Origin of the sequence: Sphingobacterium sp. UBA5789 (assembly GCF_002418355.1) — a bacterium.
Taxonomy (GTDB): domain Bacteria; phylum Bacteroidota; class Bacteroidia; order Sphingobacteriales; family Sphingobacteriaceae; genus Sphingobacterium.
This window is the reverse complement of the sequence record NZ_DIDX01000004.1, coordinates 969,987-1,295,389: the sequence shown is the minus strand read 5'-3', so window position 1 is coordinate 1,295,389 and position 325,403 is coordinate 969,987. Positions and strand designations below refer to the sequence as shown.

304 protein-coding genes and 2 riboswitches (1 of these 306 only partly in view) are annotated in these 325,403 nt (G+C 39.3%); of the genes, 141 read left to right on the top strand and 163 right to left on the bottom strand.

Translation table 11 applies throughout. The features are described 5' to 3' along the window. Positions 1-285: 285 nt before the first annotated feature. Both B4B65_RS15065 and B4B65_RS15060 read right to left on the bottom strand, forming a co-directional pair. On the bottom strand, positions 286-2,187 hold the full coding sequence (locus B4B65_RS15065) for a TonB-dependent receptor plug domain-containing protein (protein ID WP_293916473.1): 1,902 nt from the start codon (positions 2,185-2,187) through the stop codon (positions 286-288). Positions 2,188-2,282: 95 nt separating this feature from the next. Continuing rightward, positions 2,283-3,230, bottom strand: a complete 948-nt coding sequence (locus tag B4B65_RS15060; RefSeq protein ID WP_293916471.1) for a zinc dependent phospholipase C family protein — start codon at positions 3,228-3,230, stop codon at positions 2,283-2,285. Between the two features lie 155 nt (positions 3,231-3,385). On the opposite strand from B4B65_RS15060, the gene B4B65_RS15055 reads away from it, so the two are divergent. From B4B65_RS15055 to B4B65_RS15040, 4 genes are all read left to right on the top strand, one after another. Then, a complete protein-coding gene (locus B4B65_RS15055) occupies positions 3,386-4,372 on the top strand; it encodes a glycosyltransferase family protein (RefSeq protein ID WP_201679821.1) in 987 nt (328 codons plus the stop codon). Between the two features lie 5 nt (positions 4,373-4,377). After that, complete coding sequence (locus B4B65_RS15050; RefSeq protein WP_293916469.1) at positions 4,378-5,151, top strand: FKBP-type peptidyl-prolyl cis-trans isomerase; 774 nt, start codon at positions 4,378-4,380, stop codon at positions 5,149-5,151. Then, a complete protein-coding gene (locus B4B65_RS15045; RefSeq protein ID WP_293916467.1) occupies positions 5,138-6,043 on the top strand; it encodes an aldo/keto reductase in 906 nt (301 codons plus the stop codon). Before B4B65_RS15050 ends, B4B65_RS15045 begins: the two co-directional genes overlap by 14 nt. Positions 6,044-6,152: 109 nt before the next feature. Next, positions 6,153-7,154, top strand: a complete 1,002-nt coding sequence (locus B4B65_RS15040) for a hypothetical protein (protein ID WP_293916465.1) — start codon at positions 6,153-6,155, stop codon at positions 7,152-7,154. A 59-nt stretch (positions 7,155-7,213) separates the two neighbouring features. Here the strand turns inward: B4B65_RS15040 and kdsB are convergent, their stop codons facing one another. The 13 genes from kdsB to mazG form a co-directional block, all read right to left on the bottom strand. Continuing rightward, the gene (gene kdsB, locus B4B65_RS15035) at positions 7,214-7,954 is read right to left on the bottom strand and encodes a 3-deoxy-manno-octulosonate cytidylyltransferase (protein ID WP_293916463.1); all 741 of its coding nucleotides are present in this window, start codon (positions 7,952-7,954) and stop codon (positions 7,214-7,216) included. Positions 7,955-8,033: 79 nt separating this feature from the next. Further along, positions 8,034-8,648, bottom strand: coding sequence for a deoxynucleoside kinase (locus B4B65_RS15030; protein ID WP_201679816.1), 615 nt, complete (start codon positions 8,646-8,648; stop codon positions 8,034-8,036). Between the two features lie 23 nt (positions 8,649-8,671). Beyond that, entirely contained in the window at positions 8,672-9,670 is a 999-nt protein-coding gene (trpS, locus tag B4B65_RS15025) for a tryptophan--tRNA ligase (RefSeq protein WP_293916461.1), read from the bottom strand. Positions 9,671-9,825: 155 nt separating this feature from the next. Next, entirely contained in the window at positions 9,826-11,130 is a 1,305-nt protein-coding gene (locus B4B65_RS15020; RefSeq protein ID WP_293916459.1) for a RagB/SusD family nutrient uptake outer membrane protein, read from the bottom strand. 21 nt (positions 11,131-11,151) lie between these two features. Continuing rightward, the gene (locus B4B65_RS15015) at positions 11,152-14,208 is read right to left on the bottom strand and encodes a SusC/RagA family TonB-linked outer membrane protein (protein WP_293916457.1); all 3,057 of its coding nucleotides are present in this window, start codon (positions 14,206-14,208) and stop codon (positions 11,152-11,154) included. Between the two features lie 416 nt (positions 14,209-14,624). Beyond that, positions 14,625-15,335 (bottom strand): HesA/MoeB/ThiF family protein, encoded by a 711-nt coding sequence (locus B4B65_RS15010; protein ID WP_293916455.1) that lies wholly within the window; start codon positions 15,333-15,335, stop codon positions 14,625-14,627. A 47-nt stretch (positions 15,336-15,382) separates the two neighbouring features. Then, complete coding sequence (gene thiH / locus B4B65_RS15005) at positions 15,383-16,498, bottom strand: 2-iminoacetate synthase ThiH (RefSeq protein WP_293916453.1); 1,116 nt, start codon at positions 16,496-16,498, stop codon at positions 15,383-15,385. Positions 16,499-16,507: 9 nt separating this feature from the next. Then, positions 16,508-17,290 carry a thiazole synthase gene (locus B4B65_RS15000; RefSeq protein WP_293916451.1) on the bottom strand — a complete coding sequence of 261 codons (783 nt, stop codon included), beginning with the start codon at positions 17,288-17,290 and terminating at the stop codon, positions 16,508-16,510. Continuing rightward, positions 17,274-17,903, bottom strand: a complete 630-nt coding sequence (locus B4B65_RS14995; RefSeq protein ID WP_293916450.1) for a thiamine phosphate synthase — start codon at positions 17,901-17,903, stop codon at positions 17,274-17,276. Before B4B65_RS14995 ends, B4B65_RS15000 begins: the two co-directional genes overlap by 17 nt. Further along, positions 17,893-18,489: a thiamine phosphate synthase gene (locus B4B65_RS14990; protein WP_293916448.1), complete on the bottom strand. Its 597-nt coding sequence runs from the start codon at positions 18,487-18,489 to the stop codon at positions 17,893-17,895. The genes B4B65_RS14995 and B4B65_RS14990 overlap by 11 nt, the downstream gene beginning before the upstream one ends. 5 nt (positions 18,490-18,494) lie before the next feature. Beyond that, positions 18,495-20,312: a phosphomethylpyrimidine synthase ThiC gene (thiC, locus tag B4B65_RS14985; protein ID WP_293916446.1), complete on the bottom strand. Its 1,818-nt coding sequence runs from the start codon at positions 20,310-20,312 to the stop codon at positions 18,495-18,497. A 26-nt stretch (positions 20,313-20,338) separates the two neighbouring features. After that, a complete protein-coding gene (thiS, locus tag B4B65_RS14980; protein ID WP_293916444.1) occupies positions 20,339-20,542 on the bottom strand; it encodes a sulfur carrier protein ThiS in 204 nt (67 codons plus the stop codon). 64 nt (positions 20,543-20,606) lie between these two features. Then, positions 20,607-20,701: riboswitch (TPP riboswitch) on the bottom strand. A gap of 58 nt (positions 20,702-20,759) precedes the next feature. Then, positions 20,760-21,566 (bottom strand): nucleoside triphosphate pyrophosphohydrolase, encoded by an 807-nt coding sequence (mazG, locus tag B4B65_RS14975; protein ID WP_293916442.1) that lies wholly within the window; start codon positions 21,564-21,566, stop codon positions 20,760-20,762. Positions 21,567-21,758: 192 nt separating this feature from the next. On the opposite strand from mazG, the gene B4B65_RS14970 reads away from it, so the two are divergent. After that, on the top strand, positions 21,759-23,540 hold the full coding sequence (locus B4B65_RS14970) for an ABC transporter ATP-binding protein (RefSeq protein ID WP_293916440.1): 1,782 nt from the start codon (positions 21,759-21,761) through the stop codon (positions 23,538-23,540). Positions 23,541-23,595: 55 nt separating this feature from the next. Beyond that, positions 23,596-23,949, top strand: coding sequence for a nuclear transport factor 2 family protein (locus B4B65_RS14965; RefSeq protein WP_201679804.1), 354 nt, complete (start codon positions 23,596-23,598; stop codon positions 23,947-23,949). Between the two features lie 66 nt (positions 23,950-24,015). Here the strand turns inward: B4B65_RS14965 and B4B65_RS14960 are convergent, their stop codons facing one another. Then, positions 24,016-25,932: an ABC-F family ATP-binding cassette domain-containing protein gene (locus B4B65_RS14960; RefSeq protein ID WP_293916438.1), complete on the bottom strand. Its 1,917-nt coding sequence runs from the start codon at positions 25,930-25,932 to the stop codon at positions 24,016-24,018. Positions 25,933-25,982: 50 nt separating this feature from the next. On the opposite strand from B4B65_RS14960, the gene B4B65_RS14955 reads away from it, so the two are divergent. Beyond that, complete coding sequence (locus B4B65_RS14955; protein ID WP_293916436.1) at positions 25,983-27,017, top strand: quinone-dependent dihydroorotate dehydrogenase; 1,035 nt, start codon at positions 25,983-25,985, stop codon at positions 27,015-27,017. A gap of 372 nt (positions 27,018-27,389) precedes the next feature. On the opposite strand, the gene B4B65_RS14950 is transcribed toward B4B65_RS14955, so the two are convergent. From B4B65_RS14950 to B4B65_RS14935, 4 genes are all read right to left on the bottom strand, one after another. Further along, complete coding sequence (locus tag B4B65_RS14950; protein WP_293916434.1) at positions 27,390-28,559, bottom strand: tetratricopeptide repeat protein; 1,170 nt, start codon at positions 28,557-28,559, stop codon at positions 27,390-27,392. Between the two features lie 2 nt (positions 28,560-28,561). Then, positions 28,562-29,668, bottom strand: coding sequence for a tetratricopeptide repeat protein (locus B4B65_RS14945; RefSeq protein WP_293916432.1), 1,107 nt, complete (start codon positions 29,666-29,668; stop codon positions 28,562-28,564). A 6-nt stretch (positions 29,669-29,674) separates the two neighbouring features. Continuing rightward, the gene (gene gyrA / locus B4B65_RS14940; RefSeq protein ID WP_293916430.1) at positions 29,675-32,221 is read right to left on the bottom strand and encodes a DNA gyrase subunit A; all 2,547 of its coding nucleotides are present in this window, start codon (positions 32,219-32,221) and stop codon (positions 29,675-29,677) included. Positions 32,222-32,731: 510 nt separating this feature from the next. Then, the gene (locus B4B65_RS14935) at positions 32,732-33,349 is read right to left on the bottom strand and encodes a hypothetical protein (RefSeq protein WP_293916428.1); all 618 of its coding nucleotides are present in this window, start codon (positions 33,347-33,349) and stop codon (positions 32,732-32,734) included. Between the two features lie 494 nt (positions 33,350-33,843). On the opposite strand from B4B65_RS14935, the gene B4B65_RS14930 reads away from it, so the two are divergent. Beyond that, positions 33,844-34,104: a hypothetical protein gene (locus tag B4B65_RS14930; RefSeq protein WP_201679796.1), complete on the top strand. Its 261-nt coding sequence runs from the start codon at positions 33,844-33,846 to the stop codon at positions 34,102-34,104. A gap of 39 nt (positions 34,105-34,143) precedes the next feature. Here B4B65_RS14930 and B4B65_RS14925 read toward each other — a convergent pair whose 3' ends face one another. From B4B65_RS14925 to B4B65_RS14915, 3 genes are read right to left on the bottom strand one after another with little or no spacing between them, the layout of a single operon-like run. Beyond that, a complete protein-coding gene (locus tag B4B65_RS14925) occupies positions 34,144-34,908 on the bottom strand; it encodes a methyltransferase domain-containing protein (protein WP_201679795.1) in 765 nt (254 codons plus the stop codon). Between the two features lie 15 nt (positions 34,909-34,923). Beyond that, complete coding sequence (locus B4B65_RS14920; RefSeq protein WP_293916425.1) at positions 34,924-36,486, bottom strand: serine hydrolase domain-containing protein; 1,563 nt, start codon at positions 36,484-36,486, stop codon at positions 34,924-34,926. Positions 36,487-36,513: 27 nt separating this feature from the next. Beyond that, positions 36,514-37,167, bottom strand: a complete 654-nt coding sequence (locus B4B65_RS14915) for an HAD family hydrolase (protein ID WP_293916423.1) — start codon at positions 37,165-37,167, stop codon at positions 36,514-36,516. A gap of 208 nt (positions 37,168-37,375) precedes the next feature. On the opposite strand from B4B65_RS14915, the gene B4B65_RS14910 reads away from it, so the two are divergent. After that, positions 37,376-38,236, top strand: a complete 861-nt coding sequence (locus B4B65_RS14910; RefSeq protein ID WP_293916421.1) for a mechanosensitive ion channel family protein — start codon at positions 37,376-37,378, stop codon at positions 38,234-38,236. Here the strand turns inward: B4B65_RS14910 and coaA are convergent. From coaA to B4B65_RS14885, 5 genes are all read right to left on the bottom strand, one after another. Then, a complete protein-coding gene (gene coaA / locus B4B65_RS14905; RefSeq protein WP_201679791.1) occupies positions 38,233-39,168 on the bottom strand; it encodes a type I pantothenate kinase in 936 nt (311 codons plus the stop codon). The genes B4B65_RS14910 and coaA overlap by 4 nt on opposite strands. 65 nt (positions 39,169-39,233) lie before the next feature. Then, positions 39,234-39,635, bottom strand: a complete 402-nt coding sequence (locus tag B4B65_RS14900) for an OsmC family protein (RefSeq protein ID WP_293916418.1) — start codon at positions 39,633-39,635, stop codon at positions 39,234-39,236. Between the two features lie 31 nt (positions 39,636-39,666). Beyond that, positions 39,667-40,044, bottom strand: a complete 378-nt coding sequence (locus tag B4B65_RS14895; RefSeq protein WP_002994224.1) for a methylglyoxal synthase — start codon at positions 40,042-40,044, stop codon at positions 39,667-39,669. A gap of 16 nt (positions 40,045-40,060) precedes the next feature. Continuing rightward, positions 40,061-41,293 (bottom strand): nucleoside recognition domain-containing protein, encoded by a 1,233-nt coding sequence (locus B4B65_RS14890; protein ID WP_201679789.1) that lies wholly within the window; start codon positions 41,291-41,293, stop codon positions 40,061-40,063. A gap of 31 nt (positions 41,294-41,324) precedes the next feature. Then, a complete protein-coding gene (locus B4B65_RS14885) occupies positions 41,325-42,380 on the bottom strand; it encodes a patatin-like phospholipase family protein (RefSeq protein WP_201679788.1) in 1,056 nt (351 codons plus the stop codon). 124 nt (positions 42,381-42,504) lie between these two features. On the opposite strand from B4B65_RS14885, the gene B4B65_RS14880 reads away from it, so the two are divergent. The 4 genes from B4B65_RS14880 (at position 42,505) to B4B65_RS14865 (ending at position 46,047) form a co-directional block, all read left to right on the top strand. Then, the gene (locus B4B65_RS14880) at positions 42,505-42,963 is read left to right on the top strand and encodes a hypothetical protein (RefSeq protein WP_293916414.1); all 459 of its coding nucleotides are present in this window, start codon (positions 42,505-42,507) and stop codon (positions 42,961-42,963) included. 116 nt (positions 42,964-43,079) lie between these two features. Beyond that, positions 43,080-43,565 (top strand): BON domain-containing protein, encoded by a 486-nt coding sequence (locus tag B4B65_RS14875; protein ID WP_293916412.1) that lies wholly within the window; start codon positions 43,080-43,082, stop codon positions 43,563-43,565. Positions 43,566-43,586: 21 nt separating this feature from the next. Beyond that, entirely contained in the window at positions 43,587-44,006 is a 420-nt protein-coding gene (locus B4B65_RS14870; RefSeq protein ID WP_002994233.1) for an SH3 domain-containing protein, read from the top strand. Positions 44,007-44,184: 178 nt separating this feature from the next. After that, complete coding sequence (locus B4B65_RS14865) at positions 44,185-46,047, top strand: M1 family metallopeptidase (protein WP_293916409.1); 1,863 nt, start codon at positions 44,185-44,187, stop codon at positions 46,045-46,047. A 67-nt stretch (positions 46,048-46,114) separates the two neighbouring features. On the opposite strand, the gene B4B65_RS14860 is transcribed toward B4B65_RS14865, so the two are convergent. Genes B4B65_RS14860 through B4B65_RS14850 form a run of 3 tightly spaced genes read right to left on the bottom strand, consistent with a single transcriptional unit; the run spans position 46,115 to position 51,841 of the window. Beyond that, positions 46,115-47,671 carry a DUF6850 family outer membrane beta-barrel protein gene (locus tag B4B65_RS14860; RefSeq protein ID WP_293916407.1) on the bottom strand — a complete coding sequence of 519 codons (1,557 nt, stop codon included), beginning with the start codon at positions 47,669-47,671 and terminating at the stop codon, positions 46,115-46,117. A 52-nt stretch (positions 47,672-47,723) separates the two neighbouring features. Continuing rightward, the gene (locus B4B65_RS14855) at positions 47,724-49,037 is read right to left on the bottom strand and encodes a DUF4876 domain-containing protein (RefSeq protein WP_293916405.1); all 1,314 of its coding nucleotides are present in this window, start codon (positions 49,035-49,037) and stop codon (positions 47,724-47,726) included. A 17-nt stretch (positions 49,038-49,054) separates the two neighbouring features. Beyond that, positions 49,055-51,841 carry a TonB-dependent receptor gene (locus B4B65_RS14850; RefSeq protein ID WP_293916403.1) on the bottom strand — a complete coding sequence of 929 codons (2,787 nt, stop codon included), beginning with the start codon at positions 51,839-51,841 and terminating at the stop codon, positions 49,055-49,057. Positions 51,842-51,997: 156 nt separating this feature from the next. Between B4B65_RS14850 and B4B65_RS14845 the strand changes: the two genes are divergently transcribed. Beyond that, positions 51,998-53,122 (top strand): cytochrome-c peroxidase, encoded by a 1,125-nt coding sequence (locus B4B65_RS14845; protein ID WP_293916401.1) that lies wholly within the window; start codon positions 51,998-52,000, stop codon positions 53,120-53,122. A gap of 84 nt (positions 53,123-53,206) precedes the next feature. Here B4B65_RS14845 and tenA read toward each other — a convergent pair whose 3' ends face one another. From tenA to thiM, 4 genes are read right to left on the bottom strand one after another with little or no spacing between them, the layout of a single operon-like run. Further along, positions 53,207-53,854 carry a thiaminase II gene (gene tenA, locus B4B65_RS14840; protein ID WP_293916399.1) on the bottom strand — a complete coding sequence of 216 codons (648 nt, stop codon included), beginning with the start codon at positions 53,852-53,854 and terminating at the stop codon, positions 53,207-53,209. Continuing rightward, positions 53,841-54,677, bottom strand: a complete 837-nt coding sequence (gene thiD / locus B4B65_RS14835) for a bifunctional hydroxymethylpyrimidine kinase/phosphomethylpyrimidine kinase (protein WP_293916397.1) — start codon at positions 54,675-54,677, stop codon at positions 53,841-53,843. Before thiD ends, tenA begins: the two co-directional genes overlap by 14 nt. Continuing rightward, positions 54,674-55,312 carry a thiamine phosphate synthase gene (gene thiE / locus B4B65_RS14830; RefSeq protein WP_293916395.1) on the bottom strand — a complete coding sequence of 213 codons (639 nt, stop codon included), beginning with the start codon at positions 55,310-55,312 and terminating at the stop codon, positions 54,674-54,676. The genes thiD and thiE overlap by 4 nt, the downstream gene beginning before the upstream one ends. Further along, positions 55,312-56,097, bottom strand: a complete 786-nt coding sequence (gene thiM, locus B4B65_RS14825; RefSeq protein WP_293916393.1) for a hydroxyethylthiazole kinase — start codon at positions 56,095-56,097, stop codon at positions 55,312-55,314. The genes thiE and thiM overlap by 1 nt, the downstream gene beginning before the upstream one ends. An 83-nt stretch (positions 56,098-56,180) precedes the next feature. Continuing rightward, a riboswitch (TPP riboswitch) is annotated at positions 56,181-56,274 on the bottom strand. A gap of 150 nt (positions 56,275-56,424) precedes the next feature. Here thiM and B4B65_RS14820 point away from each other — a divergent pair. Then, entirely contained in the window at positions 56,425-56,955 is a 531-nt protein-coding gene (locus B4B65_RS14820) for a GtrA family protein (RefSeq protein WP_293916391.1), read from the top strand. Positions 56,956-56,976: 21 nt separating this feature from the next. Here B4B65_RS14820 and B4B65_RS14815 read toward each other — a convergent pair whose 3' ends face one another. Then, the gene (locus tag B4B65_RS14815) at positions 56,977-59,949 is read right to left on the bottom strand and encodes a hypothetical protein (RefSeq protein WP_293916389.1); all 2,973 of its coding nucleotides are present in this window, start codon (positions 59,947-59,949) and stop codon (positions 56,977-56,979) included. A 494-nt stretch (positions 59,950-60,443) separates the two neighbouring features. Here B4B65_RS14815 and B4B65_RS14810 point away from each other — a divergent pair, with 494 nt between their 5' ends. The 5 genes from B4B65_RS14810 (at position 60,444) to B4B65_RS14790 (ending at position 71,530) form a co-directional block, all read left to right on the top strand. Beyond that, the gene (locus B4B65_RS14810) at positions 60,444-60,953 is read left to right on the top strand and encodes an OmpH family outer membrane protein (RefSeq protein WP_293916387.1); all 510 of its coding nucleotides are present in this window, start codon (positions 60,444-60,446) and stop codon (positions 60,951-60,953) included. Between the two features lie 61 nt (positions 60,954-61,014). After that, positions 61,015-61,512, top strand: a complete 498-nt coding sequence (locus B4B65_RS14805) for a hypothetical protein (protein ID WP_293916385.1) — start codon at positions 61,015-61,017, stop codon at positions 61,510-61,512. A gap of 11 nt (positions 61,513-61,523) precedes the next feature. Next, a complete protein-coding gene (locus B4B65_RS14800) occupies positions 61,524-66,989 on the top strand; it encodes a DUF5977 domain-containing protein (protein ID WP_293916383.1) in 5,466 nt (1,821 codons plus the stop codon). Between the two features lie 33 nt (positions 66,990-67,022). After that, positions 67,023-71,030 carry an RHS repeat domain-containing protein gene (locus B4B65_RS14795; RefSeq protein WP_293916381.1) on the top strand — a complete coding sequence of 1,336 codons (4,008 nt, stop codon included), beginning with the start codon at positions 67,023-67,025 and terminating at the stop codon, positions 71,028-71,030. Beyond that, positions 71,030-71,530: a HEAT repeat domain-containing protein gene (locus tag B4B65_RS14790; protein WP_293916379.1), complete on the top strand. Its 501-nt coding sequence runs from the start codon at positions 71,030-71,032 to the stop codon at positions 71,528-71,530. Before B4B65_RS14795 ends, B4B65_RS14790 begins: the two co-directional genes overlap by 1 nt. Here the strand turns inward: B4B65_RS14790 and B4B65_RS14785 are convergent. Both B4B65_RS14785 and B4B65_RS14780 read right to left on the bottom strand, forming a co-directional pair. Further along, positions 71,517-72,110, bottom strand: a complete 594-nt coding sequence (locus B4B65_RS14785; RefSeq protein WP_293916377.1) for a DUF4291 domain-containing protein — start codon at positions 72,108-72,110, stop codon at positions 71,517-71,519. The genes B4B65_RS14790 and B4B65_RS14785 overlap by 14 nt on opposite strands. A gap of 32 nt (positions 72,111-72,142) precedes the next feature. Beyond that, positions 72,143-72,397: a helix-turn-helix domain-containing protein gene (locus B4B65_RS14780; RefSeq protein ID WP_293916375.1), complete on the bottom strand. Its 255-nt coding sequence runs from the start codon at positions 72,395-72,397 to the stop codon at positions 72,143-72,145. Between the two features lie 138 nt (positions 72,398-72,535). Between B4B65_RS14780 and B4B65_RS14775 the strand changes: the two genes are divergently transcribed. From B4B65_RS14775 to B4B65_RS14725, 11 genes are all read left to right on the top strand, one after another. Continuing rightward, on the top strand, positions 72,536-72,934 hold the full coding sequence (locus tag B4B65_RS14775) for a hypothetical protein (RefSeq protein WP_293916373.1): 399 nt from the start codon (positions 72,536-72,538) through the stop codon (positions 72,932-72,934). A 13-nt stretch (positions 72,935-72,947) separates the two neighbouring features. Beyond that, a complete protein-coding gene (locus B4B65_RS14770) occupies positions 72,948-73,817 on the top strand; it encodes a hypothetical protein (RefSeq protein WP_293916371.1) in 870 nt (289 codons plus the stop codon). An 83-nt stretch (positions 73,818-73,900) separates the two neighbouring features. Then, positions 73,901-74,347, top strand: coding sequence for a hypothetical protein (locus B4B65_RS14765; protein ID WP_293916369.1), 447 nt, complete (start codon positions 73,901-73,903; stop codon positions 74,345-74,347). Positions 74,348-74,698: 351 nt separating this feature from the next. Further along, on the top strand, positions 74,699-74,884 hold the full coding sequence (locus B4B65_RS14760) for a hypothetical protein (protein WP_293916367.1): 186 nt from the start codon (positions 74,699-74,701) through the stop codon (positions 74,882-74,884). Between the two features lie 3 nt (positions 74,885-74,887). Beyond that, on the top strand, positions 74,888-75,202 hold the full coding sequence (locus B4B65_RS14755) for an RNA 2'-phosphotransferase (protein ID WP_293916776.1): 315 nt from the start codon (positions 74,888-74,890) through the stop codon (positions 75,200-75,202). After that, positions 75,202-75,696 carry a hypothetical protein gene (locus B4B65_RS14750; protein WP_293916365.1) on the top strand — a complete coding sequence of 165 codons (495 nt, stop codon included), beginning with the start codon at positions 75,202-75,204 and terminating at the stop codon, positions 75,694-75,696. Before B4B65_RS14755 ends, B4B65_RS14750 begins: the two co-directional genes overlap by 1 nt. 461 nt (positions 75,697-76,157) lie before the next feature. Next, complete coding sequence (locus B4B65_RS14745) at positions 76,158-76,607, top strand: hypothetical protein (RefSeq protein WP_293916363.1); 450 nt, start codon at positions 76,158-76,160, stop codon at positions 76,605-76,607. Next, positions 76,604-77,014, top strand: coding sequence for a hypothetical protein (locus B4B65_RS14740; RefSeq protein ID WP_293916361.1), 411 nt, complete (start codon positions 76,604-76,606; stop codon positions 77,012-77,014). Before B4B65_RS14745 ends, B4B65_RS14740 begins: the two co-directional genes overlap by 4 nt. A 338-nt stretch (positions 77,015-77,352) precedes the next feature. Further along, positions 77,353-77,823, top strand: coding sequence for a hypothetical protein (locus tag B4B65_RS14735; protein WP_293916359.1), 471 nt, complete (start codon positions 77,353-77,355; stop codon positions 77,821-77,823). A gap of 185 nt (positions 77,824-78,008) precedes the next feature. Further along, entirely contained in the window at positions 78,009-78,284 is a 276-nt protein-coding gene (locus B4B65_RS14730) for a hypothetical protein (protein ID WP_293916357.1), read from the top strand. Between the two features lie 151 nt (positions 78,285-78,435). Beyond that, positions 78,436-78,711 (top strand): hypothetical protein, encoded by a 276-nt coding sequence (locus tag B4B65_RS14725; RefSeq protein WP_293916355.1) that lies wholly within the window; start codon positions 78,436-78,438, stop codon positions 78,709-78,711. Positions 78,712-78,713: 2 nt separating this feature from the next. On the opposite strand, the gene B4B65_RS14720 is transcribed toward B4B65_RS14725, so the two are convergent. Next, complete coding sequence (locus tag B4B65_RS14720) at positions 78,714-80,321, bottom strand: serine hydrolase (protein WP_293916353.1); 1,608 nt, start codon at positions 80,319-80,321, stop codon at positions 78,714-78,716. Positions 80,322-80,449: 128 nt separating this feature from the next. Next, complete coding sequence (locus B4B65_RS14715; protein ID WP_293916351.1) at positions 80,450-81,142, bottom strand: HAD family hydrolase; 693 nt, start codon at positions 81,140-81,142, stop codon at positions 80,450-80,452. Between the two features lie 74 nt (positions 81,143-81,216). Here B4B65_RS14715 and B4B65_RS14710 point away from each other — a divergent pair, with 74 nt between their 5' ends. From B4B65_RS14710 to B4B65_RS14700, 3 genes are all read left to right on the top strand, one after another. Continuing rightward, positions 81,217-81,780, top strand: a complete 564-nt coding sequence (locus B4B65_RS14710) for a Crp/Fnr family transcriptional regulator (RefSeq protein ID WP_293916349.1) — start codon at positions 81,217-81,219, stop codon at positions 81,778-81,780. Between the two features lie 59 nt (positions 81,781-81,839). Further along, positions 81,840-82,295, top strand: coding sequence for a DUF5004 domain-containing protein (locus B4B65_RS14705; RefSeq protein ID WP_293916347.1), 456 nt, complete (start codon positions 81,840-81,842; stop codon positions 82,293-82,295). 104 nt (positions 82,296-82,399) lie between these two features. Next, a complete protein-coding gene (locus B4B65_RS14700) occupies positions 82,400-82,945 on the top strand; it encodes a GNAT family N-acetyltransferase (protein WP_293916345.1) in 546 nt (181 codons plus the stop codon). Positions 82,946-82,952: 7 nt separating this feature from the next. On the opposite strand, the gene B4B65_RS14695 is transcribed toward B4B65_RS14700, so the two are convergent. Next, positions 82,953-83,210, bottom strand: coding sequence for a hypothetical protein (locus B4B65_RS14695; RefSeq protein WP_002994291.1), 258 nt, complete (start codon positions 83,208-83,210; stop codon positions 82,953-82,955). 199 nt (positions 83,211-83,409) lie between these two features. Here B4B65_RS14695 and B4B65_RS14690 point away from each other — a divergent pair, with 199 nt between their 5' ends. Continuing rightward, on the top strand, positions 83,410-83,868 hold the full coding sequence (locus B4B65_RS14690) for a hypothetical protein (RefSeq protein ID WP_293916343.1): 459 nt from the start codon (positions 83,410-83,412) through the stop codon (positions 83,866-83,868). 780 nt (positions 83,869-84,648) lie between these two features. On the opposite strand, the gene B4B65_RS14685 is transcribed toward B4B65_RS14690, so the two are convergent. From B4B65_RS14685 to B4B65_RS14670, 4 genes are all read right to left on the bottom strand, one after another. Beyond that, entirely contained in the window at positions 84,649-85,143 is a 495-nt protein-coding gene (locus B4B65_RS14685; protein WP_293916341.1) for a VOC family protein, read from the bottom strand. Positions 85,144-85,228: 85 nt separating this feature from the next. Beyond that, positions 85,229-86,104, bottom strand: a complete 876-nt coding sequence (locus B4B65_RS14680; RefSeq protein WP_293916339.1) for a helix-turn-helix domain-containing protein — start codon at positions 86,102-86,104, stop codon at positions 85,229-85,231. A 17-nt stretch (positions 86,105-86,121) separates the two neighbouring features. Then, positions 86,122-86,505: a VOC family protein gene (locus B4B65_RS14675; RefSeq protein WP_293916337.1), complete on the bottom strand. Its 384-nt coding sequence runs from the start codon at positions 86,503-86,505 to the stop codon at positions 86,122-86,124. Positions 86,506-86,628: 123 nt separating this feature from the next. Next, a complete protein-coding gene (locus B4B65_RS14670) occupies positions 86,629-87,897 on the bottom strand; it encodes an ATP-binding protein (RefSeq protein WP_293916335.1) in 1,269 nt (422 codons plus the stop codon). A 211-nt stretch (positions 87,898-88,108) separates the two neighbouring features. Between B4B65_RS14670 and B4B65_RS14665 the strand changes: the two genes are divergently transcribed. Beyond that, positions 88,109-88,711, top strand: coding sequence for a hypothetical protein (locus tag B4B65_RS14665; RefSeq protein ID WP_293916333.1), 603 nt, complete (start codon positions 88,109-88,111; stop codon positions 88,709-88,711). Positions 88,712-88,775: 64 nt separating this feature from the next. After that, complete coding sequence (locus tag B4B65_RS14660) at positions 88,776-89,753, top strand: Gfo/Idh/MocA family protein (RefSeq protein WP_293916331.1); 978 nt, start codon at positions 88,776-88,778, stop codon at positions 89,751-89,753. A gap of 195 nt (positions 89,754-89,948) precedes the next feature. Here B4B65_RS14660 and B4B65_RS14655 read toward each other — a convergent pair whose 3' ends face one another. After that, complete coding sequence (locus B4B65_RS14655) at positions 89,949-93,110, bottom strand: sugar-binding domain-containing protein (RefSeq protein WP_293916329.1); 3,162 nt, start codon at positions 93,108-93,110, stop codon at positions 89,949-89,951. Between the two features lie 290 nt (positions 93,111-93,400). Between B4B65_RS14655 and B4B65_RS14650 the strand changes: the two genes are divergently transcribed. Further along, positions 93,401-95,365 (top strand): tetratricopeptide repeat-containing sensor histidine kinase, encoded by a 1,965-nt coding sequence (locus B4B65_RS14650; RefSeq protein ID WP_293916327.1) that lies wholly within the window; start codon positions 93,401-93,403, stop codon positions 95,363-95,365. A 30-nt stretch (positions 95,366-95,395) separates the two neighbouring features. Here the strand turns inward: B4B65_RS14650 and B4B65_RS14645 are convergent, their stop codons facing one another. After that, a complete protein-coding gene (locus B4B65_RS14645; protein WP_293916325.1) occupies positions 95,396-96,577 on the bottom strand; it encodes an MFS transporter in 1,182 nt (393 codons plus the stop codon). Between the two features lie 92 nt (positions 96,578-96,669). Here B4B65_RS14645 and B4B65_RS14640 point away from each other — a divergent pair, with 92 nt between their 5' ends. The 3 genes from B4B65_RS14640 to B4B65_RS14630 all read left to right on the top strand — a co-directional run bounded on the left by B4B65_RS14640 (position 96,670) and on the right by B4B65_RS14630 (position 98,450). Further along, positions 96,670-97,059 carry a VOC family protein gene (locus tag B4B65_RS14640; protein WP_293916323.1) on the top strand — a complete coding sequence of 130 codons (390 nt, stop codon included), beginning with the start codon at positions 96,670-96,672 and terminating at the stop codon, positions 97,057-97,059. A 32-nt stretch (positions 97,060-97,091) separates the two neighbouring features. Then, positions 97,092-97,841, top strand: coding sequence for a DeoR/GlpR family DNA-binding transcription regulator (locus B4B65_RS14635; protein WP_293916321.1), 750 nt, complete (start codon positions 97,092-97,094; stop codon positions 97,839-97,841). A gap of 105 nt (positions 97,842-97,946) precedes the next feature. Next, on the top strand, positions 97,947-98,450 hold the full coding sequence (locus B4B65_RS14630) for a hypothetical protein (protein WP_293916319.1): 504 nt from the start codon (positions 97,947-97,949) through the stop codon (positions 98,448-98,450). A 71-nt stretch (positions 98,451-98,521) separates the two neighbouring features. Here B4B65_RS14630 and B4B65_RS14625 read toward each other — a convergent pair whose 3' ends face one another. The 7 genes from B4B65_RS14625 to B4B65_RS14595 form a co-directional block, all read right to left on the bottom strand. Beyond that, entirely contained in the window at positions 98,522-98,923 is a 402-nt protein-coding gene (locus B4B65_RS14625) for a DoxX family protein (RefSeq protein WP_293916317.1), read from the bottom strand. A 17-nt stretch (positions 98,924-98,940) separates the two neighbouring features. Then, the gene (locus B4B65_RS14620) at positions 98,941-99,567 is read right to left on the bottom strand and encodes a hypothetical protein (protein WP_293916315.1); all 627 of its coding nucleotides are present in this window, start codon (positions 99,565-99,567) and stop codon (positions 98,941-98,943) included. Between the two features lie 60 nt (positions 99,568-99,627). Beyond that, entirely contained in the window at positions 99,628-100,227 is a 600-nt protein-coding gene (locus B4B65_RS14615) for a Crp/Fnr family transcriptional regulator (RefSeq protein WP_293916313.1), read from the bottom strand. A 51-nt stretch (positions 100,228-100,278) separates the two neighbouring features. Further along, a complete protein-coding gene (locus B4B65_RS14610) occupies positions 100,279-100,797 on the bottom strand; it encodes a DinB family protein (protein ID WP_293916311.1) in 519 nt (172 codons plus the stop codon). Between the two features lie 68 nt (positions 100,798-100,865). Further along, entirely contained in the window at positions 100,866-101,297 is a 432-nt protein-coding gene (locus B4B65_RS14605; protein WP_293916309.1) for a DoxX family protein, read from the bottom strand. Positions 101,298-101,470: 173 nt separating this feature from the next. Further along, positions 101,471-102,226, bottom strand: coding sequence for an SDR family oxidoreductase (locus B4B65_RS14600; RefSeq protein ID WP_293916307.1), 756 nt, complete (start codon positions 102,224-102,226; stop codon positions 101,471-101,473). Between the two features lie 86 nt (positions 102,227-102,312). Further along, entirely contained in the window at positions 102,313-102,672 is a 360-nt protein-coding gene (locus B4B65_RS14595) for a helix-turn-helix domain-containing protein (protein ID WP_293916305.1), read from the bottom strand. 212 nt (positions 102,673-102,884) lie between these two features. On the opposite strand from B4B65_RS14595, the gene B4B65_RS14590 reads away from it, so the two are divergent. Together B4B65_RS14590 and B4B65_RS14585 are read left to right on the top strand one after the other, a co-directional pair. Beyond that, positions 102,885-103,133 carry a hypothetical protein gene (locus B4B65_RS14590; protein ID WP_293916303.1) on the top strand — a complete coding sequence of 83 codons (249 nt, stop codon included), beginning with the start codon at positions 102,885-102,887 and terminating at the stop codon, positions 103,131-103,133. 13 nt (positions 103,134-103,146) lie between these two features. Then, complete coding sequence (locus tag B4B65_RS14585) at positions 103,147-103,893, top strand: DUF3667 domain-containing protein (RefSeq protein ID WP_293916301.1); 747 nt, start codon at positions 103,147-103,149, stop codon at positions 103,891-103,893. Between the two features lie 160 nt (positions 103,894-104,053). On the opposite strand, the gene nhaA is transcribed toward B4B65_RS14585, so the two are convergent. Further along, positions 104,054-105,229: a Na+/H+ antiporter NhaA gene (gene nhaA / locus B4B65_RS14580; RefSeq protein ID WP_293916299.1), complete on the bottom strand. Its 1,176-nt coding sequence runs from the start codon at positions 105,227-105,229 to the stop codon at positions 104,054-104,056. Between the two features lie 72 nt (positions 105,230-105,301). Then, positions 105,302-106,333, bottom strand: coding sequence for a LacI family DNA-binding transcriptional regulator (locus B4B65_RS14575; protein WP_293916297.1), 1,032 nt, complete (start codon positions 106,331-106,333; stop codon positions 105,302-105,304). Positions 106,334-106,634: 301 nt separating this feature from the next. On the opposite strand from B4B65_RS14575, the gene B4B65_RS14570 reads away from it, so the two are divergent. From B4B65_RS14570 to B4B65_RS14530, 9 genes are all read left to right on the top strand, one after another. Then, a complete protein-coding gene (locus tag B4B65_RS14570) occupies positions 106,635-107,546 on the top strand; it encodes a helix-turn-helix domain-containing protein (RefSeq protein WP_293916295.1) in 912 nt (303 codons plus the stop codon). A gap of 173 nt (positions 107,547-107,719) precedes the next feature. Further along, on the top strand, positions 107,720-108,406 hold the full coding sequence (locus B4B65_RS14565; protein ID WP_293916293.1) for an ankyrin repeat domain-containing protein: 687 nt from the start codon (positions 107,720-107,722) through the stop codon (positions 108,404-108,406). Further along, a complete protein-coding gene (locus tag B4B65_RS14560; RefSeq protein WP_293916291.1) occupies positions 108,393-109,208 on the top strand; it encodes a hypothetical protein in 816 nt (271 codons plus the stop codon). The genes B4B65_RS14565 and B4B65_RS14560 overlap by 14 nt, the downstream gene beginning before the upstream one ends. A gap of 69 nt (positions 109,209-109,277) precedes the next feature. Beyond that, positions 109,278-109,826: a GNAT family N-acetyltransferase gene (locus B4B65_RS14555; RefSeq protein ID WP_293916290.1), complete on the top strand. Its 549-nt coding sequence runs from the start codon at positions 109,278-109,280 to the stop codon at positions 109,824-109,826. Positions 109,827-109,828: 2 nt separating this feature from the next. Further along, the gene (locus B4B65_RS14550; protein ID WP_293916289.1) at positions 109,829-110,806 is read left to right on the top strand and encodes a BtrH N-terminal domain-containing protein; all 978 of its coding nucleotides are present in this window, start codon (positions 109,829-109,831) and stop codon (positions 110,804-110,806) included. Positions 110,807-110,974: 168 nt separating this feature from the next. Beyond that, entirely contained in the window at positions 110,975-111,478 is a 504-nt protein-coding gene (locus B4B65_RS14545; protein WP_201679727.1) for a DinB family protein, read from the top strand. Between the two features lie 131 nt (positions 111,479-111,609). Then, entirely contained in the window at positions 111,610-112,611 is a 1,002-nt protein-coding gene (locus tag B4B65_RS14540; RefSeq protein WP_201679726.1) for an aldo/keto reductase, read from the top strand. 315 nt (positions 112,612-112,926) lie between these two features. Continuing rightward, positions 112,927-113,646: a ferritin-like domain-containing protein gene (locus B4B65_RS14535; RefSeq protein ID WP_002994395.1), complete on the top strand. Its 720-nt coding sequence runs from the start codon at positions 112,927-112,929 to the stop codon at positions 113,644-113,646. Positions 113,647-113,657: 11 nt separating this feature from the next. Beyond that, positions 113,658-114,488, top strand: a complete 831-nt coding sequence (locus B4B65_RS14530; RefSeq protein WP_201679725.1) for a ferritin-like domain-containing protein — start codon at positions 113,658-113,660, stop codon at positions 114,486-114,488. Between the two features lie 240 nt (positions 114,489-114,728). On the opposite strand, the gene B4B65_RS14525 is transcribed toward B4B65_RS14530, so the two are convergent. The 3 genes from B4B65_RS14525 to B4B65_RS14515 all read right to left on the bottom strand — a co-directional run bounded on the left by B4B65_RS14525 (position 114,729) and on the right by B4B65_RS14515 (position 117,621). Next, positions 114,729-115,586 carry an anti-sigma factor gene (locus B4B65_RS14525; RefSeq protein WP_293916288.1) on the bottom strand — a complete coding sequence of 286 codons (858 nt, stop codon included), beginning with the start codon at positions 115,584-115,586 and terminating at the stop codon, positions 114,729-114,731. Position 115,587: 1 nt separating this feature from the next. Beyond that, positions 115,588-116,145 (bottom strand): RNA polymerase sigma factor, encoded by a 558-nt coding sequence (locus tag B4B65_RS14520; RefSeq protein ID WP_201679724.1) that lies wholly within the window; start codon positions 116,143-116,145, stop codon positions 115,588-115,590. Between the two features lie 75 nt (positions 116,146-116,220). Further along, positions 116,221-117,621 (bottom strand): MFS transporter, encoded by a 1,401-nt coding sequence (locus tag B4B65_RS14515; RefSeq protein WP_293916287.1) that lies wholly within the window; start codon positions 117,619-117,621, stop codon positions 116,221-116,223. 78 nt (positions 117,622-117,699) lie between these two features. On the opposite strand from B4B65_RS14515, the gene B4B65_RS14510 reads away from it, so the two are divergent. After that, entirely contained in the window at positions 117,700-118,080 is a 381-nt protein-coding gene (locus B4B65_RS14510; RefSeq protein WP_293916286.1) for a winged helix-turn-helix transcriptional regulator, read from the top strand. 53 nt (positions 118,081-118,133) lie between these two features. Here the strand turns inward: B4B65_RS14510 and B4B65_RS14505 are convergent, their stop codons facing one another. Both B4B65_RS14505 and B4B65_RS14500 read right to left on the bottom strand, forming a co-directional pair. After that, the gene (locus tag B4B65_RS14505) at positions 118,134-118,895 is read right to left on the bottom strand and encodes an SDR family NAD(P)-dependent oxidoreductase (protein WP_293916285.1); all 762 of its coding nucleotides are present in this window, start codon (positions 118,893-118,895) and stop codon (positions 118,134-118,136) included. 86 nt (positions 118,896-118,981) lie between these two features. Next, positions 118,982-119,389, bottom strand: a complete 408-nt coding sequence (locus tag B4B65_RS14500; RefSeq protein WP_293916284.1) for a helix-turn-helix domain-containing protein — start codon at positions 119,387-119,389, stop codon at positions 118,982-118,984. Positions 119,390-119,656: 267 nt separating this feature from the next. Here B4B65_RS14500 and B4B65_RS14495 point away from each other — a divergent pair, with 267 nt between their 5' ends. After that, the gene (locus tag B4B65_RS14495; RefSeq protein ID WP_293916283.1) at positions 119,657-120,538 is read left to right on the top strand and encodes a sensor histidine kinase; all 882 of its coding nucleotides are present in this window, start codon (positions 119,657-119,659) and stop codon (positions 120,536-120,538) included. 22 nt (positions 120,539-120,560) lie between these two features. On the opposite strand, the gene B4B65_RS14490 is transcribed toward B4B65_RS14495, so the two are convergent. Both B4B65_RS14490 and B4B65_RS14485 read right to left on the bottom strand, forming a co-directional pair. Further along, entirely contained in the window at positions 120,561-121,040 is a 480-nt protein-coding gene (locus B4B65_RS14490) for a cupin domain-containing protein (protein WP_293916282.1), read from the bottom strand. A gap of 4 nt (positions 121,041-121,044) precedes the next feature. After that, a complete protein-coding gene (locus B4B65_RS14485) occupies positions 121,045-122,040 on the bottom strand; it encodes a quinone oxidoreductase family protein (RefSeq protein WP_293916281.1) in 996 nt (331 codons plus the stop codon). A 92-nt stretch (positions 122,041-122,132) separates the two neighbouring features. Here B4B65_RS14485 and B4B65_RS14480 point away from each other — a divergent pair, with 92 nt between their 5' ends. After that, positions 122,133-122,510: a winged helix-turn-helix transcriptional regulator gene (locus B4B65_RS14480; RefSeq protein ID WP_293916280.1), complete on the top strand. Its 378-nt coding sequence runs from the start codon at positions 122,133-122,135 to the stop codon at positions 122,508-122,510. A 124-nt stretch (positions 122,511-122,634) separates the two neighbouring features. On the opposite strand, the gene B4B65_RS14475 is transcribed toward B4B65_RS14480, so the two are convergent. From B4B65_RS14475 to B4B65_RS14455, 5 genes are all read right to left on the bottom strand, one after another. Next, positions 122,635-123,165, bottom strand: coding sequence for a DUF4252 domain-containing protein (locus B4B65_RS14475; RefSeq protein ID WP_293916279.1), 531 nt, complete (start codon positions 123,163-123,165; stop codon positions 122,635-122,637). 2 nt (positions 123,166-123,167) lie between these two features. Then, on the bottom strand, positions 123,168-123,641 hold the full coding sequence (locus tag B4B65_RS14470) for a DUF4252 domain-containing protein (protein WP_201679714.1): 474 nt from the start codon (positions 123,639-123,641) through the stop codon (positions 123,168-123,170). A gap of 11 nt (positions 123,642-123,652) precedes the next feature. Then, positions 123,653-124,297, bottom strand: a complete 645-nt coding sequence (locus B4B65_RS14465) for a hypothetical protein (RefSeq protein WP_293916278.1) — start codon at positions 124,295-124,297, stop codon at positions 123,653-123,655. Continuing rightward, positions 124,263-124,778: an RNA polymerase sigma factor gene (locus B4B65_RS14460; protein WP_293916277.1), complete on the bottom strand. Its 516-nt coding sequence runs from the start codon at positions 124,776-124,778 to the stop codon at positions 124,263-124,265. Before B4B65_RS14460 ends, B4B65_RS14465 begins: the two co-directional genes overlap by 35 nt. A 155-nt stretch (positions 124,779-124,933) precedes the next feature. Next, positions 124,934-125,404: an SRPBCC family protein gene (locus B4B65_RS14455; RefSeq protein WP_293916276.1), complete on the bottom strand. Its 471-nt coding sequence runs from the start codon at positions 125,402-125,404 to the stop codon at positions 124,934-124,936. A 188-nt stretch (positions 125,405-125,592) separates the two neighbouring features. Here B4B65_RS14455 and B4B65_RS14450 point away from each other — a divergent pair, with 188 nt between their 5' ends. Both B4B65_RS14450 and B4B65_RS14445 read left to right on the top strand, forming a co-directional pair. Then, entirely contained in the window at positions 125,593-127,083 is a 1,491-nt protein-coding gene (locus B4B65_RS14450; protein ID WP_293916275.1) for an acyl-CoA dehydrogenase family protein, read from the top strand. A 276-nt stretch (positions 127,084-127,359) separates the two neighbouring features. Further along, positions 127,360-127,779, top strand: coding sequence for a cold-shock protein (locus tag B4B65_RS14445; protein WP_201679709.1), 420 nt, complete (start codon positions 127,360-127,362; stop codon positions 127,777-127,779). A gap of 50 nt (positions 127,780-127,829) precedes the next feature. Here the strand turns inward: B4B65_RS14445 and B4B65_RS14440 are convergent, their stop codons facing one another. Both B4B65_RS14440 and B4B65_RS14435 read right to left on the bottom strand, forming a co-directional pair. Next, positions 127,830-129,749, bottom strand: a complete 1,920-nt coding sequence (locus B4B65_RS14440) for a serine hydrolase domain-containing protein (protein WP_293916274.1) — start codon at positions 129,747-129,749, stop codon at positions 127,830-127,832. Between the two features lie 67 nt (positions 129,750-129,816). Next, positions 129,817-130,365 carry a MepB family protein gene (locus B4B65_RS14435; RefSeq protein WP_293916273.1) on the bottom strand — a complete coding sequence of 183 codons (549 nt, stop codon included), beginning with the start codon at positions 130,363-130,365 and terminating at the stop codon, positions 129,817-129,819. 206 nt (positions 130,366-130,571) lie between these two features. On the opposite strand from B4B65_RS14435, the gene B4B65_RS14430 reads away from it, so the two are divergent. The 5 genes from B4B65_RS14430 (at position 130,572) to B4B65_RS14410 (ending at position 136,352) form a co-directional block, all read left to right on the top strand. Beyond that, positions 130,572-132,305, top strand: a complete 1,734-nt coding sequence (locus B4B65_RS14430; RefSeq protein ID WP_293916272.1) for an amidohydrolase — start codon at positions 130,572-130,574, stop codon at positions 132,303-132,305. Positions 132,306-132,333: 28 nt separating this feature from the next. Then, positions 132,334-133,290: a SphA family protein gene (locus tag B4B65_RS14425; protein WP_293916271.1), complete on the top strand. Its 957-nt coding sequence runs from the start codon at positions 132,334-132,336 to the stop codon at positions 133,288-133,290. A gap of 56 nt (positions 133,291-133,346) precedes the next feature. Further along, positions 133,347-134,921, top strand: coding sequence for a mechanosensitive ion channel family protein (locus B4B65_RS14420; RefSeq protein ID WP_293916270.1), 1,575 nt, complete (start codon positions 133,347-133,349; stop codon positions 134,919-134,921). An 87-nt stretch (positions 134,922-135,008) separates the two neighbouring features. Further along, a complete protein-coding gene (locus B4B65_RS14415; RefSeq protein ID WP_293916269.1) occupies positions 135,009-135,440 on the top strand; it encodes an FKBP-type peptidyl-prolyl cis-trans isomerase in 432 nt (143 codons plus the stop codon). A gap of 195 nt (positions 135,441-135,635) precedes the next feature. Beyond that, on the top strand, positions 135,636-136,352 hold the full coding sequence (locus B4B65_RS14410) for a 3-ketoacyl-ACP reductase (protein WP_293916268.1): 717 nt from the start codon (positions 135,636-135,638) through the stop codon (positions 136,350-136,352). 77 nt (positions 136,353-136,429) lie between these two features. Here the strand turns inward: B4B65_RS14410 and B4B65_RS14405 are convergent, their stop codons facing one another. Together B4B65_RS14405 and B4B65_RS14400 are read right to left on the bottom strand one after the other, a co-directional pair. Next, positions 136,430-137,350: a penicillin-binding transpeptidase domain-containing protein gene (locus tag B4B65_RS14405; RefSeq protein ID WP_409590537.1), complete on the bottom strand. Its 921-nt coding sequence runs from the start codon at positions 137,348-137,350 to the stop codon at positions 136,430-136,432. Between the two features lie 192 nt (positions 137,351-137,542). Then, positions 137,543-137,761, bottom strand: coding sequence for a hypothetical protein (locus tag B4B65_RS14400; protein WP_293916266.1), 219 nt, complete (start codon positions 137,759-137,761; stop codon positions 137,543-137,545). A 336-nt stretch (positions 137,762-138,097) separates the two neighbouring features. Here B4B65_RS14400 and B4B65_RS14395 point away from each other — a divergent pair, with 336 nt between their 5' ends. Continuing rightward, positions 138,098-139,087 carry an aldo/keto reductase gene (locus B4B65_RS14395; protein ID WP_293916265.1) on the top strand — a complete coding sequence of 330 codons (990 nt, stop codon included), beginning with the start codon at positions 138,098-138,100 and terminating at the stop codon, positions 139,085-139,087. 6 nt (positions 139,088-139,093) lie between these two features. Here the strand turns inward: B4B65_RS14395 and B4B65_RS14390 are convergent, their stop codons facing one another. Together B4B65_RS14390 and B4B65_RS14385 are read right to left on the bottom strand one after the other, a co-directional pair. Further along, complete coding sequence (locus B4B65_RS14390; protein WP_293916264.1) at positions 139,094-140,479, bottom strand: tetratricopeptide repeat protein; 1,386 nt, start codon at positions 140,477-140,479, stop codon at positions 139,094-139,096. 117 nt (positions 140,480-140,596) lie between these two features. After that, complete coding sequence (locus B4B65_RS14385) at positions 140,597-141,097, bottom strand: hypothetical protein (RefSeq protein ID WP_293916263.1); 501 nt, start codon at positions 141,095-141,097, stop codon at positions 140,597-140,599. Between the two features lie 120 nt (positions 141,098-141,217). Here B4B65_RS14385 and B4B65_RS14380 point away from each other — a divergent pair, with 120 nt between their 5' ends. Then, positions 141,218-141,427, top strand: coding sequence for a hypothetical protein (locus tag B4B65_RS14380; protein WP_293916262.1), 210 nt, complete (start codon positions 141,218-141,220; stop codon positions 141,425-141,427). A 27-nt stretch (positions 141,428-141,454) separates the two neighbouring features. After that, the gene (locus B4B65_RS14375) at positions 141,455-142,654 is read left to right on the top strand and encodes a GTP-binding protein (protein WP_293916261.1); all 1,200 of its coding nucleotides are present in this window, start codon (positions 141,455-141,457) and stop codon (positions 142,652-142,654) included. Positions 142,655-142,767: 113 nt separating this feature from the next. Here the strand turns inward: B4B65_RS14375 and B4B65_RS14370 are convergent, their stop codons facing one another. The 3 genes from B4B65_RS14370 to B4B65_RS14360 are packed head-to-tail and all read right to left on the bottom strand — an operon-like array spanning position 142,768 to position 146,358. Further along, complete coding sequence (locus tag B4B65_RS14370) at positions 142,768-144,099, bottom strand: Gfo/Idh/MocA family oxidoreductase (RefSeq protein ID WP_293916260.1); 1,332 nt, start codon at positions 144,097-144,099, stop codon at positions 142,768-142,770. A gap of 27 nt (positions 144,100-144,126) precedes the next feature. Then, positions 144,127-145,278 (bottom strand): Gfo/Idh/MocA family protein, encoded by a 1,152-nt coding sequence (locus tag B4B65_RS14365; protein ID WP_293916259.1) that lies wholly within the window; start codon positions 145,276-145,278, stop codon positions 144,127-144,129. Positions 145,279-145,305: 27 nt separating this feature from the next. Then, positions 145,306-146,358 (bottom strand): sugar phosphate isomerase/epimerase family protein, encoded by a 1,053-nt coding sequence (locus B4B65_RS14360; protein WP_293916258.1) that lies wholly within the window; start codon positions 146,356-146,358, stop codon positions 145,306-145,308. 380 nt (positions 146,359-146,738) lie between these two features. On the opposite strand from B4B65_RS14360, the gene B4B65_RS14355 reads away from it, so the two are divergent. The 12 genes from B4B65_RS14355 to B4B65_RS14300 all read left to right on the top strand — a co-directional run bounded on the left by B4B65_RS14355 (position 146,739) and on the right by B4B65_RS14300 (position 161,790). After that, positions 146,739-148,427, top strand: a complete 1,689-nt coding sequence (locus B4B65_RS14355) for a GMC oxidoreductase (RefSeq protein ID WP_293916257.1) — start codon at positions 146,739-146,741, stop codon at positions 148,425-148,427. Positions 148,428-148,445: 18 nt separating this feature from the next. Beyond that, the gene (locus B4B65_RS14350; protein WP_293916256.1) at positions 148,446-149,015 is read left to right on the top strand and encodes a gluconate 2-dehydrogenase subunit 3 family protein; all 570 of its coding nucleotides are present in this window, start codon (positions 148,446-148,448) and stop codon (positions 149,013-149,015) included. A 251-nt stretch (positions 149,016-149,266) separates the two neighbouring features. Next, positions 149,267-150,748 (top strand): hybrid sensor histidine kinase/response regulator, encoded by a 1,482-nt coding sequence (locus tag B4B65_RS14345; RefSeq protein WP_293916255.1) that lies wholly within the window; start codon positions 149,267-149,269, stop codon positions 150,746-150,748. Between the two features lie 7 nt (positions 150,749-150,755). Then, a complete protein-coding gene (locus B4B65_RS14340; RefSeq protein ID WP_293916254.1) occupies positions 150,756-154,352 on the top strand; it encodes a response regulator in 3,597 nt (1,198 codons plus the stop codon). An 18-nt stretch (positions 154,353-154,370) separates the two neighbouring features. Continuing rightward, positions 154,371-154,742: a response regulator gene (locus tag B4B65_RS14335; RefSeq protein ID WP_293916253.1), complete on the top strand. Its 372-nt coding sequence runs from the start codon at positions 154,371-154,373 to the stop codon at positions 154,740-154,742. Beyond that, positions 154,743-155,567 (top strand): CheR family methyltransferase, encoded by an 825-nt coding sequence (locus tag B4B65_RS14330; RefSeq protein ID WP_293916252.1) that lies wholly within the window; start codon positions 154,743-154,745, stop codon positions 155,565-155,567. Positions 155,568-155,570: 3 nt separating this feature from the next. Beyond that, a complete protein-coding gene (locus B4B65_RS14325; protein ID WP_293916251.1) occupies positions 155,571-156,140 on the top strand; it encodes a chemotaxis protein CheB in 570 nt (189 codons plus the stop codon). 54 nt (positions 156,141-156,194) lie between these two features. Next, a complete protein-coding gene (locus B4B65_RS14320) occupies positions 156,195-156,575 on the top strand; it encodes a response regulator (RefSeq protein ID WP_201679685.1) in 381 nt (126 codons plus the stop codon). Between the two features lie 208 nt (positions 156,576-156,783). Beyond that, positions 156,784-158,973, top strand: a complete 2,190-nt coding sequence (locus tag B4B65_RS14315) for a polysaccharide lyase family 8 super-sandwich domain-containing protein (protein ID WP_293916250.1) — start codon at positions 156,784-156,786, stop codon at positions 158,971-158,973. A 133-nt stretch (positions 158,974-159,106) separates the two neighbouring features. Next, positions 159,107-160,804, top strand: a complete 1,698-nt coding sequence (locus B4B65_RS14310; protein ID WP_293916249.1) for an ATP-binding protein — start codon at positions 159,107-159,109, stop codon at positions 160,802-160,804. A 66-nt stretch (positions 160,805-160,870) separates the two neighbouring features. Continuing rightward, complete coding sequence (locus B4B65_RS14305) at positions 160,871-161,239, top strand: response regulator (RefSeq protein ID WP_201679682.1); 369 nt, start codon at positions 160,871-160,873, stop codon at positions 161,237-161,239. A gap of 62 nt (positions 161,240-161,301) precedes the next feature. After that, positions 161,302-161,790 carry a hypothetical protein gene (locus B4B65_RS14300; protein WP_293916248.1) on the top strand — a complete coding sequence of 163 codons (489 nt, stop codon included), beginning with the start codon at positions 161,302-161,304 and terminating at the stop codon, positions 161,788-161,790. A gap of 91 nt (positions 161,791-161,881) precedes the next feature. Here B4B65_RS14300 and B4B65_RS14295 read toward each other — a convergent pair whose 3' ends face one another. Beyond that, complete coding sequence (locus tag B4B65_RS14295; RefSeq protein ID WP_293916247.1) at positions 161,882-163,690, bottom strand: helix-turn-helix transcriptional regulator; 1,809 nt, start codon at positions 163,688-163,690, stop codon at positions 161,882-161,884. 264 nt (positions 163,691-163,954) lie between these two features. Here B4B65_RS14295 and B4B65_RS14290 point away from each other — a divergent pair, with 264 nt between their 5' ends. The 3 genes from B4B65_RS14290 to B4B65_RS14280 are packed head-to-tail and all read left to right on the top strand — an operon-like array spanning position 163,955 to position 165,406. Next, on the top strand, positions 163,955-164,287 hold the full coding sequence (locus B4B65_RS14290; protein ID WP_293916246.1) for a DUF4870 domain-containing protein: 333 nt from the start codon (positions 163,955-163,957) through the stop codon (positions 164,285-164,287). A 44-nt stretch (positions 164,288-164,331) separates the two neighbouring features. Beyond that, positions 164,332-164,949, top strand: a complete 618-nt coding sequence (locus B4B65_RS14285; protein WP_293916245.1) for a hypothetical protein — start codon at positions 164,332-164,334, stop codon at positions 164,947-164,949. 31 nt (positions 164,950-164,980) lie between these two features. Continuing rightward, positions 164,981-165,406 (top strand): lipocalin family protein, encoded by a 426-nt coding sequence (locus B4B65_RS14280; RefSeq protein ID WP_293916244.1) that lies wholly within the window; start codon positions 164,981-164,983, stop codon positions 165,404-165,406. Between the two features lie 96 nt (positions 165,407-165,502). Here B4B65_RS14280 and B4B65_RS14275 read toward each other — a convergent pair whose 3' ends face one another. Then, entirely contained in the window at positions 165,503-165,928 is a 426-nt protein-coding gene (locus tag B4B65_RS14275) for a hypothetical protein (protein ID WP_293916243.1), read from the bottom strand. A gap of 267 nt (positions 165,929-166,195) precedes the next feature. On the opposite strand from B4B65_RS14275, the gene B4B65_RS14270 reads away from it, so the two are divergent. Further along, positions 166,196-166,507, top strand: a complete 312-nt coding sequence (locus B4B65_RS14270) for an RNA polymerase alpha subunit C-terminal domain-containing protein (protein WP_293916242.1) — start codon at positions 166,196-166,198, stop codon at positions 166,505-166,507. Here B4B65_RS14270 and B4B65_RS14265 read toward each other — a convergent pair. The 3 genes from B4B65_RS14265 to B4B65_RS14255 form a co-directional block, all read right to left on the bottom strand. Next, the gene (locus B4B65_RS14265) at positions 166,504-167,631 is read right to left on the bottom strand and encodes a glycoside hydrolase family protein (RefSeq protein WP_293916241.1); all 1,128 of its coding nucleotides are present in this window, start codon (positions 167,629-167,631) and stop codon (positions 166,504-166,506) included. The genes B4B65_RS14270 and B4B65_RS14265 overlap by 4 nt on opposite strands. Positions 167,632-167,704: 73 nt before the next feature. Beyond that, positions 167,705-168,163 (bottom strand): MaoC family dehydratase, encoded by a 459-nt coding sequence (locus tag B4B65_RS14260; RefSeq protein WP_293916240.1) that lies wholly within the window; start codon positions 168,161-168,163, stop codon positions 167,705-167,707. A gap of 189 nt (positions 168,164-168,352) precedes the next feature. Then, positions 168,353-170,320 carry an endonuclease/exonuclease/phosphatase family protein gene (locus B4B65_RS14255; RefSeq protein WP_293916239.1) on the bottom strand — a complete coding sequence of 656 codons (1,968 nt, stop codon included), beginning with the start codon at positions 170,318-170,320 and terminating at the stop codon, positions 168,353-168,355. Positions 170,321-170,795: 475 nt separating this feature from the next. Between B4B65_RS14255 and B4B65_RS14250 the strand changes: the two genes are divergently transcribed. Further along, positions 170,796-171,758, top strand: a complete 963-nt coding sequence (locus B4B65_RS14250; RefSeq protein WP_201679672.1) for a bifunctional helix-turn-helix transcriptional regulator/GNAT family N-acetyltransferase — start codon at positions 170,796-170,798, stop codon at positions 171,756-171,758. Positions 171,759-171,832: 74 nt separating this feature from the next. On the opposite strand, the gene B4B65_RS14245 is transcribed toward B4B65_RS14250, so the two are convergent. Together B4B65_RS14245 and B4B65_RS14240 are read right to left on the bottom strand one after the other, a co-directional pair. Then, on the bottom strand, positions 171,833-172,819 hold the full coding sequence (locus B4B65_RS14245; RefSeq protein WP_293916238.1) for a hypothetical protein: 987 nt from the start codon (positions 172,817-172,819) through the stop codon (positions 171,833-171,835). A gap of 45 nt (positions 172,820-172,864) precedes the next feature. Further along, the gene (locus B4B65_RS14240; RefSeq protein WP_293916237.1) at positions 172,865-173,737 is read right to left on the bottom strand and encodes an aminoglycoside 6-adenylyltransferase; all 873 of its coding nucleotides are present in this window, start codon (positions 173,735-173,737) and stop codon (positions 172,865-172,867) included. A 112-nt stretch (positions 173,738-173,849) separates the two neighbouring features. On the opposite strand from B4B65_RS14240, the gene B4B65_RS14235 reads away from it, so the two are divergent. From B4B65_RS14235 to B4B65_RS14185, 11 genes are all read left to right on the top strand, one after another. After that, positions 173,850-174,227: a hypothetical protein gene (locus B4B65_RS14235; RefSeq protein WP_293916236.1), complete on the top strand. Its 378-nt coding sequence runs from the start codon at positions 173,850-173,852 to the stop codon at positions 174,225-174,227. 48 nt (positions 174,228-174,275) lie between these two features. Next, positions 174,276-175,145 (top strand): AraC family transcriptional regulator, encoded by an 870-nt coding sequence (locus tag B4B65_RS14230; protein WP_293916235.1) that lies wholly within the window; start codon positions 174,276-174,278, stop codon positions 175,143-175,145. Between the two features lie 153 nt (positions 175,146-175,298). Continuing rightward, positions 175,299-175,622: a hypothetical protein gene (locus B4B65_RS14225; protein ID WP_293916234.1), complete on the top strand. Its 324-nt coding sequence runs from the start codon at positions 175,299-175,301 to the stop codon at positions 175,620-175,622. Positions 175,623-175,906: 284 nt separating this feature from the next. Then, positions 175,907-176,752, top strand: a complete 846-nt coding sequence (locus tag B4B65_RS14220; protein WP_293916233.1) for a FixH family protein — start codon at positions 175,907-175,909, stop codon at positions 176,750-176,752. 20 nt (positions 176,753-176,772) lie between these two features. Continuing rightward, on the top strand, positions 176,773-177,654 hold the full coding sequence (locus B4B65_RS14215; protein WP_293916232.1) for an MbnP family protein: 882 nt from the start codon (positions 176,773-176,775) through the stop codon (positions 177,652-177,654). Then, on the top strand, positions 177,655-178,755 hold the full coding sequence (locus tag B4B65_RS14210) for a cytochrome-c peroxidase (RefSeq protein ID WP_293916231.1): 1,101 nt from the start codon (positions 177,655-177,657) through the stop codon (positions 178,753-178,755). A 4-nt stretch (positions 178,756-178,759) separates the two neighbouring features. Then, positions 178,760-179,632: an MbnP family protein gene (locus B4B65_RS14205; RefSeq protein ID WP_293916230.1), complete on the top strand. Its 873-nt coding sequence runs from the start codon at positions 178,760-178,762 to the stop codon at positions 179,630-179,632. 2 nt (positions 179,633-179,634) lie between these two features. Continuing rightward, the gene (locus tag B4B65_RS14200; protein WP_293916229.1) at positions 179,635-180,696 is read left to right on the top strand and encodes a cytochrome-c peroxidase; all 1,062 of its coding nucleotides are present in this window, start codon (positions 179,635-179,637) and stop codon (positions 180,694-180,696) included. Between the two features lie 14 nt (positions 180,697-180,710). Continuing rightward, on the top strand, positions 180,711-181,655 hold the full coding sequence (locus B4B65_RS14195) for a transporter (protein ID WP_293916228.1): 945 nt from the start codon (positions 180,711-180,713) through the stop codon (positions 181,653-181,655). 24 nt (positions 181,656-181,679) lie between these two features. Then, on the top strand, positions 181,680-182,171 hold the full coding sequence (locus B4B65_RS14190; RefSeq protein ID WP_293916227.1) for a c-type cytochrome: 492 nt from the start codon (positions 181,680-181,682) through the stop codon (positions 182,169-182,171). Between the two features lie 23 nt (positions 182,172-182,194). Continuing rightward, positions 182,195-182,929 (top strand): superoxide dismutase, encoded by a 735-nt coding sequence (locus B4B65_RS14185; protein ID WP_201679663.1) that lies wholly within the window; start codon positions 182,195-182,197, stop codon positions 182,927-182,929. A 93-nt stretch (positions 182,930-183,022) separates the two neighbouring features. Here the strand turns inward: B4B65_RS14185 and B4B65_RS14180 are convergent, their stop codons facing one another. Next, the gene (locus B4B65_RS14180; RefSeq protein WP_293916226.1) at positions 183,023-183,829 is read right to left on the bottom strand and encodes a helix-turn-helix domain-containing protein; all 807 of its coding nucleotides are present in this window, start codon (positions 183,827-183,829) and stop codon (positions 183,023-183,025) included. A gap of 288 nt (positions 183,830-184,117) precedes the next feature. Here B4B65_RS14180 and B4B65_RS14175 point away from each other — a divergent pair, with 288 nt between their 5' ends. The 5 genes from B4B65_RS14175 (at position 184,118) to B4B65_RS14155 (ending at position 191,324) form a co-directional block, all read left to right on the top strand. Continuing rightward, positions 184,118-185,011: an AraC family transcriptional regulator gene (locus tag B4B65_RS14175; RefSeq protein ID WP_293916225.1), complete on the top strand. Its 894-nt coding sequence runs from the start codon at positions 184,118-184,120 to the stop codon at positions 185,009-185,011. A gap of 229 nt (positions 185,012-185,240) precedes the next feature. Beyond that, entirely contained in the window at positions 185,241-186,374 is a 1,134-nt protein-coding gene (locus B4B65_RS14170) for an efflux RND transporter periplasmic adaptor subunit (RefSeq protein WP_293916224.1), read from the top strand. A 30-nt stretch (positions 186,375-186,404) separates the two neighbouring features. Further along, on the top strand, positions 186,405-189,551 hold the full coding sequence (locus tag B4B65_RS14165; protein WP_293916223.1) for an efflux RND transporter permease subunit: 3,147 nt from the start codon (positions 186,405-186,407) through the stop codon (positions 189,549-189,551). Positions 189,552-189,590: 39 nt separating this feature from the next. Beyond that, entirely contained in the window at positions 189,591-191,009 is a 1,419-nt protein-coding gene (locus tag B4B65_RS14160; RefSeq protein ID WP_293916222.1) for an efflux transporter outer membrane subunit, read from the top strand. Between the two features lie 105 nt (positions 191,010-191,114). Continuing rightward, a complete protein-coding gene (locus B4B65_RS14155; RefSeq protein WP_201679658.1) occupies positions 191,115-191,324 on the top strand; it encodes a hypothetical protein in 210 nt (69 codons plus the stop codon). Between the two features lie 298 nt (positions 191,325-191,622). Here B4B65_RS14155 and B4B65_RS14150 read toward each other — a convergent pair whose 3' ends face one another. The 8 genes from B4B65_RS14150 to B4B65_RS14115 form a co-directional block, all read right to left on the bottom strand. After that, on the bottom strand, positions 191,623-193,389 hold the full coding sequence (locus tag B4B65_RS14150) for a hypothetical protein (protein ID WP_293916221.1): 1,767 nt from the start codon (positions 193,387-193,389) through the stop codon (positions 191,623-191,625). 9 nt (positions 193,390-193,398) lie between these two features. Next, the gene (locus tag B4B65_RS14145) at positions 193,399-196,209 is read right to left on the bottom strand and encodes a M16 family metallopeptidase (protein ID WP_293916220.1); all 2,811 of its coding nucleotides are present in this window, start codon (positions 196,207-196,209) and stop codon (positions 193,399-193,401) included. Between the two features lies 1 nt (position 196,210). After that, positions 196,211-196,675: a hypothetical protein gene (locus B4B65_RS14140; RefSeq protein ID WP_293916219.1), complete on the bottom strand. Its 465-nt coding sequence runs from the start codon at positions 196,673-196,675 to the stop codon at positions 196,211-196,213. A 12-nt stretch (positions 196,676-196,687) separates the two neighbouring features. Further along, entirely contained in the window at positions 196,688-198,142 is a 1,455-nt protein-coding gene (locus B4B65_RS14135; protein ID WP_201679654.1) for a RagB/SusD family nutrient uptake outer membrane protein, read from the bottom strand. 11 nt (positions 198,143-198,153) lie between these two features. Further along, complete coding sequence (locus B4B65_RS14130; RefSeq protein WP_293916218.1) at positions 198,154-201,408, bottom strand: SusC/RagA family TonB-linked outer membrane protein; 3,255 nt, start codon at positions 201,406-201,408, stop codon at positions 198,154-198,156. A gap of 16 nt (positions 201,409-201,424) precedes the next feature. Next, positions 201,425-202,492: a FecR family protein gene (locus B4B65_RS14125; protein ID WP_293916217.1), complete on the bottom strand. Its 1,068-nt coding sequence runs from the start codon at positions 202,490-202,492 to the stop codon at positions 201,425-201,427. A gap of 54 nt (positions 202,493-202,546) precedes the next feature. After that, the gene (locus B4B65_RS14120; protein ID WP_201679651.1) at positions 202,547-203,116 is read right to left on the bottom strand and encodes an RNA polymerase sigma factor; all 570 of its coding nucleotides are present in this window, start codon (positions 203,114-203,116) and stop codon (positions 202,547-202,549) included. 75 nt (positions 203,117-203,191) lie between these two features. Beyond that, the gene (locus tag B4B65_RS14115) at positions 203,192-204,478 is read right to left on the bottom strand and encodes a chloride channel protein (protein ID WP_201679650.1); all 1,287 of its coding nucleotides are present in this window, start codon (positions 204,476-204,478) and stop codon (positions 203,192-203,194) included. A 272-nt stretch (positions 204,479-204,750) separates the two neighbouring features. On the opposite strand from B4B65_RS14115, the gene B4B65_RS14110 reads away from it, so the two are divergent. Beyond that, positions 204,751-205,182 (top strand): hypothetical protein, encoded by a 432-nt coding sequence (locus tag B4B65_RS14110; protein WP_293916216.1) that lies wholly within the window; start codon positions 204,751-204,753, stop codon positions 205,180-205,182. A 58-nt stretch (positions 205,183-205,240) separates the two neighbouring features. On the opposite strand, the gene B4B65_RS14105 is transcribed toward B4B65_RS14110, so the two are convergent. The 6 genes from B4B65_RS14105 to B4B65_RS14080 form a co-directional block, all read right to left on the bottom strand. Further along, the gene (locus tag B4B65_RS14105) at positions 205,241-206,257 is read right to left on the bottom strand and encodes a threonine aldolase family protein (protein ID WP_293916215.1); all 1,017 of its coding nucleotides are present in this window, start codon (positions 206,255-206,257) and stop codon (positions 205,241-205,243) included. Next, entirely contained in the window at positions 206,254-206,745 is a 492-nt protein-coding gene (locus B4B65_RS14100) for a MarR family winged helix-turn-helix transcriptional regulator (protein ID WP_293916214.1), read from the bottom strand. Before B4B65_RS14100 ends, B4B65_RS14105 begins: the two co-directional genes overlap by 4 nt. A 156-nt stretch (positions 206,746-206,901) precedes the next feature. Then, entirely contained in the window at positions 206,902-207,825 is a 924-nt protein-coding gene (locus B4B65_RS14095; RefSeq protein WP_293916213.1) for a carbohydrate kinase family protein, read from the bottom strand. Between the two features lie 162 nt (positions 207,826-207,987). Then, positions 207,988-208,719 carry a hypothetical protein gene (locus B4B65_RS14090; RefSeq protein ID WP_293916212.1) on the bottom strand — a complete coding sequence of 244 codons (732 nt, stop codon included), beginning with the start codon at positions 208,717-208,719 and terminating at the stop codon, positions 207,988-207,990. Between the two features lie 57 nt (positions 208,720-208,776). Beyond that, positions 208,777-210,096 carry an MFS transporter gene (locus B4B65_RS14085; protein ID WP_293916211.1) on the bottom strand — a complete coding sequence of 440 codons (1,320 nt, stop codon included), beginning with the start codon at positions 210,094-210,096 and terminating at the stop codon, positions 208,777-208,779. A 31-nt stretch (positions 210,097-210,127) separates the two neighbouring features. Then, positions 210,128-211,564: a mannitol dehydrogenase family protein gene (locus tag B4B65_RS14080; protein ID WP_293916210.1), complete on the bottom strand. Its 1,437-nt coding sequence runs from the start codon at positions 211,562-211,564 to the stop codon at positions 210,128-210,130. 172 nt (positions 211,565-211,736) lie between these two features. Between B4B65_RS14080 and B4B65_RS14075 the strand changes: the two genes are divergently transcribed. The 10 genes from B4B65_RS14075 (at position 211,737) to B4B65_RS14030 (ending at position 220,688) form a co-directional block, all read left to right on the top strand. Continuing rightward, positions 211,737-212,747, top strand: a complete 1,011-nt coding sequence (locus tag B4B65_RS14075; protein WP_293916209.1) for a LacI family DNA-binding transcriptional regulator — start codon at positions 211,737-211,739, stop codon at positions 212,745-212,747. Between the two features lie 53 nt (positions 212,748-212,800). Further along, the gene (locus B4B65_RS14070; protein WP_293916208.1) at positions 212,801-213,214 is read left to right on the top strand and encodes a hypothetical protein; all 414 of its coding nucleotides are present in this window, start codon (positions 212,801-212,803) and stop codon (positions 213,212-213,214) included. Positions 213,215-213,353: 139 nt separating this feature from the next. Next, on the top strand, positions 213,354-214,367 hold the full coding sequence (locus tag B4B65_RS14065) for a PDDEXK nuclease domain-containing protein (RefSeq protein ID WP_293916207.1): 1,014 nt from the start codon (positions 213,354-213,356) through the stop codon (positions 214,365-214,367). Positions 214,368-214,555: 188 nt separating this feature from the next. Beyond that, entirely contained in the window at positions 214,556-215,752 is a 1,197-nt protein-coding gene (locus B4B65_RS14060) for an ankyrin repeat domain-containing protein (RefSeq protein ID WP_293916206.1), read from the top strand. A 10-nt stretch (positions 215,753-215,762) separates the two neighbouring features. Next, positions 215,763-217,109: an ankyrin repeat domain-containing protein gene (locus B4B65_RS14055; protein ID WP_293916205.1), complete on the top strand. Its 1,347-nt coding sequence runs from the start codon at positions 215,763-215,765 to the stop codon at positions 217,107-217,109. A 55-nt stretch (positions 217,110-217,164) separates the two neighbouring features. After that, positions 217,165-218,175 carry an alpha/beta fold hydrolase gene (locus B4B65_RS14050; RefSeq protein WP_293916204.1) on the top strand — a complete coding sequence of 337 codons (1,011 nt, stop codon included), beginning with the start codon at positions 217,165-217,167 and terminating at the stop codon, positions 218,173-218,175. 743 nt (positions 218,176-218,918) lie between these two features. Further along, positions 218,919-219,281: a hypothetical protein gene (locus B4B65_RS14045; RefSeq protein ID WP_293916203.1), complete on the top strand. Its 363-nt coding sequence runs from the start codon at positions 218,919-218,921 to the stop codon at positions 219,279-219,281. 9 nt (positions 219,282-219,290) lie between these two features. Continuing rightward, positions 219,291-219,500, top strand: a complete 210-nt coding sequence (locus B4B65_RS14040) for a helix-turn-helix transcriptional regulator (protein WP_201679636.1) — start codon at positions 219,291-219,293, stop codon at positions 219,498-219,500. 47 nt (positions 219,501-219,547) lie between these two features. Beyond that, positions 219,548-219,943, top strand: a complete 396-nt coding sequence (locus B4B65_RS14035; RefSeq protein WP_293916202.1) for a ribonuclease inhibitor — start codon at positions 219,548-219,550, stop codon at positions 219,941-219,943. 40 nt (positions 219,944-219,983) lie between these two features. Further along, the gene (locus B4B65_RS14030) at positions 219,984-220,688 is read left to right on the top strand and encodes a sterol desaturase family protein (protein WP_293916201.1); all 705 of its coding nucleotides are present in this window, start codon (positions 219,984-219,986) and stop codon (positions 220,686-220,688) included. Positions 220,689-220,755: 67 nt separating this feature from the next. Here B4B65_RS14030 and B4B65_RS14025 read toward each other — a convergent pair whose 3' ends face one another. The 11 genes from B4B65_RS14025 to B4B65_RS13975 form a co-directional block, all read right to left on the bottom strand. Continuing rightward, positions 220,756-221,247 carry a hypothetical protein gene (locus tag B4B65_RS14025; protein ID WP_293916200.1) on the bottom strand — a complete coding sequence of 164 codons (492 nt, stop codon included), beginning with the start codon at positions 221,245-221,247 and terminating at the stop codon, positions 220,756-220,758. 112 nt (positions 221,248-221,359) lie between these two features. Next, entirely contained in the window at positions 221,360-221,758 is a 399-nt protein-coding gene (locus tag B4B65_RS14020; protein WP_293916199.1) for a hypothetical protein, read from the bottom strand. Continuing rightward, a complete protein-coding gene (locus tag B4B65_RS14015; protein WP_293916198.1) occupies positions 221,742-222,494 on the bottom strand; it encodes a class I SAM-dependent methyltransferase in 753 nt (250 codons plus the stop codon). The genes B4B65_RS14020 and B4B65_RS14015 overlap by 17 nt, the downstream gene beginning before the upstream one ends. Then, complete coding sequence (locus tag B4B65_RS14010) at positions 222,485-223,219, bottom strand: DUF2071 domain-containing protein (RefSeq protein WP_293916197.1); 735 nt, start codon at positions 223,217-223,219, stop codon at positions 222,485-222,487. The genes B4B65_RS14015 and B4B65_RS14010 overlap by 10 nt, the downstream gene beginning before the upstream one ends. A gap of 2 nt (positions 223,220-223,221) precedes the next feature. Then, complete coding sequence (locus tag B4B65_RS14005) at positions 223,222-223,623, bottom strand: DoxX-like family protein (RefSeq protein ID WP_293916196.1); 402 nt, start codon at positions 223,621-223,623, stop codon at positions 223,222-223,224. A 105-nt stretch (positions 223,624-223,728) separates the two neighbouring features. Continuing rightward, entirely contained in the window at positions 223,729-223,884 is a 156-nt protein-coding gene (locus B4B65_RS14000) for a hypothetical protein (protein WP_293916195.1), read from the bottom strand. Between the two features lie 21 nt (positions 223,885-223,905). Then, the gene (locus tag B4B65_RS13995) at positions 223,906-224,199 is read right to left on the bottom strand and encodes an SRPBCC family protein (RefSeq protein WP_293916194.1); all 294 of its coding nucleotides are present in this window, start codon (positions 224,197-224,199) and stop codon (positions 223,906-223,908) included. 6 nt (positions 224,200-224,205) lie between these two features. Then, positions 224,206-224,691, bottom strand: a complete 486-nt coding sequence (locus B4B65_RS13990) for a glutathione peroxidase (protein WP_293916193.1) — start codon at positions 224,689-224,691, stop codon at positions 224,206-224,208. A 78-nt stretch (positions 224,692-224,769) separates the two neighbouring features. Beyond that, entirely contained in the window at positions 224,770-225,339 is a 570-nt protein-coding gene (locus B4B65_RS13985) for a DUF4256 domain-containing protein (protein WP_293916192.1), read from the bottom strand. Between the two features lie 248 nt (positions 225,340-225,587). Then, the gene (locus B4B65_RS13980) at positions 225,588-226,025 is read right to left on the bottom strand and encodes a hypothetical protein (RefSeq protein ID WP_293916191.1); all 438 of its coding nucleotides are present in this window, start codon (positions 226,023-226,025) and stop codon (positions 225,588-225,590) included. 132 nt (positions 226,026-226,157) lie between these two features. Further along, entirely contained in the window at positions 226,158-226,712 is a 555-nt protein-coding gene (locus B4B65_RS13975) for a hypothetical protein (protein ID WP_293916190.1), read from the bottom strand. Between the two features lie 385 nt (positions 226,713-227,097). On the opposite strand from B4B65_RS13975, the gene B4B65_RS13970 reads away from it, so the two are divergent. The 3 genes from B4B65_RS13970 (at position 227,098) to metA (ending at position 229,377) form a co-directional block, all read left to right on the top strand. Beyond that, complete coding sequence (locus B4B65_RS13970) at positions 227,098-227,598, top strand: hypothetical protein (protein ID WP_293916189.1); 501 nt, start codon at positions 227,098-227,100, stop codon at positions 227,596-227,598. Positions 227,599-227,604: 6 nt separating this feature from the next. Then, complete coding sequence (locus B4B65_RS13965) at positions 227,605-228,267, top strand: hypothetical protein (protein WP_293916188.1); 663 nt, start codon at positions 227,605-227,607, stop codon at positions 228,265-228,267. A gap of 165 nt (positions 228,268-228,432) precedes the next feature. Further along, positions 228,433-229,377, top strand: a complete 945-nt coding sequence (gene metA, locus B4B65_RS13960) for a homoserine O-acetyltransferase MetA (RefSeq protein WP_201679622.1) — start codon at positions 228,433-228,435, stop codon at positions 229,375-229,377. Positions 229,378-229,386: 9 nt separating this feature from the next. On the opposite strand, the gene B4B65_RS13955 is transcribed toward metA, so the two are convergent. Next, positions 229,387-229,905 carry a hypothetical protein gene (locus B4B65_RS13955; RefSeq protein WP_293916187.1) on the bottom strand — a complete coding sequence of 173 codons (519 nt, stop codon included), beginning with the start codon at positions 229,903-229,905 and terminating at the stop codon, positions 229,387-229,389. Positions 229,906-230,022: 117 nt separating this feature from the next. Continuing rightward, positions 230,023-230,592, bottom strand: a complete 570-nt coding sequence (locus tag B4B65_RS13950) for a hypothetical protein (protein WP_201679620.1) — start codon at positions 230,590-230,592, stop codon at positions 230,023-230,025. 216 nt (positions 230,593-230,808) lie between these two features. Here B4B65_RS13950 and B4B65_RS13945 point away from each other — a divergent pair, with 216 nt between their 5' ends. Beyond that, positions 230,809-231,630: a hypothetical protein gene (locus B4B65_RS13945; RefSeq protein WP_293916186.1), complete on the top strand. Its 822-nt coding sequence runs from the start codon at positions 230,809-230,811 to the stop codon at positions 231,628-231,630. A gap of 25 nt (positions 231,631-231,655) precedes the next feature. Here the strand turns inward: B4B65_RS13945 and B4B65_RS13940 are convergent, their stop codons facing one another. The 5 genes from B4B65_RS13940 to B4B65_RS13920 form a co-directional block, all read right to left on the bottom strand. After that, positions 231,656-232,573, bottom strand: a complete 918-nt coding sequence (locus tag B4B65_RS13940) for a hypothetical protein (protein WP_293916185.1) — start codon at positions 232,571-232,573, stop codon at positions 231,656-231,658. Between the two features lie 141 nt (positions 232,574-232,714). Next, positions 232,715-233,230, bottom strand: coding sequence for an N-acetyltransferase (locus B4B65_RS13935; protein WP_293916184.1), 516 nt, complete (start codon positions 233,228-233,230; stop codon positions 232,715-232,717). A gap of 88 nt (positions 233,231-233,318) precedes the next feature. Continuing rightward, complete coding sequence (locus tag B4B65_RS13930) at positions 233,319-234,725, bottom strand: PLP-dependent aminotransferase family protein (protein WP_293916183.1); 1,407 nt, start codon at positions 234,723-234,725, stop codon at positions 233,319-233,321. Between the two features lie 116 nt (positions 234,726-234,841). Then, on the bottom strand, positions 234,842-235,534 hold the full coding sequence (locus B4B65_RS13925) for a response regulator transcription factor (RefSeq protein WP_293916182.1): 693 nt from the start codon (positions 235,532-235,534) through the stop codon (positions 234,842-234,844). A 1-nt stretch (position 235,535) separates the two neighbouring features. After that, complete coding sequence (locus B4B65_RS13920; RefSeq protein WP_293916181.1) at positions 235,536-237,017, bottom strand: sensor histidine kinase; 1,482 nt, start codon at positions 237,015-237,017, stop codon at positions 235,536-235,538. A gap of 178 nt (positions 237,018-237,195) precedes the next feature. On the opposite strand from B4B65_RS13920, the gene B4B65_RS13915 reads away from it, so the two are divergent. Beyond that, positions 237,196-238,041 carry a GLPGLI family protein gene (locus B4B65_RS13915; RefSeq protein ID WP_293916180.1) on the top strand — a complete coding sequence of 282 codons (846 nt, stop codon included), beginning with the start codon at positions 237,196-237,198 and terminating at the stop codon, positions 238,039-238,041. Further along, entirely contained in the window at positions 238,041-240,683 is a 2,643-nt protein-coding gene (locus tag B4B65_RS13910) for a TonB-dependent receptor (protein WP_293916179.1), read from the top strand. Before B4B65_RS13915 ends, B4B65_RS13910 begins: the two co-directional genes overlap by 1 nt. 216 nt (positions 240,684-240,899) lie before the next feature. Here B4B65_RS13910 and B4B65_RS13905 read toward each other — a convergent pair whose 3' ends face one another. From B4B65_RS13905 to B4B65_RS13880, 6 genes are all read right to left on the bottom strand, one after another. Then, positions 240,900-241,769 carry a DMT family transporter gene (locus B4B65_RS13905; RefSeq protein WP_293916178.1) on the bottom strand — a complete coding sequence of 290 codons (870 nt, stop codon included), beginning with the start codon at positions 241,767-241,769 and terminating at the stop codon, positions 240,900-240,902. Positions 241,770-242,010: 241 nt separating this feature from the next. After that, positions 242,011-242,658 (bottom strand): hypothetical protein, encoded by a 648-nt coding sequence (locus B4B65_RS13900; RefSeq protein ID WP_293916177.1) that lies wholly within the window; start codon positions 242,656-242,658, stop codon positions 242,011-242,013. Continuing rightward, positions 242,651-243,163, bottom strand: coding sequence for a hypothetical protein (locus B4B65_RS13895; protein WP_293916176.1), 513 nt, complete (start codon positions 243,161-243,163; stop codon positions 242,651-242,653). The genes B4B65_RS13900 and B4B65_RS13895 overlap by 8 nt, the downstream gene beginning before the upstream one ends. A 5-nt stretch (positions 243,164-243,168) precedes the next feature. Beyond that, positions 243,169-243,897, bottom strand: coding sequence for an intradiol ring-cleavage dioxygenase (locus B4B65_RS13890; RefSeq protein WP_293916175.1), 729 nt, complete (start codon positions 243,895-243,897; stop codon positions 243,169-243,171). 120 nt (positions 243,898-244,017) lie between these two features. Further along, positions 244,018-244,698, bottom strand: coding sequence for a LytR/AlgR family response regulator transcription factor (locus B4B65_RS13885; RefSeq protein WP_293916174.1), 681 nt, complete (start codon positions 244,696-244,698; stop codon positions 244,018-244,020). A gap of 2 nt (positions 244,699-244,700) precedes the next feature. Then, on the bottom strand, positions 244,701-245,378 hold the full coding sequence (locus tag B4B65_RS13880; protein ID WP_293916173.1) for a sensor histidine kinase: 678 nt from the start codon (positions 245,376-245,378) through the stop codon (positions 244,701-244,703). Positions 245,379-246,537: 1,159 nt separating this feature from the next. Here B4B65_RS13880 and B4B65_RS13875 point away from each other — a divergent pair. The 5 genes from B4B65_RS13875 (at position 246,538) to B4B65_RS13855 (ending at position 256,376) form a co-directional block, all read left to right on the top strand. Next, positions 246,538-248,922: a TonB-dependent siderophore receptor gene (locus tag B4B65_RS13875; RefSeq protein WP_293916172.1), complete on the top strand. Its 2,385-nt coding sequence runs from the start codon at positions 246,538-246,540 to the stop codon at positions 248,920-248,922. Between the two features lie 239 nt (positions 248,923-249,161). After that, complete coding sequence (locus B4B65_RS13870; RefSeq protein WP_293916171.1) at positions 249,162-249,689, top strand: RNA polymerase sigma-70 factor; 528 nt, start codon at positions 249,162-249,164, stop codon at positions 249,687-249,689. Between the two features lie 61 nt (positions 249,690-249,750). Continuing rightward, a complete protein-coding gene (locus tag B4B65_RS13865; protein ID WP_293916170.1) occupies positions 249,751-250,914 on the top strand; it encodes a FecR family protein in 1,164 nt (387 codons plus the stop codon). Positions 250,915-251,057: 143 nt separating this feature from the next. Next, positions 251,058-254,516, top strand: a complete 3,459-nt coding sequence (locus tag B4B65_RS13860) for a SusC/RagA family TonB-linked outer membrane protein (RefSeq protein WP_293916169.1) — start codon at positions 251,058-251,060, stop codon at positions 254,514-254,516. Positions 254,517-254,543: 27 nt separating this feature from the next. After that, positions 254,544-256,376 (top strand): RagB/SusD family nutrient uptake outer membrane protein, encoded by a 1,833-nt coding sequence (locus tag B4B65_RS13855; protein ID WP_293916168.1) that lies wholly within the window; start codon positions 254,544-254,546, stop codon positions 256,374-256,376. 126 nt (positions 256,377-256,502) lie between these two features. Here B4B65_RS13855 and B4B65_RS13850 read toward each other — a convergent pair whose 3' ends face one another. Then, positions 256,503-258,359 carry a M60 family metallopeptidase gene (locus B4B65_RS13850; RefSeq protein ID WP_293916167.1) on the bottom strand — a complete coding sequence of 619 codons (1,857 nt, stop codon included), beginning with the start codon at positions 258,357-258,359 and terminating at the stop codon, positions 256,503-256,505. Between the two features lie 293 nt (positions 258,360-258,652). On the opposite strand from B4B65_RS13850, the gene B4B65_RS13845 reads away from it, so the two are divergent. The 4 genes from B4B65_RS13845 (at position 258,653) to B4B65_RS13830 (ending at position 263,947) form a co-directional block, all read left to right on the top strand. Then, entirely contained in the window at positions 258,653-261,076 is a 2,424-nt protein-coding gene (locus tag B4B65_RS13845; protein ID WP_293916166.1) for a TonB-dependent receptor, read from the top strand. Between the two features lie 18 nt (positions 261,077-261,094). After that, entirely contained in the window at positions 261,095-262,378 is a 1,284-nt protein-coding gene (locus tag B4B65_RS13840) for a hypothetical protein (RefSeq protein ID WP_293916165.1), read from the top strand. A gap of 117 nt (positions 262,379-262,495) precedes the next feature. Continuing rightward, positions 262,496-263,533 carry a YncE family protein gene (locus tag B4B65_RS13835; RefSeq protein ID WP_293916164.1) on the top strand — a complete coding sequence of 346 codons (1,038 nt, stop codon included), beginning with the start codon at positions 262,496-262,498 and terminating at the stop codon, positions 263,531-263,533. A gap of 123 nt (positions 263,534-263,656) precedes the next feature. After that, positions 263,657-263,947: a transcriptional repressor gene (locus tag B4B65_RS13830; protein WP_293916163.1), complete on the top strand. Its 291-nt coding sequence runs from the start codon at positions 263,657-263,659 to the stop codon at positions 263,945-263,947. 718 nt (positions 263,948-264,665) lie between these two features. Here B4B65_RS13830 and B4B65_RS13825 read toward each other — a convergent pair. The 13 genes from B4B65_RS13825 to B4B65_RS13765 all read right to left on the bottom strand — a co-directional run bounded on the left by B4B65_RS13825 (position 264,666) and on the right by B4B65_RS13765 (position 280,261). Continuing rightward, positions 264,666-265,478: a siderophore-interacting protein gene (locus B4B65_RS13825; protein ID WP_293916162.1), complete on the bottom strand. Its 813-nt coding sequence runs from the start codon at positions 265,476-265,478 to the stop codon at positions 264,666-264,668. Positions 265,479-265,485: 7 nt separating this feature from the next. Continuing rightward, a complete protein-coding gene (locus B4B65_RS13820; protein ID WP_293916161.1) occupies positions 265,486-266,418 on the bottom strand; it encodes a siderophore ABC transporter substrate-binding protein in 933 nt (310 codons plus the stop codon). Between the two features lie 48 nt (positions 266,419-266,466). Then, entirely contained in the window at positions 266,467-267,228 is a 762-nt protein-coding gene (locus B4B65_RS13815) for an ABC transporter ATP-binding protein (RefSeq protein WP_293916160.1), read from the bottom strand. After that, complete coding sequence (locus tag B4B65_RS13810; protein ID WP_293916159.1) at positions 267,225-268,175, bottom strand: iron chelate uptake ABC transporter family permease subunit; 951 nt, start codon at positions 268,173-268,175, stop codon at positions 267,225-267,227. Before B4B65_RS13810 ends, B4B65_RS13815 begins: the two co-directional genes overlap by 4 nt. Then, entirely contained in the window at positions 268,172-269,113 is a 942-nt protein-coding gene (locus tag B4B65_RS13805; protein WP_201679585.1) for an ABC transporter permease, read from the bottom strand. Before B4B65_RS13805 ends, B4B65_RS13810 begins: the two co-directional genes overlap by 4 nt. Positions 269,114-269,202: 89 nt before the next feature. Beyond that, complete coding sequence (locus B4B65_RS13800; protein ID WP_293916158.1) at positions 269,203-270,258, bottom strand: YncE family protein; 1,056 nt, start codon at positions 270,256-270,258, stop codon at positions 269,203-269,205. A 34-nt stretch (positions 270,259-270,292) separates the two neighbouring features. Continuing rightward, entirely contained in the window at positions 270,293-271,486 is a 1,194-nt protein-coding gene (locus B4B65_RS13795) for an alpha/beta hydrolase (protein WP_293916157.1), read from the bottom strand. A 277-nt stretch (positions 271,487-271,763) separates the two neighbouring features. Further along, positions 271,764-272,273: an RNA polymerase sigma factor gene (locus tag B4B65_RS13790; protein WP_293916156.1), complete on the bottom strand. Its 510-nt coding sequence runs from the start codon at positions 272,271-272,273 to the stop codon at positions 271,764-271,766. Positions 272,274-272,344: 71 nt separating this feature from the next. Then, complete coding sequence (locus tag B4B65_RS13785; protein ID WP_293916155.1) at positions 272,345-273,484, bottom strand: cytochrome-c peroxidase; 1,140 nt, start codon at positions 273,482-273,484, stop codon at positions 272,345-272,347. Positions 273,485-273,496: 12 nt separating this feature from the next. Further along, entirely contained in the window at positions 273,497-275,056 is a 1,560-nt protein-coding gene (locus tag B4B65_RS13780; RefSeq protein ID WP_293916154.1) for a DUF6850 family outer membrane beta-barrel protein, read from the bottom strand. Between the two features lie 20 nt (positions 275,057-275,076). Beyond that, the gene (locus B4B65_RS13775; RefSeq protein ID WP_293916153.1) at positions 275,077-276,435 is read right to left on the bottom strand and encodes a DUF4876 domain-containing protein; all 1,359 of its coding nucleotides are present in this window, start codon (positions 276,433-276,435) and stop codon (positions 275,077-275,079) included. An 11-nt stretch (positions 276,436-276,446) separates the two neighbouring features. Further along, positions 276,447-279,455 carry a TonB-dependent receptor gene (locus B4B65_RS13770; RefSeq protein ID WP_293916152.1) on the bottom strand — a complete coding sequence of 1,003 codons (3,009 nt, stop codon included), beginning with the start codon at positions 279,453-279,455 and terminating at the stop codon, positions 276,447-276,449. Positions 279,456-279,460: 5 nt separating this feature from the next. Further along, on the bottom strand, positions 279,461-280,261 hold the full coding sequence (locus B4B65_RS13765) for a FecR family protein (RefSeq protein WP_293916151.1): 801 nt from the start codon (positions 280,259-280,261) through the stop codon (positions 279,461-279,463). A 121-nt stretch (positions 280,262-280,382) separates the two neighbouring features. Here B4B65_RS13765 and B4B65_RS13760 point away from each other — a divergent pair, with 121 nt between their 5' ends. After that, on the top strand, positions 280,383-281,609 hold the full coding sequence (locus tag B4B65_RS13760) for an RCC1 domain-containing protein (RefSeq protein WP_293916150.1): 1,227 nt from the start codon (positions 280,383-280,385) through the stop codon (positions 281,607-281,609). A gap of 95 nt (positions 281,610-281,704) precedes the next feature. Here the strand turns inward: B4B65_RS13760 and B4B65_RS13755 are convergent, their stop codons facing one another. Both B4B65_RS13755 and B4B65_RS13750 read right to left on the bottom strand, forming a co-directional pair. After that, the gene (locus B4B65_RS13755; protein WP_293916149.1) at positions 281,705-282,760 is read right to left on the bottom strand and encodes a hypothetical protein; all 1,056 of its coding nucleotides are present in this window, start codon (positions 282,758-282,760) and stop codon (positions 281,705-281,707) included. A 539-nt stretch (positions 282,761-283,299) separates the two neighbouring features. Then, positions 283,300-284,193 (bottom strand): DMT family transporter, encoded by an 894-nt coding sequence (locus B4B65_RS13750; protein ID WP_293916148.1) that lies wholly within the window; start codon positions 284,191-284,193, stop codon positions 283,300-283,302. An 87-nt stretch (positions 284,194-284,280) separates the two neighbouring features. On the opposite strand from B4B65_RS13750, the gene B4B65_RS13745 reads away from it, so the two are divergent. Further along, complete coding sequence (locus B4B65_RS13745) at positions 284,281-285,711, top strand: PLP-dependent aminotransferase family protein (protein WP_293916147.1); 1,431 nt, start codon at positions 284,281-284,283, stop codon at positions 285,709-285,711. Between the two features lie 133 nt (positions 285,712-285,844). Here the strand turns inward: B4B65_RS13745 and B4B65_RS13740 are convergent, their stop codons facing one another. After that, positions 285,845-286,843, bottom strand: coding sequence for a beta-ketoacyl-ACP synthase III (locus B4B65_RS13740; protein ID WP_201679566.1), 999 nt, complete (start codon positions 286,841-286,843; stop codon positions 285,845-285,847). Positions 286,844-287,491: 648 nt separating this feature from the next. Then, the gene (locus B4B65_RS13735) at positions 287,492-288,583 is read right to left on the bottom strand and encodes an SH3 domain-containing protein (protein WP_293916146.1); all 1,092 of its coding nucleotides are present in this window, start codon (positions 288,581-288,583) and stop codon (positions 287,492-287,494) included. A gap of 306 nt (positions 288,584-288,889) precedes the next feature. On the opposite strand from B4B65_RS13735, the gene B4B65_RS13730 reads away from it, so the two are divergent. Together B4B65_RS13730 and B4B65_RS13725 are read left to right on the top strand one after the other, a co-directional pair. Further along, entirely contained in the window at positions 288,890-289,663 is a 774-nt protein-coding gene (locus B4B65_RS13730; protein ID WP_293916145.1) for a hypothetical protein, read from the top strand. A 118-nt stretch (positions 289,664-289,781) separates the two neighbouring features. Beyond that, positions 289,782-290,423 carry a hypothetical protein gene (locus tag B4B65_RS13725; protein WP_293916144.1) on the top strand — a complete coding sequence of 214 codons (642 nt, stop codon included), beginning with the start codon at positions 289,782-289,784 and terminating at the stop codon, positions 290,421-290,423. Positions 290,424-290,439: 16 nt separating this feature from the next. On the opposite strand, the gene arr is transcribed toward B4B65_RS13725, so the two are convergent. Genes arr through B4B65_RS13710 form a run of 3 tightly spaced genes read right to left on the bottom strand, consistent with a single transcriptional unit; the run spans position 290,440 to position 294,190 of the window. Continuing rightward, positions 290,440-290,868: an NAD(+)--rifampin ADP-ribosyltransferase gene (arr, locus tag B4B65_RS13720; RefSeq protein ID WP_293916143.1), complete on the bottom strand. Its 429-nt coding sequence runs from the start codon at positions 290,866-290,868 to the stop codon at positions 290,440-290,442. A 50-nt stretch (positions 290,869-290,918) separates the two neighbouring features. After that, positions 290,919-291,482: an RbsD/FucU domain-containing protein gene (locus B4B65_RS13715; RefSeq protein WP_293916142.1), complete on the bottom strand. Its 564-nt coding sequence runs from the start codon at positions 291,480-291,482 to the stop codon at positions 290,919-290,921. Next, entirely contained in the window at positions 291,479-294,190 is a 2,712-nt protein-coding gene (locus B4B65_RS13710) for a GH116 family glycosyl hydrolase (protein ID WP_293916141.1), read from the bottom strand. The genes B4B65_RS13715 and B4B65_RS13710 overlap by 4 nt, the downstream gene beginning before the upstream one ends. A gap of 942 nt (positions 294,191-295,132) precedes the next feature. Between B4B65_RS13710 and B4B65_RS13705 the strand changes: the two genes are divergently transcribed. Continuing rightward, positions 295,133-295,993 carry a hypothetical protein gene (locus B4B65_RS13705; protein ID WP_293916140.1) on the top strand — a complete coding sequence of 287 codons (861 nt, stop codon included), beginning with the start codon at positions 295,133-295,135 and terminating at the stop codon, positions 295,991-295,993. 64 nt (positions 295,994-296,057) lie between these two features. On the opposite strand, the gene B4B65_RS13700 is transcribed toward B4B65_RS13705, so the two are convergent. The 8 genes from B4B65_RS13700 to B4B65_RS13665 all read right to left on the bottom strand — a co-directional run bounded on the left by B4B65_RS13700 (position 296,058) and on the right by B4B65_RS13665 (position 301,833). Beyond that, a complete protein-coding gene (locus tag B4B65_RS13700; protein WP_293916139.1) occupies positions 296,058-296,924 on the bottom strand; it encodes a DUF6265 family protein in 867 nt (288 codons plus the stop codon). A 96-nt stretch (positions 296,925-297,020) separates the two neighbouring features. Next, a complete protein-coding gene (locus B4B65_RS13695) occupies positions 297,021-298,331 on the bottom strand; it encodes a tetratricopeptide repeat protein (protein WP_293916138.1) in 1,311 nt (436 codons plus the stop codon). A 5-nt stretch (positions 298,332-298,336) separates the two neighbouring features. Next, on the bottom strand, positions 298,337-298,687 hold the full coding sequence (locus tag B4B65_RS13690; RefSeq protein ID WP_293916137.1) for a DUF2200 domain-containing protein: 351 nt from the start codon (positions 298,685-298,687) through the stop codon (positions 298,337-298,339). Between the two features lie 46 nt (positions 298,688-298,733). Next, complete coding sequence (locus B4B65_RS13685) at positions 298,734-299,399, bottom strand: SMI1/KNR4 family protein (RefSeq protein ID WP_293916136.1); 666 nt, start codon at positions 299,397-299,399, stop codon at positions 298,734-298,736. A gap of 146 nt (positions 299,400-299,545) precedes the next feature. After that, entirely contained in the window at positions 299,546-299,722 is a 177-nt protein-coding gene (locus tag B4B65_RS13680) for a hypothetical protein (protein WP_293916135.1), read from the bottom strand. Between the two features lie 36 nt (positions 299,723-299,758). Next, complete coding sequence (locus B4B65_RS13675) at positions 299,759-300,262, bottom strand: hypothetical protein (protein WP_293916134.1); 504 nt, start codon at positions 300,260-300,262, stop codon at positions 299,759-299,761. A gap of 279 nt (positions 300,263-300,541) precedes the next feature. Then, positions 300,542-301,096: a DUF1697 domain-containing protein gene (locus B4B65_RS13670; protein ID WP_293916133.1), complete on the bottom strand. Its 555-nt coding sequence runs from the start codon at positions 301,094-301,096 to the stop codon at positions 300,542-300,544. An 86-nt stretch (positions 301,097-301,182) separates the two neighbouring features. Next, a complete protein-coding gene (locus tag B4B65_RS13665) occupies positions 301,183-301,833 on the bottom strand; it encodes a metal-dependent transcriptional regulator (RefSeq protein WP_293916132.1) in 651 nt (216 codons plus the stop codon). 120 nt (positions 301,834-301,953) lie between these two features. Between B4B65_RS13665 and B4B65_RS13660 the strand changes: the two genes are divergently transcribed. The 5 genes from B4B65_RS13660 to B4B65_RS13640 are packed head-to-tail and all read left to right on the top strand — an operon-like array spanning position 301,954 to position 306,131. After that, positions 301,954-304,221: a TonB-dependent receptor gene (locus B4B65_RS13660; protein WP_293916131.1), complete on the top strand. Its 2,268-nt coding sequence runs from the start codon at positions 301,954-301,956 to the stop codon at positions 304,219-304,221. A gap of 10 nt (positions 304,222-304,231) precedes the next feature. Continuing rightward, a complete protein-coding gene (locus B4B65_RS13655) occupies positions 304,232-304,705 on the top strand; it encodes a thioredoxin fold domain-containing protein (protein WP_293916130.1) in 474 nt (157 codons plus the stop codon). Between the two features lie 10 nt (positions 304,706-304,715). Further along, the gene (locus tag B4B65_RS13650; protein ID WP_201679549.1) at positions 304,716-304,883 is read left to right on the top strand and encodes a hypothetical protein; all 168 of its coding nucleotides are present in this window, start codon (positions 304,716-304,718) and stop codon (positions 304,881-304,883) included. A 7-nt stretch (positions 304,884-304,890) separates the two neighbouring features. Next, positions 304,891-305,295 carry a hypothetical protein gene (locus tag B4B65_RS13645; RefSeq protein WP_293916129.1) on the top strand — a complete coding sequence of 135 codons (405 nt, stop codon included), beginning with the start codon at positions 304,891-304,893 and terminating at the stop codon, positions 305,293-305,295. 20 nt (positions 305,296-305,315) lie between these two features. After that, positions 305,316-306,131: a ZIP family metal transporter gene (locus B4B65_RS13640; RefSeq protein WP_201679547.1), complete on the top strand. Its 816-nt coding sequence runs from the start codon at positions 305,316-305,318 to the stop codon at positions 306,129-306,131. A gap of 70 nt (positions 306,132-306,201) precedes the next feature. Here B4B65_RS13640 and B4B65_RS13635 read toward each other — a convergent pair whose 3' ends face one another. From B4B65_RS13635 to B4B65_RS13625, 3 genes are read right to left on the bottom strand one after another with little or no spacing between them, the layout of a single operon-like run. Next, the gene (locus tag B4B65_RS13635) at positions 306,202-306,753 is read right to left on the bottom strand and encodes a YfiT family bacillithiol transferase (RefSeq protein ID WP_293916128.1); all 552 of its coding nucleotides are present in this window, start codon (positions 306,751-306,753) and stop codon (positions 306,202-306,204) included. A gap of 14 nt (positions 306,754-306,767) precedes the next feature. Then, positions 306,768-307,310: a dihydrofolate reductase family protein gene (locus B4B65_RS13630; RefSeq protein WP_293916127.1), complete on the bottom strand. Its 543-nt coding sequence runs from the start codon at positions 307,308-307,310 to the stop codon at positions 306,768-306,770. Between the two features lie 14 nt (positions 307,311-307,324). Further along, positions 307,325-308,047 carry a hypothetical protein gene (locus tag B4B65_RS13625; protein WP_293916126.1) on the bottom strand — a complete coding sequence of 241 codons (723 nt, stop codon included), beginning with the start codon at positions 308,045-308,047 and terminating at the stop codon, positions 307,325-307,327. Between the two features lie 281 nt (positions 308,048-308,328). Between B4B65_RS13625 and B4B65_RS13620 the strand changes: the two genes are divergently transcribed. Both B4B65_RS13620 and B4B65_RS13615 read left to right on the top strand, forming a co-directional pair. After that, positions 308,329-311,397 carry a SusC/RagA family TonB-linked outer membrane protein gene (locus tag B4B65_RS13620; protein WP_293916125.1) on the top strand — a complete coding sequence of 1,023 codons (3,069 nt, stop codon included), beginning with the start codon at positions 308,329-308,331 and terminating at the stop codon, positions 311,395-311,397. Positions 311,398-311,408: 11 nt separating this feature from the next. Further along, complete coding sequence (locus B4B65_RS13615; protein WP_293916124.1) at positions 311,409-313,025, top strand: RagB/SusD family nutrient uptake outer membrane protein; 1,617 nt, start codon at positions 311,409-311,411, stop codon at positions 313,023-313,025. A gap of 141 nt (positions 313,026-313,166) precedes the next feature. Here B4B65_RS13615 and B4B65_RS13610 read toward each other — a convergent pair whose 3' ends face one another. Further along, entirely contained in the window at positions 313,167-313,379 is a 213-nt protein-coding gene (locus B4B65_RS13610; protein WP_201679543.1) for a helix-turn-helix domain-containing protein, read from the bottom strand. A gap of 2 nt (positions 313,380-313,381) precedes the next feature. Further along, positions 313,382-313,918, bottom strand: coding sequence for a DUF2975 domain-containing protein (locus tag B4B65_RS13605; protein WP_293916123.1), 537 nt, complete (start codon positions 313,916-313,918; stop codon positions 313,382-313,384). Between the two features lie 157 nt (positions 313,919-314,075). Here B4B65_RS13605 and ispE point away from each other — a divergent pair, with 157 nt between their 5' ends. Both ispE and B4B65_RS13595 read left to right on the top strand, forming a co-directional pair. After that, the gene (ispE, locus tag B4B65_RS13600) at positions 314,076-314,885 is read left to right on the top strand and encodes a 4-(cytidine 5'-diphospho)-2-C-methyl-D-erythritol kinase (RefSeq protein WP_293916122.1); all 810 of its coding nucleotides are present in this window, start codon (positions 314,076-314,078) and stop codon (positions 314,883-314,885) included. Positions 314,886-315,068: 183 nt separating this feature from the next. Then, a complete protein-coding gene (locus tag B4B65_RS13595; protein ID WP_293916121.1) occupies positions 315,069-315,425 on the top strand; it encodes a hypothetical protein in 357 nt (118 codons plus the stop codon). Positions 315,426-315,637: 212 nt separating this feature from the next. On the opposite strand, the gene B4B65_RS13590 is transcribed toward B4B65_RS13595, so the two are convergent. Both B4B65_RS13590 and B4B65_RS13585 read right to left on the bottom strand, forming a co-directional pair. Then, positions 315,638-316,384: a TIGR00730 family Rossman fold protein gene (locus B4B65_RS13590; RefSeq protein ID WP_201679533.1), complete on the bottom strand. Its 747-nt coding sequence runs from the start codon at positions 316,382-316,384 to the stop codon at positions 315,638-315,640. A gap of 8 nt (positions 316,385-316,392) precedes the next feature. Continuing rightward, the gene (locus tag B4B65_RS13585) at positions 316,393-317,238 is read right to left on the bottom strand and encodes an ATP cone domain-containing protein (protein ID WP_293916120.1); all 846 of its coding nucleotides are present in this window, start codon (positions 317,236-317,238) and stop codon (positions 316,393-316,395) included. A 141-nt stretch (positions 317,239-317,379) separates the two neighbouring features. On the opposite strand from B4B65_RS13585, the gene B4B65_RS13580 reads away from it, so the two are divergent. Beyond that, positions 317,380-317,679, top strand: a complete 300-nt coding sequence (locus tag B4B65_RS13580; RefSeq protein WP_002994663.1) for a YgaP family membrane protein — start codon at positions 317,380-317,382, stop codon at positions 317,677-317,679. A gap of 109 nt (positions 317,680-317,788) precedes the next feature. On the opposite strand, the gene B4B65_RS13575 is transcribed toward B4B65_RS13580, so the two are convergent. The 4 genes from B4B65_RS13575 to B4B65_RS13560 form a co-directional block, all read right to left on the bottom strand. Next, positions 317,789-318,883 carry an EamA family transporter gene (locus B4B65_RS13575; RefSeq protein ID WP_293916119.1) on the bottom strand — a complete coding sequence of 365 codons (1,095 nt, stop codon included), beginning with the start codon at positions 318,881-318,883 and terminating at the stop codon, positions 317,789-317,791. Between the two features lie 27 nt (positions 318,884-318,910). Continuing rightward, the gene (locus B4B65_RS13570; protein ID WP_002994666.1) at positions 318,911-319,384 is read right to left on the bottom strand and encodes an Lrp/AsnC family transcriptional regulator; all 474 of its coding nucleotides are present in this window, start codon (positions 319,382-319,384) and stop codon (positions 318,911-318,913) included. Between the two features lie 186 nt (positions 319,385-319,570). Continuing rightward, positions 319,571-321,436 carry a CocE/NonD family hydrolase gene (locus B4B65_RS13565; protein WP_293916118.1) on the bottom strand — a complete coding sequence of 622 codons (1,866 nt, stop codon included), beginning with the start codon at positions 321,434-321,436 and terminating at the stop codon, positions 319,571-319,573. 52 nt (positions 321,437-321,488) lie between these two features. Next, positions 321,489-322,019 carry an FUSC family protein gene (locus tag B4B65_RS13560; RefSeq protein ID WP_201679529.1) on the bottom strand — a complete coding sequence of 177 codons (531 nt, stop codon included), beginning with the start codon at positions 322,017-322,019 and terminating at the stop codon, positions 321,489-321,491. 213 nt (positions 322,020-322,232) lie between these two features. On the opposite strand from B4B65_RS13560, the gene B4B65_RS13555 reads away from it, so the two are divergent. Both B4B65_RS13555 and B4B65_RS13550 read left to right on the top strand, forming a co-directional pair. After that, complete coding sequence (locus B4B65_RS13555; RefSeq protein WP_293916117.1) at positions 322,233-325,151, top strand: FAD-binding and (Fe-S)-binding domain-containing protein; 2,919 nt, start codon at positions 322,233-322,235, stop codon at positions 325,149-325,151. Positions 325,152-325,242: 91 nt separating this feature from the next. Further along, on the top strand, positions 325,243-325,403 hold the start of the coding sequence (locus B4B65_RS13550) for a hypothetical protein (RefSeq protein WP_293916116.1). 466 nt of this gene lie beyond the right edge of the window; 161 of the gene's 627 nt are visible here — the first part of the coding sequence; it begins with the start codon at positions 325,243-325,245; its stop codon lies beyond the right edge, outside the window.

The following is a 325,403-nucleotide window of genomic DNA, read 5'->3' as shown; positions in this document are numbered from 1 at the left end:
GCGCTAGAGATAAACATACAGCTTATTTCTGGTGCAAGCGTCCACTTGTGTCTATCAAGTTTTATTGGCTAAAAGCACAAGCACCGCTACGCTAATGCTTGCGTTAGAGATAAACATACGGCTTTTCTGGCGCAAGCGTCCGCTTGTGTCAGTCAGTTTTATTGGCTAAAGCACAAGCACCGCTACGCTAATGCTTGCGCTAGAGATAAACATACAGCTATTTCTGGTGCAAGCGTCCACTTGTGCTTATCCAGTTAGACATTAATATAATCTGATCAACTGTTATTATCTATTGAAAGAACAGTTGAATCTTGCACCGAGGCTGTACCAAACGCCGGGCATAGGAACGGCTCCAGCCTGTATGTACGTGACATTAAAAATATTCTGTACATCTGTATAAAGACTAATTTTGGTCCAGTTATAGGCTAACTTAAGATCTGACAGGAAATAAGATTTATAAGAAATCCGCTCGCTGAAGCGATTGGATGTTGTCAACGACCATGCACTGTGTTGTACTGTCAGGTTTGCAATCGCCTGATGACGCAGACTTTCTATCGCATACTTTGAATCTGTACCCGACTCTTCTTTTTTAATTGATGGGCGGAGATAGTTGTATCCGAGGTTAATGAAATACCGGGTTACATCCTGATCATCTCCAATCTGATAACGTAATGATGCATTCAACCCATTTACTTTATTGTTGCCGATATTAAAGGGTTGATAGGGGGCGGTGCTGATTTCTCGTGTCCAGTCAATAAAATCGGATATAGAGCGATAAAAATATCCTCCCTGAATAATAAGGTTATTGTTGATATACTTCACCCCTGTCTCAATCTGATAAGCATTCTCCGAAGTAAGATCGGGGTTTCCTATATTACCGGGCTGTTTCAGATAAAGATCCGTGAAAGAGGGAATACGCTGACTACTTCCTGCATTTAATACCAGCTTCCATTTGCTGTCCAGATCATAGCCAAGATCGATTCCGGGAAAAACCTGCCATCCATAGTCCGAATTGTAATTGACATATGTACCTACGTTGATCATCAGATTTTGTATAGCTTCTGTCTTAAATTCTGCATAAGCTCCTTGATTTTCTCTTTTGTGTGTGCCTATATTGGAGCTGTTGATCCGTTCCCAACGAGATTCTATTCCTAATCCGAAATCTCCGAATGAAGTCTGGTACACTCCGTTCAGTTCGGCTGTAAGAGAGTTGTTAAAATGTTTACTTCGTGCTTTTGAAAAATCCTGACGGTAATAGCGGTAGTCATCCTCATTGTAGCGATTGCTGATGCGGGGAGATACCGAAAGTTTTTCGGTAAGCTGATGTCTGGAAGATAGGGTTGCAAATGCTGTTTTTACACGTTCCTGAGATTCCTTATCTCCCGGAGCGGCATAAAACCCGTTTGCCCCAAATTTGTTGTCAATATAACCTGCAGACCAGTTGATATGATCGGCATCTCCGGGATTATATTCACCCTGATAGTACAGTTTATTATTTTCGGAAGCTGTATTGTAGCGTTGTCCGTTTGATTTCTGATAGTTATAAAAGAAAAGATGATTGTGTTTTTCCTGATGCCATGCGCCTCCGATTTGTGTGCCTGCACCGTAGTATTTTTCTGATGTCTTCTCTTCGTTATCTTTAAAGGAGCTGCCTCCGTATATGTGTGCTGAAATAAAACTTTCTTTCGGTTTCTTCGTGACGATATTGATTGCACCTGTCAGACTGTTGATTCCATATATTCGGGAAGCAGGCCCTCGGATTACTTCAATACGCTCTATCGCATCCAAAGGGATTGGCAGATTGAGGGCATGGTGCGCAGTTTGCGGATCAGCCATTTTTACCCCATTTACCAGTACCAGTGTTTGTTCAAAACTGCCGCCGTCAATGCTGATATCTGCCTGTGATCCAAAAGGCCCCCGCTGTCTTATATCTACTCCATTTACAGACTGCAGGATTTCATTTAAAGAATTCCCTGGCAATCTTTTTATCTCCTCACTGGTTATAATCTGAATATTTCGGCTTTGCTTTGCAAACGGGATTTGTAATCTGTTTTCACTGATCATGATCTCATTCAGTTTCGTTGTATCCTGACGAGTTTCCATTTCCTGCGTATTTAATGAAGCTTTTTGTCCATATACAATGATGGCGCTGCCTAAGGATAGGAGTATCAGTATTGATCTTAGCATAATCTTGTTAAAAATTTTGCCAAAGCTATAAAATTAAATATTGATCTGATACATTCCTGTATTTAAATATCCTAATGACAGAAATATTATTGTTGCTACGGCCATTCTTCTCTGCCCATAAATGTTTGTGAGGATGGGGAAGGGATTTCTTTCTCCGGTTCTGAATCTGTATTTTTTAATTTCCGCAGATCAGGTTGGCCGGCTTCTATCCAGGCAGAATACCAAAGACTTCCAATGCGCTGAATAGCTTTTCGCATGCGTATTTCAACCATTCCGTTAAGAGCTTCGTGATAGGCTTTGGCATATGGATCTGAATAGGTCAGAATCAATATATTATTACGTGTGAGATAGGTTTTTTTCTGGGATGGCGAAAAGCGATCGGACAGCTCTTTTTCTATACGCAGAACTGTATCTGCAAGAGGGGCACTTTCATATACAATAGTCCATCCTAACGCCGCCGGATCAGAAATAAACTGTGCTTTTCCGGCAGCCAGCTTGTAGCTGTGTGCAAACATTTCCGGTAGCCGGCTTTCCCAGAAGGCATGTATTCCTGTCTGGCCGGTATATTGACCATTGTAATTTTTCGTGGTATGTAAAGGAACATGAGCATCTCCTACATAATGTCCCAAATCTGCGGAATGTCGGATGATTTTAGTCTTATCACGTGCTATAAAGGCTTTTACAAGTTTTTGATAGGTGATATAGATTTGCCAGGGAACAATACCATTGGACAATAATCTTCTTTCATCGATTTTCTCTTTAGCTCTGGACCAATGAACAGGGAGGGTATCTAAAGCATCAGCATCGTATGCATCGAGATCAATAAAATGTCGTGGTGATTCAGCGGTATCAATATAACAGCGCTTGTCAGCATCTACTGCTTTTTCTGTAATCTGATCTATATTTTGCTTATAAAATACAGCAAGTTCAGTGGGTAATGTAAATACAGCATGCCTGTTGATAAGCTTATGTGCATAAAATCCCCATGAACTGCAGAGCAGGATGATCAATATACCGGGGAGAATCACTGGTATTTTCTTCATATGACATAATTCAGGACCTCTAATGTACGTATTATATTAATGGAAAAAGGGATTTTTGGCATTAAGCGGGAGTTTAAGAGCGTGTAACTTAATAATTAATTAACGTTAAATTTTCCGTATTAATTTGTATTTTGCAAACTATATAAGGACGCTATATGAAAGTACTTTATGCTGTCCAGGGAACTGGAAATGGACATTTATGCAGAGCTATGGATATTGTTCCCTGCTTGCGCAAAACAGCCGATGTTGATGTACTTGTAAGTGGTATTCAGGCGGATATCAACCTTCCGTTTGAAGTAAAATATAAGCTTCATGGCCTAAGCTTTATCTTCGGTAAATCAGGAGGAGTAGATTTATGGAAAACATTCATGAGTTCTACAGTGAGGAAATTTACGCAGGAGATCAAATCTTTGCCGATCGAAAACTACGATTTAATTATTAATGATTTCGAACCTATTTCAGCCTGGGCTTGTTACTCAAAAGATAAACCCTGTATAGGGCTCAGCCATCAGATCGGTGCGCTGGATGCATCTAGTCCTAAACCGGAAGAAAAAGATATGCTGGGTAAATTTATTATGAAGAATTATGCTCCCAGCTCTAAATCTTACGGATTTCATTTTAAGTCTTATAATGACCATATTTTCACCCCTGTAATCCGCGAATCTATACGTAATATTGAGCCGGAAGATCATGGTCATTATACGGTATACCTGCCTTCTTATGATGATGCTCATTTATTGAAGCATCTGAGCAAATTTCCGGATATACGATGGGAGGTCTTTAGCAAACATAACAGTAAACCTTTTCGGATGCGCAATGTGTTTATACAGCCCATCAATAGTGAAGAATTCGTAAAAAGTATGTCCACAGCCTCCGGGGTGCTTTGCGGAGCCGGATTCGAAACGCCTGCTGAAGCCCTTTTTCTAAATAAAAAATTATTGGTCATCCCCATGAAAAACCAATACGAACAGCACCTTAATGCTGCTGCACTGGAGGAGATGGGAGTGCCTGTGATCAGTAGTCTTAAACAAAAGAATGAATACGCTATAGAGGCCTGGTTGAATAGCCGAAATAAGGTTGAAGTTCATTATCCTGATTATACACAGGAAATTATCGATAACATCTTAAACAAATACAAATAATAAAAATGAGAAAAGTTTTAGCGGTTGGTTTTCTTACTGCACTAACATTGTGTGCCGGAGCTCAGGTGAAGAAAAAAAGCACGGGTACAGCCAAAAAAGGAGTATCTGCACAACGTCCTGCACAGCAGGGGATAATTTTGAAAAATTCTGCAGATTCTGTTTCCTATGCATTAGGTTTCGATATAGGGTCATCCGTCAAGCCTATGGAATTACCTCTAAATGTTGAGTTGATGAAAAAGGGTCTGGAAGAGGCGCTGAAAGGTAATAATGGTAAATTTACAAAGGAACAGAATGTCGAGATTATTCGTAATGCTATTCAAAAAGCAGCTGATGCAAAGAATGCTGTAGCGCTGAAAGCTGAAAATGAATTTTTTGCTAAAAATAAAACCAAAGCTGGTATCATCACAACTCCTGAAGGCCTGCAATATGAGATTCTTACCAAGACAGAAGGTCCTAAGCCTACAAGAGAAGATGAGATCGTTGCACATTATAAAGGTACATTGCTGGACGGTAAAACATTTGACAGTTCATATGACCGTGGTACGCCACTTACCTTGAGTCTTCAAAGTGTAATTGAAGGTTGGAAATTAGGTATTCCTTTGATGTCTGTAGGTTCAAAGTACCGCTTCTATATCCCTTCTAAACTGGGCTACGGGCCAAATGGTTCAGGGCCAATTCCGGGAAACAGTACTTTAATTTTTGACATAGAATTATTAGAATTCAAAAAAGAAGAATTGAAGTCTTATCCAGTGGTTGACGTTACAGATGATAAAAAATAAACTAGGAAAATCAGATCTGGAGGTTTCTGCAATTGGATTCGGTTGCATGTCTATCCGTAAGAGTCTGACATTTTCCGGAGTAGACTTAATTATGCAGGCCTATGAAGGAGGTGTCAATTACTTTGATACGGCAGATCTGTATGATCATGGCTGGAATGAAGAGTTCGTCGGAAAGGCGGTCTCTTCTTTTCGACAGGATATTCTGCTGGCAACCAAAGTCGGCAATCAGTGGCGTGCAGACGGAAGTGGCTGGGATTGGAAAGCGTCCAAATCGTATTTAATCAAGACAGTGGAAACTTCTCTTTCCCGATTGAATACGGACTATATTGATCTGTATCAGCTTCATGGCGGAACTATAGATGATCCCATCGATGAAATTATTGAAGCTTTTGAGCAATTGGTGAATGAGGGCAAAATCAGGTATTACGGATTGTCCAGTATTCGTCCGAATGTGATACGTGAATATGCTGAAAGATCTAATATCATTAGTGTTATGATGCAGTATAATCTTTTGGATCATCGACCTGAAGAAACAATGCTGGACGAACTTTTGAAAAAAAATATCAGCGTAGTAACCCGGGGGACAATCGCTAAAGGGCTGTTAATAAATAAGCCTGCAGAAGCCTATCTGCAGTTTACTGCAGGAGAGGTGCAGCATGCGGCTAAACATATTACAAAAATTGCAGAAGAAAAACAGGTTTCGCCCTTAAGTGTGGCTATGGGGTATGTATTGCAGCACCCTGCTGTAGCTTCTGCTATCATGGGAATCCGTACTAAAGCACAATTGAATGAGGTCTTGGAGGCTTCGATGACATTAGATAGTTTTTCTGCTCAGGACTGGACTCGCCTGCGTCAGGAAATGCGTCCGTTTTTATATACGGAGCATCGTTAGGTATCTTCTGAAAATCTGGCACTTATCTTATTTCTGTTTTTAATGTTTTAATTTATTAGGATTCTCTATTTATTATCTTCATTTTTAAGATAATTACTAACCTACTCTTATGAAAAGAATATTTGTTTTTGCGCTAACCATTTGTCTGGCAGGGCAAACTTATGCACAGAAAAGAACCCGGGATTTTTTGCTTATCTCTCCTTCAGAGAAGGTTGAAACGAGTCTGTATAATACTATTGATGTTATTGATAATCGGGATTTCAAAGAAAATCTGGGTATTATTCAAGTTGGTCTCCTTAATTCTAAAGCGCAGGTCATACCCGAAATTCCTTTGGAGAAACAAATTCAGCAACAATTGGGTTTTCTTGTATCGGGCGAAAAGAGTGACGGGGCACTTACACTCGTAATACAGAAATTTGCTGTTGCCGAATTGACGGGTGCTTTCTCTGAATCAGGTTTTTTTGATTTGAGAGCCAGTTTATTCGTGAAGAATAAGGATGAATCTTATCAAAGGCTGGCTACAATTGATACAGCTCATATTAATAAGGGGATGGATGTAACTAAGGGGTTGCTCCGTCATGCCAGTTATATTGTAAGCCATTTTCTGAAAGATAATTTAGGAAAATCGCCTACAGATACCATCCGATATTCTCAATCACAGGTTTTGGATTTTGAAAATATAGAAAAGTCTAAGGTGACTCTTTACAGTAATGGAATTGTTAATGATGGGGTGTATTATGATTATTTACATTTTAGAGATCAGTTACCTCAAGCAAATGTGTCTCTCCTCAATAATGATTTAACGAAGGGGTTTTATTCTCCGGATTCTAATGGAAAACTGAAGCGCCTGAAAGCCAATAAGTGTTATGCTGTCGTTGTTGACGGATTGGCTTATATTTCAAGTGAAGGCACATTCTATCCGCTTTATAAGAATGATAAGGACTATTTTTTTAACGGACTAAGCAGGACGACAGCTTCTGCCAGCAATGTAATTGCTGCTTCTGTTTTATTTGGTGCATTGGGCGCGGCTCTCGCTGCGAATAATACAGAACAATATGTTACTAAAATTGACTTTTACAACGGTAGCTTTATCAAAGTGTCAAAATTATAGTTGATTTGCTAGAAGTCTGGGCAACGTGTATTAACGCTATAAAAAAGGATAAGATAGATTTACCTGAAGTATGTCTGCATAATATGCTCCAGATCTTCCGGTGTATCTACAGCGATGGTCTCATGTGTAGTCACAGCAGTCTGAATCCGGTATCCGTTTTCTACCCAGCGCAGTTGTTCCAGTGATTCCGCTTTTTCAAGAATGGAAACGGGAAGCCTGGTCAGTTCCTCCAGGATGTTTGTGCGGTAACCGTATATGCCTATATGTTTATAAAACTGATGTGAAGTAAGCCAGTTTTTCTGTTCGGTATTCCGGATAAACGGAATGGTCTGACGACTAAAATATATAGCTTCACCGCTTATATTCCGCACTACTTTTGGTATATTGACATTCAACAGCTCGGTTTCAGTGTGAATTTCTTTGACCAGTGTTGCGATCTGTGTATGTTCATTTTCAAAACAGGAAATCAGCAACTCGATCTGCAGTGGATTTATAAAAGGCTCATCACCCTGAATATTAATAGCAATATCAAATCCGGATACTTTGGATATAACTTCCGCACAACGATCTGTACCTGATTCGTGTGTTTCAGATGTAAGGACTACATTTCCGGCAAAACTGCGTACATGTTCTTCAATCCGGGTATCATCTGTAGCGACTACAACTTCGTGCAAACCGGGAGTTTGCTTAACTTGTTCATATACACGTTGAATCATTGATTTTCCTGCAATATCGACTAGCGGTTTTCCCGGAAACCGGGAGGATGCATAACGTGCAGGGATTATTCCAATAGTTTTCATAAATGTATAGTGTATGTAAAAGATCAGGAAGTGATTCCATTTTATTTTTTGTCACTTCCAGATCTTAATTGTTTAGCTTTTAAAAAAGTCCGAAGAGTTCAGCTTCGATTTTTTGGATGATAAAACCCAGATCTTCCGGTTTACTGGTAAAGTCCAGATTATCTTTGTCCAGTATCATCACTTTACCATCTTTATAGTTGTTGATCCATTTGTCATATTTGTCGTTTAATTTAGACAAATAGTCCAGACGGATTGCAGATTCATAATCGCGACCTCTTCTTTGTATATTATTGACAAGGGTCGGAACGGATGCTTTCAGATAGATCAGCAGATCCGGAGGTTTGATATAATGAATGATGCTCTGAAAAATATTACTGTAATTTTCAAAATCACGCTCACTCATCAGGCCCATATCAAATAAGTTTTCAGCAAATATATAAGCATCCTCGTATATGGTACGATCCTGTATCATATCAATACCTTTCTCCTGCAGCTGTACAATATGTCTGAATCTGCTGTTCAGGAAAAAGATCTGCAGATTAAATGCCCATCTTTTCATATCTGCATAGAAATCTTCCAGATATGGATTATTATCTACTGCTTCAAACTGAGGCTCGTATTTGAAATGATTTGCTAAAAGCTGAGTCAGGGTTGTTTTTCCTGCTCCGATATTTCCTACAATAGCAATGTGCATATTATTTTTCCTAATTCTTCTTTTTAATAAAACTTTTTAAATCCAATAATCTCACGTACTTCTTTTATAGTCTTACGTGCAGATTCGCCAGCTTTGTCAGCCCCTAGTTTGACAACTTTGGAGATGTAATCGTTATCTGCAGAGATCTCTTCTATGCGAGAACGGACATCATCTGTCGCGATGATCATATCTTCTGCCAGTTGCTTTTTGAAGTCGCCATAGCGGATTTCACATTTGTTGTAAAGGTCATCAAAATGTTGAACTGTAGAAGCCGGAGATACGACCTTCATCAGGTCAAAGAGGTTCTGTATAGGTTCAGGTTTTACCTGATTCATTTCAGTAGGTCCGCCATCTGATACAGCACGCATTACTTTTTTACGGATAGCGTCCGGTGTATCTGACAGGTATATGCAATTGGCATCTCCGTTGGATTTACCCATCTTACCCTGTCCGTCGAGTCCCGGTACTTTAACCAGCTTGTCAGAATAGGAAAAAGCGAATGCTTCTTTGAAATAATCTACCTCATAAAGTCTGTTAAAACGGTTCCCAAAGGTACGGGTCATTTCCAGATGCTGTTCCTGATCTTTTCCTACAGGTACTTTAGTTCCATGATGAATCAGAATATCTGAAGCCATTAATACCGGATAGGTCAGCAAACCTGCATTCACATTGTTCGGGTCAGCTCTGACTTTATCTTTGAAAGAGGCCGCACGCTCAAGCTCTCCCATATAAGCATTCATGTTCATATACAGATATAGTTCTGCCACCTCAGGTACATCTGACTGAATATAAATGGTTGATTTTTCAGGATCGATTCCCGCTGCTAAATATTCAACGACAACCTGTCTCACTGTTTGTTGAAGACCGTGAGGAGTAGGATGGGTGGTTAAAGAATGTAGATCGGCAATAAAAAAGAAACAATTATACTCGTTTTGCATTTTTACGAAATTGCTTAATGCACCGTAGTAGTTTCCTAAGTGTAATTTTCCGGTACTTCTGATACCGCTAACAACAGTTTCCATATTGATGCGAATTTAGCGATTTTTATTTTGATTTACGTTGTATTTCGTGTCAGCTGCAGAGATTTGTATGCTCCTGTTATACGATCGGCTCATTGGGGACTGAATGATAGTAAAAACAAAAAAGGAGAGCATATAGCTCTCCTTCAGAGGTATCTTTAAAAAGACGGATCGGCTGGTGTATTTGTGTTATTATCTCTTTCCTGAAACGGATAAGGGAAGAAATTACGTTTGCGATCTGCTGTAGGTTGATTGAAACGTCTCATATCTTCTATTTTTAATCCCGAAGCGTAGAGTTCTATACAACGGTGTTTGTAGATAAGATTTAATACCTGTTGTTGCGTAAATGTTCCGCTTAGTGCCGGTAATGCAGCACCCAATCCATACTGTGTATCTGATTCAGGTGTTTTAGTGATAACCTTATTTAATTCGGTCACCGCATCATCTGTATTATTCTGACGTGCCAGTACTTCTGCTTTTATCAGGATCATTTCACCTGGCAGGTAGATCGGGAATGGACTGGTTGTAGCTGTAGCAAATCCTCTCATTCGAATCGTAGCAGGTGAGCCATCAAACTTTGTGTAAAATGTAATACGCTTATCTGCTGCATCTGGAATATGGGCGCCTGTCAGACCCAGATTAATGTTTTGAGGCTGAAATACATTATTGGAAGATATAATGGTAAACAAAATATTCGGAGATATAGCATCAAATTTAAAAAAGGATGGCTTTGTCAGATCTACCAGATTTGCTTCTGTATAAGCAAGCGTGTAATTTTCTGAGAACAATGCATATCTGGCTTTTAATGCGTGAATGGTGTTGATAATATTCAAATCTACAGGTACATTATTTAAAAATTCAGCAGATATAGCATTTGCAGCAATAATATTAAGCGCATTATCCAGTAAATTGATGGCTTTCGTAAAAGCGGCTTTTCTGTCTATAAATGAGACATTGTTACCCGTGCCATCAGGTACATTTTCCCAGTATTGTGCCATATTGCCAATAGCCAGAGCTTTAAATATACTGGTATAGGCAATAAGACCTGCAGCGTATTTTTTATCTCCCAATCTGTCCGCATTTTGCAAGACCAGATCTGCATCATAGACGATCTTGTTGGAACTTGTCCATAGATTCGCCAGAATCGTATTGGTACCATCTACTGCGCTGCCACCGGTGCTAAGTTGTAATTCAGGAATATTTCCCGCATTTAATAATTGAAATTCATTGGTTACAAATCCATTTGCAGCTACTGAGTTGAAGAGTACGCCCGTGCGTCCCAATGTATACACTCTTTGCAGGCCGATTGCGACAGCTGTGAGTCCCTGTGAAGTACCTAGAGCAGTCTCATTACTGGCTCTGGATGGATCCATATATTCTTTGGAACAGGAGGTAATCAGCAATATAAAGCTGAGGCCTATACCAAAGAACTGACGTGAAGTTATATTTTTAAATTTTTTCATGATCTTTTTCGTTAAAATAAATTAGAATTTGGTCAATAAGCCTATGCTAAATGTACGTGGAATAGGTACTGCTCCGAAGTCAATATTTCTGAGAATAGTGGATTGTCCTCCTGCATTCAGCTCCGGATCATATCCTTTATAATTATCCCATGAGATCAGATTGCGTCCACTTACATTAATGGTCAGATCCTTAATGTATTTAACTTTGCCCACATTATAGCTTAGTGATACTTCCCTTAATTTGACGAACGATCCGTTGTCAATACGCCATTCTTCGATAGCGTATACTCCGGAAACATATCCCCGAGGTAATTCGCCTTTTTGTTCCTGCTCAGCTACTTTGCCGTTTCCTACACCTTGACGGGTTCTCCAGTCTGCATTCCAGACATCTCCTCCTCTTACGGCATCAAGTTGTACATGAAGGCTTAATTTTTTATAACTGATATCATTGACGAAAGAAAAGGTATAATCCGGATTTGGGTTACCCAACACTTTACGCAGCGTAGTGCCTGTAGGCATTCCGTTTGCGTCACGCTGTGGTGTAAATGTAGTTGCCGAATTTTGAATACCACGTTCGATCATCGGAATACCAGCTGCATTGGTTAGTAAACTACCATCCGGATTGCGGGCGAAAAATGTGCCGTAGAATACCCCTATAGGTTGACCGTCAATAATGGATACCGGAGCTCCAGAGTTTGTGCTGAATAATCTGAGACCGCCCACATCCAACGCTTCATTTCTATTTCGGCTATAGATAAAGGAAGTATTCCAGTTCCATTTTTCTCCTTTTACCGGCGTACCATTTACAACGACTTCTATTCCTTTATTTCGTAGTGAACCTATGTTATCCAGTAAATTAGAAAATCCCACTGATGGTGCAATGACACTGGCCAGTAAAAGATCATCTACTTTCTTGTTATACCAGTTGAATTGCAAACCTAAACGATTTTTGAAAAAGGAAAGATCTGTACCCAATTCAAGCTCACGCTGGCGCTCAGGTTTAACGTTTTCATTTGCCAGTGTCGCACTGGAGAATAGAGAAGCTCTACCCAGGAAAGACTGGGTCTCGTAGGCATTGAATCTTGCATAAGCCCCTATACCTGTCAGGTTGCCGGATTCGCCGTATGCGCCGCGTATTTTGAAAGTATCCCACCAGGATGATACACCTAATTTTTTCCAGTATTCAGTGGAAGATAGTACATAACTCACGCTACCTTTCAGATATTTCTGGGTACGGAAATCTTTTCCGAATACAGATGACTGGTCAATACGTAATGCTCCGGTTACAAAAAGGTGATCTCTGTATTTAAAATTTTGCTGTATATATCCGCCACTGACAGATAACTCTGTACGACCGTCTATTCCCGGAAGTGGAGTAGACGCTGCATTTACTGTTTCGATGAGCGGAGCAAGTCCCCGGCCACTGATCAGTGCATACTTGCTCTTTTCGTATTGATAGGAGTAACCTACTTGTGTGGTGGATGATAAGATATCTGATAACTTCGCTTCATATGTTGCATTCAGTTCATTATTAAACTGAAATGCATTATTGTTGGCTGTACTTGCATATCCATTTAAGGTTCCGTCAAGAGAAGTTCCTCCTCCAAAGAAATCCGGATTTACATTATACGCAAACGGTGGAATATAAGTAGTTCCATTCTGGGCAGAATTGTCAACACCCATAGTAAAATCTAAGGTCAGATTTTTTACAGGAGTAAGTTTTAGATTGGCATTCGCAATAATTCGATCTGTCTCTTGTCTCTGCTTGATATCTTCAATAACCGAAACAGGGTTGACACGTCCGCGTTCACCGACAGCCATTAAGTTGCCGTTCTCATTACGGGCAAATATATCATGGAAATTACCAATAATTGTCACCGAGTTCATAGGGGAGAAGAAGGAGTTTCCATCCGGTTTTTCATTTGCAGAACTCTTCACATAATTCAACCCGGCACTAAATTTAGCCCAGTCATTCAGTTTCTGGTCTAAATTTGTTCTGAAATTGTATCTTCTGAAATTCGTGTTTTTGATAATTCCCTGATTGGAGAAGTATCCTGCGGAAGTATAATATTTGGTGTTGTCATTTCCGCCTGAAATAGAAAGGGTATTATCAGTTCCTGTGGAAGAACGAAAGATATAATCCTGATAATTGTAGCGTTGAACAGGAGTGGTTGTCGTTTGTAACGGTGTCGCAATTACATCCTGTGTAAATACATTTGGTGAACCCCCGAATTTCACAGGCGATTCATTTACCTCTACTTGTTTACGTAAGTGACCTACGGTCAGACTGGTTCCGAAATTAATCTGCGGAGCTCCACTCGCACCTCTTTTAGTGAAAATCTGGATGACACCGGCATTGGCTCTGGATCCGTATATGGCAGCGGCAGCTGCACCATTTAACACCTCAATACGTTCGATATCTGCGGGATTGATATCTACCATTCTGTTTTGTCCTATACTACCCACAAAATTACCTCCATCGTAGTTTGTGGAAGTGTTTGTTACTCTTGTTGTATTATTACTCACAATAACACCATCGATGATATAAAGAGGCTCAGAAGAAGAGTTGACAGAGCTGATACCGCGTAATCTCACACTGATTCCTCCGGCCGGATCTCCGGAGTTCTGACTGATCTGGGCGCCAGCTGTCTTGCCTTGTAAGGAAGCTAACACATTTCCACTTGGCGCTTTATTCAGATCATCGCCTTTTACAGAACTTACGTAACTGCCTAATTGTTTTCGGGTTGTTCCTTGCGAAGTACCGGTTACGATGACTTCATCCAGTCCGACGGCATCCGACTGTAACTGGATAGCTATAGTTGTTGAAGTACCGACCGTTTGTTCCTGTCTTACATAGCCGATATGGGAAAATACTAATACATCACCTTGCTTTGCTTTGACAGAATAATCCCCTAATTGATTCGTTAGGGTCGCTTCTTTTGTGTTTTTTACACTGACAGATACTCCGGCTACCGGAGTTCCGCCTGACGTAACTTTTCCTGAAACAGTTATTTGCTGCGCTATAGCCTGGGCCAGAAGCAGAAACGTACTTAATAGAAGTAATGTAGATTTCTTCATAATCGAATGTATTAAAATTGTTAGTTCGTTTTAAAACACGCAAAGTGGCGCATTTTTATTGTTTAATGTAAATTTGGTTAATTAAGCTTGATTTAGAAAATAAAAAATTGTTTTTGCGTGTAATAATTTATTATTTATTCTTAATTGTCTGATTTTTAACTAATTAAATTTTAAATTCGTGTGAACTATTTGAAGATTTTCCGTTTTATTAGTCAATTAAATAATTACGTATATTGTTTTTAAATATCTGTTTATTAGTTTGTTATGTTTATTTTCTGATATTTTATTCGAAAAAAGCAATCATGCAACTTATTTCGGTATTATTTATGAATAGCGAAATAAATTGCACTTTGTGAGTGGAATAAAATAGAGTTGGAATATACTTTTCTGAAGTAGGAATTGTTCAGAAGAGGAGGTTAAAAGTGTAGTTTGCGCATTTGCAAATGCAGGGTGTCAAACAGTACAAATTCGTTGTGAAGAGTGGGTAATCCTGTTATTAGTTTTAATGCTTCCTGTGCCATCATGCAGCCTATAATACCCGGAAGTGTACCGATGACTCCGTTTTCATCACAATTAGGAACATCTTCTGAAGGTGGGGGTAAGGGAAACAGATCTCTCAGGTTTTTAGAGCCCTTGTGATTAAATACAGCGAGTTGTCCTTGGAAATTCAGTACACTTCCAAAGACCAGAGGTTTTCCAAGTGATACACAAGTATCATTACTGAGATAACGGGTGGCAAAATTATCGCTCCCATCAATAATCAGATCATATGTGTCAAAAATCTCTGTTGCATTAGAAGGATCTAATTTTAGTGTATGTGCAATAAACTCAATACCTGAATTATGTTGCTGCAGTTTAGAGATGGCTGTTGACACTTTATCTTTTTTCAGATCGCTTTCTGTAAAAAGAATCTGCCGGTGCAGATTATCTGTTTCAACCCTGTCAAAATCAATAATTCCGAGAGTACCTACTCCGGCACCTGTAAGGTAAGAGAGTACAGGTGATCCCAGACCTCCTGATCCGACAACCAACACACGGGCGTTGCGTATTTTTTTCTGACCATCCATTCCGATTTCCGGAAGCATAATATGTTTTTTATAGCGTAGTATTTCTTCTCTGGGTAGCATTTGATATAATTTAAAAGCAGTAGAATCTGTTTAGTTTTTGCGGACGATTATGAAAATACAGAATCCCAATCCTTCCATACCGCTTCATATCCTTTGGATCTGATAAGCTGTTCAATATCGGATACAGGTCTTTCGTCGGATATTTCAAACTGTTCCAGAGATTGCGGATCCACTGTATATCCTCCGGGATTTGTTTTGGACTCGGCACTCATAGTTGTGACACCCAGGGGAATGATGTGGTTTCGGAAGTGTTCACTTTCCCGTGTGGAGATAGAAATCTCGAGATCTTCATTCCAGAGTCGATATGCACATATCAACTGGACCAGATCCCGGTCATCCATATGAAAATTAGGTTCTCCGATACCCGATGCAGGACGTAAACGCGGGAAGGATACAGAATATTTGGTTTGCCAATATGTTTTTTGCAGATAATCAATATGGAGTGCGTTAAAAAAACTATCTACACGCCAGTCTTCCAGTCCTAACAAAACGCCAAGCCCTATTTTATGTATTCCTGCCTGACCGATTCTGTCCGGGGTATCCAGTCTGAAATCAAAATTTGATTTTTTGCCTTTTGGGTGATAGGTCTTGTATACTTCTTTATGGTACGTTTCCTGATATACTAAGACAGCATATACTCCTGCCTGCTGAAGGAGCTCATACTCCTGTAAGGTAAGAGGTTGTACTTCAATAGAAATGTTGGAAAAATAAGATTTTATCTTGTCCATAGCATTCAGAAAATAAAGTAAATTGACTGTGTAATTTGCCTCTCCGGTGACCAGTAATACATGGTCAAACCCTTTATTTTTGAGAAACAAGACTTCACGTATCAGTTCTTCATCATTAAGTGTTTTTCTTCTGATCTTGTTGTCCATGCTGAATCCGCAATAAGTGCAGATATTGTTGCATTCGTTGCTAAGATACAGTGGTGCATACAATTGAATGGTTTTTCCAAATCTCTTTCTGGTCAGATGATGGCACTGTGTGGCCATATCCTCCAGAAAGGGAGCTGCAGCAGGAGAAAGTAGAATCAGAAAATCCTGCAGATTTCTTTTGGATTTGCCTAATACCTGTTTGACCTGTTGTTCAGTGACTGCATAAATCTTTTCCTTAATCGTATCCCAGTCGTATTGATCGAATATATCTTTAAATTGGGTTTTCATGGTTTTATATTAGCTCTGTTGCAGGAAAGAAGTGAATGGACTTGATGCATGGCTTTGTTGGACCACGGGTGGAAGCTTGGCCAGATAAGCTGTTCTGCCCGCCTGTACAGCGAGCTTAAAGGCGTGTGCCATGGCCTGAGGGGCGTCTGCTGCTGCAATTGCAGTATTGACTAATACCGCATCGGCGCCTAATTCCATTGCTTTTGCTGCATCAGAGGGAGCCCCTATTCCTGCATCTATAATTACCGGAACCGAGCTTTGTTCGATGATGATCTCCAGAAAGTCAATGGTCCGTAGTCCTTTATTACTACCTATTGGCGACCCCAAAGGCATGACCGTTTGTACGCCTACATCTTCCAGCCGTTTGCAAAGTACCGGATCAGCATGTATGTAAGGCATGACAATGAATCCCAGTTGTACGAGTTCTTCGGCTGCCTGGATTGTTTCTATAGGGTCGGGTAGTAAATATTTAGGATCCGGATGAATCTCCAGCTTGATCCAGTTAGTTTCTAAGGCTTCACGCGCTATCTGAGCCGCCAATACAGCCTCTTTTGCTGTACGTGCACCGGAGGTATTGGGTAGTAAATGAATATGTGGATGCTGCAAATGACGGATAAGATGATCCTGCCCGTCATTGGTATTGATCCGTTTCAGCGCTACGGTTACTAATTCGCTTTCAGAGGCTAATACGGCCTTTTCCAGCAACTCTCCGGAACCGAATTTTCCGGTTCCAACAAATAAACGAGAATGAAAGCTGCGGTTGGCAATAGTAAGATTATCCATAAAATTCATGATTGATATGTTGAATGATTGATTGCGTACTGACCGATTGAGTCAGCAGGGAAGAGACTGCCACACCGTAGATGCCGATATGCTGCAGTTGAAGAATATCCTCCTGTTTTATACCTCCGATAGCGTAAATAGGAGGGTGATCTTGATCTTTTTTTTGTATCTCCTGTATAATGTTTTGATATCCTTCATAACCAAGAACCGGACTTAGGTTCTGTTTGGAAGACGTGAATCTTAAGGGACCAAGACCTATGTAGTCACAGTTTTCAGCAATGCGCTGACGTACATCTTCTGCTGTATTGGCTGTCCCTCCGATAATTTTATCAGAGCCCAGAAAATTTCGGGCTTGTTGTACGGAAAGGTCTGTCAGCCCCAGATGAACACCATCACTATTGACCTTGTAGGCTATGGAGACATGGTCATTGATAATATAGGTAAAATCGAATTGTTTTTTTAATTCGGTAACCTGATAAGCCAGATCGATCAGTGCTGTTTCTGGAGCATTTTTCCATCGAAGCTGTACCCAATCTCCTTTATTTTCCAAAACTTTTCTGATGTTATTCAGCTGTTCATTTACCGTATTGCCGGTGGAGATATATTGTAATCTACTGTACATATGATATATTTTGAGAAATAGAAAGACATTTTTCAGCAGCAGAGAGGGGGTTCTGATGTTTCCAGATATAACCACACATAGCAACATCATCGTATCCTAAAATTTTTAATTCAGATATATTGTATTCCGTGATTCCTCCTAAAGCAATCATTCTGCTGTTAAAATTGGTTCTGTGCTGTATATTGTGGATTTTGAAATCTGCTGTTGCCTGATATCCTTCTTTTGAAATACTGGGATATACCGGACTGATAAAAGCATAAGCGATATCTGCATCCAGACTGTTAAACTCATCTACATGATGGGTAGATGCGGACAGAATCAGATCTGTGTCTGGCATTTTTATTTCATTTTTCCTATCTGAGGAGATATGTACCCGTCTTATACCTGCCTTTAATGCAGTTTCTTTATGATAGTGTAATACAATAAAGGGATAGAGGTGTCTATCAATATCTTTAAGTATATGAATTATATCATCCTTTGGTGTAAAGGGTAAACGAAGATGATACAGCAGCTCATCCGACCAGGGAAAGGAGTGTATCAGTTCTAGATGTTGCGGAGTGATCGTATCCGGTGATATTATAATCATATCTGTCAGATATAAAGTTGTTTCCCGTTTTCGATAAATTCCTGTGATTTCTCCAGCAGTCCCTGTTCTGTCGCTTCCCGGATTTCCTGTGTTATTTTCATGGAACAGAATTTAGGTCCGCACATTGAACAGAAATGAGCGACTTTGGCTCCATCTGCAGGCAGTGTTTCATCATGAAATTCTCTTGCGGTATCCGGATCAAGAGATAGATTGAACTGGTCTTCCCAGCGAAATTCAAAACGAGCCTTACTTAACGCATTATCCCTGTACTGTGCACCGGGATGTCCTTTGGCCAGATCGGCCGCATGGGCAGCTAGTTTGTAAGTAATGACACCGTCCTTAACGTCTTTTTTGTTTGGTAATCCCAAATGCTCCTTTGGGGTTACATAACATAGCATAGCACAGCCAAACCATCCGATCATAGCGGCTCCGATAGCGGAAGTGATATGGTCATATCCCGGGGCAATGTCCGTCGTAAGAGGGCCTAAGGTATAAAAGGGTGCTTCATGGCATTCCTTCAGTTGCTTATCCATATTTTCTTTGATGAGGTGCATAGGAACGTGTCCAGGACCTTCGATCATAACTTGTACATCATGTTTCCAGGCAATATGTGTCAGTTCGCCTAGAGTTTCGAGTTCAGCAAACTGTGCCGCATCATTAGCATCTGCTATTGCACCTGGGCGTAGTCCGTCTCCAAGGGAGAAAGCTACATCATAGGCTTTCATAATTTGGCAGATTTCTTCAAAATGGGTGTATAAAAAATTTTCCTTATGATGGAATAGACACCACTTAGCCATAATTGACCCTCCGCGGGATACGATTCCGGTGACTCGTCTGGCAGTGAGGTGTATGTAACGTAGCAATACACCGGCATGTATGGTAAAGTAGGATACACCTTGTTCAGCCTGTTCGATAAGCGTATCTCTGAAAATTTCCCATGTAAGGTTTTCAGCTACACCGTTTACCTTTTCCAGTGCCTGGTAGATCGGTACTGTGCCAATGGGTACCGGAGAATTGCGGATAATCCATTCCCGTGTTTCATGAATATTCTGTCCTGTTGAGAGGTCCATTATCGTATCCGCTCCCCACCGGCATGCCCATACTGCTTTTTCTACTTCTTCTTCAATACTGGAGGTGACGACGCTGTTCCCTATATTCGCATTGATTTTAACCAAAAAATTACGCCCTATGATCATAGGCTCACTTTCCGGATGGTTGATGTTATTGGGGATAATAGCTCTGCCAGCTGCAATTTCATCACGGACAAATTCAGGTGTTATCTTTCCTGTTGGAGTATTGGCTCCGAATGAATATCCCTTGTGCTGATGTTCCATACCTGCTGTAGCCTGTTGTAACTGTTCGATTTTTTGATTTTCACGAATGGCTACATATTCCATTTCGGCTGTGATTATTCCTTTGCGGGCATAATGCAGTTGTGTTACATTTTTCTCACCTGTTGCTTTTTTTGGTTGATGGGCGTATTCGAAACGTAGCGAATCAAGTTTAGGATCTTGTTTTCTGCGGATACCGTATTCTGAGCTTATACCAGACAGTATTTCTACATCTTGTCTGTCCAGTATCCATTGTTCACGTATACGGGGTAAACCTTTGCGGACGTCTATCACGGCATTTACATCGGTATAAGGACCCGAAGTGTCGTAAATGGTAATCGGAGGATTGTGCTGTACACCTCCGTTAGCGAGTTTGGTATCACTTAATTTTATACGGCGCATGGCTACCTTTACAGGGTGGAGCTGACCTTCTATATAGACCTTTTCAGAATTAGGAAAGGGTGTGGCTGAGATGCTGTGTTGATCTTTCATGTTTTATGGAATGATGCTGTGATGAATTAACCTCCCTGAGCGGCAGTGAAGATGAGAATATTGTCATTAGATAGAATGGGGTGACCGGTCCATTGATCTTTTGGGATGACCTGATCATTGATAGCTACAGCAATACCAGTCTGTTTATCCGGAATTTCCTGATCCAGCAATTGCTTTAATGTGAGTGGGGATAGAAGGGGTTTGGTCTGACCGTTGAGGGTAAAGTTCATATTCCTAAAGTTTAAAAATGATAAATTTTACTTTAGGAATGGCTACGGTGTGTACAGGTACACAGGTCAGTCATCTACTTTTCCCTACGCTAGTATGAACTAGATCAGGTTCAAAGGGTAATTCTCAGCCTGCTTTCGCAGACACCCCTAAAGTATTACAAACATATGGATTTTTATGAGATAAAAAAATCCATATGCATATTTTAAGTTTTAATAACTATTTGAGTTTTTTAGCTTCGTTCCAGTAGACATCCATTTCTGCTAAGGACATATCCTGCAGTTTCTGGTTATTCTCAGCTGCTTTTTCTTCCAGGTATGTAAAGCGCTTTATGAATTTTTTGTTTGTTCGTTCCAAAGCATTTTCCGGATTGATACCCGCATGGCGCGCATAGTTGATCAGTGAAAACAGCAAATCTCCGAATTCATCCTCCGCTTTTTCAGCATCAATTGCTTCTCCGTTATCGATATTAAATTCCGCTTTAAATTCGGCCAGTTCTTCCTCAACTTTTTCCCAGACTTGTTTTTTATCCTCCCAGTCAAAGCCTACACCTCTTACTTTATCCTGTATACGGTAGGCTTTTACCAATGCAGGCAATCCTTTGGGGACACCTGAGAGTACGGATGTATTTCCTTCTTTTAACTTGATGGCTTCCCAGTTAGATTTTACCTGTTCATCATTTTCTACCTCTATTTCCCCATAGATATGCGGATGACGGTTAATCAGTTTGTCGCAGACTGCATTGAGTACATCCACCAGAGTGAATTTGTTTTGCTCTTCTGCTATACGGGCGTAGAATACGAGGTGCATCATGACATCTCCCAGTTCTTTTTTGATTTCGGGATAATCTTCATCCAGAATAGCATCCGTAAGCTCGTACATTTCTTCGATAGTGAGGTGTCTCAGAGACTCCATTGTCTGTTTCTTATCCCAGGGGCATTCAATCCTTAATGTGTACAGGACATCGAGTAAACGTTGAAAGGCCGTAGCAGGACTGTATTGCGGAACGGGAGGAATGTGTGCCATAGACTAAAATTATAGGTTAAAGTTACGGATATTGTTGGGGACAGTCGTAAATATTGTAGAATTTTAAAGGTATTAAACAAACAAATATGTGGTACAGTAAGTTATTATGAAGTTGTTTTTTGATAATTGTCAATGTTTACAACATCGTATTTTCCGAAGTTTGTTTTCGTTATTACACATTGAATATTCTGTATGACCATTTCTAATTTGTTAAAGAAGATTACTCCATTTGCGAAACCGTATAAGAATCTTATTGTTTATACGCTGATCCTGACTGTTATCGGTTCTTTTGCGGCACAGGTAAACGCCTTCATTCTTAAATATACAGTAGACTCTATCAGTAATCTGCTGGTGGCGAAACAGCCTTTATCTAAAGGACTTTATCTGCTCACTGTTATTTCAATCATTTTGTTATTAAAGGAGATCATTTATTCCTGTGTGCAGTTCGGACAGAAATTTTATGGTGAAAAGCTGAGAATCTATATTGCAAGGGATTTTGCCCAACTGATCGTTGAGAAGATACTCAGCTACCGTATGGCTTTTTATACATCCTCCAAAAATGAATCTGGTAAGCTGCAGACACGTATTGATTCTGGAATCAGCAGTCTGACACGTCTGGTTCAGAATTTCTTTATTGACATATTGCCCTTATTCGCAAATGCTATAGTGGCTCTTGCCTGTATGTTTGCTGCTAATTTTTATGTAGGACTTGTCGGGCTATTGATCGTGCCTATATATTTTTACGTTAGTCAGGTACAGGCAAACCGATTGAGTGGTTTTCGTCGTAATATGCGCAGATACCGGGAAAATAAGAGTAATCAGATTATCAACCTCATTGATTCCATTAATGTTATCAAGTCGTTTGTCAGAGAGCGACTGGAAGCAGACCGTCATGAAAAGATTCAGTACGAAATGACAGAAAATCAGATGGCAACGCGAAAAACGAGCTTTCTGTTTGATAGTATCAAGAGCTTTATAGAACAGATCGGAATCGTGATTGTCATTATTCTGACGGCTTATTTTGTATTAGACGGTCAGATGACCCTTGGAGCTATTATGTTTCATGTGATGCTATTCAACAATGTGTCGGCACCGATCAGACAGTTGCACCGTATTTATGATGAAGTCAATGATGCATTGATCTATTCGGAGAGTTTTTTTGAGATACTGGAATCTGATGAGGAGATTGAACAGTCAGGCAAATACCGTCCTGCACGTATCAAGGGTTTGATAGAACTTAAAAATGTATCCTTTGAATATCCTAACGGAACAAAAGCGCTGAAAGGCATAGATATGACTATCCGGCCTAATGATATTACAGCTCTTGTCGGACTGAGCGGAGCAGGTAAAAGTACGGTTATAAACCTGATGGATAAATTTTATGAACCATCTTCAGGACAGATTTTGCTGGATGGGGTAGATCTGGCCGAATATGATACGGCTTTTCTGCGTGAAAATATTGGTCTGGTCTTGCAACGCAATCATATTTTTAAAGGATCGGTTGCAGAAAATATCCGCTATGGTAAACCTGATGCTACTATGGAAGAAGTGGTGTATGCTGCTAAGCAGGCGTATATTCATGATCAGGTACTGGAGTTGCCGGAAGGATATGAATCTGAGGCACACCTGATGTCTGGAGGTCAGCAGCAACGGATAGCTATTGCACGTCTCTTTCTCAAAAATCCCCCGATTATTTTTCTGGATGAACCGACGGCTAATCTGGATGCTATTGCTACTGAACAGATAAAAAATAGTCTGGATGCTATAAAGGTGGGTAGAACAGTAATTATTGTCTCTCATAGTATCTCTCAGATTATAGATGCTTCTCACATCATCGTGATGGAGAAAGGACAGGTCATGGAGGATGGGACGCATGAGGAACTGTATGAACAGAAAGGAACGTATTATAAAATCTTTATGGCAATGGCAAATAGTCTGAATATCGATAAAATAACAAACTCTATACGGGAATAGATTGTTATATAATACGGAGAGCAGAATGAACTGTTCAGAATAAATAAAGTAATATATGATACCATCACATAGAGAAATAGCTGAATCATTTTCGTCTCTTGATTTTGATCTTGTCCTTCCTCATTTGTCAGATTATGTAGAGTGGCATATCAGTGAAAAGGAAGTATTAAAAGGAAAGGCTGCTTTAGTGGCCTACAGTAAAGAGTTGAAGGCTTCAGATACCACCGGTCAGGTTACTTTGGATATCATTAATGTTATTGAGGATGATAATAATGTCGTTATTCAGGCGAAAGTAGCTTTTGGTAATGAAGAAACGGGAGAGAAGGTAAGGCAGATCTGTACGGTTTATGATTTTGATGATCTGGATCACTTGCATGTAATCCGAACGTATACTATGACAGAAAAATAGGTAAAAAGACCTTTAGCATGATCTCCTCTAAAAAAGGAGATCATGCTAAAGGTTTCTTCGGACAAGTTATCCTTCGAGTTCCATGATTTCTTCAGCCAGCTCTTCCCAGTTTTTCTGTAGCTGGTTTAGCAAGGCTTTTTCAGAATTGTACCGGCGGGTATGATCCTGAAGTTTGACCGCATCCGAATAGATTTCTTCTTTTGCAATTTCATTCTCTAAAAATCTCACCTCATTCTCTTTTTCGGAAATCTCCTGTTCAAGTACAGCTAATTCTTTATTCTTTTTGCTGATCACTTTAAATTTATCCTCTGTAGGAGCGATTTTTACCTTTTTAGGTTGTTCTGCTACTACTTTCTTCTCAGGTTTTTTCTCGGCAGGATTCAGGATGCGTTTGGCATTCCATTCTTCATACTCCTGATAGGTACCCGGATATTCTTTGATTTCCTTGTCTTCAATAAACCAGATTTTATTGGCTACATGATCCAGGAAATAACGGTCGTGAGATACGACGATTAATGTACCTTCATATTGTTGTAAGGCCTGTATCAGAATATTGACCGACTGCATATCCAGGTGGTTGGTAGGCTCATCCAATACCAGGAAATTGGCATCAGCGGTCAGGGCCTTCGCCAGTGCTACACGTGACTTTTCCCCTCCGGAAAGCACTTTGATCTTTTTGAATGCATCATCACCTGAAAACAGAAAACATCCCAAAATGGATCGAAGTTCTGTTTCGGTATGTTTGGGTGCAAAAGCCTGCATTTCCGCTATAATGGAGTTCTCCAGATGCAAAGCTTCTAATTGGTGCTGTGCAAAGAACGTTTGTGAAACATTGTGACCTTTTGTACTGGTTCCGGTGTATTCATGATCTGCATCAGCTACAATACGAAGCAAGGTAGATTTTCCTTTACCATTAGCTCCGATGAGCGCAATTTTATCACCCTTTTCTATAAGTCCGTCCGTGTTTTTCAGGATCTCCATATTCGGATACGATTTGCTTATGTTTTCAAGCGTGACAACATGTCGTCCGGAAGGTTTGGAAAATTTAAACTGAAAGTTGACCGTAGGATTGTCATCATCCACATCATCAATTTTCTCCATCCGATCCAATGCCTTAATACGGGATTGTGCCATCTTTGCTTTTGAGGCTTTGGCTCTGAAGCGTTCGATGAGGCGTTCTTCCTGTTTAATTTTTGCCTGCTGGTTTTTGAATTGATTGGATTGAATCTCACTGCGCAGCGCTTTCTCTTCCAGATAGAAGCTGTAATTACCGGCATATAGCGTCAATTTTCCTTTACGGGACTCTACTGTCTTCTTGATAATACGATCCAGGAAATACCTGTCGTGCGAAACGATGACAATGGCTCCTTCAAATGCCTGCAGATAGTTTTCTAACCACTTGATAGAAGGTAAATCCATGTGGTTTGTAGGCTCATCTAATAAAAGAATATCAGGTGTTTGCAACAGTATCCTCGCCAGCATGACACGCATACGCCATCCTCCGGAGAAGGTGGCTAAGGGTCTCTTCTGCTCATCTTCTGAAAATCCCAGACCCGCCAGTATTTCATGTGCACGGAACTCGATGTTGTAACCGTCCAGTGCTTCGAACTCCATCTGCTTATCACTTAGTTTATTCAGGATTTCATCCGAATAGTCAGTTTCTAGTTTTTGCAGGAGATTTTCTATTTCTGTATGAAGCTGATTCTGGCGTTCGAAAGCCTCCATCGCCACATGTAAAATACTTTTATCAGAGTGGTATGACAATAAATCCTGGTTTAAATAACCAATTTTTAAGTCTTTGGCCATAGAAATCGTTCCTGAAGTCGGTGTATACTGTCCGACGATAAGGCGCAATAAAGTTGATTTGCCGGTACCGTTGGCTCCGATCAGACCGACTTTATCGCCTGGTTTGATATGCCAACTGGCCTCATCGTACAATGCCCGGGAGCCAATTTCAAATGTTAAATTATTTATAGATATCATTTCAGGTGCAAAAATAGTGAAATTTATGCTTCTTTCTCTACCTTTGCAAAATGTACAAACTGATCAAACCATTTTTCTTCTCCATGAACCCTGAATCTGCCCATCATACCGTAACAGGAGGATTGCAGACGTTCACGAAAATATGGGGAGCAAAATCCTTATTGAAATCTATTTATACGGTAGAGGATAAACGCCTGGAACGCGAAGTATTCGGATTAAAATTCAAAAATCCGGTTGGTCTGGCGGCTGGTTTTGACAAAAATGGAGAGTACATTGATGAAATGGTCAACTTTGGTTTCGGCTTTATAGAGATCGGTACCGTTACCCCCAGACCTCAGCCAGGCAATGATAAGCCGCGTATGTTTCGATTGGTGTCTGATAAAGCGCTCATAAACCGTATGGGTTTTAACAATCAGGGGGCTGATGTCGCAGCAGGAAGACTGAGACATCTGAAGCAAAGAGGTAATATTATTATCGGCGGGAATATAGGTAAGAATAAAATAACTCCAAATGAAGACGCTGTTCTGGATTATATTTACTGTTTCAAAGCGCTGTTTGACTATGTAGACTACTTTGTTGTGAATGTAAGTTCGCCTAACACCCCTGGACTGCGTGATCTACAGGAAAAGGAGCCTCTGATGAACATTTTGCGTCAGTTGATGGATATCAATAGTAAGGATGGCATTTCAAAACCTATACTTCTTAAAATTGCTCCGGATCTGACGAATAGTCAACTGGATGATATTGTAGAGATTGTACAGGAAACTCAAATTGCAGGTGTTATTGCAACGAATACTACCATATCCAGAGACGGCTTACAAAGTGATCCGAATCTGGTCAAAGAAACCGGAGGCGTAAGCGGACGGCCCCTGACAAACCGCTCTACAGAGGTGATCAGGTATCTGGCGGATAAATCAGGTCGTTCCTTTCCGATAATAGGAGTAGGGGGGATACATTCCGCTCAGGATGCAATAGAGAAGCTAGATGCCGGAGCGAGTCTGATTCAGGTGTATACCGGATTTATATATGAAGGCCCCAGGTTGATCTCTGATATCTGTAAGGGAATACTCAAGGCCGGAAAATAATGCTTCTGCGTCAGTTGGCGTCCTCGCCAACTGTATAGAGGAGGAGGAAGTTTTTATATTCGCTTATAACCTCTCTCCCGATTCCATCGGGATCTCTCCTTGAAAAGAGAGAAAGAGGCTTACTTAAAAGGCCTGTGTATGCACCTCAGTAATCACGACAGGATACGAAGTCAACTTACCTCATTAGTCTGCTATATGCAAAAATAATGCTTCTGCGTCAGTTGGCGTCCTCGCCAACTGAATAAAGGAGGGAGTTTTTGTATTGGCTTATAACTTCTGTCCTTGAAAAGGAGCATGCTTAAAAAACTGGCTATAAATAAAAAGACGTCCCGAATTTCGGGACGTCTTTTTATTTATTATAACAACCGGAGCTTAGTTTAAAGCATCGATTTTTGCCTGCACTTCTTTACTTTTTGCTTCATCCTGAACGAAGTCATAGTAACTTTTCAGGTATTTCAACGAATCTACATTTTTAGGCTCTAATTCTACCAGTTTTAACAAATAAGGTAAAGCTGGTTTTAGTTTGTCCTTAGCAGCAGCTACAGCAGCGTTGTATTCTGCTGGTTTCAATGAACGGTCATTGTTTGCTTTGTTGATATCTTCTCTAACCAGATTCATAATAGTAACAGCAGCATTTGTATTTGCTTCAAAATAATTAGGATCTAATTCGATCGCTTTTTTGTATGCTTCCAATGCTTTGTCTGTTTCTTTTGTAGCACTGCGTGCTATACCCAGATAGTAGAATAATGTTTTGTTTGTAGGATCTTTTGCCAGCTGACTTTCGATATCCGAAACGATTTTCTGCTCATTACCTGCGATCAGGTTAAGTTCGATATTCTGAACAGCAGCAGCATTGTCTGTAGGATATTCTTTAGCAGCGATACTTGCATATTCTAATGCACTTGTAGTATCCAAAGCCGAAAGATAAAGTTTAGGCAAATCTACTAATACACTTTTGTGGTTAGAAAATGTTTTTTCAGGGATCAGCAATTTATATTTTTCAATTGCACTTTTGTAATCCTTATTCTGAATCGCAGCAAGACCTGAATAATAAGTCAATGTTGTATCTCCCGGAAGGTACACAAGTCCTTTATCGAATGATTTGTAAGCATTTTGGAAATCTTGTTTCTCCCAGGCTGCTACTCCCTGATTGAAGTTATACTGACCTAAGATCTGAGTTGCTACCTTAATGTTGTCGGCATTTTTCTTATCGGTATCTAATTCAGTAGCTTTTTTGATTCCTTCTTCTGCTTTCTGTGCATCTTCAGCAGAATTGTTAATGGATGCATAGTTTGCGTTTACTAAAGCGTAGTATGTCCAGGTTTCCGCCAGATCTTTTGTTTTTTCATGAGCAATAGCTTCGTTTATCGCCTCAGAAGCTGTTTTTAAATTAGATTCTCCTAATTTAGCTTGTCCAGCACCTTTCAGTTCTTCAAATTTAGCAATTGCCGCTTTTGCTTTTTTTAAGTTTCCCGTTTGTGCAAAAACAAATGTTCCTGCAGATAACAGTACGGATAAAACTATTGTTCTTTTAATGTTCATGTTTAATTATTTGTAAGTTGGTTCAATAATAAATTGACACGATCCAATTGTGTCATATCATCAGCAGCTTCGTAATACAAAGCCAGTGATTTTAATGCATTAATTGCATAAGGTTTTATCTCATTTGCTTTCAAAAGATAGTTCTGCGCATTATACTGCGCTTCATTATTATCTTTGTTTGCCAGAAAATCCTTCAGATAAATCAATCCTAAAGCCAGATTGGCTTCATAATTATTTTTATCCAGACGAATTACTTTTTCATAATAATCCTTTGCTTTGGCGATATTGTTAATAGATTCATTTGCATATCCGGCCAGGTAATTCATTTCAATATTTTCCGGCTCGTAGGATATAGCTTCATCGATTACTGGCACAATAGCATCATAGGATTTATTATTTGAATATACCTGAATCAATTCAAACAGTATTTCTTTACTTTTTGGAAACTGTTGTCTTCCCTGACTCAGAACGTCTAAAGTAGCCTGTTTCTTATCCTGTATTGTATAAACATTTGCAAGTTGCAGATAATCGTTTGGTGTTACTTTGTCGGACTGAATGATGCCTTCATACAATTCTGCAGCTTTAGTGTAGTCTTTGTTCTGCACGGCCAGTACAGCCAGATTACTGGCTACAGCAGCATTGTCAGCACTTAATTCGTCTACACGTTCATAATATGAATAAGCTTCTTTGTATTTTTTCTCGTTAAGGGCTTTGTTGGCTTTAAAGATAAGTGCAGATACCAGATTCTGTTTTACATAGCTGATTTCTGTTCTGAATTCATCATTTCCACCCTTTTTATCAATCAGCTTGAGCGATGCCTGTGCAATGTCAATCGGATCTGAAGGATACTTTTGTTTGCGCAGCGAATCGGTTACGGCATAAGAACTATATACCAGGGCACGTAAAATATTATTTTTGACCTGCGAAGAGTCTCTTTTGTTGGCAAAAGCAGCATCAGCAAATTTACGTGCATTATCCAGATTTTTGATGTCTCCGGTTTTGGTATATAAGGCAAAACTGTTGTTGCCCTCCTTTATATTGGATTGGGCAACAACAGTTAAGCTGAATGAGGTAAATATTAATAAAGCTATTAAAACTTTCTTCATCATGATGTTTTATTCTTCAGTGGTATCGATGTTTGTATTTTCACCGTCTTCTCCTTCTGTTTCGATATCTGTGATTTCTTCCTCTTCTTCTCTTTCTACTTTAGTGATAGAAGCGATTTCATCATTATCTTTCAGATTGATCAACCGAACACCCTGGGTAGCTCTACCCATTACTCTTAAGTCTGCTACTCCTATACGAATGACAATTCCTGATTTATTAATGATCATCAGATCTTCGCTGTCGGTCACATCTTTAATCGCAACAAGTTCACCGGTTTTGTCTGTGACATTGATGGTTTTGACACCTTTACCACCCCGGTTGGTTACCCTGTAATCTTCGATATCCGTACGTTTACCATATCCTTTTTCCGAAACGACAAGTACAGTTACTTCCGGATTATTAACACTAATCATGCCAACAACCTCGTCTTTTTCGTGTGCCAGCGTGATTCCTCTTACACCTGTAGCTGTTCTTCCCATAGGTCTCACGGTCGATTCGTTGAATCTGATCGCTCTTCCCGAACGCAGCGCCATAACTATTTCGCTGCTTCCGTCGGTCAGACATGCTTCGATCAGTTGGTCACCTTCGTTGATGTTGATTGCGTTGATACCGTTAGCACGAGGGCGGGAGTAAGCTTCAAGAGATGTTTTCTTGATTGTACCCTTTTTGGTACACATAATAATGAAGTTGTTCTCCAGATATTCCTGATCTTTCAGATTGATTACTTTGATGTAAGCTTTGATTTTTTCATCTTTCGGAATATTGATGATGTTCTGTAAAGCACGTCCTCTGGAAGTTCTGCTTCCTTCAGGTATCTCAAAGGCTCTCAGCCAGAAACAGCGTCCAGCTTCAGTAAAGAATAACATATAATTATGCGCCGAAGCGGTAATGATATGCTCTGTAAAATCTTCTTCACGGGTGTTTGTTCCAATGGAACCGCGACCACCGCGTCCCTGTCTTTTGTATTCAGATAGCGGAGTACGTTTTACATAACTGTTATGTGAAATGGTGATGACAATCTCTTCATCGTCGATAAAGTCTTCCATGCGCATATCTTCTGCAGAATGCACTATGATAGAGCGGCGTTCGTCACCATATTTATCTTTGATCTCTAAAAGCTCGTCTTTGATGATTTTCATACGCAGACCCTCATCAGAAAGAACTTCTTTTAAGTATTCAATGGTCTTCATCAATTCATTGTATTCTTCTTTAATCTTATCGCGTTCCAGTCCTGTAAGACGACGTAAGGTCATGTCGAGGATAGCACGTGCCTGAAGATCTGAAAGAGCAAAGCGTTCCATCAAACCTGTACGGGCATCTTCCGGAGTTTCGGAAGCGCGTATCAGTTTGATAACCTCATCCAGATGATCCAGTGCAATCAGATATCCTTCCAGAATATGAGCACGTTTCTCTGCTTCGGCAAGTTCAAATTTGGTTCTGCGAATAACGACCTCATGACGGTGTTCCACAAATTCGTGGATCATGTCTTTCAGATTCATCATCATCGGTCTTCCTTTTACAAGGGCGATATTGTTTACTGAAAATGAGGTTTGTAGGGCGGTATATTTATATAAGTTGTTTAATACAACATTGGCATTTGCATCACGTTTGATATCGTATACAACACGGAAACCCTCTCTGTCCGATTCATCTCTGATCTCCGAAATACCTTCGATCTTTTTCTCATTGACGAGTTCGGCAGTACGCTTGATCATATCCGCTTTATTCACCTGATAAGGGATCTCGGTAACGATGATGCACTCCCGTCCGGATCTGGTGGTTTCGATCTCTGCTTTTGCGCGCATGACTACGCGTCCACGTCCTGTTTCGCAAGCTTCCTTGACGCCATTATATCCATAGATAATACCTCCTGTAGGGAAGTCAGGACCTTTGATATATTGCATCAATTCGGATATTTCAATTTCGCGGTTGTCGATAAAGGCTATTGTTCCGTCTACAACTTCTGACAGGTTATGAGGAGCCATATTGGTTGCCATACCTACAGCAATACCGGAAGCACCGTTAACCAGAAGATTAGGGATACGTGTTGGAAGCACTGTTGGTTCTTCCAAAGAGTCGTCAAAGTTTAATTTGAAATCAACAGTGTCCTTGTTGATGTCAGACAGCATTTCTTCCGCAATTTTTTTCAATCTTGCTTCAGTGTAACGCATCGCTGCCGGAGGGTCTCCGTCAATCGATCCGTAGTTACCTTGTCCGTCTACTAATGGGTAGCGCATACTCCAGTCCTGAGCCAGACGTACCATTGCGTCATATACAGAAGAGTCACCATGCGGGTGATACTTACCGAGGACGTCACCGACGATACGGGCAGATTTCTTGTAAGGCTTGCCACTGGTAACTCCCAGATCCAGCATGCCGTAAAGCACACGCCTATGAACAGGTTTAAGACCATCACGTGCATCAGGTAGTGCACGGGAAACAATTACTGACATCGAATAATCGATGTAAGCAGCTTTCATCTGGTCCTCAATATTAATAGGGATTATTCGGCCATTAGCCGATAAATTGTTTTCGTTTTCTGTTTCTTCAGCCATATTAAGTTGGGTTCGATAAAACTAATGCATTATCGTAGTTAAACTAATAACATACGCAGGCGAAGATACGAAAAAAATACCTATTTTGAGAAGCTTTCAGGGTGTTAAATTTTAGGTTTACAGGCTTTCATTTTTGTGCCAAAAGCCCTCTTATGAAAGGGGAGGATTCCTGCGTTCCAATCTCCTTACTGATTAATCATTTGATTGGGAATGTCAAATATCATTTGGTGGTATAGAACGTAAGATAATAAGTTTAGTTATTATATTTCTATTGTTGATGTGAAAATATTCAAAATTCTCATTACAAATATTTTATAATTTTTATTACAGGTATTTATGAATAAATTTTTTAATACGTTGAAGTATTTCTGCAGGCGTTCATGAAGTTAGGTTTATATTATCCGGAGGCATCGTCGGGAGATGAACAGACCACCCGAAAATTGAAATTCCTGAATTAGAAATTGATTGCAGATTTTGTACTTCAAAGAAGTATTGCGGAGTCAGGTGTTTTTATCTTATATTTTCTATGCTTTTCACTTCGGCACTATACCCGTTCAATGCATCTTTTTTGATAACAATTACCATGTTGGCCAATGACTGTTTTCCTGTACGGCGAATGTTCAGGATGAGTTGATCTTCTTTGGTATTGATTTCTGTGATTACATCATGTGCAATAGCATTCGCCATTAATTCTAAATAAGGATATTCAGATTGATAGATGTCGTTATTTATCAGTCTTAGTAATCCTTTGTAATTATCTCCGGAGTTTGAAAACAATAGCGGCGTATGCAGGTCGCAGTTTGCGGATGTATCTGATAGGGCATTATAATTTTCAAGACGTACAAAGCTGTATTTATCTTTTTCTATCTGAATTTCTTTAGGTGCTTCCTCAGAGGTGGCAGAATAAATATATTTTCCATTGATTATGGCCTGTTCGTCCTGTATCTGTATTCTTACATAAGCATATTTATTGCATATGCTGGTGTCATTTGCTGTAAACGGGTAGAGCTGTTCACTGATACCCGATATTTTTACAAGCTTACCTTCTGCACTAAGGGTATCTGTCGCTTGTAAGCTGTCATCTAGTAAAGCGATCTGTTCTCCGATAATGAACCCTTCTGTTTCCATATTTCGGTAACTGAGGGGTAAACTTAGCACAGAGCTTCTTTCCGAAGAATCCTGTAATGAAAGACTATAGCTCTTACTGTTATTTTGACAGGAAGTAAAGCTAACGCTTAAGATAAACAGGGTTACTGCAGCGAAATTGTACAAAGTATTAGTCATAAAAATGTATTAATGTCTTCAAAAAGTAAAAAAAGCTGTGAGGGAATTTGCTGAAATACCCCTGATTTATGTGTTGTATGCAAAAAATATACCTGTTTTCACTGCGCGGTGTAAACTTATTTTATAAGATTCATTGTTTAGGTTCAGAAATCATTGTGTTTTAGCGGAATAAGTCCTTATCTTTGATATATCCGTTCCGGTATTTAGTGTTTTTAATAGTTATAAAGGAAACTGTTGTAAATTAATGAAAATTTAAACTGCGCTTTATAATTACAAAACAATAAATACGTTATTTCGTTTTTATCAATATACGCTTTCACTCTTTAATAAAATTATCTATGATTTTCAAACGTGTAAGTTACCAGATTTTGAGTGAATTAAAAGCCAAAGGTTTTAATTTATTAGTATCGGATCATACCACTTCCGATCAGACTCCTATTTATTTTCCTATCAAGGTCGAAAATGTACAGAGTTATGTTGTCAGGCATTTTGACCGTGCGAGTGAGAAACTCTCCAAAACCAAATTGATGTTGCTTATCGACGAGGCAATGATGAAGTATGATGAGGAGCAGGTTTCAGGTGTCATTCAACTGGACTAATTCTAATTCCGGTCGTTGCTTTTAATGTAAAGGCTTAACTTAATAAGCTGCATATAATATATTGCGTTTGAATGAATAAAGCGCAGGGTATTTTTTTGCGTGCAATGCAATCTTTTCTTTGTAAGCTCTTATAAAATCTTCTTTTATTTCCGGGTCTATTCTTTCCAGATACGGAATTAATGTAGATCCTGCAATAAACTGGTACAGATCATCCGGAGATTGTGCAATTATAGGATATACCTTCTGCATGACTTCTTGTTTTTTACTTCCACTCTCAAAAAGTAACTGAGCATAATCATCTATACGGAGAACAGGGGATTCTTTTTTCCAGTAATTCAGCGCTTTTGCGTAAGGCTCTTCCTGTGCCAACTCCAGAATCAGTATATTCAGAATGTTGTCATTCTGTGCCGGAATTTGTATGGCTAATTGTCCCCCCGGATTAATATGTCTTATAATGGCCGGAAATAAGGATTCATGATCGGGAATCCACTGTAACACTGCATTTGAGAAGATCAGATCCCATTTTTCATCTCTATCCAGTTGCTCCTGAATATCTCTCTGCAGAAATATGGTTTTGTCGTTTGCAAAAGGAGATGTCTGCGTCAGCATTTCGGGTGAAGCATCGATACCGGTGACGAAAGCGTCTTCCAGATAATCGGATAGTTTGCGGGTAAGTTCGCCGGTTCCACATCCCAGATCTATGGCCTGTATACCTTTTTTCTTTTCAATAGGAGTTATCAGATCATAGAATGGAGCGAAACGTTCTTTTTTGAATATAATGTATTGTTCTGGATTCCAACGCATAACTTTTAATTTATGTTAGTCTATTTTTTTGAATGCAAGGTCATGGAAGTCGTAACTAAAGTCTGTAAGCGGGGAAATAGCATTCATTTTAAATCCCTGCAACTTTTCCTGGTTGATATCCAGAAGTAAAAAGGCATCTGCATGGAAGTATCTGTTGTTCCACCTGACGACATATTTGTTCTCTTTATAGAAGAAAAGCTCACCTGTTAATTGTGGTGAACGTTTGGATGCAAATATAAGTTTACCTTTTTCTTTGTAAATATTGACTTCTCCCAGCCAGTTATCAACAAATTTACCGGTCAACATGTTTTCATAAGGATTGGAATTTTTGTTTTTTTCTATGGTTTGCCAGACCTCTTCTGTTATTTTGTCTGCTGAAGATGTACTTGCTGCTATGCTGGATTGAAAAGTGGCGACCCAGTCTTTATGTGGCAATCCCAGATAGAAATCTTTGATAGTATTGGATATGGACATGAAAGCAGCCCCTTCCTGTTGATTGGTGAGTACTATTATTCCGAGCTGTAACTGCGGGAGCATGACAATCTGAGTGACTATACCCTCCAGTCCGCCGGTATGCGATACTTCGAGTTTGCCGGCTACATCTGTAAGTCTGAATCCTAATCCATAGGCCCGGAACAGTGAATTGTAAGGAGGGGTTGTGGCTACTGGCATAAGGGTTTGCGGAGTACTGAGTTCAGCAAGCTGTTCTTTACGAATTAGCTGTTTACCTTCAGCATCGCCTTTATTTAACTGAAAAAGCACCCATTTAGTAAGATCCTCTATATTGGAATAGATACCTCCGGCAGCATCTACGGTCGTGCCTCTGTATCTTTTAATGACCTGTAGTTTGCCGCCTATGGGCACGTGCGGATCAATAGAATTGTCTTTGCTTCTTAACAAATGCCAGTTTGGTGCGGAGTGAGCCATCTGCAGGGGTGTCAGTATGCGTTCCTGTATAAACGATGCCCATGAGAGGCCTGAAACTTTTTCAATGACTACTCCAGCTATCACGTACAATAAATTGTCGTAATCGTATTTGGTCCGGAAATCAGACACTGGCTTCAGGTATTGCATATTTCGGATAATATCTTCCGGTGTAAAATCGTTTCCGTCCGGCCATATCATCAGATCTCCTGCCCCCAGACCGAGTCCGCTTCTGTGAGTCAGTAAGTCCCGGATTGTGAAATTATCGGACACATAATCGTTGTACAGTTTAAATTCAGGTATATAAGTACGGACACGATCATCCCATTTGATTTTTCCCTGGTCGACAAGCATAGCCAACGCAGTAGCTGTGAAAGCCTTGGAATTGGATGCGATCCCAAAGTTGGTCAACGGATCGACAGCTTGTCCGGTGTTGATACTGGATACACCGTACCCCTTTTTAAGGATGACTTTTCCGTCTTTAACGATACCTACAGCTATACCGGGTACATGGAATGTTTTCCTGACATGCTCTACCAGTTCATCTACTTTGCTTTCTTCGATTTGTTGTCCATAAGTGAAGTGGAAGCTGCAAAGGCCAAAAATAACGGCCAGATATATTCTTTTCAGGTTTCCAGGGGGTATCTTATACATATGTCTGTACTTTATTGCGGTGGTATATTATAATTGAAGCATATTTTTAAGAGCAGGAATATCTTCTGCGATATAGGTTGCTCCCGCATGACTCAGCTCTTCCTGATCCCCAAAACCATATAAGACCCCTACAGAGTCCAGACCTGTGTTTTTAGCACCGATGATATCATGCTTTCGGTCTCCGATCATTAATGTTTCTGACAGGTCCTGAATCTTGTTTTTCGCTAGTACATATTCAATAACATGGGTTTTGGTTGGCCGGGAATCATCCAGTTCGCTACCTCCAACAAATTCGAAATATTGATCTAAATTAAAATGATGGAGTATCTGTACAGCAAATACTGTAGGTTTGGAAGTCGCCAGGTAAAGTTTGTGTCCTTTCGAACGAGCTGATGCCAAAAGTTCGGGTATACCTTCAAACAGGATATTTTCAAAAATACCTTTGTCTGCAAACCTTTCTCTGTATTTAGCGACACCTTCATCCGCCTTCTGCTCGTCAAAATGATATATTTCTATTAAAGATTGCTTGAGGGGAGGACCAATGAGAGGCTTCAAAGTGTTCAGATCCGTTGTCTCAATATCAAAGTGTTCAAGGGCATATGCAATTGATTTGGTAATGCCTTCAAAAGGATCTGTCAGTGTACCATCCAGGTCGAAAAGCAAATTGCGGTATTGTTTCATACATGTCAATATAACATAAAAGTGTGAATATATGATACGCAGATCGGTTAAATTTTAATAATGGAATTATCACCTAATTGTTTTATTAGAATTGCAGTCCTGCATTAAGTTAATTATCACCCTGACAAAAATTGATAATCTTATTGGAGGATGATGTTGAAGAAAGGAGCAAAATTGATTAGTTTAGCGGCTGAAGTAAACATAAACTATGCAGGATTATTCTAAAAAAGGTAAATGGCCTATTGTTTTTATTGTAAAAGTTGTCGTATGGCTGGCATTGATCTTATCTTTTCCTCTTCTTCAGGATGTGTACAACAGGAGTGCCTATCTTTCTCAGATTGCATATGCATTGAATACTTTTCTGACCGCAAGTGTTTTATTTTCAGTAGGTCGCTTCGTGATGATCGCCTTATATACGCGCAGAACCGAACGCCAGAGTGTGCGCGGTAATTTTGTGCTGGGTATTAACAGGGTGACCGCAGTATTAAATTCCATTTTTGCCATTATTGCACTGATGCTTGCTTTCGGTATCAATCCTGTGGGATTTGTGACAAGTATGACCATCGTTGCGATGGCTATAGCTGTCACATTCAGAGAGTATATTACCAATATGATCAGCGGTCTTATTCTTATGTTTTCAGATCAGTTTTCGATCGGAGACCGGATTAAAGTAGGCGAGTATCATGGCAAAATCGTGGATATTACGTTGGCTAATATTGTGGTCAAGAACGATGAAGATGATATTGTGCTGATTCCGAATAACGCTGCTTTTACAGAGAAAATCGTTAATAAGTCTGTCAATCAGTCTAATAAACTATCTGTCAAATTTGAGCTTCCCTTATATGCTGCTGCAAATATGGAGGAGCTGGAAGAGAAGTTAAAGAAATTACTAATGCATCATCCGGATGTACACTGGACAGATGATGTTGCACTCAAAGTTGTGAATATAGGCAAAGATTATGTGCAATATAAAATTGAATTTAATGCGTTAAACAGCACCAATAAATTGCACCGCCAATTGGAAAATGAAGTATTAACGCTTATCTTAAAGCAGCAACGGGAACATTAAATTTTTCTGATTTTTACTTTTCTGACGAAGTGGTGATTTCCTTTTTCAAGGATTAGATCTGCGCGGTTGCGCGTAGGGAGGATGTTTTCTATCAGGTTGGGTCTGTTGATTTCGTTCCAGATATCAGTGGCCATTTGGGTGCTTTCTCCCTGATCCATGCTTGCATATCTGTGGAAAAATGATTTGGGATCCTGAAAGGCTGTGGCTCTAAGTGATTCAAACCGATCAATATACCATTCCATAATATCTTTTTCCTTGGCATCTACGTATATGGAATAATCAAAAAAGTCGGAGACAAAGACTCCTGTACGCTGTGAATTGACCTGAAGCACGTTGATTCCTTCTACAATCAGGATGTCAGGTCCGTCGATGACAATCTTTTCGGCGAGAACATCGTAGGCAAGATGGGAGTATACCGGAACTTTTATATTGGATTCTCCAGACTTCATATCCGAAAGAAACGTTAACAGACCTTTAGTATCATAACTTTCCGGAAATCCTTTTCTGTTCATAATCCCTCTTTCCTGTAGTATCTTGTTGGGATACAGAAATCCGTCTGTTGTAACCAGATCTACTTTAGGTTTACCGGGTAGCAGCGAAAGTACTTTTTGCAGCACACGAGCTGTGGTGCTCTTTCCTACAGCGACTGAGCCTGCTATACCGATAATAAAGGGTAGCTTCTTATTGTTGGCCTGAAAAAAACTGTTTGTATCGTGATGTAATATTTTGGAATGTTGAATGTGTATGTCCAGCAGATGCGCTAACGGAAAATATACTTCTTCAATTTCTTCCATTGTCAATGGCTCATTCAACGCGCGTAAATGTTGAATATCGCTATCTGAGATGCTGTGTGAAAAGTGGCCGTTAAGCTGTTTCCATTCTTCACGGGAGAGCTGTTGAAAAGGACTATTGACTGAATTTGGATTTGACATCAGTATATATCGATACTTGTGAGGTGCAAATATAAAATGTTCTTTAAAATATTAATGTAAAATAATTAAAGCATATTGGAGTCGATCACAATCGGATTGGATAATATTTTGTGCACAGGACATCTGTCTGCAATAATTGCTAATCTTTTTTTCTGATCGTCATCGAGATTACCTTCAAATGAAATATGACACTTGATATAGGTGGTCTGCTGCTGAACACTTCTCTTGACTTCTGAAGAAAGACGGATGATTACTTTATCCAGCTCCCATTTTTTCTGATCTGCATACATCCGGACTGTAATCGCTTTACAGGAGCCTAAGGATGACAGTAAAAGTTGTGTAGGTGCCAAGCCTTTATCCTGTCCGCCCACTTCTGCCGGCTCATCTACAATGAGCGTATTTACATTGTCTGTAATTGTTGTCTTGTATTTTTCCTGTTCTATTGTAACGGTAATTTCTCTGTTCATGGGGAATGTAACGTCTGTATCTTTGACAATATTAATCTTTATCTTCCAGCAAACCTTCAATAATAAGTGCACCGGTGGCAGGGTTGGTTGCTAAAGGTACATTATAGAGGTCGCATATACGCATCAGCATCTGTATATCCGGTTCATGGGGATGTTTACCCAGCGGGTCTCTGAAAAATATAATACCATTGACCAAACCTTCTGCTGCCATTGCTGCAATCTGTGCATCACCTCCTTTAGGGCCGCTTAGTTTGAGTTCGACCGGTAATCCGGTCTGCTGTACATAGGAGCCTGTAGTGCCTGTTGCAACAAGATGTGCGTGTCTCAGGGATTCAATATGGTCTTTGACAAAGGCTACCATTTCAGCTTTTTTTCCATCGTGAGCAATCAGGGCTATTGTTTTTTTCATCTATACTTTTTAAAAGTTAACCAAAGAAAATATATGCTATTATAATTGCTGCTATCAATCCTACCGCATCTGCAATCAGACCGCAGGTCAACGCGTGACGTGTATTTTTGATGCCGACAGATCCAAAATAGACCGCCAGTACATAAAATGTGGTCTCTGAAGAACCTTGTATGACACTGGCTAATCTTCCCTGAAATGAATCTGCACCATATGTCGTCATGACATCAACCATGAGTCCTCTGGCTCCTCCACCACTCAGTGTTTTCATCAGACCTACAGGTAATGCGGGTACAAACCGGGTATCAAAGCCCATGGCAGCAAAAGCAGAACCAATTCCGTTGACAATGTAATCCATACAGCCTGTCGTGCGGAATGCAGATATAGCCACCAGTATGGCAATCAAAAAAGGAATAATCATGACGGAAGTTTGAAAACCTTCTTTCGCACCATCTATAAAGGCATCATATACATTTATCTTTTTTGCAGCTCCGTAAGCGATGAACAGTACAATAATAGAAAAAATGAGTAAACCTCCGATAAGACCGGTGATCTTTTCGATCTGCTCAGGCGGAAGACCGTTGAGGCCAAAATAAAGAGCGGCCATCAAACCTGCAAAAATACCCAGAAAGATCAGTATAGGAAGTTTAAAGAGATTGATCTTCTGAAAGAAAGCAACGGAGATCATCCCTGCAATAAAAGAAATAAAGGTACCTATCAAAGAGGGGATAAAGATATCGGCCGGATTGGCTGCTCCGTTAGCCAGGCGAAGGGCTATTACAGAAGTCGGTATCAGAGCAATTCCGGCAGTATTAAGCACCAGAAACATAATCTGTGCATTGGTCGCTGTATCTTTCTGCGGATTAAGTTCCTGCAGTTCTTTCATAGCTTTCAGTCCTACAGGAGTGGCTGCATTGTCCAGTCCCAACATATTGGCGGAGAAATTCATAATGATAGAACCGTTTGCCGGATGGTTTTTAGGTACTCCGGGAAATAGTTTGCTAAAGAATGGATTTACGCCTTTTGCAAATAAGCTTATCATACCAGCCTTTTCACCTACCTTCATAATACCCAGCCAAAAAGTCATCATGCCTACAAGACCCAGTGAAATTTCGGCACCGGTCTTGGCACTGTCAAACATGCCATTGATAACCTGAGAGAATATTTCGGTATCACCGAGGAAGAGTAATCTGCATAGCGCAACAATAAATGCAATGATAAAGAAGGCTATCCATACGTAGTTTAAGGCCATATTGTTTATTTGATAGCGTAAAAGTAGTGTTTTAGTCCTTATTCTTCAAAAAGTTCCAGGCAGATTTGCGATTTCTGGATTTCCGGTCAGCAATAAGATCAACTACGATGTCGTCTATGAGGGCTTCATTCTCACTGATCATACGGTCGGCAAGTGATTCTAATTTCTGGATATTGCTTTTTGTTGCTGCATCCAGTGAAGATTCTACCGACAGTAGGTTGTTTGGTTCTATCCGGATGTAGTTTTCGGTACGTTGTACAGATCTGAAAAGCTGTCGAAGGAAATAATCTGTGCTCTCCGATGAGCTGCTGGTCATAATGTCGACAAGAGCAGGACCAATCGATATAGCCCATTTTTTCTTAAAATCTTCATAATTGTACGCATTTCTCGCTACACCTGTTCCCAGTGACAGAATAGATATGTCTGTTATCTTGAATGTATTGAAGTTTTTTAATACTTCAAGTAAGGCCGAAATGGAAGGGTTTTGAGCGAATACGCCACCATCCAAAAGTGGGTAACGGATATTAGCCAGCGAAAATATCTCAGCTACTGAAAAGTAAGTGGGTGCTGCTGCAGTGGCACGACACACATCCCGCAGGTAAAAATCTCTCGATTCACCATGGCTTATGGCTTTTTGTTGTCTGAAGAAATGATTTTTCCGCAACTCAATATTATACGCTGTGATAATACAGGGTTTGATGAGCTGGCTCAGTTTGGTATCTCCAAAGTAATCCATGAGCACACTTTCGAATATAGATTCATCATAAAGTTCACTCAGGACACCGAATTTACTTAAAAATCTTCTCCAGCGTGTGGTGGAGAAAATCTGCGGTCCATGATCCAGATAAATATTAAGCGCTTCACGGGTAGAGAAGCGGGGGCGATTGGGGTTATCCTCACTGGGACATAATAACAATGCTGTGAGAATACCTCCTGTACTGGTCCCGGCAAAAAAATCGAAAAAATCCGAGATATGGATATTCGGATCATTGGTGGCTATTTTAAGTTTATCTTCAAGATTGACCAGCAGAAGACCAGGTATAATACCACGGATTCCACCACCATCTATGGAAAGTATTCTTTTCATTAATATCTGAAAGTGTTTGAGTAAAAATATTAAATTTTGTTGAAAATGAATGTATTACTAACGTCACAAAATAGCTATCTTAAAAGTGTGCTTGGTATTTCGGAAATATATCTTAGTTTCGGGTATGAAAGATCCGGTACAACTAAAAGAAAAGCTTGTTAAGCACATTAAAGAGACCACTGACAGACGATTGCTGGAAATTGATACAGCACTGGTACAGGCGCAGGAATCTGCTAATGATGACACCAAGAGCAGTGCAGGGGATAAGTACGAAACTTCACGTGAGATGATCCAGCAGGATATTAACAGATTACAACAGCAACGGGCGGAAGTGATACGTGAACTGGATATTATTAATAAGATCGAGCAGGAGGGAACTGATGTTGGTAAATTGGGTGCTCTGGTGGTCACCGACAGATTTACCTATTTTCTGGCAACGAGTCTCGGGCAGCTTATTATCGATGGAAATAAATATGCAGTTGTTTCCGCTCAATCACCAATAGGTAAACAATTGATTGGTAAGAAAAAAGATCAGGATTTTGAATTTAATGGTATCCGGCAGGTAATAAAAGGGATATATTAAGATCTTATATCCATTCAAACAAATTGAAATCAGAGTTGTTAGTATCATAGTCTTTTCAGTATGAATCCTGAATAAGATGTAAAGGTTGAATATAAGAACTGTTAAATTAAAAAATTATGAATGTAAAAAGATTTATTCCCGTTTTATTCATGGCCGGACTTCTGACTATGAGTATGATTTCATGTAAATCCAAGATCTCGGATGCAGATCTGAAAACGAAGGTTGAAACCGCTGTAAGTGGTAATCCTGATGTATTGGTGGATGTGAAAGACGGAGTTGTCACGTTATCCGGTACTGTGGCTACTGAACAAGAAAAGATTAGTCTCGAAACTGCTGCAAAATCGGCAGAAAAAGGTGTTAAATCTGTTGTCAATAACATTATTCTAGAGGCTGCGCCGGTATTACCTACTCCTGTAGATGATACTTTAGTTAAGAATGTTGCAGATGTAATGAAGGACTTTCCTGCCTTATCGGCAAATGTGAAAGATGGAGTTATCCAGGTGACAGGAACAATTGAACAGGCGCGTATCAAAACATTGAAACAAGCTTTGGATAATCTGAATCCTAAAAAAGTAGATCTTTCGGGATTATCGGTCAAATAATCATTTTAAAGAAGCATTAATATGGCATTACAGGATAAATACAGAGCATTATTAGATACTGCTCAGGCATCAGGAATAAATGATTTGCAATTCGCTGAACAGGATGGTGTACTTCGTATAGCTGGAACAGCTCCGACAGCGGAAGTGAAAAATAAACTTTGGGATATATACGGGCAGATTGACCCTAATTTTCTGACCGGCGATGTGGTCATGAATGTAGATGTTGCTACGGAAGTACCGGGGAGCGAAGTGCGTGTAATTACGGAAAACAGTAATCTGAATATTCGTAAAGGCCCGGGAACAGATCAGCCTATTGTAGGTAAGGCGGCAAAAGGGGAAATTATCACGCTGATCAGCAAAGCAAATGATCAGTGGTGGCTTGTACGTACAAAAGATAATGAGGAAGGGTATTGCTATGCGCAGTATCTGGAATCTGTATAACTTTTTCTACATAGGATATAAAAAGCCGGATCATTGATCCGGCTTTTTTATTGTTAATACTTTTGCTGGTGTCCCCACCAGCAAGATGAGCTGTGTCTTTAGCCTTTTTACTTTAATGTTAAATAGACATTCCAATTCTGTTAACTTTAGTTATTTTTGATTATCCAATCGTGATGATATGAAAAAATTACTGAGTATTTTATGTTTTATGTTGGCTTTGTCGGCATTTGCGCAGGAATTATATATTCCCCGAAATATTAAACTGGCTTATGAGCGTGGTACACGCAGTCTGTCCGGAGCTCCCGGACCAGCGTACTGGCAAAATAAGGGTGTATATGATGTGCAGGTGAAAGTAGATGCGAATACAAAGATGGTCAGTGGTATGGAGACTATCGTATATACCAATAACAGTCCGGATACATTGAGACAGGTGGCGATTCGCTTTGATAATAATGTACACAAACCTAATTCCCCACGAGCCGCTTATGCCGAAACTGATTTTCTGACTTCGGGATTGAAAATTCATTCTTTTGCTATGAATGGCAATCAATATGAGGTAGATGCTCAGGATTGGGGGACTGTAACCTTAGGTGCTTTTGAAGATGCTATCTTGCCTAACGGAAAAGCGACATTTACGATTTCATGGGAATATCCTTTATCTGTACAGAGTGACAGAGAAGGGCAGATTGATCCGGAGACATTTTATGTGGCTTATTCATATCCGAGAATTGCAGTGTATGACGATTATAACGGATGGGATATGCTGGCGCACAATGGAAGGCAGGAGTTTTACAATGACTTTAATGATTATACGTTTACTATTGCTGCACCCAAAAATTATGTAGTATGGGCGACCGGTACATTTCTGAATCCGGAAGAGGTACTGATGCCTGAATTTTTAAAGCGATTCAAACAGTCATTAAACAGTGATACACGTATGCATATCGCGAATGAACAGGAAATGAAATCGGGAAATGTTACCCAACCTAAAGAATGGAACATATGGAAATTTAAGGCTGATAAGGTTACGGATTTTTGTTTTGCGATGAGCAACCATTACGTCTGGGATGCTTCAAGTGTACAGCTGCCCTCTAAGCGGGTAAGTGTACAGGCGGCTTATAAAGCGGGAACGAAAGATTTTGAGCAGTATGTGGGTTGGGAGCAGTATTGTATTGACTGGTTTTCCAAACACTGGCCGGGGGTAGAGTACCCGTATACGACGATGACCGCTGTACAAGGGTTTGCGGATATGGAATATCCCATGATGATAAATGATTCGAGTGTACCGGATAATCTGCTGGATGCGCGTCAGACGGTGGATCATGAGATTGCGCACACCTATTTTCCGTTTTATATGGGTACTAATGAAGCCCGCTATGCTTTTATGGATGAGGGCTGGGCTACAGCTTTTGAATACCTGATCGGACTTGACGAGAACGGTGAAGCTACTACGAAAAAAATGTTTCAGGATTTCAGGGTTAAGGGCTGGATTTCGGATCCTTCTGCTGAGCAGGATCAACCATTGATCTCCATGAGCTCACAGCTAAGCGGTAGCGGATATGGAAATAACTCTTATATCAAATCGGCGCTTTCTTATCTTGCACTTAAAGATTATCTGGGAGATGCTTTATTTAAAAAAGCATTACATCATTATATGAATAACTGGAATGGTAAGCATCCGATTCCCTGGGATTACTTCTACTCTATGAATACCGGATCAGGGAAAAACCTGAACTGGTTTTGGCAAAACTGGTTTTTCAGCAATAATTATATTGATCTGAAAATTAACAACGTGAAGCCTGTTTCCGGCAATATAGAAGTATCAGTAGATAATATCGGAGGATTCGCAGTTCCGTTTGATGTACATATTACTTTTGCCGATGGTAAATCTACCACAACACATTATACTCCTCAGGTGTGGGAGAAAGATGCAAAGCAAACAACTTTGCGTATTCCTGTCAAACAAACGGTGAAGAAAGTGGAACTGGATGGTGGTATTTTTATGGATTATACTCCTAAAGATAATGTAAAGACACTTTAACAGGGATTTTTCTAAAGTAAAAAAGGATCTGCAATCAAACTGCAGATCCTTTTTTTGTTGAATATTATCAGAATAAATAAGCAATTTGTGCACCTAACCTTGTTCTGTTTTTTCCAGGTACAGAAAGAGGATCAAAGGAATAAGTTGGTAACTTATTTCTCATCTCGTAGTCAATATCAAAAGAAAAGCGCCATGCCGAACTTTTAATTTTGTTAATATTAAATCCCCATGAAGTGCCAACTTCAGTTGAAGAGGAGGCATTGTACAGATAGTCATGGTATATTAACGTTTTGGCAAATACACCCGAATTGGTGACAGGTAGAAGTAATTCCTGCGCTATCGGTAGCCTATGTCTTATACGCAGAGATCCAATTAAATCTGTTAGTTTCGTTAAGTTAAATGTTTTCTTAGCTCCCAATCCTGCAGTCATTGTGGAAATTGAGATGTGATTACCTGTTAATCCTTCTTTTTTATCTTCAGACTGATAGCCTATTATTCCATTGAACTGATAGCTTCTCCATACTTGTGTAACATCTGCTTTTACGTATTCCTGACGATACAGATAATTATTCTTCATCAGATCGTAGTTAAAATCCCGCCCGTCAATAATTCCTCCTTCTAATCCCACAGCTGTCTGATGATTCAGTTCTTTTTCTAATATCCACAATGCAGAAGCAGTATAACTATCCCTTTTATATTTATTCATTGGGATATAGGTCAATACTGAAATATTGTATTGTTTAAAAAATTGTTCTTCCTGAATAGTTGCAAGATTAACATAGAGACGCTGCTCCCTGTTTAACTGATGACGTACATGGACACTGATACCATGTCTTTTGAGGTCATTATTGTAATTGATATCTTTAATACGTTCAATAGCATTTCCATATCCATTCATAAACCAATTTACGTATAGCGGATCTGCTGTATTTTCAGTGTATTTACTATTTTTAAATGCAACATTTACACGTTCTCTTCCATATCCGTACAAGCCTCTTAAATGGTAGATCCATTTTTCAGTTTGATAACCTACTGATAGTGCGGTATTGAAATTGTGATCTTTAACATCTCCTCTGGGATCATTGTTTGAAAAATTATTTCCTACCCGGTAATCGAGATCTAATGTCACAGGAACACGGTTGTTGAAAAAAACATGCTGAATTCCTGCATCTAACTTGTAGGTATCCCGCTCATAATAATTGTTTTTTAAAGAACCATAATAAACAGGAGCATCCTCATTCCACCTTGTCTGATGTCTTAATCTTGTGCTGTCTTCCATTTGTTTGGAATAGGCAAATTTACCCCAAAGCTGAGTTCCTCTCCATTCTGTTTTTCCTTCAGTTTGTACTTGCAGTTTTCTGAGCTTGGTTGCATCCTGTGAAGCAATAAAATCCCCGGTATTATAGTTGCCGGCAATCAGGATCTGATTAAAGTTATTCTTTACTTCTTTTGACATCCATACACTGTTTTGGGCAGCCATCTGATAACTTCTCATATATACCGAATGTGTGGAATAGCTAATGTTGGATATACTGTCAATAACAGGATATTCCTGAGCCACAATTCTGTGAGATGGAAGAAAAACTATCAGGCCTAAATAGAAATACTTTATGTATGCTTTCATTTGAATAGAAAAGAATAGAAAGCGTGTCTTTGTAAAAAGACACGCTCAGTTATTAGTCTGCAAATCCTCTTGGGTTTGCTTTTATTACTGTAAAATCTTCTGTTGAGTTATTTGTATCTTTCAATACTCTTCGGCCTGAGACAGTAGTCGCTGTTTTGCGGATAACAGATTGTGAAGAATAAGAGCCGTCTGTTGCGAATGTATATCCTGAATCAAATGCAGGAAGTAATTTTTTAGGTATACGGCTATCCGGTAGATTGGGTTGAACTTCTACAGCATCCATTAACCATGCTGATGGGATATGTCTGTATGTTTTTGCGCTTGCTGACGGAGCTGATAAAGTCGGTTCATAGTAGCTTTTCAGTGCTTCTACTGCCTGGCGTGTTTGTCCTTTAAATATAAAATAAGAATCTCTTCCCGGACTGTCCAGGATCCAGTCACGCGCTTCATAGTCGATAATATCAACATTAGGTACGGAAGGATTGTCAATATCGGATGGTAAAGGGTTTATACTCGGTAGTTTACCATAATATACTTCAAAATTTGCACCGCTCAGGTCAACTGTTAATTCAGGTTTTTTAATTGGAACTTCTTTACCATCTGCTCCTATAAAAGGAATTTTGTGGTTAAGTGCGTTTTGCGCAATAATAATGCTTTGACCGGGTTGTACCGGATAATCTTTCCCTGTTCCCGGAACCATAAATAAATCACGACCATATACATAATCTGTATTAGCAGCATTTCCTACAGTCATGTTAAGAGATTTACTCCAGTCATGCTGACCATTGGCCTGTATATGAGTCGTAGCCGTTCTGGTACTCTGTCTTCCATACAAACGACCGAAATAAAGACTGTCAGCATAAAGAACCTGATCTGTATTGTTGTATATTTCTATAAACTGATCTCTGTACAGCGCTCCTTCCTTGTTATCTGATCCTGCATAGTAGATTTGTTTGATTACAAATGAGCCTGTCTGCCCGGCAATCAAATTAAATTCAAGTGATGTAGCGTTTATCAGAGATACTCTTTTATTGGATGCATTAAATGTAATGTCTGTTCCGGGATCTTCTCCGGCAAGAGTAGTGTATTCTTGTCTGGGAATAGTTACAGATGCATCTATGTCATATGATCCCGGTGCTAATCCGGCAATCTGAAAAGTACCTCCGTTTGCAACATATTTTGTGACAACATTTGTAGACAGATTTCTTAATGTTATCTGAATATTTTTCAAAGGAAAGGTTTTTTGAAAATCAGTATTGGAGTAATTGATCTTTAAATCAACATCTATTGTTGCAACATCCGGAGTTTCCTTTTTACATGCCGCAAACGGGAGTAGTAGGATGAAAAGGTAAAGTATTTTTTTCATGTTATTAAAATATAGTGTTAAAATTTATAGGTAATCTGTGCGCCATAATTAGGTGAAGAATTAGGTGTTTTCACGGTAGTGTTTTGAACTATATAATATCTGGGCTGATAATCTAAGAAGTTGTATACATTAAAAGACAGACGTAAGTTTTTATTGATTTCTTTAGCCATACTAAGATTGAAATTGCAGAAGATACCATCGTTTTCACTATTGTAATCTTTCATTTTTTTCACTCTTTGTTCATACAAATAGAGATGTGCAGGGTTTTGAGGGTCATATTTTGTAACCTCATAGTAGGTTAGATCCCTGGTGTAGTATGCTATCGGATAGTATTGGATGTCTGTAAGTGAGGAATAATTAAGGAGTTGAAAGTCAGCCATTATTTGTATAATGAGACGTAGTTTTGGAAAATGTGTTGTTGTGCCGACACGAGCGTTGCTGAGGTAGCTGTTATTTTTAAGCGGATTAAAAATTCCGAGAGTTACATCCTTTGGATCAGAACCTGAAGTATTGAAACTCTCTTCATATTTCGCATTACTCTTTGAGGTCGCTTTAGTCAGACCTCCTGCAATATTTACAGATGTGTAGAGTGCTTCAATCTTTGGAGAACTGTATAGTACTTCAAACCCGTAATTATCTGTACTTAGCGAATTTTGAAGTGTTCTTTTATTAAGCATATAGGCTTTTTCTCCAACGACTTCCACTAATGGCTTGCTTCCTGTGACAGGAGTTGCTTCATAGACCGGTAACATTAATCTTTCACGGTTGGATATGGTATTTATTCCATTTCTGTTTTGCTTCAAAAAGGCATTTACACGAACGGAGTGGTTGTGTTTATTCCACATTGCTGAACCTTCTAATGTTTGCGAATACTGAGCTTTTAATTGTTCACTTGGCGGATCATACCGGTGGACATATATTCTTGATGTACTTTCAGCTTGTTTTCCGTTGTATGCATTCAATAACAGGTATTCGGTAAATACCGGTCCCGGGTATAGATGGGCGAGACTCGGTGCTTTAAAGGATAACCCATAAGCAAGGCCAAGCTGTAGTTCTTTGCTGGGTCTGTAACTGATATTTGTGCGTGGTGAAAAGGATTGGTGACCATTTTGTGTATCCCATCTTACTCCGGCTGATACAGCAAGCGGATTGCCAAAAACGGATGCTTTGAACTGATCTTCAAGATATAGTCCTAAATTCTTTACAGGCGTAAGGAGAGAGAAGTCGTAATACCTTTCTGTATTAAGGCTTAAGCCTTTATTGGGTCTGCTGGGATCAGCCAGTCTTCCTTTTCCATTATTTATAGAATAATCCGCATTGACACCAAAATTGATGTTGTGTGTTAAGTTTCCAACCTTCCAAACGGCATTGGTTTCTAATCTACCGGTTAGATTTAAGGGCCTTCCATCCACATGATCAACGGCAGTATATTGACCTTTGTCGTAATTTCCTTCTACGATTCCAGTTTGTAACGTGTCTGTATAAAGGACAAAAGCGTCATTATAATAATACTCTTTATAAGATTGCTGATGAGCTGTGCTAACGCCTAAATTTAATCCAAAACGTTTGAAAAAACTGTTATTAATCTGATAACTGGTCCTGCTTGATGCATTAAAGTTCCAGTTGCCATATTTTACTATAGTAGATTGTGTATCATCTTCATCTTTGGCTACTCCATCCAGCACTTTGTTGTACGTACCCTGCAGAGTATGTTTCCACTGTTTTTTATTCCCGAATCTGGTCGTCCAGATTACAGTACCGTTAATTCTGCGATACTGTTTGATCTTATCGCGGTTGTCTGCAAAGGAATTGACATATCCCATGTCTACATTTAGATCACCTAAAGCAGGACTCAGACTGAATCCTTTGGAAAAACCATATGAGGTCGCATTATTTCTGCTTTGAAGACGAACAAACGCTGGAGTTTTACCCGCTTGTCTCTCAATAATAATTGCCCCATCAGATATATCTCCATAGCGTACCGGAGCTACACCGGAGATAACTTCTATACGTTCGATATTCTCTGTCGGAATTTGCCTTAAATCTATTCCTCCAAAACTGCTCTCTCCGCTGTAGCTGTTTGCCGTAGCAGCGCGATTTCCAGTCAGGTTGTATTCAGATTGCGATACCGCGAGGTTAGAACCGCTCAATCCAAAAATACCTGGATTTCTACTTTGCATATTTGCATTGTTACTCATCGCAATATCATCCATAATAATGGCGACACCGAAAGCATTGCTCATCCCGTGCACATTTCTAAATCGGCCTGAAGTTTCTTCAAATGCTCCTCTTAAAGTTATGTTCTGCATCTCCTGAACAGATGGGGCAGAGACTTTTCTATTAGGAAGCAAGTTGAGCAGATCGTTCAGACTCAACGATGGATACCGCTCAATCATATCTCTGTCAATGAGGAGAGAGGAATTACTCTGAGATCCTTTAGTAGCTTGCACAGATACTTCCTCTAAAGCCAGACTATTGTTATATAGAGTAACTGGGGGAATTGTACTCATGTTATTGAAGTTATACTCCCGTTCAATGGTCTTCTTTCCTAAGAATGAAAACCGGATGGTATAACTAGAAGGGATTGCTCCGTTTAACTGTATACTGTATGATCCTTTCTCATCAGAACGTGTATCCAATCCAATTTCTAAAATCTGTATATTGGCAAAAGCGAGTGGTTTGGATTGTTCATCTGTAAGAGTACCTTTTATTGTCTTTTGTTGTGCGTACAATTTATTTGGTGTTCCTATAATGGAGGTGACCTCAAGCACAAAGAATAAATATATAGGCAGAAAACGAAACATACAGAAAAGTTTGGGTTAACCTCTATTTTAAATTAATCTAAATAGACGGCAAAAGTACGCAAAGAAACAGATTAGTTGCAAATTATTTATACTAAATCTAAATAAAAAAGTTAATTTTGTGCCCAGAAACGTCGAAAAATGAGGATTGGTATTATCTTGAGCTTAATAATTGGTTTTGTAGTGTTGCTTTCTTTTAAAGGATTTGAGTCACAACACGAACAAATAGGAGTGGATTCTTTACGGTCCTTATATCAGCGTCCGGTTGGAGAATGGCCGAGACCTGTTATAGATTCGGGAGTGAAATGGGAAGAATTCAAATCTCTGCCTAACTTTGATACCGGATATTTTGCTATGATGGAACGCCCGGAAGTGATTCTGGGTAAAAATCTTTTTTTCGATCCCATATTGTCAGGCTCTAATCAGATCTCGTGTAGTTCCTGTCACAATCCGCAGACCTCATGGGCAGATAAAGTACAGGTGCCTGTAGGACATGATCATCTGAGCGGCAACCGAAATACACCTTCGCTTCTGAATGCTCATTCCCGTAAGACCTTTTTCTGGGACGGACGAGCGGCTACATTAGAAGAGCAGGTACTGGGGCCGATCCAGGCACATAATGAAATGGCAATGGATGCTTCTCAGCTTCCGGCCAAACTGCAGCAGTATAAAGCTTACCGTGAACTGTTTCAAAAGGCTTTCGGAACAGATGTTATTACTTTCAATATGATTACCCAGTCTCTGGCAGCATTTCAGAATACCATATCCAGCCGGAGAAGCCGGTTTGACCGGTTTTTAGATGGCGAATATAAGTATCTTTCGGATCAGGAAATCAGTGGTCTGCATCTTTTCCGAACCAAAGCGCGTTGTATGAATTGCCATAGCGGGCAGTATTTTACAGATGAGGATTTTCATAATATCGGTTTGACTTATTACAAACGCAAGTATGAAGATCTGGGACGTTATCATGTAACACATAATCCGGATGATGTAGGTAAATTTCGTACACCATCGTTGCGGGATGTAATGAGTACAAACCCCTGGATGCACAATGGATTATTTTGGGATATCACAGGATTGCTGAATATGTATAATAGTGGTATGCAGATGAATAGTGCTACTGCCGAGCAGAAGGCCAAAGATCCGATGTACCCGGTGACTGATCCGCTGATGAAGCCTTTAAAACTGACGAAAGAAGAGATACAGGATGTAGCTGCATTCCTCAATGCAATTACCGCTACAGACTATAAAATGCGCAGACCGGATAAATTACCCAGAGATTAGGCAATCCGGATTTGTTTATTTCTCCATTTGAAACAAATTCTCAGAATACAATTTTGTATAAGAGCGTATCTTAAAAATACGCTCTTACCATTTTCTTAACTGATAAGCTGCCTCCCAAAACTCAAATTCCAGTCGGGAAGCTGTGACAAAGGCCTCTGTCATTTTTAGACGGATGTCTGTAGTTGCTGATGCGGCTACTCTGTCACATATAGCGATTGCTTTTCGGACCTCTTCTCCGAATTCTTCACCTGCATAGGTGTCTATCCATTTCTGATAAGGATTATTTTCCTGTCGTTGATGTGTATAGATATAATCGCCTACCTGTTTGTAAATCCAGAAACAGGGAAGTAAGGCGGCAATTCCTACTTCGACTGCATCCAAAGCTGCAGTACTTTTCAAGAAATGAATGTAGTGATGACATGCGGGCTGGATCTGTCCGCGCTCCGTAACACCAAAATCTTTAAAATAAGACTCATGCAGGGCATTTTCAACAATAATTGCATTGGCTCCGAAGCGCATAAATGCCAGCGCATCCTGTATGTGATCTGCACGTGCCCCGATAAGAGATAATGCTCTTCCGAAATGTTCCAGATAAGCGGAATCCTGCGCCATATAGAACTGAAACTTTTCAACAGCTAAGGTGCCGTTCCTTAATTCAGTGATAAAGGGCATCTGCAATATATTCGTATAGACCGGCTGGATTGTTTTCCAGGCTTGTTCAGACCAATTCATGTTTGATAAGCTTTTGAGGGTTGAAAAAATGATTAAGTGGGCCGTTACCTTTTCCGATCTGTACGTCTTTACCGTTCAGGATTGCCTGGTGGACATAGTCCTGTCCGAGTCTGACAGCTTCAGACAGACTTTTTCCCCGGGCCAGATAACTTGCGATAGCAGAAGACAGGGTGCAGCCCGAACCATGTGTATTATTTGTTTCGAATTTTTCAAATTCGAATGTTTGTACTGAACCCGATTGATCGAAGAAAAGAGAGGTGAGCATGGTGGTTTGCAGATGACCACCTTTTAGTAATACCGACTGACAGCCAAGTTTTAGTATTTTTTCACCGGCTATATACATGTCATCCAGTGTTTTTACGTCCATTTCGGCTAATATAGCCGCTTCATCCATATTGGGTGTAAGTACTGTTGTGATCGGGAAGAGTTGTTCGACAAGTGTACGGATAGTGCTGTCTTCTATCAGCTTGTGTCCGCTTGTAGCGACCATGACCGGATCAAAAACGACAGGCACAGAAGGATAGTGGCCTAAAGTGTCTGTTATAATGTGAACCAGTTCAGAGGTGTGAACCATTCCTATTTTTATGGCTTTTGGAAAGATATCATCCAGGATAGTGTGTATCTGTTCCTGTACGGCAGCGGTAGGAATGGGGTAAATGCTGCGTACTCCCTGTGTATTTTGTACCGGTAGTGCAGTCAGCACAGAGGTAGCATAACATCCGAGCGCTGAAAAAGTCTTCATATCGGCTTGTATGCCTGCACCGCCACTTCCATCAAATCCGGCGATACTGAGTACGGGGATATAGTTGTATTTGGTATTCATGAGGTTAAAATCTTGTTTTTAAGTTCATATGCGGCCTGCTGCGGGTTCGCCGCTGCACAGATAGCAGATACTACAGCGATAGTATCTGCTCCTGCCTGCATAACCGAAGAGATATTTTGTGAATTCATATGGCCAATTGCAATTAGTGGTTTGTCACTTCGTTGCCGGATCTGCTGTATACCTTCCAGTCCCCATTCAGTCACGGTGTCGGTTTTGGTGTCGGTGACGAATACAGGACTGATACCCAGATAATCTGCCGTAGCCGTCTCGGGATTATCCAATTGATCCAGGTATTCTATAGAATAGCCCAGGCAACTGCAGTCCGGCCACTTGTCACGAATCACAGTAGGTGGAGTATCGCTGTTGCCTACATGTATACCAAATGCTTCTACTGCGATAGCCACTCTTAAATTGTCGTTGATCATAAGCGGGATATGATACTTTTCTGTGATTTCTTTCAATCGCAGTGCCTTCTCAATAAATTCACGGGTGGAAGCATGCTTTTCCCGAAGCTGAATTATGTCTACACCTCCGAGTATAGCCTGTTCAGCTACATGAAGAATATCTTTTCCCTGACAGTCGGCCTCAGAGATGACAAGATAGAGCGGATAAGGAAAAGCAGGATGTATTTGCATCAGCTTTGAATCTTTAGAGTATCGATAAACTGTTGCTCCGTGATATTATAGAGTTTGTCCAGTATGTGGACCTGCAGCGATCCCGGCCCGGTGCTGATCTGTTGTGCCAGTTCTCCTGCAATACTGAACAAGGCTGTCGCTGCAACAGTCGCCTCAGCTTTATCTTCTATTACACCTATAAATGCTCCGATCACTGCTGTTGCACTGCAACCTAGTCCGGTAACCTGAGTCATCAGCGGATGGCCGTTAGCAATACGGTATATGCGGTTTTCTCCGACAATAATATCAGTCTCTCCGGAGATGCACACTACACTGCCGAAGGATTGTTGTAATTGTCTGGCAGCTTCCAGCGCTTCGTCACTTTGATTACTGCTGTCTACACCTTTTGTAGGAGAGGTATTGGTCTTAGCCAGTGCCATGATCTCGGATGCATTTCCGCGGATCACGGCAGGTCTGTAAGGGAGCAGTTCGGCCAGTATCTGATCCCGGTAAGGAGTTGCTCCGGCACCAACGGGATCCAGTATCCAGGGTTTTTCCAATTCGATAGCAGTTTCAATAGCCAGTTTCATGGAAGTCGTTTTGTATTCATCCAATGTGCCGATATTGATGACCAGAGATTGGCAGATACTGACCATATCCTTGACTTCGCTGTGTGCATGTGCCATAATAGGAGATGCACCGATAGCCAGCAACGCATTGGCTGTATTGTTCATGACAACGTAATTGGTGATATTATGTACGAGCGGAGCTTGTTTGCGTACTTCGAGAATGTGTTTCCAGAGCATTTTAATTTTGTTTCAATGTGATGAATACTATAAAAATGGCTTGAGGAAATTTCCGAATGGAAGCAGATAGGATAAGACTATAATCTGTCTTATGCGCTTTTCCCTACGCCGGTGTAAGCCGGATCAGGTTCAAAGGGACTGTCTCAATTCTTTTTCAGAATACCCCTAAAGCCAGTACTAAGGTAGTAAATATCCGGAGGGAAAGCAAGAAGCAACAATCTTTGTCATTGAATTTGTATAGCTCAGGATTGTAACTGGGGGCGGCTGCTTGATTCCTCACCATAATAATTTACTTTTTCTAGGTACAAAAAGTATCTTTGTCTATCCATGTATTTAATAAAACGTATCCATACCACTTTTAAGAAAAATAGTATACTGTTACTTGATAAGCTGCATCAGTCTTTTTTTCGTTTTATTCCGGCCAAAACTTTTAAATATGGCTTTTGCGGAGGGAGTGTATCGGCATTAAATATTTTTATTTACTTTATCTCCTACAACTTTATCCTGCAAAAACAGATTGTACAAATCAATAATCATATTGCAGTCAGCCCGCATATCTTTGCTTTTATTATCGCATTTGCCGTTAGCTTTCCGATTGGCTTTTATCTGAATATGTATGTTGTTTTTCAGGAAGCCAACAGACGAAAACGGATACATCTTTTTCGCTATTTTCTGGTGGTACTTCTCTGTATCTTGCTGAATTACTGGTTGATCAAATTGTTTGTGGAAGAATTTCATATTTATCCTACTCCTTCAGCAATGCTGACAACCGTGATCGTAACTGTAGTAAGTTATACCTTACAAAAAACCTTTTCTTTCAGAGGAAAGAAAAGGTTGATTGCTGAGCATCAATATTAGGTATTACCCTTACTGTCTTTTTTATCTGGAATACAGATTCAGCAGAGGAATATCCAGTTTTAAGCCCAGGCTAAATACCCATGCATCTATAACCCGGGTATTCATTTTTGTGTTCAGTGTCTCATCATAATAAGATTTGAGCGGAATTCCTTTTCCTCCTGCAAAAATCACTAATGGTGTATTTTTGATGCTGTATAAAAGATTTAAACCCGGACTGAATACCTCTGTGAAATGAACTTCCTTATTATAAGCTGAATCCGGTGTAACTAAATAATGGTTGACAATATTACCAAGATCAAGAAGTTGTGCATGGAGGTTGATATGTTTAAACCAGCCATTGTTTTTATATGTTATTCCTATAGGAGCTGTGATACCACCTGTAAACTGCTTACTTAGGGAAGCATATTTGTGGGTAACCAGTTTTCCTCCGAAAGCACCTACATATGCATTAAGATCTACAGATGTTTTCATTTTTTGTTTTAGCTTATAAGAGGTAGGAGGGAGTGCATACGATTCGATTACCTGCGCTAATGCATTGGCATCCTGAGTCGCCATTACATCACCGAAGAAGCTGGTGAGTTTGAGTAACTGTTCTCCATATTTATGGAGATAAGTACTTCCGAATTGAGAGCTGTCACCCGATATTAATAATGTTTTTAAATCATTTAAATTTTGCGGGTTAAGCAAGTTTGAATACGCCGAAATGCTTTTTTGCACTCCTTGTAAATCTGATTGCGAAGTGATCTTTTCATAGAAGGAAATAATCTCGAAAAACTTAAACTTCTTTTCCTTTAATGTGTTGTTTATAAGCTCGTTAATTAGAGTTTTGCTTGTGTCTGAAAACTCCTTTAATATTTTTTTTCTGTCCTTTTCATTCAGATGCCCGGTTATTAATGCTATTCTGTTTATTTGTTCAAGTTCTTTTTGGGTAAGAGTTATGGGGTCGGAATTATTGGTCTTCCAATATTTAACTTCTAGTGCATCTTTTGTTTGTTGCACAGTTAGTTGATTTATCCCCGGTAAAGTGAATTGTGTTTTGAAAATTTCCTTTTCGCTTCCGGATTTAAGGATCAATAAATTGTCCTTGATATTCAAAGATATCTTATTTAAATCTGCTGATCCATATTTATTTCCATAAAATTGATCTGCAAGACTTATGGTCTTCTGCGTAGCGGCTGTAAAGTTCTTCTGCTGGATATCTTCTATTATACCAAGTATATGCTGAACACTTTTTAGGTGTTGACTCATTGGAGAATTGCTTACTGCGCCGGTGTAAGGTGCAATATCTATGCCTTTGATGACCTGATTCAATACTTTCCAGATACTGGTAAGGGATTGTCCTGTATTATCAGATTTATCCGATTTCAGCAATTGCTGCTGCTCCTGGTTGATCTTATCAAACTGATTGAGCGATATCAGCAGGTTACTGATCCATTTGGTAATATTTTGATAATCTTTTGCCTGATCACCCATTTTCGTGTACAGATCAGAAAACTCTGAGCTATACTTTAATTTTAATAATTCTATAAATGTATTCCATTGATTCTGATCCAGCGTTTTTAGCTCCTCATAAGATAAGAGGCGATAGGTGGGTTTGTTATCTACTGTATGCAGGGTGAAGAGTTCGTTTGTTGCTATATAGAGGACGACAAAAGATTTGCGCAAAGATTTGGATAATTCTGTCTCGTTATTTTTAGCGTATTCCGGATTCAGATAAAAATTCCGGATAATGTCTCTGTAGTTATATCGTTCCATAATCAGACTATTGAGATCATATCCAAAATCCACCGCGATTTTCAGGTCTTTTTGTTTATCAGCCGGTAAGGTTTGTTTTATCCAATTGCCGTTAACCAGATTTTTGGGCATTTTTACAAAATCACTGGCGATTGCATAGCGCCATGATTTACCAAAATTGGCGGTATGGTATTCTTCCAGATTATCCAGAAGAGCAATTGTTTCGGGAAAAGTGTCATAAATAAGGGGATTTTTGACTCGTTCACGCAATTGATCCATAAACCAGATTGCGGCTTCCTGTTTTGCTCTTTTGGCTAGAAAAATAGCCATAGCCTCGATCATCTGCGATTGACTGGGGATACTAAGTCCACTGTAAGACAGGCTCTGTTGCGCATTCTGAGAGGCTGTTATAATAGAGATTTGGGTATTTTGGTTATTTTTTGTTTCTATAAGATTCTCAAAATAAAATTTTATATCTCTGGATTCTGTTTGATTTTCAAGAATTTTATTTGTTTGCCTTTGCAACATTTGTTTGAATGCTATTTCTTTATTACTTAAACGTGTTTTAAGTATGTTTTCTTTATAGTTTTTTAATTCTGTTTTTTCATTACTAGTGTTTTTTCTAAGACAATTTAGAAAAGAGGAGAGGGAATCCGGATTCGTTAAAAGGGATTCACTACAAAGTTCGTTTAATTTAATTCCATCGGTTATAAGTCTGTTTTTATTTACTTTCTGATGTTGTTCCAGAAGAAAATTATTTGACGTATCCTTTTTCAAACTATCTTTATCTATATTTTGTAAAACTTTTTCCAGAGCGTCCAGATCAGAAATTCTATTATTGATCTGAATGTCAAGATTTATCAAATTATCCAGTGTATCTTTTTGCTTTTTTAAACTGTCTAAAGAGATTTCAGTTTTGTTCTTTGTTAAGTTTTCAAGTATTCCAATGGTAATGCTGTTTTCATATTCAGTGAGAAATGTTTTTACATTTATATATTGGCTATCTTTTAATAAATTCTGTATATTTTCTTTCCCAATTTGTTGTGTTAAAGCATTGTATATACGATCTTTTGATTCTGAATTTTTACTTGTTATAAACTTACTTAAGTAGAATAAATTATATAATGGAAGTTCATTTGCTGCAGATGGAGATGTATCAGCAGTATTTGAATGACTCTCTTTACCAGTTCCGGAAGATTGGGCGAATGTATGCGCACAAAAAATGAGAAAGAGCACCGCTAAGCAAATGGACCTGTTCATAACTAATAAATTCAAGTTAAATAATTTCGCTCTGTTGAAGAAAGAGCATTGTTAATAATTGTATTTCTAAGGTAAGGTTGTTTTGTTTAATTTACAAATTAAATTTTTATTAATATTTAGGTTTGTTTTTATATTAATGAAGTGATTGTTTCTTAGTTAAGAATAACCTTTTTGGTATTTCGAAAGTATTACTTCAATTCAGCGTCTGGTCTGTGACTCTTATTTTAAGTTGCTCTTTTATAGCTCTTAAGAGGATGTGCGTGTGCTGTTAAAGAGTGTCGTTGTGTAATTATTTAACAGCAAATAAATATTAAAATAATTGTAGAGATTGCTTTGTTTTTTAGAATTAATAATTATAGCTTTGGGTACAATTATTATGTGCTGATATTAACCGATAAGTGTCTGTTTTTGAATTATAGCTTGCTGTTTTCGGAGCGCTATAGCTTGTTTAATTGCTTTTTTTAATATTTTATAGTTTAACTTAATTATCTTTTATGAAGAGTGTTTTTGCCCTTTGGGTATGTATGGCCTTATGCGTAATTTCTGTTGTTTATGTGTTGTTTTTGAAAAGTGATAAGATAGGGTATATTGAATCTACCCGGATTTTTCAGGAATATAAAGGAGCCAAAGTGGAAAGGGAAAAACTTGAAGAAAAAACTAAAGAATTTAAGTCCAAACTGGATACACTAAACCAGGAAGTCAGAGAAGCTATTATTCGGTATGACGGACAATCTGCTGTTAAAAAGGATAATCAGTCTGAACAAATTATCCAATTGAAGCAAAGGCAACTTGAGGAATATCGGCGAATGATACAGGAAAATATCCAATCAGAGGAGGCTAATGCCATGAATAAAATCGCAGCAGAACTTAATGTTTTTCTTAAAGATTATGGGAAGCGTAATAATTACAAATTTATTTTTATTGCGAATCCTTCAGGAACAATTGCTTATGCAGAAGAAGGGACTGACCTGACTGAAGCAGTTCTTAAAGAACTAAACAAATAATCAAATGAGAAGGTTATTTTTTTTGTTCATAATCATGGTTTTTGTTTGCGGCTGTACAGGCATGCCTGAAAAATTTACATCAAGTCAGGACGCATTTCAATATATTTCTGATAGGGAAAATGGATTTATTTCAGATACATTATTACCAAGTGAGGTTAAAATAAATGTACAGATACTTCCGTCGGTCTTAATACAGAAGACGAACAATCCAAATCTTATCAAGTATTTCAATGTTCAGTTTTCTTATAAAGGAAATGAACTGCTTGCCCAACTTCCCTCAGAAGATTATGGTACTTATGTACAATTATTTTCTTTCGGTATGGACCAAAAAATATATTTGATTGACAAGAATGGTAAAGCGTATTATCCGAGTATGATTAATTATCAACCTACTTATAAGTCAGGAAGATCTAATGATCTTCTGGTTGTATTTGATGAGGAACTGCCGGATGATGATTTGAAGTTAAGTATTGATGAATTTGGACTTAATTTAGGGAGGCTTAATTTTCCTGTAAATAAAGCACAATTGAATTACAAACCTTTTATTGACAAATTTTAAAGTTAGCAGATATGATATTGATTCATAGTCTTAATAAATATTCCAGACGTATTGCTATAGTACTTGCCGGGTTGATGATATTTGAAATCCTAAGTCCTTCTGTAGCACTCGCATTGACTGCTGGTCCGACATCGCCTGAGGCTTCCAGCTTTGAGCCGGTAGATACTACTGATATGGTCAATCCGCTTACCGGAAGTTTTACATATAATTTACCACTTTTAGAGGTTCCCGGACCAGAGGGCGGGTATCCTTTGTCTCTATCGTATCATGCTGGTATTCGTCCGGATCTGGAGGCTTCATGGGTTGGTTTAGGGTGGACACTGAATCCGGGTGCTATTAATAGAAATGTTTCTGGATTTCCGGATGATTTTTCGGAAGTGTCTCTGAAAAGGAGAGATTATTGGGTTGGTGGAAACCGAAAAGATTATGGACTGGAAGTCGGTTTTGCAAGTGTTGTTAATGTAGGTCTTGTATTTGCATCAGATACGTATTCAGGCTTTGGGATCGGGGCAAGTGTAGGGTTTGGGTATAGGCTTGGATCAATAGGAGCGGGAGTTGATGTCGGACTGAGCCCTTATGGTGGAAGTTATGCAGGAACGAATATATCTTCAGGTATTGCTGTCGGCGAATCTTTAAATATAGGGCCAAGTCTTAGTGTTTCAACAAATTTCGAGAATGTAAATGTTGGTGGAGGATTATCTTTGATGACTAATTCCCGCCATTTACTCTCTGCTTCCATGAATAGCTCATCCAACAAACCAAGCCTTGCAGTTATGGGTGGGAGTGCTAGTTTATATAATAAAAATGCGGGAAGAATAAGTACGAGTAGCTCCGGTTTTGGGTTTACGATTCCTCTTGGTACCTTCTCCATTGGTGCTTCTTTCAGAAGTACGCGTTACTGGATTGATGAGACAGCACAAGTTACTTCAAGCGGAACTTTATATACGCCTATTTTTAACACAAATCCTGATTCGCAGGGTCCCGGACCCAAATACATGGATAACCGGACTTATGATAATTACAGGTTACTTCCTGATAATCTAAACATAGCAGATAATAACGATGACGAAAAACTGGTAGGTGGGACATTTCCGGAATATGATGGTTATTCTGTAACAGGACAAGGAATCGGGGGGCAGATTAAACCCTTTTTGTTTCAGCGAGCGTTGAGTCTGCAAAACATGTATGAATATAAAAGTTTAAGCAGGCCTTATTCAGTTCAACCTAATTTCAGGGAGAATGTAGGATTTAGGTTTGTGAATGATTTTTCTAATTCTTTCGATCAAAATTTAACAAATGTTGCAGAACAGGGAGGAGTTGAGCCTTCTATACCAACCATGCCATTCGATATGTCAGGCAAACCGGATAATAGAATCGGGAATGAACTTGCCGGATCAAAGCATGTTAAATATTTTACTAATGACGAAATCAGGGGTGGTTCTGCTAAAGCAAAAGGATTTATAGATGTGGGCAATACGGCTAAAGGGTTTCAGCGAATAACAAACGGAAGTTATATTACTTCAACTGCAACAAAAGGAGGTAGCCAAATTGGAGGATTTATGGTGACAAATGAATCCGGAGTGACTTATCATTATGCTTTGCCTGTATATTCGTATAACGAATACTCCTTTAATTCGACAAATAAGGGAGGGTATAGATATACTGAAACCAAAAGAAATGAGCCTTATGCTTATACATGGTTATTGACGGCCGTAACAGGACCTGATTATGTGGATAGAAATAGTAACGGACTGGTTGATGAAGCCGATTGGGGATATTGGGTTGCTATGGATTATGGAAAGTGGACCGGTAATTATATATGGCGTACACCAGCCCAGGGAACAGACCCGGATTTAGACAGGAATTATTTTATGTATACTTCCGGTCAAAAAGAATTGTATTATGTTAATAAAATCCGGACACGTACACATACGGCTATATTTGAAAAAGAGGTGAGAGTTGATGGTAAAGGAGCTACATCTGCTGCTTTGGCAAACAGATATATTACAGGTGGATTTGATGCGACATCTACACAAACGTTAAGATTGAATAGAATTTATCTGTTGAGAAATTCGGATGCCAGTATGATTTCAGAAGCTAGTGAATACGTTACTTCTGATCGTAGTAATGAATTATACAGTAATATTATTGATAATTATGATGTATTAAAAGTAGGCAGGAACAATTTAGAATCTAAAGCGGTGAGGGTAATTGATTTTGGATATAGTTATGACCTGTCAAAGAAAACCCCTAATAGTTTTCGTGTTCAGAATCCCGATGTTAAATTTGGAAAATTAACATTAGATGGTGTTCATTTCAGAGGCAAAGGAGGGGCTGATTTACTTCCGGTGACTAAATTTTCATATGCATCTAATCAAGAAACTTTTGAGGCCGAATATGTTTCTGCTAATCAATTTGGCTCTAATACCATTTTAGACATGGGAATGATGATTGAAAGCGCTGGTGATAATCCAATTTACTATGGAATGATAACCGGCTTCAAAATAAGGAGAGGTGGCGGATATATCTATACACTTTCAAATGGTGAAAACATAAGTACAACATCAGGCAAAATTAATCTGAGAATCACTAAAAATCCGGATTATTGCCAGGATTGTCAGGATATTTGGGGTTTTTATAAAGGAGATATAGATCGATCATTGCTATCCTGGAATCAGGATCTGGCAAGGAGAGTCACGGCAACATCTTCTTCTGGTACGGACGCCTGGAATCTACGTGCCATCAGCTCACCTTTGGGTAGTAATATAGAATTAAATTATGAAAGTAATGAATATGCGACCTCAGTATTTGAGAGAAAGCTGAGTATACCCCTTAGAAATTACCAGAAAATAGATAATTATAAATGTAAAGTAGAAATTCCTATTCAGCAGGAAGAATTTGAGAAATCTTATCCTCCCGGCAGTGTTATAGATGGTGTCTTTATGTTGTCAAATCCGGTACCACTACATCTCTTCGAATCCAATACCTCTAACCCTACTTGTTTCTATGACGGCTGGACTGATGATAATAAAATAATTCTGAGATTTAACAGGGAGCTTTTGGGACTTAATTTGATTAATATCCGCTTCAATTTAAATGCGAATATGAATTATGGAGGGGGTACAAGGATAAAAAGTATTCGTAATAAAACTGTGAATAACACCATATATCAGACAGATTATCATTATGGAATTGATAATACCTCATGGGGAGTAACTTCTTATGTTCCGTATAATATTGAGACAGGAGACTTTGCAGATAATGTTAATGAAATTGCAAGAATTTTATACAAAAGAGCTCTGAATAAGGATTTAGATAATGTACTTAAATACGCACGTGAAATTCCCGGACCCGGAGTAATGTACAGAAAAGTTCAGATTCGAAATAAAGTCATTCATCCAAATGGCGACAGTCAGAAAGAAGGCTTTGCTGAGAATACGTATCGGGTACTTGACAGGAGAATGATTAGCCGGGAGATTATACAAGATCAGTATTATGGAAAATATAAAAATCATGGCGTAAATCTATCTATCGCTGACTTTACTGCTAATATTGGAGATCTGTTAGGTGTAAAATATTATGATGCTGAAGGAAAACTTATTCAGGAAATCAGTAACAAATACCTGATGGATGAAGTAAGTTCCAATACTAATTTTAAAAGTGGATATAAAAGTGAGCTGGCTAAATTTAATTATCAGGGTTTAGTCACAGAGCGGTTTGGAGAAGCCCGTTTCTTCTATAAGAGTAACGAACGGAATGTGATGTATATAATAATGGGTGCTAAAGAGCAATATCCTTCTATCATGCTTTCTTCTACCCGGAAGGATTATATAAATGGCTCTTCAGAGACTACGAAAAATCTGGCCTTCGATTTTATAAATGGCCTGCCATCTAAGATCCTGAATTCAGATTCATATGGTAATCAATTTATCTCGGAATCAGGATATGCATACCAGCAATATCCCGAAATGGCAAATAAAGTGATCAGTATGAGTAATAAGAACATGCTGAGTCAGATTTTTAGCAAAATTAATTATAAAGTAGATGCCTATCAAAATAAAATCGGAGTTATAAACGGTAGTAAAACAAGCTGGAGTAAAAATGTAAATGTACTTGCTCCAACCGGAGAGATTATCAAACAAAACAATAACTCTTATGGTCATGTATGGCGTAAGGAACAGGAAAGCATAATTGAAATACCTGATCAATATTCCAGTACAGGTATGTTACCTATTCAGCAATTCAATATGAATGCACCATTCTGGAAAATGGTCAATACCATAAACCTTTATAATGTGTATTCGAACCCTCTGGAAGATTATGATCGTAATTATAATTATTCTGTAAACCGTTACGGATATAATAACAGTAAAATTGTAGCGGGTGCAAATTACAGTAAATACAAAGAATTGGCATATAGCGGTGTTGAGGATGAACTTGTTTCATCCGGTATACCGGGAGAAGTGTCTGGTGGTGCAGGTACTGTATCTTCCGGAGCTTATCATACCGGACAAAAGAGTCTGTCTGTTGCTGCAGGCAGCCGGGGTTTTGAGTATTCAGCTCCAATTGATGCACTTACTCCCGGACGTAGCTACATCGCCAGTGTGTGGGTTAAAAACAGTCCTGCCGGTAACGTGAAATTGTATTATGAAATTGATAATGTGGTGAAGGCTGCATCTGTAAGTTCAGGACAAAGTAATAAGAAATCTGGAGACTGGACACTGGTACATATTGATATTCCGCTCACTCCGGGAACCAATTTCAAAATCTATGCTAATAATGAAGGGGCTGAATCGTGTTTTATGGATGACTTTAGGTTTCATCCCAAAAATACTTCTGCTAAAGCATATGTGTACGATACCTTTTCCGGAGAGCTTACTTATGTTCTGGATCACCTGAATCTCTTTACCCGATTTGAATATGATGCTATGGGAAGGCTGATAAGAACCTATAGAGAACAATTAGGCAAAGCTCCGTATAAAACTAATGAATATCAACAGAATTATGGGATAAACAAAGCTGTTTTCTATAACGATAAGATTGAAGAATCTGTTCAAAAGAATAATTGTTCCTGGCCTGGAATCGGAGGTAAAGTAGTGTATACTGTTCCACAAGGGAAATATTCCTCCAGTATTAGTAAGGCTGATGCAAACAGCAAAGCCTTGGCGGAAGTAAGTACATTAGGACAAGAGTATGCGAATGCAAATGCAAATTGCATAACCTGTAGAAAGTATAAGGTCACCATTCATAGAATGAATCTCCAGAATCTGAATTTATATGTCAATTACAGAGATTGCAATAATCAGTACCGATCTTCAAGTTACCAGAATTTTGAGTCAGAGGGAAATAGTGGTTCGTATTTAGTGTTTTATGTATGTACTTATGTCTCAAATTCTTCTATAAGTTTTAGTCATGGCCAAAATCAACCGGCGATTGATCTCTCCGCTGAAATTGAATTAGTAGGTGATTGTTATTAATGTGGGAATAATGTATACTTTAAATACAATGTTATGAAAACGAAAAGATCTGATATACGATATATTCTACATGTTTTTACTCTTCTGTTCCTGCTTTTTCATAAATCAGCTTTTGCACAGATTAACAGCCCTAATCCTGTTATCCTTCCGCAGAATGGAAGTACATCTCTTATTGTTGAACCCGGACAGTCTTTGACTGTCACCAGCGGAACCAGTATTACGCTTAAAAATGGTGTTCATTTCAAACAAGGTTCGTATGTATTGCTAAAAATTGATCCGAATATAAGCGGACCAGGTGCCCCGGATAATCCGAATGAGAACAGTAATATGAACTGGACATTGGCACGGTCTTTCGATGCCAATGGAAATACGATCGGGGAGACTAAAACCTTTTTTGATGACAATGGTAAAGCATTACAGACACAATTCAAAAATTTAGAAGCAGGCCATGTAGTCGCAATTCAACCCTTATATGACGTGGGAGGAAAGCAGGTCGGATCGACACTTTCTGCTCCGATTAATAATGTTTCATTTAATTACAGAGCTGATTTTGCCAGGAGGTCAGATGGTAACGGATTAAACTATCAGAGCTATGGACGATATGCTAATGGTATACATATATACGACAAGCGGTTCAATGCTGATCCGGCGGATAAAAGTCAGATCGGAACTCTTGGCTGGTATTACAGCTCCAATAATCAGTGGGAGCATCTGCAGGATGTGACCGATTATCCTTACAGCCTGAGTACAGGAGCAAATAACGGAGTTAGTAACTTCTCTATATCAGGTGGTATAGGAGCTGCAACCAGATTAGGCAGCGGACATGAGGTCGTGCAGTTTAGTCTTCCTGTATTCGGTGAGTTAGACCTGTATACATCTATTCGTAACAAATACTTTAGCGAGGGAGATATAGGCGGAAAGATCCTTCGGGACTCATCTAATAGTGTGATGTCCGTGATCATAGATCAGGATGACCGGATTCAAATGCGTGTTTCCATAGAAGGTAAGACTGTCATGACAGCTCGTGAGGGAAATGATCTGCTAATTCCAAGGGCGGTATTGGTTGGCTCAGGAAAGACTAATTATTTTGGCATTCTGCAGGAACAAGACGTGTCGTTTACCGGGGGGATATTAAAGGATTATCTTCGGGGTGAGGCTCAAACTACCTTGTCAAACGGAGCCATAAGGCTAAAGCCCGGGCTTTATCAGCTCTCCTCGTCATCAGGAGTCATTTCAGGAGCTTTTCAATATAGTGTTTCTGATATAACATATACTTTTTATGACCAACTTGGGCGCGTAAAAGCAACAATTCCACCGGAAGGTGTTAAGAAACTTCTTAATGGTGGGATAGATAACTATGCTTCTCTGGCCGGCATCCCGTTTGTTGAAACATTTGAGTATGATGGTAAAGGCAATGTAATAGCAAGTGTAAATCCGGATGCCGGGAGAAGTGAATTCAAATACAGCAGTGATGGTAAGTTGCGATTGTCTCAGAATGCATTACAACGGCAGACAGGTAAATTCAGCTATACAAACTATGATGCTTATGGAAGGGCTATTGAAAGTGGAGAATTATCTCCGACTCTAACAACATTGTTTACGGCTATCAATCAGGTTCAACTGGATCTTACAGGGGAAAGCAGTAACTCCATTCTGCAGGGTGTAAAGTCAGATATTACGGTAAGTAAATATGATGAGGCTGAAGTTATTCCAGGATTATCAGGATATACACAGGATACTTATTTTCTTTCGGGAAGTGCTGTCAGCACTACTGCAAGATATACAACTGCAATATCCGATACTCATTTGGTCAGCAAGACCTGGTATAATTATGACGGAGATGGTCATATCCTGTGGACAGTCAATTATACACCTGAGCTGCAATACAAAACAGTGGATTACAGCTACGATGATCTGGGCAATGTCGTAAAAAGTATTTATCAGAAAAACTCTGCCACAGAGACCTTTATTCATTATTTTGAGTTTAATAAAAATAATCAATTATCAGCAGCCTACACCGGTACTACTGATGATCCCGGTTCTAAAGTGCTTCAGGCACGTTACTATTATTATCTGCACGGGCCTCTGAAGCGGATAGAACTTGCAGATAAATTACAGGGCATAGATTATGTATATGGTATTGACGGCAAGCTGAAGAGTATCAATAATGCGCAGAGTACAAAAGATCCGGGAAGGGATGGGAGTGCAAACGGATTTGCTAAAGATGTATTCGGGCTCAATCTGGAATATTACTCCGGTGATTATATGCATACTGATGCCGGAATATCAAGCATACAGACGAATGGTGCCGTATCTAATTATAATGGTATGGTGAATGGTATCAGCTGGTTCTCCAGAAAACCCGTTTCTATTAGCGGACTGGATGCACCTGTCATGAATACCTATACGTATGACCGGAATCAGCAGCTCACTTCCAGTAACTGGGGTACACCGGATTATGCGGCGAATAGTTTTACTTCATCCGGAAATGCTAACCGGGAACACAATCTGAGTTATGATCTCCACGGTAACCTGCGGTCTCTGCAAAGGACAAATAGCAGCGGAACGGATCTCAGTAACTTTACATATAATTATGCTGCAAATACGAATAAGCTGAGTTCTGTAACTGGATATGCTGATTATACATATGATGCCATCGGGCAATTAGCCAGCCAGATCAAAGGCGGAGCCGGGATGTATCTGGATTATGATGCAAGTGGCAAAGTGAGTAAGATCTACAGCGATGCGGGAAAATCTGTAGTAATGCTTAGCTTTGTGTATGATGAATCGGGCAACCGCATCCGGAAGCAGGATCATCGTACAGGTTCTGTGACGTATTATACCTATGATGCAGGTGGCAGTCTGATGGCAATCTATGATAATGCCGGGGCAGGAGGAGCCATACGATTGGCAGAGCAGCCTGTGTATGCCGCCAATAGGATAGGGACCTATTACAGGCAGGCTGGCAATTATCAGTACACACTGACAGATCATCTGGGTAATACCCGGGTAGTGATCAACCGCAATAAACTGTCAAACGGAGAAGCTGATGTTGTGTATTATGCGGATTACTATCCGTTTGGCATGGTGCTGCGTTCGGGAGGAGTAGAAGGCAGATACGGTTATCAGGGACAATATGCCGAAAAGGATGGCGAGACCGGCTGGAACAATTTTGAGCTTCGTAATTACGATGCAGCTATAGGTCGCTGGCTTACTGTAGATCCCTACGGACAGTATTATTCTCCTTATGTAGGTATGGGTAATAATCCGGTAAGCGGAGTAGATCCGGATGGGGGTTGGAATGATGGCGGAGGATTATGGGGATGGCTCAAAGGAGTTTTTAGCAGTAAAGAGGATGTTGCCGCAAGAATTGTATTGGAAGAGGCTGTTGTAACCAGGGTAGTGAAATCAAAACCGGCTTATGAGACTTTCGGAGTCAGAGTAGATCATATACAACAACCGACTCTTAGTGCAAGTAAGCCAGATCCATACGGAACAAGTTATTCGCACCGGCAAATGATGTATAACTACAGTCAGATGCTTGCCAATACGAATTACAATGATTTATCTAATCCAACTACTTCTTTGGCAATTGGTCAGAATATTGCTAACTTCGGAGTTGCAGAAATAGCTACAATCAAAGTAATAGGCAAAGTAGGATCATTATACAATGCTTTTGCTAAGGGGGAAGGATCGTTTTATCGAGCGATGTCTAATGCCGAATATGCAGCATTAGAGAGTAGTGGAGGTTTAAGCCATATGGCAGGAAAGGAGTTATTTGTTTCGTCAAGTGCAAGTTATTCAAGAGCATACTTACAAAAATCAGGATATGATGTATTGGTTAAATTTAATATGAAGCCAGGTGCAATGAATTACTTTAATCAGGTTGGCGTTATGCACAGGACAGCAGCAGGGGCAAGTGGCTGGGCCGGTAGAGGAAGTTTGCTGTGGAAAACAGAACAAGGTGTAATGAATTTAGGTATACAGTCTAACACACATATGTTTAATCCTTGGATAAATAGTTTTAAAGTAATTAAGTAATGTTTGATTTTTGGAAATTTTACAAAGGGTTATTAAATAGGACTGATTATTTTGATAATTATTGGGAGCAGTTTCCCAAAGGTCAGCGGTTACAATTTAAAGAAGAAACGCTTTCTTTACTTAAAGACAATGTTGCAAGTAAGAATGATAAAGGATTAGCTAATACTTTAGCTGTTATTTGTAATGATGGGGCAGATAGTGATTTTACAGATGTTTTACTGAGACTTTTAGATGAGAAATGGCACACTGCTGAAGAGGATATTATAAGTGTTCTTGAATTAATCAAAGACCCTAAAAGTGTAGATAAGTTGTATGAAGTTGCTGTTAATGTCCCTGACTACGATGACATGAGAGCCATAGCTAAAAAATGTATGTGGGCTTTAAGTGCAATTAATACACCCGAAGCGATACAAAAAATAAAGATGCTGGAAAAAGTTGATGACCCAATTATAAAAGAAAATGCAACTTTTCAACTTGAACAAGTTCTCAAAAAGAATTAACAATTAAAGCGATATTGTCAGGTAAGGGGTAAAGTTGTTCTTGTGGCAATAAATCCTTTGCCTGATTTATTTTACCCTCATTAACAAGTTGGTATAAATATTTGCAATTCTCTGTAATATCATCGACTTGTACAATCCAATCATTAACGTACTTTTCTACTGCAATACCTGATAATCCTATTTGAATAGAGCGATAATCTAAGGGTTGTAAAAAAATATCTTTTTCAGGATCCCATTGAATACGAACAGGTGAATTTTTAAGTGTTTTTTTCCAAGTGTCATATGATGGATGAATTGTACTGTCAAAATGAGACAGACAAGAATTTTGTAAAGCCCATTCAAATCCTGAACGTTTAATTTTTATAGCTAAAATGCTCTCTTGATTTTCTTTGGTAGCCCAACCAGAGCGATACATCATCCAAAGGAAAGAGGGCTTAATCCAAGTCATTCTTTCTTTCTTAAATGATGGAGATACGAACGTTTGGTTATTCATTGCAGATTGAGCAATTTGTTTGTTGAAAGCTTGATAAATTATAATGTTCTCTTTATTATAGACAGCTCTTATTCTTTTTTCGTTCATTAACTGTGCCTTCCTGCGTGCAGGTAAATTTATTATTTATTAAATACTTTCTTAGTCTTGTAGTTTTGTATAACGTTATCAATGAGAAAGAACAGGGGCTTTGTGGTGTCCTCGTCCAGCTTCTCAATATCCTCAATATGTTTTAGCAGATCCTTGTCCAGGGCGGCCAGCTCCCCTTCACCGATGAGGAAATCCACACTTACATTAAAGACCTTCGCCAGTTTTATCAACACTTCAATGGAAGGCGTATTGGTGTTCCGTGTTATACGTTCTCCTATGTTCAACATAATTGCCTAAAGTCAATTGATTTTACTGTAATAATGCAAATTTAGTCAAAATAAGTTAGCAGAAGAAACAGATGTGAACATTTACTCACCTAATTTGATGAGTTTTTTCTATAGCAAAGAGCACTACATCAGGTAAATATGTCTAATCCAACTACTTCTTTGGCAATTATTCAGAATATTGCTAACTTCGGAGATGCAGAAATAGCTACAATCAAAGTAATAGGCAAAGTAGGATCATTATATAATGCTTTTGCTAAGGGGGGACTTCAATATTCAGATGATTTACTAAAGGCTGCACAGAAATTATATCCTAACAAAGCTGGTAAAATAGAGTTACACCACATCACTCCGCAATACTTAGGCGGTGCGAAGAATGGCCCGCTTGTTCCATTGGATGCAGCATACCACCAAGTGATTACAAATGAATTTAGAGCTATTCGACCTTATGGCTTAGGCCCTGTTAATGAAGCACAGAGATTGCAAATAATGAAAGAGGTGTATTCTAAATTTCCATTGCCACCTGGTTATGGATTTTAAATGAAATAGAAAGATGAAAGAAACAATAGAGTTTAGAATAAACTACGACTATGCCCACTTGCTTTTTAAGGCAGATGAAGGTAAGAATTTGGGGACATCTGTAAGAGTGGTTGAATTATCAAAGGAAGACCCAAGATATAGCCAAATACCAATTATTGATAAAGAAGTAAAGAAGAAGTATGACAGGGGCTTTTTCTATAGTTGGCAAATCAAGCGTAAGTACAGCAAGAAGGAATTAGATACTGCTAAATTATTGCATCTAAAAATAAAAGTAGCATTTGAACCGACAGGCGAAGAATGTGGAACGTTGTATGATGAAACGGCAGCTTGTGAAATATGCGGAGCGAACAGGAAACAGGCAAGTCCTTTAATCCTTAAAAAAGGAACGATACCGAAAAGGGATATTGCCAGAACCATAGGTGGCGAAGTAGTTGTATCGGAAAAGTTTGTAAATGCAGTAAGGCAAAGAAGTTTAAAAGGCTTGCAACTTAGTCCTATCAACGTTGAAAAGTATTACCAACTTACCGCAGATACGGAAATTGAATTGTCACCAAATACTATTACAGGGGATAATCCATTTGAAACTTCAACAGGTAGTAATGGAGGTATTTTCAATATCTCTGGTTATGACATCGTATTTGAGAAAGAAGTCTATGTATGCCCCAAAGGAGATTTAATCGGTTTAAATCTCCTGTCAGAACCTTATGTTACAGATAGTCCGTTAATCAAGGAGTTTGATTTTTTTGCAAGCAGACAAAAAATAGGCGTTAAACGTGGTTTGTTAAGACCAGAACCGATTTACTTTTGTTCACCAGCTTTTAGGCAAATGGTAGAAGAAGAAAAACTAAGCGGATTTGAATTTGAGATAGCAAATATTGAATAAAGCAAAACTCCAAAAATAGGGACTTTTATTATTTTGCATCAGTAAGGTATTGATTTGGAGGAAGTACTGGGTAAATAAACATTATGAAAGCTAAAATTTTCAATTTAGTTTTTTGCGTTTTTTTAGCTGGATGTGCTTATGATCCTCCAATGGGGAAATATTATTTTCAAATCAATAATAATCTGAATAATGATTTTTATTGCAATATTTCCTTTGATAGAGATTTTTTTAGAATAGATACTCCGGTTATTTATGAGGGATTAGGTGGTGTTCCAAAACAAGAGCAAACAATTTTTCTTAGTAAACAGTATAATTCATATCTCGGAAAAATTGAAGAATGGAAATATTATTGTGATTCATTAAATGTCAAACAAATTCATTTCAGATTGTTTAAAAAGGAGGTTGTGGATAGTCTGGGATGGGAAAAAGGAATGGAAGAAAAGCAGATACTTAAGGAATTCATAATGACTACAGGACATTTGGATTCTATCTACTGGAATATTGATTTGGAGGAAGTACTGCGAAAATAAACATTAAGAAAGCTAAATTTTCTATTTTAATTGTTTGCATGTTTTTTAGTGGATGCGTTTATGATCCTCCAATGGGGAAATATTATTTTCAAATCAATAATAATCTGAATAATGATTTTTATTGCAATATTTCCTTTGATAAAGTTTTTTTATAGATAACTCTCTGGATGCGAAAGTGGAGCAATCAACACTGCTGATTTTATGATAAAGGGCAAAGTGAATATTAATAACATAATAAAATCTCGTTCAGCATTGCCCTTAGATGGGAACGTTGGGGGACTTCCCGAACTTATAATAGACCCGAAAAATGTTAGATTAATTGATTTTAAAGTGCTAAAACCTTGATTAATAATGGATAACCAATACATGGGAATGACTGTAAATGAGCGGTTGTATATAAGTGGTCTAATGGAAGAATTTGACTTGGCTGTTAAAAAGGGGAATATTGAAAAAGTTATACATATTCTTAAACAAGTAGAAATCACAGAAGAATCTTCGCTTCGGCCAATTTTAAAAGAGCTAGGTCTAATAGAATGATCAATAAAAGTTGTTAGATATGAAGGGAAAAATAATTTTTACAGTTTCACTTTACCACTTGAGTTTTTATATCACGGAACAGTTCAAAATAGTTTAACTGATATTCTTGAAAAAGGATTATTACCTATGGAAAGGCAATACGTTCACCTTTCAATTGATAGAAGTACAGCAGAAATGGTAGGTAGCAGAAGAAAAGGAGATTTAGTTATATTAACTATAAGAGCTAAGGAAGCATTTTTAAATAACATACAATTTTATAAAGAAGAAAATGGCATTTGGTTATCAGACCCAATACCTTCAAAATACATAGTTGAATAATGGAGTTAGTAGAAATAAAAGGTCTTTTTGAAATGGATTTTGGCTCGCCTTCGCCAACTATATTGTCAAACGATAATGAGTTGTTTATTGCCTTTTATGCGGATAAACAAAGTTCATATAATATCCCACAACAACGTAATACAATTTATGATACGGGCGTCTTTGCATTAAAGTTTAAAATTTTCTTGAAATATACATTTGGTTTGCCAGGCGATGAAACAATACAAGGGCATCCATATAGTAAACTTGGTATGAAATCCTACTCATTTTATGAGCTGAGAAATTCTGATCTTATTAAATCTCTCCAGGATATTGAAAAAATCCACCCTAATTATAATCCTGAAAAATGGAAAATGTATAAGCATTATATATTAACTTTTCACGACAACATGTTTGAATGTATTGCTCAGGATTTTGAGATTAGAGAAGAAAATACATCACTTTATAACCAAGCTACAGTAATGCTTAACGAGTTATCTGTAAAACATTTTTGATGATTACAGAGCAGCAATATTTTTAAGTTTAACAGATTTAATAAAACCATCCAATACGTGCAGTATATGGCTTTTTTCGGTGCTATGCATTTCGTCCAGTTCTGCTAGCCGTTACAACATTACAGGGTCTTTAAAAAGGTCGGCTTTATCCCCCCTATAGCGAAAGCATTAGCGTTGCTTATGCTGTAATTAGTCATAAGCGGACGATTAAGCCAGAGAGGGAACGATGGCGGAGGATTATGGGGATGGCTCAAAGGAGTTTTCAGTAGTAAATAGGATGTTGCCGCAAGATTTGTATTGGAAGAGGCTGTTGTAACCATAGTAGTGAAGTCAAAACCGGCTTATGAGACTTTTTTGGAGTCAGAGTAGATCATATACAACAACCGACTCTTAGTGCAAGTAAGCCAAATCCATACGGAACAAGTTATTCGCACCGGCAAATGATGTATAACTACAGTCAGATGCTTGCCAATACGAATTACAATGATTTATCTAATCCAACTACTTCTTTGGCAATTGGTCAGAATATTGCTAACTTCGGAGTTGCAGAAATAGCTACAATCAAAGTAATAGGCAAAGTAGGATCGTTGTACAATGCTTTTGCTAAGGGGGGACAGACAGTTATTGGGGAGGGAATGAAGCGTGTTATTAATGAAGCAGCGAAACGTGACGGCTCTGTTATTCTAAATAATATGCCAAATTTCACAGGTACAGCTGACCAAGTAACAAGCCAAATGATGACTTTCAATCGTCAATGGTTGCTGCAACAAATGAGGAGTGGAAGACCGATCATCGACATTGGATTGGACCCTAACAGAGGAGTTCCAAGTATATTCTACCAAATGGAACAAAATATGATAAAGAATTATTTAAAGCTTCATTCAAATGCATTTCAAGTAATTAAGCCATGATTGAAGGAAATCAATATGTAGCAGTTGTAAAGCAGTTTTATTCTTTTCTTGAAACTGATTTTGGTTTTAGTAAAATAAATGAAACTATAAATGGCAATGCTTTTTATGACGTGGAGTTTAGAGATAAAGAACGAATAATCTCTATTTCATACGAGAACATAGAAGACCATTTAGAAGTTATTGTTTTTATGTTGCAGAACGGCAAAATGCCAGACTATGACGATAAAACAAAAACGCTACATTTAAACCAACTTAACAGGTTGGTAATGGCAAAAACCAGCAATGTGGAAATCAGCTTGAACGCTGCATATTTTGCAAAGTATAATGCAAACAATGAAATAGAGAAGAAGTTATTAAAGGAAGCCAAGGAACTTCGATTGTGCTTGAAACACTTTAGCGAGTTATAATAACAACACAAGTCCCGGCAAGTCCCGACTTTTGTTATTTAGCGTATGCTTGTTTATTTTTAAAATCCCTGATGAGTGCATCGAGGATTAAAAATATTTTCCTTGTTCTTATCTGAGAGCTTGCTTACTTCTGGCAGCCTCCCGTTTGAAACGACCTTCTTGTTAAGTTTGGTAATGATTGCCTGTTAGGTAACAGGTAAGAGGAAGAGAACAAGATATTGTAGATGCTTATGGAGGGATAGGTAGCCCTTTGTTAGGAAATTCTATTAATCCGATCTGGAAATATAACCCAAATCGTAGTATATATTTAGGAACATCAAGTTTAATGTTTGGTTCATATGTCAAATAAAGAAAAAGAAGTGGAGTTGAAATTTTTAAGAGATAAGTGTATACTCTTTAATCAATTTATGATTAAAGAAGGAGGAATTCCGTCTCAGTTAGTTAGTTTTTTTGAAGATTCTAATAAATTAATAGAATCCGCATATTTAGAAGGAAAAATGAAGCCTTTAAAATCAATGAATGCTGATATTGATAATCAGATAATGAAGCATATGCCATTTCCAATGGCTAAAAAAATAAAAATTCTTTTTGATGAAAGATTGGGAATTAATTATGATTTAGTATCCTTAGATCAAAAGAAATCGATTTCTGCGGTTATAAAAAGACAGAAAATCTTAACTCGTTATGAATACGAATTATTACTAGAGAGGGTCGATGATATTTGCGGAGATGTAAATCAAGAAGAAGAATTAAGTAAATTAAATTTGCTATTGGCAGCATATGAAAAACAAAATACAACCTCGTCATAGATTCAGAGGTAAAATGTATATCCTTGTAGGATAGGTATTAGAGTCGCTGTCCTTGTGATCTAACTAGCCACAAGCGGACACTTATACCAGAGAGGGAATTTGATAAAAATTGGAATATCTGTAGCGAAACAAATAATAAGATTTCTAATACTTCAATTAAATCATAAAGACAGTTTCCAATGAAGATGATAGGAAAAATAACGTGGCTAAATAATAAAATTACTTTGAAGAGACGAGTTATCCTGTTCTGTTTTGGAGAAAAATGTATGTCGGGCAGAATAGAAAAGCTTAAAGAATCAAGTAACGATAATGAGTTTGAAATTTTGGTTGATTTTATTGAACCAGATTACTTTAAAGATGAACTTATAATTGGTGATTTTTTTACTATAAATGAGGCTTCAAAAATTCTGACTAAAGGTGAAGTAATAGGATTAGTAAGATCGGAGCTGAAAGAGAAATGACTGGTTTGCTGTTCTAAAAATAAGAATTCTTTCTTCTAATGCAAGCGCTAAGCTAGTATTGCTAGTTATTAACTACTCCAGGTCTTCTCGTCTGTTGGTATTTATATTTTAATAAAAGAGGAATTATTTCACCATTTTACAACTTAAGGAAATGACAGTACAAGAATTGCATATTAAGCTTAAAGAATTAGGAGTGCCAGAAGAAAGATATTATTTACATGGACTTTATGGGTCTGTCAATGACGAGGAGAAACTTTCTCTTACTATTAAAAGAGGAGTTTATGCAGTAGAGTATGAAACTTATTACAAAGAGAGAGGTGAAAAACATTCAGTGAGAACATTTACAAGCGAAGACGAGGCCTGTCAATATTTATTTAATCGGCTTAAAGAAAATAAAGAAATAGAAGATAAAACTTACTTATTGTAACCTTATTTTGCTGATTTAGTTATACTATAACGGGGTGAAACCTGATCTGTCATATCCAGTACAATATCATATACTCCTTCCTGAATTTTGATATTATATCCGTTATAGGTAAGTTCTCCCGTATTATTCAGTGCATAGCTGTTGGTCGGGTCATTATTAAGGCGGAATCTCAGATCGCCTGTATTCAGTTTGTAATTATTCAGGTAGTAGATATTGGGTTTGTTTGCATCTTTGTCCAAAGGAATATCCTGGCCTTCCGATCCGTTTGGAGTAGCAGAGCCTGCTATTCCCCAGACAAAAGTGTTGCTTACTTTTTTACCACCTATCGTATTCCCGTTCGGAAAGTTGATGATCAGGGAATCAATGTCCCCTGTAGAAGTGGGTTTGAACGTAAATGTAAAATTGTCATTCAACTGGAATTTATTTGCCGATATCGGGAAAAGTTGATTGCGCGGATAATTCCGTTCATTGAATATAACCAGTCCGTCGATAATCTTAACACAGAAATCATGATCTTTTGATGAATAGAGACCTTCCAGTTTTTGCAAAGAGTCATTCGATACAGGTGTATTCTGTGGAATCTGGTAAGGTTTGTCATATAGAATAGATGTGATTTTACTCGTTATGAAATCCACAGGATTCATTTCCGCATTACAGAGGAGGATAACTGTAATATCATCTTCTGGAAGATTAAAATATCTGCATCTGTAACCCGGACCACCACCGCTGTGACCTATTCTTTTTTTACCGTACAGGGAGTCAATTTCATAACCGAGGCCATAACGTTTGTCCTGATAAGGTATCTGTGCCTTTTCCAGAGTAGATTGCTTGAGAATTTTATTGTTTTTCATGCCCCGGTTGAACTTCCACAGGTCTTCTACAGTAGAGTACATGGCACCGGCACCGAAAGGATGTGCCGTTTTAAAGCGTAAGGCTTCATTGGAATGTTTATCCGATAAGAATTCATATCCCATTGTTTTGTTCTCGTTGTGCAGCGTTTTTAAGTCAAATCCGCTATTAGTCATCTGCAGCGGTTTGAAAATACAGGTGCTTATCGCTTTGTCATAATCCATTCCACTGACTTTCCTGATGATATAGCCCAGCAGATAATAGTTGGAGTTGGAATAATTCCAACCGGTATTGGGTGGGAAATCAAGTTTTTTACCGGAAATAAAAGGTAAAAATGTCTCTTCATTGATCGTATAGTCAGCATCATCAGCGCCCGGTATTCCGGAAGTATGATTCAGCAGATTTTCAATATTTATCTGATCTCCTTCCGGCAATCCAGGGAAATATTTGGAGAGCTTGTCCGATAAAGAAAGTTTACCTTGTTCTGCTAATTTGAGAATAACAGTTGATGTGAATATTTTAGTTGTAGAATAAATCGTATAGATACTGTTATTGCTGTTCTTTTCCCTTTTCGGACCGTTTTTATAGCCATAACTTTTTTCGAAAATTATATTTCCCTTTTCTGCTATCAAAACGGTTCCGTTAAATTGGGAGGCTTTTTCATAGTGGGTGAGAAGCTCATCTATACGCTTGCTTTTTTGACCATACAATTGTACCTGAATACCAAGTATTAATATAAATGGGATCAGAATGTTTTTCATAGTAGAATTATAAAAGCCTGCAACTTTAATTTTTGCTTATACTAATATATGAAAAATACTTCATCTGGATATGGGCTGATCATAACCAAGACCGGATCATTTCCAATCCCTTTCTTTTCCCGATTTTCCTAAGAAACATGTGGAAGTATATCTTCCAGACAGCTTAATTCAACAAACTGAGGATGCTCGAGGTGATGTTCATGCTGTTCATGCGTCCAGGTGACATGATAGGGAATGTGTGCTGCATGCCCTCCGATCTCCAGTACCGGAAGGATATCCGATTTGATCGAATTGCCCAGCATCAGAAACTGTTGAGGCTGACAATCCAGATGTTTCAGGAGTTTCTGATAATCAGGGATCTGTTTGTCGCTCATGATCTCAATATGATGGAAATAATTTTCCAGTCCTGATTTTTTTAATTTACGTTCCTGATCCAGTAAATCTCCTTTGGTCGCCATGACCAGTTTGTACCTGCCCTGCAGTTGCTGAAGAGTTTCTTCTACTCCGGGTAACAGCTCAATGGGTCTTTGTAAAAGATCCTGGCCTAATGCGATTGCTTTCTCTATAAGGCTAAAAGATACCGTTCCCTGCGATACACGTGTGATGGTCTCAATCATACATAGCATAAATCCCTTGACGCCATACCCATAGAGGTGCAGGTTTTTCATTTCTGTACGAAAGAGTTCCTGTGAGATGCTATGGTGGGGCAGATAGTCTTGCAGAAGATTACAAAATTCTCTTTCCGTTTCCTGAAAATAGGGTTCATTGACCCAAAGGGTGTCATCTGCATCAAAAGCGATAATCTGTATTTGATTTTTCATGTTTAATCTTTACTTTTCACTTGCGAAGTTGCACATATAAATAATTTCAAAAAAGGACATTTGTCCCAAGCCCTATGTTACGAACTAATCTGGATCTTTTATCCTACGTCAGCAGTCTTTACAATCGTCAGGATCGTAAGGAAGATATTATCCTTCGGAAATTTGAAAAGGGAGAATTGCTGTTGCAGCAGGGGGATCCGTTGTCCAGACTGTTTATTGTGAATGAGGGTATTACAAAGTGTTATTTCCGGGAGGAGAATGGCAAGGAGTTCGTAGTTGAATTTTTAGGAAAAGGAGAAATACTGGGTGAGGTAGAGGTTATCAGCCGTATCAATTGTTTGTGCAGTATAGAGGTACTCGCTGAAACAGAAGCTTTTTCTATTGCCGTACCTTACTTCAGAATGCTGCTGGAAAAAGATATCGTATTTAACCGGTTACTTATGGAATCCTTTTCCAGCCGTATCGTGAATACCAGCAGCAGGGCTTCTTTCCAGCAATTATATACGGTTGAATACAATCTTTCCAAATTGTTGCAGCTGCAGGCAGATCAGCAGCTGGATATCTCCAAAGAAGATATGGCCGCTTATCTGGGTATTACCATACGAAGTCTGAACAGGACGTTGAAGAGTCTGAAATAAGTATCTGAGAGATAATAAAAAATAGTATCTTTAGCACACTAACCAGTAACATCAACCTTATGAAAACAATCTTTATTAGTCCGCTGATTGCACTTTGCATATTGGCCTCTTGTAAGCATACACCGGAAGAAAAAATAAATACCATTTCTGGAAGCTGGAAATTAATCGAAAGTAAGACGATAAAAGAAAAAGACACTACTGTCGCCTTTACGGATACCAGTAAAACGGAGATGATTAAGATGTTTAATGATACAGATTTTGCTTTTTTCAATCATGACAAGAGTAAAGGCAAAGACAGTACAGCTTTCTTTGTAAGCGGATCAGGTAAATATATTCTGAAAGGAGACCAGTATCGGGAGAACCTGCAGTATTGCAGTCTGCGGGATTGGGAAGGTAAAAGTTTTGATTTTACGCTGACGATGAAAGGAGATACATTGATCCAGAAGGGAATTGAACATATTCCGGAATTAAATGTAGATCACGAGATTATTGAAAGTTATATCCGGATAAAATAACAGAGACCGAAATATCCGGTCTTATTTTTTGAAAGAAAGTAATTGGATCGGTTTAAAATCTCTTATTTTTGATACTGATTGATGATACTTTTTCGCTTATAACTATGAACTTTTCTCTTCAACCCCTTCTAGAAAATGACTTTGTGGCCTTAGTCCCTTTATCCGAAACTGATTTTGAACCGCTATATGCAGCTGCTTCAGATGAAAAAATATGGGAACAGCATCCTAATAAGGATCGATGGAAGAGAGAGGTTTTTCAGTTGTTCTTTGAAGGTGCTGTAAACAGTAAGGGGGCTTTCAAAATTGTAGATAAGCAGACGGGAGAGATCATCGGCAGTACACGCTTCTATGATTATGACGAGGAAGCCAGCAGCATTCTGATCGGCTATACTTTTTACGCGACGAAATATTGGGGTAAAGGAATTAATCCTGCGGTCAAAAAGATGATGCTGGATTATATTTTCCAATATGTCGATACGGTATATCTGCATGTCGGAGCAGATAATATCCGTTCTCAAACTGCCGTTGAGCGAATCGGGGGAGTAAGTCTGGGTAAGCGGGAGGTTGCTTATTATGGCGAACCATCCCGTACAAACGTCGTTTATCAGATTACTAAAGAGTCCTGGCTATCCGCCTCGGGTAATTCCTGAAGTACGATTAATAGACGACTGTTTCTTTGACCTCACAGTTTTGAGAAATCCATGCTGCATCAAAGTCGCTTATTTCTTTGCGTTTGCCTTTGTAGATATAATAGCTTTTTTCTTTTTCTCCTTTTACAGCCGGGCCGGGCATTTTGTTGGTGATCTTTTCTTCGGGACAGTCTCTGATGAGTTCTTTTGGTTTTGATGTATTTTGCTTAACGGCATTGCAACTGCTTAACAGGCAGATAAAGGATAGGTAAAGTATAGGTTTCATATCGTATTTGATTTGCTAACAGAACGAATAGAAAAGGGAATACGATACACAGGCCGAATAAAAAATATAGAAAGGGGAGATAATCTCAGACCGCTAATGAAAGTTTTTTGAAACAACATGTGTTGTCTGTTGTTACTTTCTTAGCTGAGAGCTTACTTTAAAAGAGTGCAAAGGTGGTTATCAAATGAAAAACAAAAGTATGAACAGATCTATTTTAAAAGGAATTTTAATCCTGACATCCGGAATATTACTTGTATCCTGTCAATCTTCAGGACGTTCTGACTCTACTCAGGATAGTAGTATTAACACAGATAGTAATCCTGTACCTGTAACGTACAGCTATCAGAATAACGGAGATACTATAGTGCTTCAACTGACAAATCTGGAAGGTAAGGTGACAGGTGAACTGGCTTACCAGATTAAGGAAAAAGACCGCAATACCGGAAGCATTGAGGGCGTATTGACGGACAGCTTGTTGCTGGCGGATTATGTATTTCAGTCTGAGGGTACAACTTCTGTGCGCCAGGTCGCTTTTAAATTTAAAGGAGATACGGTAATCGAAGGGTATGGGGATATTGAAGAGCGGGATGGTAAAATGGTTTTTAAAGAGCCGGAAAAACTTCAGTTTCTCTCTGAAATGCCTTTGGTAAAAAAATAATAGGAGGATAAAAGATATAATTGTTTCAGCCACCGTAATACTTATTTAACTGTTGTTGCTTCTCTGGTGCAAAGGATGTTGCTTGTGTCTTTTTCGTTTCATGTTCTAACCTCTCTGCCCTTTGGGCATCTCTCCTTGGAAAGGAGAGAATTATCTGGTTTAACCGTTGTTGGTTCTCTGGCGCAAGGATATTGCTTGTTCCTTTTTCGTTTCATGCTCTAACCTCTCTGCCCTTTGGGCATCTCTCCTTGGAAAGGAGAGAAAAGTTGTAACAGTCTTAAAATCAGTGTCATTTGGCGTCCTCGCCAAATGATAAAACCAGAGTTATCATACTGCAGGTGAGGACACCGCAGACGCGATCAAGAATACTTATCATCGGAAAAGCTATTCCCTCTCCTTTTAAGGAGAACCTGTTCCCACTCGTCGGAAGGGTTAGGGAGAGGTTCTGTACTTGTATTATTAACCTCTCTGCCTAGTGGGCATCTCTCTTTGGAAAGGAGAGAATTAATCGGGATTAACCGTTGTTGCTTCTCTGGTACAAAGGATGTTGCTTGTGCCTTTTTCGTTTCATGTCCTAACCTCTCTGCCCTGTGGGCATCTCTCCTTGGAAAGGAGAGAATTATCTGGTTTATCCGTTGTTGGTTCTCTGGCGCAAGCATATTGCTTGTGTCTTTTTCGTTTGATGTTCTAACCTCTCTGCCCTGTGGGCATCTCTCCTTGGAAAGGAGAGAATTATCCTTGGTTTAACCGTTGTTGCTTGTGCCTTTAACAGCCAAATAGCTATGGTGTGTATATTCCGTTAAATAAAACAACCCGCCAGCCATCAGGATCTTCATAGGTTTTACTTTTGTCTATCCAATACGGATTTTCAGGTGCAACAGCCTTGATATTCATGTTCTGTAATCTTTTATTAGCAGCTTCATATTGTTCCGGACGATCATAATACAGCACCAATAGATTTTCCTTGGTAGGAGCGGGCAATGAAACAGGATCTGCATATTGTGTGAATTCGAGATGATGCCTGCTGTCCGGTAGGCCCAGCATTACACCATCATATCCTTCGTGTCCGTTAAATGACCCTAACTGCGGCAAACCTAAACCTTCCGTGTAGAATCTGACAACTTCTTTTAAATTGTTGGTCGGTCTTGCGATCCGGAATTGTACTGCTTCCATTTCTGATTTTGCAGATGGCGAGGATTGGGCATAGACAGAAGTGTTTATCATAGTACTAAGAAGAGGTGTAAGAATGAGATAAATGAATGTTGCTTTTTTCATAAATGTATTGTATTTGATAACAATACAAAAGTCGTCCGTTGAGGTCTGTCGTACAATATCGATACTACGGTTTGACGTATCAGTTTTACGGTTTTTGGCGAAATTCTGTTGGGGAAATACCTTTTGCCGTTTTGAAATATCTGGAAAAATGAGACGCAGTATCAAAATGCAGCTCCTCTGCAATTTCTTTGATACTCAGAGCGCCATAATTGAGCAGAAGTTCAGACTCCAGGATAATCCTCTGTTGAATAATGTGTATAGCCGGTACACCGAGTTGTGCTTTGACACATTCACTCAGGTACTTGGGAGAAATATGTAATGTTTCAGCATAATCTTTCACGGTTTTCCATTCTTTGAAATGCTGCTCGACCAGTCTTCTGAATGCGTACAGAATCTGAAAAGGCCTGTTGACTCCGGTACCTGAATTTAATAAACAGATCTCGCAGATACGGTTGTAATCATAGAGTAGCTGTAGTGCATATAGCCGGACAATATCTGGGAAGAAAGGGGACTGTAAGCTGATCTCATGCTGTATTCGGCTCATCTTATACATGCTGTCATTGAAATCTGCTTCGGGCAGATCAAAAACGGGAGGGTAGTCCGGGTTGATATATAAAAGCTCATCCATGACTTCGCTTCTGACAAACCCTTTTTTAATAAAATTGCTTTCAAATATAAAAACACAGGCCTGAAAATCAGGGCTGTAATCTTGCAGGCTGTAAAGGGTTTCCGGCGGAATTATAGAGATAGATAATGGCCTGATTTTAAACTGATGCTGGGCTACGGTTGCGTTAGCTTGTCCTTCTATACCAAGGATAATCATATGAAAATTATTGCGGCTGGTAACAAGTTTTTCAGATAAAGAACAGAGCTGCACAAAAGCAAATTCTGAAGGCTTTAGCAATACGGCATCTTTGATACGGCTGTATTTTTCTGAGAAATAGCTAATGGTGAGTAGCATAGGGCATGAATATTATATTATCCCTCCTGGGTAAGAGCCTGATGTAGTCCTATTCTGTTGCCTTCGGTATCTTTAAATTCGGCGACAAAACCCCACTGACCATTAGAGGTCACCGGATAAAGTATTTCTGCACCATTTTGAACAGCAGTATTTAGTGTTTGTGTGATATCCTGTGTATAAAAATAGATCAGAATCCCTGTCAGAGCGGGTTGATAGATCTCACCTTTGGCCAAAGCTCCGGATATTCCCTTTTCTTCCTCTTTAAAAGGAAAGATAGCCATTTCATTGTGATCAATATTATCCATTTCAAACTCAAAACCGAATACCGCTTCGTAGAAAGTACGTGCACGGTGCAGGTCAGTAGCGGGAATTTCAAAATAAACAACCGGATTGGAAGACATAGTATACTGCAATTAAAATGTGTTAATAAACTTGTATTAAAAAGGATTTAAATATAAAGATCCTTATCCGTAATTTTTGTCTGAGAAAAGTCTTTATTACCCGATTTTTTATTGTTCTGTCTCCTAATTCAGTTTTAATACCTTGCTCAACAGGCTGCGTTCCTCTTCTGTAAGAGGAGCTAATTGTTCCATAAGGGGCAATATATTTTCACGTTGCGGGGTGGACAGGAGTAAGTGTAGTAACCCAATTAATGTTTTTTCAGTTTCTGTCTTTATACCCATGAATATTTTGGGTTGTATACAGTAGAGTTCTTTGATCACATGGAGCAAGTCTTGTTTTTTATCCTGTTCTGCACTGGAAAATACCGGAAGCACAGCCTTTTGTTCTATATCTGCCAGATAGGTCTCGGCTGCCTTTTCTTTGATATATTTCTTTTGTTTTCGATAGAGAAATTCCTTCAGGTCACTGTTTAGTTTCCGATATACAATATGATGATTGAGCTGACTGAAAAGATTATCCTGTTCGCTGTCGGCTAAGGATTCCCGTTCAAAGGAATCAAAAAACGGAGATTCAATATATACACTATGATGAAAATCTATCGCATTATTATTGTAGCTGGTCAGTTCTTTTGCAATCTCTACTTTGTCCTTATTCAGAAAATAATAATAGTAACGGTCACCTATGCTGTCTCCCCAACGGATGTAGTTGATACGGAATGGATATACCTGTTCCTGATGATCGGCTATAGTCCATACAACGGCATCTTTTTCTAAGATGAGCTGCTCATAGGCCAGCGGTTCATCTGAGATCGAAAGATTGAATCCCAGATCTTTATTCAACAATAAAAACCAGCCAAATTCCTGAGCCAGAAACGTATTAAACTCAGCGCTGCTCAGTTGTGCTGCGGTGATGCCGAATACACCTTCCAGAATAACTTTTGTGCCGGTATGGGTGGCTTTAGAAATGACTTTATTAATATCTTCATATTCATCTTTCTGATTACGCTCTATAACAATACTGTATTCCAGAAGACTTCCTTCATGAAGATAAACGGTGTGCCAGGTTGCGCGGGTCGCAAACAACGAAAAAGAAAAACGACCTTTTCCTTTTTTACCCCTGGTGTAAGAGGATCGTTGAATATTTTTCTTTTTAAGGGAATCCAGGAAATTTCCGAAAGAAATATTCAGGGTTTCCAAAGGAATCCCTTCGCCGTTGTCTTCAATAACTATACGCTGAATATGTCCCAGTTCATTGGCTTCGGCATACAGGTTGACATGTGTCGCTTTGGCATCAAATCCATTCCAGATATACTCGGCAATAGCCTGACGATAATCTTTTGGAAGTCCTGCTGAATCAATACTGGCATTTGTGACGTTGGCTTTGTTCTTCATTTCGGGGAAATTATATCAATATACGAATGTAAGAAAACTTTAAATGTTTATCATCTTTTGCTTTTTAAGGAGGTGATCGTAAAAATATGGACTATCATAAGGGAAGATTGTACAATAAGCCGTATTTTCATGCCGGACAGTATATTGAGCTTATTTCATAGCTGCAAACTTACGCTTCGTCAAATTGTTATTGCATTAAATACTTGCGTATATGAACCTTTTATATTCCCGGATAAGTATCACTGCACTAGTCGTAGCATCGATGTGTGCAGCGTTTGTGGCCTGTAATTCGAATAAATTTTATCAAAAGAAAGACTATTCTTTTTACCAGCCGGACTTTCAGTTGAGCGACACCTCTATGTTGCGTACTGACGGAGTGTATGTCCTGCAGGAAATATGGACCAGTCAGCGTGACAGCAAAAGATCTGTGGCAGCTAAGGAAAGAGAAATTTATAAATTTTATCCCACAGGTCAGGTGAATATGGTGCTGGATCTGGATGATACCCTACTCCGTAAAGGTACGTACGCAGCTGCTTTTAATAACAGCATTGCAGATCAGATGGTAAAAAAGAGCCGTACACTTTTTCAGAGTTATTACAGAACCGAAGGAGAGAGGTTAGTCGTACAACGTATGAATACACCTTTGGCACAATTTAATTATACCTATTTTACGGTTAAAAAAGATACATTGATACAGGTATCTTCTACCATAGACGGAGGAGGGCAGATCAGGGATAAGTATTATACGGATTATTATAAGGCATACTATATATTTGTGCCGGTGAAAGATACTTTTACGCCTCCCAATTGGTAATCAGTTCGGAGGGTAGAGGGATTTAAATATTATCTGCGGAAATTCATTCAAAAAAATAAAGTAAATGGCAATACAGATCAACTGGGGTATGATCGGAGCGGGGGATGTCACGGAGGTCAAAAGCGGACCTGCATTTAAGAAGGTTGCAAATTCGGATCTGATCGCTGTGATGCGAAGAAACGAAGAGAAAGTTAAGGATTATGCCGAAAGACATGGTGTATCCAGATGGTACACGGATGGCACGGCACTGATAGGAGATCAGGATGTGAATGCTGTATATATTGCTACTCCTCCGGATTCACATGTGGCATATGCCATAGCAGCTATGGAAGCCGGAAAAGATGTATATGTTGAAAAACCTATGGCATTAAACAGTACGGAAGCGGAAAAGCTGGTGCAGGCTCAACAGTTATACGGCCGCAAACTGGTCATTGCTCATTATCGCCGTGCTCAGCCTTATTTCAGAAAAATAAAAGAATTATTAAAGGAAGGAGCTATTGGCACCGTCAGACTGGCTTCGGTAAATTATTATCAGAAAATCCTTACAGCAGAGCAGTTAGAACAGCCTAAGATACAGTGGCGGGTAGATCCGGAACAATCCGGAGGAGGTTTGTTTCATGATATTGCACCTCATCAGATCGATCTGATGTATTATTTTTTCGGTAAGGTAGTGACAAGCACCGGTATCTCTCACAACCAGGCCAAAGTATATCCGGCACATGATATGGTATCGGGACAGATCTTATTTGAAAGTGATATCATGTTTCAGGGGACATGGGCTTTTAATGCATACGAGGACCGGGACGAATGCGAAATCATAGGTTCAGAAGGACGTATCTCTTTTTCATTTTTTGATCAGCGTATTATACGGTTATCCAACAAGGATGGGGAGCAAGAGTTTGAATTTGCGCTTTTACCTCATGTACAGCAACCTATGATTGAAGAAGTTGTCAACTATTTCGGTGGTGTGGGTACAAATCCCTGCAGTGCAGCGGAAGGCTTGGCTGTCATGCAGGTAATGGATAGTTTTACCGGACATTGAATTCGTACATCTTCGGAATATACAGTCAGTTTTCCGAATACGTATACTGACTCCTCAAATAAACATCCATGAACGAAAGTTGGAATTTAGTTCAGCCTTTCAAAATAAAATACGCTTAAAGATTTACACAAGACCCTTATCCACGATTGGAGGATAAGGGTCTTTAGTTACAGAACTTCTGGATAATGTCATTTCTCAGGAGGCATTGGCATCTGGATTCATTTCTATGCCTTTCAGCTCAAAAGGTTTCGACTCTTTTGTTGGTCTGAATTCTATAATCAGTTTTTTGTCTTCAAAATCTTCCCTGAAATATGTGGTCTTGATCCATCCTGCTCCATCTTCTGTAAGCGTTGCTTTCCGCCCGTTTATCCATAATTCATGTGTGAAGGGGTATGTTGTGTCGGCGCCTTTTATACGGATAGTACCCAATGCAAGCGTGGTGCTGATAATCTCGTATTTCTGAGCTGAAATTTTTCTGAATCTGGTTTCGGAAGGCATTTTTACGATCATTTCAGAAGAAGCATCCGTTTTACCAGGTTTCTCTTCCTGTTTGTCTTCTACCGGAGTGTATTTGTGGATTAACCAGCTCTTGCTTAATGTTTGTTGCGGGTCGAATTTATCTGAATTCATATAGTGGAGCAGACTCGATCTTAGCTGACGTGCAGCAGGGCGTATGTCCAGCTCGTTTGCAAGATCATACCCGCAAATCAGTATCCTGCCATTTCCATACCTGATTTCATAGATAGCCGCCAGTTTTTTATTGTTATGGAAGTCATCTATCGGTTGTACAATAGGAGAAATGGATAAGGCTTCTCCATCCAGAACAGTTCCTCGGGAATGGTTACACAGGTCCTGCCATTGCCAGTCCAGCGCTTCACCGGAAGGGAAAAGTGCCATTGCCGGATGAGTATTGGCTACAGATGCACCTAATGTTTGCGTGCCGGCTCCCGGGAAAAATATAGTGGACCAGAATACGGGTACAAATGCCGAAAAATTCTTTTGAGAAGCAAAACCGGCCTTATGCGCCAGGAAGAGTACATTATTTCCTTTCTCTGCCAACGTAAGTGTTTCTTCTATAGAAGTACTTATGATTGTAGAACCTACAGTGTTAATTTCCTTTTCAGGATATACCCAAAAGTCCCAACTGTTTTGTATGATGCTGTCTTTGCTGTAAAGACGCAACGTATATACCTCTGCCGTATTTATTTTTGGAAAATCTATTACGGCTTTTCCAACGGAAGTTACCGTACCGTTAGATACAGATTGTTTTCTGATCTTACCTGAACGAATGGCAGGCTGTCCGGTTTTTCCCAGTTGCCAATGCCATTCTGTATGTAAAGAGGAACCTTTGTAATTGGCAATTTTGAATTCTACCGGAAGTTGTTCGGTATTTATGAAGACCCTTTTAGGAAAAGCTGCGAGAGCTACTACACTATTGCAGAAGCGGCTAAAGAGGGCTGGAGTCGTGATTCCTTTGCTGTCATAGAAGGCATCCAGCCAGCCGACTAAGGCTTCTCCCTGTCCGGTATAATCATTCATCTGAAGCAAGTTGAATCCGGCACTGTATCGGGATGAAAACTGTCTTTCTATTTCTTCCTTATATAATACTTGCTGTAGGTGGCCTGAAGCTTTTCTGAAGGTTTCGTCCTGATGATTGATCTGATTTTCTTTTGCCAGGGCCAGACTACGTTCCAGATTTATAAATCTGAATACGGTGCTGTCATATTTTTTTATTTCGGACCAGACGGGGTAAACCGGAAACTGGCCGAGTTCATGTGCAATGACCGGAACCTTACTGTAATAATACGCTGAATCGTAGTTGGTGAGGGTGGAAGGATTTCCGGCCTTATTGACTACTGCACCTTTGCCGGGTACAAGATGAGAATCCTGAAAATCGTCATGAGGCAAAATCATTCTGGCCGTTGTTCCGGCATACAGACGACGGGGATCATCCGTTTTAAATTCTTCAACCCATCTGTCAATTTTTTCTTTGTTCAGATTGTCCATTTCATTACCGAATGCAAAGAAGCAGAAGGATGGATGATTGCCGTACTGATCCAGCAATCTGCGGGTTTCTCTGTACACAAAATCATCTATACTGCGGTCATTATTTCCTAATCCCTGAGGTATCCCCATCGTGGCACTGATAGGACGAATATCGGGTTTTGCATTGATGGAAGTCATCCACACGAGTTCCACCATAATATAAATCCCCAGTTCATCTGCCGCCTGAAAAGCTGCTTCAGGAGGACAGCTGGAATGAAATCTTACCTGGTTGAGATTATATTGTTTGTATATACTGAATATTTTACGCCAGGTTTCTACATCTGTTGGAGGGTAACCTGTAGGCGGATAGCCTAATGCTTCCTGATTTCCTCTGATGAATGTAGGTATATTATTGATCAGTATCTTATGACTTGTGGTATTGATATCACGAAAGGAGAAGGTAACAGGGACGATCTGCTCCCGCTGTCCCTGTACAGATATATATCCCTGTGCGGTATACAGCGGTTGTTGAAATTCACTCCATAAGGCGATGTTGTCTACCGGAATAGTGATTTTTATGCGGGCAAGACTGTCTGTTCCGATTTGCTGTTTATGTTTGACTTGTCCGATCCGTAAGTGTTGTTTGTCCTGTAAGGAGAGATAAAGCTCGGCAGCAGCCTCTTTTCCGGTGGGGTTATACAGATCAATTTCAGCAGTAACTGTTTTCTTCTTATAATCCGGAAACAGTCGTATTCTTTTTGCCGTGATTATGTTTTTGCGCACCAATGCTATTTGTCCCACGATACCATTCCATATACTTTCCGTCTGTTCTGTATAATTATGGCCTTTGTCACCTATTGGGTGTATCATGCGATTATCCACCCGTACGGTAAGTATATGCTCTCCCGGAGATAATTGCCCGAGAGTATGCATATGCGATGTGACAAGACCATCCTGCGGAGCTCCGGCCTCTTTGCCGTCTATCCATACCCGGCTTTGCCATTTGACACGTTCTAACAGCAATTCTACCTGATAGGCGTTCCAGTACTGCGGTATTACAATCTTTTTCTGATACCAGGTGACACCAATATACTTATGTTTTCGTTGCAGGTAATTGATCCACGGAGACTGATCCGGAATCCCGAATCCGGCAATATCTGTTGTCCCGGGAAGTGTAATCTGATCGCGTAAGGTCCCTGTAAACCATTTTTTATGAATGCCCTCATCATTTATGTCGAGTGCGATACCCCATTGACCGGCTAGCGAGATAGTCTGCTGATCCGAACCGGAAACAGCATTTTCCTGAGCCTGTAAGGGAGTTGTTATAAAAAGAATAAAAAGTAGAATGAAGAGGTTGATTTTGGTTGTCATTTTCAAATATATATAATCAACCTGTACTTATCCTGTAAGCATTTACCCCTGTTGTTCACTTAAACGTTTTCGTAACGGTAATATTTTTATGACAGTATATGTTGGAGTTGATTTACCTTTAAATGAAGCCTTTCGAATCTCGAACAGAGGTATAGCAGTCTGCTTTTCTAACATTGTTGTATACCTTTTGTTGAAATTTCTTTTTTACCAATCGTATTTATACATTTGTACTGGATTGTTACCTATTACCTATAAAAACTGACGTCTGTTATGCGTCCAATTCTTTCTTCATGAAACTTTTGTTTTATTTTTTGTCCTGGTTTGTTCTGTTTTTGACTCCATGTTCTTTACTTGCACAGCAAACAGCAGCTGACAGCATTCTGGCTAAGATTGATAAAGAACCATCAGATTCTTTAAAGGCAGTTTATTATTACAAGCTGGCTTCTACAACATATCTTCAAGATGCCAAACGTGCTCAGGAATGGGTAAATAATGGTATGCAGCTTACAAAAGAGCGGAAATTAAAAGATCTGGATTTGGACTTTCTGAACCTTAGTGGTGTTATATATCTGAAACTGAATGAGTATGATAAGAGTATTGAAACTCACTTTAAGGTTTTAAAACTCCGGGAAGCAAAAGGAGATAAGAAGGGAATGGTGCGTGCTTTTATGAATATCGGAAACGTATTTAATAAAAGCCGGGATACCAAGCAGGCTTTACGTTATTATCAGGAGAGCCTGAAACTGGCCGAACAGATTAATGATAATCAGTCTATCGGGAATCTGTATAATAATATTTCGAATATCTACAGCCAGGATGCTTTGGATAACGGGGAACCTGAGACGATTAAGCAGGCGGTGCAGTATCTCCTGAAAACAATACAATTTGCAAAGAAGAATGTGCCTGATCAGGATCTTTCAAATACATATATCTTATTGAGTTACGTCTATCTGAAGGATGATAAGCTGGATCTCAGTAAAAAATACACAGATCTGGCGGTAGCACTTACCGATAAGACAAAAGATAAGATGGCCGGTTCGTATGCACGTATTAACCGTGCTAATATTCTGGTGAAGCAAGGTTTGTTTGATGAGGCTACACAGGAGGTTGCCCGTATTAAAAAGCTGATCCGGGAGAGTGGACTGGATTATCTGAATGATGAATTCAGTACTGATTTTGAGAAAATTGCGAAAGCTGTAAAAGAGAAAGACACTTCAGTCCTGCTAACGGATAAAGATAGTCTGCTGCGCGTGAGTGAAGAAGAGGCTGGTCTGCAGCGCCTCAAAGTGAGGGAAGAACTTCGTGAAAAATATGAAAGCGAGAAAAAGGATCTGGAGAATAAAAATCTGCTACTGGAGAATCGAAGTATAGAGCAGGAAGCCAACCGGATCAAGATACTGTGGGTAGCTACAGGAGCTATCGTACTGATACTGGCGATGCTGTTTGTGTTGATAAGACGGAAAAATCATTTGTTAAATGAAGAGAGAGAAAGATTGCTTAAGGCAAATGAAGAGATACAGCAGCAGACAGAGATGATTAAGGAGCAACATCGATCATTGGTAGCAGCTGAACGGTTCCGGTCACGTATATTTTCGGTGGTTTCACATGATTTGCGTGCGCCTATCAGTACTTTTCAATCCTTGTTATCTTTTTCTAAGATAGCGGAGATTCCACCAGAAGATATCCGAAGTTCATTGCTTAAAATCGGGCATGAAGTAAATATTGCATCTACGATGCTGGATGAATTGTTAGTCTGGTCTGCAGGGCAAATGTCCAGTGAAGAGCTTCGGCTGGTCCCTCTTGAAGTCCGGGAAATCGTGCAATCCGGTCAATTGGTTTTTCAGGAAAGGATCACCATGAAGAGCTTATCCGTACTCAATCATATACCGGACACATTGATTGTACAGGGAGATAAAAAACGTTTTGAATTTATTATCCGTAATCTGATCAGCAATGCCATTAAATTTAGTTTTACAGGTCGTCCGATCACTATCGGAGCCGAACGCTCAGATACAGAACTACAGATTTATGTGAAAGATGAAGGAGTCGGAATGAACGAAGAACAACTGCTTAGTCTGAAGAGTATCTCCACGAAAAAAAGCCATCCCGGCACCTGGGAAGAAAAAGGTACGGGTCTGGGACTTTTGTTATGTGATGACTTTGCGGCCAGGATGGGCTGGTCTATTTCTGTCCGCAGTCAGGAAGGCTTTGGAAGTATATTTTATATTCACATCCCTCTTACAGATCTCAGATAAGCGGAAGATTTACAGATACACAGGGATTCCTCAGGTTTTAGATGTCTTTCGCAATCCGTATGTCAGTGCTACGAGGAGCATCAGGGAGGCAATCAGTAAAAAGGCCGTATCTATGGAAAAACGGAAAGAGATATAACCCAACATAGCCGGTCCAGCCAGCTGACCGGCATATCCCATGGTGCTGATAACCGGTATTGCAATCGTGGCCGGAACATTGTGGATACGTCCGCCTTCACTAAAGAATACAGGGACAATATTCGCAGCTCCTATTCCCAAAAGTATAAATCCGAATAATGTAAGCGGAAGCCAGGAGGTGGCTACAGCGATGAAAATCCCTGCAGCTGCAATCACTGAACCGCCTACAACCACAGTCTTTCCGTCTAATCGGGTAACAATACGGTCGCCTAAAAGACGCATGGTTGCCATAGCTACAGAAAACGCTGCGTAACCAATGCCTGCAAGCTCCGGTGCTACACCTTTATTTTCCCGAAGAAATATGGCACTCCAGTCTAACATCGCTCCCTCAGAAAGAAAAGTGATAAAGCACATCAGCCCTAAAAACAGGATACTCGCCTGCAGCCAGGATACACCTGTCTTTTTTTCTTCGTCAGGTGCAGTCGCAAATTTTGCAATCAATTCCTTTTCGGTATGCATATCAAACAAAAACCTGAAATTCCAGGATACAATACCGATAAGTAAAAGGCATATAGCAACAATTGCAGTGACGGGTGGCAGCCCCATCTTAATCAGAAAGCCTAGCCCCAAAGACCCCAACAATCCACCGACACTGAAAAGTCCGTGCAGGGAAGACATAATTGGCTTTTCTGCACTGTTCTGTACCTGTACACCATGTGCATTCATGGCTACATCCACGGTGCCAAGTGCTCCTCCGAAAAGAAATAAAGTAACGCCCATCCATATCGTCGAGCTAATAACCAGAAGTAAGGGAAGTATAAAAGCTGTAGCCAGTGCCGCTACAAGTATAACCCGGCGTGTACCATATTTGTGAGATAATATTCCGCTAACAGGCATCATCGCAATAGCTCCCGCACCCAAAAGCAAAAGTAAAATTCCCAGATCGGCATCATTGATTCCCAATCTGTCTTTGGCATAAGGAACCATGGGCGCCCAACTGGAAATGGCCAGCCCACAAACTAAGAAAATAGCTTTGGTAGCGGTGATGGCCTGTGTTGTTTTGAGTTTCAATTCCATTATTTGATAATTTTGTTTTGCAAATAAATGCAAATTTTCATAAAATTGCAAAATAATTAATGGTTATCAAAAAAATAAAAGAGGTATTTACAATGAAAATAGAACATCTTGCGCTGTGGGTAGCTGATCTGGAAAGAATGAAAGACTTCTATATAGAATATTTTGCTGCTGTGGCAGAAGAGAAATATATAAATGAGAAGAAGCAGTACAAGGCGTATTTTTTGCAATTTTCTGAAGGGGGCACGCGTCTGGAACTGATGAACAGGCCGGATATCTTTCCTGCTCAGTACAGAGGGATTATGGAAGGGCTTACACATTTTGCGATTACTGTAGGAAGTAAGGAGGATGTGGATAGCATGACAGAAAGATTGCGCAGAGACGGATTTACGATTTATAGTGAACCCCGCACTACCGGAGACGGATATTATGAGAGTGTGGTACTGGATCCGGAGGGTAACCATCTGGAGCTTATCGCTGCCTGAAGTGAAATTTTTAATCTGTAATTTTTTACATTATGCTAAAAGAAGAACGTTTTGATCATATACTGACTGTACTGAGGGATTCCGGAAAAGTGGGGTATGCTCCGCTTTCTGCTGATCTGTCCGTTTCGGAAGATACCATCAGACGAGATATAGATATACTGTCCGATCGTGGACTACTGGTAAAAGTACGGGGAGGAGCTATATTGCCAGCTAAAAATCCGCTTAACTTTCAAGACCGAAGCTCTTATTTCACTACAGAAAAGGAGATTATTGCATTGAAAACGCAGCCGTTTATCAAATCCGGACAAACGATTTTTATGGATGGAGGTACAACTATCTGTGAAATTGCAGCCCATTTGCCTGTGCACTCGAATTTCAGGGTGATTACTAATAATCAAGCTTTAGTTCCTGTGTTGTCTATGTACAAAGGAGTAGAAATTATAGTACTGGGAGGAACATACAACCGCGAGACGCAAACAAATACCGGACTGTTAACCTGTCAGGACGTCGGTTCCTATGTGGCTGATCTTTATCTGATGGGAGCCTGTGCTATTCAGTATCAATACGGTATTACGGTAGCTACAAAAGAAGAAGGTGATGTAAAACAAGCAATGTTGAAGTCTTCTCTGCAACAAATCGTTGTGAGTCATACTGATAAACTGAACAGTACATATCCTTTTAAAGTATGTGATGTGTCGGAAGTCGGTATGTTAATAACGGATGTCGCAAGTGATGATAAACGCCTGGATGATTTCAGAGGATCAGGAATTCAGCTTGTTTAAGAAATCAGAAATGATTTTTAACATGTCTATACGGTTTTTATTCCTATTTTAGATTCAAAATGTAGCAGATGCTACCGGATATTTACCTGTTAATGAGAAATAATTATGATTAAAAGAATCTTTTTGTTCACACTTTCGGCCGGTTTTCTGGCGGTTTCATGTCAATCTAATACGAATCAGGACAACAGCAGTAAAAATGCAGCAGATACCAGCGAAAATGTGTTGTCTGAAAAAATAGCGGACATTCCCTTTACAGAAGCTGAACGTTACTTTGTTAAAAATACCTATACGAACAGCAAACCGGAAGAGTTGAAAATCACCACACAGGAGGAGTTTGACCGTATTTTTGGTATGGCAGCAGTGATGGGAGAGGATGGAACGCCTACATCTATCGATTTCGCTAAGGTCTATGTGTTAGCCGTGATCGGTACTGTGACGGATACCGCTACCACGATATCAGCTTCAACATTGAAGCAGGTTGGGGATCATATTGTACTGGATTACACAGTCAAAGAGGCAGGTAAGCAGTCTTATACCGTGCACCCTGTACTCATGGTTCTTGTAGATAAACAATATCAGGGAGAAGTCAGGTTCAATAAGCAATCCTGATCACTAGAGTAAAAAAAACAATCGTTGCAGAAGAGATAGATTATTTTCTGCAACGATTGAACTATAGTACATTAATCCCAATGATGTGCAGAAGACAATGCGATCTTACCAGAGCCTGTGAAGAATAATGCAGCACTTATTCCAGCATATATGGCCAGCGTTTCCAAAGCCCAGCCTCCGTTTTCATTGAGACTAAATATAGCTGCGGTCTGTGCTAAAATAATGGCCGTCAGGCAATTTATGGAAAATAAAAGGCCTGCCAGTCTTGTTCTGAATCCTATGATAAGGAGCAGAGGTGCGATGATTTCCCCGACATATACCCCGTAGGCAAATACAGCAGGTAATCCTTTTTCTGTAAGCAAGCCTTCAATATAACTGATTCCATGAATTATTTTGCTGATTCCATACATCAGCATTGGAGCAGCAATAGTAATTCTGACCATGAAGAGTCCTATGTCCTGTGATTTTTTCATTTGATTTGATTTTGATTTTAGAAATTATGTTTTAGAAATATGCCTGTATTTTCAAGTGTTTTATGACTATTGTTGAACTGATCCAGATTAATTGCAAGTCCATATATGTTACCTTGTATTTGTATCCCTGTCCGCAACTGTTGAAATCCACGCTGGTATGCTTTGGTATTGATATTTGCTACAGCCTGAATTTTAAAATATCCAGTTATTACAGGTGTAATAACTGGAGTGTAGAGTACATGAAGTGATTGCTCAAGTGTAATTCCTTTCTGATAGGTTGCCCCAGCAGTATAAGACAGTGAAAAATTTTCATACCTGAGTTGATACTGTGCAGAAACTGAAGTAAAGATTCCCGGATTTTTTAAACCTACAGCCGTGCTGACAGATATGTTTTTATGAAGAGAATAGGCCAGACTGTTTCGAATAAAAAATATATCATTCTTCTTATCTCCATATTCTGTATCGAATAAGGTTAAGTTATCCAGCTTCCACTTTGGGCTGAATCTGTAACTGACCTGATGAATATAGGAGAAAGCCCTGTTTCCGAGTATGATTTCCGGACTGTACACCGGATGTTGTGCAAAGAGGATAAATTCTGCACAACTAAGGATTAATATAAGGGTTATACGTTTCGCTGCTTTCATCTCATGTTATTTGACAGAAGCAAAAGTAGGCGGTAGAATTACGCTAAAAATTAAGGTATCTTAAGAAATCTTTGCTGCATTTTTCTTTCTCAGATGACTGAGAAATTCGGGTGTCATGCCCAGATAGGATGCTATTATATATTGAGGTACCCGTTGTTCTATATCACGGTATTCGGACAGAAATGTACGATACCTCTCATAAGCATCTACACTCATATGCTCTAGTGTACGTTCCTGAAGAGCCACATATGCATTTTGAATTTTTAATCTGAAAAAATCAGACAGTGTGGGTACTAAAGTGTATAATCGTTCCAGTTGCTGACGGTTTATCCGGATAATAACACTTTCTTCCATTGTTTGCAGATACATACGGGATGGTTTCTGCGTGAGGTAGCTATACAGGTCATTGATCCACCAATCTTCTATTCCGATCTGAAGAGTATGCTCCTGACTTTTGTCATCCAGGTAATAGCAACGCATACTCCCCTTAGCGATATAACGCATGTGTCTGGAGATTTGTCCGGGCTCCAGTATATATGTTTTTCGTTTCAGCAGCTTGGGTTCCAGTGCGGGGATAATTTCTGCCACTTCTTCATCCGTAAGTGGTACTGTTTTTCTAAAATGAGCAATGAGATCACCAATATATTTTTCATTATCCATACCCTGTCTGTGCTTTTGAGATGCAAATATAATACATCTCACGTTACAGCGCTAAAAGGGAGGACATGTCAGTACTCTTGCCGTTACGAGTAGTTGGCCGGTATGCCGTTGTGTATGTTCAGCAGCGTGAAAAAGTAGTCCTGTTAAAGTAGTCGGTATACGCTTACGACCCAGGTAACGAGTCGCAGTGAGCTGATTGGTATCTGTACTGCACAATTGGGAAATAGCAGCTTGCAGTTGTGTTTCCAGCTGAAGTAACAGGCTTTCTACAGTCACAGTCGGATCTACCAGACCCTCCTTCGACAGGTAGCTCAGTTGCTGGTCAGAAAGCGGGAGGTCCAAAGCATATGTAAACATACGGTTTATAACTCCGCAGATATGCTGTAAGTGAAACCCTATAGAAGCCGCCCCGGATGGTCGTTGCCAGAGATGATGTTCATCTATGCCTTTTACAGCATTAGTGATATCTTCCTGTGCTTGTAAAAGTGCGTGTGCGACTGGTTGCAATAATCCCGGTACACCGGCAACCGGCCCCCGCATCCACACTTCAGGTTCTGTTGCCTTTTTCATATTGATCTGTAATATACCATAAGTTAGTAATTATTTTGCAAATTGAGGCATTCGAACTCCTGTGTTTCTTATTTGTATTGCCTTCGTAAATTATGTTTTCTTTTTTGAAAAGCATCCATACTCCATAGTGCCCAGATAATAAGTACGGGTTGCATAAATAGCCGAAAAAGCCGTAGTCCGTCTGTATTTAGTCCGAAAGCGTCCCTTTGTTCCGTGTATTGTGCTACATTACCTGGAAAAACAGCAATAAAGAACAGAGCCACAAACCAGGGAATCCAGTTTTTACGCTGCCCCCAGATCAGGATCAGTAAGGCAAGTCCAATTTCTGCAATTCCGGACAGAATGACAACCAGATCTACATCCATCGGAACCCATGGCGGCACTTGTGCCCGAAATTCCAGTCGGGCAAAACTCAGGTGACCGATACCTGCAAATAAAAGAAATAGTCCTAATGCAATACGGGCAACATGTCGGATAACCGATGTCTTTCTGTTTCTCATGGTCAAGGTAATTGATGTGTAAGATTAGAAACAGCCGACAATTGATAAAGTTTACTAAAATATCGCCCTTTTTTAAAATTCCATAGTCCGTAAGGTTATAAGTGAGCTAGTGTGGCGAAGTGAAAAACCATAGACAAATAGCCTTATGCTACTGTCTATGGTTTCCTTTGTACTTAACGCGTGGTATAACCCCCATTTGCAAAAATAGTCTGACCTGTGATCCACCATCCTTCTGTAACCAGAAACTGGATCAATGGCGCGATGTCTTTGATATCTGTCAGTCCTCCAAGAGCAGAGGCAGATTTGTGATACGCAACGGCATCTGCAGATTCCTGACCATAGAAGAAAGGTGTGTCCATCGGACCGGGACCTACTGCCGTGACAGAAATGCCACGCTCTCCAAATTCCTTGGAAGCCATTCTTGTAAAATGTTCAACAGGTGCTTTAGCGCCCGCATATGTGGAGTACAATCCTGTATAAGCCGCCAGCAGAGAGGTCACTATTGTGCATATCTTTCCATTGTTGTTTAATGTTTTACCTGCTTCCTGTATAAAGAAATAGGCGACTTTGGAATTGATGTCAAACATCGTGTCGTATTCTTCTTCGGTTGTCTCCAGAAATGGTTTTTTTAATACCATTCCAATGGTGTTAACAGCAATATCAATACCCCCGAATCTTGAAATAGTTGCTTCAAAGAGTTTTTTGATATTTTCTACATGTGTCAGATCTGCCTGAAATAAAAATGCTTCTCCTCCGGCATTTTCAATATCAGCTAAGGTTTTTTCTGCCTCCGCTTTTGTGCTTTCGCTATTAAAGTGGATGGCTATTTTTGCTCCCTGACTAGCGAAATTCCGACTCAACAGTCCCCCAAGGTTTTTACCTCCGCCTGCGATTAATACTACTTTTCCTTTTAAATCATTTCTTGCCATAAGATTTTTAATTTGTTTGTATGGCAAAGTTCTGCAATGAAAATCAGAGTGATATGGTGAACTTTTCGGAAGTTTTGGGTTGATACTTACTTTGTGCTTGAATTACGGAAATCTCCGGGAGTCATGCCCGTCCATTTTTTGAAGAATTTAGAAAAATTGGAAGGATCGTATGTCAGTTTCATTGCTATATGTGCTATCGGGAGTGTGGTTCCGGTCAATAATGCCTTTGCTTTTTCGATGATCTTTTCATCATAGAAATGACAAGGGTGATTTCCTTTTTCCTTCTGGATGGTATCTGTAAGGTGCTTGTGCGATACCGCTAATGCGCTTGCGATCTCATTGAGCTCCATAAATTCGTCTGTACGTCCACTGATGACATCATCGACATGATGATCTAAAAAATCAAAGTATTTCATGGTGATTTCTTCACCTCTTTTTGTTATCATTTTCCGGATCTTTGTCATACATGTGAATCTACTGATACTAAAGTTAAATAATTGTAAGCGTATTCTACCCAGTCTTATTGTATAATTCAGATCAGTACTATATTTTTGTGGGCTAATAAAGGGTAGTATCATACATTACCTGTAAAATTGCCTTTATTATTACCTGATCTATACGAAGAAGATGTATATTAACCATTATTGCCAACGACAAAATGCTGAAAAGTAACCTGAAGGAATTAAGCATTGAGAGATTAACCTATAGAAAAAATCTTATTAAGGGCATCCTTATCGGAGCTGTAATAGTGTGGATTGCTATGTTGGGTATGGCTGTATATGTCTACTTACATATATCATCTCTGAAATTATTTATTCCTGTTGCGGCGTTACCGGTAACACTTATTCCGATGATCAGCGTATTGAAAGTGTTAAATACCGAGATTAAAAACAGATCAATTACATAGAATTACAAACCAAATGATAGAAAAGAATTGCCTGAATTGTCATGATGAAATAGTCGGAAATTACTGTAAAAACTGTGGGCAGAAGAGCAGTACACACCGATATTCTCTCAAACATTTTTTTGAACATGATCTGGTTCATGGTGTATGGCATGTGGACAGGGGAATTTTGTTTACTATTAAGGAATTATTTACCCGTCCGGGTCACAGTATAAGAGAGTATATACTAGGGAAGCGGGTTGGTTATTTTAGTTTTGTCACCCTTATACTGATCGTCGTGGCGGTGTCAGGGATTATCGGACATTATTCAGATATCAAATTAAGTGATCTTATGCCGGAGCAGAGCCGTGAAGCAATGGGACCGGTTGAGAGGATTTTAACTAAATATCCTAAGCTCGTTCCGTTAGTTACGATTCCGCTATATTCTGTGTTTAGTTTTTTATGGTTTCGGAAAGCTAAATTCAATTACTCCGAGCATTTGGTATTGAATTCATATAAATCTGCGGCCGAGTTAGTTATCGGTTTGCTATTTACAATTCTTACCGTTTTCTATACCGATAAAACAGTACTCTTCTTTTTATATTATACTGTTCTCAGTATATCCATGTTGATTTATACGGTGTGGGTGTATTATCAGTTTTTTTCGGAATCCGGATATTCCAGGAGAGGGAGAATCATAAGAAGTATAATGATTCCGGTGTCTTATGTGTTGCTATCTATGGTTTTTGGTATAATATGGGGTATAATAAGCCAGTTGAAGTAAAATCTTTCAACTTTTGAAAAGTAGTAACCTTTTATTTTTGGACTTGAACCCATAAAACAGATCAGGATAATGCATAATTGCAGAAATATATTCTAACATACAAATGGCCTTCATTATCAAAAATAAAGGCCATTTGTATATTATATTTAAGTAAAAGTCATTAATTCACTGCATTCTTCCTGCTGGCTGAAGAAAGTACAAGGTATCCTAATAATCCAGATATTAGTGAACCAATAAGAACAGCAAATTTAGCCTCATCAATTAAGAGCTGATCATCAAACGAAAGAATAGAAATAAAAATGGACATGGTAAATCCAATACCAGCCAATAGTCCTGTTCCGGTGATATGCATCCAATTTGCATTTTCCGGCAGGCTGCTTATTTTTAGTTTGGTTGAAATGTAACAGGTTGTCAGAATACCTACAGTCTTACCGACAATCAATCCTGCAATAATACCTACACCTAATGCAGAAGTAAGGCCTGCGATCATTTCCTGATGAATGGTAATATTCGTATTGGCTAATGCAAACAGCGGGATAATAATAAAGTTGACAGGGTTTGTCAGGGCATGCTCTAGTTTTTCAAGAGGGGATTCCTGTGCATCCGGTGTAGTAGGTAAAGTCATCGCTACCAAAACTCCTGCAATAGTCGCGTGAATACCTGAATGGTGAATAAAATACCATATAAAGATACCCGGTATAAGGTAAGCCCAGATGTTTTTTACCCCAAATCTGTTGAATCCCAATAATACAATGAATATACCTAACGCATACAGCAAATAGGTGAAATGAAGATCTCCTGAATAAAAAACAGCAATAACAAGGATCGCCAACAGGTCATCTACAATAGCCAGGGCAGCCAGAAAAATCTTTAAACTCGCAGGTACTTTTTTACCGAGCATCGTCACTACTGCTAAGGCAAATGCAATATCAGTCGCCATTGGGATACCCCATCCATGTTGCGTGACCTCGCCAAGATTGATTACTGTATATATGGCTGCAGGAAGTAATGCGCCTCCAATGGCAGCAAGAATAGGCAGCATTGCTTTTTTCGGAGAAGATAACTCGCCTTCCACCAATTCTCTTTTAATCTCCAGACCCACCAGTAAAAAGAAAATGGCCATCAGTCCGTCATTGATCCACAGTAGTATAGAGTAATTGAGTTGTACCGTTTCACTCTCGTAACCGATATGATAGTTGAGAATACCCGATAGCGTATCAGCTAAAGGTGAATTGGCTATAATCAAAGAGATAATAACACAGGCAAAAAGTATAATTCCTCCTGCTGTACTGGACTTCAAAAATTGCTTGAAAATATTCAGATTAATAAGTTTCATACTTCAAATCTACAATTTTCAGATGTAAAACAGGGTGAAAAACGGCTAATAATGCCGTTTTTCCAGGTATGCTTAGCCAGATGTGGACTCTCGGATAATCAATTGGGTGTCTAATTCAATACGCTCGATATGGATAGCATAGTTCTTTCTTTTCTTATCCAGCATTTCGATGATTTTGCGCGCTCCGAGTCTACCCATTTCTGCTGCCGGTTGGTAGATACAGGACAGAGACGGGTAAAATGAACTGGAATAAGTAGAATTGGAAAAGCCTATCAAAGCTACATCTTCAGGTATTTTGAGTCCCATATCTTTTAAGATACCACTCATCTTATTGGTCAGAAGATCGGTAGCTGTAAATATAGCATTGGGTTTTGTTTTAGTTGCAAACAAAGCTGATAATTTGGTTTTGATCTCTTCTTCCAGTTTGCTTTTGTCCTGCAGATCAAAATCCAGTATATAACCGGATCTGACAGGAATCTTGTTTTTACGCAGACAGTCTTTGAAGCCATTCAACCTTTCGCGGATAACTCCTGCATTTCTGCCGGTGACATGCACGATCCTTTTATGCCCCAGATCCACCAAATGTTGCGTAGCATCATATGAACCTTCAAAATTCTTAACGCCGATTTTGCATGATTTAAGTCTGTTGTTGATGCGGTCTACCACTACAATCGGAAAACTGTTATCATGAAGTCTCTGTAAATGGTCGATATTAGGTGTGTTTGCAATAGGAGATATAATAATACCATCTACTCCTCTTGAATTGAGAATATCTATACACTTGCGTTCCCGCTGTACATTTTCTTTACTCTGCATAATCACTAAGGTGAAATCTGTCTCTACGATTACTTCATCAATTCCTTCCAGTAATTGGGAGAAAAAAGAATTTCCTATAGTAGAAACGATAACACCAATGATATTACTTCTTCCGGTTCTCAGACTTCGCGCTGATGAATTGGATTGAAAGTTATTTTTCTCTGCATATTCCCGGATCATTCGTTTGGTGTCTTTATTGACCTCATGACTGTCTGATAATGCTTTAGAAACAGTGGAAATAGATTTATTGACCGCCAGAGCAATATCCTGGATAGTGATTTTTTTCATCTGTATGTGAATTATTCTTAAACAGAACTGAAACTGTCATATTTTTTACCTGAATTATATGGTTTTTGTGTTTAACAGTAAAAACTCATGTTGTTAATGAATGAAAATGTTTTAAAAATATGATGGTTTCAGTAGAAATAAAACAAACTGACCTTAAATCTATGCATTTTGTAACGAATTTTCAAGATAATCACATTTTATTCTGTTATATAAAAGACTTATATCTATATATGGAGCAGGGTGAAAATGTCCTGTGCAGGAAAATTTTAAAATGTATTGTTTGAATTGTGTAAATTAGGCTATGAATAAGAGTGAGAGCATATACGAATTTTATGCCCGTGTTCCGCAGGTCAGCAGAGAGCTGCTGCCAGAGACCAAGTCTGCCGGAGTCGGACATTTTAATGTCTTTGCCCGTGATGCATGTTCATTTCTGGCACCTTACAGCAGACGCGATTTTTTTAAGGTCTCTTATATTATAGGCAAAGGGAGACTCTATTTTGCGGATCAATGGATCTACATAGATAAACCTGCATTACTTCTTTCTAATCCTAAAGTACCTTATGCATGGGAAGCCGAATCCAAGGATCAGAAGGGCTGGTTTTGTCTTTTTACAGATAGCTTTCTGAATCATGATGAAAAGTTTAAGTTCTTTCAGCAGACACCTTTATTTCAGACGCATATACATCCTGTTTTTTTTCCGGACGAAGCTCAGCAACAGGAAATTTCAGCGATTTTCAAGCGCATGTTAGCAGAGATAAATTCCGATTATCTTCATAAATACGATGTTTTGAGAAGTTATCTGCATGTGCTAGTTCATGAAGCTTTAAAGATTCAACCCCCTGAAACATTTGTAAAACACAAAGATGCATCTGCCCGTATTACTCAACTATTTCTGGAACTATTGGAAAGGCAGTTCCCTATAGATACTCCTGAATTCAGATTGCAACTCCATACACCAAAAGAATTTGCTACCTGTCTTTCCGTTCATATCAATCACCTGAATCGCTCAGTCAAAAAGGAAACGGGAAAGACAACCGGTGAACTTATTGCAGCTCGTATTCTGGGAGAAGGAAAAGCATTGTTACAGCATTCCAACTGGTCTGTTTCAGAAATAGCGTATAGTCTTGGTTTCGAATCTCCGGCATACTTTACCAATTTCTTTAAAAAAAATCAACAACAATCACCTTTGGAGTATAGAAAGAATTTTGTTTGATTTCTATAAGACGCTTGTTTTTCAATTCAAGACTGTTTTATGTATGAATCAATTGAGCGATTGTTTAAAGCAAATTAAGTGTAAGGGGTTATATCAGAGATTTTTATGTAATTTTATTAGAGGCAAACAGTATTGTTTTAGATTATTAGGGAGCGTACATTACAAATCAAAAGATGAAAAATTTATTCAAGGCTATAAGAAATAAAAACATAGACGAAGTCTCCGGAATAATAGATAAGAATCCGACTTTATTAAATGCTGTCGCAAAAGGAGTGTCCCAAAAGGACGATGGAGAAATTCCGCTGCAGACGGCAATCAAGACCGATAATTATGAAATTGCGCGATTACTTATTGAGCGTGGAGCAAATATAAAATTTGGGAAAACAGAAAATGAAGATAATGAATGGAGAAAACCGGTCTTACATTTTGCAGTTTCGGCTGTAGTCAACAATTCCAGGTTCGCCATTTATATTCCTAAATACAGCACTCAGAATACATCAGGGTTTTTAGGTTTATTTAAAAAGAATCAATGGAAAATTCACCCTGAACCAACTCAAAACTACCGGAAAGCAATTGAACTTTTGAAATTAATTATCACGCAAGGAGTCAATATTGACGTAACTGATAGCCATGGAATTAGCACTGTTGAAATATTGTGTAATGAAATTGAGAATGTTCAGGTAGATCGTTCAAAACCATTGAGCCGGGAAAGTATCGATGACTTGTATCCGGTTTTTGAATTAATAAAAGCAACAAAAATCAGTGATTTTATGGGAGCAAGTAAAAGAGGGAATACTATTTATGATAATTATAAGAGTACTATTGATCAGATTATACTGAACAAAGATGAGATTCTTTAAAAAAGACTTCAAATTATTATTTTACTATCTTTTCTTAAAATTTATCAATAGCCAAATGAAAATCTTTGAATTGGTTTTACTGTTGTTATTATGTAATAGTCAGGTTTTTGGGCAAAAAACTCAGGAAGCATTACTAATAGAATCTTTTCTTGACACCGGTGATGATGCTAAAGAGGGTTTTACAGATCAGCTTAGGTCTACACTCGAAAACTACGATATTAAAACATTCAATAATTTTAGACGAGTTTTGGATAGTTTAAATTCATATTTTACAATAAAGAATTCTGAAAAAGGTGATTATGAGTTGTTTACGCTGACAAATGAAGAGGGTCACTGGAGCTATGTTCTTAGAGATAAGGTAATTATAAATCGATCCGAAAAGACTTTTAATTATTTTTATGACATTCACAATCTGCCCAATAAGGAATATCTGCTCATAAAAAGAAGTGATGAAATGTCTTTTTCCTGTTCTGAGGCCTTTATTTATAATGGAAATATAAAATATGACTATTCTGATATCTCTACTCATGGATCGGATGGAAAGAAAGTATTGTTGGTTTGCAGCTGGACAAATGTTGATGAGAGCTATCCGGGTAAAATTGATATAGAAACAGGGCGTGAAATTGTCGAAGGCGGATTAAAAAGCTATAAACCCATAGAAATTGAATTTGATCCGAAAAAACAGCTTATTTTTTACTCTTTTTACCGAATGAAAGACGGACGAAAAATAACAAGAAAGGCAAAATACAGGAATTCTGATTTTAAAATCAAAAGTTATGATGCGAGATCATTCGAAGAATAAATGGGTTTTAAAACAGGTGTTTACAGATTTCTCTTTATACTCCAGTGATGGAATTGGAAAATACGCAATATGAAAAACAATAAAAAATACATATTTACATCTGAGCGGCTTGGATTTAGAAACTGGGATCAGGAGGATATAGATAAATTGTACCTCATAAATACGGATAAAAAAGTAATGGAATTTTTTCCTGATGTTTCTACAAAACAACAGACGACAGAATTTGTTCATAGAATGAAAAGTCAGTTTGAGGACAAAGGATTTTGTTATTTCGCAGTTGACAGGCTGGATAACCGGGAATTTATCGGCTTCATAGGACTTTCTGAACAAACATATGTAGCAGACTTTACGCCTTGTATCGACATTGGCTGGAGAATCAATAGTGGAGAATGGAATAAGGGTTATGCGACAGAAGGAGCGAAGAGATGTCTGGATTATGCCCGGAGTGTCTTAATGCTAGAAGATATTTATGCAGTGGCACCAAAAATAAACCTGAAATCTGAGCATATTATGAAAAAGATAGGACTCGAAAAGCAATATGAATTTGAACATACTTTGCTGGTAAATAATGACCGTCTCCGAACTTGTGTATTATATAAAACAAAAGGGCATTGTTAACAATGAAACTGGAAATCAATCCGTATGACGGACAACACTGCGAGACGACTGCAACGGGAACTTTGTTGAAACAGCTTGGTATTGATCTGTCAGAACCACTTCTTTTTGGTTTAGGTGAAGGGTTGGGATTTATATTCTGGAATATGAAATCCATGACTTTCCCCTTTATTGGAGGGCGTATTAAAACCGATCTTATAACTCAACATATTGCAAAAAATCTGGATATTGAACTAACGGTAAGGGAAACAACTTCAGTTCAAAAGGCCTGGAAGGATGTCAAAGAATGTTTGGACAGCGGAAAAGTTGTTGGTTTAAAATTGGATTGCTTTCATTTACAGTATTTCTCACGCCCCTTTCACTTTGCAGGGCACTATGCCGCTATTTACGGTTATGATGATAAAAATGCTTATCTGATTGATACGCGGCAGCAAGGCGGGCGCGTAAAAACGAGCTTAAAAAGTCTGGAATTAGCAAGGGCTGAGAAAGGTCCCATGTCTTCCAAAAATCTGTATTATACGCTACAGAAGGCAAGTAACCAATTTGACCTGAAAAATGCAATTACAACTGCCATCAGGAATAATGCTACTGATTATCTGAATCCGCCTATTACAAATATCGGGTATAAAGGAATTTTAAAGACAAGCACGGAAATCGTCAAATGGTTTAAAGCCAGCAGAGACATTCAAAATGAATTTAAGACATCTGCTATGATGATGGAGAGAGCAGGGACAGGAGGGGCTTTATTCAGAAATTTGTACCGGGATTTTTTAAAGGAAAGTTACGATCTGCTAAAGATTGAAAAACTAAATACAGGATACGAAGCTTTTATTGAGATTGCAGAACTATGGACTTCGATTTCACAATTGTTTGATAAAGTGAGCGTGACAGAAGACTTAAGCTATATACTGCAGGCATCAGAAATTTTGAAAACAATAGCAGACAAAGAAAAGAGGACTATGGAACTATTGCTGACCATATAACTGCTTAATAGTTTGGAACGGTATTAAAAGGCAAAAACTTTAGAATTCTAACAGGTTTTTATATGGTCGAATGAAAGAATGCTAGAAGTTTCCGGATGAAGTGGTGGAAATATCTGAGCTTTTAACGGGGAAATTTATCAGAATCTAATCAATTAAACAATTCATATTATGAGCTTAAAAACATTAATAACACACAGCGTTGATTATAACGTCTGGGTAACAGAACAATTAGTAAACTGGTTACAAAGTTGTAATGAAGAATCACTGTATAAAGAATGTCCTTCCAGTTTTAGCAGTATAGCAAAAACACTTAAACATATCAGTGATACACAATTGTATTGGTCTGCAATGATACGGGGAACGGCAATTCCAAGTTTTGAGTATATGGCTACTGATGTGGATATTGCAACGGAAATGGAAAATCTGGTAAATGAAGCTAAACTCCTGGCTGCTTATGTAAAGGAAAATGATGAAGGAATGCGTGAGAACTATTTAATAGAATCAGAATGGTTTTCTTCAAATTTTCCAAAATATGAATACTTACAACATCTGATCATTCATACCACCTACCATCGCGGGCAAATTGTCACTATCGGACATCATGTCGGAGGTGCCAAAGCTCCGATGATGGACTATAACTTCTGGAATGTAATGCGTCAACAAACATCATAAGAAAGGTACATTGCTTCGGATTATTACATTTCTGGAATTTAGGTTGTTTGATTAATGTAAGTGATGGTTTGATCTTTGTAATTTCTTTACCCGTGGTATACCTAACTTTGAATATCAAAATATAAGAGGTTATGAAGTATAGAAAATTAGGAAAATCAAACGAAGACATTTCTGCCATAGGCTTAGGCTGTATGGGGATGAGTTTTGCTTATGGTGCTTCTGACGATCAGCAAAGTATAGCGACTTTGCATAAAGCGTTGGATCTGGGAATTAATTTTTGGGATACAGCCGATATGTATGGTAATGGTACCAATGAGGAGTTGCTCTCAAAAGTACTTGTGCCTAACCGGGATAAAGTCTTTATTGCTACTAAATTCGGATTTAGATTCCGGGATGGGGTTGCACGGGCGAGCAATGCGAATGAAACTTATTTTGACGGCTCTCCGGAATGGATCAAGGTCGCAGTAGAAAATAGTTTGAAGCGACTAAAAGTAGATGTCATCGATCTTTATTATGCTCATCGTGTAGATCCGAATGTCCCCGTCGAAGAGACTGTAGGTGCTATGTCTGAGTTAGTGAAACAAGGCAAAGTCCGTTATCTGGGACTTAGTGAGGCTTCTCCTGAATCACTTAAAAAAGCGAATGCTGTACATCCGATTATGGCTCTGCAGAGTGAATATTCCCTGCTTACACGAGATGTAGAGGCTGAAATATTACCACTTTTAAAGGAACTGGATATTGCGCTGGTACCTTACTCACCATTGGCAAGAGGATTGGTTACCAATACACTCGATGTAAATCAGCTGGAAGATCAGGACTTCCGAAAATTTCTACCACGCTATCAGGGTGAGAATCTGGAGAATAATACGAATCTGGCTGCGGCATTTGCTTCCTTTGCTAAAGATAAAGGCGTTTCACCTGCACAACTTGCGCTGGCATGGGTACTTGCTCAGGGAGAGCAGATTATTCCGATACCGGGAACACGCCGGACAGAGCGGTTGATCGAAAATGCGGGAGCTGTTGATGTCTCTCTTTCGCCTTCCGAGTTACAGGAAATTGAAAAAATACTAGCTCAATATCCGAATGTCGGAGCACGCTACAACGAGGGATCTATGAAACTGGTCAATCGCTGATCCGATAGATAAACAGATTATTTTTGAAATATAAAGGCTCAGGTTTCTGTCTTCACCAGACAAGATACCTGAGCCTTTTAGTTATATAAGCATTCTTAAAACATATAAATTCAAATAAATATAAGAAAATATTTAAGTTTCTTTTTTAATTTAAATATCTGTTATTCAGTTGTTTAATTTATTTTTCAGATTTGCTGATACTCTTATTTATACGTGTAGAAGAAAAATAATCAGAAATTTTAAATCCAGATCTCATCCGTTATCGTAGATGAAAGAAACTACTGATTATAATTATAAACGTTAAATAGGATAACTATGAAAAATCTAACCACAAAAAATCCTACGTCGTCAATACAGGAAGAAATATTGACTGACGAAAGGTTGAGAAGAAGAGACTTCTTAAAATTTGCAGGAGCCAGTGCCGCAGGTTTGGCCATATTGGGGATGAGTAGTTGTAAGGACGATGATGATATGGTAGATATGGGCGGTAAAGAATATTACTTCGGTAGCGGAGATATTGCTATTCTTAACTATGCTTATGCACTTGAACAATTGGAGGCAGCATTTTACATTCAGGTAGCTGCATCTCCGTATTCGAATATTTCAGACTGGGAAAAAACCTTGTTTACCGATATTCGTGACCATGAAGTAGCACACAGAGAGTTTTTTAAAGCTGCTTTAGGTAAAAATGCAATTGCAAATCTGGAATTCAACTTTTCAGCGGTTAATTTTTCCAGCCGGGACAGTGTACTTGCAACAGCAAAAGCTTTTGAGGACCTGGGCGTATCGGCCTACAATGGTGCAGGTTGGTTGATAAAAGATGTCAATTATCTGCTTCTTGCCGGTAAGATTGTATCAGTTGAAGCCAGACACGCTGCTCTTGTACGTGACCTGATTGACAACGGTAGCTTTGCCAATTCGGAAGTAATAGACAGTAATGGACTGGATGTAGCCAAGAGCCCGACCGTAGTGTTGCAGACCGCTGCTCCATTTATTAAGTCCAAGATTAGTGTTCAAGATTTACCAACCTATTAATCCTCAGTATTATGAATTTATTTAATCTTTTTGATACGATTACGCAAGTTGATCCGGAGTTCAACGAACGCGTGAGTCCTCGTCGTGAGGCTATAAAAAATATGACATCTTTCGGCAAGAAAGTGACGCTTGCCGCTATGCCATTTGTTTTGAGTGAATTATTGAAAAAAGCGTACGGGCAGGTTCCGACAGATGTAAATGGTGTACTGAACTATGCCTTGACACTGGAATATCTGGAGGCCGAATTCTATACAAAAGGAGCTGCAGCAGCCAATCTGGTACCTGCCGGCAAACCTATGGGAGCGATTACCACCATCAGAGATCATGAAGTGGCGCATGTCAATTTTCTCAAGACTGTACTTGGCAATAACGCTGTCGCAAAGCCTACATTTGATTTTACGGCTGGTGGCACTTTTGGCAATGTATTTACAAATTATGATACGTTCTTAGCATTAGCACAGGCATTCGAAGATACCGGAGTCCGTGCTTATAAAGGACAGGCCGGCATTCTGAAAGGCAACAGAGTCGTATTGACGGCTGCTTTGCAGATTCATTCGGTAGAAGCAAGACATGCTTCACATATCCGTCAGATGAGAAGAGCAAGAGGCGGAGCTGCTGCAGATCAGAAACCGTGGATCACAGGAGCCAACGACAGTGGTATAGGTGCGGTAGTAGATCCGATATATGCAGGAGAAGATAATAAAGTACAAGGAGGTGTGGATATCACAACGCTGAATGCTGTAAATGGTAAAGTATCTGCAAATGCAGCAACTCAATCTTTTGATGAACCGCTAACTGCTGAAGCTGTGTTGAATATCGCAAGCCTTTTTATCGTTAAATAATTAGTGAGTACCACCCATATTTTGATACCTTCTGCTTAGCATATATGGAAGGTTAGAAATGTATACGTGCACAACTATGAGCAGTCGCAGACTAATATGTTTGCGGCTGTTTTTTGTTTAAGTCGCATTTTAGATTTTATCTTAAGTAGTTGATGCTGAGCCTTCTCAAAAAAATATGGAATAAACAATAGAAAGTTGAAGTAATAATTTATAGCAATACAGGTTTTTTAGGAATAGAGCCTAAATATTTCCCATAACATACATCTGGGACATAGTAGGGGTAGGGCTTCCACCTTGTTTTTCCAATGTAATTGCAAAAGCCTGAGCGCTCGGGATTGTGCTCATCATATTGACATCCAAAGTCTTATCTTGCGGGAAGACTCCGGCATCTACAGGTTTACCATCTACTATAGCCCACAGCTGATATTGCATACCTTCGGGTGCAGCAGGCATATTTTCCATGCTCAGATATACATTTTTGCTGTTTGAATCCCAGAATACCAGCGCTTTCAGACCAGGGTGATTTTCTACTCCGGCCAGTGTAATTGTCTTCATCTGCGGATCATGGATCATTTTCCATTTGTCCTGCAGATTAGCCAGTGCTTGTTGGGTTACATTATTTTCTGCTGCTACTTTTGCAAGCTGTGATTCGTTCTCTTTGGATTTATTGTGCAGATAAAGATTACCCAGTAAGCTACAAACAGAAATCAGTGAAGCTGCAACTGCAATTCGGCTCATTGTACGTGATGGCTGTACATTATCCAGATTTTTAATCTTAGAATCATCTTCGCTTTTCTGCTCAACAGGTAGCTGATTTTCTTCTGCCTGCGAAATAAAAGGGACTATATTTTCATTATCCGGATCTGTACTTTCCTGAGCGGATATTTTGTCCCAGATTGCTGTTTTCAGACCGGAAGGAGGAGGCATAGCATGGACCGTAGCAAAATCTTCCAGCGTTTGTTGCGCCTCCAGAATTGCTTGCTCCACTTCCGCATTATTTTTGCGTACGCATTCCAGGATACTTACTTCTTCTTCGGAAGCAAGCCCCATTACGTAAGCTTCGATAATGCCAGACGATATGTACTCTTTAATGTCCAATTTATTGATAATCTTTAAGTAATCTCCTTAGTTCGATGAGCGCTCCTCTGGTCCTCGTTTTGACAGTACCTAAGGGGATATCGAGCTTTACTGCTATTTCATTTTGCGTATATCCTTCAAAATACGCCATTTCTATTAATTCCCGCCAATCGGCCTTCAGTTCATTTAATACATTTTTGAAACCGATATGGTCCACATTCTCTGCCACCGCAAAATTATTAATTTCTTTATCATCTACGATATTTGGAAGAGATTGGTTTTTTTGTTCGTTCTGAACACTTTTGGATTTGATGTAATCAATAGCTGTGTTTCTTGCAATATTGATCATCCAGGTATACAACCTGCCTTTTCCGGAATCAAATGAATGAATATTATTCCATATTTTCACAAATATATCCTGAATCACTTCATCAGCATATTCTTTGGTGTTGACAATCCGGATTACAACTCCATACAACGCTCCTGCATAATTATCATACAGATAATTAAACGCCTTCTCGTCCTTGCTTTGCAAAGATGCGATAAGTTGTTCTTCAGAGGTATTATTTGCGTTATTCAATCAAACAGGCTTTGTACTCAAAGATATAAATATTTTGACGTTGTCCAAATAAAAAGAAATCTATAAATCAATAAGTTATTTATTATTGGTTTCAACCTTTACTTCAGGCAGTCGAAAGAAAAGAAAAGCAACAACTAACAATAATATAATACAGGTACCAATACTGTAATAATAGGCTGTCAGCATCCTGTTTGTGGTAAGAGATATTCTACTGAAATGAAAGAAAACAGTTGTGAGCAGACCAACTCCAATTCCGACAGCCAGTTGCTGTAAGGTGAGGTACATGCCGGATGCTATTCCGACTTTTTTCTCCGGAATAGTTTTGAGTGCCATAGTCATCATAGAAGGAAGAACAGTTCCACATCCCAATCCGTACCAGAAAAGAGTCAGCAGGATAACGGTATGCGAAACGTCAGACATACTAAATATCAGGAGGTGCATACACAAGCCTATGGCCATGATGGATATCCCGCTGAGTAAAACCCTTTTGCCGTGAACTACATTATATCGGATGGAGACAAGTGAGGCTATTACATATCCGATACCCTGTGCAACAAAATAAAGACCAGTCTGTGTAGAACTGACGTCCAGTCCTCTTTGCAAATAAAGAGAGGTCAGTATGAAATAAGAATCCTGTACCATGTAGTAGAACAGTGCCGACCATAGTCCCAGCCTGAAATAGGTGTTGCGAAATAAGCTGAAGTCTATTAAAGTCTCCAATCCCTTATTGTGATCTTTCTTTTGCAGATAAATAAAGCAAAGGGAACAGATGAAAGAACAGATCAGCAGGACGGTATACCACACAGACCAGGGATGTTCTGCAGCCTGTATGATTGGATAGATAAGTGTCATGATAGAGAACGCAAGCAGAATAACTCCGCTGATATTAAACCGTCCTTCAACAGGCTGATGATGATTCGGGAGGTAACGGATTGCTAATAAGAGCGAAACCAATCCTACAGGAATATTAATCAGAAAAATAAGTCTCCATCCTTCAATAATCCATTGTATATCCGGTAAAATACCGCCCAGAAACTGCCCCAGTACAGAGGCTGCTCCGGCGATGCTGCCATAAATTCCCAGAGCTTTGATACGATCTTTTTCGGTATCAAAGATGTCCGGAATAAACGCTATCCCCTGCGGGACCATAAAGGCAGAGCTAACTCCCTGTATAAGTCTGCCGACTAATAATATTTCTGCATTTGCCGCTATACCACATAGTGCGGATGAAAGAATAAAGAAAAACATACTGACATTATATACCTTTTTCTTACCCCAATATGTGCCCGCTTTACTTCCGGTAACCAGTAAACTCGCATATCCGATAACATAGAGAATGACAATCCATTGTGCCTGGCTGTCTTTAGCATGTAAGCCAGCCTGAATAGAAGGGAGGGAGACGTTGATTATAAAAAGATCGATTACAAAAAGGAAAATTCCGGTAGATACCAGAAGCAGCTGCACATATCTATTCATTGCTTTTTCATATATTTACAGTTCAAAATTGGAGTATAATTATAGTATAATCAAGTAGTTGTAAAAAGAGGTGTAGGTATGGAAAATAATACTAATACTGAGAATGAGAGTATTGCGGAGTTAAAAAATAAGTTACTAAAGCAAAATAGTTGTGACCTGTCTGCTGTTTTCAAAATTATAGGAGGGAAGTGGAAGATCATGCTCATAAAATCTATTTTGCAGGGATGTCCCAAACGCTTTGGTGAATTAAGAAGGGAACTGGAGGATCTCGCACAGACTACTCTGACCACACAGCTACGGGAGCTTGAACGAGACGGTATTATAAGCCGAAAAATTTATGCTGAAACACCTCCACGAGTAGAGTATAAACTGACACCGTTAGGCCTGACCCTTATTCCGGTAGTTCAGTCCCTAGAAGACTGGTGGCATCAGTATAATGCACAGAGAGCAGATGTATAAATCTGCTCTCTGTACTATAAGACCATTGCTAAGGTCTGTTAATTAAATTTGTATTACAACATCATTCCGCCGGATACTTCTATTCGTTGTGCATTTATCCAACGTGCCTCCTCTGTACAAAGGAAAGCCACTACACCGCCAATATCTTCAGGTAAACCTGCGCGGCCAAGAGCCGTCACAGAGGCAATAGTCTGATTCATATTTTCGTTGTCGCGTACAGCTCCGCCACCAAAGTCCGTTTCAATAGCACCTGGTGCAACAACATTGACCCGGATTCTTCTTTCTCCCAGTTCTTTTGCCAGATATTTGGTAAGTGTCTCTATAGCTCCCTTCATTGAAGCATAAGCCGCGTATCCCGGAAATGAAAAACGTGCAAGGCCGGTAGAGATATTGATTACGGAACCACCGTCATTCATAAGTGGAAGAGCCTTCTGTGTCAGAAAAAATACCCCTTTAAACTGAATATTAAGCAAGGTGTCAAAATCCTCCTCCGTTGTTTCTACAAAAGGCTTGTAAATACCTATGCCCGCATTATTAATAAGGTAATCGAAACGATCTGTTTCGAAAGTATCTTTTAAAACATGCTTTACCTTACCGAAAAAATCTTCAAAGCTTGCTGTATCCGCTACATTGAGCTGTATCGCAACGGCACGCTGTCCCAGCAAGGTTACCTGTTCCACTACTTCCTGTGCTTCATCATGCTTACTGTTGTAGGTCAGTATACAATCTATACCTTTTTGAGCCAGGCGAAGTACCATTTCTTTTCCCAGTCCGCGGCTTCCGCCTGTTACTAATGCAATATTGTGTTGTTTCATCTTATTTCTTATTTTACAGATGCAAAGTTATAGAGGACATTTCTGAAAAAATGGTGAGTAGTTCAGTATTTTGCACAGGTATGGAATCAGGCGACGCTGCTCATATTCTCCGCCGTTTGTTCTTCCAAAATCTGATTCCGGTACTGTTTTGGCGTTAATTGTGTGAATCGCTTGAAAAATTTAGTGAAGTTGGAAGGATCATAGGTCAGCAGCACCGCTATTTCCTGGATACTTTTATTCGGTTGAGCAAGCAGAATTTTAGCTTGTTCAATGATCTTTTCCTCAAAGAAGGAGCAGGCAGACCGTCCTGTAGTGCGTTTGATCGTATTGCTGAGGTGACGCGGATGAATGTGCATATGATCCGCAATATCTCTGATTTCATACATGTCCGATATCCTGCCATGTAACAAATCATCCAGATGCTTGTCCAGTTCATCCATAAAAATTGCAGTTAACTCCTGATGTCTTTGTGCTGTTTTTGTTGACGTATCCATACTTCTGGCTGCTAATACTTTCGAATATAGTTAAGATTTTAGAAAAAACTGAATTTTATGTTATGAGTATTCATCTGGATTTTATGTTATTTAATTATGTTTCAAATATTTCACTCCCTGGTTTTCTGTTTTGTAATTTGTTATTTATTTTTTTGTAATTCACTGGAATATTTTATCTTGGAATAATTTTTTGTGACCACTGTACATCATTATTTAGTGACTGGTCATGCTCCCCTTCAGAGAGCATCTGAATTGAAAAACATACTTATGGAAGAAACTAATCTTATCCGATTGTTAATCGTCGGTATTGTGGTCAGCAAACTGATTGTTGCTGTTTTGTTTATCTTATTCTATCGGAAAAATAAACAACTCTCAAAAGAGCGGCAATCTCTCGTAGATGCCAATGCTGAAATTAACCGTCATGTAGGCCGGATTGAAGAGCAAAACAGAGCACTTATTGAGGCAGAACAATTTAAAGCTAAGATATTCTCTGTTGTCTCACATGATTTGCGGGTACCTGTAAGTACATTTCAAACACTTTTATCCTTTTCCAGAGTGATAGAGATTCCTCCTGAAGAAATTCGGAAAACGCTGATTAAAATCGGTTCAGAGCTGGATGATTCATCCAAAATGCTGGATGAAGTACTGATCTGGGCTGCTGAACAAATGACAAATGAAAAAATAATCTTTACTCCATTGTCAGCTTATGAACGTGTAGAAGAAGCATATAATTTGTTTTATGAACGCATCAACTTCAAACAACTGATATTTATTAATAAGATTCCTAAGGACTTTGTTCTTATGGGTAACAAAAAAATAGTAGATCTTATTATTCGTAATCTGATAAGTAATGCCGTGAAGTTCAGTCTCAGCGGACAGGAGATTGTAGTCGGTCTCTCGTCTTCACCGACTAATCATATATTGTATGTTCAGGATAATGGTGTTGGTATGAGTGAAGAGCAGGTGGCAGCTTTGCAAACTGCAACCATTAAATCCAGTTCGGAAGGAACTTTCAAAGAAAAAGGGACTGGTATCGGCCTTGTTTTATGTTATGATTTTGCACATCGTCTGGGCTGGAATATAGATGTCAGCAGTAAAGAGGGAAGTGGAAGTGTTTTTCAAATCCAAATCCCTGTTAGTGCTTCTTAGCTGAATAATCTGTGTTGCTTACTTACTGATCTTTTGGCTTGGCATCAATTAAAATAGCCAGCTGAATACATGGAGTGTCTGATCTGTTGCTCCAGGCATGGTTAGTACCACATTGAATAACGATATCTCCCGGATGTAACAGCGTTTCTTCACTGTCGGTAATCAGATATATCTCCCCGGAAAGAATTGCAATGTAATCCAGACTGGGCGTTTTGTGCATCAGCGGATGTGGCTGTCCGGCAGGAGCACTGATCCCCAATTCCTGATCCGGTGGAATCTGTACATATCTGAAATAAGTGCCATTTCTGATAGGATTCGGAATAGCAGTATTGAGTATAGGTGTTTCGGCAGATAAACTCGCCGGCATTTCGCTCGTCTGCCAGATGTCTGAGATAATGAGACCCGGGTAGTGTTCCGAAACATTTGTGACAGTCTCATCACTTTCAATATAGGATCGTCCATTCGCTTCAGCCGTAATAATTCTTCTGGGTATAGTGTTCATATGATCAGATTTGATTTTGCATAATTAGTTTTGATCCCGAGGTGCCATTATTTTGTAGTACATGTTGTGCATACTCTGCATTTTCAGCAGACAGTCCTCCGATTACCGTTATAGCGGGGGGTGTTACCTGAGTTTCATCGATATAACGGCGGATCTGTTCCAGCGACTGCCTGAAATAGGTATATCTTTTCTCTCTGGCATACACAAAGTTTGAAATGTGATGGATAGTCGCTCCGATATCAAAAAGCTGGGCTCTGCCTTCAGACGAGATTCTATTGGTGATGTCTGCATACACTGCATTTGCCTTCATGACCGCTGCCGATATTTCAGATAGATATTCGCCTACGCAATCTACTACAATATCAAATTTGATTCCTCCGTTCCGTCTTATTAATTCACTACTTAAATCTGGACTATGATAGTCCACTATCTGCTCCTCCTGTAAGCCGATTTTTCTCAGTTGTTCTGTTTTATTTTTATTTCCGGCTGTGACAGTCAGATACTTTATACCTTTCGCTAACAGTAACTTGATAAAGAAATTTCCGACACCTGAAGAAGCTCCTGTGACGAGTATACGTGTATCAGGTCTTATCGAAATGCGGTTGAGGACCTGTAATGCTGTTATGCCAACGACAGGTAAAGCTGCTGCCTGTTCAAAGGATATGGAACGAGGTTTGCGTACAGCGATTTCCTGAGGTACAAGGATATGTGTTGCATAACTTCCGTTAGACCCCATACTGCCGCAGGCACAGAATACTTCATCTCCGATACGGAAATCCGTAACAGCTGAGCCTGTTTTTTCTACTATACCCGAAAGTTCACGCCCGAGTATTGGTGAGAAAAGATATTTTCTTTCCTGCTCGCTTTCGCGCATCTGATAATCGATAGGATTGAAGGCTGAAGCCATGATGCGAATGAGAATTTCATTTTCAGAGATAGAACGGATTTGGACCTCCTGGTCTGTCAGTTCGTTCTTATCATTTAATACGATTGCTTTCATCTTTACCGTTTTGTTACAAAGTTACAGGGCAAATGGTATAACTTTAGTACCAGTTAACCATTGGTTACCGGTAACACTAATGAAATCAGGATATGAGCAATACTGCTAATAACGTAAAGGTCCGTGAGACGACCTGCGGTGAAGAACTGATGGCTATACGGGATAGTCTGGATATATTGGGGGGGAAATGGAAATTGATGATCCTGCGTTATCTCAGCAATCGTCAGGGACAGGATATACATTTTAAAAAAATGCAAAGAGAAATATCCGGAATTTCTGCGAAGATGCTAAGTAAAGAACTAAAAGACCTCGAACGCAATCTGCTGATTACACGTTCGGTACAGGATCAGCATTTGATAATGGTTTATTATGCCGTTACGGAATACGGAATGAGTGTATTACCACTGACAGAAAATCTTGTTGAATGGGGACTTTATCATCGGCAGAAGATAAAAGCAGAAATGAAATAAGTTTGCAAACGGGATTGTAGTTGGAGAGAATATCGTAGTAGGAGAAGGAGGCTGTGCGTACAGCCCCGCCTGACCATACGGTCTGACGAGGCTGTACCTTTTACGGAATTAAAAGCTATGCTTTTTACATTTTTTCTTGTTTTTGTTTTTCCTGCTTTTGCTCATAATAAGAAATCATTTGGGCGAGTTCATTTAAATCAAGATCAGATTCGATGTCCAGAAAAACCAATTCTTCATCATCTGCGATTCCAAGCATTAGTCTTTTGATACGATCACCTTTCATTTTGCCATTGATAGATACTATAGAACCTTCACTATGAATACTGGCCATTTCTTCAAATTTATTCTTTGCCAGATATTTGTTGAAATCCTTCATAAGAAGACCTTTTTTATCATTTGATATCGTCATCACTTTAAGACTTTTGAGCTTCTTGAGCAGCATCGCGATCATCGGATCTTCCTCTTCCAGTTCTTTTATAGAACTTTTTAAAAACGGATTAAATAATAATCCAGGTACTTTTACGGATACAATTTCTGCACCTTTTGAGATACTGTTGTGCTGCACAAAATCCATATTCGGACGGCTCTTTACCATACAGCTTTGCAACAGAAAGCAACTGATCAGGATAAGGGTAGAGGTAAGTAGAGTTTTCATAATTAGTTTACACTGTTGATTAGTTTACTGATATCATCGTATTTTACTCTACCATCCAATATCATAAAGATGGTCGAATCATCTGTAATAATACTGAGTAATAAGTTATTGATGTTTTCGGATTGTGTGTTTTCTGCCAGGAACTTAATTTTATTTTCTTCCGAATTGATCACCATCAGTTCTTCATAGTTTAACTTACTGATTGCTTTAGATACATCCGATTGCAATTCAGGAGTATCTCCTTCTACAATCAGCATTTTAATTGAATTGATATTTGTCAGAAGCGGCCGGATACTTTCAAGATCGTTATCTGATAATTTCATTTTATTGAGCATCGAAAACATAGGCTTTCCGATCTTAATAGAAGTGACACCTTTGCCTTCTTTGTACTGATCAAAAATCTGATCGAGTTTTGACAGTTGCGCCTGAGATATGCTAAAGCAGAGCAGGCTCACGATAATTAATAAATGTTTCATTTTTTTTGGTTTTAAAGTTCTATAGTTAAATATTTAATATTCTGAGTTGCTTCCAATCCCTTTCTAATGTTATTCGATGCCAAAGTGAGTACTTCTTCGGTGATTTTTAATGCTTCTTCATTGTAGACCTTTACTCCGTTTACCTCTACATAAAGTTCATTTTCAGTAGCAGAGACAGAAGTTTTTTCTGCTATTTCTCTTTTAGTAGTCTTCTTTTTTTGCGGGTGCCTGATCGCTGCTATTCTGACCGGAGTTTCTACTGCTGGTTGTATAGTACTTACTTCCGGCAGTTTTTGTGTTTCTTTCTTTACTGGTGAAGTGGCATCTGGTTTTGTATCAGTCGTTTTTACCAGATTGGTATTATCTTTTGGAGTTGCATTGAAATACCATATTCCCCCTGCGATAAAAAGCAATGATGCAGCAACAGACAGGGTACGGTATATACTTCGGATTTTACGCTTCTCATTCTGCTGATGTTCCGGCTCAACTGTATTCATGAAATCATCAAATTGCAGATTCATTTCTTCTTCAGCAGCTTTAAGTACAGAAAAGTAAGGATCTGCCTCTTCTGCCTCGCGGATCATACGATCTTCTTCCAATGAAGATTCTCCCGCCCAGTATTTAGCTTTTAATCGCTCTAATTCTTCTTTCTTCATAATCAAAAATCATTGTTAATCCATTTTTTACGGTATTCCGTGCACGGGACAGATTCACTCTGGCCGCATTCTCATCTATTCCTGTTAACTCACATATGGTCTCAAATTCATACTCTTCTATGTCCCGTAGATACATCACCAATCTTTGCTTCTCAGGTAGCCTGTCGATCAGCTGGAGAATCAGGTCGCGGGTCAGCGCCGGGTATTTCTCTTTCTGAACCTGCGGCATTTCATAACTTTCTGCCTTGTATTTTACAGCTTCCCGGTTTATCTTATTTAAAGCCAGGTTTTTTGTCATACGCATAGCATAAGCTTCAAGATTTGATACTTTGTCAAGCTCCATGCGAGATTCCCAAAGTTTAATAAGTACTTCCTGTACAATATCAAAAGCATCTTGCGGATCCATCAGGAAGCGATTAGCAAACCGGAATAATTTATCCTTATGGATAAAAACGACCGATTTAAATGTTTCCTGTGTCATATTTTAGCTGCTTTATATGGAGAAGACAATTGGGGAGGGGGAAATATTACATCTCATATTGAATTTATTTTCAGAAATCAATATTTTAAATATTATTTATATGTAAATGAGGTATTTATGTTTTTTTTATTTTGTTAATAATTAGGTTAAATTGATCAGATAGGGGGCGTATGTCCGAATTTTTTTTCGAGAACCTGATGTCTGTATCGGAATATTTCATCTAATCTTGGTTTGACCATCCAATTGTGGCTTAACTCCCCGAGCCATCCAAACGGCAATTCATAATCTACGGTATCTTTCATCAGTACACCTTTATCATTGGGAATAAATTCATGGTGATGATTCCATAACTTATATGGCCCTTTAGCCTGAAAATCTGTAAAACTCTTCTGATAGTCTACCTGCGTGATTTTAGTTTCCCAGTTCATGCTGATTCCGAATAGTGGTGAAACCCGATAGCGAATGAGCATTCCTTCATAAATTTCATCATTGGCAAAAGATGTCAATACGGTGAATTTCATTTCGGGAGGAGTAATTTTGGAAAGATTACCTGCTGCGGAAAAAAATGTCCATGCGGTCTGCAAATCGCAGTTGAGCTGTTGTTCCTGGTATAATCGGTGTATCATTGTTTTAATTAGAGGTAGAGAATTGAGTAAATAATATAGATTAAAGATAGTGATTCCTGAGGTTGTAAAGGGAGTAGGAAAGAGAAGTTTGTTCAAATTTCTTTATTTAATCTATAAATTATTTTAACTGTATTAACAGGGACTCTGAATATTCTCTTACCTTTACGGTTCAACAGATTTTGAAAAAGATGAAAGAAGGCTTTGAAATATTTTTAAAGAAATTTGAGAACAGAATACATGAGCTGTTCCACCACGAATCAGATATAAACGAATTAAGTATAAACCGTGGACTTCCTCAGGATGTCTGGGACAAAATAATGGAACTAAAGCCTCTTTCTGTCGCCATCCCAGAAAATTTTGGAGGAAGAGGAGCAAAGGTCAGTGAATGTCTGTCCATCCTTGCTGCAGCTTCTTATGAATCTTTACCCTTATCCCTGACTTTTGGCATTAATATCGCACTTTTTCTGGAGCCATTAGCAAAATATGGACATCCAGAAATACAGCAACCGATATTTGATCGTTTCCTCCAGCATAAGGCGATGGGTGGTCTGATGATTACAGAACCCGACTTCGGGAGTGATGCGCTAAATATGCGCACCCAATATGAAGAGTCGGAAACCGGCTATAAGCTTAAGGGACAAAAACACTGGCAGGGATTGACAGGAATGGCAGATTTTTGGATCATTGCTGCCCGTAAAGATGCGGGAAAAGGAGATCTGGCCAGAGATGTTGAATTTTTTGTTACAGATAACAGCCGCCCTGAGCAACAGATACAGGTAGAACATTATTTTAATAATCTTGGGCTTTATATGATTCCGTATGGTATGAACACCATCGATCTGGAAGTACCTGCCAATCAGAAATTATTACAGAAAAGTACCGGTATCAAGATGATGCTTGATATTCTTCACCGCAGTCGCTTGCAGTTTCCGGGTATGGGAATGGGCTTTATCAAACGTATGCTGGATGAAGCATTGTCACATTGTACCAACCGTAAGGTAGGAGGGCAGCAGTTACTGGCTTTAGATTCTGTACAATATCAGATATCCCGTATTCAATCTTCGTACAGTCTCTGTTCAGGTATGTGCGCACGTAGTTCTTCTATGAGCGGGATCGATCAGGACCTGGCTACTGCCGGACTGGAAGCCAACAGTATGAAAGCGTTGGTAACTGATCTGATGCAGGAAGCTGCGCAGATCTGTGTGCAACTGTCGGGTTCGAGCGGTTATAAAATTGATCACGTAGCCGGACGCGGTATTGTAGACAGCAGACCTTTCCAGATTTTTGAAGGATCTAACGAAATGCTTTATACACAGATTGCAGAGATGGTCATCAAGCAGATGAAGAAATCCAAGGAAAGCAATTTTGGCCAGTATTTGCAAGGATTTGAACGTTGTGACCGTGTCGCAGTCCTGTTTAAGCGTGTGTTGGATTTTCAGATCTCTGAAAGCCTGGTACAGAGACAAATGGTTGTTCTTGGTAAAATTATCGCCCGCTTAGTATGTTTACAGTATGTCGGCGATATGACAGATAAAGGTTTTAGAACGGATCTGTATGACAACTGTGTCAAGCATATAAAGATGGATGTCAAAAAATTATTGTCTGATTTCCTGAATTATAATGATGCAAAACCAATTGTAGAGTATCAGGAACAGTCTAACTGGATGGATTTTATTTAATCATATATATTGATTAAAAAGGGATTTTTATGAACATAAAGATCCCTTTTTTTTGCTATTGTGTATGTATCAGATATAAAAGACGACCTTTTTAAGATGCGGTATACGATATATCCTGACGGATGTAATATTTGTTTTTCATCTGTATTTTGCTTATATTTGTACACACGCCTTACACTTACTCCTCTCCCTTCGCTTTTTTCGAGAAAAGCCATTTGATCAGGAATACCAAGTTTTTCGCGCTTTACACCTCTTTTATTAATTAACACATTTTTAATGGCACAAACACAGCAAAAAAAAGAAAATCAAAAGAAAAAATTAGAAAAAAGAAAATCAAAAGAACAAAAAAAAGAGTATAAAAAAACTCACAACTCCAAGGGTAAATCACTGGAAGAAATGTTTGTCTACGTTGACGAATTTGGAAATCTATCTAATACTCCTCCTACCCAAAAGTACGAATTCAAACCTTCAGATCTGGAACGTCCTGTTGTCGAAGAAGAATTTTCATTCGGAAAAGTTTCTTTCTTCAATGAGCAGGGTCAGTATGGATTTATCCGTAACAATGAAACACGCGAAAGTGTATACTTTAATACCAATCTTGTCGGTTTCGTATTGTATATGGATCAAAAGGTTAAATTTAAATACCAATCTACCAAACAGGGGCTACAGGTTACATCCGTAGAAGTTATCAAATAAAAGATAGCGGAGCTGTAACTCCATCACTATATCCTTGCTTACCGGCAGAACTATTGAGAGGTTGTTTTTTCAAAGAACACTTCCCTGACTCCGGTAGCAGATACTTTACAGCCTACGATTCTGGAATGCTGATCCCTGACAAATTCCACTTTGCGGAAATATCCTTCTTCTGTATTGAAGGTGTCAGGTATTGGCATCGGATTCATAGGAATGTTCCCATTAAGCAGATGCAAAGCCATAAGTTTTCCATTCATAACACTGAATTCATACTCAGTTTCCAATTCAGGACTGTAAAAATGGCCAGTATATAAGGCCAGATCAGTATCCTGATTTTTCAGGACTTTGCTATTAATTTTTTTTCCTTTATAACTGAAGTCGGACAGATGCCATCTGAAATCCGGTGTACCATTTTCATCTGTACTAAATACAAATCGACTATGCGGAAGAGCCGGGAATATGAATTCTTTGTCTGAAAGAGCAGGTAAGGGTAGTTTCTGCGCTGATCCGTTGATCTGCAGATAGAATTTATTGTTTTCAGCAGAAAACGTAAACAACATACCTCTCATCACTTCATATTGACCAGCCCATGTGGTCAGCATAGCTGTATCCTGAGCAATATAGGGTTCCACCGGATTGTCCGGTGTCTTATCAAAATAATAATCGATAATAGTATAGGCAATATCCAATGGATTGAAGGTCTGAAAATTACCTGTCATAGCCATAGCGAAATTGTGTTCCGGAATACGAACCAGATAAGACCTGTACCCTGCATCTCCGCCTCCGTGAAAAATCAGATTAAGGCCTTTATATTGTTTTACTTCCTGGCCAAGAGCATAAAAGAGCCGTTCACCGTTATTTAAAGTACTTTGTTGTTCCATTTTATGGAACAGGCTTGTGTCACCAATTGTGGCTGAATGAAAGTTTTCTGTCCACAGATTGAGATCACGTACAGTCGTATTCAGTCCTGTGGATCCTACCAGAGAAAAATGAAGGGGAACCTGTTGATACTGCCCGGCTCTGTAACTGTAGGAATAAGCTTTATTCCTGATGATTCTCTCCTGATTATCGAGGAATAAGGAATTTTTCATTTTTAACGGACGGAAGATTTCATTTTCCGTAAAATCTGAAAAAGACTTACCGGATACCTTTTCTACAATCTTTGCCAGTAATATAAATCCAGAATTGCAGTATTCGTATGCAGTGCCGGGATGGAAATTAAGATGCTTCTGCTGAGTCAACAGCCGGTAGGCCTGATCCATAGTCATATGACCACCTTCCCGTTGTCCTATCAGACTGCTGAGATCAAATATCTCCCGCAGTCCGCTGGTATGATTAGCCAGATTTTTTATACTGATCTTGTTTCCGTAATCAGGCATTTCCGGTAAATATTGCCGTATATCATCTTCAAGAGATAATTTTTTCTGTTTTCCCAGCAGGAGAATAGAAAATACGGCAAACTGTTTAGATACGGATGCTACATGAAATATGGTAGAATCCGAGATGGGGATTTTGTTTTCCAGATTGGCTATCCCTGTATATTTTTCATAAATGGTCTTACCATCCTTTTGAATTGCAAGCGCTATACCAGGACTTGATTTACTTTGATAACGGGTGAGGAGTTCATCTGTTTTTTCATTCGGAAGAGTTGCTTTTTGTTTTATTCTCAGCGTTTGGATATCATATTTTCCGGATATAACCTGTTGCCCGGGAGCTGATATTTCAATTTTATATTTACCCTTATGATTGGCATGTATGGTGAAGTATTCCGGTCCGAATTTACCATTGGGACTATCATATTCATTCAGCTTATGATTCTTTTCATCATAAACGCTGACAACAATATCTATACCTCGCTGCATAACAGAAAAAGCTGCAAAATCATTCTTTTGGAGTCGCACTTCGTATATATGCTTGTCCCCTGTAGAAAACTCCGCACTGAAAGCCGAGGAGGGGTGAAGTTGGTTCTTCATAACCTGAGCCTCTGAAAAGGATAAGCTATTAAAAAACAAAACAAAAAAAATAATGTGTTTTATACGATCAGGCATAGGTAGCAATTGAAAGTAGAGAGTTGTTATCAATAAGATCGGGTGCAAGATATTCAAAATATTTGATCTGCCATTCCTTTGTTTTTATAGCCTGTTTATTTTCAGGAATATCCCAGGGTGCATATATCCTGAAACCTCTTTTGCCCATAATGTTATCATGTGTGAGAATTTTCATTTCTCTCAGAATCGCTGTTGAGAATATAAATAGTCCATACTGATCCTGATTCTTTATGAATATGGTAACAAGGTCTACCTGATCTTTCGTCGTGTAAGGTTCCGTTTCACCGGACGTAATATTTCTTTTCCACAAGGTTACAAATTGTCCGATTTTCTTAGGTGTAATATTCGCCTTGCGAAACAGAATAACCTGCTCTTCTGTTACAAAAGAAGCCGCATGATAGCTGCTGCTTTCTTTATCAAATTGGAATTGCTCCAGTTGTGACATTGGTGAATACAACTTTTCAATTAATGGGGTGATAATGTTTGTATGTATAGCAGCAGACATAGACAGGCGATGTTTCTTTATTTTACTAAAGTACATTTTTTGGAGCTTTTTCTGTAAATCACACTATTCCAAAAAAGGCTATCCGGCCTGTTTATTAAACAAGCTTTATAAAAAAGAACAAAATCCGATTTGTGGTGTTTTTAATAAAAGTATGTTTCGTGTACATTTTGGTTAAAATTTAATAATTTTATGAAACATTTCTATTCATTGCGTGTTTTTTATTTATTATTAATGCTTATGCTATGAAAATCATTATTCTTCTCCCCATATTCCTGCTTCTTATATTATCCGGCTGTCAGACATCATCCAAAAAGGAGATTGCGGATATAATCTATTTCGGCGGTCCTATTCTGACTATGGAAGATGATAACCCGGAAGTCGAAGCTCTTGCTGTAAAAGACGGAAAGATTCTGTTCACCGGAACAAAGGCTGCTGCTGAGCAATACACAGGAGAAAACACAACCTTACATGACCTTAATGGCAAAACGTTACTTCCCGGATTTATAGATGCTCATGGGCATCTGGTCTCCAGAGCAGGGATGATGCAAGCTATAGATTTGTCTCCAACTCCTTACGGAACGGTTAATTCTATTCCGGATCTTCAGAAAACCCTAAAAGAATATATAGAAAAAAACAACGTGACAGCGAGTCAACCTATCATGGGCAATGGATATGACGACGCTATTATGTCTGAGCACAGGCACCCAACCCGTGAAGAACTGGACGCAATAAGTATGACGAATCCTATTATAGTAATTCATACTTCAGGACATGCGAGTGTCGCCAATTCGGCTATGTTAAAGCTGGTTGGTATTGAGGATAATGCAAAAGATCCAGAAGGAGGACATTATGGAAGAGACCCCAAAACAAAGAAACTGAATGGAAAACTGGAAGAAAATGCCAGCTTTACAGCTCTGATTAAATTGACGACACTGTTGTCTAAAAATGCTAAATCAGGAGTCGATAAAACTCAACAGGAATTAGATAATCTTGTTAAGGCGCAGGATGAATGGTTGAGCTATGGACAGACAACCATATGTGAGGGCAGAACAATGGGCGAGAGTGTAGGACTACTGAAAGAAGCTGCTGCTAAGGGTTTATTTAAAGCTGATGTTATTTATTTTCCGGATTATGAATTTTTTAAAGCGAAACTGGATTCTTTCAAACCTGAATATATGGTTTATACAAATCGCCTGAAGCTGGGAGGTTTTAAATTTTCGGATGACGGATCGCCACAAGGTAAAACAGCATGGCTGACACAGCCTTATCTGATCCCTCCGGAGGGACAGGGAGCAGATTACAAAGGATTTCCGATTTTTACGGATAGTGTACTTTATCAGGATCTGAAGACTCTTTTTGAAAATAATATTACAGCACAGCTGCATGTCAATGGGGATGCGGCTATAGATCAGGCTTTACGCGTAATAAAGAAGCTGAAGGATGAAGGGATTTATAAGCCAGAGTTGAGAGCTACGCTAATACATGTACAAAACAGCCGTCCTGATCATATTGCCAGTATCAAGGAAATTGGAGTGATTCCTTCTTATTTTTCAACACATGCCTACCTATGGGGAGACTGGCATTATTCCAGTGTATTTGGTCCTGAGCGGGCAGCCTTTATCAGTCCTGCGCATTCCGCTCTGAAAGCGGGAATTCTTTTCACTATTCATCATGATGCTCCCGTGACTCCTCCGGATCTGATTACAGCTGTGTATGCTGCAGTGAACAGAAAGACAAGATCAGGGAGAATACTGGGGCCAGACGAACGGATAAAGCCTGTAGAAGCACTGAAAGCGATAACCATCAATGCTGCATATCAATACCACGAAGAGGAATATAAAGGATCTCTTAAAGCAGGTAAACTGGCTGATCTGGTAATTCTGAATCAGAATCCGCTTACTATTGATCAGTTAAACATCAGGGATATATTAGTGATGGAAACCATTAAAGAAGGCAAGACAGTCTACAAAAAATAATGTCTGGAAAGAAATATTACTATGAGTGATGAAAAAGCCATTATTACTACTACTTATTATACTCTTCGGAGGTATTGCTCAGGGACAAGGTCATTATACAGGATCTTCCTTTAATCCCGGAGACTATTTTGCTCCTCATTCAGGCTGGATTATTCCGGTATGGTATGGGTATGCAAACATGAACTATTATAATGCAGCAGGTAATAGATCAGATCAATTGATCAATCCGGCTCCGGAAAATCCTACAGATTTGAAAATCAAGCAGAATGTAAAGACCAATTCTTTTATCCTTATGGCAATTTATGGAGGTAAAGGAAAAATTTTAGGAGCAAACTGGGGTATGATGGTAATTCCTACATTAAACAGTCCTACAGCAAATATAGCTTTAGACTATTATTCAAGTCAAACCGGTTCGGGTAATTATGTATTTACCAATAAAAGCCTGGGCTTCGGAGATATGTATCTTCAGCCTGTCTGGCTTTCCTGGACAAAGGGAAAGTACAGTTATGCCCTTAATTATGGGGTCTGGGCACCTACCGGTAGGTACAAACCTCATGATCTGGATAATGGAGGTCATGGCTATTGGTCGCATAATGTACGTGTGGCGGGAAGAATGAAACCAATTCCTCGGGTAAGTCTGAGCTTGGCAACAACTCTGGAAATGAATCAATGGCAGAAGGACACAGATTTTAAAGAAGGTAGTCACTTGACAGTAGACATGGGTGGCTCATATGTATTGGATAGCAGAGGGAATGAAATCGGATTATTTGGACACTATACCAGCCAGATCAGTGATGATAAAGGTACTAACGGAGGATTTGTATCTGACCGTATTGCTGGTATCGGAGGGTTTGGGTCTTATTGGATTAAACCCATGAAAGTCGGATTGATGGGAAGGATTACGCAAAATTTCAATGTTAAGAATAGATTTGGAGGTACAGCTGTACAGGTGGGTGTGAATTATCTGATTCCTGCAGCTCATTAACAGCAGACATTTTCATTTTCTTTGTGTATTTTGCAGGTAGAAAATTTTTCCTTAAGATGAATGTATTTGTTAAGTTGCAATTTCTCCTTTTCTTTTTTTGTGGTTTTATTTCAATCGCCATAGCTCAGGATCTCCGGAAAACAGACAAGGGATATCCCGTTATTGTATATGCTGATACGCTCTTTCATGTTAAAAATAAATTAGGTGCGCTTTCTGCGTCCGAGCGTGCACAACGCACAACCGACAAGATCAAAGCACTGGATGATGATCTTTTTTTTATTGCAGACTCGTTGTTGACGGTACCAGATTCTATGGTATTTGATATTGTGTATAAAGGAAATATACTCTTAAGTATTTCCAAACTTGACGCCGATTCCATGCAGGTCGCCCCGGATGTGTTGGCAGCCACGTATCAACAGTTGATATTGCAGCATGTCAAAAAATATAAAAGCGAAACAGATTTTTCAGAGCTCTTAAAGCGCGGAGCAATGGGAAGCTTAATTTTGCTGATCCTTGTTTTATGTATTTACTACATCAATAAATATTTCAACAGGTTTACAGCCTGGATTCTGATCAAATTTAAGAAAAGAGCAGGAAGGATCAAGATCAAAGACTATGATCTGATTAATAAGGATACAGAAGTGATGCTGATCAAAAAAGCTTTGGGCATCTTTAAGTATTTTTTATTTTTTTTATTGATTTATCTCACGCTTCCAATAATTTTCAGATTATTTCCATGGACAAAACCCTGGGGCGATAATCTGATTAATTTTGTAGTCAATCCGCTGAAAAATATAATCAGTTCTGTAGTCGATTTTATTCCAAATCTGATTACGATAATAGTTATTTATATTGTATTTCACTATGTCAAGAAATTCATTCGTTTTCTTGCGAATGAAATAGAGGCTGACAAGCTGAAGATAAATGGTTTTTATGCGGATTGGGCAAAGCCTACGTATAATATTGTGCGCCTGGTACTGAATGCCTTTATGATCGTAGTGATCTGGCCGTTTATTCCGGGATCTAATTCAGATATTTTCAAAGGGGTATCTGTATTTCTGGGATTGATTATTTCATTCGGATCTTCTTCTGCGATCAGCAATGGGGTCGCCGGAATGGTGATTACTTACATGAGACCTTTTAAGATCGGCGATGTGGTCAAGATCGGTGAAATTCAAGGTACAGTTTTGGAAAAATCCTTGCTCGTCACACGGTTACAGACCACAAAAAATGAAATTATTACCATTCCGAATAGTGCCATTCTCAATGGAAATACCATCAATTACACCAGTCTTTGCCGGGATGACGGATTAATTATACATACTACTATTTCTATAGGTTATGATATTGGCTGGCAGAAGATTCACGAATTGTTGATTGCTGCTGCGCTAAAGACAGACGGGATATCCCCGGAAAGGACGCCATTTGTATTGCAGACCAGCCTTGACGACTGGTACGTTTCTTATCAGATCAATGCATATACCAACAGTCCTGAAAGAATGGCGCCGATTTATTCCGAACTTCATAAGAATATACATGAAGCCTTTGATGGGGCGGGCATAGAAATGATGTCCCCACATTATCAGGCCATACGTGACGGAAATGCAAGTACCATCAGAAATGAAAAATAGTAAGGTATTCAAGTAAAATTCGCGGAATAAACGCACAGTAGTTGCAATCCGGTTATCTTTGTAACCTACATAATAATAAAAGCAGACGTGGCATCTACAAAATATCTGAAGAAAATAAGGGATCTGGCAGAACGTAATCTGAAAGAGGGTATAGCCTTCTTAGAAGAAAATGCAAAACAGGATAATGTAATTGTAAAACCTTCCGGATTACAATACGAAATCTTAAAAGAGGGCAATGGAGAAATACCTACTTCAAAAGCAAAGGTATTGTGTCATTATAAAGGTACATTACTGGACGGTACCGTTTTTGACAGTTCTTACAAACGAAAGAAACCGGAAGCTTTTTTTGTACGTGAGCTGATCAAGGGATGGCAGGAAGTATTGGTGTTGATGCCTGTAGGAAGTCATTGGAAAATATATATACCATCTCATCTGGCTTATGGATTTGAATCCCTGACGGAGAATAGCGGAGGCAACTGTACCCTTATTTTTGAAATGGAACTAAAAGCTATTCTATAGCTCATCCAAGTGTCATTTTATTAAACTTAACATACGTTCAGCTTGTGTCTTTTTCAATTGAAAATGAGTGTTTTTGGTCGGATTTGCAGGGGTACACGCTGTGACTGTAGCGCATTTACGGAGAATTAAATCTATTCAAATAAACTATATTCGCAGTATTACAATCTGTTTTTTGATAAATATTAGTAAAACGATATGGAAAATCTACACAATAAAAAAGCTATTATCACAGGTGGGGGCAGGGGATTAGGAAAAGCAACAGCTCTTGCTTTGGCTGCTGAAGGGGTATCTGTTGGCATTACCGGCCGTAATGAAGAAAATCTAAAGCAAACTGTAAAGGAACTGGAAGCTTTTGGGGTACAAGCGGTATATGCAGTGTTTGATGTGGCAGATGCAGGGCAGGTTAAATCTGAAGTTTCTAAACTGATCGAAACATTAGGCGGAGTTGATATACTGATCAATAATGCAGGTATTGCAGAATTTGGTTCATTTTTGGATATGGACGCTCTTCGCTGGCAGGAAATCCTGATGACCAATGTCATGGGGATCTATCATGTTACAAAGGAGGTATTACCACATCTGGTCGCAAAAAATCAGGGAGATATTGTAAATGTAAGCTCTACTGCAGGATTGACGGGCAATGCTAATACTTCTGCATATTCGGCCTCCAAGTTTGCTGTGATCGGTATGTCTGAATCTTTAATGAAGGAAGTCCGCAAACATAATATACGGGTGTGTACACTTACTCCAAGTACCATTGCCTCGGATATGTCTGTTGATCTGGGACTTACTGATGGTAATCCGGACAGCGTGTTGCAGCCATCTGATTTTGCAGAGCTGATTATCGCTAATCTGAAATTACCAAGAAGAGCGCTGTTAAAATCTGCCTCTTTGTGGTCTACGAATCCTTAATAAAATAATACAGTGTACTTCTGTTTTCCTTTCTGAGAACGGTATTATTCTGCTATTTTTTACCTACAGAGCTGCCTTCAATGGCGGCTCTGTATGATTAATGTAGAAGTCTTCGCCGAAGAAGGGATATCGATAAATCCAAGATCTTCAAGTACTCTGCGGGTAATGTCTTTTCTGCTGCTGCCAAATCCCGAATTTTTAAGATTTCGATCCTGAAATAGTCTGGTGGCAAATAAATAAGTGTTGTTTTGTTTTTCTATATACCCTACCCACCATCCGATATTTAATCCGCCTATTCGTGTCCAGCCCGTTTTGGCATGTATAGTATAACCAGGATGCTCTTCTGAGAGCATAACTCTTTTTACGGTTTGCATATGCTTTTTATCAAAAGAGAGCTGCTCCAGATATAATTTTCTTAAAAATTCAAGCTGGTTGTAGGGTGATATACCGAAATTACCAAAATTCCAAAAGTCAGGATCTGTTTCGTTCAGATCAGCGTTGCCATATCCGGCAAGAGTGAGATAGTGCTGATAATTTTTCTTGCCTATTTTTTTAGCTAACTCTACGAAAACCCATCCTGCTGATTTTTCAAAAGCTTCTTTTACTGTCATGTCCCGGTATATATCTGGTCTGTATCCATATTTAACGGTATCTGTGTGACCTGTCCATTTGACGATCTGGTTTTCATCAGATATGACTTTTGTTTCCAGCGCAATCAGCAGATTGATGATTTTAAATGTTGATGCCGGCAATGACGGTATAAAAACAGACTTTGCATCGGAAGCAAACCATTTATTATTTTGTACATCCAATATCATAATATCTCCTTTTGCATGTTTGTTTTCGAAGTATCTGTTAAATTCTTTCCGAACGCTAATAGAGTCACTGACGAAAGATGCCTTTACTTTTTTGGTTTGTTGTGCAGAAACTTGAGGTTGGTTATAAAGGATAAAAAGGATGTAGTAAGCAAGTAAGACAAAGCTATTTTTCATGCTTATAAATTTACAGTTATAATATTGATTATAAGAGGTTATATAACCGGTAGAATAGATTTTTTTACAACATATAAAAATAGTTAAGACGCGAACAGTCTTCAATGTAATAAAAGAAGCATCTTTAACTGCTGAAGACTGATTCGCATATATTCGGGGAATTATCCCCATGGATGGGTGTGGTTGTAACAGGATATCTTATTCCTCATAAAGCCGTTGCGCTTCTATACCCGCAATGCCAAGTTCTTTAATGATGATATGATGATCAAGACATTGGCCTTCTATGACAAGTACTTTGTAAACAGATTCCAGATCGAGTTTCCATTTTTTGATTCCGTCGATCTGTTTGATCACTCCATGTATATTGTGGAAGAGGCTGGAGCAGTGTACATTTGTTTCGAACATTAATTTTTCCATAACATTTTAATTTTAGTAAAAATCACCTGAGGGAAATTTTTATAGTTTAACAATGTGGATTAAGATCAGTTGAGTAAGATCTCTCCATTAGAAAATAGCTATCGCAGTTTTGCAATGATACTGTATACCAAATTTAAATAAAAAGTAACTTCATTGATAATCAGATTTATAAAAATGTAATAAGTCATAAATAATTTGCAATTAAATTATACTAAGAGTGATGGCGCTCTGTACAAACCATTTCAGACTCGTATTGTTATTAAGAAGGAGATATGAATTACAAGGGTTTATATCGAATAACTATTGCTACAACAGTTACACTAATTTTATTTGCTGATGAAATCACATTTTGAACTAAAATATCCCTTGGGATTAGGGGGAGTTGCTATTGGAACAGGCTTTGAGCCTTTATCTGATGAAGAATCTTATCATATTCTTGAAACAGCCTGGAATCAGGGTATCCGTTATTATGATACATCACCCTGGTACGGGCTTACGAAAAGTGAACGAAGGTTTGGAGATTTTTTGCGTCAGAAATCCAGAAACGAATTTGTGTTTTCTACAAAGATCGGTCGGTTGTTTGAAGCTGTAGAAGAAGCTGCAGTTCCCCCTACGATGTGGAAAGCTCCATTAGCGTATGATTTCAGACATGACTACACTGCAGATGCGACAGCAAGATCTATTGAAGAAAGTCTTTCACGTACAGGATTAGATCATCTGGATGTCGTTTTTGTACACGATCTGTCTGAAGATCAGGTAGGCGATCGTTATGATTATTATCTGCGGCAGGCAGAAAAGGGTGCATTCAGAATACTATCTGATTACCGGGATCAGGGAATTATCAAAGCATGGGGGATGGGAGTAAATAAGATTGAGCCTATTCTGGATTGCATAAAAGTAGCTGATCCGGATATCTGTCTTTCTGCCACACAGTATTCAATTCTGGAGCATGAAGATGCTGTAGACCGCTTATTGCCCGCAGTCCGTGAACATGGCGTTCGATTGGTGTCCGGAGCCGGGTTTAACTCCGGATATATAGGTGGTCGAGAACGCTATAATTACAAAGATATTATTCCTAAAGGAATGGCTGAAAAGCGGGCGCGTATAGCAGCCATTGCTCAGCAACACGGTACTGATCTGATCGCTGCGGCAATCCAGTTCGTATTAGCGGCTGACGAATTTGTATCTATAATCCCTGGAGCAAGCAGACCCGGACAGGTACTGGATAATTGCAGAGCAGTTCAATCTCCTATTTCGCCTGATTTCTGGCAGGAGCTGAAGCAGGAAGGGCTCATCTATTCAAAAGCGCAGGTTCCCGGAGGATAATCCTGATTATTGAACCTGCAGGTAGGAATCCCACCATTCATTGGGTTTTGTATGTATCAGGTTGCCGGGATCTTGCATCCAATAGGTATTATCCACATAAATTTTGTATGCATATTTTCCGGAAGGGATATGAAGTGTGCAGATCCATTCTCCATCTTTTCTGATAAATGGATTGGCTTTTGGATCATAATTATTAAAGGTACCTGTCAAAGCAATGGATTCGGCTCCCTGCATACCTTTGATTCTGAACGTAATGATATTATGCTGCGGCCCGAATAGATTCAGATAGTAGTTAGAAGGATTTATTTTCCGGATCTGATTATACAATTTGTTTGCTTTTTCTGTTTTTCCGGATAGAAGACAAGCATTTGCAAGTGCTGCTTGTGCATTTTCAGAATCCGGATAATAGCTGAGGTTGGTTTCAAACAGCTTTTCGGCATCTGCAATCCGGTTACTATCTATAAGCCTATATCCAAGTATTTCCAGATCTTTTTCAGCAAACTGATAAGATGTATTTTTCGATTTTCTTTGTTGTTTGTACATGGAAATAGTGGCTGCTATTCCTTGTTGGTTATACGTTTGTTCTATTTTTTCGGATAATGTTTTATGAAATAGATCCTTTATTTCAATATCCTGATATCCCTTTTTGAGAAGTTGAAGGACATCTATTTTGTGAACAACCGTATAATCGTGACGTTGGTAGAGGTAAATGGTTTTGTTTTTGAGGTCGCATACCTGTGAATAAACGGTACTGTTATCTGTCTCCCGCTGTGCTGTTGCGTCCAGGATGTTTGTGAAATTTTCTAAAGACAGAGGTTTTGTTTGGAGCAGATTGTAAGCCGTTTTTCTTCGCCAGCACTTGAAATCTGTATATTGACGATCCTGAAGGTTATAATTTGTAAGTACATAATTGTTACTACCCGGACGGATGATATAATTTGCATGGACAATAGCGTAATCACCTGTACGGTCAGCTATCATGATTTGGGCTTTTTGCTGCCATGTTAGATTGTACCGTGCAAAGATTTTTAATGCTTCTTCTACTGTACCGCATTCCTGTAGAATTTTTTCCAGAATATAACCTTCGAAATCAGGCTTTGCGGGATCTTTAACGATTTCTACTTCCTGAGGGAGGGCTGCTGCATCATAGAAGAGCCCCTGTTCATTTATACCCCCTTCCGGAAATTTTTCTTCAAATCCCCAGAAAATGTAACCTTTCTTTTGTTGTTTTGAAGGCCTCACCCATATATAGGTCTTCTTCAAAGGGGAGTAGTCTTCATTATTCCCGACCAAAACCTGTTTTCCGTCCTTTGCTATAAAAATAGTGCAGGATAAAACAGGTATATGCTGTAAAAATAGTATCCCGATCAAGATAACGACAGCTCTTTTCATTTTTCTGATTATAGGTTCATAGATAAATATCCATCGTAAAGATAAGATATTCCTTTCAAATAATATTTTATATGCTGATTTTTAGTGTGTTGTGTGGGTTGTTTACTGACGAGTGAATTAGTTTTTGTTAGTGATCAACTCCGCATCACTTATCTGAATCTCGGTATGTCCGTCTTTATCTGCATTGAGATATACAATACCTGTAATACGGACCGGCAATTCGCTAAATGTAACCTTATGTTTGTTTTTCATCATGATTTCTGCCATTGGCGGTATTCCGTTTTGCCCGCAAAACATGCATTGGGCTACCGGTAAGACAGACAATAAAAACCAATTATGTTTTCGCCCTGTGTTGATAGGGACCATATACCCCTGCAAGGTGACACTTTTGTTATTCAGTTGCTGCAAAGCAGGTGGAAAATGTGGAATGTAAATAGTCTTATCTGCTTTTTTCTCTACCTTATACATAAGCTGATCAAATACCTCCCAGGTTTTGTTCATCAACGGTTTGTGATCAATAATATGTTGTTGCTGTACGTTTGTCTGTGCTCCGGAGGGATGTACGGATAAAATAGTTAAAGCAATAATCAAGAGAGGGATAAGGGGGCGAAGAGACATGAGACAATTTTTTTAGTTTATAAAGTAAAAATACCACAAATATTTATTTAATGCAACTATGTTGCATTTGTTAATTTTGGTTATTATCTTTGTTCAACAGAAACATGAATGTAAAGGATTATGGTACCTCAGGATTACGAAAGCTGGAAAGATTGTATAGAGAATAAATGCGGAATTGCGCTTACAAGGGATTTTGTAAGAAAGCGTCTGGCTATCTATACTGATGTGTCGCATGAGGAGACACAACGGTTTGTGGTATTGTATGGAGAACAGCACCGTCAACGAATAATAGAATGGCTGAAGTTATCAGTATCCTGGCAGTATCTATAGGCAAAGAATACGTAAATCTATTATAAAATGAAGAATAAAAAATTGCCTGTAACCGTGCTTAGCGGATTTTTGGGAGCAGGAAAGACTACGTTGCTCAACCACGTTCTTCACAATAAGGAGAATCTGAAGGTTGCAGTGATTGTCAATGATATGAGCGAGATCAATATCGACGCTTCATTGGTCAAAAAAGAAAACACGCTTTCGCGTACAGAGGAAAAGCTTGTGGAGATGAGTAACGGTTGTATCTGCTGTACCCTGCGTGAGGATCTGATGGTGGAAGTGGAGCGGCTGGCCAGAGAGAATAGGTTTGATTATTTACTTATCGAGAGTACAGGTATATCAGAGCCGCTTCCTGTAGCGCAGACGTTCAGTTTTGTAGATGAACAAAACGGGATTAATCTTCCTGATCTGAGTTATATCGACACTATGGTAACTGTAGTCGATTGTTTTAACTTTTTTAAAGATTTCGGTTCGGCAGAAACATTGACAGATCGCAGATTGACAGATGATGATTATGATAGTCGCACTATTGTCAATCTGTTGACGGATCAGGTCGAATTTGCTAATGTAATTATTCTGAATAAGGTAGATCTTGTTGCAGAAGAAACAATTGGCGTATTAAAGGCTGCGATCAGAAAATTAAATCCCGGCGCACGAATTATCCAAAGTTCTTTTGGACAGATCGTGGTATCAGATATTATTGGTACAGGGCTTTACAATCAGTCTATTGCGGAGTCTTCTGACGCCTGGCAGAATGAATTGGCACAGGAGCATGTGCCGGAAACGGAGGAGTATGGTATTTCTTCCTTTGTATTTACGAGTCAGCGACCTTTTCATCCGCAACGCTGGTATCAATATCTGAATGTTACATATCCGTATAATCTAATTCGTGCCAAAGGCCTGTTCTGGATGGCCTCCCGTCCTAATGAAGCTATCAGCTTCAGTCAGGCAGGAGGAAGTCTCCGGTTGGAAGGAGCAGGCGTCTGGTGGTGTTCTATTCCCGAAGGAGAGCGTCAGCGCTATCCTGATTTTAAAGAGTATGAAGCCGAAATGAGAAAAAGATGGCATCCTGAATGGGAAGACAGAAAAACAGAACTGGTATTTATCGGACAGGATCTGAATAAAGAGGTCTGCATCGAACAGCTGGAAAAATGTCTGCTGACGGATGAAGAGGCTGAAAGCTGGAAGTACAATGACTGGGTAGACAACTTCCCTAAGCATATATAGTAAATTGTTTGTTTTGGCCGCTGTCTGTTACTTTTTTAAGTGATGGCAGCGGTTTTTTATGAATAATCAGCCACCTTCATCATGATGAAGATGGCTGCTATCCTGAATTGATCTTACACGCGCGGAAGTTTGTATCCGTTGTGATATTCTTTTTCCAGATATAGTTTATTGATCTTATTATCTGTAAAACTATTGCTATTCTTGTCCCAAACAAGTTTCTGCCCGCTGCGGTAAGAGATATTTCCCATCTGGGCTACCGTGGCGACATGTGCCCCGGCCTGTATAGAACATTTCAAATTTTCCATTTTCCGGCTTTTAATAACATCTATAAAATTTTGCATATGGTTTTGGAGACCATTGTCGGATGCCGCGGCAAATGGTTTTACCACTTTATTCTGACTTTTTTTCTCTTCTATCACTTCCCAGCCACCACGGTTAAGGATCAATGTGCCGTTATTACCTATGTATGCTATGCCATGATCTCTGTTGTATGAGCCGTTGTCAATACCCATTGCAGAATCCCAAACCATATTGAACTTATCAAATTCGTACAGTGTAGTCAAAGTATCCGGAGTTTCTTCGTATAGATCCGGATAAGCAAAGCGACCTCCTAAGCCCACTATAGATTTAGGTAATTCTGCTTTCATACCCAGTAAAGCATAATCCAGAAGATGTACCCCCCAGTCTGTCATCAGACCGCCTGCATAATCCCAGAACCAACGAAAATTAAAATGGAATCTACTGGAATTAAAGGGAACAAGAGGAGCAGGGCCTAACCATTGTTTGTAATCTACTCCTGTTGGTACGTCGCTATTCGGTACTACAGGCCCGGGTTTCATCCATCCCTGGTAGCACCATACTTTTACGGTACGTATATTACCGAGCTGTCCGGTACCTATGAAATCTACAGCATCTTTAAAATGCTTTTGGCTGCGTTGCCATTGCCCGGCCTGTACAACTTTATTGTATCGTGCCTGAGCAGCAACCATACGGTTACATTCGACAATAGAGTTTCCTACTGGTTTTTCTACATAGACATCTTTTCCTGCTTCACAGGCATGAATCATTTGTAAGGCATGCCAGTGGTCAGGAGTGCCTATAATGACAGCATCGACATCTTTGTTGTCCAGCAATGCACGATAATCGCCATATGTTTTTATTTTATTTATATCTATATTCTGTTTACTAAGGTCTGCTAACCGGCTGTCAATTACATTTTTATCTACATCACATATACCAATGAGATTGACACCCGGTATTTTCATAGCTGCGCTTACATTGGACCAGCCCATACCTTTGGCGCCGATCACAGCAATATTTACCTGGTCATTTGGCATAATGCCGCTATTGAACATCGCAAATACAGAATTTGGGACGGTAGAGGCGAGCAATCCAGTTCCTGCCAGTAAGGATGTCTTTTTAAGAAATTGTCTTCTGGTATTCATATTTTATGGTTTTTTATGTTGATTTTATTAAAAGTCAGTCCATTTCAGATCAGACTGTGCGGAGGCTATTACTGTTTCTATAAATCTCATTCCACGAACACCGTCGTCTGTAGTTGGAAAATCCAGTTCCGTATCTGAAGCTTTTGTTCCGTTTAATGAAGCCAAAAGCGTTAATGCAAAGTTGTTGTAAATATTGGCGAATGCTTCAACATATCCTTCAGGATGACCTGCTGGCAGTCGGGTATTGTGTTTTGTGACAGGATGCAGGTAGGATTGCCCTGTACGGAATATCTGCGCCGGGGCATCGAGCCATTTAAGCAGAAGCGTATTGGGTTCCTGCTGATTCCATTCCAGACCAGCCTTTTCACCGTAAACTCTGATTTTTAACGCATTTTCTTCTCCTGCAGCAACCTGCGATGCAGATAGCACACCCGTAGCTCCATTATCAAAGCGTAATAATATGTTACCATCATCTTCCAGTCTTCTGCCTTCCACGAATGTGTGCAGATCAGCACATATTTTCTCTATTTTCAGTCCTGAGATGTATTCTGCCAAATGTGCGGCATGTGTACCTATATCTCCCATACAGCCACTTTTTCCACTTTTTTCGGGATCGGTACGCCAGGCCGCAAGTGCTACATCCGTTTCGATCATTGTACTGAGCCAGCCCTGAGGATATTCCACCATTATTTTTCGGATCTTTCCCAGTTTATTTTCTTTCACAAGTTGCCGTGCCTGTTTGACCATAGGATAAGCCGAATAAGTATGCGTAAGGCAGAGCAGAAGTCCTGTATCGGTTATCTTTCGCTGAAGCTGCAAAGCCTGTTCCAGCGTGAGCGTCATAGGTTTTTCAAGAACAACATGAAAGCCGTGATCGAGTGCCATCATAGCCGGTTCAAAATGGGCAAAATTGGGCGTGACAATACTTACGAAATGCATTCGTTTATCTTCCGGCAGTTTACTTTCCCGCTCTATCATTTCCTGATAGCTTGTATAGGTTCTTTCTTCCGGAAGGGATAAGAATTCTCCGGATTCTCTTGCGGTAGAGGGATCTGCACTTAATGCGCCGCAACAGAATTCGATATGACCATCCAGACTGGCAGCCATACGGTGAACAGCTCCGATAAAAGCATTTTTACCGCCACCTATCATGCCCATCCTTATTTTTGTAAAGCTCATAGCGCTCAATTTTTTGAAGGTTATACTTTAAAGACCTAATAGCTTCTTATTAAGGTCGTTATTGGTTTCTACTGCTGCAAAATTATCAAAAGCCTTGTCAGTGACTCTGATAATATAGTCTTTTATAAAAAGAGCCCCTTCTCTTGCTCCGTCTTCCGGGTTTTTAAAGGCGCATTCCCATTCCAGTACAGCCCATCCCTGAAAATTGTATTGTGTAAGTTTTGTAAAAACGGATTTAAAATCAACCTGTCCATCGCCTACAGATCTGAATCGTCCGGCTCTCGTTTGCCAGTTTTGATATCCTCCGTATACACCCTGACGACCTGATGGTGTAAACTCAGCATCTTTAACATGAAACATTTTAATACGGTCGTTGTAGAGGTCGATGAATTGGAGATAGTCCAGACACTGAAGAACAAAATGAGAGGGATCATATAGAATATTGGCTCGGTTGTGATAATTTACTTTTTCAAGAAACATATCGAATGTAACACCATCATGCAGATCCTCACCGGGATGTAATTCGTAGCAGACATCGACATCATAGCGCTCGGCTTCATCGAGTATGGGTAACCATAATGTGGCGAGTTCTGCAAATCCGGTCTCTATCAGATTTGCAGGACGCTGCGGCCAGGGATATACAAATGGCCATAACAAGGCTCCGCTGAATGTTGCTAATGCCTTGAGTCCGAGATTATGAGAAGCTTTGACAGCATATTTAAGCTGCTGTATAGCCCATTGCTGTCTCGCCTTGGGACTGCCGTGTAATTCTTTTGGTGCAAAAGCATCAAACAGATCATCAAAAGCGGGATTGACTGCAACCAACTGCCCCTGAAGATGGGTAGACAATTCGGTAATTTCTAATCCATATGATTGTATTTTCGCCTTCAGTTCCAGTGCATAATTTTTATTATTCGCTGCCTTTTCGAGATCAATGAAACGGGCATCCAAAGTAGGAAGCTGTATACCTTTGTATCCCAGATCTGACGCCCATTGGCAGATGCCGTCTAATGTATTAAATGGTGCTTCATCACCGATAAATTGTGCAAGAAAAATTGCAGGACCTTTAATTGTTATCATAATATTTCATTTATACAGATTATGTTATGTTGTTCGTGAGGGATAGCTGTGTATCCGGATAGAAAACAAAAGTTAAATCTGTTTTTTAATAATTTTATAATATGGTTATTCTTGTACGCGCTTGTGTTATACAATTTTACAAAAAAAAACAACCGGTTGCAATTAAATCAAAAAAAAATCTTACACTTGTCTTATTAAAACATAAACGCATAAATAATGAGTTAGTTGAAATATATTTTCCGGAATGGTCAAATTTTGGTTAACAATATAAATATAAACTTATTTTTTATGTGGTTGAGGTTTAGAAAATAAAATCTAAATAGGTGTTTTATAATTTGACAATACACAACTAATAACCAAATAAACTAATTAAGAGGGAAATGGCAAATAATGTTTATGATGCAATTGTCATCGGGTCCGGAATCACAGGAGGCTGGGCTGCAAAAGAACTAACAGAAAAGGGACTCAAGACTATTATGTTAGAGCGTGGTCGTAATATCGAGCATGTCAAGGACTATCCGTCACCCAATAAAGATCCCTGGGATTTTCCGCACAGAGGTAAGGTACCGCTGGATATCGCCAAAAAATATTTGCCTTTTGGAATTATGAATCAGTGGATAAATGAAAGTAATGTTGATTTCTGGACCAATGAAACAGAAAGTCCCTATAAGGAAGTTAAACCCTTTAACTGGTTCAGAGGCTATCATGTTGGCGGACGCTCTCTAATGTGGGGAAGGCAAAGCTATCGTCTGTCGGATCTGGATTTTGAAGCGAATGCTAAAGACGGACATGGCATAGACTGGCCTGTTCGTTATAAAGATATAGCACCATGGTATAGTTATGTAGAAAAGTTTGCAGGTATTTCCGGTAACAGAGATGGTATCTCGGTACTGCCTGACGGAGATTTTATGCCTCCTATGGCTATGAATTTTGTCGAAAAAGAGATGGCCGAAAGGATTAAGCGTAAATATGCAAGCAAAAGACATTTTATAATAGGGAGAGTGGCTAATATTACGGTTCCTCATCATGGTCGGGTCAATTGCCAGTACCAGAATAAATGTGGTCTGGGATGTAACTTCGGAGGATATTTCAGTACACAATCCTCAACGCTTCCGGCAGCTTTGAAGACTGGAAATCTGACACTCAGACCATTTTCTATTGTCAAGAGTATTATTTATGATAAGGATACAAAAAAAGCTAAAGGTGTAGAAATACTGGATGCAGAGACCAATAAGACCTATGAGTATTTTGCGAAGGTTGTTTTTGTCTGTGCTTCAGCACTCAATTCGACATGGGTATTGATGAATTCGGCTACCGATATCTGGGAAGGAGGTCTGGGGAGCAGTAGTGGTGAGCTGGGACATAATCTCATGGATCATATGTTAAATAGTGGTGCAGGAGGTAGAGTAGAGGGCTATGAAGATAAGTATGTGTTCGGCAGACGTGCAAACGGCCTTTATGTTCCCCGGTTTGCAAATGTGGAAGGAGATACTAAAAAGCGGGACTACATACGAGGATTTGGTTATCAGGGCGGAGCTTCGCGTAGCAACTGGTCTGGTGATGTAGATAATATGAGTGTAGGCGGAGCATGGAAAGATGCAATATCAGAAGCCGGATCATGGCATCTGGGATTCGGGGCTTTCGGGGAGATATTGCCTTATCATGAAAATAAGATTACACTGGATAAGTCGCAAAAAGATAAGTGGGGGCTTCCAGTATTGGTGATGGATGCTGAAATCAAAGAAAATGAGAAAAAAATACGGAAGGATGCCAGTGAGGAAATGAAGGAAATGTTGGAATCTATAGGTGTAAAAGATGTATCCACATTTGACGGAGGGTTTAGCATGGGACAGGGTATACATGAAATGGGTACAGCGAGGATGGGGCATGATCCGCGTACATCGGTGCTCAATAAACATAATCAGGTATGGGATGCAAAGAATGTATTCGTGACAGACGGAGCTTTTATGACTTCGGCATCCTGTGTCAATCCATCACTTACTTATATGGCTTTTACAGCTCGGGCTGTAGATTTTGCAGTCAGTGAGTTAAAAAAAGGAAATCTTTAACATATTTATTTCATAACAATGAATAGAAGAGACGCAATACAACGGGTGGCCTTACTGATGGGGGGAACTATCGTCGGCGCAAATCTTTTTCTGGAAGGTTGCAAAAGACCGGTATCGCAGGATATTAAAAAGCTTTTTGAGGCTGAATCTATTGATTTTATAGGGGATCTGGCAGAAGCTATTTTGCCGAAGACAAAAACTCCCGGCGCAAAAGAAGCCGGTGTAGGGGAGGTGATCCCGGTGATAGTAAGAGATTGCTATACAGCTAATGAACAAAAGATTTTTATGGAAGGCCTCGCTACGATAGATACAAGAGCTAAGAAAGAGTTTGGGAGCGAATTTCAGAAGTTAGAGAAAAAAGACCAGACTTTATTTGTCAATAAGCTGGATAAGGAATCCAAGGAGTATAATGGTAAAAGAAAAGAGCAGGATCCGCCTCATTTTTTCACTTTGTTTAAACAGCTGACTTTGCTCACTTTTTTTAGTTCAAAGTTAGGTGCTACAGAAGTACTTCGTTATGTAAAAATTCCTGGAAAATATGATGGTGATTTTCCATATCAAAAAGGTGACCGGGCATGGGCAACTTAACCTGAACGTGTATTAAGTTACTAAATGCACCTTGACATAAGGTGCATTTTTATTTTTAATTAAATTTCCGTTTTGTTTATCTCTCAAAATAATTCTGTATTCGGGATAATAATTAAGCTGATCTGTTTTTTAGCTAGATTTTCAACGTATTTTTTTGGTGGCACAACTTGTATTATTAAATAATAAATGGTTATTTTAAGCCTTTAAAATTCAGATCGTCACTTCGCATCAAAAAATCGGTCTTTAAAACTATGAACAAGCACATGATTCTAATTGTTGATGACAAATCAGAAAATATTTATTCTTTAAAACGATTATTAGAATCCAAGGATTTTTTAGTAGACACAGCATTGTCCGGAGAAGAAGCACTAAAAAAGGTATTAAGAAATGATTATGCCCTTATCATTCTGGACGTTCAAATGCCGGGTATTGATGGCTTTGAAGTTGCAGAGACCCTTTCAGGCTTCAGTAAAACAAAGGAAATACCCATTATTTTTCTTTCTGCGGTCAACACCGATAAGAAATTTATCACAAAAGGCTATGAATCAGGAGGTATTGATTATGTAACTAAACCTGTAGATCCCGATATTCTGCTGTTAAAGGTAAAAACATTCTATCGGTTGTACGAACAGACACTAGCTCTAAATGAAACGCAGCAGGCTCTTATTTCTGAAATCGAAACCAGAAAGAATGCAGAAGCAAAATTAAAAGAGAGGGTCTATCATTTGCATTCTACCTTAGAGTCTCTGCCTCAGATCGCATTCACCGCAAATGCAGAAGGTCATATTGAATTTGTTAATGAAAAGTGGTTTAAGTATTCACTTTCATCTGAAACATTTCCGAAAACACATCCGGAAGATAAAAATATCTGGGATGAGTGGTTGTTGGCTATGGCCAGTAGCAATTCGCTGGAACTTGAAGTCAGGATTAAAGAGATCGATTCGGATATATTCAGATTTCATTTATTGCGTATTATACCTATCAGAGAGCAGGAGGTGATTGTTAAATGGGTGGGTACTTTCACAGACATTGATGATCAGAAACAAATAGAGAAAAAGAAAGATGAATTTCTGAGTATAGCCAGCCATGAATTGAAAACTCCTCTCACCAGTATCAAGGCATACATACAACTGTTAGAACGAACCCTGAGTGCCGAAGAAAATACAGCTACAAGCAAATACCTGAATACTGTACAGCATCAAGTCTCTAAACTGAATAGTCTGATTGCAGATTTACTGGATATATCTAAAATAGATAACGGTAAACTAAAGATGAATAAGAGATTGTTCAACTTTGAAAATTTGCTGAGCAATGTTGTGGATACCATATACCACACACATGAAAACAGTAATATAAGGATTGAACGGGAGGGCGATCTTATTGATCAGCCTGTACTTGGTGATGAAATAAGGATCGAACAGGTATTAATCAATTACCTGACAAATGCTATTAAGTATTCGCCTGATTCAAAAAGAGTGATTATTAAAACAGAACAGGAAAATGCCCAAATCAAAGTAGATGTTACTGATTTCGGAATTGGAATTCCTGAGCATAAGCAAAAAAATATTTTCAATAAATTCTATCGCGTCGAAGAGTCATCGCTCAAATTTCAGGGTCTTGGAATAGGCCTATACATCTGTTCGGAAATCATCCGCCAACATAACGGAACATTTGGAATACAGAGTCAGACCGGACAAGGATCAACATTTTATTTCACTATACCTTTAAACTAGACAGCGCATGCCTGGCAAATTTATACGCAGCCTTCAGATAGGCTTTGGAGTTTCATTACTGATATTGTTGGCGAGTTCTACCGCTTCCTATCTCAGTATAAAGGAACAAATCAATAACCGAAAGAAGGTGGATCATACCCGTCAGGTGATCAGTGGCGTCAACAAGATTCTTGTCGATCTGCAAAATGCGGAAACAGGACAGCGTGGTTTTCAGCTTACAGGTAAAGAAAGTTTTCTGGAGCCTTATATCAATAGTACGCAATCTTTACCGGAGTCACTAAAAACTGTACGAGAGTTGACGATAGACAATCCGAACCAAACCCGTCGCTCAGACAGCCTTGAATCATTAGTCAATTCCAGAATAAATATTCTTCAGAATCTGGTGAAAATCAGAAAACAAGGTGGTGATATTACAGTAGAACAGTTAGAGGAAGGCAAACGTTATATGGATAGCTGCCGGAATATTATTGCTGGTTTTACAAATGAAGAGGAAATGCTTCTAAACAAGAGAACAATAGCCCTCGATGCCTCATCAAAATACACTTCTTTTTTTATTGTAATAGCGGCTATAGCTTCTTTGATTATTACTTCCGTATTCTACAAAAAAATAAGAGAAGATTATTATAAGAGAGAGCAGCTGCAGTCTTCTTTAAAGAAAAAGGATGAGGAGATAAGCCGCCGCTTGAATGTTATTCAAAAAATCGCGAATAATATTGCTCATGGAGACTACACTATACGAATCAATGATACAGAAGAAGATGATCTGGGAAGCCTGGCAGGATCTCTGAATGATATGACAGACGCTTTAAAATCTTCTTTTGATAAACTGAATAATAACGATTGGCGTCAGACAGGATTAGCGAAGCTGAATGAAATACTTGTAGGTAATAAAAGCCAGGAAGTATTGGCGGAAGATTCTCTGTCGCACCTGACGAATTACGGAGATTGTATAAACGGTGCATTTTATCTGCTGGAGAATGATCTGATCAGACTGCAAAGTGCCTATGCGCTGGAAGAAAGAATGACCAAAACACTTGAAATCGGTGAAGGAATGGTTGGTCAGGTTCTGAAAGATGGCAAGGAAAAACTGATTGAGGGGATTCAGGCTGAAGACTATATTGTTAGTTTTTCAAACGGTAAATTGGCAGTAGGTCATATTTTACTGTTACCCGTTATTCTTAACGGTATCTGTATAGGTGTTATCGAACTGGGATCGGCACATAAATTTGATAAGTTAAAGATTGGCTTTTTCAAGGAAGCTTCTGCCACTATAGCGCTGGCTCTTGCTGCAGCCAAAAGCAGAAAACAGGTACAGACCCTTTTGGAAGAAACCCAGGCACAGTCGGAAGAACTGCAGGCGCAGCATTCTGAACTGGAAAATCTGAACACAGAACTGGAGGCACAAACGCAAAAACTGCAGGCTTCGGAAGAAGAACTGCGCGTTCAGCAGGAAGAACTTTTACAATCTAATCAGGAACTGGAAGAGCGTTCCAAACTATTGGAAGAAAAAAATCATCTTATTGCGGAACGTAATCTGGAGATTCAGGAAAAAGCAGAAGAACTAGCCTTAAGTACAAAATATAAGTCAGAATTTCTGGCGAATATGTCTCATGAGTTAAGGACTCCTTTAAATTCGATTTTGCTTCTTTCAAGACTCATGTCAGAAAATACAGAAGAGAATCTGAATGAAGATCAAATCGAATCAGCGAAGGTTATACAAAGTTCGGGTACGAGCTTGTTGAGTCTTATTGATGAGATATTGGATCTTTCGAAGATCGAAGCCGGCAAGATGGAACTGGAGTACCAGGATGTTAAACTATCAGACGTAACACAGGAATTAAGCAGCCTGTTTGCACCTATAGTGAAGGAAAAATCGCTGGATCTGAATATTGTTATTCAGCCGGACTTGCCTTCGACACTGGAGACAGATAGATTACGACTGGATCAGGTGCTGCGGAATCTGCTGTCAAATGCGATTAAGTTTACATCCAAAGGAAGTATTACACTGACCATTACAGAGGAAGAAAGTAACGGGAATAATATTGTATTTGCTGTAAAAGATACCGGAATTGGCATTGCTGAAGATAAGCAGAAAATAGTATTTGAAGCTTTCCAGCAGGCCGATGGATCTACCAGAAGAAAATTTGGCGGTACAGGGCTTGGGCTGTCTATAAGCCGTGAAATAGCCCGTCTTTTGGGAGGAGAAATCAGACTGGAGAGCAAAGAAAATGAGGGAAGTATATTCAGTCTTGTTATTCCAAAATCGAAACAGGTATCTGTCATCAGTCCGAAAGCGGATGAATTGGTCGCTATTATATCTTCTGATGTAGAAGAGGTGAATGCTTTGGTCGCTGAAGAAATCAGTCCGTACGTTATTCTGGATATACCTGCAGAGATTGAGGATGATAGAAATAATATTAAGGAGCATGACAAGGTTATCCTGATCGTGGAGGACGACACCAACTTTGCTAAGGCACTGCTGAAATATACACGACAGCAAAATTATAAAGGAATAGTAGCCGTAAGAGGAGATATTGCTGCAGAATTTGCTGAAAAATACAAACCTTTGGCCATTTTGCTGGATATACAGCTACCTATAAAAGACGGATGGCAAGTTATGGATGAATTAAAAAGTAATCCGGCCACACGACCAATTCCTGTACATATGATGTCCTCTCTGAAAATGAAAAAGGAGAGTTTACTCAAAGGGGCGATAGATTTTATCAACAAACCTATTGCAATGGAACAGATCGGAGGCATGTTTAAGAAGATTGAAGATGCTTTGGCCCGTTATCCTAAAAAAGTACTGATTGTAGAAGAGAACCCTAAGCATGCGACTGCCTTATCGTATTTTCTGAGCAACTTTAATATTGCTTCTGAGATCAGAAGCAATGTGAAAGACAGTGTAGAAGCATTGACTTCTGATGCCGTCAATTGTGTGATCCTGGACATGGGCATTCCGGATAAGACAGGTTATGAGACGCTGGAAGCCATCAAAAAGAATGAGGGTTTAGAGAATTTACCTATTATCATTTTCACAGGTAAAAATCTGTCCAAAGCTGAAGAAACGAAGATTAAGCAATATGCAGATTCTATTGTAATCAAAACGGCACATTCTTATCAGCGAATCTTAGATGAGGTCGGATTATTCCTGCATTTGGTAGAAGAAAAGAATGCTGACCAGGTGCAGAAGAAGGCTAATAAACTGGGTTCATTAAATGAAGTGCTGAGTAATAAGAAAGTATTGATTGCGGATGATGATGTGCGTAATATCTTTTCGCTGACTAAAGCGTTAGAAAAATATCAGATGAAGGTAATTTCTGCTATAGATGGAAAAGAAGCTATTCAGCAATTAAAAGATAATCCTGATATTTCAATTGTGCTTATGGATATGATGATGCCTGAAATGGACGGATATGAAACTATCCGGTTGATAAGACAATCTCCGCAGTATGCAAAACTGCCTATAATGGCGGTAACTGCAAAAGCAATGACTGGTGACCGCGAAAAATGTATTATAGCTGGGGCATCAGACTATATATCAAAGCCGGTGGATGCGGATCAGTTGCTCTCTTTACTTAGGGTATGGTTATATGAAAATTAATAGGGGCAGGAAAAGATTATGGAAAAGGACAAATTAATATTAATCATTGATGATGACAGCAGAAATATCTTTGCCTTGACCCTGACTTTAAAGTCGAAAGGATACCATTCGGTATCCAGTCAGTCAGCGGCAGAAGGAATTTCATTGCTGAAAGAAAATAAAAATATAGGATTGGTATTGCTGGATATGATGATGCCAGAAATGGATGGATATGAAGCGATGAAGATCATCCATGGCTTAGAACAATGCAGGCATATCCCTGTTATTGCAGTCACCGCACAGGCAATGGATGGAGATCGGGAAAAGTGTATAGAAGCAGGAGCATGGGATTATATCTCCAAGCCTGTAGATGTAGATAAGTTGTTGGCAGTCATAGGAAAAGTGAAATAAATGCTGGAGCCGAATATTATAAAAAATGATGAGCTCGAAATGCTACTCGCAGATGTATCTGCCCTATATGGTTATGATTTTACAGAATACAGCCGTGCATCTCTCAAACGAAGAATAAACAGGATCTGTCTCATTGATAAGTTTACCAGTTTTGCAGAACTGCGGTATAAAGTGCTGAATCATCCGGAATATTTACAACGTTTTATCGAAGAGATAACGGTAAATGTTACAGAGATGTTTCGCGATCCGTCTTTTTATAAATCCCTGCGTGAAAATGTATTTCCTCAGCTGGGAACTTATCCGTTTGTCCGCATCTGGCTGGCAGGATGTTCTACCGGAGAGGAAGTGTATTCAATGGCTATTATGCTGAAGGAAGCAAATTTATATCACAGATCGCTGTTGTATGCTACGGATATTAACCCGGGTGTACTGGAAAAGGCCAGAAAGGGAATTTTTCCGATAAGCCAGATGAAACAGTATTCCGAAAATTATATCTTATCCGGAGGGAAATCAGATTTTTCAGGCTATTACACGGCCAATTATGACATGGTTAAATTCAATGAAGATCTGAAAGAAAAAATGATATTCTCAACACACAATCTGGTTTCGGACAGTTCTTTTAATGAATTTCAGCTGATAATGTGCCGGAATGTGCTGATTTATTTTGATAAAGAATTGCAAAATAAGGTATTCCGTCTGTTTGATGACAGCCTGGATAGTCTTGGTTTTCTTGCTCTGGGATCAAAGGAAACATTACGGTTTTCCGCTTTGGAAAGCCGGTACAAACAGCTGGATGCTGAAAAAATCTGGCGAAAAAGTAAGTAGAAGATGTTGAAAAAAGCAGAGATATTTCTTATTGGCGGATCTGCAGGAAGTCTGAAAGTAATATTGGAAGCCCTGCCCGAACTACGGAAAGGCCTGTCCTTTCCAATTGTTATTATTCTTCATCGGAAACCGTATCCTGATTCTATACTTAATGCATTGCTTTCCAGTTATACAGATTTAGAAGTATTTGAAGTCGAAGATAAGATGTCTCTTGAAAACGGATGTATTTATGTGGTACCTCCGGACTATCATCTTCTTTTTGAAAATAAAAACCTGGTTTCTTTAGATTCTTCAGAAAAAATGAACTATTCCCGTCCTTCAATAGATGTCACATTCCAGTCTGCAGCTGAAGTATTTGAAGAAAATACAGTAGCTTTACTGCTTTCCGGAGCAAATGCTGACGGAGTTGACGGATTATGCAGGATAAAGCATAATAGTGGCATAATACTTGTGCAGGATCCTCAAACAGCAGAGGTGGATTATATGCCCAGACAGGCAGTATCGCGTGTTCAGGTTGATTATTTGCTGAAACCCGATGAATTAGCCGTATTTATAAACCAATTAAGCGTTTAGTATCCAATACATCTACTGTACAAATTAACATATACCTCACAACATTACATACTTATGAACGACAAAACCGTATTGCTTTTTGATGATGATATCAATATATTGGAAGTGTGTTCCATTATACTTGCAGAAGCAGGTTACAAGGTGGAAATTTCTCAGACTTCACATGATATTATAGAGAAAGCTGCCGAAGTAAACCCTGATGTTATTTTGATGGACAACTGGATTCCGGATATCGGAGGTATTAAGGCAACACAACTCCTGAAGGCACATCCCGACTTTAATCATATTCCGGTTATTTATGTTTCCGCGAATAATGATATTCATGTTCTTGCAGAGACGGCTGGTGCAGATGCTTATCTGGCAAAACCATTCGATCTTTCTGATCTGGAAAATATTGTGGAACAAGTGCTGACTGAAGCAGGTAGTAAATCCTAACAACTTAAGCAACACTTTCTGATTATTCTAATTCTTAAAGTGAGTATAATAACTACAAAAGGCAGATTTTTCTGCCTTTTGTAGTTATTTATAAGCTGTATTTTGCACCAAGTTTGTTACTAAAGCAGATCTTTCTCCGAATGGGTTTGTATTCCAATTTATAAAAATTACATTAGCGACTGATAAATCCGTTACCGGATAATAAGCTATGAAACCTAATCTAATTTTCTTATTACTCTTTACAGTTTGCCTTTATTTCCATGCTCAGGCGCAGACTGAAGATATCTACCAGACTATATTACAACGGGTTCATGATGAACAGGTCAGCGCTGTTAAAGATATCAGCGAGCTGGACAGGAAAGTGAAAAATAGCCTTTCTACGCTCAATCACAGCAATGGCAAATGGGAAGAATTTGATTATACAGATCATAAACGGATTAATCCTGGTTGGATGCCTGTACTGGAGCGGATCCGAACTATGACTTTGGCATATTCACATCCACAGAGTAGCTATTACAGAAATAAGGATTTATGGTATGCTGTCCATAAAAGCTTAACATATTTTACCAATCATAAGCCGTTACCGTATTGTGACAACTGGTATCAGCAAGGGATTACACGCCCTCAATCTTTGTCCCTGAGCCTTATCAATATGAAATTCGGTGCAAAACCTTTGGAGAAGTCTGTTGAAAAAAGTACGCTTGCAGCCATATGTAAAGATACATCCGTCACAAGCAATGGCCGTAATAATCCTATGCATAAATTTAATTTCGGCGCAAATAAAGCACAGATCGCTATGGGATGGATATACATGGGCGCATTGTTGCGGAATAAAATTGTTCTGGAGACGGGGGTAAGGGAAACGTATGCGCCGATTCAATATACAGAAGGAGAAGGGATGCAATATGATCTTTCCTATGATATGCATTACGGATATTTGTACAACGGTGCTTATGGGACAGAATTTATGCACAGTGTTATTAAAGCAGCCAGTTACACAGCGGATACTGAATATGCATTGAAAGGTGAAAAACTAACATTGTTCCGCAAGTTTATTCTGGAATCTATATTTGGTGTGATCAGGGGCAAATGGATCGACTGGAATGTTCTGGGAAGAGGAATATCCCGGATTGGGGCTACTCAAAGGGATTATTCGTCTGATCTGCTCCGATTGGAAGAAATTGATCCTCAGGGAAAAGAACAATATGAGATTATACGTAAAAGAATGAGTGGTGAAGAAGATGTCTCTTTTGGTATAAAACCTCAGCATAAATACTATTGGAATACAGATTATACTGTACATAGCCGGCCTTCTTATTTCCTCTCTATACATGCGGTATCCAACAGAAATTATGCACAGGAGATCGGAAATCAGGAAAATATAAAAGGATTCTGGGGAGCCTCGGGAACATTAAATCTGCAATTGGACGGACCTGAATATTATAATATATTTCCACTCTGGAAATGGACGAAATTACCGGGAACAACCTTACCGGATACTTTGCCTATTCCTGTCAACAAGGCTCCGGGAGAGGGAGACCGGAGAGGTACTCATGCTTTTTCCGGTGGAGTTTCTGACGGGTTATACGGAGCTACTGCATATGTCGTGGACGAAGATCTGCATACATCTGCAAAAAAAGCATGGTTTATGTTTGATGAGGAGATTGTCTGTCTGGGAGCGGGTATTCGTTCCTCCCTATCTTATCCTGTCCATACAACTCTTAATCAAACCTTCCACAATGAAGAGGGATTTTATATATGCGCAGATCATGAGGTACATCCGTTTAGCATGAATAGTAATTTCAATGCGGGAAATCATATCAATTGGGTCTTGCATAATCGGGTAGGCTATATATTTCCAAATGCAGGTAATGTAAATTTATCGGTTGAAAACAGGAAGAGCGATTGGAGTGAAATAAGACATACGGGAGAGAAAAATAATAAGAAGGTTGAAGACAAGAATGTATTTCAGTTGACTCTCGAGCATGGTGTCCGTCCGAAAAATGCAACTTATGCTTACATTATGGTACCGGAAATAAAGGAACCTGCAGATATGAAAAATTATCTGCTAAAGGATAATATTTACATTCTGGCTAACGATGATGAAAAGCAGGCCGTCTTTCACAAAGGTTTACATATCTGGCAAATTGTATTTTATAAAATCACAGAACCTTTCTCTGATGATCAGCTGAAATTGGGGTCAGATATTCCCGCTGTAATAATGCTTAGAAAACTGGATAACAGTCAATATGAGATTTCTGTATCAGATCCGACACAACAGCATAAAAAGCTCAATGTCAGTGTAAAGTTGCCTGAGAAGTCTGCTCCAATCCGGATAGAATTTGAACTTCCTCAAAAACCTTTTGCGGGTCAGACGGTTTCTAAGATAATAGATTAATACCTGCATAGGAGGTTCGTAATGCAAAATTAATACGTAAGCCTTTCTGCATTTGCAAAATTAATGTAAATTAGGACAAGGATAAGGAATAACATATCCCTTGTGTTTAACACTGACTTACCTCATTATTACTATGATTGACAATACATTTTCACTTACCAACAGGCAATTGTTAGATATTCTGATTTTATCAAAGGATGCTACCGCTATATATACAAGTGAAAATCTGATTATCGAGTTTGCAAATGACAGTATGTTGACGTTTTGGGGAAAGGATAGAAGCATAATCGGCATGGAACTGGGAGAGGTTGTTCTCGGTTTGAAAGAACAGGGTTTTATTGATCTTCTGAAAAATGTCTGGAACAGCGGAAATACATATGAAGCTAAAGATGTACCCGCCAAATTGTTTATAGACGGACAGTTTCAAACCTATTACTTTGACTTTATTTATCGCGCCTTAACAGATGAGACCGGTCGTACCTATGCTATTCTGCACACAGCTACTGAAGTGAGTGACCGGATGGCTGCCTGGAAACTTGTAGAAAGTCAGGAAAAGCTACAGCAGGAGATTAATAAAGAACTAAAAAATGTCAACAGTGAATTTAAGCAGGCAAATAAAGAACTTAAACAGGCCAACAAAGAGCTGACGACCTTATCCAGAGAACACCGTGCGATTAATTTAGAACTTAGTCAGTCGAATGAGTATTCCAGAGATGTAAATGAAAAACTTATTGAGATTAACAGTGAACTTCTGTTATCGCAACGTCAGTTTGAGCATTCGGAAATGATGTTACGGCTGGCTATAGAAGCGGCAAATTTTGGCACCTGGAGTGTCAATGTAGAAACAAGAGAACTAGTGGCTTCTATACGCCTGAAAGAACTATTTGGATTTTATCCAGAGCAGCAGGTGTCATTGAGTGATTGTCTCGGGCAAGTCACAGATGAATACCGGGATTGGGTAACCAGTTCTATAGAGACGGCTATAGCCGAAGGAAATGGGTATGATCTGTCGTATACTGTAAAAGGTTTTCATGATCAGAAAATTCGTTGGCTCAGGGCTGTTGGAAGATTGATAGGCGATGTCAGCAGTGAAGGATTATTCTTCACCGGGGTAGTAATGGATATCAGTAAGCAGAAAAGTGAGGAACAATTGAAAAATGACTTTATTTCAATTGTGAGTCACGAACTCAAAACACCACTTACCTCACTCATGGGGTATGTACAGATTTTACAGATGATATTGAAAAATCATGAAGATGACCGTCTTACAGGGATTTTAGATCGCTCAAAAAGTCAGGTTTCCAAAATGAACAGTATGATCAGCGGATTTTTAAATGTTTCCCGGTTTGAGGATGGTAATCTGTACCTGGAAAAACAATCTTTTGATGTTAACGAGTTGATCAGTGAGATCATATCGGATGTTTTGCTGACGCATAATACACATCATATTCAGTTTGTACCTACAGGTTCTATTTTGCTTTATGCGGATCGTGATAAGGTTGGTCAGGTTGTCAGTAATTTGCTGAGTAATGCGATTAAATATGCGCCTCAAAGTAAAGAAATTACATTGAAGAGTGTGTTGAATTCCGGTCAGCTTCTCGTAAGTGTAGAAGACAAGGGGATGGGTATTCAGCAGGAAGAACTGGATCGCCTGTTTAACAGATTTTATCGTATCGAGAATAAAGAAACAAAAACAATATCCGGATTTGGTATCGGTTTGTATCTGTGTGCAGAAATAATCAAACGTCACAATGGCCTTATCTGGGCAGAGAGTGAGATAGGATCAGGTTCTGTCTTTCAATTTACAATTCCTGTAGTACTTCCTGAGTAATATAATATTAATCAAATGATAATCTTAATTTTACTTTTGGCGTAGTTATTGAATTGTTTTTAAATCATGAGAAAAGTGAAACGAATTTTATTGGCAGATGACGATGCTGGAATCGTAGATTCCACTACGATGTTGTTGGAAATGATGGGATACAATGTAGATTCCACATTGGATGGATCTATAGTGCCCCAGGTGGTGACTTCTACCTCCAGTCCGGATTTGGTTATTATGGATATCTGGATGGCCGGAATAGATGGCCGTGATATCTGCAGAATCATAAAAAATGACCCCCAAACATCCAAAATACCGGTTTTAATGATTTCTGCAAGTAAGGATATTAAAGCATCCGCAATAGAAAGCGGAGCAGACGCTTTTCTCGAAAAACCATTTGAACTGCAGGAACTGATCGAAACGATCGAGAAACTGGCTAATTAAATTCCCCGCTAAAGTTAAAGGGTAATGTTTCGCATCCCTTATATTGTTCGTATGTTTGCATTATGAAGAAAATGTACAATGATGTGGTCGAATTATTACCGGAAATGATTCATTGCTTCAATAACCATTCGATGTTTGATACGCTGGAGGAAGGTGATATTATTTCCTTTGTTCCTTTTAAAGATGACGCCGTAGCCAAAGACTTTGTCGCACAAACCAATCAGATGCTGGCCGATTATTTTGAAATTGATGATGAAATGTGCTATCCGGAAGAAAGCTATAAGGATAATCATGATAATCCGATCTTCTTTTGGAAAGACTATCTGAATTGCTTTTTTAATCTGGAACTGGTGGGTGATGATATCGCTAATGAAGGATTTGAAGGAACAGCTTACGGATTGTACAAAATCGCTAAAATAGCATATATAGACGAAGTGAATAAACGTCTCAAACAAAGACGCATTAACGGACTCCGACTGGAGTATAAAGTGAAATCGACACCAATGGATAGAAATAAGCATTGGAACCGAACCTATGATAAGGACTTTTAAAGAGGTCGTATTTTCTATATTTCTGAAATAGTAATCCAAATTTTGTCAATGCAAAAGACAGTTTCTTTATGTCTTGACAGTCTCCCAAAATTTAGCTTATCCTTTGTATTAAGAGGTCCAGACTATCTTCTTTTGCCAGATTTAGTTTTTGTTTTATGCGGTAACGAGCCATAAAAATGCTTTTTGGATCTACGCCCAGACGATTGGCAATTTCTTTATTGGAGAAGCCCATTAAAATATATGAACAGTGCTTCAGATCTAATCGGGTAAGCTTATTATCAGCCAGTTGCTGCAGACGGTTGAAAAATTCAGGCGGTATATTTGTCAGACTGGCTTTAGTATGTTCGAAATCTTCATTCAGCCGCTGATCCTCTTTTAATATACGCTCCATCTGATTTTTGAGCATATCATTTTCAGAGGGAGCCGCTAATTTATCCCGCATAGCCTGTAAAAGTTCATTCTTTTGCTCGACCTGTAAATTGCCGGCCAGCAGTTCTTTTTGCAATCTGTCTTCCCTTTCCTGTAATAACTCTTGTTCGGCCTTAAGGCGTGCAGTCTCCTCAGCCCGTAGTTTTTGCTGCTGAATGGAAGATTTTAAACGGAAATGATAAGAACGAAAAAGAAATATAAGTGCAAGTATACCGGCTAAGATCAATCCGGCTGAAATAAAATTGAGTTTTTGGTTAAAAGTAGCACGTTCCTTTAAGGTTTCCAGTTCTTTTTCTCTTTTTTCAGCTTCATACTGTACTTCCAGCCGCTGTGCTTCAACCAATCTCCCGGCATCGTATGCTTCCCGTTCGTAGGTCATATATTGTTTATAGTAGCCCAATGCTTTTACAGAATTTCCACTTTTTTCCGCTACATTGGCCAGTCCTTTCATCATGGAAGCCATTACTTGCTTTCTGCTACCCGGATCTTGTGCTACTTCAGCAAAACCCATATGAAACAATCGCTCTGCTTCCGCATAATTGCCTTCAGCTATGGCATATTCGCTTAATATACCATAACAATTTGCAATAATTTCCTCATGTTTTGTCTTTCGCGCAATTGTCAAAGCCAGATTAATATACCTTTCGGCACTGTCTTTATAGTGCTTTGGGTAAAATTCCCAGTAAATATTGGCCATGTTTAAGGCTGCAGCAGCAGTATTAATATGATTGATAATGCGCTTTGGTTGCGATTGAGAGAGTGATAAGAGCTGTCGGTTGTAGAAAATGGCTGAATCGAGCAATATCTTTTGTGTTGGTTCCTTTCTGAAGTCTTGTAAAAATGATGAACCTGTGGCCAAATAAGCGTTACAAATAATGTCAGGGTCTGCTGAATGATAAGCTGAATTGAGACTAAGATGGGTATATTTTTTTAAATTTTTTACATCTTTCAGGTCAGCATAAATACTTGCCAGATAATGATAAGCTAAACTCTCGTAGGCATATGCGTGCTGTCCTTCCAGCAATTGAAGTGTACGAAATAAGCTAGCAGTTGCTTTGGTGGTATTATTTACAATATATTCCAGCCAGCCTTTTCTTAGCCATATATAACCATTAATAACCTTGTTTGAAGATTTTGCGGTATATGTTAATGCTCTGTCAATATTTTTTTGAGCCAATACAAGACTGTCCCGCTGTACGTTCAGATAAGTCAGTGTAGCGAGTGCAAAAGCACTGTACTGACCATCAGTAAGCTTATTACCAAGTTGCAGCGCTTCGTTCGTAATACTTAAAGCAAATGGCATATCTGTTTCGTAACTAATCCGGCCGAGATGAGAAAGTGCCATTGTCTTTTTTTCTGGGCTGAGTTGCGGATTGCGAAGCAATGTTTTTAATGAATCTTCAATAACAGATTGCGACCATACCGTTTTTATGCCTGCAAAGAGCACAAATACTATAATTACCAGTCTCATATAATGCTTCATAGGGCCTACAATGTATTAAGTGTGAATTCTGACCTGACCATAACAAAAATACAATTTGAAGTTAGAATTATGACCATTTTAGCTCTTTTCAACTAGATGGCTTAACGGGAAAAACAGGTTTGTAGATGTTTTATGGGCACTTTTTGTTTTTCTGTAGAGACTTTGTAGATGTCTTATTTTTCATAAATACAGCTATTGGACAGCATCTTTGTAAGAAGTAATTTAATTCCACTAATTCTAAAATTTTATTTTATGAACAACAAAACTTTAGCAATTGTATCTTACATTACCATCATTGGTTGGTTGATGGCTTATTTCTCCTATAAAAAGCAAACGGATAAAAGTACGTATGTGACTTATCATCTGGAGCAGAGTCTGGGCGTGTTTGTTTTTAGTATTATCATTTCCATTATAGCAGGTATCTTAACTTCTTTACTACCAACCTTGTCAATTGTCTTTTCTTTATTTACGCTTATTCCACTTATTTTATTGGTATTGGGGATGATCAATGCATCAAACGAGGTTACAAAACCGGTACCTGTAATTGGTGGCTTTTTTGAGAAAAAATTCGGCTTTTTAGCCTAAATGAAGTGTTTTATAATTTTTTACACCTACTAAATGAATTGGATATGAAGTATGTAATAATAGTAATGTTGTGCTTTACAACAATATGTGAAGTTTTTGGCCAAAGTACAGAAAAAGCTTGTATAGAAGTAAGAGGTATGGCTAAAGTTGAAAAAACAATTAAGACATATATACTGGATATACTGATAACTGAAGAGTTGTCTTACTCGGAGGAAAAAAGAAGTCTGGAAGATATAAAGAAAGTATTTTTTGACAGAGCTAAAGCAGCAGGTTTTGATTCTTCCCGGTTTACAGAGGATAAACTCACTTATGCACTGACACAATATGGTGCAGGTGGCAGCTTTTATAGTTTTCAGACATCCGATCCGGAAGAAGTAGTGAAATTTAATAACTTAATCATTGATAAAACAGGTACGGTATCTATTATGGCGCGCCGTGTGACGTATCTGCCGGCAAAAGATTTTTCTAAAATAATTGCGGCAGCTGTTGCAGATGGAAAAGGGCGTGCTGAAAAACTAGCTATAGCATTGGGTAAAAAATTAGGTGCTCTACAGACGATTATTGATTATTCAACATCCAACGATGAAGTGGAAGAAACCGTTTATTACCAGCCAAAGGAAGATCGTTATTACTACCTCTCATTAAAATACCTTGTGGAGTAAGTGTCAAATACGCTATCTAAAAAATAAACAGATGAAAACAAATAAATCATGGACAACAGTAATACTGTTAACTATTGCCTTGATATGCGCTGCAGGTTGCAAAAAAAGCAGCCCGGCTGATGAAGAAAGTAAAGCTATTCAGGAGATAAAACAAAAAGTTATTGGCCGTTGGAATCTGGTAGATTTTATTGAAGAAACAAAAAAGGGTGATGAACCACCCAAAATCATAGATAATGATCCTAAAAATGTCTACTTCGAATTTTTTGCCAATGACAAGGGAAAAACAAATGCGGAAGGAGAAGAAGAATTTGTATACGAAATTAAGGCCAATAATATTCTCATCTTATGGGGATATCCGACCAGTATTATCGAGTTGACAGGTAACAAGCTGACGTTTAGAAACACTGCAACTGCAGATGGTACAACCTATACACAAACGTATTATTTGACACGTTAGGTATAGATTAATTCATGTTGTATTTGAGTTTTTTATAAAATAGAAAAGCCCGCGTCTCCACGCAGGCTTTAGGTTGAAACAAAAATACCCAAGTTTTTAGGGGTATGTGGTTACCACTTTACTCACTTTCCAGACATCCTGACTGCGGGTAAGGGTTATGTAGTCTACACGAGTGAAGTTCTTAAAAGCCATTGTTGCTTTTGCTACACAGATATCACTGTTTTCATCCAGTACCTGGTATGAGGTGATACAGTCGTATTGCAATCCTTTGGTGTTTTTCAGGAACTCAGTGTATTGGTTTTTGTTAAATTTTTCATTGGGCTTACTTGCCGTATAGTATTCAAAGTCTTTAGCGAATAGCTGATTGTTGAAGTTAAGGTTGCCTAATGTGGTTGCTTCCAGAAATGATTTGACAGTACTTACCGAATTATCTTTTACCGGGTTTGTGTTTTCACCTGCGAAAGCACTTAGAGAAGTAACCAGGATCAGAGCAGTTGCGATGGATTTGATTGCGTTTTTCATGTTATTTAGTTTCTTTAGTTTTTGTTGTTATGTGTTATTGTTTGAATCAAAAGTAGGGTAGAATATGCCGCAGGGGAATAGAGATTAGATCAATGCAGCTAAAAACTCGGCAAAAACGGGGCTTCTGTCGGTGAAAATTACAGGTGGCTTAAGTCTAAATCATATAACCGGTATTATATATAAAAGGAATCGCTATATATTTGTATGAATATACATGCCCGGATTAAAGGCAATAAAGAAGGGTGTAAAATACGATAATAAAAAGCTATGACTACCGGCAAAACATTACGTTTATGTACAAAAGGGCATACGTTTTATAAAAGCAGTACATGTCCTACATGCCCTCTCTGTGAAAAAGAGAAAGAGCCTGTAACGGGTTTTCTGGCGTATCTGAGTAGTCCGGCGAGAAATTCCCTTTTACATCACGGTATAGATACTCTGGAAAAACTCAGCGGAAACTCTAAAAAAGAAATTCTGAATCTGCACGGAATCGGAAAAGCATCTATTCCGATATTAGAAAAATTGTTGAAAGAGGAGGGGCTGTCCTTTAAACCCGAACAGCCTGTACAAAAAGGTTAATTTACCGGAATAGCAATGTTCCAGGATTTTGTGCCATTTTCAAATCCACCTTTCCCGTCCATCGTAGCAAAGAACATGCAAACAGGTTTGCCTTTTTCAAAAAGGACAAATGGTCTTTCGAGTTGTCCCATTGTAATTTCTTTTCCATCTTCAAATTGCAATAACCGGGAATAGGCTTTAGGTTGTTTATCTATAGTCCATTTCAGTCCGTCTTTGGAGTGAAACAGCACTCCGGCATGATGTTCACCTGTCATCTTGCTGGTCATATCTTTCATCAGGAGATGCAGACCTTCCGTATCCTCCCAAAGAAAAGGATCTTCAAATTCACTATAGGAAGCATCAGCAAACAGCGGTAAATCATTATTTAGGACTGTAAAGGTGTCTTGTATGGATTTGGCATAGGCTATGCCAATTTTTTGTGAGGACTGATAGGGATATTTCTTGCCATAGGCTCTTCCTTTAAATACCATCAGTACGGATCCGTCTTTTCTGATCAGCGGAGCCGGATTGGAAGTCAGGAAACTGTAGAAAGTATTCGGTTTGCTATCCAGAATTGGCTTATCCAATCGTTTCCAGGGACCTGTTACAGCATCTGCAATCGCTACTCCTATACGTTTATTAGAGCGTCCTACTGTCGCATATACCGAATTAAGGGAAAGTTGCGAAGCATCTTTTGGATCGTCAAAAGGATGGGTAGATCCCATATAAAATAAGACATACTTGTTTCCGTATTTGCTGATACTGGGATTGTGTGTAGAACGTCCGTCCCAATACTGGGCACCTCTGGCCGGAAGTACCACTTCTTTAAATGTATATGGTCCTTCAGGTGTGGGCGATTCTGCCCTTACAATTTCGGAGGCTACCATCCAGGTCGGATGGAAAGGAAATTTTTTTGGCCAGCGGGATGCGAACATATGATAGGTACCTTTTTCATCTTTGATAACTGAACCACACCAGACCCAGTAATCGTCCATAGAAAATCCGGAATTGTATTTTACTTTACCAATGTGTCCGAAAAACGGATTGGTTTGTTGGGCAGATACTGTGCCGATATGCATATAGAGTACAAAGCTCAGGCTGATGGCAACAATAATACGCAACATTCCTTTGGGGGAGTTGTACATAAGGTTAAGGTGTTTTTGGTTAGGTTATAGTAAATACCGTATAAGCATAAAGCATATACGGTATAGCTTTATTCTATATAAAGTGATATAAAAATATCACATTACCGACATATGCAGGTTTAGCCTGATCTTTGATATTTAACGTGGCTTCAATAGTTACTTTGGTTACGCCTCGCAGATTAACTGCTGATATTAACTTTGCTTTTAACTGTACCGCACTGTCAACAGTAACAGCCTGTCCGAATCTAAGCTGTTCTATGCCATAATTTACTTCCATCTTAATATTGCGGACATCTGCAATCTGCTTCCACAGGTAAGGAATTAATGACAATGTCAGATAGCCATGTGCAATCGTTGTTTTAAAAGGACTGTCAGTTTCTGCTTTTTTGGAATCTATATGTATCCATTGATGATCCAGTGTTGCATCTGCAAATCTGTTGATTTGTTCCTGATCAATAATGTGCCAATCCGAAACGCCAAGCTCTTTCCCTTCGTATGATTTGTATTCTTCGAAATTGTTAATTATCAGCATAGTTATAAATCAATATTTTAAGTGTTAATGAAGATCCTTTTTTTTCCGGTATGCCGGTTGAATTACTTATTACCTGGATAACCTCTAATCCGCATATTTGTTTAATATGAAGCCGGAATTATCCTTTGTCGTTAAGTCTTTCTAAATGTACTAAATTTCTTTTTATAATAGTCAATCTGTAATTTATTATCATTCGACCGCAAAAATAGTCAGCACAGCTGCATGATCGGATGCCCATACATCATCAATATCAGGACTGGTCCTGACAATTTTGGAAGAAATAGCTTTTATCCCGCCTTTATAGTAGATAAAATCTATGCGGGCATTCTGCAACTGTCCGTATATAGGAGCAAAAGTACCTCCCTGATGTGTCATTTCATCGGGATTTAACTCTCTGAAAGAATCTTTAAAACCTTTTGCATACATAAATTTTGATGCTGGAAAGGCAACCGGACCATAGCCATAGTGCAGGGATCTGGCTCGTTCGGTCCAGTCCAGATGACTAAATGAATTAAAATCTCCTGCAATAATAACAGGCATATCCGGAGATTCCAGATATGGATTGACATCTTTTTCTATCAGATTGCGAATGTCTGTAAGAGCAAGTTCAGCGTCTTCAGCTACCCAGGTTTGGGTATCCATTCCCGTATTTTGATAAGTACAGGTATACTCGGGCCTGTAGGCATATCTCAACCAGCAGTCATTGATAAGTATATGTCTGCCGTTTGGCAAATCTACTCTGGCAGGATTCGATTTGAACGGTTCGCTGGATTTTATACTTTGAACAGGATATCTGCTCAGTAAAGCAAGATTATCTTTAGAAGATTTAGTTTGCAGATAAAAACCTAATACCTGAGCGATACTGTCCTGCGCCGAATATCCTTCCTGCATCGTAATGATATCCGCTTTGGAACGGCGAATAAGATCTGTTATTCTGGCTCTTCCGGCTTCCTTCCCCAGATGTACACCACCATGCCAGATATTCCATTGTAATACGCTGAACAGATTATTATTCATTTTGGGTGTAACATGCTGCCATACTTCACTAGTCTCTTCCTCTGGTATGTATGTCTTTCCTGAAAGTTTAAACTCGGGTACTGTTGCCCGTAGTTTATGACCAACATGTGCATCTTCATGAATGTCGAAGGTGATAAGGAAATAGTTAACACCCGGTCGTAAATGAAATTTTTTACTGTTTCTATTATTGCGGAATACCATTTCCTTTGCAGGTTTTACCGGCTGTTCAAAAAGAGGTTCCCTGACAGAGGAACGGGGATACTGCCCCGTATAGTAAATCCGAATATTGCAGATGTCTGTTGTACTAGTCTGTTCGTTTAGCCGGAGCCTGATCTCATCCAGTGTCAGTGCTTCTTTATCTCCCTGAGCAATTACTCTGATTTTCAGTGCCTGTCCTTCCTTTGTTCCTTGCTCAAGATCCCATTCATTTTGGATAACGACGGCATTGAAAAGCTGTTGCTTCCCCTCAAAGTTCTGAAATGAAGAATTGGTATTTTCTACAGCATAAGCCATGGGCAGATGACCATAGTAGTCACTTCGGCCATTTCGCAGATGATAAGCTATAGCACCTTTACCGACCCAGTTGACAGACATAACATCCTTAAAATCATCAAAGTTGTAATACCCTGTTAAAGATGAAAAATAAGGGTGCGCAGAGGTAACAGGTTTATTTTTCCATTTGTTTATATCGGATACAGGAATAGCCTTTGACCATATTCTCACCTCATCTATTAATCCGCCGAAGCAGTGTTCTTTTTCATTGAGCCCTATGGCTCCGGGAAGGATAGCTGTTGCGGTATCTTTTCTGCCCACTTCTTTGCCATCCAGATATAATACAGTTGTCCGGCCATTACAGGAAGCAGCCACATGATGCCAGTTATCATCCATCTTGACAGAAGCACGCAGCTGAGCACCTTTAGTATAGAGATAGCCATCTTTTATTACCAAAGGCATGTTATCACAGATATTGAGCTCGCTGTATTCTCCACCGCCTATAATAGCCTCATACGGTTTCCAGTTGGTGTCATTTCCTTTTATCCAGGCCTCTAATGTCCATTCGCCGGATATAATTCCTATTCCTGTCCTTACATCATTGTCCTTGCCATCCATATGTAGAGCCAGATTAGACTTTTGTGCCACACTATGAAGGGTATAACATAGAACTATAAGAATCAGCAGATTGAATTTCAGAACCATAGAAGATCAATGATATTTAGTAAACGGTTATTTCATAACATGTATATCTCATAAAACATGCTAAGGTCAGTAAAGCTGTATTTCAAATATAGCGTATTGACGACGATTATCTATGTATACTTCCTCTGGCAGAAAGAAGAGTAAGGATAGGATAATGTCAGTCCTATATCCAATCAACCGATTGACTCTATATTTTTTTTGAATTTTTGAGGTACATCATGTTGTAAGGAAGTATTTAAAATGTTACAGATTAGCGTGGCCAAAAGAAAATTTCAGCGGAGGTTAGTATAATTTTTAAAAATTATTTGGAAAAAAAACATAAAGTTTTAATTTTACATAACCAGTTATGTAGTTAGCTACTTTGTTGACGATGTGATTTGGAAATTTGATGATTCAATTGACGTTCAAAGATTTTACTATGGAATTTTTTAATAAAACGGGAAAGATGGCTTTAGGAAGCAGACTTCGATTGCTGACCGCTAAAGTAACGGAAGACGCCGCTAAGGTGTATGAACTTTATGATATGGAATTTTCGCCAAAGTGGTTTCCTGTATTTTTTATGCTCGCGGAAGAGGGGGAAAAGACTATTTCTGAAATTGCTTCTGAAATCGGGCATTCTCAACCTTCAGTTACCAAAATTATTCGTGAAATGGGAACTGCAGGACTAATTGCGGACAATCTGGATTCGGACGATAAACGCCGTAATGTGGTGGGACTGACCGAAAAGGGAAAAGAACTTTCTGAAAAGATCCGTGTGCAATGTCAGGATGTGGAAGCAGCTGTAGAAAGTGTAATGAATGAAGCCAGACATGATCTTTGGGCTGCTATTGAGGAGTGGGAAGTATTATTAGAGCAGAAATCTTTATTGAGACGGGTTCAGGAACAGCGCAAAATACGGGAGAGTAAAGCGGTACAGATTGTAAGGTATGAGCCGAAGTACCAGTCTGTTTTTAGGTCTCTCAATGAGGACTGGATTTCCACTTATTTTGAAATGGAAGAAGCCGATTATAAAGCGTTGGACAATCCACAGGAATACATTCTGGACAAAGGAGGAGCTATATTTGTTGCGCTTTACAACGGGGAGCCTCTTGGTGTATGCGCATTGATCAAGATGAATGATGCGGAGTATGATTATGAAATGGCAAAAATGGCTGTTTCACCGGCTGCACAGGGTAAAAATATTGGTTTATTGCTGGGACAGGAAATTGTTAAAACAGCCAGAAGTCTGGGGGCTGCCAAAATTTATCTGGAAAGCAATACCATACTTACCCCGGCAATAAACCTCTATTACAAATTAGGATTTGAAAAGATCATCGGGCATGCTACTCCTTATAAGCGATGTAATATACAGATGGCGTTGGTTTTGGATAAGGATGCCTGATTTTTATAAAGAGACGTAAAAATGTGTTCCGGAAGACAGTAAATCCGGGACACATTTTTTATCCGGGATTATTTCTATTCTCTTATGAGGCTACAACACAGTATTTCATTTCTGTTGTTAGTGAGCCAGAATTCTTCGTTAAAATGTTCAATCACTTTAAAATCTTTTGATCCGCGGGGAAGCTCAATATCCAGCAGATTGTTGTCTTTTATTGAAAATAATTTCTGTTTCCCTTTCCATTCGTCACTTTTGAATACCGGAGTCAGAATGAGGTATTGTTGTGAAGAACTGAATACGCCTCTTACACCGTGCTTCTTCGTATCCCTTTTAAATCCTTTTTGTTCCAGAAGCCGGTTTATCAGCTTTCCGGAAGAATCTATTTCTCCATAGGTGTAGAAATCCATTCCATATCTGTTAAGACTCATCGTATCTGATCCCTCTGCAAAAGCCAGCAATTTATTATCCATTGAAATAACATGCCCTATTATGGGAGGTTCCTTTGGGATTTCCTCAGCCTCAAATCCACCAAATCTATCCATAGGGTAATCATCCGCATTCAGACTTATTACCTGTTGCCACTGGGCTGTCTGCTTATCGAAATCAATATGCAGAAATGCCAGATATCTGTTGTTTTGTGAGGTAATAGGTTCAGAGAAGATAATAGCATAGGTATTCTTAATCTGCCCGATAGCAGACACTCCACTTATTCTGGGGGTAAGGCCAAACATGCTATATGCACCGAAGAGTTCCTTGCCCATAATACTTATTTCAGCAGAAATATCCAGATCAGTATTAAATAGTTTCAAATTGGAAAGATCTTCCACCAGGCCAATCTGTGCTTTAAAAGCAAACAGCATCATATTATGATGATTTTCGAAAGCTTCACTTGAATCGGCTACTATTTTTCTCATATGTCCGTTAGCCAATGTCACGAGAGTAACTCCTTCCAGCTCTTCTACAAGTGTTACAAAGGTGCCATTATCGAGGACGATACTTCGTCTGTCCAGTATGTAACTGTTTTCAGGAAGTGTAAACCTGTCTTTTATTGCAAGTTTGATCATGATCTGACTGTGCTTTATATGTTTTTATAATCTGAATTTTTGTTTTTACAATTCTTCTTTTTGAAATAATGCATACTGCGTTTGAATATATTTCATGACGTTTTGTTGCTGGATGCTATCTATGGGAAACGCTAATCTTTCCGCTACTTCCATCGAAAACTCTGCAAAAAGCTCTGTTATTGTAAATAGTGCTTTCCAGTTTTCTTCTATATTATGATTCGCATAGGTGTTTAAAATGCGTTGATAATGCTTTTCCGAAAGATACTGTTGCATGTATTTTCCAGATTTGCCGAATGTAACTTCAAAATTATGTTCCATACCGATTTTCCATGCAAGGACATTCATAAACATGGGTCTGATATGCAGGTCAAATGCTTCTTTAGCATATGTTATTTCCTCCCGGTAAAGACCTTTTACTACATAAGTACTGACCCACCAGAATTCGTTACAGGTTTCCGCAAATTCCTGTGCAGCAGGTTTGTTAATGTAATAGTTCCTTTCGCTGCTTTCATCAATACACACAAACAGACCATCTTTATCTAACCAAACGATCGTCAGGCTGTCCTGTTTATAAGAATCCAATTTGCCGACGGGGAATAAGGTAAGGTCAATACGGTTGAAATCTGTAAACAGCATCAGGTAAGCAAAAGATTCCGAATCCTGCCCGGGATCATCTGTAAGGTAAGTCATCGCATCAGGAAGCTGCATAATAATCCGCTCTCCGAAAATATCAATCCATGTAGGATCTTTCGTAAAACTGCCTATTTCGTTCACTACAAAGACGATATCATAGTCCTGAAATTTGTCCGGTTTAACAGCAGGATTTGCTCTTGATCCGTTCAAAAGGATAGCGCGGATACGTGAATCCGTTTCCCCGAATGCTACGATCATGTTTTGTATTTCTGAGGCTGTTCTCATTGCTGCTGATAACAATCTGATCCTGATTTTAGTTTTTAAATTTCTGATTCGTATTCACCCGTTGCAGTAATGCTTTATAATAATAGCACATTTATTTGTAGTTTTGTCCGGCTTGAAAAGATTTCTCCCCATATTACTGATGGCAATTATGCTGATACAGTCCTTCAACAGGGTCTGGATCGTGAGCTCATTCTATATTAATCAGGAATATATAGCAGTCAATCTCTGTGTCAACCGGTTTGATAAGGTGGCCACCTGTAAAGGCTCCTGTGTATTAAAAGAACGGTTGAAAAAAGAGAAGGAAAGTGAACAGCAGGCAGCCAAGCAAAAGATTTCTGATGTGTATGCTTTCTTTCAGCTCAGATCTGCTGTGCAGCAAAAAAAAGCTGTAAATCCTGACTGTGAACGCAAATTCCCTCCGTTTACATCTGACCTTTTGCCCTCAGGAAATCCTTCATCCATATTCCATCCTCCGGTATCCCTTGCCTGATTTATAATCGTACGTATTTTTTAATTATTTAGTATTAATTCATCTTATATGGATAAGCAGATGGACAACATTCCTGTTTATGATATTAGTATGTTTAATGCAGACTGTACTTTGTTTTGGATGGAAACGCTGGAAAGATGTTCCGTACGTAATCTTTGGTTACGCAGGCCTCACAAGCAACGTTTTTGTATGTTCCTTTATCTGACAAAAGCATCTGGCGTGGTGCAGATAGACGATACGACCATTCAATCGGATCATAATGAGACAGTCATATGCAGTACTCCTAATAGCGTAAACAGTATAAAACTGGAACCGGATTCAACGGGTTTCATTATAGCATTTACAGAGGATTTTTTCTCGTTACGATTCAATAGCAACATACTTTATCAGTTTTCTTTTTTTAAGGAAAATGGCAATTGCTTCTTTGGCCTTTCCAGGCAGGAGGAGTCTAAGTGGAGCAGTCTGTCGGATCTGATGCTGGAGGAATTTGCAGGTGGCAAAGGAGATATAAAGGTATTGCGATCTTACCTTAATATCCTGTTACATGAAATAGACGGACATAGCAATGTGCATATCCCGTCTTTAGCTGACGGACACGCTCACGACAAAGTAATGAAATTTCAAAAACTGCTGGAACATAATTTTATTCAGCATAAAAGCCCTTCGTATTATGCCGATGAATTGAATATTACGCTGCATTATCTGAACAAGTTGTGCAAGATGTGCAGGGGCATGACCAGCGGGCAAATAATCAAAGAACGGATTCTTACGGAATCCAAAAGATTATTAAAGCATACAACACTTTCGATTGCAGAAATCGGGTATGAACTGGGGTTTGAAAGCCCTTCCTATTTCATTACATTTTTTAAAAAAAATATAGGATATACACCCGAATCGTACAGACGAAGTGTTCATTAGATTGGTACTATCATCATCTTTGTTTCAAAATATTAAATAACAGATACGTATAGTGAAATGCCGGAGAAATGCAGCTACGTATCTTTGCAGAAAGAGGTAACCTTGACAAAACAGTTATTTATATATGTGTTATTGCTCTCATTTGCTATGCAGATGTTTGTAAGGGTTGCTATTGTCGTCGATTACAGTACAAATAAATCGCTGTATCTGCAGTATTGTGAAAACAAATCCCGACCGGAATTACATTGTAACGGCCAATGTGTTCTGATGAAAAAACTCAAAAAACAGGAAGAAAAAGAAAGTAAACAAGTTTCACAGAAACTGGAATCTGCAGCCTTTTTTCATGAGGTAGAAAAAATTGAATTTCATAAACCTCGCTTCCATCTTATTCCCGACATAAACCTATCCGGACTTATCTGTAACTACAGTTTTCAGTTTGTCGTTTCCATTTTCAGACCCCCGCTCATCAGCATCTGATTTTCCGGAGATCACATCATCAGGAAACAGCCTGTTGAGTGCATCCGTTTTTATTCCGCTGAAGAATAAGTAATGCTATTTACATGAGTATGCTATGCGCTATATCCTGCAGACGGGGAAAATAATGTGTGCTTTATCTCCCGGTTTATACGATTTAATAATATACTGATTACATCTGTCTGATGATGTTCAGAGATGCGGTATATCCTAAATCCGAAGAGAACAGATAAGCTTTAAGTGAGCTGTCTATCTGGCTCTCCGGGAATTCAAACGACTTATTAAAGATGATTAAAAATAATTTAAAAGCAGGTTTCTTAGGGATGATCTGTCTAATATTTATATACAGCTGTGGAGACAGCACAAAAAACAGTAACCTGAAAAGTGAACATGAAACGGATACTGTTAATCAGATAATCGACTTTTCCAAATTGATAAACAGAGGTGATACGTTATTGGGAAACCGGCATGTATCGTTATGGAGCATGGATAGTCTGTATACCGGATATGAGACTTTATATCTGAAAGTAGCGGATACAAACGGAAATGCTTTACCGGATATGGGTATCGATTACAGACCTGTTATGCATATGGGTATGATGTCGCATGCGGGGCCGTTTCAAAAACTGATTTCCAAAGGATCCGGGATTTATCAGGCTGATGTTGTGTTTATTATGGCCAATATGGAGGGTATGGGTAAAGGCTGGCAGTTTCATACATTCCTGACAGAGCATGGAAAGACAGATACGTTGAGCTTTGATCTGCCTGTAAAGGAAGCAAAATATGCCCGTACTCTGCCTACAGGTACCAAAGATGACGGACGTGTATTTGTTTCCTGCCTTTTGCCTGCTGAAATAAAGAAAGGTAGCAATCCGATCCGATTTGTAATTCATAAAACTGATAAAGATCGTTTTCCGGAACTGGATGGTTACAGTATTGCTTTAGAGCCTTTTATGCCGGATATGGGACATGGTTCTTCCGGGAATAAGAATGCAGAAGGAACGGGAGGTGGTGGTTACGAAGGAACTGTCCAGCTTTCTATGCCGGGAGAGTGGCTTATCAAAGCCACATTGTTAAAGGATGGGAATGTTGTCTCTCAGGATAGTCTCGTTTTCCCTGTACAGGTAAAGTAAATCAAATAATCTAAATACATATGAAAACTAAAAATATAAACTTGAAAGTTTCTTTCATCTTCTTTTTTATGGGTAGTCTTTTTCTTTTTTCCTGTGGAAAAGAGACGGAGTATATCAATGTGCCCGGCGAATCTACCTCAACAGGAAAGGCTAAACTAATTTTCGATGCGCGGTACGGAGATGAAGATTTTAAACTTAATACAGCATATGATTACAAAGTTTCCGGGACCAATGGTACTATCGATCTGAAATATGAATTTAATCAGCTGCGATACTGGATCAGTAATGTCAGTCTGATTACAGCTACAGGAGAAGAAGTCAACATACCGGATGCGTATTACTTAGTGGAAGAGAATATCGAAATTCCGGTGCAGGGAGGTTCTCACAATAAACAGTATCCGGCCAATAAACGGGAAGAAATTGCTATTGAACATATTCCCTCAGGAGAATACAAAGCGATTCGTTTTGGGGTAGGAGTAGACTCCAGATACAATGACAATCTGAGCCTGCGGGCCGGAGAATTGTCTTCTCTGAATGGGATGGCCTTTGAAGAGTGGATGTGGTTTACCAGTTATAAGTTTTTTGTTCTCAACGGAAAAATGACCTGGGTCAAACCTGCTCCGCAGGCTGTGGTAAGCCAGGCTTTCTTCTGGGATTATGCGTCCAATGATCTGTACAGCAAAAAGGAGATCCAATTTGAAAAAAACATTGTCATCGATGCACAACAAATTCCTTCAGTAGCTATGGAAGTGGATGTAAAGAAGCTGGTCAATGTAGATGATCCATGGAACAACAGCGTGATCAGTCAGACAAAAAAGGCATTGATGATCAGACTGAAAGATAATTTCATCAATAGTGCTATAACGCTTAAAAATACGAGTTCAGCTCCTGTTAAAAATTAAATGAACAGAATTAACATGTCGTTCGTAAGGCATATAATTTTTGCTTTCACTCTGGTTATGGTATTCTCCTGTCAGAAGCAGATTACTTTGCCGGATGGGACGGAAGAGTCATTTCCGACGATTTATCGTCTGGACGCTCCTGCATATTTTGGTGCCCCTGTTGACATGCCTGACAATCCGCTTACTGTACAAGGAATAGCATTAGGACGAAGATTATTTTATGATCCTCAGTTCTCTGCCAATATGCAGGTAAGTTGTGCCAGCTGTCATCATCAGGATAGAGCATTTGCGGATGATGCAATTCTTTCACATGCAGGAGTATCGGGCAAGTCATTAGCGCGACATTCTCCGGTACTCCTGAATCTGGCCTGGGCAGATCAGGGATTCTTCTGGGATGGTGGAGCCAAAAATCTGGAATCGCAGGCTTTTGGACCGCTGACACATGCTGATGAAATGGGTATGTCATTAGCAGATATTACGGCCAGACTGCAGGCAGATGCCGGCTATGGAAAACTGTTTTATGGGGCATTCGGTGAAGCGCCATCCGCTGAAGGTGTAGCAAAAGCATTAGCTCAGTTTCAACGTACACTGATATCCGATGATTCGCGTTATGACCGTTACTTGCGTTCGGGATCCCTAAAGGAACTCACTGCATCCGAACATCGGGGACAGGTTCTGGTAAAGCAAAAGTGTGGAAATTGCCATTCAGGAGAGCTTTTTACGGATTACCGGTTTCATAATAATGGACTAGATGTCGATTTCAGCGATCTGTCTGATGAATGGATACATCTTGGCCGGTACCGCATCAGTTTAGAGCGAAAAGATATGGGAGCTTACAAGACACCGACACTACGCAATGTAGCTGTCAGTGCGCCATATATGCATGACGGACGTTTTGCCACATTGGATCAGGTACTGGATCATTATCGCTTTGGTGTAAAGGCCACTGCTTTTACAGACCGGATGCTGTATGACTCGTCCGGTAATACCGGTATTTCTATGACCGATCAGGAAGAGGCTGATATTAAGGCTTTCCTGCTTGCCCTTACTGACGAACAGTTTTTAAACAATACTCGTTTTTCAAACCCTAATAAAAAATAAAAGAATGAACATATCAACTTTAAAACAATGTTTAACGGCAGCAGGTCTGTTGCTGGCTTTATTGCTGATCACCTCTTGCAGTAAAAATAATGCTCCGGAACCGGATGCAGATAAAATGGGACAATTTTCTATTGAATTCGATAATATTGTCGGTGAAGAGACACTTGGTTTTGAACCTCGGAGTTATACAAATGCAAAGGGAGAGACGTTTAGAATTAAGCAGTTACAGTATTTTATCAGTAATATTAAACTGTATAAGAATGATGGGTCTACTTATACTGTCCCTCAGGAAGAAAGTTATTTTCTGGTCAATGCTTCGGACCGTACTACCCGGTTTACCAGAGTACGTGTGCCGGAAGGTGACTATTCAAAAGTACAGTTTGTATTAGGAGTAGACAGCTTGCGAAGCACAATGCCGGTAGAAAAGAGAACAGGAGTATTATCTTTCAATCCTGAATCCGGACATGAAGGAGGAGGGATGTACTGGGGCTGGAATAGTGGCTATATTTTTCTGAAGCTGGAAGGGTACTGCGATCTTATATCCGATAATCAGCAGGGGGATCCGACTGGCAATAAACAATTCAAATACCATATTGGCGGTTTCGGCGGATACAATGCCCCTACACTCAATAATATCAAGACGATAACCGTAGATCTTCAGTCTGCCGGCATTGCTCAGGTCAGAGAAGGTATGCGTAGCAATGCGCATCTCTTTGTGGATATTATGAAGATTTTTAACGGACCGAATGCATTCAGTATAGTTGCTCATCCTAATGTAATGTTCAGCGAATACAGTGTCCATATTGCGAACAATTTTCCGGCTATGTTTTCCCATGATCATACTGAGAATTTTGTGAAAAGTGAAGACGAGTTATAGTAATGAAGAAGATTAGCGTACTGTTGATATTGTCCCTTTTGATCTGGGCCTGTAAAAAAGGAGAGGATGCATTACCGGATCTGTTTCCCGGATTTAAAAAATCAGCTCATTTTCCTGATCCTGTTTATGATTTTTCACGTAATGAAATCAGCAGAGAAGGTTTTGAGTTAGGCAAGCGTCTGTTTTATGAACCCCGTCTTTCGCGCAACAATACCATCGCCTGTGGAAGTTGCCATATACAATCAGCGGCATTTACACATCACGGACACGATGTGAGTCATGGTATTGATGATCGTCTGGGTACGCGTAATCCGATGCCCATTATGAATATGGCCTGGCAGAAAGAATTCTTTTGGGATGGAGGTGTATTTGATCTGGATCTGGCTGCGGTAAATGCGATTACCAATCCGGTAGAAATGGATGAAACGGTTCCCAATGTGTTACGCAAATTGCGGGCACATCCCGAATATCCGGCTTTGTTCAAAAAAGCTTTTGGTTCGGAGGAAATTACGGATGCACGTTTTTTTAAGGCATTGTCTCAGTTTATGCTGATGGCCGTCAGTGATCAGTCCAAATATGATAAAGTAAGACGAAACGAAGACGGTGCTTCATTTACAGCGTCTGAACAAAAGGGATACCTTTTCTTTCAGAAAAATTGTTCTACCTGCCACAGTGAACCCCTGTTTACAGATCGCACCTACCGTAACAACGGATTGGCTCCAAACAGATCGAATGACATCGGAAGAGACTCTGTAACCTTGAATCCCGCTGATAAATATAAATTCAAAGTGCCGAGCCTGCGTAATCTGGCCTATACCGCACCCTATATGCATGACGGACGTTTCCTGACACTTAACAGAGTCATCGAGCACTATCGTAACGGTATGGTCGATTCTCCGACATTAGATCCGGTTTTCAGGCAGAAGGACGGCCGCCTGGGAATACCGATGACAGAAGAAGAGAAGGAAGATCTGCTGGCTTTTCTGAATACTCTTAATGACCGGGCTTTTGTGACCAATCCACTACTGGCCGGACCGGAAATCGGAGGCTTTGTTGTCAAATAATTAGAATTACAATCATGAAAAAAATAAAATATATATGTTTAGCAATCTTGTTTTCTTTGTCGCTTCTGCCACATGCACATGCATGTGATATATGCGGCTGTGGAGTCGGTAGTTATTATCTTGGAATATTACCCGATTTTAACAAACGTTTTATAGGACTGCGCTATCAGCACAAGTCGTTGCTCACACATTTAGGGCCGACGGGGAACAGGACACCTATTACAGCAGACGAAACTTATCAAAGTATGGAGTTGTGGGGAGCCTGGAATATCGGAACCAAATGGCGTATCATGGCTATACTGCCCTATAATTTTAATACCAGATATATTAAGGGTTCCGGAGAAAAAGGTAAGAAAGACGGATTAGGTGATGTCGTGGTCATGGGGTATTATAAATTATTCGAAAAGAGTACCAGTACATCCGCAGATCAGCTGCTGGCACATTCACTGTGGATAGGAGGTGGTGTTAAAGCTCCTACAGGAAAGTACGATAATGCCGAACGTAGCGGTGTTTCTCAGGATTCGCCTAATAATTTTCAGTTGGGAACCGCCAGTACTGACTTTATGATCAACCTGGCCTATGATATCCGTCTTATGGATCTGGGGTTCAATGTCAATAGTACTTATAAACTAAATACAGCAAATAAATACGATTACCGGTATGCCAATAAATTTACTGCAAATGGTCTTTTGTATTACAAATTCAATATAAAGAATCAGGTTCGTATTGCTCCGAATGCGGGTGTTATTTATGAGACTCAGCCTAAGGATGTCGTGTATGGTCAATATGATGTAGCTCAATCCGGTGGTTATTCAACCACTGCGGTAGCAGGAATAGAGGTGAATATCGGTAAAGTCTCTCTGGGCGGGAATTATCAGACTCCGATGGGGCAACAGCTGGCTGATGGACGTGCCAAAGCCGGAGATCGGTTTATGACTCATATTTCCTATAGTTTTTAACAAATATTTTAGGAATTCATAGCCATGAAAGCAACAAGTACGTTATATTTGATACTTTATTTAATGGTCTCTTGTATAGCCTCCTGTACTTCTGAAAATTCAAAATCAGGCAGACAGAAAAATCAGGAAGAGACAGCGGATAAAAAGGAAGTACAGGCTCCGGTCCATGATTATCTGAGAGAAGGAAATAAAGGAGTAGGTGGTATAAATCATTTTGATAGAAAACCATTTGATTCTCAATTGGCAGATCAGGGCAATAAGCTCTTTATAGTCAAATGTACTATCTGTCATGAAGTAAAGGAAGATAAAATCGGACCGGCACTCTATGGTGTTACGAAGAAAAGAACACCTGAATGGATACTCAATATGATATTGACACCCGATCAGATGCTGGCACAGGATCCGGATGCTATATCACTGAGTCAGTCATACGACGGTATGATGACGAATATGGGACTTAACGAACAAGAAGCAAAATCTATTTTAGAATATCTGAGACAAGAGGATGCAAAATAAATAAGCTGTTAAAAATACATAATATGGAAAACAAGAACAGAAGAACCTTTATTAAAAATAGTCTTGGTTTGACAACAGGACTACTGATGACACAGGTATTGACCGGATCGGCAGTTCCGTCAATATTAGGAGGCGCAGATAAATTCCGTTTTGCTAAGGCAGCGTTGCCTTATGCCTATGCTGATCTGGAGCCGGCTATTGATGCACAGACTATGCAGATACATTACGAAAGACACTATAACAATTATGTGGTAGCTGCCAATGAAGCTATAGAAGCAGAAAAAGTGGATGTAAAGCAGGCACAGGATCTTTTGAAAAATATATCAAAGTATTCCGGCAAACTTCGTAATAATGCAGGAGGAGCCTATAATCATGAATTGTTCTGGTCGGTATTGAGACCTGTACGTACAGATAACAAACCTGCGGGCAGTCTGGCAAAAGCCATTGACACGGCGTTCGGGTCATTTGATAAGTTTAAAGAAGAATTCACAAAAGCGGCCTTATCACAGTTTGGATCGGGTTGGGCCTGGTTGGTAGCTGATCAGGGTAAACTCAAAATCGGCGGAACACCTAATCAGGATAATCCGTTGATGGATATTTCTGCATTTAAAGGAGTACCTCTTCTTGGCCTGGATGTCTGGGAGCATGCTTATTATCTGCATTATCAGAATAAACGTGTAGAATATGTAAATAGCTGGTGGTCAGTAGTCAATTGGGATAAGGTTCAGCAGTATTTTGATAAATCCGCTAAAGGATAAAGAATAATACAGACGGGCACAATCGCTATCAGTATTTTTTCTAAACAGGTATAAAGTCGAGCTTTATACCTGTTTTTTTGTTAATTTCAGAAATCACTTTTCCTTGAGGAGTCGTTTTTTATATTCCTGAGGCGATTCTCCCATAAATTCTTTGAATACAGAACTAAAGGCAGAAAGACTATTGTATCCTACCGCATGCGTGATTTCGACGATCTCCATATTGCTGCTTTCTATGAGTTCAAGAGCTTTCTGCACTCTGACGGATTTGACAAATTGAAATATGGTGCTGCCTGTTTCTTTTTTTAACCATCTTGATAAAGTCCGTTCAGAAAGATGAAATTTTTGTGTAAGATGCTGAACATCAAGCGGGCCGTTGAAGTACTGCTGAATGTATGCAATTATCTCCCGTAAAATCTCCGACTCGGGGACAGGTACAAATAGTTTTAAAGGAGTAGAAAGAGTCACCGGAAGTATATGCTTAAGAGTTGAAATACAGGATTCTTGGAGTCCTGTATGTTTGGTTTCTTTCCAGTGGCGGAATCCAAATTGGAGGAACTCTTCTACGAAAGTATTCGGTGGGTATATGGCTAAAGTGTAAAAAAAATCAGAATGGACTTCATTTTTTTCGGACTCCAGGAATAAGGTTGTCAGTTTGATTTGTTTGGATTTCGAAATTAACTTATACACTGTACCTGCAGGAATCCACGCATAATACTTATCCGGGATATACAGTACATTACTTTCCGTATGCAGGTAAAGTACATCATTCTCAGGGGATATCAACTGATTCAGCTGATGGTGATGAAATGTGGTATTCAAGAAACTAAATAGTCGGATATCTAATGTACCATCCGAAAAATTAGACAAACTGCCTGCAGTTTGCATAGATAATCTGGACATAGTAAGCTGAATTAAAGTCTATTTAGGAAAATAGCCTTGTATAGTTGTGTGATCAATTGCTTACATAAATATAATCAATTAACAGAGAAAGGAGAATTTGATAATAAGTTTCAGGGGCTTGCTGATCAAATGGTCTAAACCTAAGCCGAAAGTAATTTCAATCATCTTAAAAGTTGATTTTACAGGATTGCAATTCGAATAATACAGGCATTTTCCTGCATAGGAGAAGCGCTTACTTTTCGATAACTAAAACTTATCTTTATGGTCTCTAACTGGAATATACGCTATATGGAACATCAAATTTCGATTCTTAATCTGGAAGATCTTGTCGAGCATGTGAATGCTAATGTAAGGATAAAGGATTATATTGTTTTTGATACTGACCGGGATAATCTGATGATTAAAGTCAATATGTGGTACAAAGCCAATTATTCAGGAATAGTGCTTATTAATGAAGGGAAAGGAAGTTTTACTGTAGATGATAAGTCATTTGAAGTCAAAGCCGGTGATATTATTTATACGGTACTTCGTGAATCTTTTATCATTGATTATATTTCTGCGGATTATAAAGCTAAAGAGATATTTTTCTCTAATGAATTTATTAATGATGCCGGTTTCAATTATAAGTCCAATGATATGCTGAGGAGGTTGACGGATCACCCATCCGGTGTTATTGCACAACAGAAAGCTTTGTTCAGAAGACTCATGTTTCATATGGAAGAACTGGCTGAGCTAAACCAACCAGATAGCGATAATTATTATTTCAATGAAATGATCTGGCATCATTTTTCTTTACTGATGTATGAAATCGATAATTATTTTAAGAAAAATGAAATTAGCCAGTTTCTTACTTCCCGGGAGGAAGAGATAACTACCGGATTTTTCGCACTTGCACGTCAGCATTTTGTACAACATCATGATATTCAGTTTTATGCAGATCAATTATGTATAAGCAGAAAATACCTGAGTCGTGTCATCCGGAAGACAATGTCTAAAACTCCCAGAGATATTATCAATCAGATTCTGACTATAGAAGCTAAATTATTATTGCGAAATACAAATTCGAACGTGAGCCAGGTTGCTGCGCAACTTAATTTTTCCGATCAGGCTGTTTTCAGTAAATTTTTTAAAAAGCATACCGCACAAAATCCTTCAGATTACAAACGGGATGACTTGTTCTGATTAGTCTGTTTTACCTCTTTACAGACTGTTGTCTTTTTGTCATATTTGATAATTAATAAGTTAAGATTTCTTGTTATTTTGGGTTGTTTTACAGTTTTAATTTGATTTGTTAGCCTTTTGTCACGTTTGAAAACGTAGGCGACTTTTAGACAAATTTTGGCGACTTCATTTTTTTCTGCAGATTTTTTTAATCTTCATTTTTGGCGTTGATAAAAAAATCTCTATATACATGAATCAGCTTTCCGTTCTCAAGTCCTCCGGACTTATCTTATCTCTTTTACTGATTATTGGTTGCAAACAGAAGAATCAGGATCAGTCTTATCTTTCACAAGTAGCCGAGCTTCCCGTAGGTATTATACAAGCTGGAAATACAGATATGTATTCCGAATTTACTGCTGCTATAGAAGGTTTATCCAATATTGAAATACGGCCCCAGGTATCGGGATATTTAAATAAAATCCTTGTTGACGAAGGAGATTATGTCCGTGCTGGACAGCTGTTATTCCGGATTGATGATCGTCCGTTTCTGGAACAGTTAAAAAATGCACAAGCTTCATTAGCAGCATCAAAAGCAAATCTTGCAAATACTTTGCTCGATCTGGACCGTAAAAAAGAATTGCAAAAGAGCAAAATGGTTTCGGACCTTCAGGTGCGTGAGGCTGAATCTGTATATGCAGCCTCACAGGCAAATGTACAGCAGGCTCAGGCTGCAGTAGAATCCGCCAGGATCAATGTTAACTTTTGTAACATTACAGCTCCTGTAAGCGGATATATCAGCCGTTTTAATTATCGCTTAGGTAGTCTTGTTGCACCGACCAATGCTGATGCACTCACATTGCTTTCGGATATCCGGCAGGTATATGCTTATTTCAGTATGGGAGAGAATGACTTTCTTAACTTTCAGGAGCAGTATGCGGGTAAAAGTATAAAAGAAAAATTAAGTCATACCCCCGCTGTATCCCTGTTGGTATCCAACGGTACAATCTATGACAATACAGGTAAGATAGATGCTGTTGAAGGACAGTTCAATAAAAGTACAGGATCTATTACATTACGTGCAAAATTTGATAACCCGAATACGATTTTAAGAACAGGTAATACCGGAAAGATCCGTATACCGCAGCAGTGGAATAATGTTGTATTAGTTCCTATTGCTTCCACAATATCCATTCAGGATAAAAAATATGTTTTCTCACTTGATAAGGAAAGCAAAGCAGTACAGATTCCCATTGATATTTCAGGAAAATCCGGAGATAATTATATGGTTTCAAAAGGGTTGTCTGCCGGGGATCAATACATTATAACAGGGTTTGACCGCTTACAGCCTGGTATGCCTGTAAAGGCAAAGAAGACGAATAATTAATACAGCCATATCAATTTTCAGTTCAGTAAAATGCTAAAACAAATTATAAAAAGACCCGTATTGGCCACAGTTATATCCGTGCTGCTGGTCATATTAGGAGTGGTGGGTATGTTGACGTTACCGATTACTAAATTTCCGGATATCGCTCCGCCTACCGTCAATGTCATGGCGACATACCCGGGCGCTAATGCCGAAACTATTGCACGCTCTGTAGCTCCTCCTCTGGAAAATGCTATAAACGGAGTGGAAAATATGGATTACATTACCTCTACAGCAAGTAACGATGGTACGCTGTCGATAACTGTAATCTTTAAACTGGGTACAGATCCTGATCAGGCAGCCATCAATGTACAGAATCGTGTAGCACAAGTGACCAATCAGCTACCTGCTGAAGTGGTACAAAGTGGTATTACCACATTAAAAAAGCAAAACAGTATGATCGCCATGGTGACGCTGACCAGTACGGACGGTTCACTGGAAGATCTGTTTTTAGAAAACTATGCAAAAATCAACGTGGTACCTGAACTGAAGCGGGTCAAGGGAGTAGGAGATGCGATGGTATACGGTAATAAAGATTATTCAATGCGGATATGGTTAGATCCACAGAAACTTTCTGCCTACAATCTTACACCTGGAGAGGTCAGTCTCGCTATACAGAAACAAAATCTGGAAGCTGCTCCGGGTAAATTCGGAGAGCGTACTACCGAAGTGATTGAATATGCATTGCGCTATCAGGGCAAATTTACAGATCCGGAGCAGTATGAGAATATTATTATTCGGGCCTTTAATGATGGTACTGTATTGCGTTTGAAAGATATTGCAAAGGTGGAGTTCGGAGCTTACAGTTATCTCGTCAGTTCGAGAGCCGATAAAAAACCTGCAGTTACCATGGCCCTCTATCAGATGGCCGGTTCCAATGCAAATGAGGTACAAAAAGCAATGATGGACAAACTGGAGCAGCTGGCCAAGACATTTCCGGATAAAATGGAATACAATATTCCATACAGTACCAAAGAGTCACTCGATCAGTCCATCAGTCAGGTTGTTACCACACTTATAGAAGCCTTTATTTTGGTGTTTTTTGTGGTATTTATTTTCCTGCAGGATTTTCGATCCACTTTGATTCCTGCTATTGCAGTACCTGTATCTATTGTAGGAACATTTTTCTTTATGAATCTTTTTGGGTTTTCGATCAATATTCTGACCCTCTTTGCTCTTGTCCTGGCAATTGGTATAGTGGTGGATGATGCGATTGTTGTCGTAGAGGCTGTACATGCTAAAATGGAAAAACGCAAGCTGAATGCACGTGCTGCTACGGTTTCTGCAATGAGTGAAATTTCAGGAGCTATTATCTCTATTACACTGGTGATGTCTGCTGTATTTGTACCCGTAGGTTTTATGAAAGGATCTACAGGACTTTTTTACCAGCAATTTGCACTTACACTCGCTATTGCGATTGTCATTTCGGCTGTTAATGCTTTGACATTAAGCCCGGCATTATGTGCATTATTACTGAAACAGCATCATGCACATGATACTGGCAGCCAACCGATGGGATTTAAACAGCGCTTTTTTGTTGGGTTTAATGCTGCTTTTGATAAAATGACTTTCCGGTATGGGAAGGCAATTCTACTGCTGATTAAGAGAAAGTGGATAGCATTTTCAGGAATGGGAATTATTGCAGCCCTCTTTATATGGATGTTTATGACGACACCTACTGGCTTTATACCGGATGAAGATCAGAGCTTTATTGTGGTGACAGTTAACCTTTCACCCGGGGCGTCTCAGGACAGGACAAATGCTGTAGTACAGCAGGTCGAAAAAGTATTGGGTGATCATCCGGCAGTGGACCGTGTCATGGCAGTGACGGGTTTGAATATGATGAGTTCTTCTATGTCTTCTTCCGCCGGAGCACTGTTTGTCCGACTCAAGCTTCCTAAAGAGCGTGGAGAAGTGAAGCAGATTGAACAGGTGATCGGCGGGATTCAGGGTATGCTGTCTGAAGATAAGCGGGCGTCGTTTCTGGTGCTGAATATGCCTACTGTAGACGGATTTGGAAATACCAGTGGTATGGAGCTCGTACTGCAGGATAAGGGTTCCGGCGATCTCAATATGTTCGGGCAGACAGCCTATGCTTTTATGGGAGCTTTAATGCAACGGCCGGAAATTGCGGTTGCATTTACAACATTCAATACCGGATTTCCGCAGTACGAAGTCGTAGTTGATGAAGCTAAAGCATATCAGCTGGGGGTCAGTCTCGCAGATGTATTAAGTAGTATGCAGGGGTATTATGGAAGTATGCAGGCTTCAGATTTCAACAGATTCGGAAAATACTATAGGGTACTGGTACAGGCTTCGCCGGAATTTAGAAAAGATCCTTCGTCGCTGCAGGGAATTTTTGTTAAGAATAATAAAAATGAGATGGTACCTGTAAGTACGCTGGTCACGTTGAAATCTACGGTAGGGCCGGAGGTAGTGGATCGTTTTAATCTGTTTAATGCTGTAAATATGACGGTAATGCCTAAACCGGGGTTCAGTACCGGACAGGTTATGAAAGCTATCGATGAAGTGAGTACACAGGTGTTGCCCTCTACGTATACTTACGATTATAAAGGGATGAGTCGTGAAGAACGTGGTTCCGGAGCTCAATCTATATTAATATTTGGATTATGTATTGTATTCGTGTATTTCCTGTTGTCAGCTCAATATGAGAGTTATGTTCTTCCCTGGTCTGTACTGATCGCCATTCCTTTAGGTTTACTGGGTGTCTTTGTCGGAATATCATTTGCTGAAATATCCAATAATATCTATGTGCAGGTGGCATTAGTCATGTTGATCGGTTTGCTGGCTAAGAATGGTATTTTGATCGTTGAATACGCTATTCAGCGCAGACGGGCCGGTAAGACTCTGGTCGCTTCAGCAGTTGAAGGAGCAAAAGCCAGGTTGCGTCCTATATTGATGACATCTCTTGCTTTTATCACTGGTCTGGTTCCATTGCTATTTGTGACAGGTCCTTCTGCTATGGGTAATCATTCTATAGGTTTTGCTGCTGTGTTTGGAATGTTGTTCGGTACCGTTATTGGTATTTTTATCACGCCTGTTTTATTTGTGGTATTTCAGTATATACAGGAAAGAATCAGTGGCAAAAAAATAGCAGAAGAAGACTGGGAATATTAATTATTAATGAAGAAAAACATGTTTACATCAATATTAAGAGTGAAAAGAATAATCATTCCGGCTTGTATACTGCTGTATATCACGGCCTGTTCGGTACAGAAATATGAAAGAGCAGAGACTCATCTTCCGGTGCAGTACAGGGGAACGGATAGTACTGCTGTAGCAATGGATAGCACGGATAATATTGCCCGGATCAATTATAAAGACTTTTTTAAAGATCCTGTGTTGATCCGTCTGATTGATAGTGGGTTGGTTCGCAATTATGATCTGTTGATCGCTGTAAAGCAAATTGAATTTGCATCTCTCGGATACCGGCAGTCAAAATTAGCAAACCTGCCAAGAGTAGACGCAACAATAGGGAGTGCTACCATTAACCGGCCTTCTGACAATAGTATGAATGGCATGATGGCAGGACAGTTTTTGGGCGATCGTTATACACAGGACTATAACAGTGCTTTGTCGATTTCATGGGAAGCCGATATCTGGGGTAAAATCCGGGGTGCCAGACAAGAGGCATTGATGAGCCTCTTAAATACAGAGGAAGGGGCTAAAGCTGTACGAATCCGATTAATCTCGGAGATTGCACAGGGATATTACAACCTGTTAATGCTGGATAAGCAATTGAATATTACACGGTCCAATTTATCGTTCGCTGACAGTGCTCTGACCTTGCTTCGTAAGCAGTACGAGTTAGGATTGATTCAATCATTGCCGGTCGAACAACAAGTCGTATCGAGGACTCAGATCTTAAAGAATATTCCCGTTATTGAAAATGCCATAGTCTTACAGGAGAATGCTTTGAGTGTGTTGACAGGCAGATATCCTGATATAATTGAACGGTCTTCGGGGCTGGATAACAGTGATCTCTCTTCTGAGATCGAAGCCGGAATTCCTTCCAATTTGCTAAGTTATCGTCCGGATGTGAGAGGAAGCGAACTGGAGGTAAGGAGGAGTCTTACTGCTGTACATGTGGCCAAAGTGAGTATGTATCCGGCCATTAATATTACAGCACAAGGCGGACTGAATTCTTTCCGCTCCAGTAATTGGTTTAATATTCCGGGATCTTTATTTGGAATGATAGGAGGAAGCCTCAGTCAGCCGGTTTTCAGAGGTAAGCAGCTGAAGACACAATATCAGCAGTCTCAGGTCAGTTTTCAGCAGGCTGAACTTCGGTTTAAGCAAACGGTTCTGAATGCAGTGGGCGAGGTTTCTGATGCGCTTTCTCAACTTCAAAAGCTGGAAGAGGAACAGCAGATTACTGAGCAACTGGTTGTCAAAGCCGGAGATGTGGTCAATCAGTCATTGACTTTGTTTAAATATGACAGAGCTACTTACCTGGAGATTATTCTTGCGCAGACGAACAAACTGCAGGCGGAGCTGGATCTTGCTACAGTCCGGACAAACCGTATGCAGGCGTATACCCGGTTATATCGCTCATTAGGAGGAGGAAGTCTTTAAAAAAGGCGTATTGATTTTCCTATACAACATATCATCTGATCCGGTCTGCGAAAGAGGACAGGTCAGATTTAAAACTTTGAATCATACTGTTTAAATTGTTATAAAATGATTGTCTTAATTTTTGCTACAAATATTCAACGAATCAATAAGGAGTTAAAGATTAAATTTAATGAGATTCTGGACCTTGTTTCCTGGACGGTAGATCTGGAGGATGTCGATAAAGTATTGCGGATAGAAGCAGAACGTGATATCAGTCGGGAGATTGCAGATTTGTTATATAAGACAGGTTATCGTTGCCGTAGATTATATTATTAAACGGTAGAAATACTTCCGGTCCTTCCCCAAAACAAAAACAGGTATGAAAAATTTTCATACCTGTTTTTTGCTATATAAGAACAGAATCCGCAGTACCTGATAGATGTACTGTTTTAGAAAATCAGGACTAGTATAAACTGGGTTAGGGTAGGTGTAGAACCATTCACCTGTAGCAATTCCCGGTTTTGAATGGTTTCAAAATAAAAAAGAATATAGTAACGACTTTCATTAAACGGGGGTGGTTTGAAATTTAAGGATAAGAAAAAGGGCCCTGAAAGGGCCCTCTTCAAATTATAGGTTAACTTTTAGGTATATCATATCGGTACACCTTGACTCCTCCGTCAATGATTGTGGAGAGGTAAGGAATTCCATCAGCTGAAATTTTCATTTCCAGTTTATCTCCGTTTTTAGAGGTAAGCTGAGTAGGAGCATTCCAGTTATTGGTGTCTTCATTAAATGTGCGCACTACCAGGCCATTGTTATTGTCCGAGTAGGCAAAAAATACAGTACCGTTCGGATGGACGGCTACAGCGATATTATCTCTGGTAGCAGTACTGCTGGTTGTCTGTGCTATTCCATCTCCGAACTGTTTCCAGCTGGTTCCGTTCCAGTGCATGACATAAGAGGCATAGCTTGGTGAATTCACCTGATAAGCAACATAGATTTCTCCGTTTTTATCAATATCCATATCAATATTAATACCTCCCGAATTAGCTCCGCCCGGGCCTATATAAGGCGTACCTACTACAGTCCAGTTACCGTTTCTGAATTTATAAACAGTAGGTTTACGGGTAGCCGTACCGCCTGTGAGATCCATAGTAACATAGTAAAGATGATTGTCTTTTCCTCTTACCATTTTGGCGTAGAATCCGGTTGCGGAAGGGGAAAGGGTCTGACCGGACCATGTACCATTTGCATATTTACTGATATAGGTTGCACGGTTTGCCAGTGGTGCAGCTGCAGCTCCCAGTGTATAACCCAGGAACGGTGTATTTACAGAATCCAGTGCGACAAAGAAATAAGAAGAAACACGGTGTCCTGTAAACTGTTTATTTCCTACAAAACTCCATTGTCCATTCTCATATTTTTTTACAGATCCCAATTGTGCATTTGTACCGTCATAATCTTTATACGCTACATAGACAACCCCGTTGCGGTCAATGTCTATAGATGCGCCGTCTATACGATTGTCAGATATACCGGTCGCAGGACCAACATTGACCCATTTGGTACTGTCATAAGTCGCTACTACAGCTTTTCTGTTTTCAGGTGTATTGCTGTCCGTGAGCGTGTATACAAGATAAGGAAGGTTGTTAAACTGACTCACCATCAGTTTCACTTCTGAAGCACGTGCAGCGCCGATGACATCTCCAAGGTTCATTTCACTCCATACCGGAGCTGTCAATCGTCCTACTTTTACCGTAAACTGGTCCGGAGCTTCTGACTGCTCATCTTTCAGTTCGAACACGACGTCCTGTTCGTAGTTTTGCTCATTCTTACCGGAAGTCTGTGCAAGTCCTCCAACCGTTACTGTAGCTCCCTGAGAAGTGGTGTAGCGGGCTTTCAGTTTGGAAATATCAGCATCTACAGGCAGGTCTACAGTGATCTGTAATCCCTTGATAGTCGCTTTATAATCTTTGAACAGAAAATCCGGATTATCTTCTTTGTAAAATCCAAATGATAAAAAGGAAGCATTTTTTAAGGCGTATACAGTGTAAAAGGACATCCCTCCCGGAGAAGAAAAGCGATACGTTGCTGTATCAGCCAGATTAATCTGACTGATACCGCTTTCCTGAACAGTGTTGCCTACAAATGCTACAAATTTCTCGCTGTTTACTGTAAAACTCGGAATGGCCTGATTGATGTCAATACTGTTTGGAACACGGATAAATACATCATTGCCCTGAATAGTTCCTTCTACACGGTTGCTTAATCCCGGATTGGAAGCAGGTTCAAATGTATAAGATAACAACTGGACATTTCCTACGGTGTCCTCCTTTTTGCAGCTGCTGAAGATCCCGGTCAGGATCAGCAGCAAACATATTGTTATAGGGTATTTTTTCATTTTCTTTGGTTATTTATTGGTTTCAGGCAATAGGATTGCTTTCACTCGTGAAGCACCTATTACTTTAGATTTTATTCTGTTACTGATATCCGACCCCGTAATATTATCCAATAGCTCATCATATTTTGTGAAATAATCCCAGTTGCTGAAATTATAATACAGGTGGTTTCTTAGCTCTGCACTCCAGAAAGTTTCTTTCTCATACTGCTTTTTATAATCCTGTTTCAGCTGAACTTTGATGTTCGCCAGTTCCTCTTTGAAGTAGGATGGATCTTTCGCAATTTTATCCAGTTCAACACCGACTTGTTCAATAAGAAAATCTGTACGGGCAGGTTCACATGTAAAAGTAACGCGTGTACGCATCAATGGAGTAGGGAAGGATGTTGCACTGGTGCTGACCCCCACGCCGTATACTCCGGATTGTTCTTCTCTCAGGTTTTTTCTTAGTTTCACCTTGAGAACTTCTTCCATCAATGTGTTTTCCATGATCTCTCTGATGCTGTAATTCAGGTCTGTTGTCTGATAGAACAGATTGACAGTGGCTTTCTCTGCCTCGCCGGCATACATCAGGATATCGCTGTCATCTTTAAGGCTGTAATTAGGAATACGTTGTGTATGATCAATCGCTTTTCCCGGCAATCCACCCAAATAAGTTTCCACATCGCTTCTGATACTATCCGGATTAAAGTCACCGATAATGACAAACTCAAAATCGCGGGCTGAACCGAAACGCTTATGATAGACATCCAGAATCTGGTCAAATTGTAGCTCTTTTTGCAGACGGTCTGCATCAATCTCACTGGCTTCTGTATCGTCAGAACCAATCTTACGGCTTATTTGCTTATTGTATTCTGCTGTCGGTGTATATTTCCGGTTTTGAGTCGCTTCTACAGAACGCTTTTTGATATTGTCAAATACAGCCCGATCTGCTCTCGGTTGTGTCCATTTCAGATAGAGCAATTCAAACATTGTTTTGATGTCTTTCATATTTGCACTCGCTGCAACACCTTCACGGTTTTGGGAGAGTACAAATGTAGCCGATGCTGAATTGTCAAGCAGATATTTGGTAAGTGCCTGTCTGGTAAAATCTCCTGCTCCGCTTGCACCAATTATATTTTTAGCGTAGACTGCATTTACATAATCTGTTGTATCTAATGCTATGATTCCCCCTTTTCTGAATCCGGTAAGCTGTATATGATCTTTGCGGCCACTGGATGGTCTCAGGTATACGGTGATTCCATTGGACAATACCCATTTGCGCAGACCGACTTCTTTAATGAAGGTGGAATCTATTATTTTTCCGGCTACAGGTGAAGTTTTTAACAGGTGATCCGGCACAGATATCTGGTCTTTCCAGACTGGTATCTGAGCTGACCGGATCGTATTGAACATTTCCTGAAGCTGTGCTTTTGAAGGCAGCTGATCTTTCAGGCGATCCGGTCCGGATAACATTATAACTGTATTGCCTGTAATCAGGGATTGTTTCAGATACTGAACCAAATCGGCTGAATCAATAGAAGCCTGTATCTTAAGAGCTGTCTCCTGACGATATTTGCGATCCATCAGCGTAGCATCAGTAAAGAAATTGTTTTTCATATCAGCCAATAATCCTGTCGCATTCACCGTTTCATCGCGGCTTTCCAGGCCTCTTTTTATTTGTGCCACAAATTGTTTTCTGAAATCTTCAATTTCTGAATTTGTAAAGCCGTAGCGTCTTATACGTTCATTCTCCAGCATATACTTGTATATGCCGTCCTTTATATTGTCTTCATAAAGAGTGGTACCTCCTGATGATATACCGCTATGTAATAACAGGTCGGACAAAGACATAGAGCCTTCCTTAAAGTCGTTCTGTAACTGGGAAAGACGTTCAAATCTCTTTTTTACAAGATTATTGACAAAGGAACGTCTCAACGAAGATTCGAACTCTTCCATTGTGCGCACACCTTTGTCTGCAGGGATTTTTGTGACGTATGAAAAGTCTATCGTTGTCGCCTCTTTATCTGTCAGTATAGAATACAGCGTATCTGCATGCGCCGGAAGATAATAGGCTTCCCGTTTAGGGGCATGTTTTGGATTTTTTGCTTTTCCGAATACTTCTTTTATCAGTTTTTCCGTTTTCTTCAAATCCTGATTGGTCACTATTCCGATTCCCATCAGTTGAGGACGGTACCAGGTGGTATAGAAATTGACGATAGTCGGACGTTTGAAATGATGCAATACATCCAGTGTACCTATAGGTTTTCTTTCCGCGTATCTGGAATTGTTAAAGATCAGGGGAAGATACTGGTCACTCATACGGGATGATGCTCCTTGTTTGGTCCGCCATTCTTCGATCACGATACCTCTTTCTTTTTCGATTTCGAGGGAATCAAAACTGAGATGAAAAGCCCAGTCCGCTACAATGCTAATGGCTTTGTTGAGGTTCTGTTCATCTTTGGTATCGATCGTGATTTTGTAAATCGTTTCATCGTATGAGGTATGCGCATTCAGATCCGCTCCAAATTTGACACCCAGAGATTCCAGAAATGTGATGACTTCATTTTTCGGAAAGTTTTTGCTGCCGTTAAAGGCCATATGTTCCACAAAATGCGCCAGACCTCTCTGATCTTCATTTTCCTGCAGCGATCCTGCATTTACAAACAACTGCAGAGCGGTTTGTTGAGTTTTGGAATCACTTGGATACAGGTAATACTTAAATCCGTTTTTTAATTCTCCTTTTACGAGTTTGGGATCTTGCTGCAGTTTTTGTGCAGACAGAAGTGATGAACACGCTATGCACAGAACTGTGGTGATGATATTTTTTAAAGGATACTGCATTTTATAATGTTTTGGTAATCGTTAACTGTGACTGTCTTTTATCTGGTCCGGGATATCCGATCAGTATATTTTTGTCGTTTTCTGTCAGTTTAATTTTGAGTGTGTTGTCTTTCGTATTATCAATAGCATGGTTGATCCACCGGATACGGATTGTCATTTCAAAAAATCCGGGTTTGAAAATCAATTGTCTGTTTGCATCCAGCAATTCAAAATCAACCCCTTCTTTCAGACCATCGCCTACCAGCACCTGGTAGGTAAGTGTGATCGGATCATATTGCATTTTTGAACTTAGATTAACTTTATATTCCACGGTTTCATTACGGGTGGACTGTACATTGACAGCGTCCAGATTATTAACATGGATATAGAAGAAAGGCTGGTCAAACGGTTCCATTTTATTTTCATCACAGGAGATGTAAAATAAAGACAGGAGTAAGAAAGCTGTAGTATATATTATTTTTTTCATTACTGTCATTTTTTATTGATTAACGGTTGGGTTTGGCTGCATCAGAGGATTTATATCCAGTTCTGATCTTGGTATTGGCATGACGAACCTGTCATTCGGATAGGTCAGCTGACACAGATTTGAAGTACAGCCCGTTCCTCTGTTAAGAGATTCTTTATATCTCATGATATCATAGATACGTTGATTTTCAAAACCCAGTTCTTTTCTGCGTTCCAGTTTGATGATTGCGAATAATTCCTCCGGAGTGGCATATGTTATCGTGATCAGGTCTATAGAGACATTACGTGCGCGGGCTTGCAGGAGCTTGATATCCGATACGGCTTCCGTATAGTTTCCTAACCGGAAGTTAGCTTCTGCTCTGTTGAGATAAAGTTCTGCCGAACGTACGACTTTCACATTCAAAGGCCAGTTATCATTGATGACACCGTCCTCTTTACCATATTTGATACTTCTGTAATAATTAGTAGCGGGATCGATCTGAAGCATTGTTTTTCGGATATCCTGATCAGAGAATAAGGAAACATAATCCGGAGCCGCATAATACTGATACTCTACAGGTTCTGAAAACAAATGCTGAACCGTCCCTTTTGCGTATTTCTCCAGATTGAACTGCCATATCACTTCAGAAGCAATGGAAGAATAATCTGTACGCTGAGCAGTTGCTGTAAACATTTTTTTATAATCTGCTGAGCTCACCAAAGGGTATTTATTAGGCGTGATCAATTCTGATGTTTGGTTCACTACGTTCTGATATTGCCCCATGTATAAGTAAATACGTGCTCTCAACGCTTTAGCAGCATCTACAGATGCATATATTTTTGTTGGGACATTAGGGTTTTGGGAAAGTAACTGAATACATTGTTCAATATCAGCCAATATCTGCTCATAAACAGCACTAACCGATTCTCTGGCTACATGTGTTCCCGCAGGAGGCGTTTTGAGCAGGATCGGGATTCCCAGGTGTGAAGCATCCGGGCTGTAGTTGTATTGCTGTGCATATATATTAGTCATGTCAAAGTTGCACAGTGCACGTAGCAACAATGCCTGTCCCAGTATAGATGTCGCCTGTGCCTTGTCTATACTTGATTCCAAAAAAGGTTCTGCACCGTTTATGATGTTATTGATATTGTTTAGTGCAGCATACCCATTTCCCCACATTAATCGTGTAGCTCCGGCTTCGTCCTGATCATTGGCTACATAATTAAATTCTGTTTGCATCACCGGACTTGATATCCCTGTCCTGAAAGCGACATCATCTCCCCTCAAATCTCCATAGACTCCATATTCATTCATATGATATCTGGCCATCAGATTATAAGATCCGTCAAGCGCATTTTTTAATCCGACTATGTCCCTGAAAACCTGTTCTTTTCCCAGTTTTCCGATTGGGTCGACCTCAAGGAATGATTTTCCGCAGGACGATAATATAAGTGTTGCAGCAATGCTGCTATATAATAGTAATTTCATAATTGTATTCTTTAAAATGCAACATTTAAACCGAGTGATATAACAGTTTCCTGTGGCATTCCTTCAAAGGAATTTTTATAGGTATTTCTGTCACTGTTTCCGTTAGGTACCCACATAAAAAGATTATCTCCCTGTATATATGCTGATGTTGTTTTCAAACCAATTGCTTTTGTCCAGTTACTGGTCAGATCATACGCTAAACTCACATTCTGAAGTCTTATATTGCTGGTACCCATCAGATAGCGTGTAGAATTTAAGGTAGAACTGGTCGTCAGATTAGATAATCTTGGCGTCAGGGCCAGATATCCCGGATACTGCCAGTGATCCAAGATATTGACAGACTGGTTTCCGCTCAGGATATTTAGTCCGTCTGATTCGTTGTTACGTGCCAGCCTGTTGAAGGAAAGTCCGCCTTTGCGATAAAGAACAAGGAAGGATAGATCGAATTTTTTGTATTTGATTCTATTGGTAATACCTCCGTAAAAATCAGGATTCGGAGAGCCGATAATTACTCTGTCATTTGCACTATACGTTTTGGTGACATTGCCGTTGATGTCATACCACATAGGATCACCTGTTGCGGGATCTACGCCAGCCCATCTTACCAGATAATGCGAACGGGAATCGTAACCCTCCGTCATAATAGTCGTGCCGGATGAGCGTTCGAAACCGTCATAAAGTTCTAAAACCTTGTTTACGTTATGGGAAAGATTGAAGGATGTACTCCAGTTGAAATTTTCCTTTTCAATGTTGATTGAGTTTATGGAAACCTCCACACCTTCATTTTTTAATTTTCCTACATTGCGATATACGGCACGTTGACCTACGGTCATAGAAACAAGCGCATTGTTGATCAGATCTTTGGTGATGTTGTTATAATATTCTACGGCTACATTGATTTTTTTATAAATGCGGGCATCAATACCGGTATTGAACATGTAGGTTTTTTCCCAACGCAAATCCTCATTGATACCTGTGGTCATGATAGCACCGGTATTTCCTCCATATCCGTAATCTGCTGAATAGGTGTATATCCCTTTACTCAGATCCGATCCGAATCTGGAGTTACCTGTTGTTCCGTAAGAAGCTTTTAATTTAAGGAAATCTACAATCTTACTTTTCCAGAACTCTTCCTTACTCACTGTCCAGGCAGCGCCATATGAACCAAAAGTTCCCCATTTAACATTTTTACCGAAGTTGGAATCACCGTTTTTTCGTAACGTTCCGCTGAACGCATATTTGTCGTTCCAGACATAGTTAAGATAGCCGAAGTAGGATAGAGAGGTCTTGTCATCTCTGGAAGTTGTCCCTCTTCTGTTGGTCTCTGCTACGAAAGATACTTCACGGATATTATCATTGGGGAAATTGCTTCCTGTAGCACTTACACTGTGGCGTTGCGTCCGGGTCGCTTCCATACCCAGTTTAGCGCTCAGACTACCTTGCCATAACTGATTGTCATAGTTCATGGTATTGGTCGTTACCCAATTGGTGACCTGTGTCTGCTGACGTTGTGCACTTCCGTTTTCAGACTGACCGGACAGGTTGTACATGGATTTGTACTGGTCTTCGTTAGAGCTTGTGTAGTTCAGACCACTATTGTTCCGAAACATTAGACCTTTGAAGAGTTGTATATCTACACCTCCGGAGGTAAAAGCGTCCAGAGTCTTCTGTGTCCAGTCATTCTGTGCAGCCTCTGCAAGACTGTTCATCAGTCTGTTTCCTCTTTCGTCTCTCAATGCAAAATCCCCGTTCGGAAGGTAAGGATTTACAATAGGTACCCCCAGATAATACTCATCTCCTACAAGAAACAGGTTGTTGACATTGTATGCACCACCCACTATAACTCTGGCTGTAATTCTACTGCCGATTTTGCTTTCTACATTACTCTTCAGACTGTATCTTTTGGTGTCATTGGCAATGGTTGTACCTTTCTGATCATATATCCCTGCTGAAAGGTAATAACTGTTATTTTCACTACTACCTGATACCGAAAGGTTGTGCAGTTTGGTCACTCCGGTTCTGAAATATTCATCATACCAGTTTGTATTCACGGTAGGATCGAACATTGCAATATCATTCGACATACCCATATCTTCTATAATCTGACGATATTGATCTCCGTTCAGTACTTTGAATTTGGTGTCATTGATTTTTTGTAATCCTCCGCGGAAATTGTATCCGATACGTGTCGGTCCTTTCCCTTTTTTTGTAGTGACCAGGATTACTCCGTTAGATCCGTTGGCTCCATAGATGGATGTGGCTGTCGCATCTTTCAATACGGTAACAGATTCAATATCATCCGGATTAAGATAGGTGAGGGGGCTTATACTCACATTCAGACCGGGCGTCATATTGGTGGTTCCGCCAGTATAAAGCGGTACTCCGTCAAGCACCCATAACGGTTCGTTAGACGCATTCCCGTTTGGAGCTGAAGATTCACCCCTGATACGTGTGCTGAAGCGGCTTCTCGGTGAGCTGTTGTTTTGATCCTGAGCCTGAAATTGAACACCGGGTACTACACCTTCTAACAATGCATCTATTCTTAATGCCGGTCTTTTTTCCAGATCTTTTGATGTAAGCGTAAAGGCACTACCCACCTGATTGGCTTTGGTTTCTTTAGTCCCGTATCCTGTCACAATTACCTCATCCAGGTAGTCATTACTCTGTTCCAGCACAATATTAAGAGGAACGCTCGTATTTGTTACCGTAACTTCTTTTTTCTGAAAACCGATGTAGGAGATTACCAACGTGCTGTTTTTCTCTGCTTTAATGTTAAATTCACCGGCATTATTAGTTTTGACAGCATTGGCTGTGCCTTTTACCTGCACAGTTACACCTACCAGACTATATGGGGTGGGATTATCCGTATCTTTCAGTAAGATCTTACCGTTTACATAGCTGTCCTGTTTTACTTTGGTTGTAGCATGGAATAAGGTTATGGTCTTATTTACTATTTTGTATGCCAGATTCTCTTCTTTAGCGATTTTTTCCAAAGCCTGATTGATGGTCGCATCCTCCAGTTGGATTGTTAATCTTTTGTTGTCTACGACATTGTTTTCATAGAGAAAGAAGTATCCCGATTCTTTCTCCAGTGTTTGTAATACATTGCGTAAAGACTGGTTTTCTGCTTTTAGTGTAATGCGCTGCGCAAAGGTATTTGCTGATGCCATGGTAACCATTCCTAAGGTGAGAAAGGTTGCCATATTTACAGGCAGCAGCAGAGCCCTGACGATAGCTAAACTTTTTTGTAGAGGTTTAGATTTCATATAAATGATTTAGTGATTATTTTGAGTTTTTAAATTCGATGCTAACGGTACGGTCTTTGATTTTGAAACTGCCACCTGATACTGCACTTAACATATCCAGTACATCAGACAGAGAAGAATTTCGCTGTATTTTTCCGGTATATAATTTTTCCGGTACAGGGCTTTGGTAATCAAGCTGTACATTATAAAACCGGGAGAGATTGGTAAGTATGTCTGTCATATTCTGATTGGAAAAAGAAAAGATAGATGAAGTCCATTCTTTGCTAATGCTTTGATCTTCCTGTTTGGATTCCAGTCTGCCAAGCTCGTTGATGACCGCTTGCCCGGGAAGAACAATTTCAGATTGTACAGGAGTATTTAAGGCAATCTTACCTTCATACAGATGAGTTACATTGGCTTCGTCATGATAGGCTTTGACGTTAAATTTAGTACCCAGAACACGTATTGTCTGATTGTCTGAAATTACTTCAAAAGGAACTTTTTCATTTTTGGCAACTTCAAAATAGGCTTCTCCAACCAGTTTGACCGTTCGGGTTTGTTCATTGAATGCCGGCATAATAGTTAGTTTAGATCCAGCATTCAGCCATATTTTTGTTCCGTCATTCAGTACGAATTTATAGAGTTGTCCCTTTGCTGTGGATAGTGTCAGCAGCTGTTCACTTCGGTTTTTCTGATAAGCAGTCAGGTTATCGAAAGCGTTGGAGTCTAAAAAGGCTTCCATCGTTGAATTAATCTGTTGCTGTTCTCCGTCGGTGTAATTGAGATGTACTCCGGCCTGAATACTCAGATCTGCAGGCTGGTCAGGGTAGAGACGAAATGCAAGGTATCCCATAACAAGAAGGGCACTTGCTGCGGCTGCTATTCTGAAATACACAATCCGGCGTAATGGCTGCTTGTCCTTACGTCTGGTTATCTCTTTCAGAATCCGGTTTTTTATTTCTTCTTCGTCTGTCGCAGCATCTACTACAGCACTTGAATCGTCAAAACTAGTATACCAGTCTGTGATAATAGTTCGATCTGCAGGTGTGGAAATTCCCGAATTAACTTTTTGTATAGCGTCTTGTACTTCTTTAGGAATGTGCATAGATGTTTAAGTTGTTCAGTGATATAGTACACGAACTCTTCAACTACGCACGATTTAAATTGAAAAAAATGCAAAAAAAATAATTGTTTTTACAACTTTTCGTAATATTTTGAGCACTTTGCTGATTTGATTTTCAACAGTACGGGGGGAGATGTCTAATTTGTCAGCGATTTCTTTACTGTTTAGATGATCCTGTCTGCTGTATCTGAAGATAAGTTGCGTTTTTAATGGTAATTTTTCTACTTCCTGAAAAATTAATTCTTTTACCCACTTGTAATGCAAAACTTCATCCAGATTATAATCTTCTAACTGATCGAATAATCCATACTCGTTTGTGTAAAGATGCTTCTGACTTTTGTTGATATGCTTTATGATGGAAAATTTGGTTGCCTGGAATAAATAGGCCTCAAGGTTGCGTATATTCTGGGGTTGTGTATGCGTCCAGAGGGATAAAAAAATATCCTGAACCAAATCTTCTGCAATGGCAGGTTCTTTAATACGGTTTAGACATATTGCATAAACAACCTTCCAGTGCCTTGTGTATAATTCGGTAAATGCAGTATGGTCTTTTTCTGCGAGATATAGTAATAATTCGGAATCTGGAATAGATTCGTAAGCCTTCATTCTTCTAACACCACTTTTACAACGCTAATATACGAAGATTAAACAGTTATCTGAAAAGGGGTAATGACAACTGTTCTATTTATTAAGAGCTGTTCCTGCTAATTTTGTTTCCTTATACGTATATACATTGAATGGATAGCACCATTTGGCAAGGTACTTAGCTGTAAAGCTTGTGACCGCCATTGGAATGAAGAGTAAATAGCCTCCGGGGACAATGCTGCAGATTAAAAACAGAGCTGTCAGCGGAGCGTGAATAGCCGCTGATAAAGTAGCTGCTGCTCCGAAAAGTGCAAAATTCAACACAATAAGTTCGGTTCCCAGATAGGTATTGCACAATTGTGCAACGAGGACACCTAAAAAAGCTCCTGCGACTATGCTTGGCGCAAATACTCCACCGTCCCCGCCTGCACCTAATGTGAGAGAGGCGGCAAGAGGTTTTAGAATAACTAAAAGCAGCACTGTGATTCCGAACGGAATTGTGAATGATTGCTGTGTACCCATTTTAATAATCTCATGAAGACCATGATAGCTGTCTCCATATAAATAGGGGAGAAAGAAAATCAGAATGCCGACTGTAACAGCACCCAGATTTACTCTTAAAAAATTGTTACGGATACCTCCGAACAGCTTCTTTGCATGTATGACAATCTTTGTAAAATAAAGTGCCAGTATTGCGCCTAAGATTCCGACTCCGATAATATAAGGCAGAGCTGCCCAGTTCCAGGTCTCTACGGTATAGGGGAGCAGTCGTTTATTGTCAATTAGATAGATAAACAGACTTGCGATCAATACTGAACTTGTGCAACTGATTAAAATGGATCTGCTGACTTTGCGTGCGATTACTTCCATTGCAAACAACCAGCCGGCAACCGGACTGCCGAATAAGGTGGCTACTCCAGCGGCTACTCCTGCACAGATCAGTTCATTTTTATAGGCAAATGCTACTTTACTTTTTTTATGAATTGCATTTCCAACTGTGGCTGTCGCCACCACTGTAGATACTTCGATTCCGGTAGAACCGCCGAATATAACCGTAAGGAAGCCATTAAAGTAATGAGAAGGGATCTTGAACAGAGGAAGATGATCTTTGCGTGTCTCTAATGTTGTGTAGATTTCTTTTATACCCTTATTCTGCCTTTTTTTGAACGCATATTTTCGCAGAAAATAGATAATTGTTATGCCGATTGAGGGTAGTATAATATACAGGAAAGGAGAGATCTGTCCCGTTTTTTGAAATATTTTATGCTGGTAAGTTTCCGTCAGATGTTTTAAGGAATCAGCCAAAAGAGCGCTGGCAAGACCAACAAACAGAGATGCAACAATAAGTTTGAGGGAGTTATACAATACAATTTTTGTTCTCATTTTTTTTATTTTATCCTCAGAAAGCGGGGGAGAGACTACAAATTTATCAGATAAATTATCCGAATCCAAATGTTGTTTTATGGATCACCCTTTATTCTTCAATTTTTCTATGTAAGTAGTGCTGTAGTATACAGGCAGGTTTTTGAATGTATTTCTATGGAATTCCCCGTTTTCTATCATCCTGTTAGTAACAACATATATCCGTTCTGAAAATGATCATAACGAATGCTAACCTATTAAGACAGACATGCCAATAATATAACAAGTATAATATGAAGAAAACAACCGTCCTTACTCTATCTTTTTATATGCTTTTCGCCTTACTGACAGTAGCCTGTCAATCTGATATTCCAAAAGAAGAATACAGGAACTATACCGCTACGCATAAGAATGTTAAAGCATATATGAATTTAAGACTCGGAGAAAAAACATTCCATGGCAAATACCGTATAGTTTTTCCAGGCAATGCAATTGACTCCGGTGAAGTAAAAGGCAAGGTTCTTAATGATACCTTAATGGGAGATTATCGTTATAAACAGTACGGCTGGAAAGAAATGAAGATAAGACCTTTTATTCTGCTACACAAAGGAGATTCTCTTATTCAGGGTACTGGTATGGAATTGCTATATCTGGGTGTTTTCTATTTTGCCCCTGAATCTATCAGTTTTGAAAGTCCCCGTTTTGTTTTTTATCCCGACCATTAAGCATTAAAGAATAGGAAGAGACCGGACAAGGGATTGTAGGTCCGGTCTGTCTCGTTTATCAGAATTTCAATTTCTCTTCCAGTAATTCCAGATGCTGATCTGTGAAATCCAGATGTGTCACAAATCTGACCAGATATTTACCGAACGACACACAGTGTACATCGAGATCTTTTAGTTTCGCAACAAAATCCACCGATTCCATTACTTCAGATAATTCAGCCAGCACAATATTTGTTTCTACAGGATATACATTCTTAACGTATGAATTCTGAGAGAGGATACGGCCAATTTCTTTCGCTCTGCGGTGATCTTCTTTAAGCAGAGCAATGTGATGATCTAACGCATAACTTCCTGCTGCAGCGAGTCCTCCGGCCTGTCTCCATCCGCCACCCATTACTTTTCGGAAACGTTTGGCTCTTGCGATCACAGTAGAGGTGCCTATTAACAACGAACCTATCGGGCAACCAAGACCTTTGGATAAACAGATGGATATACTGTCAAACACTTGTCCGTAATCTTCAGGTTGTTGATCTGTTTCCACCAATGCATTAAACAACCGGGCTCCGTCCAGATGTAAGATAAGTCCCTTGCGGACACAGACTTCTTTTATTCTTTTTATTTCCTCAAAATCGTAAATACTTCCTCCACCTTTATTAACGGTGTTTTCTAAGGATACCAGACTCGTTATCGGCTGATGGACATCGTTTGGGTTATTGACAGCATCTTCAACCATCTGTGCCGTGATCCTGCCACGGTCACCATCTAATGTTCTGACCGAAGCAAAGGCATTCAGTGCTATACCTCCGCCCTCATACAGATAGATGTGTGATAACTTATCACAGATGACTTCATCTCCGGGTTGTGTATGTACCCGTATGGCAAGTTGGTTCGTCATAGTACCTGTCGGACAGAATAGCGCGGCTTCCATTCCAAACATTGCTGCAACTTTTTTCTCCAGTTGGTTCACACTGGGATCTTCACCGTAGACATCGTCTCCGAGTGCGGCATTTTCCATAGCTTCCCTCATACCTGCCGTAGGCAAAGTAACGGTATCACTTCTTAAATCTATTCTCATAATGTTGTATTTGATTTGTTCTTGAGCACCATAGCACGTTGCATAAAACTTTGCTCTGCTATTCGTTGCTCGGTTTCCTGTATAGCCTGAAGCAAATTATTTTGATTATTGGTTATTTCTGTCAGCACGGTAGTCATGAGGTCCCATACGGGTTTCATTTCTGCAATTAATGCAGCACCTTTAGCTGTGAGTTGCAACAGGCGCTTGCGTTCATCAATCTTGTCTTTTTTAGATCGGATCAGTTTTTGAGTCTCCAGCTCTTTCAGCAGATTAATAGTAGAAGGGTGGGTGTAACTGATTTCACTGGCGATCTCTACCACACTTAAGGTACCTTTGTGAAATAAGGTATACATGACCGGGAACCATTTTGGTTCAAAATCAATATCAAATTCTTTATATAATAATGTTCCTTCTTTGCGTAATTGTTCACTCAGACGTTGTAAACGAGTTGATAAAGCCAGTATTCCCAGACTGTCTATTATGTTCATTGTATCTTTTTTAATGTCAGTGGATTAATGCGAAATTTATTAATATACAAAACTACGTAGTTGAATACATATATTCAAATTTTTTTTGAGATTTTAGTGATTTAATACTCTTGACTTTTTCTAAGTATTCTTAGATACTTAATAGTTAAGAAGAGACTACAACGGAATAGCTGTTACCTGATGACTATCTCTGAATTGCTTATATTTTTCAAAAGCGTACTCAGGACAAGCTCCTTCTTGTGAGGTAATAAATGCACCTAATGATACGGCCTGATGCATGATTTCATGTGGAGAAGCTCCATGTTCCAGTCTTTTGGATAAGAAACCTGCTAAAAATGAATCTCCGCTACCTACGGTGTCTTTGACTTCCACTGCTACTGTCGGGTATAAATAAAAATCACCTTTAGAAGCATATAATGCTCCTTTACTGCCTTTAGAGACAATAATTTCATTCATGCCGAATATATCCTGAAGATAATTGATGCTATCTTTCTCATCTTCGTAAGTCTTGCCCAGAAAATCCAGCATCATACGGAGTTCTGCTTTGTTGAATTTGGCTAACTGTGTTTTATGTAATAATTCTTTAATGAGTCTTACATCGTAATATGGCGGTCTCAGATTGATGTCAAATACATTGTATTTGCTTGCTTCCAGTAATTCGAATAACGTATTTCTGGATTGTTGTTCGCGGGCAGCAAGAGTACCAAAAACAAATGCATCTGTCTGAGCAAGTAATTCTTTGTCTGTGGCTCTGCTGCTGATAAAATCCCATGCAACGCCCTGTACAATCTCATAATGCGCCTCATTATTTTCATCTAATGAAGCAATTACTGTACTCGTAGGATGGATATCGCTGACCTGAATACCATCTGTATGCATATTCCAATCGTTGAGTTGCTGTATAATTTCTTCACCCAGATTATCTTCTCCTATACTGCTGATCATCGTTACGTCAACACCCATTTTATAGAGATGATAAGCCACATTAAAAGGTGCTCCTCCGATTCTTCGCTGACCTTCAGGGAAAATATCCCATAAAACCTCCCCAAAGCAGGCTATTTTTATTTTATTATCCATCATGGTTATTTGTAGTATTTAGTATCGTATACCGTGAATAAGTATGACCATACTTTTATGTCCGCTATACCGATGATACATCATCAGTATTTAAGATGTATGTTTATTGTTTCCCTAATTTACATAATTTACGATATGGTCACCTTAATTAAGTGCTGCATATTCTCAGAAAGAATAAACCTGCACTGAAAATTGTAATAAGGCACGGTTATCTACCGGATTCCACATTCCCCACAAACCCAGAGGAAACTGATAGTCTCCGATCTTAAAAGGTTTGGAAAGCATAAGGCTCAATTCATTAAAACCAGCTTCTTTAGAGAAGAAATTGTTTTTTTCTCCGGCAGTATGCAATGCAAAGCTATAACCTAATCTGGCACGCAATTCCAGATCATCTTTTTTGAAAACAGGATATTCTCCGGATACAAAACTGGAATACTTATTCGCAGTATTGCTGCTGTTTCGGTCACGGCCAAAGACTACAGTATTCCAACTCAATACCAAAGGAAGATGATCACTTATCGTATAATAGGAACGAAAATCCCAAAACCTTCCGGTTTCATCAGCCGTATAATTAAAAAACTCCTTGTTGTTATAAGTGGCAGCCGGAGAGAAATTATAAATGTCCCATAACTCTACTGTGATATGCTTGCTTTTATAGCCGATATAATTATTAAATTCTTTGTAAGATCCGTCTGCGTCACCTCCTGCCCAGAATCCGCCATAAAAATTTTTATAATCTACATGGATATCTCCGGTATAGACCAGACCTGTAGCCACCTCTATTCCCCGCCAGAGATGACTGTTTCGCAATTGTAAAGCAGAATGTATTTCCTGTGCGTACAGGCATATGTTTCCAAAGATCATTGAAAACAATATCAATAATTTATATCTGACCATTTTGAATGGATTATTAAGAATGTATTGCGCTATAGCGTGAGCTGAGGTTTATAAATATTAATTTACTATATCTTTTGGTCTGATTCGTGAACCGAATAAGGCATACGAAAGCATAAGGAGTTCGCAAATAACCGTGATAGACCATGTCCATCTCCAGGACCCGAGCATATCAGCCAGTCCTCCCTGAATAAGAGTAAAGACAGCTCCGCCAAATACGGCTGAGATAAATACACCGGAAGCTTTGGAAGTATATTTGTTAAGTCCTTTTATGGACAATGAAAAAATACAGCTCCACATAGTAGAATGCAGCAGTCCGATAGCAACCAAAAACCACAGATTTTGTGTGATCATAGCAATAATGGCAAGTAGGGTAGCTAATATTGTCGTGACGGTTAATTGTGTTTTTGCTGATATATTGGTAAAAAAACTGGAAATTGCTCTTCCGACCAGAAATCCACCCCAGTATAATGTGGAGAGCAACGCATGTATTCCCAGATCAACCCCTCCGATAATAATATCTGTCTTACCAAAAAAACTCATCGGCTGTCCGGATTCCATAAGTTCAAATGCATGTAAATTGATATTTGCTCCAATGGCGACTTCTGTCCCCACATAAAAAAAGATAGCCATGACACCTAAGGCAAAGTGCCGGAAGGACCAGATACTTCTCTCCAGTTTTTCACCGGATGCTGCTCGTGTATTCTCAATATCCGGAAGGTGCAGTTTACGGGTGACAAGTGTAACAACTATCACACAGCCTATCAAAGCCAGTATGGGCATCAGCAATTGTTTTATCTCGATGTTGGCGATTGATATTCCGCTAAACATGACTACAGTTACAAAAAATGGAGCTGAGGTCGTTCCGATCGAATTGATCGCTGTTGTAATATTCAATCGTTGCACAGCTTGTGTCCCCGGCAGTTCATATGAAGCGACATAAGGATTCACAACAACTTGTATAACTGCGGCAGAAGTTCCCATCAGATAGGAACCTATAATAAATATTATAAAACCATAAGGCAATGCTGCGTCCGCAAAATGCAAGGCAAGATGAGGATACTGATAACCGAACCAGGAAGAGCATAAGTACATCAGCAGTCCCGAAATCATAAATACCAGTCCGCGAAGTAATGTATTTTTGTAACCTGAGGCATTTACCCATTTACTGGCCAGGGTACCGTTGAGCAGATATCCTAAAAAAAAGAAGAATGAAATTAAAGTTGTGAAGGTGTTTTTCAGACTACCTGCTTCCGCCAGAAAGGTAAATTTCAAGGGAGCTTGTAATTGCTCATTTACCGTAGTCAGAAAACCGACTATAAAATATATAAAGGTTACAATAGCAAAAGGCAATATGCTATTACGAAGTTTTGTTTCCATAATTTTTTAATGTTTATATCTGGTTAGAATATTAGTCCAAAATTGATTGTAATACGGCTTTCACACCTTTTTTCAGGATACTATCAGTAAATCCGGAATAGAGATTTACAAAAGAAGATACTGTAGTCAGATCCGTGCTGCGAAAAGCAGATATCCGGAGAAAATCAACCGGATCAGGACTGTCTGTTCGCTCGCGATCTTCAGCGGTAAGCCAGGGCTCAGCTATTTCAAACGGCTGTTGGTTGTCATCCGTCTGATATTTGAGGTAATGCCTGTAAGAGGCAATTAAAAAGGCAACACGACTCAGTTCCTGATCATCTTTAATCATTTTAATAAGATTAGGCATGATGTATACCGGAAATTTGGAGATGCCATCAAAACATAGTCTGCTGATCTGATCACTCACTGCCGGATTAGCAAATCTTTCCAGCAGTGTTTGTTTATATTCTTTCAGATCAATTCCAACCGGTGCCGGCACATGAGGTGTGATATCTGTATCCATAAAATCACGGACAAATTTCACAATTTCTTTATCCTGCATGGCTTCATCCACTTTGCGGTATCCGATCAGAAAAGAAGGGTAGGAGAGCAAGGTGTGAGAAGCATTCAGTAAGCTGAGTTTCATGTTTTCATAGGTGCTTACATCATCCGTAAACTCTACGCCGACACGCTCCCAGGCTGGTCTTCCGGCAATGAAATTATCTTCAATTACCCATTGGATAAAATCTTCGCAGTAAATAGGTGCTTTATCATCAATACCGCTTTTGCTGTTCAGGCGCTCTATATCCTCTTTTGTTGTCGCCGGTGTGATACGGTCTACCATACTATTGGGGAAAGTGACATTTGTTTCCATCCATTCTGCGAGTTCGGGATCCTGAGCTGCAATGAAAGTACTAAATGCACGCCTGGCTGTATTCCCATTGTGCTGCAGATTATCACAGGAAAGAATCGTTACACCTCCGTTACCTTTTACTTTACGTTGACGGAGACCTTCTGCTATAAAACCAAAAACGGTGGACGGATTGGCCGGATGATTCAGATCATATTTTATTCTTTCATCGTCCAGCATAAATTCATTTGTGACTTTATCCAGGTTATAACCACCTTCCGTAATCGTAAGCGTGATGATCCGGATGGCACTATCCGCAATTTTTTGCAGAAGCTCCTGCTGATCTTCTCCTGCCCAAAATAATTCAGAAAGAGAACCTATCCTGTAGATTTCATGTTCGCTGTCTCTTCCGCAAACTGTAAGGGTGTAATCCAACTGTTGTGACCGCAGGTTTCTGACGAGTTTCTCATCTGCCGGAAGCAGACAAGCCCCGCATATTCCCCATTGACGTTGATCTTCGTCACCAAGAAGCTGATCTGTATAGAATGCCTGATGAGCCCGGTGAAAGTTGCCCACTCCAATATGCAGAATTCCTGACTGTATCGTATTACGGTCATAATTATATGTATGTACCTTCATATTACATTATTTTTGGTTTAAATAAAATGCGAATTGGTTAACCAAATTTATAGGAATAGGGATCTTGGAATAGCATGTGTGTCAGTAAATTATTTCTGGGATCGTTCCCAAAGTTGTGGGAACGATCCCAGAAATGCTTGTTTTTCTTAACTTTGAAAAAATACATGCTGTTATGAAGCGTATCACCATTAAAGATCTTTCCAAATACTTGTCTTTGTCCACCTCTACTATATCCAGAGCATTGGTGAATGATAAAAATATCCATCCCGAAACCAAACAAAAGGTATTGGAGATGGCAGAAAAGATGGGCTATAAACCGAATCCTACTGCGCTGAATCTGAAGTATGGGCAATCCAAAAGTATTGGTTTTCTTGTTCCGGAGATGACTACGCCTTTTTCAGCAAAGGTGTTACAGGGTATTCAAAGTATTCTGTATCCTCTGGGATATAGAATTATTATCATGCAGTCTGATGAAAATCCGGAGATAGAACGCAAAAATCTGTTGATGCTGGAAGAATTCAATGTGGATGGTATCATTATCAATCTTTGCCATGAAACCTATAATATCGATCTTTATCAGCAGATTATAAATAGAGGAACAGCTCTTGTCTTTTTTGACAGAATACCTGCCAAATCATTGAAGGCCTCCAGAGTAATGGTCAACGATCATATCAAGGCTTCCCTTATGGTCGAACATCTTATTGATACCGGACGTAAAAGAATCGTACATATCAAAGGACCTTCTTCCATTCGGAATGCCACAGAAAGAGCATTGGGTTATGAACGCATATTAACCAAACATGGTATTTTTGATCCCGAATTATTAGTCAAGACAGATGGCGCAACATTTGAACATGGCAGGAACGTGGCAAAGCAACTTCTGATTAAAAACATTAAATTTGATGGTATTTTCGCTTTTACAGATACACTGGCTATCGGGGCGATGAATTACCTCCTGGAGCAGGGTATAAGTATTCCCGGGCAGGTTGCTATTGCCAGCTTTTCAGGAACAGAACTGGCGACCATTGTACATCCGCAATTGAGTAGTGTGGAACAGCCGCTGACAAAAATGGGAGAGGCAGCAGCCCGTTTGCTGTTGGATAAGATCAAAGATAATGCAAGTGAATGCCAAACTATGGTGATGGATGCGGAATTGATCTACAGGGCATCTACATTGGGATAACCAGCTGTGTACAATAAGAATAATCTGATAAATAATCTTTTAAACCGGAGTGGATGCAAACAGAAAAAGTTTATGAGTTGATGGGCTGTAAAATACCCGTGCATTTTACAAATCAGCTGATCAGTATCAAGGGGCCTGCTGATCTTAAAAAATACCTCTCTGAGGATATAGATAACAGATCTGCAGTTCTGGTCAGGCATATTAAGAAGGATTATTTTGAATTAATAAATAAGGAGCTCCTTATTACAGATGATTCTATGATTATCGAGATATGGGGACATGTATTTGCAAGTCATATTGCCGGTGCAATCAAAAATCTGGTCCAACTCAGACTCATAGAAGATGTTGCAGATTTTGTTATTAAGAGGGGAGATGTCATAGATTGTGGCGAAAGTGAAGTTGATAGTAACCGGAAGATATGGGATGTATTGTCTGGTTTCAAAGGAATTATCCTCAGTTTTATGTAGATATGATTCTTAGGCCGCTGGTTATATGTTGACAGCAATCTTATTTTTTCTTTTTTAATTTGCTAATATTTTTAGTATTTTTGTTATTCATCCATCTGTCATTTATTTTGGCCGGGGGTTGATAATAATCGACTAAATTATGGCAACACATTACTCCGTAATAACTGATATTAAAGCAATTATATCTCATGCAAAAGATAGTGCAATACGTGCTGTTGATCATCAGCGTACGCTGATGTACTGGAATATCGGACAACGTATTTTTGAAGAAGAACAGGAAGGTAAAGAGCGGGCGGACTACGGCAAATACCTTACTGAGTATATAGCACAAGAACTTGAACCAGAATTCGGGAGTGGATTTTCGAAAAGACAGATTGAGTTGTTCCGGCAATTTTACAGAGTGTTTCCAATTGCGAATACACTGTATTCGCAATTAAGCTGGAGTCAGTATAAGTTAGTTATCCGATTGGATAATGCGGATCAACGGGAGTTTTATATTGCCGAAACTATAAAAAATAACTGGACTGTCCGTCAGTTAGAGCGGCAGATATACAGTAATCTGTATGAGCGGCTGTTGATGAGCAATGACAGGGAGAGTGTGCTGGCAGTCGCTAAAAAAGAAAAGCTCCCTTCTGACGCGAGTCAGATTATAAAAGACCCTATGATTCTGGAATTTCTGGGTCTGAAGAGAGAAAATGCCTATTATGAAAGAGATCTGGAGACAGCCATTCTCACACATTTACAGGAGTTTTTATTGGAGCTGGGAAATGGTTTTTCATTTGTGGCGAGGCAAAAGCGTATACACATCGAAGGGGATGAATTTTTCCTGGACCTTGTCTTTTACAACAGGCTTTTACAGTGTTTTGTAATTGTCGAGATTAAAACAACCAAACTTACTCATCAGGATATAGGTCAGTTACAGATGTATGTAAATTACTATGATCGAATTGAAAAACTTGACCACGAAAACCCCACAATAGGTATACTGTTATGTGCCAATAAAAATGACGCCGTTGTCAAATTTACTTTACCTGAAGGACAAAAGCAGATTATAGCCAGTCAGTATAATCTTTATTTGCCTACTGCTCAGCAATTGCTGGACGAAATGAACAAAGAATTGGAGAGTTTTAAAGAGAAAGCGGAAGGTGATTAAGGAATATCATTAGGTATAAGATAGCTGTGGTTCTGTTGGACGATTACTAGCTGAAACCAGTGATTTTGAACAGATAATAGCCTGATCGGGTAACATTACGTATCATAAGTTGTATTTTTAGATAAAAGAGATCGTAATAAAGGAAAATATACTACAGATTTCAGACGTTTATAAATAAAATAACAGACATGACGAATGAGGAACTGACAGCCCTTGAAAAGGCGTCTTATAACGGTGATGATAAGTTGATCAGCGATCTGATCAATCTACTGGACGGAAAGAAAAATTTTGATGATTATAAACTCAAATCTTCTGTCAGACAGTTCATCCAAAAGGAAAATTATCAGATTCTGAATGCACTGATTGATAAAGGACTGATTGAAACAGATCTTTATGAGTACGATCGTTTCAATGGCAGCGTGATAGAAGTACTTATTCATCCCGGCATTACAGATCAGCAAGCTTTATCTGCCTATCTGGACTGGTTGCCGCAGTTATTGAATAAAATAGATGATATAGATGAAGAAGTCAGCGGAGTAACATTGCTTCAGTATGCATTGGGTATCGGAGCTCCCCTTGGATCCCTGCAAAAACTTGTAGCATGTGGAGCAGATATTCATCAGAAAGATAAATACGACCAGTCTCTGTTATATCATGCCTGCAGCGTATCGCCTATGAATGTTAAAAATGCGCCTGAAATCGTTGCCTGGCTGCTTCAAAATGGAGTAGAAGTGGATGCTGCAAACGTAGAAAACAGAACGCCTTTGTGCAGGGCAGTTTCTACCGGAAATATTTCCCTTCTTACTTTGTTGCTTGAAAATGGTGCAGACCCCTCCGTACAGGATTGGAAAGGTGAAAATGCATTTTATCATGCTGCGGTACATCTGCATAATAAAGATATGGTAAAGCTTCTGTTGGAATACCAGACTCCTGACTGGCATATGCTGACTAAGCAAAATGAAAATCTCCTGAATGCATTTCTCCGGGCTATGTTGAATGGGAATGAAGATGATTTTGAGATACTTGAATTGTTTCTTGAGAATGGTGCAGATCCCGAGATGACAAGTCAGTACTATAGCGCAGAGAAATCCGGACTGGACTGGATTGCCGAAAAACCCTTTGAAGTAATGGAGCGTTTGCTGGAGAAAGGATATTTCCGGATAGACTATCAGGATAATGAAGGAAATACACTCCTTCATAAAGTTTGCCGGTTCAATGTAAATTATGAGGAAAAGGCAGCTAAGGACCTTTACCGTAAGGTCAAACTTTTGCTGAAGGCAGGGACAGATCCGAATGTCGAAAATACAGCAGATAAAAAAGCGGTAGATTATGCGATGGAGGATAATCTTAAAACCAAAACGGTAGAACTTTTATTAAATCAGTAGAAATAAATCCATGTCACAATCATTTATAAAAGCCTGTGAAGACGGCAAACGTAAGATCGCTGAGATATTATTGGAAAAACAACAGGTGGATGTCCGATACACGGATGAAATGGGACGTACAGCACTGCATTATGCTGCCCATCGGGGGTATCTGGACCTGGTAAAACAATTGATCAGTGCCGGAGCGGATATCAGCTATGAGGAACATAATGGAGAAACTCCCGTTTTCTTCGCTATCCTTCAAAAGCAAAAGCAGACTGCCTTATATCTGATCGAACAGGGAGCTAATCTGCAAATCAATGATTTTCAAGGTAACAGTTTACTTCATGTAGCTGCGAGCAGCGGACAGCAGGAGATTGTAGAAAAACTTCTGCAAGAAGGCCTGGATGTCAACTCACTCAATAATCAGGCAGAAACACCGTTATTGCTGGCGGTACAAGGTAAATTTCCGCCCGTTGTACAGGTGCTGCTTCATAATGGAGCAAATGTAGATCTGACTGATAAAAATGGAAATACAGCACTTAATACAGCCGTAAGCAGAAGTTCTGTTCCTATTGTAAATATGCTTCTGGATAATGGAGCTACCGTTAATTTGCTGAATGATCAGAGTGAAAGTCCGTTGCTTATCGCCACTAAACTAGGTAACCGTATTATTGCGCAGAAGCTGGTCGAGACCGGAGCTGATATTTTTACAGAATCCGCAGATGGCGTATCACCTGTCTGGTATGTATGTGGCAGTAACCAGAAAGAACTTTTATCTCTCTTTATTTCCAAAGGTCTCTCTCCGGACTATGCAAGGCCGGTAGACTCGTTTGACGGAAAAGATGGACAGTATATCCAAAAACTTATAGCACGTACGGGAACACGCACATTTATTCTGGGGTATGAACCTCATTATGCAGGAGAAACATTATTGCAGACCGCTGCAAAGTCGGGCTATCTGTCATTGATGAAAGTATTAATTGACAGTGGTGCACAGATTGATAAGCAGGATGCCTCCGGTAATACAGCATTGCACTATGCTGCTTCCTATGGTAAGAAGGATGCTGTTCGGTTTTTGCTTTCTAATGGCAGTTCTCCTGATATTACTAACGTACTGGAGCAAAAGGCCATAGATTATTCTAATATGCAGGGATTTAATGAAATTACAGCCTTACTGATTGAATATGGTGCGGCACCTGATCCGGTCGTGTCAGGTGCAGTTTCTCCGGTTAAAGAGGTATCAAGAGAGGAAAAACCGGCAATGGATATGGCACAGAAAAAACAAGCTCTGTTTGATCTGAAGGATTTGCTGGATGCGGGAATTATTTCCAAAGAAGAATTTGAACAGGAAAAAAGCAAAATTCTGCAAGCCTAACAAATAATCAGGATCTGGAAAGGAAAAAAAGATCATCAAAAAAATAATAAACACGATGAGATACGGACATATTTTGATTTACATACTCCTGTTTTGCGGAACAGCTCAGGCACAAAACAAACGTCCTGTACTGGATATCATGCTGACTAATTATTCTTATCCTTATGAGGTTCAATACCTGAATTTTAAAAGTCAGGGGCAGGAGATCCGCATGGCCTATATGGATGTGCAACCCTCACAATCAAATGGTAAAGCGGTCATGCTTCTGCATGGCAAGAACTTTAACGGAGCGTATTGGAAAACTACAGTTGAATCACTGGTAAAAGAAGGATACCGTGTTATTGTGCCGGATCAGATAGGATTTGGAAAGTCTTCTAAGCCGGTGGGTTATCAGTTTACCTTTCAGCAACTGGCCTGCAATACAAAACTATTGCTTGAAAAGTTAAAAGTGAACCAGATTTATTTGTTAGGGCACTCAATGGGGGGCATGCTGGCAGCAAGGTTTACCTTGATGTATCCGGATATGGTTGAAAAGCTAATTCTTGAAAATCCAATCGGACTGGAAGACTGGAAATTAGTGGCACCCTATACTACGATTGATGAAAATTATCAGAATGAACTGAAAGCTGACTATGAAACAACCCGAAATTATCAGTCAGGCTTCTATTATGATAATAAATGGAAAGCAGAATATGATGAATGGGTGTATTTGCTGACAGGATGGGTCAAATCTCCGGATTATCCTATAGTCGCTATGAATAATGCACAGACTTCGGATATGATATTTACGCAGCCGGTAGTCTATGAATTCGGTAACATTAAAACACCAACCTTACTGATTATCGGTACGAGAGACCGAACTGCAATCGGTAAAAATAAAGTGAAAGATTCAGCAGTAAGAGAAAAAATGGGGCTTTATCAGTTTTTGGGTAAAGAGACACAGCAGAAAATTAATGGATCACAATTGGTTGAACTGGATAATGTAGGCCATCTGCCACATATTGAAGTATTTGACAGGTTTATAAATCCTTTGAAAACTTTTTTGGCTAATCAGGCTGGTAATTAGTCTGCTACGAATGCGGGACCTGCCCGGTAGACAAGTTCTTTTAAGTGATCAGCTCATCATGGGATTAAAACGGCAGTACTAGAATATCAATATAAACCTCTCTGCCCTGCGGGCATCTCTCCTTGAAAAGGAGAGAAAATTTCCTGGTTTAACCATTGCGTCAGTTGGTGGGGACACCAACTGTATAACAGATTAGATCTTATACACTTTTTTCTGGCGCAAGCCTATTGCTTGTGCCTGTATATGCAATTGTTGATGTCCTCACTAGTTATTATATAGGTTCGTTTTTATCTTATAGTCTTTAACCTCTCTGCCCTGCGGGCACCTCTCCTTAAAAAGGAGAGAAAATATCCTGGTTTAACCATTGCGTCAGTTGGTGTCCTCACCAACTACATAACACATTAGATCTTATTCATTTTTTCTGGGGCAAGCCTATTGCTTGTGTCTGTGTCGACAATTGTTGTTGTCCCCGCTAACTATTTATATAAATTTGTTTTATCTTATAGTCTTTAACCTCTCTGCCCTGCGGGCATCTCTCCTTAAAAAAGGAGAGAAAATATCCTGATTTAACCATTGCGTCAGTTGGTGTCCTCACCAACTGCATAACACATTAGGTCTTATCCATTTTGTAAAGGCACAAGCCTATTGCTAGTGCCTTTACAAAATAGATTTAGATAAAATATGTAAAGTATACTTGACATTTTGAAAAGTATGCTTACCTTTGTTTTGTAAACATTAGAATTATGAAAGCTATTTCATCACCCGGACTTTTCACCTTTCAGAAGTATATCGGTATTGTTGTAACCGTAATCGGAGCATTAATCTTTATATTTGACAGGAGACCGGAAGCAAGTACACCACTTATGATCGGATTGTTCACCCTCTATATTTCAAAGAACAGGGTAGAAGATGAACGGACATCGAGCCTGAAAACTTCTTCACTCTACATTGCATTTATACTTGCATATACGATCAAATTAATAACTTCCAATTTGTTTTCGCATGGCATGATGGGCATACAGATTACAGAAGTAGATCACTTTATTATTTTAACATTTGGTATAGCGCTGATCACATATTACATCAGGCTGTATTTCGGGAAATAAAGAATATAAATGACCAATACATTAAAGGTAGAAAGAGCCAGACGAAATATGACACAGGCGGAGTTGGCAGCGCTTGTAGAAGTATCCCGTCAGACTATAAATTCCATTGAAATAGGAAAATATGTTCCCTCAACGTTACTGGCATTGAAGATTTCCTCAGTTTTTGAAATCCCGGTTGAAAGTATTTTTAATCTGGAAGAATCGGACTGGATAAAGTAATGAATTTCTGTCCGTTTGGGCAAGTATATAAAATCAACAAGTAGCTTATGAAAAATACGGTGATGATCGATGGTAATAACATTCACGATATCTGTTCTTTTTATGAAGAGATCAATCGTGTTTTTATGGCGGGTGAAGATTGGAAAATAGCCTGTAGTCTGGATGCTTTTAATGATTTACTGTATGGTGGATTTGGTATTCTGCATAAACTGGAGCACCCCAGATTAATCTGGACGGGAATTGACAAAAGCAAGGCTGCCCTTGGATATGATGCAACAAGGGCCTATTATCAACAAAAAATAGATGCTGGTCCGGTCTTTAATACCAGTTTTTTCGAACATAAACTCGCTGAACTGCGTGAGGGAAAAGGACAGACTTATTTTGATATTCTGCTGGAGATTATAGCTGACCATCCGGATATTTCTTTAGAGATGAAGGCTTAGAAGGTCCGGATAAATTATAAATAATTTGTTAAGTTTGAGTATGGAGGAATTATTAATATCCATTTCCCGATTAAATCCTTTTGTACAGTTTCTGATCTTTCTGGTGCAAAATATTCTTGTTTTTTTACTCGGGCTTTTGTTTGGATATTATCTGTTGCGAAATCGAGCAGAACATACCAAGCAGATTTCAAAACGAGATAAAGGAATTGCAGCCGGTACTGTTCTCATTAATACCGTTGTGACATTAGCTGGATTTGTATTTTGGGAGAAAGGCTGGATTGAGATAGCATTCGGATGGTCTTTTTATGCGTTCACAGATCTGCTTATTCTGTTTTTTGCTATGGATCTTCTTATGTATATTTTCCATCTGGCTATCCATTACTCATTTATGTATACGTATATTCATACATTACATCACGAATCCGTTGATCCCAATCCTATAGATCTTTTTGTGCTTCACCCTTTAGAAACAGTTGCATTTGGAGTAATGTGGCTGCTACTGCTTTTGTGCGGAACATTTAATATCTGGGCAATCAGTATTTATCTGATTCTTAATGTAATATTTGGTATCGTAGGACATTTGGGAAGCAATAATAATGTGCCCGCTAAAGGTATATGGAGTTATCTGGGGACTGCAGATTTTCACCATGCACATCATCGGGATGTGAAATGTAATTTTGGTTTTTACACCAGTATCTGGGACAGACTTTTCCGCACTTATGCTGTTAATAAAAAGAACTCATAATTTTGCAGTAGTGGAATTCAGAAAACAGATCTAAAAAGATTCATAGCGTCCGGATTTAACCTTCCTTCTAAAGTGGGATGTTAGGTGAGTCTCCGACTTCAAAATCCCAGGTATATTCATAGTGCGGAAGATTCGAATTTGTCTCAGGAAAGGAAAGGTGTTTTATCTCTTTTGCATTTCCATAATCTTTGCCTTCCAGAAGATACACCCCGAGATTTTTGTTTATTTCTTTGATTATTTCAGGGGTTATAGCTTTATTCATTTCTCCGTCAGCAATGACTTTTACCCGAATCTGCTGTTTACCTGAATCCTTCAGATAAGCGGTAAGCTCATATGGTGCAGGAATACCGTCACCACCATGCGATTGTGCCAGTAAAGAATCATTCACAAATATTTCATAATCTATATTTCTGATATCATGATTCAGAAAGTACGTTTTGGTAACTTTAGTAGGCTCTTCTACAACCTTGGTTTCGTTGCTTACCTTATTTTTACCGATGTCTCTGCAACTCATTAAAAACAAGGTGCTCCCGATCATACACAAAATAAATTTATTCATAGTTTTTCTTTTTCTGGCAGATAATACACAGCTATATGCGAATTATAATTCTCTAAATTACATAAATTCTATAAAAGAGAAACGTTATTCGAGCCTTTTGGTTTCTTTTTGATTAAGATAGAAAGTATATGCCTAAAAATACAGCACTCAAATAGATCCATAACAGACAGAAGGTAATATGTATAGTTGTTTCAAATTTCTTCCCTTTCCATAACTCTGTTGAATATCCTGAAAACTGAACGATTAATCTCACAAACCAGAATATTCCGAGACCCAGACATATTTTTCTTCCCAACGCTGTATGGACTAATTCAACAGGAGATGTATAGCATAGTAAACCCATGAGGAAAACGCCAATCGCAATAAACAGGGTATGAATAGACATCATCTGTCTGTTGATAAGATTCAAGGATTTAAGTTCCTGTTTCCAATTGAAATACCTCGGAAATATAATATGGATTCCTGCCAGAAGGATCAACAGTATGCCTATGATTTTAAGTTGTAATTCCATTTTTTTCTAATATAAATGTACTCACAAATGGGGTTACTTTAATCTCTTCTTTTAACAGAAGACCAGCCTGCTGAAAGACATACATCCAATCTTTTTTGGAGTAAAAATGCAGAAATCCAATAGTATAAGCTAAAAAATTATGGCTATCCCGCAAGTGCTCGGTTATCATGATCTGCCCGTCTGACTTGGTCACACGGTTCAGCTCTCTGAAAAATAAGATACGCTCCTCCTGATTTCTGATTTCATGTGCTGAAAGTATCGCGAGACAGATATCGAACCTGTTATTTTCAAAGGGTAGCTGGGTTGTCTGTACGCAAACAGCATCCTTTGACGGGTATATCTTCCGGGCTCTTTTTATGGATATTTCGGTATGCTTTTCCGGATCATAAAAATCACATATCGTAAGATGAATATCCGATGAGATGCTTTTTAAGATCCTGCTCGTTTCATCAAATCCGGCATTGATATTCAATACATTTTTATGATCTATTTTACCAACCCAGCTCAACTGATACAGATCCGATAAATCATAGATATAATAAGAAACTATCAGGGAAATGAGAATGATTATCCCTGCTATCACAGTTCCTGTGATAAGAACGAATTGCAAATGAATTGGAAGATAGGAGTGAAAGAAGAGAGAAACAAATAAAATCAGTAGAGCAATGACATAAAAATGCCAGTTAAACCGGATAATATTCCCTACTCCCTCAAAAGGTTTTCGCTTTAATGCCATGACTCTGTTCTTCCTTTCTTCCAGTGATAAGGAACATTTTTTATTTCAAAAGCGCTGGATAAAACAGGCGTATCCAAATTTAAATGTTCGAAAAAATCAAAATGGTAAGCTTTTATCTGTATAGGTGAAGGTTTCCAGTTTTGACGAACACCTTCTATGATCAATACCTTTTTATTTGCTGAATTGTATGAAAATGTAAAGGGAAGTGGACCTGCAAATTTCCGTGCATCTTTCCAGTCCGAAAATATGGATCCTTCCGGGATCTGAATGTCCTCTTCTGATCTGGTGATCTGAATTTCGAAACCGGACTTTTTTGAACTTACAGAAGTACAATCATCTGTATTTTTCTTTAAAATATCTGTAGTGGAGTAATTGTAATGCGTGAAAATATTTCCCAGGTATTCCATTTTCTTTTTATCCGTTTCAGATTTTAAAATATAGAGCCCTCTGTATTTTTTTCCATTTGCATTGCTGTAGCGAACGAAGATCCGGTAGCCGATGAGAAAAAAATCGTGCCCCATAAAAGACGGAAATCCTTTGGGCCTCAGGGAAGACGTCTGTACCAATGCTACAGCTATAAAAGCCCATTTATCTTCAAAAAGATCTAATTCCAGACAATCGGGTATGAATTTCTGAAGCTGTTGTTTAGGCAAAGCAAAAGTAAGGACAATTGAACTGTCAAAAAATGCTTCAACTGCGAAGGGATGATTTTTTAAAAATTCCATATTCAGATTTGCGGTCCTGCTTTTTTATAGCGTACAAATTCAGTATAGTATATGAATCCTGCAAATAGGACGGCAAATACGAGATTAAGCCTACCCCATAAAAGAAGGTCAGGTACGACTACAAATTCTATTATATTCATCATGATCACCACGACAATCTGTGTAATAGCATTAAATCTGGATTTAAATCCTGTCAAAATCCATGCAGCCATTAGAATTTCGGCCAGCCCGATCAGTAGTGTTAAGGCTCTGGCATGCTCCTGCCCCAGTATTGTCCCGACAATCTGCTGATGCCGTGGTTCAAAGTCAAGAACTTTACAGAATAAACCATTGATCAGCCAGACCAGGCTGATGATCAGGTTTTCAAAACGAACCGGATTGCGATTGTTTAGTTGACTGGCCATACAGGTGTTCAGAATATGAATATTTTATTACCGGATGCTATAAAAATACAAATATTCCCGGCTATAAACTATTTCGCTGATAAGGGATGCAAATTCGTATTATAATCAGACGAAGTGTCTCCATTGTTCTCCTTCAGCTATGGATTTTATAGCTTCATTTCTTTTCTTCAGAAAATCAGCCATATAGGCTCTCAGGAATGTTTTCTCTGCTATTCGTCCCAGCAGACCTAAGGGGGCTTCGAAAGTAAATTTATCTATCATCAGGGTTCCATCTGTATGCTGTTAAAACAGATGTACATGTTCCATACTCTTAAATGCACCTTTCAGCATTTTATCTTCAAACATATGAGGCCTGTCAAATGCAGTGATGGCTACACTTAACTTTTGATAGATACCAAAGTGTCTGGCGCGCCAGGTCACGGTTTCGTGAAGTTCTATCAATCCGGATAATCTGCCAGCAATAGCTTTTTCATTTGTTTGACGTGTAGAAAACTGATGGATATCGATACTTCTGCTGAGATCAAATACACGTTCTATGGGGGCTTTGATCAATGTTTCAATCCGGATAGTTGGCATACTCTATTAGGATTGAAGTAATTTGATAATGTCTTTTTCGAGTGCTTTTGGTTTTGTGGTAGGCGCATATCGTTTAAAAGGCTGACCGTTTTTGTCAATCACAAATTTGGTAAAGTTCCATTTGACACGGTTACTGATAAAACCGGAAAGTTGTTTTTTAAGATATCTGAATATCGGATGCGTATCAGCACCATTGACATCGCATTTTGCAAGCAATTGAAAGGTGACGCCATGATTGACCATACATACCTGCTCTATAGTCTCGTTACTTTCTGGTTCCTGCCCGGCAAACTGATCGCATGGAAACCCTAATAGAATAAGTCCTTGCGCGCTGTATTTTTTATGAAGCTCTTCCAGACCCTCAAACTGAGGAGCTAATCCGCATTTTGTGGCTGTATTGACAATCAATACTACTTTGCCTTTATAATCGGACATCGGAATGACCTTCCCCTGGGGAGTAAGGGCTGTCAACTGATAAAATGGTTTTTCCATTAGGAATGTTTATGTAAGTCTTTTATAATTCTGTTTCTATCTGTTTTGACCTTATTTACAAATGGATTATATATATTGTTATATCGCTATCCATCCACGAAATCCTCTTACAGCATAATAAGAGGAGGCTCCATTGTGATAGATAAAAACCTGTCCGTAACGAAAGTCACCGAATATAGCTCCGCCTAATTTGCGGATCGGTTCAGGTGTACGTAACCAACTGGATGTTTTGTTATCAAAATTGCCGAGTTGCTGTAAATAACGGTATTGTTCTTCAGACAGCAACTCAATTCCCATTTCCATAGCCAGATCTATGGCATTATTTTCAGGTCTGTGTTCTTTTCTTGAATCTTGTCCTTCCCGGTCATAGCTGAGGCTTCTGCGCCCTTTTGGGGTTTCAGCAGAACAGTCAAAGAAAGTGCAAACTCCTGATTTCTTATCATAACTAACCACATCCGGCTCACCACCCGTTTCTTCCATTTCATAGAGCGACCGGAGTTTATCCGGTGCAGCTTCCAGACGGGCTGATACTTTATCCCAATGCAGATCCGGATGACGGTGAATATGTTTTTCAAAGCGTGTTTTTAATACCTCAATAAGTTCTTGACGCTGTGCTGAGGATAATTCAGGTTCGTTGCTTTTTTTCATACTGTGCTACTTACTATACCAGTGATATATATTTAACGAAATATACTACAATAATAATACTTCATTTTTGATATAAAAACAAAAATGAGCACATAGAGATCTGCAGAAGTTATAAAATTAAAAGGTATTTATTTTAGGGAAGGAGAAAGTGAATATATACACTTCCAACAAAACAGGAGTTTTTATCTTACCGGCTGTCAGAATAGATTCCCAAAGCCGGTAAGGTATTTTTTTTTCAGGAAAGCTGATTAAGCTTTTCCGAATGTTGTTGTTTTTACTTTTTTAGTATTGCCTGAAGATTCAATTGTGCTTTTGATCTCCAAAAGACCACCGTTCATCCTGTAGTCAACACTGAAGGACTGTGATTTCTGACTTTTATCCATATATTTAAAAGTGATCTTAGAGCCATATAATGCAAAAGTACCTTCAATATTATTTGCAGTAGCATCCTGTCCGATATTTCCGCTTAAGGTAAACGTATCATCAGGATAAAAATCGATAGCCAGACGATTGATCTTTACTTCTTCAGTTTTTATGATTTTATCATCCTGGAACGTATCGATCTGCTGGGATACACCAATCCACTCTGCAATAATAGGATCATCGCTACTGTCTTTGGCACAGGATACAATAAAACAGGTCAGTACTGCTACGCAGGCACTCAACCAAAATAATCTTTTTAACATGTATTTAGTTTTCTTTTTTTATTATTTGCGAAGGTAACAAAAATGAATTTTAACAAAAAAAACAATAACATTTTTGTAGACAGTTCTCTATATTTCAATTAGTTGTTGCCGGATTTCTTTTGTAACAGCAAACTAAATTCCTGGTCGCGGATCTTCGTCTGTGATCGAAATATTCACCGGAATTTTCACCTTGCGGGTCTGGTTTCCGGGCATTGCAAACAAGACTGTAATATGGCCTTTCAACGTTTCAAAATTTTTATGGAGCTTTACATAAACGCCTAATTGTCCGCATAGCACATCGTTGTATGTCCATAGTGAAAAATCCTGTAAAGGCATAATACTGTTGTTATCCTTTAGCTGAAGTTTTTCGTTTTTCTCGTTTATCAGTTCATAATCTTTTATTTCATAAGTTGCAAAGTCTGCAATATCATCCATTTTATTGACGATATGTCCGTTCTTATTGTATTCCTCAACTTTACTTTTGGCGAGCGGGTAGTAGGTCAGAAGATCAAATTCATCAGCAGGCTTTTTATGTATTAATGTCCTGTCAGAATTAAGGGCCATGACGTTGCTGCTGATCTGATCCAGAAATTCTTTTGTTTCTTTTTCAGAGTAGGGATAATTTGCAGGGCGGTTACTCTGACAAGCGAATAAGACGGGCAGAACTAAAAACAATATCTTTTTCATCGGTTTCTATTTGTGTAGACGAACTATTATGCTGTGAAGTTAGGTGTTTTAAAGTAGTATTCAGAAGTTACATCCCAAAATATTTTCCTGCCTGTATGAAGTAAATAAACCGCATAAGATGTGGTTCGACGAATCTGAAGTCATATGTTGCGAATCTGGATTGATATCCTACGAATAGGTATTCTCCGTTTTATAATACATGAATGATCTGTTTATTTGTTTCTTAGATTAGGATTACAAACCGCTGATACAATATTTCACCATTGAAGATGAATCAAACAGAACTATCGTGATTTTCTGAGAACAATAGCCAGCCTGAATTAAAATCAGATATCTGCCATTGTTAGGTGATCTTTATCCGCTTTAAAAATAAAAATGCATACACATGAAAAATACAATTATTGCCTGCTTTACTTTTTTCATATTTTTATTATCGTGTACCGATGAGCAGGAAATCGCTTATAACGAAAAAGTTTCTGCTGAGTTTTACAGCAATAAAATGCGATTTGAAGAAGTGCAGGAAAAACTGGCCAGCGGATATTTTGACAATTCCGCAGATATTCAAATTCTAAAAGATGTAAAGGATCTGGAAAGTAAATCTGAGTTGGCTGTCACTTCCGGAAAGGATATTAATACATTACTGATCAGTGAAACAGCAAAGCCATATCATACGCAGCTATTGTTGTATCTGGATAAAATACAATTATATTATGCCCTTACGGGAGAATATATCAGTAATACTGATACGGCAGCCAGAAGTCAGTTGATGGACCGCATGAATAAGGTGAGCAAGGATGTGGAAGATTTGCAAAAAAAGTGTCTGGAATCTCAGATTATTTTTTTGAATAAAGCAGGTATACAACATGTTCCTCTACAAGCTAAATAACAAATAATGAGTAATACCGTAAAGCTAAATAAAGATACGCTACGCCTTATCATTGATCCGTTATTATTCGGAGCGATATCATTTGGTCTTCTTATTCTGCTTACTTATTTGTTTCGTTTTGACAAGAATGTCACTATGGAGTGCCTGGCTATTGCAACCATTATTATCGTTTTACGTGTTTCCTATTTGCTGGATGCAGATAGTGCGAAGCATTTTCGTCAACATTATTCACAGATACATGAAAAAAAATTGAGCAATGAAAAATTCAATTATCACCATGAATATTACGAACGGCCTTCTTTTTATTTTTTTCTGATTTTTGGGACATTTGTCGGGGCTTATGGCGTATTTGTATTGTTGGAAAAGTATGTTTTCGGATTTGTACTTCTGATAATAGGAGGAGGCTACATTTACCATATTCTGAAGCCTCAAAAAAGTATAAAAATAGCAGCTAACGGAGTTTGGTCAACAGATTTTGGATTTATATATCTGAATGATATCAAAAAGTTTGAATACTACTTCTCAAATGGCAAATTTTCATCCAAGCATATTAAGATTTATATGCAGAATCCCGATTTGTATAAGATGAAATTGCCTTATCTTATCGTTTCCATGCCAAATATAGAAAAGGAAAACAGTCTTCGATCAGAACTTTCTAAACTAAAATAACGGTTTACTCCTAAGCTATTTTAGAACTTCTTATTTATCGCTGGAAAATTTTCCTTTTAAGTACATATTTTAGAGAAGAGTAGCCTTTAATTAGGTGTCGATATTTAAGTTACGGTATATTCTTTATATTTTTGTGTGGAATAAAGCATTATAAGGAAAGAGAATATGCCTGTTAAAATACCCAATAATTTGCCAGCTATAGAGCTTCTGAAAAAGGAAAACATATTTGTAATGAGTGACCTTCGGGCCAATACACAGGATATTCGTCCTATGCGTGTACTTATTCTGAATCTGATGCCTTTAAAGATTTCTACAGAAACAGATTTTGTCAGGTTGCTTTCTAATAATCCGCTGCAGGTAGAGGTCGAATTTCTCAGACTGGACTCCCATACATCAAAAAATACACCGGAAGAACATCTGGAATTGTTCTATAAGGGTTTCGGAGAGATAAAGGAAAATTTTTATGACGGAATGATCATCACCGGTGCTCCTGTAGAAATGATGAAATTTGAAGATGTTAATTATTGGGAAGAAGTTACAATGATCTTCGATTGGGCTAGAAAGCATGTTACTTCCTCCTTATACATCTGTTGGGCTTCTCAGGCAGCTTTATACCATTTTTATGGCGTAGAGAAAGTACCGCTTGATGACAAATTATTTGGCGTTTTCAAACATACGGCCACTGAAAAAACACATCCTTTATTCAGAGGATTTGATGATGAATTTTTTATTCCGCACAGCAGACACACCACGATCCTGAAGAACGATCTGGAAGATAAAGAAGAAGTATCAATCTTATCTGAATCGGCAGGTGCCGGAATTGCAATCGCTTCCTCGAGAGGAGGGCGCGAGTTTTATCTGACCGGTCACTCTGAATATGCTCCGCTTACATTGCACGAAGAGTATGTGCGGGATGTGGAAAAAGGATTGCCGATAGAAGTCCCTCAAAACTATTATACGGATAATAACCCGGCAAATCCGCCACTGGTGAGATGGACAAGTCACGCAAATCTGTTGTTTAACAACTGGCTTAACTATTTTGTGTATCAGGAGACTCCATATGATCTCAAAGATGTAGAGCATCTGGGAGACATTAAAGTCAATAGCTAATCCGGCAAATTAGTTTAGCTTTTCATTATTGTCTATTAGTTTAATCTCAAAATCATATTGAAAAGCAGGAAATAAGGCCGATTGTTCGGCGGAGGAACTGTTTTTGATATAGATTGGCTCTCCTACAGGCTTGTATCCACCCCTTACTTTTTTCCATTGATCATAGAGTACAGGCCGGAAAGTGGTCGTGTCATGCTCATTAGGTATAAGTCTGATGCATGATTTTGGCATTTTGATTTTTTGCTTCGTCTCTTTATATGTCAGATATACCGTAGTCGTCTTCGGATCATAATGATATGTGCCGGTAAACACATTTGTCCAGTATGCACCACCAGAATACCAGTCTTTAGCTTCAAAGCGATGGTCCGGCAGAAATGTCCAGATCGTACCGGCTCCTATACCTGATGAACGGGAGTTGCTTACCAGGCACCATTGTTGATTTTCCAATGTTTCCCCTTTAAGATCTTGAGCCGGAGCCTGTTTCATACAAATAAAAATACTGAATAACAGAATTGCTTGTCTACTCAAATACATATGATTTTAATCCGATATTTAATAAAATAAGACTTCAATGTACGGTTATAATGTGATAGAATATCTTCGGATGTATATTTGAAGAAACCCGGTTTATATTCGAATTATTATTTAAGTAAATTGAAATGTGAAATACAAGGTTTCACAGTGTTTACAACAAAAGAAAGCGATATCTCTTTTACTTTCCGGTGCACCGTATTTCCGGAAATTATAAAATTCGCTTTTCTCACAGACTTGTTTTTCCCAATAAGTGGCTTTTTCCGTCAGATCATAACATTCATCCGCATCTTTTGGATATCCTGTAAATTCAGTTATATCATTGCAGCATAATGGCCTGTCATCATATTGCATAAATATCGGAATATCAGGTGTCTTCTGGTATTTTTCTGTAAGTATATTTTTGTTATGTATATATGCTGCATCGTTCAAATCTTTTTGACGCAGATACTGATCTATGATTTCGAAATATGCAAAATCACAGGAATGCGTAAGATTACCTTTTAGGATACAGGAAGAGCAGGCTGCATATATATCATCATCCACTTCGCCGTTTTCCAGATGCAGTTTGCCCTGATAGGGGTACAGATCAATATCTGTTCTATTACAGACGTGGCATTCATCGTAGTAGCTGTCTAATTTTTCGAGAGCAGAATCCGCAATAAGGTCAAAAATCTTTCCCATAAGAGTGTTGTGACTTTGATAATAAGTTTACTATCTACAATATCATAATAATTCCATTTGAAAACAAAAGACCAGCACCTTTAGCGAAATACTTTATTTACGAATGTTGCAGCGCACGACACGGATCCTGGGTCAGTATACCCGGATATACATCCATATAGTAAAGGTTAGTATATTATCCCTAATTTTAGAACACATTTCAGGCGTTATGCAATTATGTCTTCAAAAATAGTCTTAAGAATAGAAAAGCAGCATTTAGTAAAAAAAGCAAAAGGAGTACAGCTGCTGTTTGCGGTACTGCTGAGTCTTTTACTGATATTAGCACTCGTTCTGAATGTTAAATCTGCGCTGTTTGCATTCGGAACGGTGGGTTTAGTATGGTTGCTGAAAAGTAAAATGCATATACGCATGAATGTCTATCTTGCTGTAATACTTTTGTTTGCAGCAATGATTTTGCTGTCTTATATTCTTCATATAGATTTTCCATCCTATCTGTTGACGACCTTAGTGACACCTGTTGTCTTACTATCAGGATCCGCTTATTTTTTTCCGGCGGCTGAATCTTCATCAGAAGTATTTTACATAGACAGAAGGCAACTCAAGTGTTTAGCCACAAAAGACAATGACTATAAATCGTATGCGCTTAATCCTTTTTCATTTTACAGATCTTTTGATACGCAGCATATTAAAGGTATTGTCTTCGGAGATAATGATATCCGGATCAATATTAATGACGAGCTGATATTACCCCGCGAGCTGGATAAAGATGATCTGCTTAAAATCCGGGAATTTGTGGAGCAGCATTTTGAGCATCTTGTGCTGCAACCTGCTATGGAAGAAGCATACAAATCACAAAATCAGTTATATCTGCTTAAACTATTGTTAGTTGTGCCTATGGTACTGAGTGGTATGGCTATTTATTTTTTTGCAGACAATGGAAGAGACACACCGTTAACATGGATTCTGATGGCTGTGGCTGCTGTTATGACTATAGGCATTTTAATCTTTTTTAATATTCAAAAGAAAAGATCTGTATAAAAATATAGCACAGCAGTTTTAAATGTTACTTTTTTCGGATATTTTCCAGTAAGTCTGACATGATCGTTAAATAACGACCGTCTCCTTCACGGTAAGACATCGTAGACAGGATGTAAGGTTTAAGAACCCACACATATTTCTTTTCCTGTTTTAAACGTTCCAATTGCTGCGCTTCGATCTGGTCATATTCAGAGCGTTTAAGTACCAGAAACTGAATGCTGAAATAGTCCCTGTGATAAGCTCCTTTTTCTGTGTCAAAGCCGGCTTCTGAAGAGGGCTCAATCTTTAACTGAATAATTCTGTCATCAAACTTCCATAGATCGAAGCTGGTATTTTGAGTATCATAATCGTATATATCAGCACGTATTTCCTTTATGGTATCAACATAATGTTTACTGTATTTCTTTACCTCATTGTAGGAAAGATAATTGACCTTTTCGGGTGGAGATGCATCATATTTATAATAATTCAATTCTTCATATGATCCCAATTTATCATAAAGATGAAAGATCAGAGAATCCAGTTCTTTTTTTGTTTCGATCTCACTATAGCCTACAAAAGAGATCAATTTATCGTTTTCATCTGTTTCCAGTTCTACCTGATCGAATACAAGTCCGTCATAGTGTGCAATACTATCCGTTTTTAAACTTTTATAATAATATCTTTTGCCCGGAACACTCTCATATACCAGATTGCTCTCTGTCATATTTACCTTCCATTCATAGTCAGCTTTCTGTTTTATTGCTCCTGTATTCTCATCCACAGAGTCCAGTACAGAAGCAATCAATTTTACAGGGTTTTCATTAAAGGTGAGCTGATTGACATCAAACATTGCCTTCCGGGATAAGATCTCCGGTTGTGGTTTTTCAGAAGGAGCGGAAGAATTGGAAGTCCCCTGACAGGCAACCAAGGTATAAAGCATTGCAAAAAATATTCTTTTCATAGATGTGATCTTCAAACTGTATAAACTTAAGAACCGACTGAGCATTGGTTTAAGCTACAATATACAAAGTCAGTACTTTAAAAACAAACTGTTAATACAATAGTAAGATAAAGTAAAAGATATTAGTGCAATATGGATGGCCTAAAGTTGTTCCCTTAACATACTCACAGAGGGTAGGGGCAGACCTTCGTGCTCACCGCTGTTCTGTAATATAGTAAAGGCATTCTTTTTAAAATATTCTTTTAAAGAATCTTCTACATATTCCGTAATCCAGATGCTGTCGTAAGACCGGCAAAGTGCCAGACATTTTTCCAGTAACGAATCCTTTGCAGTTGTATTTTCATAAGCTTTCAAAATACCAAAATCTGCGATTCTGATCATACGATTATTGGAATATGTATCGGGCCTTATACCTTTAGAGGTAATTCGGGTAAATCCTGCCGGCCTATCATCTACGTTGACCATCAGCCATTGATTGGATAAGCTATTAACCTCTTTTAACAGATGTTTTTCATCAAAATTAGCCGTTAAATAAGTCCTCAGTTGTTGTTCTTCTACAACCGATGAGAATTTTTCAGTAGAAATATCTTTAGCCAGCAGCGAAAGTCTTTCAATATCCTGTTCTGTCGCAATTACGAATTTTGTAATTATTTTCATACCATTCTTAATTTGTTAATAGCACAAAATTACGTTTCAACTCAGTAGCTGAGCGGTACAGAACTGTAAGGAATGAACGGTACAGATACTATCCGGCCAACTGGCCGGATAGTCTGATCGCTTCTATTCGTTGAGCGGTATAGTGATCTGAAAAAACTAGTCTGAAGTAATTAGAAAATATTCCTGAAAATGAAAAAGTATATCCCGGAGTGAATCGTACCCCAATCTTATTACATTGTTGGTAAAAGCTCTCCATATTAATCCGTTCAGGCATTCTGACCCATATATTGTAGCCTCCTGAAGGGCTGAGCAGCGTAATGTCCTTCGGAAAACTCTCTGTTAGAAGCCGGACTGTGAAATGCGCATTTTTTGCCAGTTGCATACGAAAGTTGCGCAGGTGGCGGTCATAACTGTTTGTTTTCAACAAGCGGTTTACGGTTTCCTGATAGACCGGAGATACACTGCTACCCAGTGAAAATCTGATCTGTTCAGCACGTTCCATAAATCGTCCGGCAGATAACCAGCCAAGTCTGATACCCGGAGCCAACGTTTTGGAATATGAGGAATACGTCATCACAAGTCCGCTTTCATCAAATGCTTTAACAGGAAGCGGCCTTTTATTCGTGAAGCTCAGATCTCCGTAAATGTCGTTCTCTATTAAGGCGATTCCTTCATATTGTATAATACGGAGCAGAGCTTTCTTTTTTTCATCCGATAATAATACACCGGTCGGATTATGAAAATTGGGTGTAACCAACACTGCTTTTATGGTATTTTTCTCACATGCTTTTCGAAAAAAGTCTACATCGAATCCACTTTGATTATCTGCCGGTATTTCTATTACTTTCAGGTGGAGTACCCGGATAATTTCCAGTACCGAAAAGACACAGGGGCTTTCTACTGCAATAATATCACCTGCAGTGCATACTGAAGATAATGCGATATACAAAGACTGCAATGCTCCGTCTGTAATCAGCAATTCTTCCGGAGAATGGACAGTCTGATACCCGGCGGCATATCTTGATATCGTATTACGGAGATCAAAAGACCCATTTGCGGGATAATACCGTAATAAGCCGGCTCCTTCTTCCCGGATAACCTGTTGCATCGTGCGGAGTAATAGCTTTTGAGGTACTAATAAGTCTCCCGGTGCTGCGACATTAAACTCAGAAAGTTGACGGCCGGAGCGGAGAGAGGTTGTAAGGAGGAGATTATTTTTGAACAGAGCATCTCTTACTACGGGTTTTCGGCGGGAGGAAATCTTTTCTTGTTCTTTTTCGGTGGCAACACGTACAAAATAGCCGGATTTGGGAATACTTTCGACTAGGCCTCGGATAATAAGATATTCATATCCGCTCTGTACCGTAGTTATGCTGATCTGATATCTATCTTTTACTTCACGAACCGAAGGAAGTTTATGACCGGGGAGATATATACCCTCATTGATATTCTTTTCTATAAAAGAGGTGAAGACTTCATATTTAAAGGATTTCATATAACTGTACCGGTTGTTTTATAAATATGGATTGACTGTACCGGCAAATTTGTGAAATTAAAAACACAATTTCCTATATAGTTCAGACATAATTTTTTGATACAGTTGTAGTAATCCTATTCATTAATAATCAGCTTGAATCCTATTCCTCTGATATTTACAATTTTGATGTCCTCATCTTTGCTTAACATCCTTCTTAATTTAGTTATAAATACGTCCATACTCCGGGAGAGCAGATAGCTCTCATCTCCCCATATGTATTTTAAAGCTATACTTCTGTCCAGAACACCATTTTTATTATCAACCAGCATCTTTAGTAACATAGCCTCTTTAAATGTGAGGTCCTGTTTCAGGGGGCCATACTGGAGAGACAAATTCTCGAAATTTAGTTTGTACTTACCGATAGCGATTTCTGGGCTGGTTGAAGTCTCTTTTATCGGAGCAGACCTTTTTAACTGAGATTTGATACGGACAATCAGCTCTTCCATACTGAAAGGTTTTTTGAGATAATCATTTGCTCCAAGTTCAAAACCTTCCACAATATCTGCGGTTGAAGATTTGGCTGTAAGAAACAGGATCGGAATATCATTATCTACTTTGCGTATTTCCTTTGCTACTGTAAATCCGTCCTGTACGGGCATCATGACATCAAAAATACAGATATCAGGACGTTGTGCCCGAAATGAAGAAAAAGCTTTGAGTCCGTCTGTGACCCATGTAACTGTAAAACCTCTGCTTTCCAGAGCTTCCTTAATAATTTTTCCCATTAAGACTTCATCTTCGGCTAAAAGGATATGGATGTGTTGCATGTTAATTATCATTAGGGATTAAAGGGATCTCAATGGTGAAAGTAGTACCTTTTGATACTTCACTGTTTACTTTAATAGATCCATTGTGCAGATGGATTATTTTTTGAACATAGCTTAGCCCCAGACCAAAACCCTGCGCATTGTGCACATTGCCAGTAGGAACTCTGAAAAAATTATCAAATATTTTATTGAGATATACCTTCGAGATACCTATTCCGTTGTCCCGGAAGATCATATGAAGATTTTTATCGTCGTTGTAAAAACGTATTAAAATATAGGGATGCTCTTCGTTTTTTCTGTATTTGATACTGTTGTCAAGTAAATTAAACAGCAGATTGCCAAAGTGTACTTTATCTGCAGTTATCAGGTCTACCTGGCTGTCATTCTGAATGTCCAGTACTCCGTTAACTTCAGCCAGCAAGGGTTTACTCTGGGTATAGAAGGTTGTCAGCAATTCGCTCAGGGAAAACTCCTCGAATTTGATGACAAAAGGCTTTTCATGTGATAATTTCAGTACCCGTTCTATCATAGAAGAAGTACGGTGCAGTTCATCAAGACAGATACCGAGATATTCATCCAGTTTTTCAGGATCATCTTTTATTCCAAAATACCGTATAGACTGAATGGCTAACGAAACGGTAGAGATGGGTGTCTTGAACTCGTGCGTCATATTAGAGATAAAATCATTCTTAATCTCGGAGATTCTTTTTTCCTCTCTCAACTGTTTGATAAGATAGATCAGACCATACACAAGGAACAGGACAATAAGCAGGGATATTATAAACGTCCAGAAAATGCTCTTCAAAGGGCCTATCATATCGTCTTCCACATGTATAGTAACAAGAAAATTAAGATCGATAGCTTTATTCTGTACAGCGATAAAATTATATTTTTGAAACTGAAGTGTATCTTTTGTGTACCAGATCCGGGGCTGTTGTACAGACTTCAGAGATATTTCATATCCGTTTGTTATCTGGTTAGCCTCAAAGTGTTTTTGTATAACCTGACTGATTGATTTTTCGGCATCGACCAGCTGATGCTTTTGCGGAATTTCTGGTTTATAAACCGAAACTTTAGAAGATTCAGTAAGCGTATTTGAAGAGGAGTCTTTTACTGAACCAATATTTTTTACCGTATCAGATTTTTTTACCGTATCAATAGTGGTGTTTATATTAAAAGTCACTACATTTTTTCCTTCTTTGGTTGAAATGGAATCTTCCGAATAAATCTGTGTCAGACTCTGAATTGTTTTGGCTAACTGTCTGGCAGCTAAACTGTCTTTTTTCTCTATTTTATACAGTTTATTCATTCTTAATAAACTGTACTGGTCGAGACTTTCACTTAACACACGTCGTATATTAGCCTGATTCTTTTCTCTGTTCAATTTAAAGTCACTATATAGCCAGTAAGTCTGAAGTATCAGCATGGCTATAGTGCTTATGGCAAGCAGATAAATAATGACTTTAAATTTTCTATTTTCCATCGGTTTTTGTTTTTCATATTGAGTAAAACAAGGATTTACCCACTTTTTTTAACACCGTTTCACAGTCGTTAACACTTGTTAACAAATCTGTTAACTGTTAACGCTAATTAACAAATAATAATCAGCATATCCGCAACTGAAGATTCATTTTTGTGAGTACAAAATAAATATATTTTATATGAAAACGAATTTAATTAAACAAAGTATCTGCATGAGCTTTATTTTCTTAATTGCAGTTACTACTAAGGTTTCAGCACAGGAATATATGGATGCTTATGTCAGATATGCGGTGTCGCATGTAGCGGATTCGACACGAAAAGACAGTCCTATCAAACAAGATATGTATGTTTATGTGTCTCCCAACTATTCTTACTATTCCAAAATGCAACCGGAGAGTTTTTCACCCAATCAAATGTCATTCTCTTATGACAATATTCCTTCAGATGTGGTAGACAGTTATCTGTACAACAAGTCTTCGCAGGAATATTTTAAAATGGAATTTGCCGGCAACCTTTTCAGAATTAAAATGGAAAAGAAATCGATTGACTGGGATATTAAAGATGAAGAAAAGGAGATAGGCGGATATAAGTGTATCAAAGCTGTAGGCACATTTGGGGGACGTACCTATGAAGTCTGGTATACTCCGGAATTGCCTTACGCTTATGGACCATGGAAACTGGACGGCCTTCCGGGACTTATTCTGGAGGCTAAAGATGTGAAAAATGAAGTCATATTTGCTTATTCCGGTTTTAATAAAATGTCTGAGAATTTTGAATTTGCCAAATTATATGAAATGCAGGAAACTACTGCTGAAAAGGTTGCCAAAGCAAAAAAAGCAATGGAAGCAGATATGCTGACATCTATGCTCGCCTCAGTACCTGCAGGAAGTAATATAACATTCACGGGAGAGGACGGCAAGGAGATATCAAAAGAAGAAGCCGAAATGCTAATTCAGCAGCATAAAAAGAAACAAGCTAAAGAAAAATCTTTCGAACTCAATAATCCTGCTGAAATCAATAAATAATGAGAAGCATTATTCTGATCATCATAAGCCTTCTGGTATTGAACCAGAAGGTCTATTCTCAACAATATGCGGAGGGAAGTGTCCGGAACAGTACAGATGCGATGATTCCTTATGTAACGGTCTCTTTGATGGATACTAATCAAAAAGTCATTAAGTCACTGAGGGCTGACAGTAAAGGTCATTTTAAAATAGAGATCGCTAAAGAACTGAACAGGGACAGTTTGTTCCTTGAATTCAAACATATTGCCTACGTTACACAGCGGGTCGAGTTGTCATCTCCTTCTGCAGTTTATGCTGTAAAGATGATAGACAAACCAATTTCTCTGGATGAAGTACAGGTGAAAAGCAAGCCTCGTATCCGACAAAACGGAGATACAACAACTTATAAAATGGGCTCTTTTACTTCAGCAGAAGACAGGAATATAGGTGATGCTATCCGCAGGATGCCCGGTATGGAGGTGGATGATGCCGGAGTTATCAAATACAATGGCAGGACAGTATCGAATATGTATATTGATGGAGATGATCTTTTGAATGAAGGCTATGGAATAGGTACACGTACCATAAAACCACAAATGATTGAAGATCTGGAAGTCATCCAGGGACACGAACATCGAAAAGTTAAACAGGGTTTGTCAAAATCTGACGAGGTGGCTATCAACCTGAAAGTAAAAGAGGATGCAAAACTGAAATGGTCAGGACAGGTGAGGTTGGGAGCCGGCTTACCATATGGCGTGGAAACAGATAATAATGCAATGACCTTCAATAAAAAATTTAAAACGTTGAACAACTTGCAGGGAAATACTGTTGGTGATGATATGGCAAAGGAAGTGACTGCAACACATTCTTTTGATCTGACCTCGGCAACTTCTGCCGGCAGTCCTGCTATACCCCTTAACAGATATAATAAAAATCACTCGTTGGCCGTCAATCTGAATAACTTATATAATCTAAACAAAAACTGGCAACTGAAGAATAATGTCAATCTTTGGGGAGATCGTGTCAACAGACAGAGCAGTATTCTACAGAATTACAGAATTGACGATCAGCTGATCAGTTACGATGATCGTATAGAAACAAAGTCCAGATCCATGTACGGGCATATCAGCCTGGGGCTGGAGTCAAACACGGATAATTACTTTTTCAAAGATTATCTGGCATTCAAAGCCGGAAGTTTAAGAGATAACTCTTTTATAACAAATAATAACAACGACTTTTTTCAGCAGGACCGGGATCAGTCCTACCGGTTCAGTAATAGTCTGGAATATATGCCAAAGCTCCGGAATAAACATGTACTGACTGTTTACAGTAATGTTTTTGCAGGCCGTCATAAGGAAAACCTTAGTGTTTCTCCTGGCATTATGACTGATATTCTGAATGCAGATAATCCTTATAAAGAAGTGCGGCAACAGGTAAATACGCCAGAGTTGTCATTCCATACAGGAGCAAGTTATACAGTACCCGGACGCTTTATAAATCAGGAGTATAAAGTAGATTATCAATATAAAGATATACGGCTGGAATCCGATCTGCGACTGGCAGATCTGGATGAACAGATCAGACCCGTCACCGGATTTGTTGACAATACGTTCAGATGGAAAGAGAATGTTGTTGAATTATCAGGAACATGGAATGCAAAAATCAAAAAATCAGAATTTCAGGTGAGATTACCGGTTCAATACGGAAGGTGGAATCTGGCGGATCCTAATTTTGATTTTCGCGATGTGGAAAACCGTATTTTCTTTAATCCTATAGCTTCTTTTAAACAATACATATATAATAAAGATTACATTAACCTTTCCTATTCACTTCGGAATGTAACGGGGGCAATAGATAACATATACAAAGGGAAAATCTTGGTCAATTTCAGAGACCTGATTGCCAATGATGCACGTTTTGATGTACGTAAACAGCAGAATATGACAATAGATTACAGTTTTCAGCGTCCTTTGGAAATGCTCTATATGAATGCCTCTGTTTCTTATTCGCAGATGAATGCCAATAATATTGTTTCCCGGAATCTGACACCTTCAGGAATCCAGTCTGTTTTTATTCCGCTTAAAAATAAGATGAATACGCTGAACTCCAATGTAGGTATTAGCAAGTACTTTTCCGAACTGAAGACTTCTACATCGTTCAAATCAGCGTATAACATTACACATTACAATCAGCTGCTGAATGCACAGTTGCTACCCTACCAGAATGCAGAACTGATTGTGGAGCCAACCGTTGAATTTAAAGGTATTCAGGGGGTAACACTAAGCTATAAAAGTGTATGGACAATGTCCAAAAATACAGTCGATGAAGAATTGGCTGCAGCATCAGCGTTTGACTCAAAAAACCAGTTATGGGTGAATAATCTGAGCATGACGTATGTGCCTTTCTTCAATTTTTTTGTCAAAGGAAGTGTGGCGCATAGAAAATTGGAACAGACCAATCTGAAAAGCATTCAAAATACTTTTCTAGATATGAATATCCGGTATAAAGTTCCGAAATGGAAAATGGAATTTGAGCTGGAGATGCGCAACCTGAGCAATATCAAAATGTATGAGTCTTATTCCATCAGTGCTGTGCAGGAAAGCATTTCAAGATATCCGCTCAACGGGAGACTCTCTTTATTCAGAATGAGCTATCTTTTTTGATCCCTTATATGTGAGGAATACAAATTCCCCGATAACACTGCTATTCCCGGGAAGGAGGGATAACCCGTATATAGCAGTATTGGGGAATCCTTACATTTTTATACTAAATATTACGCTGCTTGTGCATGGTATGGATGTGAGGGTTTTGGAAGTGGATAAACTGACGAACCGCAAATTCACCTTTTTCAGAGTAAACACGATTCGTCAGAGATCATTTTAGTTGGATTTTTTTAAGGATACGATGGTTTGCAAGACTACAGAAGTCATTACCAACAATAATCCGATGTAAAAGAACAGGTTTAATTCCTTACTTTCATCAAAAAACAGAAAGGCCAGTATAATCGCGTAAACAGGTTCGAGATTGAAACTTAAATTTACAGTAAAGGCAGGTATTTTTTTAAGCGATTCTGCAAATAAGATATAAAGACCAACGGTACAGAAGGACGCCAGTAACAGGAGATATCCGATATCTCTCCAATCAGGAAGGACAGTTTCTACGGGAAAAATATACAGATATAAAGGCATCAATATTCCTAATCCTATAGTTCCTCCAATCATTTGGTAGTAATTGATGAGCCTGCTGTCATACTTTTTTACAATACGCTCATTGAATAATGTATACAGAGCTGCAAAAGCAGACGAAATAATTCCCAGGACTATTCCTAACTGGTAAGATGAATCGAAATGAAAGATTAAAGCTATTCCTGCTAATGTCAGTACACTTAAGAGTAATTCATTGACATTGAATTTACGACGGTTGATTAGCGGGTCAAATACGGCAGTGAAAAAGCTGGTTAAACAATAACAAACTACGCCTACCGAAATGTTGGAGTATTTGATGCTGGCATAAAAAAACACCCAATGCATTGTAATGAACATTCCGATTTTGGCAATATCAAATTTTTCTTTAGTAGTGATATGCCTGGAAACCTTGAATAGAGATAAGATCATCCAAAGGATAATAGCGGAGAATAAAACTCTGTACCAGACCAGAAGGCCTTCATTGACAGCTATAAGTTTTCCGAATATGCCGGTAAAACCTGCAAGTATTACCGCAAAATGTAATACCAGATATGATTTTTTCATAAAAGAATTGTCTTCCTGTCCCAGAAGAACAGGGGTATAAAAATTAATAAATAACTAAAATCAGATTATAAACATATATGCCAATCAGCCGATCCACAATCTGTATAATCTACGTATCTGTTAAATATTAAGGGGTAGGAGGAGGAAGACTACTCTTTCTGTTCATATGTATGCTTTTCTCAAAACTAATGAATAACAGTGAAAATACCAATTATTCATGCTTACAGAAGTTTCGTGTTTGTCACCATTCCAGCATAATGCCCACGGTATAGGGAGTTAGCGATTCTATTTCCAATTGTAGAAGTTCCCGGATGTGTAGCATGTCTCCATCGTATACGATCCGTTCTTCTATTTCTAAAGCACCATCGATAACTGAAATCAAGTGGTTGCTAAAGAAGACGTTAACATCATAATTAAACGTTTGACCGCTATAAAAAGCCCCAAGAGAAATCGCAAAAGGTATGGGCTGCGTGAATTCTGCTTTTAACCACGAATTCGGCGTATCCGAAAGTTGAATTGTATATATTTCCTGCCATGGAGCTATTGCTTCAGTTTTATCCTCTTTTGGAATGATCAGGTGTATAAAATTTGTTTTTTCCTGTGCTTCTACATTCATTAGATCTAATTTTGTGGTATGATCTGTTGAAAGGAGCAAGACCTGACCAATATTGATCTGAATGATCTGATTATCGCTGTAAATCTGCAGATCCCCGTATATGGGGATAAATAGATGATAATGATTTTTCTGTAACCTCGTGTTGTAATGTATTCCGGCCGCTAAAGAGCAGTCTTTCCATATATGAGGATCCGACCTGCTCAATATACGGATTTCCGGATTCTCATATTGTTCTCTGCTGTCTGCAATATGTAAACTGATATTATTAATCATGATCCGCCAGATGAAGGTGTGTAATAGTGAGATAGGGTTGTATCCGTATTAAGTGTGTGTGATATACCGGTGAAGTCTGTTGGTCCGAACTGATAAGCATCATATCTGCAATACTATCGTGCCATTGAAATGTTTCGGAGAAAAAGGTTATGGCAATCTTAAAAGAATGAAAATGTTGCATATCAGCCTGAAGAATTTCGAGATGGAAACGTTCAAAATGTAGCATACGTACACCCTGATTATCGATGATATCAGGTATTATTTCTTTCAGCTGAGACAAATATCCTATAATTGCACCACTGACAAGATAGGGTAATCTCTTAGCGTCAGGGTATTGGAGAAGCAGATCGGAATAGGTGGTATACAATCCCGATCTGTCGTAATTCTGAAACTGCAGCCTGTATTCCATAAATGCACTCTCCAGTACCATCTTTTCCCAGACTCCGGTATGTTGAGAATCTATAATCTTGCGATATGAAAACTGTATTTTTCTGATTTTTCCCATTTTTATTATGCACTTACCCTTATCGTAATAGCCAGCTGCATTCCTTCAGACAGGGTTCCGGTAACAGTAGACATTTCCTGATCTACCCCATCGCTGAAAACATTATCCTTCGCATTATAGGTATATCCGCTTATGCCCTTAGTATATCCATAGCTATTTCCATTGGTGTTGACGGACACGGAGAGACTATCCTGAAAAGCAATCTGCGTAACCAATAATGATTTGCCACTACTGTTGTACACATGTACATGAATATGAGTTGCTCTTCCCTGATACCAGCCCGGAAAGATAGTCTGAAAAGTCACAAGACCATTGACATCCGTGATCTGGCGTCCCCGAAACCAATGTTGATTCTGATAGTTGGCAGACTGCATCTGGGTACCGCCGTATTCGGAATAATCTCCTTTTACATCGCAGTGCCAGATATCAACAATAGCATCTGAAAGAGGATTACAACTATTGTTGGTGTTGACAATACTGATATTAGTCTGCATGTCTACTCCGAGTCCGTCTCCTTTGCGTATGTCACTGCGTATATAAGAGGCAGGACTTTTAGTCGGAAACGGACCTTCAGTCTCCTGAGGGGTTACTTTACAGGAAGTACTGACTGGGACATCGCTTGTACCTGTATTTGTTTCCTCTGTTAAAGATGAATCTTTTTTACAGCCATTGACCAGCAGCGGAGAGGATGCTGCCAGAAGAGAAAGTGATCTGATGAAATTTTTGCGTTCCATAACATTGCTATTTTTAAGTGATCAAATTATGACGCTCATCGTGAAGAGCTTGATCAATAATAGCAAGTCTTATGGTTAAAAAACGTTAAGTGACGATCAACGATACAAATGTGTCGATGATTATTGCAGGAAAGATTTCAGTAATGTTATATGACGTTTGCTCACAGGTACTTCTGCGGTAGATAGCTGAACTTTTCCCTGACTTACAGAAATTACCTGCGATAGTGAGATGACATAACTGCGATGCACCTGAATAAAATGCAAAGGTGGAAGTTTTGAAAGTATACCTTTCAGTGTGCTTAAAGTCAGGATAAAACTTTTAGTGGTCAGGTGAATCTTGACATAGTCCTGCATAGCTTCCAGATAAACGATTGTATCTATATCAATTTTTTGAAGTCTGTATTCACTGTAGACCGTGATAGATGAAATGGATGTATCCGACTGAGGTTGCCGTTTGATAACTTTTGTTATTGCCTTATTAAAACGGTCAATATCAAAAGGCTTAAGCAGAAAGTCTGTAGCCTCTAATTCAAAACCGTCAAAAGCGTACTTCTGATGTGCTGTAGTAAATATAAACTGAGGGGTATGCGTTAAGCTCTTAATAAAAGAAATGCCATCCAGATCTGGCATATCGATGTCCAGCAATACCAGATCAACAGGTTGTACCTCAAGATATGCCCGTGCTTCATATGGATTATCGAATGCTTTTAACAGATGTAGCTCCGGCAATTGTGCAATGTAATGTTGAAGGAGTTGCAATGCCAGCGGTTCGTCGTCCAGTATAATACAGTTAATAGGCATGATCAGGTTATAATACTTAATGTGACGTTAAACCATCCGTTTTGCTCCTCAATTGTCAGGGTGTGTCTTTCAGGGTATATTTGCTCAAGCCTCCTTCTTGTATTTGCGATTCCGATACCGGTCGAAACCGTAGGTACAGACTGAGCATGTATTCTGTTTTTTGTCTCAAAATACAACGTATTTGCTTCTGTATATAATCGGATATAAATAGGTGAATCATTGACTTTACTGATGCCATATTTGAAAACATTTTCTACAAAAGACATCAGTAAAAGAGGCGCAACATAAATATTTGAAGCTATAGGCTTCAAATCGATATTTATAGGATGAGAAATGCTTAACCTCATTTTTTGCAAATCAGTGTAATCTCTTATACAGTCTGCTTCCTGCTGTAACAGGACAAACTGATTTTGAGAATCATCTGTGAAATAACGCATAATCTGGGCCAGTTTATAGATGCTCTCAGCTGTAGCAGGATGGTGACTGATCGCCAAAGCATATATGTTATTCAGCGTGTTGAACAAAAAATGGGGATGTACCTGCGCTTTGAGAAAGGCTAATTCTGCCTTTGTTTTTTCGCGTTCGATTTCTGTAATACGTTGTTCCGTATCATTCCAAAGACGGGTTACACGATAGGCCGCACCCAATGCCAGTACCATTACAAAAATATATAAGGTCATAATATCAATGCGAATGGGATGCTGTCTTTTCACGGGTGGTGGAGGTACAGGCCGGTCTCGATGTTCAGTGGGTATTGGAGGGAGCGGGGGATGATCATTATCCCGCATAAGCCTGTCGAATGGCTGGAATACTAAAAAAAACACTAACAAGACAGATACACTCCATCCGTAATACACGTATTTCTTGCGAAAGATAAGCCGCGGTATGAGAATATAGGTGTTGACATAATAAAGTGCAATAAAACTGAAACAAAAAATCCAATAACTGCTTCTGCCTAGCAGCTCAAAAAAATGACTGTCCTGATAGCCAATAAACAATAATGGAAACGACAAGAATAAAATACAGGCAATAAGCTGCAGATATAAGTTGATATTCCTCTTTTGCCTCATAGAGAAATAAATATAGGAATTATTTGTTTTTAATGCTCCGGATAAGTTTGCCTATTAATAGAATCAAAACTGTAAATATTAAAATCAGTGAAGAATAAAAAAGAACAACTAGCGATCCTCCCTGATGAAAATTTGATGTATTACTAAATAAGATAATGTTGAAAAGCAAATTGATTGATAAGATAATGCTAATAAACTTTTTGCTTTTACTCTTTTTAACCATAATAAAATAGAAGCCGGTTAAAAATATAATCAGATAACTTATGTACAAGAGTATGAATTCATAATCAACGGGAAGCATACGTTGTTTTTTGAAAACTAAGATATTATCTTATTTACTGATATCTATATATTTTGATGGATTATTCTAAAATAAAGTAGTATAGTTGAGCCTCAGAACCAAAATAGGGGAAATAAAAAAAGGTTTTCAAACGGGGAGAGTGAAAACCTTTATAACCAATTATAAACCTAAATTATGATGATACAAATATAGTGTATTTATAACACTAAGTGCAAATTTATTTTTATTTTTTTTCAAAATAATTCATAAACAGTAGGCAGAATATGCAATAATGTGCACATAATAAGTGGTTTTTAGGATGCTCAGCCACGTTGTAATTCAGTTTAAAAATGCTGTTTTTTAGATAGCAGAAGCGGTTTTTACAGTATTTATAAAAATATTTGTGAATAGTGATTCTTTATTTATATTTGGTCTAAATAATGATAATGAAATATCATTATCTACATCATACTTAACTTAATATCACTAATGAAAACAAAAATTGCTATCTTTTTAGCACTATGCTCTATAATGAGTTTCAGTTATGCCCAGACTTCCCGTATCACAGGTACAGTCAAAACCAGTGACGGACATATCGCTGAAAATGTTGTTGTCCTGCTGAATGGAGGAAAAGCTGCCAAAGTTTCGGAACAGGGCATTTATGAATTCAATAACCTGAAGCCTGGCAATTACAAGATTACAGCCCGACATATTGGTCTGACTTCTAAAACCATCGAAGCGGAAGTATCAGAAGGAGAGAGCAAAGTCGTTGATTTTATACTGGCAGATACCAAGCGACAACTTGATGAAGTACTCGTAGAAGGCCTGAAAGGACTTGTAGAGGAGCAACCTTCTTCCAGTCTTCGGGTGCAGACTCCTCTTCTGGAACTACCACAAAGTGTGCAGGTGATCAGTTCTTCTGTCCTTTCCAAACAACAGATTTTCAATCTGGCGGACGGTGCAATACGCAATGTCAGCGGTGTGAGCAGACAGAGCCACTGGAATGATATGTATGTCAATATTCATATGCGCGGATCACAGATACAGGCCTTTCGCAATGGAATGAATGTAGTGAGTTCATTCTGGAGTCCTCTATCGGAAGATATGTCTACAGTCGAACGTATTGAATTTGTGAAAGGTCCTGCTGGCTTTATGATGTCCAGTGGTGATCCAGCCGGGATATATAATGTGGTTACAAAAAAACCGACAGCAGAAAATAAGGGAGAGGTAACATTCTCCGCAGGAAGTTTTGAAGCCTTACGCTCTACTCTCGATCTGAATGGCAGGTTGAGCAAAGATGGCAAATTGCTGATGAGAATGAATGTGGCAGCGGATAGAAAGTCTTCATTCAGACCAAATGAAAACAACAAACGGTTTGTGATCGCGCCTGTATTATCTTATGAACTGAATGACGATACCAAACTGACCTTTGAATATACCTATCAAAAAGCTAAAATGACCGATGTGGGATCAGCTTATGTCATGTCTCCATTTGGTTATAAGTCTCTACCTCGTGATTTTACTTTTTCGATGCCCGGACTGGAACCGTTTAATGTGGATGAACATAGTGCTTTCCTGACTATAGAACATCAACTAGCTAAGGATTGGAAACTGACAGGACAGGGTGCCTATTTTAATTACAATCAGATAGGAGCGAGCAGCTGGCCGAAAGATATCACAGCGGATGGCAAAGTGATCCGTAAGTCAGATATTTGGGATGCACAGAGTGAGATGGCTATGGGACAGATTTTTCTGAACGGACAGGTTCGTACCGGTAGCATACAGCATCGTATACTGGCTGGTCTTGACGTGGGAGATAAAAAATATGACGCAGACTGGAATCAATCTCAGGTACTGGATTCTCTGAACGGTGGAGAATTTGATCCTCAAAATCCGGATTATACCCCTGATTTTGGTTTTAAACCTTTCGACAGAAGTCTTCCGGTGCGTCAGCGTTCGGCAACGGGAGGTGGTGCTATGGCCACGAAATACTCCTCTGTGTATATACAGGACGAACTTGGTTTCTTTGAAGATGCCTTGCGTCTTACATTGGCAGGTCGTTTGACAACTATGTCCGTTGCAAACTGGGGGGGTAAACCTGTGAAAAGTACCAAAGTAACTCCAAGATTGGGATTATCCTATTCCATTGACAAGCTTACCTCTGTATATGGGCTATACGATCAGGCTTTCCTGCCACAGAATGGAATACTGTTTGACGGCTCTGAAGTAAAACCGATAACCGGCAATAATATGGAGCTGGGTATAAAAAGAGATTGGTTTGGAGGGAAGTGGAATACTACCCTTGCAGTGTATCAGATAGTGAAAAACCATGAAATCACTTCTTACGGTCCGCGCCCGGAGATGAGTATGGAAATCGGACAGAAAAAAGTTAAAGGAATTGAACTGGATATTAAGGGTGAAATTGCTAAAGGACTGAATGTAATTGCCAATTATGCCTATACGGACGGAGAGATTACCAAACTTAATGAAGGCGTGGGAAATCAGTTTTTTGTAGGACAGCGACTTGACGGAGCAGACAAGCATATTGCAAATGTATGGCTGGACTATGAATTAATAAGTGGAAAATTAAAAGGATTGAGTTTGAATGCCGGTATGTCCAGCAACAGCGATCGTGCTACAGGATTTTATTCGAATGATAATCCGGACTATAATCTGGAAGACTACCTGCGCTTTGACGGAGGTCTGGGTTATAGACACAAATCGTTTTCCGTACGCCTCAATGTAAATAACCTGCTGGATAAATATCTTCTGGCCGGAGGAGCTTATTATACGAATTACTTTACAACTCCTGTATATTCCTGGCAGGCAGATGCTCCCCGGAATTACAGATTGACCATGAGCTACAAATTTTAACAAGTTTTTTTAATACGCTAATCCACACTAATTGACGGAGCTTTGCCAGAAAGGTAAGGCTCCGTCGCTATTTTTAACGAAAGAAAAGACATTGATCTGCAACGCAATCAGCGTACAAACCATGAAAATTATTAACTAACACCATTGATATTAAAATTTATTATCTAAATTGGTTGGAAGAACAGTAAACACCAATTTTAAGACCATCGACCAGAGAGAATTTTAAGTTGTGAAATGATATGGCAGATAGTCAATTAATAGATTTTCGTCAAAAGGAGGAGGCATTTGTAATGCGTAAGCTGCATGACCGGCAGTGGCAGAAGTTGTTACATTTCTGTTACAATATAGTCGGTGAAGAAGCAGAAGCGCAGGATATCGTGCAGGATTCTTTTTTGGCAATATGGAAGATAAGAGAACGCTGGGAGACTATCGAAAATCTGGATAATTACCTCTTTATGATCTGTAGAAATAATGCACTAGCATTACTCAAAAAACAAACGGAAATCAGACGTCTTGCAGAAGATATTGCAATTCACCTTCAAAATCAGATACAGCACAATGCTTTGGAACATATATATGCTTCCGAAACAAACCAACATATACAGGGACAGATTCAAACCTTTCCTGCAAAGATGAAAGAGGTTTTTCTTTTAAGCCGAGAGGAAGAGTTAAGTCAGAAAGAGATCGCTGCGAAGTTAGATATCTCAGAAAATACAGTTAAGAAGCAGATAAACAATGTGTTAAAAGTTTTAAAGAAAAAACTTTAAAAAAAATACATTTTCTTCTACTACCTCCTTTATTTTTTTCACTCTTTATAACAAATAAAGAATGATGAACCCAACGCAAATCGAAGAGCTTATACGTAAATGTCTCAATGGAGAAGCGACTGATGAAGAGCAACAGTTGCTTAATTCTTACCTGAAACAGATAAGTCAGCATGATCTGCCTATTCCTGAGGATCGTCTTTCTGATATGAAGCAGGAATCATGGACAAAATTGCAGCAACAATTTGTCAGTAGTGAATCTCTGCAGAAAAAGAAAAGTACGAAACGCTGGCTTTGGCCAGCCGTAGCGGCTGCGGTCGTTTTAATAACGGCAACCGGACTGTTATTCCTTCGCTCTCCAAAAATAGACAAACAACCTTTGACGGCAAAAAAAGAGTTGGCAGATACGGTTGTATATCCGGCGGCAGATAAAGCTTATCTGGTACTTGCAAATGGCGGGACAATAGATCTGGAAACACCTGAGAATGCTCAAAAAGAAGTAAAACAACAGCTGGATGCTAATATTAACATAGATAAGGGTATGATATCCTTCGGAAATACCGATAAAATCAAAGAAGCAGCCGGATTATATCAGACACTTGTTGTACCTGCAGGAGCAACTTACAAACTTACGCTATCCGATGGAACCAGGGTTTGGATGAATGCTGCTTCCAGATTAAAATTTCCGCTAGCCTTTGAGAAAGACAGGAGACTGGTGGAGATGGATGGAGAAGCATATTTTGAAGTTGCTAAAGATAAGGACAAACCCTTTATTATTAAAAGCAGACGGCAGGAAGTAAAAGTGCTGGGTACTTCATTCAATATGACAGATTATGAAAATGAAAAAAACAGCAGAACCACGCTGGTAGAGGGATCTGTAGAAATCGCTAATCGCAAAACTAACCAAAAACTGTATATGAAACCAGGGGAACAGACTGTAGCCGGAGAGCAGTTTAAAAAAATGAAAGTTGATCCTTCTCCTTATATCGCCTGGAAAAACGGATATTTTGATTTTACGGAATCGAATAGTCTGGTTGAAGTTATGAAACAGGTGGAACGCTGGTACAATGTGAAAGTGATATTCACGAATCCAAATGAAAATAGAAACTGGGCCGGTAAAATAAAAAGAAATATGACGCTAAATGAACTGGTGGGGCAGCTCAACTTTACCGGAATCAAATGTGAGATAGAAAACAGAAATACAATCAAAAACCTAATTATAAATTAAAGTATGAGATAGAAATTTTAAAACCAAAAAAAGGGTTGCTACTAACAACCCTCTTATTCAAGTAAAAACAATGCCCGATAGATCCATGTACCAAATACATCTAAATGGGTGTGCTATGTATTCACTTAACCTAACCAAAACTAATGAAAATTAATCAATTGCCCAAAGGATTAGGGCATAGAAAAGACTGCTCTTATCTCGTGCCCGCGATGGAGCGAACAGGACATTACATCTATCAATATCGTATAGTAATTATGAAACTCAAACTATTCGTACTATTTGCATGTATAGCAATAGGACAGAGTAAAGCCACCGTATTTGCGCAAAAATTTACTTTACACGAACGCAAGGTCTCCTTAAAAGTAGTTTTTGACAAAATCGAGAAAAGCTCTAATTATGTATTCTTCTATGACCGCAAAGAAGTAGAAGAAATAGGCCGGATTAATGTAAATGCTATTGGCATGCCGCTGGATCAGTTACTATCCATACTGGCAAAGGACAATGGATTTACCTATAAAATCGTAAAGAATAATATCGCCATCAAAAAGAGCGATAAACCCCGACGACAGGAGACTATTCCGATCAGCGGAATTGTACGGGATTCCACCGGTATCATTCAGGGAGTATCTATACAGGTCAAAAACAAACCTACAATTGCCACGTCCACAGATGTCAATGGCCGGTTTATTCTGATGGTTCCCCCAGATGCAGTATTGACTATCAGTATGATCGGATATAAGCGGCAGGAAATACAGATCAATAAGCAGACGGCGTTTGATATTTTTCTTGAAAAGGATGATGCCCAACTGGATGAAGTGGTGGTTATCGGTTTCGGAACACAAAAGAAACAAAGTCTGGTTAGTTCTGTCGCAACTGTGAAAGGGGAAGAGCTGAAAGGTTCCAACCGGAGTCTGAGTAACAGTCTTGCCGGAAAGCTGCCGGGACTTATTGCCGTCCAACGATCCGGAGAGCCGGGCTATGACAATTCAGAATTCTGGATAAGAGGTACCAGCTCTTTCTCCGGTGGGACGAGCCCGCTTATACTGGTGGACGGTATACCGCGTAATATGAATGATATAGAGCCGGATGAAATCGAAACGTTCACATTACTCAAAGATGCTGCGGCGACAGCCGTTTATGGTGCCGAAGGTGCAAATGGTGTCGTTTTAATTACTTCCAAAAGGGGTATTGGGCAGAAAACAACTATTGCCTACCGGGGTGAATATACCACGCTGAGACCTACACGTATTCCCAAATTTGCGAGTTCGGCAGATTACCTGAGTATCTACAATGAGGGGCTTATGAACGAGGGTAAAGCGGCTATGTTTTCGGATGAACTGATTGCTAAGTACAGATCAGGAGAAGACCCGGATCTGTATCCAAATAGTCAGTGGTGGGATATCCTCATGAAAGAAAATACCAATAATACGAGACATACGCTGAGCTTCAGAGGGGGAGGAGACCGTATGAAATTCTTTGTGTCCGGTGCTTATTTCGGTGAAAGCGGACTGTACAAAGTCTCCAATGATTACAACAACAATGCCGGCATCAAGAGATACAATCTTCGTTCAAATATAGATCTGGATGTGACGAAAACGACGTCTTTACGAGTCGATCTCAGTGGTCAGTATTTACAGGGGAACTATCCTTATAATTCGGCAACAAATATTTTTGAACGGTTTTCCAGAATCCCGCCTTACCTGTTTCCTGCAAAATATTCGGACGGAACACTTGCCGGACATCCGGCACAGGATGCTAATAAAGTGAATCCTTACAATCAGCTCATGGAATATGGATACCGCAAAGAATGGCGTTCGTTTATCCAGTCCAGAGTAGACCTGAACCAAAAGCTGGACTTTCTGACAGAAGGCTTAAAGGTTAGAGGGACAATTAGTTATGATTCAGAGGGATTCTTTAATATGTCACGCTACAAAGCACCGAAAACATTCTATGCAACCGGTCGGGATGATACCGGCAAATTGATCTTTAAACAGATCAGTAACGAGACGACTATAGGAGAACCTCAGGAAAGCAGCTCCGGGCTGAAAAAGATCTATATGGAAGCTGCCATCAATTATGACCGTCTGTTTGGGAATAAACATCAGGTAAACGGAATGCTATTGACATACCAGAAAGAACAGCAGTCTAATTCGGATGCTCTTGCTGTACGTAAACAAGCATATATAGGAAGAGGGGTCTACACCTTTGATAACCGCTATGCCATAGAAGCCAATTTCGGTATTACTGGATCGGAAAAATTTGCTGAAGGATATCGTTATGGATTTTTTCCGGCTGTAGGTATTGCATACAATATTTCAAATGAGCCTTTTTACGGAAATGAATTAAAGAAGGTGATCAATAACCTGAAGGTAAGAGCATCCATTGGTAAAACCGGAAACGATGATACCGGAGGTGCGCGGTTCCTGTATCGCCCTACATTCGCTGATGCAGCAGACAACGGGTATAGCTGGGGAATAGGAAGTACAGGTACGCTGAATAAAATAAATGGTATAGTAGAAGGACGGTTTGCTTCGCCTTCACTTTCCTGGGAAATTGAGATTAAAAGAAATTATGGTATAGATCTGGGCTTTTTCAATAACTCCATTACCTTACAGGTTGACTATTTTGATAACAGAAGAAGTAATATCCTGATGCAGCGCCGTACGATATCCGGTGTGGCGGGATTCAGACAAGCCCCTTTCCAGAATTTTGGTGTGGTGACCAACAAAGGGATTGAGGGGGGGATGAATATCAACCATACATTCGGAGAGTTTAAGATCGGTGCACTTGGCAATTTTACATTTGCACGCAACAAAATAGTAGAAATGGATGAGATACCACAGTTGCATCCGTGGATGAATACGACAGGAACACGTATCAATGCTTTGAACGGCATGTGGATCTCAGATGGACTTTACAGAGAAGACGATTTTAATGTAACATTGGGTACAGATGGTAAAAAACAATATAGCCTTAAAGAAGGTATTGCTACCGCTACAACGATGCCTAGTCCGTTACCCGGAGATCTTAAGTTCAAAGATCTGAATGGGGATGGAATTGTAAATGAATTTGACCGCTCACAGGATGTCGCGAATCCAATAGTTCCTGAAATTATCTATGGATTCGGACTGAATCTGCAGTATAAAGGAATCTATGCCAGTGTATTTTTCCAGGGTGCCAATAATGTATCAACCAATCTTAATAACCAGGGGAATGCTTTTCTGCCTTTCCAATGGGGACTGACGGAAAGTAATGTCAGACAGGAAATACTCGAAAGTCGCTGGACCGAACAGAATCCTTCCGATAATGTATTTTTTCCACGTGTTCGCGTTGAGAACCTCGGAAATACCAACACCGCTACGACATGGTGGGTAAGGGATGCTTCATTTTTAAGATTGAAAAATGTGGAGATCGGTTATACGTTACCCAAATCTCTTATTGAACGCCTGAAGTTCAGAAATACCCGATTGTATATTATGGGACAGAACCTGTATGTATGGGATAAAGTGAAAATGTATGATCCTGAACTGGGTAACAGTGCAGCAGGTACTAAGTATCCGCTACCCCGCACATGGACATTCGGACTGGAAATCACCCTTTAATTAATTACTACATTCATTATTGACGATATGAAAACATTATTAAAACTATTTATGTGCATCAGCCTGACGTTGGTCTTCACGTCTTGCGAGAAGTATCTTAATGTTTCGGATGAATTGGCTGAAGAAATGGATATGGAAAAGATATTTTCCAATCCTGTTAATGTGCGCAAATTTCATAGAAACATTTATACGGGAATACCTAATACTGCTGACTATGCCCGCGGGCTCACAGGATTGAATCTGCCCTGGCCGCAGATGTCTGACGAAATTGATAAGACCTCTGACGGGACCGATGATAATACATTTCTGTACAATGCCGGTTCGACTACCTTAGGGCGATGGTCACTCTATCAGCAGATCAGGCAGGCAAACGTTTTTCTGGAAAATGTAAAGGAAATCCCGAATAAGGGAGACGCCGATTTCCTTGCGCAACAAGAGGTAAATGAATTAAAGGCACAGGCCCGTTTCCTGAGAGCATATTATCATTTTCTGCTTTTTGAACTTTACGGACCTGTCCCGGTTATGAATACAATAGCAGATCCTTCTCAGAAAGATATTGACTATGCCCGGAATTCGGTAGACGAGGTTGTAGACTTTATCGATAAAGAATTGATAGAATGTATTGCTGATCTCAAAGATCCCAATCTGACTGATCAGCAAAATCTGGCTGTACCTACAAAGGGAACAGCACGTGCATTGCGTACCGTCTTACTGACCTATGCTGCAAGTCCGCTGTACAATGGCGGATATCAGGAAGCCTTGAATCTCAGCAATAAAGATGGTAAGAAATTGTTTCCTGCATATTCTAAAGAAAAATGGAACAAAGCGCTTGCTGCAGCTAAAGAGTTTATTGATTATGCCAATTCGGGTGTGTATGAACTCTACAAAGCATATGATGCCGGCAAATACAATCCGGACAGAAGTCTGTACGAGTTATTTATGACGTATAACAAAGAGACCATATTTGTACGTTCGGATGTATCCTGGGGATCTGTGCCACGTGCTGGAGTGGATGGCTTTTCAGTACCAAGAGGTGCCCGCGGAGGCGGTACTACGACAGGGTATCTTTCTGTCTTGCAGGAATTGGTGGATGATTTCTTTATGATCGATGGTAAAAGTATTGAAGAATCACCGAAATATGTAGAGGAGGGGTTTTCCAAAGCCGGGGATGACCCTTCCGGCCGTACCAAAGTTGGGACATATAATATGTATGTCAACAGAGAACCACGTTTTTATCAGACTGTATTCTACAATACCCGCAACTGGCATGTCGGCAATGAAGTTATTACTTTCCAGAAGGGAGGCAACTCCGACAATTCGCTCACAAAGATTTACCCTAAAGCCGGAACAATTCTTTACAAAAGACTGAGCAAGAAAGTATATGATCAGGGTAGTAATCCGAAAAGCGAGTACAGACCGGGGATTATCTACAGACTGGCCGACCTGTACTTATTGTATGCTGAAATCCTGAATGAAGTAGATCCTACTCATCCGGATATCGTGGAATACATAGATCGCGTCCGTTCCCGTGCGGGTATACCTTTGCTAAAGGATATCAATCCCGGTATTCTGGGGCAACAGGAGAAACTAAGAGAAGCAATTCGCAGAGAGCGCAGAGTAGAGCTTGCTACTGAAGGACAGCGTTACTTTGATGTGCGTCGATGGATGCTGGCTGAAACGGAGGGGTATAAGCAGGGTGGACAGGTTTACGGAATGAATATGGAAGCTCCGACATTAAGCGGTTTCTATAAACGTGTTCCGATCGAAACCAGATTGTTTTCCAAAGCAATGTATTTCTATCCGATTCCGTTGACCGAAATACAAAAAAGCAGATTATTAGTGCAGAATCCCGGTTATTAAGAGAAGTGATTGGATTTGTTGAGTTTATATAGTAGGCTAAAGGGTGTGGAAATCCACACCCTTTTTTTGTTTATAAATGTTCATTAAAAATCTGTACCTACACACTCCAGCTATTCCTCTGATTCCTCAAAAGCGGATAACAGGGACAAAATCCTGTTTGTCGGTGCTGCTGGTTGCCCATATCTGTATCTTTGTCCCATTGGCTGTGCCACCTCCATTAACATCCAGTCGGGAAGAAGGTGCACAGGCAGGCGTAAATGAAAAGGTCGACGTACCTCTGTTATTGGCTGTCCAGCGCTGTGCAGGTCCGTTGTCATATGTCCAGATACGCACTTGTGTTCCGTTAGCTGTACCGGCTGCAGCTACAGCCATTACTTTACTGGTGTCCAATTTACTTTTGAAGTTATATTCCGTGGCATTTGCCTTACGAATCAACCATAGTTTGGAATTATTAAGAGTGGCATTATCCATTAATTCTATTACTGTTCCGTTGGCAGTAGCGCCGTTTTTGACTGTTAAAACAGTGTTTTGATTTAATTTGGAATTCAAAGAATAATAGGCTCCTTCTATTAAAGCATCATCCGAGTTGATAAGACTTACATCGGTTGCCGGTTCAGGAAGGTTTAAGGCAGAGATAAGGGCTATCCGGGCTGGAGAAAGATTAAATCCCCATTTCTGAAAGAAATTAGTCAGATTTTTGCCGGATGTCTTTGAGGCATAGAAAGCCAGAGCTCCCAGTCTTTCATCCACGTTAGTCGTCGTTCTGTTAGGAAGGGGGTAGGTAATACCGATTTCTTCACGCACCATCTTATGCAAATTCTTCATAAAGTCTTCCCCAAAAGCCAGCATCAGTTGTTCAAACAGCATCAGTTTGGTATAGTTCTCCGCTGCGGTCAGATTCTTTGAAGCGTCAGGCTGAGCAAGATAGACTTTTGCATTTGTCCAGTTTGTTCCGGATACATAGCGGTAGGTCGGTTCGTAATGTTTTTTAGTGTAGGAAGCGTAAATGTTAGGTGCAGCCTCACCCAGTACTGTATAAGGTGTGATCGGCCATAACTGGTGCAAATGACCTATTTCATGCCATAGCCCCCATTGATCTACTGTAGAGCCGCTAACAATGTTTTTCGCCTTGAAGACCTTATCCCATGCAGCAGTACCTGTCAGTCTTACCAACCCTTTGTGGGTAGCATCCATGTAGCCGCTGTTTTTTTCAATTATACATACCTTTCCATCAGGTTCTCTATGCAGAGCACTGCTATTATCCAGTCCGCTTATTTCATTTTCACGACTTATAATCAGATCTACAGCAGAAAGCACTGTATTCGGATCTGTACTGCTATAGTTGTTATAGCGGCTGCGTGTGAGAAGAATATAGTTTTTTTGTCCGATAAGGGTGACATATTCCGCATCGCTATAGGTTGTCAGTTGATCCGACCATTCAGCAGCTGTCGTCTGGCCAAGCTTGAACAAAGGTACCTGTGCATAGCCGCTTATAAACTCTACTGTTACACTGTCATTGGTATTGGGAGTGGCAGAAACATATTGCAGATACATGTTTTTTATAAGCGTAGGATTCAGCGTATTGAGACCTGCATCTAATGCATAAGTCTGTTCCGTATCCAGCTCAGGAGTACCGACGATCAATACCGGTTTGACAGTACTGCTTCCGTGAAAAGTTACCTTTACCTGCAGAGCGGTACTCGCTATCGGTTTTAATCCTGTGGGATCAAAGTCGCTGTAGGATAGCGCAGTACGAAGCCGGTTGCCATCTGTGACATATTCCATAGATTGACGGATCGTAAATTTGCTGGTACTTTCGTATTTAATATTACTTAAATACGTGGCTGAACTGGCCAGCGCAACATTTGATAATCCAGGAGCCAGATCTGCCTTTTTAGATTCAGGACCAAAATTTTTGCTGCAGGATGTCAGACTCAGAAGGCACAGGGAGAGTGACAAACTGAGTGTCTTTACATTTTTCATAATCATGAGTTTACAGGTTTGTAAATGATTTATATTTTGTTAGTTAACCTAAATCTAACTAAAATGTTAGCATCAACAGAAGCACAAACGTTTGCGTAGTAAACGAAAACGTTATAGCCGGAAATGAAGCAAATGATCTGACTTTTAGCTATATATCTTTCTGAATAGAGAACGATACAGTTTACGACTATGGCTTTTTGCTTTAGGACTCGTAATAAATTTGATTTAGGCTTGCTATTTGCACATAATAGTCTTAGGTTTGTATTTATTTTAATTTAATCTAAATAAATACAATGGCATTTCGGACAGGATTCGGGTGGCTCGGAAAAATAATAATATGTTATCTCTTACTGATGCCCTTTATTGTGACAGCACAGCAGGATATCACGGTCAGTGGGACAGTTAAGGATAAAGAAGATCAGCAACCAAATGTTGGAGCGACGGTTTCTCTGACAGGGCAAAGTAAGGTATCTACAGATGAAAAGGGAAGCTTTATCTTTAAAAATAATAAAGCCGGAAAAGCAATATTAAGGGTATCAGCAATCGGATACCGGGATACTATCATACAGTTGGCACTTACACCAGATCAGAATAATGTAGTGTTTAATGTTTTTATTTCCAGAGATAACCGTGTTTTAACTGAAGTAAAAGTAGATGGAATCACAGAGAAGCAACAGCGTAAGACGCAGGCCATACGTGCTGTCGTAGTGGACGCCGCAGCTGCTCAGGAGCAACCGGCTACTTTGTCAGAGCTCATAAACAGATCTCCCGGCATTCGTGTGAGACAGAGTGGAGGTCTGGGGAATGAAGTCGACCTTTCCATTAATGGATTTCAGAGTAATTCGGTACAATATTTCCGGGATGGAATCCCTTTAGAATATCTCGGAGGAGGTTTTGGACTCAACAATGTTCCGGTCAATCTGTTGGATAGGGTCGAGATATACAAAGGAGTTGTTCCGGTTTCCCTGGGAGGTGACGCGTTGGGCGGAGCGATCAATATGGTCAGCAAAAAAAATACAGGTACAAAAGTAGATGCCTCGTATGAAATAGCCTCTTTCGGGACACATATTGCTTCCTTATCAGTAATGAAGACTGATAGACAGAACCGTACTTTTGGTGGTTTTGAGGCCTTTTACAACAATTCCCAAAATAACTACAATGTGGATGTATCTGTAGTAGACCAAAATGCCAATCTTGTTCCTGTCCGTGTACCCTTATTTCACAATAACTATAAACAGTATTTTGTAGAAGCTTATGCAGGTGTAAGAAACCGAAGCTGGGCAGATGAGCTGCGCTTTTCGCTGGCTCGCTATGATATCGATCGGGCTTCACAGCATCCCGCCCTTATGACTATCCCATACGGTGCTGTAATGGTCTACAATCAAGGGTGGGTGCCGAGTCTGCGTTATACAAAAAGTCTTATGGATCAACGGCTGAAAATCGATCAGTTTACCTCTTTGAGCTTTATTAACAGAGCACGGATAGATACTGTTAAAGGGTCGTATGATTGGTACGGTACTTTCACCCCGGGCAATAGTATAGGGGAAAGTCCGAGGCCAGCATTGTCAGATATTAACTTCCGGAATATCATGAACAGAACTAATGTTATATTTGATATAAATAGTCATAATAAGCTGGAATATAATTTTGTATATAATTATAGCAAACGTACAGGTGAAGATAAATATGGTATGCGGTTTAATGGAACTGATATCGATATTCTGAGCAAAGAGGCTGTATACAATAAGATCATATCCGGCCTTATGTGGGAATCGAAATGGATGGAGGGCAGACTTACCAATCAGATAACGGCCAAACATTTTTACTTCCGTACAAAAGGCATTAACGGGTTTCTGAGCAACAGCAGTAATCTGGAAGATTATACTACCTATAGCGGACACAACTGGGGAGCATCTGAAGCAGTTAAATACCAGATCAATGATCACAGCTTTGTTCGATCTTCTCTGGAATGGACTAATCGTTTGCCAAGAGATTTTGAAATCTTTGGCGATAATGATACAAGGGCTCCTAATTTTGAGTTGAAACCGGAGAAGAGTCTGAATATTAATCTGGCTTATCGCTATGGATGTGAAAACTGGTCTGTAGAAGCCGCTGGTTTCTATCGTAAAACAGAAGGACTCATTCTGCTGGTACCGGTGCAGGCTCCTTTTGCACAATACCAGAATCTGGATAATGTAAGAGGCTATGGTTTTGATATCGATGCTGAATACCGGTTGACTAAGCAGCTCCGTATTTCTGCAAATGCCTCCTGGCAGGACAATCGTATGGCAGATGTAGAAGACGGACTATATAAATGGATAGAAGGTACGCGACTGCGTAATACTCCTTATTTCTTTTCAAATGCAGGCCTTTATGGGCAGTTTAACGGCTGGGGAAGTCGCGGCAATACTTTCAGACCATATTTCAATTGGAATTTCATACGCGAATTTTATCTCAATAATATCCCGCGTGATCTGGAACCGGGCGGTTTTCTGGGATTGTCGGGAACTGCAGGTGTGCCGGTTACAAACATAGTTCCTAATCAACATCTGTTATCCGGAGGGTTTACATATCATTTTGTCAGGAATGGACTTACGATAGGAGCAGAAGTGAAAAATATAGGAGATGCCAGGCTCTTTGATTATTATAAAATCCAGCGTGCAGGTAGAAGTTACCACCTTAAGCTGACGTATACATTGAATTTAAAACAATCGTAAAATATAAAATACACGGATATGAAAAAACGAAATCTAATGGGATACATTGCACTGGGTGTTCTGGCTCTATGGATAACAGCATGCAGTAAAAACGATAATCCGACACCGCCGGTAGAAGAATCATCTTCCAGATATGTACTTATCACATTGGCCGATCGGGTAAGTGGTAATAAAGGAGGCTTTGTAAGCTCTTTTGCTACTTATCCCACTGGAGTAATCTCCAATGCGACAGCTAATTCACTGGAAGGGCAGGGTATGGGCGGATGGCGTGTACATAATAATATGATTTTCAAAATGTTCAGTACCGCAGGTTACGTTAGTGGTATAGAAAAAATTGAGGTCAGCAAGGACGGGAAAGTCACTGCAGGCAAATTTATCTCTTCCAAGATACCAACAGAAGTTGCTAAATACTTTGGAACGGGCAATCTTGTTATCCAGAATGATGATGCAGGATATTACTGGGATGCTGCAGAACCTCTGAAAGTACAGAAGTTCAACCCTACAACTATGGTCAATACCGGTTCTGTAGATCTGTCTGCGGCAGTTAATGCTAGAGGCAAGGACGAAGCATTAATAAAATTCAGAGCTGCCGGACAAAAATTCTTAGCTATAAAAGGAGGTAAATTGTACGTCAATCTTACCTATGCTAAAAATGATGCAAGTCAGGTAGGGTTTTTCGATGATTTCTATACGGATGTATATCTTGCGGTTGTCGATATAGCGACCGGTACATACGAAAAAACTATTACCATAAAGGAAACAGGAAGTATCGCATATATCAATGAAAACCATATGTATGACTTTGATACCAATGGCGATTTGTATATCGTCACTCAAGGGCGTACGGCTGTAGGTGGCAAATCCAAAATTGTGCGAATCAAAGCTGCTGAAACAGATATTGATAGTTCATGGGAACTTAAATTCAGTGATTTCAGAGCTGCAGATGATGGTAAATTTACCAATGTATTTGCGAAAGACGGACGTCTTATCTTCACACTCAATACGGAGAAACTGACGGGCGGAGCTACAGGAAATATTAATAGTGAAGATATCTGGAAATTTTATTCTCTGAATGTAAGCGACCGGAAATTCAATGCCATAACAGGAGTACCAACCGGAACTAATCCGGGAGCTGCTATGGTAGCAGTAGAGGTGGATGGGAAAGTTCTGCTTCGTGGTGCTACTAAGGCAGGTGAAAACGGATATTACGAATATAATGCAGGTAGTAATACGGCTACCAACTCTTTCTCTGTCAATGTAGGAGGGGCGGTGTCCGGATTTGTCAAAGTACAGACAAAGTAACATATTAATACCTATGAAACAGGGCGTACCGGATTCGGTACGCCTTTTTTTGTGTTTTGACCTTCGGGAAAAGACTGTTTACGCTACTTATTTATATTGAGTCTAATTATTAATAAAATGAAAAAGATGTTTATTGTATGTGGCCTTTTGTTTGCCACTGTAGCCGTTCAGGCCCAGGAGAAAACTCCGCTTTTCCGTATCGATAAAAAACAAAAAATTGATAGTGAAGTATATCAGTTGGTCTATAATCCGAGTATGGATCAGGTCTATGTTGCCGGCCCGAAACCAGGTTTCAATAAAGAAGTGGATAATTACATCTATGTACTTAACGGGCAGGATCTGGTTGTTGTGGATTCTATCAATGTTGGCAAAAATCTGCCTTTTGGTATAGCATTGAACAATAAAACACAGACTTTGTATGTTGGCCATTCGCTTCAGAGTGCGGTGAGTGCTGTAGATCTCAAAACAAAACAGGTTCAGTTAATCAAAAATGAACGCAGCAAATCTAAGATCAGAGAGTTAACTGTGGATGAGTCCCGCAATAAAGTGTATGTGTCTGATCATGGTAACCCGTCGATATGGGTGATTAACGGAGATTCCAAAAGTATCCAATCCTTTATGGAATATCCGGGTGGTTCCTTGTTAGGATTGGCTACCGATGCAGAAAAAGGGAAAGTGTATGCCACGGATTCAGAGACTATGGAAGGAAATATTCTGGTCTACAATGCAGATAACGGTGCACTCGAATCCAAATTCCAGACCTGGTCATACTGCCCTTTGAATATTACATTGGATAAGAGCGGCAACCGCATTTTTGTGAGTCAGTCAAATGATAATAATATCACTGTAGTGGATAGTGGTACAGGCAAAATCATTAATAAGGTATATCTGGGATATGATGCATCTCCGATAGGTATAGCCTATGATGCGAATAAAGATGTACTGTATGCTGCTAACCGTAATAAGAAAGAGGTGGTTGCAGTGGATATGAAAACGTATAAAATACTGGAACGTATTGAAACACAGGGATTGCCTAATACCATCAGCATTAATGCGGGTAATGGAACTGTGTATGTAACAAATAAACAAGTTGGCCGTAAAGGTGAGCCTGTTGAAAACGGAAATACGGTTATGAAAATCGTAAGAAGTTTATAATACTGCAAGTGTGTTGGTTGAGTAAAGGTCATCTCTTTGGAGATGACTTTTTTCTTCGGAATAAATATAAAAACTAAAGTTTTGAGATTGATCATCTCAAAGGAAAGCAACAGCATTTAAATTATGGAACTACCAGGCAAAAGAAACTATTATGTAACGTTCAAAAGAATATTAGAAACGGTTCATGCCTCTGGACATAAATTGACCAGACAGCGTGAGATAGTGATACAGATGATCTGTAAGCTCAAAATTATAGATGATGTAGAACAGATATGGCTCCGGTTAAAAGATGAATTTGATATTGCATTGGCAACTATATACAGTACAATAAAGCTTTTATGCTCCTTAGGGTTGATGGGGGTGAAGTATCAGACTGATACCCGGAAACGTATATATCGATTGGCAAATCGATAATTCATCCGAAAAAGGTGTCAGCCAAATTCCCTCTCCTTACAAAGGAGAGGGTTAGGGAGAGGTTTAGACATCTAATATCGAAACCTGAATCAGTAAACCTAAACCAACTCAAGTATTTAATAGCGTTATTTGGCGTCCCCGCCAAATTATAGAACCAGAATTACCATACTGCCGGTGAGGACACCGGCAGACGCGGACAATAATACTTATCCACTTAAAGCTATCCCTTCGACTTATAATAGTAGTTCTGCGAGGCTAATTCCCTCTCATTTTTAAGGAGAGGGTTAGGGTGAGGTTTTGCAGTTTTAAAATAACCTCTCTGCCCTTCGGGCATCTCTCCTTAAGAAGGAGAGAAAAGTTGTAATAACGGTTCTGCGAATGGGTAGGGAGAGGTTTAGACATCTAATATCAAAACCTGAGTCAGGAAACCTAAATCAACTTAAGTATTTAATAGCGTTATTTGGCGTCCCCGCCAAATTATAGAGCCAGAATTACCATACTGCTGGTGAGGACACCGGCAGACGCAAGTTGAAACAACAGTACTGCGAAGCTAATTCCCTCTCATTTTTAAGGAGAGGGTTAGGGTGAGGTTTTGCAGTTTTAAAATAACCTCTCTGCCCTTCGGGCATCTCTCCTTACGAAGGAGAGACAGGTTGTAATAGAGATTTTGCGAAGGGCAGAGGGAGGTTTAATCCACAACTTAATGCTGCGTTTGTATTTACTGTTCTTTTTCCTGTCTGCGGTCCTGTGCAGACTGATCCTCCGCTACACCGGCCTTCCAGTACGAAAATGCATAAAGTTCTTGATTGCTCCAGTTCAGTTCTTCCCGGAAATAGTTGCGTAATGCCTTGACAGAGCTGTATTCACAGGCTACATATGCAAAGTGTGAACCTTCGTCCGGTATAGATACTTTCAGCACTTCTTCCACCAAACTGCTTCCGGATTCAGGATGCCCGTTGAAGATCCATTGGATTGTAAATCCGGGGTGTCCGAGTTGAGGTTGTATATCTGTAGGAGAGGAGACTTCCAGAATGCAATGTCCTTTTGCTTCTGCTGGTAAACTTTCGAGAATACTGGCCAGTACCGGGATGGCTGTAGCATCTCCGATCAAAAAATACCATTCCGCAGCTGGATATAACGGATTTTTTCGAAGTTTCATCGCTACGCCCAAAGCATCTCCTTCCTGCGCATGAAGAGCCCACGAAGAAGCGGGGCCATTATCACCATGGTTTACAAAATCAATCATGATCTCTTTATTCGCTACATCTATACCCCGATGTGTATACGTTCTGACAATAGGTTTTTCATTGTCTGTAGGATTTATCCAGGCTCCCTTTTCAGCATCGAATACAGGGAAAACAACGTCTTTGGTTCCTGCCGGAGGTATAAAAATCTTATTATTAGCTCCGATAGTACATGCTGCAAATTCTGCAGCACCGTCTCCCTGAAGAGTAACCCGTATATAATGAGGCGTTATAAATTCTTTTTTACTGACATGGAATATATGTCTTGCTATAGCTGTCTGTTCCATAGGGCTATTATTTTAATGCTTTTATGATTTCGTCTATCATCATATCCGTAGAGGTAATACCGCCTCCTGAAAGATACCAGATTTGTGGATTGAGATAGATAAGTTTGCCGTTTTTGTAGGCATTTGTTTGTTGGATCAGTTTATTTTCAATTTCACTTTTATTACCGGCTTTACCGGCAACCACTGCATTACGGTCTATGATAAAAAGATAATCAGGATTGGTCTCCGCTATAAATTCATTGGAAATCTTTTGACCATGTATAGCCACTTCCAACTGTTCCTGAGCCGGCTTTACACCCAGTACATCATGGATAAAACCAAAACGGGATCCTTTACCGTAAGCACTGAAACGACCATTGTTGTGCAGGATAATCAAAGCCTTGTGATCATCTCCTTTTAGCTGACCCTGAGCCGCTTTTAATTTTTCATCAATAGCATCCAGTTTAGTTTTGGCATCTGCCTCCTTTCCAACCAGTTGCCCGATCAGAAGTGTATTTTTGCGGAAAGATGCCATATAGTCTTTATCATCTACACCGACAAAAACAGTAGGAGCTATCTTATTCAATTCATCATAAAACTTTTCCTGTCGACTGGAAATCAGGATCAGATCCGGATTCAGTGCATTGATTTTCTCGTAGTTAGGTTCTTTCACAGATCCCACATTGGCTATTGCTTCATCATTTTTGTATTTGATAAGATGGTCAGGTATATTATCTTTTGGAACACCGGCTACAGGAATGCCCAGTTGATCCAGTGTTTCTAATGCGCCGATATCAAATACTACAATCCGGGAGGGGGAAGTGACGACCTGAGCTTTACCGAGTTTATGTTCTACAGTGATAGAGTCAGTAGCTGCCCCGTCATTTTTCTTAGTACTGTTGCAGCTGGCTGCTACAGCCAGAAGTATAATACAACTTATATTTTTGATCAGTTTGTTCATATTAAGTCGAATGTTATATGTGTAAATAATAAATTTTAATTTTAAAAATCAGATATTGAAGTAATTACAGATTTTGGAAGCGCCATTTTCAATAATGTCAAATTCAATGTCAAAAATTTCCTTTAGTCTTTTTGCATCAATGACTTTCTCCGTGTCTTCATGGTAATAAATAGCTCCGTCTTTCATGGCAATAATCTGATCGGAGTATTGCGCTGCAAAATTAATCTCATGAATGACCATAACCACTGTTTTACCAAGTTCATCAACCAGTCTCCGTAAGGTTTTCATCACCTGTACAGCATGTTTCATATCCAGGTTATTAAGCGGCTCGTCCAATAGAATAAACTCTGTATTCTGAGCGATAATCATAGACAGAAAAGCACGCTGACGCTGTCCGCCACTCAACTCATCTATGTACGCATCCTGAAGTTGCTCCAGTTCCGAAAAAGCAAGTGCCTGATCGATATATTGTTTATCCTCAGCATTGAGCCTTCCCTGTGAATATGGAAAGCGTCCGAAAGAGACCAGATCCCGTACCGTCAGTTTGAGATCAAGATGATTCGATTGGCGTAGAATCGAAAGGTGTTTGGCAAAATCATTACTTTTGTACTGCGTGACGTCCTTGTCCAACAAGCTTACCATACCCTTATCTTGCTTCAGTAAACGGCATATTATCGATAGCAAAGTACTTTTACCAGCTCCGTTTGGACCAATAAGAGAGGTAATCTTTCCCCGTGATATGGTAGAAGAAATGTTTTTCAACACTTCTTTATCCCCATATTGTTTAGATATATCCTGAAATTTGATCATATGCGTTTTCGTGATTTTAAGATTAAGTACATAAAGTAAATCCCTCCTGCGAAATTGATAACAATACTTACTGTCGTAGAAAAATTAAAGACATGTTCAACCATAAATTGTCCTGAAAGTAATGCAATACAGGCTATCAGACCACATATCCAGATCATAACCTTATGTCTGGAAGACGGAATCAGTTCGTAGGTAAGATTCGTAACCAGAATTCCCAGAAAGGTTACCGGTCCGACAAGGGCTGTAGAAACGGATACCAGAAGGGAAATAATCAGCATATACCGTTTGATCAGTCTATTGTAATCCAGTCCCAGGTTAATAGCATGCTCTCTTCCCAATGCGAGGACATCCAGATATTTAATATAGCGTTGCGCCCATAGCAGTGTTCCAAGCAGGACTACTGAAGCAATCAGCAGCAGACTGCTGTTCATCTTATTGAACGAAACAAACATATAGCCTTCTATCACTGAGAATTCATTGGGATCTATGACAATCTGCATAAACTGACTGAGGGTCTGAAACAGTGTCCCAAGTATCAGTCCGATCAGCAGCAGATGATACATATTGCGCTTACCTTTTCCAAAGATCAGCATGTACATCACCCATGAAAAAAATAACATCAACAGGATCGCATAAAAGAAATTATCCGTTTGTGAGATGACCTGAAAAGTCTTATCCCCATAGACAAATACAATGATGGTCTGGAAAAGGATAAAGATCGATTCATATCCCATAATAGAGGGAGTGAGTATCTTATTGTTGGTAATCGTCTGAAAGATCATCGATGAATAAGCTACGCTGATTCCGACTACAACAATGGTCGCCAGACGAATGGCACGTCTGGGGAGCACATAATCAATATTGCGACCCGTATCGTAAAAAAGAAATACGACGATAAGTACGGCGAATAGTGCCAGCATGATCCATACACGAGACTGTTGTTTCATCTGTTACGTTTTAGGATCAGTAAAAAGAAGATAATTCCCCCTGTAATTCCGACCATCAGTCCGATGGGGATTTCGTAGGGATATATAAGAACTCTGCCCAGTATATCGCATACTAAAAGAAAAATAGCGCCTATCAATGCCGTATAAGGCAGATTTTTGCGGAGATTGTCTCCGTATATCATACTGACAATATTAGGAATGATAAGCCCTAAAAAGGGTATAGCACCTACGGTGACAATAGTGACACTCACAGTAACTGAAACTACAAATAACCCCAGATTGACAACTGTCAGATAGGGGAGTCCGAGGTTTTTTGAAAAACTCTCACCCATTCCTGCAATAGTAAAGCGGTCTGCATAGACATAACTGATCAACACGGCAGGCAAAATAATGTAGATGGTTTCATATTGTCCCTGAAGAACTGCGGAAAAATCGCCCATCAACCAACCCTGTACATTTTGGACAATATTATGCTTATAGGCAAAAAAAGTAGAGATTGCTCCCAGAATATTTCCGAATAGAATACCAATCAGCGGAATGAATACCGTACTCCGGAAGCGGATACGCCTTACCATAGCCATGAACAGCATACTTGCAGCAAAGGTAAAGCACAAAGCAAAGAGCATTTTATAGACCAGTGATTCCTGTGGGATGAGTAGTAAACTGAAAAGGATACCCATTTTTGCAGCTTCCAGAGAACCTGCCGTAGTTGGTGACACAAATTTGTTTTGTGTAATCTGCTGCATAATAAATCCGACAATACTGAGACCTCCTCCGGCCAGTATTAGTGCCGCTGTACGTGGAATTCTGCTGATCGTAAAGACCAGTAGCTGATCTTCCGACAGATGGAAGATCTCAGAAAGAGAAATCTCTTTGACTCCTGTAAAAAGAGAAACAATAGCCAGGAGTATAAGAACTATAAGAAACAGAATGCGCATTAATATCTTTTGCGGTATGCTTTTACTATAAAATAAATAGGTTTTGACAAAGACTTTCCTCTTTATCAAAACCTACGAATGAGTTTTACTTATCGGATCAGCGTAATCGTATCACCGTTGGTATCTGCAGGAGGGGCAGGCTGTCCTTCCACTGGTCTGCCACCTTTAGCTTTATTAATCACATAAGCCGCTCCCGTCTGTGGAGATACTTTTACATTATTTGGATGCGATCCTGTCGGTAAATCTGCCAGTACAGCATAAGTGGCAGCATTTATGACGGTAGTTGTACCTGTCTGGCGGTTAGCCGAATAGATTCGGTTACTTTTTTTGTCATAGCTGATACCAATCGCTCCGGCACCTGTCGGAATCGACTTGAGTACTTGTCCTGAAGTAGCATCAAGGACTGTTATCGTACCTGATTTCTGATTAGCAACAAAGATGTGGTTGCCGTCAGCTACAAGATTCACCGGAGATTCTCCTCCGGAAGGGAAGCTTTTTTCTACTTTATGACTCTTCAGATCGATCACTGCCACTTCATTAGTGCCCATATTCGTGATATACATTTTGTCTTTACGGTCATTCAATACCATACCTGTGGTCGTTTTACCGGTATTTTCGATGCTGTGCAGATAGGTGTTGGTTTTACCGTCAATCACCCATATACTGCTCGGATCGCCAACATCAGAGATATAGATCAGGTTATTGTCTTCATCTACCAGAACTTCACGCGTATGACTGTTATCTTTTCCATTATTGAATGTGGCAATCACTTTACCGGTTTTAATATCCACAGCACTGACAGAATGTGTGCGGGTATTCGTCGTGTACAACGTTTGAGTTTTGTGGTTGATTCCCAGACCAAACGGTGGATTTTCTTTCATGATAATGCTATCTGTAATCGCCAGACTTTCCGGATGGATTTTATAAATGGCTCCGCCCGGTTGTGTTCTGCTACCTGCGGAAGTCACGTAGATAAATCCATTCTGCTCATTGACAACAGCTTCATAGACACCCTTGCCGGCTGTGGAAGATTTAACAACTGATTGAGCTGTTGCTGAATGTCCCCATGCCAGGAAAGCAAACGCAAATGATGAAGCTATCAGGATCTCCTTTTTGAAGATATGTGGTTTTTTGAAATTGTACATAAATAAATCAGTTTTGATATGTGAAAAAATGATATTAGTTTAATTTTGCCTGCCACCAGTCATAAAAAGCCGGAAATGCTTTGTGCCAGTACCATGCTCCATGTCTCCCTTCCGGATTGATGCTGATTTCCAGCTGCGGATGATTTTTTTCACGAAGCATATCTGTAATTTTCAGTACATCTGTATTCATAGTGACAGTGCTGCCATCAGGTTTGATCCTGTTTTCATTCCCTCCACCATAAAAATAATAGTGCTGGTCACTGATAGCTGCCTGATGACCGATGCGTGTGATCGTTTTTTGTACCTGCCCTTCGTCTAACCATATAGAAGGAGAAAATACCCCAAGCGATCCGAATACATCCGGATACGAGAGACCGGCATATAGTGTCAGTAATCCTCCAACAGAACTTCCGGCCATAGCCGTGTGCTTTTTGTCAGGCATCGTGCGGTAATGACTGTCTATATAAGGTTTAAGAGTATGGACAATAAATTTGAGATACTCCGCTCCCTGAGGTTTTGGAAATCTGCTGTTAGGCGATACAAAATATTCATTCTGACGGTCTTCTTTGCTTTCAGCATGAGCTACCGCTACGACTATGGCACTTTGACGGTGACGGTCTATGGCCTCATCGACACCCCATTCCAGCGGACCTATACGTCCCTGAGAAGTGGCCTCATCAAATAAATCCTGACCATCATGCATATAGAGCACAGGATATTTTTTATTGGATGTATCGTAATCTTTCGGCAGATAAATCCATACGGGACGTGTTACAGCAAGTTGGGGAATATGGAATGCGCTGTCCAGCAGACGAACCTGTGGACTCGCTGTAGAAGCCGGGAAATCGTCCCTCCAACCCACGATATCGATCTGAATAACAGTATCCTTCTGGATCATTACGTTTCGCGGAGCAGTCAGCGTACCTATTGCTGTAGATTCTAATGTCTGCCAGTCTCCTCTGGTAAATTTAAATTCCAGAAGTCCGGCTTTAACCTCAGGCAATAGAATGCGGTTCTGCAAAGAAGTTGTTCCGGGAGGCAGGGTATCAAGAAGATGAAGTTTAGGATTCCAGCCGTTAAAGTTTCCGGTAATATATAAGGGGCTGTGACGATGCGTTGCCGGTGTATTCTTCACTTCAATGGTAACCTGATATTTGGACTGACTACAGGCAGGTAGGACAAAAATCAGATAGCTGAAAAATAAAGGAAGAATACGCTTAAAAACCATGTTATGACTAAATATTTGTAAAATGCAGATGTTATAATTTTGCTAATTTATAATTATTCTAAATAAATTAAGGTCTTTATTCATAATAATTATAAATAAAGACATAGCTGTGATAAATGACATTCAAAATGTCTTTACGATATAAGAAAGGGGAAATATCACATGTGATATCGCCCCCTAATAAACATAAAAACAAACTATTATCTTGAGAGCCGGTATGCTGCCAACCTTAATTTTTCTTGTCTGGATCCGGATATTGCTTTCTAATGTGCAATTCTCAGGAATTGAGCCTGCGGAGATTTTTATAAGCAAGCTTAATATGGGTTTTGACCGTATTGATCGAAACCTGCAATCTATCCGAAATCTCCTGATACTTGAGATCGCCCCAAATATTCATATCAATTGCCTCCCTTTGTCTGTCCGGTAGCAATTGTATACTCGCAGCTACATCCTCCAGACGCTGCTCATAGGCTATACGAAGTTCCATATCATCATGATCTTCGCTTAGATGGTGAAAATCCGAAGAAATATCCTGTGTAGGAATGTGTTTCTTCTTCAGTACATTGAGACAATTGTTGCGGATCGATCTTACCGCATAATGCTCAAACTGCCCCTCGATTTTCTCTGCCCTGTTCTTCTGCCATAGCAGATAGAAAAAGTCCTGAACAATATCCTCAGCTTCCTGATGATCTTTTACATATTGGAACGCTACTTTGCATAACATTTCATAGTATTGCTCGAAATATGCTTCAATCAAATTTATGTCTGATCTCTTGCGCAGTGCCATTACTCTATTTTTATTTAGATTAATTATAAATAATTGCAATTTTACGGTTTAATTTTAGCATCTGCAAATATTTATTCAGGTAATTGTGGTCTTTCTATCTCTATAGGCTGAGCAGCAAGGGCTTCCAGAAAGCGAATAATAGCTTCCCGCTCTTTCAATGTGATCCCCAGCGGCTGCAAATGGGGAGATTGTTGCGGATACAGACTGTCTGTTTCCTGTCCGGATTTTGCTTTAGGCTGAGGCATACCTGCATTATACTGGTTAAGCAACATACTTATATCATTAAAGCGTCCGTCATGGAACCAGGGAAAGGTGCGTACAGCATCTCTCAGTCCGGGAGTTTTGAAGGCTCCTATGTCAGCTTTATTAAGGGTGATTTCATATCTGCCCAGATCCTGATTTTGGGTTCCGTAGTTGCTAAAACCCAGATTATGAAATTTGCCATCCGTAAAGAAAGGACCATTGTGACAGTTGAAACATCTTGCTTTGGTACGGAACAGGTGCATACCCCATATCTGTTGATCGGATAAAGCTCTTCCTCTTCCTTTTAGAAAATTATCAAATCGGGTAATATTGGATGAAATTGTCTGCTGGAAGTAGGAGAGTGCTTCACCCAGCTGATCTGCATTCATCTTGTCTGTTCCAAAAGCAGCCTGTATCCATGTTTTGTAACCTTTGATTGCATGAATATGACGCAGAGCAGTATCTATAGGCGTATTCATTTCATTCGGATCTTCTATTGGAGATTTGGCAACCTGCCGAAGGTTATCTTGACGTCCATCCCAGAAGAAGAGCTGCTGAGACCAGATATTCTGTAGAGAAGGGGTATGTCTTCTTCCGATCCGGTGATTGCTCCCTATGGCTTTCTTACGTCCGTCTGTCCAGTGCATATCCGGATCATGGCAGGACGAGCATGATATCTGCATGGATGCGCTCAGTCTTGGTTCAAAGAAAAGCCTCTTGCCAAGGGCTATTTTAGCCTGTGTGGCAGCATCTTTTTGATTCCATATCGGAGGAGCGGGTAATGGAGCCCATTCCTGATATACAATATCTTTATCTACATGCGGAGCCGGCCATTGATCCACAGGTTTTTCGTACTGTGCCCTGAGAAGTACAAAATCCGGTTCTTTATCAGGCTCCTGTGTCCAGAAGGACTGAAGAATAACTGCTGAAAATAAGACCAGAATTAGGATCAATGTATTGCGTATCAATGTTTTGCTATATTAGAAATAAAGAAATAAGGAAGCGGATGCTCTGCTTCTGCTTTTGCCTGTCAGATCAGGTACTGTATTGGTTCGCTGGATATAGCCGAACTGAGGCTGGACACACCATTTCATCTCCGCCAGTCTGAAAAAATATTGTATAGCAATATCAGATTGCAGGTATTGAGCCTTGTCATAGTTTACATCCGATTTGATGACTTCTTCAATAAAAGGGTTGGTACTTTTGGAATTATAGGTGAACTCCGTGCTGTGTGGAGTAGAATAACCTACTCGCATCTCTACATTGAGTTGTTCTGAAAGCGTATGTCTGGCTGCTACAGTCGTGATCTGACGTCCCCGTTTACGGCTTACCATCATATTTCCGTCTGCCTGATTGGTATAGCTATTCTCTACAGAACCCCATAATGATGTATTTCTGTCCCATAGCCGGATATCTTTAAATACCTTTATTCCGATCAGCTGCTGCAGGTAGACATAGTTATTACCTGAAAATTCTACATTCAGATCCCTGCCTTTGGTCTGTGAGGCACGGATAAGGACACCCTGTCCGTGATGGCTTATACTGAATTGTCCTTTGAGCTGCTTCAGATCGTAATCACCGTACATGTCATATCCGTCATATCTTCCGGAAGAATTTCCTCTGTCATATTCTTCATGGATCGTTTGATAACCAATGTCTCCTAACAGGAGAAGGTCTTTAGACTGATATCGTCCTTCCATTCCTATACCGCGATAATCCTGATTGTTGGTATATACCCGGTCTGAGAAGGCTAATGCAGGACGTATGGTGCCATATCCGTTAGACAGCCAGTTGAGGTATTCCGGGAATTGAGTAGACTCATAATATTCTTTATTGCGGTAATCAACCTGCGACTCCTGCTGACCATATCCCCAGGTTCCTCTTACTCCAAAGCTAAGTTTAGTCCATTTTAAATTCAAACTTGGTTGCAGTTTTAGTTTGAAATGTTTGAGCACCGCTCTCGGATCGTTCGTACTGTAATGATCGCCCATAGCATAGTCCGTTGCAAGGGCAAAATAGACCGGTGACCATACTTTGATACCCGTCTGTGTATTGATTGTATAATTTGTGCGGGTGTAGTGAACGGCACGCTGAGCGGCATAAAAGTAAGGAGAGGACTGCTCGTCATCCTTTCTGTGTCCCCATCGTATGCTGTCCAGCTGTTGTTTTTCATATATAAATTTCCCCCAGAACCAGATGTTTTTAAGTTTTTTGCCACCTTCCGCTCTGAAGCTGCCTAAAGTCTGTTTTTCAGCTTCCTGATAGGGTTTGAACTTGCCTTTAACTCCTGTAAACTGAAGTTGCGTAATACTTAATTTGTTGGGCATAAGTGATTCTAACTGTACCGCATAACCTTGCTGCGCATGTTCATACCGCTCTCCTTGCATCGGATTACTCAACAGGTAACGGGAAGAGTCTGTCTGTGCATATTTTTGTTCAGCGGGTTTCTGAGCGTTCACGGATATCGGATTAGCGAAGCATACTCCAAAGGCAGTGAACAGTTGGATGCAATAGAAAAATGGGATTCTGGATCGTTTCATTGGTAAATAGCTCATAAGTATTAATCTTTGAATCCTCCCGGAATAGCAGGCATAATCCATTCAAAATCATTAGAAGAATTGTTGGTGTCCTGGAGTATACGTCTGCCGTCTACGATCCGGGCAACTTTCCGCATAAGTGCCTGTGAGCTGTACGAACCTAACGGAACAAAACCGAATCCTGCATCGAGTTCAGGACTTAGTTTTTTCGGAATACGGCGGTCTGCAGTATTGGGTTGTGTTTCCACGGCATCAATAATGTATTTTTTTGGGACCCGGGTATATAATGTTTTTCCTTCAATGGTAGTTTCTTTGACTTCTGCATATTTAGGCCACTTTTTGATATCTTCAGATGTCTTAAACAGGGCATAGCCTATACGGCCGATATTGTCCATCATCATCGTTGCACCGAATCGCTGTATGACAATGAGGCTTGTTTTGCCTGGTGTCGGAATATCGATCAGGGATTCGGAGACACCTTCCTCCAGGTAAGGTGTAGTGATAACTTCAAAATCAGCCTTACTTAAGTCTACAGTGAGGTCGGGCCGGCTCACTTCATAGACCTTTCCATTTTTATTTGTAAAAGGAGCTTTATGGTTGATGGCGCTTCGGGCAACCACAAGTCCCTGACCCGGCTGAACGGGATAAGTCGTTCCGTTGCCTGGAAACATATAGATGGCCTGTGCGTAGAGATAATCTGTATTGGCATTGGCAGGTGCGATTTCTGTTCCTAATGCCTGTCTCCAGTCAAACTGTCCATTTTCCAGTAACTTTTCAGGCATACGATAGGTGGTGGAAAGTCTACCGTAGACAAACATCATGCAGAGGCTGTCTGCATAGAGCACTTCATCAGAATTATTGTAAATTTCGAAAAAGTTGTCACGCAGAGAGGCTGCTTTATAGAGGTCCGATCCGGCATAATACAATTGTTTGATAACCCAGTCTCCGGGTACTGACTTGTGCAGGGTAAGACTAATCTGATTCTGGTTGCGGGTAGGCAATATTTTGTAGCCATTCTCTGCGGCATTAAATGTGACTTCCCGTTTGCTTTTTTCGCCGAAAACCTGTTCGTATTCCGCTATGGAAAAGTTTTTGACGACCTGTATATCGTACTTTCCACTGCTTAACTCCGGAATAAAGGCAATACCATCAGCATCAACTTTTGCAGAATCTTCTGTTCCTGTCGTCAGATTTTTGAGGTAGACGGTATAGCCTTCGGTAGAGAGTTGCGGACGTTGGTATGCGGATTCATATTCCACTCGTACCGCCAGAGTTGTGGCTTTAAGATCAGGACTGATATCTTTCTGACAGCCTGTAAATGTAAGGCATATTCCGGTCAGGATAAGACTGTAGATGTAAATATGTGGTATAGATTTTTTCATGATGAGACCGATTAAAGTTTGAAACTGATTTCTCCTCCGAATGACGGCGGATCATTGAGTACGACGCGGTTTTCTGTACCGGGCACTATATAACTCGGACGCCAGTTGAGCATATTGAATACATTAAAGGAGAAACGAAGACGCTTATTGATATCCTTGGTTACTCGCAGGTGTATATTGCCGTATTTGATGGCATGTCGCTCGTTTTCCCGTCTGTTGGATGCAGATAGCATAGCAAGATGTCCGTATACCGGGTTGTCAGGATCATAGTTTTCAATAGAATGAAAATTAAATTTGTTGTCATAATAACCTATTGGTTCTCCGGAACGGCCATATTGTGTCGAATGTGTGGTGATCGGAAAATCAGTGATCAGATTGATCATCAATGCCAGTGAAGGAATATGCGTCTGGGAAGATAGTGTAGCCCTTATCTGTTCATTACGTCTGTTTTCCGGAGGGAATACAGCAAAAATAGCTTCTTCAGAAAAATCTATCTTATCCAGTGAAGTATAGTTAAGATAAGGCGAACTATCATAATAATACGAATTGGTATAGGCACTGCTTACGGTGAATGAAGTTGCCAGCCAATGTATTTTGGGTGTATTTGCCATCAGCTCAATTCCATAGTTTTCGGATTGAAGACTATTGATCATCTGCGAGTATGAAGAAGTTTTTTTAGTGCTGAGTCCCGTTGGGCTGTAGGCCGGACGGCCATTGGCATCCAGTTTATACTGATACTGCGGGATAATCCAATCTTTGAATATGCTTTTTGTAGAATAACCGTCTTTGCTGATCTTACGGTAAGCCGTTACGGATAGGTTGACTTTGTTTTTGCTGTAGTGATACGAGAGTTCCTGAGTATTGGAACGTGTAGGCTTCAATTGACTATTATCTGCATAGGCCATATCCGCATATACCAGATAGAGTCGCAGATCCGGATCATCACTTGGGTAATTGATGAGTGGTATTTTGAAATATACGGGACCCGGATAGCGGTGAGCCAGAGAAGGTGCTTTGGTCGCATAACCCCATGCAAAACCAAGGGTAGAATGTGAGTTAAGCTCTAATCGGGTATTGACGCGGGGAGAGAAGCTCCATGCATCACTTTGATTGTCGGCCCGTATACCGATCCGAAAGTGAAGCGGCATATTGGAAATACGATATCTGAAAGCATCTTCTACATATATACCGGTGTTGAGCATAGTGGGTACATTTTTGTAATTGTAGCTTTGCTCTTTAGAGCTGGAAAACAGAGGACGTTCGAGATCAATAATCTGTCCTCTTCCTTTATTGGCGGATAGAAATGCATTTCCTCCCATACTGAGGGCATGTGTTGCTCCCCAGAAAGTTTTTGAGGCTGTCAGGCTCAGGTTCGCATTAGCAGTAATAGGTTTTCCTTCGACAGCGGTGATACCCAGGTAACTTCCATTGGCCCATTGTGCCTCGTAAATCCCCGGTGATTTGATATCTACATATGGAAAGCTCTCATCATTGATCAGATACTGCATAGAAGAGTATTGCCGGCCTGCAGATACACCCATGCTTAGATTCACCTGGTCAAACCAGCTTTTCTCTTTAAACTGATAGGAAAGCCTGTCTGTAAAACTCACATTAAAGTATTCAAATGTTGATTTGCGTTGCGCACGATCATCCTGATCTAGTTTTGCACCGTCCAGATTGCCACTGATATTAAGTGAAAAATTGTTTTTTAACTGTCTTCTTGTTCCCATTTGTATCGTGTGGGTAAGCGATCCGGTAAGTCGTTTATACGCTTTTATATTGTCTCGGGGATCATTGTTAGCCAGCAGATAGTTTCCGTTGAAGTTAAGTGCTCCCAGTTTTCCAGGCAGTATGATTCCTTTACCCACACTGTATTGAGAAGTTCCCTTTCGAAAGGAGGTGCGGAAGTAATAAGGTGATTTACCAGCCTGTGTATTGATTATGACAGCTCCGTCTGCATAGTCACCGTATTTGGCCGATGCTACCCCGGATATAACTTCAATACTTTCAATATTGTCTACGCCGATACTTCGCATATCTATACCGCCATAAGCATTGTCACCACTGGTTGTATTACGATTGTTGAGCCCCAGACCATATTCACCTGCGATATAAGGATTGAGAAAACCATTGGCTGCAGGATTTAAGGATTGCATATTAGCGTTGTTGCTGAGTTGTACGCCATCCATGTAGTAGCTGACCGAAAAAGCATTGTTGCGGCTGAAAATATCCGTATCCCAGCTGTCTCCGGATACAGATCGCAGGGTCAGCATATTGGTTTTTGCCATATTTGTTTCTGTCACGGATTTACCCGGCAGCATATTCAGGACATCCGCAAGACTGATTGCCTGTGTATTCTCTATAGCTTCCCGATCAAAAATAATAGATGAATTGGATGATCTCTTCAGGTCACGTACTGCATCTACATCAACTACAGCTAGTTTGAGATCTGAATTTACCATCCGTATCAAAATAGTATCTGTAGAGCGTTGAGCGGAAAGTTCTCTTTCTACGCTTTGCTTGCCAATGTAGGAAGCCCGTATCGTGAGCTTTTCCTGAGGAGGAAGTGACAGTGTAAACCGTCCTTTTTCGTCTGTATTTGTCCGAATCTGCAGTGCAGGTATCTGTAGGGTGGCATAGGGAAGAGGTTGACCTGTTTCGTCAAGTATACTGCCGGATACAATTCTTTTCTTCGGGGTTTTAACAGGCATATGTTTTGGTGTCGGTGTGAGCAGCAGTACTCCTTTTGACCAGTTGAATGATAATATATGGGGATCTATAATCTGTGTAAGGTACTGCTCCAGTAGGATGTTGTTAGCACTTTGTGTGACAGCAGGATGCTGACGCAGATCTGTAGGCAGATAAATTATATTGATACCAGATGTCTGCTGGATCTGAAGTAAGACACTGTTGAGCGGAGTGGGGCTTGTAATCTTTAATGATATACGCTGTTTTTGTGCATACCCCTGCAAGCTACTGATCAGACAGATCAATAGTATGGTGAAAGATTTGGTTGACATGAGGATTAGTGTAGAATAAGTTGATTGGCTTCCAAAGTAATACGGCTGTGACTGACTTGTGCTATGGCATCCAGAAGTGCGGACAACTGAAGTGTCTTTTTATCAAGACTCAGTGTCAGAGCGGGATAGGTAGCTGTAGGATTGCTTTGTTTAAACTCTTTGCCGTAATATAAGGCTATACGGGACAAAGCTGTTTCAAGCGGAATTTCCTGAAAAACCCATTTTCCGGACTGCCATGAGAGTTCCTGTTCCGCATTTACCTCCCTGATCTGCACCTTGAGGTCAGAAGGCGAGAATTGCAGTCGTTGTCCGGGATGCAACATCTGCTGAAATGTGCCATGGTGGAAGGAGATTAATCCTTCTTTCAATGTCACGTATACCGTTGGACTGTATGTATTCACATTAAAGTATGTTCCGTGTACTTCTATTTTACTTTCTTTATACCATACATGAAAAGGGCGTGTGGCATCATGACTGATAGCAAAAGAAGCTTCTCCTGATAACAGATGTACCTCACGAATCGGATGTTCAAATGATTTAGGATATGTAAGAGAGGTGTTGCTGTTCAATATAATTCTGCTGCTGTCAGCCAGTACAATTGTTTTGATTTCATTGGCTACAGTCGTTACTGTAATCATTTGCGGAGCACTGGAAGATTGCTTTAACCAGAAGTACGAGAAGCTTCCTGAAATTATCAATACTGCAATTAATGTAGATAATAACCGGTTGGTTTTCTTGTCTTTCTGTTGCTTCTTATGAATTCTTCCTTGAATATTATTCCAGGCTTTTTCTTTGTCAAATTCCATATGCTGTAAGGCTTTTATATCAGAGCCGTTTCTCTATAGACCACGAAATAAAAAAAAGGGNNCCCTTTTTTTTATTTCGTGGTCTTATGTATGTGAATGACCACAGATTAAATATTTATATATGCAATACCTAAACAAGAAATGGACGCTTGGAATTATCCTGGCGGTGACTATGCTGTCATGCAGCAAAAAAGATGTTATTGATGACGGAGGTAAGGAGCCTGAAGTAGAAATTCCTCAGAATTACTGGAAATCAATTTCTAACGGACAATCCCACAGTCTGGCGTTAAGTACTGACGGAGGCATTTATGTCTGGGGAGATAATTCTGATGGTCAGCTTGGAACCGGTAATAAGGAAGCCGTAGCTAAACCAATTATACTGACCGGATCTCAAAAATGGAGTCAGGCACGCACAGGGTACAGTCATAGTCTGGCAATTGCGTCAGATGGCACGCTTTGGGCATGGGGAGCAAATACGGAAGGGCAGCTTGGGCTGGGTAACTTTGGCGAAGCTGTGACCATACCGACTAAAGTAGGTGCAGATACAGACTGGTCTTCCATAGCTGTAGGAGGTGATTATAGTCTCGCTTTGAAGAAAGATGGTACATTATGGTCCTGGGGTAATCATCAGAGCGGACGTATAGGAAACGGACAGACATCCGGAAGAACTACAGTACCTACAAAAGTCGGCTCTGCCAATGACTGGGTGAAAATATTTGCCTGGAACAACTGGGGATGCGGATTTGCAATCAAGAAAGACGGCACATTGTGGGCGTGGGGAACCAGTCAGAATTATATGCTGGGAACAGGTACTACGGCAAACCAGCTGACTCCTGTAGAAGTCGGTAAAGGAAAAAAATGGAAGACGGTCTCTTATGCAAGAAGTCGCAATACGCTTGCTATTGCTGAAGATGGTACCATGTGGGCCGTAGGACGTAATAATAAAAACCTGTTGCAACAGGGGAATTCTACAGCTCAGGAAAATTGGGTACAAGTAGGTAAAGACAACGATTGGGAGGATGTATCTATCTTTAATCTCAGTGTATTGGCCGTTAAAAAGAATGGTGATCTGTATGGTTGGGGTACGAATACTTACGGCGAACTGGGAACAGGTAAGATCAATAAAAGCTCTACAGACGAAGAATCTGTCAATGAAATTACGAAGATCTCAGGAGTAAGCGGAGCAAAAGAAGTCCTGTTGGGATTTAACTTTTCTCTGATTCGAAAAGAAAATAACAAAAGTATCTGTATTGCCGGATCCAATTTGGGTGCATTCCCATCTTTAGGGACAGGAAATGCAGCTTCAGCTCCTATATTGACACACGGTTGCGATATCACATTGTTTTAAGCCGTTAATAGCAGCTAACAAAGAAAGGCGTACTTCAACAGGAGTACGCCTTTTCTTTGTTATATTTTCTAAAGTTAACCGGATATGGCTGTTTTTTATTTTAGTTTTGTTAATGCTTTGGCGTTTCTTAATAAAAAAACATATTGAAAATAATCAGTAGCAGAAGTGCCTTTTTCAGGAGTGATATTTTCTCCGAAAACCCTGGATTTCACCGTTATTAATTGTTGTGATTTAAAATAGGGTGATTGCTCTGCATTGATTCTAAACAGCGTAATGGTATTAGGGGTACTCAATTCTTTCAAATCATTTATTCCCTTAACCAATTGTAAGGGGCCGTCCGCATTGACCCAATCAATTTTTTCGTCCTTTGGTGTTGGGAATTGAGCATTTTTTGGAAGATACATTTCGCTGTCTAAGGTATAACTGACAAAGCTGCTGACCTTTAAGCCGGATTTCTTTAATTCCGAAGCGAATGTTTCATTACCTCCCTCTACTTTATTTTGCAAGGCATGGAAGAACCCGAAAAGACCATAAAACTTTTCATTCTCCAGTTTCATTTCTTTAACAGCATTTTTGAAATTGACAAACATGACCGAATCTCGTGATACTTTTGATGCATCATCGAATCCCTTGTCAATTCCGATCACAGTGATTTTTAACGAGTCTGCCAGCTTCTGATTATAATCGTAGATGTCACTCCATTTGTCAAATAATTCCTGACTGGATTGTTGAGGAATTCGTTTCTTTATAGCCGTAACAACTTCTTTTAGATTGTTTTCATTTTTTGAACTGTCTTTCAGAAACGTTGTTAACTTCTTAGCGGTCAGGCTATCCATTTCTGCAATATAATATCTGACTCCAAGTTTTTTATTCAGAAAGAATAACAATTCTTTATCTAATTTTTGATTATCTGCGTAGCCATGAATCTCTCCCAAAAGAAAAACACTGGATTTGTAAAAGTCCTGGTCAAATAATTCGCCGCTAATAGAATCTGTAACCTGAGATTTGTTCTTCTTCAGGTAACTGATATTGTCTTCATTTTTAGATCCCAGAAATAATTTGTTACTGATAAAAAAGTAAAAGAATGAGATTAAACAAATACTGAGAATAGTGATAAATGTGTATTTGATGATTTTTAAAAATTTATTCATTTGTGTATTGTATTGGTCAAAATGTAAGATTAGTATCGCGAACCTTTGTTTTATATTATTGAAAACAGTGGGGCAAACAGGCAAATAAATTTGGTTATAAAATTCAATTTATCAACAAGCTGACTGATGTTATAAATCACGGACGAAAATACAAAAAAATGCTAATGTTGGTGGTAGTAATTTTTTTCAAGTGTGCTTGTTTTTTAGGAGATACGGAGTGGATAGATTGCTGGTCTGTCTGATTTTTTGCTGTATATAATGGCCAAATCCGTATTACGGTGCGACAAGAGCGCTCCACGGACTCCGTACAAGTAAGTTTGGGAAGACGGGGCTGCAAATCTGGATTTTACTAAACAAGATATACTGGCTGTACGTCCGATAAGTACATGCTTTTGAATAAGAAAATAAGTAGTGATGTTTGTTTATTAGAGAGTGTCTGGTTTGCAATTTAGCCGGCGCTCTCTTTTATGCTATCAGCTATAAGATAAAACCAATTATTGTTTTGGGATGAATCCACATGCTCATTATCAACAGGATTATCACGCAAATCGCTTTGAACCTGCCACACATAAGATGACGCCCACCGTAATACCAAGCATAGCTATACTGACCGGTTCATGAAGTAATGATGCGGCAAGTGCTAATCCGAAAAATGGTTGCAACAGCTGTAACTGACCTACGGCAGCAATACCGCCTTGTGCCAGTCCTTTGTACCAGAAAATAAAACCAATAAACATACTGAACAGCGAAACATAGATAAGTCCGATCCATGCAGAGGTATGGACAGTGCTGAGGGAAGGAGGGAAGAAGTACCACATCAAAGGAATCATGACAGGCAGAGACAGTACCAGTGCCCAGGAAATAACCTGCCATCCGCCAAGCGTTTTAGACAGTTTAGCACCTTCGGCATACCCGCATCCGCATAATACAATCGCCAATAACATCAGCAGATCTCCTGTGAAGGAGGAGGTATGATCCTGAAAAACGGCAAAACCTACAACCAGCAGGCTCCCCATTATAGAGAAAATCCAGAATGCCGGACGTGGGCGTTCACCTCCGCGAAGTACTGCAAACAGGGCTGTTGTCAGCGGAAGTATACCTACAAAAACAATAGAATAGGCCGAAGTCATATATTGTAAAGCCAGAGCAGATAATAGGGGGAAACCAATAACCACGCCGATAGAAACAATACCTAAAGAAACCAACTGATTCTTTTGCGGTCTTTTCTCTTTAAAAAGCAACAAAATCAGGAGGGCAAGTATACCAGCGGTTCCTGCACGTGTGACCGTTAGAAAAATGGGATCAAAATCCAGTATAGCTGCTTTAGTTGCTGGCATAGATCCGCTAAAAATAAGGACACCAATAAATCCGTTGATCCATCCGTTATTCGTTCCGGATAATGTATCACTACTTAAAGATTGACTGTTCATCATATTGTTTTTTTGTAAAAGTAGAAGAACTGCTCGTGTGATAACAGTATCAGTTTTGAGTTTTTGGATGGACACAGTTATATTTGTAGTATGAATAAGGAGTTTCTGTATATGGAGATCGCCAATGGTATGGCGCAGCAAATCAAAAGTGGTGTTTTGAAATCCGGTGACCGTTTGCCTTCCGTCAGAAGACTGTGTGAGGAGCATCGTATCAGTATGAATACGGCTAAAAGGGTCTTTTTAGAGCTGGAAGGGCAGTCTCTTATCGATTCCCGACCTCAGTCCGGCTATTTTGTCAGCCATCATCCTTTTCCGAAACTTCCTATTCCGGAGGTGAGTCAGCCGTCCTCCGTAGCCAATAGTAATGAACCCGATGAACTGATTAGAAAAGTATATGGCAGTATGGGGAATGAAGAGCTCACTTTACTCTCCATTGCTGTTCCCGACCGTGCATTATTACCATTGGCTAAGCTTAAAAAGGAAATTTTACATGCTACACGCGAACTTCAGGGAGGAGGAGCCGAATATGAAGCTTTACAAGGAAATGCAAAGCTTCGCAGAATGATTGCTGTTCGGAGTCTGGCATGGGGAGGAAATTTAAATGAAAATGACCTCATCACCACCAGTGGCGGAATGAATGCTCTTTCGCTCTGCCTGATGGCTCTGGGAAAGCCCGGAGATACTATTGCGATAGAAAGTCCATGTTATCCCGGTATATTGCAGCTGGCCGTCGGATTGGGATATAAAGTTCTTGAATTGCCGACACATCCCATTACAGGAATAGAGATAAATGCCTTAAAAGAAGCCATTCCTAAAATTGATATTTGCCTGCTGATCCCTAATTTCAATACCCCATTGGGAAGTTGTATGTCCGATGAAAATAAAAAAGAGGTGGTGACATTATTATCCAAACATCAGATTCCGCTTATTGAAGATGATGTGTATGGTGATCTGTACTTTGGTACACAGCGACCTAAATGTTGTAAATCCTTTGATACAGAAGGGAATGTGTTGTGGTGTAGTTCGGTTTCCAAAACTTTAGCTCCCGGGTATAGAGTGGGATGGATCGCACCCGGTAAATACAAAGAGAAATTGTTGAAATTGAAACTTGTACATGCGATCTCATCCACCTCAGTAGTACAGGAAGCCGTCGGCAATTTTCTGAAAACAGGCCGTTACGAAATTCACCTCAGACATTTGCGCCGCACTTTGCAGGACAATTGCCAGAAATATGTTCAGGCAGTAGCAGCCTATTTTCCGGATGGGACAAAGATCAGCCGGCCACAGGGAGGATTGGCTCTTTGGTTGGAATTTCCGAAAGGTATCGATACAGCCCGGCTTTATGATCTGGCAATCAAACAACAGATCAGTATCGCGCCCGGAAGAATGTTTACATTGCAGGATCAGTTTGATAATTGCATGCGATTGTGTATCGGATTGCCCTGGTCAGACGAACTTAAATTTAAACTAAAGCAGGTAGGTAATCTGGCAAAGGTACTCCTGCAGGCTGCCAAATCCTGAATATAAGAGATGTGTATAAAGTGGTAATTGAAAATCTATGAAAGCCGGCCTTTGAAAGGCTGATCAATTATAAAAAAACAGCTCAACCGAATAGATTGAGCTGTTTTTTATAATATTTTTAAATATCAGATTTTTAAATCATCCAACGTAATAAACTAGCTCCCCAGGAGAATCCTGCACCAAATGCAGTCAACATAACCAGATCTCCTCTTTTTATCTGTTTGAGATTCTCCCAGATACACAGTGGAATGGTAGCTGCTATCGTATTTCCGAGATACTCAATGTTGCTCAGTGTTTTACCTTCAGCAATATTGATAGAGCGTCCTACGGCATCGATAATACGCTGATTAGCCTGATGAGGAACCAGCCATTTAACATCATCTATGGTAAGGTCATTTTTATGAAGTACATGCAGACAAGCATCGCTCATGGATTGTACAGCTTGCTTGAATACCGTTTTACCATCTTGTTTGAGGTATTTGCGCTCACTTTCCGTAGGTTCGTTCTTATGCGGGTATAGAGATCCACCGGCCTCAATATTGAGAAATTCGCGGCCTGCGCCATTACTCCTCAGATAAGCATCCATAATTCCACCTACTGTAGAAGGTTCCAGCCATACTACACCGGCTCCGTCTCCAAACAGGATATTTGTCGAACGGTCTTCTGCATTCACAAAGGTGCTGATATTGTCAGCTCCTATGACAAGAATATTTTTATAACGATTGGTTTCAATCAGTGACGCCCCCATATCGAGTGCATAGAGAAAACCTGAACATGCTGCATTGATATCAAATGCCCAGACATTTGCCAGACCCAGCTTCTCTGCAATAATATTGGCTGTAGCAGGCATTGGCATATCCGGAGTGGAGGTTGCTACCAGAATAGCATCTACATCATTGATATTCTTATCAAATTTTTCAACAAGATCATGTATTGCGCGGACAGCCATATCAGAGGTTGCCAGATTTTCTTCCAATATACGGCGCTCTTTGATCCCGGTACGCTTTACGATCCATTCATCTGAAGTATTGCATACTTTCTCCAGATCGTAATTCGTCCTTCTATTTTGGGGTACATAACCTCCTATGGCTGTTATGGAAGCAAATTGTCTTGTTGCTAAACTGTTATTCATATAATCGGATACTCTAATAATATGCTGATCCTTGGTTGCGGAGCAGTGGGCCACGAAGAAAGAGGACGTAAATCAGTATCCATAAAAGCATCCCGAAAAGCCACAGTTTTAACTGTAGTATCCGAAATAGCAAGCGTTAGAAACGTATTGGTTTTACTGGATAAAGTGGAAATTACAAATCTCTCTCTCAACATTCTTTGTTATAAAGTGCAAAAATAGAATTATTAGTTGTGTTGGAAACTATAAAATCGATTATTTTGACAGAATAATTACCGAATTCTGAAATTTATGGGATTAAAGCCACTTTAGGAGATGCATATTTATTACAGAAAAGTATAATGTCTTCCTGATAAAAAATTATATATCCTGAGGTTTGGTGTTATTGTTGTTCATATTTTGTAGATTCGGTTAACATTATTAACCGGTTGGCCATTATGAAACACAGCCTGATTCCAAATATTACCTGACAGCCAAGAAGTTTTGGGATACGGTTGTTAATACGGATCCTAAAAAAGTTATCCCGGAACTTGATAAAAAAGGGAAACCAATAAAACCTCATTGATAATATTTGATGAAAATTTTAAAATCAAAGCTTTAATAAAGGTTAACAGTTTATTTACAGAGGTATGTTCTGCCTGAATTAATATCCTATAATACTTTTATACGTAAATATTGATATGTATTGTTTAGCTGGCCATTTTCCATCCAGAAGGAGTTTACATGATTAGCGGTAAGATAAATATAGCCATCGTTACTCCAGAATAATTCTCCCGGATCTACAGCCGGCATCCAGTTTTTGAAACTTACACTTATTACCTGTTTTATTCGTTTGTCTGTGATCGTATAAAGTTCAAAATCTCCTGTAGATTCATAAGGATTAGCATATATGCTTATAATATGTTTTTTATCCGGTGATATATAGGGGAATTCTCCAAATACCTGTTTTTCTTCTCCCGACGTTTTATCAATCAGACGGTAATCCATACTTTCATAATAAGATCCACTTATGAGATAACTATTTAAGGCTTCGATCTGCCCCTCATATTTAAATATCTGCATATCTTCTTCTGCATCAGGTTTATCTGTGAATCGTACCGTTTTATTTTGCGTTTTCAGTTCAATAACTCCGTTTTTCTTTTGAATTTTTGTGGTATCAGCCAGTAAAAAATTGACGGCTGTTTGTTTTTTGCTTTCGAAAAGGGATTTATCAATTAATTCGATCTTAAGGTATTCTTTCAACTGCTTGCCGTTCTCAAAATATTCAGACTTTTCATTTTTTACCCATAATGAAATAATATCCAGATCTCCAGGAACCAATGTTATTTCTTTCATGGAGCCTGTTTTACTTTTCAGCACATATACCTTTTCCCATCGGGTTGTCTCTATTTCCTGGCCGTCCTTTGTGTGATTTCTGGTAATTCGATCCCGTACTCCATACCACTTATCATTTTCTTCGATGACTTCCAGACGTGTACCGTAGGTATATCTGCCTAGTTTTTTTGACTGTTCATTCGCTTGCTGCTTCAATTCAGCTCCGCTTCGGTCTGTGACTGTAGTTGTTTTGAGGACTTTAGTGCTGTCGAAATCAATAGGGATACCTTCATCATCACTTTCTGCGACTACACTACTATCCCTAACCGTTGTATCCTGAACGGTGGTATTAGTTGTTTTTTGACTATTCCCACATGCAGAAGCGCATACAAGCAATAAAGCAAATGTAATCGGTAATAATGTTTTCATGGATATTGGCATTTAAATAAATCGTATAAGAGTTGAAAATATCGCAATCATTCTCGCAAGTATCGTGCTAAACTAATAAAATTACATCATTAAACAGATGTTTTTAGTTTGAAAAAGAATATTAACTTGGAGGACAGGCAACTTGAATTGCGAATATAAGTTGCTTCCCGACGAATGCCGTTTCAAAACCGGCGAATCTGTTTTTAATACCTGAATAGTAATCCGCATCTTATATATTAGTTTTGATATGAACACATATTGCGTGTCATATCCGAAGAAAGACGAAAGTTAAAGAAACACAGAAAAATGAATACCGATAAAGGGCTGAGCAAACTTAAAGTAATGTCAATGGGAAAGGGTTTAATGCCTCTGATTATTTCTATTGTATTTATGCTTATTATCATACCTATGATTAAAGTTATAGTAGATAGCCTCTTTATGCTTTCCGAATTATGGATAATCTATACTGTTTGTTATATACTTTCTCTGCTTTTACTTCTGTTGGTATGGAGAATACCATTTAGTGATAAGTTTTTTAAAAATATTGGTCTTTATCTAGGCATTTCAGGAGTAATGGCCATATTTATTTATGCCTTTTTATTCTTTTTCTACTCCCTCTTTCCAGTGTTGAGGATGAACTATTTTGCATTTTCTCATCCTTTCTGGGAACAGCGTAAAGATATCCGGATAACGAAAACTGAAGTATATTATGATTTTGTTCCAAAGGGTACTGACTATGCGTATCTGGATATTTCATACAGCTATACTGATAATGCAGGAGAGAAGCATATGCAAACGGAGAAGAAAGCTTTTAAAGTATATAAGACCTTTGCGCATCAGGAAGATTCAGAAATAGATAAGGCTCAATTGAAAAATAAAGTTCCTGATCTGCTTGCACAGCATCCTCCCGTTATATTTTACAACAGTAAAGCACCGGAAGAATCCCGTCTGTTTTTAAGTAATCAATTGTTTGATTTGCATCAGGTAAGCTATTTCTCTTATGACCTTATCTTTTTTGCACTATTAATGGTCATTTTCTTGATTAGCGGAATGCTTAGTAAAGTCAAATTAAAAGAATAATCAAATTACGGATTTAAGTTCCTGGGCTACAAATTTATAACAGCTCCTGACGAATCTGAAAAGGGATAATTAAATAAGCATATCCTGTAATAGATTTGTTCCATCAAACTTCAGCAATATGTCAAAACAGGAAAATACGGGTTTAACTGTCCTTGAAAAAATCAAAAGCATAGCCATTGCCTTGGTAGGTACAGGGATGACGGTCAAAGGATTTACGTACTTTACTCCACAGCTCAGCTATGATATTCCAAGGATATTAATTCCTGTTTATAAAACACTGGGACCAGTAGGATTAGCTGTAGCTATGACCATATTAGGATTGTTACTTCTGATATGGAGTTATTCCTTATGGAAGAAAAACAGGGGTAAAGGCATATCCTGGATCATCCTTATCTCCGTATTGATCTTGTCAATCGTAGCAATAATAATTATTGCCAGTAATAAAAACAGCAGTGTGCCTGCTTCAAATGTACCTGTATCCTCACAACCTACAGCTAATTCTGTAGACACCGGGGATGTGGAGGTTGTTTTTCCTCCTGTTTTTGGAGAGGAAGCTAAGCAGCAATATGAACAACTTATTCAAGAACTGGAGGATGCTATTGCATCAAGAGATGCCGGGAAGAGCTGGAGCGCATATAACAGAGTAAATGTATTTGTTGCAAGATTAAAGACAGATCAAACGGATCAGAAACACTTAGATTTTATTGTAACACAAACAAAAAGAATGGATAAGTACAATCAGCAGATAAAAGAATTGTAGGAAAAATGAAGAATCATTAATCTTCTATAGCCTCGATGCCCTGTTCTTTGAGTTTAGCCAGATGATTCCTCATAGCCAGAAGCTGCTCCGGAGTATGTCCTGTCCAGTTTTCTACTTCACCGGTCACACGCAGGGGACTTTTAGTCCGGTATGATTTAGTCGGATTTCCTGGATATTTTTTGTCCATTAAGTTGGGGTCATCTTCCATAGCGCCTGTAGGTTCTACGGTATATATTCTGCCTTTTAGCTCACCCAGAGCCAGTTCAGCACCCCATACAGCAGCATCTAAAGTTGCAGTAAGGTAGACATAAAGGGACTGTTTCCGGCTTCCATAATTGGAATGAAAGCCGGCTTCGATAAGATCTCCCTTTTTAAGATCGGCCTTTGTACCGTGGTAAAATTTCTGTTCGTCAGATTTCTGTGCTGTTTGGTTATCTGTTTTCATAAGGCTCCTAAATATAATAGAGAATTTTGATTATTTATACGCTGTTTCAATTACTTCATACGCTGACGTAATTGATTTTCACGATTTACATCCCAGTATCTGCAATCTAGCTGAAGAAAGACAGAGCTATATGGAATAGTTTGATTTGTTTTTATCACAAGAACCTTAAATAGCTTTGAAGACTGATCCAATAAGCGAAACACGCTGTCGTGCGCTAATGTTTGGACTTCATTTCCTTTCATAGTTTTATTCAATTCCTTACGAAATTCCTCTACACCAGATGCTTGTAGCTCCGTAATATAGGATAATTCCTTATCCGTAAATGCTACAGGTTTAACATGGGTAGAATTATTTAGTTGTTTCATGACATAGTCCAGCACGGATGGCAGATTTTCATCTGCATAAATGTAATCGATACCACTGGATGATTGCAGGGGATATGCTTTGTCGACAACTAATATCCAGTTGCGATGACCAAGCATAGGTAGCTGTTCCTGAAGCTCCTTTTGCCAGGTTTTAGTCTGTACTTCCTGTGGTTTGTCAGAAGGAGGGGGATGGCAGCCTGATAACCCAAACACCAGACCTATACCGAGTAAGTTAGTAACTATTTTCATGACCACATTATTTTTAGAAGATCTCCTTCTTTCAAGAGCAATTCTTCTTTAAAGGATAGTTTTACTTTTTCTTCATCATTATAAACTTCTGACACATTGATTAATCTGTCATTCAGAAGGACCTTGAGCTGTGATTTTTCTAAATTTAAACCTTTTGGTTTTCCAATTCCAAAGGTGTGTAGCGGCAAATCACCATAAATCACAGAAAGTATACTTTCATTTTTTCCTGCATTCTGTTTTTGTGCATACGAACCCCAAGCAGAGGCAGTCGTGTAAGCAGCTTTAAATTCTTCGGCAGTTATTCTCGGAGCAAAGGCTAAGTATTTTTTAGGCCCATGATATTCATATCCGCATGCACTGATAAAGGTGCCATAGCTCGCCATAGCTCTTGCATAATGATCGCTGCATTCTATCTCATTGAATGGATTTCTCCTGGCAGCGTGATAGCGATCGTGAATGACGCGAGTCAATATCAGGCTCTCATCCGTCATGCCTTCTGCCATCATATGAGCAGCAACCTGATGTTCAAAACCACTCATACATTCATGAAAATATCCCAATTGCCAGGTTTCATTATTTCCATAGGCCTTTGCTTCATTTTTTGGATTGGTGTTCATTACCATTCCGCCATCACCTGGTAGTGCATAAGGTCTTCCATTGAGATGTGTTTTGATATATGGCCCTACATCCATTGTAAAATTGTAGTCCCACAAGGCTTTCAGCGCAGATAAGGTTTTTTGCTTCTCATTGATTCGGGACATTCCAAGCTGGAAAGTCCAGGCCTGTCCATAGACCTGATCGATATGACAGGTATTATAAGACCCTAGTTTTGTTCTTCCGGATACTTTGTCTGGTCTGTGTATATAGTATTCACCATTGAAAAGCTCTTTGTCCATATTAACAGAGCCCAGGTGAACATATGCCGTACAACGTTGTTGAAAATCCTTGTCTCCGACCTCTTCTGCCATATATGCACCTGCTTTTATAGCTGCAAGACTCAGCCCTACAATCCAGGCTATTTCACCTTCCCATATAGCATCAAGGGTGTTTTCCATTGGGGTATCGGTCATGCCATCTCCATTTTTATCCTGGTCGATGAGGAATTGAATAGCCTTTTTCAGATTAGTCCAGTTTCTTTTCAAAAAAGTACTGTCTCTGGACATCTGATGGTCGCGATAGAAGCGTAATATCACACCGGCCTGTCCATCTATAGCAGGTCTATGCTCATATTCTGCTCTGAAAATAATAGCACCTGACTCGGGTCTAAATCCAACACCCAGGTCAGTTGTTTCCCTCAAGTTTTGCTCCAGCTCAGGGAATATGCGTCCCATAGCCTGTCCATATTGCCAGACATGTGTACAGGTGCCCGCACATGCGCCTACCCCTTCCCAACCCCAAAAGCGTCCGGAGTTAAACCGGTATGTATTAGCTGTAGCCAAAGTGCCGATATTAACAAAAGTGCGGTCTAAAAACCAGTGCGGGAGGGTGGAGTCGTTCCAAGCTTTAGCCCATTGCAAGGTGGTTTTATTCAGGAATTCGTTGTTTTCGTTATAATAACGGAGTACTGCATGTGCATCTTCGAATCGCTTTCCATACCAATAACCTTCCTGTGCATCTTTCAGGCGTTCCCGCAATTTTGGGTGAGGATTGTTAAAGTGCCAGCTTACAGCATATGAAACAGAGGTCGTATCAGTTGGCTGGATTTCACGTTTGACGGATAAGCTTCCAACCTGTAAATCTGCAAAACTGACATTATTGTTGTTAACTGTCTTCATTAATTGAATAGGTGCAATAGGCCAGGATGGTACGTTGCATGCTGCAACAGCTTCAGATGTATTGCAAAAGAGTCCCATTGTTCCATTATCTCCATCCTGAAGATCCTTATCCGGTACCAGGTCGCAAGTAAATAAAATGGATTGGGCATTTTTCATTGGTCTTGCAGTTGCAACTTTACGGACCGTATCATAATCCTTACGGTTTTTATGTACTCCGTTTTCTAACCAGCCGCTGATTATCACTTCGAGAGATTGTGGTGTTTTGTTCTTAATATCCAGATGAAATGAAGTTAATGGTAAAGCTGAATTATCGGCATTCAAAGGGATAAATGGAGAAAATGCGGTCATTACAACTTCTACCGGGAAACTTTCGCTGCTGTAAGTTACTTTACAGATTGGGTAAGAAGGTTCAAATGTGATTTCGTCCCAGTGGTCTTCCCGAAGTTCTTTTACCCATTGTTTTCCATTATAATTAACTGATATAGCAAATCCCTGCTCTAAAATCCGGAGGTTATCGGCAATAGCAGGTTCAATATATGCTGCTCCGTCCCGGGGACGTATGTTAACCTGTTCCTTACCATTGTTCCATTTCACAGTTTTTGTTTCTATACCTTCCTTTGTTTCTTCGTAAGTTTCATTATATATCTGCCATAACCATAGCCTGCCATCACCACCGATATAAACTGTTCCGGCATGTAACCCACCGACAGGCATTCCAATATATCTCAACTCATTTTTGGATTTACGATATTTGATTGATTCCCCGCGTTCATACAATGAAGATAACCATGCAGCATCTATATTCTTTTCCACTGGAATATTATGTACAGGCTGTTGCCAACCGAATATACTGGTGGACCATGCCGGGAATTGTGTGGCGAATACACCTAAACCTATTAAGCCTGAATTTTTTACAAAGTCTCTTCTGTTCATATCTTATTAAATGTTAGCATCTGCTAAGTAAATGATTCGGGTATTAGCCAGATCTGGTGCAGACTTTTGAAATGGCTTAATCAGTCATAAAAATAAAAAATAATTAACATGTTAATGTAACAGATATGATTGGTTTTCAATCTCTTATTTAGGTAGTTTTCTCTCTTTTTCAAGGAAAGGTACTGTTTATTGTAAGGGTTAAAAGCGCTTACAAAGCAGACATGGTTAAATTGTTGTTGAGGACAGCAACAAACGTACACAACGCGTTTGCAGGTGTCCTCACCTGCAACACAACAGGGACACAAGCACCGCTACGCTCATGCTTGCGCCAGATAAATGACAACAGTTAAGGCAGGTCAATTCTCTCCTTTTCAAGGAGAGATGCCCGCAGGGCAGAGAGGTTAAAAGCAATTATAAAGCAGACATTGTTAAATTGTTGGTAGGGACAGCAACAAACGAACACAACACGTTTGCAGGTGTCCTCACCTGCAACAATGCAAAGGCACAAGCACCGTTACGCTAATGCTTGCACAATATGAATCTCAGAGGTTTAGCCAGATTAATTCTCTCCTTTTCAAGGAGAGATGCCCGCAGGGCAGAGAGGTTAATATACATTTATAACGGGTTACTATATTTTACAGTTGGTGGGGACACCAACTGACGCTTCATATGCGTTTGCAGGTGTCCTCACCTGCTACAATGCAAAGGCACAAGCACCGCTACGCTTATGCTTGCGCCAGATGATTTTTTAAGTGAAAAATAATTTATATTAAATATTTTTTTAATTTTAGTGTTTTCTTTCTCTTTTATTTGTTTTACACATGTTAATTTTTCTTTAAAAAATTTTTAATTTCTATAATAAACTATTTTTAACATCTTTTATTTGTTACATTCGCTTAGGTTATATAAATATTATAAATGTAAATTTAAATGATTGTAATTATGAAAATTAAAGAATTAACAATTGCTTTATTAGGACTGTCTTTGATGGCATCATGTAAAAACGAAGTGATAAAACCTACAGAAGATGTAAAAGTTGTTGATGATCAGGAGGTTTTAAAATTAAAGAACTTTTATGGTGAAATAGCAAATATTTCTACGGATAGTGTTGCCTATAATGCTGATAAGGATTATTTTGTGATAGCTGGAAGAGAGTCTATTGAGCCCAGAGAAGAGCTTGCATTAGCTTTCATGCAAGCACAATCCTTTAGCGCGGCTTCAAATAACTTATATGCTCCTGGACATCCACAATATGCAGGTTATCCAACAAGTTGGTATTATAACTTTGTTTTTAAGAAAAAACAGCCAGCTACGGTTATTAATACAGAATATTATAGTGGATCTATCATTAAAGCAGGAGCAACTTTGATGTTTCCATTCACATTAACTAGTCCTAATGGACAATTTTCTTTGCTTGCCCAAGTTGATGGTAACTTAGTGATTCGCAATAATGGAAATGGGAAAATTTTATGGGATTCGGGTTCATACAGGAAATATGGAACAAGACAAAGTTATCAAATGAGATTTCAAAATGATGGCAATCTTGTTATTTACTCTAATAAAGATGGGATATTCGGAGATGTGGTATGGACTACAGACAATTTATTTGTACCACAAGGTGACCCCGGTCTTAATGCTATAAGGAACAATGCTATGTATGTGTTGCAAGATGACGGAAACTTAGTCCTTTACTTCGCTATCAATTCATCATTTACTCCTACACGAGATATAATAGCTCAGCCAATAGCTGAAACTAAAACGTGGGGCGGCCGTATTTCAACACATTGGAATCAGATTAAGTAACTGTATTTTAATTTGATATGGTATAGGTTGTAACAGTCTATATCATATCAAATTTACAAACCACTTACGGATTCTTTCTCCAAATTTTATCTGAGGCAGGCAGATATTCCGGTAAAGCAGCTGATCCGTACCAGTTAAATAGCTCAATATCCAACAGGCCGGCTTTTACAGCTGGATCTGTTTGCAGTATTTCTTTTGCTTCATCAAGGGAATTGATATTGTTTAAGATAAAAATACCCCGGTAATTGCTTGTGTTTTTGCCCAAAGGACCGGCTACAATTAGCTTTCCCTGTTCGACCAGCCGATTGATATTTTGAAGATGTCCTCTAAAGCTTTCATTGATAAAAATCTTGTCAGTTGTGTTGTTTGTACCTGTTTTCAATACAACAAGTATATACTTTTTCATTCCGAAATCATCTCCGCCCAGTTTTTTTGCAAGTATTGCATCATAATTCTTGTTGGACGTCGCTGTATCTTGCTCTAAAGTAGTTGAATAAGTCAGTTTATGCATCTTAAATGCAGACTCTTTCTGTTTCAGGTCAGAGATCCGTACTTCCACTTCCATATCGGATAGCTTCTTGTAGGTAATCTGTTTAGGAAAATCATGTTTAAGATTTTCAAAGATTAACTCTCCATCCTTTTTTTTCATCGTAAAAGAAACTGGTTTTCCCAGATTTTGATTGACTACAGTCGCGGTATACATAAGGTTATCCTTTATCTGTGTCAGTTCCAGATATTCTGTTACGTTCATCTGGCCATCTTTCATCTTATACGAAAACCCTTTCAGCGTATTATCATTCAGCTGATCCCAATGTTCATAAACTTCTGCATTATCTACTTTCCACGTTCCTTTTAAAAAAACAGGCAGGAGCGATTGACCAAAGGATGGTACCACAAAGAACCAAAATATAAGTGCTAGAATTGCTTTCATAACATAGGATTATGGTGTGCAATTTATAAATATTTTGTGGTTTAAAAATTTATACCTTCATTTTTGAATCAGGTATATCTTAAATTTAATCCATTTCTAATTCTGAATATATCCTTTGCTGAGTAATTCAGTTAATCCTTTTCTTGCGGTATTATTAGGCAGATCTTTTATGATTCGCAGCAGTATAGGAGCGGCTTCTTTTTGTTCTTCCTTCGTTTTGAAAGCGTTCTGAAAGCAGGCAAATGTTTCCTGCATATATCCGAATTCTTCTGTACTCTGTTGAAATTCTTTATCACTGTATACTTTTCCCTTTTCAAAAAGGTCATTAAACCGGGAGGTCAATGTCTGGAGTTGTTCCTGATTTATATGTCTGTCTTTATGAAGATAAGCAGCTATAAAAAGTCGGAGGGAAGCAAAATACTCAACTGCTTTAACCTTCTGTAGTTCCTGACCACTAAGATTCCCTTTATCGTTCATAAGGTTGTTTGCAGACTCCAAAGCACCGGAGTAATCTTTCAGGGTATAATACTGAAACTGTATTTTTTCTACAGGGCTGGCATCTGCTATTAAACTGTTGAACAATTTATTACATATTATGGCAGAATAACCATAGATACTGCAGATATTTTCATCTTTAAAAAAGGAATTCACGGTTTTAGTTCTTGCCATTTCATCTGCTGACTGACTTGCCCACAGTTCTTTTAATCTGGCAATGTATATATCAATTTCTTGCTCACTTAAATCCGGAGAAGTCAGTCTGAATGCATAAGCAATTACAAGTCGTCCCTTTTCATCTTCGGCATCTAATGTGACGAAATCATCATTAGCGTCATAATTAGTCAAAAACTGTTCGTAGCTGTCTATACATTGCTGATATAACTTTTTGGCCATATAGCATCTTCCGTATAAGGTGAGAAATGCATTGTTTTTTTCTACTGTTGCATTATCCATTATTTTCAGACATTCATCATATTTTCCCAGATTCTGAGCCATAGATGCAGCATTCCAGAGTTGGATGCCGGAATCTTCCATGATGGAATATGCTTTTATTGCATATTCGTATGCTTTTTCGTTGTCCTGGAGATTGGAGTAGCAGGCTGACAGATTGGTATAGTATAACGCAATATTTTCTTTGTCTTCAGGATCACAGTACAAGGCGGCCAGACGGAATCTTTCTTTAGCTTTTTGAAAATCATTTAGTTCATACTGACATAAGCCTGCTTTGCATAACAGGTAGCTGTTATTTTCTTCCTGCAGTAAGAGCTTTTCATACGCCTGCAGAGCTTTTGTGAATTCTTTTTCTTCATAGAGACTGTCTGCAGCAGAAACCGTCCATGTATTTTGAGCGGTCAGTGAAAGGCTAATAAACAGAAAAAAGAAAAGAAGGGAATATTTAATCATCATCATAATAATTACTTGCGCAGGATTTTTTCCATAGCCTTCCCTTTTGCCAGTTCATCTATGAGCTTATCCAGGTAACGTACCTTTTGCATAAGCTGATCTTCGATCTCTTCGACCCGATATCCGCAGATGACTCCTGTTATTTTGGAAACATTAGGATTGAGCATTGGTGCCTCAGCAAAAAAAGCTTCAAAATTGGTTTTATTATCGATCTGCTTTTGCAGCGCTTCAGGGCTATAGCCTGTAAGCCAGCAGATGATTTCATCCACTTCAGCTTTTGTGCGGCCTTTTTTCTCTGCTTTTTGAATATAGTGCGGATATACTCCTGCAAATGACATTTTATATACTCTTGAATTATCCATGTTGAATAGCTATTTGATGTCGTTCATTAAAAATAGTTGTTCCATATTAGGAGTTTTTTAAGGTAGCCAGTTCCTGCAGTGCATTATCCAACCACTTCTCGTACCAGTCCAGGAATTGAATTCGTTCTGTATTACCTAATTCTACAGAAGGGTAGAGGCCGGCATCATTTGTCCGGTCATCTGTCCAAATATTTCCTTTTTCATGTCCGTTTACAATCAGGCTTATATAAACTCCACAACCATAATCAGCTATATATAATCGACCGTAATCGTGTTCTTCCGCACCAATAAGTTCCCACTTCTCATCAAATAACTTTTCTTCCAGTTCTTCATCTCCTGCTTCATATGCCTCCTCTATACGATCGTACAACGCTTCTAATTCCTCTTCGACATTCCATGCTTCTGAATGAGGAAAAGGTTTGGAGAGATTAAAATAAGTAACATTACCGGCATTATCCGAAAGATTTATACGGCTTTCCTGCAAAGGAAATAGTCCGTAGAATGGACCCGCTCCGCCATTTCCCAACTGTGTCAGAAACAGTACATAATCCTCAGGTAAAGCTACCTCATTTTCGGATTCAAATGCTCTGATTTCAACCATAGATAACGGTGCTTGTAAGGTATATGCATGATTATCGGCTCCAAACAGTTCCAAATTAGTATCTGTTTCCTTTAACTGCTGTAATTTGGTTCGTATTCTTTCAATTTGCATAAATCATTCATTTTGAAATCTAAATATAAGGAATTTACTAAAGCAGATCGGCAGACAATGATGTGTATGAATTGCATCAGACTTTAAAAGAATTAGTTCACAGGTTTGGCATCCTGTGAACTATCTTCATCACAATTTTTAGATCACTAGTGATCTAAAAGCCACTTTACACCAACAACAAGCATAATAATGACAGCTACAATATATTTAATTTTAATAACCTGACTTTTTCTGTAGCTTATGTAAATTCCTGCTGCCATAATCACAGCTATGGCAATAATGAACCATCCAAAATTAGACGCATCCCCAAGTTCTATTTGCATAATGAATATAATTTAGGTTAATAGTATATTTTTATGTTAGTCTTTCTGAATAGTGACATTCGTTAGCTGATAAGCGAAATTATCAGCTCTTCTGTCTCCTTCTTCTTTTTTAAGTTCATTGTATGAGACCGTTCCTGTGATCTTAAACTGCGTATGCTCATCCAGATTGTATTTGTTTCCGTCTTTATCGTAAACATAAAAATCTTTAAGGGTATAATTTTTCTGATCATCAGCGACATCCATTACGACCGTGTTTTTGTCTGTCCCGATTGGTAAAACAACATCTGTCACAATAAATTTTTCAGAACTTATAGCGTGAGGTTTCACGACAAAGTGCATTCCTAGTGTTTTTGACCTGCCGGAAGAAAAAGTAAAAGTCGGTGCATCGAATTCACCGGTTAGTTCTATTGTCTTGTTTTGATTTTCATAATTAGACTCCAGTGCTTTCACAGTATCTACAGATGAACCGTTGCAGGAAGATAGCCATACAGCACCTACTGCTGTAATAAATAAAGCCGGGAAAATAGATTTTGTTTTCATATTATATTAGCTTTCAGTTGTTTATAGTATCAAATATAGTAAACAAATAAACGTGAAATACTGCTGTTTAAAATTTGCAGCGGTTGGACTAATATTCGTATGAAAAACAGTTTTTTTTGTGAGAGGTTACAATAGGGCTAGAGAAGTATTGTAACCTATAAACATTTTCAATCTCGTGCTCTGAAACAGGTTTATTGAAAACAGTTGGCGGGGGCGCCAACTTACGCAATAGTTCTTTTTGAATTATTACTCTCCTGCACAGATAACCGGATAAGCTATCTACATCTTCTTTAAGATCTTTTCGAATGTATTCATATTGCGGGAAGTAAACGTACTCTTCATATCTTTCCTTCCTAATATCTTTCCGAATTCAGAATCGAGGGTATTTCCTTTAGGAACTTTCCAGTAAAAATTATTTCTGACAATACGACCTTCTTCACGTTCTGCTTTTGCAGATTTTTGAAAAGCTGCCATTAATGAATTTTCAATTTCTTCGATTCCGACAAAACTGTAAATGTGTACATCAGCCTCCGTTTCAAATGGATTCTGTCCGGTAATGGTTCCGATTTCGGATTTGTTTTTTACAAATAAAAAAGCTTCATAAGCGAAATGATCGGATAGTGCTTTTTCCAATACAACCTTTATATCATCAGCTTTTTCTTCTGTTGTAAATAGTATATTGCCGGAAGCCAGCACAGAGGATACATTTTTGACTCCTGCTTTTGCAAATACAGCGCAGACATCCGCCATTTTCATAGCGGTACCTTTGACATTTACACCTCGCAGAAATGCACAATGTGTAGGTTTTATATCCGATAAAGGTTTTTTTGTCATATTTATGGCTTAACCCTGTTCTTTATTTTTATTATTCTATTGTACTAAAAGCGCATTAGCAATATAAACGGTTTGGTATACCTTTATCAGGAGACTAATAGTTTGTCCGTCGCAATCTTACTTAAGACAACAGGTTTACCTTCCTGAATACTTACCGTCATGTTGCCATCGAATGTTTCTTTGCTCTGCACCTTTATCTCAGCTGCGAGATGGATGTTTTTAGAATTCAGGTATTGTAAAAACTCCTGAGAGGAATCTCCGATCGCCATTAAGCGTACTGTAGAGCCGGAAGCAATCTCTGTAAGTGATTTATATTTTGGAGTTATGACCTTTCCATTGACATCCGGTATAGGAGAGCCGTGCGGATCAAATTTGGGAAATCCCAGTAATTCATCCATTTTATCAAAAAACTTGGTCGATTGTATATGTTCGATCTGTTCCGCAATCTCGTGTACTTCTTCCCATCCGAAGCCCATCATTCTGGCAAGGAACATCTCAGTCAACCGATGTTTACGTAAGATCATAGAAGCCTCTTTTTTGCCCAGAGCTGTCAGCCGAATCGGTTTGTAGCTTTCATAGTGTACCAGACCCTTTTCTGCAAATTTCTTGATCATACCATTGACCGTAGGCATTTTCAGATTGAGCCGCTTGCTCAATTCATTGATACTGACCTCTCCGTGACTATTTTCAAGGGATAACATGGATTTGAGATAATTCTCTTCTGCAGCTGAATACATATTCAAAAATACAAAAAATATAAATACACAGAATATCAGCATTGTTAGTTTTTGATAAAATATTTGTTAGTCTATACTAACTTTGTATATTTGCAATAACTAATATTTATGAAAATGCAAATGAAAACAATTAAAATAAATCTTATGCTCGGCTTATGGAGTCTCGTTCAGCTATCTTTCGGACAGAGTGGAACAGTAAAGGGTAGAATCCGAGATCAGCAGGGTAATCCGATGAATGCAGCGAGTGTGCGTATATTGAAACAGGAGGGAGGTACATTAACAGATTCGTCAGGAAATTTTTATCTCCCCAATATTCCTTTCGGTAACTGGCAACTGCAGGTTACATCTACCGGATTTAACCCTCAGCTTGAAACATTAATATTGAATAAAGATCATCCTGATGCAGACCTCCGGCTCGTACTGAGCCAAACAGATGCCACATTGGAAGAAGTTGTCGTGACAGGTACTATGCGTACTGTAAGACGACTGGACAGTCCTATACCAGTGGAAGTATTTACACCGGCATATTTTAAAAAAAATCCAACTCCGAGTCTTTTTGATGCTGTGGGCATGATCAATGGGGTGAAACCTCAGCTGAACTGTAATGTATGCAATACGGGTGATATCCATATCAATGGAATGGAAGGCCCATATACCATGATTCTGATCGATGGAATGCCCATTGTAAGTGCTTTATCTACTGTCTATGGTCTGAGCGGTATACCGAATAGTCTCGTTGAACGTCTGGAAGTAGTCAAAGGGCCAGCTTCCTCTTTATATGGTTCTGAAGCTATGGGAGGTATTATCAATGTCATTACCAAAAATCCTGCACATGCACCCCGCTTTACGCTGGATCTGTTTGGTACGACCTGGGGAGAAGGGAGTTTTGACGGAGGGACTTCTTTCAGAGCTGGAAAGGCTACTTCGATGCTGGGCGTTAATTATTATAATTTTCAACAAAAAACGGATCACAATAAGGACAATTTCACAGATATGACCTTACAAAACAGAGTCTCGGTTTTCAACAAATGGAAGTTTGACAGAAAGGATAATAAACTGACCAGCATAGCCGCACGATATGTGTATGAAGACCGATGGGGAGGAGAGATGAACTGGAATAAGTCCTACAGAGGCAGCAGCGATGTATACGGAGAAAGTATATACACCCGCAGGGCAGAAGTAATCGGAATCTACGAGTTGCCTTTAGCAGAAAAGATCACTACGCAGTTTTCGTATAACTGGCACGATCAGAACTCCTGGTATGGTGATTCTCCTTATATGGCCACACAGAAAGTAGGATTTGTGCAGGCTTACTGGGACAAAGAGATCATACCCGATCATAACTTCCTGTTAGGTGCATCTTACCGCTATACCTGGTATGATGATAATACGCCGGCTACAGCATCCAAAGACGGAGCGCATAATCAGCCTGCCACCACGCCATTGCCGGGTGTATTTATTCAGGATGAGTGGAAGGTGAGCGATAAACATACTGTTTTATTAGGATATCGTTTTGACCATGATCAACATCACGGGAGTGTACATTCACCACGCATAGCCTATAAACTATCACCGGATAACAAGCAGACTATACGTGCCAGTTTCGGAACCGGATTCAGAGTGGTCAATCTCTTTACAGAAGACCATGCAGCCCTTACTGGTGCCCGTGAAGTGGTGATAGCAGAACAGCTGAACCCGGAACGCTCTTATAACAGCAATCTGAACTACAATCTGCGTGTGGCTGATGAAAACTTTTTTATGGGGCTGGATATAACCGGATTCTACTCTTACTTTACAAACAAGATTACAGGTGATTTTGATACGGATCCCAATAAGATTATTTATCAGAACCTGCGTGGACACGCAATTTCAAATGGTATTTCTGTCAATACAGACTTCAAATTTAATTTTCCTTTAAAGATTATGGCTGGTGTTACGTTGATGGACGTCTATCAGAAACAAAGAAATGAACAAGAACAAATGCAACGCGTACAGCAATTGCATGCACCGAAATGGTCCGGTAATTTCATAGGGACCTATTCTTTGCCTAAAGGTTATGTTGTGGATCTTACAGCCAACTGGACAGGACCTATGCGCTTACCTGTACAGCCTGATGATTACCGGCCTGAGTATTCACCATGGTTTTGTATTGCTAATATTCAGGCAACAAAATCACTGAAGAATGGGGTGGAAATCTATGGCGGAATAAAGAATCTTTTCAATTTTGTGCCGAAATATCCGCTGATGAGACCCTTTGATCCATTTGATAAGACGGTGGATGATCCCGTGAATAATCCATATGGGTACACCTTTGATACCGAATATAACTATGCTTCCATGCAGGGTATCCGTGGTTTTCTGGGCATCCGCTACAATATATTTAAATAATTTTATATAAATGAATAATAGTATTCTATATAAAGTAATAGTGTATGCTTTGATGATGCTTTCCCTGCACGCAGAAGGACAGTTGAAGAGCATTCCTGTTCAGAATATACCGGATAGTGTGCAGGCAAATGGAAAACCCGCTATCCTGTTGATCAGCACGGACGACTGCGGATATTGCCGTATGCAACGGCAACAGTTACAACACAGAACAGACGTACTACAATTGATGAGGGAGTTTAATTACGCCACTTTAGATGCCGGAATAAAAGAGAATATAGTGTTTAATAAACAGCTCTACCGCTATAAATCTCAGGAACATGTGCACGAATTAGCAGAATACCTGGGTATGGATGAGAAAGGGCACTTGTCTTATCCCTGCTGGATTATACTCAATAAGAACTATGATATTATATTCAGATATCAGGGTTTGTTAGCACCTGCAGATCTGAAGAATGTATTAGAAAAATCAAGAGAAATAAATTAATCATTATACAATGGAATATGTACTGCAAGTGTTGGAAAATGAAAGAAAACAACTTCGTAAAATACTGTATGAAGAAGATCTGATGAGAAGAAATATGAAAAAAGCTACTTTTGCAATGAAAAATATCAGAAATCTGGAGATTGCCATCAAATTATTGAAAAATAAATTAAAAAACTGACGGCAATATGAATACGAATATTTGTTTGAAAATCGAAGCCGAATGGCAGCATTTGACCGGATATGCAAATACAGATTTCCACAACGGAGCATTTAAGGAAGCATTGAAAAGTTATCAGTTGGCACTCGATAAGGCCGTACAATTGACTCATGAAGAGAAATCATGTAGTTTTGCTGAAATTCCATATATTCAGATCTACATTATTTCAATTAACAACCTGGTGCATACATATGAAGAGCTTGGGCAGTATGTCAAGTGTAAAGAATTGCTGAAGCGTGTGGTCGATTATCTGAGCTATATCAGGCAAAATGAAATTACAGACCAGCTCGTTGCCGGACTGGAATTAAGAAGGGCGCAGGGATATTATCATATGATGTCTACACGATTGGATCAGTTGCATAAACAGAAATAAATAAAAACATAAGTCATACAATGGACGAATTAATAAGTTATTTATCCGGTATAGACCCGGTATTAGCGGCTCTTTATGCCGGATTGTTTACCTGGGGAGTTACAGCAGCAGGAGCTGCATTGGTATATCTTTTTAAAGATGTAAACAAGAAGTTGCTGAATGGTATGCTTGGATTCACAGGAGGAGTGATGGTGGCGGCGAGTTTCTGGAGTCTGCTTAGTCCGGCTATAGAAATGAGTGGAGGAAGCGGATTTTCCAAAGTTGCGCCTGCAGCAATCGGTTTTGTGCTGGGGGCATTATTTATATTCGGACTGGACAAGCTGATGCCTCATTTACACATCAACTTTAAGCAATCTGAAGGCCCTAAGTCATCTCTTCAGCGGACCACTTTGCTGACAATTGCTATAGCGTTGCACAATATTCCTGAAGGATTGGCTGTGGGTGTGCTTTTCGGTGGAGTCGCCGCAGGAGTTCCTGAGGCCAGTATTGGTGGTGCTGTATTGTTGGCTATGGGAATCGGTTTACAGAATTTTCCGGAAGGAATAGCGGTGTCTATGCCGCTGAGAAGAATGGGATTGTCCCGTTGGAAAAGTTTTACATACGGACAGCTATCAGCTATTGTCGAACCTGTATTTGCGGTGTTGGGCGCTATGGCAGTAGGTTTTTTTATGCCTATACTTCCATATGCACTGTCATTTGCAGCAGGAGCAATGATCTTTGTCGTGATCGAGGAAGTGATACCAGAGACACAGCAGGAACAACATTCGGATATTCCAATTCTGGGATTTGTGATCGGATTTGTAATAATGATGATGCTGGATGTGGCGCTTTCCTGAGGACATCTTGCTTATTAACAGTTGTTACTAAAGCGTGATCCGCTGTGAACAAGCGATATTTTTGCTTTATTTATAGATGATCACCTTCTTTAAACGTTCCTTTTGCAATCCGGATATGTGCCAGGTGATGTTCAGCATGCCAGGCATAGATGCCAATATTTGTTTTTAATGAAATAAGAGCATTCGATTCCGGATGTCTGAATTGTTTTTCCAACTCTTCCGGTGTCAGGTTTTTTATCAGGACTATCCATCTTTCATGGAGTCCTTCCAGAATCCTGACCGAGCACATAACATCTACTTTGCCGTAATCCGGCAATTCGGCCCACAGATCTTCCGCATAGGCCTTGATAGTCGGTGTATCTTCTGTCAGAGCCAGTTTAAATCTGATCAGACTATTCATATGACTATCAGCACAATGATGTACCAGTTGCCTTATTGTCCATCCTTCCGGCCGGTAGCTTTGTTCCAGTTCCTTCTCCGATAAATCCACAACTTCTTCCTTTAATTTTTGAGGAAAGGATTCCAGTATTTTTAGCCAGCCATCTATAGTTTGCCGGTCTATATCTAAAGGCGGGACAAACTTCCCGATCGGATAGCGGAGTTTATCCATATGATGCTGCATATGTCATTGATTTCTTATTTCTGTTCATAAATAAGTTGTACAACACCGGATTTGAATGTATTGGTCCGGATAAGATTCAGTTGCACACGGTCTTTTAAATTTTCAAATAGAGGTTTGCCACTTCCCAGCGCTACCGGATGAACAGAAATCCTGTAGATATCGATCAGTCCCATTTGTATAAATGACCGTATCAGGCTGGCTCCGCCGTATAACCAGATATCTTTTCCACCCTGTGCTTTGATCTCAGATACCTTTTGTGCAATATCGGAGTGAACGAAAGTTGCATGCTCATCTATTCTGGTCTGACTGCTGAATACAAATTTTTGTTTGCTGTGGATATCATTCCATAACTGTTTTTCTACAGGTTCAGCATCTGTTTCCGGTTGATAATTACCCCATGCGTCATAACTGACACGACCATAAAATATAGTATCAATACCCGACATAAACCCGGCAAAGTCCATGTCTTCATCCATTATGCACCAATCGATTTCTCCGTTGGGGCCTTCAATAAATCCATCTAAAGTAACAGCCAGATCTAAAATTATTTTCTTCATATTTATTTGAATGCTTAACAGCCCATCGGAACATTTATAGTAATAAATTTGGTGACGGGTTTACCATTATCTTTATGTTGTCCGGTAATACGCAATTGATATCGGCTGATCCATACAGCACTTGGATATTCATTCGGAGATTTTATACTTTCAATTAGTTTAAACCAATCCCTGCCGCAGTGTTCTTTTGCTGCCCGTTGCAGATCTTCTATCGCTACATCCGGAAATTTTGTGTAATCTGCTTCTGTATAGCTGTCACATATGAACTGCCCCTTGTTGTTTAGCTTTAAGGTGTTCCATTCGGAATAAAAATGCTTCCATTCTGTCAGATCACAGTGCGGACCTTCATTCATAATCGTGATACTCGTTTCATAACGCTGTTCAACTTTCAGTCCAGTCAGTTGACTGTCTGATATGCGGAGAAGCTGTCCTTCTATAGTTTCTCCCATTTCAGCTCCGATTTGTACAGAATCTGTGTTTCGGATAGCTGTCGAACGATCTTCTTCGTAGACGACCAGCCGATTAAATGTGACCGAAAACTCGTTGAATCTGAGCCTCGTTGCTGTATCCGGAATCAGCTCTTCAGCAGGTTTTAATTCATTGCTGACCACACTGTCCGCAGACATAGTGTGCTGTTGTATAGTTTCCGTTTTGTTCGTTGAAGACGGATTGCAGGAACAAAATATACGGAGCGCAGAAAGGATAAGAATAGAAGGAAGTATGTTCATAATACTCATTTGGTATAAATATAACATTAATGCTTTGGTTTGGAACGCATAAAAATAAAATTCTTCCTGTTGCAAATACTGTGTGTTTTTTGATGTCTTGAAAATAAGTTAAGGGTCTTCGTTATTTCTTTTTGCAGCTAAGGAGGACATGTTACGGTTATAGTATTACCACTTCGAACTAAATCGTTTTCGTGATCTGCGCAATCGGTTGTGCATTGGTTAGCTCTGTTGCTATGCCTACATTTACGTGAATAAACTGTGAATATATTATAAACAAATTATCAAATTTTATGAAAAGTAGGTTGCTATCAGAGCGGTACCAGCACAGGCTTTACTGGAAGCTGTTAATGTTGAGCCCGACACTCATTTTCGCCGTCCCGAATCAGTCCTTTGCATCGAAAGTAAAGACTGAAACTAATTTTTATTCCGTAGCATCCCAATCTACTCTTTCCGGAACAGTAAGAGATGAAGGTGGGAATCCCTTATCAGGTGTGACGGTGACAGAGAAGGGAACGCAAAATTCTGCCTCAACAAATAATGAGGGTAAATTTGAATTAAAGGTTACATCCGGTAGTGCGATACTGGTCTTTACCTTTATCGGATACGAGACTATAGAATTACCTGCTTCGGCAGTAGCTTCTGTGGTCATGAAATCGGCTAATGAAGCTTTGGAAGAAGTGGTAATCGTCGGCTACGGTGCACAGAAAAAATCAGATCTGACAGGTAGTATTGCTACGGTATCTTCTAAATCATTGGAAAATATCAATTCCCCGAATATCGTGGACAAACTGCAGGGTAAAGTATCCGGATTGAACATCAATACCGGGAATGCACGTCCCGGTACGACAGCGTCGCTTTCTATCCGTGGTGAAAATTCGATTTCGGCATCAAATGATCCGTTGATTATATTAGACGGAATTCCTTTCAGTGGTTCACTGGGAGATATTGCTTCCAATACCATCGAGAACATATCGGTATTGAAAGATGCTTCTTCCACTGCTATCTACGGATCCCGTGCCGCAAACGGGGTCATCCTTATTACTTCCAAAAAAGGTATGGCCGGTAAACCGCGCATGAGTTACAACGGATATTTTGGTGTGCAGAATGTAGAGCGCAGACTTGATCTTATGAACGGGGCTGAATACATTCAGTTTATGCGTGATTATCAGATCTCGAAAGGCAAAACAGGTGATCAGTTGAATCCTGAAAACTACCTGTTTGCTAATGTATTGCAGCAATACAGAAAAGGAGAAGAAGTCGATTGGCAGAATGTGATCTTTAATGATAATGCTGCGGTTCACGAACATCAGTTAAGTTTTTCGGGAGGAAGTGATAAGTCAGATTATTATGCGTCAGTTGCTTATCTGAATCAGGACGGCTTGGTGAAAAACACACCGTATGAGCGTTTTAATTTTAACCTGAACCTGAATCAACACCTGACATCATGGATGAAACTGGGGCTGGCTGTACAGGCTTCTCAAGGTAAACGTAACGGTGTACAGCCTTCTATCGATAATGCCGTAAAAATGAGTCCTTACGGAATCAACAGAGATGAAAATGGCAATATCGTAACCTATCCGATGTATGCACAAACCTTATATCCGCATCCTTTTGCGGACGAAAATGGTATCAATGATGATATCAAAAGAACAGTATACGCCAATACTTTTCTGGATGTCAAATTACCGGTCAAAGGGCTGAGTTTCAAAACTACTTTCGGAACGAATTATCAGAATATGGAACAATCTTACTACTATGGTTCTAATACACTGAACGGTATGGGAGTAAGAGGTAAAGGTGAAATATATAATAACAATAGGTATGACTGGACCTGGGAAAATCTCCTGACATACGACCGGTCATTCGGAGATCATAAACTGAATATCGTAGGATTATATTCCGCATCAGAGTCTCAGGAGAAATGGTCCCGTCTGTATGGAGAAGACTTTGTCGCAGATGTAGGATACAACAATCTGGGATCAGCTGCCAAAAACCAGAAGATAACTTCCGGTCTGACCAATACGGCACTTATCTCGTATATGGGAAGAATCAATTATGGGTATAAAGAACGTTATTTATTGACATTGACAGGTCGTTCAGACGGTTATTCTGCATTCTCTAAAAATGATAAATATGCATTTTTCCCATCTGTAGCAGGTGCCTGGGTGATTTCAAAAGAAGATTTCTTTACCTCAGAGTTGATCAATACCCTAAAACTGAGAGCTTCTTACGGTAAAAACGGTAATCAGGCTGTAAGCCCTTACCAAACATACAACCGCTTATCCAAAATAGATTATCTGTTTGGTGACGGCGCTACTGTATCAAATGGTCTTGTTATGAATTACAATGGAAGAGGAAGTACGAACCTGAAGTGGGAGACGACCAACTCTTTAAACGTAGGTGTGGATTTTGGTATTTGGAATGATCGTATCAGTGGTAATATAGACTTCTACAACGCTAAGACTTCAGATTTGCTGATGAGCCGCCTGGTACCTGTTATGAATGGATACAATACCATTATGAGTAATATCGGACAGACTGAAAATGTCGGTATAGAGTTAGGTTTGAATACTAAAAACATTATAAAAGATGATTTTACATGGTCATCCAGCATTAATTTCGCCTATAACAAAAATAAGATTGTAGAGTTGCGGGGCGATGGTAAAGACGATCTGACAAACGCGTGGCTGATAGGTCAGCCTATTCGCGTATTCTACGATTATAAAGTAATAGGGGTATGGCAGAAAGAAGATGATATTGCGAACTCTCATCAGCCGGCTGCAAAACCGGGAGATGCAAAGCTGGCGGATATAAACGGAGATGGCAAGATCACAGCAGCAGACCGTACTGTAATGGGTAATAAAGTACCCGTCTATACATTGGGCTTCGGAAATGAATTTACGTATAAAAAATTCTCCCTTTCTGTATTTATGAACGGCGCATTTGATGTAACAAAAGAAGATAACTTCAAAAATATCGAACGTTTCCTGCCTAATAACGGAGCTAACTACCTGGCAGATATGGCGTACTGGACTCCTGAACGTCCGAGTAATGACATTCCGTCTCCGGGATACACACCTGTGAATAACCACAGCTATTATCTGAATGCTTCATACTGGAGAATCCGTGATGTATCATTAGGATATACCTTTAGTGGTGAGCGTCTGGAGAGACTTAATATTGGTTCGATAAGAGCATTTATCAATGGACGCAATCTGTATACGTTCACCAATGTAAAAGGATTCAATCCGGAAGCATTAAATGTGAGCACCGTTACAGGAAACCCGACCAATACCAATATCCTGTCTCCATATCCATCTGCGAGAACTTTCTCACTGGGTGTCAATGTACAATTTTAACGGTTTAGATCATGAAAGCAATTAAGAATATAACATATTTATTAGTAGCTACAGCAACACTTTCAGGCTGTAGTAAAGATTTTTTAGATGAAGATACAAGCGGGTTTCAGGCTCCTGACAATACGTATACCACTACAAATGGTTTTGAAACCGGACTGACAGGTTTATACGCTTTTGCCAGACTGGAGTTTCAGACCTGGACCAATGATTTCTTTACTCAGGGTGCTACACCTCAGGAATCGCTGCAGGTAGGTACAGATATTGTCGCTATTAAGACTACAGGTACAGACGCTACTTTGGCTCCGTTCTCCAACTACACCCTCAATCCGGCTTCCAGTTATGTGCGTAATTACTGGAAATTCAGCTACGGACTGATTGGAAATTCTAATCTGATCCTGACTGCTCTGGATAATCCGGATATCAAATGGACAGATCCGGTAAATGATCCGAAAAGAGTTCGTGCTACAGCAGATTTCTTCAGGGCTTACGGATACCGTTATCTGGTGAGTCTGTACGGAGATGTGCCATGGGTGGATAAAGTGTCGGAAACACCGAGAACAGATTTTACAAGAACTCCGAAAGCGGAAGTGCTGCAGCACATGATTACGGATCTGCGTTATGCATCCGAAAATCTTCCGGACAATCCGAATACAGTCGCAGACGGTAAACTGACGAAATGGGCAGCCCTTCATTACCTTGCTGAAGCGTATTTATGGGCAAATAAACCGGATTCAGCTATTATCGCAGCTAATGCGGTAATCAATTCAGGTTACTTTAAACTGAATGATCAACGATTCGGAGCAGAAAAAGATAATGCAGGTGATTATTTTCACGATATGTTTATCGAAAAAAATCAAAACCGTAAATCTGGAAATCAGGAAACTATCTGGGCAATACAGTTAGAATACAACAGCCAGGGAGGTGGAGATCTGTATACGGACTGGAGCAAACGTGCATGGGTTCCGTTTTACTCGCAACAAACGGGTTTTGTATTAGCAGATTCGTTAGGTGGCCGTGGTCTGGGACATATCCGTCCGTTTGACTGGTGGCTGAATGGTTATGAAGCTCAGGATGTACGTAATTCCAAGTATAATATTAAAAGAGACTGGTATCATAACGATCCGAAAAGTCCGCTTTTTGGTACTAAACTTAATATTACACAACAAATCAAAGAATCCGGTAACGTGTTTGCCACAACGACCAAATTCTTCTATGGCAAAACTGCGGACAATCCGGCATTTGAAGGTAACATGAAAGATCGTGTAAAAGTACGTCTTGCAGAGACATATCTGTTACTGGCTGAAGCGTACCTGCAGAAAAGTAATCCCGGATTAGCTGCCGATGCTATTAATGTGGTAAGAGCAAGAGCAAAAGCTACACCAGCCTCCGCTGCGCAGGTCAATGTGGACTACCTTCTTGATGAAAGAGCAAGAGAGCTTTTAGGGGAAGAGATGAGAAGAATGACACTTTCCAGATTTGGAAGAGAAGTGTTTTTGAGAAGGGTAAAAGATCTCAATACACAATCAAAAGCAGCAATTAAAGAAGGAAATGAGCTGTGGCCAATTCCTCAGGAAGTAATCGATGCCAATTCTGATGCTGTTTTCCCACAGAATCAAGGTTATAATTAATACAACCATCATATCAGGTATAAGAGTCCGTTAGTTAAGTGCTAACGGACTCTTTTATTAATGGGGTCTGGCTCTGGAAATTGACAGCATGAATCGGTCTCTTCGTACATTCGGCCCGTAATTATTCCTTTCATAACTTGATCACAGGGGATCTTCTACGTATTCAAGAATGTCAGCAGGTTGACAATTGAGCGCTTTGCAAATGGCGTCTAACGTGCTGAAACGTATAGCTTTGGCTTTCCCTGTTTTGAGAATGGAAAGGTTAGAAAGCGTTAGTTCTACTTTTTCTGACAGCTCGTTGAGCGACATTTTTCGCTTTGCCATCATTACATCTAAATTCACAATGATTGGCATAGTTAAATCGTCAGATCGTTTTCAGTTTGTAAATCAACTCCTTTTTTGAAAATAGTCCCGATAATATAGACTACAGCTCCCATCAGAATAAATGCTTCCCCATCGGTCCAGAATTGCTCCAAGTTGCCGGCAATACTATCATGATGCACTAATCTTTTGGTGATTTGTCCACCAATGTAAACCAGCAGTCCTGTGGAAAGCGTATAATAACTAATCAATAGAATCTGGCGGGAAACTAAACTGTTGAATGGTTTTGTTAAATCTATCTTATGCATGAGTTCCAGGACTATATAAAACAGACTTGTCTTTAAGTAACAAATAGTTAAAATAAAGACGTAGATTCCATAGAAACCGAATTTATTCTCTTTATACATCATCGTTAAGTCCAGCTTCTGATAAAGCTTGGGGACAAATTCGGGTTTGAAAATGCTGAAAAGAAGATTTACAAATAAGCCAATCATTTCAATGAATAAACCGATAAAAATTATCCATGTGATGATATACAAGGCTTTAAACACGAAGTTATTTGTTTTTGACATAACCTTTAAGTTTATAATAATGTGGTAAATGTAATAAATAATTATTGATAAACAATAAATTTTGATTTTAATTCAGTAAAATTTTATTTTTTATAGTTTGTGTTTTTAATACGGTAACCATCTTCAAAACATTTAAAATATTTCCTAATTTCGTTCTATGATTACATTTCCTAATGCGAAGATCAATATAGGTTTGCACATTGTAGAAAAACGTGCTGACGGGTATCATAATCTGGAAACCGTATTTTATCCTTTGCCCGTATATGATGTTCTGGAGTTTGTGGAAGCAAAACAAGAAACTGCTTTACATACTTCAGGTATACATATTCCGGAAGGAGGGACGAACCTTTGCCTGAAAGCATTCGATCTGCTAAAGGAGAATTTTCAACTTCCTGAGCTGGAAATTTATTTACATAAGCATATTCCTATCGGAGCCGGATTGGGAGGTGGATCTGCGGATGCTGCTTTTTTTCTCAAATCTGTAAATGATAGCTTTGGGTTGAAATTAACAACGGCGCAGCTGTGTGATTATGCAGCCAGATTAGGTGCCGACTGTCCGTTTTTTATCGAGAATAAACCTGTTTACGCTTATGATATCGGCACTTCCTTTGAACCGGTTGAACTGGATCTGAGTTCGTATTATATCGTTATGATAAAGCCTGATATACATATCTCTACAGCAGAGGCTTATGCAAACGTTTCTCCACAGGTATCAGATGTGAATCTCAAAGAAGCTGTACGTCTGCCCGTACAGGAATGGAAATTCTTGATCGGCAATGATTTTGAAGACGGTCTGTTTGAAAAATATCCTTTAATAAAATCCCTGAAAGAAGCGTGTTATGAGTCGGGAGCACTTTATGCATCTATGTCCGGTTCAGGATCAGCTGTATATGCAATTTTCAAAGAGAAGGTTAATGTAGATCATCTGCAGCAATTCGGACACGTGTATTACCCCACCATATTGTAATATCATTGCTTGAAATTAAATTTTCTGCTGGAAGTACATCTGTAAGAACTTCCTCAGGACAAGAGTTTTATAGTCCAGGAGCTGCAGACATAAAGAATAAAGGCGGCAGCTCCTTTGAAGACAGAAACACCTATCCGGATAGGTTAATTATATTGAAGTTTTTAGTAAAATGTAATAAAAATTATGAAACGTATTATTGTAATTTTAATAATGACAATATCAGTATTTTCTTCTTGTAAGAAAGATGACGATAATCTTATTATTGGAAATTGGCAAACAGTAAAAGTAGGGAATAAAGACTTTAATTATCCAATCTTTAGCTTTAAGAGTAATGGAGAGTTTTCTGAGCAATGGAGTAAAGACAACACTAAAAGAAATGGATTTTATACTTTAAATGGAAAGGAATTGATACTTAATGATGATCTAATGTTTGAAATTGTTAGTTTATCTCATAATAAATTAGTTGTATTTGTTAGTGGAAGAAAAAATAATGATGACCCGATGATTGGGGGAGAGCAAATGACTATGAAGAAACTTTGATATATCTGTTTAAATATTTAAAATGTGCATCAATAAAAACATCATATTCTTGCCAACTAAGAAAGTGTATGATATTGTATTATCCGAAAGCCGTTTTTCTCTCCTTGTTAAGGTGAGATCCCGATTTTATCAGGAGAAAGATTGAAAAATGAAATATAGAATATTCATGTAAGGTACGGGCATTACGCTCGTACCATATAGCATGCTTTTGATTAAGCCTGTTTTTTCAGATTCTTTTCGCCAAGTACCCAGCTTGCTTTTTTAGGAGGCTGTAATTTCAGTATACGACTTTCTTCTGCATGTCTTCTGATATGACTTATAGCCTCATCGATATCGTCTGTAAATAGGATTAGCTCCTGATCATCAGGACTGATTGTACCTGCCAATGCCATCGTCGCAATGTGCTCCTGAACATGCCGGTGATATTCCAGGCCCATAATTACGATGGGGAACTTTTTTATTTTACCTGTTTGGATCAGGGTGATAGTTTCAAAAAGTTCATCCAGTGTGCCAAATCCTCCCGGTAGTGTAATAATACCAAATGAATATTTGCGAAGAAGCTCTTTCCGGACAAAAAAATACTCAATATTGATATACTTATCCAGGTAAGGATTAGGATGTTGCTCGTGCGGAAGTACAATATTACAACCTACAGAAGGGCCGCCCGCATCTCTTGCTCCCCGGTTAGCAGCTTCCATTATTCCTGGTCCTCCACCTGTCATGATCGTAAACCCCAATCTGGAAACTTCTGCTGATACCTTTCTGGCTAATGCATAATAGGGATGATCTTCCTTAAACCGGGCAGACCCGAACACCGTAATGCAAGGTCCGATAAAATGCAGGGCACGGAATCCTTTAATAAACTGATATACAACTCCGCCTACATATTTTAGTTCCCGCCATCTGCTGCGGGCTCCTTCCATAAACTTCTGTTCCTCTTTTAAAAATATATTCTTCATATACGGCATTAATGCTCCGTTTCCACCGGACTGTTCACAAGTTCGTTTGCTTCTTTCAGGATTTTTTTAGCTTTTTCAGGATTTACATGTATACTTTGCAGAATACTGGGATTATCAAGTAATTCTTTGACCAGTATACATTGATTTTTGAGTAACATGCCTTTTTCACTGTCGCTCAGACAGGTTAGACAAGTCACCGGATACAGTCCGTTGTCATCTACACGTACTTTGATACTGCTGTTCTTAGGGTAATTCCAGGAAAGCAGATTCATCTTGTAATATTCTCCGAAATCCGTAGAATCTGATGTGAAATATGCATTTGTGACAAGCCATCCTTCAGTAAAAGTATATTCACCGCCAAAGAAACTAAAAGGAAGATTACTGATATCTTTGACTCTTGACATAAAATACATAGGTGTAGTGACCGAAATTTTGGCTTCAATATCATTTCTGAATTTGCATTCTACAGCCAGCATTTTATCTCCTTTGAGCGCTACTACATCTATTTCATGTGTCACAGCATGTCCCTGTACTGTCTGACCGTTAATACTTTTGTATCCTTCATCTGCAAAGAGACGGGCGATCCATTTTTCAAAATAAAAACCTTCAGGACCTAATTCACGCAATGCCTTTTTGAGACTATATCGTGCAGCATAAGAATCTCTTTGATTTTTGAGCAGATCAAAAGCAAGTTTATATAATTCTTTAGTGGATATGCCATCATAAAGATTCTGCTGAATAGATTGAAATACGTTTTCTACATCCTGGTCACTTGCACCTGATCTGGAGAGAGATTGTTTTAGACTATTTGGTTCGAAGGGAACTAACTCTCCCGAATGTTTTTTTACCTGCATAAAGTGTTCTGTTGTATAATGATCGTCAGGATCCTTAAAGTCCTAAGCGGTATGGTTTGAAAAATTTAACTAAATTTTAGGATTCTCCTCAAAACATAAAATAAGACTATTTGTTATAAAGTTATAATAAAGGAGCAAATTATGAGCAATATATTGAATTTAGCTTTAGAAAAAGTCAAGGATAAACTGGACACAGGTTGTGTTGATGGAAATGTCGGCAATTCAGAGCGTGTTCTGTCTGTAGTAGCAGGAGGGTTTATTCTTGGTATCGGTATTCGCAATATTTTCAAAAGCCCGTTGACCGGATTTTCTACATTGACCTTGGGCGGAGCTCTGGTTTGGAGAGGAGTAACCGGTAAATGTGTAGTGAAAGACACGATAGCAAAAGCTACAGGTGAACAGGATGTCACTGTAATAGAGCATCGCTATTTTGTGAAATAATACCGTCAGGATCCGGAGAGAGATCCGCAAGCACTATAAACAACAAAGCCATTGCAAATCTGCAATGGCTTTGTTGTTATACTATAAAATAACATCACTTATTTTATATCTAAAGAATTGCTTCTGAAGTTCTTTTATCAGATTCTATATCCTGTATACGAATGCTCTCTTTGGGAGCAATGACAGATTTTCTTCTAAAACCCTTATTACGTATTGCTACTACTGTAGTATTATCTTTATACAGATTCCAGTTCATCAATAATACACTGATCAGTACGACAACTAATCCAGAAATCTGCAGACTGGTCACCACGTGATCAGAGAAAAAGTAGGTAAGGATTACAGCTACGATAGGATTGACATAAGCATACGTACTCACTTCAGTAGCCGGTCTGACTTGCAGTAACCAGATGTATGAGCTGAATGCCAGAATAGATCCGAATACAATCAGATACGCTAATGCCCACCAGTTGGCGGTAGTTACAGTAGTGTAATCAAAGCCCGCATATTCGCCATTGCTAAATCCTACGATCGTAAACATTACCCCGGCAATCACCATTTGCCACGCTGTCTTGACCATGACATGAAGATCTTCTTTCTGATCTGATGGCTGATCGGCAGATTTGTTTTCCTTTTTTGCACTGTACTTAGAGTATAATGATCCTACGGTCCAGGATATCGATCCCACTACCATCGCGATCATAGCCAGTAAACGGACTGTTTTTTGAGAAGAACCATCAGAAATCATCAATTGTTCACCAAATAACATGACCACACCCAGAAATCCCAGAAAAAGACCTACAATAGTAGGAACACTGGTAAAGTTTTCTTTCCATTTGGATTTGTCCAGCAGTACAAACCATATAGCTGCAGCAGCAGACATAATGGCTACTATTCCACTGGATATATGCTGTTCTGCCCAGATAACAGCAGCCATATCAATAAATAAGAGTAAAAATCCGACAACCAATGCGTCACGAACAGCTTTCTTTTGAAAGAGTTTGTACCCCTTGATTTTGCAGTAGCTCATTAAAATAACACTGGCTGTTATAAAACGTAATGATCCTAATACAAACGGAGGGAAGCTATGAAGCGCCTTTTCAATGAAGAAAAACGTAGATCCCCATACAATATACACGACTGCATAAGCTGCGATGACCATCGCGCCATGGTTTGATTTTTTTAATGTTGCATTTGCCTGCATGATAAATACCTCCTTTATTTACTCCTGTTATTCAGGAATAACCACTTTTTGTTCTTCTTTGACCGTTTGTAAAACGATCGTAGTGCGGGTAGAAATAATTCCGTCGATCTTCGAAAAAGTATTACGCATTAAATCGACAAGACCAGAAGAGTCATTTGTTCTTACCTTAATCAGGTATCCGTCATCTCCGGCGATATCATGTACTTCTTGTACTTCAGGAATTTCAGCAAGTAATATGCCTACACCTTGTTCACCGATAATGTCATTTGCCTTGATAAAGATAAAAGACAACAATTTTTGATCTACAGCAGCGGGATTGATCTTAGCATTGTATTGTAAGATAATATTTTTTTGTTCCAGCTTCTTTACACGTTCCAGAATTGCCGAAGGAGCCATGCCCAGTTCTCGCGCAATATCTGCATTGTTTGTACGTGCATTGTCCTGCATAATACGCAGGATCTGAAGGTCAATCTGATCTAAATTATATTCTACTTTTGCCATTCTGGTGCAAAGGTAAGTATTATTGAATAATATTCAAAATATTGTATGTAATTATGAATAAAATTCTGACATTAAAATTATGTTAAGAATATTATACGGAGTTAATTTGATTTTTATACTTATTTAATAGCTCTTAAATAGCTAATATGTTCATTTTTAATTCTGTATATGCAGATGCCGGTGCCGTCAATTATTCAGCACCGGTAATGTGATATACGAACTGTTATGTACATCATGAAAAATACGTTGTGTAGCCTTCTGAAAATCCTGAGGTTCGGCCTCATAGATATTCATAAATTTCTGTGGGTTTCTATCCGCTAAAGGGAACCATGAATTTTGGATCTGTATCATAATTCGGTGTCCTTTTTTGAATGTATGGCCAACATCCGGCAATGTATAATTGACTTTTGTGATTTGTTCCGGAACGAAAGCTTCCGGTTTGGAGAAGTCGTTGCGGTATTTACCTCTCAGTATCTCTCCTCTGACCAGCATCTGATAACCTGCCATCATCGTATTTTTATTATTGGAACTATCCTCCGGATAGACGTCAATCAGTTTTACCACATAATCGGCATCTGTTCCGGTAGTGGATACAACCAGATTGGCGATTACCGGTCCGGTCAACGTGATATCTTCAGAAAGAGCATCCGTCTGATAGGTCATGACATCCGGTCGGGTAGAGGCAAATCGCTGATCATCCACCATATATTCCCGTGAACGGCTATCCCATACACCCGCCTGAAAGGGAACCGGATTATTCGGATCACTTACATATTCGTCCCAGCTATCTGTGCGTTGTACTTTATCAAAGGATAATTTACCATTCGGATGTAGATAGAGATTCCTTTGCTGCGTTTCTTTAGGAGGCCATGAATTAAATTTTTTCCATTCATTACTGCCAGAAAGGAAGATGTTGGCTTCAGCTGCATTGAAATTTCCCTGACCCTTTAAATAGTATTCAAAAAATGGCAGTTCCAGTTCTTCCTGATAATGGATGCTGGTCTTTTGATCAAATTGAATATCCCCAAAGGAGCTGCCATCACCTCTGACCCAGCCGCCGTGAAACCAGGGACCCATAACAAGTATATTGTTATTCTTCTTGTTTTGCTGTTCTATAGATTGGTATGTTTTGAATGCTCCGTAAGCATCCTCTGCATCAAAAAAACCGCCTACAACCATGACAGCAGGCTGCACATTAGTAAGGTGAGGGGTAATCAGTCTGCTCTTCCAGAACTGATCATAATCCGGATGTGCAAACAGATCATTCCAGAATTTGATGCTATCCGCAAAGTACGTATTTTTCAGATTCTTGACAGTTCCTGCGTTCAGATAAAACCGGTATTGATCTTTGATTGGAAATTCAAATCCTTTGGGCCCTTTATCCGGAGTAATCGGATGTGGGCGAGGTACGCCAAAAGTAGACATAAAGCGGAAGGCATCCATCAGGAATAAAGCGCCGCCGTGATGAAAGTCATCTCCGATATACCAATCTGTCACAGGCGCCTGAGGCGAAACAGCTTTCAGTGCAGGATGTGCATTCACAAGTGAAGCTGTAGAGTAGAATCCAGGATAGGAAATACCATATACTCCTGCCTTCCCATTATTATTTTTAATGTTTTTGACCAGCCAGTCAATAGTGTCGTATGTATCCGTACTCTCGTCGATGTCTTTCTTGGACGAATATTTACTTTGCTGAGGTCTGACATCTTCAAAAGTTCCTTCACTCATCCATTTACCTCTGACATCCTGATAGACGAATATATATCCCTTGCGCATCATAGCTGGAAAATTGCCAAGTGTTTTTTTATACTGATCTGCTCCGTATGGAGAAACGGTATACGGTGTTCTGTTTATCAGGAAGGGATATTTGTTATTTGTATCTTTAGGAATATAGATGGCCGTAAATAATTTTACCCCGTCCCGCATCGGTATAAGCTGCTCAATCTTGGTATAATGCTCACGTACATAAGCCGAGTCTGTCAATATATCCTGAGCGATTACATGAATATAAAGGGCAATAAAAGAAAATAAAAAAGTCGCTTTTAATTTCATAAGGAATAGATTATGAGATTAAAAGTAGGAAGAATCGTAAAAATATCAAAAATCAATCGGTATTTATGTCTGTTTCCCGGACAAGATTAAGTTTACGACGAAGCTTGTTAATAAAGTAAGAAGTCACTAAAGTGACCATTAAACCAATAAAACAGCCCATTCCTACGGATAAAAAGCGTTCAAAGGCGCTGAAGTAACTATGTTGTTGCTGTTCATGTACAAGTACGATGATCAGTGCTACCATAGAGGTTCTGGCCACATTAAGAATATTGAAGAGCCTGCAGACAATAATAGAGAGAAGAATACCTGTCAGCATCATGAAAACCTGATGTACAGGAATGAAATAACAAAATAAACCGATAACGGATCCGATAAAATTAGATTTAAACCGTTCAATAGCCAGCTTTTTGGCATCCTTCTCCTCAGGAGAAATAACCAGTACAACAGAAATCAACATCCAGTAAAGTTCTTTTTCAGGGAATTTCCAGTAGATATAGTATCCTATTCCAAATCCTATCAAACAGCGGAGAGCATATATGATAAGATCTGAACCTAAGCTGTAACGTAGTAGTTTTTCTTTCATATTCTATTCAAAGGTATCAGTGCGTATCCTACGGCACAAATATAAAATGTATTTAAAGGAGGAATATGAATAATTTTATGTTTATTATGCAAGTTTTTGCGTTTTTTAGTTTTAGTTAGGAAAAATTACGCATAAATTAGCATTATCTTTAAGTCTTACACTTTAGAACTTTTGTTAGTAGCTTTGTGAGCTACCTTTTTTAATTTATTAAACGTGGAAAGTATACAATCACTAGACCATTTGAGTGATCTTCTTAACGGAGACCTTTATTATAATGATACTGCACAGCACCGGACTATTCGTATAGCTTATGCTACAGATGCATCTGTTTATCAGGAGTTGCCGCTGGCTGTAGCGATTCCGAAGAATGTGCATGATCTGCACTTGCTTATGAGTTATGCTACTGCCATGGCCATCACACTGATTCCGAGAACTGCAGGTACTTCTTTGGCAGGACAAGTGGTGGGTAAAGGAATTGTCGTTGATATGTCTAAGCACTTTACACGCATCCTCGAATTGAATACCGAAGAGAAATGGGTGAGGGTGGAGCCGGGCGTGATCCGGGATGACCTGAATGCATACCTGAAACCATTCGGATTAATGTTCGGACCGGAAACTTCCACGGCCAGCAGAGCGATGGTAGGGGGAATGATAGGAAACAATTCAAGCGGACTTCATTCTATAGTATGGGGAGATACACGACAAAACCTGTTGTCTGCAAGGGTGATTCTGGATGATCAGTCTGAAGTGACATTCGAATCGCTGAATGAAGGGAACTATTTCAAAAAGTTGATTCAAAAAGATCGGGAAGGGGAAATATACAGACGGATAAATGATATTCTTACAGATGAAAAGAACCTGCAGGCCATTGATAAAGGATATCCTAAAAGATCATTGACCAGGCGTAATACAGGTTATGCGCTTGATATGCTTTCGGATAAAAGCCAACCCTTTAATATGTGTAAGCTGCTGGCCGGCTCTGAAGGTACACTGGCAGTCGTTACAGAAGCAAAGTTGAATCTTATGCCACTGCCGCCCCCTGAATTGGGTTTGTTATGTGTACATTTTGAAGATATGGTGGAATGTATGCATGGTAACGTAGTCGCACTTTCACACCACCCTGAAGCATCCGAGCTGGTAGATAAGTATATTATGGATTTTACAGTCGGCCATCCGACCTATCAGCACAATCGCTTCTTTATCGAAGGAGATCCGCAGGCTTTATTAATTGTAGAGTTCAGGGGAGATACAGCCGAAGAAGTAGCACAAAAAGCTTTGTCGCTTAAAGAAGAACTGATTTCAAAAGGATTGGGATATGCTTATCCATATGTGACAGGACCACAGACAGATCTGGTTTGGGATGTTCGCAAAGCCGGACTGGGACTGATCCGTAACCTGCCTGGAGATAGTCAGCCTGTCAATCTGATCGAAGATTGTGCGGTATCACCGGAAGATTTGCCTGCATATGTGACGGATATTCAGAAGTTATTAGAGGAAGAAGCGGTGCACGCTTCCTACTATGCACATGCTGGAGCAGGAGAATTACACATAGAACCATTTGTCAATCTGAAGACTGCAGAAGGAAAGAGAACATTCAGAAGGATACTGGAACGCACCAGTGATCTGATACTTAAATATAACGGTTCGCTAAGTGGGGAACATGGTGACGGACGGCTGAGAGGAGAATTCATAGGTAAAGTTTTAGGTGAGGAAGTTTATGCTTTATTAGAGCAGATCAAGCAGATATTTGACCCGAGAGGTATTTTCAATGCAAATAAAATTGTCAATACACCGCCTATGGATACGCATCTTCGCTATGATAATAATGATAACCGTACCGAGATCAAGACATACTTTGATTTTAGTAAAGATGAAAGCATACTGAGACTGGCTGAGAAATGTTCGGGTTCCGGAGATTGTCGTAAAACAGAGATTACCGGAGGTACCATGTGTCCTTCTTTTATGGCGACACGAAGAGAAAAGGATACCACACGTGCACGTGCAAATGTACTGCGGCAATTTCTTACGAATTCTACGCAAACCAACCGGTTTGACCACGAAGAGCTTAAGGAAGTAATGGATCTTTGTCTGAGCTGCAAAGGATGTAAGACAGAGTGCCCTTCCAGCGTAGATGTTGCAAAAATGAAAGCAGAGTTTCTGCAGCATTATTATGACGCAAACGGTTCATCTTTCCGTACAAAGCTGATCGCGAATTTTACCAAATCCCAGCAACTGGGAGTGGCGGTGGCACCATTGTATAATCTGGTAGTCAAAAGTGATTTACTCTCAGGGATAGTAAAGCGGGTTGTCGGTTTTGCACCTCAACGATCACTTCCTACAGTAGGAGGTACGACATTGAGTTCCTGGGTGAAAAAGCAATCTTACAACAGTAGTTCTAAAAGAAAAGTATATCTTTTCAGTGACGAGTTTACAGAGTACAATGATGTGGAAATAGGGAAAACAGCCTATAAACTGCTGGTTGCATTAGGTTATGAAGTAATCGTTCCCAAGCATGTAGAGAGCGGCCGTACCTATTTGTCTAAAGGATTTGTAAAAGATGCAAAAGTACTGGCAAACCGGAATGTCTCCCTGCTCAAAGATATTATCTCTGAAGCTACACCTTTGCTAGGTGTAGAACCATCCGGTATAATCACCTTTAGAGATGAGTATCCTTCCCTGGTAGATGCTGAATTAAGAACTGCAGCTCATGAATTGGGAAAAAATGCCCTTATGATTGATGAATTTCTGGTTCGGGAGATTGAAGCCGGACGTGTTCATAAAGAACAGTTTACAGCGGCTTCCAAAAAGATAAAATTGCATGGACATTGTTATCAGAAAGCATTCAAGCTTGTAAAAGCTACTGAAACCTTGCTTTCTTTCCCGCAAAACTATGAGGTAGAAGTGATCCCATCCGGATGCTGTGGAATGGCTGGTTCATTTGGTTACGAAAAGGAGCATTACGAAGTTTCTATGCAGGTCGGGGAGTTAGTATTGCTGCCGGAAGTGCGTAAAACAGATGCATCTACTCTCATTGCAGCAGCAGGTACTTCATGCAGGCATCAGATCAAAGATGGTACAGCAAGAAAATCTTATCATCCCGTAGAGATCTTATACGATGCATTAATCAAATAATTTTTTGTTCATATGACAAATGAAAAACAAAATGAATATCTTGGTGTTTTACAGTAAAAAGTAATTAATTGTTAAATCAATATTAATCAATATGAACGTTATAAAAAGTTTATTTGGCATTAGTGTTCTGGCATTAGCTGTTGCATGTGGTGACTCCGCTAATAAATCCAAAGATGGTACTAAGTCAGGAGAGGTTGCTCTTCATCAGCTGGCGGATTCAACAGATGCAAAGAAACATTTCTATTTTACAAT

What these genes read in the sequence shown, in the direction of transcription:
- B4B65_RS15065 (WP_293916473.1), bottom strand. Translation starts at nt 2,187, where the DNA reads ATGCTAAGATCAATACTGATACTCCTATCCTTAGGCAGCGCCATCATT.
- B4B65_RS15060 (WP_293916471.1), bottom strand. Translation starts at nt 3,230, where the DNA reads ATGAAGAAAATACCAGTGATTCTCCCCGGTATATTGATCATCCTGCTC.
- B4B65_RS15055 (WP_201679821.1), top strand. Translation starts at nt 3,386, where the DNA reads ATGAAAGTACTTTATGCTGTCCAGGGAACTGGAAATGGACATTTATGC.
- B4B65_RS15050 (WP_293916469.1), top strand. Translation starts at nt 4,378, where the DNA reads ATGAGAAAAGTTTTAGCGGTTGGTTTTCTTACTGCACTAACATTGTGT.
- B4B65_RS15045 (WP_293916467.1), top strand. Translation starts at nt 5,138, where the DNA reads ATGATAAAAAATAAACTAGGAAAATCAGATCTGGAGGTTTCTGCAATT.
- B4B65_RS15040 (WP_293916465.1), top strand. Translation starts at nt 6,153, where the DNA reads ATGAAAAGAATATTTGTTTTTGCGCTAACCATTTGTCTGGCAGGGCAA.
- kdsB (WP_293916463.1), bottom strand. Translation starts at nt 7,954, where the DNA reads ATGAAAACTATTGGAATAATCCCTGCACGTTATGCATCCTCCCGGTTT.
- B4B65_RS15030 (WP_201679816.1), bottom strand. Translation starts at nt 8,648, where the DNA reads ATGCACATTGCTATTGTAGGAAATATCGGAGCAGGAAAAACAACCCTG.
- trpS (WP_293916461.1), bottom strand. Translation starts at nt 9,670, where the DNA reads ATGGAAACTGTTGTTAGCGGTATCAGAAGTACCGGAAAATTACACTTA.
- B4B65_RS15020 (WP_293916459.1), bottom strand. Translation starts at nt 11,130, where the DNA reads ATGAAAAAATTTAAAAATATAACTTCACGTCAGTTCTTTGGTATAGGC.
- B4B65_RS15015 (WP_293916457.1), bottom strand. Translation starts at nt 14,208, where the DNA reads ATGAAGAAATCTACATTACTTCTATTAAGTACGTTTCTGCTTCTGGCC.
- B4B65_RS15010 (WP_293916455.1), bottom strand. Translation starts at nt 15,335, where the DNA reads ATGCTACCCAGAGAAGAAATACTACGCTATAAAAAACATATTATGCTT.
- thiH (WP_293916453.1), bottom strand. Translation starts at nt 16,498, where the DNA reads ATGAAAACCCAATTTAAAGATATATTCGATCAATACGACTGGGATACG.
- B4B65_RS15000 (WP_293916451.1), bottom strand. Translation starts at nt 17,290, where the DNA reads ATGAATTTTATGGATAATCTTACTATTGCCAACCGCAGCTTTCATTCT.
- B4B65_RS14995 (WP_293916450.1), bottom strand. Translation starts at nt 17,903, where the DNA reads ATGTACAGTAGATTACAATATATCTCCACCGGCAATACGGTAAATGAA.
- B4B65_RS14990 (WP_293916448.1), bottom strand. Translation starts at nt 18,489, where the DNA reads ATGATTATAATATCACCGGATACGATCACTCCGCAACATCTAGAACTG.
- thiC (WP_293916446.1), bottom strand. Translation starts at nt 20,312, where the DNA reads ATGAAAGATCAACACAGCATCTCAGCCACACCCTTTCCTAATTCTGAA.
- thiS (WP_293916444.1), bottom strand. Translation starts at nt 20,542, where the DNA reads ATGAACTTTACCCTCAACGGTCAGACCAAACCCCTTCTATCCCCACTC.
- mazG (WP_293916442.1), bottom strand. Translation starts at nt 21,566, where the DNA reads ATGGCACACATTCCTCCCGTTCCGCAATACAGTCCTGCTACGGCCTTT.
- B4B65_RS14970 (WP_293916440.1), top strand. Translation starts at nt 21,759, where the DNA reads ATGACCATTTCTAATTTGTTAAAGAAGATTACTCCATTTGCGAAACCG.
- B4B65_RS14965 (WP_201679804.1), top strand. Translation starts at nt 23,596, where the DNA reads ATGATACCATCACATAGAGAAATAGCTGAATCATTTTCGTCTCTTGAT.
- B4B65_RS14960 (WP_293916438.1), bottom strand. Translation starts at nt 25,932, where the DNA reads ATGATATCTATAAATAATTTAACATTTGAAATTGGCTCCCGGGCATTG.
- B4B65_RS14955 (WP_293916436.1), top strand. Translation starts at nt 25,983, where the DNA reads ATGTACAAACTGATCAAACCATTTTTCTTCTCCATGAACCCTGAATCT.
- B4B65_RS14950 (WP_293916434.1), bottom strand. Translation starts at nt 28,559, where the DNA reads ATGAACATTAAAAGAACAATAGTTTTATCCGTACTGTTATCTGCAGGA.
- B4B65_RS14945 (WP_293916432.1), bottom strand. Translation starts at nt 29,668, where the DNA reads ATGATGAAGAAAGTTTTAATAGCTTTATTAATATTTACCTCATTCAGC.
- gyrA (WP_293916430.1), bottom strand. Translation starts at nt 32,221, where the DNA reads ATGGCTGAAGAAACAGAAAACGAAAACAATTTATCGGCTAATGGCCGA.
- B4B65_RS14935 (WP_293916428.1), bottom strand. Translation starts at nt 33,349, where the DNA reads ATGGAAACAGAAGGGTTCATTATCGGAGAACAGATCGCTTTACTAGAT.
- B4B65_RS14930 (WP_201679796.1), top strand. Translation starts at nt 33,844, where the DNA reads ATGATTTTCAAACGTGTAAGTTACCAGATTTTGAGTGAATTAAAAGCC.
- B4B65_RS14925 (WP_201679795.1), bottom strand. Translation starts at nt 34,908, where the DNA reads ATGCGTTGGAATCCAGAACAATACATTATATTCAAAAAAGAACGTTTC.
- B4B65_RS14920 (WP_293916425.1), bottom strand. Translation starts at nt 36,486, where the DNA reads ATGTATAAGATACCCCCTGGAAACCTGAAAAGAATATATCTGGCCGTT.
- B4B65_RS14915 (WP_293916423.1), bottom strand. Translation starts at nt 37,167, where the DNA reads ATGAAACAATACCGCAATTTGCTTTTCGACCTGGATGGTACACTGACA.
- B4B65_RS14910 (WP_293916421.1), top strand. Translation starts at nt 37,376, where the DNA reads ATGCAGGATTATTCTAAAAAAGGTAAATGGCCTATTGTTTTTATTGTA.
- coaA (WP_201679791.1), bottom strand. Translation starts at nt 39,168, where the DNA reads ATGTCAAATCCAAATTCAGTCAATAGTCCTTTTCAACAGCTCTCCCGT.
- B4B65_RS14900 (WP_293916418.1), bottom strand. Translation starts at nt 39,635, where the DNA reads ATGAACAGAGAAATTACCGTTACAATAGAACAGGAAAAATACAAGACA.
- B4B65_RS14895 (WP_002994224.1), bottom strand. Translation starts at nt 40,044, where the DNA reads ATGAAAAAAACAATAGCCCTGATTGCTCACGATGGAAAAAAAGCTGAA.
- B4B65_RS14890 (WP_201679789.1), bottom strand. Translation starts at nt 41,293, where the DNA reads ATGGCCTTAAACTACGTATGGATAGCCTTCTTTATCATTGCATTTATT.
- B4B65_RS14885 (WP_201679788.1), bottom strand. Translation starts at nt 42,380, where the DNA reads ATGAAAAGAATACTTTCCATAGATGGTGGTGGAATCCGTGGTATTATA.
- B4B65_RS14880 (WP_293916414.1), top strand. Translation starts at nt 42,505, where the DNA reads ATGAAAGATCCGGTACAACTAAAAGAAAAGCTTGTTAAGCACATTAAA.
- B4B65_RS14875 (WP_293916412.1), top strand. Translation starts at nt 43,080, where the DNA reads ATGAATGTAAAAAGATTTATTCCCGTTTTATTCATGGCCGGACTTCTG.
- B4B65_RS14870 (WP_002994233.1), top strand. Translation starts at nt 43,587, where the DNA reads ATGGCATTACAGGATAAATACAGAGCATTATTAGATACTGCTCAGGCA.
- B4B65_RS14865 (WP_293916409.1), top strand. Translation starts at nt 44,185, where the DNA reads ATGAAAAAATTACTGAGTATTTTATGTTTTATGTTGGCTTTGTCGGCA.
- B4B65_RS14860 (WP_293916407.1), bottom strand. Translation starts at nt 47,671, where the DNA reads ATGAAAGCATACATAAAGTATTTCTATTTAGGCCTGATAGTTTTTCTT.
- B4B65_RS14855 (WP_293916405.1), bottom strand. Translation starts at nt 49,037, where the DNA reads ATGAAAAAAATACTTTACCTTTTCATCCTACTACTCCCGTTTGCGGCA.
- B4B65_RS14850 (WP_293916403.1), bottom strand. Translation starts at nt 51,841, where the DNA reads ATGTTTCGTTTTCTGCCTATATATTTATTCTTTGTGCTTGAGGTCACC.
- tenA (WP_293916399.1), bottom strand. Translation starts at nt 53,854, where the DNA reads ATGAATTGGTCTGAACAAGCCTGGAAAACAATCCAGCCGGTCTATACG.
- thiD (WP_293916397.1), bottom strand. Translation starts at nt 54,677, where the DNA reads ATGAATACCAAATACAACTATATCCCCGTACTCAGTATCGCCGGATTT.
- thiE (WP_293916395.1), bottom strand. Translation starts at nt 55,312, where the DNA reads ATGCAAATACATCCTGCTTTTCCTTATCCGCTCTATCTTGTCATCTCT.
- thiM (WP_293916393.1), bottom strand. Translation starts at nt 56,097, where the DNA reads ATGCTCTGGAAACACATTCTCGAAGTACGCAAACAAGCTCCGCTCGTA.
- B4B65_RS14820 (WP_293916391.1), top strand. Translation starts at nt 56,425, where the DNA reads ATGTATTTAATAAAACGTATCCATACCACTTTTAAGAAAAATAGTATA.
- B4B65_RS14815 (WP_293916389.1), bottom strand. Translation starts at nt 59,949, where the DNA reads ATGAACAGGTCCATTTGCTTAGCGGTGCTCTTTCTCATTTTTTGTGCG.
- B4B65_RS14810 (WP_293916387.1), top strand. Translation starts at nt 60,444, where the DNA reads ATGAAGAGTGTTTTTGCCCTTTGGGTATGTATGGCCTTATGCGTAATT.
- B4B65_RS14805 (WP_293916385.1), top strand. Translation starts at nt 61,015, where the DNA reads ATGCCTGAAAAATTTACATCAAGTCAGGACGCATTTCAATATATTTCT.
- B4B65_RS14800 (WP_293916383.1), top strand. Translation starts at nt 61,524, where the DNA reads ATGATATTGATTCATAGTCTTAATAAATATTCCAGACGTATTGCTATA.
- B4B65_RS14795 (WP_293916381.1), top strand. Translation starts at nt 67,023, where the DNA reads ATGAAAACGAAAAGATCTGATATACGATATATTCTACATGTTTTTACT.
- B4B65_RS14790 (WP_293916379.1), top strand. Translation starts at nt 71,030, where the DNA reads ATGTTTGATTTTTGGAAATTTTACAAAGGGTTATTAAATAGGACTGAT.
- B4B65_RS14785 (WP_293916377.1), bottom strand. Translation starts at nt 72,110, where the DNA reads ATGAACGAAAAAAGAATAAGAGCTGTCTATAATAAAGAGAACATTATA.
- B4B65_RS14780 (WP_293916375.1), bottom strand. Translation starts at nt 72,397, where the DNA reads ATGTTGAACATAGGAGAACGTATAACACGGAACACCAATACGCCTTCC.
- B4B65_RS14775 (WP_293916373.1), top strand. Translation starts at nt 72,536, where the DNA reads ATGTCTAATCCAACTACTTCTTTGGCAATTATTCAGAATATTGCTAAC.
- B4B65_RS14770 (WP_293916371.1), top strand. Translation starts at nt 72,948, where the DNA reads ATGAAAGAAACAATAGAGTTTAGAATAAACTACGACTATGCCCACTTG.
- B4B65_RS14765 (WP_293916369.1), top strand. Translation starts at nt 73,901, where the DNA reads ATGAAAGCTAAAATTTTCAATTTAGTTTTTTGCGTTTTTTTAGCTGGA.
- B4B65_RS14760 (WP_293916367.1), top strand. Translation starts at nt 74,699, where the DNA reads ATGGATAACCAATACATGGGAATGACTGTAAATGAGCGGTTGTATATA.
- B4B65_RS14750 (WP_293916365.1), top strand. Translation starts at nt 75,202, where the DNA reads ATGGAGTTAGTAGAAATAAAAGGTCTTTTTGAAATGGATTTTGGCTCG.
- B4B65_RS14745 (WP_293916363.1), top strand. Translation starts at nt 76,158, where the DNA reads ATGCTTGCCAATACGAATTACAATGATTTATCTAATCCAACTACTTCT.
- B4B65_RS14740 (WP_293916361.1), top strand. Translation starts at nt 76,604, where the DNA reads ATGATTGAAGGAAATCAATATGTAGCAGTTGTAAAGCAGTTTTATTCT.
- B4B65_RS14735 (WP_293916359.1), top strand. Translation starts at nt 77,353, where the DNA reads ATGTCAAATAAAGAAAAAGAAGTGGAGTTGAAATTTTTAAGAGATAAG.
- B4B65_RS14730 (WP_293916357.1), top strand. Translation starts at nt 78,009, where the DNA reads ATGATAGGAAAAATAACGTGGCTAAATAATAAAATTACTTTGAAGAGA.
- B4B65_RS14725 (WP_293916355.1), top strand. Translation starts at nt 78,436, where the DNA reads ATGACAGTACAAGAATTGCATATTAAGCTTAAAGAATTAGGAGTGCCA.
- B4B65_RS14720 (WP_293916353.1), bottom strand. Translation starts at nt 80,321, where the DNA reads ATGAAAAACATTCTGATCCCATTTATATTAATACTTGGTATTCAGGTA.
- B4B65_RS14715 (WP_293916351.1), bottom strand. Translation starts at nt 81,142, where the DNA reads ATGAAAAATCAAATACAGATTATCGCTTTTGATGCAGATGACACCCTT.
- B4B65_RS14710 (WP_293916349.1), top strand. Translation starts at nt 81,217, where the DNA reads ATGTTACGAACTAATCTGGATCTTTTATCCTACGTCAGCAGTCTTTAC.
- B4B65_RS14705 (WP_293916347.1), top strand. Translation starts at nt 81,840, where the DNA reads ATGAAAACAATCTTTATTAGTCCGCTGATTGCACTTTGCATATTGGCC.
- B4B65_RS14700 (WP_293916345.1), top strand. Translation starts at nt 82,400, where the DNA reads ATGAACTTTTCTCTTCAACCCCTTCTAGAAAATGACTTTGTGGCCTTA.
- B4B65_RS14695 (WP_002994291.1), bottom strand. Translation starts at nt 83,210, where the DNA reads ATGAAACCTATACTTTACCTATCCTTTATCTGCCTGTTAAGCAGTTGC.
- B4B65_RS14690 (WP_293916343.1), top strand. Translation starts at nt 83,410, where the DNA reads ATGAACAGATCTATTTTAAAAGGAATTTTAATCCTGACATCCGGAATA.
- B4B65_RS14685 (WP_293916341.1), bottom strand. Translation starts at nt 85,143, where the DNA reads ATGAAAAAAGCAACATTCATTTATCTCATTCTTACACCTCTTCTTAGT.
- B4B65_RS14680 (WP_293916339.1), bottom strand. Translation starts at nt 86,104, where the DNA reads ATGCTACTCACCATTAGCTATTTCTCAGAAAAATACAGCCGTATCAAA.
- B4B65_RS14675 (WP_293916337.1), bottom strand. Translation starts at nt 86,505, where the DNA reads ATGTCTTCCAATCCGGTTGTTTATTTTGAAATTCCCGCTACTGACCTG.
- B4B65_RS14670 (WP_293916335.1), bottom strand. Translation starts at nt 87,897, where the DNA reads ATGAAGAACAAAGCCAACGTCACAAATGCCAGTATTGATTCAGCAGGA.
- B4B65_RS14665 (WP_293916333.1), top strand. Translation starts at nt 88,109, where the DNA reads ATGAACCTTTTATATTCCCGGATAAGTATCACTGCACTAGTCGTAGCA.
- B4B65_RS14660 (WP_293916331.1), top strand. Translation starts at nt 88,776, where the DNA reads ATGGCAATACAGATCAACTGGGGTATGATCGGAGCGGGGGATGTCACG.
- B4B65_RS14655 (WP_293916329.1), bottom strand. Translation starts at nt 93,110, where the DNA reads ATGACAACCAAAATCAACCTCTTCATTCTACTTTTTATTCTTTTTATA.
- B4B65_RS14650 (WP_293916327.1), top strand. Translation starts at nt 93,401, where the DNA reads ATGAAACTTTTGTTTTATTTTTTGTCCTGGTTTGTTCTGTTTTTGACT.
- B4B65_RS14645 (WP_293916325.1), bottom strand. Translation starts at nt 96,577, where the DNA reads ATGGAATTGAAACTCAAAACAACACAGGCCATCACCGCTACCAAAGCT.
- B4B65_RS14640 (WP_293916323.1), top strand. Translation starts at nt 96,670, where the DNA reads ATGAAAATAGAACATCTTGCGCTGTGGGTAGCTGATCTGGAAAGAATG.
- B4B65_RS14635 (WP_293916321.1), top strand. Translation starts at nt 97,092, where the DNA reads ATGCTAAAAGAAGAACGTTTTGATCATATACTGACTGTACTGAGGGAT.
- B4B65_RS14630 (WP_293916319.1), top strand. Translation starts at nt 97,947, where the DNA reads ATGATTAAAAGAATCTTTTTGTTCACACTTTCGGCCGGTTTTCTGGCG.
- B4B65_RS14625 (WP_293916317.1), bottom strand. Translation starts at nt 98,923, where the DNA reads ATGAAAAAATCACAGGACATAGGACTCTTCATGGTCAGAATTACTATT.
- B4B65_RS14620 (WP_293916315.1), bottom strand. Translation starts at nt 99,567, where the DNA reads ATGAAAGCAGCGAAACGTATAACCCTTATATTAATCCTTAGTTGTGCA.
- B4B65_RS14615 (WP_293916313.1), bottom strand. Translation starts at nt 100,227, where the DNA reads ATGGATAATGAAAAATATATTGGTGATCTCATTGCTCATTTTAGAAAA.
- B4B65_RS14610 (WP_293916311.1), bottom strand. Translation starts at nt 100,797, where the DNA reads ATGAAAAAGGCAACAGAACCTGAAGTGTGGATGCGGGGGCCGGTTGCC.
- B4B65_RS14605 (WP_293916309.1), bottom strand. Translation starts at nt 101,297, where the DNA reads ATGAGAAACAGAAAGACATCGGTTATCCGACATGTTGCCCGTATTGCA.
- B4B65_RS14600 (WP_293916307.1), bottom strand. Translation starts at nt 102,226, where the DNA reads ATGGCAAGAAATGATTTAAAAGGAAAAGTAGTATTAATCGCAGGCGGA.
- B4B65_RS14595 (WP_293916305.1), bottom strand. Translation starts at nt 102,672, where the DNA reads ATGATAACAAAAAGAGGTGAAGAAATCACCATGAAATACTTTGATTTT.
- B4B65_RS14590 (WP_293916303.1), top strand. Translation starts at nt 102,885, where the DNA reads ATGCTGAAAAGTAACCTGAAGGAATTAAGCATTGAGAGATTAACCTAT.
- B4B65_RS14585 (WP_293916301.1), top strand. Translation starts at nt 103,147, where the DNA reads ATGATAGAAAAGAATTGCCTGAATTGTCATGATGAAATAGTCGGAAAT.
- nhaA (WP_293916299.1), bottom strand. Translation starts at nt 105,229, where the DNA reads ATGAAACTTATTAATCTGAATATTTTCAAGCAATTTTTGAAGTCCAGT.
- B4B65_RS14575 (WP_293916297.1), bottom strand. Translation starts at nt 106,333, where the DNA reads ATGAAAAAAATCACTATCCAGGATATTGCTCTGGCGGTCAATAAATCT.
- B4B65_RS14570 (WP_293916295.1), top strand. Translation starts at nt 106,635, where the DNA reads ATGAATAAGAGTGAGAGCATATACGAATTTTATGCCCGTGTTCCGCAG.
- B4B65_RS14565 (WP_293916293.1), top strand. Translation starts at nt 107,720, where the DNA reads ATGAAAAATTTATTCAAGGCTATAAGAAATAAAAACATAGACGAAGTC.
- B4B65_RS14560 (WP_293916291.1), top strand. Translation starts at nt 108,393, where the DNA reads ATGAGATTCTTTAAAAAAGACTTCAAATTATTATTTTACTATCTTTTC.
- B4B65_RS14555 (WP_293916290.1), top strand. Translation starts at nt 109,278, where the DNA reads ATGAAAAACAATAAAAAATACATATTTACATCTGAGCGGCTTGGATTT.
- B4B65_RS14550 (WP_293916289.1), top strand. Translation starts at nt 109,829, where the DNA reads ATGAAACTGGAAATCAATCCGTATGACGGACAACACTGCGAGACGACT.
- B4B65_RS14545 (WP_201679727.1), top strand. Translation starts at nt 110,975, where the DNA reads ATGAGCTTAAAAACATTAATAACACACAGCGTTGATTATAACGTCTGG.
- B4B65_RS14540 (WP_201679726.1), top strand. Translation starts at nt 111,610, where the DNA reads ATGAAGTATAGAAAATTAGGAAAATCAAACGAAGACATTTCTGCCATA.
- B4B65_RS14535 (WP_002994395.1), top strand. Translation starts at nt 112,927, where the DNA reads ATGAAAAATCTAACCACAAAAAATCCTACGTCGTCAATACAGGAAGAA.
- B4B65_RS14530 (WP_201679725.1), top strand. Translation starts at nt 113,658, where the DNA reads ATGAATTTATTTAATCTTTTTGATACGATTACGCAAGTTGATCCGGAG.
- B4B65_RS14515 (WP_293916287.1), bottom strand. Translation starts at nt 117,621, where the DNA reads ATGAATAGATATGTGCAGCTGCTTCTGGTATCTACCGGAATTTTCCTT.
- B4B65_RS14510 (WP_293916286.1), top strand. Translation starts at nt 117,700, where the DNA reads ATGGAAAATAATACTAATACTGAGAATGAGAGTATTGCGGAGTTAAAA.
- B4B65_RS14505 (WP_293916285.1), bottom strand. Translation starts at nt 118,895, where the DNA reads ATGAAACAACACAATATTGCATTAGTAACAGGCGGAAGCCGCGGACTG.
- B4B65_RS14500 (WP_293916284.1), bottom strand. Translation starts at nt 119,389, where the DNA reads ATGGATACGTCAACAAAAACAGCACAAAGACATCAGGAGTTAACTGCA.
- B4B65_RS14495 (WP_293916283.1), top strand. Translation starts at nt 119,657, where the DNA reads ATGGAAGAAACTAATCTTATCCGATTGTTAATCGTCGGTATTGTGGTC.
- B4B65_RS14490 (WP_293916282.1), bottom strand. Translation starts at nt 121,040, where the DNA reads ATGAACACTATACCCAGAAGAATTATTACGGCTGAAGCGAATGGACGA.
- B4B65_RS14485 (WP_293916281.1), bottom strand. Translation starts at nt 122,040, where the DNA reads ATGAAAGCAATCGTATTAAATGATAAGAACGAACTGACAGACCAGGAG.
- B4B65_RS14480 (WP_293916280.1), top strand. Translation starts at nt 122,133, where the DNA reads ATGAGCAATACTGCTAATAACGTAAAGGTCCGTGAGACGACCTGCGGT.
- B4B65_RS14475 (WP_293916279.1), bottom strand. Translation starts at nt 123,165, where the DNA reads ATGAAAACTCTACTTACCTCTACCCTTATCCTGATCAGTTGCTTTCTG.
- B4B65_RS14470 (WP_201679714.1), bottom strand. Translation starts at nt 123,641, where the DNA reads ATGAAACATTTATTAATTATCGTGAGCCTGCTCTGCTTTAGCATATCT.
- B4B65_RS14465 (WP_293916278.1), bottom strand. Translation starts at nt 124,297, where the DNA reads ATGAAGAAAGAAGAATTAGAGCGATTAAAAGCTAAATACTGGGCGGGA.
- B4B65_RS14460 (WP_293916277.1), bottom strand. Translation starts at nt 124,778, where the DNA reads ATGACACAGGAAACATTTAAATCGGTCGTTTTTATCCATAAGGATAAA.
- B4B65_RS14455 (WP_293916276.1), bottom strand. Translation starts at nt 125,404, where the DNA reads ATGATACACCGATTATACCAGGAACAACAGCTCAACTGCGATTTGCAG.
- B4B65_RS14450 (WP_293916275.1), top strand. Translation starts at nt 125,593, where the DNA reads ATGAAAGAAGGCTTTGAAATATTTTTAAAGAAATTTGAGAACAGAATA.
- B4B65_RS14445 (WP_201679709.1), top strand. Translation starts at nt 127,360, where the DNA reads ATGGCACAAACACAGCAAAAAAAAGAAAATCAAAAGAAAAAATTAGAA.
- B4B65_RS14440 (WP_293916274.1), bottom strand. Translation starts at nt 129,749, where the DNA reads ATGAAGAACCAACTTCACCCCTCCTCGGCTTTCAGTGCGGAGTTTTCT.
- B4B65_RS14435 (WP_293916273.1), bottom strand. Translation starts at nt 130,365, where the DNA reads ATGTACTTTAGTAAAATAAAGAAACATCGCCTGTCTATGTCTGCTGCT.
- B4B65_RS14430 (WP_293916272.1), top strand. Translation starts at nt 130,572, where the DNA reads ATGAAAATCATTATTCTTCTCCCCATATTCCTGCTTCTTATATTATCC.
- B4B65_RS14425 (WP_293916271.1), top strand. Translation starts at nt 132,334, where the DNA reads ATGAAAAAGCCATTATTACTACTACTTATTATACTCTTCGGAGGTATT.
- B4B65_RS14420 (WP_293916270.1), top strand. Translation starts at nt 133,347, where the DNA reads ATGAATGTATTTGTTAAGTTGCAATTTCTCCTTTTCTTTTTTTGTGGT.
- B4B65_RS14410 (WP_293916268.1), top strand. Translation starts at nt 135,636, where the DNA reads ATGGAAAATCTACACAATAAAAAAGCTATTATCACAGGTGGGGGCAGG.
- B4B65_RS14400 (WP_293916266.1), bottom strand. Translation starts at nt 137,761, where the DNA reads ATGGAAAAATTAATGTTCGAAACAAATGTACACTGCTCCAGCCTCTTC.
- B4B65_RS14395 (WP_293916265.1), top strand. Translation starts at nt 138,098, where the DNA reads ATGAAATCACATTTTGAACTAAAATATCCCTTGGGATTAGGGGGAGTT.
- B4B65_RS14390 (WP_293916264.1), bottom strand. Translation starts at nt 140,479, where the DNA reads ATGAAAAGAGCTGTCGTTATCTTGATCGGGATACTATTTTTACAGCAT.
- B4B65_RS14385 (WP_293916263.1), bottom strand. Translation starts at nt 141,097, where the DNA reads ATGTCTCTTCGCCCCCTTATCCCTCTCTTGATTATTGCTTTAACTATT.
- B4B65_RS14380 (WP_293916262.1), top strand. Translation starts at nt 141,218, where the DNA reads ATGGTACCTCAGGATTACGAAAGCTGGAAAGATTGTATAGAGAATAAA.
- B4B65_RS14375 (WP_293916261.1), top strand. Translation starts at nt 141,455, where the DNA reads ATGAAGAATAAAAAATTGCCTGTAACCGTGCTTAGCGGATTTTTGGGA.
- B4B65_RS14370 (WP_293916260.1), bottom strand. Translation starts at nt 144,099, where the DNA reads ATGAATACCAGAAGACAATTTCTTAAAAAGACATCCTTACTGGCAGGA.
- B4B65_RS14365 (WP_293916259.1), bottom strand. Translation starts at nt 145,278, where the DNA reads ATGAGCTTTACAAAAATAAGGATGGGCATGATAGGTGGCGGTAAAAAT.
- B4B65_RS14360 (WP_293916258.1), bottom strand. Translation starts at nt 146,358, where the DNA reads ATGATAACAATTAAAGGTCCTGCAATTTTTCTTGCACAATTTATCGGT.
- B4B65_RS14355 (WP_293916257.1), top strand. Translation starts at nt 146,739, where the DNA reads ATGGCAAATAATGTTTATGATGCAATTGTCATCGGGTCCGGAATCACA.
- B4B65_RS14350 (WP_293916256.1), top strand. Translation starts at nt 148,446, where the DNA reads ATGAATAGAAGAGACGCAATACAACGGGTGGCCTTACTGATGGGGGGA.
- B4B65_RS14345 (WP_293916255.1), top strand. Translation starts at nt 149,267, where the DNA reads ATGAACAAGCACATGATTCTAATTGTTGATGACAAATCAGAAAATATT.
- B4B65_RS14340 (WP_293916254.1), top strand. Translation starts at nt 150,756, where the DNA reads ATGCCTGGCAAATTTATACGCAGCCTTCAGATAGGCTTTGGAGTTTCA.
- B4B65_RS14335 (WP_293916253.1), top strand. Translation starts at nt 154,371, where the DNA reads ATGGAAAAGGACAAATTAATATTAATCATTGATGATGACAGCAGAAAT.
- B4B65_RS14330 (WP_293916252.1), top strand. Translation starts at nt 154,743, where the DNA reads ATGCTGGAGCCGAATATTATAAAAAATGATGAGCTCGAAATGCTACTC.
- B4B65_RS14325 (WP_293916251.1), top strand. Translation starts at nt 155,571, where the DNA reads ATGTTGAAAAAAGCAGAGATATTTCTTATTGGCGGATCTGCAGGAAGT.
- B4B65_RS14320 (WP_201679685.1), top strand. Translation starts at nt 156,195, where the DNA reads ATGAACGACAAAACCGTATTGCTTTTTGATGATGATATCAATATATTG.
- B4B65_RS14315 (WP_293916250.1), top strand. Translation starts at nt 156,784, where the DNA reads ATGAAACCTAATCTAATTTTCTTATTACTCTTTACAGTTTGCCTTTAT.
- B4B65_RS14310 (WP_293916249.1), top strand. Translation starts at nt 159,107, where the DNA reads ATGATTGACAATACATTTTCACTTACCAACAGGCAATTGTTAGATATT.
- B4B65_RS14305 (WP_201679682.1), top strand. Translation starts at nt 160,871, where the DNA reads ATGAGAAAAGTGAAACGAATTTTATTGGCAGATGACGATGCTGGAATC.
- B4B65_RS14300 (WP_293916248.1), top strand. Translation starts at nt 161,302, where the DNA reads ATGAAGAAAATGTACAATGATGTGGTCGAATTATTACCGGAAATGATT.
- B4B65_RS14295 (WP_293916247.1), bottom strand. Translation starts at nt 163,690, where the DNA reads ATGAGACTGGTAATTATAGTATTTGTGCTCTTTGCAGGCATAAAAACG.
- B4B65_RS14290 (WP_293916246.1), top strand. Translation starts at nt 163,955, where the DNA reads ATGAACAACAAAACTTTAGCAATTGTATCTTACATTACCATCATTGGT.
- B4B65_RS14285 (WP_293916245.1), top strand. Translation starts at nt 164,332, where the DNA reads ATGAAGTATGTAATAATAGTAATGTTGTGCTTTACAACAATATGTGAA.
- B4B65_RS14280 (WP_293916244.1), top strand. Translation starts at nt 164,981, where the DNA reads ATGAAAACAAATAAATCATGGACAACAGTAATACTGTTAACTATTGCC.
- B4B65_RS14275 (WP_293916243.1), bottom strand. Translation starts at nt 165,928, where the DNA reads ATGAAAAACGCAATCAAATCCATCGCAACTGCTCTGATCCTGGTTACT.
- B4B65_RS14270 (WP_293916242.1), top strand. Translation starts at nt 166,196, where the DNA reads ATGACTACCGGCAAAACATTACGTTTATGTACAAAAGGGCATACGTTT.
- B4B65_RS14265 (WP_293916241.1), bottom strand. Translation starts at nt 167,631, where the DNA reads ATGTACAACTCCCCCAAAGGAATGTTGCGTATTATTGTTGCCATCAGC.
- B4B65_RS14260 (WP_293916240.1), bottom strand. Translation starts at nt 168,163, where the DNA reads ATGCTGATAATTAACAATTTCGAAGAATACAAATCATACGAAGGGAAA.
- B4B65_RS14250 (WP_201679672.1), top strand. Translation starts at nt 170,796, where the DNA reads ATGGAATTTTTTAATAAAACGGGAAAGATGGCTTTAGGAAGCAGACTT.
- B4B65_RS14245 (WP_293916238.1), bottom strand. Translation starts at nt 172,819, where the DNA reads ATGATCAAACTTGCAATAAAAGACAGGTTTACACTTCCTGAAAACAGT.
- B4B65_RS14240 (WP_293916237.1), bottom strand. Translation starts at nt 173,737, where the DNA reads ATGAGAACAGCCTCAGAAATACAAAACATGATCGTAGCATTCGGGGAA.
- B4B65_RS14230 (WP_293916235.1), top strand. Translation starts at nt 174,276, where the DNA reads ATGGATAAGCAGATGGACAACATTCCTGTTTATGATATTAGTATGTTT.
- B4B65_RS14225 (WP_293916234.1), top strand. Translation starts at nt 175,299, where the DNA reads ATGTTTGTAAGGGTTGCTATTGTCGTCGATTACAGTACAAATAAATCG.
- B4B65_RS14220 (WP_293916233.1), top strand. Translation starts at nt 175,907, where the DNA reads ATGATTAAAAATAATTTAAAAGCAGGTTTCTTAGGGATGATCTGTCTA.
- B4B65_RS14215 (WP_293916232.1), top strand. Translation starts at nt 176,773, where the DNA reads ATGAAAACTAAAAATATAAACTTGAAAGTTTCTTTCATCTTCTTTTTT.
- B4B65_RS14210 (WP_293916231.1), top strand. Translation starts at nt 177,655, where the DNA reads ATGAACAGAATTAACATGTCGTTCGTAAGGCATATAATTTTTGCTTTC.
- B4B65_RS14205 (WP_293916230.1), top strand. Translation starts at nt 178,760, where the DNA reads ATGAACATATCAACTTTAAAACAATGTTTAACGGCAGCAGGTCTGTTG.
- B4B65_RS14200 (WP_293916229.1), top strand. Translation starts at nt 179,635, where the DNA reads ATGAAGAAGATTAGCGTACTGTTGATATTGTCCCTTTTGATCTGGGCC.
- B4B65_RS14195 (WP_293916228.1), top strand. Translation starts at nt 180,711, where the DNA reads ATGAAAAAAATAAAATATATATGTTTAGCAATCTTGTTTTCTTTGTCG.
- B4B65_RS14190 (WP_293916227.1), top strand. Translation starts at nt 181,680, where the DNA reads ATGAAAGCAACAAGTACGTTATATTTGATACTTTATTTAATGGTCTCT.
- B4B65_RS14185 (WP_201679663.1), top strand. Translation starts at nt 182,195, where the DNA reads ATGGAAAACAAGAACAGAAGAACCTTTATTAAAAATAGTCTTGGTTTG.
- B4B65_RS14180 (WP_293916226.1), bottom strand. Translation starts at nt 183,829, where the DNA reads ATGTCCAGATTATCTATGCAAACTGCAGGCAGTTTGTCTAATTTTTCG.
- B4B65_RS14175 (WP_293916225.1), top strand. Translation starts at nt 184,118, where the DNA reads ATGGAACATCAAATTTCGATTCTTAATCTGGAAGATCTTGTCGAGCAT.
- B4B65_RS14170 (WP_293916224.1), top strand. Translation starts at nt 185,241, where the DNA reads ATGAATCAGCTTTCCGTTCTCAAGTCCTCCGGACTTATCTTATCTCTT.
- B4B65_RS14165 (WP_293916223.1), top strand. Translation starts at nt 186,405, where the DNA reads ATGCTAAAACAAATTATAAAAAGACCCGTATTGGCCACAGTTATATCC.
- B4B65_RS14155 (WP_201679658.1), top strand. Translation starts at nt 191,115, where the DNA reads ATGATTGTCTTAATTTTTGCTACAAATATTCAACGAATCAATAAGGAG.
- B4B65_RS14150 (WP_293916221.1), bottom strand. Translation starts at nt 193,389, where the DNA reads ATGAAAAAATACCCTATAACAATATGTTTGCTGCTGATCCTGACCGGG.
- B4B65_RS14145 (WP_293916220.1), bottom strand. Translation starts at nt 196,209, where the DNA reads ATGCAGTATCCTTTAAAAAATATCATCACCACAGTTCTGTGCATAGCG.
- B4B65_RS14140 (WP_293916219.1), bottom strand. Translation starts at nt 196,675, where the DNA reads ATGAAAAAAATAATATATACTACAGCTTTCTTACTCCTGTCTTTATTT.
- B4B65_RS14135 (WP_201679654.1), bottom strand. Translation starts at nt 198,142, where the DNA reads ATGAAATTACTATTATATAGCAGCATTGCTGCAACACTTATATTATCG.
- B4B65_RS14130 (WP_293916218.1), bottom strand. Translation starts at nt 201,408, where the DNA reads ATGAAATCTAAACCTCTACAAAAAAGTTTAGCTATCGTCAGGGCTCTG.
- B4B65_RS14125 (WP_293916217.1), bottom strand. Translation starts at nt 202,492, where the DNA reads ATGCACATTCCTAAAGAAGTACAAGACGCTATACAAAAAGTTAATTCG.
- B4B65_RS14120 (WP_201679651.1), bottom strand. Translation starts at nt 203,116, where the DNA reads ATGAAGGCTTACGAATCTATTCCAGATTCCGAATTATTACTATATCTC.
- B4B65_RS14115 (WP_201679650.1), bottom strand. Translation starts at nt 204,478, where the DNA reads ATGAGAACAAAAATTGTATTGTATAACTCCCTCAAACTTATTGTTGCA.
- B4B65_RS14110 (WP_293916216.1), top strand. Translation starts at nt 204,751, where the DNA reads ATGAAGAAAACAACCGTCCTTACTCTATCTTTTTATATGCTTTTCGCC.
- B4B65_RS14105 (WP_293916215.1), bottom strand. Translation starts at nt 206,257, where the DNA reads ATGAGAATAGATTTAAGAAGTGATACCGTTACTTTGCCTACGGCAGGT.
- B4B65_RS14100 (WP_293916214.1), bottom strand. Translation starts at nt 206,745, where the DNA reads ATGAACATAATAGACAGTCTGGGAATACTGGCTTTATCAACTCGTTTA.
- B4B65_RS14095 (WP_293916213.1), bottom strand. Translation starts at nt 207,825, where the DNA reads ATGATGGATAATAAAATAAAAATAGCCTGCTTTGGGGAGGTTTTATGG.
- B4B65_RS14090 (WP_293916212.1), bottom strand. Translation starts at nt 208,719, where the DNA reads ATGGTCAGATATAAATTATTGATATTGTTTTCAATGATCTTTGGAAAC.
- B4B65_RS14085 (WP_293916211.1), bottom strand. Translation starts at nt 210,096, where the DNA reads ATGGAAACAAAACTTCGTAATAGCATATTGCCTTTTGCTATTGTAACC.
- B4B65_RS14080 (WP_293916210.1), bottom strand. Translation starts at nt 211,564, where the DNA reads ATGAAGGTACATACATATAATTATGACCGTAATACGATACAGTCAGGA.
- B4B65_RS14075 (WP_293916209.1), top strand. Translation starts at nt 211,737, where the DNA reads ATGAAGCGTATCACCATTAAAGATCTTTCCAAATACTTGTCTTTGTCC.
- B4B65_RS14070 (WP_293916208.1), top strand. Translation starts at nt 212,801, where the DNA reads ATGCAAACAGAAAAAGTTTATGAGTTGATGGGCTGTAAAATACCCGTG.
- B4B65_RS14065 (WP_293916207.1), top strand. Translation starts at nt 213,354, where the DNA reads ATGGCAACACATTACTCCGTAATAACTGATATTAAAGCAATTATATCT.
- B4B65_RS14060 (WP_293916206.1), top strand. Translation starts at nt 214,556, where the DNA reads ATGACGAATGAGGAACTGACAGCCCTTGAAAAGGCGTCTTATAACGGT.
- B4B65_RS14055 (WP_293916205.1), top strand. Translation starts at nt 215,763, where the DNA reads ATGTCACAATCATTTATAAAAGCCTGTGAAGACGGCAAACGTAAGATC.
- B4B65_RS14050 (WP_293916204.1), top strand. Translation starts at nt 217,165, where the DNA reads ATGAGATACGGACATATTTTGATTTACATACTCCTGTTTTGCGGAACA.
- B4B65_RS14045 (WP_293916203.1), top strand. Translation starts at nt 218,919, where the DNA reads ATGAAAGCTATTTCATCACCCGGACTTTTCACCTTTCAGAAGTATATC.
- B4B65_RS14040 (WP_201679636.1), top strand. Translation starts at nt 219,291, where the DNA reads ATGACCAATACATTAAAGGTAGAAAGAGCCAGACGAAATATGACACAG.
- B4B65_RS14035 (WP_293916202.1), top strand. Translation starts at nt 219,548, where the DNA reads ATGAAAAATACGGTGATGATCGATGGTAATAACATTCACGATATCTGT.
- B4B65_RS14030 (WP_293916201.1), top strand. Translation starts at nt 219,984, where the DNA reads ATGGAGGAATTATTAATATCCATTTCCCGATTAAATCCTTTTGTACAG.
- B4B65_RS14025 (WP_293916200.1), bottom strand. Translation starts at nt 221,247, where the DNA reads ATGAATAAATTTATTTTGTGTATGATCGGGAGCACCTTGTTTTTAATG.
- B4B65_RS14020 (WP_293916199.1), bottom strand. Translation starts at nt 221,758, where the DNA reads ATGGAATTACAACTTAAAATCATAGGCATACTGTTGATCCTTCTGGCA.
- B4B65_RS14015 (WP_293916198.1), bottom strand. Translation starts at nt 222,494, where the DNA reads ATGGCATTAAAGCGAAAACCTTTTGAGGGAGTAGGGAATATTATCCGG.
- B4B65_RS14010 (WP_293916197.1), bottom strand. Translation starts at nt 223,219, where the DNA reads ATGGAATTTTTAAAAAATCATCCCTTCGCAGTTGAAGCATTTTTTGAC.
- B4B65_RS14005 (WP_293916196.1), bottom strand. Translation starts at nt 223,623, where the DNA reads ATGGCCAGTCAACTAAACAATCGCAATCCGGTTCGTTTTGAAAACCTG.
- B4B65_RS14000 (WP_293916195.1), bottom strand. Translation starts at nt 223,884, where the DNA reads ATGATAGATAAATTTACTTTCGAAGCCCCCTTAGGTCTGCTGGGACGA.
- B4B65_RS13995 (WP_293916194.1), bottom strand. Translation starts at nt 224,199, where the DNA reads ATGCCAACTATCCGGATTGAAACATTGATCAAAGCCCCCATAGAACGT.
- B4B65_RS13990 (WP_293916193.1), bottom strand. Translation starts at nt 224,691, where the DNA reads ATGGAAAAACCATTTTATCAGTTGACAGCCCTTACTCCCCAGGGGAAG.
- B4B65_RS13985 (WP_293916192.1), bottom strand. Translation starts at nt 225,339, where the DNA reads ATGAAAAAAAGCAACGAACCTGAATTATCCTCAGCACAGCGTCAAGAA.
- B4B65_RS13980 (WP_293916191.1), bottom strand. Translation starts at nt 226,025, where the DNA reads ATGTTAAAAAGATTATTTTGGTTGAGTGCCTGCGTAGCAGTACTGACC.
- B4B65_RS13975 (WP_293916190.1), bottom strand. Translation starts at nt 226,712, where the DNA reads ATGAAAAAGATATTGTTTTTAGTTCTGCCCGTCTTATTCGCTTGTCAG.
- B4B65_RS13970 (WP_293916189.1), top strand. Translation starts at nt 227,098, where the DNA reads ATGAAAAATACAATTATTGCCTGCTTTACTTTTTTCATATTTTTATTA.
- B4B65_RS13965 (WP_293916188.1), top strand. Translation starts at nt 227,605, where the DNA reads ATGAGTAATACCGTAAAGCTAAATAAAGATACGCTACGCCTTATCATT.
- metA (WP_201679622.1), top strand. Translation starts at nt 228,433, where the DNA reads ATGCCTGTTAAAATACCCAATAATTTGCCAGCTATAGAGCTTCTGAAA.
- B4B65_RS13950 (WP_201679620.1), bottom strand. Translation starts at nt 230,592, where the DNA reads ATGGGAAAGATTTTTGACCTTATTGCGGATTCTGCTCTCGAAAAATTA.
- B4B65_RS13945 (WP_293916186.1), top strand. Translation starts at nt 230,809, where the DNA reads ATGTCTTCAAAAATAGTCTTAAGAATAGAAAAGCAGCATTTAGTAAAA.
- B4B65_RS13940 (WP_293916185.1), bottom strand. Translation starts at nt 232,573, where the DNA reads ATGAAAAGAATATTTTTTGCAATGCTTTATACCTTGGTTGCCTGTCAG.
- B4B65_RS13935 (WP_293916184.1), bottom strand. Translation starts at nt 233,230, where the DNA reads ATGAAAATAATTACAAAATTCGTAATTGCGACAGAACAGGATATTGAA.
- B4B65_RS13930 (WP_293916183.1), bottom strand. Translation starts at nt 234,725, where the DNA reads ATGAAATCCTTTAAATATGAAGTCTTCACCTCTTTTATAGAAAAGAAT.
- B4B65_RS13925 (WP_293916182.1), bottom strand. Translation starts at nt 235,534, where the DNA reads ATGCAACACATCCATATCCTTTTAGCCGAAGATGAAGTCTTAATGGGA.
- B4B65_RS13920 (WP_293916181.1), bottom strand. Translation starts at nt 237,017, where the DNA reads ATGGAAAATAGAAAATTTAAAGTCATTATTTATCTGCTTGCCATAAGC.
- B4B65_RS13915 (WP_293916180.1), top strand. Translation starts at nt 237,196, where the DNA reads ATGAAAACGAATTTAATTAAACAAAGTATCTGCATGAGCTTTATTTTC.
- B4B65_RS13910 (WP_293916179.1), top strand. Translation starts at nt 238,041, where the DNA reads ATGAGAAGCATTATTCTGATCATCATAAGCCTTCTGGTATTGAACCAG.
- B4B65_RS13905 (WP_293916178.1), bottom strand. Translation starts at nt 241,769, where the DNA reads ATGAAAAAATCATATCTGGTATTACATTTTGCGGTAATACTTGCAGGT.
- B4B65_RS13900 (WP_293916177.1), bottom strand. Translation starts at nt 242,658, where the DNA reads ATGATTAATAATATCAGTTTACATATTGCAGACAGCAGAGAACAATAT.
- B4B65_RS13895 (WP_293916176.1), bottom strand. Translation starts at nt 243,163, where the DNA reads ATGGGAAAAATCAGAAAAATACAGTTTTCATATCGCAAGATTATAGAT.
- B4B65_RS13890 (WP_293916175.1), bottom strand. Translation starts at nt 243,897, where the DNA reads ATGGAACGCAAAAATTTCATCAGATCACTTTCTCTTCTGGCAGCATCC.
- B4B65_RS13885 (WP_293916174.1), bottom strand. Translation starts at nt 244,698, where the DNA reads ATGCCTATTAACTGTATTATACTGGACGACGAACCGCTGGCATTGCAA.
- B4B65_RS13880 (WP_293916173.1), bottom strand. Translation starts at nt 245,378, where the DNA reads ATGACCTTATATATTTTTGTAATGGTACTGGCATTGGGTGCGGCCTAT.
- B4B65_RS13875 (WP_293916172.1), top strand. Translation starts at nt 246,538, where the DNA reads ATGAAAACAAAAATTGCTATCTTTTTAGCACTATGCTCTATAATGAGT.
- B4B65_RS13870 (WP_293916171.1), top strand. Translation starts at nt 249,162, where the DNA reads ATGGCAGATAGTCAATTAATAGATTTTCGTCAAAAGGAGGAGGCATTT.
- B4B65_RS13865 (WP_293916170.1), top strand. Translation starts at nt 249,751, where the DNA reads ATGATGAACCCAACGCAAATCGAAGAGCTTATACGTAAATGTCTCAAT.
- B4B65_RS13860 (WP_293916169.1), top strand. Translation starts at nt 251,058, where the DNA reads ATGAAAATTAATCAATTGCCCAAAGGATTAGGGCATAGAAAAGACTGC.
- B4B65_RS13855 (WP_293916168.1), top strand. Translation starts at nt 254,544, where the DNA reads ATGAAAACATTATTAAAACTATTTATGTGCATCAGCCTGACGTTGGTC.
- B4B65_RS13850 (WP_293916167.1), bottom strand. Translation starts at nt 258,359, where the DNA reads ATGAAAAATGTAAAGACACTCAGTTTGTCACTCTCCCTGTGCCTTCTG.
- B4B65_RS13845 (WP_293916166.1), top strand. Translation starts at nt 258,653, where the DNA reads ATGGCATTTCGGACAGGATTCGGGTGGCTCGGAAAAATAATAATATGT.
- B4B65_RS13840 (WP_293916165.1), top strand. Translation starts at nt 261,095, where the DNA reads ATGAAAAAACGAAATCTAATGGGATACATTGCACTGGGTGTTCTGGCT.
- B4B65_RS13835 (WP_293916164.1), top strand. Translation starts at nt 262,496, where the DNA reads ATGAAAAAGATGTTTATTGTATGTGGCCTTTTGTTTGCCACTGTAGCC.
- B4B65_RS13830 (WP_293916163.1), top strand. Translation starts at nt 263,657, where the DNA reads ATGGAACTACCAGGCAAAAGAAACTATTATGTAACGTTCAAAAGAATA.
- B4B65_RS13825 (WP_293916162.1), bottom strand. Translation starts at nt 265,478, where the DNA reads ATGGAACAGACAGCTATAGCAAGACATATATTCCATGTCAGTAAAAAA.
- B4B65_RS13820 (WP_293916161.1), bottom strand. Translation starts at nt 266,418, where the DNA reads ATGAACAAACTGATCAAAAATATAAGTTGTATTATACTTCTGGCTGTA.
- B4B65_RS13815 (WP_293916160.1), bottom strand. Translation starts at nt 267,228, where the DNA reads ATGATCAAATTTCAGGATATATCTAAACAATATGGGGATAAAGAAGTG.
- B4B65_RS13810 (WP_293916159.1), bottom strand. Translation starts at nt 268,175, where the DNA reads ATGAAACAACAGTCTCGTGTATGGATCATGCTGGCACTATTCGCCGTA.
- B4B65_RS13805 (WP_201679585.1), bottom strand. Translation starts at nt 269,113, where the DNA reads ATGCGCATTCTGTTTCTTATAGTTCTTATACTCCTGGCTATTGTTTCT.
- B4B65_RS13800 (WP_293916158.1), bottom strand. Translation starts at nt 270,258, where the DNA reads ATGTACAATTTCAAAAAACCACATATCTTCAAAAAGGAGATCCTGATA.
- B4B65_RS13795 (WP_293916157.1), bottom strand. Translation starts at nt 271,486, where the DNA reads ATGGTTTTTAAGCGTATTCTTCCTTTATTTTTCAGCTATCTGATTTTT.
- B4B65_RS13790 (WP_293916156.1), bottom strand. Translation starts at nt 272,273, where the DNA reads ATGGCACTGCGCAAGAGATCAGACATAAATTTGATTGAAGCATATTTC.
- B4B65_RS13780 (WP_293916154.1), bottom strand. Translation starts at nt 275,056, where the DNA reads ATGAAACGATCCAGAATCCCATTTTTCTATTGCATCCAACTGTTCACT.
- B4B65_RS13775 (WP_293916153.1), bottom strand. Translation starts at nt 276,435, where the DNA reads ATGAAAAAATCTATACCACATATTTACATCTACAGTCTTATCCTGACC.
- B4B65_RS13770 (WP_293916152.1), bottom strand. Translation starts at nt 279,455, where the DNA reads ATGTCAACCAAATCTTTCACCATACTATTGATCTGTCTGATCAGTAGC.
- B4B65_RS13765 (WP_293916151.1), bottom strand. Translation starts at nt 280,261, where the DNA reads ATGGAATTTGACAAAGAAAAAGCCTGGAATAATATTCAAGGAAGAATT.
- B4B65_RS13760 (WP_293916150.1), top strand. Translation starts at nt 280,383, where the DNA reads ATGCAATACCTAAACAAGAAATGGACGCTTGGAATTATCCTGGCGGTG.
- B4B65_RS13755 (WP_293916149.1), bottom strand. Translation starts at nt 282,760, where the DNA reads ATGAATAAATTTTTAAAAATCATCAAATACACATTTATCACTATTCTC.
- B4B65_RS13750 (WP_293916148.1), bottom strand. Translation starts at nt 284,193, where the DNA reads ATGATGAACAGTCAATCTTTAAGTAGTGATACATTATCCGGAACGAAT.
- B4B65_RS13745 (WP_293916147.1), top strand. Translation starts at nt 284,281, where the DNA reads ATGAATAAGGAGTTTCTGTATATGGAGATCGCCAATGGTATGGCGCAG.
- B4B65_RS13740 (WP_201679566.1), bottom strand. Translation starts at nt 286,843, where the DNA reads ATGAATAACAGTTTAGCAACAAGACAATTTGCTTCCATAACAGCCATA.
- B4B65_RS13735 (WP_293916146.1), bottom strand. Translation starts at nt 288,583, where the DNA reads ATGAAAACATTATTACCGATTACATTTGCTTTATTGCTTGTATGCGCT.
- B4B65_RS13730 (WP_293916145.1), top strand. Translation starts at nt 288,890, where the DNA reads ATGAATACCGATAAAGGGCTGAGCAAACTTAAAGTAATGTCAATGGGA.
- B4B65_RS13725 (WP_293916144.1), top strand. Translation starts at nt 289,782, where the DNA reads ATGTCAAAACAGGAAAATACGGGTTTAACTGTCCTTGAAAAAATCAAA.
- arr (WP_293916143.1), bottom strand. Translation starts at nt 290,868, where the DNA reads ATGAAAACAGATAACCAAACAGCACAGAAATCTGACGAACAGAAATTT.
- B4B65_RS13715 (WP_293916142.1), bottom strand. Translation starts at nt 291,482, where the DNA reads ATGAAAATAGTTACTAACTTACTCGGTATAGGTCTGGTGTTTGGGTTA.
- B4B65_RS13710 (WP_293916141.1), bottom strand. Translation starts at nt 294,190, where the DNA reads ATGAACAGAAGAGACTTTGTAAAAAATTCAGGCTTAATAGGTTTAGGT.
- B4B65_RS13705 (WP_293916140.1), top strand. Translation starts at nt 295,133, where the DNA reads ATGAAAATTAAAGAATTAACAATTGCTTTATTAGGACTGTCTTTGATG.
- B4B65_RS13700 (WP_293916139.1), bottom strand. Translation starts at nt 296,924, where the DNA reads ATGAAAGCAATTCTAGCACTTATATTTTGGTTCTTTGTGGTACCATCC.
- B4B65_RS13695 (WP_293916138.1), bottom strand. Translation starts at nt 298,331, where the DNA reads ATGATGATGATTAAATATTCCCTTCTTTTCTTTTTTCTGTTTATTAGC.
- B4B65_RS13690 (WP_293916137.1), bottom strand. Translation starts at nt 298,687, where the DNA reads ATGGATAATTCAAGAGTATATAAAATGTCATTTGCAGGAGTATATCCG.
- B4B65_RS13685 (WP_293916136.1), bottom strand. Translation starts at nt 299,399, where the DNA reads ATGCAAATTGAAAGAATACGAACCAAATTACAGCAGTTAAAGGAAACA.
- B4B65_RS13680 (WP_293916135.1), bottom strand. Translation starts at nt 299,722, where the DNA reads ATGCAAATAGAACTTGGGGATGCGTCTAATTTTGGATGGTTCATTATT.
- B4B65_RS13675 (WP_293916134.1), bottom strand. Translation starts at nt 300,262, where the DNA reads ATGAAAACAAAATCTATTTTCCCGGCTTTATTTATTACAGCAGTAGGT.
- B4B65_RS13670 (WP_293916133.1), bottom strand. Translation starts at nt 301,096, where the DNA reads ATGACAAAAAAACCTTTATCGGATATAAAACCTACACATTGTGCATTT.
- B4B65_RS13665 (WP_293916132.1), bottom strand. Translation starts at nt 301,833, where the DNA reads ATGTATTCAGCTGCAGAAGAGAATTATCTCAAATCCATGTTATCCCTT.
- B4B65_RS13660 (WP_293916131.1), top strand. Translation starts at nt 301,954, where the DNA reads ATGAAAACAATTAAAATAAATCTTATGCTCGGCTTATGGAGTCTCGTT.
- B4B65_RS13655 (WP_293916130.1), top strand. Translation starts at nt 304,232, where the DNA reads ATGAATAATAGTATTCTATATAAAGTAATAGTGTATGCTTTGATGATG.
- B4B65_RS13650 (WP_201679549.1), top strand. Translation starts at nt 304,716, where the DNA reads ATGGAATATGTACTGCAAGTGTTGGAAAATGAAAGAAAACAACTTCGT.
- B4B65_RS13645 (WP_293916129.1), top strand. Translation starts at nt 304,891, where the DNA reads ATGAATACGAATATTTGTTTGAAAATCGAAGCCGAATGGCAGCATTTG.
- B4B65_RS13640 (WP_201679547.1), top strand. Translation starts at nt 305,316, where the DNA reads ATGGACGAATTAATAAGTTATTTATCCGGTATAGACCCGGTATTAGCG.
- B4B65_RS13635 (WP_293916128.1), bottom strand. Translation starts at nt 306,753, where the DNA reads ATGCAGCATCATATGGATAAACTCCGCTATCCGATCGGGAAGTTTGTC.
- B4B65_RS13630 (WP_293916127.1), bottom strand. Translation starts at nt 307,310, where the DNA reads ATGAAGAAAATAATTTTAGATCTGGCTGTTACTTTAGATGGATTTATT.
- B4B65_RS13625 (WP_293916126.1), bottom strand. Translation starts at nt 308,047, where the DNA reads ATGAGTATTATGAACATACTTCCTTCTATTCTTATCCTTTCTGCGCTC.
- B4B65_RS13620 (WP_293916125.1), top strand. Translation starts at nt 308,329, where the DNA reads ATGAAAAGTAGGTTGCTATCAGAGCGGTACCAGCACAGGCTTTACTGG.
- B4B65_RS13615 (WP_293916124.1), top strand. Translation starts at nt 311,409, where the DNA reads ATGAAAGCAATTAAGAATATAACATATTTATTAGTAGCTACAGCAACA.
- B4B65_RS13610 (WP_201679543.1), bottom strand. Translation starts at nt 313,379, where the DNA reads ATGCCAATCATTGTGAATTTAGATGTAATGATGGCAAAGCGAAAAATG.
- B4B65_RS13605 (WP_293916123.1), bottom strand. Translation starts at nt 313,918, where the DNA reads ATGTCAAAAACAAATAACTTCGTGTTTAAAGCCTTGTATATCATCACA.
- ispE (WP_293916122.1), top strand. Translation starts at nt 314,076, where the DNA reads ATGATTACATTTCCTAATGCGAAGATCAATATAGGTTTGCACATTGTA.
- B4B65_RS13595 (WP_293916121.1), top strand. Translation starts at nt 315,069, where the DNA reads ATGAAACGTATTATTGTAATTTTAATAATGACAATATCAGTATTTTCT.
- B4B65_RS13590 (WP_201679533.1), bottom strand. Translation starts at nt 316,384, where the DNA reads ATGAAGAATATATTTTTAAAAGAGGAACAGAAGTTTATGGAAGGAGCC.
- B4B65_RS13585 (WP_293916120.1), bottom strand. Translation starts at nt 317,238, where the DNA reads ATGCAGGTAAAAAAACATTCGGGAGAGTTAGTTCCCTTCGAACCAAAT.
- B4B65_RS13580 (WP_002994663.1), top strand. Translation starts at nt 317,380, where the DNA reads ATGAGCAATATATTGAATTTAGCTTTAGAAAAAGTCAAGGATAAACTG.
- B4B65_RS13575 (WP_293916119.1), bottom strand. Translation starts at nt 318,883, where the DNA reads ATGCAGGCAAATGCAACATTAAAAAAATCAAACCATGGCGCGATGGTC.
- B4B65_RS13570 (WP_002994666.1), bottom strand. Translation starts at nt 319,384, where the DNA reads ATGGCAAAAGTAGAATATAATTTAGATCAGATTGACCTTCAGATCCTG.
- B4B65_RS13565 (WP_293916118.1), bottom strand. Translation starts at nt 321,436, where the DNA reads ATGAAATTAAAAGCGACTTTTTTATTTTCTTTTATTGCCCTTTATATT.
- B4B65_RS13560 (WP_201679529.1), bottom strand. Translation starts at nt 322,019, where the DNA reads ATGAAAGAAAAACTACTACGTTACAGCTTAGGTTCAGATCTTATCATA.